Raw genomic sequence first — 329,271 nt, 5'->3', positions numbered from 1 at the left:
GGATATCCCCTAAGTTGAAAGCCGGTGAGGCAAAAACAGCCGCCATTGTAGCGACCAGCCGCCCACTTATCCACATGAAGGTTGCGCACAGGCCACCCAAAATCAACGTCTTATCCTTGAAAAAGGCGACCGGCGGTCTGTGAATAAGCTCTGTGGATAACCGCCCCTGAGCTCGTTGCACAAGTGGGGTCGAAAGTCTGTGGGTAACTGGGCTGTGGATAACAAGCCATTCCACACACAGCTTATCCGACAGTGCAGCACAGGCAGAGCACCGTTTCTCCCCCGTGTTGTCATTCTCTGTACATCAGGTGGAATAAGGCCTTAAGGCAGTTATCCACAGCGGATCGCTCCCCTAGCTTTTATAAGCTTTACAGAAAAGCTTTAAATAACTTCCTTCTTTATTTTTATATCTATGCCATCGCTCATGGAAGAGAAGCGGACAGAAAGGCTGACGTGGCCGTCATAGAACTAATTAAAGGAAAAGCTGGTTGGAAATTGACCTAGAGGCTTGCTTTCTCTAGAATCGCCGGTCTCTTAAAACGGGGGCCATTCCGGCCCGTTGTGGACGAACCAGGTAACAACGCCATGAAACGTACTTTCCAACCAAGCACCATCAAACGCGCCCGTACTCACGGCTTCCGTGCTCGCATGGCTACCAAGAACGGCCGTGCTGTCCTGTCGCGTCGCCGCGCCAAAGGTCGTGCGCGTCTGGCAGTTTGATAATCCGGTACTGGTGGTGAGTCAGGACTTCAGTCGGGAAAAGCGTCTGCTAACCCCCCGGCATTTCAAGGCAGTCTTTGACTCCCCCACCGGCAAGGTTCCGGGGAAAAATCTCCTGCTCCTTGCGCGTAACAACGATCTTGATCACCCCCGTCTCGGGTTGGTGATCGGCAAGAAGAGCGTAAAGCTCTCCGTTGAGCGCAATCGCCTCAAGCGTCTGATGCGCGAATCGTTTCGCCTCCACCAGGACACTCTGGTTGGTTGGGATATTGTTATCGTCGCGCGCAAAGGCTTGGGGGATGTAGAAAACCCCGAATTGATTCAGCATTTCGGCAAGCTCTGGAAACGTCTGGCGCGTACCCACAAACCAGCACCAGCAGTCAGCACCGAAACTGTAGGGGTAGACAGTACCGATGCGTAAACTGGCCCTCGTTCCGATCCAGTTTTATCGCTATGCCATTAGTCCTCTGATGGCCAGCCACTGTCGTTTCTACCCTAGTTGTTCCTGCTACGCGTTAGAGGCCATAGAAAATCATGGTCTTCTGCGCGGTGGCTGGCTGACCTTTCGTCGTTTAGGTCGCTGTCATCCGTGGAATCCCGGTGGTTATGACCCGGTTCCGCCTATCCCTACCTCCCGTTCCTCTTCGATGGCCGAGTAATCATGGATATTAAACGCACGATCCTGATCGTCGCCCTGGCAATCGTGTCCTACGTCATGGTCCTGAAATGGAACCAAGACTATGGCCAGGCTGCCCTGCCGACTCAGAATGTTGCTACCAATCAGGCTGCGCCGGCTATTCCGGACACCCCGCTGGGTAACAATGCGTCCGCGAGTGCCGATGTTCCCAGCGCGAATGGCGAGACAAGTGCCCCGTTAGAAACGCCAGTGGTCACCAACAAAGACCTCATCCACGTGAAAACGGATGTGCTCGACCTGGCTATCGACCCGCAGGGCGGTGATATCGCACAGCTGAAGCTGCCGCTTTATCCACGTCGCCAGGACCACCCGGATGTTCCGTTTCAGCTGTTCGATAACGGCGGCGAACGTACTTATCTGGCGCAAAGCGGCCTGACCGGCACCAATGGTCCGGATGCGCGTGCTACCGGTCGTCCGATTTATTCGACCGAGCAGAAAAGCTATCAACTGGCTGATGGCCAGAACCAGCTGAACGTCGACCTGAAATTCAGCCTCGACGGCGTCAATTACATCAAGCGTTTCAGCTTCACGCGTGGTTTGTACGATCTGAAGGTCACTTACCTGATCGACAACACCAGCGACAAAGCCTGGAGCGGCAACCTGTTTGCCCAGCTCAAGCGTGACGCCAGCTCCGATCCTTCTTCCAGCACCGCCACCGGCACCGCGACTTACCTGGGCGCTGCCCTGTGGACAAGTAACGAGCCGTACAAAAAAGTGTCGATGAAAGACATCGACAAGGGCGCGCTGAAGGAAACCGTTCAAGGTGGCTGGGTAGCCTGGCTGCAGCACTACTTCGTGACCGCATGGATCCCGAACAAGGGTGATGCAAACCTGGTTCAAACCCGCAAGGACAGCCAGGGCAACTACATCATTGGTTTTACTGGCCCAGCGTTGACCGTCGCACCCGGCGCCAAGGCTGAAACCAGCGCTACCCTCTACGCCGGCCCGAAAAGCCAGGCCGTGCTGAAAGAGTTGTCCCCAGGTCTGGAACTGACTGTGGACTACGGCTTCCTCTGGTTCATTGCCCAGCCGATTTTCTGGTTGTTGCAACATATCCACAGCATTGTGGGTAACTGGGGCTTCTCGATCATTTTCCTGACCATGCTGATCAAGGGGATCTTCTTCCCGCTGTCAGCCGCCAGCTACAAGTCGATGGCGCGCATGCGTGCCGTGGCGCCGAAGCTGGCCGCGCTGAAAGAGCAGCATGGTGACGACCGGCAGAAAATGTCGCAGGCCATGATGGAGCTGTACAAGAAAGAGAAGATCAACCCGTTGGGTGGTTGCTTGCCGATTCTGGTGCAGATGCCGGTATTCCTGTCGCTTTACTGGGTACTCCTGGAAAGCGTGGAAATGCGCCAGGCGCCGTTCATGCTGTGGATAACTGACCTGTCGATCAAAGACCCGTTCTTTATCCTGCCGATCATCATGGGCGCGACCATGTTTATCCAGCAGCGCCTGAACCCGACTCCGCCGGATCCGATGCAGGCCAAGGTGATGAAAATGATGCCAATCATCTTCACCTTCTTCTTCCTGTGGTTCCCGGCAGGTCTGGTGCTGTACTGGGTAGTCAACAACGTGTTGTCGATCTCCCAACAGTGGTACATCACACGTAAAATCGAAGCGGCCACCAAAAAAGCCGAGGCGTAATTTACTCTGTGGATAACCACTCAAGACGCCCCCTAGTGGGGCGTTTTGCTTTCCGACACTTTAATTCTGGAACCTGCTGATGAGCGCTCCTCGTGAAACCATCGCTGCTGTCGCAACCGCTCAAGGTCGCGGCGGCGTCGGTATCGTTCGAATTTCCGGGCCGCTTGCGGGCGTGGCCGCCAAGGCGATCAGTGGGCGGGAGCTAAAGCCGCGGTATGCCCATTACGGCCCGTTTCTGGACGTGGACGAAAGCGTGCTGGATGAGGGCCTGGCGCTGTATTTCCCGGGACCCAACTCCTTCACCGGCGAAGATGTGCTGGAACTGCAGGGGCACGGCGGCCCGGTCGTATTGGATATGTTGCTGCAGCGTTGCCTGCAATTGGGCTGCCGTCTGGCCCGTCCGGGGGAGTTCAGCGAGCGTGCGTTCCTTAACGACAAACTCGACCTGGCCCAGGCCGAAGCCATTGCCGACCTGATCGAGGCCAGTTCTGCACAGGCTGCGCGCAACGCATTGCGTTCGCTGCAGGGTGCTTTCTCGTTACGTGTACATAACTTGACTGAGCAGTTGATCAGCTTGCGCATCTATGTCGAAGCGGCCATTGATTTCCCTGAAGAGGAAATTGACTTCTTGGCCGATGGCCACGTCCTGGCGATGTTGGATAAAGTCCGCGAGGAGTTATCCACAGTGTTGCGCGAAGCCGGGCAGGGCGCATTGCTGCGTGACGGTATGACCGTAGTGATCGCGGGTCGTCCCAACGCCGGCAAATCCAGCCTGCTTAATGCTTTGGCGGGGCGCGAGGCGGCCATCGTCACCGAAATTGCCGGGACCACTCGGGATATCCTGCGCGAACATATCCACATAGATGGCATGCCGTTGCACGTGGTCGATACGGCCGGATTGCGCGATACCGACGACCAAGTGGAAAAAATCGGCGTAGAACGCGCGCTCAAAGCCATCGGCGAAGCAGATCGAGTTTTATTGGTGGTGGATGCGACGGCGCCCGAGGCTGTGGATCCTTTTGCGTTGTGGCCGGAATTCCTCGAGCAACGGCCAGACCCGGCCAAAGTCACCTTGATCCGTAACAAGGCCGACCTCACCGGTGAGGCCATTGCGATGCAAACCAGCGAGGATGGTCATGTGACTATCAGCCTCAGTGCCAAATCGGCAGGGGATGGCCTGGAGTTGCTCCGTGACCATCTCAAGGCGTGCATGGGCTATGAGCAGACCTCGGAGAGCAGCTTCAGTGCACGCCGCAGGCATCTGGAGGCGCTTCGCCACGCCAGCGCGGCGTTGGAGCACGGGCGAGCACAGCTGACCCTGGCGGGAGCAGGGGAGCTGCTGGCTGAGGATTTGCGTCAGGCGCAGCAGCTGTTGGGGGAGATTACCGGCGCGTTCAGTTCCGATGATTTGCTCGGGCGAATCTTTTCCAGCTTCTGTATCGGCAAATAGTCACGCGCTTACCAGTTGTAGGACACCGTACCCAGCAAGGTACGGCTGTCGCCCCAATAGCAGCGCCCCGCGTCGTTGCAACCGGCTACGTACTCCTTGTCGAACAGGTTCTTGGCGTTCACATCCACTGACCAGTGCGAATCGATCTGATACCCCACCGCTGCGTCCACCAGCGTGACACTTCCAGCATCCAGCTTCCCGTACAGCGTAGGCGCCGTGTAGGAAAAGGTGCTGTCGAAATAACGCACGCCGCCGCCCACAGACAGGCCTTTAAGGTGACCGTCGAGGAAGCGGTATTTGCTCCACACCGAAGCCTGGTTGCGCGGAACGCCGGTCATCTGATGCCCTTCTACCAAGGAAGTGGCGGAATCCTTGGTAATCCGTGCGTCAGTGTAGGTGTAGGCCGCAGTCACATTCAGGTTTGGCGTAAGGTCGCTGTTGATTTCAACTTCCACACCTTTGGCGCGGCTCTCACCTACCTGGCGATAGCTGTTGGTGGTGGCATCGAGGTAGGTGTCGTCCTGTTTGCGCAAGTCGTACACCGACAGGGTCATCGCCGTGTCCCAGCCGATCGGCTCGTACTTCACGCCCACTTCATATTGGCTGCTGGTGATCGGCTTCAACGGTGCGCCGGCGTTGGAAATCTGCTGCACCGGAACGAACGCGGTGGAATAGCTGACATACGGCGTCAGGCCGTTTTCGAACTGGTACATCAGGCCACCCTGGTAGGTGAACTTGCGGTCTTGGGTGCTGATGTTGCTGGCCTTGTTCACTTTGTCGCGGAAATCGCTGTCGACCCAGTCCTGCCGCCCACCGAGCAGGAAAAGCCAGTGGTCGTACTTGCTCTGGATCTGGGCGTACACGCCTTTCATCTGCTGCTCGAGCAAGGTGTTCTGCACAGCGATCGGAGTGAGCGGGTCCCTCAGGTACACGGGGTTATACACATTGATGGTACCGGCGAAACCGGCATCCCAATCTTGGTTGAACGAGGTGCGGTCGTAGCTGGCGCCGACCAACACAGTGTTTTCCAACCCGCCTACCTGGAATTTGCCTTCGAGCTGGTTATCCAGGGAATAGACCATGGATTTGTTGTAGCGGTCGTAGGCGGTCATGTTCAGTTGGGTGCCGAAGCCCCGGTTATTCAATGCGCTCGGCCAGGTTTCATGGCGGTCGATACGTGACTGCATGTACCGCGAGTTCTGGCGGAACTGCCAATCGTCGTTGAAGCTATGGCTGAACTCGTAGCCAGTGCTCCAGGCTTCACGCTCAAAGGTGTTCCAATCCGGGTCGCCGAGCATGGTGTGCTTGGACAGCTTACCGTTGGGATTAGTGAGTAAGGTGCCCGCAGCGGGTAGGCCAAGTTCCAGATTGGTGTGGTCTTTCTGGTAGTTGGCCAACAGGGTCAGGGTGTTGTAGTCGTTGAAATTCAGGGTCAGGGATGGGGCGATGTAGATACGATCGTCCGGTACGTGGTCGGTCTGGGTATCGGATTTTCGGCCAAGCATCACCAGGCGACCGAGGACATTGTCACTGTCATTGAGCGGCCCGGAGATATCCACACCCACCTGGCGCCGGTTGTTCGAGCCGTACCCCAGTTGCACTTCGCCCTGGGGGTTGGCGGTCGGATGTTTGCTGACCAGGTTGACCAAGCCGCCCGGCGCGTTTTCACCGTAGAGCAGCGAAGAAGGGCCGCGGAAAACCTCGACCCGCTCCAGGCCATAGGGCTCACTGGTGGTGTCGTACCGATTGCCTTGCACACGTAGTCCATCCCTGAGCAGGCCGTAGCCGTAGTCCGTAGCGTTGAAGCCTCGAATGAAAAACAGATCGCCCGCCAGCCCGTCGCCTGCGGCAAAAGGCGGCGCGAAGATACCGGGTACGTAACCGAGCACTTCGGTCAGTGTTTGCGACTTCTGATCCTTGATACGTTGCTCGGTCACCACCGATACCGAACGAGGCGTCTGCGACAGAGGCGTACTGGTCTTGGTGCCGATACGGCTGTTTTGCGCCTTGTAGCCAACATCCGCCGCCAGTTCCTGGCCGAACCCATCCGTTTGATACGCGCTTACGGTCGTCGGTGCGAGGGTGAGCTGGCCTGTTGGTATTGCTTGCAAGCCATAGCTGCCAGGTGCCTGGGCGACGGCCTGCAACCCCGAGTTTTGCAACAGTAGCGCGAAACCTTGATCCACCGAATAATCGCCATCCAGACCGGAAGTGGTCAGACGCGAAGTCTGTTGAGGCGAGAACGACAGAATCACATTGGCCCTGGCCGCAAACTGACTCAGGGCACTGTCCAGTGGGCCGGCAGCGATGACGTAGTGTTGCGTCGCGCTGGCGGCCATGACCCCTGTGGATAACAACGTACCGGCGACGGTAGTGAGCAGCAGGCTGTAGGCAATGGCGCGGCGGGAGACTCGCTGGCGTAGCGGGGTAGGAAGGCACATAAATGGGTAAACCCTGAAGGTAGCGTCGTGATTACCTGAAGGGCCGCGCCAGATAAAAAAAAGATAACCCCCCTTTTGGATTATTTTTTCAATCAACCGATTCGGTTGACTGACACCCAATAGCGCGTGAAGTACTTCACCTGGATCGGCAGGGTGGCTTGCAGGTTGGCCAGTACCGCGTCTGTCGAGTCCAGACGAAACGCTCCGGAAACACGCAGGTCAGCGCAGGCCTGGTCACACTGCAGCAGGCCCGGCCGATAGCGCGCCAGTTCAGCAATGACATCGCCAAGTCTGGCGTCGAGCACGATCAATTGACCGTCAGTCCAAGCTGCTTGTGTGCGGCCATAGTGCTGAGTGGGCCTTATGGCGTGTCGATCAAATTCCGCGCATTCACCCGCACCCAGCGTTCGGCTGCGGTCGGGCTGGTCGCCGGGGGACAGGTTGACCCGATCTTCCAGAACGCCAACCCGAGTGGAATCAGGAAACTGACGCACGGTAAACCGAGTGCCCAGCGCCTTCACGCGGCCGTGGCGTGTCTCCACGTATAACGGCGGATACCCGGCCCGCTTCCCGCTGTGGATAAGTACCTCTCCCTCGCGCAGGCGAATCAAGCGTTGGCGCGCGTCGAACAGCACATCGATGGCCGTGTCGGTGTTGAGATCAACTTGAGTGCCATCGGCCAGTTCGATCCGCCGATGTTTACCCACAGGCGTTCGGTAGTCGGCCCATACGTTACCCAGGGACGTATGGCGTTGAATATTCCAGCCCAGATACCCGGTACCGCCGAGTACCAGCATCCACTTGAGCACTTGGCGGCGTTGTTGCGTGGTGGTCAAGGCGCGCCGCGTGAAGTCCTGGGGCAGGGCGCCGAGGCTGCGCTGCAACTGCTCCAGCTGGCTCCACGCCGCCTGATGGGAAGGGTCCCCGTTGAGCCATTGCTGCCAGGCCTGCCGTTCGGCGGGCGTCGGCGGTTGCGCTTGAAACTGCACGTACCAACTGGCAGCGGTCTCGAATGTCTTGCGATCGGGCGCGGGCATTACAGACTGGCCATGATCAGTGAACACTCGGTCAGCGCGCGGATCATGTGTTTCTTCACCGTGGTCAATGACACCTGCAGATCATCGGCGATCTGTTGATAAGTCAGCCCTTCAATCTGCGACAGCATGAAGATTCGCCGTGCACGTTCGCCCAAACCTGACAGCGCCTTGTCCACAGCCACCAGGGTTTCGATGATGATTGCCCTGTCTTCTTCACTGATGGCGGTGGCTTCAGGGCGCTCGGCCAGGGTTTGTTTATAAGCCTGCTCGATAGCGTGCCGGCGATAGCGATCAATCACCAGGCCTCTGGCGATGGTCGCCAGGTAATCCCGTGGTTCGAGGATCTGCACAGCGTCGCGCCCACCCAGAATACGCACGAACGTATCGTGGGCCACATCGGCCGCATCGCAGGCGTTATGCAGCTTGCCTTTGAGCCACCCATGCAACCACGAATGGTGTTGCTCATAGATGTGCTGCACAGCTGTCGTGTGTGAAAGAGGAGACATAGGCGCGACAAGGTAGGTTAATGATAATCGCTATTATTAACCGTCCTCGCGTTTTCCCACAATAGATGTCTTGAGGCCAAAACTTCGGTTGGAGCCGGCGGTTTCTGTGAATTAAGCCCTGTGAATAACCGCCCTTGGGCCCAGTTGATAACCACGCCTGAAACCTGCGCAAAAACCCCTCTGTGGATAACCATCACTTTAATCCACAGGCTTAAGTCACTTATCCAACCCCCTCATTGGCACATGACCACAACCTTTTGAATCGCTGTACACAACGTAAGTCAAGGCCTGCAGAGATCTATCCACAGAAAGGGTGCTCAGTAGAAATAAACATAAAAACAAAGATTTAATATATTTCTCTCTTTTAATTTCTATTGTCCGTGATTCATCCACAGCTGGTTAAATTTTGTGCAAAGGGTTCTTTAGGCAGGGCTAAGTCCCTATACTTGCCGCCAAAGCTCTAAAACTCTTTCAACAAACAATTCCTGATTACCTACATAAGCAGGCACGAGGTGCGTGGTGGATTTCCCTTCCCGTTTTGAAGTGATCGTCATCGGCGGCGGTCATGCCGGTACCGAGGCAGCACTGGCGTCAGCGCGCATGGGCGTAAAAACCCTGTTGCTGACGCATAACGTGGAAACCCTCGGCGCCATGAGTTGCAACCCTGCCATCGGTGGCATCGGCAAAAGCCATCTGGTCAAGGAAATCGATGCCCTTGGCGGCGTGATGGCGACGGCTACCGACAAAGGTGGTATTCAATTTCGCGTGCTGAACAGCCGAAAAGGCCCGGCCGTGCGTGCTACTCGGGCACAAGCCGACCGCATTCTGTACAAGGCGGCGGTACGTGAAACCCTGGAAAACCAGCCGAACCTGTGGATATTTCAACAGGCTGCAGACGACCTGATCGTCGAGCAGGACCAGGTACGCGGCGTTGTCACCCAAATGGGCCTGCGTTTCTTCGCAGAATCCGTGGTGTTGACCACCGGTACCTTCCTCGGCGGGCTTATCCACATTGGCATGCAGAACTATTCCGGTGGGCGCGCCGGCGATCCGCCGTCGATTGCCTTGGCAAACCGTCTGCGTGAATTGCCGCTGCGTGTCGGTCGCTTGAAAACCGGGACTCCGCCGCGAATCGACGGGCGTTCTGTGGATTTTTCGGTGATGACCGAACAAGCCGGCGACACACCGATCCCGGTCATGTCGTTCATGGGTTCCAAGGCACAGCACCCGAAACAAGTCAGTTGCTGGATTACCCACACCAATGCCCGTACCCACGAAATCATTGCCGCGAACCTCGACCGTTCGCCGATGTATTCCGGGGTGATCGAAGGGATCGGCCCGCGTTATTGCCCGTCGATCGAAGACAAGATCCACCGCTTTGCCGACAAGGAAAGCCACCAGGTCTTCATCGAGCCCGAAGGCTTGACCACCCATGAGCTGTACCCGAACGGGATTTCCACTTCCCTGCCGTTCGACGTGCAAATCCAGATCGTGCAATCGATTCGCGGCATGGAAAACGCCCACATCGTTCGCCCTGGCTACGCCATCGAGTACGACTACTTCGATCCGCGTGACCTGAAGTACAGCCTGGAGACCAAAGTGATCGGCGGTTTGTTCTTCGCCGGGCAAATCAACGGCACCACCGGTTACGAAGAAGCCGGCGCCCAGGGTTTGCTGGCCGGCACCAACGCTGCATTGCGTGCCCAGGGCAAAGACAGCTGGTGCCCGCGTCGCGATGAAGCGTACATCGGCGTATTGGTCGACGACCTGATCACCCTGGGAACCCAGGAACCGTACCGGATGTTCACGTCCAGGGCGGAATATCGCCTGATCCTGCGCGAAGACAATGCCGATCTGCGCCTGACCGAAAAAGGTCGCGAACTGGGTTTGGTCGATGACGCGCGCTGGGCGGCCTTTTGCAAAAAACGCGAGAGCATCACCCTCGAAGAGCAGCGCCTGAAAAGCACCTGGGTCCGCCCCGGCACCGAACAGGGCGATGCGATAGCCGAAAAATTCGGCACACCGCTGACTCACGAATACAACTTGCTCAACCTGCTGTCGCGTCCGGAAATCGATTACGCTGGCCTGGTCGAAGTGACCGGTGGCGGCGCAGACGATCCGCAGGTTGCCGAGCAGGTGGAAATCAAAACCAAGTATGCCGGTTACATTGACCGCCAGCAGGACGAGATCGCCCGCCTGCGCGCCAGTGAAAATACCAAGCTGCCTGGGGATATCGACTACACCGGCATTTCCGGGCTGTCGAAGGAAATTCAAAGCAAGCTGGGGATAACTCGGCCGGAAACGCTCGGCCAGGCTTCGCGTATACCTGGCGTGACGCCGGCAGCGATTTCACTGTTGATGATTCATTTGAAAAAACGCGGCGCGGGCCGTCAGTTGGAGCAAAGCGCTTGAGTTCGTTGGTCACCTCGCAACACGCCGAAGAGTTATCCACAGGTGCGCGCCAGTTGGGCATAGACCTGACCGAAGCCCAGCACGCGTTGCTGATGGGCTACCTGGCCCTGTTGATCAAATGGAACAAGGCCTACAACCTGACTGCGGTGCGCAATCCGGACGAAATGGTCTCGCGCCATTTGCTCGACAGCTTGAGCGTGATGCCGTTTATCGAAAACGGTCGCTGGTTGGACGTCGGCAGCGGCGGCGGCATGCCTGGCATACCGCTGGCCATCCTGTTTCCAGAGTCACAGGTCACCTGCCTGGACAGCAACGGCAAGAAAACCCGCTTCCTGACCCAGGTCAAACTCGAACTCAAGCTGGACAACCTGCAGGTTATCCACAGTCGCGTCGAAGCCTTCACGCCCGAGCAGCCGTTCAACGGAATTGTTTCCAGGGCGTTCAGTAGCATGGAGAACTTCAGCAACTGGACTCGCCACCTTGGCGACCTCGATACCCGCTGGCTGGCAATGAAGGGCGTCCATCCAAGCGACGAGCTGTTAGCATTGCCGGCAGACTTCCACCTCGATAGCGAACACGCCTTGGCCGTACCCGGTTGCCAAGGCCAACGCCATCTGCTGATACTGCGCCGCACGGCATGATTGGGAACACAAGCAAGAATGGCTAAGGTATTCGCGATAGCGAACCAGAAAGGTGGCGTGGGCAAAACCACCACCTGCATCAACCTCGCAGCATCCCTGGTCGCGACCAAGCGCCGGGTGCTGTTGATCGATCTCGATCCACAGGGCAACGCCACCATGGGTAGCGGTGTGGATAAACACGGCCTGGAAAACTCGGTCTACGACTTGCTGATCGGCGAGTGCGACCTGGGCCAGGCCATGCACTATTCCGAGCATGGCGGTTATCAACTGCTGCCGGCCAACCGCGACCTGACTGCGGCGGAAGTGGTGCTGCTGGAAATGCAGATGAAGGAAAGCCGTCTGCGCAGCGCCCTGGCGCCGATCCGGGAGAATTACGACTACATCCTGATCGACTGCCCGCCGTCGCTGTCGATGCTCACGCTCAACGCCCTGGTGGCTGCGGATGGGGTGATTATCCCCATGCAATGCGAGTACTTCGCGCTCGAAGGCTTGAGCGACCTTGTGGATAACATCAAGCGTATCGCTGAACTGCTCAACCCGAACCTGAAAGTCGAAGGCCTGCTGCGGACGATGTACGACCCGCGCCTGAGCCTGATGAACGATGTGTCGGCGCAGCTCAAGGAACATTTCGGCGACCAGCTCTACGACACGGTGATTCCACGCAACATTCGCCTGGCCGAAGCGCCAAGCTACGGCATGCCGGCGCTGGCCTACGACAAATCATCCCGTGGTGCCATTGCCTACCTGGCGCTGGCCGGCGAGATGGTGCGTCGCCAACGTCGCAATTCACGCACCGCTGCAGCCCAGCCAACTTAAGGAATCCCCATGGCCGTCAAAAAACGAGGTCTCGGACGTGGACTGGATGCGCTCCTGAGTGGTCCGACTGTCACTTCGCTGGAAGAGCAAGCGGTGCAGGCCGACGAACGTGAGCTGCAGCACTTGCCCCTGGACCTGATCCAGCGCGGCAAATACCAGCCGCGCCGGGACATGGACCCGCAGGCGCTGGAAGAGCTGGCCAACTCGATCAAGGCCCAGGGCGTGATGCAGCCGATCGTGGTGCGCCCCATTGGCAGTGGCCGCTTTGAAATCATCGCCGGCGAACGTCGCTGGCGCGCCAGCCAGCAGGCAGGCAAGGAAACCATCCCGGCGATGGTGCGCGACGTACCGGATGAAACGGCCATCGCCATGGCATTGATCGAAAACATCCAGCGTGAAGACCTCAACCCGATCGAGGAAGCCATCGCGTTGCAGCGTTTGCAGCACGAATTCCAGCTGACCCAGCAACAAGTGGCCGATGCGGTGGGTAAATCCCGCGTGACTGTGTCCAACCTGCTGCGTTTGATCGCGCTGCCGGAAGTCATCAAGACCATGTTGTCCCACGGCGACCTGGAAATGGGTCACGCCCGTGCTTTGCTCGGTTTGCCGGAAAATCAACAGGTTGAAGGGGCGCGTCACGTTGTCGCACGCGGGCTTACCGTTCGTCAGACCGAAGCGTTGGTTCGCCAATGGTTGAGCGGCAAACCTGCACCGGTCGAAACCGCCAAACCTGATCCGGATATCGCGCGCCTCGAGCAGCGCCTGGCCGAACGGCTAGGCTCTGCGGTGCAAATTCGCCACGGCAAGAAAGGTAAAGGGCAATTGGTTATCGGATATAACTCCCTCGACGAGCTTCAAGGTGTCCTTGCCCACATCCGTTGAAACATTCGCTGAAACAATTGCTCATGTAGCGCGTGATCGGAAATCACTACCCGGCAGTTGAATAGGGGCAGAACCGCCCCTATACTCTGCGCGCATTTTGTCGGCACAAAGTATGCCAAGTTATTGATTTCCGGCAGCCGACCATTGAGGAGCAAGAGTGATGGAAACCCGCACGCCAAACACGTTGCCGTTCCATCGCTTGGCCGTTTTTCCGGTTCTATTGGCTCAACTTGTCATTTTGCTGATCGCCGCATTGGCGCTTTGGTACTGGCATGGAGTCGTAGCCGGATATTCAGGACTCTGCGGAGGCCTGATAGCCTTGCTGCCCAATATGTATTTTGCTCATAGGGCCTTTCGGTTTTCCGGCGCCCGAGCAGCCCAGGCTATCGTCCGGTCTTTTTATGCCGGTGAGGCGGGGAAACTGATTTTGACGGCAGTGCTGTTTGCACTGACCTTTGCAGGTGTGAAGCCATTGGCGCCGCTGGCTGTATTTGGCGTCTTCGTGTTGACCCAATTGGTCAGCTGGTTCGCTCCCCTGCTAATGAAAACAAGACTTTCGAAACCTTAGGGCGTTTGAGGCAACCATGGCAGAAACAACCGCTTCGGGCTATATCCAGCACCACTTGCAGAACCTGACCTTCGGTCAGCTTCCCAACGGCGGCTGGGGCTTTGCTCACACCGCAGCAGAGGCCAAGGAAATGGGCTTCTGGGCTTTCCACCTGGATACTCTGGGCTGGTCGGTCGCATTGGGCCTGATCTTCGTCCTGATTTTCCGCATGGCGGCAAAAAAGGCGACTTCCGGTCAGCCAGGTGCTTTGCAGAACTTCGTTGAAGTATTGGTCGAATTCGTCGATGGCAGCGTGAAAGACAGCTTCCATGGCCGTAGCCCGGTGATTGCACCGTTGGCACTGACCATCTTCGTCTGGGTGTTCCTGATGAACGCCGTCGACCTGATCCCGGTCGACTGGATTCCTCAGCTGGCCATCCTGATCTCCGGCGACGCGCACATTCCATTCCGTGCCGTATCGACCACAGACCCGAACGCTACCCTGGGCATGGCCCTGTCGGTGTTCGCGTTGATCATTTTCTACAGCATCAAGGTCAAGGGCATCGGCGGTTTCATCGGCGAGCTGACCCTGCACCCGTTCGGCAGCAAGAACATCTTCGTTCAAGCCCTGCTGATCCCGGTGAACTTCCTGCTGGAATTCGTGACCCTGGTCGCCAAGCCGATTTCCCTGGCCTTGCGACTGTTCGGCAACATGTATGCCGGCGAGCTGGTGTTCATTCTGATCGCTGTGATGTTCGGCAGCGGTCTGCTCTGGCTTAGCGGCCTGGGCATCGTTCTGCAGTGGGCGTGGGCTGTGTTCCACATCCTGATCATCACCCTGCAGGCCTTCATCTTCATGATGCTGACCATCGTCTACCTGTCGATGGCGCACGAAGAGAACCATTAAGGCCAGTCTCGACTAGTCTGATGTCCTTCCCGGTGAAACGGGAAGGTGGCCCTCCAGGGCTATGAAACGATTTGTTTTACCGCTTTAAAATCTAAAAAACCTAAACCATACGACGTAAAAGTCGGGAGGAAAGATGGAAACTGTAGTTGGTCTAACCGCTATCGCTGTTGCACTGTTGATCGGCCTGGGCGCCCTGGGTACTGCCATTGGTTTCGGCCTGCTGGGCGGCAAATTCCTGGAAGGCGCAGCGCGTCAGCCAGAAATGGTTCCAATGCTGCAAGTTAAAATGTTCATCGTTGCCGGCCTGCTCGACGCCGTAACCATGATCGGCGTTGGTATCGCCCTGTTCTTCACCTTCGCGAACCCCTTCGTTGGTCAACTCGCTGGCTAATCACTCGACGTTTCGAGTGATTAGGGTGATGGACAACGAATGAGCGAGGTGTTGGCGTGAACATTAATGCAACCCTGATTGGCCAATCCGTTGCGTTCTTCATTTTTGTAGTGTTTTGCATGAAGTTCGTGTGGCCTCCGGTCATCGCGGCTTTGCACGAACGTCAGAAGAAGATCGCGGATGGTTTGGACGCTGCCAGCCGTGCAGCTCGCGACCTGGAGTTGGCCCAAGAGAAAGTGGGTCTTCAACTGCGCGAAGCTAAAGCACAGGCAGCCGAGATCATTGAGCAAGCCAAGAAGCGCGGTAACCAGATCGTCGAAGAGGCTGTTGAAAAAGCCCGCGTCGAAGCTGACCGTGTCAAGGCTTCGGCTCATGCCGAGATCGAACAGGAACTGAACGGCGTCAAAGACGCGCTGCGTGCCCAACTGGGTGCTCTGGCGGTCGGCGGTGCCGAGAAGATCCTTGGTGCCACAATCGATCAAAACGCGCACGCGGAGCTGGTTAATAAACTGGCTGCTGAAATTTAAGCGAGGGCGATCATGGCAGAACTGACCACGTTGGCCCGACCTTACGCTAAGGCAGCCTTCGAGCACGCCCAGGCCCACCAGCAGCTGGCCTCTTGGTCAGCCATGCTCGGCCTGGCTGCAGCAGTGTCGCAAGACGACACCATGCAGCGCGTGCTCAAGGCCCCGCGCCTGACGAGCGCAGACAAGGCCGCCACTTTTATTGAAGTGTGCGGCGACAAGTTTGATGTGAAGGTGCAGAACTTCATCCACGTCGTTGCCGAAAACGACCGTCTCCCGCTATTGCCGGAGATCGCCGCTCTGTTCGACCTGTACAAGGCCGATGCAGAGAAATCGGTAGACGTTGAAGTGACCAGTGCTTTTGCATTGAACCAAGAACAGCAAGACAAACTCGCCAAGGTTCTCAGTGCACGACTCAATCGGGAAGTGCGCCTGCAAGCTTCGGAGGACGCATCCCTGATTGGTGGTGTCGTTATCCGTGCCGGCGACCTGGTTATCGATGGCTCGATTCGCGGCAAAATCGCGAAACTTGCCGAAGCATTGAAATCTTGAGTTTGAAGGGGCAGCAGAGCAATGCAGCAACTCAATCCTTCCGAAATAAGTGAAATTATCAAGGGCCGCATCGACAAGCTCGATGTGACCTCCCAAGCCCGTAACGAAGGCACTGTCGTCAGCGTATCTGACGGCATCGTGCGGATTCACGGTCTGGCCGACGTTATGTACGGCGAGATGATCGAGTTTCCGGGCGGCGTCTACGGTATGGCCCTCAACCTGGAGCAAGACTCCGTAGGTGCCGTTGTATTGGGCGCGTACACCAGTCTGGCCGAAGGCATGAGCGCCAAGTGCACAGGCCGCATCCTGGAAGTTCCGGTAGGTAAGGAACTGCTGGGCCGCGTCGTCGACGCACTGGGTAACCCTGTTGACGGTAAAGGTCCACTGGGCAACACCGAGACCGACGCGGTCGAAAAAGTTGCTCCAGGCGTGATCTGGCGTAAGTCGGTAGACCAGCCTGTACAGACTGGCTACAAGGCTGTCGATGCCATGATCCCGGTCGGCCGTGGCCAGCGTGAGCTGATCATCGGTGACCGTCAGATCGGTAAAACCGCTCTGGCGATCGACGCGATCATCAACCAGAAGAACAGCGGCATTTTCTGCGTCTACGTCGCCATTGGTCAGAAGCAATCGACCATCGCCAACGTGGTTCGCAAGCTGGAAGAAAACGGCGCCCTGGCCAACACGATCATCGTGGCTGCCAGTGCTTCGGAATCTCCTGCGCTGCAATTCCTGGCACCGTACTCCGGTTGCACCATGGGTGAATTCTTCCGCGACCGCGGTGAAGACGCGCTGATCGTTTATGACGATCTGTCCAAGCAAGCAGTGGCTTACCGCCAGATTTCCCTGCTGCTGCGCCGTCCACCAGGCCGTGAAGCTTACCCAGGCGACGTGTTCTATCTCCACTCCCGTCTGCTGGAGCGCGCATCCCGCGTTTCCGAAGAGTACGTAGAGAAGTTCACCAACGGCGCAGTGACCGGCAAAACCGGTTCCCTGACCGCACTGCCGATCATCGAAACCCAGGCTGGCGACGTTTCCGCGTTTGTTCCGACCAACGTGATTTCCATCACTGACGGTCAGATCTTCCTGGAATCGGCCATGTTCAACTCAGGCATCCGTCCTGCAGTGAACGCCGGTGTTTCGGTATCCCGTGTGGGTGGTGCCGCTCAGACCAAGATCATCAAGAAGCTCTCCGGTGGTATCCGTACCGCTCTGGCTCAGTACCGTGAACTGGCGGCATTCGCCCAGTTCGCGTCTGACCTGGACGAAGCGACCCGTAAGCAACTTGAGCATGGTCAGCGCGTTACCGAGCTGATGAAGCAGAAGCAATACGCCCCGATGTCGATCGCTGACATGGCGTTGTCGCTGTATGCCGCTGAGCGTGGGTTCCTGACCGACGTTGAAATCGCCAAGGTCGGCAGCTTTGAACAAGCGCTGATTGCTTACTTCAACCGCGATCACGCCGAATTGATGGCGAAGATCAACGTGAAGGGTGACTTCAATGACGATATCGACGCTGGCATGAAAGCCGGTATCGAGAAGTTCAAGGCCACCCAAACCTGGTAAGCCGCAGCGGGAGCCGCAAGGCTCCCGCTTGCTAACCTGATAGGTGTTACATGGCAGGCGCAAAAGAGATTCGCAGTAAGATTGCGAGCATCAAAAGCACGCAAAAGATTACCAGCGCCATGGAAAAAGTGGCGGTCAGCAAAATGCGCAAGGCACAAATGCGCATGGCAGCCAGCCGTCCTTATGCGGAACGTATCCGCCAGGTAATTGGGCATCTGGCCAACGCCAACCCGGAATACCGCCACCCGTTCATGATCGAGCGCGAAGTCAAGCGCGTGGGTTATGTGGTAGTGAGCAGTGACCGTGGTCTGTGCGGTGGCCTGAATACCAACCTGTTCAAGGCCCTGGTCAAGGACATGGCGGTAAACCGCGAAAAAGGCGTCGAGATCGATCTGTGTGTTGTTGGTAGCAAGGGTGCGGCCTTTTTCCGCAACTTCGGCGGTAACGTCGTTGCAGCTATCAGCCACCTGGGTGAAGAGCCGTCGATCAATGATTTGATCGGCAGTGTGAAGGTGATGCTGGATGCGTACCTGGAAGGCCGGATTGACCGCCTGTCCGTGGTATCCAACAAGTTCATCAACACCATGACCCAGCAGCCAACCGTGGAGCAATTGATTCCACTGGTGGCGACTCCGGATCAGGAACTCAAGCACCACTGGGACTACCTCTACGAACCAGACGCCAAAGAGCTGCTTGACGGCTTGATGGTGCGCTACGTGGAGTCGCAGGTGTACCAGGCGGTGGTCGAGAACAACGCAGCTGAACAAGCGGCGCGGATGATCGCGATGAAAAACGCTACCGATAACGCCGGTGATCTGATCAGCGATTTGCAGCTGATCTACAACAAGGCGCGTCAGGCTGCGATCACCCAAGAGATCTCGGAAATCGTCGGCGGCGCTGCCGCGGTTTAACGGTTCAAATATTCAGAGGATCCAGCTATGAGTAGCGGACGTATCGTTCAAATCATCGGCGCCGTTATCGACGTGGAATTCCCACGCGACAGCGTACCGAGCATCTACAACGCGCTGAAAGTACAAGGCGCGGAAACTACTCTGGAAGTTCAGCAGCAGCTGGGCGACGGCGTAGTTCGTACCATTGCGATGGGTTCCACCGAAGGCTTGAAGCGCGGTCTGGACGTTGTCGACACTGGCGCAGCCATCTCCGTACCGGTCGGTAAAGCGACCCTGGGCCGGATCATGGACGTACTGGGCAACCCGATCGACGAAGCTGGCCCGATCGACACCGAAGAGCGCTGGGGCATTCACCGTCCAGCACCTTCGTTCGCCGAGCAAGCGGGCGGCAACGACCTGCTGGAAACCGGCATCAAGGTTATCGACCTGGTTTGCCCGTTCGCCAAGGGCGGTAAAGTCGGTCTGTTCGGTGGTGCCGGTGTAGGCAAGACCGTAAACATGATGGAACTGATCCGTAACATCGCCATCGAGCACAGCGGTTACTCCGTGTTCGCCGGTGTGGGTGAGCGTACCCGTGAGGGTAACGACTTCTACCACGAGATGAAGGACTCCAACGTTCTGGACAAAGTGGCACTGGTTTACGGTCAGATGAACGAGCCGCCGGGTAACCGTCTGCGCGTAGCCCTGACCGGCCTGACCATGGCCGAGAAGTTCCGTGACGAAGGTAACGACGTTCTGCTGTTCGTCGACAACATCTACCGTTACACCCTGGCCGGTACTGAAGTATCCGCACTGCTCGGCCGTATGCCGTCGGCAGTAGGTTACCAGCCGACCCTGGCTGAAGAGATGGGCGTTCTGCAAGAACGTATCACTTCGACCAAGGAAGGTTCGATCACTTCGATCCAAGCGGTATACGTACCTGCGGATGACTTGACCGACCCGTCGCCAGCCACCACCTTCGCCCACTTGGACGCCACCGTCGTTCTGTCCCGTGACATCGCTTCCCTGGGTATCTACCCAGCGGTCGATCCACTCGACTCGACTTCGCGCCAGCTGGACCCGAACGTGATCGGCCAGGAGCACTACGACACCGCTCGCGGCGTTCAGTACGTGCTGCAGCGCTACAAAGAACTGAAGGACATCATTGCGATCCTGGGTATGGACGAGCTGTCGGAAGCCGACAAGCAGTTGGTAAACCGTGCTCGTAAGATCCAGCGTTTCTTGTCGCAGCCGTTCTTCGTGGCTGAAGTCTTCACCGGTGCCTCGGGTAAATACGTTTCCCTGAAAGACACCATTGCTGGCTTCAAAGGCATCCTCAACGGTGACTACGACCACCTGCCAGAACAAGCGTTCTACATGGTCGGCGGCATCGAAGAAGCGATCGAGAAAGCCAAGAAACTGTAATCCTGGCGCCCGGAAACGGGCGCTCATCAGGTTGAGGCAATCAGATGGCTATGACAGTCCATTGCGATATCGTCAGCGCGGAAGGGGAAATCTTCTCCGGTCTGGTAGAAATGGTGATTGCACACGGCGACCTGGGTGACCTGGGTATTGCCATGGGCCACGCGCCGTTGATCACCAGCTTGAAGCCAGGTCCGATCACTCTGACCAAGCAAGGCGGGGAAAAGGAGGTGTTCTACATCTCTGGCGGTTTCCTCGAGGTTCAGCCGAACATGGTCAAGGTACTTGCCGACACCGTGCAACGTGCTGGCGACCTGGATGAAGCCTCCGCTCAGGAAGCCGTAAAGGCTGCCGAGAAGGCGCTGAACGAAAAAGGCGCAGACTTCGACTACAGCGCTGCTGCAGTCCGTCTGGCCGAGGCCGCAGCCCAGCTGCGGACGCTCCAGCAGATCCGCAAGAAGTAAGCGGCGTTGCCGTTACGCTTTACGCGTGATTGATTAAAAAGGGTAGCCTCGGCTACCCTTTTTCTTTTTTTGCAAAACACTTCTTTGGTCTGAAGCCGGACCGCCCAGGATTGGTAGCCATTCATGTCTCTTGAAATCGTAATTCTCGCCGCTGGCCAGGGCACCCGCATGCGTTCGGCCCTGCCCAAGGTACTGCACCCGGTCGCAGGCAATTCCATGCTTGGCCATGTTATCCACAGTGCCCGGCAGTTGGACCCGCAGCGCATTCACGTGGTCATCGGGCACGGTGCCGATGTGGTACGTGAGCGTCTGGCCGCAGACGACTTGAATTTCGTCTTGCAGGACAAGCAACTGGGCACCGGCCACGCCACCGCGCAAGCGGTGCCGTTCATCACCGCTGACACCGTGCTGATCCTGTACGGTGATGTGCCGCTGATCGAAGTGGAAACCCTGCAACGCCTGCTCAAGCATGTGGTGCCTGGCCAGATGGGTCTGCTCACCGTCGAGCTGGACGACCCCACGGGCTACGGGCGCATCGTGCGTGACGCCGAGGGCAAGGTCGCGGCCATCGTCGAGCACAAGGACGCCAGTGAAGCCCAGCGCGCCATCACCGAAGGCAACACCGGGATTCTCGCGGTGCCAGCCAATCGCCTCGCCGACTGGATGAGCCGCTTGTCCAACAACAACGCCCAAGGCGAGTACTACCTCACCGACGTCATCGAGATGGCAGTCAGTGACGGCCTGGTGGTCGCCACCGAGCAGCCCCACGACCCGATGGAAGTGCAGGGCGCCAACGACCGTAAGCAACTGGCCGAGTTGGAGCGCCACTATCAGCTGCGTGAAGGCCGCCGCCTGATGGCCCAGGGCGTGACCCTGCGTGACCCGGCGCGTTTCGACGTTCGCGGTGAAGTGACCGTGGGCCGCGACGTGCTGATCGACATCAACGTGATCCTCGAAGGCCGTGTGATCATCGAGGACGGCGTGGTGATCGGCCCGAACTGCGTGATCAAGGACAGCACGCTGCGCAAAGGTGTCGTGGTCAAGGCCAACAGCCATATCGACGGCGCGGTGATGGGCGAGGGCAGCGATGCGGGCCCGTTTGCGCGGCTTCGTCCTGGCAGCGTGCTGGAAGCCAAGGCCCATGTGGGGAACTTTGTCGAACTGAAAAATGCTCACCTGGGCGAAGGCGCCAAGGTCGGGCATCTCACCTACCTGGGCGATGCGGTGATCGGTGCGCGCACCAACGTTGGCGCTGGCACGATCACCTGTAACTACGATGGCGCCAATAAGCACCAGACCACCATTGGCGAGGACGTATTCATCGGCTCCAACAATTCGCTGGTCGCACCCGTCACTATCGGCGATGGCTCCAATACCGCCGCCGGCTCGACCATCAATCAGGATGTGGATAAGTCCCAACTGGCAGTCGCCCGCGCCCGCCAGCGCAACATCGACGGCTGGAAACGCCCGGTCAAAATCAACAAGACCTGAGTTATCCACAGCTCCCTCAGCAGTGATATCCAAATGTGGGAGGGGGCTTGCCCCCGATAGCGAACTTTCAGTCGATGATTTTTCAGGCTGAACCACCGCCATCGGGAGCAAGCCCCCTCCCACATTTGCCCGTGTCGTCTGAAGAATCTGTTCCAAACGCTTGACGGTGAGTTCCGAATAGGTTTTGATTGCCTTCGTTATCTTTCGAATCGAAACTTATCATCGCCATGTCGAAACGAAATACCCCCCAACGTCGCCACAACATCCTGACCTTGCTCAATGAACAGGGCGAAGTCAGCGTGGACGAACTGGCCAAGCGTTTCGAAACTTCGGAGGTGACCATCCGCAAGGACCTGGCCGCCCTCGAAAGCAATGGCCTGCTCCTGCGCCGCTACGGTGGCGCGATCACAATGCCTCAGGAGCTGGTGGGCGACGCGGCTCAACCAGTCTCGGCCTACAAGCGCGCCATCGCCCGTGCGGCCGTGGCGCGGTTGCGTGAGCACGCGCGCATCATCATCGACAGCGGCAGCACCACCGCCGCGATGATCCCTGAATTGGGCCATCAACCCGGCCTGGTGGTGATGACCAATTCCCTGAACGTGGCCCGCGCCTTAAGCGAGCTGGAGCATGAACCGGTGCTGTTGATGACCGGCGGCACCTGGGACCCGCATTCGGATTCGTTCCAGGGCCAGGTCGCCGAGCAGGTGCTGCGCTCCTACGATTTCGATCAACTGTTCATCGGCGCCGACGGCATCGATCTGCAGCGCGGTACCACCACGTTCAACGAGTTATTGGGCCTGAGCCGCGTCATGGCTGAGGTCGCTCGCGAAGTGGTGGTGATGGTCGAATCCGACAAGATAGGCCGCAAGATTCCCAACCTGGAACTGCCCTGGAGCAGCGTCCATACCCTTATCACCGATGATCGCCTGCCGCTTGAGGCCCGCGACCAGATCCAAGCCCGCGGCATTACGCTGATATGCGCGGCAGTCATCTAGGAGAAATACCATGTGTGGAATTGTTGGCGCAGTCGCCGAACGTAACGTAACTGCCATCCTGCTCGAAGGCCTCAAGCGCCTGGAATACCGCGGCTATGACAGCGCCGGTGTGGCCGTCTTCACCAACGCCGGCAAGCTCGAGCGTATGCGCCGCCCAGGCAAAGTCAGCGAGTTGGACCAGGCCCTGGCCGGCGAGCCGCTGGTTGGGCGCCTGGGTATCGCCCACACCCGTTGGGCCACCCACGGTGCGCCGTGCGAGCGTAACGCTCACCCACACTTCTCGGGTGACCTGGCGGTGGTGCACAACGGCATCATCGAAAACCACGAAGCACTGCGCGACCAACTCAAGGGCCTGGGCTATGTATTCACTTCGGACACCGACACCGAAGTCATCGCCCACCTGCTCAACCACAAGCTCAAGGACCACAGCGACCTGACCACCGCCCTCAAGGCCACGGTCAAGGAACTGCACGGCGCCTACGGCCTGGCCGTGATTAGCGCCAGCCAGCCTGACCGCCTGGTTGCCGCACGCAGCGGCAGCCCATTGGTGATCGGCCTGGGCCTGGGGGAAAACTTCCTGGCCTCCGACCAACTCGCCCTGCGCCAAGTCACCGACCGCTTCATGTACCTGGAAGAAGGCGACATCGCCGACATCCGCCGTGAAAGCGTGCAAATCTGGGACGTGAACGGTCAGTCCGTCGAGCGCGAAGCCGTGCAATACCGCGACGGTGCCGAAGCCGCCGACAAGGGCGAGTTCCGCCACTTCATGCTCAAGGAAATCCACGAGCAGCCGTCTGTGGTGCAGCGCACCCTGGAAGGCCGCCTGAGCCAGAACCAAGTATTGGTCAACGCCTTCGGCCCACAAGCCGCCGAGCTGTTCGCCAAAGTGCGCAACGTGCAGATCGTCGCCTGCGGCACCAGCTACCACGCCGGCATGGTTGCGCGTTACTGGCTGGAGGAACTGGCCGGTATCCCGTGCCAGGTCGAAGTCGCCAGCGAATTCCGCTACCGCAAGGTGGTGGTGCAGCCAGACACCCTGTTCGTGACCATCTCCCAGTCCGGCGAAACCGCCGACACCCTGGCCGCCCTGCGCAATGCCAAAGAGCTGGGCTTCCTCGCCAGCCTGGCAATCTGCAACGTCAGCATCAGCTCCCTGGTGCGTGAATCCGACCTGACCCTGCTGACCCAGGCCGGTCGCGAAATCGGCGTAGCGTCGACCAAAGCCTTCACCACCCAGCTGGTCGGCCTGTTGCTGCTGACCTTGTCCCTCGGTCAAGTGCGCGGCACCCTGGCCGAAGGCATTGAAGCCACCCTGGTGGAAGAACTGCGCCGCCTGCCGACCCGCCTGGGTGAAGCCCTGGCCATGGACAGCACCGTGGAAAAAGTCGCCGAGCTGTTTGCCGACAAGAACCACACCCTGTTCCTCGGCCGTGGCGCGCAGTACCCCGTGGCGATGGAAGGTTCGCTCAAGCTCAAGGAAATCTCGTACATCCACGCTGAAGCCTACCCGGCCGGCGAGCTGAAACACGGCCCGTTGGCCCTGGTGGATGACGACATGCCGGTGGTCACCGTCGCCCCGAACAACGAACTGCTGGAAAAGCTCAAGTCCAACCTGCAGGAAGTGCGCGCCCGTGGCGGCCAACTGATCGTGTTTGCCGACGAAAAGGCCGGCATGACCAACGGTGAAGGCACTCACGTGATCAACATGCCGCACATCCACGACACCCTGTCGCCGATCCTCTACACCATCCCGCTGCAGTTGCTGTCGTACTACGTTGCCGTGCTCAAGGGCACCGACGTCGACCAGCCGCGCAACCTGGCGAAGTCGGTGACGGTGGAGTAAGCCTCACTGACGTACCCAAAAAGGGGCTGTTTTCAACAGCCCCTTTTTTACGTTTTGAATTCGCTCAATTCAAGGATGTCGACTGATGCAAAATCCTACTGTCTACGCACGTCTGCACAATCGCCGGTTTGTAGTCGCCGACAACGCTCAGGGACTGTCCGGCACCGGCACCGTATTTCATTACCAAGTCGAAGATGACGCGATTTCGAGCACTTACCAGGGGGGCCGGATTCGCCTGGGTACTCAAGTCGGACGGGTGACCGGTCCAGATACCATCGAGCTGCTGTATCAGTGCCTGACCCTGGAAGGGGAACTGCTTGCTGGCTGGTCACGTGGCACGGTAGGCGTGGATCACGCCGGGCACACGACGCTGAGTTTTGTTTGGGGCTGGCTATCGGGTGCGACGGGAGGCGGAGAGTCTAGCTATGTCGAGATCACTGCTTAAAGAGCCCGTAGTTCACGGCCAGGCTGCACCGAATTTACTGTAGGAGCGAGCTTGCTCGCGAAAAACCTGAGAACGCCACCTGGCACCAATCTCTGCGCGTTACGTCCCTCGCCAGCAAGCGCGCTCCTACGACGCTATGCGCCATGATTGGGTCTTCAGCGACTCCCTATTCAACCTGTTCGATGGGAGCGCTGAGGCATTTCTCCGGTAGCCGTTCGCGTCATCGGCCCATCGGTGATCCACGAACTGTAGAGCCATGTATTCCAGAGCTGCTCTTGATGACCACTCCCCGGTCCCTATCCTGTCGAAGGTGTCCCCGTGAGTGAGAACGCTTAATGAGCAGCCCCAGAACCCTCTATCAAAAGCACATTGATGCGCACACGGTCTGCTCGCTGGACGAGCAGGGCCATGTCCTGTTGTACATCGATCGCCAGGTCATCAACGAATACACCAGTCCGCAGGCGTTCAGCGGTCTGCGTGACGCCGGGCGCAACGTGTGGCGCCCTGGTACGGCGTTGGCGGTCGTCGATCATGTAAACCCCACCGCGCCCGAACGTACCGCGGTAATGCCAGATGCGGGTGGTGCGCGGCAAGTGTCCTATCTGGCGCAGAACTGCCAGGATTTCGGTATCGAACTGTTGGATATCCTGGATAAGCGCCAAGGTATCGAGCACGTCGTCGCCCCCGAACAGGGGTTCATTCTTCCGGGGATGGTGATAGCTGCCGGTGATAGCCACACCACCACGTATGGCGCCCTCGGTGCCTTCGGGTTTGGCATTGGCACCTCAGAAATCGAGCACTTGCTGGCGTCCCAGACACTCGTCTACAAACGCCTGAGAACCATGCGAGTCAACATCGTGGGTGCCTTGTCGCCGGGGCTGACATCCAAGGACGTCATCATGGCCCTGATCGGCCAGATCGGCGCTTCCGGGGCCACCGGGTTCGCTATCGAGTTTGCCGGTTCGACCATTGACGCCCTCAGCGTCGAGGCGCGCATGACCATTTGCAACATGGCCGTTGAAGCCGGCGCTCGTGGCGCATTCATGGCGCCGGACCAGAAGGTATTTGACTACCTTGAGGGTAAGCCGCGCGCGCCCACAGGCGAGCAATGGCGGCGTGCGGTGCACGTGTGGCGCAACTTGCACAGCGATCCGGGTGCGGTGTTCGACCACGAAGTCACGCTGGACGTCAGCACGCTGCTGCCGATGGTCACCTGGGGCACGAGTCCCGATCAGGTGGTCGCCATCAACGGGCGGGTGCCAGACCCGCTGCAGGTCAGCGATCTCATCCTGCGCCAGGACATGCAGCGGGCCCTGACCTACATGGGGCTCAAGGCGGGCGAGCCATTGAATGAAGTCGTCATCAGCCATGCGTTCATCGGTTCGTGCACCAATGCGCGTATCGAAGACCTGCGCGCTGCTGCCAGCGTGATCGGCGGCCGGCGCGTCGTCCCGCATGTGCGCGCGATGGTCGTGCCGGGCTCTACCGAAGTTCGTGACCAGGCTGAGGCTGAGGGCCTGGCCGCTATTTTTCGCGACGCCGGATTCGAATGGCGGCAATCGGGCTGCTCCATGTGCCTGGCCATGAACGACGACGTACTCGCCCCAGGCGACCGTTGCGCCTCCAGCACCAACCGCAATTTCGAAGGCCGCCAGGGCGCCGGTGCACGTACCCACTTGATGAGCCCGGCCATGGTGGCTGCGGCTGCAATAACCGGGCGGCTGACGGATGTTCGGCACCTCAGGGAGCACGTATGAGCAGCAATCCTTTTACCCAGGTCACCGGCACAGCGGCACCGATGTTGGCGGCCAATATCGACACCGACGTGATCATGCCCAAGCAGTTCCTCAAGGGAATTGACCGCAATGATTTGGACCAAGGGTTGTTCTATGACCTGCGCTTTCTACCGTCAGGGCAGCCGGATCCTGCGTTTGTGCTCAATAAGCCAGCTTGGCAGAACGCATGCTTCATGGTGGTAGGCCCTAACTTTGGCTGCGGTTCCAGCCGTGAGCATGCCGTGTGGGGCCTCAAGCAGAAGGGCATTCGCGCACTGATCGGCAGCAGCTTTGCGGGCATTTTCTACGACAACTGTCAGCGCAACGGCGTGCTGCTGATCAGCCTTGACGCCGCCACTGTGCAACGCATCGGCGAGGTGGTCGGGCAGGCGCAAACGGCTGAGATCTCGGTCAACCTGAGTGAACAAACGATCCTGTTGCACGGCCATGAAGTGATTCCCTTCCAGATCGACACGCTGCGCAAAACGGCCCTGTTGCTGGGGTTGGATGCCATTGGCAGCACCCTGCAACGCAGCGAGCAGATTCGCGCCTTCGAGCGCGAGCATCTGGCCGCCAACCCGTGGTTGTCGTGAAGGGAGGCGTCGCTCAGATCGACAGCTGCGCGAAGTGCGCCTGGAGAAATTCGACACAGGCCCGCAGCTTCCCCGAGTGAGCAAGCCGCGTGGGGTAGACGGCCCACACGTTGGCGCTTTGCCCATAGTCATGCAGTACCTGAACCAGCTTGCCCTGCTCGAGCAACGGTTTGACATCCCACAACGAACGCAGCAGCACACCCCGCCCGTGCAACGCCCACTGCAACACGATCTCGCCGCTGTTGGATGACAGCGGGCCTCCCACCCGCACGCTCTCCTGCGTGCCGTCGCGCTCCAGCACCCAGACCCCAAAGGCGTTATCGCGCTCCTTCAAGACAAGGCATTCATGGTGTTCGAGGTCACTCAGTTGCGCCGGTGCTCCGTGGCGTTCCAGGTAGCTGGGAGCCGCGCACAGGATGCGCCGGTTACTGACCAGCTGACGCCCGATGTGCTGGCCAGGAATGTCGTCACCCACACGGATTTCCAGATCGAAGCCTTCGCTGACGATATCCACTACCCGATCGAACAGGTCCAGGCGGATTTCCAACCCAGGGTAACGATCAGCGAGCAACGCCAGCGCGGGTGCCACGTGAATACGACCAAAGCCGAAGCTGCTGCAGATATGCAGGCGGCCACGGGGGCTGTCGTGGGCATCGATCAACTCATCGGACAGATGCTGGAAGTCCTCCAGAATGCGCGCCGCCCAGTCCTTCACACGCGCGCCGTCGTCGGTCAAGGTGATACGTCGACTGGTACGGTGCAGCAAGCGTGTCGCCAGGGTATTTTCGAGGATTTGAATGCGCTTGCTGACGTAAGCCGCCGACACGCCAAGCTCATCGGCGGCGGCGGCAAAACTGGCCTTGCGGATCACGGTCAAGAACACCCGCAGGTCTTCGGGGAGGGGCATCGAGCCTTTGTAAATCATCGAAAGCGCATACGTGGCGGCGTGAACTGCGAGGATAACATCGCATGGAAGGAGGCTGGCTGCGCCCACTCGTGCCCTCAGTCGGCAGCGACGTACTCGCCAGCGAAAAAACTCAGCACGGCTTCAAGCAATAACCCAGGCACTTCCTCGGCAATGTAATGGCCGCAAGGCAAGGCTTTGCCGCGTACATCAGTGGCGACCTGCTGCCATTCCTTGAGCGGATCGAAACAGCGCCCCACCGTGCCTTCTGCGCCCCACAGGACCAACAGCGGCAGCGTCAGCCGATGACCGGCGGCGATATCGGCGCGATCATGTTCCAGGTCGATCCCGGCCGAGGCGCGGTAATCCTCGCAAATGCCCCGGGCACTGCCGGGAAGCTGCAGGCACCGCAGGTACTCGCCGAATGCCTCTGCCGTGAAGGGCTTGAGGCCGGCACTGCGGCTGCCCATCACACTGCGCAGATACAGCTCAGGGTCGGCCTCGATAAGGCGCTCCGGCAGCGGCGCCGGTCGGATGAGGAAAAACCAGTGCCAGTAGGCGCGGGCAAAGGCTTCGTCCGTTTGTGTGTACATTGACAGGGTAGGGGCGATGTCGAGCAGCGCCATTTGCTTGATCGCGTGGGGATGGTCGAGCGCCAGGCGATGCGCCACCCGCGCTCCACGGTCATGGGCAAGCACGCTGAACTGCTCAAAGCCCAACGCCTTCATCAGCTCAGCGCAATCAAGCGCCATTTCACGCTTTGAATAATGTGAATGCTCAGCATCGGCCGCCGGCCTGGCGCTATCGCCATATCCACGCAAGTCAGCGGCGACCACGGTAAATTCACTGGCCAACCGTTCGGCAACCTTGTGCCAGATAACGTGGGTCTGAGGGTGACCATGCAACAGCAACAGCGCGGGGCCGGATCCACCGATGCGATAGCTGATGTTCAGGCCATTGACCTGGCGCTGTTGTTTCTGGAAACCAGCAAACATGATTCGACTCCATGAGGGTGCTGGCTGAATCCTGGGATCAACCGAACCCAGCTGCAATAGGCCAAGCGTGGAAGCACGGTTTATGAACTGTGTTTCAAGTGACCAGGATCCGACTTTGCCTAAACCCGGAAAGCACCACAAACCCAAGGTGGGAGGGGGCTTGCCCTCGATTGCGGTGTATCAGCCAACCTATTCGGTGACTTTCACACCGCCATCGGGGGCAAGCCCCCTCCCACAGTTTGATCTTCATTGGTTTTGAGAAAGGGGTAGGTCAGGTCCACCAGTAACGCACCAGGTGGAAGAAGATCGGCGCCGCAAAGCACACCGAATCCAGCCGATCCAGCATGCCGCCGTGCCCTTCGATCATGTGCCCCCAATCCTTTACGCCGCGATCGCGCTTGATCGCCGACATCACGATCCCGCCGGCAAAGCCCAGCAGGTTGATCAACAGCGCGATCAAAAACGACTGCCAGGGATTGAACGGCGTGGTCCACCACAGCGCGGCACCGATCAGGGAGGACAGCAGGATCCCGCCGACAAAACCTTCCACGGTTTTGGACGGCGAGAGGTTGGGCGCGATCTTGTGTTTGCCGAACAGCTTGCCGCACACGTACTGCAACACGTCCGACAGTTGCACCACGATCACCAGGTAGGCGATCAGCAGCAGGTTGCGGCCTTCATAACCCGGAATGTCCAAGGTCAGCAACGCCGGGACGAACGACACGCAGAACACCGCGATCATCAGGCCCCATTGCACCTTGGATGCGCGCTCCAGGAAGTGGGTGCTGTCGCCGCCCAGGGAGGCGAGTATCGGCAGCAGCAGGAACACGTAGACCGGGATGAAGATCGAGAACAGTCCGTACCAGTCGGCGTAGATCAGCACGTACTGTAGCGGGAGGGCGAGGTAGAACGCCGCTACCAGGGCTGGGTAGTCGCTGCGCCGGGTCGGCGTGAGGGTGAGAAATTCGCGCAAGGCATAGAAGGACACCGCATAGAACAGCAGGATCACTGCGCCGGTGCCGAGCCAGAAGGCGACACCGATCACCACCACCATCACCCACCAGGCGTTGATGCGGGCGTTGAGGTTGTCGATCACCGCATTGGGGGTGCCACGGGTGCGCAGCTTCAGGATCAGGCCGATCAGCGAGGCGGTGACCAGAATCGCGCCGATCCCGCCGAATAACATCAAGGTCTGGCTATCCATCTCAGGAATGCTCCGGGGCGAGGGCAAGCAGGGCGTCGCGGGTGCGGGCAAGGAACGCGGCTTTGTCTTCGCCTTCTTCCAATTGCAGCGGAGCGCCGAAGCTGGTTGTGCATAACAATGGCAATGGCAAGACACGGCCCTTGGGCATGACGCGGTTGAGGTTGGCTATCCACACCGGGATCAACTCGGCCTGTGGGTAACTGTTTGCCAAGTGGTAGAGGCCGCTCTTGAAGGGCAGCAAGCCGTCCTCCAGATTGCGTGTACCTTCGGGAAAAATAATCAACGAGTCGCCGCCTTCGAGGGCGGCAAGCATTGGCTGCAAAGGGTTATCCACAGGCTCTTTGCGCTCGCGATCAATCAGTACGCCGTTGAACACGCGGTTGATGATGTAGCGGCGCAGCGCACTTTTATTCCAGTAATCGCTGCCGGCCACAGGGCGGGTGAATTTGCGCAGGTTCTGCGGCAGCGACGCCCACACCAGCACGAAGTCGCCGTGGCTGCTGTGATTGGCGAAATAGATGCGTTGCACCGGCACCGGCGCGCAACCCAGCCACAGGCTGCGGGCGCCGGTGACGGTGCGGGCCATGGAAGTAATCAGTGTGGCGACCACGGGTTCGAACATGGGAATTCCTTATTCGGCGAAAGGTAGCCAAGGGCTGGCAAGCAGCACGCCCAGGGTCAGCAGCGCTTGCGCGCCGAGCAACCAGGCCTGTTTGCGCAGCAATTTGAGGGCGCCACGACGGCGTTCGGCCCAGGGCCGGCCCGCGCGCTTGGCCGATTGCAGGCCAAGGGCCTGCAGGGCTTGGTCAAGGTCTGCGGTGCGCTCGACGTCGCGAGCGAGCAGGGCAAACAGATCGGCGTCGAACGCAACGCGCAGGGCCCAGTATTTTTGCACAAGGCCCAGGATGATCATCCACAAGGCCAGCAGCAGGCAGACCGTTGAAACACTCGCCATCAACAGTTGGGCCACACCGAACAACACGCCGGCCACTGTGAGGCCTGTGGATAACTGATCCAGCGAACGGCCACGGCGCAGCAGGTTGGCGACGACTTGCAGTTCCATATCAGCAGGCATTGGGCAAACCCTCCAAGGCGAGACGATGTGCGGGATGCAGGACCACACGGGTCCGCGCTGTACGAATAATAGCCAGCGCTTGATCCACCGTCGTCGCGCGGCCGCTGTGCAACAGCCAGGCGGCAATGGCCGTGGCGCTGCGCGAGTAGCCCAGGGCGCAGCACACCAGCAACGGGCCGTCCGAGCGCAGGCGTTCGATGGCCTTGGCGGCTTGCAGGCATTCGGCGGAGGTGGGCGCGATCAAGTCCAGAAGAGGAACGCAGTGATAGGTACGGCCTTGTGGATCAATTGGTAATTCAGCGCAGAGATCGACGATGGCTTTGAATGGCTGTTGCTCGCCCGCCGCTGGAATTCGCCCCAGCCAAACGTTATCCACAATCAGTTCGGGCTGTGGATGCCGGCGTGTCCACAGCCGTGAATTGATCCAGGCGGCGACCAGATAAGGCGCATACAGCCAGCGCGCAGCAGGCGTCAGCTGGCCGTCGTTGCGTTTCTGAAAACCCTCGGCACCCAGCAGCCAGTAATTGGCTGCGACCAGCGCGAGGGACACTGCTGGCCACAGCAGCCATAACCCCCAACCGCCCAAAGCCAGCGCGAGCAGCATCAGCGCCAGCGCGCCAAGGGCGTAGCGCGCACCCAGCCAACCGCGCTTCACGTCCCGCGTAAGTCGGGCATTGAGCAGCGGGCTGGCATGTTCCAGCGGCCATAACCACACGCACAACCACCCCGCGAGGGCGCCTGTGGGTAAGTCGATAAAGTGATGTTGATAAGTGGTCAGTACGGAAATACCGATCAGTGCAAACCAGCCGTGCACTACCCAGCGCCAAAAACCCTGGGTATGCCGCTGGTACATCACCCACAGGATCACCAGCAACGCGATATGCAGGGAAGGCGCCTGGTTGAAGGGCTTATCAAAGCCGGCCAGCACGGCAAACAACCAGCCGAACACGCCATCCAGCTCCGGCCGTTCGAAGGTGAAGCGCAGCGGCCAGATCAGGAAGCAACTGACGGCAATCACCTGGGCCGTCAGCAGGCGCAGGGCGTGTTGCTTGAGTTCGTGGCGGGTGCTCGGCAGCAACAGCGAGAACCCGTAGAGCAGGTCGATGGACCAATAGGGCACGATGGTCCAGGCCCAGAACGGCATATGGGTTTCCCAGCCGAACACCAGCGTGCCCACATCGCTGCGCTGGTTGGTGACCCAAGTAGCGAGGCCGTAGGTGCTGAAAAACAGCGGCGCCAACAGCAGCAGCCACAGCAGCGCCGGTTTGAACAGGCCGGGTTCGCGCATGCTCAGATCTTCTGTGCCAGGGACACGGTGAAAATGCCCCACTCATCCACACGCTGGGTGATCTTGCGAAAGCCCGCCGCCTCCACCAGTTGGTCCATTTCCGCCTGACTGCGCCGACGCATCACCCAGGCCTGGCCCTGGCGGTGGCTGGTCAAGGCGCGGGCGATCAGTTCCAGCTGCGGGTGCCACGGTTGGCCGGTGTAGACCAGATAACCGCCGGGCTCAACCGCTTCGGCGAGGCCCGCCAGCGAACCGCCGACCATGGCGTTATCGGCAAACAATTCATACAGCCCGGACACCACCGCCAGCGTCGGCTTCGGCTCCAGTGCGGCAAGGTTCGCCCGATCGAATGCATCGGCTTTGATGAACTGGGCGATATCGTCCAGGCCCTTTTCACGGATCAAGGCGCCACCGTCGCGCACGTTGATGTCGCTGTAGTCGCGCAGCAGGATCGATTCCGGCAGCGGCGACACACCCTGCAAAGCCTCCAGAATGTAACGACCGTGGCCAGCAGCGATATCGACGATGCGCACTTCGCGCTCATCGGCACGCAACCTGGCCATGGCCAGGCGCAGCAGTTCTTCGACGTTCAGCTTGCGCTGACGGATGCCGCGCCAGCCAATGGAGTTGAGGTAGTTGGTGTCGATCATCCGTCCCAGCGCGCCTTTGCCGGTGGGCGTGTTGCGGTATACGTAATCCAGGGTGCTGCCGGAATCGAAGCCGGTGTCGAAGCCCAGTTTCACCCCCTCCGACAGGTTCTTGCCCAGGCCCATGCTGGCGCGGGTCATGCGCCAGTACAGATCGCGCAGGGAATTGCGCGGCAGTGGTGCGGCGAGGGCTTCGGATTCGGCGCAGGTGGCGCCCAGTTTGTCGGCGTCCAGCAGCGAGGCGCGGTCCAGCGGCTGCGCAAAGTTTTGCAGGATAAAGCGCTTGGCGCTGTTGATGGCCACGGCGCGGTCACGCTCGCCAAGGGTGTCGTGAAAGAAACCCGGGAGAATATGCAGCTCTTTTTTCAGGCTGCCGAGGCGGTCGAAAAACTGCTGCTGGGGTTTACGGTGCACCACGAAGTCGGAGCCGGAGACCAGCAACTGGGTCGGCACCTGGATGGCCTGGGCATCGGCTACAACCCGGTCGGCCGCTTCGTACAAGCCCAGCAGCACATTCACCGAGATGGCCTTGGTGATCAGCGGATCGCTGTCGTAGGACGCCACGCGCTCCGGATCATGGCTGAGGAACTTGGCCTTGACGTAACTGTTGACGAAAAAGTTGCCGCGAAATCTGCGCATCAGGGCCAGGCCCGGGCGTGCGAAGGGCACGTACAGCTTGACCTTGAAGGCAGGGGAGGCGAGCACCAGGGCGCGGATCTTCGGTGCGTAGTCATGCACCCAGGTGGCCGCGATCACCGCGCCGACGCTTTGGGCGATGACCGCGACGTTTTCCTCTTCGATGCCGTAGGCGCCGCCGATGTGGTCGCAGAAAGTCTGCACGTCGCGGGCGCTGGTGGCAAAGCTGGGGCTGTCACCGCGCTCGCCGGGGGATTGGCCATGGCCACGGGCGTCCCAGGCGAAGAAGTCAAAATCAGGCAGGCCCAGTTCGTCCACCAGGTGCGCGATACGCCCGGAGTGCTCATGACCGCGATGGAACAACACAATGGCTTTGCGCGGCCCGGCGCCTGCCGTGGCCGGCCAGTGCCGGTAAAACAGCTCGACGCCGTCATGGGTGCTGAAGCTGTGTGGTTGCTGTTCGCGCATCGCAAGCATCCTTATGCAATCGGTGAGGTGTCTGAGTGTTCCTTGAGGCCCTGACGCACCCGGTTGACCAGGGTGTAGGCCAGCAGCGCGGCGACCAGCCACATCACCGTGTCGACCCAGCCGGCGCCGAACCAGCCCAACGCCACTCCAGTGGCCAGCACCCCGAGCACGAATGCCCGGTCACTTTTGCCCATCGGCCCGTCATAGCGGCGCGATGCGCCCACCATCGGCCCCAGCACACCGGCGTATTCGCTGAACACCGCAAGCAGCGTCACCAACAGCACGGGCGCCAGGCTCACGTCGGGGATCAGCGCAAACGGCAGGATCAACGCACTGTCAGCGATCACATCGCACAGTTCATTGAGGTAGGCGCCCAGGCGCGATTGCTGGCCGAACTCGCGCGCGAGCATGCCGTCGACGGCATTCAGGGCCATGCGCACAATCATCCACAGCGGGATCAGCGCGAACAGCCACAAGTGCTGGGCGAAGCTGGCAATCAGCAGGCCCACCAACACGGAAATGACGCCGGCCAGCACGGTGATCTGGTTGGCGGTGGTGCCGTTGTCGTAAAGGCGCTGCACGAGGGGCCGCAACAGGTTTTGGAACCGCGGTTTGAGCTGATAAATGGAGATCATGAAGGAGGGCGCTTCCCTGTCCGTGGAGCCGCGAAAAAACTGTTCTGGAGTTTGCCGATTAATTTGGGTGCGCACCAGTGATGCCGCGTGTTTATGGGGGTTTAGTCACGATCTTTGGAACAACAAAGAGCAAATGTGGGAGGGGGCTTGCTCCCGATGGCGGTGGGTCAGTTGCTTGAGGTGCTGGCTGACCCACCGCTATCGGGAGCAAGCCCCCTCCCACAGGGATCGGCGCTGTAGCCAAAAGCGAACAAAAATTTCACGCTCCGTGTTATATCGTAACGAATTATGTATAAGCGGGCGTTGAGTGGATGCAAGTGGATCTAGAAGCTGACGGCGCTTCGGTTGAGGGCCTGCCGCGTTTTCAGCAGGGGCTGTTCCATGCCCGTCGATTGCGCCAAGCCGGTATCAGCCTGACGGCCTTGGCCGTCACCGGTTGGGTGCTGGCGTTATTTGTGGCGCTGTTTGCACCGGTCTCGATCTGGCCGGTGGTGTTGATCAATTGCTCGTCGGCCTTGCTCGTCTTGGTCGCCGGCTTGCAGTCGGCCTGGTGGGTAGCCGATTGGCGTGCCCAGGCGTTGGAAGAACCTGCGGTTGAACTGCCGGTTGCAGAGACGGGCCGCTACGCGCGCCTTGCGCAGCGCCTAGGCAAGCAGATCGGCGCGCCGGTGTTGTGGCTGTGCGGTTGGTCGTTACTGGCGCTGGTCAGCGTTATCGAATTCTGGAGCCTGGCGCTGCCTGCTGCCGCCGTCGGTCAATCCGCCAGCATCGGCGCGGCGCTGGGCTTGGCGCTGGCGTTCGGTTTGCTGGTGTTCGAGCGGCGCATGGCCCAGGAAACCGCCGCGCAATGGCCGGAAGCCACGCAACTGGCGCAATTGAGCCGGGTGGCGATCACCTGCCTGGTGATCAGTGCGCTGTGCCTGCTGTTTGCCGGTGCGCAATCGGTGTGGCCGCTGCGGCTGGCGACGCTGATCGGCCTGTTGCCTGCGCTGGTGGCGCTGGAGTTTGTGCTGCGCGGCGTGCTGTCACTGTTCAGCCCACGCCAGCCGCGTCTGGAACCGCGCCTGATGGCGCAGAGTGTGGTCGCAGGCCTGCTGCGCTGGCCGCCGCAGCCGCTGCAGGCTTTGCAGCATGAATTGCACAACCGCTTCGGCATCGACCTGCGCCAGATTTGGGCGTTTACCTACATGCGTCGTGCGTTCCTGCCGGTGCTGCTGGTGGTGCTCGCGGTAGGCTGGGCGCTGACCGGCGTGCATGAAGTCCCTCTGCAGGGCCGTGGGATTTATGAGCGTTTCGGCAAACCGGTCGAAGTCTTCGGCCCGGGCCTGCACGTCGGGTTGCCCTGGCCTCTGGGCCGCGTGTTGAACGTGGAGAACGGCGTGGTGCACGAGCTGGCGACCAGCGTCAGCGAAAGCGCCGCGCCCGAGTTGACCGCCGCTGAAGGCCCGGCGCCGCTGATCGCCAATCGCCTGTGGGACGCCAGCCATGTGAATGACAAGTCCCAAGTCATAGCCAGCAGCAGTGGCGACAAACAGAGCTTCCAGATCGTCAACATGGACGTGCGGTTCGTCTACCGTATCGGCCTGACGGACCAGGCCGCGCTGGCTGCCACCTACAACAGCGCCGATGTCCCGACCTTGATCCGCAGCACTGCCAGCCGCATCCTGGTGCACGACTTTGCCTCACGCACCCTCGATGAATTGCTCGGCGAACAACGCACCCGCCTCGCCGACGAGATCGGCCGCAGCGTACAAGCAGACCTGCAAAAGCTCGACAGCGGTGTGGAAATTCTCGCCACGGTCGTCGAAGCGATCCACCCACCAGCCGGCGCCGCCAACGCCTACCACGGCGTGCAAGCCGCGCAGATCGGCGCCCAGGCATTGATCGCCCGCGAGCGTGGCGCGGCCAGCGAGCAGACCAACCAGGCGTTGCTGCAAGCCAGCACCGCCCGCGACCAGGCCCAGGCCACCGCGCGCGAAGTGAATGCCGGTGCCCAGGCGGCCAACCTGCGCTTCGTTGCCGAACAAAAAGCCTACGCCGCAGCGGGCCGGGCTTTCGTGCTGGAACAGTACCTGGGCCAGCTCAGCCAGGGCCTGGCCCACGCCAAACTGCTTATTCTGGATCATCGCCTGGGCGCCGACAGCGCGCCGACGATCGATCTGCGATCTTTTACCTTACCGGCCGATCCCTCGGTGCCGCGTAAAGCCGTTCAATAAGGAGTCTGTCTGTTGAGCGCTCATTCTCACGATCACGGTCATCACCATCATCACGGCCACCATCACCATCATGGCGATGAACAGGCAGACAGCCCTTTCCCCTGGCGGCGTATGGCCTGGGCGGTAGTGCTGGTGCTGTTTGCCATCGCGGCGGCGAGCCTGGTACAGGTGCGCTCCGGCGAGGCCACGGTGATTACCCGTTTCGGCAACCCGGTGCGGGTGCTGCTGGAACCGGGCCTGGGCTGGCGCTGGCCGGCGCCGTTTGAAGCGGCGATTCCGGTTGACCTGCGCCTGCGCACCACCTCCAGCGGGTTGCAGGATGTGGGCACCCGCGATGGCCTGCGGATCATCGTGCAGGCCTACGTAGCGTGGCAGGTGCAGGGCGATACCGACAATGTGCAACGCTTCATGCGTGCGGTGCAGAACCAGCCGGATGAAGCGGCGCGGCAGATCCGTACCTTCGTCGGTTCGGCGCTGGAAACCACGGCGGCCAGTTTTGACCTGTCCAGCCTGATCAACACCGATGCCAACCAGGTGCGTATCGCCGATTTCGAAGCCCAACTGCGCCAGCAGATCGATCAGCAATTGCTGGCCACCTATGGCGTACGCGTGGCCCAGGTCGGTATCGAACGGCTGACCTTGCCCTCGGTGACCCTCACCGCCACGGTCGACCGCATGCGCGCCGAACGTGAAACCATTGCCACCGAGCGCACCGCCGTGGGCAAGCGTGAGGCGGCGCAGATCCGCTCGGCAGCCGAACGTGATGCACGGATCATGCAAGCCGACGCCACGGTGAAAGCCGCCGATATCGAAGCGCAATCGCGGGTCGAAGCGGCGCAGATTTATGGACGCGCCTACGCGGGTAATCCGCAGCTGTACAACCTGCTGCGCTCGTTGGATACCTTGGGCACCGTGGTGACGCCGGGCACCAAAATCATCCTGCGCACCGATGCCGCGCCGTTCCGCGCGCTGGTCGACGGGCCCAAGGATGTGCAGCCATGAGTGAGCGTGACAGCCCGGACAGCCCCTGGATCCAGGCCGGACGCCTGACGTTCCTGGCGCTGTACGCAGTCACCGTGTTGGCGGCGCTGGCCTGGGCGTTTTCCAATGTGCGCCAGATCGACCCGCAGAACCGCGCCATGGTGCTGCACTTCGGCGCCCTCGACCGCATTCAGAACGCCGGGCTGCTGCTGGCCTGGCCGCAACCGTTCGAACAGGTGGTGCTGTTGCCGGCGGCAGACCGGGTGATCGAGCGTCGGGTGGAGAACCTGTTGCGTTCTGAGGCGGCCGTGCAGGCTGACCGCGTGGCCAGTTTCGCCACACCCCTGAGCGATACGCTGGCCGGTTCCGGCTATTTGCTGACCGGCGATGCCGGGATCGTGCAGCTGGATGTGCGGGTGTTCTACAAGGTCACCGAGCCCTACGCCTTTGTGTTGCAGGGCGAGCATGTGCTGCCGGCGTTGGACCGCCTGGTGACCCGCAGCGCGGTGGCCCTGACGGCGGCGCGGGACCTGGACACCATCCTGGTCGCGCGCCCCGAGCTGATCGGCGCCGACAACGGCGCCGCCGAGCGCCGCGAAAAGCTGCGCGGCGACCTGGTGCAAGGCATCAATAAGCGCTTGGCGCAGTTGGCCGCCAGCGGGTTGGGCCTGGGCATCGAAGTGACACGGGTCGATGTGCAATCGAGCCTGCCGGGCCCGGCGGTGAACGCGTTCAATGCGGTACTCACCGCCAGCCAGCAAGCCGACAAAGCGGTGGCCAACGCGCGTACCGATGCGGAAAAACTCACCCAGACCGCCAACCAGGAGGCTGATCGCCAGGTGCAAGTCGCCCATGCCCAAGCCAGTGAACGCCTGGCCAATGCCCGGGCGCAGACCGCTGCCGTCACCGGCCTGGCGCAAGTCCAGGACCCGGGCCTGTTGCTGCGCCTGTACCGCGAGCGCCTACCGAAGATTCTGGGCCAGGCCGGCTCCGTCACCACGGTCGATCCTAAAGACGACTTCCGTTTGATCATTCAGGGAGCCGAACAATGAGCGCACCCATGCTGACCTCCGCCGAGCAGCGCAGCGCCGCCCGGCAATTGACCCTGGCCATGCTGGCCCTGGGTTTACTCGTATTGGGCCTGGTATGGCGCTGGCTGGCGGCGGACCAGAGCGGGGTCAGCCAACTGCTGCTCGGTGTGGCCTCGCTGCTGGTGGCCGTGCCGGTGATGCGTTCGGCCTGGTACAGCCTGCGCTATCCCAGCCTGCATGGCATCACTGACCAATTGATCGCGCTGGCGATGATCGGCGCCTGGGCCACTGGCGATCTGCTGACCGCAGCGCTGCTGCCGATCATCATGATTTTCGGGCATGTGCTCGAAGAGCGCAGCGTGATCGGTTCCCAGGAAGCGATCCACGCGCTGGGTAAACTCACGCGCAGCCATGCGCGCCGGGTGCAGGCTGACGGCAGCATTGTCGAAGTGGATAACGGCACGCTGAACACCGGCGATGTGGTCGAAGTGCGCGCCGGCGACCGCGTGCCGGCCGATGGCGTGGTGCTGTCGGGCCAGGCTAGCCTGGACACGGCGCCGATCACCGGTGAATCGGTGCCGTTGGAAGCCAGCGTGGGCGTGCAGGTGTTTGGCGGGGCGATCAACCTGGACGGCCTGCTGCGCCTTGAAGTGACGCGCACGGGCAACGAGTCGACCCTGGGCAAAGTGATTGCGTTGATGCAGAACGCCGAGCGTTCCAAGCCGCCGATCACCCGGTTGCTGGAGCGTTATGCCGGTAGCTACATGGTGTTGGTGCTGTTGTTGGCGGCGGTCACCTGGTTCGTCACCAACGACGCCCAGGCGATGCTGGCCGTGCTGGTGGCGGCGTGCCCGTGTGCGTTGGTGTTGTCGGCGCCGGCTACCGCAATTGCCGGGATCGCGGTCGCTGCACGGCACGGCATCCTGATTCGCAGCTCGGCGTTTCTGGAAGAGTTGGCGGACCTCACTTCACTGGTTATCGACAAGACCGGTACCTTGACCTTCGGCACCTTGCGCCTGCAGTCCATCGAAACCGCGTCTGCCGATCGCCAGGCCTTGCTCAACCTGGCGGCCAGCCTCGGTGCCGCCAGCAGCCATCCGGTCAGCCGTGCATTGGCGGGGTTGGCGACACAGCAACAGCGCGTGGTGCTGACCGATATTCGCGAGCGCCAGGGACTCGGTGTCGTGGCGCACACTGAACAGGGCGAAGCGGCGCTGGGCCGTCCCGAACTGTTCGAGCAACTGGCTATCGCTACGACCTCGGTGCCCAACCACGACGGCCCGATTGCCGGGCTCGCGCTGAACGGACAGTTCCTGGCCTGGCTGCTGCTGGCCGATAGCGTCAAACCCGAGGCGCGCCAGGCCCTGCAGGAACTGCGCGAGCTGGGCCTGGGTCGCCAGCTGCTGCTCACCGGTGACCGCCAGAGCGTGGCCGACAGCCTGGCCGTGAATGTGGGCATTGGTGAGGTCCAGGCCCAAGCGCTGCCGGAAGACAAACTCAACCGTGTGCTGGGGGAGATCGGCAGCGGTTTCCGGCCGATGGTGGTGGGGGATGGCATCAACGACTCCCTTGCCCTCAAAGCCGGTGTGGTCGGCGTGGCGATGGGCGCGGGCGGTGCCGATATCGCGCTGGCCTCGGCGGACGTGGTGTTGATCGGCAGCGATCTGCGCCGTCTGGGCACCTGTGTGCGCTTGAGCCGCCAGTGCCGACACACCTTGCAGGTCAATGTGATCATCGGCCTGGGCTGGACGTTGGCGATCGTGGTATTCGCCGCCTTCGGCTGGCTGGGTGCCGCCGGGGCCATGATCGCAGCGGTGTTGCATAACCTCAGCACCTTGCTGGTGCTGGGTAACGCCGGGCGGTTGCTGCGTTTTCAGGAGCCGCTGTTGAAGCTTGACGAATAATTTCAGAAAACTTCGTACCGGGCTGTAACGCTAAAAGGGCGCCTCACTCTAGTGGTGTGTCGAGACTGGGCAATCCGCTCAGACCGGCATCACCACTGACCGATGAGGACTACATAATGAATATCAAACACGCCGTTTCCGGTGCTGCCCTGGCTATCGCTGCGGCCTCCATGTTTGCCGGCGTCGCCACCCAGGTACAGGCCGCCGACGCTCCGGTTCATTGCTACGGCGTCACCTCCTGCAAAGGTATGAACGATTGCAAAACCGCTGAAAACGCCTGCAAAGGCCAGGCGGTGTGCAAGGGCCACGGCTTCAAGGCCATGACCAAGGCCGAGTGCGACAAGGCCGGTGGCAAAGTCGGCGAGTAACCGACACGCGAGTGCAACCGCAGCGGACCTCGCGCCGCTGCGGACACTTTCCAGGAGCGCATGATGACCCGTTCTTTCCCCTCCCTGGGTTACGGCCTGGGTTTGCGTCACGAATACTATGAACAGATCCTTGCCCAATCCCCTGCAGTGGATTGGTTCGAAGTGATCTCCGAGAATTATCTGTTGCAGGGCGGCAAGGCCTTGTATTACCTGGACGCCATAGCCGAACGCTACCCTTTGGTGATGCACGGCGTGTCCTTATCGATCGGCGGGCCCCATGCCATCGACACCGATTATCTCAAGCAGATAAAGGCCCTGGCCAAGCGCATCCAGCCAGCCTGGATTTCCGATCACCTGTGCTGGAGCCGTGGCAGCGCACACCAGTTGCATGACCTGCTGCCCTTGCCGTACACCGAAGAAAGCCTGTACCACGTTGCCGGACGCGTGCTTCAGGTGCAAGACGTGTTGCAACGCCCGCTGGTGCTGGAAAACGTCTCCAGCTATGTGCGCTCCAAGGCCGATGAATTCACCGAGTGGCAATTTCTCAATGCCCTGGCGCACCTGACGGGATGCCAATTGCTGCTGGACGTGAATAATGTGTACGTCAGCTCGCGTAATCACGGGTTCGGTGCCTGGACGTTCATTCGCAACCTGCCGCCTGAAAGCATTCGCCAACTGCATCTGGCGGGGCATAGGGACTACGGCGACTACGTGGTCGATACCCACGATCAGCCGGTGTGCGATCCGGTGTGGGCGCTGTATCAGCGCACGCTGGAACATCTGGGGCCGGTGTCGACGCTGTTGGAGCGTGACGATCATTTCCCGCCGTTCGACGTGCTGCTGGCTGAATTGAACAAGGCCCGGGAACTGGGTGCCACTGCGTTGGCCAGGCGGTCGCTATGCGCTTGATCGATTGGCAACGGGCGTTCGAGGCGCATCTGTTGGCTGACACCGGCGCCGCCGACAGTGGCTTTGCCGCCACTTTGCTTGGCGGCCCGACACTGGATGTAGACACGGGCCTGGCGATTTATCACAACGCCTACCTGTCCCGATTGCAGGACGTATTACGTCACGACTTTGCCGCCATCCGGTATTGGCTGGGCGATGATGAATTTGCCGCGCTGAGCCAAGCGTATATTCGGCGTTATCCCTCGGCCCACTACAATCTGCGCTGGCTGGGGGAGCGTTTTGCAAGGTTTATCCTCGAGCATCTGACGGCCGAACAAAGTGCCCCGCTGGCCGAACTGGCGCGGCTGGAGTGGGCGTTCACCCTGGCCTTTGACGCGCCTGCGGGCGAGGCGCTGAGCCTGGATCACATGGCGCAACTGGCGCCTGAAGACTGGCCGGGATTGCGCGTATCGCTGGTGCCTTCAGTGCAGCAGCTAACGTGCCGTTTCAACACGCTGAGCATCTGGCGGGCCAATAAGGATGAATCGGATTTTCCCGGCAGCCAGGCGCTGGACCCGACGCAGGCCTGCCTGGTGTGGCGCCATCAGAACCTGTGTCGTTACCGCAGTCTCGAGCCCGCCGAAGCCCACGCCCTGATGGGCATGGCCGCCAGCGGCTGGAACTTTTCAGAACTGTGCATCGAGTTGGCAGTCACTTATGGAGAGGGTGCGCCATTGCAAGCGGCCACATGGCTGAAACAATGGATCCAGGACGGGTTGCTCGAGCGTCGGGCTTAATGGCAGGCAGTTATTTAATCGATAGCTTCCTACTTTATTTTGGATGGTCTACCCTCACAGCAGACGTCTGAAACAAGGGGGGACTACTCATGCTCGCGCAACTTCCACCGGCCTTACAGAATCTTCAGCTACCGCTGCGTCTTCGACTCTGGGACGGCCATGAATTCAACCTGGGCCCCGAGCCCAGTGTGACCATCGTGGTCAAGGACCCTACGGTCGTCTCACAACTGACCCATCCCACGCTCGACGCCCTGGGCGAGGCCTTCGTCGAGGGCAAACTGGAGCTGGAAGGCTCCATCGCCGAGGTGATCAGGGTATGTGACGAGTTGAGTCACGCCTTGATCGAAGACGACGACGGCCCTCGTCCGGTGCGTTCGATCCACGACAAGGCGACCGACGCGGCGGCCATTTCCTACCATTACGACCTGTCCAACGAGTTCTACCAGCTATGGCTGGACCAGGACATGGTGTATTCCTGCGGTTATTTCGAAACCGGCAGCGAGTCCATCGACCAGGCCCAACAAGACAAATTCCGCCATCTGTGCCGCAAATTGCGGCTGCAGCCGGGTGAGTATCTGCTCGATGTGGGATGTGGATGGGGCGGGCTGGCGCGGTTTGCGGCGCGGGAATTCGGAGTCAAGGTGTTTGGGATTACCTTGAGCAAGGAACAACTGGCCCTGGCCCGGGAGCGGGTGAAGGCCGAAGGCCTGGAGGACCAGGTCGACCTGCAGCTGCTCGACTACCGCGACCTGCCGCAGGACGGCCGTTTTGACAAAGTGGTGAGCGTGGGCATGTTCGAACATGTCGGCCACGCCAACCTGGCGCAATACTGTCAGATTCTGCACGGCGCCGTGCGTGAGGGCGGCCTGGTGATGAACCATGGCATTACCGCCAAACACACCGACGGCCGCCCCGTGGGCCGTGGCGCCGGGGACTTTATCGAGCGCTATGTGTTTCCCAACGGCGAGCTGCCGCACCTGGCGATGATGACGGCCGAAATCAGCGAAGTCGGGCTGGAAGTGGTGGACGTCGAAAGCCTGCGCCTGCACTACGCGCGCACCCTGGACCATTGGAGCGAGCGCCTGGAGGACAACCTCGAAGCAGCGGCGAAGATGGTGCCGGAGCACGCCTTGCGTATATGGCGCCTGTACCTGGCGGGTTGCGCCTATGCCTTTGCGCGGGGTTGGATCAACCTGCATCAGATCCTGGCGGTGAAACCCCATGCCGATGGCAGCCATGAACTGCCGTGGACGCGGGAAGATATCTACCGCTGAGCCATTTTTTTAGCACACTGAAGAGCCAAATGTGGGAGGGGGCTTGCTCCCGATGACGGTGTATCAGCTACCCATTAGCTGGCTGACACGCCGCCATCGGGAGCAAGCCCCCTCCCACATTTTTACAGTGGTGTTTGTCAGAGAATCGGCGAGATCAAGCGCGCCACGCGCATGCCCAGCTGTTGCAGGCGCCGGGTTTCGCGGCTTTCCTCCTGGCTGACTTCATGGGCCAGGGCGAAGTCGTCCAGCAGCATCCGCTCCACCTCTTTGGCGAAGGCTTCGTCGACCGTCAGCAACATCACTTCGAAATTCAGCCGGAACGAACGGTTGTCCATGTTCGCGCTGCCGATGGCGCTGATTTCGCTGTCCACCAACACCACCTTCTGATGCAGAAAGCCCGGCGTATAGCGGAACACCCGCACGCCAGCGCGTACCGCTTCGATCGCGTAAAGGCTGGAGGCGGCGTAGACGATGCGGTGATCAGGGCGCGATGGCAGTAACAGGCGTACGTCGACACCACGCAAGACCGCCAGGCGCAGGGCGGCGAATACGGCTTCGTCAGGGATGAAATACGGGCTGGTGATCCACACGCGTTCGGTCGCGGCGTGAATGGCCTCGACGAAAAACAGCGAGCAGGTTTCATACGAGTCGGCCGGGCCGCTGGCGAGCAATTGACAGAGCACGCCATTCTCGGGGTAAGCGTCCGGCAGAATCAGGGGTGGCAGTTGGCGTGCGGCCCAGAACCAGTCTTCGGCAAACGACTCTTGCAAGCACGCCACCACCGGGCCGGTGACCTGCACATGGGTATCGCGCCATGGCGCCAGGGGCGGCTTTTTGCCGAGGTATTCATCGCCCACATTGTGCCCGCCGACAAATCCGGTGATGCCGTCCACCACCACGATCTTGCGGTGGTTGCGAAAGTTGACCTGGAAGCGATTCAGCCAGCCGCTGCGAGTGGCGAAGGCTTTGACGTTAACCCCGGCGTCGCGCAGCGATTGCACGTAGCGATGGGGCAGGGCGTGGCTGCCGATGCGGTCGTAGAGCACGTAGATATCCACACCTTCGGCCGCTTTTGCCGTGAGCAAGCTGTGCAGTTGGCGACCGAGTTCATCGTCATGAATGATGAAGAACTGGAACAGCACAGCGGTTTTCGCGCTGCGGATGGCCTCGAAGATTGCGCTGAAAGTGGCGTCGCCGTTAATCAGCAACTGCACTTGGTTATTGGCCAGGCACGGCATGCGGCCCAATTTGGGCATGGCGCGCAAAGAGGCGTAGGCATTGGAATTGCGCGCGGCCAGCGCTTCCTCGACCCAGGGGCGCCAGTTCAACTCGGCGATGGCCGTGTGCATTTCCTGGTTGGCCTGGCGACGCGCCTGGATGTAGGCGTCGAAGGTGCTGCGGCCGAAAATGAGGTAGGGAATCAGTGTGAGGTAAGGCATGAACATCAGCGACAACGCCCAGGCAATCGAGCCTTGGGCGGTCCTGACGGTCAGTACCGCATGGATCGCGGCGAGGCTCCCGAAAAAATGCAGCGTGGCAATGAAGTAGGCGAGCAGGTGCGGGCCAAAAAAATCCATGAACGACATTACTCCGGGCAGTCCAATGCGTAACAGACCATGTTCCACAGTGAATGTCGCTATTTTATTTGCCGTGCAACACTGGCACCTTTGCGACGTCTAACGCCCACAATTGCCCAGGAGTTACCCGATGAATGCTCGTCTGCTCTGTTTATCCATGGTTGTTGGTTTGTCGCTGCCGGTGGCAGCACAGGCACAGATGTTGGCGCCGGGCTTGTGGGAATTGACCACCAGCAATATGAAAGTCGATAACCAGGACCTGCCGGACCTGTCGCTGATCCTCGGTCAGCTCAAGCAACAGATGACCCCCGAACAGCGCGCCATGCTGGAAAAACAGGGCATCACCATGGCCGGTAAAGGCGTGCAGGTGTGCCTGACGCCGGCTCAGGTCGCGTCCGATTCCATCCCCCTGACGGACCCGCAATCAGGTTGTAAACAGGAAGTCACCGACAAGACCGGCAACCAGTGGAAATTCCGCTTCAGTTGCCCGAAAGCCCAAGGCGTGGGCGTGGCGACTTTCCAGAGCCAGAAAGAATTCACCACCACCGTCAACGGCACCTTCAATGCCACCGGCATCCAGCAAAAGGGCAGCCTGGACACTCACGCGCAATGGCTGGGCAACGATTGCGGTACGGTCAAACCTCGCGTTTAACGCAAGAAGTGCAGGGGCAGGCCCTGGCAGCTATCGACCACCTGGCCGTTGTGCCACGCCAGGTGGCCCGACACCAGGGTAGTGCTGACGCTGTGACGAAAGCTGCGCTCGGCGAACGGCGTCCAGCCGCAACGGGCAAGGATCGGTTGGCTGCTCACGGGTTTGCCTGCGGGTTCGGGCTTGATCAGCACCAGGTCAGCCCAATACCCCTCGCGTAGATAACCTCGATCCGGAATGGCAAACAGGTCGGCAACGCGATGGCTGGTTTTGGCCACCAGCGTGGTCAGCGGCAGCAGCCCGTCTGCCACCAGTTCCAGCAACGCCGGCAACGCATGTTGTACCAAAGGTAGACCTGCCGGCGCCTGGCGATAGTCCAGTTGCTTTTGTGCCCAGGTATGCGGCGCATGATCACTGCCAATCACATCCAGACGGTCACTCAATAGAGCCAGGCGCAGCGCGTCGCGGTCGGCGCGGGTCTTGATCGCCGGGTTGCATTTGATCTGGTGGCCGAGGCGCTGGTAGTCGCGGTCATCGAACAGCAAGTGGTGCAGGCAGACTTCGGCGGTGATGTGTTTGTCCGACAGCGGCTTGTCTTCGAACAAGGCCAATTCCCGCGCGCTGGTCAGGTGCAGCACGTGCAAGCGCGTGCCATGGCGTTTGGCCAATTCTACGGCAAACGATGAGGAGCGATAACACGCCTCGGCATCGCGAATTAACGCGTGCGCCACGGCGGGGATGCACTCGCCGAAGCGCTCGCGCAGGCGCAGCTCGTTGGCCTGGATGCTTGGCGTGTGTTCGCAGTGAGCCAGCAGTATCGTCGGCACTTCGGCAAACAGGCGCTCAAGCGTTTGCGGGTCGTCCACGAGCATATTGCCGGTGGAGGCGCCCATGAACACCTTGACCCCCGCCACTTCGCGAGGGTCAAGGGCCGCGACGGTGTCGAGGTTGTCGTGGCTCACGCCAAAGTGAAAGCCGTAGTTGGCCACCGAGTGCAACGCGGCGCGACGCTTTTTATCGGCCAGGGCGTACAGGCTCAACGTGGCCGGTTGGGTGTTAGGCATGTCCATGAAACTGGTGATGCCACCGGCCACCGCGGCACGGGACTCGCTGTAGAAGCTGCCTTTGTCCGGCGCGCCGGGTTCACGAAAGTGCACCTGATCATCGATCATCCCTGGCAACAACCACTGGCCTTGAGCGTCGATCTCTACCGGTTCGTTCATATGTTCAATGCTGCTGGCGATCTTCTCGATACGGCCACTGACCACCAGCACATCAGCGTCAAATACCTGGCCTTCATTGACCACTCTAGCGTTACGAATCAACAGGCGGCTCATGCTTCAGAACTCGTTTTGCAGGGCTTTGTAACCGCGCACCAGGTCGACATTGGTGCGGGCCACGTCTTCGGAAAACTCCGAGGCGCTGACGCTCACCGGCACGAACTGCGACAAATCGGTGTTGGGCCCGATGCGGGTGGTGGAGGGGACGTAGAAGGCAGCGGGCAGGTCGCGCCCGTCCACTACCGAGTTGTGACGCACCACCGAGCCGTCGCCCACGACGCAATTGAACAGCACGCTGTTGAAGCCGATGAACACGCGGTCGCCCACGGTGCAGGGGCCATGGACGATGGAGCGGTGCGCAATGGAGGTGAACTCGCCGATGGTCACGGCGGCACCGGATTTGGAGTGGATCACCACCCCGTCCTGACTATTGGAGTTGGCACCGATGGTAATCGGGTCCATGGCGCCGCTGGCGTTGACTTCGTCGGCGCGGATCACGGCGTAGGGGCCGACAAATACGTTTTCGCCGATGATCACCTTGCCGCAAATGATCGCGGTTTTATCGACGTAAGCCGATTCGGCAATCACCGGCAGGTCGCCGGAAGGATTTTTGCGGATCATGGTTTGCTCAAGGCCGCGCACAAGGTGTTGAGGTTGTATTCGAACAGCCCGATAAACGTGCTGGCCGGGCCTTCGGTGGCGAGGGCGTCGGAGTACAACGTGCCGCCGATCTGCGCGCCGCTTTCGTCGGCAATTTGCTTGAGCAGGCGTGAGTCCTTGATGTTCTCCATGAACACGGCCTTGACCTTGTCCTGGCGAATCTGGGTGATCAGCGCGGCCACTTCGGCGGCTGACGGTTCGCGCTCGGTGGACAAACCTTGTGGCGCGAGGAACTGGATGCCATAGGCCTGGCCCAGGTAACCGAAGGCGTCATGGGAGGTCACGATACGGCGGTTACCCGACGGCAGTGCGCCGAACTTGGCCTTGGCTTCGGCCAACACGCGGTGGATTTCTTTCAGGTAGGCCTGGCTGTTGCGCAGGTAGTCCGCCTGGTTGGCCGGGTCGGCGGTCACCAAGGCCTTGGTGATGTTGTTGACGTAAATCTCGGCGTTGGCCAGGTTGTGCCAGGCGTGTGGGTCCGGGATGGTCTCGCCGTCCTCGTCCATGGTGTGGGAGATCACGCCCTTGCTGGCGGTGACCACCGTGGCCTTGGTCTCGGTGCTGCGCACCAGTCGGTCCAACCAGGGCTCGAAGCCGAGGCCGTTCTTGATGATGAGTTTCGCCTTGAGCAACGCCTTGGCGTCGTCCGGCGTGGGTTCGTAGGTGTGGGCGTCGGCGTCCGGGCCGACCATGTTGCTGATCTGGATATGATCGCCACCGATCTGGTGGGTGATGTCATCGAGAATACTGAAGCTGGTGACCACTTGGAGTTTATCGGCGGCCTGGGCCATCGAGAGGGGCAGCAGCAGACTGAACAGCACGAGTAGAGCGCGCATCGGAAAACACCTCATTGGGATGTAAGCAAGGGCGGGCGGCGCAGCAAGCCGTGCACCGGACCGAAAACCACGGACAACGCATACCCGGCGCCCGCCACCAGCACGATGGCCGGGCCGCTGGGCAGTGAGTAGTAGAACGACAGCAACAATCCCAGCCACACCGACAGGCATCCCAGCACGGCCGATACTGCGATCAGCACCGGCAGGCGCCGGCTCCAGAAGCGCGAAGCGATGGCCGGCAACATCATCAAACCCACCACCATCAAGGCGCCGATGGCCTGGAAACCAATGACCAGGTTCAGCACCACCAGGGTCAGGAACAGCCCATGGGCGAGCGGGCCGAGGCGACTGACGGTTTGCAGAAACAGCGGGTCGAGCGTATCGAGCAGCAGCGGTTTGTAGATCAGCGCCATGGCGATCAGGCTCAAGCTGCAGACCCAGAGCATGCCGGTAAGGGTGGTTTCATCCACGGCCAGGGCCGAGCCGAACAGCAGGTGCAAAAGGTCCAGGCGCTTGCCAGCGATGCCCAGGATCAGCACGCCGGCAGCGAGGGAGATGGGGTAGATGGCGGCAAGGCTGGCGTCTTCACGCAGGCCGGTGCGGCGGGTGATCCAGGCGGATAGTCCGGCCATGCTCAGGCCCGCACCGAGGCCACCGATAGTCAGTGCCGGCAGGCTCAACCCGGCGAACCAGAAGCCCAGGGCGGCACCGGGCAGGATGCCGTGGGCCACGGCGTCACCGATCAGGCTCATGCGCCGCAGGATCAGAAACACGCCCAGCGGCGCCGTGCTGCAGGCGAGTACCAGGCCGCCGATCAGCGCGCGGCGCATGAAGACGAAGTCGACAAAGGGCATCCACAAGTGAGCAGCAAAGTGCATCAGGCCACCTGCAATTGCGGTTGTGGGCGGATCAGCTCTTTGCTCGGGCCCAGCGCGCAGCCGGTGCTTTTGATGTGCAGCACGTGCGGAGTGTGATGGCGCACCGAGGCCAAGTCATGGCAGACCACCATCAGCGTGCGGCCCGCTTCGTGCCAGGCGTGAATGTGTTTCCAGCACAGCGCCTGGCCTTCTTCGTCGAGGGCCGCGTGAGGTTCGTCGAGCAGCAGGACCGGTGCGTCGGTCAGGCTCATGCGGGCGAGCAGGGCGCGTTGCAGCTGGCCGCCAGACAGCGCCATCAAAGGGCGTTGCTCCAGGCCGCTGAGGCACCAGTCTTCCAGCACGGTTTGCAGGCGCTCGCTGCGTTGCGGTGGTGTGAGCCGGGTGCCCCAGAATCCGGCGGCAACCAGTTCTTGCAGGCTGATGGGGAACTGTCGGTCCAAGTGTTGCTGCTGAGGCAGGAACGCCAGGCCGCCACGGCGTGGAACAGCGACGCTGACGGTCCCCGCCAGCGGCTTTTGCAGGCCGGCGATGACTTTGAGCAGGCTGCTTTTGCCACAGCCATTGGGGCCGATGACGCCTGTGAGGCTGCCCTTTTCCAAGGTGAAATCCACGGCGGGGGTCAGCGGTTGGCCCGGGGCGCCCCAGCGCAAAGCGTTGCAGGTGATCATGGGGAGGGTCTCGTCCAGCGGCTTTCGGCCACGGCATCGTGCGCGTGCAGGCTTTCGGCGTGGATCACTTTGAGGTGGAAGGCTTTGACCGCATCCGAGCGTTTCAAGGCGAGGTTCAAGCGGCGGGCAGCGTCTTCGCAGAACATCAGGTTCTGCCCGTTGGCCAGCGCGAAGGCTTGTTCGTCGGCACGCTTGACTGCGGTTTGCACAGCGGTGCCGAGCGCGGCTTCGGCGGCGTTGATCAAATCGACGATGGCCAATTGGTCGCCTTGCACATGCACCTGTAGCTGTGCGCTGCTGCGCTGGCTGTGGGGCGTGGCGACGATGCCATTGGTGCTGCCGAGCCAGGTCAACACGTCTGCATGCCGCAATGGCGTGTTGGCGAAATCTTCGAGAAATTGCTGCTGAATCAATTGCCTGGCAAGGGCAGCGGAACACGGGCAGGTTGAGGAATAAGCAACGTCAATTTTTAGTTCCACGTGGAACATCTGGTTTTCCAGACGTGCCTCGATGCTTACCGGGTAGCGCTTCCAACCGTCCAGTGGGCTGACCAGGGCGGGGCGTTTCAACAGTAAGTGGGTGTGGATCCGCAGGTAGGCGTTGTTAGATAAATCTTCATGTGTGTCGAGAAAGCGCTGCAGTACATTACGCAGAAGTGCAGGGGTAAGCGGTTGCTGGTCGAACGCCTGCAGCGCCAAGTACAGGCGTGACATATGAATACCACGGGCCAGGCCATCGTCCAGGCTCACCCCTGCATCGGCGGTGGCGGGCAGACGTTGGTCCTCGAGCAGAACCGGCAAGGCGATGCCGCACATGCCGACCCAGTCGAGTGGCAAGGCTTGGCGTGAAGCCTGCGCAGCGATATCCGGCAGAGTCAGCGCATTCATAAGCAGGTCCATCGTTGGAAATAATTCGACATGTTATAGTATAACAATCGCTTCGACGATGAAATTTCTGCCCCAGCCTTTCTTCAGTCACGTCGAGCAGGGACGCTCCTTTATTTGCGGTATAGGTCATGCACAGACGTCAGCTCCTCAACCTGCTGCTGGTCAGCCCCTTATTCGCCTTGCCGCTGGGGGCCTGCGCCACGCAAATCCGCAATGCGCGCCTGTGGCGTTCGGAGGATAAGCTGCGGCTGGTGTTCGACCTCAGCGGCCCGGTGCAATACAAGACGTTTTCCCTGGCTGCCCCGGAACGCGTGATCATCGACCTGAGCGGCGCCGGGCTCAGTGGTGACTTTTCCCAGTTGGTGCTGAAGAACAGCGGAATTACCTCGATTCGCTCCGGGCATTTCGGCAAGGACGACACCCGCATCGTGCTGGACCTGGCCGCACCGATGCAGCTCAACAGTTTTTTATTGCCGCCCCAGGAAGGTCAGGGTCATCGCCTGGTACTCGACCTGACTCGCGCCACCTCGGCGCCTCGTCAAATCGCCGCTGAGCCTGCGCCATTGATCGCGCCGGTGGATAAAGCTCATCCCAGGCGCGACATCATCGTGGTGGTCGACCCTGGCCATGGCGGCAAGGACCCCGGCGCCATCGGCTCCAAAGGCCAGCGGGAAAAAGACGTGGTGTTGTCGATTGCCCAGTTGCTGGCTAAACGCTTGAAACGCGAAAAGGGTTTCGATGTGAAGCTGGTGCGCAACGATGACTTCTTCGTGCCTTTACGCAAGCGCGTGGACATCGCCCGCCAGCACAAAGCCGATATGTTCATCTCGGTGCATGCCGACGCGGCACCCAGGCTCACCGCATCGGGGGCATCGGTGTACGCGTTGTCCGAGGGCGGTGCCACCTCGGCAACCGCGCGTTTCATGGCGCAGCGAGAAAACGGTGCGGATCTGCTGGGCGCCACGACGTTACTCAACCTGAAGGACAAGGACCCGATGCTCGCGGGCGTGATTCTCGACATGTCGATGAACGCCACCATCGCCTCCAGCCTGCAACTGGGCAGCGCGGTGTTGGGCAGCCTGCAAAACATCACCAGCCTGCATCAGAAACGCGTGGAACAGGCCGGGTTCGCGGTGCTCAAGTCACCGGACGTGCCGTCGATCCTGGTCGAGACCGGGTTTATCTCCAACACCCAGGACGCCCAGCGGCTGGTGACTGCGCGCCATCAGCAGGCGGTGGCAGACGGTTTGTTCGACGGGCTGAAGAAATACTTCGAAAAGAACCCGCCGATGAACAGCTATATGGCATGGGTGCAGGAACAGAAGAAGGGCCAGGTCTAACAGCCGGTCATTCGGCTGCAGCTGAACCTGGCGCTGGCGCCGCCCGAACTGGAGAACCGGTTAAGGGTGGTCCAGCCCACGCGCCGCGTGTAGCCAACCCACGCCTCACCGTCCGATGCCAATCCGGTAAAGAACGTCAGCTGCCCATAGCGGCTGTTGGTTTGTGCCCAGTAGCGTTTGCCGATCACTTCGAACCCGCGCAGATACGTGGTGCTGCCAACGGTCGCCACGCTATAGGCGTTGCCCAGCGGGTCGACACAGGCCAGCAGGTTGGCGCTGCGGGTGCAGTTGGCCAGCAGGCTTGGGGGTTGGGCACAGGCAGGTCCTGCCACTGCTGATAACAGGGCGCAAATCGCGAAGAGCAAGGAGGGTTGGCTTATTTGCATTGTTATACTATAACATAAAAACAAAGCCTGGCTCGACCGGGCAACCTGATGAGAGCGAACCGATGCCCAACCGTCTACCCGTCACCGTGTTGTCCGGCTTTCTCGGCGCCGGCAAAAGCACCCTGCTCAACTATGTACTGCGCAACCGCGAAAACCTGCGGGTGGCGGTGATCGTCAACGACATGAGCGAAATCAACATCGACGGCAGTGAGGTGCAGCGCGACGTCACCCTTAATCGCGCCGAAGAAAAGTTGGTGGAGATGAGCAACGGCTGCATCTGCTGCACCCTGCGCGAGGACTTGCTCAAAGAAGTCGGCAAGCTCGCCAGGGAAGGTCGGTTCGATTACTTGCTGATCGAATCCACCGGCATCTCCGAACCCATGCCTGTGGCCGAAACCTTCACGTTTCGCGATGAAAACCAGCAGAGCCTGGCGGATGTCGCACGCCTGGACACCATGGTCACAGTGGTCGACGGGGTGAATTTCCTGCTCGACTACCAGGCCGCAGAAAGTCTGGCCTCACGCGGGGAAACCTTGGGCGACGAGGACGAGCGCTCGATCACCGACCTGCTGATCGAACAGATCGAGTTCGCCGATGTGATACTGGTCAGCAAGATCGACCTGATCAGCAGCCGCGAGCGCGAAGAACTGATGGCCATCCTTGAGCGGCTCAATGCCCAGGCGCAGATCATTGCGATGGTCATGGGGCAAGTGCCGTTGAACAAGATCCTCAACACCGGCCGCTTTGATTTCGAACAGGCTGCCCTGGCACCGGGCTGGTTACAGGAATTGCGCGGTGAACACGTGCCGGAAACCGACGAATACGGCATTGCGTCCACCGCTTACCGTGCGCGCCGCCCGTTTCATCCACAGCGGTTTTTCGACTTTATCGACCGCCCTTGGGAGAACGGCAAACTGTTGCGTTCGAAGGGCTTCTTCTGGCTGGCCAGCAAACACCAGGACGCCGGCAGTTGGTCCCAGGCCGGTGGCTTGATGCGCCATGGCTTTGCCGGGCGCTGGTGGCGTTTCGTGCCGAAAAGCCAGTGGCCGCAAGACGCAGAAAGTGTCGCGGCGATCATGGACAACTGGCAAACGAGCACCGGTGATTGCCGTCAGGAGCTGGTGTTTATCGGCCAGAACATCGACTTTGCGCAGATGCGCGCCGAACTGGACCAATGCTTGCTCACGGATGAAGAAATGGCCCTGGGCGTCGACGCTTGGCGCCAGTTGGCCGATCCCTTTGGCCCTTGGTATGAAGAGGCCGCCGCCTGATGTTGGCCCCGCTTACTCCCCTGCGGCCCGTGGTTCGCCAAACCCGCGGGCAAACCCCGCTGGCGCTATCTGACATCCTCGAAGACGGCGTGAACCTGACGCTGTGGCAGCGCCAATTACCCTTGCACATCGCCGAATTCGGCGCGTTGATCGTCGGGCTCGATGAGCCGCTGGCCGAGGCATTGGTTATCGAGTTGGACCGCGAAGACAGCGCGCCGAACCTGCAGGGGTTGGCGCCCCATTGTCGCGATCTTGAAGGCTATGATGGTTTTATCGCCGATGTGTCCTGGCTGGTCAGTGCATTCGCCTGCCTGCTGGGCGCCAGGCGCATCGGCGTGCGTCTGCGCCTGCTGGACAGGGCCATGTGCCCGCGTTTTCACGTCGACCATGTGCCTGTGCGGCTGATCACCACCTACGCTGGCGTCGGCAGCCAATGGCTGCGCGAAGGCGTCATGGACCGCCGCCGGTTGAGCCAGCCTGACTCAGAGCCCACCGAGCGCATTGAGCAAATCCTCTGTGGCGAGGTGGCTCTGCTCAAGGGCACCAAATGGCATGGCAATGAAAACCATGGTCTCATTCATCGCTCACCGGCACTCAAGGCCAGTGAGCGTCGCTTGATCCTCACACTGGATTGGCTTGCATAAACGCGTAGGATCAAGCGCTCTACACGGTCTGAATGATGCCAACCCATGCTGCAGAACATTCCCACCCATGTGATTGCCGGGCCCTTGGGCGCCGGTAAGACCAGCCTGATCAAACACCTGCTTGCCCAACGCCCGGCCAACGAGCGCTGGGCGGTGCTGATCAACGAGTTCGGGCAGATCGGCCTGGACGCGGCCTTGCTCACTCAAGCTGACGATGGCATTGCCTTGGGCGAGGTGGCGGGTGGCTGCCTGTGTTGTGTGAATGGCGCGCCGTTCCAGGTAGGCCTGGGTCGGTTATTGCGTAAGGCCAAGCCGGATCGGTTGTTTATCGAGCCGTCGGGCCTGGGCCATCCGGCGCAGTTGCTCAAACAGTTAGGCGAAGCGCCATGGCAAGGCGTGCTGGCGGTTCAGCCCTGGGTGCTGGTGCTGGACGCCCAGGCCCTGGCAGCGGGCAAACCCTTGCCGCAAGCGCAGCAAGAGGCGCTGGCCGGTGCCGGCTTGCTGGTGTTGAACAAGGATGAGGCGCTGGACGCTGCGCAACGCCAGGCTATTGAGCAGCGGTTAACTGGCAACGCGCTCTATTGGACGCGCCAGGCTCAGTTGCCTCTGGAACAATTGCCTGGCTTGAAAGCCCAGGCTGGCGGGGTTGTGGATAACTTCGCGGTGCCCCAAGGCTTGGCGCAAATGCCGGCGATCTGGAGCGACCCCACGTTGCCGATCTGCTTGAGCCAGGCCGAGGAAGGTGGCTGGAGCATTGGCTGGCGCTGGCATCCGAGCCAGCGATTTGACCTGGAACGAGTGAGCCAATGGCTGACGAGTCTGCAATGGCGTCGCGCCAAACTGGTTATCCACAGCCGTGACGCGTGGATGTCCGCCAACGCTGTGGATAACAGCTCACTCGCCTGGCTACCCAGCGAATGGCGCCGCGATTCACGTATCGAATTGATCTTCAGCGCACCACAGAACTTGGCTGCATTGCAGGCCGCTCTGGCTGCCTGCCGTTACTGACGGTTCTTGGTCGCGTGGTCCTGGCGCCACTGGCTCAGCTCGATGACGTTGGCGCTGGGCAGCGGCTCCTTGGCTTCGAACGGGTAGGGCGCCAATTCAATCTGCGCGCTGTGGGCGCCAAATTGGGTAATGGTGCCGCTGTGACGAGCCTCGCCCGTCACGGTGAACTCGAAATTGTAGACCCGTGCCAACCGGCGCCGACCCTTGGCATCCTTCACGAAACCGATGCGTTTGAGTGCCACCGCGCCATCGAGCAGTTCGATATCGAGCTTGGCGCAGTGCTGCTTGACCCGCTCCAACGCGCGCTCGCGCAGGCCATGGTTGTGCCAGACCCAAGCGGCGCCGGTCGCCAGCAGCATCAACACGAACATGTTTCCCAGGGTCAGCATTCCATGAACTCCAACAAAGTGAGCGCAGCTTAACTGTGTCGCCGGTCTGTCGTACAGGCTGCGTTTAGTCGCATACTGCGCGGCCAGAATTTCAACGGCTTTATGGACATCTCCTGCATGAAACGCACACCCCATCTGCTTGCGATCCAGTCTCATGTGGTTTTCGGCCACGCCGGAAACAGCGCCGCCGTGTTCCCCATGCAGCGGGTCGGGGTGAATGTATGGCCGCTCAACACAGTGCAGTTCTCCAACCACACACAGTATGGCCACTGGGCAGGTGAAGTGCTGGCGCCGCAGCAGATTCCGGCATTGGTGGAAGGTATCGCAGCCATCGGCGAGCTGGGTAACTGCGATGCAGTGCTGTCCGGCTACCTCGGCAGTGCGGATCAGGGGCGTGCGATTCTTACCGGCGTGGCGCGCATCAAGGCGCTCAACCCCAAGGCGATGTACCTGTGCGACCCGGTGATGGGCCACCCTGAAAAAGGCTGCATCGTGCCGCAGGAAGTCAGTGATTTCCTGCTGAACGAGGCGGCGGCCATGGCGGATTTCCTGTGCCCCAACCAACTGGAGCTGGACAGCTTTGCCGGGCGCAAACCGCAATCGCTGTTCGATTGCCTGGCGATGGCCAAGGCCCTGCTGGCGCGCGGGCCGAAGGCGGTGCTGGTCAAGCATCTGGATTACCCCGGCAAGCTGCCGGACGGCTTCGAGATGCTGCTGGTGACGGCTGATGGCAGTTGGCACTTGCGTCGGCCACTGCTGGCATTCCCGCGCCAGCCGGTGGGTGTGGGCGACCTGACGTCAGGGCTGTTCCTGGCGCGGGTGCTGCTGGGCGATAGCCTGGTGGCGGCCTTCGAGTTCACCGCCGCAGCGGTGCACGAGGTGCTGCTGGAGACCCAGGCCTGCGCCAGTTATGAACTGGAACTGGTGCGGGCGCAGGATCGCATTGCCCATCCCCGCGTACGGTTTGAGGCCACGCCGATCAGCCTGTAAGCACACAGAACCAATGTGGGAGGGGGCTTGCCCCCGATGGCGGTGTGTCAGTCAGCATGTTCGAGACTGATCCACCGCTATCGGGAGCAAGCCCCCTCCCACATTTGATCCGGGTCGCAGCTTGGAATTTAAGGCGCGTCGGCCTTGATTTCCTGATAGCGCTTTTCCAATTCCTGGCGAATCTGCCGACGCTGCTGGGCTTGCACGAAGCGGCGTTTGTCTTCGCTGTTGTGCGGCTGCAAGGGCGGCACGGCGGCCGGTTTGCGCTGGTCGTCCACCGCCACCATGGTGAAAAAGCAACTGTTGGTATGACGCACCGAGCGTTCACGGATGTTCTCGGTCACCACCTTGATGCCCACTTCCATCGAGGTGTTGCCGGTGTAGTTGACCGACGCGAGAAAGGTCACCAGCTCGCCGACATGGATCGGCTCGCGGAAAATCACCTGATCCACCGACAGCGTGACCACGTAGCGGCCGGCATAACGGCTGGCGCACGCGTACGCCACTTCGTCGAGGTACTTGAGCAGGGTGCCGCCGTGGACATTGCCTGAGAAATTGGCCATGTCAGGGGTCATCAATACCGTCATCGACAGCTGGGCGTTTCCGGGTTCCATAGCACACTCACGGGTTGTAGGCATTGGTTGGTAGGGCACCTCTGCGGGTGCTGGGGTCTTTGCAGCGCCATCCCTAACGGGACGCCAGTGGACGGCTTGCCGTCACGCGCGGGTCGATCTGTTTCCATATATTGCACCGGCTTTCCGGCGGAAGTCGCGGTGTTAACCTTCAAAAGCCCATCTCCGGGCATTTCTTACGATCACGGCAGACTTTTCTTTCAGCGGTAGCACACGCGGAAAGTGAGAAAGCGCCAGCCATTTCAAGGAGCCCTTCGCCATGCACGCCATCAGTTTTATCCAGGATCTGGCCGTGATCATGTTGGTGGCGGGGGTTGTCACCATTCTGTTTCATCGCCTCAAGCAGCCGGTGGTGCTGGGCTACATCGTCGCCGGCTTCATCATCGGCCCCCACACGCCGCCGTTCGGCCTGATTCACGATGAAGATACGATCAAGACCCTGGCTGAACTGGGGGTGATCTTCCTGATGTTCTGCCTGGGCCTGGAGTTCAGCCTGCGCAAGCTGTTCAAGGTAGGCGCCACGGCGTTTATCGCGGCGTTCCTGGAAATCATCCTGATGATCTGGATCGGCTACGAAATCGGCCAATGGTTCGACTGGAACACCATGGACTCGTTGTTTCTCGGCGCAATCCTGGCGATCTCCTCGACCACCATCATCGTCAAGGCGCTCAATGACCTGAAGATGAAGAACCAGCGGTTCGCCCAGTTGATATTCGGCGTGCTGATCGTCGAGGACATCCTGGGCATCGGCATCATCGCCTTGCTGTCGAGCATCGCCGTCAGTGGCACGGTCAGTTCCGGCGAGGTGTTTTCCACCGTGGGCAAGCTGTCGCTGTTCATGATTGTTGCGCTGGTAATTGGCATTCTGCTGGTGCCGCGCCTGCTGGCTTACGTCGCCAAATTCGAAAGCAACGAGATGCTGCTGATCACCGTGTTGGGCCTGTGTTTCGGCTTCTGCCTGCTGGTGGTCAAGCTCGAATACAGCATGGTGCTGGGGGCCTTCCTGATCGGTGCGATTATGGCCGAGTCACGCCAGCTGATTAAAATCGAGCGCCTGATCGAGCCGGTGCGCGACATGTTCAGTGCGATTTTCTTCGTGGCCATTGGGTTGATGATCGACCCGCAGATCTTGCTGCAGTACGCCTGGCCGATTGCGGTGATCACCGTGGCGGTGGTGTTGGGCAAGATGCTGTCGTGCGGGCTGGGCGCATTTATCGCCGGCAACGATGGCCGCACCTCGCTGCGGGTGGGCATGGGGCTGTCACAGATTGGCGAATTCTCTTTCATCATCGCGGCGCTGGGGATGACCCTGCAAGTGACCAGCGACTTTCTCTACCCGGTGGCGGTGGCGGTTTCGGCGATCACCACCTTGCTTACGCCTTACCTGATCCGCGGTGCCGACCCGCTGTCGTTGAAAATTGCCGCCGTGATGCCCCAGCGCATGAGCCGGGTATTCGGGATGTATGGCGAATGGCTGCGCAGTATCCAGCCTCAAGGTGAAGGCGCCATGCTGGCGTCGATGATCCGCAAGATCGTGCTGCAAGTGGGAGTGAACCTGGCGCTGGTGATCGCGATCTTCTTCGCAGGCAGCTTTTTCGCGGCGCGCATCGGTGGGTATCTGGAAGGCTGGATCAGCGATCAAAGCTGGCAGAAGGCATTGATCTGGGGCGGGGCGTTGCTCTTGTCGCTGCCGTTCCTGATTGCGGCGTATCGCAAGCTCAAGGCGTTGTCGATGTTGCTGGCCGAGATGAGCGTGAAGCCGGAAATGGCGGGCCGGCATACCCAGCGGGTGCGGCGGGTGATTGCAGAGTTGATCCCCATCCTGTCATTGCTGGTGATCTTCCTGCTGTTGGCAGCCTTGTCGGCCAGTATTCTGCCGACCAACAAGTTGCTGGTGCTGATCGCGGTAGTCACGGCGGCGGTGGCGGCGGTGCTCTGGCGCTGGTTCATCCGCGTGCATACGCGGATGCAGGTGGCCTTGCTGGAGACGCTGGATAACCACAAGGATACGCCGGAGCACTAGCGGGGTTTGGGAATCAGCTTTCCAGCCAGACGTCCCGTGCCCAGTGCCACACCGACTCCCAGGTTTCTTCCTGGACCAGTTCTTCCTCGGCGGACCACAGCACCACGGTGCCGTCTTCCTCGACGCAGTAGTAATCGTCGCCATCCTGGCAGATCGGGATCATGCTGCGATCAACCCCGGCATCCCAGGCGTTGGCGGCAACATCCGGCAGATAAGTGTGGGATTGCGGGTCGGTGACGGTCACCGGCTCAAGGCTGCCGTAGACCACGTCGCTGACGGTCAGCAGGAATTCGCGGAACACAAACGGGATGTCGATGAACAGTTGTTCCTCGATTTCCACCAGTTGGTCTTCGTCAGGCAGCTCCAAAGGAACCGGGACCGGTTCGTTGGCTTCACGCAGTTGTTCGATGATTTCTTCCACGGCCGGGATCCTCTTGCTAGTAGGCGCGGTTTATAGGGGCGTTTTATACAGTAGCTCGCTATAAGTGCAACCGTGAAATAGAAAACCCCGGACATGTCCGGGGTTTTTGTTACCGCGTGCTCAAACGAGCAGGTATCAGCCGTTCTGGCGGATACCGGCGACCAGCCATGGCTGGTTGTCGCCCTGGGCGCGTTCCATGTTCCAGCTTTCGCTGAACACTTCGCCCTGGTCGAAACGCGAGGTCTTCGACACACCGCTGAAGGTCAGGGTGGCGATGGTCTTGTCGGCGCGATCATCCACGCCTTCCAGTTGTACGCGCAGGTCGTCGATATAAGTCGACTGGAAGGCGTCACCCAGGTCGGCGCGTTCGCGCTTGAGGAACTCGAGCAGTTGCGGGGTCACGAACTCGGAGATCTTGTCCATTTCGTTGGCGTCCCAGTGCTGCTGCAGGGACTGGAAGTGGCTGCGGGCCGCTTCGACGAAACGCTCTTCGTTGAACCAGGCCGGTGCGTTGATCACCGGACGGGCGGCGGCAGGCGCTGCCGAACCACCGAAGATCGAACCCATGGCCGGTTTTTGCTCGAACACTTCACGCTGCATCGGCGCGCCGGCCGGAGCCAGGTGCTCCTGCTGCTTGCGGCGACGGGCGGCGATAAAGCGGAAGATCACAAAGGCGATAACGGCCAGGATCAGGATGTCGAAGATCTGCATGCCCTGGAAGCCGCCGCCCATGAACATGGAGGCGAGCAGGCCACCGGCGGCGATGCCGGCCAATGGGCCCAACCAGCGCGAAGCACCGCCGGCCTTGGCAGCAGCGCCCGCAGCACCGGCCGCGCCTGCGGTAGCCGCAGCACCGCCGGCACCGGCGGATGGAGCCATCTGGCTGGTCTGGTGGGTCGGTGCCGAGCCCATGCTTTTGCCGCCACCGAAGCGTTTGGCGTTGGCGTCGAGGCTCATCGTCAAGCCGATGCACAACGCCATGGCGATGCTAAGAAAACGTTTCATAAAGGGAATTCCCATTTGTGGATTGCACGCGCGCCATGTTGCACAGGTGTCGTGACAGTGGCTAGCGACATAATGTTTCTGGCTTTTACGTAGGACCGATTCAGAATGGTCTGTAGGACTTATTACAGATATTGGCCCGCGCTCGTTAAATACAAGGGCAGTACCCCAGATCGTTCCCACGCTCCGCGTGGTAACGCATCCTATGACGCTCTGCGTCAGTGCTTTAAGAGCGGACGCGGGGCGTCCCGGGCGGCATTCCCACGCAGAGCGTGGGAACGATCAATACACCGGTTTCAGACGGCTTCGAGCTTCGCGTAGCCCATCATCAGCCACTTGCTGCCCTCGGCGAAGTTGACCTGCACCCGCGCCTGGGCGCCGGCGCCTTCGAAATTGAGGATCACGCCCTCGCCGAAGATCGCATGCCGGACCTGCTGGCCCAGGCTGAACGGGGTTTGCGGGATCTCGGAGCCGGCAAACATAGTGCTGGAGTTCTGCTGCTGACCGCCGCCGAACGGGCGACTGACGCTGTTGGACAGGCGCACTTCCTGGATCAGCCCCTTCGGCACTTCACGTACGAAGCGCGACACCTTGTTGTAGGTCTCGCTACCGTACAGGCGTCGGGTCTCGGCATAGGTCATCACCAGGTTCTGCATGGCCCGAGTAATGCCTACGTAAGCCAGGCGGCGTTCTTCCTCAAGGCGGCCGGGCTCTTCCAGGCTCATCTTGTGGGGGAACAGGCCTTCTTCCATGCCCACCAGGAACACATAGGGGAATTCCAGGCCCTTGGCACTGTGCAAGGTCATCAGCTGAATGCTGTCTTCATGCTCGTCGGCCTGGGTATCGCCAGCTTCCAGCGATGCGTGACCAAGGAAAGCGGCGAGCGGGGTCTGCTCTTCATCGTCCTCGATGTTTTCGAAGGCGCGGGCGGCGCTGACCAGTTCCTCGAGGTTTTCTACCCGGGCCTGGCCTTTCTCGCCTTTCTCCGCCTCGTGGTAGGCGATCAGCCCGGACTGCTCGATCACGGTCTGGGTCATCAAGTGCAGGGGCATTTCCGCGCATTTGGCCGCGAGGTTCTCGATCAGCTCGACAAACACGCCCAATGCGCCGGCGGCGCGACCTGTCAGGCCTTTATTGGCGATGAGCAGGCGCATGGCCTCCCACATCGACACATCGGCATGGCGGGCGTGTTCGCGAATGGCCTCGACGGTTTTTTCACCGATGCCACGGGCCGGAATATTGATCACCCGCTCCAGCGCCGCATCGTTGCCGCGACCTTCCAGCAGGCGCAGGTAGGCCATGGCGTTCTTGATTTCCGCCCGCTCGAAGAAGCGCTGGCCGCCATAGATGCGATACGGGATGCGCTCGCGCAACAAGGCTTCTTCCAACACCCGCGATTGGGCGTTGGAGCGGTAGAGAATGGCGATGTCGCTGCGCGCCAGGCCGGTTTTCAGCGCGCTTTCGATGGTTTCCACCACGTAGCGCGCTTCATCGTGCTCATTGAACGCGGCGTACAGGTTAATTGCTTCGCCTTCGCCGCCGTCGGTCCACAGCTCTTTGCCCAGGCGCCCGGTGTTGTTGGCGATCAAGGCGTTGGCGGCCTTCAGGATTCCGGCGGTGGAGCGGTAGTTCTGCTCGAGGCGGATGGTCACCGCGTCCGGGAAGTCTTCGGAATACTGGTAGATGTTCTCGATTTTCGCGCCGCGCCAGCCGTAGATCGACTGGTCGTCGTCGCCTACTACCATCAGGCTGTCGCCACCCTTGGCCAGCAGGCGCAACCAGGCGTATTGCACGGCGTTGGTGTCTTGGAACTCGTCCACCAGCACGTGCCGGAAGCGCTTCTGGTAATGGGCCAGCAAGCCGGGGTTGTCGCGCCACAGGTCGAGGGCACGCAACAGCAGTTCGGAGAAGTCGATCACACCGGCGCGTAAGCACGCCGCCTCGTAGGCTTCATAGATGCTGCGCATGGTCGCCAGGAACAAGTCACCGCTGGCCTGGATATGTTGCGGGCGCAGGCCTTCGTCTTTCTGGCCGTTGATAAACCACTGGGCCTGGCGGGCCGGCCAACGCTGTTCATCGAGGCCCAGCTCGCGGATTACCCGCTTGACCAGGCGTTGCTGGTCGTCGCTGTCGAGGATCTGGAACGTCTGGCTCAGCCCCGCTTCCTGCCAATGCGCCCGCAACAGGCGGTGCGCCAGGCCGTGGAAGGTGCCCACCCACATGCCGGCCGGGCTGATGCCCATCAACTGCTCGATGCGATGGCGCATCTCGGCAGCCGCCTTGTTGGTGAACGTCACCGACAGGATGGAATGGGGAGAAGCGTTCTCGACCTGGATCAACCAGGCGATACGGTGCACCAGCACTCGGGTTTTACCGGAGCCAGCACCGGCCAGGACCAACTGACGGCCAACGGGGGCCGCTACGGCCTGGCGTTGGGCATCGTTGAGGGAGTTCAGCAAAAGGGAGAGATCATCGCGCATCGGCGCATTCTAGGGTGCCGGGGGGAGAGGGGCAAATCCCAATGCCGGGTGGTCGACACAAAACCACCTGCGCGCAAACATTCTGCGGGTGCGGATGACCGGTTAGTCATGCGCCACAGCCCGCGTGCCGTCTCGTTCAAGCTGTCTGGGACAACGTTTTGCGCTCAACCGGCGAGGGGTTTTTATGACCTGGAGCGGTTTGGTCCGAGCGCTTGCTTGTGTATGCTCCGACGACGTTTCGGGCTCACCATTATAAGAATACTGCCTATGACCTTTGACACTGACCTGTTCGGCCCCTCGGCGGCGCCTGCGCAGGTTATCCGCAAACACTACGCCACCGAGATCGCGGTCGAGCGTACACGCCTGCTGTATCAGGGCTCGCTGCTGCCGACCCTGTTGATGCTGGTCAACGGTTTGGTCTGCGCCTGGCTTTTGTGGGACCCCAAGCAATACCTGCTCGACAGCATCTGGCTGGTCTGGTTGCTGGCCCTGGTAGCGATGCGCGTCATCCAGGTGGCGGCCTTTGATTCGGCGATGCCCAGCCGCCAGGCCCAGCCCGTCTGGCGCCGCATGTTCATGCTCGGTTCAGCGGTCAGCGGCCTGACCCTGTCGATCGCCGCCATCGCCCTGGTGCCGACCGACAGCTTCATGCACCAGGCCTGGGTGTTCGGCCTGATCGGCGCGGCGACGTTGTCGGCCAGCGTGGCCTATGCCGTCAGCCTTTGGGCCTTTCTGTCCTTCGCCTTGCCCTGCCTGTTGCCGGTTATCGCCTATCTGTTCTGGAATGGCACCTCGCGGCAACAGGGCTGGGGCGTGCTTGGTCTGATCCTGTTGGCGTCGTTGAGTGTGGTGGCGTGGCAGGTCAACCGCCTGATCCAGCGCGGGCTGCTGCGACGCTTCCAGAACCAGGCCCTGATCGAGCATTTGCAGCAGGCGCAGCAGCGCAGCGAGCAGTTGAATCAGGAACTGCTGCGCGAAGTCGAACAGCGCCGCGAGGCCGAACAGGAGCTGCGTGAAGCCCAGGTCGGCCTGCAAGACCGTGTGGCGCTGCGCAGCCAGGAATTGGACGCCGCCAGCCTCGCCCTGAATCAAAGCGAGGCGCGCCTGGCCATGGCGCTGCAGGCCAGTGAACTGGGCCTGTGGGACTGGAACCTGCAAACCGATGAGGTGCACCACACCCAGCTCAAGGAATTGTTCGGCCTGGAACCCGAGTTTGTCACCGCGATGCTCAGTCATCTCAAGCCGCGCCTGCACCCCGACGACCTGCCGCTGCTCAAGCACGCGTTGGTGGAGCATCTCAAGGGCCGCAGCGAGGACTATCAGGTGGAATACCGGATCCGCCATGGCGACGGGCACTGGGTGTGGATCGAGGACCGTGGGCGCGCGGTAGAGCGTTCGCCCAGTGGCCGGGTGATCCGCATGCTCGGCACGCGCCGTGACATCAGTGCCAGCAAGGCCGTGGAAGAACAGCAACGGCTCGCCTCGACGGTGTTCGAGGCCGCCAGCGAAGGCATCGTGATTCTCGACCCGAACTATGTGCTGCTCGCCGTCAACCAGGCGTTCAGCCGTGTCACCGGTTTTGACATCGACGACATGCTCGGTCGCAATGTCGTGGAGCTGCCCAGCAGTCGCGATGCCCGGCGTCACTTCCCGGTGATCCGCCAGGCGCTGCTCAGCCACGGTACCTGGCAGGGCGAACTGGTGGAGACGCGCAAGAACGGCGAGCTCTACCCGCAGTGGCTGCAACTGAGCGTGGTGCGCGATGTTCGCGGCAATGTCAGCCATATAGTGGGCTTTTTCGCCGATCTGTCCGCGCGGCGCGAGTCCGAGGAGCGCATGCGCTACCTCACCCATTACGACGAGTTGACCGGCCTGGCCAACCGTTCGCTGTTTCGCGAACGGCTGCGCGAAGCGCATCAACGCGTACGTCAGGGTGGGCGCAGCCTGGCGCTGCTGCACATCAACCTTGACCGTTTCAAGCTGCTCAATGACAGCCTTGGCCATGAAGTGGCCGACCAACTGTTGCAGAAAATGGCGCGGCGCTTGATCAACGCACTGCCGGAAGCCGACACCATTGCACGCCTGTCCGGTGATGAATTCGCTGTGCTGTTCGACGCCTATGGCAACTTGTCGAGCCTGGCGCGGGTGGCGACTCGGCTGCTGGCCAAGCTGCGCGTGCCGGTGACGGTGGAGGGACATGAGCTGGTGGTCAGCGCCTCCATGGGCGTCAGCCTGCTGCCGGATAATGCGCGGGAAATTTCTGCGCTGGTCAGCCAATCGAATATGGCGATGCAGCACGCCAAGCACCTGGGCGGGAACAATTTCCAGTTCTACACCGACAGCCTGCAAGCCAGCACCCTGGAGCGCTTGCAGCTGGAAAACCATCTGCGCAAGGCCATCGACGAGGGCCAGCTCACGGTGTTCTACCAACCCAAACTGTGCCTGGCCACCGGCACGCTCAATGCAGCCGAGGCCCTGGTGCGCTGGGAACATCCGCAGTGGGGCCTGGTGCCGCCGGGAGACTTTATCGGCCTGGCCGAAGAAACCGGCCTGATCGTGCCGTTGGGTGAGCTGGTGTTGCGCCAGGCGTGCTGGCAGGCCTGTGAGTGGCAACGCCAGGGGCTGGCGCCGATTCGGGTGTCGGTGAACCTGTCGGTGCATCAGTTGCGCCAGGGCAAGCTGGTCAGTCTGGTGCGCCAGGTGCTGGAGGAGACCGGGTTGGACCCGCAATACCTCGAATTGGAATTGACCGAAAGCCAGTTGCTCGACAGTGTCGAGCACATCATCACCACCTTCCGACAGCTGCGTGACCTGGGCGTGAAGTTGGCCATCGACGATTTCGGCACCGGCTATTCATCCCTCAGCTACCTCAAGCGCATTCCGGTGGACTACGTAAAGATCGACCAGACCTTTATCCGGGGTCTTGGCCAGGGCCGCGAGGATGCGGCCATTACCCGGGCGATCATTGCCATGGCCCATGGGCTGTCGCTCAAAGTGGTGGCCGAAGGCGTGGAGGACCAGCAGCAACTGGACTTCCTGCGAAGCGAGCAGTGCGACGAGGTGCAGGGTTATCTGATCAGCCGGCCGATGGACGCTGAAGGGCTGGCAGATTTGTTACGAAAAAATCCAGATTTTTCTTAACGACTCAAGTGGCGTCCCTGTGGCTACAAAGCCCCTGCCCTTAGTTTCAGAGGGGAGCGGGGCGATTTAGTGCTGCATCAGGCGGGCAAAACGGCAATTCTTGTAGTATAACTACAAGCTTGCTACATCCCTGGCGTCTGCCAATAACAAGAGTCCTGTCCTTTGAACCTGTTGCAACATATCGCCCAGTCGCGCCACCTGTTACGCAAATCGGAACTCAAGGTTGCCGATCACGTGCTGCTTGACCCTGCGGCTGTGATGCACAGTTCCATGGCCGACCTGGCCCACAGCGTGGGCATCAGTGAGCCGACCATCGTGCGCTTCTGCCGCGCCATCGGTTGCTCCGGGTTCCAGGACTTGAAACTCAAGCTGGCGCAAAGCCTGGCCGCCGGTGCGAGCTTTGGCCAGTTTGCGATCCATGAAGACGACTCGGTCGCCGATTACAGCCTGAAAATCTTCGACACCACCTTGCACACCTTGATGGAAGTGCGCGAGAAGCTCGACCCGGTGGAGCTGCAAAAGGCCGTGACCGCGATGTCCCAGGCCCAGCGCGTGGAGTTCTATGGCTTTGGTGCTTCCGGCGCGGTAGCGGCCGACGCCCAACACAAATTTTTCCGTCTGCTGCTCACGGCGGCGGCCTACAGCGACCCGCACATGCAGGCGATGTCGGCGGTGACCTTGAAGCCCACCGACGTGGCCATCTGTATTTCCCAGTCCGGTCGCTCCAAAGACCTGCTCATCACCGCCAACCTGGTGCGTGAAAGCGGCGCTTCGCTGATCACCCTGTGCCCGAGCCAGACGCCGTTGGCGGAATTGTCCACAGTGAACCTGGCAATCGACGTACACGAAGACACCGAGATCTACACGCCGCTGACTTCGCGCATTGCCCACCTGGTGGTGATCGATGTGTTGGCCATGGGCGTGGCCATGGCCCGCGGGCCGAGCCTGGTCAACCACCTCAAGAGCGTGAAGCGCAGTTTGCGCAGCCTGCGGTTGTCGCCAAAATCCGTCAAAGCCCTCGACGACTGATCAACTGTACACAGAACAAAATGTGGGAGGGGGGCAAGCCCTAATGCCAGTCTGTAGGAGCGAGCTTGCTCGCGAAAAACGTCAACGATAACGCGTGCTTTCTGAATGAACGCGGTGCCTGTGAGTTTTTCGCGAGCAAGCTCGCTCCTACAGAGGGCTCTAGGGCAAGCCCCCTCCCACATTTGCATCTTCTATGTGCTCAGAATCTTCATCAGGCTGTCATAGCCCCGTCATCCTCCGCGACCATCCTGTACTCCCCGTACTCGCATTGGGAGACTCCAAATGGCCCGGCCCTACGAAGACAGCAACAGCACCGTCAAGACCCGTCGTCAGCAGGAAGACCAGCGCCGCATGGCGTTCCGTCGCGCAATCGAAGACCGCTGCGACCAGCGCCAACTGCTCCAGAGCATCAGTGACTACCCGGAACTCCATTGGCAGGCACCCTTGGCTGCCCAGCGAAACGCTCAGCCAGCGCGCTGATCTGCACCCGTTCGCTGCGGATAAAGCCCAGGAACGCGTGGGCCACCGGTGACAGCCGCTTGGCTTTGGCTTGCACCAGGCACCAACTGCGGTACAGCGGCAGTTCTTCCACCGGCAGCTCCTTGAGCCCGCCGGTGGCCAGCTCCAGGTTCAGGGCGTGGCGCGTCAGCAGGGCCACGCCCAACCCTGCAGCCACGCACTCGCGTTGCGCCTCGGCCGAGGCCACTTCCACCGTCTGCGTGAAGTGCACGCGTTTTTCCTTGAAGTACTCTTCGCAGGCCAGCCGCGTGCCGGAACCCGGTTCGCGGATGAGCAGGGTGTAGGGTTCCAGATCCTGCAGGCGTAGCGGCCCTTGCAGGCTCAAGGGGTGATCCGGCAGCGCCACGGCGACAATCGGATTATTCAGGAATGGCAGGAATTCCAGGCCCATGTCCTGAGGCACCATGGACATGATCACCAGGTCGTCACGGTTGTCCGAAAGCCGGCGAATCACCTGGGCGCGATTGACCACGGTCAGGTGCAATTGCACCTCCGGGTGTTGGCGCTTGAAGGCGGCGAACAAGTGCGGCACGAAGTACTTGGCGCTGGACTCCACCGCCAGCTTCAACTGGCCCTGCAGGGAGCCCTGCATGTCCGACAGCTGCATATCGAGATTTTCCAGGCGCCCGAAAATATCGCGGCTGGCCCGCTGCAAAGCTTCAGCGGCCTCGGTCATGTAGAGCTTTTTGCCGACATAATCGAACAGCGGCTGGCCAAGCAGCTCTTCGAGCTGGCGAATTTGCAGGCTGACGGCGGGTTGGGTGAGGGACATTTCCTCGGCTGCACGGCTGTAGGAACGCAGATCACACACTTCATTGAAAATCTGCAATTGACGCAATGTCATACGCATCAATGACTTACGCATTAAGTAACTCCTCATGCCCCGGTCGTCCGGCCAACTATAAGTCTTTACTTATACACAGCCCAACAATTATTGATTTTTGTTAATCCTCAAGTGCGCATAGTGTGTGTCTCGCGACTGTCATGAAACATTTGGTCACGCGTCGACTCGCCTACAACGGGTCGAAGAACGCAGCAATCGGCTCAAGGGAATTTCCAAGTGATAAAAAAGATCCTGATCGCCAACCGTGGTGAAATTGCCGTACGAATCGTGCGTGCCTGCGCCGAGATGGGCATTCGCTCGGTTGCGGTTTATTCGGACGCCGACCGCCACGCGTTACACGTCAAGCGTGCCGACGAAGCCCACAGCATCGGTGCCGAGCCCTTGGCCGGCTACCTGAACCCGCGCAAACTGGTGAACCTGGCCGTAGAGACCGGTTGCGATGCGCTGCATCCCGGCTACGGCTTTCTGTCGGAAAACGCCGAATTGGCGGACATCTGCGCCGAACGCGGCATCAAGTTCATCGGCCCTTCGGCGGAAGTGATTCGCCGCATGGGCGACAAGACCGAAGCGCGCCGCAGCATGATCAAGGCTGGCGTGCCGGTCACGCCGGGCACCGAAGGCAACGTCGCCGATATCCATGAAGCCCTCACCGAAGGCGACCGTATCGGTTACCCGGTGATGCTCAAGGCCACGTCCGGTGGTGGCGGGCGCGGTATCCGTCGTTGCAACAGCCGCGAAGAACTTGAACAAGCCTTCCCCCGGGTGATTTCAGAGGCCACCAAGGCCTTCGGTTCGGCGGAAGTGTTCCTGGAAAAATGCATCGTCAATCCCAAGCACATCGAAGCGCAGATCCTCGGTGACAGCTTTGGCAACGTCGTGCACCTGTTCGAGCGCGACTGCTCGATCCAGCGTCGCAACCAGAAACTCATCGAAATCGCTCCCAGCCCCCAGCTCACCCCTGAACAGCGCGCCTATATCGGCGATCTGTCGGTGCGTGCGGCCAAGGCCGTGGGCTACGAGAACGCCGGCACCGTGGAGTTCTTGCTCGCCGAGGGCGAGGTGTACTTCATGGAGATGAACACTCGGGTGCAGGTGGAACACACCATCACCGAAGAAATCACCGGGATCGACATCGTCCGCGAGCAGATCCGCATCGCCTCGGGCCTGCCGCTGTCGGTCAAGCAGGAAGACATCCAGCACCGTGGCTTCGCGTTGCAGTTCCGTATCAACGCCGAAGACCCGAAGAACAACTTCCTGCCAAGCTTCGGCAAGATCACCCGTTACTACGCCCCCGGCGGCCCCGGCGTGCGTACCGACACGGCGATCTACACCGGTTACACCATCCCGCCGTTCTACGACTCCATGTGCCTGAAACTGGTGGTGTGGGCGTTGACCTGGGAAGAAGCCATGGACCGCGGCCTGCGTGCCCTGGATGACATGCGCCTGCAAGGCGTGAAGACCACCGCCGCCTACTACCAGGAAATCCTGCGCAACCCGGAATTCCGCAGCGGCCAGTTCAATACAAGCTTTGTGGAAAGCCACCCTGAGCTGACCAACTACTCGATCAAGCGCAAACCCGAAGAGCTGGCCCTGGCCATCGCCGCCGCCATCGCCGCCCACGCAGGCCTGTGAGGAACATTCCAATGTCTAAGAAAATCTTCGTAACCGACACCATCCTGCGCGACGCCCACCAATCGTTGCTGGCGACCCGCATGCGCACTGACGACATGCTGCCGATCTGCGACAAGCTCGACAAAGTCGGCTACTGGTCCCTGGAAGTCTGGGGCGGCGCAACGTTCGACGCCTGCGTGCGCTTCCTCAAAGAAGACCCGTGGGAGCGCCTGCGCCAACTGCGCGCCGCATTGCCCAACACGCGCCTGCAAATGCTGTTGCGCGGCCAGAACCTGCTGGGCTACCGCCACTACAGCGACGACGTGGTCCGCGCATTCGTTGCCAAAGCCGCCGTTAATGGCATCGATGTGTTCCGCATCTTCGATGCCATGAACGACGTGCGTAACCTGCGTGTGGCCATCGAAGCGGTCAAAGCCGCCGGCAAGCACGCCCAGGGCACCATCGCCTACACCACCAGCCCGGTGCACACCGTCGAGGCGTTCGTGGCCCAGGCCAAGCAACTCGAATCCATGGGCTGCGACTCGATCGCGATCAAGGACATGGCCGGCCTGCTGACGCCCTACGCCACCGGCGAACTGGTCAAGGCGCTGAAAGCCGAGCAGAACCTGCCGATCTTTATCCACTCCCACGACACCGCGGGTCTGGCCGCGATGTGCCAACTCAAGGCCATCGAAAACGGCGCCGACCACATCGACACCGCCATCTCCAGCTTCGCCTGGGGCACCAGCCACCCGGGCACCGAGTCGATGGTCGCCGCCCTCAAGGGCAGCGAATTCGACACCGGCCTGGACCTGGAACTGCTGCAGGAAATCGGCCTGTACTTCTATGCCGTGCGCAAGAAATACCACCAGTTCGAAAGCGAGTTCACCGCTGTCGACACCCGCGTGCAAGTCAACCAGGTGCCCGGTGGGATGATTTCCAACCTGGCCAACCAGTTGAAAGAGCAGGGCGCGCTGAACCGCATGAGCGAAGTGCTCGCCGAAATCCCCCGCGTGCGTGAAGACCTTGGCTTCCCGCCGCTGGTCACCCCGACCTCGCAGATCGTCGGCACCCAGGCGTTCTTCAACGTGCTGGCCGGCGAGCGTTACAAGACCATCACCAACGAAGTGAAGCTCTACCTGCAAGGCGGCTACGGCAAGGCGCCGGGCACTGTGAACGAGAAGCTGCGCCGCCAGGCCATCGGCAGCGAGGAGGTGATCGACGTACGCCCGGCTGATTTGCTCAAGCCGGAAATGACCAAGCTGCGCGGTGAAATCGGCGCGTTGGCCAAGTCCGAAGAAGACGTGCTGACCTACGCCATGTTCCCCGACATCGGCCGCAAGTTCCTCGAAGAGCGCGACGCCGGCACCCTGGCGCCGGAAGTGCTGCTGCCGATCCCTGAAGCCGGCGGCGTGGCCCGTGCCGGTGGCGAAGGCGTGCCGACCGAGTTCGTCATCGATGTGCACGGTGAAAGCTACCGCGTGGACATCACCGGTGTCGGGGTGAAAGCCGAAGGCAAGCGCCACTTCTACCTGTCCATCGACGGCATGCCCGAAGAAGTGGTGTTCGAACCGCTCAACGAGTTCGTCAGCAGCGGCGGCAGCAAGCGCAAGCATGCCACCGAGCCAGGCCATGTCAGCACCGCGATGCCAGGCAATATCGTCGACGTGCTGGTCAAGGAAGGCGACATGGTCAAGGCCGGCCAGGCGGTGTTGATCACCGAGGCGATGAAGATGGAAACCGAAGTGCAGGCCTCCATCGCCGGTAAAGTCACCGCCGTGCATGTGGCCAAGGGCGACCGCGTGAACCCTGGCGAAATCCTGATTGAAATCGAAGGCTGATACCTAGCCTTCGACACTACCGCTTAAACCTCGGGGGGGCATGTGCCCCCTTTTTTTTGCCTGCTGATCAGGCATTGGCGCCTTAGAACGCCATCGCCCACTGCCCCATCAATCCCTGGTTGCGACTCGTGCTGCCGAACTCGGCGGTGTAGGCCAGGCCCACGGTGTGTTCAGCCGACAGTGCCATGTCCATGCCGGTACGCAGCGCCAGGCTGTTGCGGTCCAGAGCAGTGCCGCCGATGGTGAACTCGCTGTTGAAGTCCTCTCGTTTATTCCAGGCAAATGACTGGCGAACGCGACTGTTAACGTCGCCATACAGGTGTTTCCATTGGGTGCTCAGGTGCGGTTTGAGGGTCATCTGGTCGCCCATTGCAACGTCGTGGCTCAAGCGAAGACCGAAGGTGCTACTGAAGTTTTGCTGGGTTTGTGCACCCACGTCCAAAGCGCTATAGCCGCCTTTTTCCTGGAAGCGGTCGCGCTGATAACGTTGAAAACCTGCGATGGCAAAGGGCTCGGCGTGCAAGCCGCCGATATCCAGTTGATAGCCCGCCTCTGCGAATACGTTTTGGCTCTGGGCGTTGTACTTGCCGGTGAGGTTCTGGCGATGGTCAATGAGGTCGAAATCGACCGTACGTTTGTTTTTTCCGGTATGGCTGCTGTAAAGCGCGCCCAGGCGCAACGCCAGTAGTCCGTCTTGACGCACGGCGTAAGCGCCCAAGTGCCAGCTGTCCAGATCACCCTTGAAACGCGTGGCGTTCAGTTCACTGCCGGACTTGCCGCCGACTACGCCCACCCGCCATGCGTGGTCGATTGACCAGTCAGCACCCAGCAGCAGGCCTTGGCTGCGTTGTTTCAGACCGGCACTGCCGTGTTGGGCATCGAGGCTGCCGCTATTGCCCAAGCCTTGGAACCACACGCGTCCCGTCTCGCTTGCGTTGTTGTCCGGCAGACGTATTGCCGACAACAGGCTGTCGTTCAATTGTTTCATGCTGTTTTGGGTGGCGGTGCCCAAGTTAGCGTTCTGGCTGCCTGCCAATTGCTCAAGCACGGCACCTAGCCTGCCTGGCTCCAAAGTGCTCAGGTGCTGGCCGTATTGCTCAAGTTGGTCTTTTTCCCATTCGTGCAGTTCGTCCGACGCCAGCAGTGTGTCCACTGCGGAGTCCAGCACATGGGCGACGCTCAAGCCGTTGCGGCTGGTAGCCGTGTTGGCGAAGTAGAAGTCTTCAGGCGCCGGGAGGGCCGGTTCAAAATATTGTTTTCCACCGTTCACCGGAGCCGGCTCAAGCCATTCACTGTCTGGCTCGATGTCGCCGCGTGCCTGCGCCTGTTGAGTGCTGATCGTTGCGAACGCCAGGGTAATGGCCAGTGCGAGTTGTTTGTGTATGAGCGGCATGTAAACCCACCTCTTAATGTATGAGGCCGGGAATTTAGCGGGGTGCCGGGGGGATAAATGTCAGGCCGGGGGCTGCGGATTTGCGGGAGATGTCTTTAGTCCGTTGCGATTACGCACTAGGGCTGCGATTGAGTGTGCTGATATGTATTTAAATGCGTATTTCACGCATTGACTGGCAATTTTATGCACTATATTGCATATATGACGACGAATCTAAGTAGGCAGGTGCATTAAATTGCAAATTGAATCGACATTAAAGCTTACGGTACAGGTCTTCGCCAACGACCGATGGCAGGACGCTATGGATCTGGAGTTTCTTGAGCCATCCAGCGGTTTTATGGGGCCATGCCGGTTCGGCTATACCTCGCCTTACTTAGTCGAGCATCTTGATCATATCCCTACCGTCTTTGCCCCTGCCGTCAGCGTCGGGGTACCGCCCAGCTGGAATCAAAATACTTTCAAGCAAGCGCCCGGATTTGTGTATGACATTGCGCCAGCAGGTGCAGCCAAGCGCTTTCTACTGAGCCATATGGACACGGTAAAGCCCGAGGGTATGAGCGCTGACTTGTTTCTGCTGGCATTTAATACGCCAGCCCCGATTGGGCATATGCGCATCAAAGAATCAGTGAGAGGTTGTCTGAATCGTCCAAAAATCGGATTTTCGCGCCAGGATGTAGTGGCGCGCGACAATCGATTTCTGGAGTACGCCTATGAACAAGGGGCGGCTATTGGTGGTGCCACAGGCGCGGGTGGCGAGGCCCCGAAGCTACTGTTGACCGAAAGTCGGGAGGGGCTGTTGTATCCAGATGCCGCGCTGGATGATGCCCAAGTGAGCCAGCATTGGTTCATCAAGTTCGCTCGCAATCAGGCATCGCAAAGAGACCAGGATATTCTCAGGAGCGAATATCACTACTACAAGGCCTTGCATTGCTTGGGTATCGAGACGGTTGCCAGCGAGGGATTAGCGTTGGAGCAGGCGAACAGGCCCAGCCTGTGGATGCACCGCTTTGATCGCGCGGTCTGTGGTCAACGTGTCGAGCGTTTCGCGGTCGAATCGCTTTACTCGGCTGCTGGCGTCACTGTTCCCGACAGTCGGATGGATCATGTAAGCGTGCTTCAGATGCTGGTGAGTTTGTGGAAGACGGCGGGCCAGGAGGCGCAAGTAGCTGATCTGGTGGCGGACTATTTGCGTCGCGATCTGCTGAACAAAATCCTGGGTAATTCAGATAACCATGGGCGCAACACCTCCATTATTCGAGGTCCGGGAAGTCTGCGCATGGCGCCGGTTTATGACCTGGCGCCCATGGTCATGGATGATGAGGGAATAACCCGCACCACTAAATGGCCCGGCCGGCTGGAGATTGCGGGCGATGTAGATTGGCGTGGCGCCTGCGGTGCCTTGGCGACTTTAGTCGATGCCGAAAGCGCCTTCGAACGTCTACGCCAGGATGCCGAGCGGCTGCGGGCGCTGCCGGACCTTCTGCTGGACAGCGGACTGCCTGAGACGACGTGGAGCCATCCCCGTATCGCCCTGCGCAGCTTGGATCAGCACCTGATTAAGTGGGGTTTGAGATGAGTCTCTCCACGGAGCAAAGGGCGCAACTGATTGCGGCTATCGAAGAAGGCTTGGCCGAGGGTTCGCTCGAACTGGGGAACGCGGTGCGACGTTTGCGTGTCGAGGTGACGGGATTGCACCAGAGTCAGTTTGCGCGCATGTGCAAAATTTCTGTGCGCACGCTGGTGCATATCGAACAGGGTGAGGGTAACCAGACGCTGAAGACGCTGGACGCGGTACTGCGGCCTTTTGGTTTGCAGATGGGCGTGATCCGAGTTCGACGCCCGCTCTACTAACCTTCACCTACGGCCCGCATAGCCCTTGCCATAGTGCCGCTCCATGCGCGTCTGGATCAGCTCCAGTCCGAGAGACATCACCCAATAGATGATTGCCGCCGTGGTGAGCATCTCGATATAGCGATAGCTTGAGCGCCCATAGGATTGTGCGAGGAACATCACTTCCCACACGCCCATCACCGAGATCAGCGACGAGTCCTTGAGCATCGAGATGAACTGGTTGGTGGCGGGCGGGACGATGGTGCGCATGGCCTGGGGCAGCGTAACGTGCCAGAAGATCGCGCTGTCGCGCATGCCCAGGGCCAGTGCCGCTTCCCGTTGGCCGTGGGGCACGCCGAGGATACCGGCGCGGAAGATTTCGCTCAGGTAGGCGCCGTAGTTCAGCGACAGCGCGATGATCCCGGCGACGATCGCACCCGGAACCAGGCCCAGTTGCGGCAGGCCGAGGTAGATCAGCAGGATCTGGATCAGCAGCGGCGTCCCGCGAAAAAACGAGGCATAGAACGTGGCGATGCCGAAGGCCAGGGCGCTTTTCGACACGCGTCCCAGCGCAGTGACGAAACCCAGCACCGACGACGCCACGATCGAGCACAGGCACAGAAACAGCGTCAGCGCCGCGCCTTGCAGGAAGCCGTTGGGCGCCAGGTGCACGCCAACCAGGTTGGGCAGCTTGTCGAGGATGATCGAGAACTTCAGGTCAAAGCTCAGGAAGAAACTGGCAAACAGGCAAAACAGCGCGGCCCAGGTCAGGTACAGCCGCGTGCGAAAGCCGAACAGCCGCTGCAGCCGCGACGTGGTTGCCGGGGGTTGGGGCGGGGTCGGGAATGCGGTCATTGGCTGATGTCGGCGCCGATCCATTTTTGCGACAGCTTGCTCAAGGTGCCGTCCTGCTTGAGCTGGGCGAAGACCTCACGCACTTTGCTGTCCCACTGCGGGTCGCCTTTTTCGATGGCGACCGAGTTGGGCTCCGAGTAGAGCGGCTCGCCGGCCAGCTTGAAGCGCTTGTCGGCGGTCAAGCGTGGCTGTGCGGTCACCAGGTTGGTGAGGATCGCGTCCAGGCGCACGCCAGCGCCCAGGCCGAGGTCCTGGAAGGCCACGTTATCGGTGTCGTACGGCGCGATCTGCACGTCCTCGAACGGATACTGCAGTTGCGTGTCTTCGGCGCCTTCGATCACCAGGTTCTTGTTCAGATAGCTCTCGTAGCTCGATGCGCTGGTCAGGCCGACTTTCTTGCCGCTCAGGTCCTTGGCGCCGTGGATGCGGTCATCCTTGGCATTGACCACGATCACCGCAGGCGAGGCGTAGTACTCCACCGGGAAATCGAACACTTCGGCACGCGCCTTGCTCGGGGTCATGGAGCAGATGCAGATGTCGTAGCGCCCGCTCCAGCGGCCGGCGGCGATCACGTCCCAGGACGGGGTTTCCAGGCGCAGTTTCACACCGAGCTTTTGCGCCACAGCCTTGGCCACGTCGACGTCGAAGCCGTCGAGTTGGTTCTGCTCATTGAGAAACGAAAACGGCGGATAGCTTTCCATCAGCACGCCCACCAGTTCTTTCTTTTGCTCGATCCGATCCAGAGTGGTACCGCCGAAGGCCTGAGTGGAAGCAGCGAGCATGGTCAGGCCCAGGGCCAATAGCGGTTTAAGTTTCAAAGCAGACACCTGAAGAAAAAAGAGTTGTGATGAGCCGACTGGTGCGTATTAAATAGTTATAAGAACGACTCTCATAGTGAGTTATTTTCATAAGCATATGAGTAAAAGCTATATGAGCGCACAACCTACAGTAATTCTCGATGGTGGCATGGGCCGTGAGCTGCAACGCCGTGGCGCGCCGTTCAGGCAGCCGGAGTGGTCGGCGCTGGCGTTGAGTGAAGCGCCTCAGGCGGTTGAGGCGGTGCACGCGGCGTATATCCAGAGCGGCGCCAACGTGATCACCAGCAACAGCTACGCCGTTGTGCCCTTTCATATTGGTGAGGCGCGGTTCGCCGCCGAAGGCCAGGCGCTGGCGGCGCTCGCTGGTGAATTGGCCCGCCGTGCGGTGCAGGCTTCAGGCCAGGCGGTGCGGGTGGCGGGTTCATTGCCGCCGCTGTTCGGTTCTTATCGACCGGATTTGTTCGAGCCTGGGCGGGTGAACGAGCTGCTGACGCCTCTGGTGAACGGCCTGGCGCCCCATGTCGACCTGTGGCTGGCGGAAACCCAGAGCTCCATCGCCGAGGCGCGGGCGATCCAGGCCGGGCTGCCGAAAGACGGTAAACCGCTCTGGCTGTCGTTTACCTTGAAGGACGAAGACACGGACGACGTGCCACGCCTGCGCTCAGGCGAACCGGTGGCGGATGCCGCCGAAGCGGCAGCGCAGCTGGGCGTGGAGGTGCTGCTGTTCAACTGCAGCCAGCCGGAAGTGATCGGCGCGGCGATTGACGCTGCCCGCCAGACCTTCGAGCGCCTTGGCGTGGCGATCCAGATCGGCGCTTACGCCAACGCCTTCCCGCCGCAACCCAAGGAGGCCACGGCCAACGATGGCCTCGACCCGCTGCGCGATGACCTTGACCCGCCCGGCTATCTGCACTGGGCGGCCGATTGGCAGGCGCGCGGGGCCAGCCATCTGGGCGGCTGCTGCGGCATCGGGCCGGAGCATATTGCGGTGCTGGCCAAGCACCTGACCCCAATCGGTTAAGGCTTTTTGCAGGCGCGCTCGCGAAGAACTAGGGGCTTCACGTTTATCCAGTATGAGCGTGTTGCCTGGGCGTTTTTCGCGAGCAAGCTCGCTCCTACAGGGGCGTTGGGGCGTACCCCTCGTTTCAATTTCTGCACTCGGCCAATGTTTTCAGCTGCCCGGCGCTGGTCTGGTTAGCCTCCGAGAGCCACTGTTCGAACCCCGCGTCAATCGCCGGCCATTCCGAATCCAGCATCGAAAACCATGCCGTATCGCGGTTCTGGCCCTTGACCACCATGTGCTGGCGGAATACCCCTTCGAAACTGAAACCCAGGCGCTCGGCTGCGTATCGGGAGCGGGCGTTGCCGTTGTTGCATTTCCATTCCAGGCGGCGGTAGCCCTGCTCGAACGCATACTTGGCCAGCAGATACACCGCCTCGGTGCTTTTCGGCGAGCGCTGCATCGGGGCGCCGAAGGTGACATGGCCGATTTCGATACGGCCCTGGGCCGGGACGATGGACATCAAACTCAGGATGCCCTGCACCTCATCGTTGGCGCGGTCGACCACACTGAAGAAATACGGGTCGGTGCTGGCCGCATGGTTGTTCAACCACACATCGAACGCGGCGCGCTCGGCAAACGGGCCGTAAGGCAGATAGTCCCACAACTTGGGGTCGGCGCCGGGGCCTTCGAGGGCTTGCCAGAGCTGATCGGCGTGGCGCGCGGGGTCGAGTTTGACCAGGCGGATAAAACGTCCTTCGAGCAGTTGAGCCGTGGGCGCCGGAACGCCTTTCCAGTCAGCGAGGGAGGTGGGCATGCTGCGCTCCTTAAAGGGCTTTGCGAAATTGAATTAAACCTGGGCGTTCAGCGATGCGCTCATAAAGCTGGATCGCCGTGGCGTTGGTCTCGTGGGTCAGCCAATGCACTTTGCCGCAGCCATCCGCCTTGGCCGTGGCATAGACGAACTCGATCAGTTTGCGACCGACGCCGATGCCGCGTTGGGCCGAGTCCACCAGCAGGTCCTGCAGGTAGCAGGAGTTCTCGATACTCCAGTTGGAGCGATGGTAGATGAAGTTGACCATGCCCACCGCCTTGCCATCCTGCCAGGCCAGGGCCGAATGGGTCGGCTCGTCGGCATCGATCAGGCGTTGCCAAGTGCTCTGGCTGACCGCGTCCGGCAATTGGGTGTTGTAGAACGTCAAATACGCCTGCCACAGCGGCAACCAGGCGGTGTGGTCGGCGGCGCTGACCTGGCGAATCTCGAGCAGGCTCATTCTGGAACTCCTTGGGGCATAAAGCGGGCGAGGGTCTGGTCGCGTACGTCGACCCTGGCGGCCAGGCCGTTGCGCACCCCGGCGATGTCGGCCGGGCTGCGGTTCTGGCTGAGCTTGCGTTTGCCGATCAGGCGATCGATGGGCAGCGCGAAGCCGACGATGGCCTTGAGCATGCCATCAATGTAGTCGGCCGGGGCGTCGCTGACTTTCCAGGGCTTGTCGCGAGCGCTTTCATGGCGATCAGTGAGCGCGCTGACCAGGCCAAGCAGGCGTTCGGCGTCGGTGAACACATCGGCCATGCCGTAGGCGTGCACTGCCAGGTAATTCCAGGTGGGCACCACTTTGCCGTGCTCGGCCTTGGCCGGGTAAAACGCCGGGCTGACGTAAGCATCGGCGCCGGCAAAGATCACCAGGGCTTCGCTGCCGTTTTGCAGGTCTTTCCACTGCGGATTGGCCCTGGCCAGGTGCCCGTACAACGTGCCATTGGGGCCTTCATCGGGATTCAGCAGCAGTGGCAAATGGCTGGCCTGCAGGCCTTGCTCGCCAAAGGTCACCAATTGCGCCAGGCGTGTGTGCTGGATCAGTTGGTGTAATTCGGGCAGGTCTTCGAGGACAAAGGCGCGTGGTGTGTACATGAATATTTTCCTTGGCGAATGCCTGCATCCTAGGCAGGCTAATGGTCCGTTGTAAGAGCCATCCAAGGTCAATTTCGTAGGTCCAATATGTCACCACTCTCGCCGCCTCTGTCATTTAACCCGGCCGGTATCGAGCTTGACCGGCGCCAGGGCCTCACGCGCCAACTCTATGAGGCCCTGCGCCTGCGCGTGCTGGACGGGCGCCTGGTCAGCGGCACGCGTTTGCCCGCCAGCCGTGATCTGGCTGCGGCCCTGTCGATTTCCCGCAACAGCGTGGTGCGCGCCTACGATCAGCTGTACGCCGAGGGGTTTATCGAAGGCCGGGTGGGAGATGGCACTTATGTCGCCCAACTGCCTACCCCTAAAATTTTATCCACAAAACTATCCACAGGCTTACCAACAGGCTTATCCCCAGCCTTATCCACAAAATGCACGAATTTGCCGGTGGATCTGGGTGCCGAAGTTATCCACAGTCCGGCCCTGGACCGTCTGCAACACAACCATTTATCCCAACCGCCGACCGGGCCGCCCAAGGCGTTTCGCGTGGGGGTGCCCGCCTTCGATCTGTTCCCTTTTGAGGTCTGGGCCAAGCTGAACGGGGCTTTCTGGCGCAAGCCGGACCTGGAACAGTTGTGTTACGGCGACCCCGCAGGCGACGCACGCCTGCGTGGGCTGATCACGGCCTACCTGCGCAGTTCGCGAGGCATGCAGTGCACCGCTGAACAAATAGTGATCACCAGTGGTGCACAGCAGGCAATCAGCCTTTGTGCACAGTTGCTGGTGGAGCCCGGCGACGGGGTCGCGGTGGAGAACCCAGGCTATCGTGCAGCCGGCCACGCATTCGCCTTGGCTGGTGCGAACCTGCGGGGTGTGCCGGTGGACAGCGAAGGTATCGACTGCCAGACCCTCAATGGCCTGGAAGACTGCCGCCTGGCCTATGTCACGCCGTCCCATCAATACCCGCTGGGCGTGGTGATGAGCCTGGCGCGGCGCCTGAAACTGCTGGCCTGGGCCGAGCGCACCGGTGGCTGGATCATCGAAGACGACTACGATGGCGAATACCGCTACAGCGGTGCGCCGCTGGCGCCCCTGGCCGCGTTGGACCGCAGCGGGCGCGTGCTCTACGTCGGTACCTTCGGCAAAGTAGCGTTCCCGGCCCTGCGTCTGGGCTATCTGGTATTGCCGCCGGGTCTGGTGGATGCGTTCTCCCGGCGCCGCGCCGTCGACATGCGCCACTCGGAAGTCAGCACTCAGGCGGTGATGGCCGAATTCATGGCGGCAGGGCATTTCCAGCGCCATATCCGCCGCATGCGTCGCGCCGCCCTGAGTCGGCGCAATGCCTTGCTGGCCGGCTGGCCCAGCGGGCTGCCCGGTGTGGACAACCTGCCCGCTGTTGCAGCGGGCCTGCACCTTACGGTTCGGGTAGACAGCCTGGCCCGTGAGCAGCAGTTGCTGGCACAAGCCCGCGGCGTGGGCGTAGAAATCAATGGCCTGAGTAGCTATTGGCTGCCCGATTCAAGCCCGGCACCGGATCAACGCGCCGGCTTGGTGCTGGGGTTTGCCGCCGTGCCTGAGGCAGCCATTACCCAGGCCCTTTCGCGTCTGGGCAAAGCCTGGCTCAGCGGCTGACCCACTCAGCTCTGGAAGAACAACGAGCGCGCCAGCTGCGGGCTGATTTCACTGCGGTACACCGCAATCTGGTCCCGGTCGCTCAGGCCTGCGCGCTCCATGGCTCCGCCAAGTTTGCGCTGCTCGCGGGTTTTCAGATGACCGGCAAAGAAATTTTCAGTCGCGGCTTGCACGGAATCGTAGTGAAAGTGCGCATACCACAGCGCGGCACGGCTCTGGTGATCGCGCACTTCGTATTCGTCCAGATAGTTCTTGCCGGGGCCCTTGAGACGCTTGCGGGTAACGACCTTTTCAATCTTCACCAACCCCTGTTCGTGCAGCCATTCCACCCGCGCTGCGGTGGGCGGTTGTTCTTTGGTCATGCTGATGCGGGTGTCGGAGCCCAGTTTGTAGAGCCGCTGAGCGGCGTCGTTGAGGTTCCTGCTGAGGGTGGCGGCTGAGGGGCGATCGCTTTCGGTCAGGTTGAGTCGCGTCAGCCCTTCCTCAATGGTGCTGACCGAGCGCTCCAGGCGTGCGGCGTACTGGTGCAGCATCTCTTCGATTTCCACCGGGATGCACCCGGCTTTTCTGGAGTGCGCAAGGATACGCTGGGTGACGGCCTGCTCTTCATCCAGCAAGCCTTGCCCGGCCCTCATGCCCGCATTCAGGTCTATGGTGTGTGGCTCTGCACGGCTTGGGGACGGGCTTTCCCGTTCAACCCAGACCCCCGGTGTTTTCTCGTGGAACGTGGCGATGAGCCTGCCCGTCATTGGCGCCTTGACGTCCACCAGATGGCTTTGCGTCGCGCGAGGTTCGCCCACCACCACGCCATTGAAGCGGGTCTTGATGACTTTGCGCTTGGGCGTAGGCGGCGGCTTTGACGTACCCGGCTTGGGTTCCAGGGTCTTTTTCTCGCGCAGCAGCCGCGCAAGCTCCACCACCGCCTGCTGATTGAAACCGTCGATTTCCTTGCGAAGGTCCTCCAGGGTTTCCCGGTTTACCTGCTCCGGGTGTTCAGCGTGCAGGTCCAGCAGGCGTTGGTCGACGATGGCGAATTGGTCGGCCACGCTGTTGAGCACCTCGATGCGCTCATCCAGGCCGCTGACGTTGGCTTCGATCAGGGTTTCAACCCAGTTTTGAATGTTGAGGTCTGCAATCTCGACAATTTCGCCGATCTGGGTGCGGGCATCGATAAACGCCTCGCCGTCGCCTTCGCGGACACACAGGTAACGCGTCAGGGTGACTTGCAGCGCCTTGAGATCGTGCAGCCGCATGCCGGGCAACGCGCGCATGGTGGTCTGTGCGACCTTCGCGCCTTCCATGCCAAGTCCTTCCAGTTCACGGTAGCGCGACTCGGCGTATTCCAGGCGGCTGATCATTGCCTTGTTCAGATTCGCCATGACCTGGGCAGCTTCGGCCTGCTTCTTGGGTTCAAGGGCGGACAGGGTCTCGATGTGCTCGAGGGTCCAGAGCAGTTTTTCCCGAAACTCGGGGAGGCTTTCAGCCACGGCGGATCGGGTCAGCAGCAACTGCTTGTTCAAGTAGTCGGTCATGCTGCTCTGGTAATTGGGCACCGAGTCGATGATGTTCAGTGCGCGCAACTGGCGGATGGGTGTCTCGTACTGTTCCAGGCGAGCGTCGACCTTCTCGATGAATGCCTGGTGCGTCGTATCCCTGGACGGCCCGGGCTCGCGAACGATGGCGTCAAATACGGCGGCGACTTCCGCCTGCCCGCGTCTTTCATCGGTATCGAACGCAGTGAGGCTCTCACGCAATTCCCTGATGCGCGAAGGTGCCTTGCCCCTGGCCGCCCTGCGGCGACTCCTGAAGCCGGCGCCGCGCAGGCGCAGGCGCGTGTCGACAAACCATTTGCCGGCCAGGTTGCCCATCAATGCCGGGCCGGTTTGCGAAGGCTGGCGGGGATCGACGACCACCACGTTGTCGTTGTCGTCGACGGTGACCTCGAACCAGCGTTCACCGACCTGCGCGTACCATTTGCCGGCCAGGCCGTGAAGATGCAGGTGCGGTCCGGGTTCCTTGTTCGGTTCTCCCAACCCATCCGGTTTAGAGATTTTGAAGCGATCCAGCGTCGCCGCCAGGCTTGAAGGCGTGCGGCTCAGCGCCCCACGAATATGCAATGGACCCTGATGTTCAGCGGGTAGCTCGGCTTCGGACAGGTCCGGTTGCTTGGTCACGATGGGTTTCCTGGGCACAGGCGCTGCCTTTTCTGGCTCTTCGACCAGCTTCGGTTCGGGCTCGAGCGCAAAACCTTCGGCGCTCTTTTTCGGTGATGAGTGGCGCAGGGTGACGTGCATCACCAGCGCCATGCCCAGATTGAGGAGCAGGTCGATCTGCGCCGTCCATGAGGTTGTCCCGTCAGGTCCAGGCTCTTGCTCGGTGGTTTCTTGCAGGTCATCCATGATTTGCCAGATCCAGGCCGCGATCCCGGCTGTGCGCCCGAGGAAGGGCAGGGCCGCGCCGAAAATCTGCCAGGCGGCCTGTCGATAGCTTGCCCAGCGTTTCTGGGTGTTGGATACCGATTGCTGCTTGGCCAGATCAATCATGGCATTGGCGTTGGCCTCGAACAGCGTTCCCAGGACGTCACCGGTCAGCACTTCATCGCTCAGGCCGATAGGCCCGCTCATTTGCAGGACCACTTCGGGCTCCACCAGCACCCGCGCCACGGTCCACGGCGAAGGCAGTTTGTCGGGGAACACGTATTGCTCGTAGTTGAAGCGCGAACTTTCCGTCAGCCAGGCCAGGACCGACTCGCGCAGCAGGTGACTGTGCTTGATGGCATACAGCAGGTTCTGCCGGGTGGGGAATTGGAACAGCACCGGCTCAAGCAGCGGGCGATAGAGCACGCAGGGGCCCTGGGTGTGATCGCGAGGGCCGATCACGAACATATTGGCGACCACATCCTGCTCATGACCGGGTCGCAGCGTCGGGATGAAAGCCAGGCGGCGGATAACGATCTCCTGCCCCTCTACCTGGCGGTCGTGCTGCTGGGCCTGGACAACGGCTGCGACATAGCGATAGCCGAGGGAGTTGAGCCCATTCTCACCCTTGATCTTCCACTGCAGGGCTTGCAGCGGCAATTGCACTCGCAGGTGTGAAACGTAGAGCAGTTGGCGGGCCTTGGACTCGAACGGGTCCGTGAGCAGGGTGCTCTTGATCAGTGCCGGATAGTGCTTGCCGATATCGATGGCTTCGATCAGTTGCTTCAAGTAGTCGTAGGTCAGCCAGTCCGGGGCGTCGCCACCGTTGTAGCGCACGCTCGCTGTACCCGTCGGCAAACCGGTGAGGTTTGCCAGGGCCAGGTCGATCAGGCTGTGGCGCGTGATGTCACTGCTACCCGGCACCACAAACGTACCCCAGAGCACCGGGCTCTCGATGCTGACTTCAACCTTGTCCAGGTTCAGGCCTGCGCCATTGGGATGGGCCTGGATTTTACTGCGCAGTTGCGCCCGGGCGTAGTCGCGGATCGATGCGATACCGTCATCAAATTGCAGGCCTTGGTTGTGCGTGTGCAACTGGGCCAGATCAATGACGCCTCGGCCGTAAGTGGATATGTCGAGGTCCGAGGCGTCCGCCAACCATTCGGGCAGTTGCTGATGAATCTGGCGGATGTTCGACAGCGAGTGATCGCTCAGGTCGTCGATCACCGGCACGACGTTGATCATGGCCTGGTCGCTGATGCCTTTTCTGGTGAAAGATTTGTGGCTGCGCAAGCCAAAGGCGCCGATGACCGCTAGTTGCAGGGCGATCATGGCGAAGGCCTGGCTGTCGAAGAAATTCCCAGGGGGTTGATACAGCCGCCATTGCACGTCCAGCTCGGGGTGATACGGGTTCAACCTGCCCGGCAGGACTTCGCCCAGTTGCTGCATCGAGTCGAACTTCTCGTAACCCTCGACCAGCGAGTACGTCAGGATCCGCTGCTTCTGCTCATGGACGCCGATCAGTACCGCTATGTCCGCCAGGCCCGCATGCACGGTCTTGTTGTTTTGGCGTACGTCCATGTCGATCAGGTAGACATTGATCGGGTACGGATCGCCTTCTTGACGGCCAGTCGGATCCGGCAATCGGAACAGCGTTCGAGCCATGGCGCAGTCGTGTTCATCCCAGCCTTCCAGCTTGTTGAGGTTCCACACCTTGCGCAGGGACTGGGAAAGTATCTGCCAGCGCGGGCCGGCGGTGCCATTGGACGCGTTCCAGTGGTCCAGTTGCTGCTCCTGAAAGGCGACGAAAATCAGCGCCGACAGCTCGTTGAGCAACCGCGCAATGGCGTCGATTTTCACCGGCAGGTGGACTGCGGGTACTGCGTGGGGGTGTTGGGTGAGGAAATGCTCGCCGTCGATGTAGATCACCGGCGCGGGCGCCAACGCTTGCCGAGCGAGGACCGTGGTCAGCGAGTCGACATACGGCTCCGCCGGTTGGAGAACATCGTCAATGATGCTCCAGCGCGGCGTAATCACCATGGCCAGGTCAGGCTCGATATCCAGCGTCGGAAACTCTTCGCGCAGCGCCGTACGCAACAGGGTTGAGGCGACCTCGCGCATCGAAGGGCCGGTGGTCAGTTGTGTCAGCAGATCGTAGGTGCTGGGAGGAAGGTTGCGGGCGACGGGGTCGTCGTTTCGGGATGAGTCATTGGGCATCTGCAGCTCCTTGCGAGCAGTCGAACGAGAGAGTCGCAAGGTAGTGTCCAAAGATGCCCAGGGGACGGTAGATAGATAAAACAGCCAGGGCGCGCAGTCCCTGGCCGACGCTTATCAGGTGCCGGACTTGATCTTGCTCCAGGCGCGGTTCCTGCCGGTGTTTGGCAGGAAACAGCAAGGAGTGTGCCGTTCAGTGGTCGAAAAATAAGCGCTTGGCCGCTTCCAGGTTGATCTCGCTGCGGAAATAAGCAATTTGCTGTTGCTCGTTGAGCCCTTGCATGGAATCACCCAACGACCCCTTGCGATATTCCTGAGGCGTCTTCAACCGCGCGGAAATAAAGGCTTTGGCCGGTGTCCAGGCCGCCGAGTAATGAAAGTGCGCATACCACAGCACCTCATGGCTGTAGCGTTCGCTGATGGTGTATTCATCCAGGTAATCCGGCACGGTGCTCTTGAGCCGGCGCCGCTTGATGACCTTCTTGATGATGATCGCGTTGCGGTCCTTGAGCCATTCAATCCCGGCGGGGGTCGGGGCATGTTGCTTGATCATGTGCATCATGTGATCGGAGGCGAGTTTATAAAGCGCCTGCGCCGCGTCGTTGAGTTGTTTGCCGAGGCTGGCTGCCGAATGTGAGTGGGTGTCTGTGGTGTTGTCGCGAGCCAGCGCCTTCTCGATGTGCCGGTTGGTTTCTTCCAGCAGCAAAGCATGCCGGTGATACAGGTACTCGATGCCGACGGCGGTGCGATCCTGCTTTTTTGCCTGCTCGACGGCGCGCTGCTTGAAGGCTGCCAGACCGTCCAGCAGTGCGCGGCCGTGGTCCAGGCTGACCTGGAGGTCGGGCACCACATCCTCGCCTTCGGGCGTGGTGACACGTTGCACCCACATGTTCGGGCTTTTCTCATGGAAGGTTGCGATGACCTGCTGGGTCAGCGGTGACCGGATATCCACCATGTCGGTTTCGAGACCGATGGGCGTCAGCCGAGGTTCACCGATCAGTACGCCGTTGTAACGGGTGTGGATGAATTTTTTCAGCGGCCTTGGCGGTGTCTGCGGTGGCGTCGGCCGGTTTCGGAAGACGTCACGCTCGGCGTGCAACAGGCTTAAATGCTGCAGGGCCTCCTGGGAAAATTCGCGCAGCTTCAGGCGCAGGCCTTGCAGCGGGTCCGACAGGACCACGGCGGGAAACTCCTGGGGAAAATCGTCCAGGCGTTCATCGATGACCTTGAATTGCTCGATCAGGCTGCCCAGCGAGTCGATACGTTCATCCAGGCGTGATTCGCTGCGCTCGTGCAGGGTGTCGCGCAACGCCTGGACCGAGAGGTCGGCGCTGTCGACGATCTCGTCCATGGCCTTCCAGGCATCGGGTTCAGTGGCGGTGCTGGTTTTTTCCAGGCACAGGTTGCGCGCCAGGGTCACCTGCAGTGCCTTGAGATCAGTGCTGGTGTAGGCCGGCAGCCGCTTTCTGGCGTCCTGGATCAGGCGCATTCCGTCCTGGGCCAGGGTACGCAGTTGGGCGAAGCGCGTTTGCGTGTAATCCAGGCGCGCGATCATGTCCTCGCTCAGCTCGGTCATTTGTTGAGCGCCCGCCACCTCGCGCTGCCCGGTTTCGCGGCTCTGGCGTTCGATCTGGTCCAGGGTGGTCTTGAGCTTGGGGGTAAAAAGGGTTTGCGCTTCACGGATTCCGGCTTCGTTGAGTTCCAGTTGCGCGCGCACGTAGCCCAGGGCCTTTTGTTGATAGTCGGGCACTGAGGTGAACACGTTCAGACGCTTGAGTTGCTGCAGCGCCGTTTCATAGTCGGCGCGCTGGGTGCCGAGCTTCTCCAGGTAGAGTTCGCGCTTGGCGGCGGCGGAGGTTCCAGGCGCTTCGGTCATGGCCCGATGGGTTTGCTGCAGCTCGCTTTGCGCGGTTTTTTTCGCGCTTTCGAAAGCCACCAGTTTGTCGCGTACTTCGGCGGCCTGCAGGGTTGCTTCGGCTTTCGCCAGCTTGATCATCCGTTTGGGGCCACCGCCGCGCAGGCGCAAGCGGGTGTCGATAACCCACTGGCCTGCCGCACTGTGAAACAGCGTCGGCCCTGTCCGCTCGGGCTGCTGCGGGTCGATGATCATGACGGTGTCGCTCTCATCCACGGCGACTTCAAACCAGCGCTCGCCGACCTGGGCGTAGTACTTCTGGTCGTGCCGGGTCAAGTGTTGGTGCGGCCCCTGGTTCGTTTCGACAGTGCCTGGCTCGTGCGGCTTGCTCACCTTGAAGCTGTCCAGCACACGGCCCAGTGTGGTTGGCGCACGATTGACCGCGCCGCTGGTGTGCAGCCATCGCGCATGGCCGGGTGGCAACTCATGGATGGCAGTCGTTTCCAGTTGGAGGGTTTCCACGGTGGGCAGCGGCGCTGGCTTGATGAGCGTAGGCTCGGGCTCCCGGCGACGGCCCGCAGGCCGCAGGCGCGTGCTGATGTGCAGGGTAATCGCGGTGGCGAGGTTGAGCAGCACATCGGTGAGCGCCGCCCATTGCGCGGGTTTTGCGCCGTCCTCCCAGGCAATCACGAACTGTTGCACTTGCTCGACGACCTGCCAGATCCAGGCGCCGGTTGCCACGGTCGGGCTGGCAAACGGCAGCGCGGCGTTGAGAAGCGTCCAGCCGGCGTGCTTGAGCGTCTCCCAGCGGTTTTCCGCATTCGATACCGACTGGCGATCGGCAAGTTTGATCAGGGCTTGAGCATTGGCTTCATAGAGGCCGGCAAACAGATCGCCGTCGAGCGTACGTTCACCCAGGCTTATCGGCCCACTCATGGTCCTCTGTGTCGTGGCGTCCACCAGAAAGTCCGCGACGGCCCACGGCGAGGGCAGTGCCCCAGGGAACACGTAATTGGCGTAATGGTTGCGCACGTCGTCGGGCAGCCACGCCAGCACTGACTTGCGCAGTTCGGGGGACTGGGCGATGGCATACATCAGGTTGGCGTGGGAAGGGTATTGGATCAGGGCCGGGTCGAACTGCGGCCGATACAGCAGGCAGGGGCCGGCGGAAGAGCCCTTCGCGCCGATCACGTACATGTTTTCCACCTCGTCCGGCGAGCCATCGCTGCGGCGCTGGGGCACGAAGGCCAAGGGCCGGATGACAATGTCTTGCCCGTCGACCTTGCGGTCCTCGGCGTCAGCCTGCATCGCGGCGGCGACGTAGCGGTAGCCTTGTTCATCAATCCCGTGTTCGCGGCGAATCTTGCATTGCAGGGCCAGCAGCGGCAGTTGGATGCGCAGGTGATGGGCAAAGAGACGCTTTCGCCGCGAAGCTTCGCTGGTGATTTCCAGCAGCTTGCTGTTGATCAGTGCCGGGTACTGCTTGCCGATATCGGCCTTGCTGACAAGGCTTTCCACATAGTTGACGGTCATCCATTGCGGCAACGGCCGCTCATTGCTTTGGAGCAGCGTCTTGTTGCCCAGCGGCACCGCGATCAAGTTCTGCAAGGCCAGTTCGCTGAGGCTGAAGGTGGTGGTGTCCGTCTGTCCCGGCACGGTGAAAGTGCCCCACACGACCAGGCTTTGAACCCGGATGCTGAGCTTGTCCAGCGGCAGGTGCAGCGCCTCTGGATGCTCCTTGAGCATTTCGGCCTTCAGCGCCTCAAGCGCATATTGCTCGATGGGCGGGATATCGTCCTGGTAGGACTTGCCCAGGTTCATGCTTTGCAGGGCGGCCAGGTCTTTCAAATGCCGCGAATAGAAACCCAGGTCAGAGAGAGAGGCTTGCCGCAGCCAGTCCGGCAGCAATTGCCGGTACCAATCCAGGGGCGGCCCGTTTTTGGCGATCTGCTCGGGGGTAACCAGCGCCGGTGCCGTCTCGGGTTCATCGTCGATGGAAAAATCCTGGGTGCCGATGGCCTCGATCTGCAAGGCGATCAGGCTGCAGGCCTGGTGGTCGAAAAAGTCGCCGGTCGGTTCGAACAGCCGCCACTGGATTTTTTTTCGCGTGGCCGACGGGCTCAGCCGGTCCGGCAGGCTCTGGCCAAGTTGCTCCAGCGAGGCGAATTTTTCATACCCCTTGAGCAGGGAGTAGGTGAGGATAATCTCGCGTTCGTCCCGTCGACCGATCAGTACGGCTGTCGAGCACTCGTTCAAATGCGTGACTTTTTCGTCGTCGACCTGATCGATGTCGATCAGGCACGCTCGCAGGTTGTAAGGGTCATTGAGCCGCCCGCTACGGGCCGGGGCGTGAAACAACAGGCGAGCCATGGCGCAGTCGTCGTCATCCCAGCCGTCCACCCGCTGAACATTCCACGCTGCCCGCAATGAGTTGGAAAACCCATGCCAGCGCGGGCCGTTGTCGGTGCTGTGGTTCCAGAACTCCACCTGCTGTTCCTGGAACGCGGCCGGCATCACCGGCGCCAGGGTGTTGAGGGTGTGGGCGATGTCGACAATGCGCACGGGCAGCAGCATCGGCGGGTCGGTCAGCGGCTGCTGGGTGAGAAAGTGTTCGCCTTCAATGTACGTTGTCGTCCCGCCGACTACGGACTGTCTGGCCAGGATGTCGCTGAGGGTTTGATAGAACGTCAGCCCGGGGACGATCTTGTCCTCGACGATTTCCCAGGATGGGCTGCCGACCAGGCTGAGGTCGGGATTGATGTCGAGTGCCGGGTACTGCTCTTGTAAGGTCTGGCGCAACAACACTGAGGCCACTTCTCTGAATGAGGGCCGTGCAGTGAGTTGGGTGAGCAGGTCCAGTGTCAGGTCCGCAGGCTTGACGGATGGCTGCTCAAAAGTTCGGCTGTGCGTAGTCATGGGGCATCCCTGTCTGGCCGGTTGATGGAAGCGACCCGAGGTCTCCACTCGGGTGTTCCATGCTAGGTACCGGCCAGTCAGGGCAGGGGGTGATTATGTAGCGGTCGACGCTGGCTCAGCGCAGCTCCCCACACAGGTCCAGTTCGACCAGGCGGCGGGTATCGGCGGTGGCCAGGCCGGCACCCAGCAGGGCGTTGAGCTTGCCGAAGGCCGCTTCGCGGGTCATGCCGCCGCCTGACAACACGCCCACGCCGCGCAGGCGGCTGCCGGCTTCATACACATCCAGTTCCACGCCGCCTTCATGGCATTGAGTGATGGCGACTACCACGATGCCCAGGTCCTGCGCACGTTGGAGGCTGGCGAGAAACGCCGGATTGTCGCTCGGCCCGGTGCCGCTGCCGAAGCATTCCAGGATCAGCGCGCCGATCCCGCTGTCGATCAGCGCATCCAGTTGCCCGGCGCCGATCCCTGGCACCAGCGGCAACACGCCGACGTTGGCCAGGGCCTTGGGCTGGCGATAATCCAGGACGGCGGGAAGCGACTCGGCCTTGGCCGCGCCTCCGTTGCGCTGCAGCGCGGCGAAGGGATGGCGCCCAAAGCTGCGGATTTTCGCGCAACGGGTCGGCGCCATCAGCGCGCCGTGAAAGTACAGGTGCACGCCCGGTGCCAGGCCTTCGCCAAGCGCGGCCAAGGCGCCACTGACGTTTTCCCAGGCATCGCTGTCGGGCACGCCGGCCGGCAGCATCGAGCCGGTAAACACCACCGGTGCCGGCAGGCCCAGCAGTTGAAAACTCATGGCTGCCGCGCTGTAGGCCAGGGTGTCGGTGCCATGCAGGATCAGCACCGCGTCGCAGCCTTCGTCAACGGCTTCGACTACGGCGGTGCGCAGGCGCTGCCAGTAGGCGGGCGTCATGTTGGCGCTGTCGATCAGCGGGGACATTTCCCGGAAACGCCAGGCGGGCGCTTGCAGGTTGGCGAACTGGTCACGCATGCGGGCTTCGAATCCGGAAGCGGGTGCCAGTCCATTGGCGCTGGCCTGCATGCCGATGGTGCCACCGGTGTAGAGCACCATGACGTTATTGGCTGGTTGCATTTGAAAATCTCCTGAACGAAAAACGCCGCCGGGCCCAGAGCATGCCCAAGGCCAGGCGGCGTGTCATCTGTCTACGCTCAGCGTTGCACTTGAGCGTTCAATTCAGCCGCCGGGGCCGCTTGCGGTTTTACCGGATTCGCCGGCCAGGCCTTGCGGTCCAGGTCCAGGTCGGGGAACTGGCTGGAGTCGAACACCGGGGTCTTGATGCCTGCGGCGCGCTGGTTGTCGTAGTCGTTCAGGATGCGCATGGCGATCTTGAACAGGAACGCCAGGGCGAACAGGTTGACGAACGCCAGCATGGTCATGGTGATGTCGGCGAAGGCGAACACGGTGCCCAGGTTCTCGATGGAACCCCAGAAAATCAGCACCAGCACCAGTGCGCGGTAGCCCATCAGCACCTTGCGGTTGTTGCCGACCAAAAAGCGCAGGTTGCTCTCGCCCAGGTAGTAGTTGTACATGATCGACGTGAACACGAACAACGCCAGGGCCACCGAGATGAACATGCGGCCCCAGTCACCCACCACTGCCGCCAGGGAGTTCTGGGTCAGGGCAATGCCGTCGCCTTCAAAGCCTGGGGTGTAGAAGCCGGAGAGCAGGATCAGCAAAGCGGTGCAGGTGCAGATCACAAAGGTGTCGAGGAACACGCTGAACGCTTGCACCACACCCTGGGCGATCGGGTGTTCCACCGACGCCACGGCTGCCACGTTAGGCGCGCTGCCCAGGCCGGCTTCGTTGGCAAACACGCCGCGTTTGACGCCCATGATGATCGCGCTGCCCACCAGTCCACCGAAGGCCTGGTCGAGGCCGAACGCGCTCTTGACGATCGTCGCGAGCATGGCCGGCACGTGGTCGAATTGCAGCACGATCACGTACAGGGTCACGGCGATGTAGACCAGGGTCTTGACCGGTACCAGCAGGTCGGCGATCGAGGCGATACGCTTGATCCCGCCGATGAACACCAGGCCCAGCAGCACCGCCAGCGCGAGGCCGGTGTAGGTGGTGTCGAGGCCGAAGGCGTTATTCAGCGAGTGGGTCACGGCATGGGCTTGCAGGCCGTTGAAGGCGAAACCGAAGGTCACCAGCAACAGGAACGCCATCACCATTCCCAGCCAGCGTTTGTGCAGGCCGTGCTGGATGTAATAAGCCGGCCCGCCACGGTAAGTGCCTTCGGCGTCGGTGCGCTTGTACAACTGGCCCAGGGAGCACTCGATGAAGCTCGAAGACATGCCCACCAGCGCGGTGACCCACATCCAGAACACGGCACCGGGGCCGCCCAGGGTCACGGCAATGCCGACGCCGGCGATATTACCGGCACCGACGCGGCCCGCCAGGCTGAGCATCAGCGCCTGGAATGAACTGAGTTGGCCGGAGCTGCTCTTGAGGCTGTCGCGAAACACCGAGAACATGTGGAAAAAGTGACGCAACTGCACGAAACGCGAGCGAATCGTGAAATAACCGCCGAGCCCGACAATGAGCACGATCAGTACTTTCCCTGAGAGGAAGTCGTTGATGACTTCGAGCATGGAGTGTTCCTCGCTGATTTTTCTAATGGCAAACGCAGGACGGTCCGACACATCGTATGGCACCAGGCAGTGCACGACGTTCGACCCCAATCCTTTTGCGGGTGTTGTTATTCATGCGGTTTCGCGTTGTACCCGGGCCTCGTTACCGACGGCCGCAGACGCGAAGAGGGGCGGCACTATACCTAGGCGAACGTGATCCGTCTGCTCGGGCTGATTAAAGGTTTGTAGGAGCGAGCTTGCTCGCGACGGTCTTGAACGGTGATGTGTTCCTCCTGGATGAACGCGGTGCCCAGTAGTTTTTCGCGAGCAAGCTCGCTCCTACAGGCAAAAAAAAGGGCCTGAAGAACGAGCCTTCAGGCCCTCAAAAGGTGAGAGGTGTCTAGTCCCTCAACCTGGTGAGCGGTGCAACAAACACTTAGGCCTTCAAGGGGACCAAGCGTGGAGCGATCATGTTTTCGGGGCGCAGGATGTCGTCGAGCATGGCGTCGTCGAGCAAGCCTTCTTCGCGCACCAGTTCCAGCACGCCGCGGCCGCTTTCAAGGGCGATGCGCGCGATGCGGGTGGCGTTTTCATAGCCGATGTAAGGGTTCAGCGCGGTGACCAGGCCGATGGAGTGTTCCACCAGTTCGCGGCAGCGTGCTTCGTTAGCGGTGATGCCGACGATGCAATGCTCGCGCAGCATGTCCATGGCGCGTTGCAGCAGGCGGATCGAGTCGAAGATCTTGAACGCGATCAGCGGCTCCATCACGTTCAACTGCAGTTGGCCGCCTTCGGCTGCCATGGTCAGCGCCAGGTCGTTGCCGATGACCTGGAAGGCCACCTGGTTCACCGCTTCCGGGATCACCGGGTTGACCTTGCCGGGCATGATCGAGCTGCCTGGCTGGCGTGCCGGCAGGTTGATCTCGTTGATCCCGGTGCGTGGGCCGCTGGACAGCAGGCGCAGGTCGTTGCAGATCTTCGACAGCTTCACTGCGGTACGCTTGAGCATGCCCGAGAACAGCACGAAGGCGCCCATGTCGGAGGTGGCTTCGATCAAGTCGGCAGCTGGTACCAGCGGCTGGCCGCTGATCAGGGCCAGGCGTTGCACGGCCAGGGCCTGGTAGCGCGGGTCGGCATTGATGCCGGTACCGATTGCGGTGCCGCCCAGGTTCACTTCGGTCAACAGCTCCGGCGCCAGGGTTTTCAGGCGGGCCAGGTCTTCACCGAGGGTAGTGGCGAAGGCGCGGAATTCCTGGCCGAGGGTCATCGGCACGGCGTCTTGCAATTGGGTACGGCCCATTTTCAACACATGCCCGAACTCGACGCCTTTGGCGGCGAACGCCTGGATCAGGCTGTCGAGGCTGGCCAGCAGCGCGTCGTGGCCCAGCAGCAGACCCAGGCGGATCGCGGTCGGGTAGGCGTCGTTGGTCGACTGCGCCATGTTCACGTCGTTGTTGGGGTGCAGGTATTGATACTCGCCTTTCTGGTGGCCCATGGCCTCCAGCGCGATGTTGGCGATGACTTCGTTGGCATTCATGTTGGTTGAAGTGCCGGCGCCGCCTTGAATCATGTCCACCACGAATTCTTCGTGGAAATCGCCGCGGATCAAGCGGGCACAGGCTTCACTGATAGCCGCGTGCTTGGCTTCGCTGAGCTGGCCCAGTTCGCGGTTGGCGTCAGCGGCCGCTTGCTTGACCATTGCCAGGCCGACCACCAATTTCGGGTAATGCGAAATCGGAACGCCCGAGAGGCGGAAGTTATTCACCGCTCGCAGGGTCTGGATGCCGTAGTACGCTTGAGCGGGTACTTCGAGTACGCCAAGCAGGTCTTTTTCTGTGCGGAATGATGCAGCGGAGGACATGACGGAAATCATCTCGATATGGACCCGGAACTGGCCGGAACGCTGCGAATGCTAGGCTTGTGAGAGTTTTTGGGCCAATGCTGTTCAGCACTGGCCTATGCACAAACGGCATAATGTGGATGTGACCCGGTTACCATAACGGGCGTGTGTGCCAAAATGGTGCATTCCCGTGGAGGCAGTGATGAACCTTGAAAGCAAATGGCTGGAAGACTTCAGCGCCTTGGCGGCGACGCGCAGTTTTTCCCAGGCGGCGGAGCGGCGCTTTGTCACCCAGCCGGCGTTCAGCCGACGCATTCGCAGCCTGGAGGCCGCGTTGGGCCTGACCCTGGTCAACCGCTCGCGTACGCCGGTGGAGCTGACGGCGGCCGGGCAGTTGTTCCTGGTCACCGCACGCACGGTGGTCGAACAACTCGGCGAAGTGCTGCGTCATTTGCATCACTTGGAAGGCGGGCAGGGTGAGGTCATGCAAGTGGCGGCCGCGCACTCTCTGGCGCTGGGCTTTTTCCCACGCTGGATCGCGCAGTTGCGCAACGAAGGCCTGAACATCGCCACGCGGCTGGTGGCGACCAACGTCGGCGATGCGGTGCATGCGCTGCGCGAAGGCGGTTGCGACCTGATGCTGGCGTTCTACGACCCGGATGCGGCGATGCAGATGGATGCGGAGATCTTCCCGTCGCTGCACCTGGGCAATACCGAAATGCTCCCGGTGTGCGCCGCTGATGCGGATGGAAAGCCATTGTTCGACCTGGAAGGCGAGGGCAGCGTGCCGTTGCTGGCCTACAGCGCCGGCGCGTTCCTGGGCCGTTCGGTGAATTTACTGCTGCGCCAGCGCGCCTTGCGTTTCACGACGATCTACGAGACGGCCATGGCCGACAGCCTCAAAAGCATGGCGCTGGAAGGATTGGGTATCGCCTGGGTGCCGCAATTGAGCGTGCGGGCGGAACTGGCCCGAGGCGAATTGGTGGTGTGTGGCGGATCGCAGTGGCACGTGCCGCTGGAGATTCGGCTGTACCGCTGTGCGCTGGTGCGCAAGGCGAATGTGCGGTTGTTGTGGCGCAAGTTGGAAGGTGGGGCGGCGCAAGGCACCTGAATGCGATCCCTGTAGGAGCGAGCTTGCTCGCGAAAAACCTGAGAGCGCCGCATCCATTCAGAACGCCCGCGTCATCGTTGGCGATCTTCGCGAGCAAGCTCGCTCCTACAGGGTCAATAAAACCGCCACTTTGCACCGCTGGGCAGATGGTCGTCCAAGGGGCTGTTTATCTGGATTATTACGGTATACTGCGCGGCCTTCGGCCGGTCCAACCGGCCTTAATTCGTACACCAAGCCACGCCGGATTTCCCGCGTGGCTTGTTGTTTTTTGACGCGCCTGCGGGCGCCCAGAGAGAAGAGGCACGACGATGAGTGCATTGGTTGGCGTGATCATGGGCTCCAAGTCCGATTGGTCCACCCTTAGCCACACCGCCGATATGCTGGAAAAACTCGGCATTCCGTATGAAGTGAAGGTGGTCTCCGCCCACCGCACCCCGGACCTGCTGTTCCAGTATGCCGATGAAGCAGAATCCCGTGGCATCGAGGTGATCATCGCCGGTGCCGGCGGTGCGGCGCACTTGCCAGGCATGTGTGCAGCCAAGACTCACCTGCCCGTGCTGGGCGTTCCGGTGCAGTCGTCGATGCTCTCGGGCGTGGATTCGCTGTTGTCCATCGTGCAGATGCCCGCCGGCATCCCGGTGGCGACCCTGGCGATCGGCAAGGCCGGCGCGATCAACGCCGCGTTGCTGTCCGCCAGCATCCTGGGCGCCAAGCATCCGCAATTTCATGCGGTGCTGAAAAAATTCCGTGCTGAGCAGACAGACAGCGTGCTGGACAATCCAGACCCACGTATCGCCTGAGGTTGTTGACGATGAAAATCGGTGTAATCGGTGGCGGCCAACTGGGTCGCATGCTCGCTCTGGCGGGAACCCCGCTGGGGATGAATTTCGCTTTCCTGGACCCGGCGCCGGACGCTTGCGCGGCCGCCTTGGGTGAACACCTGCGCGCGGACTACAGCGACCCGGACCACCTGCGCCAGTTGGCCGACGAGGTCGACCTGGTGACCTTCGAGTTCGAAAGCGTCCCGGCCGAAACCGTGGCCTTCCTGTCGCAGTTCGTACCGGTGTACCCGAGCGCCGAAGCCCTGCGCATCGCGCGCGACCGCTGGTTCGAAAAGAGCATGTTCAAGGACCTGGGCATCCCGACGCCGGCCTTCGCCGATATCCAGTCCCAGGCGGACCTGGACGCCGCCGTCGCCAGTATCGGCCTGCCGGCCGTGCTGAAGACCCGCACCCTGGGCTACGACGGCAAGGGCCAGAAAGTGCTGCGCACCGCTGCCGATGTGGCCGGCACCTTCGCCGAGCTGGGCAGCGTTGCCTGCCTGCTGGAAGGCTTTGTGCCGTTCACCGGCGAAGTCTCGCTGATCGCCGTGCGCGCCCGTGATGGCGAAACCCGTTTCTACCCGTTGGTGCACAACACCCACGTCAACGGCATTCTCAAGCTCTCCGTGGCCAGCACTGACCACCCGCTGCAGGCGTTGGCCGAAGATTACTCCAGCCGCGTGCTCAAGCAGCTGGATTACGTCGGCGTGATGGCGTTCGAGTTCTTTGAAGTCGATGGTGGCCTCAAGGCCAACGAAATCGCCCCGCGCGTGCACAACTCCGGGCACTGGACCACCGAAGGCGCCGAGTGCAGCCAGTTCGAAAACCACCTGCGGGCGGTGGCGGGCTTGCCGTTGGGCTCCACGGCCAAGGTGGGCGAGAGCGCCATGCTCAACTTCATTGGCGTGGTACCGCCGGTTGAGCGGGTAATGGCGATCGACGATTGCCATGTGCATCACTACGGCAAGGCCTTCAAGGCCGGGCGCAAGGTGGGTCACGCCAACCTGCGCTGCAAGGACCGCGCGACCCTTCAGGCGCAGATTCTCAAGGTCGAAGCCTTGATCGCCGAACAATAAGCCGCGCCGCCACGGGAACCATTAAGGCTCGGCGTCTCTCTGATTGCAGGATGCCAAAGTCTGACTAGGCTTTGGCATGTCTCATACCAATCAGAGGGAAATGCCATGGGTATTATCGGAACCATTTTTATCGGCTTGATCGTCGGCCTGCTGGCGCGTTTCCTCAAGCCTGGCGACGACAGCATGGGCTGGATCATGACCATCCTGCTGGGTATCGCCGGCTCCCTGGCCGCGACTTACGGTGGTCAGGCACTGGGCATCTACCAGGCGGGTCAAGGCGCAGGCTTCCTCGGTGCCTTGGTCGGCGCTATCGTGCTGCTGGTGATCTTCGGCCTGATCAAAAGGAAATAACCAGCCGACAAAGTCCTCTGCGCTGCGCAGGCGCAGAGGGCTAGAATGCTCGCCACCTGAACTTGCCGAGCCTCTGCATGCGCCATCTTTTGTTGACTCTCCTCTTGCTGGGCCCAGGCCTGGTACACGCTGGCGAACTGCCGGAAACCGACTGGCTTGACCTGATGCCGCTGTCGGATCAGAAAGCCCTCGAGGCCATGCCCGAGATCGATCACAACTCCCCCGAAGCCCAAGGCACCTTTACCGATAAAGGCGGCCTGAAGCAGAGCAAAGGCTTGCCGGCGGTGATGTATTCCACCAAGACCGTGGCGGCCATGAACGGCAAGAACATCCGTATCGGCGGCTACCCGGTGCCGTTGGAAACCGACGCCAAGGGCCGCAGCACCCTGTTTTTCCTGGTGCCCTACCCAGGCGCCTGCATCCACGTGCCGCCACCGCCGCCTAACCAACTGGTGCTGGTGCGGTATCCGAAGGGTTTGAAGCTGGAGGATATCTATACGCCGCTGTGGGTCACGGGCACGTTGAAAGTAGAGAAGGTGAACAACGATCTGGCGGATGCGGCGTATGCACTGGATGCAGGGAAGGTGAGGGTGGTGAAGGAGTCGGATCTTTAAACCACACCACAAATCAATGTGGGAGGGGGCTTGCTCCCGATAGCGGTGTATCAGTCACCTATGAATTGACTGAACCACCGCAATCGGGGGCAAGCCCCCTCCCACATTTTGTTCTTCATCTACAGGGCGATAGCATTGATGCTCACGCCGAGAGTGTGGCTTTCACCGGGTGCCAAAGTCACCACATCTTCCAGCACATTTGCCGTCTCGATGCACAGCATCCCCTGCCAGCCGTCGTCGGCCATGTCATCGAAGGCCTTGGCGCGTTCGGTCCAGGGGTTCCAGACCACCGTCGACTTCGAACCCTGGCTGGTGAGTTGCACACGGCGTCCCCAGTCTTTATCGACAATGCTCAGTTCAGCCGGCGTATCCAGATAGATGCGGTCGGTCTCGGCGGTGAAGTGCAGCAGGCCGGATTGTTGTTTCTCGGACCAGCCAGCGGCGGTGTCGATGTACGCCGACCCGTCCAGGCCTTCGACCTGCACGTTGCGCACATTGCTGACGGCGAAGTAGGTGTGCAGCGCCTGGCTGAGCGTCACCGTGTCAGTGCCACGGTTATGGCTGGTCAGGTGGATATGCAACTGATCGTCCAGCACCAGGCTCAGCTTCAAATCGACCGGATGGGGCCAACCAGGAAAGCCGCCGGCGGGTACCGGCAGCACAAGGTCTACCCGCAGCGCTTGGCCTTGCAACTCGGTCGCGGCTAACTCCCACAGCGCCGTACGCACAAAACCATGGGCACCGGCCGGCTGATCGCTGTGGCGCATGGCCTTAACACTCTGCGGGTTGCGGTCGAATACGCCAAACCACGGCCAGCAAACCGGTACGCCGGTGCGGATGCCTTTGCCTTTTTTGAACACCGCTTCAGGATTCGGCCAGATCAGCGGCTGCTCGCCGTCGCGCTGGTAGCTGAAGAGATGCGCGCCCTGTTGGGCCACCATCAATTCGGCGCCGTTGTGGCGGATGCGCCAGCAGTCCAGCTCGTCGATTTTCACGGTTTCAACGTGGGGCGTCGGCATAGCAAAGCACTCTCAGTGGACAGGCAATGGGGCAATTGACCGTCAAAACCCGGTGAGGTTTAACGTGCGCGCGATGGAACCGAACGCGTGCGGCCACTGCCATCGATGGCGACGAACACGAATACCGCCTCGGTGACCTTGCGCCATTCGCTGGACAGCGGGTCGTCGCTCCACACTTCGACCATCATCTGGATCGAGCTGCGGCCGATTTCCAGGGCCTGGGTATAGAAGGACAACTGCGCGCCCACCGCGACCGGTACCAGGAAGGCCATGCGATCAATCGCCACGGTCGCCACGCGCCCGCCCGCGACCTTGCTGGCCATGGCAGTGCCGGCCAGGTCCATCTGCGCGACCAGCCAGCCACCGAAAATATCGCCAAAACCATTGGTTTCACGCGGAAGCGCGGTGATTTGCAGGGCGAGATCGCCTTGCGGGATAGGATCTTCTTGTTCGAGTTCGATCATGCCGAGGGTGCCTCTGACCCGTGACGCTTCATGGGTATTTCAAGTGGATAGCCGTCTTCTGGAAAAACGTTTCAGCACCAACATACACAGCTCGATGCGTTTCTCGTAAGGCGAACTAAAGGGAAACTCTGCCAAATCGGCTGGATGGCGCCCAACAACGTTTTGGCACAGCAGCCCCTCAAGGCTGGGGTTCCTGCGCTTGCACGGGCGAGTATATCGAGACGCTGGCGCGACGACGACCACCTGAGGCTCATTTGGTCGGTAAATAGACGCTGTATCGGGGCTTTTGCGCGCAACTGTTCTCATGGCGCTGTGCTTTTTCAAGCGATTTGCTATCTTGCCAAACCCGCCGCAAGTCACAGGCGCGCAGTCCTTTACGATGACTACTATAAGAGAAGCCTTGCCATGTCCTCCGTGCCCGCAAGCAGCGCGCAACCTTCGCGCCCGCTGACCCGCAACGACTACAAAACCCTGTCGCTGTCTGCCTTGGGCGGGGCGCTGGAGTTCTACGACTTCATCATTTTCGTGTTTTTCGCCACGGTGGTCGGAAAACTGTTCTTCCCCGTCGATATGCCCGAATGGCTGCGCATGATGCAGACGTTCGGCATCTTCGCCGCCGGCTACCTGGCGCGCCCCCTGGGCGGGATTATCATGGCGCACTTCGGCGACCTGCTGGGCCGCAAGAAAATGTTCACCCTGAGCATCTTCATGATGGCCGTGCCGACCTTGATCATGGGCCTGCTGCCGACCTACGCGCAGATCGGCTTGTGGGCGCCGCTCCTGCTCCTGCTGATGCGTATCATCCAGGGCGCGGCGATTGGCGGTGAGGTTCCCGGCGCCTGGGTGTTCGTCTCCGAACACGTGCCGCCACGCCATATCGGCTACGCCTGCGGCACCCTGACCAGCGGCCTCACCGCCGGTATATTGCTGGGTTCGCTGGTGGCCACGGCGATCAACTCGATCTACAGCCCGGAGCAGGTTTCAGAGTTTGCCTGGCGTATTCCGTTCCTGCTCGGCGGCGTGTTCGGCTTACTGTCGGTGTACCTGCGCCGCTGGCTGCATGAAACGCCGATCTTCGCCGAAATGCAGCAACGCAAGACCCTGGCCGCCGAGCTGCCGTTGCGCGCGGTACTGCGCGACCATCGTGGCGCCATCGTGTTGTCGATGCTGCTGACCTGGCTGCTGTCGGCGGGCGTCGTGGTGGTCATCCTGATGACCCCGACCGTGCTGCAGACCGTCTACCACTTCAGCCCCACGGTGGCGTTGCAGGCCAACAGCCTGGCCATTGTCACCCTGAGCCTGGGTTGCATCGCCGCCGGCGCACTGGCAGACCGCTTCGGCGCCGGCCGGGTGCTGATCAGCGGTTGCGCCTTACTGCTGGCCACGTCCTGGACGCTTTATCACAGCCTGATGGCCCATCCGGACTGGCTGTTCCCGCTGTACGCCTTGACCGGCCTGTTTGTAGGCACTATCGGCGTGGTGCCTTACGTGATGGTGAAAGCTTTCCCACCGGTGGTGCGCTTCAGCGGCTTGTCGTTTTCCTACAACGTGGCCTACGCCGTGTTCGGCGGGCTGACGCCGCTGGCGGTGTCGCTGCTGATGAAGGAGAGCCCGATGGGGCCGGCGTACTACGTGGCTGTCCTGTGTGTGATGGGGATGGTGGTGGGTGGGTATCTGTGGAAGCGCGGGCGGTAATCTGTTCAGGAGTAGGCGATGTACACGGAAGTACTCATTAAAATTCAGAAAGAGTGGTCCGAAAAAGCGGTTTTGTTAATGAGGGAGTTGTTGCCACTAATGGCTCCAGTGTCAGCTTTTTCTGAATTCAACAAGCGAGAACGGCAGGTCCTCGGTGAGCTTTTATCGGCGACTGCGCGATCTACGGAAAGTGCATTTTTATTGTCTGCTTACGGTCAACTCTGGGATGCGGATGTAATCATGCGCTCTGTGTGCGAGGGTACACTGAAGGTACTGTATATACTCCAATCGCGTGAAAGTTTTAGGCAGCGAGTTGAAGAGTTTGATACTGACCTATTTGAAATTTCATTATTGAAAAACGATAGTAAGGCTCAAGAGCTTTTGAGCGCTGTGACGAATCCTGATGACCGAGAGTGGAAACCCATCAAGGATCTTTTGATATCGCCAGAAAAAAGAGCTGAAGTTAATCAGCGATATGATAGAAAAACCCGTCAAGAGCTTGAGCGCAGATGGGGATTCACTGGCTTGATCGCCGGTCTAACGAATAGTGGAGATCCATTGTTTAAAGGTTTTACAGCATTGCTACATGAGTACTCGAACGCTAGTCATATACATCATGCTGACTGCATTGGGATTGGAATGCCGATGGAACGTGACTTGCGAAGTGCTGATGAAAGGGATTCAATTCATCTGGCTCATCTCAGTCGGATAATTTCCGATGGATTCGGGTATTTCAAGTTTAGGGTCATGACGGGGTATCGCTTTATAAGTTACCCGTCAGCTGACGCAATCAAAGCCATGAAGCTTTTTGAAAGTAGTTTCTCTGCTTTGGAAGATGAATATGGTGATGTTTACAAGCGCTGGATGGATATTCAGTATCCGAGTTGAGCTTTATATAGTTCTCCAGCCTAAGAGTCTTATTTGACATTCTGATGCTGGTAAGCGGGCACCATCAGTTAGCCTATGCTCCAGCGCCGTTGCTGCGTCAATAGCGTTGAGGACTTGATGCTCGACCATTAGGTCGAGCAGCCAAAGTGCACCGTGTACCTGCAGTCCGTCCCGAATTGCCTGACGACGTAGTTTCCCATCGCCAGTGAGTAACGGTCTTCCGGTTGTTTGTGCTAGTAGGTAGCAAGAAACATCGGCTAAGGAACTATTGTTGTGTTCGACCTTAAGTCCTAAGAGTTTTTGCACGCCTCCCTCGTCAAATGATTCGACAACCAACCCTTGGGCGAGTAGTTCATCATAGGGGAAATCCTCAAGCTCGTGCATGACAAAGTCGGTGCAGCAGAAAGTGAGTGGCAGCCTGAACATATGCTCCAACAATTCTGCATTCCTAAAATCAATCCAGATGTTGGTGTCGCTGATATAGACAAGGCTCATGCACTCTCCAATGAGCCCAGAAAATTGGGATCTAGAGCTCTCACCGGGCGACGCAGCAACTCGGCCGCTCGTGATTTGGTGATAAGGCCTTCCGCTAACCCCCAGAAAACGAGTGACTCAAAACGCTGAGGTGGCTTGCAAGGTAATGGTTCAGGTTCTGCTTTGCGCCAGCCATTGCTGCTGAACTGAATAGTCAGGGACTTGAAGCCGCCTTCGCCTAACAGTTTAAGGTCCTTCAATCGACGGAGCGCTGCATGCATTGAGAGCCCATATTGGCGCTTAGCAATCAATAGTTCTCTAGGGTGGACACGGGAGCGCTGATGATTCCCAAAATCTCCGGTTACGCTTTTAGCTGGATAAAGGAAAGCTCCTGCGAAGCGGTGACAGCAGTTTTCTTTATCGCGCTCGGGCATATCATCAGGCAATTTCATCACCCAGTGACCCAGTTCGTGAGCAGCGGTGAAGCGAATTCGTTCACCTGCTCTCTGAGCATTTAGAGCGATCAGCACATGTTCGCCGTCATTGGTGGCTGCGCAAGCGCCATCAAAATCATCAGGACCATCCAGCATCACCACTTTGATGCCGTGCTCTTCCAACTGCTCAGTCAGATGAGCAATAGGGTCTTCGCCTATATCCCAATACTTACGGAGCTCATCCGCCGCTCGTTCCGCTTCTTCTAAGGAGGATACAGTGAGCATTTGCGCCGGGGTTTCGGCAGTCTTGATATCTCCTGGGTCGAAACACTCTTCAAGAGATATATAGCGTTCCAGATGCTCTCGAATCTGTTCCTCGACTTGGACCTGACGGTACTGAGGCATCTTCGCAAGCTTACGGAACTCCAGCGGCGCGAGTGGCAGTGCCTGAGTACGGAAAAAATACTCTGGACTCACCTCCAGTGCCTTTGCTAATTGCAAAATGCGCTGGGAGTTTGGGGTAATCAGCCCTTTTTCATATTTGCTCAAGCCTTGCTTGGTTATGTCACCTAGACGCAGTGCCAGTGCTTCTAGCGACATGCCACGCAACAACCTTGCGCGGCGAATTCGGTCATTGATCATGTGAGGTCTCCTTAGGTTGACAAGGCTATGCTTTGTTTTTGTTTTGTCAACCTAAGGTTCGCCGTGAATCGCTTAGACTTTAACCAGGTTTTGGACCGGAGCGAATTTCAAAATTTTGCCATCGGGTTTTGAGTTTCAAATTGATCCAGCGTCCGATCTACCAGTAACTGAATTCCCTCAAGCATCCGGCATATTCCCAGGGTCACGTCTCGCGCGGCACCGTCGACCTCGAACGCCAAATTTGCAGCCAAGACTTGAACCGAAGCGAGATCCTGGGACGCGTTTGCCAGCAGGGTCTCGGCATCCAGATCTGTACGCACGGTAAAAAGCCTATCAGCAGATAGGGCGCATTCGGCAGAATGTTTCGGATTGGGATTGATGGCTCTGCGAGCGTCTGCGTGCAGTGGAGCCGAATTGAGCGGGGGATTGGGGCTATCTTTGATCATCGTAAAAGCTCCTAACAAAATGGGAGCGGCCAGCATCACTTGCAGATGATGGGTGGCAGCTGTGCGCGGGTCTGCAAGACCGAGGTTAGGAGCATCCCGGCAGACCCGAAGGCCTCCCGCACACAGCCGCCATAACACGACGGCCATAAAAAGCGCTCCGATTATAGAGGCGCTTATGAACTCCCAACATAGTTTCGGCGGGCTTGCAGTCCCGGTCGCTGAATTTGCAGCGGCAGGAGGAGGTTAGTAAGGCCGGTTCCGAGCGACAACCCTAAATAGTTGTGGGAAATCTCTGGTTAACAATTACAGAGTGTTTCTAAACCATAGGCCCATGACGCTCATCTGCTCATGCAACCCTGTATTTCCGAGCGTTTGCCTCTCAAATGCCCGTCCTCTTCCAATACTGGCCTTTCATCTAATTGTCACATTCCAGACATAGAGTGTTCACACGGCCTACCGATACTTGGCCCCGATCCAACTATCCCTATCTGCTAGGAGTAAGGCATGAAACTGAAGCGTTTGATGGCGGCAATGACGTTCGTCGCTGCTGGCGTTGCAACTGCCAACGCGGTGGCTGCTGGTGTTGACCCGGCCATTCCGGCTTACGTGAAGACCACTGGTGTGTCGGGCAACTTGTCCAGCGTCGGTTCCGATACCCTGGCCAACCTGATGACCCTGTGGGCCGAGGGTTACAAAAAGGAATACCCGAACGTCAACATTCAGATTCAAGCTGCCGGCTCCGCCACTGCGCCACCTGCGCTGACTGAAGGCACCTCCAACCTGGGCCCGATGAGCCGCAAGATGAAGGACACGGAGCTGGCGGCCTTCGAGCAGAAGTACGGCTACAAGCCAACCGCTATCCCGGTTGCCGTGGACGCCCTGGCAGTCTTCGTGCACAAGGACAACCCGATCCAGCACCTGACCATGGAACAGGTCGACGCGATCTTCTCCTCGACGCGTCTGTGCGGCGCCAAAGCCGACGTGAAAACCTGGGGTGACCTGGGCGTGACCGGCGATCTGGCCAACAAGCCGGTGCAACTGTTCGGTCGTAACTCGGTGTCCGGCACTTACGGCTACTTCAAGGAAGAAGCCCTGTGCAAGGGCGACTACAAGCCTAACGTGAACGAACAACCGGGCTCGGCTTCGGTCGTGCAGTCGATCAGCTCCTCGCTGAACGGCGTCGGTTACTCGGGCATCGGCTACAAGACCGCCAGCGTGAAGACCGTGGCGTTGGCCAAGAAAGGCAGCACTGACTTCATCGAAGACACTGAAGAAAACGCCCTCAACGGCAAGTATCCGCTGTCGCGTTTCCTCTACGTGTACGTCAACAAAGCTCCGAACAAGCCGCTGGCTCCGCTGGAAGCTGAGTTCGTGAAACTGGTGCTGTCCAAGCAGGGCCAGGAAGTGGTGGTCAAGGATGGCTACATCCCACTGCCAGCCAAAGTGGCCGCCAAGGCCCTGGCTGACCTGGGTCTGAAAGAAGGCAACTAAGCCTGCTTTACCTGGTGTAGCAGCGGGCCCTGTGGGAGCGAGAAACCGGCTCCCACTCACGGCCCCTGCAGCCCTAATTTTTTTGTCCGCTGCCAGCTTTGCTACGCGGCGGATTTCTTGCGTCACTGCATTGTCATCTTTCTGTCATACAGGATCGCTAGGGTGTGCGCATGAATGATCTGGCCAATTCCACCATGACGACGACTTCTCCCCCCAAGCGCATTGATTTCAATACGCCTGAGCTGCAACGCAAGCGCCGCATTCGCGCGCTCAAGGATCGTTTCACCCGTTGGTATGTACTGGTCGGCGGTCTCGCTGTGCTGGCTGCCATCACCCTGATTTTCTTCTTCCTCGCCTATGTCGTTGCGCCGCTGTTCCAGGGCGCCTCGCTGACCAAGGAAGACGCGCTGACGCCCGCCTGGATGCAGGACGCCGGCAAGCCGTTGCTGATCTCGCTTGAAGAACAGAACCAGGTCGCCATGCGGGTTTCCGACAAGGGTCAGGCGCTGTTCTTTGAAGTCGACACCGGCGCTGAACTCAAGCGCGTAGACCTGCCACTGCCGGCCGGTACCCAGGTGGTGTCCATCGGCGAAGACCAGCCGGGCAGCCCTCTGGTGATCCTGGGTCTGTCCAACGGCCAGTCCATGGTGTTCCGCCACACCTACAAGGTGTCCTACCCGGACGGCAAGAAAACCATCAGCCCTGCGATCGAATACCCCTACGGTGAAACGCCGATTGTACTGGATGAGGCAGGCCGCCCGTTGGAGCACGTCGCGCTCAATGCCACCGATACCTCCCTGGTGGTGGCCGGCTCGGCCGGTTCGCACTTGAACGTGCTGACCCTGAGCCGTGAAGAAAACATGATGACCGGCGAAGTCACCAGCGAGCAGAAGCGTGTCGAACTGCCGCAAATGACCGAGCCGGTGAAGGCGATCTTCATCGACCCACGCCAGCAATGGTTGTATGTGATCAACGGTCGAGCCCTGGCCGATGTGTTCAGCCTGCGCGACAAGAGCCTCAACGGTCGCTACAAACTGCTTGAAGACGGCAATGCCGAAGTCACCGCCAGCACCCAGCTGGTGGGCGGCATCTCGTTGATCGTCGGTAACTCCAAAGGTGGCCTGGCCCAGTGGTTCATGGCCCGCGACCCGGATGGCGAACAACGCCTGAAGCAAATCCGGACCTTCCAGATGGGCACTGCGCCCATCGTGGAAATCACAGCTGAGGAACGTCGCAAAGGCTTCACCGCCCTCGACGCTTCGGGCCAGTTCGGCGTGTTCCACAGCACCGCGCACCGCACCTTGCTGGTCGACCCGGTGGTCGACGGCCAGGGCGTGTTCGGCCTGTCACCACGGGCCAACCGCGTGATCGTCGAGGCCGGTGGCAAGCTGCAACCGCTGCTGCTCGACAATCCGCACCCGGAAGTATCCTGGAGCGCGCTGTGGAGCAAGGTCTGGTACGAGAACTACGACGAGCCTAAATACGTCTGGCAATCGACCGCCGCCAACACCGACTTCGAACCCAAGATGAGCCTGGCGCCGCTGACCTTCGGTACGCTGAAGGCCGCGTTCTACGCGATGTTGCTCGCCGCGCCGCTGGCCGTTGCCGCCGCCATCTACACGGCTTACTTCATGGCCCCGACCCTGCGCCGCAAGGTCAAGCCGGTGATCGAGTTGATGGAAGCGATGCCGACGGTGATCCTCGGCTTCTTCGCCGGCCTGTTCCTGGCGCCTTATGTGGAAGGGCACTTGCCGGGGATTTTCAGCCTGCTGATGCTGTTGCCGATTGGCATCCTGGTGGCCGGTTTCGTATTCAGTCGCTTGCCTGAATCGATCCGCCTGCGCGTTCCCGATGGCTGGGAAAGCGCGATCCTGATCCCGGTGATCCTGTTCGTGGGCTGGCTCTCGCTGTACATGAGCCCGTACCTGGAAACCTGGTTCTTCGGTGGCGACATGCGCATGTGGATCTCCCATGACCTGGGCATCACCTATGACCAGCGCAACGCCCTGGTGGTCGGCCTGGCCATGGGCTTTGCGGTAATCCCGAACATCTATTCCATCGCTGAAGACGCTGTGTTCAGTGTGCCGCGCGGCCTGACCCTGGGCTCCCTGGCCTTGGGCGCCACGCCATGGCAGACCATGACCCGCGTGGTCATCCTCACCGCCAGCCCGGGCATCTTCTCTGCCCTGATGATCGGCATGGGCCGCGCGGTCGGCGAGACCATGATCGTGCTGATGGCTACCGGTAACACGCCGGTGATGGAGATGAACCTGTTCGAAGGCCTGCGCACGTTGGCGGCCAACGTCGCCGTGGAAATGCCGGAGTCGGAAGTGGGCGGCAGTCACTACCGCGTGCTGTTCCTCTCGGCGCTGGTGCTGCTGCTGTTCACTTTCATCATGAACACCCTCGCCGAGCTGATTCGTCAGCGTCTGCGCAAGAAATACTCGTCGCTTTAAGAAAGGTAGAAGTCTGTGAAACAGAACTCCCTGAATGGATGGTTCAAGAGCGGCGCCCCGGGCGTCTGGATCAGCGGTGGCGCGGTGTCCATCGCGGTCATCATGACCCTGGGTTTGCTGGCGGTGATTGCGGTGCGCGGTTTGGGCCACTTCTGGCCGGCTGACCTGATCCAGGCCAACTACAACGTGCCGGGCCAGGAAAACCATATCGTCATCGGCGAAGTGGTGCAGAAGGAAGAAGTGCCCCGCGAGCGCCTGAAAAGCGCTGGCCTGCCGGTGCCCGACGAGGGCCCGGAGTTCATGACTCGCGAGCTGATCAAGGTCGGCAACCGCGACTTGAACGGCAACGATTTCACCTGGATCGTCGGCGAATGGTTGAAGGACCAGACCAAACCGGTGCAGTTGATGACCATCGAGCGACGTGAGTGGGGTAACTTCTACGGCACCCTGGTCAACGTCAAGCAGGACGGCAAGGTCATCGCCGAAGGCGAGGCCGCGTGGCCGGAGCTGCAAGCTCGCGTAGATCGGGTCAACAAGCTCGCCGCCCAGCTCAAGAGCCTGGAGAAAACCGATATCGGCGCGATCAACGCCGGGCTGGAGCGCGTCCGCCTGCACGGCCGCAAGTTGGAACTGGAAGGCAAGCTCGACGCCGCCGCCCAAGCCGACATGGACGCCGACCGCGCCGAACTGAATGCCCGCTATCAGGACATCGAAGCGCGCCTGGCCGACCTGCACGCGCAGTTCAACCGCGACGCGCTGACGGCCCGTGACGGCAACGGCAAGGAAATCGAAATCGGCATCGGCAAAGTGGTGCACGCCTACCAGCCGAACGCCATGGGCACCCTGACCAAGATCGGCTTCTACTTCAGCAAGGTCTGGGAGTTCTTGAGCGACGACCCACGGGAAGCCAACACCGAAGGCGGGATCTTCCCGGCGATCTTCGGCACCGTGATGATGACCCTGATCATGGCGATGATCGTGACGCCGTTCGGCGTGCTGGCGGCGGTGTACCTGCGTGAGTACGCCAAGCAGAACGCCCTGACGCGGATCATCCGCATCGCGGTCAACAACCTGGCGGGCGTGCCGGCCATCGTTTACGGCGTGTTCGGCCTGGGCTTCTTCGTGTATGTACTGGGTGGTTCGGTGGACCGGCTGTTCTTCGCCGAAGCCTTGCCAGCGCCGACCTTCGGCACGCCGGGCCTGCTCTGGGCCTCGCTGACCCTGGCGCTGCTGGCGGTGCCGGTGGTGATCGTGGCGACTGAAGAGGGCCTGGCGCGCATACCTCGCACCGTGCGTGAAGGGTCCCTGGCACTCGGCGCGACCAAGGCGGAAACGCTGTGGAAAATCGTGCTGCCAATGGCCAGCCCGGCGATGATGACCGGCATGATCCTAGCCGTGGCCCGCGCCGCCGGTGAAGTGGCGCCGCTGATGCTGGTCGGCGTGGTGAAGCTGGCCCCGTCGCTGCCGTTGGACGGTAACTACCCATATCTGCACCTTGACCAGAAGATCATGCACCTGGGCTTTCATATCTATGACGTCGGCTTCCAGAGTCCCAACGTCGAGGCGGCGCGGCCGCTGGTGTACGCCACCGCGTTGCTGCTGGTGCTGGTGATCGCCACGCTCAACCTGTCGGCGGTGTGGATACGTAACCACCTGCGCGAGAAGTACAAGGCGCTGGACAGCTGATTTATAAGTAAACGCAGAATAAATGTGGGAGGGGGCTTGCCCCCGATAGCGGCGGATCAGAAACAGATGTGCTGACTGACACACTGCCATCGGGGGCAAGCCCCCTCCCACACAACAGCACAGGGAGCATCCCATGCAACATGAAACCCATTCCCACGGCATCAACATGTCTGCCCTGGGTCGCGACAAGCAGAGCCTGAGCCTGGCCCAGGAAACCGTGGCCATCGAAGTGCCCGGCCTGAGCCTCTACTACGGTGAAAAGCAGGCGCTGTTCGACGTCAGCTTGAACATCCCCAAGCAGCGCGTGACCGCCTTCATCGGCCCGTCGGGCTGCGGCAAGTCCACGCTGCTGCGCACCTTCAACCGCATGAACGACCTGGTGGACGGTTGCCGTGTGGAAGGCGCGATCAACCTCTACGGCACCAACATCTACCGCAAGGGCGAAGATGTGGCCGAGTTGCGCCGCCGGGTGGGCATGGTGTTCCAGAAGCCCAACCCGTTTCCCAAGACCATCTATGAAAACGTGGTCTATGGCCTGCGCATCCAGGGCATCAACAAGAAGCGCATCCTCGATGAAGCCGTGGAATGGGCGCTCAAGGGCGCCGCGCTGTGGGATGAGGTCAAGGACCGTCTGCACGAGTCGGCCCTGGGTCTGTCCGGCGGCCAGCAGCAGCGTCTGGTGATCGCGCGCACCATCGCCGTGGAGCCTGAAGTGCTGTTGCTCGATGAACCGTGCTCAGCGCTCGACCCGATCTCGACGCTTAAAGTCGAAGAGCTGATCTACGAGCTCAAGTCCAAGTTCACCATCGTCATCGTGACCCACAACATGCAGCAGGCGGCGCGGGTTTCCGACTACACCGCGTTCATGTACATGGGCAAGCTGGTGGAGTTCGGCGACACCGATACCCTGTTCACCAATCCGGCGAAGAAGCAGACCGAAGACTACATCACCGGTCGCTATGGCTAGGAAGCTGTGGTTCTGATTGCACTGACGCTGCGGTTCTCCGCACCTTACCGGACGCTCCAAGGACGCCAACATGATTAGCAAAGAAGGCCTTACCCACCACATCTCCGCGCAGTTCAACGCCGAGCTTGAGGAAGTGCGCAGCCACCTCCTGGCGATGGGCGGCCTGGTGGAGAAGCAAGTCAACGATGCGGTCACCGCGCTGATCGAGGCCGACTCGGGCCTGGCCCAGCAAGTGCGTGAGATCGATGACCAGATCAACCAGATGGAGCGCAACATCGACGAAGAATGCCTGCGCATTCTTGCCCGTCGCCAGCCGGCGGCGTCCGACCTGCGCTTGATCATCAGCATCTCCAAGTCGGTGATCGACCTTGAGCGTATCGGCGACGAAGCCACCAAGATCGCCCGCCGCGCCATCCAGCTGTGCGAAGAAGGCGAAGCGCCGCGTGGTTACGTGGAAGTGCGCCATATCGGCGACCAGGTGCGCAACATGGTGCGCGATGCCCTCGACGCGTTTGCGCGCTTCGATGCGGACCTGGCGTTGTCGGTGGCCCAGTACGACAAGGTCATCGATCGCGAATACAAGACCGCCCTGCGTGAACTGGCGACCTACATGATGGAAGACCCGCGCTCTATCTCGCGTGTCTTGAGCATCATCTGGGTGCTGCGCTCCCTGGAGCGCATCGGCGACCATGCGCGCAATATCTCGGAATTGGTGATTTACCTGGTGCGCGGCACCGACGTTCGGCACATGGGCCTCAAGCGCATGAAAGCCGAAGTTGAAGGCAATGCTGATCTTATCCCTAATGTTCCGGGCGAATCTGACGATAAGTAAGGTTGCCCGAGAAATTAACGCCCGGCCATTGGCCGGGCGTTTTCGTTTGCGGCGAGCGGAATTTATTGCGGATAGGGCCAAATAAGTCCTAACGTGACTGCAGAGTTTTGGCAAACTGCCATCAGTCAGGCGTACTGCCAGCAAAGGTTTTATAGGATGAAGGGTCGATGAGCAAAGTCAGTGTGTTGGTGGTGGATGACGCCTCGTTTATTCGCGACCTGGTGAAGAAGTGCCTGCGCAATTACTTCCCCGGGATCCAGATCGAAGATGCGGTGAACGGCAAGAAGGCGCAATCCATTCTGATGCGCGAGTCTTTCGACCTGGTGCTGTGCGATTGGGAAATGCCGGAGATGTCCGGGCTAGAGCTGTTGACTTGGTGCCGCGAGCAAGCCCATCTGAAGGCCATGCCGTTCGTGATGGTGACCAGCCGTGGCGACAAGGAAAACGTGGTGCAGGCGATCCAGGCCGGTGTTTCCGGTTACGTCAGCAAGCCGTTCACCAACGAACAATTGCTGAACAAGGTCAAGCAGGCCCTGCACAAGATCGGCCGCCTCGACGCGTTGATCGCCAGCGCGCCGACCAAGATGAACTCGGCCTTCGGCAACGACTCCCTGAGCGCGCTGACCGGTGGCAAGGCCGAAGCCGTCAAGCCGGCACCAGTGGCGGCAGCCCCGAGCAGAGGCCTGCTCAACAGCGCGCCTGTCACCGCTGCCCCGGCCCCTTCGCCTGCCGGCGGACGTGGTCAGGGCCAGTTGCGCCTGTCCAGCGGCACCCAGCAGTGCGTAATCAAGGCGCTGAGCATCAAGGAGGCGTTGTTGGTGGTGCGTCGCGGTGAGGTCCTGCCCCAGGTGCTGGAAAGCGCCGTGCTCGACCTCGAACAAGGCGAAAACGCTGAAGTGGCACGCCTCAATGGCTACCTGCACGCGATCGTTGCCTACGAGCCCAAGCCCGACAGCGACTGGCTGCAACTGACCTTCCGGTTTATCGACCAGGATGCGCAGAAGCTGGACTACATCTCCCGCCTGATCGCGCGGGGCACGGCCCAGAAGCATTTCGTGCCGGGTGCTTGATCCAAAGGATGGCCAGTAACCAATGTGGGAGGGGGCTTGCTCCCGATAGCGGAGTATCAGTCACTGAATCGGGTGGCTGACACACTGCTATCGGGAGCAAGCCCCCTCCCACATTTGGTTCGCATTCCTGCTGTCAATCCAGCATCAACACCTTGGCCAGCACGATCTTCGGCCCTTTCATCTTCTTGATGATGATCCGCAAGCCTTCAACTTCCAGCACTTCTTCTTCTTCCGGCACCCGTTTCAAGGTGTCGTAGATCAGGCCGGCCAGGGTTTCGGCTTCGATGTGGTCCAGGTCGACGCCGAGCAGGCGTTCTACCTTGAACAGTGGGGTGTCGCCACGCACCAGCAGCTTGCCCGGCTGATAGGCGAGGATGCCGCGCTCGGCCTTGCGGTGTTCGTCCTGGATATCGCCCACCAGCACTTCCAGCACGTCTTCCATGGTCAGGTAGCCGATGATCTTGCCATCGGCTTCTTCCACCAGGGCGAAGTGCGCGCCGCCTTTGCGGAACTGCTCCAGCAACTGCGACAACGGCATGTGGCGCGATACGCGCTCCAGCGGGCGGGTCAGTTCGGCCAGGTTGAACGACTCGGGGATATGGTCCAGGGCCGCCAGTTCCAGCAGCAGGTCCTTGATGTGCAACAGGCCCACAAACTCATTGCGCACCGCGTCATACACCGGGTAACGGCTGAATTTATGGCGGCGGAACAGCGCGAGGATTTCCTTGAGGGGTGCGTTGAAGTCCAGGGTGACCAGGTCTTCCCGGGAGTTGGCCCAGTCCACCACTTCCAGTTCGCCCATTTCCACGGCGGAGGCGAGTACACGCATGCCTTGGTCGCTGGGGTCCTGGCCACGGCTGGAGTGCAGGATCAGCTTGAGTTCTTCGCGGCTGTAATGGTGTTCGTGATGCGGGCCGGGCTCGCCTTGACCTGCGATGCGCAAGATAGCATTGGCGCTGGCGTTGAGCAGGTAGATCGCCGGGTACATCGCCCAGTAGAACAGGTAGAGCGGCACGGCGGTCCACAGCGACAGCAATTCGGGCTTGCGGATGGCCCAGGATTTGGGGGCCAGCTCACCGACCACGATGTGCAGGTAGGAAATCACGAAGAAGGCGGCAAAGAACGACACGCCCTTGATCACTTCCGGCGACTCAACGCCTGCGGCGCCCAGCAACGGCTCGAGGATATGGGCGAAGGCCGGCTCACCGACCCAGCCCAGGCCCAGGGAGGCGAGGGTGATGCCCAGCTGGCAGGCCGACAGGTAAGCGTCGAGCTGGCTGTGCACGGTGCGCAGGATCTGCCCGCGCCAGCCGTTGGTGTGGGCGATGGCCTCGACTCGCGTCGAGCGCAGTTTGACCATGGCAAATTCCGCCGCAACGAAGAAACCGTTGAGCAGTACCAGGACCAGTGCAAATAGAATCATGCCGAAATCGGCGAAAAGTGTAGCGAGGGTGATACCAGGGGAAGGGTCCATGATGGGGTTTTGCAGGTTCCGTATGTTCAATAAGGGGGGAGCAGGCCTGAAAAGCAGGCGCAAGTCGGCCAATGTAGCGGCTGACGGGGCGCTTGCCTAGTGCCTGCTGCCGGGCGGGGCCTGGAACCTGTTCTCCAACAGCATACAAATCCACTGTGGGAGGGGGCTTGCCCCCTCCCACATTTGAATTTGTGCTGCATGTGAGTTATTCGTCGGTGCCGATTGCCTGCGAGCGGGTCACCTGCGCGGGGGGGAAGTGGCAGGTAAACGTGCTGCCGTGCCCCAGCACGCTGCTGATTTCCAGGCGGGCGCGATGGCGCAGCAGCACATGCTTGACGATCGCCAGGCCCAGCCCGGTGCCGCCGGTGTTGGAGTTGCGGCTGGAATCGACGCGGTAGAAGCGTTCGGTCAAGCGCGGCAGGTGCTTGGCGTCGATGCCGATACCGGAATCCTGCACGCTCAGGTGCGCGCCGTGTGCGTCAGCCCACCAGCGGATGCGGATATTGCCGTTGTCCTGGGTGTATTTCACCGCGTTGAACACCAGGTTGGAGAACGCACTGCGCAGCTCGCCTTCGCTGCCCTTGAGCAACACCAGCGGGTCGGCTTCCAGGGTAATGTGCTGGCCGCGCTCGCCGGACAGGGCCTTGGCGTCATTCTTGATGGTGTACAGCAGGCTCTGCACGGCCACGGGGTGGTTGTCCGACGGATAATCAGTGGCTTCAAGCTTGGCCAGCAGCAACAGGTCGTTGAGCAGGGTTTGCATGCGTGAGCCTTGCTGCTGCATTTGCTGCAGGGCACGGCTCCAACGCGGGTTGATCGCCTCGACATTGTCGAGCAGCGTCTCCAGATAGCCGCAGATCACCGTCAACGGTGTGCGCAGTTCGTGGGAAACGTTGGCGACGAAGTCTTTGCGCATCTGTTCCAACTGATGGATGCGGGTCACGTCGCGCACCAGCATCAAGTGCTCGTTGTTGCCGTAGCGCGTCAGGTACAGCTGGATACGCACGCGGTCGTTGGTGGGCGAGGGGATTTCCAGGGCTTCTTCATAGTTGTCCTGCTCGAAGTATTCCTTGAAGCGCGGATGGCGCACCAGGTTGGTCACCGGCTGGCCGCTGTCCTGGGGCGTCTTGAGGCCCAGCAGGGTCTCGGCGGCGCGGTTCCACCATTCCAGGTTGCCGTCGCTGTCGAGCATGATCACCGCGTCCTTGAGCGCGGCAGTGGACTCCTGTACCCGGTCGATCACCGCTTGCAGGCGCCCGCGCACCCGTTGGTCGCGGCGTTGCAGGTGGTAGATGCTGTCGAACACCTCGCCCCACAGGCCGTAACCGTCGGGCGGTGCTTCGTCGGGTTTGTGCTGGCGCAGCCATTCATGCAGGCGCAGCAATTGTTTGAGGGTCCAGCCCAGGTACAGGGCGATGCCGATGGCCAGGCTCCAGCCGTAATAACCACTGATCAGCCCGACCAGCAGGCAACCGGTGATCAGCAGGAGCATGTGGCGAATCAGGGTGCCATGCCAGTTTTGGTTCACTTGAACATGCGTCCTTGTCAGCTGTTAAGTCAGGAGACGGCGGGCCGGCTCAGCCCTTGGTGGAAAACCGGTAACCCGTGCCGCGCACGGTTTGTACCAGATTCTCATAGGCATCGCCCAAGGCTTTGCGCAGGCGGCGGATATGCACGTCGACCGTGCGCTCCTCCACGTACACATTGCCGCCCCACACCTGGTCCAGCAGTTGGCCGCGGGTGTAGGCGCGTTCCTGGTGGGTCATGAAAAACTGCAGCAGGCGGTATTCGGTCGGGCCCATTTCGGCCGGCTTGCCGTCGATGGTCACCCGGTGGCTGATCGGGTCCAGGATCAGGCCGTCGACTTCGATAGGCGCTTCGCCATCGGTTGGGCCGGCCCGGCGCAGTACGGCTTTGAGGCGCGCGACCAGCTCTCGAGGGGAAAACGGCTTGGTGATGTAGTCATCGGCGCCGACTTCCAGGCCCTGGATCTTGTTGTCCTCTTCGCCCTTGGCGGTGAGCATGATGATCGGGATATCCCCGGTCAGCTCGTCACGCTTGAGGCGCCGGGCCAGTTCGATGCCGGAGGTGCCGGGGAGCATCCAGTCGAGCAGGATCAGGTCCGGCTTGCGGTCGACGATAATGGCATGGGCCTGCTGGGAGTTCTCCGCCTCCAGGCAGTCGTAGCCGGCCATTTCCAACGCAACGGCGATCATCTCGCGGATGGGCGCTTCGTCGTCAACAATCAGAATGCTCCTGCCAACCATGCTCAAAATCCTCTTGTCATTTAACTGTCTTGCGCCGCATTAGATAACGGAATTATTGCAGTCGTGTGACAGTAATTTAGTCGCTTGGGCAATTCGCGGCACTCTGGACTACCCTTTGGGTCCGAATCCTGACAACCACAAAAGGAAGGTTCCGATGACTTACAGCACGATTTCCTGGAAAGCCCTGCTGGTAGCGGCCGCATTGACGCTGCCCGGCGTGGCATTCGCCGCAGAACCTGCGATGACGAAAGATGGGATGTTGGTCGATCACAAGGGCTTGACCCTCTACACCTTCGACAAGGATGCCGATGGCAAATCAGTGTGCAAGGACCAGTGCGCGACCAACTGGCCGCCACTGAAGGCGGAGTCTACCGATACCAAGGCTGGCGACTGGACAGTCATCACCCGCGACGACCAGACCAGCCAATGGGCCTACAAAGGCAAGCCGGTCTACACCTACAAGGATGACAAGAAGGCCGGGGACAAGACCGGTGATGGCAAGGGTGGGGTTTGGCACATCATCAAGCCTTGAGGCTGTTGCGCCTCTAAGACCATCGGGGGCAAGCCCTCTCCCACAATTGATGTGTGAACGCTTTCAAATGTGGGAGGGGGCTTGCCCTAATGCCAGTCAGTTAAGGACGAACACTGTACCTGTGGCGAGGGAGCTTGCTCCCGCTGGGCCGCGAAGCGGCCCCAAAAATGGGACTGCTGCGCAGTCCAGCGGGAGCAAGCTCCCTCGCCACAGGTTACTTTTTACCCTTTCTACTTCTTAACTGACTGGCATTAGGGCTTGCCCCCGATAGCGTCAGAACAGCCGCCGCAATCCTCTCATCGCAACCCGTAGTCAGCCACAATCCCCACGAAAATCGCCAACCCCGCCCAATGGTTGTGCAAGAAGGCCTTGAAGCACTTCATGCGATCCCTGTCCCGGGTGTACCAGAATTCCCAGGCAAAACAGCCCGCCGCCGCCAGCAGCCCGAGGTGGAACCAGCCGCCCAGCTCGAACCGAGCCCCCGCGAGCAACAGGCACACCAGCGCCAGGCCCTGCAGGGTGAGAATGATCACACGGTCAGCATCACCAAACAGAATCGCGGTGGATTTCACCCCGATCTTCACGTCGTCGTCGCGGTCGGTCATCGCGTAATAGGTGTCGTAACCCACTGTCCACAACAGGTTGGCGATGTACAGCAGCCACGCCTCGGCCGGCAGGTGGCCGGTCTCGGCCGTGAACGCCATCGGCATGCCCCATGAAAACGCCGCACCCAGCACCACCTGCGGGTAATAGGTGTAGCGCTTCATGAACGGATAGCTCGCCGCCAGCGCCAGCCCGCCGAGGGACAGCAGGATGGTGCTGGCGTTGGTCAGCAGCACCAGCAGGAAGCTGACGCCCATCAACAGCGCAAAAAATACCAACGCCTCTTTCGAACTGATCCTGCCGCTGACCAGCGGACGTTGCTCGGTGCGTTTCACATGGCCGTCGACCTTGCGGTCGGCCCAGTCATTGATCACACAGCCACCGGCACGGGTCAGCACCACGCCCAGCACGAAAATCACGATATTGAGCAGCGACGGCGAGCCCTTGCCGGCGATCCACAGCGCCCATAGCGTCGGCCACAGCAGCAGGTAGATGCCGATAGGCTTGTCCATGCGCGTCAGCTGAATGAAATCCCAGGCCCTGGGGTTCAGGCGATTCAAGGATTTGAGTGCACGTTGGTACATCAGCGGTTCTCCGGATGGTCATGCAGCACCTGCCAGAAACCCGGCAGGAAGACTTCCGCCACCAGCACGCTCAGCGAGCCGCGATCAAAGCGCGAGCGGCGTGCCCACAGCCCGTCGGCCTGATCCGCCGTGGGTAGCCATGGCCCTGGGTAATGGCACACCTCGATCGGCTGGCGGGTAAAAGCGCGGTCGCAGAACAACAACTCGCCCAGCGACCGGCTGCCCAACTCATCCATATGCAAGCCGTCGCCCTGCAACGCGTCGCGCGACGCGACACTGCGGGCAAATACCCAAGGTTGGCCATGCCCGCGCAAATACACCTCGCGTACCCAGCCGATAGTCGCCGGGGGCAGGTCCAGCGCCGCGCATTCATCGTCGCGCAACGCTTGCCAGCCCTCGAGCAGCGGCGTCACGCTGAAGCCGTTCTCGGACAGCCCCGTCAGCCGCCGCGTCAGCGAGCCTTCATCGAACAGCCAATCGAGGGTCAGGGGCGCAGGCATTGGGCTCAGCAGGCTCTGGGGCAGCCATCGGCAAGCATCGGAAGGGGCGATTGAGTGCGGCACGGCGAGTCAATATTGGCAGCAAAAGAGGCGGCGAGCTTACCATGACGACCTGAACTTTTGCCGCGCTGAACCGGCCGTTTGCGCCGATCGTGCTTGCATCTGCCGGCTGCGATCAGTACAAAACGCCCTGAGCCGAGCGGCAGCGCAGGTTTATCGACCGTCGGCCAAGATGCCTGGACCCTGAGGAAGCACGTAATGAAGAAGTGGCAATGTATCGTCTGTGGCCTGATTTACAACGAAGCGGATGGTTGGCCGGATGACGGAATCGCTCCTGGCACCTTGTGGCAGGACGTCCCGGAAGATTGGCTGTGCCCGGACTGCGGCGTGGGCAAAATGGATTTCGAAATGATCGAAATCGGCTAATTCAAAGTTTACGAACCGTACTACAAGGAGAAATGAATGAACGCACCTGTCGTGATCATCGGCACAGGATTGGCCGGTTACAACGTAGCTCGGGAGTTTCGCAAGCTCGACGGCGACACCCCATTGCTGCTGATCACCGCAGATGACGGGCGCTCCTACTCCAAGCCCATGCTCTCCACCGGGTTTGGCAAGAACAAGGAAGCCGATGGCCTGAGCATGGCTGAACCTGGCGCCATGGCCGAGCAACTCAAGGCTGAGGTGCGTACCCACACGCGTATCAGCGGCATTGACCCAGGCCACAAGCGTCTGTGGATCGGCGAGGAATCGGTGGCCTATCGTGACCTGATTCTGGCGTGGGGCGCAGAGACTGTCCGCGTACCCGTGGAGGGTGATGGCGCCGAGCTGGTTTTCCCGATCAATGATCTCGAAGACTACGCGCGCTTTCGCGCCGCAGCTGCCGGCAAACGCCGCGTGCTGCTGCTCGGCGCCGGCCTGATCGGCTGTGAATTTGCCAACGACCTGATCCTTGGCGGCTATGAAGTCGATCTGGTCGCGCCGTGCGAACAGGTTATGCCGACCCTGCTGCATCCGGCGGCGGCTGCTGCGGTGCAAGCCGGGCTGGAAGGGCTTGGCGCGCGTTTCCACCTGGGGCCAGTGCTCAACCGCCTGCTGCGCAGCGCTGACGGCCTCGAAGCCCATCTGTCTGACGGTGAAGTGATCCACTGCGACCTGGTGGTTTCCGCCATTGGCCTGCGTCCGCGCATAGACCTGGCGGCGGCGGCCGGCCTGCAAGTCAACCGGGGCATCATGGTGGACCGTCACCTCAAGACCTCCCACGCCAATATCTACGCCTTGGGCGACTGCGCCGAAGTCGATGGCTTGAACCTGCTGTACGTCATGCCCTTGATGAGTTGCGCCCGCGCCTTGGCCCAGACCCTGGCCGGCAACGCCACGGCCGTCAGCTACGGGCCGATGCCGATCACCGTGAAAACCCCGGTCTGCCCGCTGGTGGTCTCACCGCCTCCACGCGGCAGCGAAGGCGTGTGGAGTGTCGAAGGCGAGGGCGCCGACATCAAGGCCCTGTGCCGCGACGCCAGCGGTCGCCTGCTGGGCTACGCGCTGACCGGTACCGCCGTCATGGAAAAACTGGCATTGAACAAGGAACTTCCGCCGCTGCTGGCGTAAATGCTGGTCGTTCTGTCGGAATCAGCCCCTTCTTACCCGTATAAAGGTCGCGGCGAGACTGGCGGAGCGTGCGAGGGCATGCCATCCTCACTCCCGTCTGCCGCAGAGTAGAGCCTGCGGCGCCTTGGCGCTGCTCCACCAGAGAGCAGCACGGACATAACAACAAAAAACCGTCAAAGAGGCTTCATATATGCGTAAACCAGATCTCGCAGCCGCCATCGCTGAAAAAGCCGATCTCACCAAAGAACAGGCCAACCGCGTACTCAACGCCGTTCTCGAAGAAATCACCGGCGCCCTGCACCGCAAGGACAGCGTCACCCTGGTCGGCTTCGGCACTTTCCTGCAACGCCATCGCGGCGCCCGCACCGGCAAAAACCCGCAAACCGGTGAGCCTGTGAAGATCAAGGCCAGCAACACCGTAGCGTTCAAGCCGGGCAAGTCGCTCAAAGACAGCGTCAACCCGTAATAGGCGGCACCGTTCTCGAAGGGAGGCGGGGAGGGTAAGAAGAATGGGCACGCCAACTGGGTTGGGTGCCCATTTTTAGTGGGCGTTAAATAAGGTCTGCGCGCTGATGACGGCTTTGTTTACTCGTTCCCGGCATTGGATCAGGATCAAGTTGGTCATAAAGCAGGTATTGCTTGGACTCAAGTATGGCCTGGTATCCAGAACAGGTTTTTACCACCGGACTTAATGATTCTCTCGACCAGTTCGGTGAAAGATTTTGCGATCAGTGTGCTTGCGTCGGCTGTCGGATAATTGTCCCAGAACGAGTCGTAGCAATAACCAAAATGGGGACCTGGCGTCAGGTCTATTGAAATCACCTGATCTTCGCATTTAACCAGCACGTACCAGTTTGCTGAGTCCGGATCTTCCAGATCCTCGTTCATTACGACAAGGTCGGAACGTTCAAGCGGTGGTGGCTGAATTATGAAGCTGTAACGTGCCTGTGGATAGAAAACTACGCTGCTGTAATGCTGATAAAAATCAGCTAAGTCATCGGGAACAGGTTGGCTTGGCAGCCCCGTGGAGGGAGTCTTCCGGCAGTCAGACTTTTCTATTAAATCAACGATATTTATCAGACTCATCTTCCGCATCCTTTACGCAGGTAATTTTTCATTGCCTTGTTGTACAAACGGCGTGAGGCCTTTGGGAAGCCTTTGGCTTCGGCGGCTGCAAACATTTTGTTGGACAGTCGGAGTATTTCGAATTTCGATACCTTCTTCCAATCGAAACCTTTAAAACCGCGCTTCCCGGTTTTCTTCTCAACCCAGTCTTTAGCGACGTCTTTGGTCGCGTTGTGTTGATCTACCGTCATCACTACGGTCGGCGTCTGGCCGTTTCGAGATACGTAATCCTTTATATTGTGCTTGGACCAAGCATCGAGTATCCCATGATGCTTTTCGAAGCCCGGAGCGCTTTTTCCATAATCAATAATGTCACCCGGTTTTGCCGGTGCCCACCCCAGTGGATCCATCCACGTAATGGGATTCGGTGAATATTGATAAAGGTTTATGCCGCCTAATAACCCAATCGGATCCGGCGTCGTAAACCGCCCCACATCCGGATCATAAAACCTGAACGTATTGAAATGCAGCCCTGTCTCCCGGTCAAGGTACTGTCCCTGAAACCGCACATTCTGCTCTTCAATGTAATAAGGCTCGCGCACCTCTTCCAGCGTATTGCCCCACACCCGATAGGTCGCCTGCCAGACGTTGTGTCCGTCGGCCTCGGTGAGCTGTTCCGGCAGGCCGTTCAGGTCGTTGTGGTAATAGCGAATTTTCTGCAGCGGCCCGCTTCCGTCGACGCGGGCCAGGGGCTCGTAGCCTTCGTCCTGATAAACATAAAGACTCGTCTGACTGTGCTTATTCTCCTGCAGCAACCGCAAACCATCCCAGGTAAACCGCGTCTCCCCCAGCGGATACCCATCGCTGCCGTGCTCGGTCTTCTCGATGCGTCGGCCCAGCGGGTCATACGTCATCCTGACGATGCTGCCATTGTCATTACGCACTTCAACCAATCGGCTTTCAGCGTCATACGCAAAGCGCTGCACGCCGCGCTTGGCACTGCGTTTCTCGATCATCCGCCCAAACGCGTCATAGCGGTAACGCTTGTCCTGATAGGTCAGCAGCTTGTTATGCACCACGAGCCCCGCACCGGCCTGCGGGCCGTCGAGCAGGTTGGCGGCGGCGTCATAGGCGAAGGTCTCGCGCTGGCCATGGAGGCTGTCCTGGCTGGCGATGATGCGGCCGGTGGCGTCGTAGTGCAGCAGCTGGCGGTGTTGTGCGGCGGGTTGCTGGTCGAGTTTGCCGATCAGGTTGTCGGTGGGGTCGTACTCGAAGTGCTTTTGCGCCGCTGCCGGCATCAGTGAGGGTTGGCTGGCAAGGCGGCGTTGGCGTGCGCGCAGGCGGCCGCTGCGGTCGTATTCGCTGCGGGTGCTGAGCTGGCCCTGGGTGCGCAGCACTTCGCGGTGCAGGCGGTCGCGTTCGAAGTCGCTGATGACCTGGCCGTCGAGGTTGATCTGGTGCAGGTGGCCGCTGCCGTAATACAGGCGATTGAGCCAACGGCCGTCCGGCAGTTGGGTCTGGATCAGGTTGCCGAGTTCGTCGTAGTGGTGTTGCAGGCTGCCTGCCGAGCTCTGTTCGGCAAGCAACTGGCCGAGCGGATCGTAACTGAACCCCAGGGCCTGGGCATTGCCTTGCAGGTCGGTGAAGGTGACGGCCGTCAGTTGATCCACTTCATCGTAGCTGTAGTCGGTACGACCATCGTCGGTGGTTTTAGCAACCAGTCGGCCGACCGCATCGCGCTCCAGCCGATGAACGATGGGGGCGGGTGGCGTTTCAGGAACAATCGCCAGTCCATTGCCAAACGGCGCAGGCATGGCCGTCACCGCAGTGACATTGTCGAGCGGGTCGTAGGCATAGCGTTTGGCGCTGCCGTCGAGGTCTTGCTGTTCAGCCAGCCGATCGCCGGCATCCCACGCAAATCGATAGCTTTCACCGTTCTCATTGACCAGCGCTTGCAAACGCCCGTAGCTGTCATAGCCAAATTGCACCTGCCGGCCATGGGCGTCAATGCGCTGGCGTACCTGGCCACGCCGGTTGTGTTGATAAAGCGTGGTATGCCCGGCGGGATCGGTATAGCCCACCAACTGCCCGCTGGCATCACGCTGGAACTGTTCGGTGCGTCCGTCCGGCAGTTGGCTGCTGAGCAAACGGCCCTGGGCGTCATAGCTGAACTGCGTGCGCTCGCCGAGGGCATCGGTGATGACCTGCAGATAGCCGCGCTCGTCGTAGCTGAACCGCGTTGGGTAACCCGAGCAATCGACATGCTCGACCAATTGCCCGAACGGGCTCCAGCGCAGCTTTTTGCGCTTGCCGGTAGCGTCGATGATGTCGACGACCTGGCCGTGGGCGTCATAGCGGTAACGCGTGACGTAGCCCAGCGGGTCGGTTTCGGCGATACAGTTGCCGCGTTGGTCATAGCGATACTGCCAACTGTTGCCGGCGGCATCGGTTTCCACCAGCGGCAGCGCCCAATGCTCCAGCCACAAGGTGGAGTCGCTGCGGCCCAGCGGGTCGGTTTCACCGATAAGGTTGCCGGCGTCGTCGTAGCTGTATTCGTAGCGGCCCCCCAACGGGTCAGTGGCGCTGAGCAGTTGGCGTTCGTCGTTCCAATCGAACAGCCAGGTCTGGCCGAGGTTGTCGCTGTATCGAATGATCTGGTGCTGAGTGTTCCACAGGCGCGTGCTGACGCGCTGCAAGCCATCGGTGATGCGGGTGAGGCCAGCCTGCAAGTCATAGTCGAACTGGTAAGCGTCGCCCTCATCGGTCCAGTGTCGAACGACTCGCCATTCCAGGCCTTCAACCAAGGCCCACTCATAGAAGCAGCGCAACCCGGTGGACAACTGGTGCTCCACCATCCGGCGTCCGGCATCGTAGGCGAAGCGCCGTTGTACCTGCTCGGTTGCATCGCGAACCTCAGCCAACTGACCGACCACGTCATAGCCATAGCTGACCAGCACTTCGCGACGTTGATCGGGGTACAGGCGTTCGATCCGGGTAACGCAGTCGAGCTCGCGAACCAGCTCAACCTGCACCAGGTCAAACGTATCGCGCAGGCGCAGCAGGCGTCCGGCTGCGTCATAGTCGACATAAATGCGGTTGTCATTGCGATCACCCAGCTGAACCAGGCGCAACCGCGCAGCATGGGTCGGCGTGGGTTCAAACAAGCGGTACAGGCCGTCATCACTTTCGATCAACAACTGCCCGTTGAGGTGTCTGCGCACCGCAAGCCCTTCACCGGCGCTGAACACTGCGCCACCCAAGGGAATGGAACCCATGTCGATGGGGCGTCCCTGCTCGTCGGTGTACACCAGTGTTTCGCCGCCTTCGGGATGAGCACGGACCTCGACGCACACCTCATACGGCACGCTCCAGCCCACACCAAACAGGCTACCGGTCCGCTCGTCACGGCTGTTGTAGAAGCGTTGCCAGTCAATCGGCAAGATGCCGGGCAGTACGAAGTCCAGCTCGTCGACATCACCCAGCACTTTCGCACCCGTCGCCGCATGCACCGGATTCGATGAGCCCGTCGCCGCATTGGCCAACGCACCCATCGCACTGCTGACGGCCATCGAGGTGGCACCGCCGATCAGCATGCACGGCAGCTTGCTGAAGAACTTGCCTTTGCCGCCCTTGAGCATCAATAGCGCTGTGACCGCCAGCCCCACGCCTGGCGTCTTGCCGCTGCGAATCTCGCGCACCACCACTGAACCGCCGCCGATGGTCACGTTGGAGGAAATCAACCCGGATGACACCACGGTCGCATCGCAGGTGCTGCGATCACCGCTGCGCACCGCCGGCTGGCCGTTGATCGTGACTTTGTCCGAGCCCTCGGCCAGAAACTGCGGCGGCATCGGCGGGTGCTTCATGCACACGACCAGGTCCAATGGCTTGGGCACGGCGCCGGGCGCTGGGGAGGCGACGGTCGGGCGCCACATCTGCGAGAAGAAACTCTCGGCCATGTCCAGGTAGCTGGCTTCGGGTGCTGGCTCGGGTTCCTCCAGCTCTGTACCGGCCGGCGCGACATGGGAACTGATCGCCCCGGCGGCGCGGGCGGCGGGAATGTTATTGGTGAGCGTGTCGGTGGAGCCGGTGAGAATGTTTGCCTGCACCGTGGGGGGGAACAGGGCGTTGCTGAAGGCATCGCATAATTTGGTCAGCCCTTTATCCGCCCCGCTCTTGCTCATGAGAAGGCCGACGATCGTGCCCACCACCGCGCCCAGCAGGATGCATCCCAGCCCGCCGGTAGCGACGGTAATGCCGGTAGCTGCGACCACGGCAAAGGTGGCCACGGCGGTGATCGCGATGTTCGCCGCCACCTCCAGCACCCCGCCGAGGATGTCGGCCATCATCGAGGTGTGGGCCAGCGCATCGCCCATTCGGGCTGCCCATAACGCGTCAGACATGCAGGCTGCTCATCAGGACACAGCGTCAAATGACAGCGAATTTTTGATCAATGCCCAATGCGCCGCCTCGGCATCACCCAGCGCGTCCGCCTTCACGTAACTCAAGGCAAGCATCTTGCGCGTGCCGGGAATCACCAGCGCCAACTGAAACTGGAAGACCTTGTCATTACCCTTGTTGAACTGGCTGCGCAGCTCGATGCCTTCCACCTCTTGATTCGCCCCCAAACGCACATCGACGCCGGGTTGATAGCGCAACTCCTGCACCTGTTTTTCCAGGCGCTGGAGCTGGTCGTTGAAGTTGCTGTGCAGGGTTTCGCCTTCGGCGAGCAAGCTACGGCTGACGATCAGGGACGTGCCCAGCTCGGGAAACTTGAGGATGTTGATCGTCGCGTCCTGCAGTTCGCCGGCAGGCAACTGGAACTGGAATTCATTGATTCGGTACGTCATAAAAACAGGTCTCGTCAGGAGCTTTTAGGCGTGGGGAACGCGGCTTTGATATTGGCGTCGATGCTGGCTTTCACGCCCTGGCCATCAGGCGTGGCGCCCGCGCCGCCACCGTTGTTCAGGTGCAGGACGCCGCCGGTGTTGAACTCGGCATCACCGCTGGCGTAGAAGCTGATTTGCACACCGGTCAGGTTGATCTGCCCGCTGGCGTTGAGCTCGAGGATGCTTTCGCCACAGACCAGGCGCAGATTTTCGCCCACTTCGATCACGTAGCTCTGGCTGATGCTGTCGGTCTTGCGCTGGCCCACCGAGAGAATGTCCTCCTGCTTGACGATGCGCAGGCGATTATTGCCGATGGTCACCGTCTCGTTATGCCCAATACTCTTGTTACGGTCATGCCCCACCGAATGGCTCTCATCCACCTCCACCACGATGTCCTGGTTACGCTCGGCATGGATGTACAACTGCTCCAATCCCTTCTTGTCCTCCATGCGGATTTCATTGAAGTTGGCCGGCGTGCCGCCTTTGCTGGAGCGGCTTTTCATGCCGCTCTGGGTCGCGTTCTCCGGCAGGTCGTAAGGTACGGTTTGCTCAGCGTTGTATACCCGCCCGGTGATGATCGGTCGGTCCGGGTCGCCTTCGAGGAAGCTGACGATCACTTCCTGGCCGATCCGTGGGATCTGCATCGAGCCCCAGTTCTTGCCGGCCCAGGATTGCGACACGCGGATCCAGCACGAGCTGTTCTCGTTGGACTGGTCGTGGCGGTCCCAGTAGAAGTGCACCTTCACGCGGCCGTATTGGTCGGTCCAGATTTCTTCGCCCTTGGGGCCCACTACCAGCGCGGTCTGCGGGCCTTTGACGACGGGGCGGTGGGTGCTGGCCAGCGGGCGGAAGCTCTGCTGGGCGTCGATGCAGGTGAGGCTGCTTTCGAACTGCGCGCCGCCTGCGCCGCCACCGCTTTCCAGGCTTTCCTGCACGATGTAGTAGCGACAGCCGACGATCAGGTATTCGCGGTTCTGGTCCTGGCGGCTGAAGCCGGTGAGGCTGAACAGGTGGCCCGAACCCAGGCCACGGGCATTGCCGGCGAACTCGATCTGTTCATGCAGGGTTTGCAGGGCTTCAATGCGGGTGCGCGCGTAGTGTTCGCCGTCGGCGCTTTGCACGTAGGTGCCGGGATAGTCATACAGCGGGTAGTCGCCGGCGGTGTGCGGGCGCGGCATGGCCGAGCGCACGTCGATGCTGGCGCTGGGGCGCTGGAAATCGTAGTCGTTGAGCTCCAGCGACCCCGGCTGCACCTCCTGCGCCAGGTGCCAGTTATGCATATGGTCGCGTTCGCGCTGCTGCTCGTCCTTGGGGTAATACGGGATCGACGCGTAGCCGGGCACCGTGGTGTGGGCGCCGTAGGCGTCGGCCAGCACCAGTACGTGACGGTCCTGCTCATGGCGGAAGAAGTAGTAGATGCCTTCCTGTTCCATCAGGCGGCTGACGAAATCGAAGCTGGTCTCGCGGTACTGCACGCAGTATTCCCACTCGCGATACGGCCTGCTCAGGGCATCTTCGAAGTCGGAAAAACCCAGGTCGCGGAACACCTGCTTGATGATCTGCGGGATGCTCAGGTTCTGGAAAATCCGGCAGTCGGAGGTGCGGCTGAGCAGCCACAGCCAGGGGCGCAGCGTCACCTGGTAGCTGGCGAACTGGCCCTGGTCGATGTTCTGGCTGCAGCGCGCGACAATGCCGTGGAAATGCCGCTCGCCACCGTCGGCCAGTTGCAGGCCGACACTCATCGGCTTGCCCAGCAACTGGTTGAGGTCGATGTTGGCGTCCAGGGACGTCAGTTGCAACTCATAGTTGAACAGCCTTCCTAACTCTTCACCGCCACCCATTTCATTGAGCAGCAGCACATCCGGCCCGAGAGGGCTGGTGATTTTGGCCAGGCGTGAGGCTTGGTTGAATAGCATCGATAGTCCCGTAAACGCCTTAATAACTGAAGAAACCGAATCCAAATGTGGGAGGGGGCTTGCTCCCGATAGCAGTGTGTCAGTTGATACATTGGGTGACTGGTGCACCGCTATCGGGAGCAAGCCCCCTCCCACATTTTGAGCAGCATTTCGTCAGGTTAATCGCTGAAGTCGTAGTGCAATTCATTATCCCGGCTGCTGATGTGCACCCCCGCCAGCGCCTTGCCTTCGAGCATGCGCGTGAGGAATTCACGGCTCATGTCCGGCAGCAGGCTGTTGGTCAGGATGGTGTCGATCATGCGCCCGCCGCTTTCGGTTTCGGTGCAGCGTGAGACGATCAGGTCGACCACCGCGTCGTCGTAGTCGAAGGCGACCTTGTGGGTATTCTCCACGCGCTTCTTGATGCGGTTCAGTTGCAGGCGGGTGATCGCCTTGAGCATTTCGTCGCTCAGCGGGTAGTACGGAATGGTTACCAGGCGGCCGAGCAGCGCGGGCGGGAAGATCTCCAGCAGCGGTTGGCGCAGGGCCTTGGCGATTTCCTCGGGCTCGGGGATGTTCGCCGGGTCTTTGCAGACGCGAGAAATCAGCTCGGTGCCGGCGTTGGTGGTCAGCAGGATCAAGGTGTTCTTGAAGTCGATCACCCGGCCTTCGCCGTCTTCCATCACGCCCTTGTCGAACACCTGGAAGAAGATTTCATGCACATCCGGGTGGGCTTTTTCCACCTCGTCCAGCAGCACCACGCTGTAAGGCTTGCGCCGCACCGCTTCAGTCAGCACGCCACCTTCGCCATAGCCGATATAGCCCGGTGGCGCACCTTTGAGGGTGGAGACCGTGTGGGCTTCCTGGAACTCGCTCATGTTGATGGTGATCACGTTCTGCTCGCCGCCATACATGGCTTCGGCCAGGGCGAGGGCGGTCTCGGTCTTGCCCACACCCGAGGTGCCTGCCAGCATGAACACGCCAATCGGCTTGCTCGGGTTGTCGAGGCCGGCGCGGGAGGTCTGGATGCGCTTGGCGATCATCTGCAGGGCGTGGTCCTGGCCGATGATGCGTTTCTTCAGGTGCTGGTCGAGGTTGAGCACGGTTTCCAGTTCGTTGCGCGCCATGCGGCCCACCGGAATGCCGGTCCAGTCCGCGACCACCGAGGCCACGGCCTGGTAATCCACGGTGGGCAGGATCAACGGGGTTTCGCCTTGCAGGGCGCTGAGGCGCTGTTGCAGGTCCACCAGTTGGGCGCGCAATTCGTCGTTGCCGCTGTCGACTTCGCCGATTTTTTCACGCAGCGTCGCGCGGGTGGCGAGCAGCTCATCCACCAAGGCTTTCTCGTCGGCCCAACGGTTTTCCAGGCTGGCCAGGCGCTCACGCTCGGCCGTCAGCAGCGCTTCGCTGTTGGTTTGACGCGCGCCAATCGCAATGCCGATCGCATGTTCCCGGGCGATGATTTGCAGCTCGGTTTCCAGCGCTTCGATACGGCGGCGGCTGTCGTCCACTTCGGCAGGCACGGCGTGCAGGCTGATGGCGACGCGGGCGCAGGCGGTGTCCAGCAGGCTCACGGATTTGTCTGGCAACTGGCGCGCGGGGATGTAGCGGTGGGACAGCTTCACCGAGGCTTCCAGGGCTTCATCGAGAATCTGCACCTGATGGTGTTTCTCCATGGTCGAGGCCACGCCGCGCATCATCAGCAGCGCTTTGTCTTCCGACGGCTCGGCAACTTGCACCACCTGGAAGCGGCGGGTCAGGGCCGGGTCTTTTTCGATGTGCTTCTTGTACTCGGCCCAGGTCGTGGCGGCCACGGTACGCAAGGTGCCACGGGCCAAGGCCGGCTTGAGCAGGTTGGCCGCGTCGCCAGTACCGGCAGCGCCACCGGCACCGACCAGGGTGTGAGCCTCGTCGATAAACAGGATGATTGGCTTGGCCGAGGCCTGCACGTCTTCGATGACTTGGCGCAGGCGCTGTTCGAACTCGCCTTTCATGCTCGCGCCGGCTTGCAGCAAGCCCACGTCGAGGCTGCGCAGTTCCACGTCCTTGAGCGCCGGCGGTACATCGCCGGCGACGATGCGCAGGGCGAAACCTTCGACCACGGCCGTCTTGCCCACCCCGGCTTCACCGGTGAGGATCGGGTTGTTCTGGCGCCGGCGCATGAGGATATCCACCAGTTGGCGAATCTCTTCATCACGCCCGACGATAGGGTCGAGCTTGCCGCTGCGCGCCTGTTCGGTCAGGTCGACGGTGAAGCGCTTGAGCGCTTCCTGCTTGCCCATCGCGCTGGGGGCCATGGCGCCGCTGGCTTCGCCGGGAACACCGGCATTGAAACCATCGCTGGCGCCAAGGGCATTCTCAGGCGAGTCGCCGACGTATTCATCAAACCGCTCGCTCAAGGCCTCGGGCTTGATCTTGTCGAATTCGGCCGACAAGCCCAGCAGCGCATGGCGCAGGCTCGGGGTTTTCAGGATGCCCAGCACCAGGTAACCGGTGCGCACCTGGCTTTCGCCGAACATCAGGCTGCCATACACCCAACCGCGCTCCACCGCTTCTTCCACATGGGACGACAGGTCAGTGATCGAGGTCGAGCCGCGCGGCAGGCGGTCCAGGGCTTCGGTGAGGTCGCGGGCCAGGCGCGCCGGCTCCACGTTGAACTGGCGGATGATGCGGTGCAGGTCCGAGTCCTGCAGCTGCAGCAACTGGTGAAACCAGTGGGCCAGCTCCACATACGGGTTGCCCCGCAGTTTGCAGAACACGGTGGCGGCTTCGATGGCCTTGTAGGCCACGCTGTTGAGTTTGCCGAACAGTGCGGCGCGACTGATTTCACCCATGCTCTGGATTCCTTGAGGTGGTGGCGTGATCGGCGTAATGCCGGGCCAGGATTAGGTCGTTGGCGTCATGCGCAGGTTGGCCGAGCCAGGTATTGAAGCCCAGGCGGAACTGGCCGTTGAGTTGCAGCGCCGGGACTTCGGGTTGTTGCAGGACCAGGTTCAAGTCCCAGTCCAGTTCATGGCCCAGGTACTCGGCCACCCACGCCACCAGTTCGTTGAACGGCTGGTGGCCGGGCAGCATGCCCATGTAATCGTCGAGTTTCAGCGGCCCGAGGCGAATGCGGAATTTGTGCTGGCGGTCCCACACATGGCTGCCCAGGCAGAAATCCACGCCGAGCCGGTTGGCGCTGACGCCGACGCGGCTGCGTTCGGGCAATTCCAGCCATTGGCCGACGTATTCTTCGATTTCCACCGGCAAGCCGAAGTACTCGCTGAGGATGGCCTTCAAGCCATCCGGGTAACGGGTCTGCGCCGACAGGTGGCCGCTGTAATGCAGCTTCGCCGTGTCGGGGATCAAGCCCTGGTTGAGCAAGCTCGGCATGCCGCGGCCACTCAAGGCGGCGAGGCGTGCGGACCAGTAGTCATCGTCCGGGCGGTCATGGCTGACCGTCGGGCGTGCCTCGGCCCAGGCCCGGTAGAACAGGGTCAGCAGGCGATGGTGGAACACATCCAGGAACTGTTTGCTGGTGCTGTCGGCATTGTTGCGCTGGCGCTCGCGCACGTATTCGGTGATATGCAGCGGCAGCGGGCCGTTGGGGCCGCCGAGGCCGAAGAAGAATTGCTCCAGCCGCGCCGGCTTGCCGTCACCGCCGGGGTCGACCGAGGCCAGCGTAGCCGGGGCGAAGGTGCAATCGGCCCGTTGGCCCAGGCGCAGCGGGTCATCCGCCAGGCGCAGGGAATGGCCCAGGCGCGGCAGGTCCGGCGATTCGCACTCGATACGCCGCAGCGCCTGGAAGAAGTCGTATTCCCAGGGCTCCTGGTGCATCGCGTCCAGGGTACTCACAGGGTCGGACGACGTCCGGGCTTGGCTTTCCATCGCATGATCTCGCCGCGTTCGGTGGTACGGATCACCGTCTCGGTAAAACTGTTGATCGACACGTAGCGTGCCAGGAAGCGTTCCAGCACCGCACCGAGCAAGAACACACCGGTGCCGCGAAACGCGTTTTCATCGAATTCCAGGGTGATCTCCAACCCGCGGCCAAACACAATCGGGCCCGGCATCGGCAGGCGTCGGGTCACCGCCTTGCTGCTGACTTCGCGCAAGCCTTCGATCTGCAATTGCAGGGCGGCGTCGTTGCTGTCGCCGTACAGGCGCAACAGCTCACGCAAGGCGCCGGCGCCCTGGCCCTGTTCACTTAAGGAAAGGTAGTTGAGCGACAACTGGCTGATCAGGCGCCAGGCCTTGGCATCGTGGGCATGGCTGGGGCGCGGGCGGCTGGGGCCGGCGACGCACCGCACCGAGAGCACCGGGGCGCTGTCGGCCAGGGTGAAATCGGTCTTGCCGTTACCCACGCTCATGAACAGCGGCAGGTCGCGGTTGGTGCACAGCGCGGTCACGCCCAACTGGCGCAGGTCATGGCGGTACGGTGCTTGCTGGCTGTCCACCAGGCTGACGAAGGTTTCGCTGCCCACATAGGTGGAACGCGGGCCGTTGCGGCGCTGGTCGCTGGACAGCACACGCGGTTCGCGACGCACGGTGTAATAGGCCTGGTCGCGGCCGTAGCGGGAGGGGTCGCGCACCGCATAAAACGGCAAAAACGGCTGCTCTGGCCCGGTGCCATGGCCGGTGAGGCCGCTCAACGAATGAATCTCGAAATCCATCGGCCGTGTGCGGTCAGCAATCACATGGTGTTCGTTGACCCGGTCGGACAGGTGGATGCGGTCCACGCGTTTGGGAAACAGGTTGATCGCCGGCGTGCAGAACGGTAGGAATTGCGCCGCGCCCACGCTGCCCTCCAGGCTCGGCTCGTGACGGTCGAACAGCACGATCAATTCCAGCTCCTGGCCGTCGCAGCGTTTGACCGCACGGCTCAGTTCGGCGAATTCAACGAACAGGAAGCGGTGGGGCAGGGCGAAATATTCCTGCAACAACCGATAGCCCTGGAACGCACGCGCCACCACCGGCATGGCCGCGTCGGCGTCGTCAAAGCCCCGTGAGCGCAAGGCGTCCTGAGGCAAACGCTCAACCCAATCACCGCCGGGCTTGCGTGCGAACACCGCGCAGGCGTTGCCCAGCAATTGTTCATAGAGACGGAACGGCTGCTCATCGGCGCCGCTGAGGTACAGCGGCAGGTTATCCAAGTCGAGGCTGTTGAATGGCAACTCGGCGCCGGTGCGCAGGGTCAGGCGCAAGCCGGCCTTGGCTTTCGGTTCGCTGGCGGCCAGGCGGCCGAGCACGGCGGCAGGGTTGCCGAAGTATTCAGCATTGCTCACCTGCAACGGCCACAGCGTCACCGGGTGCGCGGTGCGGTACTCGCAGCAGGTCTGGGTTTCACGGCCCAGGGCGGCGCGAAGCACCGTGTCGCGGGGCAGGGGGAAGCCGCTGGCGAGGGAGCCTTCGTCGGGGTCGGTCTGCAGTTGCACCACGGTCATCGACGGGGTGGGCGCCAGGTAATGCGGGTAGGCGATTTCCAGCAGGTTGTGGGTGAAGGTCGGGTACTCGGCGTCGAGCTTGAGCTGCACGCGGGCGGTGAGGTAGGCAAAGCCCTCGAGCAGGCGTTCGACGTACGGGTCGGCGCAGTCCATACCGGACAGGGTCAGCCGACTGGCGATCTTCGGGTATTCCTTGGCGAACTCGGCGGCGCTTTCGCGCACGTGGTGCAATTCCTGGTTGTACAGCTCCAGCAGGCGCGGGTTCATGGGCGCCTCCGTTGGTCGGCGTTCACTACACGCACATGGCCGGACTCCAGGTCCAGGTCGGTTTGCAGCAGCAGGCGCAACGGCACCGGCTGGGCCCACAGGTCGCCTTCGATCTCGAAACTCAAGGCGTTGTGGTTCATTTCACCCTGGCCGACGCGGGCTTTGACGCGCAGCGTATGGCGCAGGATGCGCGGCTCGAACGTCGCGATGGCTTGGTAGATCAGCGCTTCCAAGGCCTTGATGTCTACGCTGGAAACGCTGTTGCCCGCCAGCGCCGGCAGGCCATAATTGACCACCGAGGTGCCGGCCGGGGTGTGCAGCGTGGCATCGGCATCGAGCAACGACGTGGTGTTGAGCAGCCACGCCAGGTCGCGCAATACCGAGGCTTTCAATTGGGTCAGGGACAACACGCGTTTGTCCGCGCTTTCCCTTGGATTGGTTGGGTCGTCGTCGGTCAGCCGGTCCAGCAGGGACGGTTGCAGACGGTCGCGGGAAGCGATTTCAGTTACCACCAAAGCAGCTCCACGGACGGGTTGCGAGAGGAACACAAGGTTTGCGACCGTGGCGTGAAACCACGGTCACAAGGGCTATCAGCGCTTGGTGTTGGAACGGATGTTCCAGCCAAACTTGATCGCGCCGCCGTCTTTGGTGCCGTCGGCTTTCTGCGGCTGGTAGTCGACCATCACTTGGGCGAAGTTCAGGGTGACGTTCTCGGTCAGGCGGTCATCGGTGCCCGAACCGCCGGTGCTCAGCGAGGTCACCAGGACTTCTTCCAGGTTGATCACCATGTACTCGACCTGGCTTTCGCCACCGGCCTTGCGCACGGTCAGCTTGACCTTGTCGATGTGCTTGCCGCTGGCGCAGTGCATCATCAGGTTCGGCGACGCCTTGTCGACGTATTTGGTCAGCGACAGGTCCTGGATATTCACCTTGCCCGCGCCGCCGCCACCGCCCACATGCATGTTGCCGGACTGGGCCATGCCCCAGCTCCAGTTCAACACGTCGATCTCGTCCTTGTGGGTCTTGTCCATGGACTCGCCCTTGATGTCGCCGATCTTGATGAAAATATCAACAGCCATGTTTTCTCCCTGTGTGGCCCAGGCCACTTGATTTGGTGATCGTTCCCACGCTCTGCGTGGTAACGCATCCTGTGACGCTCTGCGTTACTGGGACGTAGTGCGTCCCCGGGCGGCATTCCCACGCGGAGCGTGGGAACGAGCGAGTTACTTAAGCGCTCTTGGCCGAAGGCAGCTTCGATACCAAACGCAACGATACCGTCAGCCCTTCGAGCTGGTAGTGCGGGCGCAGGTAGAACTTGGAGTTGTAGTACCCCGGGTTGCCTTCCACTTCTTCCACGATCACTTCGGCGGCTGCCAAGGGATGCTGGGCCTTGGTGGTTTCGGTGGAGTGCGCCGGGTCACCGTCGACGTAGTTGAGGATCCAGTCCTGCAACCAGCGCTGCATTTCGTCCTTCTCTTTGAAGGAGCCGACCTTGTCGCGCACGATGCACTTCAAGTAGTGCGCGAAACGGCAGGTGGCGAACAGGTACGGCAGGCGCGCGGCCAGGTTGGCGTTGGCGGTGGCGTCCGGGTCATCGTATTCGGCCGGTTTCTGCAACGACTGGGCGCCGATGAACGCGGCGAAGTCGGTGTTTTTCTTGTGCAGCAGCGGCATGAAACCGTTCTTCGCCAGTTCCGCTTCACGGCGGTCGCTGATGGCGATTTCGGTCGGGCACTTCATGTCCACGCCACCGTCGTCGGTCGGGAAGGTGTGGGCCGGCAGGTTTTCCACTTCACCGCCGGACTCGATGCCACGGATGCGCGAGCACCAGCCGTAGTGCTTGAACGAACGGTTGATGTTCACTGCCATCGCGTACGCGGCGTTGGCCCAGGTGTACTTGGAGCTGTCGGCACCGTCGGTGTTTTCTTCGAAGGCGAAGGCTTCCACCGGGTCGGTCTTGGCCCCGTACGGCAGGCGCGCGAGGAAGCGCGGCATGGTCAGGCCAATGTAGCGTGAGTCTTCCGATTCACGCAGCGAGCGCCAGCCGGCGTATTCCGGGGTGGTGAAGATCTTGGTCAGGTCGCGCGGGTTCGACAGTTCCTGCCACGAGCCCATGCCCATCACGGTGGGCGAAGCCGCAGCGATGAACGGCGAGTGCATGGCGGCGCAGACTTTCGACAGCTCGCCCAGCAATTCCACGTCCGGGGGCGACTGGTCGAAGTAGTAGTCGCCTACCAGGCAGCCGTAAGGTTCGCCGCCGAACTGGCCGTACTCTTCTTCGTACATCTTCTTGAAGATCGGGCTCTGGTCCCACGCCGTGCCCTTGAATTTCTTCAAGGTCTTGTGCAGGTCCGGCTTGGAGATGTTGAGCACGCGAATCTTCAGCTGCTCATCGCTCTCGGTGTTGTTGACCAGGTAATGCAGGCCACGCCAGGCGCTTTCCAGCTGCTGGAAATCCTGATGGTGGATGATCTGGTTGACCTGGGCGGTGAGCTTGGCGTCGATGGCGGCGATGATCGATTCGATCGACTTGATCGCGTCGTTGGACACCAGGTCGGTTTGTGCCAAAGCCTGTTCGGCCAGGGTGCGCACGGCGGTTTCCACGGCTTCGCGGGCGCGCTCGGTCTTGGGCTTGAATTCTTGCATCAACAGCGAGGCGAACTCGCTGGTTTCTTCGGTGGCGCCCAGGTTGGACGCGCCTTCGCGAACGGTATTGTCAGTCATGCTTACTGCTCCCCTGCAGGCTTGGGCGCACTGGCAAGTGCCTGGAGCAGTGCCGGGTCCTTGATCGCCTTCATGATGATTTCTTCGGCGCCGGTCTTGCCGTCCATGTAGGTCAGCAGGTTGGCCAGCTGGGTGCGGGCTTCGAGCAGCTGGTTCAAGGAATCGACCTTGCGCGCCACGGCGGCCGGGCTGAAGTCGTCCATGCTTTCGAAGGTGATGTCCAGGCTCAGGTTGCCTTCGCCGGTCAGCTCATTGGGTACGTGGAACGCCACGCGTGGCTGCATGGCCTTGAGGCGGGAGTCGAAGTTGTCGACGTCCACTTCAAGGAACTTGCGGTCGGCCACGGGTGCCAGCGGCTCGGCAGGCTTGCCGGCAAGGTCGGCCATTACGCCCATGACGAAGGGCAGCTGGACCTTTTTCTCGGCGCCGTAGAGCTCGACGTCGTACTCGATCTGCACTCGAGGCGCGCGGTTGCGCGCGATGAATTTCTGAGAACTTTGCTTCGCCACGTTGCTGCTCCTGGTCGCTTGAGCGACGGTGTTGTTACTGCACGGTCCGGCGGCTTACTCGCTGTCCGGGCCGCGCAGGTTTTCAAATTGGGACATGCCGTCGGGAATCAGATTGCGCACGATGGCCGCGAAATCGGCGTGCACCAGATTCTTCGCGCGGTTCAACAGCACCGGCAGCGGGCTCGAAGGCTCGTGCCGGGTGTAATACGCAAGGATTTTGTCGAGGCTGCGCAGCACCTCATCGCGGCTGGCGATATCGCCGGCAGGGCGGGGTGCTGCGGGGGCGGCGGCGTAGTCCACCGAGGGGGCGTTGTCTTCACTGACGGCCTCGGGTTCGCTGCTGCTGTCGGTGCCTGGCACCGCTTGATTGAGCAGTTGCAGCGCCTGTTTGAGCGGCTGCTTCAACGCGCTGAGGTCCACGCCCCGGGCGGAACCGACCTGCTCGTTGACCTGTTGTTCGATGGCTTCGCAGGCGGCACGCGCCGCGCTCAAGGCGTCGCGGGTGGCCTGCAGTTGCTCCGGGTCGCTGTCGAGGAACGCGGCGTTGAGCTGCTGGGCGCCCAGTTGTTCATCGGGGAAACTCAGCAGGCCGCTGGCGTTCAACGCGGCGCGCAGGCTCACCGGGCCAAAGGTGCGCGAACGCGTGAGGATGCTCTCGCGCAGCAGACGAATCGTGGTGTCGCCGGTCAAGCCGGACAGCGCGTTGATGCGCACGGTGGGGTCGTTATCGTCATCGGCATCCAGGCGCGGGTGCAGGTCGGCCCAGTATTGGCGCGATAACGCATCGATCAGGGTCAGGACGTCGGCCAGCCCGACCACGCCTTGCAGGGCGAGCGAGCTTTGCAGCAGGAAATGGGTGATGCGCAGGTCTTTGCTGCGCTGCAGCAAGTCAAGACTCTGCTGCTGGATGCTGCGCCATTCGGGTGGCTCAGCGGGCAGGATCGAATCGCCCATGCTGCGCTCGGGCTGGCCCTTGGCATCACGTTCCAATTGCAGAAATTGCGCGTCATATTCCATGTCTTCGCCACAGGGCGAGGACGCGGAAACGGCGGTGAGCAACAATGGCACATCCACTGAGTTCGATCTCCCTATCAGCCCGTTAGATGCCGGGCAATGCATGCATTAGTTGCGCGGTGAACTTTGCATGTTCTTGGTGATACCATCAGAGTGCCACTATCGTGCCATCATTGATGTTCAAGAAGTTGTGCATTTTTGGTGTAGTACTTATGCCTTGTCAAGGTAAGCTATTCGCCCTCTGTGACAGATGTGCGGTGTTTAACAACCTGCGCGACTGGTGGGTCGAACGGTGCGTCCGCAGAGGATTTTTGTCATGCAAGCCAGATAAGATCAGCGATCATGCTGGCAATTGCAGATTTGGACGGTCGTTCCCACGACCTGGCGGAGTATCCAGGCAAGCGTAGCCCTTGGATCGACCGCGCGCGATGTATCAGCAAGGAGGCAAGATGTCGCTGTGTTTGACTATCACTAGTTATCACAAGATTACCCCTGGGCAGTGCTCCGAAAAGTCCATGAACCAGGGCTCGATGGCGATCGGCCGCAGTTCGGAAAACGACTGGGTATTGCCCGACCCCGAGCGCCTCGTCTCCTCCCAACATTGCGTTATTCAATATAAAGATGGCCGTTATTACCTGACCGATAACAGTACCAACGGCGTGGAGTTGGTTAACGCCGGTATTCGTTTGCGCCGGGGTAACAGCGAGCCGCTGCAGGATGGCGAGCTGATCCGGATCGGCGATTACGAAATCCAGGCGCGTATTGATTTCAACGTGCAGGCCGTCGACAGCCAGCCGTTTGCCGGTGAGTCGCCGAACAGCTTTGAAGCGCTGATGGGCGCAGTGGCGAGCCCGCCCGCGCCGACGCCAATGATCGCGCCGCAGTTCCATGGCGCCTCGTCGATGGAAACCCTGCCGGACCTGTTCGACTTCCTCAGCCCCGCTGCCGTGCCACCGCCCACCGTGGCGGACCACGTGCCGTCCGAACAACACGACTTCCGTGCGCCGGCGCCGGTCGCCGTGCCGGTTGTCGACACACCGGTGGTGCAAGGTTCGGTGATTCCCGAAGACTGGGACCCGTTTGGCGACGCGCCCGCGCCGCTTATCAATGCTGCGCCAGCTCCCGCGCCGATTCCGCCACCGCCGCCCGTGGTTGAGCCTGTTGCGCGCCCTGTCGGCGACGCCCAGCCACAGCCCGACCTGCTGCAAGCCTTCCTGCGCGGTGCCGGCCTCGATCAGCTGCGCCTGGACCAGGCCGCTGCCTGCGCCCAGATGGAAAGCATCGGCCGCAGTTACCGGCTGATGGTCGAAGGCCTGATCGACGTATTGCGTGCCCGCGCCAGCCTCAAGGGCGAATTCCGCATGCAGCAAACCATGATCCGCCCCGCCGAAAACAACCCGTTGAAATTCGCCCCGAATGCCGACGAAGCGTTACTGCTGCTGCTTCGTCACGGCAACCAGGCGTTTATGGCGCCTGATGTCGCGGTACGTGACAGTTTCGACGACCTGCGCACCCACCAATTGGCGGTGATGGCCGGCGTGGAAGCCGCGCTCAAGCATCTGCTGCTGCGCTTTGAACCGGCGCAGTTGGAAGAGCGCATGGGCAAGCCCGCTGGCCTCTCGAGTATTTTCAACGGCTCGCGCCAGGCCCAGTACTGGCAGCAATTCACCGAGCTTTACAACACTATTTCCCGCGAGGCCCAGGAAGATTTCCAGGACCTGTTCGGCCGCGAATTCAGCCGGGCCTACGAAGAACACAGCGCACGACAGCGACGCTGAACCGCGTCGCACTGATGGATAAAACGGATAGCTAAACACGTCATTGAGGACGCAGGATGATTCCCAGGTTTTTACTCGTAGCCGCCACCGCGCTGCTGCTGGCGGCGTGTGCCAAGGACGCGGCCAAACCCGAAGCCGCTGCCGAGGCTGAAGCGGACACCGCTGCCGTCGAATTGCATTTTCACGCGATTGCCGGGCTCAACCCCGGCGCCAATGGCCAGGCCGCCCCTGTACGGGTGCGTATTTTCGAGCTGAAAAACGCCGCCACCTTCGCCCGCTCCGATTACTTCGCCCTGGCTGATCGTGCGCAATCCACCCTTGGCCTGGACCTGCTCGACCAGGACGAAGTGGTGATCCAGCCCGGCCAACAGCTGAGCATCCAGCGCGATCTCGACCCGGCCACGCGCCAGATCGGCCTGCTGGTGGGCTACCGCGAGCTGGACCGTGCGCAATGGCGCACCGTTATCAACGTGCCGCCGCGCCAATACACCGAATATCAGATCAGCCTCGATGTGCGTGCCGTGCGCGCAGACGTCGTGGCTACCCCCGCCAGCCCAGCCCACTAACAAGCAATCGGAGCCCCCATGTCCTGGAACAATCGCGTGGTCTGGTCGGAAGGCATGTTCATCGGAACGCAGCACTTCCAGCAGCATGACCGTTACCTGGAAAACCTGATCGACGCCCGCAGTCGTCCGCTGTCCGCTGGCGCCTGGGGGTTTTCCGAGTTGCTGATCGACCAGGGCCTGCTCGCCCAGGGCAAGCTGGCCATTGTGTCGGCGCGTGGCCTGTTGCCTGACGGCACGCCATTCAATATTCCCCAGGACGACCTGGCGCCGAGCCCGCTGAATATCGACGATAACCTGCGCGACGGCCTGGTGTACCTGGCCCTGCCGCTCAAACGCGCCGGCGCGCGTGACACGGTGGATGCCGGCGAGGCCCTCGAAGCTGCGCGCTACGTGAGCCAGGTGCGTGAAGTGCGCGACGACAACGCGCCCTTCGAAAACCGCGCGCCGGTGGCCGTGGGCTCGCGGGCGTTGCGTTTGCTGACCGCCCAGGACGGCATCAGCGACTACGCCGCCATTGGCCTGGTGCGCATCAAGGAAAAGCGCGCCGACCGCGCACTGGTGCTCGATGACAGCTACATTCCGCCAGTGCTGGACGTGGCCGCGAGCAAACCGCTGAGCGCATTTCGCAGTGAGTTGCTCGGCCTGTTGCACCAACGTGGCGAAGCCCTGGCCGGTCGTGTGGTGGCCTCGGGTGCTGGTGGCGCTTCGGAAATCGCCGACTTCATGCTGCTGCAACTGGTCAACCGCGCCCAGCCGCTGATCCAGCACTTCAGCCAGTTGAGCCCGCTGCACCCGGAACGCCTCTTCAGCGAGCTGGTCAGCCTTGCCGGTGAGTTTTCGACGTTTTCCACCTCCGGCCGGCGCCCCCAGGAATACCCGCACTACCAGCACGACGACCTGGCCCTGAGCTTCGCCCCGGTGATGGCGGCCCTGCGCGAAGCGCTGTCGATGCTGATCGACAGCAAGGCCACGCCGATCCCGATTGTGGAGAAGGCCTACGGCATCCACGTGGCGATGCTGGCCGACAAGACCCTGCTCGACAACGCCAGCTTCATCCTCGTGGTGCGTGCCGATGTGCCCGGCGAAACCCTGCGTGCGCGTTTCGGCCAGCAGAGCAAGGTCGGCTCGGTGGAGCACATCCGCGACCTGGTCAACCTGCAGTTGCCGGGCATTGGCCTGCTGCCGTTGCCGGTGGCGCCACGCCAGTTGCCGTATCACGCGGGCAGCACCTATTACGAGCTGGACCGGGGCAGCGAGCACTGGCAGCAGTTGAGCAATTCCGGCGGTTTCGCCTTCCACATCGCCGGGCAGTTCCCGGGCTTGAACCTGGCCTTCTGGGCGATCCGAGGATAAACCGCGATGCATCCCAATGATGATGACCGCACTCAGTTCATGCCGCGCCCAGGCGGCCGTGCGCCGGAACCTGCGCGTGCGGAGCCGGCGCCCTTGCCGATGCCGGCCGCGCCGATGCTCACCGGCAAAAGCCAGGGCCTGAACCCGCTGGAAAGCGCCGCCGGCCCGCTGCTGGCCTTGCTGACGCGGTTGCGCAACACCATCGCGCACCCGGCGCCGGCCAGCCTGCGCGCGCAGTTGTTGGCCTATCTGCGCCAATTCGAAGAGCGCGCCGAAGCCGCCGGTGTGGCGCGCAACGAAGTGCTGCTGGCCCGTTACGCGCTGTGCACCGCCTTGGATGAAGCCGTGTTGAGCACGCCCTGGGGCAGCACCAGCGATTGGGGCAAACAGAGCTTGCTGATCACCGTACACAACGAAGCCTGGGGCGGCGAAAAGGTCTTCCAGTTACTCGACCACTGCCTGCAAAGCCCACGGGAACGCCTGTACCTGCTGGAGCTGTTGTACCTGTGCATGTGCCTGGGGTTCGAAGGCCGCTACCGCGTGATGACCGACGGGCGCAGCCAGTTGGAAGCCTTGCGCGAGCGCACCGCCGCCGCGATTCGCACTGCGCGTGGCGAGCACGAGCGTGAGCTGTCGCCGCACTGGCGCGGCGTGACCGTGGCCCGCGATCGCCTGGCGCAATTCATGCCGCCGTGGATTGCCGTGGCGATCGGCCTGGCGCTGCTGCTGGCGTTGCTGTTTGGCCTGCGCATGCTGCTGGCGTCGCAGGCTGAACCGGTGTTCAAGAATATCCATGCCCTGGGCGAGATCCCGGTGCAGGCCATCGACCGTCCGGTGGCGCAGCCAAAAGTGATCGAACGACCGCGTCTGGCCGGGTTCCTGGCCGAAGACATCAAGGCCGGCCGCGTGGCCGTGGAAGACAAGGTTGATCGCTCGGTCGTGACAATTCGTGGCGATGAACTGTTTGCATCCGCCAGCTCCAGCATCGTCGATGACTACCAGCCGCTGATGCTGCGTATCGCCGACGCGGTCCGCAAGGTCAAGGGCCAGGTGCGGGTGACCGGCCACAGCGACAACCGTCCGATTGCCACGCTGCGCTTCCCGTCGAACTGGGCGTTGTCCGAAGCGCGGGCCAAGTCGGTACTGGAAATCCTTGCGGCCAAGACCGGCCAGGCCGAGCGCTTCAGCGCCGAAGGCCGCAGCGACACCGAGCCGTTGGCGACCAACAGTACGGCCGAAGGCCGTGCCCGCAATCGTCGGGTTGAAATCACCGTATTGGCGGAGGGCGTCGAGTGAAGGCGTTGTTCAGTTTCATGATTCGCTGGGTGATCCCCGTGCTGGGTTTGATCGCCCTGGGCTTGATCATCTGGTTCGTCGGGCCGTTGCTCGATGTGCTGGTGCCGGAAGGGCGCCGCTGGGCGCTGATCATCCTGGTGTTTGCGCTGTGGATTGCCTATCGCGTGCTGCGCATCATCCAGGCGCGCCGTCAGGCCGCCGAAGTGATGCGCAGCCTGGCCGCAGAAACCCCGGCCGACCCCAACAGCGTGGCCACCGCCGAAGAGCTCAGCACCCTGCGCCAGCGCATGGACGAGGCCTTGGCGCTGCTCAAGAAGGCCAAGCTGGGTGGCGACGAACGCCGCAATCTCTATGAGCTGCCGTGGTACGTGATCATCGGCCCACCGGGTTCGGGCAAGACCACCGCGCTGGTCAATTCCGGGCTGCACTTCCCGTTGGCTGCGCAGTTGGGCGCCGGTGCGGTGCGCGGCGTCGGCGGCACGCGCAACTGCGACTGGTGGTTTACCGACCAGGCCGTTTTGCTCGACACCGCCGGGCGCTACACCACCCAGGACAGCAACTCCACGGTGGATAAGGCCGCCTGGCTGGGCTTTCTCGACCTGTTGAAAAAGCAGCGTTCACGCCGCCCCATCGACGGCGCGTTCATTGCCATCAGCCTCTCGGATCTGCTGCTCGGCACCGACGCCGAACGCGCCGCCCACGCGGCCGCGATTCGCTTGCGTATCCAGGAGCTGTACACCCAGCTGGGGGTGCGTTTCCCGATCTACCTGATGCTGACCAAGCTCGACCTGGTGCCGGGCTTCATGGAGTTCTTCGACAACCTGAGCAAGGAAGACCGCGCCCAGGTGTGGGGCATGACCTTTGCCCTGGACGACGGCAAACACAGCGACAGCCCGCTGGCCCATCTGCAGAGCGAATTCGCCGGCTTGGAGCAACGCCTCAACGAGCGCCTGGTGGAACGCCTGCAACAAGAGCGCGACCCGGCGCGCCGCGACCTGATCTATGGCTTCCCGCAACAGTTCGGTGCGCTGAAAGACTGCCTGCAAAGCTTCCTCGAAGGGGTGTTCAAACCCAACGCCTTCGAAGAGCGTGTGCTGTTGCGCGGCGTGTACTTCACCAGCGGCACCCAGGAAGGCAGCCCGATTGACCGCCTGATCGGTGCCATGGCCCAGAGCATGAACCTGGACCGTCAGCACCTGGCGCGCCAGAGCGGCACCGGGCGCAGTTACTTCATCGAAAAACTGTTCACCGCCGTGGCCTTCGCCGAGCGTGGCCTGGTGGGGGTGAACCCGAAAGTCGAGCGCCGCCGCAAGTGGATCGCCCGGGGTGTGCTGGCCGCCACTGTGGCCACCGTGGTGGTGGTCAGCGGCCTGTGGTGGGTGAGTTATCGCGCCAACCAGGCGTATATCGCCCAGGTCGATCAGAAGGTCGCGCCCCTGGGCCAGGCCGTGCAGAACCTCAGCCCGGCGCAGCGTGAAGTCTTGGCCGTGCTGCCGCTGCTCAACGCGGTGAAGAACCTGGCCGGCGATTCGCCGAGCTGGTCCGAAGGGCTGGGGCTGTACCAGGGCGACATGCTCGAAGCCGAGTCCGCGAGCGTCTACCGCAAGTTGCTGATCGCGGTGTTCGCGCCGCGCCTGGTCACGCGCATCGAAGAACAATTGCATGGCGGCGGCAACTCGGACTTTCTCTACGAAGGCCTCAAGGCCTACCTGATGCTGGCCGACAGCGAGCACTACGACCCGGACTTCATCAAGGCCTGGATCGCCCTCGACTGGGACCGCAACCTGCCACGCGACCTGCCGGCCGATCAGCGCCAGGCGTTGACCGGGCATTTGCAGGCCCTGTTTGACCGTCACCCACCGAATGCGCGCCTTGACCCACGCCTGATCGATGACCTGCGCCGTCAACTGCAACAATTGCCGGTAGCCCAGCGCGTCTACGACCGGGTCAAGCGCCAGAAACTGCCCGACGGCATCCCGGACTTTCGCCTCAACGAAGCGGCCGGCCGCGATGCCGCGCTGGTGTTCAGCCGCAAGAGCGGCAAGCCATTGGGCGAACCGCTGAGCGGGTTTTTCACCGCCAAGGGCTATCGCCAGGGGTTTTTGCTGAGCAGCCTGAACCAGACCGGTACCCTGGCTGAAGAACAATGGGTGCTCGGCCAGGCACAGGCCGATCAACAGAACGTGGTGAGCCTGGCCGCCGATGTGCGCCGCTTGTACTTCCAGGATTACCAGCGCCAATGGGATGCGTTGCTGGCGGACATCGACTTTGTGCCGATCACCAGCGTGGCCCAGGCGGCCGATGTGCTGCGCGTGATCTCGGGGCCGACCTCGCCGCTGAAAAAGCTGCTGGTGGCGGTGGCCAGGGAGACCGACCTGCAAGCCGAAGAGCGCCAATTGGCCGCCAAGGGTGTGCCGGTGGAGGGCGGTGTCGACAAGCTCAAGGAGCGCCTGGGCAGCCTGCTTGGCCAGGAGCAAGCGAGCGCCAATGCGCCTGCGGTTGCGGATGATCCGGTCACCGCGCACTTTGCCGAACTCAACAGCATCGTCAGCAAAAACGAGGGCGAGCCGGCGGCGATCGACGGCCTGCTATCGGACATGAACGCGCTGTATGTGCAGGTCAGCGCCATGGTCGGTGCCAGCGGCGATGCCTTGCTGGGCGAGGCGAAGAACCAGGCGGCAGCGGCGGCCACGCGGGTCAGCCTGAACGCCGAGCGCCAGCCTGCGCTGGTGCAGGGCATGGTCAAGTCGGTGGTCAATTCCACCACCAACAGCATGATGGGTGGGGTGCGCAACCAGCTGAACGCGGCCTGGGTCAGCGAAGTGGTCAACGTGTATCGCCAGTCCCTGGCCGGGCGCTACCCGATGTCGCCAGGCAGTGCGCGGGACGCGACCCTGGATGACTTCGGCCAGTTCTTCGGCGTCGGCGGGGTGATGGATAACTACTTCCGCAAGTACCTGCAGCCCTACGTCGACACCTCGGCCCAGACCTGGCGCTGGCAGCCGGGCGCGGCGCAGAAGCTCGGCATCGCGCCGGGCGTGCTGCAAACCTTCCAGCGCGCGGCGACGATCCGTGACGCGTTCTTCAGATCGGGGGGCACCCAGCCCATCGTGCGCTTCGAACTCAAGCCGGTGTCGATGGACCCGACCATCACCCAGTTCCTGCTTGATCTCGACGGCCAGCAACTGAGCTACGACCACGGCCCGAGCCGGCCGGTGGCGATGCAATGGCCGAACCCCGGCAGCAGTGGCGTGGTGCGTATCTCGATCATGCCGCCAGCGGCCAGCGGACGCTCCGGCGTGACCCTCGACGGCCCCTGGGCCTGGTTCCGCCTGCTGGAACAATCGGACCTGACCGCCGGCAACTCGCCGGACCGCTTCAACCTGCGCCTGCGGGTCGACGGCGCGAGCATTGCCTACGAGCTGCGCGCCAATAGCGCCTTCAACCCGTTCAAGAGCCGTGTGCTCAGCGGCTTCAGCCTGCCGGAGCGGCTATGACCACGCTGGGTTTCTACGGCAAGTTGGCCAGCCGCGGTGATTTCGTCAGCCGCGGCTTGCCCCAGAGTTTTATCGGCCCATGGGACAGCTGGCTGGCGGCAGGCTTGCTCGCCAGCCAAAACAGCCTGGGCGCTGATTGGCTCAACGCTTACCTGGTCAGCCCGCTGTGGCGCTTCGTACTCGCGCCAGGCGTGTGCGGGCCGGACGCGGCGGCGGGTGTGGTGATGCCGAGTATCGATCGGGTCGGGCGTTATTTTCCGCTGGCGGTGGTGGCGGTGCTCGATCACGACACCAACCCCGCCGCCCTGGTGGGCGGGCCGGATGCCTGGTTCGAACAGACCGAAGAGCTGCTGCTCAGCACTCTGGACGCGGGCGCGACGTTCGAAGGGTTCAACGATGGCCTCGACCGCCTGGGCGTGCCGGCGACCGAACCGCGTGCGCTCGACAGCCGTTTCGCCGGCTTGCAACGGGTGGCCGCCAGCGTGCCTCACGGGCGCATGGCGGCGCTCGCCGAACAGGCCTGCGAAGGGGCCAGCCTCTGGTGGGGCCGGGGTTCGCAGCGTATTTCCCCCGGTTTATTACGGTGTCAGGGCTTGCCTGCCGCCAGCGATTTTGCGCAGTTTTTGCTCGGACAAGAAGGTGTGGTGTAGATGGGGGCGACGTATCAATCGGCGAGCAAAAGCCATGTAGGCATGGTGCGCCAGGTCAATGAAGACGCATGCCTGGACCTGCCGCAAAACCGCCTGTGGGTGGTGGCCGATGGCATGGGCGGGCACGCGGCGGGGGATTATGTCAGCAGCCTGATTGTCGACAGCCTGCGCAATGTGCCGGTAGGGCGCTCCCTCGAGGAATACGCGGCGGCCTTGCGCAACGACCTGATCCGCATCAATGCGGCGGTCCGTGAAGAAACCGCCAACCGGGGCGTGACCATGATGGGCAGCACCGTCGTGGTGCTGGCGGCGCGCGGCTTGCGCGGGGTGTGCCTGTGGGCCGGCGACAGCCGCCTGTACCGCCTGCGCGACGGCGAGTTGGAAAGCATCTCCCGCGACCACAGCTACGTGCAGGACCTGCAAGACAGCGGCCTGCTCAGCGAAGCCGATGCCCGTGTGCACCCGCGCGCCAATATCGTGACCCGTGCGGTGGGCGTGGAAGCGCAACTGGACGTGGCGGCGGTCGATCTGCTGATCGCCCCCGGCGACAGTTTCCTGCTGTGCAGCGACGGCCTGACCAAGACCGTCGAGGACCACGAAATCCGTGAGGTCCTCGGCCACGACGCGCCGGATGAAATCGTGCGCAGCCTGGTGCACCTGGGGCTCAATCGCGGCGCACCGGACAACATCACCACCATCGTCGTGAAGGTCTCGCCATGAACATCGTCATCCCGGGCTATGACATCGAGGGCGAGATCGGCGAAGGCGCCATGGCCAACGTGTACCTGGCGACCCAGCGCTCGCTGGAGCGCAAGGTAGCATTGAAGGTGATGGCGGCAGCGCTGGCGGCCGACCCGAGCTTCTGCGAGCGCTTCCTGCGCGAAGGCAAGACCCTGGCGCGCTTGTCGCACCCGCACACGGTGACCATCCATGACATCGGCAATGTCGATGAGCTGTACTACATGGCCATGGAATACCTGCCCAACGGCACGCTCAAGGAGCGCATCGCCGCCGGGCTGACCCCGGAGCAGGGCGTGACGCTGATCCGCCAGATCGCCTCGGCGCTGGGTTATGCCCATGCCCAGGGCCTGGTGCACCGCGACGTGAAGCCGGCGAACATTCTGTTCCGCGCCGATGGCACGGCGGTGTTGTCGGACTTCGGCATCGCCAAGTCCCTGGACGACCGCACCCAATTCACCCAGGCCGGCTTTGCCGTGGGCACGCCCAGCTACATGAGCCCGGAACAGGCACGCGGCCAGGAGATCGACGGGCGCGCCGACCTGTATGCGCTGGGCGTGGTGCTCTATGAGATTCTGGTCGGCGAGCTGCCTTACCGTGGAACCGATGCGCTTTCCACGGCCCTCGCACACCTGACTGAGCCGTTGCCGGAATTGCCGGTGCATCACGGCCGTTACCAGGAGGTGCTGCGCAAGTTGTTGGCCAAGGACCCGGCGGAGCGTTTCGCGGATGCCGATGCATTACTGCGGGCCCTGGACAACCTACCGGCGGAGTCGCCGGAGGCCACCTTGGTGCGGCCGCTGCCGATTCCACTGAGTTTTGACCTGGCGGGCATGACGCCTGTCACCGTCGACATACCCACCGACAAACCACAGCCGCAGCCGATAGTGCGCCAACCGGTCGTGACGCCAACGCAGCACAATGCCCAGTCCGAACAGCACCGTGGGCCGGTGTTGGCATTGGCCGCCGTGGCGGTTGCGGTGGCACTGGCCATTGGTGGTGCCAGCTATCGGTGGTTGAGCAGTAGCGATGAGCCTGCCCAACCACCGGCTGCCGTAGTTCCCAAGGTGACGCCGCCCGCAGCCGTCGCTGAAGTGGACGGTGGTCAACGTCCGTTGCTGATGGCGGGCAAGAAAACCCTGTTCCAGCGCGTGCTCAGCAAGCCCGGCGCCAAGCTTTCAGCGGACGCCGGCAGCGCGCCGGGCAAGGCGCTGCCGGCGTTTTCCGTGCTCTATGTGTACCAGCGCAAAGATATCGACGGCAGCCCTTGGGTGCGTGTCGGCGCCGCTACCGACGGACGCAGCGACGGTTGGTTGCCGGCCTCCCAAGTCAGTGACTGGAAGCAAAGCCTGGTGCTCAAATTCACCGAGCGCTCAGGCCGTGCCCCGGTGATGTTCCTGCGCCAGTCCGCTGAGGTGGAGAAACTGCTGGCCGATCCGGCTGCGGCGAAAACGGTGTTGGCCAAGGCGCAGAACAACCGCGAAGACAATCAACAAGTGCTGGCCCTGGAACCCACTGCCAGCGCGGTACCGCAGAACCAGTTCTACTTGTTGCCGATCTTCGATGCTAAAGAGAGCTTCGACGAAAACGGCCAGCCTGTGCAGTTGCTCAATGTGGCCTCTATCGATCCTGGCAGCAGCGCGATCGCCAAGCCGGCGACGCCTGTGACCAGTGCCAATGCCGACGCCTTCCGCACGGCGGTGGTGCTGGTGGTCGATACCACCGTGTCGATGCAGCCGTATATCGATCAAGTGCGCGACGTAGTACACGAGCTGCAAACCCGTATTGCCGAGCGCGGCGAGCTGGACAGCGTCAGCTTCGGGCTGGTGGGCTTTCGCAACAGCATCAAGAAAACCCCCGGCCTGGAATACGTGGCCAAGACCCTGATCACCCTCGACCAGGGCCGCGATCCGCAACGCTTTCTCGACATGGCGCGGCAGGTCAAGGCCTCGACGGTGTCCAGCCATTCGTTCAACGAAGACGCGTTTGCCGGGGTGATGCAGGCTGTGGACGGCATGGATTGGTCCGGCTACGGCGGGCGCATCATCCTGCTGGTCTCCGATGCCGGTGCGTTGCGCAAGAACGACCCGTTCGCCGCCACCCAGATGAACGAAGCCGAAGTGCGCCAGGCGGCGCTGGGCAAGCAGATCAAGATCTACGCGCTGCATCTGCGCACCGACGCCGGCAAGAAAACCCATGCCGGCGCCGAAAGCCAGTACCGCATCCTGACCGCCGACGCCAACCCACGAATCGGCGACCTGTACACGCCGGTGCCCGGTGGTGACGTGCACAAGCTCGGTGAGCGCGTCGACGAGATTGGCACGGTGTTCGCCAACCTCGTGCATCAGGTGCGCAGCAACACGCCGCAGCCGGTGCCGCTGCTCAGTGCCACGCCGAGCCTGGCGGATAAATCCGCCGCGGTCGGTTATGCGATGCACATGGATTTCCTTGGTCGCAAAACCGCGAGCCAGGCGCCCCAGCTGGTCAGCGCCTGGACTGCCGACCGCGACCTGACCAACCCGGCGCTGCCGGCGTTCCAGGTGTGCGTGATGCTGACCAAGCTGCAATTGAACGACCTGCAGCAGTCGCTGAAACTGATCGTCGATGCGGCGCGCAAAACCCAAAGCTCACCCAAGGACTTCTTCCAGGAAATCGCCAGCGCGTCGGCCTATATGAGCCGCGACCCGCAAGCCCTGCGCAAGGGCGGCAACCTGGCCGACGGCGGCCTGCTGGGCGAATACCTGGAAGGCCTGCCGTATCGCAGCAAGTCGTTGAACATGACCCAGGACCTGTGGTTGTCGTTGAGCGTGGCCGAGCAGGAAGACTTTATCGACGAGCTGGATTCGAAAATCCGCCTCTACGAGACCTTCCACAATGACCTGGCCAATTGGGTGCGTTTCGGCGATGCCGAACCGGGCGATGCGTTGTACCGCGTGCCGTTGTCGACGTTGCCGTGATGCTGAGCCTGAACGCGGTGCACAAGAGCCGGGGCGTCGGCAGCCAGCGCTATAGCCTGGTGATTCCGGCGCTGCAACTGCGCGCAGGTGAACAACTGGCGATTGTCGGGCCCAGCGGCTGCGGCAAGAGCACCTTGCTGGATATGTTGGCGCTGGTGTTGGCGCCGGATCGGATCGGCCAGTTTGAGTTCAACCAGTTCGACATCGGCGGGCTTTGGCGCGCAGACAGCCAAACCGCCTTGGCCCAGTTGCGCAGCCGGCATTTGGGCTATGTGCTGCAGACCGGCGGGCTGCTGGGGTTCCTCGATGTGCGCGGCAATATCGCCTTGTCCCGCCAGTTGCTGGGGTTAAAGGACGACGGCAGCGTGGCGCGCCTGGCCGAGCAGCTGGAAATCAGTGACCAGTTGGACAAGCGTCCGGCCGCGTTGTCGGTGGGCCAGCGCCAGCGCGTGAGCTGTGCCCGCGCCTTGGCCCATGCGCCGCAATTGGTGCTGGCCGATGAGCCGACCGCATCCCTCGACCCGCTCAATGCCGAGCGCGTGATGCAGGCGCTGCTGGCCCAGGCCCGTGAACACCGCGCCGCCTGCGTGATCGCCACCCATGATGAACCCTTGGCCCGCGCCAGTGGCTTGCAAGTGCGCCGCATCGGTTGCCGTCGCGATGCGGACGGTGGCGTCACGGCGACGCTTGGGGAGGCGTGCTGATGCGCATCGGCCTGGTCTCGTCGCTCGCCTGGCAGGACTACCGCAACGATGCGTGGCTGTCGGCCTGTTCGGTGCTGGCGCTGGTGGCGGTCATCGCGCCATTGTTGGTGTTATTTGGCCTGAAGTTTGGACTGGTTAGCAGTTTGACCCAACGCTTGGAGACCGACCCCGCCACCCGTGAAATTATTCCGTTGGGCGGCGGTCGATTCAGCAGCGCCCTCGTCGAGCAGCTTGCCCAGCGTAGTGATGTGGCGTTTGCCATCCCGCGTACGCGGCAGATTGCGGCGACCGCGCAGGTGGGCACCGTGGTAGTGGAGATGCTGCCGACCGCTGCGGGCGACCCGTTGTTGGCTGGCTTGCCGATGCCGAAGGGCCTGGACCAGATCGTGCTCAGCCATACCGCCGCCGAAAAGCTCGCGGCGCGGCCTGGCGACTGGCTGGAGCCCCGCTTTGCGCGGCAACTGGCAGGGCGCGTCGAGGCGCAGCGCACGCGGGTGCAGGTGCTGGCGGTATTGCCGTTGGAAGCCTTTGCCCGTGACGGGTTGTTTGCTGACCTGGCGTTGCTGGAGGCGGTGGAAGATTATCGCGATGGCCGCGCTGTGCCGGCGTTGCAATGGGAAGGTGAGGCGGCGGGTGTGGGCGAGCAGCGGGTGTACCCGGCGTTTCGTTTGTATGCGCGCACGCTCAGCGATGTGGAACGGCTGCGGCTGTATTTCGCCGGGCAGAACGTGCTGGTGTCGACCCAGGCGCAAACCATCGCCCAGGTGCAGTCGTTGAGTCGCAACCTGTCGCTCGTATTCTGGATCATCTGCGGGTTGGCGTTGGCCGGTGCGTTTGCGGCGACCTTCGCCGGGGCGTTGGCGGCGGTGGCGCGCAAGCGCCGGGAGTTGTCGGTGTTGCGCCTGCTGGGCTTTTCCACCGCTGCGCTGTTGCTGTTCGTCGTGATGCAGGCGCTGTACAGCGCAAGTTTTGCCGTCGTACTCAGTGCCGGGCTGTATAGCCTGGCCGAGGCGGGTTTGAATCGATTATTCGTGCAGGTCCCGGGCGAATACGCCAGCCATCTGTTGGCGCGTCACTACGGCTTGGCCCTGGCGGCTGTGCTCGGCGTCAGCGCCGTGGCGGCGGCATGTGCCGGTTGGCGAGTGGCGCGTATCCAGGCTTCTGAAGGAATCAGAGATGTTTAAGTTACTGGGCGCCTGTGTGGCGCTGAGCCTGGCCTCGCTGGCCTGGGCCGATGAGGCAAGCGACAAGCTCGACAACCCCAAGCCGTTGCCGGACGACGTGAGCCTGCCGCTGCCATGCGAAGGCAATATGGTGTTCCGCTACGCCTATGTGCTGGCCCAGGGCACCCTGGACGACCGTGAGGTGAGCCTCGGCTATCCCTTTGCCGAAGGCGAGGCGGGCTACCAGCAATCGTTTATCTCCGGTTACCGGCGCGACTTCATCAACGGCCAGTTCACCCTCAAGGACCTGCCCAAGGACTGGAACACCGTCATCGCGCCGCTGATGCCGAAGACCGACGCCAAGACCCCGCTCAAGCCCATGCTGTACTTCATCGGCAAGTACGAAGTGACCGCCCGCCAGTACGCCCAGGTGATGTCCCAGGCGCAGTCGCTGGCCAGCGGCGAGCCGGCGCCGGCCTGTGATGCGCCTGAGGGTATGGCCGGGCGCTTGCCCAAAGTGAAACTGTCGCGCTTTGAAGCCGAGCGCTTCTCGGCGGTGTACAGCGCCTGGCTGATGAAATACCACCGCGAGTTGCTGCCGGTGAGTGGGCGCGGGGCCTCGGCCGAAGACGGCGGCCTGGGCTTTGTGCGCTTGCCCACCGAAGTGGAATGGGAATTCGCCGCGCGCGGTGGCCAGGCAGTGAGTCGCCAGGACTTGGAAGGCCGCCTGTTTCCGCGCCGCGTCGAGGGCAGTGAGAACGACGGGCCACTGAGCGATTACGCGGTGTTCAACCAGGTCGCCGGCGGCACCGGCCAGGCGGCACGGCTGATGCCTATCGGCACCAAGCTGCCCAACCCGATCGGGATGTTCGATGTGATCGGCAACGCTGCGGAAATGGTCCAGGAATCCTTCCAACTGGTGCACGCCGGGCGCCGCCAGGGCACCTATGGCGGCTTCGTGGTCAAGGGCGGCAATTACCTGGAAGGCGAAGGCACCTTGTTCACCGGCATGCGCCGCGAGTACCCGCTGTTTGCCGCCGATGGCACCGAGCAAAGCAACGAGACCACCGGGTTTCGCGTGGCGATTGGCGCGCTGTCGGCGCCGCGCTCGCGCTACAAGGAGCTGTTTGCGCAGTGGCAGAAAGAAGGCCGCCTGGCGTCGCTGACCGACGCCATCGACGACGCCCAGGACCCGACCAAGCGCCTGGACAGCATCATCGCCGCCAGCGTCGACCCCAAGCTGCAAGCCGAACTGGGGCTGGTCAACGAAGAGCTCAAGCGCAACGTTTCGCTGATCGCCCAGCAGCGCGAGGAAGCGGCAGGCAACCTGATTCAGTCCGCCGCGTTGGTGGCCGAGACCATCAGCAACTACAACATCCGCCTGGCCAACCTGCAGAAGAGTCGCCAGCAGGCCGTGGATAACAAAGACCAGGCCAGCGCGCAGCTGTTCGACATGGCCATCGCCAATGGGCGCAGCGCGCTGGACGGCGCCGTGGCGATCTACATCGACAACCTGGCCACCGGCACGCGCTACACCGATGCGGTGATCCAGGCCCAGTTTCAACGAATCAAGGAAGAGTTGGATCGCAAGCCGGTGCTCGGCAAGAGCCTGGTGACGCGCGCGACACTGTTCGTTCGCCATGTCGGCAACTACCGCAAGCAACAGCGGGCCGACCCGGCGACGATCTTGAAGGAATTGCTCGCAGCGAGCGGTCAGCGGTCTTGATCGTTGGCTGTCTAGCGAGCTTGGAAGGGACTCAGGCGGCGGTGGGCCGTGCTGGGCAAGTCAAACTTAATAGAGATCACACCTATGCTTTTTTCCCGTAAGTCGGTTTCCAAGCGTCACCTGCTGCTGATTGCGGCCGGTTTCAGCACCGTGTTGACCGGTTGCGCAACGTCGCCTGCGTCCAAGGTCGCGTCGAGCACCAAGGTTGAGTACTACCCCAACTGCTACGAGCCGGTGCAGCACCTGCGTGCTACCGATTCGAACATGACCAAGTCGGTGGTGACCGGCGCAGCCATCGGCGCGGCCGGCGGTGCCTTGCTGGGCGCCCTGACCGGCGACAAGGAAAAGCGCGGCCGTAACGCCGCTATCGGCGCAGCGGGCGGCGCCCTGGCGGGTGGCGCGGCGGGCTACTACACCGAGCGTCAGAAGCAGATCAGCGATGACAACCAGCGCATCGCTTCCTACTCCACCGACTTCAACAAAAGCGCCTCGGACATCGACCGCAGCACCGCCTATGCCAAGGCCTCGCAACAGTGCTACCAGAGCGCATTCACCAAGCTGGTCGCAGACCGCAAGGCCAAGACCGTCAACGACACCGAAGGCCGCAAGCGCCTGGCGGAAATCGTTGCGGGCCTGAAGGAATCCAATGACCTGATCGTTGCAGTCAACGGCAAAGCCAGCGAAGACCTCAGCAACTACACCCAGGCCTATGAGAAAGACCTGCAGCAGGTTGGCGTGCAGCGTAGCGACGTGGTGACCGTGGCCACCGCCGACACCACGCCTGTGGTCACTCCGGCCAAAGGCAAGAAAGCCGTGAAGCCGGCCAAGAAACCCGTGCTCCCGACCGTGCCGAAAGAAGCGGTGACCACCGAGAAGAGCATCCAGACCGTTCAGGCCAAGCAGGCTGAAAGCAAGCAGGTCGCCACCGCCGGCAAGACTCAGCTCGAAGGCAGCTGCCGCGATCCAAACCTGGCCGATTGGGCGCCGGTGCCTTGCCCTAACGTTTAAGTAACCTGTTGCTATAAGCGTTAAACGTCAACCGATCTCCCGCTAAAGCGCGAGATCGGTGGCGTTCTGTTAGCAAATCGTTACACTGCTGCGGCCACTCAATAATTACACCGAGGCCGTGTGCATGAAATTTCGTCTTCTCCTGTGGGTGCTGGGCCTGATGATGGGCAAAGCCAGCCGCACCAACCCCGCCTTCCAGCAGCAGCTAGGTGACAAAGACCTGGCCTTCCAGTTGCAGACCCTCGACGGCAAGGTTGCCCGTCACTTCATCGTCAAAGACCAGCGCATCACCAGCCGCTCGGGTGTACACCCTGAGCCTGCCTTTGCGATTGCCTTCAAAGACGCCGCCTACGGCTTCGCCACGATGCAGGCGAAGAACAAGCAACTGGCGTTCATGACGGGGATTCAGGACAAGTCGATCCAGATCAAGGGCAACCCGGCGCTGGTGATCTGGTTTCAGGGGTTGACCAAGTATTTGAAGCCGAAGAAAAAGAAGTAGGCGTGATCGTTCCCACGCTCTGCGTGGGAATGCCGCTTTGGACGCTCCGCGTCCGCTCTTAAGTGGTGACGCGGAGCGTCATGGGATGCATTCCCACGCGGAGCGTGGGAATGATCAGGTTCAGTGCTGGCTGAACTGCGACGCCAATTCCCGCAACAACACCTCGGCATCCAGCACCTTGCCAACCACGTCTTCAGCCTTTTCCCGGCTCAAGCCCAGGCGCTCGAGCAGTGCATCCGGGATGGTTTCATCCGGCCCGGAACCGATCCCCCGGCTGCGCAACAGGCGCACGGCCAGGCACACCAGGTTCGGGTGTTCGGCGTACTGCCCGACATCTCATGGGTTTACTTGCCCCGAGACAGTGAGTACTCGATCAGCCAGCAACTGTGCCAGTTCGATTAACTGCGTAACGCCCAGCAGTTCCTCTCGTTTCGGTCCTTCAAGGTCAAAGGCCAGGTCGCAACTCAGCGCATTGGCCGAGGCCAGTGTTTCGCTGAGGTTGACCAGTAGGTCTTGCGTGGGGATGCCGTCTTTCACGGTGAATAGCACGCTGGGTGCTGGATCGATTGGGGGATTTGGGGTGGGTTTGATCATGGTGAAACTCCGGAGATATTAAAGGAGCTGCCATTGATCGCCGCGACGCGATGGGGGTGGCAGCTGTACGCAGGTTCGCGGACCGACTCTCCAGAACATCGGCATACCCGAAGGTATCCCGCGCACAGCCGCCATAGCGCCGCACAGTAGACGACAAAAAAGCGCTAACTGAAAGGACACGATGACGCTTTTGCGTCTGAAGAAATACGGGCCGCGACGCCCGACCGCTGATTGTGCAACGGTGCACTGAGACTAGAGATTGAGTGTCCTAGCGGCAACCTCAACGCCTTGTAAGACGTTTCTGTTTCTAGCCGAACGGACAGTTGTTTGGCTTTGCGCCAGCCAAGCCGAAGAAAAAGAAGTAAGCGTTCAGTTAAACCGAGGTGGATTCATCGGGGGCAAGCCCCCTCCCACATTCGACCGCATTCCACAGCTGGAACTCGGTTAAGTGTGGGAGGGGGCTTGCCCCCGATAGCGGTGTGACTGTCGACAGATTCAGTGCTGGCTGAACTGCGAGGCTAGTTCGCGCAACAACACTTCGGCATCCAGCACCTTGCCGACTACGTCTTCAGCCTTTTCCCGGCTCAAGCCCAGACGCTCAAGCAGTGCATCCGGGATGGTTTCATCCGGCCCGGAACCGATTCCTCGGCTGCGCAACAGGCGCACGGCCAGGCACACCAGGTTCGGGTATTCGGCGTACTGCCCGTCATAGCTCGGGTCATGCTGGAAGCGCAGGGCGGTGGACAGTTCGTCCGGCATGTCCCAGTAACGCATCAGCCAGGCGCCGATCTGCTCGCGGCTGATGCCCAGCAGGTGTTGTTCCACGTAGCTGTGGCACAGGTGCGGGTTGACCTCCAGGTGGCGGCAGATCAGCGAAAAGTGCGGCGGGAACACATGCGCCAGCAGCAGGTAACCGAAGTTGTGCAGCAACCCTGCCAAGTAGGTCAGGCCGGCTTCCGGGCGCTGGGCGCGGGGCATGGCGCGGGTCAGGCCTTCGATCACGGCGGCGGTGTAGATCGACTGGTGCCAGTACGGCGTGGACGGATGCGGGCGGTCCTTGGGCAGGCTCAGGGTTTTACCCAGGGCCAGGCCCAGCGCCAGATTGATCACCAGATCGAAGCCCAGCACGCGCACGATGGCGTCTTCCACCGAGCGGATCTTGCCCGGCGAAGCGTAGTAGGGCGACGCCGCCCAGCTCACCACCTGTGCGGCCAGGGCCGGGTCGGTTTCCACCACGCCGGTGATGTCGTCGATGGTGGCGTTGGGGTCGACGCGCAGCTTGATGATCTTCTGCGCGGTGTCGGCCAGTGGCGGAATCTCGATGGTCGCTTCCAGGCGTTGCTGAATACGGCGGGCAGTGAATGCCTGCATCGCCTGGGTGATTTCCTCACGGTCATCATTGGGGCGGTCGAGGTTGGGGCGAATGTTGCTCAGGGGCTCGCCGAACTGAGCCGCACTGGCCTTGGTCAGCATGGTCTTGAAGTGCTCGCTGGCGATTTCCAGCAGCAACCCGGCTTCACCCGAATGCACCAATAGACTCGGCTCGTTGAGCAGGCTGCCTTCATACAGGCACGGCGAACTGGTGAGTGGCGGCAGGCCCGGCAGCAGGTTCAGCTCATGCTTGCCCAGCATGCGCTCGACGCGCTCCGGCGCCACGGCGGTGAGGCGGCGACCGGTGAGCTCGGTAAGGCGGTTGAGGTCGAGCAACTGGCTCTGGGGGAACAGCACCATGAGCGCGCCGACGGCATCTTCGAGCAGTACCGCCTGGACCTTTCGCGCAGGGTTCAGGCCCGTCTGTTCGGCGACTTCCGTGTAGGGGATGGCGAGCTTTGCGAGCAACGCCCGAATGACCGGCGGGGCGGTCAGTGGGGCGGTAGCGAGGGCAACTTCTGACATGGCCTGATCCAATTTTTTTCATTCATTGGAGTATAACCAGCTTGGTAGAGGTGTAGGTCGGATAAGTGAGTCGGCTGTCACACTTGGCCGTATTGCTGCCCGTGCCGCAGCCAGCGGTTGAGCAGCGGGCTGACATGCTCAGGCCAGCGTTCCAGCAGCGCTTGCGCCGCATCGCGCACTGCGGGCAACAGGTCGGCGTCGCGCATCAGGTCGGCGACCTTGAATTGCAGCAGACCGGTTTGGCGGGTACCGAGCATTTCTCCCGGGCCGCGCAGCTCGAGGTCTTTTTCGGCGATGACAAAGCCGTCGTTGGTTTCGCGCATGATGCCCAGCCGCTGGCGGCCGATCTGCGACAGCGGCGGGTGATACAGCAGCACGCAATGGCTGGCGGCGCTGCCTCGGCCGACGCGGCCGCGCAACTGGTGCAGTTGGGCCAGGCCCAGGCGTTCGGGGTTTTCAATGATCATCAGGCTGGCGTTGGGCACGTCCACGCCGACCTCGATCACAGTAGTGGCCACGAGCAGTTGCAGGTTACCGGCCTTGAACTCAGCCATCACTGCGGCTTTTTCGGCAGGTTTCATACGGCCGTGGATCAGCCCGACCTTGAGCTCGCCCAGGGCACTGGTGAGGTCTTCATAGGTGGTTTCGGCGGCCTGGCAGGTCAGCTCCTCGGACTCTTCGATCAGCGTACACACCCAGTAAGCCTGGCGGCCTTCGGCGCAGGCGCCGCGCACGCGTTCGATCACTTCGACGCGGCGCGTGTCGGTGACCAGCACGGTGTTGACCGGCGTACGGCCGGGCGGCAGTTCGTCGAGGATCGAGGTGTCGAGGTCGGCGTAGGCACTCATGGCCAGGGTGCGCGGGATGGGCGTGGCGGTCATGATCAACTGGTGCGGGTTCATGCGCCCACCCACGCCTTTCTGGCGCAGGGCCAGGCGCTGTTGCACGCCGAATCGGTGCTGTTCGTCGATGATCACCAGGGCCAGGTTCTTGAACTGCACTTCGTCCTGGAACAGCGCATGGGTGCCCACCACCATCGGTGCGCCGCCGGCAATCTGCTCCAGCGCCGCTGCGCGCGTCTTGCCCTTGAGCTTGCCGGCCAGCCACGCGACTTCCAGGCCCAGCGGCTCGAGCCAGCGTTTGAAGGTGATGAAGTGTTGCTCAGCGAGAATTTCCGTGGGCGCCATCAACGCGACCTGGTAACCGGCTTCCAGGGCCTGCAAGGCGGCGAGGGCGGCGACCACGGTCTTGCCCGCGCCCACATCGCCCTGGATCAGGCGCAGCATCGGTTCCTGCTGGCTGAGGTCGTAGGCGATTTCGTTGCCGACGCGTTGCTGCGCGCCGGTCGGTGCGAAGCCCAGGTTGGCCAGGTATTGCGCGGGCAGGCGCGTGGCTTTGGGCATCGCCGGTGCGCGCAGCGAGCGCATGCTTTCGCGCAGGCGCTGCTGGGACAGTTGATGGGTCAGCAGTTCTTCGAAGGCCAGGCGATGCTGCGCCCAGTGATGGCCGAGGGCGAGTTCGTCCACATCGGCGTCGGCCGGTGGGTGATGCAGGTAGCGAATCGCATCCGCCAGAGGCGCCAGCTGATAATCGCGGGCCAGCTCCAGCGGCAACCAGTCGGGCAGGCTTTGCGGCCCGAGCATCGTCAGGGTCTGCATGCACAACTGGCGCAGGCGTTGCTGGGTGAGGCCTTCGGTCAGCGGGTAGATCGGCGTGAGGGTGGTGTCCACCGGCGGCGGTTCATCGCCGGTAATGGCGCGGTACTCCGGGTGGTAGATCTCCAGGCCCGAGGCCCCCGGACGCGCTTCGCCGTAGCAGCGCACGCGGGTGCCGCGCTTGAGGCCTTCTTTCTGCGCATTGCTGAAATGGTAGAAGCGCAGGCTCAGGCCACCGGTGCCGTCCTGCAGGCGCACCACCAGGCTGCGGCGCTTGCCCATCACCACGTCGGCGCCGCTGACGGTGCCTTCGATCACCGCGTCCTGGCCGGGACGCAAGTGGCCGATGGGCACGACGCGGGTGCGATCCTGATAGCGCAGCGGCAGGTGGAACAGCACGTCCTGAAGGTTTTCCAGGCCGACCTTGGCGAGTTTCTCGGCCATGGCCTCACCGACACCCTTGAGTGCCGTCACCGGCACCTGCGACAGCTCAGTCATACCGTTACTCAGCTCGCAGCAGACGGTTTGGCCACCGAGCACAGGCGGATCGAGTCGGCGAGGATCTCGATGGCTTTTGGCCGTGGAAAGCTGGCGCGCCAGGCGATTGCCACGGTACGGAAGGGCACCGGCGGCGTAAGTGGGCGCACTTCGATTACGCCGGGGGCGTAGTGATGGCTGTCTACCGCCGACAACGGCAGGATCGAAATACCCAGGCCGGACGCGACCATGTGGCGAATGGTCTCCAGGGAGCTGGATTCCACCGTGGTGTGCTTGGCGCCGTCGGTGCCTTTGGTCAGGGTCGGGCAGGCTTCCAGCACCTGGTCGCGGAAACAGTGGCCTTCGCCGAGCAGCAGCAGGCTCTTGTCATTGAGCAGGCCGGCGTCGATGGTTTCCTTCTGCGTCCATGGGTGCGAGGCGGGCATCAGTACGTAGAACGGCTCATCGTAGAGCGGCAGGGTCAGCACGTCCGCCTCGTTGAACGGCAAGGCGATGATGATCGCGTCCAACTCGCCGTTGCGCAGTTTGTCGCGCAGCACGTGGGTGAAGTTTTCTTCGATATACAGCGGCATCTGCGGCGCGACGCGGTGCAGTTGCGGGATCAGATGGGGGAACAGGTACGGGCCGACGGTGTAGATGGCGCCGACCTTGAGCGGTGCGGTCAGCTGGTTCTTGCCGGCTTGGGCCAGCTCGCGAATGCTTTGCGCTTGTTCCAGCACCTTCTGGGCCTGGGCAACGATGCCTTCGCCCACCGGGGTGAGGCGCACGGCGCTCTTGCTGCGCTCGAAAATCAGCACACCGAGTTCGTCTTCAAGCTTTTTCACGCCCACCGACAGCGTCGGCTGGCTGACGTGGCAACGCTCGGCCGCGTGGCCGAAGTGCTGTTCTTGGGCGAGGGTCACGATGTAGCGTAATTCTGTAAGAGTCATAGCGGGCGTCCATGAGGTTGCGGGCCAAGCATACCGGCTGCAATCGATAGACGCACGTTATCAGAACTTTGCTGGGGATTGAGCGAGGACTGTCGGTAATTTTGCTGATTCGCTGCCGCTGAATGTGGAAGGGAGCCAGCCCCCTTCCACATTGCCCTGCTAGCGGCGACGTTTATCGATGTTGTAAACGAACGGTGCGACGAGCTCCACACTGCCGTTTTTCAACAGGTCGGCCGGTGGTTTGGGCAGGGGTTGAGCCTTGCGGATCATCTCCAGCGTGGCGCGGTCCAGGTCGGCGTTGCCGGAGCGGCCCTCCAACTCGTAGGACAGCACATTGCCTTCGCCGTCGACCACGAAGCGCAAGCGGTTCATGCCTTCCTTGCCACGTTGCTGGGCGCCCGGCGGGTACTTCTTGTACTTCTGCAGGTGCGCCAGCAGGGTGCTTTGCCAGGAGGCCTGGGCGGCAAGCTGTTGCGCCGACGGGCCGGGAGCGGGCTGGGCGGATTTCTGCGCAGGCGCGTTGCTCGGCGGCGTGTCGCTCGGTGGCTCCTCGGAAGGTTTCTCCTTGGGCGGCTCGGGCTTTTTCTCCACCGGCTTGGGCGGTTGTGGCTTGGGTTTGGGCTTGACCGGCTTAGGCACCTGGATCGTCGGCTTGGGCGCCTCTGCCAACTTCGGCAGCGGCAGCTCTTCGACCGGTGGTGGCGGTGGCGCAACGACCTTGGGCGGTGCAGGCGGCGGCGGTGGCGCCGGCAGGGGCGCCAGGTCGATGACCATCGCGGCCGGAGGCAACGGGATCGCCTGCGGCGCGGACCATTTAAGCGCGATGATGATCGCGACGGCATGCACGCCCAGCACGACTGCGAGGCTGGTGCCATAACGCGTCAGTTTGTGGCGCGTCGTGATCATTTCTTGGCTGCCGTCTCAAGTCCGACCAGGCCTACCTTGAGGTAGCCGGCTGCCCGCAAGGCGTCCATCACGCTCATCAGGTCGCCGTAATCCACGCCCTTGTCGGCCTGGAAGAAGATGGTCGTGTCTTTCTTGCCTTGGGTCTTGGCATCGAGCACCGGCCCCAGGGTTTCAGCCTTGACTTCTTCTTCGCCCAGGAACAGGCGCTGGTCGGCCTTCACGCTGAGAAAAATCGGCTTCTCCGGGCGTGGCGCCGGCTTGGCGCTGGACGCGGGAAGGTCAACCTTGATGTCCACGGTAGCCAACGGTGCTGCCACCATGAAGATGATCAGCAGCACCAGCATCACGTCGATAAACGGCGTGACGTTGATTTCGTGGTTCTCGACGAGCTCGTCGTCGCCTTGATTCAAATGCAGGCCCATGGCCGATTACCCCACTTTCACCATGTGCGGTTGCGAGCTGCGCTCGGTAGGCAGGTGATCGAGGTCGCGGCTGACCAACAGCAGGACTTCTGCCGACGCGTCCGATACCTGGGCCTTGTAGCCGGCGATCGAACGGGCGAAGACGTTGTAGATCACCACCGCTGGGATCGCGGCAACCAGGCCCAGGGCCGTAGCCAGCAGGGCTTCGGCGATGCCGGGAGCAACCACGGCGAGGTTGGTGGTCTGGGTTTTGGCGATGCCGATGAAGCTGTTCATGATGCCCCACACGGTACCGAACAGGCCGACGAAGGGGGCGGTGGAACCGATGGTCGCCAGCACGCCGGTGCCGCTGCTCATGTTACGACCACAGGCCGCAACCAGGCGCTCCAGGCGGAAAGCTACACGTTCCTTGATGCCTTCTTTTTCGCGGGTGTTGGCCGACAGGCGCATTTCTTCCAACGCATCGTGCACCAGTGTGTTGGCCAGTGTGCCCTTCTTGGTTGCCGTCTCGCTGGCTTCCTTGAGGGTGGCGGCCTTTTTCAAGTGGACGATTTCAGTGCGCAGACGACGCTTGGCGCCCAGCAGCTCGAAGCCTTTGGCGATCCAGATGGTCCAGGTAATGATGGAGGCGATAGCCAGGCCGATCATCACGGCTTTCACCACCACGTCGGCGTTCTGGTACATGCCCCACGGGGACAGGTCATGGGCCATGCCCAGGGTGTTGTCTTCTTCCAGCACTACCCCAGTGCCGTCGGCAGGAGCTGCAGCCTGGGCCGGGTCGGTTGGCGCGGCGGCAGGGGCAGCCGGGGTGGCGGTATTCTGCTCGGCAGCGGCCGGTGTGGCCGGTGCGGTGGCATCAGCGAAGGCGGCGGTCGGCGCCAGCAGTACGCTGAACAGCATCGCAGCAATCGCACGCCAGGCGCGGGATGGGCTGTGAGGCTTGGTTGGCGAAGCGGGGTTTGTATGACGTGTCATGCTGGCCGGACCTGAGAGAAAATAATGGGTGATCGTCCTGCCAGACCCCTGTGGGTCGAGGACAAATGGGTGGTTATTATTGCAAGTAATTCTTGTTAACTAAAGTGGCACTGTTACTTTATTTCGCTTTTTACTGGCCGTTGATCCTCTCGCGCGGCTAATCTGCGCCTTTGAGAATGGAGTTTTATGATGTCTGCGCCTTCTGTTGTGATTGCCGGTTGCGGCGATGTGGGTAGTCGGCTGGCTAGCCAATTGCTGGCCGCAGGCTGGGAGGTGCATGGCCTGCGCCGCGATATTTCGCGCCTTCCCGCCGGCGTGATCGGCATCGCCGGTGATCTGTTCGATAAAGCCTGTCCCGACACTTGGCCGATCGGCGGAGTGGATTACCTGGTGTACTGCGCTGCGGCCACCGACCACGATGAGGCCGGTTACCGCGCTGCCTACGTGCAAGGGTTGCAGCATGTGCTGGAGTGGCTGGGCGATTACGGCCAGGCGCCCAGGCATTTGCTGTTTGTGTCCAGCAGCAGCGTATATGGGCAGCAGAATGGCGAGTGGGTCGACGAAACCTCTGAAACACAGGCGAAGGGTTATTCCGGCCAAGTCATGCTCGAAGCCGAGCAAGTGGCACTCAATGGTGGCATCCCCGCGAGCGTCGTGCGGCTGACCGGCATTTATGGCCCGGGCCGCGAGTGGCTGCTGACACAGGTTCGGCAGGGTTATCGCGTAGCCGTCGACCCGCCTTTATATGGCAACCGGATTCACGCCGATGACGCGGCGGGCTTGTTGGCGTTTTTGTTGCGGTATGTGGAGCAGGGCGGTTCGCTGGACAAGGTTTATATCGGGGTCGACGATGCGCCGGCGCCATTGGCCGAGGTGGTGGGTTGGTTGCGCGAGTATCTGGGCGTGACGGAGTGGTCCCAGGACGCCAGTGTGCGGCGTGCGGGCAGCAAGCAGTGCAGCAATGCGCGCATCAAGGCGCTGGGCTGGAAGCCGACGTATCCGACTTATCGCGAAGGCTATGCAGCCATTTTGAAAGGTTGAACGACGGACAAAATGTGGGAGGGGGCTTGCCCCCGATAACCATAGGTATCTACACAATTTTGTAGCACCCTACGGTAACCACGATGCGAAGCGAGCCGCTCTTGATCTTGCTTTTGATCTAGGCGCCCCGTTAAACCACGCTGGCCGGAATTCGACAGTGATTTGGGGGGTAAACCGGCAGGGATGCCGGTTTAGCCGCCCCGCGCCATGGATGGCGCGTGGCGGCGGCCCCCCAAATCACTGTCGGATTACGGGCACACCGAGCCTAGGCGAGGTGCCGAGTGGTGGGGCAAGAGCGTTTTGCTTACTTTTGCGCTTTTCAAAAGTGAGCCGCCGTAAGGGCGGAACCCTAAGCCGCCGTTACCGCAGCAACGGATATGTACTCGCCTTGATCCAACATCCTGGTCGGCTGTCAGGCCGCCATCGGGGGCAAGCCCCCTCCCACATTTGGATCGCGCGGCATCAGTCAGATAGCTATAGGCCGCCAGGTCGCCACGGGAGCAAGCTCCCTCGCCACAGGTTCAGGGCTACGCCAAAGTTGTGTAGATACCTATGCCCCGACAACGGTGTGTCAGCCAAAGAGAGGTTGACTGAAGAAACGCTATCGGGGGCAAGCCCCCTCCCACATTTGGATCTGTGTCGCAGCGGTTATTGCTTTTCAAGCAACCACTGGCGCTGGCCAGGCGTGAAGGAAGGCACTTCATCGGCTTGCGCAGTGTTGATCGCCTGGAAGATTTCCAGCTGCTTGCCTTTGCGCGCAAAGATCCACGGGTTGCCCACGCCATTCTCCTGCAGCCAGAGGCTGTCGTAGCCGCCGCTCATGGAGGCGCAATCCCCGGCCAGGCACAGCGAATACTGATCAGCGCCAGGCAGGCCGGCGACTTTGCCGTTGGCCTGGAACTGTACCGTGGCGCCATTACCGACACCGTCGGTGATCTTCCAGTCTCCGCCCAGGTACGCCGCATAAAGCGCCCGCTCGAAGTTGGCGCCCAGTGGCGCGCCCTCCGGAGCCGGGTCCTTGGAGCGCGTGAACAGTTGCTCAGGCTCGTTGTCGTTGGCCACCTGCAGCAGCTTTTTGCCTCTACGCTTGAGTTCGGTGGCAGAGCTGCCGTAGAAGTCCACGCTCCAGGCGCCGGGCTTTTGCGCCAGCAACTTGCCTTCCGCCACTTCAAAACCGTTGTAGTAACGTGCCTGCAAGGCCTTGGTGTTGACCTCCCATTCGAGGTTCGGGCCAAAGGTCTGCAAGGCTTCACGCAAAGGGCCGCCCTTGGCTGCCGCATCGATGGCGGCCTGGTTGATCCAGGTACCGCTCACATCCAGATTGGCAGGGTTGCTGGCACAGCCGCCGAGCAGCAAGGCGAGCAACGAAGAGGCAATAAGCGCTTTGCGCATGACTAAATCCTTCTGAAACAAAGTCGGCGCAGCGGTTGAGGCTGCGCCGGGTGCTTTTACTCGATGACCAGAATCGCGTCCATTTCAACCTGCGCGCCCTTTGGCAGGGCAGCGACGCCGATGGCGGCGCGGGCTGGGTACGGCTGTTCGAAGTACTTGCCCATGATCTCGTTGACCTTGGCGAAGTGGCTCAGGTCGGTGAGGAAGATGTTCAGCTTGACGATGTCTTTGAACGAACCGCCAGCCGCTTCAGCCACGGACTTGAGGTTTTCGAAGACCTGTACGGTCTGTGCTTCAAAGCCTTCCACCAGTTCCATGGTCTTTGGGTCCAGCGGGATCTGGCCGGACATGTAGACGGTATTGCCCGCCTTGATCGCCTGGGAATACGTACCGATGGCGGCCGGGGCTTTGTCGCTGGTGATTACTGTCTTGGTCATGAATGACTCCTCGTAATAGGCGATGGCTTGTTTGAAGAACTACGCACGCATGCGGGTGATGCGAATCACCCCGGTCAAGGCACGCAGTTTCTTGATCACGCGGGCCAGGTGCACGCGGTCGTGCACGCTGACCACCAGCTGGACCACGCTGATGCGCCCATCGCGTTCGTCCATGCTGATTTTCTCGATATTGCCGTCGGCCGCGTTGACGCTGCTGGCCAGCAGCGCGATCAAGCCACGCTGGTGCTCCAGCTCCACGCGCAGCTCGACATTGAATTCGCCGGTGACATCCTTGGCCCACGAAAGCTGGATGCATTTTTCCGGGTTGTGCCGGATTTCGCTGATATTGCGGCAGTTGTCCAGGTGCACCACCATGCCTTTGCCCGCCGACAGGTGGCCGACAATCGGGTCGCCCGGGATCGGAGTGCAGCATTTGGCATAGCTGAGCACCAGGCCCTCGGTGCCGCGAATCGCCAGCGGGCCTTCGGGGCTCGGCAGCTGTTCGCCTTCGCCGAGCAGGCGGCGTGCAACCACGTAGGCCATGCGGTTGCCCAGGCCGATGTCTTCGAGCAGGTCCTCGATGGTTTCCTGGCGGTACTCGTGAAGCATCGCTTGCACGCGCTCCTGCGGGACCTTGTCCAAGGCGCTGTCAAAACCGTTGAGCACCTTGTTCAGCAGGCGTTCGCCCAGGCTGATCGATTCGGAACGCCGCTGCAGTTTCAAAGCGTGGCGGATATGCGTACGCGCCTTGCCGGTCACGACGAAGTTGAGCCAGGCTGGATTCGGCCGCGCGCCTGGGGCACTGACGATCTCCACCGTGGAACCGCTTTGCAGCGGTTCGGACAGCGGCGCGAGACGACGATTGATCCGACAGGCGATGCAGCTGTTGCCCACATCGGTATGCACGGCGTAGGCAAAGTCGACCGCCGTGGAGCCTTTGGGCAGCTCCATGATCCGGCCTTTGGGCGTGAACACGTAGACCTCGTCCGGGAACAGGTCGATCTTCACGCTTTCGATGAACTCCAGGGAGTTGCCGGCACGTTGCTGCATCTCCAGCACGCCCTTGACCCACTGGCGGGCACGGGCATGGGTGCCTTTGGGCTGCTCATCGCCGCTGGATTTGTACAGCCAATGGGCAGCGATGCCGTTGTTGGCCATCTCTTCCATTTCGCGGGTGCGGATCTGGATCTCGATCGGCACGCCGTGCATACCGAACAGCGTGGTATGCAGCGACTGGTAGCCGTTGGCCTTGGGAATCGCGATGTAGTCCTTGAAGCGCCCCGGCAGCGGTTTGTACAAATTATGTACAGCGCCCAGTACGCGGTAGCAGGTGTCGACCTTGTCGACGATGATCCGGAACGCATACACGTCCATGATCTCGTTGAAGGCCCGACGCTTGCCGCGCATCTTCTTGTAGATGCCGTAGATGTGTTTCTGCCGTCCGCTGACTTCGCCTTCGATCTCGTCGATCGCCAGGCAATGGCTCAGGGACTCTTCGATCTTGTTAACGATTTCCTTGCGGTTGCCCCGGGCGCGCTTGACCGCCTGGTAGATGCGCGCAGAGCGCATCGGGTGCATGGCCTTGAAACCGAGGTCTTCGAACTCGATACGAATGGCGTGCATGCCCAGCCGGTTGGCGATGGGCGCATAGATTTCCAGGGTTTCCTTGGCGATTCGCCGGCGTTTTTCGCCGGAGAGCACTTCCAGCGTGCGCATGTTGTGCAGCCGGTCGGCCAGCTTGACCAGGATCACGCGGATATCGCGGGCCATGGCCATGGCCATCTTCTGGAAGTTTTCCGCCTGGGCTTCGGCCTTGGTCTCGAAGTTCATCTGGGTCAGTTTGCTGACCCCGTCGACCAGCTCGGCCACGGTTTCGCCAAATTGCGCGCTGAGCGCTTCCTTGGCGATGCCGGTGTCTTCGATCACGTCATGCAGCATCGCGGCCATCAAACTCTGATGGTCCATGTGCATGTCGGCAAGAATGTTTGCCACGGCAAGAGGATGGGTGACATACGCTTCGCCACTACGACGGCGTTGGCCATCGTGAGCTTGTTCGGCGTAGAAATACGCTCGGCGGACCAGGTTGACCTGGTCGGGGCCGAGGTAGGCCGATAAGCGATCGGCGAGGGCGTCTATGCTCGGCAAAGTGTGAACTCCTGCCGAAGGCTGTGACCCCGCGCCGTGCTACGTCGACCAGGCATAGGCTTAGACGGCCTCGTTGGACTCGTCCTCGAACGCTGCGAACAGCGGTTCGTCTTCAACGATTTCAGCGTTGGCGATGAACTCATAGCTCATCAGGCCTTCTGCGATTTCACGCAGGGCTACAACGGTAGGCTTGTCGTTTTCCCACTGGACCAGGGGCTCTTTGCCGCCAGTGGCCAGTTGACGGGCACGCTTGGTAGAGAGCATGACCAGCTCAAAGCGGTTATCCACGTGTTCTAGGCAGTCTTCAACGGTTACGCGGGCCATGGTATTCCTCGGAGCGAATGCAAGATGCGCGCTGCCCGGTTGGGCGAGCGGACTGAGCAGTTTAAAAAATCACCAGCGTTTAGGGAAGCGCTGATTTTTCGCAGACCCTCGCAAAACCGCTGCAAGTGCCAATGTAAAGCCCTTGCAGCGGTTTTGGGAAGGGCCAATCAGCCGAGCAGTTCGGCGAGTAATTTGCCGAAACGCTGCTGTTGACGCTTTTGCTGCAGCTGGTTGGCGCGGAAAATCGCCTTTAAATCATCCAGCGCGTGGGCAAAATCGTCGTTGATGATCAGGTAGTCGTAGTCGACGTAGTGGCTCATTTCGCTGACGGCTTCGCGCATGCGGCCCTCGATGATCTCGTCGCTGTCCTGGCCGCGGTTGGTCAGGCGCTGGTGCAGGGCTTCAAGCGAGGGCGGCAGGATGAAGATCGAGCGCGCCTTGGGCATCAGCTGGCGCACTTGTTCGGCGCCCTGCCAGTCGATTTCCAGAATCAGGTCATGGCCTTCATCCAGTGTCTGCTGCAGATGGCTTTGCGAGGTGCCATAGAGGTTGCCGAACACTTCGGCGCGCTCCAGGAAGTCACCGTGCTCGATCATCTTGACGAACTCGGTACGCTCGACGAAGTGATAGTGCACGCCGTTCACTTCACCCGGGCGCATGGCGCGCGTGGTGTGGGAAACCGAGATGCGGATCTGCTCGTCAGCGTCGGTCAGGGCCTTGACCAGGCTGCTCTTGCCCGCGCCCGAAGGGGCGGAAATGATGTAAAGGGTGCCGGTGCTGTGGGTCATGGAGGGTGCCTTACTCAATATTCTGTACTTGTTCGCGCATTTGCTCGATCAACACTTTGAGGTTGACCGCAGCCGTGGTGCTGCGCGGATCGAACGCTTTGGAGCCCAGTGTATTGGCTTCGCGGTTGAGTTCCTGCATCAGGAAGTCCAGGCGCCGACCGGCGGCACCACCGGACTGGAGCACCCGGCGCACTTCGAGGATGTGGGTGCTCAGGCGATCGAGCTCTTCGGCGACGTCACTCTTTTGTGCCAGCAGGACCATTTCCTGCTCCAGGCGCACCGGGTCGAGGTCGGCCTTCATGTCGGCGAAGCGGTCCAGGACCTTCTGGCGCTGGGTGGCGAGCATCTGCGGCACCAGCTCACGCAGGGTGACGACGTCTTCTTCGATTGAGCTCAAGCGCTCGCTGATCAACCGCGCCAGCTCGGCGCCTTCACGCTCGCGGCCGGCCTTGAGTTCCTTGAGGCCCAGGTTGAACAGGGCCAGGGCCTCGGCGTTGAGGGCTTGCGGGTCGGTGGCGTCGGCCACCAGCACGCCGGGCCAGGCCAGCACTTCCAGGGGGTTCAGCGCGGCCGGCTGCTTGATCAGGCTGGCGATGGTTTCAGCGGCAGCCACCAGTTGCGCGGCGCGGTCGCGGTCGACCTGCAAGGGTTTGCCGGTGGTTTCTTCGGTAAAGCGCAGGGTGCATTCCAGCTTGCCGCGGGAAATGCCCTGGCGCAGCGCTTCACGCACGGCGCCCTCGAGGTCGCGGAACGACTCCGGCAGGCGCAGATGCGGCTCCAGGTAGCGGCTGTTGACCGAGCGCAGTTCCCAGCTCAGGGTGCCTTGTGTGCCGGCTTTTTCGACGCGGGCGAAGGCGGTCATGCTGTGCACCATGGAGGTACCTCGCGTTACAGTCCCGCAAACACGGGCTGGTGGTTAAGAAGGCGCAGGATTGTAGCGCAGTGCGCAGGAGGCGCCCAAACATGCGCATTCGTAACCGGATTTTAAGAAGTGCCCCGAATCGGCTGGCGGCTCTATAATGCTCGGCAGTTTTTCGTCCTCAGTACAGGTATTCCCTATGAAACGTCCAAGTGGTCGCGCTGCCGATCAGCTCCGCTCGATCCGCATCACCCGCAACTACACCAAACACGCCGAGGGGTCCGTACTGGTCGAGTTTGGCGATACCAAGGTCATCTGCACCGTCAGCGTCGAGAACGGCGTGCCGCGCTTCCTCAAAGGCCAGGGCCAGGGTTGGTTGACCGCTGAATACGGCATGCTGCCGCGCGCCACTGGCGAGCGTAACCAGCGTGAGGCCAGCCGTGGCAAGCAGGGCGGACGTACCCTGGAAATCCAGCGCCTGATCGGCCGTTCCCTGCGCGCAGCCCTGGACATGACCAAGCTGGGCGACGTGACCCTGTACGTCGATTGCGACGTGATCCAGGCCGACGGCGGCACCCGCACCGCCTCGATCACCGGCGCCATGGTGGCCCTGGTTGACGCATTGAAAGTGATCAAGAAGCGTGGCGGCCTCAAAGGCGGCGACCCGCTCAAGCAAATGATCGCCGCCGTCTCGGTCGGCATGTACCAGGGCGAGCCGGTGTTGGACCTGGACTACCTGGAAGACTCGGCCGCCGAGACTGACCTGAACGTGGTCATGACCAGCACCGGTGGTTTCATCGAAGTGCAGGGCACCGCCGAAGGCGCGCCATTCCAGCCGGCCGAGCTGAACGCCATGCTGGCCCTGGCGCAGAAAGGCATGACCGAAATTTTCGAACTGCAGAACGCCGCACTGGCTGACTGAGCCGGTCTCAAGGAGAAACGCCATGAATGACAACAGCCAAATGCCGGTGCCTGCGCCTTCCTACGAAGTGCGGCAGGGGGCAATGTTGTGCCATCTCGCGGCGTTTCTGGGATTCGTGTTCCCCTTCGGCAGCGTTGTGGGGCCACTGATCCTGTGGCAGATGAAGAAGGAGCAGGATGCGTTTATTGATGATCAGGGCAAGGAAGCCCTGAATTTCCAGATCACCGTCGCCATCGCCTGGATCGCTTGCATCGTGCTGGCCTTCGCAGTGATTGGTTTCTTCCTGATGATTGCCCTGGCGATTGCCACGGTGGTGCTGACCATCATCGGCAGTATCAAGGCCAACAAGGGGATCGCCTATCGCTATCCTCTGACCTGGCGTCTGGTCAAATAATCGCCATCCACAAAAAAACCGACATCGCTGTCGGTTTTTTTTGTGCCTGGAAAAAGACCTCAAATGGTCAAGGTCCAGTCGTAGTCCACGATCAGTGGCGCGTGCTGCGAGAAGCGCGGCTGGCGCGGCAAGCGGGCACTGCGTACGAACCGGCGCAGACCCGGGGTCAGCAGCTGGTAGTCGAAACGCCAACCCAGGTTGAGCATTTCAGCCTGTTCGTTATCCGGCCACCAGCTGTACTGGTCGCCTTCGCGGCTGACTTCGCGCAGGGCGTCGACATAGCCCATGTTGCCGACAATCTCGTCCATCCAGGCCCGTTCCGGCGCCAGGAAACCCGGGGATTGCTGGCTGTCGCGCCAGTTCTTGATATCCAGCTTCTGTTGCGCCACGTACAGCGAGCCACAATAAATGTACTCGCGACGTTTGCGTCGCTGTTTATCCAGATAACGGGCGAAATCGTCCATTAGCTTGAATTTCTGGTTCAAGTCTTCATCGCCGTTCTGCCCCGAAGGAAGCAGCAAGGTCGCGATGCTGACCTTGTCGAAATCGGCTTGCAGGTAGCGCCCGTAGCGGTCGGCTGTCTCGAAGCCGAGGCCGCTGATGACCGCCTTGGGTTGCAACCGCGAGTACAAAGCCACGCCACCTTGGGTGGGCACTTCGGCATCGCAGGCATAAAGGAAGTAGCCATCCAGTTGGAAGGCTGGGTCGTCCAGTTCAAAGGCGGAGGCGCGGGTGTCCTGCAGGCAGATGACGTCGGCATTCTGTGCTTGCAGCCAACTGAGCAAACCACGCTCGACTGCAGCCTGAATACCATTAACGTTCACACTGATGATCCGCATAAATGGCCCCAAAAATCGCGTGCGTGTATGATACACGCCGTCTACCTAATTAGCTAAATCCGTGGTATCTGAGGCTTTTTTCATGCAGGCGTATCAACGCGATTTCATTCGTTTTGCCATCGATCGCGGGGTTTTGCGCTTCGGTGAGTTCACCCTCAAGTCCGGGCGCACCAGCCCGTATTTCTTCAATGCAGGCCTGTTCAACTCGGGTTCGGCCCTGGCTCAACTGGGGCGTTTCTACGCGGCGGCCATTGTTGAAAGCGGTATTTCCTTCGACGTACTGTTTGGCCCGGCCTACAAGGGCATTCCCCTGGCTGCGGCTACCGCGGTGGCGCTGGCGGAACATCACGGGCAGGACCTGCCGTGGTGCTTCAACCGCAAGGAAGCCAAGGCCCACGGCGAAGGCGGCAGCCTGGTGGGCGCGCCGCTCACGGGCGATGTGCTGATCATCGATGACGTGATTACCGCCGGCACTGCCATCCGCGAAGTGATGCAGATCATCGCTTCCCAGGACGGCGCCAAGGCCGCGGGTGTGCTGATCGCCCTGAACCGCCAGGAGCGTGGCAACGGCGAGTTGTCGGCGATCCAGGAAGTGGAGCGTGATTTCGGCATTCCGGTGGTGAGCATTGTGTCGTTGAACCAGGTGTTGCAGTTCCTGGAAGATGATCCGCAGCTCAAGCAGCACTTGCCGGCGGTGCGGGCGTATCGCGAGCAGTTTGGCGTCTGATAATCGCTGCACAATAAAATGCCCTACCCTCCTGTAGGAGCGAGCTTGCTCGCGAAAAACTTGAAGGCGCCGCGTTTATCCAGAATAAACGCGTCATCGTTAACGTTCTTCGCGAGCAAGCTCGCTCCTACAGGAGGGTGGGGCTTTTTAGTCTTTAAGAACGCTTGCGATTGCTGATCAACGTACCCACACCGGTATCGGTAAAGATTTCCAGCAGGATTGCATTTGGCACCCGGCCGTCGAGGATCAGCGAGCTGCCGACGCCGCCTTGCACGGCTTCCAGCGCGCAGCGGATTTTCGGCAGCATGCCGCCATAGATGGTGCCATCGGCGATCAGTTCGTCGACTTGTTGCGTAGTCAGGCCGGTCAACACCTTGCCTTGCTTGTCCATCAGGCCGGCGATGTTGGTCAGCAGCATCAGCTTTTCAGCCTTCAGCGCCTCAGCCACTTTGCCTGCCACCAGGTCGGCGTTGATGTTATAGGACTCACCGTTGACGCCCACGCCGATGGGCGCGATCACCGGGATGAAGTCACCCTTGACCAGCAGGTTGAGCAGATCGGTGTTGATGCCGATCACTTCCCCCACCTGGCCGATGTCGATGATTTCCGGCTGGGTCATCTCCGGCGTCTGACGGGTCACGGTCAGTTTTTTCGCGCGGATCAGTTCCGCATCCTTGCCGGTCAGGCCGATGGCGCTGCCGCCGTGGCGGTTGATCAGGTTGACGATGTCTTTGTTGACCTGGCCACCGAGCACCATCTCCACCACGTCCATGGTCTGCGCGTCAGTGACGCGCATGCCATCGATGAAGTGACTCTCGATCGACAAGCGCTTGAGCAGATCGCCGATTTGCGGTCCACCACCGTGGACGACAACCGGGTTGATCCCCACGGCTTTCATCATCACGATGTCGCGGGCAAAGCCGGTTTTCAGCTCGTCGCTTTCCATGGCATTGCCGCCGTACTTGATCACCAGCGTCTTGCCGACGTAGCGTCGAATGTAAGGCAACGCTTCGGACAGGACCTTGGCGGTGTTGGCAGCGGCTTCGCGTTCGAGGGTCATTCAGGGCTCCGGTAAAAAATCAGAACGGTAATTGGAGATCAGGGGCAACACGTTTCAACTGGACGTGGAAGACGTCCTTGATGCGCTGCAACTCAGCCTCGGTATCCGCCTCGAAGCGCAGCACCAGCACCGGTGTGGTGTTGGACGCGCGAACCAGGCCCCAGCCTTTGGCGTAATCGACTCGCACACCATCAATGGTGGTCAGGTTGGCGCCTTCACCCCATTGCGCATCGTGCAGTGCGTCAATGATGCTGAATTTGCTCTCCTCGGTCACATGGATATTGATCTCTGGCGTAGAAATATCGTTGGGGAAAGTCTGAAACAGCTCTTGCGCCGTGGATTTTTCCTTGCTGAGGATCTCCAGCAGGCGCGCAGCGCTGTAAATGCCGTCGTCGAAACCGAACCAGCGCTCCTTGAAGAACACGTGACCGCTCATTTCGCCGGCCAGCAAGGCGCCGGTTTCCTTCATTTTCTTTTTGATCAACGAATGTCCGGTCTTCCACATCAGCGGGCGACCGCCGTATTCCTTGATCAGCGGCGTGAGGCGGCGGGTGCACTTAACGTCGAAGATGATTTCGGCGTTGGCATTGCGCGCCACCACGTCACGGGCAAACAGCATCAACAGGCGGTCCGGGTACACGATCTCGCCGGTTTCGGTCACCACCCCTACACGGTCGCCGTCGCCGTCGAAGGCCAGGCCCACGTCGGCGCCCACTTCCTTGACCTTGGCGATCAGGTCCACCAGGTTTTCAGGCTTGCCTGGGTCCGGGTGATGGTTGGGGAAGTTGCCATCGACCTCGCAGAACAGCGGGATCACTTCACAGTTCAGGGCTTCGAGCAATTGCGGTGCGATCACCCCAGCCGCGCCGTTGCCGCAGTCCACCACCACTTTCAGGCGGCGGTCGAGCTTGACGTCGCGGGTGATTTCGTCGGAGTAGCGCTGCAGGATATCGACCTTGGTAATGCTGCCGGTGCCGCTGGTCAGGTCGTTGGTTTTCAGGCGCGTGTGCAGGGCCTGGATCTGTTCGTTGGCGAGGGTGTCGCCGGCGATCACGATCTTGAAACCGTTGTAGTCCGACGGGTTGTGGCTGCCGGTAAGCATGACGCCGGATTTACCGGCCAGCACGTTGGCGGCGTAGTACAACGCAGGCGTGGGCACCAGCCCGACGTCGCTGACATGGCAACCGCTGTCTGCCAGGCCCTGGATCAGTTGCTCCACCAACTCCGGGCCGGACAGGCGGCCGTCACGGCCCACCGAAACATTCGGCTCGCCCTGGGCCAGGCTCTGCGCGCCGATGGCGCGGCCGATCCAGTAGGCGGTTTCGGCGGTCAGGGTTTTGGGCACCACGCCACGAATGTCGTAGGCACGAAAGATGCTGTCGGGAAAAGTCGGGGCTACACGGGCTGCGGTACTCATCGCGGGAAGAACTCCATCTGAAAGGGGGCAAGGCTGGCCTGGTGTGGCTGGCCGGCAGGCTCAAACTGAAGGGTATGACGGCGTTTTCGGCAGAGAGTTCGTGGTGTAAAAGTGCCATCGGAGCTTCGGCGGCGTGCTTATTTGTACGTAATCATTTGATTTTATTGTAGAAAAATCGCTGATGCCGTGTGCGTATTCTTCATCCTGAAAAGCCGGGCGGTGGCGTCTGGCCGAACAATCGCATCCGGCCAGGTTCAGCTTAGTCAGTGGCTGCCGGAATGCCCGAAACCGCCGGCGCCGCGCTGGGTTTCGTCGAATTCCTGCACCAGTTCGAAATGAGCCTGTACCACCGGCACCAGCACCAGTTGGGCAATACGCTCGCCGACAGCAATGTTGAACGCGGTCTGGCCGCGGTTCCAGCACGACACCATCAACTCGCCCTGGTAGTCGGAGTCGATCAGGCCCACCAGATTGCCCAGCACGATGCCGTGTTTGTGGCCCAGGCCGGAGCGCGGCAGGATCAGGGCTGCCAGGCCTGGGTCGCCGACGTAGATCGACAGGCCGGTGGGGATCAGAAGGGTCTGGCCCGGCTCGAGGACAGTGTCTTGCTTGAGCATGGCGCGCAGGTCCAGGCCAGCGGAGCCTGGGGTAGCGTAGGCCGGCAGTGGAAATTCGCTACCGATGCGGGGGTCGAGGATCTTGGCTTGCAAAGCGTGCATGGACATTAAACCTGGTTCAGCCGTTGGGCGATAAAAGAGATCAGTTGGCGGGCAATCTTGCCCTTGCTGGTCTGGGCGAAAACGGTGGCGTGCAACTCGCGGTCGATCACGCTGATGGCATTTTCCTCGCTGTTGAAGCCGATGCTCGGGTTGGCGACATCATTGGCAACGATCAGATCAAGGTTTTTGTCTTTCAATTTGCGTGCGGCGTAGTCCAGCAAATGTTCGGTCTCGGCGGCGAAGCCGACGCTGAACGGACGATCCGGACGGGTAGCGATGGTGGCCAGGATGTCCGGGTTGCGCACCATTTGCAGGAGCAGGCCATCACCGCTTGTAGGGTCTTTCTTGAGCTTTTGCGGCGCAACGACTTCCGGTCGGTAGTCTGCAACCGCTGCCGAGGCGATGAACAGGTCGCACGGAATGGCAGCCTCACAGGCCGCCAGCATGTCCCGGGCGCTGACTACGTCGATTCGCGTCACCCGATCAGGTGTCGGCAGATGCACCGGGCCGGTGATCAGGGTGACACGTGCGCCTGCCTCAACCGCAGCTTCAGCCAGGGCAAAGCCCATTTTTCCTGAGCTATGGTTGGTGATGTAGCGCACCGGGTCGATGTTTTCCTGGGTCGGGCCAGCGGTGATCAGTACATGTTTGCCGGTCAGGGCCAGGTGCTGGAAGCACTCGGCAGCGCACAGCGCCAGGTCGGTGGCCTCGAGCATGCGGCCCATGCCGACGTCGCCGCAGGCCTGGCTGCCGGACGCCGGGCCGAAGACCTTGAGGCCACGGTTTTGCAAAAGCTGGGTGTTGGCCTGGGTGGCCGGGTCGCGCCACATGGCCTGGTTCATCGCCGGGGCGATGGCGACGGTGGCGTCGGTGGCCAGTACCAGGGTGGTCAGCAGGTCATCGGCGATGCCCTGGGCCAGGCGCGCGATCAGGTCGGCGGTGGCCGGGGCGATCAGTACAAGGTCGGCCCATTTGGCCAGTTCGATATGGCCCATGGCGGCTTCGGCCGCCGGGTCCAGCAGGTCCAGGTGAACCGGGTGGCCGGACAAGGCCTGCATGGTCAGCGGGGTGATGAACTCACTGCCACCACGGGTCATGACCACGCGCACTTCGGCGCCTTGGTCCAGGAGCCTGCGAACCAGCTCTGCGCTCTTGTAGGCGGCAATGCCGCCGCCGACGCCGAGAACGATGCGTTTCCGATACAGACGCTGCATTGGTTTGCCTTTCCAGTTCAGTGAAGCCAGTTCAGTGACGCCTGCGATGACCCCTCCCCAGGTGAAATCGCATGCAAAAAAGAGGGCCTACGATAACACAGCGTCCGTCTGGCAACAGCGGCGCATGCGGCGTACATCATGGAGAGGAGGTGGGATGAGTATTCGCGATTGGCCTGCTGCCGAGCGGCCGCGAGAGAAGCTTTTGGAGTGGGGCGCGGCCAGTCTGTCCGATGCCGAATTGCTGGCGATCTTCCTGCGCACCGGAGTGTCTGGCAGGAGTGCGGTGGACCTGGCGCGCCATTTATTGGCGCAATTCGGCGGCCTGCGCCCGCTGCTGGAAGCCAGCCAGGCGCTGTTCAATCAGCAGTTGGGCCTGGGGCCGGCGAAGTTTGCCCAGTTGCAGGCGGTGCTGGAAATGTCCCGGCGCCATATGGCCGAGCGCCTGCGCAACGATTCGGTGCTGGAGAGTCCGCTGGCCGTGCGCGAATACCTCAAGGCGCTGCTGCGTCATGAAACTCACGAGGTGTTTGGCTGCCTGTTTCTCGACTCCAAACATCGAGTGCTGGGTTTCGAAGCGCTGTCCCACGGCACTATCGATACCGCTGTGGTCTATCCCCGGCAAGTGGTCAAGCGCGCGCTGGCGTACAACGCGGCGGCATTGATCCTGTGCCACAACCATCCTTCGGGAAGCGCGGATCCAAGCGCCGCTGATCGGAAGTTGACCAAAGTTCTCCAGAAGGCCTTGGAAATGGTGGACGTGCGGGTGCTGGATCACATCATCGTGGGCGATGGTGATCCGTTGTCGATGGCGGAATATGGATGGATGTAGAGGGGCAGCTGCAAGCCACAAATCGGCTTGCAGCTTGCAGCTTGCAGCTTGCAGCTTAAGGCTTGACGCTGACTTTGGAATAATCCTGGCGACCAAACGGGCTGACCTGGTAGCCGTCGACATTTTTGCGTGTCAGGGCAAACGCCATGGGGTGCGCCAAGGGCAGCCACAGGGCCTGCTGCTGGATCTGCGCCTGCGCCTGCTGGTAAAGCTTGCTGCGCACGCCTTGTTCGCTGGTGGTCTTGCCAGCGCTGATCAGCTTGTCCAGCGCAGGGTCGCAGTAGCGGGCGAAGTTGGTGCCGGACTTGACTGCCGCGCAGGAAAATTGCGGGGTGAGGAAGTTATCCGGGTCGCCATTGTCACCGGCCCAGCCCATGAAGAGCAGGTCATGCTCGCCGGCTTTGGCGCGGCGAATCAACTCGCCCCATTCGATCACACGGATGTCGGCCTGGATGCCGACCTTGGCCAGGTCGGCCTGCAACAGTTGAGCGCCAAGATTTGGGTTGGGGTTCAACAGGCTGCCGGTCGGGCGGGTCCAGATAGTGGTCTTGAAGCCATCCTTGAGGCCGGCGCGGTTGAGCAGCGCCTTGGCTTTGACCAGGTCCTGTGGGTAACCCGACAGCTCCTTGGCGTAGCTCCAGGTATTGGGTGGGTAAACACCGTTGGCCGCTTCGGCGGTGCCTTCGAATACGGCCTTGAGGTAGCTGCCTTTGTCGAAGGCCAGGTTGATCGCCTGGCGTACTTCGGGCTTGTCCAGCGGCGGATGCTGGCTGTTGATGGCGACGAACGCGGTCATGAAGGCTGCGGTTTTTTCCACCTTCAGGGCCGGGTCTTTTTCGGCCTCGCCCACATCCAGGGGTTTGGGCGACAGGGCGATCTGGCATTCATCGCGACGCAGTTTCTGCAGGCGCACATTGGCATCCGGCGTGATCGCGAAGATCAGGTTGTCCACCGTCGGTTTGCCGGCGAAGTAGTCCGGGTTGGCCTTGTAGCGCACCACCGCATCCTTCTGGAATCGCACAAAAACGAAGGGCCCGGTGCCAATGGGCTGGCTGTTGAGTTTTTCCGGGGTGCCGGCCTTGAGCAGTTTGTCGGCATATTCGGCCGGGTAGATCGAGGCAAAGCCCATGCTCAATGCGGCAAGAAACGTGGAATCGGCGTGATCGAGGGTGAAGCGCACGGTCAGCGGGTCGAGTGCGTCGATCTTCTTGATCAGCGTGGGCAATTGCAGGGATTGCGCGTGAGGAAAGCCGCTCTGGGCGATCTTGTGCCACGGGTTGGCTGGGTCGAGCATGCGTTCGAAGCTGAAGCGCACATCTTCGGCGGTCAGGGTACGGCTCGGGGTGAAATACTCGGTGTGATGGAATTTCACATTTGGGTGCAGCTTGAAGGTGTACGTCAGGCCGTCGGGCGAGACGTCCCAACTGTCCGCCAGGCTCGGCACCAGTTTTGCGCCGGTTGCGTCGTAGTCCACCAGACGGTTCATCAGCACGTCCGCCGAGGCGTTGGTGGTGGTCAATGAGTTGTACTGCACCACGTCGAACCCTTCGGGGCTGGCCTCGGTGCAAACGCTCAGATTGGTGGCGGCAACGGCCATCGTCGGCGCGATCAAGAGGGGGGCTAGCAATAGCGGTAGGGCAGCGAGGCGCATATTAGGTTTCCTGTGCAAATCGAAGGCCCATCTGCGAGTGCAGTCTGGAAAAGGCCTACCGTAGTGGCCTGTTGGTTAAATGACTAGCCTATTTTTGCCTGTGCTTTTGGCTCAAATGCTGTTTTGATGGCGCCTCAGCGCGTTTCACCTTGCAGGTCCGAGTACTTGCGGGCGCTGAAAATCATTCTGTGCGACGAGCGGTCGGCTGTTGTAGCGGCCCCTCCTGGCAACGGTTCAGGCGCCAATAGCCGAGATTTACCCAGGTAAAAACACACTCGCTGTTGTTGCACCTGGGTCTTTCTGGTATAAAGCAGCGCTCTTTTCTAGGGGCCCGGTTCCTTCGCTTGTAGGTGTAGCCGGTAAGACCCTAAAGAAACGCGGCGCCTGGCGCCAAATGACTGAGAGATTAAGCGGCCAACCCATGCCGGGTTGGGCATGTGGTTTTAGAGGGCTGAGGCATGTCGAGAGTCTGTCAAGTTACCGGTAAGGGTCCGGTGACTGGGAATAACATTTCCCACGCAAATAACAAAACCCGTCGTCGTTTCCTGCCGAACCTGCAGCATCACCGCTTCTGGGTTGAAGAAGAGAAACGTTTTGTTCGCCTGCGTGTATCTGCCAAAGGCATGCGTATCATCGACAAGCGTGGCATCACTGTCGTGCTGGCCGAAATCCGCGCCGCCGGCAAGATCTAAGGAGCTCTATCATGCGTGAATTGATTCGAATGATCTCTAGCGCCGGTACTGGTCACTTCTACACTACCGACAAGAACAAGCGTACTACCCCGGACAAGCTCGAAAAGAAAATGTTCGACCCGCGCGTTCGCAAGCACGTGATCTACAAAGAAGGCAAAATCAAGTAATTGATTTCCTTCCTTGTGAAAAAAAGCCCGTATCTCACGATACGGGCTTTTTTTTGCCTGTGATGATCGTTCCCACGCTCTGCGTGGTAACGCCGCCTCGGGCGCTCCGCGTCCCGCTGTTCACTGATCAGGCTTTCTGTTCGAACACCACATAGATCTTGCGGCACGCTTGCAGCACTTCCCAGGTGCCGCTGAAGCCGGCAGGGATCACGAAGCGGTCGCCGGCGCGCAAGGTTTTGGCGTTCCCCTCGGCATCGCGCAGCACAGACACCCCCTGCACGATCTCGCAGTATTCATGTTCGGTGTAATTGACTGTCCACTGCCCGACATCGCCTTCCCAGACACCCGCGTTCATTTGTCCACATGGGCTGTTGTAGTGGTTGTAGATCGTCTGTTCGGGATCACCCTTGAGGATTTTTTCGGGGGCAGGGCGATAGCGTTCGGGGGCGGTGTTGGCTTGGCTGAAATCAACGATGTCCTGGATGCTCATGGGCTTATCCCGTCGGGCCTGCGGTTGGAAAGCTCAAAGTCTATGTTTATTAAAATGAACATCGCAAGGGCGTTTGCCGCCGTTATGTCAAATATATTGAAACATCCCCAGTCGCTGGTTTAGGGTGGCAAGTGCCTTGAGCCGAACAGCAGGCTGGCCAGGCAAGAATTCGTGGAGGCGCCGGGATTAAATCTCCCAGGCCCTTGTATCCAAATAAGAGGAGGACACTTGCATGACCACCCTGACCCGTGCCGACTGGGAACAACGCGCCAAGGACCTGAAGATCGAAGGCCGCGCGTACATCAATGGCGAATACACCGCCGCCGCTTCCGGTGACACCTTCGAGTGCATCAGCCCGGTCGATGGCCGTCTGCTCGCCACCGTAGCCAGCTGTGACGCCGCCGACGCCCAGCGCGCCGTGGAAAATGCCCGTGCCACCTTCAATTCCGGTGTCTGGTCGCGCCTGGCGCCGGCCAAGCGCAAGTCCGTCATGATCCGTTTCGCCGCGCTGCTCAAGGCCAATGCCGAAGAGCTGGCCTTGCTTGAAACCCTGGACATGGGCAAGCCGATCAGCGACTCCCTGAACATCGACGTACCCGGCGCGGCGCAGGCGCTGAGCTGGAGCGGCGAGGCCATCGACAAGATCTACGATGAAGTGGCGGCCACTCCCCATGACCAGCTGGGTCTGGTGACCCGTGAGCCCGTGGGCGTGGTCGGTGCGATCGTGCCGTGGAACTTCCCGCTGATGATGGCCTGCTGGAAACTCGGCCCGGCGCTGTCGACCGGTAACTCGGTCATCCTCAAGCCGTCCGAAAAGTCTCCATTGACCGCCATCCGCATCGCTGCCCTGGCCGTTGAAGCCGGCATTCCAAAAGGCGTGTTCAACGTGCTACCAGGCTACGGCCACACCGTGGGCAACGCGCTGGCGGTGCATATGGACGTGGATACCCTGGTGTTTACCGGTTCCACCAAAATCGCCAAGCAGCTGTTGATCCGTTCCGGCGAATCGAACATGAAGCGCGTGTGGCTGGAAGCCGGCGGCAAGAGCCCGAACATCGTGTTTGCCGATGCGCCGAACCTGCAAACTGCCGCCGAGTCCGCCGCCAGTGCCATCGCCTTCAACCAGGGCGAAGTCTGCACCGCCGGTTCGCGCCTGCTGGTGGAACGTTCGATCAAGGACACTTTCCTGCCGCTGGTGATCGAGGCGCTCAAGGGGTGGAAGCCAGGTAACCCACTGGACCCTGCCACCAATGTGGGCGCGCTGGTGGACACCCAGCAAATGAACAACGTGCTGTCGTACATCGAATCGGGTCATGCCGATGGCGCCAAGCTGGTCGCCGGTGGCAAGCGCACCCTGGAAGAGACCGGTGGCACTTACGTCGAGCCGACCATTTTCGACGGCGTGACCAACGCCATGAAGATTGCCCAGGAAGAGATCTTCGGCCCGGTCCTGTCGGTGATCACGTTCGACAGCGCCGAAGAAGCCATCGCCATCGCCAACGACACCCAATATGGCCTGGCCGCAGCGGTGTGGACGGCGGATATCTCCAAGGCACACCTGACTGCCAAGGCTTTGCGTGCGGGCAGCGTGTGGGTCAACCAGTACGATGGCGGCGACATGACCGCACCGTTCGGTGGCTTCAAACAGTCGGGTAACGGTCGCGATAAATCGCTGCATGCGTTCGACAAATACACCGAGCTGAAGGCGACCTGGATCAAGCTCTAACAAATGTGGGAGGGGGCTTGCTCCCGATAGCTTAGTGTCAGTCGCTGCATCTGGTGACTGATACACCGCAATCGGGAGCAAGCCCCCTCCCACACGTTTTAGAGCATGCGCTCCAGGCCGACGCTGGTGGCGAACCAGGCATTGAACCGGCGCCACCAACTGCCCTGTTCCCGGGTCAGGGTGTGCAGCTGGCCGTTATCTTCGGTCACCCACACGATCTGCCCGTCCTGCAGCTTCGCCTCGTAGCTCAACGCCGGCGCCATACCTTGCAGCGCCAGGTTACGCACATGCTCCGCCAGTTCCGGGCTGTCCACCAGCACGCCGACTTCGGTGTTCCATAGCACTGAGCGTGGATCGAAATTGAACGAGCCGATAAACGACTTCTCCCGATCGAAAATCATCGCCTTGCTGTGCAGGCTGGAGTCGGAACCGCGCAAGCTGCCTCGACGAAACAGGTGCGGACCGCTGCTTGCGCTGGGGTCGCCCGGTTGTCGACGCAGTTCATAGAGTTTCACGCCATGCTCCAGCAGCGCCTTGCGATAGGGTGCGTAGCCGCCGTGCACCGCCGGTACATCAGTGGCTTCGAGGGAATTGGTCAGCAGGCTCACCGACACGCCCGCGTCGGCGCGGCCGGTCAGGTACACCAGCCCAGGCGGGCCCGGAACGAAGTACGCCGAAATCATGATCAGCTCACGGCTGACGCCTGCCAACTGCGGCGCCAGTTGCGTGGTGAGCAGCAATTGCGGGTCCGGGTCGGCCTTGGCCAGTACCTTGCTCGGCGCATCCCACAGCGCCTGGTTCCAGGCCCAGATCAACTCGCGACGCCAGATGTCCATGCGCGGCTGGGTCTGGTAGGTGCGCAGGCGGTTATACAGGGCGTGGTTCTGCTGGCGCGATTGGGCCAGTGACGCCTCCAGGCGTCCGCGCGCAACAGCCAGGTCGACCTTGGAGGGCATGGTTGCGACAAACTCATCGATAGGCTTGCTCAGCGCGCTGTTCCAGTACTGATCGAAACTGTGGCCCAGTTGCTCAGCCACCGGCCCGACGCTGAGCATGTCGATATCGGTGAAATTCAGGTTGGGTTCGGCGTCGAAATATTCATCCCCCAGGTTGCGCCCGCCCACGATCGCGACGCTGTTGTCTGCCAGCCAGAGTTTGTTATGCATGCGCCGGTGTTGCAGCGACAGGTTGAACAGGCGCCCCATGGCCCGCGTCACCCCCGTGCTGCGGCCCAGATGCAGCGGGTTGAACAGGCGAATTTCGATCTTGGGATGGGCGGCAAGGGTCGCGATGATCTGGTCGAGCCCGTCGCTGGTTGTGTCATCCAGCAGGATGCGCACACGCACGCCGCGGTCGGCGGCCTTGAGCAGTTCATCCACCAGCATGCGCGTACTGATGCCGTCATGCACGATGTAGTACTGCAGGTCGAGGCTGGCCTGGGCGTTGCGGATCAACTCGGCGCGGGCCATGAAGGCTTCGCTGCTGTTGGGCAGCAAACGAAAGCCCGAACGGCCCTGATACGGCGCCGCCTGGGCCTGGATCGAGCGGCCGAAGGAAGACTGTGCCGCGGGCAGGGCATCACTGGGCACACGCGGTGTGTGGGCCGTCGCGCAGCCACCCAGTGCCAGCGCTCCCAACAGGAAAAGCGATAAAAGCCGTTGAGTCATCAAGGAAGCGCCATCCAGGTCAGGGCGGTTGTCGGCATATGACGGCAATTGCTCGGAAAAGGTCAGTCCGCCGATTCGGCCAGCAGGATGCGCGCAGCGGCACCGACCTTGCGCACGGCCTCTTCAATCTGTGGGGTCGGTTTGGCAGCGTAGTTCATGCGCAGGCAATTACGGTACTTGCCGGATGCAGAAAAAATGCTGCCTACCGCCACCTGTACGCTCTGTTCCATCAGCACGCGGTTGAGCTTCAGGGTATCGAAGCCCTCCGGCAATTCTATCCACAGCATGAAACTACCCTGGGGCCGGCTGGCGCGCGTGCCGACGGGAAAGTAGCGGCTGACCCAGTCGAGCATCAGGTCGCGATTGCGCTGGTATTGCGTACGCATCCTGCGCAAATGAGGCTCGAAATGCCCGCCTTTGAGAAATTCGGCTATGGCAATCTGCGGCTGCGTGGCGGTAGAGCCCGTGCTGATGTATTTCATGTGCAGCACCCGTTCCAGGTAACGCCCCGGCGCGACCCAGCCAATGCGCAGCCCAGGCGCCAGGGTTTTGGAAAACGAGCTGCACAACAGCACCCGGCCGTCCTCGTCGAAGGATTTGATCGTGCGCGGGCGCGGGTAGCTGTAGGCCAGTTCGCCATACACATCGTCTTCGATGATCGCCACGTCAAAGCGCTGGGCCAGGGTCAGCAGTGCGCGCTTGCGCGCCTCCGGCATGATGTAGCCCAAGGGGTTGTTGCAGTTGGGGGTGAGCTGGATGATTTTGATCGGCCACTGTTCCAGCGCCAGTTCCAGGGCTTCAAGGCTGATGCCGGTGATCGGGTCGGTGGGGATCTCCAAGGCTTTCATGCTCAGGCCCTTGAGGGTCTGCATGGCGCCGTGAAAACTCGGTGAATCCACCGCAACGATATCGCCGGGCGCACAAATGGCGCGGATGCTGGTGGAAAGGGCCTCGTGGCAGCCCGTGGTGATGACGATGTCTTCGGCAGTCAGTTGGCAACCGGAATCCAATGACAGTCGCGCAATCTGCTCGCGCAATTCCATACAGCCCAGGATGTTGTCGTAATACAGCCCCGGCAGATCCTGGCGACGACTGACGCGGGCCAGGCTGCGAAGCAATGGCTTGATAGTCGGCGACAATACATCCGGCATGCCACGGCCCAACTGTATGACGTCTTTGCGCGGCACGGCACGGATCAACTCCAGCACCTGGTCCCACTGGGAAATTTCCACCGGCCGCTGGGCGGGGCGACCCACCTCGGGCAGCGCCGGCAGTTCACGGCCCACCGGTACAAAGTAGCCGGACTTGGGCTTGGGCATCGCCAGGCCATTGTCCTCCAGCAATCGATAGGCTTGCTGCACGGTGCTCAGACTGACCCCATGCTCCACGCTCAAGGCCCGCACGGAGGGCAGTCGGTCGCCGGGGCGGTAGAAGCCTTGTTCGATGCGGGTACCCAGCAATTCCGCGAGGTTGACGTACAGGGTCACGGCGGCCACTCCCAGCAGACCAATACAGATAGATGGAAAATACAGGATTCAGCCGTTCATAGCAGCATCTGTATGGATTTAATAAAGGTAGGTTGAATCTGTATTGGTTTTGCCCGTGCGCTCATTCTAGTCACTCAGGCAGCAAGCTAACGAGGGACGGGAACATGAACGGCATGAGCGATGTACGGCTGGCATTACATGGCCAGGAACTGGAAGCAGCGCAGGAGCGGACGTTGTCGATGCCTGCCGACAATCGCTGGAGCCTGTTCTGGCGCCGCCGTCATACCCGCAAGGCGTTGCTGACGCTGACCCGCGAGCAGTTGCGCGACGTGGGCCTGACGGCAGAACAGGCGCGCCATGAAGGCTTGAAACCGTTCTGGCGCGATTGATCAGGCCAGTTCCTTGAGGCGGTGCCAGAGCATCCCCAGGGCCAGCAGCGGCGAGCGCAAGTGTTTGCCGCCAGGGAAAGTCATGTGCGGCACCTGGGCGAACAGGTCGAAGCGCCCTTGCTGCTGGCCGCTGATGGCTTCGGCCAGCAGCCTGCCCGCCAGGTGTGTGGCGTTGAGGCCATGGCCGGCATAGGCCTGGGCGTAATACACATTGGGTTGATCCGCCAGGCGTCCGATCTGCGGCAACCGGTTGGCGCCGATGCCGATCATGCCGCCCCACTGGTAGTCGATCTTCACATCGGCCAATTCCGGGAATACCTGCAGCATCTTTGGCCGCATGTAGGCGCCGATGTCTTTCGGATCGCGCCCGGAATAGTGGCAGGCACCGCCGAACAACAGGCGGCGGTCGGCGGACAGGCGGAAATAGTCCACCGTTACCCGCTGGTCACACACCGCCATGTTCTGCGGCAACAGGCGGGCGGCTTGCGCTTCACTCAAGGGCTCGGTGGCGATGATGTAGCTGCCTGCGGGCAATATTTTGCCGCTCAAGTGTGGGTTGAGGTCGTTGAGGTAGGCGTTACAGGCCAGCACCAGAGTGTTGGCCTGTACCTGGCCCTGGGCGGTGTGCACCTTGACCTGCGAGCCGTAGTCGATGCGCGTCACTTGCGACTGCTCGAATAACTTCACGCCCAGCTGCTGCGCCGCGCCGGCTTCACCCAGGGCGAGGTTCAGCGGATGCAAATGTCCGGAGCCCATGTCGATCATTCCGCCCACATAGCGGTCGGAGCCAATCACGCTGGCCATTTCGCTGGCTTGCAGCAGGCGCACTGGATGGCGATAACCCAGGCTGCGCAGCTCTTCGGCGTCTGCGGCGAGGCCCTGCAGGTCGCGGGGTTTGTTGGCCAGGTCGCAGTAGCCCCAGGTCAGGTCGCAGGGGATCTGGAAGCGTTCGACACGCTCGCGCACGATCTCCACCGCTTCCAGGCCCATCAGTTTCATCTGGCGCACGCCGTCGGTGCCGATCACATTGGCGAACTGGTCAAGGCCATGGCCGACGCCGCGAATCAGTTGCCCGCCGTTACGCCCGCTGGCGCCCCAGCCGATCTTGCGCGCTTCCAGCAGCACCACGCTGAAGCCGCGCTCGGCCAGTTCCAGGGCGGTATTGAGCCCGGAATACCCCCCGCCAATCACGCAGACATCGGCGCGCACCTCGCCCGTCAACGCCGGGTAATCGGGGTGCGGCACGCTGCTGGCGGCGTAGTAGGACGCGGTGTGCCGGGCGCTGGCGGTCATGGGGGGCCTCCCTGTTTGGAAAATTTGACGCAGGATACAACGGTCCGACGGAGCTGTCTGTGCGCGCCGTTTTACGGCAGAATCCAGGCCTGTTCGCGGTGGGGTGTGGGTGTCGATGAGTTGCAACAGTCAGAAAGTCAGCGCCTTGCGCCGACAGATTCCTTCGTTCGAGTGTGTCCCTGGCTGCCACGACTGCTGTGGGCCGGTCACCACCTCGCCCGAGGAAATGTCGCGCCTGCCACGCAAGACGGCCGCCGAGCAGGAAGCTGCGATGGATGAGCTGAACTGTGTGCACCTGGGGCCGAACGGTTGCACGGTTTACGACGAGCGCCCGTTGATCTGCAGGCTGTTTGGCACCACCAAGACCCTGCCATGCCCCAATGGTCGGCGCCCGGTGGAGCTGATTCATCCACGGGTGGAAAAGCAGATCCATGAGTACATGGCGAGCACCCGGCAAGTACTGGTGTAGCAGGTGTACTCGGTCAATGTGGGAGGGGGCTTGCTCCCGATAGCGGTGTGTCAGTCATTCTGCGATGCCTGACACACCGCTATCGAGGGCAAGCCCCCTCCCACATTTGAATGAGTTGTGTCAGTCAGTCCGGAATCGGCAGGTTCAGGCTTTCCTTCACTTCTTCCATCACGATATAGCTCTTGGATTCGCGCACATGGGGCAACTTGAGCAGGATATCGCCGAGTAATTTGCGGTATGACGCCATTTCGGAAATCCGCGCTTTCACCAGATAGTCAAAGTCCCCGGACACCAGGTGACACTCCAGCACATGGGGCAGTTTGAGCACGGCGCGGCGAAACTCTTCGAACGTATCGCCAGACTTGTAATCCAGGCTGATCTCGACAAACACCAGCAAACTCCCCTTCAAATGCTGCGGATTGAGCCGCGCGTTGTAGCCCATGATGATCCCCTCGCGCTCCAGCCGGCGTACCCGCTCGGTGCACGGCGTCGTCGACAGCCCGACCTTCTCGCCCAGTTCCGTGAACGAAATGCGCCCATCGGTTTGCAGGATGCGCAGGATATTGCGGTCGATCTTGTCCAGCTCCCGCTTGGTCTGGGTGTTGGTACGCATAGGGGATACGCCTCTGTTAAAACGGTTTGTGCCGAGAATTGTCGCCAAATATAGGCATTTATATAGTGAAATGCACTGGCGATTGTTTTTTACACTGCGTCCATCATTGCTCGAATAACACACGTCAGCGGCTCAGCCCGTGGTGAGGATATAAAAATGCGCGTTCTGGTCTTGGGTAGCGGCGTCATTGGGGTGACCAGTGCCTATTATTTGGCGCGGGCCGGCTTTGAAGTCGTCGTGGTCGACCGCCAACCCGCTGCCGCCATGGAAACCAGTTTCGCCAACGCCGGCCAGGTATCCCCAGGCTACGCGTCGCCATGGGCCGCGCCGGGCGTGCCGCTCAAGGCGATCAAGTGGCTGCTGCAGCGCCATGCGCCGCTGGCAATCAAGGCCACTGCCGATATCGACCAATACCTGTGGATGGCACAGATGCTGCGCAACTGCACCGCCAGCCGGTATGCGGTGAACAAGGAGCGCATGGTCCGCCTCTCTGAGTACAGCCGCGATTGTCTTGACGAATTGCGCGCTGAAACCGGGATTGCCTACGAAGGGCGCAGCCTGGGGACTACCCAAGTATTCCGCACCCAGGCCCAGCTCGATGGTGCGGCCAAGGACATCGCCGTGTTGCAGGAGTCCGGCGTGCCCTTCGAGTTGCTTGACCGTGCCGGCATCGCTCGGGTCGAGCCAGCCCTGGCCAGCGTCACCGATATTCTCGCCGGCGCCCTGCGCCTGCCCAACGACCAGACCGGCGACTGCCAGATGTTCACCACGCGCCTGGCGCAGATGTGCGAGCAGTTGGGCGTTGAGTTTCGTTTCGAACAGGACATCCAGCGCCTCGATCATGCAGGCGACCGCATCAATGGCGTGTGGATCGACGGCAAGTTGGAAACCGCCGACCGCTACGTGCTGGCCCTCGGCAGTTATTCGCCGAAGCTGCTCAAGCCGCTGGGGATCAAGGCGCCTGTGTACCCCCTCAAGGGCTATTCGCTGACGGTGCCGATCACCAACCCGGCGATGGCGCCTACTTCGACTATTCTCGACGAAACCTACAAAGTCGCGATCACCCGTTTCGACAACCGCATTCGCGTCGGCGGCATGGCTGAGATAGCCGGTTTTGACCTGTCGCTCAACCCGCGCCGACGTGAAACTCTGGAGATGATTGTCAACGACCTTTATCCTCAGGGCGGTGATTTGGCCCAAGCCAGTTTCTGGACCGGCCTGCGCCCGACCACACCCGATGGCACACCAATTGTCGGCGGCACCCCATTCAAGAACCTGTTCCTGAATACCGGCCACGGCACCCTCGGCTGGACCATGGCATGCGGCTCCGGTCGTTTGCTGGCCGATCTGATGGCGAAGAAAAGCCCGCAGATCAGCGCCGAAGGCCTCGCTATTTCCCGTTACGGCAACCATCAGGAGTCCGCACGACATGTCAATCCAGCGCCAGCTCACCAATGAACGCATGAGCCAGATCGTTGTTCACAGCGGCACCGTGTACCTGGCAGGCCAGGTCGGCGATGACATGAATGCCGGCATCGAGCAGCAGACCCGTGAAACCCTGGCCAACATCGAGCGTCTGCTGGACCTGGCCGGCACCGACAAGACCCGGTTGCTGTCGGTGACGATATATTTGAAAGACATCGATGCCGACTTCGCCGGTATGAACGCGGTGTGGGACACGTGGCTGCCCAAAGGCGCCGCGCCCGCTCGCGCTACGGTTGAAGCCAAACTGTGTGAGCCGAACATTCTGGTAGAGCTGTCCGTCGTGGCTGCGCTGCCTTAACCTGAATCCCTCTCCCGGCGCCGACGTTGTTGGTCGGCACCGGTTTTTTTACTCTGCCGCCTAGAAGCCTGCCGCCATGCGTCCTGCCCGTGCCCTGATCGACCTTCAAGCCCTGCGCCACAACTACCAACTGGCCCGCGAAGTCAGCGGGGCCAAAGCCCTCGCCGTGATCAAGGCCGATGCCTACGGGCATGGCGCGGTGCCCGTGGCCCAGGCGCTGGAGGCCGAGGCTGACGGGTTCGCGGTGGCGTGCATCGAAGAAGCCCTGGAACTGCGCGCCGCCGGGATACGTGCGCCGGTGCTGCTGCTGGAAGGTTTTTTCGAAGCCGACGAGCTGTCGCTGATCGTCGAGCAAAACCTGTGGTGCGTGGTGCATTCGCTGTGGCAACTCGAGGCTATCGAGCAGGCCACGCTGAGCCAACCGTTGACCCTCTGGCTCAAGCTGGACTCGGGCATGCACCGTGTCGGCCTGCATCCCAAGGATTTCCAGGAGGCGTATAAGCGCCTGCTGGCCAGCGGCAACGTCGCGAAGATCGTGTTGATGAGCCACTTCGCCCGCGCCGACGAGCTCGATTGTGTGAGCAGCAACGAACAAGTGGCGGTATTCGAAGCGGCCCGCCAAGGGCTGGCGGCGGAGGTGAGCCTGCGCAATTCACCGTCCGTCATGGGGTGGCCGAGTGTGCCCAGCGACTGGGTGCGCCCAGGCATCATGCTCTACGGCGCCACGCCCTTTGGTGACGACCAGGCCATCGCTGCCCGCTTGCAGCCGGTGATGACCCTGGAGTCCAAGATCATTTGCGTACGCGAACTGCCCGCCGGCGAGCCCGTGGGCTACGGCGCCAGGTTCGTCACGCCCAAGCCGATGCGTATCGGCGTGGTTGCCATGGGCTACGCCGATGGCTACCCGCGCCACGCGCCTACGGGCACGCCGGTGCTGGTCGCCGGTCAGCGCAGCCAGTTGCTGGGCCGGGTGTCCATGGACATGTTGTGCGTCGACCTGACGGATGTGCCCCAGGCGGGCCTGGGTTCCACGGTGGAACTGTGGGGCAAGCACATCCTCGCCAGCGAAGTCGCGACCGCTGCCGATACCATCCCTTACCAGATCTTCTGCAACCTGCGCCGGGTGCCAAGGCTCTATTGCGGCGCTTGATCGCCCGGTACGAATACAGCTGTCCGGGATTTAGGCCCAAGTGTTGTAAATACTGAACGCTGTCGCCATGATAACGCTCAATTACAACAAAGCCTGAATCCTAGGAGGCTCCTGCATTGGACGTCGGCGAACGACTGCAATCCATCCGTAAACTCAAAGGTCTTTCCCAGCGCGAGCTTGCCAAGCGCGCGGGCGTCACCAACAGCACCATTTCGATGATCGAGAAAAACAGCGTCAGCCCCTCGATCAGTTCCCTGCGCAAGGTCCTTGGCGGCATTCCCATGTCCATGGTCGAGTTCTTTTCCGAAGAGATCCTCCAGGAAATACCGACGCAGATCGTCTATAAAGCCAATGAGCTGATCGACATCTCTGACGGTGCCGTCACCATGCAGCTGGTAGGCCGAGCGCACCCGAGCCGGGCCATCGCGTTTCTCAACGAAATCTACCCGCCAGGCGCCGACACGGGCGAAGAAATGCTCACCCACGAAGGCGAAGAAACCGGGATTCTGGTGGAAGGGCGCTTGGAACTGGTGGTCGGTCTTGAAACTTTTGTGCTCGAAGCAGGCGATAGCTACTACTTTGAAAGCACCAAGCCCCATCGTTTTCGCAATCCGTTCGACGTGCCGGCGCGACTAATCAGCGCAGCCACACCCGCGAACTTTTAAAACAGAGGCGCCCTGCCAGCGTTGCGGGGGTTCGCGCAGCTGTACACCGTGAGGCCGAATCTCCCTTTATTTAATAGGGTTGTTTCGGCCGGGCGGGCTAACCGCTATACTTTCGCCGCCTGTGAAACCGTGGCCGCAGGCGTGAATAGCCACCATTGAGGGTGAACGCGTGAACCTAATTATGAAAATGCTGGCTGCACCAGCAACCGTACTGGCCCTATGGGCTGTCAGCGCTCAAGCTGCGACCAACGATGACATCGCCAAGCGCCTGGAGCCTGTGGGCCAGGTGTGTGTCCAGGGCCAGGAATGCAAGGGCATGGAAGTCGCGGTCGCGGCGGGCGGCGGTGGGGCGAGAACCCCGGACGACATCATCGCCAAGCACTGCAATGCTTGCCACGGCACCGGCTTGTTGGGAGCGCCGAAAGTTGGCGATACCGCCGCGTGGAAAGAGCGCGCCGATCACCAGGGCGGCCTTGACGGCATCCTCGCCAAGGCGATCACGGGCATCAATGCCATGCCGCCCAAGGGCACTTGCGCTGATTGCTCGGATGACGATCTGAAGGGCGCAATCAAGAAGATGTCCGGGCTCTAACCCGTCGATCTTCGCCAAAAAGGCCGCGCTCACGAGCGGCTTTTTTGTGCTCGCGATTTGAGTTTCGTGGCTGTTCATTGCAGCAAAGACCCGGCAAGCTCGGTCCAACCCCAATTCATGGAATGTTCGGGAGCAGTCGGATGGTGCAGTTGTGTTCAATCGAGCAAGCAGTTGACGACGTACTGGCGCGCTTGCCGGCGCATATCCACATGGGCATGCCCCTAGGTTTGGGCAAACCCAACCTCTTCGCCAATGCGCTCTACCGGCGTATCGCCAAGCTGCCGGAGCGCGCGCTGACGATCTACACCGCATTGAGTCTGGGCCGGCCGACGATAGGCGACGGGTTGCAGAAGCGCTTTCTCGAACCTTTTATCGAGCGAGTATTCGGCAATTACCCCGAGCTGGATTTCCTCGCTGACCTGCACGCAGACAGCCTGCCGAAGAATATTCGTGTGCAGCAGTTCTTCATGCAGCCCGGCAGCCTGCTCCACAGCGCTGCGGCGCAGCAGGACTACGTCAGCAGCAACTACAGCCATGCCGCGCGGGACATCAACGCCGCCGGCCTGAACCTGGTGGCGCAACTGGTTGCCAGCAGCGCCGAGCACCCCGACCGCCTGAGCCTGAGCTGCAACCCCGATATCACCCTCGACCTGCTGCCGATGATCGCCAAGCGGCGCGCAGCGGGTGAGACGATCCTGATCGTCGGCCAGGTCCATAGCGACTTGCCCTACATGCCCGGCGATGCCGAGTTGGGCATGGACGCATTCGACTACCTGCTCGATGAGAAAGACAGCACTACGCTGTTCTCCACGCCAAACATGCCGGTGGGCTTCCAGGACCACTTTATCGGCCTGCACGCCAGCACACTGGTGCGCGATGGCGGCACCTTGCAGATCGGTATCGGCTCCATGGGCGACGCGCTGACCGCCGCATTGCTGGCGCGCCAGGCCGACAACGAAGCCTATCGATTGCTGCTGACCGACCTGGATGTGTATCAATGGGCGCCCTTGATCAGCCGTGAGGGCGGCGTTGAGCCATTCGCTCGTGGCCTTTACGGTTGCAGCGAAATGTTCGTCAACGGCCTGCTGGTGCTGGCCGATGCCGGAATCATCCGGCGCAAGGTGTACCCGGATGTGGCAACCCAGGAGCAGGCCAACGCCGGGCTGCTCGACGATGCGGCGCAGCCCGATGGCATCTTGATCCATGGCGGTTTCTTCCTCGGCCCGCGCAGTTTCTACCAGCGCTTGCAGGAGATGAGCCACGCCAGGCGGCTGGCATTCAACATGACCCGCATCAGCTATATCAACGAGCTGTACGGCCAGGAAGAGCTCAAGCGCTTGCAGCGCCAGGACGCACGGTTTATCAACAGCGCGATCATGGTCACCTTGCTCGGCGCCGGTGTGGCCGACCAATTGGAAGATGGCCGCGTGCTCAGCGGCGTGGGCGGGCAGTACAACTTCGTTGCCCAGGGCCACGCACTGGAAGGCGCGCGCTCGGTCCTGATCCTGCGCAGCTGGCGCGAGTCGGCCGGGGAGGTCAGTTCGAATATCGTCTGGGAGTACGGCCATTGCACCATTCCCCGGCACCTGCGGGATATCGTCATTACCGAGTACGGGATTGCCGATTTGCGCGGTCAGACGGATGCCCAGGTAATTGAGGCGTTGCTCAATATCACTGACTCGCGCTTCCAGGACGACCTGATTGAGCAGGCGCAAAAGGCCGGTAAGTTACCCAAGGATTTCAAGCTGGACCCGCGTTTTGCCGACAACACACCGCAGCGGCTCCAGGCGATTCAGGCCAAGCATCGACGGCTGTTCCCGGAATACCCGTTGGGCAGTGATTTCACGGATGAGGAGCGGGACCTGTTGCGTGCTCTGAATTGGCTCAAGAGCAAATTCAAGCTCACGGAGATGCTGGAACTGGGCAAGGCGGCGCTGGATGCACCGGAGCCGGAAGCGTTTCCCGAACATTTGAAGCGGATGCGGTTGGATCAGCCGGAGGGGTTGAAAGAGGATCTGTATCAGCGCCTGTTACTCGCCGGCCTTCAGGCCACCGCGCACTAAAAGCCAACATCAGACAAAATGTGGGAGGGGGCTTGCCCCCGATAGTGGTGTATCAGTCACCAAAAAGGTTGGCTGACCCACTGCCATCGGGAGCAAGCCCCCCCCCACATTTTGAGCTGTGTTGAATCAGATAAAGGTTACAACCCCACCCGCCAGCGACTTCACCCGCGCCAGCGACTCAACCCTATAACCCTGGGCATCGAGTTCCGCACGGCCACCCTGGAACGACTTCTCGATCACGATGCCCAGGCCGGCCACGGTCGCGCCGGCTTGCTTGATGATCGAAATCAGCGCCTGGGAGGCTTTGCCATTGGCCAGGAAGTCATCAATAACCAGCACGCGGTCGCTGCTGGTCAGGTGGCGTGGGGAAATTGCCACGGTGCTTTCGGTTTTTTTGGTGAAGGAATATACCGTCGCCGACAGCAGGTTTTCGGTCAGTGTCAGGGACTGCTGCTTGCGTGCGAAGATCACCGGCACGCCGAGGTTCAGGCCGGTCATGATCGCCGGGGCGATGCCTGAGGCTTCGATGGTGACGATCTTGGTGATGCCCGAGTCCTTGAACAGCGCGGCGAATTCATCGCCGATCAGTTTCATCAGCGCCGGATCGATCTGGTGGTTCAGAAAGGCATCAACCTTGAGTACCTGATCGGAAAGCACGATGCCTTCTTCGCGAATTTTCTTGTGCAGTGCTTCCACGGAAAGCTTCCTCTGTTAGCGCAACAGGCGCCGAAAGTAGATTAAAAAGTAGTCGATTCTAGCGCTTTAACATCGCGCGTATATCAGCCAAAGCGCTGTTGCCGCGAACGGCCTTCACCTCGGTCGGGGTGTCGTCGTTGCCTTCCCAGGCCAGGTCATCCGGCGGCAGCTCATCGAGGAAGCGGCTGGGGGCACAATCGATGATCTCGCCGTATTGCTTACGCTTGGCAGCGAAGGTGAAGGCCAGTGTCTGACGCGCACGGGTAATGCCCACGTAGGCCAGGCGCCGTTCTTCCTCGATGGTGTCGGCTTCGATGCTGGAGCGATGCGGGAGGATTTCCTCTTCCATGCCCATGATGAACACGTAGGGAAACTCCAGTCCCTTGGACGCGTGCAACGTCATCATCTGCACACCTTCGGCGCCGTCTTCCTCTTCCTGCTGGCGCTCGAGCATGTCGCGCAGCACCAGCTTGCCGATGGCGTCCTCAACGGTCATTTCACCGTCTTCGTCTTTTTCCAGGGTGTTCTTCAGGGCTTCGATCAGGAACCAGACGTTGCCCATGCGGTAGTCCGCAGCCTTGTCGCTGGAACTGTTGGTGCGCAGCCAGTTTTCATAGTCGATGTCCATGACCATGCTGCGCAGGGCGCTGATCGGGTCTTCGCCGGCGCACTGCTCGCGTACCTTGTCCATGAAGCGCTTGAAGCGCGACAGGCGGTCGGTGAAGCGCGTGTCCAGATGTTCGCCCAGGCCGATTTCGTCGGTGGCGGCGTACATCGAGATCTTGCGTTCAGTGGCGTAGTTGCCAAGCTTTTCCAGGGTCGTCGAACCGATTTCCCGACGTGGGACGTTGATCACGCGCAGGAAGGCGTTGTCGTCATCCGGGTTCACGATCAGGCGGAAGTAGGCCATCAGGTCTTTCACTTCCTGGCGCCCGAAAAAGCTGTTGCCGCCCGACAGGCGATACGGCACCTGGTGGTGCTGCAGTTTCAGCTCGATCAGCTTGGCCTGGTAGTTACCGCGATACAGGATCGCAAAGTCGCTGTAAGGCCGGTCGGTGCGCAGGTGCAGGCTGAGGATTTCCACGGCCACGCGCTCGGCTTCGGCGTCTTCGTTGCGGCAGCGGATCACGCGAATCTCGTCGCCATGGCCCATCTCGCTCCACAGTTGTTTTTCAAACTCGTGGGGGTTGTTCGAGATCAGCACGTTGGCGCAGCGCAGGATACGGCTGGTGGAGCGGTAGTTCTGCTCCAGCATCACCACTTTCAAAGACGGGTAATCATCCTTGAGCAGCATCAGGTTTTCCGGGCGCGCACCGCGCCAGGCGTAGATCGACTGGTCGTCGTCGCCCACCACGGTGAACTGGTTGCGTGTACCGATCAGCAGTTTCACCAGCAAGTATTGGCTGGCGTTGGTGTCCTGGTATTCGTCCACCAGTAGGTAGCGCACCTTGTTCTGCCACTTTTCCAGGATGTCCTTGTGTTCCTGGAACAGTTTGACCGGCAGCAGGATCAGGTCGTCGAAGTCCACCGCATTGAACGCCTTGAGCGTGCGCTGATAGTGGGTGTAGACGATGGCGGCGGTCTGTTCCTTGGGGTTGCGTGCGGCTTCCAGGGCTTCGGCGGGCAGGACCAGGTCGTTTTTCCAGGCGCCGATCATGTTCTTGATCTCGTCGACGCCGTCGTCGCCCGCGTATTCCTTCTGCATGATGTCGGTCATCAGGGCTTTGACGTCGGCCTCGTCGAAGATCGAAAAGCCCGGCTTATAGCCCAGTCGCGCATGTTCCTTGCGGATGATGTTCAGCCCGAGGTTGTGGAAGGTACACACGGTGAGGCCACGGCCTTCGCCACCCTTGAGCAGGGTGCCGACGCGCTCTTTCATTTCCCGCGCCGCCTTGTTGGTGAAAGTCATGGCGACGATGTACTGGGCGCGGATGCCACAGTTCTGGATCAGGTGCGCGATCTTGCGGGTGATCACGCTGGTCTTGCCGGAGCCAGCACCGGCGAGCACCAATAGAGGGCCGCCGACGTAGTTCACGGCTTCTTGCTGCCGGGGATTGAGTCGGGACATACAGAGTTCGGGGAGTCGTTGATCAAAAGGGCGAGCATTTTAACAGGCTGGCAAGTTTCTGCTGCCCTGGATCGACGGTGTGACGTACCACTCGATCTAAATTTGCCGGTTTTGCTACTTTGCCGCAGGATGTGCGGGGTATTGCGACTATTTTTCACAGTCGGCGTGTTTGATAGCACCTATCATTTGTCAGGCATTGGTCATTGTCAGACCGCACGTCATAATGCCACCGCCAACGAATTCTTGCAGAGTCTAGGGAGCTAGCTTGTCTACGCCTGTCGAACCCTTGCGTTTGCTGCTGCTGGCCGATGAGCCTGAGTGGGCAGCGTTGTTGCGCGAGTGCCTGGCGCCGATGGGCGACGGGGCTGTGCTGATCAGCGCGCCCAACTGGGACTCGGTGAGTCGTCTGTTCGACGACGACCACGGTGCGGTGCTCTTGACCACGCCCCCTCTGCAACCCGGCCCGGGCCGGTGCAGCTTGCCGTGTGTATTGTTGCTGGAACAGGAACCATTGGTTGCGCCGCTCGGTGTCAGCGATTGGCTGGTCCATTCCGTGCTGGACGCCGATACCTTGCGCCGCTGCCTGCGCCATGTGCGCGAGCGTGGCGTACTGGAGAACACGTTGCAGCGCCTGGCCGAACAGGACCCGCTCACCGGTATCGCCAACCGCCAGGGTTTCCAGACCTTGCTGGCGGCGCGACTGGCGGATAACGAAGGTCGCGGCCTGGCCCTCGGTCACCTGGATCTGGATAATTTCCGTCACGCCAACGATGCCCTCGGTCATCAGGCCGGCGACCGCTTGATCCTGCAGGTGGTATCGCGGCTCAAGAGCCAGCTTGAAGCCGGTGACCAACTGGCGCGCCTGGGCAGCGATGAGTTCGCGCTGCTGATCGACACCCGTCGTGCGCCCCAGCGCGCCGAGTGGATGGCCGAGCGCATCACCGAAGTCATGGCCGAGCCTTACTGGGTGGACGGTGAAAGCCTGCTGATCGGCTGCAGCCTGGGTGTGGCGCATGCCCGCGCCCGTGCCGGGGCCGACCCGTTGATGTGGCACGCCCATATCGCCATGCAGCAGGCCAAAAGCACCCAGGGCTGTACCTTTCATATCTTCAACGAACGCATCAACCGCAACGCGCGCAGCCTGGCCGACCTGGAAAGCGAATTGCGCCGTGCGCTGCGCCGCGATGAGCTGGAGCTGCACTACCAGCCGCGCCTGGACCTGGACGATGGGCATATTGTGGGCCTGGAAGCCTTGGTGCGTTGGCGCCACGGCGAGCGTGGCCTGTTGCCACCGAGCGAGTTCGTGCCCCTGGCCGAGCAGAGCGGCCTGATCGTGCCGTTGGGGTATTGGGTGATTTCCCGCGCCCTGCGCGACATGCAGGACCTGCGCGAACGCGGCCTGCCGGCGTTGCACATGGCGGTCAACCTGTCGTTTCGCCAGTTTCAGGACAGTCAACTGCTCTCGACACTCAGTCGGCTGATTGCCGAGCGTGGCGTGGAAGCGCAATGGCTGGAGTTCGAGTTGACCGAAACCGCCGTGATGCGTCGCAGCGACCTGGTCAAACAGACCATGGACGCCCTCGGTCGCCTCGGCGTGCGGTTTTCCCTGGATGACTTCGGCACCGGGTTCTCATCGTTCGTGCACCTCAACAGCCTGCCGATTGCCTTGTTGAAGATCGACAAGAGCTTCGTCGGCGGCATGGAAGAGCGCGAAGAGAATCGCAAACTGGTGCACGCCATGATCAACCTGGCCCACAACCTCAACCTGGAAGTGGTGGCCGAAGGCGTGGAGACCGCTGAGCAACTTGCGCTTTTGAGGCTGTTTGGTTGCGATCAAGCCCAGGGCTACTTGATCAGTAAACCGCTGCCATTGGCCGAGCTGGTGGAGTACCTGACGTTTGGCAAGGGCCAGCAGGCGTTGTTGGGCTGAATAAACTCAATCTAAAAATGTGGGAGGGGGCTTGCCCCCGATAGCGGTGTATCAGTCAACACATCCGGTGACTGACAAACCGCCATCGGGGGCAAGCCCCCTCCCACATTTCTAATCGAGTAGGCCCTTAGTGCGTCTGTGCGGCCTGGAAACCAGTTTGTATTTCCGGCTCCTGTCGAATCATCCGTTTCATCTTCGCCTCAAACGCCCACGTCAGGCTCACCGCCGCACAGGCAAGGCCCAGCGCCAGGCCCCACCACACGCCGGTCGGCCCCCAGCCTAACGTGAACGCCATCAACCAGGCCGATGGCGCGCCGATCAGCCAGTAGCAACCGAGCCCCACCAGGAACGTGGTCTTGGCATCCTTGAGGCCACGGATGCAGCCCATGGCAATGGTCTGCACACCGTCGAACAGCTCGAACCAGGCCGCGACGGCCAGCAGGCTGACGGCGAGCACGATCACCTCATGAAAGGCCGGGTCGTCATGGTCGAGGAACAGCCCGATCAGCGGGTCGGAAAACAGCCAGAACACCACGGCAAACCCCAGCATGACCATGGCGCCGAACCCTATGCCGACCCGCCCGGCCAGGCGTGCGCTCAACAACCGCCCGGCGCCATAGTGCTGGCCGATACGCATGGTCACCGCGTAGGACATCCCCGCCGGGACCATGAACGCCACCGAGACGATCTGCAGGGCAATCTGGTGCGCCGCCAACTGCGTACTGCCCATGGTGCCCATGCACAGCGCCGCAAACGCGAACAGCCCGACTTCCACTGCATAGGTGCCGCCGATCGGCAGGCCCAGGCGCCACAGCTCGCGCAGATAGTGGGTATTGAGGCGCAGCAGGCCGGTAGTCAGGGGGTAGGCGGCGTAGGTTCGGTTGCTGCGGATGTACCACATCAGCGCCAACGCCATGCCATTGGCGACGATGGCCGTCACCAGGCCAATGCCCATCAGCCCGAGCTTCGGCAGGCCGAACATGCCTTCGATCAGCGCATGGTTGAGCAGGTAATTGACCACCGTGCCGCACAGGCTGATCACCACCACTGGCGTGGCTTTGCCGATAGCGCTGGTGAAACCGCGCAACGCCATGAAGCTCAGATAGCCGGGCAGGGCGAATGGCAGGAGGGTCAGGAACTGCCCGGCGGCCTGCACGTTGGTTTCGGTCTGGCCGAACAGCAGCAGCACTGGCTTGAGGTTCCACAGCAACAGCGCCGCCGCCAGGGCCATCAACCACGCCAGCCACAGCCCGGATTGGGTCAGGCGGGTGGCACCGTCGATGTCGCCCGCGCCGTGACGGATCGCCACCAGGGTGCCCACCGCCGCAATCACACCGATGCAGAAAATCGCCACGAACGAATAGCTCGCCGCGCCCAGGCCACCGCCGGCCAGGGCTTCGGGGCTCAAGCGGGCCATCATCAGGGTGTCGGTCAGCACCATCAGCATGTGCGCCAACTGTGAGGCAATCAACGGCCCCGACAGCCGCAGAATGGCCCAGAGTTCGGTACGTACCGGATGCTGCATGATCATCACGCTCGACAGGTCAGGGAGGTGGAGAGGGCTGATTCTCGGCGCTTTGGGCGCATTGCACAAAAGGATAAAAGCGATCGTTTGCATGATTAAAACTCATGCCTGAACTATTCTGGTAGGGTTTGCGGATTGCGCTGTCGGAGCTTTCAGAATGTCCCGTCGTCTTCCTCCGCTTTACGCCCTGCGGGCGTTCGAGGCCGCGTCTCGTCACCACTCCTTTACTCGCGCGGCAGAGGAGTTGTCGATTACCCAAAGCGCGGTCAGCCGGCATATTCGTACGCTCGAAGAGCATTTCGCCTGCCGGCTTTTCCAGCGCAGCGGCCGCACCCTGCAGCTCACGGAGGCGGCGCGCTTGTTACTGCCCGGCGTGCGCGAAGGTTTCGCCGCCCTGGAGCGCGCCTGCCATACCCTGAATGCCGAAGATGACATCTTGCGTATGAAAGCACCGTCCACCTTGACCATGCGCTGGCTGCTGGCGCGGTTGAGTCGCTTTCGGGCCTTGCAGCCGGGCAATGAGGTGCAGCTCACCAGTGCGTGGATGAGCATCGATGAAGTGGACTTCAACCAGGAGCCGTTCGATTGCGCGGTATTGCTCAGTAACGGGCACTTTCCCGCAGACTGGGAAGCCAGTTACCTGTTTGCCGAAATGCTGATTCCGGTGGGCGCGCCCAATCTGTTGGATGACGGCCCCTGGGACGTGACGCGGCTGGCAACGGCTGAACTGCTGCATCCGACACCGGACCGGCGCGACTGGCGCTACTGGTTGGAACGCATGGGGTTGGCGTCCCGGGTTTCGCTCAAGGGTGGGCAGGTGTTCGATACGCTGGAGTTGGGCATGATCGCCGCCGCGCGGGGTTATGGGGTGTCCATGGGTGACTTGCTGATGGTGGCCGAGGACGTCGCCCAGAAACGCCTGAGCCTGCCTTGGCCAACGGCCGTCGCCAGCGGGGAAAGCTATTACCTGGTGTGGCCCAAAACCCGCCCCGGTGGTGAGCGCCTGCGGCGTTTGGCGGAGTTTCTCCAGGGCGAGGTGCATGCGATGGTTTTGCCCGAAGTGGCCCGCCTCGAATAAAGGGTTTGGCATGTGTACGGCAATCGTTTGCGCGATACCCCTGTGAATCGCTCAAGTATTGTAAAACTCCGCCGAAGTAGGAGTGTTGGAACCATCGTGCACTTACGTTTCCCACCAGATAATTCGCCGAGCAGCGCTAAGAGATCAGGATGATCCTGGCCTCGGCTCAGGAGCTGTCATGTCTCAACCTCGCGCTCGGATCGCCTCCCAGTTAGGCCTCGCATTGGCCGTGATTCTTGCTGTCGTTATCAGCGGCAGTACCGTTTTCGCTCTACGTTCCCTCGACACCGCCAACCTCGCCACCCGCGAGGAACACCTGGCCAGCGAGGCGCGCCTGCTCGCCGACCAACTCAATACCTTCCACAGCACCTTGCGCGAGAGCACCCAGCGTTTGAGCGGGCTGTTTGAAAAGCGCTTCGGCGCCGGCTTGAGCGTGCGTGCAGACGAGCCAGTCGCCGTGGCCGGTGTGCAAACCCCGGGCCTCTACCTGGGCAGCCAGCTGCTGAACAACAACTTCAGCGAAGTGGATGAATTCAAGGACATGTCCGGCGGCGTGGCCACGGTATTCGTGCGCAGCGGCGATGATTTTGTCCGCATCAGCACGTCCCTGACCAAGCAGGATGGCAACCGCGCCATCGGCACCGTGCTGGACCGCCAGGGGCCGGCCTACCAGCGTGTGTTCAGCGGGCAGACCTACATCGGTCGGGCCGTATTGTTCGATCGCTCGTACATGACCCAGTACAGCCCGGTGCGTGACGCCAGCGGAAAAGTCATTGCGGTGCTGTTCATCGGTTTCGATTACACCGACGAGCAGAAAGCCCAGTTCGACAACCTCAAGCGCTTCCGTATCGGCCAGACCGGCTCCCTCTCGCTGCTGGATGAACAGAAGCACTGGCTGGTGCCGCCGGCCGGTGTACAAGCCTTGGATCAAGCCATTCCGGTGATGCTCGACCTGGCGAAGAAGCCGGGTGAAGGGCGCTTCTGGAGCGACAAGAACGAAGATTTCTACAGCGTTTCGGTACCGTTCGAGGGCGGCCCCTGGGCGGTGGTGGCGAGCATGCCGAAGGCTGAGATTCGTGCAGTGACCTGGGACGTCGGTCTGCGCCTGGTGATCGGCAGCGTGCTGGCCATGCTGTTGGCGGTGGGCGCCACCGTGTGGCTGTTGCGCAGCAAGCTCGCGCCCCTGAGTGACCTGGTGCGCCAAGCTGAAGCGCTCGGTGCAGGCGACCTGAGCGCGCGTCTGAACGTCTCCAGCCATGACGAAATCGGCCAGCTGGCGCGCAGCTTTAACCAGATGGGCGAAGCGCTGTCGACCATGGTTTCGCACATCCGCAAGGCGGCTGAAGAGGTCAACAGCCGTGCCCAGGCGTTGTCCGGTTTGTCTGGTGGTGCCTATGAAGGCATGGAACAACAGTCCGGCGAGATCACCAGCATGGCGGGCGCGGTGGAAGAGTTCAGCGCCACCTCGCTGAATATCGCTGACAACATGGGCAGCACCGAACGTCTGGCCCAGGAAAATGCCCAGCAGACCCGCATCGGGCGTGCCTCGATGCAAGAGGCGTCGTCGTCCCTGGAACATATCGCCACCGCCCTGAACAGCACCGCGACGGTGATCAACACCTTGGGCCAGCGTTCCCAGGAAATCGGCGGCATCGTCGGCGTGATTACGTCGATCGCGGAACAGACCAATTTGCTGGCGCTGAATGCCGCCATCGAAGCTGCCCGCGCGGGCGAGCAAGGCCGTGGCTTTGCCGTGGTCGCCGACGAAGTGCGCAACCTGGCCTCGCGTACCCGCCAGGCCACTGATGAAATTTCCGGCATGATCCAGAGCATCCAGCAGGAAACCGGGAATGCCATCAGCACCATGGAACACGGCAATGTGCTGATGCAGGAAGGCCTGTCGCGCAATGCCGACGTGGCTTCGGCCCTGGCGCGCATCGACGAGCAGAGCCGCTCGGCCGGCCAGCAGTTCGCCGCCATCACTACCGCCACTCAGGAGCAGAGCAGCACCGCGACCTTGCTCAGCAGCAACCTGCAGAGCATTGCGCTGGCTAACAGCGAGCAGCGTGAGGTGGTGTCGAACCTGGCGATCACCGCCAAGGAACTGGAGACCCTGGCGGCGGGCCTGCGGCATGAAGTAGACCGGTTCCGCTAAGCTACTGCCATTCAGAATGCGCGAGCGCATGGCTCACGTGCTCGCCGCCGGACGGTACTGCAAGGCCTCTTGCAGATGGTGGCGAGCGATGTTGTCTGTTTGTTCCAGGTCCGCCAGGGTACGCGCTACCTTGAGCAACCGATGGGCCGCCCGCAGCGACAGCGTCAGTCGTTCGCATGCGCTTTCCAACCAGCCTTCATCGACCTTTGCCAGCTTGCAGTACTCGCGCAACCCCGGGAGGTCGAGGAAGGCGTTGGCGCATCCTTGGCGGCGTTGCTGGCGTTCCCGTGCATCGGCCACTGCTGCGGAAGCTTTCGCAGTGTTGTCACCGGTCTGTTGTGCCGGGCTCAATGCCGTGGCCTCCCGCGCCACGGTCAAGTGCAGATCGATCCGGTCCAGCAACGGCCCGGACAGCTTGTTGCGATAGCGTTGGATCTGCTCCGGCGTACATCGACAACGGCCGCTGGGTTCGCCCAGATAGCCGCAAGGGCAGGGGTTCATCGCCGCGACCAATTGGAAGCGTGCCGGGAAGCTCACCCGGTCGCGGGCACGGGAAATCACGATATGCCCCGACTCTAGTGGCTCACGCAGCACCTCCAGGACTTTGCGATCGAACTCCGGCAATTCATCGAGGAATAATACGCCGTGGTGGGCCAGGGTGATTTCCCCCGGTTGCGGCTTCGATCCGCCGCCGACCAGCGCGGGGCCCGACGCCGAGTGGTGCGGCTGGCGAAACGGCCGTTGCGGCCAATGGCTCAACGGCGCCAGGCTGACCACCGATTGAATCGCCGCGACTTCCAGCGCTTCGTGCTCACTCAGTGGTGGCAGCAACCCCGGCAGGCGGCTGGCGAGCAAGGTCTTGCCGGTGCCGGGCGGCCCGCTGAATAACAGGTTGTGCGCCCCCGCAGCCGCGATCAGCAAGGCACGCTTGGCAGCCAACTGGCCCTGTACCTCACTGAGGTCCGGGTAAGGTTTGTTCAAATACAGCAAGCCGTCCGACTGGTAGGGCTCGATCGGTATATGCCCGTTCAGGTGCGCCACCACTTGCAGCAAGTGGTCCACCGCAATCACCTTCAATCCCGATGCCAGGCACGCTTCCTCAGCGTTCGCCCTGGGCACTATCAAGGTGCGCCCGGCCTTGCGCGCCGCCAATGCGGCCGGCAACACGCCTTTCACCGCGCGTACCGCGCCGGACAGCGCCAACTCGCCCAGGCACTCAACGTCATCGAGCATCAACGCCGGCACCTGCATACTGGCCGACAGGATCCCCAGGGCAATCGCCAAATCAAAACGCCCGCCGTCCTTGGGCAGGTCTGCGGGCGCGAGGTTGAGGGTGATGCGACGCGGCGGATATTGCAGGGCCGAATTGAGAATGGCGCTGCGTACACGGTCCTTGCTTTCCTTTACCGCCGTCTCAGGCAAGCCCACCAGCGTCAGTGATGGCAAGCCATTAGCCATATGCACTTCAACCGTGACGACGGGGGCTTCAACGCCGATCTGGGCGCGACTGTGGACGATGGCGAGGGACATGCTCGATCCTTGAATGGGGCCGCTTCCTGCGGGTTATTCAAGGGTAGACGAGGGTGGGGAAAGCAAAGCAGGGGACGTTTTACAGAACGTATCAGGCAGAGATGCAGGACAAATGTGGGAGGGGGCTTGCCCCCGATAGCGGTGTGTCAGCAAAGCGTTCATCAGCTGAAAAATCGCTATCGGGGGCAAGCCCCCTCCCACACTATTGGGCTGACGGTGGCGTCAGCCGCGCTTCCAGTTCCGCCACTTTTGCCTCCAGGCTTTCCAGGCGCGCACGCGTGCGGGCGAGCACCACCATCTGGCTGTCGAACTCTTCACGGCTCACCAGATCGAGCTTGCTGAAGCCACTTTGCAGCAGTGCCTTGAACTGGCTTTCGATTTCATTGCGGGGCAGCGGAGTGTCGCCGCTGAACAGGCGAGAGGCGTGGCCGCTCAGGGCGTCGAGGAAGTCTTTGGGCGCGAGCATGGGAAATATTCCGGAAAACTGTTGGCAGGCAGTGTATCACGCAGCGTCTATAGTCTTTTCACGGCCCTGACGCGCACGCTTTTCGCGCATCGGGATGGGCGCTTGCGCACTGTTTTGATGCGCATCGCCACCGCCGGAACGCCCCGCGGGTGGGCATGAGTGGGCAATGGACTGATTTCAGTGAGTTTTACGGAGCTGGCAAGGTTTCTGCTTAGACGATCATGACCCATGCACTGATGCAGTCGCTGTGACGAATGCAGTGCGCCGACGGATCAGGGGTACAGGTTTCGTCACCAGTGGTTCGCTGGCGTCGCTACGGTAAATGCCGAGGCGACGATGCGTTACAAAGCCAGGCACTGCGCTTAGACTTGAGACGGGTTTGTTTTCCTGGGGCAAGTCCACCAATTCGGGAGAGAGTTTTCATGAAGCTAGTCACTGCCATCATCAAGCCGTTCAAGTTGGACGACGTACGCGAGTCACTGTCCGAGATCGGCGTGCAGGGCATTACCGTTACTGAGGTCAAGGGCTTCGGTCGGCAGAAGGGTCATACCGAGCTGTATCGCGGCGCGGAATATGTGGTCGATTTCCTGCCGAAGGTGAAGATTGATGTCGCCATTGACGACAAGGATCTTGACCGGGTTATCGAGGCGATAACCAAGGCCGCCAACACCGGCAAGATCGGTGACGGCAAGATCTTCGTGGTCAATCTGGAACAGGCTATCCGCATCCGTACCGGCGAAACCGATACCGACGCAATCTAAGCCGCCAAACCCCAACGCCCCAGGAGAAAAACACTATGACTCTGCGTACATTCGCAGGGCTCGGAGCCCTGTTGTCCATCGTAATGCCAGGCCTTGCAATGGCGGCAGACGAAGTGGCGGCTCCAGTCCTCAACTCCGGCGACACTGCCTGGATGCTGACCGCCACCGCACTGGTGCTGTTCATGACCATTCCTGGCCTGGCGCTGTTCTACGGCGGCATGGTCCGCTCCAAGAATATTCTGTCGGTGATGATGCAATGCTTTGCCATCACTGGCCTGATCAGCATCCTGTGGGTCGTCTACGGTTACAGCATTGCGTTCGATACCACCGGTATGGAGCAGGGCGTCGTCAACTTCAACTCCTTCTTCGGCGGCATGGGCAAGGCGTTCCTGGCGGGGGTCACTCCAGCCAGCATTACCGGGCCTGCGGCGCTGTTCCCGGAAGCGGTGTTCATCACCTTCCAGATGACGTTCGCCATCATCACTCCGGCGCTGATCGTCGGTGCCTTCGCCGAGCGCATGAAGTTCTCCGCGATGCTGATTTTCATGGGCATCTGGTTCACGCTGGTCTATGCGCCGATTGCGCACATGGTCTGGAGCGGCAACGGTGGCCTGATGTGGGACTGGGGCGTGCTGGACTTCGCCGGTGGCACCGTGGTGCACATCAACGCCGGTGTGGCTGGCCTGGTGGCGTGCCTGGTGCTCGGCAAACGTAAAGGCTTCCCGACCACCCCGATGGCCCCGCACAACCTGGGTTACACCTTGATCGGCGCGGCCATGCTGTGGATCGGCTGGTTCGGCTTTAACGCCGGTTCCGCTGCCGCAGCCAACGGCACGGCCGGCATGGCGATGCTGGTTACCCAGATTGCTACCGCTGCTGCGGCGCTGGGCTGGATGTTCGCCGAGTGGATCACCCACGGTAAGCCGAGCGCACTGGGCATCGCCTCGGGTGTGGTGGCCGGCCTGGTTGCGATCACTCCGGCGGCTGGCACCGTGGGTCCGATGGGCGCCTTGGTCATTGGCCTGGCGGCGGGCGTGGTGTGTTTCTTCTGCGCCACTACCCTCAAGCGCAAGCTGGGCTACGACGACTCCCTGGATGCCTTCGGCGTGCACGGTATCGGCGGTATCCTCGGCGCGATCCTGACCGGCGTGTTCGCGGCTCCGTCGATGGGTGGCTTCAACGCCGCTACCACTGACATCGCCGCCCAGGTGTGGATCCAGTGCAAAGGCGTCGGCTTCACCGTGATCTACACGGCGATCGTCACCTACGTGATCCTCAAGGTGCTGGACATGGTCATGGGCCTGCGCGTCACCGAAGAGGAAGAGGCGGTCGGTCTCGACTTGGCGCAACATAACGAGCGCGGCTACAACCTGTAAGTACGCAAAAAAAAGATGCCCGGCTTGCCGGGCATTTTTTTGTCTGGCGTTTGTCTTTGCCTATAGTGGCATGGGTTTTTCGTCAACTTTGTGATGGGATCCACACGGCACTTTTAAGGGTGCGAATGTCTTACAGACATGTAGGCGTATTCGGCACTTTGTTTTTTTCCAGAGCGCGCTAGAATGCGCGCCGATGGGCGGAGAACTGTATGTGGCAACAGACCCTGATTACCCTTCGGGCCAAGCCCCGGGGCTTTCACCTGGTGACGGACGAGTTGCTTGCCGGCTTGCCTGAATTGGAGGCGTGTCGCGTGGGCCTGTTGCATCTGTGGCTGCAGCACACCTCGGCCTCGTTGACGGTCAACGAGAATGCCGATCCGGCGGTTCGCCGTGACTTCGAGCGTTTCTTCAACTTGCTGGTGCCGCAAGGCCATGCAGGGTTCGAACACAACGACGAAGGTCCGGATGATCTGCCGGCGCACTTCAAGGCCAGTCTCCTGGGCTGCCAGCTGAGTTTGCCGGTGAAGGCTGGCCGCTTGGCGATGGGGACCTGGCAAGGTGTTTATCTGGGCGAGCACCGTGATCACGGCGGTGCTCGTAAAGTCCTCGCCACCTTGCACGGTGAAGGGGCATAAGCCACTGGTGATCCAGTGGATGTTGATTTTTTTCCGGCGACCTCGACAGAGGGTGAAGCTGGGCTATAACTAATCTGCTTTTCGCAAGTCATGAGGTAGAACATGAGCGACGATGATCTGGAAAACGACGACCTCGAAGTAGGTGACGAAGACGACACTGAGGAAAGTCTTGAAGCGGCGGCTGATGACGTTGCTGAAGACCTTGATGACAGTGCTGGCGATGATGTCGCGCCCAAAGCCAAAGGCAAGGCCAAGGCGGCTGTTTCGGTAGACGAGCTGCCCAGCGTTGAAGCCAAGAACAAAGAGCGCGATGCCCTGGCCCGTGCGATGGAAGAATTCCTCGCCAAAGGCGGCAAAGTGGTCGAAGTCGAGCCCAACGTGGTGGCTGATCCACCGAAGAAGCCGGATAACAAATACGGCAGCCGTCCTATCTGAGGTCAGCTACCTGCTTGTAAGAAAGAACCCGCCGTCGCTGCGGGTTTTTTCATGCCTGCTGATTTATTCGAGCGTTGTGGTGATCCAGATGTGGGAGGGGCAAGCCCTAATGCCAGTCAGTGAAGGCTTTTTGTAGGAGCGAGCTTGCTCGCGATGAACTCAGGGCTCCCTCGTTCATCCAGAATGAACGCGTTGCCTGGGCGTTTTTCGCGAGCAAGCTCGCTCCTACAGGGAACCCCTTTAAGGCCCCTCCCACATTTGGATCTCTGTCGTTACTGCCAGCTGCGGAGCAATTGCGGTAGCTCCGTCAGGCTGCGAATTTGCGCATCCGGGAGTTTATCCCCTTCCCACGCCTTGCCCGCCGGGTTGAACCAGACGGCGCGCAGCCCCGCCTGTTGCGCCCCGGCAATGTCATCGCCCGGATGATCGCCAACATGCACCGCCGCTTCGGCCTTCACGCCGCCGCGCTGCAATGCCTCCTGAAACAACCGCGCATCCGGCTTGGCGATGCCGATATCCTCGGCACGCAAGGCAAAGTGAAAATAGTCCGCCAGGCCTACGCGTTGTACGTCGGCATTGCCATTGGTGATCACCCCGAGCAGGAAGTGCTGGCGCAGCGCTTTGAGCATCGGCTCGGCTTCGGGGAAGACGGTGAGTTGATGCCGCGCATGAATGAACGCTTCAAAACACACGTCGGCCATTTCCGTGGCTTCAGGCTGTGGATAACCTGCCTCCTCAAACGCATGCATCAACACCCGATGGCGCAGGATACTGATGCGGTGTTTGAGTTCAGGATGACGTTGCAGCACCTGTTGGCGCAGGCTGGCGAAATGTTCCAGGGGCAAGTCGCCGACCTTGGATGCGTTGAGCGCCAACCATTCGCGCATTGACGCTTCGGCGCTGATGATGACGGGTACGTTGTCCCAGAGCGTGTCGTCCAGGTCGAAGGTGATCAGCTTGATGCTCATGAGTCGCTGCCCTTGATGCGTTTGGCCCGTGGATGGGCGCTGTCATACACCGTTGCCAGGTGCTGGAAGTCGAGGTGGGTGTAGATCTGCGTGGTCTTTATGTCGGAGTGGCCGAGCAGCTCCTGTACCGCGCGCAGGTCCTGGGACGACTCCAGCATATGGCTGGCAAAGGAGTGCCTGAGCATATGCGGGTGCAGGTTCTGCCCCAGTTCGCGCTCGCCGGCGGCTTTTACGCGCAACTGAATGGCCCGTGGCCCCAGGCGTCGGCCCTGTTGGCTGATAAATACCGCGTCGTCTTGCGGATTGGCCAGCGCCCGCAACGGCAACCACAGTTGCAGGGCTTCACGGGCTTTTCTGCCGACCGGCAGCACCCGCGTCTTGCTGCCTTTACCCAGCACCTGCACCAGCCCATCCGCCAGGTCGAGTTGATCGAGGTCCAGTCCGGTCAGCTCGGACAGGCGCAGGCCCGAGGAGTAGAACAACTCGAGGATCGCCTGGTCGCGGTGCGCCAGGAAGTCATCCTCGACCGCACCATCGAGCAGTTGCAGAGCGCGGTCGGTGTCCAGGGTCTTGGGCAGGCGGCGCTCGCCTTTGGGCGGCGACAGGCCATTGGCCGGGTCGTGGTCACACAGGCCTTCGCGGTTCAGGTAGTGATAGAGGCCGCGCACCGCCGACAGCAGGCGCGACAAACTGCGGGAGGACTGGCCTTGCTGGTGCAGCCGTGCGACCAGGCTGCGCAGGCTCTGGATATCCAGGGCTTTCCAGCTGGCAATCTGCTGCTTTTCGCAATAGGCCAGGACCTTGTTCAAGTCCCGCCGGTAGGCTTCCAGGGTATGAGGCGACACCTGGCGCTCGTTGCGCAGGTGAGCGCAGTAAGCGTCCAGTTGCCGTTCCATGGCTAGCGCACCGCGCGCAGGGCAGTGGTGAAACGCGGCAATACGCGGCCCAGCACTTCGGCGATGTAGGTCAAAAACAGGGTGCCCACCGAGCTTTTGTAATGCGCAGGATCGCGGCTGGCGATGGCCAGTACGCCATGCAGGCCTTGATGGCTGAGGGCGACCACGGCGGTGGAGCCGATCTGTTGGCGCTGTTCGGCACCAAACAGGAAGTCCAGTTCATGCTCGCGCAGGGTGCCGCTGATGGTCTTGCCTTCGGAAAGCAGGCCGCCGATGGCCGTTTGCGCTTCGCCACCGCTGACCCAGCGACCCACCGGCATCGGGTTATCGCTGAACAGGATCAGGCTGACAAACGGCACCTGGAAGTCCTGGCGCAGGCTGTCTTCCACAGCTATCACCGTTTCTTCCAGGCTGGCGGCGTCCAGCAGGGTCAGGATCAGGCGACGGGTCTTGTCGAACAGGCGATCGTTGTCGCGGGCCACATCCATCAGGTGCGAGAGCCGGTGGCGCATTTCGATATTGCGCTCGCGCAGGATCTGCATTTGCCGCTCCACCAACGACACGGTATCGCCGCGCTGGTGAGGGATGCGCAATGCCGGGAGCAATTCTTCGTGCTCGACGAAGAAGTCCGGATGAGCCTCAAGGTACGCCGCGACAGCAGCGGCCTCCAGGCTTTCACTTGGGGTTATGTGTGCGGGTACTTGAGGCTTATCGGTCATTGGCTTGGCTCACTCATAGACGGACCTGTCCTTCGTATACGCGCGAGGCCGGCCCGGTCATCATCACCGGGTGGCCAGGGCCTGCCCATTCGATGGACAAGCGCCCACCCGGCAGGTCGATCAGCAGCGGTGAATCCATCCACCCCTGGCTGATCGCGGCCACGGCAGCGGCGCAGGCACCGGTGCCGCAGGCCTGGGTTTCGCCGGCGCCGCGCTCCCACACACGCAATTGCGCGCGGGAACGGTCGATCACCTGCAGGAAGCCCACATTGACCCGCGCCGGAAAGCGCGGGTGATGCTCGATCTTCGGCCCCAGTTCATGCACGGGCGCATTGTTGATGTCATTGACCCGCAGCACCGCATGGGGATTGCCCATGGACACGGCGGCGATATCCACGCGGGTACCGTCCACCTCCAGCGCATAACTGAGGGCCTGCTCGGGCGCCTGGAACGGAATGTCCGCCGGCACCAGGCGTGGCGCGCCCATGTTGACGCTGATCTGGCCGTCACTGCGGATATCCAGTTCGATCACGCCGCCCTTGGTTTCGACGCGAATCTGGCGCTTGGCGGTCAGGCGCTTGTCCAGCACGAAGCGCGCAAAGCAGCGCGCACCGTTGCCGCACTGTTCCACTTCAGAGCCATCGGAGTTGAAGATCCGATAACGGAAATCCACCTCCGGGTTGGTCGGCGCTTCCACCAGCAATAATTGGTCGAAGCCGACACCGGTATGCCGGTCGCCCCATTGTTTGGCGTGCTTGGGCAGGATGTGTGCGTGCTGGCTGACCAGGTCGAGAACCATGAAGTCATTGCCCAGCCCGTGCATCTTGGTAAAACGCAGCAGCATGGCTTACTCCGGCAGCAGGCTTTCGCCAGCATACAACTCGGCTACCGTCTCGCGGCGACGCACTTCGAACGCTTGATCACCGTCCACCAGCACCTCGGCGGCTCGCCCGCGCGTGTTGTAGTTGGAACTCATGACAAACCCATAGGCACCGGCCGAATGCACGGCCAGCAGGTCGCCTTCCTCCAGGGCCAGCTGACGATCCTTGGCCAGGAAGTCGCCGGTCTCACAGATCGGGCCTACGATGTCGTACGCGCGCGTTTCGCTGGCGCGAGGGACCACGGCGCTGACATTCATCCAGGCCTGGTACAGCGCCGGGCGGATCAGGTCGTTCATCGCCGCGTCAACGATGGCGAAGTCCTTGTGTTCGGTGTGCTTGAGGTACTCGACCTGGGTGAGCAGCAAACCGGCATTGGCGACGATGTAGCGGCCCGGCTCGAACATCAGCGTCAGGTCGCGGCCTTCGATACGCTCGCGCACCGCCTTGATGTAGTCGGCGATCAACGGCGGTTCTTCATCGCGATACCGCACGCCCACACCGCCACCCAGATCGATGTGGTGCAGGTAGATGCCGCAATCGCCGAGGCGGTCGATCAGCGCCAGCAGGCGGTCGAGCGCATCCAGGAACGGCGGCAGGGTGGTCAGTTGCGAGCCGATATGGCAGTCGACACCCAACACGTCCAGGTTCGGCAATTGGGCGGCGCGGATGTACACGTCTTCGGCGTCGGCAATGGCGATGCCGAACTTGTTCTCCTTGAGGCCGGTGGAAATGTACGGGTGGGTGCCCGCATCGACGTCCGGGTTGACGCGCAGGGAGATCGGCGCGCGAACGCCCATTTCGGCGGCCACGACCTGCAGGCGCTCCAGCTCGTCGGTGGACTCGATGTTGAAGCAGTGCACACCCACTTCCAGGGCGCGGCGCATGTCTTCGCGGCTCTTGCCGACGCCGGAGAACACGATCTTGTCGGCCTGGCCACCGGCGGCCAATACACGTTCGAGTTCGCCACGGGACACAATGTCAAAACCAGCACCCAGACGCGCCAGGACATTGAGTACACCCAGGTTGGAGTTGGCTTTCACCGCGTAGCACACCAGGTGCGGCACGCCTTCCAGCGGGTCGGTGAACGAGCGGTATTGCGCTTCGATATGTGCACGGGAATACACATACGTCGGGGTGCCAAAGCGCTCGGCAATCGCAGACAGCGCCACGCCTTCCGCGAACAGCTCGCCGTCCCGGTAGTTAAAAGCGTCCATGAGGGTCCCTTAGTAAGTGTCGTGCTTGTGCGCTTTCGATGGCTTTTGCGACGACTGCGCCTGTTCGTTCGGGTCTTTGCTGTCGTCGGGCAGGTACAGCGGGCCTTTTTGACCACAGGCACTAACGAGGCAAGCGACCGCGACGAGCGCAGCAAGGGAAGAGATCAGGCGCTTCATGGCGAAATCCTTGAATATGCATTAATTGCGCCCGAGTATACCGACCACCCGCCAGCTTGCCTATGCGCCGCAATACCCGTCCGGCGGGGGTTTGCTGAGAGGGTCGGGAAGCGGACTACGCTGTTTGAGGATATTTCACGCCGTCAATCGCGTTGAAATCGGTATCCTTTGCAATCGGCGGGGCGCGTCCGTATCGTGCGGCGCTTGAGCAGAACCAGACACTTTTGAGGTTGCCACAATGAGTTTGACCGAAGCCCGTTTTCACGACCTGGTGGATGCCACCCAGGAGAAGCTGGAAGATATTTTCGACGACAGCGACCTGGATGTGGATCTGGAAAACTCGGCCGGTGTGCTGACCGTCAAATTCGAGAGCGGCCAGCAACTGATCTTCAGTCGCCAGGAACCGCTGCGTCAGTTGTGGCTGGCGGCGCGCTCCGGTGGCGTTCACTTTGACTATGACGAAGACAGCGGCAAATGGCAGTGCGACAAAAGTGAAGAGTTGCTGGGCGAGATGCTCACGCGGCTGGTCGAGGAATATACCGGCGCCGAGCTGGACTTCGACGAGATCTGACAGTGACCCAGCCTGCTCCCGTACGCCCGCCCAAGCCGCTGTTCAGCAACGTCAGCCCGGCGGTGCCGTCGCCTTGTATCAGTTTGTGTCGCCTGGATGAGCAAAAAGTCTGCCTCGGCTGCTTCCGGCATGTCGAAGACATCCGTGAATGGCGCTCCGCCGACGATGCCCGGCGTCGAGTGATCTGCGCGCAGGCCGAGCAGCGCCGGGCCCACGCCTGACGCCATCTTGTTTATTTGTGACGCTGTGGTAGTGTCCGGGTACGCCTCAACTCATCGAGGCCCGTGAGAACCCCGCCTTTTCCTGGCGGGGTTTTGCTTTTTTGTGCAGAAAAAAGGAGTCTGCCTGAATCATGACCACCGCACCGTCCATCATTCTCACCCGTCTTGACGTGCAGCGTCTGGAGCAACTGATCGACCGCTTGGGCGACGAGTTTCCCGGCGTCGAAGCGTTGCAGGCCGAACTCGACCGCGCCGAAGACGTGGTTGGTCACGATGAAGTGCCTGCAACTGTCGTGACCATGAACTCCAGCGTGCATTGCCGTGAACAAGGCAGTGGCAAGGACTATCACCTGACCCTGGTTTACCCCAAGGACGCGAACGCCGACGAAGGCAAGATCTCGATCCTGGCGCCGGTCGGCAGTGCTTTGCTCGGCCTGCAAGTGGGCCAGCACATCGATTGGCCTGCACCGGGCGGCAAGACCCTCAAGCTTGAATTGCTGAGTGTCGAAGGCCAGCCCAAAGACGGCGGCGCCTTCCCGCTTTAAATCTGGCTCAGGGCTTCATTGAGCGCGAGCTCCAGCTCGGCCTTGTAGCGCAGGTACAGATTGCTCGGGCTTTGCACGTCGCCGAGCAGGCCCGACAGATCGAGGTCGGTGATGTAGCAACGGTAACGCTCGGGTTCCCGGCGTTGCCCGATGATCTCCCGGGCGACCACCGCAAACAGCTGGTCGCCAAACTCCATTTCGGAAAATTCCCGCTGATTGCAGTACAGCGTGACACCCACCTGGCCGGGCGCCGCCTTGCCGATAATCGCCTGCACGTCATAAAACGGCTTGTTGGCCGGGTGTTGCGGCGCCGGCCTTGGTTCGACAACGCGTGCGCGGGCGCTGCCCGATGGCAACAGTTGGTAGTACAGCGTTTGTACTTCGCCCAGCGGCTGTTGGGTGTCCAGCGGTGACAGCGCTTCGCGGCGATAGATGATCGACAGCAGGAACCGCTGCAGCGGTGCCAACAGGCTCTGTTCATCATGAAACGGCAAGCGCTGCTGCCAGAGCGCGTTGAATTCGTCGAGCACATACAGTTCGGCGAAGCCTTCATTGACCCGGTAGAACACTTGTATGCAATCGGCCTGGCCCATGGGCAGCAGCAGCGCCAGGTCGTGGTCTTCCAGCGCCATGGCGTCCAGGTGCCACGGGCTGTAGCTGGCCAGCTCTTCGCTGAGGTAGGCGACCAAGGCGTCCTGGGTCGGCAGTGACACGTGGGTGGCCTGGCCGGGAATCAGTTCCATGACGTGATAGTGCTGCTGCACCTGGAGCAGGTAGCGGTGGTTGCTTTGGCCGAGCAGCAGATGCTGTGCGGTGTCGAATATTTCTTCGACGCGCTGGGCAATGAACTGCGCTCGGTTGTGACAGAAACAGCGCACCCGCAACCGCGGCAAATGAGCCGGCGGCAGTTGGTTGAGGTAGTCGCGCAGGCAGTCGAGCAGCGCATGGGGCCCGTCGTAGCGGCTGACCATCACCTCGTTCCAGCTATTGAGCGTGACCTGGTCCAGGGTCAGTACCAGGTTTTCACGCACGCCGGCGTAACTCAGGGAGTCGGTGCGCTCGGTGGTCATCAGAATGTTCAGGTCGCGGTGATGCTTGAGTGGGTCGACGCCGACGTTGATCAGCAACAGCACTTCTTCCGGTACCGCCGAACGCAACAGGCGCGCCTCATCGACGCTGGCCAGGGGCAGGGCGATGGTCTGTTGCAGGCTGCCCAGCAGGTTGAACAACTCGAACTCGGTCATGTCGCTGGCGCCTGGGTGCAGCGCCAGGCGCGTGCTGCTGTCGATCACACCGTTGCGATGGCACCAGGTGAGCATTTCAAGCAGGTCGCGGCTGCGTTTGATCGGCGCGAAGTGCTCCCATTCCAGAGCCGTGAGGTTGCCGTTATACAGGCCCCAGTGGTGCTGGCCCGGCTCCTTGCGGTTAGGGGAGTGCACCAGGGTCAGGGTGTCTTCGGCCAGGTCCGGGGCAATCCCGGGGTTGATGAACTCGACCTTGCCGGCCTTGCGCTCAAAGGCTGCGTACAAGCGCCGGCCCAGCACATTGAGGTCGCGCTTGTTGATCAGGCTGACGGTCTGTTCCGTACGGGCGAACTGGGTGAGGAAGCGGTAGCTGTAGTTCAGCTCGTTGACCAGGGCACGGCGCTCGGAAGCGACCTGACGCACCTTCCATTGGCTGCGGCTGTCCAGCAGGGCCAGTTGGCGCTGGTCCCAACCCCACTCATCGGCCAGGCGCTCCAGTAGCAGTCGTTGCCAACTGGCGGTTCGCTGGCCGGCGCTGAGCTTGCGATTGACCTTCAGGTACAGGCTGCGCCGTACCAGTTCCAGACGCTCGGGTTCATTGCGGGCCTTGAGGTATTCCTCGATGCGGCGGTAGACCACGATGTACGGGTCCAGCTCGTCCAGGTCCAGCTGATTGGCAAACACCGCGCGCTTGAAGCGCAGGCTCAGGCAGTGCACGTTGGGATGTTCGCTGGCGTAGACCTCGGTCAGCAGCAGCTTGAGCACCGATTTATAGGGCGACTCGATGCCCTTGAACAGTTGCCACAGCCCGGCGCCGATGAATTCCCCTGGAGGAATGCGCGCCAGATGGCCGAGGTCGAGGGTTTCGTCGGCGCGAATGAAGCGTTTGGAGATCAGCGTGTGGGTGAACTCGGCGTAACGGCTTTCTTCGTATACCGGGACCAGCCACCAGATCGGCGTGCGCCCGGCCAGCCAGATGGCGGTGCGGTAGAACTCGTCCAGCAGCAAATAGTGTTGGGTGGTGCCGCAATCGTCGGAACTCAGTTGGGTGTCCCGTTCACCGAGCACAAAGCGCGTCGGTTCGATCAGAAAGAAATGCGCCTCGGCGCCCATGGTCTGGGCCCAGGCTTCCAGCAGCTGGCACTTCTTGCGCAGCTCGGCCAGCTCGTTTTCATTCAGGTCCGGAGCGTGACACACCCACACGTCCATATCGCTCTGATCCGCCTGGGCCAACGTGCCCAGGCTGCCCATCAGGAACAGGCCGTGGATCGGGCGGGGCGGGTTGCCATGGCGCGGCTTGTAGGAGAACGAACGGGTCAGGCGCTGGGCTTCGGCCAGGGCCTGGGCATCGGGTTCGAAGTTCGAAAGCCCGGCCGGTGTGCCGCTGGAGACATAGCCCGGCAGCAAAGGGTGATTAACGTGGAAAAACAGCGGCAACAACGTCAGCACGCTTTGTTGGCGCGGGGTCAGCCCTTCAACGGCCCGGGCCATGCGGCCTTCATTGAGGGCCATGAAACGCGCGCGCAATTGGGTCAGCACCTTACGGTCGATGCCTTCGTCCAGGTCGGGGCGGATTTCATGGGTGCGGGTCATGTCGAATTCGGTGGCTCGCAGGGCCCGACGTGGGCGGCCGTGTAGGAGTTTACAGACAGTAGCGTAGGAGGTTTAGAGGGAAATGGCGGTTGGCGCTAGAATTTTGCACCTTGCACAGCAACGCCCGTGGAATCCGCAGCGGGGCGGACTCCATGGGCGGGATCAGGTGTCAGGCGGCTTCTTTGGTGGAGGCGGTGGTCAAGATAGTCAGCAAGGTCTGCGCTTGCTCGGCGGCGTCCCGGCCAAGGCTGGTCAGATAGCCTCCATCCGGTTGGTCGATAAGCCCTTTCGCATGGAGACGCTTGGCAGCGGCGATGGCAGTGGGGGCGGCGGTCTGATGGACTTTCAGACCTTCCTTGGTGCTGTCCAGGGGAAAGAGTACGAGGATTTCCAGTTCGGCAACCAACTCAGGGGTATACGACATAAGGACTCCAGACTTTCTAAAATTTATTAGAGGCTAGCAGGCCATAAGGTGAACGCACTTTGCCGAACTGTCCAGCGTGTTGCTGCGCGGCCGAGGGTTATTGTTTTTCCGGCGGCAACTCAGGCAATGCTCGCAGCGCTGTTTCATACCACTGGGTATCAAAAGCGCGGTCTTCGTCCAGCATCGCATCGATCTCGAAGGCCAGCACATGGGCCATGAGATTCAGAATCTCTTCGCGCTCATATCCGACCAGCGTCAGTTTGTTGAACGTGGCCTTGGCCGCTGGCGGGTTGTCGCTTTCGATCTGGTTTTCAATCGCTTCGATCAGCGTGTTTTCGGTGAATTCTTCTTCGTCATTGTCGATATCGGTCGGCTCGCTCATGGCAGGCTCCTCAAGGAAAGGGCGCCAGTCTAACTCCATTCAGGCGGGTGATGCTGCTGGTCAGGCCGTGCCTCAGCGTCTATAACGCTTGCAGCCAACCCCACACCCGGCCTGGAGGCGTTCGCAATGCTCAAGCTCTACGGTTTTTCGGTCAGCAACTACTACAACATGGTCAAGCTGGCGCTGATGGAGAAAGGCCTGCCTTTCGAAGAGGTGCCTTTTTATGCAGGACAAACGCCTGAAGCCCTGGCGGTAAGCCCACGAGGCAAAGTGCCGGTGCTCGGCGTCAAGCAAGGCTTCATCAATGAAACCAGCGTGATCCTCGAATACATCGAGCAGACTCAGGAAGGGCCTGCGCTGCTGCCGGCCGAGCCGTTCCAGCGCGCCCAGGTGCTGGCGTTGTGCAGGGAGATCGAGTTGTACATTGAATTGCCCGCACGGGCGTGCTTCGCCGAGGCGTTCTTTGGCATGCATGTGCCGGAGGCGATCAAGGAGAAAGCCCGAGCTGAATTGTTGCTTGGCGTCGGTACGTTAGGCCGGCACGGCAAGTTCGCGCCTTATGTGGCGGGGGAGCGCTTCACGATTGCCGATCTGTATTTCATGTACAGCATGAACCTCGCCTGTGCCGTGGGCGAGAAACTGTTTGGGCTGGATTTGCTGGCTGATATGCCAGCGGCCAAGGCGCTGCTGGAGCGTTTGAATGCGATGCCCAATGCGCAAAAGGTCGAGGCGGACCGGCAGGCGGCAATGCCTGGGTTTATGGCGATGATTGCGGCTAAAAAGTGATCAAGTGTGGGAGGGGACAAGCCCCCTCCCACATTTTATTCAGCGGCTGGCGAGCAGGGCCTGGCCGCGTACCACTGCTGCCTTCACCTGCGCCGGCGCGGTGCCGCCTATGTGATTACGGGCATTCACCGAGCCTTCCAGGGTCAGCACGGCGAACACGTCCTGCTCGATCTGGTCGCTGAACTGGCGCAATTCTTCCAGGCTCATTTCAGCCAGGTCCTTGCCGGTGTCCACTCCGTATTTCACGGCATGGCCCACGATTTCATGGCAGTCACGGAACGGCAGGCCACGCCGCACCAGGTAGTCGGCCAGGTCGGTCGCGGTGGAGAAACCCCGCAAGGCTGCTTCGCGCATGATGGCGTGCTTGGGCTTGATCGCCGGGATCATGTCGGCAAACGCACGCAGTGAGTCGCGCAGGGTGTCGGCGGCGTCGAACAGCGGCTCCTTGTCTTCCTGGTTGTCCTTGTTGTAAGCCAGCGGCTGGCCTTTCATCAGGGTCAGCAGGCCCATCAGTGCGCCGAATACGCGGCCGCTCTTGCCACGCACCAGCTCGGGCACGTCGGGGTTTTTCTTTTGCGGCATGATCGAACTGCCGGTGCAGAAACGGTCCGGCAGGTCGATGAACTGGAATTGCGCGCTGGTCCACAGCACCAGCTCTTCGGAGAAGCGCGACAGGTGCATCATCGCGATGCTCGCGGCGGCGCAGAATTCGATGGCGAAATCACGGTCCGACACACCGTCCAGGGAGTTGCCGCCGACGGCGTCGAAACCCAGCAGCTGCGCGGTGTACTCACGGTCGATCGGGTAGGTGGTGCCCGCCAGCGCGGCGCTGCCCAACGGCATGCGGTTGGTGCGCTTGCGGCAATCCACCAGGCGCTCGTAATCGCGGCTGAGCATTTCGAACCAGGCCAGCAGGTGGTGGCCAAAGGTCACGGGCTGAGCGGTCTGCAGGTGAGTGAAGCCGGGCATGATGGCGTCCGATTCACGCTCGGCCTGTTCCAGCAAACCTTTCTGCAAGCGGGTGATTTCAGCCAGGATCAAGTCGATTTCATCGCGCAGCCACAGGCGGATATCGGTGGCCACCTGGTCGTTCCGACTGCGACCGGTGTGCAGCTTTTTGCCGGTCACACCGATGCGATCGGTGAGGCGAGCCTCGATGTTCATGTGCACGTCTTCCAGGTCGACGCGCCAGTCGAACGTACCGGCTTCGATCTCGCCACGGATGGTGGTCAGGCCATCGATGATGCTGTCGCGTTCGGCATCGGTCAGTACGCCGACCTTGGCCAGCATCGTGGCATGGGCGATGGAGCCCATGATGTCGTGGCGGTACAGGCGCTGGTCGAAGGTGACGGAGGCGGTGAAGCGCGCGACGAAGGCGTCGACGGGTTCACTGAAGCGGCCGCCCCAGGACTGGTTGGTCTTGTCGGTGCTCATGGATTCGCTCGTGATCTGCTTAAAAGAGGCGTGGAGGTGTGCCGCCGATAATAACAGGGTTGTCCGCAGACGCGGTGCTGTGGGCGGACGGCAATTTTATTTGTGCAAAGGATGGCTAAGTGCCTTGCCGCCGACCGCGTCCGGGACGAGACTGGGAGCAGGTTCTTATTGAAACGATATTTGACGATTGAGCAATATCGTCTCAGCGAGCGTCTACAGTTGGACTGAGAGTGTGTGAATGCACCAAAGTCGGGTCATGCGGTCAGAGCCCAGACTATCCATTAAAAAAGGGGGATATTCGGATTGTGTATCAGCAAACCCTACGACGCTGCGCGAATGCAGCGGGTCTTGGGCGCTATTGAACAGGTCCGGGTAAATTTGGGTGCCGCTCCCAGGGCACTTTTTGCCGCTCGCGCTAGTCTTAGCGTGGATCGCTGTGACGCAAGTCACCGCACCTGTCTACGCTATCCTTGTGCGAGACTCACGCAGGAATCCAGCGCTATATGAATGTCCTGATCGTTGATGACGAACCCCAAGCCCGCGAGCGACTGAGCCGTCTGGTCAGTGAACTCGAGGGTTATACAGTCCTTGAGCCGAGCGCCACCAGCGGCGAGGAGGCGTTGACGTTGATCGACAGCCTCAAGCCGGATGTGGTGTTGCTCGATATCCGTATGCCGGGCCTCGATGGTCTGCAAGTTGCCGCCCGCCTGAGCGAACGCGAGTCGCCCCCTGCGGTGGTGTTATGCGCGGCCGAGGAAGAGTTTTCTGCACAGACGCTGGAAGACAGCGGTGTCAGTTTTCTCGTCAAACCGGTGACTGGCGAAGCATTGCTCAAGGCCTTGAAGAAAGCCGAGCGCCCCAGCCGTGTTCAGCTCGCAGCCCTGACCCAGCCTGCCGCCCAGAGTGGTAACGGCCCCCGCAGCCATATCAGTGCACGCACCCGCAAGGGCATCGAGCTGATTCCCCTCGCTCAGGTGGTTTATTTTATCGCCGACCATAAATACGTGACCTTGCGCCACGAAGCCGGCGAAGTGTTGCTCGATGAGCCGCTCAAAGCCCTGGAAGATGAATTCGGCGACCGCTTCGTGCGTATCCATCGCAATGCGCTGGTGGCCCGTGAGCGTATCGAACGCTTGCAACGCACGCCTCTGGGGCACTTTCAGCTGTTCCTCAAGGGGCTCAATGGCGATGCCTTGATCGTCAGTCGGCGCCATGTCGCCGGCGTGCGCAAGATGATGCAGCAGCTTTAACCCAGAGGCCCTGGCGAGCTGCGCAGTCCTTATCCCGGTGCGACGCGGCCAGGGAGGCCCCGCACTTGCTGATTCAAATCAAAGCGTATTTGCCTGAGCTGTTATTATCTGCCGTATCTATTCAGTACGGATTGATCCATGTCTTCTCGCGAAATCCGCATCGCCACCCGTAAAAGTGCCCTGGCCTTATGGCAGGCCGAATACGTCAAAGCACGCCTTGAGCAGGCCCACCCTGGCCTCAGGGTGACCCTGGTCCCCATGGTCAGTCGCGGCGATAAATTGCTGGACTCGCCACTGTCGAAAATTGGCGGCAAGGGCTTGTTCGTCAAGGAACTGGAAACCGCGCTGCTGGAGAACGAAGCCGACATCGCCGTGCATTCGATGAAAGACGTGCCCATGGACTTCCCTGAAGGCCTGGGCCTTTTTTGCATCTGTGAGCGCGAAGACCCCCGCGACGCCTTTGTTTCCAACACCTATGCCTCCCTGGATGACTTGCCCCTGGGCAGCATCGTGGGCACCTCCAGCCTGCGTCGCCAGGCCCAGTTGCTGACCCGTCGCCCCGACCTGCAGATCCGCTTTCTGCGCGGCAACGTCAACACGCGCCTGGCCAAGTTGGATGCGGGTGAGTACGACGCGATCATCCTCGCAGCGGCTGGCCTGATCCGCCTGGGTTTCGAAGACCGCATCACCCATGCAATCAGCGTAGAGGACAGCTTGCCCGCTGGAGGGCAGGGTGCAGTCGGCGTTGAATGTCGCACCGCCGACAGCGAAATTCATGCACTGCTCAAACCGCTTGATCACGCGGACACCGAGGTTCGCGTCACCGCCGAGCGTGCCCTGAACAAGCACCTCAACGGTGGCTGCCAGGTACCGATCGCCTGCTATGCCGTGCTCGAAGGTGAGAACCTGTGGCTGCGTGGCCTGGTCGGGGACCCGGACGGCGGCACGCTGCTGACCGCGCAAGTGCGCGGCCCGCAACGTGAGGCCACGGCCCTGGGCATCCAGGTCGCCGAGGAATTGCTGAGCAAGGGCGCTGGCGCCATTCTGCAAAAAGTCTACGGCGAGGCCGGCCCGCAGTGACCCCGTGGCGATTGCTGCTCACACGGCCTGCCGAAGAATCGGCGGCCTTGGCGGCGACATTGGCCGATGCGGGTGTTTTCAGCAGCCAGCTGCCCTTGCTGGAGATCGAAGCCTTGCCGGTCACGCCTGAACAACGGGCAGTCTTCGGGGCGCTGCAGCGCTACTGCGCGGTGATCGTGGTGAGCAAGCCGGCGGCGCGTCTTGCCCTGCAACAATTGAGCGCGCCCTGGCCGCGACTGCCGTGGTTCAGTGTCGGTGCTGCTACTGCACAGATACTGGCCGAGCAGGGTCTGGACGTGCACTATCCGCCAACGGGTGACGACAGCGAGGCCTTGCTTCAATTGCCGGCGTTGCGCGAGGCTATCGCACTTCCTGGTGCCAGGGTGTTGATCCTGCGCGGCGAGGGCGGTCGGGAGCTGCTCGCGGAGCGTTTACGCGAGCGAGGTGTTAGTGTCGACTATCTGGAATTGTATCGCCGTTTGCTTGCGGCCTACGACCCGGGCGCACTGACGCAGCGCATCCAGTTGGAACGCTTGAACGGCGTGGTGGTCAGCAGTGGGCAAGGTTTTTTACACTTGCAGGCCGTGGCCGGCTCCGATTGGCCTGAGGTGGCGCAGCTGCCGTTGTTCGTGCCCAGCCCGCGCGTCTACGAGATGGCGCGGGCCGCTGGCGCAGAAAAAGTTGTGGATTGTCGCGGCGCGAGTGCTGCGGCTTTGTTAGTGGCGTTAGGGAGTCATCCCGTTCCCACTCTCTGATACGCAAAGGACGGATACGTGAGCGAAACAGCCTTGCCTAAAGATGAAGCTCAGCCCGCGCTCGATGCGCCGGTCGGAACGCCGGTCGCCGCGCCACGCCGTGGCAATGGCCTGGCAGTCGTCGCTCTGCTGCTTGGCGCTGCGGGCGTTGCCGCCGGCGGCTGGGGAATCTGGCAGGTCCGTGCCCTGCAAGCCAGCAGCCAGCAGCAACTGGGTCAGGTACAGACCCTGGATGAGCAATCCCAGAGCCTCAAGCAGAGCCAGCAACAGTTGGCCGCCCGCTTGGCGCAGTTGCCCGGTGCCGATGAGCTGGAAGAGCGCCGACGCCTGGTCGCACAGTTGCAGGGTGACCAGCAGCGCCTGAACCAGCGCCTGGAAACCGTACTGGGTGCCAGCCGCAAGGATTGGCGCCTGGCCGAGGCCGAGCATCTGATTCGTCTGGCCAGCTTGCGTCTGTCGGCCTTGCAGGACATCAACAGCGCTCAGTCGCTGGTCCAGGGTGCCGACGAGATTCTGCGTGAGCAGAGCGACCCCGGCGCGTTCGCGGCGCGCGAGCAACTGGCCAAGAGCCTGGCGGCTTTGCGCAGCACCGAACAGCCGGACCGCACCGGGTTGTACCTGCAGTTGGCCGCATTGCGCGACCAAGTGGTGCAACTGGCGGCGATCGCCCCGGAGTATCAACTCACGGAGCCCGCTTCCCAGGGCCGCCCAACCAGCGATACGGGCAATCAATTGAGCCAATGGTGGGAGCAGATATCCCGTTATTTCCGTATCGACTTCAATCCCGATGACAACATTCGTCCGCTTCTGGCGGGCCAAGGGTTGAATCAGGTGCGCCTGGCCCTGAGCCTGGCGCTGGAGCAAGCGCAGTGGGCAGCACTCAACGGCGAATCGGCGGTGTATAGCCGGTCGCTGGGTGAAGCGCGCAGCGTACTGCAGGATAACTTCAACCAGGACAACCCGCAGAGCAAGGCGATGCTGGCGCGTATCGCCGAGCTCGAGCCCAAGGCCGTGTCGGTGGTGACGCCTGACCTGGCCGCGAGCCTCGCGGCTGTGCAGGCGTACCTTGAGCGTCGTCATCTGTCTGCCGACGAAGCCAAGGCTTCGGCTGCCAAGCCTGCGGCCCAGGAGTAGAACCGATGAAGCGTTTCTATGTGATCCTGGTGCTGGCAATTGCGATCGCCCTGGCGTTGGCCGTGGGTATTTCGAAACACACCGGCTACGTGCTGATTACCTATCCTCATGTGCTGCATTACGAATCGAGCCTGTGGGCCACCTTGGTGGCGGTGTTTGCCATAGGCCTGGCGATCTATCTGATTCGCGTCCTGCTGAGCCTGGTCACTGCCTCGGGTGGCGTGGTCAACCCCTGGTCGCGGCGCAATCGCAGCCGCCGTGTGCAGATTGCAATCGAGCAAGGCCAGATGGACCTGGCCGAAGGCCGCTGGGCCAGTGCCGAACGCCACCTGCACCGCGCTGCGGAAGCGGAGCGCCAACCACTACTGTATTACCTTGGTGCGGCGCGTGCGGCCAATGAGCTGGGACGTTATGCAGAGTCGGATGGTTTGCTGGAGCGTGCGCTGGCTCGCCAGCCCCAGGCGGAACTGGCCGTTGCCTTGAGCCATGCGCAATTGCAGATGGACCGTGGTGATACTGAAGGTGCCCTGGTCACCCTGCAGGCGATGCATGAGCGCCATCCTCACAATGCCCAGGTCCTGCGACAGCTGCAGCGGCTGCACCAGCAGCGCGGTGATTGGTCGGCGGTGATTCGCCTGTTGCCTGAACTGCGTAAGGACAAGGTGCTGCCGGCCAGTGAACTGGCCGAACTGGAGCGCCGGGCCTGGGGAGAAAACCTCAGCCTGGCCGCACACCGTGAGGAGCCGGGCGAGGCCGGCTTGCGGTCTCTTGATCGCGCCTGGGAGCAACTGACTTCAGCCCAGCGTCAGGAGCCGCAACTGGTGTTGGCGTATGCTGACCAACTGCGTCGACTGGGCGCGGACGCCAAGGCCGAGGAAGCACTGCGCGGTGCGCTCAAGCGCAATTATGACAGCCATCTTATTCGGCTCTACGGCCTGCTGCGCGGCAGCGACCCGGCCCGTCAGTTGAAGTTTGCCGAAGGCTGGCTGAAGGATCATCCGGGCGATGCCAGCCTGTTGCTGACGCTGGGCCGTCTGTGCCTGCAGAACAGCTTGTGGGGTAAGGCACGTGATTATCTGGAAAGCAGCCTGCAGGTGCAGCGCAATCCCGAAGCCTGCGCCGAATTGGCCCGCCTGCTGGCCCAACTGGGTGATACCGAGCGCAGCAACCAGCTGTTCCAGGAAGGCTTGGGGTTACTCGACAATCGTCTGCTGGCCTCACCGTTGCCAGCCCCCGCCCGAGCTTGAAGTAGGAAAGGACCAATCGGTTGGCTCAGACGGATCCAGAAGCCAATCCCATAACCCTATGTAAACATTCGGCTTAAGTGGGCTCGTAACCAATTCTTACGTCTTGAAGGGCGATTTCCTCAGTGTGCTGGCGGGATCTCCCTGTGTTTTAGCGGAATTGTCTGCTCCAAGGCGTATTGAAAGGGGTCGGGCCTTTCCTCTACCGTAGCGACCTATCTCTTGCGGTGCGGATAAACAATGTCTTTGGCCCCCTTACGCTCCTTGTTTTTCCTGGCGTTCATGGCCGGTGCGCTGACGTTGGGCGTGTCTTTCTATCTGGAATATGGCGCACTGTTGCAGCCATGCTTTTTGTGCCAGGTGCAACGGTTGTTGCTCGCCGCCTTTGTACTGATCAACCTGATCGCGGCCCTTCATAACCCTGGCCGCTCCGGCGTGTATGTGTATGGGCTGGCGAGCATGGGATGTGCGGCTTTTGGCGCCGTCACCGCCGGGCGCCAGGTGCTGCTGCAGAACACTGCGTCGGACCAAATGCCGAAGTGCTGGCCAACCCTTGATTACATGATTGAAAACCTGTCGTTTTGGCAGGCTGCTCGGTCAGTCTTCAAGGGTACTGTCGATTGCGTCGAAATCAATTGGACGCTATTTGACCTCAGCCTGCCGGAGTGGAGTCTGTTGTTTTTCGTGGCGATGCTGATTCTGGGTGCCACGCCGCTTTCTCGCTTGTTGCTCAGTCGGCGTTATCTAGCGTAAAGCGAGGAAAATACGGTTCATGTCGTAGGACGGGATTAAACGCTTGTATGAACTTTCTCTCCTGCGTACCTTGAAGCCATAGTGATGCGGGCATAATCTGGCCCGCACGCGTTATCGAAACCGCTTGTCAGACGTGGCCTTGTCCGGCCGCCGCTTTAACCTTGAAGTGTTGCACGGGCACACGGCAGCAGCGTCCCCATAGGGAAGAGAGATCATCATGCTGGAAAGTTGTCAGAATGCTCAGGAACGCTGGGGTGGGGTGCATAAGCTGATCGACAGCTGGTTGAAAGCACGCCACGAACTGGTTCGGGCCTTTGATGCGCTCGGTGCCAAGCCAGAGGCACTGGCCGAGAAGCGCGAGCCGCTGCAAGATTTCTGCGCAGTGCTGGTGGATTATGTGTCTGCAGGTCATTTCGGCGTCTACGAGCAACTGACCAAGGAGGCAGAAGCGTTCGACGATCAGCGTGGCCTGAAGTTGGCAGAGACCCTTTACCCGCGCATCGATGTCATCACCGAAAAGCTGCTGGCGTTCACTGACCTGTGCGATGCGGGGAAGTGTGTTGCTGAAAAATTCAAGGAGCTGGGCGCTCTGTTGCATGAGCGCTTCGAACTGGAAGATTGCCTGATTGAAGTGCTGCACAACGCTCACAAAGAAGAGCCAGCTACACCGGCATGAAGCGTTGAGAGGCAATTAAAAACGGTGCGCATGTCGCACCGTTTTTTATGGGCTAGTGGCGAGTCCCGAGCAATTCGATTTCGAAGACCAGAGGGGTGTAGGGTGGGATCAATTCGCCTGCGCCGTCCGCGCCATAGGCTTGGGCCGAGGGAATGACCAGGCGCCATTTCGCGCCTACCGGCATCTGTTGCAATGCGCTGCTCCAGCCACTGATCACGCTGTCCAGGCGAAACCATTGGGGCAGTGCGCTCTGATCGAACACGCTTCCATCGGGCAGTCGACCCACGTATTTCACCTGCACTTCATCAGTTGCCAACGGCTTGTTGCCGGTGCCCGGCGTCAACTCGGTGAGCAGGATACCGTCCGCCAATTCGCGCACACCCTTTGCAGCTTTTTCCTTCGATAAAAATTGCTGTTCGGCAGCGAGTGCTTTTTCGCTCTGCGGCACTTGGGCGTCGGTGGCGTTCTGTGCCTCATGCTGAGCAAGAATTTGTTCGATGCGGGTGTCATCCAGTGCCAATGGTTTGCCTTGGTAGGCTTGTTTGAGACCGTCGACCAGGGCTTGGATCTGCAAGTCGGGCACCTCCTGGCGCAGACGCTCACCGAGGCTGGCGCCCAGGCTGTAGGCGAGGTCGTGCTGGTCTTGAGTAGCGGTTTTTGGCGGCGATTGCTCGCTCGCATCGGCGCTGAAAATCGCCAGGCCAAGCACTAGGAAAAGGTAACGCAACATGGGTGTTCTCCGCCGAAAGTGCGACGGATTATGCCAGCGTGAGTGGCTGAGCAGTGGGGTGGTTTTCTGTTATATCGATAAGAATTTTCCTACGTTGCAACGCAACGCAAACGATACTGTCAACATGGCCTAGCGGCGGTAAGAGCAGAGGGCTAGTATGAGCCGCACCCACGTCAGCCAGGAGGTAAACCATGTCGGCCAAACAGAAGCCTGTAAATACCCCGTTGCACTTACTCCAACAATTGTCGGGCAGCTTGCTCGAACATCTGGAAAGCGCTTGTTCCCAGGCCTTGGCCGATGCAGAAAAACTGCTCGCCAAACTGGAAAAACAACGCGGCAAAGCGCAAGAAAAGCTGCACAAATCCCGCACCAAATTGCAAGACGCCGCCACTGCCGGTAAAGCCAAGGCACAAGCCAAGGCCAAAGACGCAGTTAACGAACTTGAGGACCTGCTGGACGCCCTCAAGGACCGTCAAACCGAAACCCGCACCTACATTTCCCAGCTCAAAAAAGACGCTCAGGAAAGCCTGAAACTGGCCCAGGGCATTGGTCGTGTGAAAGAAGCCGTCTCCAAGGCCCTTGGCGCGCGTACGCCGGCAAAAGCCGTCACCGCCAGCGCGGCCAAAAAGCCAGCCAGCAAAGCTGTTGCAGCGAAGGCGCCGGCTAAAATTGCCGCCAAGCCAGCTGCTAAAACTGCTGCTGCGAAACCAGCCACCAAGCCAGTTGCCAAAACCGCTGCTGCGAAACCAGCCGCCAAGCCAGCTGCCAAAACCGCTGCTGCGAAACCAGCCGCCAAGCCAGCTGCCAAAACTGCTGCTGCGAAACCAGCCGCCAAGCCAGCTGCCAAAACTGCTGCTGCGAAACCAGCCGCCAAGCCAGTTGCCAAAACTGCTGCTGCGAAACCAGCCGCCAAGCCAGCTGCCAAAACTGCTGCTGCGAAACCAGCCGCCAAGCCAGCTGCCAAAACTGCTGCTGCGAAACCAGCCGCCAAGCCAGCCGCTAAAACCGCTGCTGCGAAACCAGCCGCCAAGCCAGCTGCCAAAACCGCTGCTGCGAAACCAGCCGCCAAGCCAGCCGCTAAAACCGCTGCTGCGAAACCAGCCGCCAAGCCAGCCGCTAAAACCGCCGCTGCCAAACCAGCCACCAAGCCAGCTGCTAAAACCACTGCTGCCAAGCCAGCAACTCCTGCGGCACCTGCCGCTACTCCGGCAACGTCCTCCGCTCCAACCGCATCGGCCAGCAGCACCTCTGCACCGGTAGCGCCAAGCACCACCCCAACCAGCGCTTCCTAAGTGCGGGTGACCCCAACGCGCAGCTGCTGCAGCGCGTTGTGGTCAAGGTCGGCGGCTTCGCTTGCCAGGTCTTCAAGCCATTCGTATTGCCCTTTCCCCTCGTTGGTCGGCCATGTCTTCGCCAGCGCTTCCAGGCGTGTCAGTAATGCTCGCTCGGCCTCCAGTTCCAATGCTTTGACCTGACGCCGTAATTCAGCCAACTGCGCATCCTGCTGTGCCAGCGCCCGCCATTGCACGCGGACTTCGCGCAAGGGGTCGACGACACGCGTGCGCCATGGCCGCGCAAGCTGCTGCAGCGCCACCACGCGTTCGGGCAACCGCGCCACACCCCGTCGCTCCAGCCACGCACCACACAGCAACAGGCACACATCCGCGCCTTGCGCCTGCAACCGCAGGCAAGCAGCCTCCACGCCGGGGCGGGCGTAAGTCGAGAGGGCAAAGCTCCACAGGTCAGCGCACATATTCACACCCAAGCCAGCGGCCAACGAAGCTGGTAGACTCCGCCGCCATTATGATCCGACTTCAAAGCCTAACATTACAGCGTGGCCCGCAGCGTCTTCTTGAAGATGCCGAGCTGACCCTGCACGCCGGTCACAAAGCCGGCCTGATCGGTGCCAATGGCGCCGGTAAATCCACGTTGTTCGCCCTGTTGCTGGGTGAGCTGACCCCGGATTCCGGGGACTGCCTGCTGCCGGCCGACTGGCGCATCGCCCATATGCGCCAGGAGATCGACACCCTGGACCGCATCGCGATCGACTACGTGCTCGATGGCGACCTGCGCCTGCGCCAGGTGCAACACGACCTCGCCGCCGCAGAACAAGCCCAGGACGGCGCCGCCCAAGCCCGCCTGCATTCTGAGCTGGACAGCGCCGACGGCTACACCGCCGACGCCCGCGCCCGCAAGATGCTCGCCGGCCTTGGGTTTACCAACGAACAGATGGATCGCCCGGTCGCCGACTTCTCTGGCGGCTGGCGCATGCGCCTGAACCTGGCCCAGGCGCTGATGTGTCCTTCGGACCTGTTGCTGCTCGACGAGCCGACCAACCACTTGGACCTTGATGCGATCCTGTGGCTGGAAGACTTCCTCAAGAACTATCAGGGCACCCTGTTGCTGATTTCCCACGACCGGGATTTCCTCGACGCCGTGGTCGACAATATCGCCCATGTCGAACAGAAGAAAATCACGCTCTATCGGGGCGGCTACACCGCCTTCGAGCGCGCCCGTGCCGAACGCCTGGCCCAGCAGCAACAGGCTTTCGAGAAGCAGCAGGCGCAGCGCGCGCATATGGAAAGCTATATCGCCCGGTTCAAGGCCCAGGCCACCAAGGCGCGGCAGGCCCAGAGCCGGATCAAGGCGCTGGAGCGCATGGAAGAACTATCGGCGGCCCATGTCGATTCGCCGTTCGACTTCGTGTTCCGTGAGTCGGTGAAAATCTCCAGCCCCTTGCTCGATCTGTCGGATGCGCGCCTGGGTTATGGCGACAAGACCATCCTCGAGAAGGTCAAGCTGCAGCTCACGCCTGGCGCACGCATCGGTTTGTTGGGGCCTAACGGCGCGGGCAAGTCGACGCTGATCAAGAACCTGTCGGGCGAACTGGAGCCCTTGGCCGGCCGCCTGACCCGTGGCGAGAACACCGTGGTGGGCTACTTCGCCCAGCATCAACTGGACTCGCTGGATTCCAAGGCGAGCCCGCTGTTGCACCTGCAGCGCCTGGCGCCCACCGAGCGCGAACAGACCCTGCGTGATTTCCTCGGGGGTTTCGACTTCCGTGGCGCGCGTATCGATGAGCCGGTGCTGAATTTTTCCGGTGGCGAAAAGGCACGCCTGGCCCTGGCCCTGATCGCCTGGGACCGCCCGAACCTGCTGCTGCTCGACGAGCCGACCAACCACCTGGACCTGGAAATGCGCCTGGCGCTGACCATGGCCCTGCAGGAATTCAGCGGTGCGGTACTGGTGGTGTCTCACGATCGCCACCTGCTCAAGAGCACCACCGATAATTTCCTGCTGGTGGCTGACGGCAAGGTCGAGGAATTCGACGGCGACCTGGACGACTATGCGCGCTGGCTGACCGACTACCGTCTGCGCAATGCGCCGACCAGCAACACGCCGGTCAACCCGGACAAGACCGACAAGAAAGCCCAGCGCCAGGCTGCCGCCGCACTGCGTCAGCAGTTGGCGCCGCACAAGCGCGAAGCTGACAAGCTGGAGGTCGAGCTGGGCAAGGTGCACGAGCGCCTGGCCAAGATCGAAACCAGCCTGGGCGACAGCGCTGTGTACGAGGCCGCGCGCAAGGATGAACTGCGCGACCTGCTGGCCGAACAGGCCCGGCTCAAGGTGCGTGAAGGGCAATTGGAGGAGTCCTGGATGGAAGCCCTCGAAGTGCTTGAAACCCTGCAAGCGGAGCTGGAGGCGCTGTCCTGATGGAAGCGTTGCAACTGCCTTTGCCGGCGCAATGGATCGAGCCTGTGTGGATCGGCGTGCAAATCCTGCTGATCCTGCTGGCGGGTTACCTTGCCCAGCGTTTTGTCGCCAAGGGCCTGACCCGCCTGGGTGAGCGCTATCCGTTCCCGCCACAGTTGTTGATGCCGCTGCGCGGTGGCCTGCGCTGGCTGATCATGGGCAGCGCGCTGATCTTCGTGTTGGGCCGCCTGGGCGTCTCCGCCACGGTGCTGTGGACGGCACTGTCAGGGTTTGTGGCAGTGGCGGCGGTGGCGTTCTTCGCCATGTGGTCCGTGCTGTCCAACTTGCTGTGCGCGATCTTGATCTTCACCGTGGGGCCGTTTCGCCTCGGCGACATCGTCGAACTGGTGGACACCGTCGACAAACCCGGTGTGAAAGGGCGCGTCGTGGCGATCAATCTGCTCTATACCACGCTGGTCGAGGTGGCAGAGGCCGGTACGGACAGCGCGATGGTACAAGTGCCCAACAGTCTGTTCTTCCAGCGCTCGGTGCGGCGTTGGCCCGGTACCCATGTGTTTCCTGGCGACCGCTAGAAATCACCGCCTGCAAAAATTGATAGCCAGCCTTTGGCCGGCAGCGTTAGCTTAAGGCACAACCGCAAACTCCTTTCCGAGGTGTGCAATGGCACTCGACACGTGGCTGGCCTTTTTCCTGGCCAGTTGGATCATCTCCCTTTCCCCCGGCGCGGGCGCCATCGCTTCGATGTCCAGCGGCCTGCAATACGGTTTCGTACGCGGTTACTGGAACGCCATTGGCCTGCAGCTGGGCCTGGCGATGCAGATTGCCGTGGTGGCGGGCGGCTTGGGTGCCATCCTGGCGACGTCCTCCACCGCGTTTTATGCGATCAAATGGTTTGGCGTGGCGTACCTGGTCTACCTGGCCATCAAGCAATGGCGCGCCTTGCCCATGGACATGACCGATGACGCCGCAGTACGCCCGATTGGCAAGCCGATGGCCATGATGTTCCGTGGTTTTCTGGTCAACGCCAGCAACCCGAAGGCGTTGGTATTCATGCTCGCGGTATTGCCGCAGTTCGTGAATCCACAGGCACCGTTGGCGGTCCAGTACCTGATCATTGGTGCAACGATGATCAGCGTCGATATGATCGTGATGGCCGGTTATACGGGGTTGGCCTCGAAAGTCCTGCGCCTGTTGCGCTCGCCCAAGCAGCAGAAGCGCGTGAACCGCACATTCGCCGGGTTGTTCGTCGGCGCCGCCGGTTTCCTCGCCAGCCTGCATCGCGCTACGGCGTAATTGACGAAACCGGATCAAAATGTGGGAGGGGGCTTGCTCCCGATGACAGTGTGTCAGCCAGCAAGTCTGGAGCTGAACCACCGCCATCGGGAGCAAGCCCCCTCCCACATTGGTTTTGTGGCAATGCTAAATAACACCTTGAGTCAAATCCGTTAAAGCTCAACAATAGTGTTACTTCGTATTTCCACTTGAGATTCATTCATGACTGCCCCCTTCCGTTTTCTCGCCTGGCTGGTGCTGCCAGCGTTGATGTCGTGCAGCTTCAATCTGTTGGCCGCGACGGCCGAAGGCGCACCCCAGGCGTTGCATCTGCTTGACTACATTGGCGCCGACTATCCGCCCACTGTGGAGGCGGGCAAGGTGGTGGACGAATCGGAATTTCGCGAACAGGTGGAGTTCTTGGGCGTGCTGCAGGGTCTGGTTGCGCAACTGCCGGAAAAGCCCGAACGCGTCGAGTTAATCAAGGGCGTTGATGAGTTGCTCGCGGCAGTCACCGCCCATGCAGACGGCGCAACTGTCGCCCGCCAGGCCCGTCAATTGGGCGCCAGGCTGGCGGTGGCGTATGAAGTCAGCCAGGCGCCGGCGATCACTCCCGACCCTACGCGCGGTGCGCCGCTATATGCCCAGCATTGTTCGGTGTGCCACGGCACGGCCGGCGCTGGCGATGGCCCGGCAGGCATGGGCATGACCCCGCCGCCCGCTAACCTGCGCGATGCCACGCGCCTGGATCGCCTGAGCCTCTACGCGATCTATAACACCCTGGGCCTGGGTGTCGAAGGCACTGACATGCCGTCCTTTGCCGACCAGTTGGATGACCGCCAGCGCTGGGACCTCGCCACCTACATCGCAGGTTTCACGGCTGACCCGGCTGCGGCCAACAGCGAACACACCTTCAACCTGGCCGACCTGGCACGCCAGACGCCCAACGAAGTACTGGCCGCTGACGGCCCGGCGGTGGCAGCGACCTTCCGCGCCCAACGCGCACAGCCGCCGCAGGTCAAGCGTGGCCCGGCACAGTTGCTCGACTACACCGCCGCCACCCTGGACAAAAGCCTGGCCGCGTTCCGTAACGGCGACCACGAACAAGCCTATGATTTGTCGGTAGCCGCTTACCTGGAAGGCTTCGAGCTGGTGGAAAGCTCGCTGGATAACGTCGACGCCAACGTGCGCAAAGACACCGAGAAGGCGCTGATGGCCTACCGCCAGTCCTTGCAGGACGGGCTGCCGATCGAACAGGTGCAACAGCGCCTGGACGCGGCCAAGGGCAAGCTCGGCGAGTCCGCCGGCTTGCTCGGCGGCGATGGCTTGAGCTGGTCGTTGAGCTACATCTCCGGTTCGTTGATCCTGCTGCGCGAAGGCCTGGAAGCGATCCTGGTGCTGGCCGCGATCCTGGCCTTCCTGCGTAACACCGGCCAGCAGTCGGCGGTGCGCAGCGTCAACGTCGGCTGGGGCCTGGCGCTGTTGGCCGGTTTGGCTACCTGGGCGCTGGCGGCGTATGTGATTGATGTCAGCGGCGCCCAGCGAGAATTGCTGGAAGGCTGCACAGCACTGTTCGCCAGCGTGATGGTGCTGTGGCTGGGCGTATGGATGCACGACCGGCGCCACGCGGCGGCCTGGCAGGACTACATCAAGAGCAGCCTGGTGGGCGGTGGTGGGCGTTTCGGCTTTGCGCTGCTGGCCTTCTTCTCGGTGTACCGCGAATTGTTCGAAGTGATCCTGTTCTACGAAACCCTGTGGCTGCAAGCCGGCCCGGCCGGGCACAACGCGGTGCTGGCCGGTGGCGCCACCGCATTGGTGCTGCTGGTGGGCCTGGCCTGGGTGATTCTGCGCGGTTCGGCGAAGCTGCCGTTGGCGCTGTTCTTCGGTATCAACGCCGCGCTGCTGTACGCACTTTCGGTGGTGTTCGCCGGGCATGGCGTCAAAGCATTGCAGGAAGCGGGCGTCTTCGGCACGCGGCCGGTGGCGTTCTTTGACTTCGACTGGCTGGGCATTCACGCCGATGCGTATTCGTTGAGTGCGCAGGCCGTGGCGATCCTGGCGATTGTGGTGCTGTATGGCCGCAGTCGCCTGGCCGAGAAGCGGGTGGCGGCATAGTCATGCGGGTGTGGATCGATGCGGACGCCTGCCCGCGGGCGGCCAAGGATCAGGTGGTGAAGTTCGCCCTCAAGCGCCAGTTTGACGTGGTGCTGGTGGCCGGCCAGAGCCAGATCAAACCCAGCTTTGCCTGTGTGAAGCTGATCGTGGTGCCCAGTGGTCCCGATGCGGCCGATGACTACCTGGTAGAGCACGCCATGCCGGGCGAGTTGGTGATCTGCAGCGATGTGCCCTTGGCCGACCGCTTGGTCAAGAAGGGCGTCACGGCCCTCGACCCGCGCGGCAAAGAGTTCAGCCCGGCGAACATGAGTGAGCGCTTGGCAGTGCGTAACCTGTTCACCGACTTGCGCGAGCAAGGCCAGATGGGCGGCGGGCCACCGCCGCACAGCGAGAAGGACAAACAGGCGTTCGCCAACGCGCTGGACCGCCTGCTCACCCGTTTGATGAAGCCTGTGTAGGAGCGCGCTTGCTCGCGAAGAACGGCAACGATAACGCGGGCACTCCGGATAAACGCGGCGCCCTCAGATTCTTCGCGAGCAAGCTCGCTCCTGCAGAAAGAGGGCGTTAGTCGTCTTCGTGGGTCAGTTCAAGCACCCGGTCCACGAGCTTGTTGATGCCCGACGCCACCTCGCTGATATTTTTGCCCAGCATATACGCCGGTGTACTCACCAACTTGCGTGCCTTGTCCTCTACGATATCTTCCACCGTGCATTCCTGATGGGTGGCGCCCATTTTGTCCAAGGCCGCTGCGGTGTCGGTATCGTTGCCGATGGTGCAGATCACGCCCGGGCCGTAGATTTTTGCGGCCAGGGCCGGGGAAATGCAGATCAGCCCCACCGGCTTGCCCGCTTCGGCAAAGGCTTCCGCCAGCTCCAGCACCTGCGGATTGACGCTGCAGCCGGCGCCTTCCACTGCGAAATTCGACAGGTTCTTCGCCGCGCCAAACCCGCCCGGCACGATCAGCGCATCGAAGTCAGCCACGTTGGCCTCACGGATATCTTTCACCGCGCCTCGGGCGATGCGCGCTGACTCCACCAACACATTGCGCGATTCGGGCATTTCTTCGCCGGTAAGGTGGTTGATCACATGCAGTTGCGCAATATCTGGCGCAAAGCACTCAACCTGAGCGCCGCGCTGGTCCAGGCGCAGCAGGGTGATCACGCTTTCATGGATTTCTGCACCGTCGTACACGCCACAGCCGGAAAGGATCACTGCAATCTTTTTGCTCATGGGCATTTCTCCTGATTCATGGCGTTAAATGTCTACTAATTTGTAACCTGTTGCCAATGGGATCTCATGGGACTGCACTAATCTGATGTAACAAAAATAGACCGGACTAGCCCATGGACTTCGTGCCTTACGCGGTACCGTTTTTCATTGCCTTGATCGTGTTGGAGCTGCTGGCTGACCGCTGGCGCGGTGCGCGCAACTATCGAGTAGCCGACGCTATCAACAGCCTCAGCACCGGCGTGCTGTCTACCACCACCGGGTTACTGACCAAGGGCGTGGGTTTGCTCACCTATGCATTTGCCCTCAAGCACCTGGCGCTGATCGAATGGTCGGCCCAAAGCGTGTGGACCTGGGTGTGCGCCTTTGTGCTCTACGACTTCTGCTACTACTGGCTGCATCGCCTGGGCCATGAGCGCAATATCCTGTGGGCTGCCCACTCAGTGCACCACCAGAGCGAGGACTACAACCTCACCACCGCGTTGCGTCAGACCAGTACCGGCTTTTTGTTGAGCTGGATCTTCTACCTGCCCCTGGCCGTGCTCGGTGTGCCGTTGGTGGTGTTCATCAGTGTGGCTTCGCTCAACCTGCTGTATCAATTCTGGGTGCATACACGTCACGTGCCCAAGCTCGGCTGGTTCGAGGTGTTCTTCGTTACACCGTCCAATCATCGTGCCCACCACGCGCAGAACGCCCTCTACATGGATCGCAACTATGGCGGGGTGTTCATTTTTTGGGACCGCTTGTTCGGCACGTTCCAGGAAGAAGACGACAATGAACCGGTGATTTTCGGCGTGACCACGCCCCTGGCCAGTTGGAATCCGCTGTGGGCGAACCTGCAGTTTTATGCGCAGTTGTGGAGCGATGCCCGTCGTACTGAGAACCGCTGGGACAAGCTGCGCATCTGGTTCATGCGCACCGGCTGGCGCCCCGCAGATGTAAAAGCCAACTACCCGATAGCCAAGCCGGACCTGGCCCGGTTCCGCAAATTCGAGGTGCCGCTGGATACGCGCCAGCAGGTCTACGTTGCCGTGCAGTTTGCGGTCTATGTGGGGTTTGGCAGTTATTTGATGAATTTCGCAGAAGGCCTGCCCACGGCGGCGCTGGTGCTGGGCTGGGGCGCGATGGCCCTGGGGCTGTTCACGCTGGGGGTCGCACTGGAGAATCGCCCGTGGGCGCTGAAGGCAGAAGGGGTGCGCCTGGGGCTGAATCTGCCGTTGGTATGGCTGGCCCCGTGGGTCGGGCTATGGCCGGCCAGCGCTCTGGGCTGGCTGGCGCTGCTGAGCTACAGCCTGCTCAGCGTGATTGGCCTCTACTGCTGCAGAAGCCGGGTTACTCGCCTGGCGTCTTAGGGGGTTCGACCGGGGCGGGTTCGGCAGCGAGCCGGGCCTTGGCTTCGGCACAAGCCTCGCGGGCGATGCGGGCATTCTTGACGCGGCGTCGCAGCCACAGGCCCAAGCCCAGCACCAGCAAGGCGCCCAGCACCCACAGCTCGTATTTCTTGACACTGCCGAGCATGCCTTCGAGTACCGCGCCGAAATGATAGGCCGCAGCCCCTAGCGCAGCCGCCCATATCGCCGCACCGATACCGTTGAGGATCAAATAGCGCAGGGGCGGGTAGCCGGACAGGCCAATCGCCACCGGCATCACCGTGCGCAGACCGTAGACGAAGCGAAAGCTCAGCACCCAGATATCCGGATGCTTGCGGATATGTTCCAGCGCCTTGTCGCCCATCAATTGCCAGCGCGGTTTGCGCGCCAGCAATTTGCGGCCGTGCTTGCGCCCCATGTAGTACCACAGCTGGTCGCCGGCGTAGCTGCCGAAAAAGGCAACGACCACTACCAGGTTGATATCCATGTATCCACGGAACGCCAGGAAGCCTGCGAGCACGAGGATGGTCTCGCCTTCGAAGAACGTGCCGAGGAAGAGGGCAAAGTAGCCGAAGTCATGCAGAAATTGTTGAAGCATGGTCTAGGGTGCTGGCGAAATGAACGCGCAGCCTACGCCTTCACGAAGATTCATGAAAGTATCGAGATGTGTCACGAAGTGAACAATTCCTACGCAAATGCCGAATGCGACTTCAGGTCGGATCGATAAGCACAACTGTCATTCATTCGTCATAATGGCCGCTTATAACTGCACCGCCCGCCCGTAAACGCGGGCTCAGGAGTCTGTCGTGAGCTTTATCCCCGCCAACCGGCTATTTCCCGCCACACGTCTGCGCCGCAACCGCCGTGATGATTTTTCTCGCCGTCTGGTACGTGAAAATGTACTGACGACGAATGATCTGATCCTGCCGGTATTCGTGCTGGACGGTGAAAATCGCCGGGAAGCGGTGGCCTCGATGCCGGGGGTGGAGCGCTTGAGCATTGACCTGCTGCTCGAAGAAGCCGCCCATTGGGTGGAACTGGGAATCCCGGCGCTGCCCAATTGCTTAGAGAGCAACCATAGCCCTCACAGGAACACTCGATGAATACCGAAGGACTTACAGAAGTTGCCGTAAAAGACGCTCATCCGGTGGTTGAACAAGTCACCGAGACCCCGCCGGAGCTTGAGCCTGCCCCGCCTGTGGTGGTCGCCGAAGCGCCGGCGCCGGCGCCAGTGGCCGTGGTTACCAACCTGGATGACAGCAGCCTGTACATCCACCGCGAGCTGTCCCAACTGCAATTCAACATTCGCGTGCTGGAACAGGCGCTGGATGAGTCCTATCCGTTGCTGGAGCGGCTCAAGTTCCTGTTGATCTTCTCGAGCAACCTGGACGAGTTCTTCGAGATCCGCGTCGCCGGCCTCAAGAAGCAGATCACCTTCGCCCGTGAGCAAGCCGGTGCCGACGGCCTGCAACCGCACCAGGCCCTGGCGCGCATCAGCGAGCTGGTGCACGGCCATGTGGACCGCCAATACGCGATCCTCAACGATATCCTGCTGCCGGAGCTGGAAAAACATCAGGTCCGCTTCATCCGCCGCCGGCACTGGACCACCAAGATCAAGACCTGGGTGCGCCGTTACTTCCGTGACGAGATTTCACCGATCATCACCCCGATCGGCCTCGACCCGACGCACCCGTTCCCGTTGCTGGTGAACAAGAGCCTGAACTTCATCGTCGAACTCGAAGGCATCGACGCCTTCGGCCGCGACTCGGGCCTTGCGATCATCCCGGCGCCGCGCCTGCTGCCACGGATCATCAAGGTACCCGAAGAAGTAGGGGGCGCTGGCGATAATTATGTATTCCTGTCGTCGATGATCCATGCGCACGCCGATGACCTGTTCCAGGGCATGAAGGTCAAGGGCTGCTACCAGTTCCGCCTGACCCGTAACGCCGACCTGGCGCTGGACTCTGAAGACGTCGAAGACTTGGCCCGTGCCCTGCGCGGTGAGCTGTTTTCGCGGCGCTACGGCGATGCGGTGCGCCTGGAAGTGGCGGATACCTGCCCGAAACACTTGTCGGATTACCTGCTCAAGCAGTTCAACCTGGCCGAATCCGAGTTGTACCAGGTCAATGGCCCGGTGAACCTGACGCGCCTGTTCAGCATCACCGGCCTGGACAGCCACCCGGAGCTGCAATACAAGCCGTTTACACCGCAAATCCCGAAACTGCTGCAAAACAGCGAGAACATCTTCAGTGTGGTGAGCAAGCAGGACATTCTGCTGTTGCACCCCTTCGAGTCGTTCACCCCGGTGGTCGACCTGCTGCGTCAGGCCGCCAAGGACCCGCACGTCCTGGCTGTGCGCCAGACGCTGTATCGCTCCGGCGCCAACTCGGAAATCGTCGATGCCCTGGTCGACGCTGCGCGTAACGGCAAGGAAGTCACGGTGGTGATCGAGCTGCGAGCGCGCTTCGATGAAGAGTCCAACCTGCAACTGGCCAGCCGCCTGCAAGCAGCCGGTGCGGTAGTGATCTATGGCGTGGTCGGCTTCAAGACCCACGCCAAGATGATGTTGATCCTGCGCCGCGAAGCCGGTGAAATCGTGCGTTACGCCCATTTGGGCACCGGCAACTACCACGCCGGCAACGCGAAGCTCTATACCGACTACAGCCTGCTGACGTCCGACGACGCCCTGTGCGAAGACGTCGGCAAGTTGTTCAGCCAGCTCATCGGCATGGGCAAGACCTTGCGCATGAAGAAGCTGCTGCACGCGCCGTTCACCCTGAAGAAGGGCATGCTCGACATGATTGCCCGCGAGACCCAGTTTGCCCTCGAGGGCAAGCCGGCGCACATCATCGCCAAATTCAACTCGCTGACCGATCCGAAGATCATCCGCGCGCTGTACAAGGCCAGCCAGTCGGGCGTACGCATCGACCTGGTGGTCCGTGGCATGTGCTGCCTGCGCCCGGGCATTGTCGGCGTCTCGCATAACATCCATGTGCGCTCGATCATCGGTCGCTTCCTGGAGCACACGCGGGTGTTCTATTTCCTGAACGGTGGCGAAGAGCAGATGTTCCTCTCCAGCGCCGACTGGATGGAGCGCAACCTCGACAAACGCGTGGAGACCTGCTTCCCTGTGGAGGGCAAGAAGCTGATCATGCGGGTCAAGAAGGAGCTGGAAAGCTACCTGACCGACAACACCCACAGCTGGAGCCTGCAGTCGGATGGGCGGTATGTGCGCAACACACCGACCGGCAACCAGAACCCGCGCAGTGCGCAGGCCACGTTGCTGGAGAAGCTGGGCAGCCCGATCCTGACGGTGAACTGACAACCAGTGCGGTCAAAAATGTGGGAGGGGGCTTGCTCCCGATAGCGGTGGGTCAGTCAAAGTATCAAGTGACTGACACACCGCATCGGGAGCAAGTCGAATCGTCGCACCGCCCCTCCCACATTTGTTTTGCGGTGTTCTTTAATGCAGGTTCAGGCTGAACCCCACCCGCGTCAGCCACTCCGCTTCCTGGGCGAAGTCCGCCTGGGTCAGCTGGTTTTCATCCAGCCAGCCTTTGGGGAACATCACCTCCAGGCTGTCGCCGTCGGCGCGCAGCTTCACCTGGGGCATTTCCTGGGTGCCACGGATGTGGTGGAACAGGATGGCAAAGCGCAACAGCGCGCACAGGCGAATCAGCTTGATGCCGTCTTTGCCGAACTCGGCAAATTTGTCCCTGGGAATATTGCGGCGGTGGCCGCGCACCAACAGCGCGAGCATCTGTTGATCTTCCCGTGAGAACCCGGCCAGGTCCGAGTGTTCGATCAGGTAGGCGCCGTGCTTGTGGTAATGGTAATGGGCGATGTCCAGGCCCACCTCGTGCACCTTGGCGGCCCAGCCCAGCAGTTCACGCCATACGCCGTTTTGCAGGTCCCAGTCATCGGCCACCTGGTCGAAGGCGTGCAGGGCTTTGCGCTCTACGCGCGCCGCTTGCTCCACATCTACGTGGTAACGCTCCATCAACGAGCTGAGGGTGCGCTCACGCACATCTTCATGGTGATGGCGGCCGAGCAGGTCATAGAGCACACCTTCGCGCAGGGCGCCGTCACAGTGGTCCATGCGTTGCAGTTCGAGGGCGTCGAAAATGGCTTCAAGAATCGCCAGGCCGGCGGGGAAGATGGCGCGGCGGTCAGGCTTGATGCCGTCGAAGTCGATCTTCTCGGCGTCCCCCAGCTTGAACAGCTTGCGCTTGAGCCACGCCAGGCCTTCGGCATTCACCTCGCCGGTGCCATGGCCGCCGGCCTTGAGCGCCAGGCCGATGGCACGGATGGTGCCGGAAGAGCCGATGGCTTCATCCCAGCTCAGGCGGTGCAGGGCGTGTTCGATGCTCATGATCTCCAGCCGCGCCGCCGTGTAGGCCTGGGCATAGCGCGCCGGGGTGATCTTGCCGTCCTTGAAATAACGCTGCGTGTAGCTGACGCAGCCCATCTGCAGGCTTTCGCGCAGCAGGGGTTCGAAACGCTGGCCGATGATGAATTCGGTACTGCCACCGCCAATGTCCGCCACCAGGCGTTTGCCTGGGGTGTCAGCCAGCGTATGGGAGACCCCGAGGTAAATCAGGCGTGCTTCCTCGCGACCGGAAATAACCTCTACCGGATGCCCGAGGATTTCCTCGGCGCGATGGATGAATTCGTTGCGGTTACGGGCTTCACGCAAGGCGTTGGTGCCCACTATTCGTACAGCGCCAGGCGGCATGCCGTTGATCAGTTGCGCAAAGCGCTTGAGGCAGTCGAGGCCGCGCTGCATGGACTCTTCATTGAGCTGGCGTTCGTCGTTGATCCCGGCAGCCAGTTGCACTTTCTCGCCGAGCCGCTCAAGGATGCGGATTTCACCGTTCTGGGCCTTGGCCACGACCATGTGAAAGCTGTTGGAGCCCAGGTCGATGGCAGCGATCAGGGACAGGTTCTTGGCTTGGGATTGCGGCATGGTTTGGGGTCTCGGTCGATAACCTTGCCATCGTGCCACGATCGACCGCTGGAGCCAACGCGTTGTGCTTCGGTAATTTTTCTGCGGCTGTCTGTGGGGGTAATTTGTGAGATATGTAGGATGACATCGAATGACAAGCGGGGAGTAGTGAATTAATTTTGTAGGAGTTTTAAATTCGCCTCGTAGTAAAGCCGCGTTTTGATTTTCCTTACAGGACGCGTTTGATTATGTCATCGGGTATTTTGTTTTAGCCTACTTTTAAATTGGGTTTAAATGACCAGCAGGTTTTACAGTTCTCACATTAACCCAGGCGTTATCTGATTCTTTAATGAAGCACCAAGGCGACACACTGTCACCCGGCAATTTTGCCTTGGTGTTATTTATGTGTCGTTGTAGACATCCAGGAAGATAAACCGTTTGGCGATGGAACCGCCAAGACGAACGTAGAGAGCACCTGATAACTTTCAAGTGACAGGTCGAATATGAAAAAAATTGTTGGATTGACCCTGGGTCTCGTTTGCCTGGCGGCAAACATTGGCGCACATGCTGCCACCAGCGCAGAACTGATCGTCAGGGGGGTCATCAAGCCCGCCGCCTGTAACCTCAGTATGAGCGGCGGTGGCATTATCAACTACGGCGATATTCCTTCGGGCCAACTGTCCCAGACGGCGTTTAACGCGCTCACCGAGAAAACCACGCCTATCACCGTCACCTGTGGCAATTCACCCGCACCGTTCGGGCTCCAATTTGTCGATCTGCAGACGGACAGCAAGGTAACGGGCATCCTCACTGCGCTCGGAGGGGGTTACACCGAGGCGCACAACTTCGGGTTGGGCACCGTGGCGGGTCGGAAAACGGGTGGCTTTGCCGTTACCCTCAAGGACCTGCGCTCGCCGACCGCGGCACTGTCACCGATCGTGCGGATCGGCGACGGTGCCTGGCAGAACAGTGATGGCAAAGTCGCACAATTGCCGAGTGAATATTCCTGGCGCAGTGGTGCGGCCATCACGCCCGCTTCGATCACCCAACTGACCGGGACGATTGTTGTGCGCGCGGTTATCAATAAAGGCCAGGACCTGAACTTGGGTCGCGACGTTACCCTTGATGGGCGTGCAACACTTAAATTGAGTTACCTCTAAGCGACATGACAACAGCCGACCAGTAAACATGTGTTTCTGGTCGGCTGTTTTATAAGCGTGTCCGACGCTCAATAGTCAACTTCAAGGTTGTGGGGAACACAGAGTGCTTAGTCGTCCCGTAAGAAAGAGTACGCGTTTTTTATATGCACTGTTGCTCTTGTGCTTTGTCGGTGTTGCGGTGGCTGACGGTATGTTGCCGGAAACCACGGTCATTGTACTGAACGAAGAGCAGGGTGAAGCGACCATAAACATCAAGAATACCGACGCGGCGCCAGCGCTGCTGCATTCGGTAATAGAAAACATACCGGAAGATGTGGAACCGCTTTTGATCGTGACGCCGCCTATTGCGCGGGTGGAAGGGGGCGAAACGCAACTGGTGCGTTTCATCAGCACGTTGAAGGCTCCATTGAAGACTCAGCGACTCAAACGCGTGTCTTTCGAGGGCATTCCCCAGGCGCGTGCTGCGGGCGGTGCGACCATTGGTATCACTTTGCGGCAGAATTTGCCGCTGATCCTGCATCCTCAAGGCCTGCCGGTTCATCACACACCCTGGGAGTTGCTGAAGTGGCAACGTACAGGGCAACGTTTGACGGTCCACAATGACAGCGCTTATGTGGTGCGCATGGCCCCACAGGTTCGGTTATTGCCACAGGGAACCCCGGCTACGCTGCCGCGCAGCTACATTTTGCCGGGCGAAGCGCTGGCGGTGAAGGTTGAGGGCCCCTTGGACGGACTGACTGATATCGAGATTCAACCGGCCACGATCTACGGCTTTTCGGTAGAAAACTACCGGGCCCCGATCAATACCGACGGGGGTTGATCGACCATGACAAACCTGTCGAGTCACCGAACCGGAGCTTTTTTATGGACCCACCGACCCACGTTGCTCATGGGAGTGGCGACACTGTGGAGCTTGCCTGGCGTTGCCCCTGCCTTGGAACTGGGCGAGGGCTTTGACTTGGCGGCACTGACCACATACGGCATTGACCCGAGAGTCTCGGACTACTTCCGCACGGCGGCGCGCTTTCGCGAGGGCACCCAGGTGGTGGGGTTGAAAGTCAACGGCAACCCGCTCGGGTTGGTGGACGCCCAGTTCGATGCCACTGGGCAATTGTGCTTTACCCCGGCATTGCTGGACAAAGCCGGGTTGGTCAAACCCACTGCCATCGTCCGTAAAGGCGCCACTGCCGACCAGGCATGCCATGACTTTCTGGGGGAGTTTCCCACGACCATGGTGCGGCTGCGCCCTGGCAACGATGAAGTGGCGCTGGTGGTGCCCACCTCATCACTGCGCGAACCGCAGTGGGAGGCCGGGGAGTTCGCCCGGGGCGGTGCGGCGGGCTTGTTCAACTATGATGTGCAGGGTTTCGACAGCCATTCGCGCAGTGGGAACAACCGGTTCGTGTCGGCTTACACCGAAGCGGGTTTCAACCTGGGTGATTGGATTCTTCGCAGTCGTCAAATCTATGTCTCCGATAACGGAGTGACGCACAACGAGCACCTGTATGCCTATGCGCAGCGGGATATCGCCGCGTTGCGCTCGACTTTCCAGGCGGGCCAGCTATCCAGCAACAATCCGCTGTTTGGTGGCATCCAGCTGTCGGGTGTGCAGTTTTCCCCCGACGGCCAGTCGCGCGTGCCGGCAGGCAGCAATAACGCGGTGGTGGAAGGCCTGGCACAGAGCCAGTCGCGGATCGAGGTGCGTCAGTCCGGTGTGTTGATCCACAGTACGCTGGTGCCCGAAGGGCCTTTCCGACTGACCGGTTTACCGCTGCTCAATGGCACAAGCGACCTTGAGGTCAGTGTGATCGATGTACGCGGGGGCCGACGCAGCTTCGTGGTGCCGGCGGCTTCGTTCGCCGGCGCTGCGCCGGCGGCACCCGGTTATTACTTGTCCCTCGGCAAATTACGTGAAGAGACGCAGGGCGAGGGGCCATCGCCCGTCGTCGCCATGGGCAGCGGGACCTGGGGCCTGGGGCGCGACTCAACGGGTGGTTTCGGCTTGTTGAGTACCGACGAGTACTGGTCGGCAGGTGGCACGTTGAGCAGCGTGTTTTTCCAGCGAGTGTCGGTGGGCGCGCGTCATAACCTGTCCCGCGACAGCCGTCATGCCGTGTCCGGCTCACGCAGTAGCGTGTCAGTGAGCAGCCCGGTATCTGCCAACGTCGAGCTCAACCTCAGCGCAACCAGCCAGACCCGCGGCTATCGCGAGGTGATCGAGGCCGGCCGCCCGACCACGGCCGACGTGCTGGCGTCACGCTTCAAGAATCAATACACGGCGGGCGCGACATGGGTCGACCCCACCCTGGGTGCCTTCTCCCTGGGCTATACCCGTAGCGCTCAATTTGACGGGCAATCGAGCGAACACCTGTTCGCCTCATGGAACAAATCGTTTCGCTATGCCGATGTTGCGTTGATTGCCGACTCGCAGGTAGGCAGCACTCAGGCGCGCCGCGACGCCACTCGGGAGCGAAACCGGCGCGACACCGTCCTCGATGATGATTTGTCCTTGCGGTTGCAGGTCAGCGTGCCCCTGGGCGGTGATCGTCGTGTGAACAGCTATATCAGCCGCCGTGGGGGGCAGTCCCGTACCGGTACGGCGCTCACTGAACGGGTCAATGAGTATGTGAACTATGAAGTGGGTGTCGAGCGCGACCTCAGTGCACAGGAGCAATCGATGCGCGGCCAGGTAGACCTCACGCCGCGTTACACCCGTGTCGGTCTGGGTGTCAGTCGCGACCCGTTGGGCACCAGTTACACCGGGCAGCTGCAAGGTGGCGTGGTCGCTCATGAAGGTGGGATTACCTTCTCGCCCTACACGGTGCAGGACACGTTTGGTATTGCGTCGGTGGGCGACATTGGTTCTGCAAAAATCGACACCCCGCAAGGCCCGGTGTGGACCGACTTCACCGGCCAGGCCGTGCTTCCAAACTTGCCTGCCTACACCAACAGCCATATCGAGGTGCAAACCCAGTCCTTGCCAAAACGCGTTGATCTGAAGAACGGCACCCGTGTGCTCGCCGCAGGTCGCGGTTCCGTCAACACCGTGGCATTTGATGTGGTGAAGGTGCGCCGCATGCTGGTCAACGCCAGCGATGATCAAGGCCGGCCACTGCCTCAGGGGGCTGCGGTGTTCGGCAAGGGCGATCGTTTTCTGACCAGCGTAGTGGGCGAGGGCATGATCTTTCTGAACGACGTGAACGAGGTGCAAGACCTGAGGGTTTCATTGCCGGACTCGGCCAGTTGCCTGCTGAACATTTCCCCTGGGAGCCAGCCTGATAATGACAAGTTCTTCGATACAACAGCGGCGGTGTGCCATGGTCGGTAAGCTTAAATGCCTCGGCTGTGCGCTGTTTTGTACGGTGTTGCTGGCTCAGGGGGCGCACGCCGAAAACTGCCGATTGTCCGTGAGCCAACCGCGTATCGACTACGGGGTCATTCGCCGGGAGGCGCTGGTCGAAAGCTCCACCGTGACGCTCGCCACGCGCACGCTGCAGCTCAACGTGTTGTGCGTCGAACCGTCGATGATGGCGTTGCGGTTTATCGGTGCCGCCGATGGGCAAGCGTTCCGTTTTGGCCGGCAGGGGCGGTTGCGGCTCAGCCTCAAGCATGCACAGGTGGATGGGCGTGCCGTCGACTGGGACCTGCCCGGCGGTGGTGCGGCCGGGCAGTTATTACCGGGCCAGGTCCTGACGGCACGCGTCGCAGGGAGGCCGGTAACAGGTCAGCGCTTGACCGCCCAGGTCGACATCGACACCGACCTGCCCGCCGAGGCGCTGCAAGTGCGGAGCCAGACGTCGCTGGAGGGGCAGGGTCGTTTCGAGCTGGTCAGCCCGGCTGTTCAACTGAACCGATGAAGTTGGCGAGCTCCGGCGTCTGCGGGTTGGCAAACAGGACCTTGGGGTCGCCCACTTCATGCACCTTGCCTTGGTGCATGAACACCAGCTTGTCACCGACTTCCCGGGCGAAGCGCATTTCGTGGGTCACCATGATCAGCGTCATGCCATCTTTAGCCAGTTGGCGCACCACGCTGAGCACTTCGTTGACCAGTTCCGGATCGAGGGCCGAGGTGATTTCGTCGCACAGCAGCACCTTGGGTGACATGGCCAGGGCGCGCGCAATCGCCACGCGTTGTTGCTGGCCGCCAGACAGCCGGTCGGGGAAGGCATCGAACTTCTCTCCCAGGCCAACGCGTTCCAGCATCTGTTTGGCCAACTGCGCTGCCTTGGCTTTGGGCACTTTCTGCACCACTTGTGGCGCAAGCATGACGTTTTCGCCAACGGTCAAATGTGGAAACAGGTTGAACTGCTGGAACACCATCCCGACCTTCTGCCGCAGGCTGCGCAGGTCGGCGCGGGCGGCGTCGAGGTATTCGCCATCGACTTCGATCACGCCGTCGTTGATCGATTCCAGGCCATTGAGGGTACGCAGCAAGGTGGATTTACCCGAGCCACTGCGGCCGATGATCGCCACCACCTGGCCCTCTTCAACGGAGAGGTCGATGCCCTTGAGTACGTGATGATCGCCGTAATACTTATGCAGGGCGGAAATTCTAAGCAGAGGCATGCAGTCTCCTTTCCAGGTAGCGCGCACTGAGGGACAAGGGGTAGCAGAGCAGGAAGTAACCGAGGGCCACCAGGCCGTAGACCATGAAGGGTTCGAAGGTGGCATTGGCGAGCATGCCGCCGGTCTTGGTCAGTTCGGTAAAGCCGATGATCGAAGTCACAGCGGTGCCTTTGACCACCTGCACCGAAAACCCCACGGTCGGCGCCACGGCAATGCGCAGGGCCTGGGGCAGGATCACGTAGCGCAGTTGTTCAAGGGGGTTGAGCGCCAGGCTGGCCGATGCCTCCCATTGCCCATGGGCAATAGAGTCAACGCAGCCGCGCCAGATTTCGGCCAGGTAAGCGCTGGTAAACAGGGTCAGGGCGATGGCCGCCGCCAGCCAGGGCGAAATATCCACCCCGAGCAATGCCACACCGAAAAACACCAGGAACAGTTGCATCAGCAGCGGCGTACCCTGGAACAGTTCGATATAGGTGCGAGCGACATTGCGCGGGAATGCCTTGTGACTGATGCGCATCGCCATCACCAGCAGGCCGATCACACCGCCGCCTATGAACGCCACCAGCGACAGCAACAGCGTCCACTGCAGGCCGGTGAGCAGGTTGCGCACGATGTCCCAGAAAGAAAAATCACTCATCGGCTGTTCCTCATCACATAGCGGCGGCCGATCCAGTTGAGCAACTGGCGAATCATCAACGCCATGCACAGGTACACCAGGGTGGTCAGGGCATAGGTTTCAAAAGCGCGGAAATTGCGCGACTGAATGAAGTTGGCGGCAAAGCTCAGCTCTTCGGTAGCGATCTGCGAACAGACTGCCGAGCCAAGCATCACGATGATGATCTGGCTGCTCAGGGCCGGCCACACCTTGCCCAGTGCCGGCAGCAGCACCACATGGCGAAACGCTTCGAAACGCGTCATGGCCAATGCCGCCGCAGCCTCCAGTTGCCCGCGCGGTATGGCCTGGATACCGGCACGGATGATCTCCGTGGAATAGGCCCCCAGGTTGATCACCATCGCCAGTACGGCAGCTTGCCACTCGGTGATTTTCAAGCCCAGGGACGGCAGGCCGAAGAAGATGAAAAACAGCTGCACCAGAAAGGGCGTGTTGCGGATCAACTCGACATACACGCCGAAGCACCAGGCGAATGGCTGAATCTTCCATGCCCGCACGACTGCACCGACGGTGCCCAGGGCCACTCCCAGGAGTGCGCCGATAGCCGTCAGCTCAAGGGTAAACAGGGCGCCGCGTAACAACAGGTCGGTGTTGGCCAGCACCGGTACAAAGTCGAATTGATACGCCATCAGTCAGCTCCGTCGCGTCACAGATCAGCCGGCAGCGGCTCTTTGAGCCACTGCATAGCGTTCTTTTCCAGGCTGCCATCAGCCTTCGCCGCGACCAGTATCTGGTTGACCCTCTCTAGCAATGCCGGCTCGTTCTTGTTCACACCCACGTACACCGGGGAGTCCTTGAGCTTCACCTTCAGCGCCGGTACGCGTTTCGGGTTGCGCTCGCTGATCGCCACCATCACCACGTTGCCGCTGGCGATCAGGTCGACCTGGCCGGCCAGGTAGGCGGCGATAGTCGAATTGTTGTCTTCAAAGCGCTTGATGGTCGCCTCTTTGGGCGCGACAGCCGTCAGCTCGATGTCCTCGATGGCGCCACGGGTCACGCTGATGGTCTTGCCCTTGAGGTCGTCGGTGGTGCTGATCGCCGCGTCAGGCGGGCCGAACACGGCGAGGTAGAAAGGCGCGTAGGCCTTGGAGAAATCGATAACTTTTTCGCGTTCGGGGTTCTTGCCCAGGCTGGAGATCACCAGGTCGACCTTGCCGGTGGTGAGGAAGGGGATGCGGTTGGTGCTATTGACCGGAGTCAGCTCCAGCTTGACCTTGAGCTGGTCGGCCAGCAGCTTGGCGGTGTCGATGTCCAGGCCGCGGGGTTTCATGTCGGGGCCCACCGAACCGAACGGCGGGAAGTCCTGCGGCACGGCGACCTTGAGGGTGCCTCGGGCAACAATGTCGTCCAAACCGTTGGCCTGGGCGGGTGCCTGGCTCAGCATCAGGCTGGCAAACAGGGCAGTGAGCAGGGCGCTGTAGCGCTTGGTCATGGCAACTCTCCGAGAAGGGCGAAGGAATTTTCTGAGTTTGCCCAGTGCACAGCCCATGCCAGCGCTCATTGAATTGTCTGTAAGGCACGGATCCGTTGGGGTGGGATGGTCTTACTGGTCTGAACAGTCATTAAGCTTTTCGCACCCTTTTCGAGCGCCGTAAAAACCCCGCGAGCCCCTTTGGGGCGTGGCTTGCCGGCAGGCGTGAATAGCTTTACAACTAGCCGCTCAGTTGACTGGAACCTTGAGTTTTTATGAATTCCATCGCCCAAGCCGTACCGGAAGCGGCCCTGCAGGCCATCCGCAAACTGATCAAGGAGCAGGGCTTCGGGCCGGGCGATGCATTGCCCTCGCAACGCGATCTGGCGGTGCGTTTGGGCGTGAGCCGGGCATCGTTGCGTGAGGCGTTATCGTCCTTGAGCGCCTTGGGTGTGGTGAGTGTGCAGCCGGGCAAGGGCGTGTTTGTGCAGGCGCCGGACCCACCGTCCGAACTCGCCTGGCCGTTTGCGGCGCAGGCCACGCCGCTGGAGATCTTCCAGTTGCGTTACGCCCTGGAAGGGTTCGCGGCAGGGTTGGCGGCGGTCACATTGACCACCGACGAGCTCGACAGCCTGGAAGACAATGTCGAGGCGATGCGCAAGGTGCTCAAAGCGGGTGACTTTGAAGCTGCCGCCCGGCTGGACTTCAAGTTTCACCAGCACATCCTGCTGGCCAGCGGCAACCAGGCGATGGTGAGCATTCTGAGCGCCAGCGCCGATGTATTCCTGGAAAGCCAGAAACTACCGTTCATCCGGCCAGAGCGCGCCATGGAAACCTGGCAGGAGCATCGCAGGATTTTGCGTGCCCTGGCCCGGCGCACCAGTGCGGCAGCGCAGAAAACCATGCAGGAACATGTACGTAATGCTGCATTGCGCACGGGTATTGCCTTCGTCACACCTGTCGCGCCATGAACCGGCGATATGCAAAGTCATGCGTCGCCATAGCAAGACTCAATCAGAGGCGGCTTCCTGAACGGGGGAAGGGCGGCTATGATGGGCAACGTTTTTTTTGCTTACATTCCGGAGACATCCATGAGCAACGATCTTATCAAGCACGTCACCGACGCGACCTTTGAGGCCGAAGTACTCAAGGCTGCCGGCCCGGTGCTGGTTGACTACTGGGCCGAATGGTGCGGCCCTTGCAAAATGATCGCTCCGGTCCTGGACGACATTGCAACCACTTATGACGGCAAGTTGACCATTGCCAAGCTGAACATCGACGAGAACCAGGAAACCCCGGCCAAGCACGGCGTGCGTGGTATTCCGACGTTGATGCTGTTCAAGAACGGCAACGTCGAAGCCACTAAAGTAGGCGCGCTGTCGAAGTCCCAGCTGCAAGCCTTCCTCGACGCCAACATCTAAGCGTCGCCAAAAAAGCCCCGAAAATCTCGGGGCTTTTTCGTAAAACAGGGCTAGACGCTCCGAAATTCAGGTGGTACATTCGGCCCCGCACTGGTTTCTCCACTGCCCCCTGCAAGCCGTCGCCGACGCATTCCTTTTCGATTAGTACGCGATCCTGTCGCCTTCTCTGCGGCGCGGCCTCATTAAGCCAAAAGCTTAATTTCCCCCCTCCATAAATGATTACGTCATTCCTATATGAATCTGACTGAACTCAAGCAAAAGCCGATTACCGACCTGCTCCAACTGGCCGAAGAAATGGGCATAGAAAATATGGCCCGTTCGCGCAAGCAGGACGTGATTTTCTCCCTGCTCAAGAAGCACGCGAAAAGCGGCGAGGAAATCTCCGGTGATGGCGTGCTGGAGATTCTCCAGGACGGCTTCGGCTTCCTCCGCTCCGCAGACGCTTCCTATCTTGCCGGCCCAGACGATATCTACGTCTCGCCAAGCCAGATCCGTCGCTTCAACTTGCGCACCGGCGACACCATCGTGGGCAAGATCCGCCCTCCGAAGGAAGGCGAGCGTTACTTCGCTCTGCTCAAGGTCGACACGATCAACTTCGATCGCCCAGAGAACGCGAAAAACAAGATTCTCTTCGAGAACCTGACCCCGCTGTTCCCGACCGTGCGCATGAAGATGGAAGCCGGTAACGGTTCCACCGAAGACTTGACCGGCCGTGTGATCGACCTGTGCGCCCCCATCGGCAAGGGCCAGCGTGGCCTGATCGTTGCGCCGCCGAAAGCCGGTAAAACGATCATGCTGCAAAACATTGCAGCGAACATTGCGCGTAACAATCCTGAAGTTCACCTGATCGTACTGTTGATCGATGAGCGTCCGGAAGAAGTGACCGAAATGCAGCGCACCGTGCGTGGCGAAGTGGTTGCCTCGACGTTCGATGAGCCGCCAACCCGCCACGTGCAGGTGGCTGAAATGGTGATCGAGAAGGCCAAGCGCCTGGTCGAACACAAGAAAGACGTGGTGATCCTGCTCGACTCCATCACCCGTCTGGCCCGTGCCTACAACACTGTGATCCCGAGCTCCGGCAAGGTGCTGACCGGTGGTGTCGATGCCCACGCCCTGGAGAAGCCAAAGCGTTTCTTCGGCGCCGCGCGCAACATCGAAGAAGGCGGCTCGCTGACCATTATCGCCACCGCGCTGGTTGAAACCGGCTCGAAGATGGACGAAGTGATCTACGAAGAGTTCAAGGGTACCGGCAACATGGAGCTGCCCCTGGACCGTCGTATCGCTGAAAAGCGTGTGTTCCCGGCCATCAACATCAACCGCTCCGGCACGCGCCGCGAAGAGTTGCTGACTGCCGACGACGAACTGCAGCGCATGTGGATCCTGCGCAAGCTGCTGCACCCGATGGACGAAGTGGCCGCCATCGAGTTCCTGATCGACAAGCTGAAAACCACCAAGACCAACGACGAGTTCTTCCTGTCGATGAAGCGCAAGTAAAACCGCGTTTCAGGTCCGAAAAATGGCGCCCCAATGGGGGCGCCATTTTTTTGCGTCGAGATTCATCGGGTTTTATGGCATAAGTGTCCGTTAAGTAACAAAAATTGTACGCGCGACTACGCTCACTCCTTTCGTCACAGACTGACCACAATTCTTATGACCACTCTTGCTTACCGCAGAGACATCGATGGCCTGCGTGCCATCGCTGTCCTCGCCGTCGTGTTGTTTCACTTCGGTGTTCCTGGCCTTACCGGCGGTTTCGTTGGCGTTGACGTCTTCTTCGTTATTTCCGGTTTTCTGATCACGTCCATTATCTGGCGCGAGCGCCAGGCCGGACGCTTCAGTTTCATTGATTTCTGGGCCCGTCGCGCACGGCGCATCCTGCCGGCGCTGTTTGTAATGATTGCAGCGACACTGGCGGTGGGCTGGTTCCTGTTGGCGCCCAAGGACTATGAGGAGTTGGGGCGGTCGGCGCACTATCAGGTGACCTTTACCTCAAATTTGCTGTTCGCGCGTCAACATGGCTACTTCGATGCGTCCTCTGACATCAAGCCTCTGCTGCATACCTGGTCGCTAGCGGTAGAAGAGCAGTTCTATATTGTTTTCCCGCTGCTGCTCACGTTGCTTTCAAGCCGCCTGAAGCACTGGCGCCTGGCGCTGTTCGCGGTGTTGCTGGGCTCTTTTGGCATGAGTGTCTGGGCGGTTGAGCATGAGCCGCAGAAAGCGTTCTTCCTGCTGCACCTGCGTGCCTGGGAATTGCTGGCCGGCGCGATGCTGGCGGTGCTGCCCAAATACGAGTGGCGCGCCTCGCCCGCCCTGGCGCAGGGTGTCAGCCTGGCCTCCCTGGCACTGATTCTGATCGCCGTATTCGGTTACGACGCGAAAACCCCTTTCCCCGGCGCGACCGCGCTATTGCCGGTGCTGGGTGTCGTCGGGCTGATCTGGGCCAACGGGCAGCAACACACCTGGGTCGGGCGCCTGTTGAGTACGCGGCTGATGGTCGGTATCGGGCTGATTTCCTATTCCTGGTACCTGTGGCATTGGCCGGTGTTCGTGTACGCCAACTATGCTGCGGTGGATGGCTTGAGCACTCTGGAGTTGGCCGGGTTGATGCTGCTCTCGTTGCTGCTGGGCTACTTGTCCTGGCGCTTCGTGGAAACGCCGTTTCGTGAAAAACGCTTGTTGGCCGCCCGCAAGGCAATTCTGGCGGCAGCCGTGGTCGGCATCCTGGGGCTGGGCTTTACGGGCCTTGCGATACGCGAATTCGACGGTGTGCCTTCACGGTTGTCCGAACAGGCGTTGCGTTTTGCCCAGGCGAAGAAGTGGAGCCCGGAGCTGCTGGCGTGCATGGCTGACAAAGACACGCCCGACGAGCGGTTGTTCTGCCATTTCGGTCCGCCAACCCAGTCCGTCTCGGCGCTGGTATGGGGTGACAGCCATGCCACCGCGCTGATTCCGGCACTCAAAGAGGGCGCTGATCGCCACGATATCAGCCTGGTTGAAGCCAGCTTCGCGGGCTGTATTCCGTTGGATGGCCTGGAGAATATTGCCCGGTGCGCGCATTTCAACCGTCGCGTCGAGAAAGCGATGGCCGAGAAAAAATTCAGCGATGTGGTGCTGGCGGCGCGCTGGAGCCTGTATGTCTATGGGCAAATGTCGGGCGACAAAGAGCATGCGCTCAAGGACCCCAGCACCGGCAAGTATGTGCGTGCGGTCGCCGAGCAGCGCTTTGCCCAGGGCATGCGCGAGCGCATCCAGGCGCTGCGCGCTGCCGGGCATAAGGTCTGGCTGGTCAAGGAGGTGCCGCTGCAGGAAATCATCGTGCCTTACCGCCTCAGTCGCCTGGCAATGATGAACCGACCGGTGGACGGTGAAGGGCTTGCCGTGGCCGAGCATGTGAAGCGCCAGGCCTTTATTACCCAGCTGTTTGACGAGCTGGCGGCGGCCGACAGCGGTGTCAGGGTGCTGGACCCCGCGCCCTTGCTGTGCGGCACCGACGGCTTGTGCCGGGTGGAACTCAATGGCCGCGCACTGTACACCGACGATAACCACCTTTCCGACGTAGGCGCGCGGCACATCGAGGCCTTCCTGGAGCCGTTGTTCAGATCGCTGCAATCACGGGGGTTGACGGCCAATTAAGCTGCCAGCCGCCTCTAGAGCAGGTAGGATGTACGCCTATTTTACGGGTGGCATGGTTAATGAAATTCAAGGATCTTCGGGATTTCGTGCAGCAACTTGAGCAGCGCGGAGAGTTGAAACGTATCCAGATGCCGATTTCACCGGTACTGGAAATGACTGAGATTTGCGACCGCACCTTGCGCAACAAGGGTCCGGCGCTGCTGTTCGAGAACCCGACCGGCTTTGACATCCCGGTGCTCGGCAACCTGTTCGGCACCCCCGAACGCGTCGCCTTTGGCATGGGCGCCGAGGCGGTCAGCGAGCTGCGCGAGATCGGCAAGCTGCTGGCCTTCCTCAAGGAGCCCGAGCCGCCCAAAGGCTTGAAGGACGCTTGGTCGAAGCTGCCGATCTTTCGCAAGATCATTGCCATGGCGCCCAAGGTGGTCAAGGACGCGGTGTGCCAGGAAGTGGTCATCGAAGGCGATGACGTCGACCTGGCCATGCTCCCGGTGCAGACCTGCTGGCCCGGCGATGTCGGCCCGCTGATCACCTGGGGCCTGACCGTCACCAAGGGCCCGAACAAGGACCGCCAGAACCTCGGCATCTACCGCCAGCAAGTGATCGGCCGCAATAAGGTGATCATGCGCTGGCTGAGCCACCGTGGCGGCGCCCTGGACTTTCGCGAGTGGTGCGAAAAGCATCCGGGCCAGCCGTTCCCGGTGTCCGTGGCCCTCGGCGCCGACCCGGCCACTATCCTGGGCGCCGTGACGCCAGTGCCGGACAGCCTGTCCGAATACGCCTTTGCCGGCCTGCTGCGTGGCAACCGCACCGAATTGGTGAAATGCCGTGGTAATGACCTGCAAGTGCCGGCCACCGCCGAAATCATCCTCGAGGGTGTGATTCACCCCGGTGAGATGGCCGATGAAGGGCCTTACGGTGACCACACGGGTTATTACAACGAAGTCGACAGTTTTCCGGTGTTCACCGTCGAGCGCATCACCCATCGGATCAAACCGATCTACCACAGTACCTACACCGGCCGGCCACCAGACGAGCCGGCCATTCTCGGCGTGGCGCTGAACGAAGTGTTCGTGCCGATCCTGCAAAAGCAGTTTCCGGAAATCACCGACTTCTACCTGCCGCCGGAAGGTTGCTCGTACCGCATGGCCATCGTCACCATGAAGAAGTCGTATCCGGGCCATGCCAAGCGGGTAATGCTGGGCGTGTGGTCGTTTTTACGACAATTCATGTACACCAAGTTCGTTATCGTCACCGACGACGACATCAACGCCCGCGACTGGAATGACGTGATCTGGGCCATTACCACGCGCATGGACCCCAAGCGCGACACGGTAATGATCGACAACACGCCCATCGATTACCTCGATTTTGCCTCGCCGGTTTCAGGCCTTGGGTCGAAAATGGGCCTGGATGCCACTCACAAATGGCCGGGCGAAACTACCCGCGAGTGGGGCCGGGTGATCGTCAAGGATGACGCAGTGACTGCTCGCGTCGATGCAATCTGGAAAGAATTGGGAATAGATTGATGCGTGTAACCTTGCAACCTTCCGGCGCGGTCCTGGAACTGGACCCTGGCGAACGAATTCTCGATGGCGCGCGCCGCCTGGGCTACGAATGCCCCCAGGCCTGTCGCAACGGCGTCTGCCACGTGTGCGCGGCGCTGCTGGTGGAGGGCCGGGTGCAGCAGGCGGGTGAGGTGCGTGACCATGGTGAGTTCTACACCTGCATCGCCGAGCCGCTGGAAGATTGCATTGTATTGTGGGATGGCGTGCTGGCGCCGGGAGAACTGCCGTTGCGCAAGTTGTCATGCCAATTGAGCGAATGCGTGGAAGTCGGCGGCGATGTGTGGCGCGTGCGCCTGCGGGCTCCTGCAGGCAAGGCCGTGCGTTACCACGCCGGGCAATACCTGATGATCGAGCGTGAGAACGGCGAGAAGTCGGCGTTTTCCCTGGCGTCGGCGCCTCACTGTGGACGCGAGCTGGAACTGCACGTACTGGCCCGCGAAGACAGCGCACGCAACCTGTTGGACCAGCTCCAGCGCAATCAGATGGCCCGCATCGAACTGCCGTTCGGTGACACTCACCTGGCGGAGCTGCCGGACGGGCCGCTGGTGCTGATCGCCGCCGGTACCGGCATGGCTCAGATGCACAGCCTGATCGAGCATTGCCGGGCGTCCGGCTTCAAGCACCCGGTGCACTTGTACTGGGGCGTGCGTCGCCCGGAAGATTTCTACGAGATCGAGCACTGGGATCAGTGGCGGCAACTGCCCAACCTGTTCCTGCACAAAGTCGTCAGTGACCTGTGCGGCTGGGAAGGACGTTGCGGGTTGCTGCATGAAGCCGTGTGCGAAGACATTGCCGACCTTAAGGCCGTGCATGTATACGCCAGTGGATCCCCGGCGATGATCTACGGCACGCTGGATGCGTTGGTCGACGCCGGTATGGATGCGCACCAGATGCGCGCTGACGTGTTTGCCTACGCCCCACGGCCCTGAGCAGATCAAATCCGGCAGCACCATTGCGCCGCCAATCTCGCCTACAGCACTTTTTCGCCGTACGGTTACAGCGGCGCGTTTTATTACGGTAAAGTCGCTTACAACTGGTAATACATAGGAGGCGTACCGCTTTTCGCCATGACCGCCATTGAAACCGATCTTTTGCAGTTGGCTTACCCTCCGCGGCTCGACTTGGGGCCGCAACTCACTCACGAACAATTGATGAGCTCGATGCAGGCCACCATGGCTCGGCACAAGGGTGGGCCGGTCTGGCTATTTGCATATGGTTCGCTGATCTGGCGCCCGGAATGTTCATCCACCGAGCGGGTACGGGCGCGGGTCCATGGTTATCATCGGGGCTTGTACTTGTGGTCGCATGAGCACCGGGGTACGCCGGAGCTGCCGGGTTTGGTGTTCGGGCTGGATCGGGGCGGCTCGTGCAGCGGGTTTGCTTACCGCTTGCCGGAAGATCAGTTGGAGGCTTCGCTCTATGCGTTGTGGCAACGCGAAATGCCTTACCCGTCCTATCGACCGCACTGGCTCAGTTGCCGGCTGGAAGATGGCAGCCAGGTACAGGCGTTGGGGTTTGTGCTGGAGCGGCACTTGCCCAGCTATGCCGGTAACTTGCCCGATATTGTGCTCAATCATGTGCTGCAAAGCGCTTGCGGGCGTTACGGCACCACTCGCGATTATGTCGAACAGACCGTGAACGCCCTGCGTAGCCACGCCATGCCAGATAAAAACCTGGAGGCGCGGCTCAAGCGTTGTGCAAAGGATTGCTCAGGCGGTTAACGCGCCGAGCTGACACTGTTGGTGTGCCACAGCGTTGGGATCAGAAAGGCAATCGCCAGGACGCACGCGCCGATCAACAGCACGAAACCGCCGTCCCAACCGAAGTGGTCCACCGTGTAGCCCATCGCCGCACTCGCGGCCACCGAACCACCCAGGTAGCCGAACAGGCCGGTGAAGCCCGCAGCCGTACCGGCGGCTTTCTTCGGTGCCAGTTCCAGCGCCTGCAGGCCGATCAGCATCACCGGGCCGTAGATCAGGAAGCCGATGGAGACCAGCGCGATCATGTCGACCGTTGGATTGCCCGGCGGGTTAAGCCAGTAAACCAGGGTCGCCACGGTCACCAGCGCCATGAACACGATGCCGGTCAGGCCACGATTGCCACGGAAGATCTTGTCCGACATCCAGCCACACAGCAGCGTGCCCGGGATACCGGCCCACTCGTAGAAGAAATACGCCCACGACGACTTGTCGACCGTGAAATGCTTGGCTTCTTTCAAGTAGGTCGGCGCCCAGTCCAGTACGCCGTAGCGCAGCAAGTAGACGAACACGTTGGCGAACGCGATGTACCACAGCATTTTGTTGCGCAGCACGTACTTGACGAAGATTTCCTTGGCGCTGAATTCGTCTTCGTGGCTGGCGTCGTAGCCTTCCGGGTAGTCGTTCTTGTACTTTTCGATGGGCGGCAGGCCCACCGATTGCGGGGTGTCACGCATGGTGATGAAGGCAAACGCCGCCACTGCCAGCGCCACCGTGGCGGGCACATAAAATGCCGCATGCCAGTCGTTGAACCAGGCCATGCCTAAGAGGAACAGCGGGCCGATCAGGCCGCCGCCGACGTTGTGCGCCACGTTCCACACCGACACCACGCCGCCGCGTTCCTTCTGCGACCACCAGTGCACCATGGTCCGCCCACTCGGCGGCCAGCCCATGCCCTGGGCCCAACCGTTGATGAACAGCAAAATGAACATCATGGTCACGCTGGACGTTGCCCAAGGCGCGAAACCGAAAATGAACATCACCCCCGCTGAAACCAGCAGGCCGAAGGGCAAGAAGTAGCGCGGATTGGAGCGGTCGGACACCAGGCCCATGAGGAACTTGGACAGGCCGTAGGCAATTGCGATGGCCGACATCGCCAGGCCCAGTTCCCCACGGGTGTAACCCTCGTCGATCAGGTAGGGCATGGCCAGGGAGAAGTTTTTGCGCAGCAGGTAGTAGCCAGCGTAACCGAAGAAAATACCGGCGAAGATCTGCCAGCGCAGCCGTCGGTAGGTCGTGTCTATTTTTTCTTCAGGCAGGGGCGCCTGATGTGCGGCAGGTCGAAAGAAAGCAAACATTCAAGAGCTCCAGATTTCTTGTTTTGACTGCGGATGCGAATGTTACAGTTTCGTTACCGAAAATAGCATTGCCTCTTATCTGCAAACACAGGAAATCAAAGCAATTGCATGTTCTCTTATGAACATGTCGCGAATAGATAAGGTGTGGTCGTAAGTGGATTCTGCAGGCGCTGGAGATCCAAATGTGGGAGGGGGCTTGCCCCCGATAGCGGTGGTTCAGTCAACATATGTGTCAACTGATCCACTGCAATCGGGGGCAAGCCCCCTCCCACATTGTTCGCATTTCAACTGGCTATCAGCGGGTCTGAACGACCACCTTACCCACCGCCTTGCGCTGCCCGAGATCATTGATCGCCTGGGCCGCCTGCGCCAGCGGATACACCTGCGACACCAACGGCTTCAACTTGCCCTCGCCATACCAGGTGAACAACTGCTGAAAATTCGCCGCATTGTCCTGGGGCTGACGCTGGGCAAACGAACCCCAGAACACCCCCACCACCGCCGCGCCCTTGAGCAGTGCCAGGTTCACCGGCAGTTCCGGGATGCGCCCGCTGGCAAAGCCCACCACCAACAAGCGGCCGTTCCAGGCGATCGAGCGGATGGCCTGGTCAAACAGGTCGCCACCCACGGGATCGTAGATCACATCGGCGCCGTTGCCACCGGTCAGGCGCTTGACCTCGTCCTTGAGGCTGGCTTCGCTGTAGTTGATCAGCTCATCGGCGCCGGCCGCCTTGGCCACCGCGAGCTTGTCGGCGCTGCTGGCGGCGGCGATCACCCGGGCGCCCATGGCCTTGCCGATTTCCACGGCGGCCAGGCCCACGCCACCGGAAGCGCCGAGCACCAACAGGGTTTCGCCAGGTTGCAGGTTGGCCCGCTGTTTCAGCGCGTGCATCGAGGTGCCGTAGGTCATGCTGAAGGCGGCGGCGGTGTTGAAGTCCATGCTCGGCGGAATCGGCAGCACGTTATAGCCCGGCACCGCGACCTGCTCGGCAAAGCTGCCCCAGCCGGTCAGGGCCATCACGCGATCACCGACTTTCAAATGGCTGACCTTCTCCCCGACCTCACTCACCACGCCCGCCGCTTCGCCACCCGGCGAAAACGGGAATGGCGGCTTGAACTGGTACTTGCCTTCGATGATCAGGGTGTCCGGGAAATTCACCCCGGCCGCGTGCACGTCCAGCAGGATTTCGTTCTGCTTGATCGCAGGGCTGGCGATCTCTTCCAGCACCAGGTTTTCGGCGGGGCCGAAGGCTTTGCACAGCACAGCTTTCATCGGACTATTCCTTTTGGCGTCGTGGCCGATAAGTGTAGGAGGGTACGCCCGTGGGTCAACGAGCATGCCCGCGCCTGATAAGCCCCCATAAGCTTGTGCTCAGCCTTGCTAGCGTTATGCTACCCGGCAACCGAATTCGAGGAATGAACTGTGAAAGCGTGGATCCTGTTGATGCTGGCCCTGACCTTGCCGATGGCGGCTCAGGCCGAAGAAGCCAAAGAGGGCGAGGCGCCGAAGGTCAGCTATATCAGCCTGAGCCCGCCGTTCGTGGGTAACTACGGCCTGGATGGCACGGCGAAACTCAAGGTGTTCAAGGCTGACATCGCCCTGCGCGTGACCGGGTCCGAAGCCGCTGCGGCGGTGAAGGCAAACGACGCCTTGATCCGTAACCAGTTGGTGGCGCTGTTTACCCAGCAGACCAACGAAGCCATGAGCAGTGTTGAGGGTAAGGAAAAGCTGCGTCAAGAAGCGTTGAAACAAACCCAGCAAGTGATGAATGATGAAACCGGCAAGCCGATGGTGGAAGACTTGCTGTTCAACAACTTGATCATTCAATAAGTCCGAAAAAGCGGACTTTCAAGGGTTTTGGGAGGCCAGCAACTTAGTTGCTGGCTGTAGTGTAGTCAGGAGCTAATTGGCAATCAGTCTTAATATTTTTGTATCTGTTCTCCATACCCCCTCAGGCGCGTCGAAGACAAAGTAAAACTTGAAGTCCATTGCTGTGTTCGCTGTTTGGTAGCTTGTTGACGAACCCCAGAAGTGCCATTGGCCATCCTGTGGAGGGACGACAGTCAATGTAGGGCCGTTTACGGCCATGGCGCTGATTTCGAAGCGCGGGTTTTTCCCCGTTACCGCACCTCGCTCGAACTGATACCTGCGCGCATGGATCGTGTAAATATTATTTATCCACGTGTATTCAACCTCGATAGAGCCTTTATATCCATGTAATGGGTACGCCCCCGTCACTATCGTTATTCCTTTGGTGTTATCCGAGTGGATCTTAATCTCTATTTTTTCTATGGCGGCAGCTTCATTCGAGTCATTTCTATCTGAGTCTGATAAGTCAGCCATTTTCGCTCTCCTGGTAGTGTGAATGCGATAAATCCGTGTTCAGTGGTTATCATTCACTTTGGAGAAAATGTTGACTACTGTCATAAATGACAGTTGGTTATGCTGAATTTTGATAACTGTTTCTTTTTTTATAACGGGTACTTTTATGATGTTAGATGAATGCCCAATGGCATCGGACAGCTAAAGCAGTTGACGAATGGCCGCCCACTGCTCCGACGTGACCGGCATCACCGAAAGCCGGCTGCCCTTCTGCACCAGTGGCAACTCGACGAGCGTGGCTTGCTGTTTCAAGTGACTCAGGCCAAGTACCTTGGGGAAGGTTTTGACGTGGGCCACGGTGATCGCACTCCACGGGTTTTTCTCCGCGCTGGCCTTGGTGTCGAAATAATGGCTGTCCGGTTCCAGCGCGGTGGGGTCGGGGTAGGCGGGCTGGGTAATTTTGCCGATACCGGCAATGCCGGGCTCCGGGCAACTGGAGTGATAGAAGAAAAACTCATCGCCCACCGCCATGGCGCGCAGGAAATTGCGCGCCTGGTAGTTGCGAACCCCGTCCCAGCGCGTTTCGCCGAGCTTTTCCAGGTCGTTGATGGAGAGCTCGTCGGGCTCGGATTTCATCAGCCAGTAGGCCATTTCGGGACTCCTGAGAAAGGCATTGGGCAAGTTGTCGGGCAATGCCATGACAAACCGACAGTCGGTTGGCGTCAAGGTTTGCGTGTTGGTTCACGTTACCGCAGAATGCCGGCTTTTAAGCTTGGTGCAGCTGCAACGGACTACTTTGGAACGTTGTTGTCATCGTGTACGAGGTGCCTGAAGGGGGGCAATCGATGCAACGTAAACCGGATTTACTATGGATTTTGGTAATTTTGTTTGGTCTGGGCGTCGTGACCACCGGGTATGCCCAGAGCCTGTGGTCGAACAAGACCGATGCGCCGGTCGAACTCTCGCCTGTGCAACAGCAATTCAAGCGTTAACACGGTTTTAACCGCGTCGCGGTTCCAGCGACGTTTCTGCGACAAACCATTGCTTATCGGTGACAGTGCCCGCCAGCGGCACGTCCCAGCTCGCCTGCGCCAGGCGATCGACTTGCTGACATTCATGGGCCAGCCCCAGCAGCGTCGGCTTGCGCCAGGTTTTTCGCCTGGCAAGGTAGGCCAGGCTGCGGTCATAGAATCCGCCCCCCATGCCTAATCGCCCACCCTCGTTATCGAACCCCACCAGCGGCAGCAGTACCAGGTCCAGCGTCCACACCTTGCGTTGGCACCGGGCATTGGCCCGTGGCTCCAGAATGCGAAAGCGGTTGGGCAACAACTTATCCCCAGGCCGCACGCGTTGGAACACCATCTTGGTACGTGGCCACGCACTCAGTACGGGCAGGTAAGTGGCCTTGCCCTGGCGCTGGGCAGCGCGCAGCAGCAGACGCGGATCGATTTCGCCGTCCGTCGGTAGATATAAGGAAATATGTTTGGCCCGGCGAAACAGCGGGTGCTGTGCCAGTTGCCGATACAGGCCGCAGGCGGCCTGGCGCTGCTCGCGGGGCGTGAGGGCGCGGCGGGCTTTGCGCAACATGCGTCGAAGTTGCGGACGGGAAAGCGGCGCAGGTTCGGTCATGGCTTTTCGGCTCATAAAACAATGCCAGTCCTGGGACTGGCATTGAGTTTGGGAATTCAGGCTCCCCGACAGAACCGCTGTCGACTAAGCCCTTGAACCCGAAAGTTCAAGGTGGAAGAAGCAGTAGGCTTTAAGGCTTTCCGTCTAGCGGACATGCACACCAGCCCAACGTGCAACTTCCAGGGTAGTGCGAATCGGCTCCGGGACATCGCCGACTGGCAAGCACGCCAGGGAGTGGGGCGAGTATACCTTAAACAGACTCGGCAATCAGCCCTTGGGTGCGTCTGAATCGGTGGAAAGCACCAGATCAACGCGTTCGAGCAGGTCACGCACTTGCTCGCGGGTCGAGCCGCTGGCCTGCACGTCAGGGCGTTCCTGCTTATGCAACAGGTCGTGGGTAATGTTCAGCGCGGCCATCACGGCGATGCGGTCGGCGCCGATCACTTTGCCGCTGCTGCGGATTTCACGCATCTTGCCGTCCAGGTAGCGGGCAGCGCTCACCAGGTTGCTGCGCTCTTCCTGGGGGCAGATGATCGAATATTCTTTGTCGAGGATCTGCACGGTAACGCTATTGCTTGAACTCATGAGTCTTGCTCCAGGGCCTTCAGGCGCGAAATCATCGATTCGACCTTACGCCGGGCGATTTCGTTTTTTTCAATGAGGTGAGCGCGTTCCTCGCGCCAGGTTTTTTCCTGAGCTAGTAGGAGTCCGTTTTGACTCTTAAGTTGCTCGACTCGATCAATTAGCAGTTCGAGTCTGGCCATCAGCGCTTGCAGGTCGGTGTCTTCCATTGGGTTCCACTGGATTTGTCTGATGAATGGCAACTGCAGGATAAACGATCTGACGCCCTCGATAGTCTTGGTACGTCTGCCGGTGCTAGGATACAGCGCTCCATTCTAGACATTGCGCCGTCTGGCGCCTAGCTCACCATGCCCATTCAGAACTCCCCGTACGACGCTTTTTCCAAACTGCTGAGCACCAGCGGCCATTCTTGCTCGCCTGCCGAACTGCACGGCGTGCTGTTGGGCCGCAGCTGCACCGGTGTCGGCTTCGATGCCGACAACTGGCTGGCCGATGTGGCCGAGCTGCTGGAGAAAGAACCCGAAGAAAACGTGCGCAATGCGCTGATCGGCCTGCAAGAGATGGTCAAGGGCGAGCTGACCGGTGATGACGTCACCGTGGTCCTGCTGCTGCCCACCGACGATGCGCCGCTGGCCGAACGCGCCGCCGCGCTGGGCCAATGGTGCCAGGGTTTCCTCCACGGTTACGGCGTGAACGCCGGTGGCCTGGAGCTGAGCGACGACGCCAAGGAGGTGCTGCAGGACCTGGCCGCCATCTCCCAGGTGCAGGACGCCCTGGAAGAGTCCGAGGACGGCGAGGGCGACTACATGGAAGTCATGGAATACCTGCGCGTTGCGCCGTTGCTGCTGTTCACCGAGACCAAAAAGTCCGCTGAGCCTGCTTCGCCCAAGCCGTCGCTGCACTAAACGAGGAAGCCCATCTGCCCATGATCCATATCCCCAAAGCGGAATACACCCGTCGCCGCAAGGCGCTCATGGCGCAGATGGAACTCAACAGCATCGCGATCCTGCCGGCCGCCGCCGTGGCGATCCGCAATCGTGATGTGGAGCATGTCTACCGCCAGGACAGCGACTTCCAGTACCTGAGCGGTTTTCCCGAACCGCAAGCGGTGATCGTGCTGATGCCCGGTCGCCAGCATGGCGAGTACGTGCTGTTCTGCCGCGAACGCAATGCCGAACGCGAATTGTGGGATGGCCTGCGCGCCGGCACCGAAGGCGCGATCCGTGATTACGGGGCTGACGACGCGTTTCCCATCACCGACATCGACGACATCCTGCCCGGCCTGATCGAAGGCCGTGACCGGGTGTATTCAGCCATGGGCAGCAATGCCGAATTCGACCGGCACGTGATGGAGTGGATCAACGTGATCCGCTCCAAAGCGCACCTGGGCGCCCAGCCGCCGAACGAATTCGTTGCCCTGGATCATCTGCTGCACGACATGCGCCTGTATAAATCGGCGGCGGAAGTGAAGGTGATGCGCGAGGCGGCGCGGATTTCCTGCGCGGCCCATGTGCGGGCGATGCAGGCCAGCCGTGCCGGCCTGCACGAGTTCAGCCTGGAAGCCGAGTTGGATTATGAATTCCGCAAGGGCGGCGCGAAAATGCCGGCCTATGGCTCCATCGTCGCGTCCGGGCGTAACAGCTGCATCCTGCATTACCAGCAGAATGACGCGCTGCTCAGGGACGGTGACCTGGTGCTGATCGACGCCGGTTGCGAGATCGACTGCTACGCCAGTGACATCACCCGCACCTGGCCGGTCAATGGCAAGTTTTCGCCCGAGCAGAAGGCGATCTACGAAATTGTGCTGGCTTCCCAGGAAGCCGCCTTCAAGCAGATCGCGCCGAACAAGCATTGGAACCAGGCGCATGAGGCGACCGTGCAGGTCATCACTGCCGGGCTGGTCAAGCTGGGGTTGCTGCAAGGCGACGTTGACGAGTTGATCGCCAGCGAAGCCTACCGCGCCTTTTACATGCACCGCGCCGGCCACTGGCTGGGCATGGATGTGCATGACGTGGGCGAGTACAAAGTGGGCGGTGAATGGCGCGTGCTGGAAGTCGGCATGGCCTTGACCGTGGAGCCGGGGATCTATATTTCACCGGACAACCAGAACGTAGCGAAGAAGTGGCGTGGCATTGGCGTACGCATCGAGGACGACGTGATAGTGACCAAGCAAGGCTGTGAAATCCTGACCGGCGCGGTGCCCAAGACGGTGGCCGAGATCGAAGCACTGATGGCGGCTGCCCGATGAGCCGGGTCAACCTGGCGATCATCGGCGGCGGCCTGGTGGGCGCAAGCCTGGCCCTGGCGTTGCAGGCCGGGGCCAAGGCGCGCGGCTGGAAAATCGCACTGATCGAACCCTTCGCGCCGGGTGACAGCTATCAGCCGAGCTACGACGCGCGTTCTTCGGCGTTGTCATTCGGCGCTCGCCAGATTTATCAGCGCCTGGGCGTCTGGCAAGCGATTGCCCGGCGCGCGGAGCCGATCAAACAGATTCACGTGTCGGACCGCGGGCGTTTCTCTACCGCACGCTTGTCTGCCCTGGAAGAAGGCGTGCCGGCCCTGGGGTATGTGGTGGAAAACGCCTGGCTCGGCCAATGCCTGTGGCAAGGCCTGGACAAGGACGTGGTGAGCTGGCGCTGCCCGGCGGAAGTCACTCGCATGGAGCCGCTGCCCGATGGCTATCGCCTGACCCTCAATGACGAAACCGTACTGGAATGCGAGCTTGCGGTATTGGCCGATGGCGGTCGCTCCGGTCTGCGCGAGCAGCTTGGCATCGGCGTGAAAACCCGGCCCTACAACCAGAGCGCGCTGATCGCCAATATCACCCCGAGCGAAGCCCACAATGGCGAAGCGTTCGAGCGTTTCACCGATGAGGGGCCAATGGCCTTGCTGCCGCTGCCGGACAACCGCTGTGCGCTGGTCTGGACCCGCATCGGCATGGACGCCCAGCGCCTGGCCAACCTGGATGAGCGCAGCTTCCTGAGCGAATTGCAGGGCGTGTTCGGCTATCGCCTGGGCACCCTGAAACAAGTGGGCGCGCGGCATCTTTATCCGCTGACCCTGGTGGAAGCGGAAGAACAAGTGCGCTCGCACCTGGTGGTGCTCGGCAATGCCGCGCACAGCCTGCACCCGATCGCCGGGCAAGGTTTCAACCTGTCCCTGCGCGATGCCAATGCCCTGGCCGAAGCCTTGCTGGCCGGGCCGGCAGTGCCGGGTGACCTGGCGACACTGCAACGCTATCGCGAGCGCCAGCGCCTGGACCAGCAACTGACCGTGGGTTTCTCCGACCAGGTCACGCGCCTGTTCGGCAGCGGGCAACCGTTGGTGGCGCTGGGGCGCAACATGGGCCTGCTCGGCCTGGACCTGTTACCGCCGGCCAAACGCTGGTTCGCCCGCCAGGCCATGGGGCTGGGGGTGCGCTCCGATGTTTGAGCCGGCCCATCACTTTATTGGCGGCCTGTGCCGCACACGAGACAAGGCTTAAAGCATGGACATGCGCGCAGATGTGCTGATTGTCGGGGCCGGAATGGTCGGAAGCGCCCTGGCGCTGGCGTTGCAGGGCAGTGGCCTGCAGGTGTTGCTGCTTGACGGCAGCCCGCTGAGCGTCAAGCCGTTCGAGCCTGCAGCGGCGTTTGAACCGCGGGTGAGCGCGTTATCCGCCGCCAGCCAGCGCATTCTGGAGCGCCTTGGCGTGTGGGACGGCATCGTCCAGCGCCGCGCCAGCCCGTATGGTGAGATGCACGTGTGGGACGGCAGCGGCACCGGGCAGATCCACTTTTCGGCAGCCAGCGTACATGCCGAGGTGCTGGGGCATATCGTCGAGAACCGTGTGGTCCAGGATGCCTTGCTGGACCGCTTGCATGATTGCGACCTGGGGCTGCTGGCCACTGCGCGCCTGGAGCAGATGCGTCGCTCTGGAGATGACTGGCTGCTGACCCTGGCCGATGGGCGCAAGCTGCGCGCGCCGCTGGTGGTCGCCGCCGACGGCGCCAACTCGGCGGTGCGCCGCCTGACCGGCACTCCCACCCGTGAATGGGATTACCTGCATAACGCCATCGTGACCAGCGTGCGCAGCAGCCAGCCGCACCGGCGCACGGCGTGGCAACGCTTCACCGATACCGGCCCGCTGGCGTTTTTGCCGCTGGTGCGCGATGGGCAAGAGGATTGGTGCTCGATTGTGTGGTCGACCACGCCGGCGGAGTCCGAGCGCCTGATGGCCCTGGACGATGAACGCTTTTGTGGTGAACTGGAGCGCGCCTTTGAAGGGCGCCTCGGCAACGTGATCAGCGCCGACCCGCGCGTCTGCGTGCCGTTGCGTCAGCGCCACGCCAAACGCTATGTGGCCGAAGGCCTTGCATTGATTGGCGATGCGGCCCACGTCATCCACCCGTTGGCGGGGCAGGGCGTGAACCTGGGATTTCTCGATGCCGCGGTGCTGGCTGAAGTGCTGCTGGCGGCCAACGAACGCAGTGAACGTCTGGCGGATGTGAAGGTGCTGAGCCGCTACGAGCGGCGGCGCATGCCGCATAACCTGGCGCTGATGGCGGCAATGGAGGGCTTCGAGCGCTTGTTCCAGGCCGATCAACTGCCGTTGCGCTGGCTGCGCAATGCCGGTTTGAAAATGGTCGACCAGTTGCCCGAAGCCAAGGCATTGTTTGTACGCCAGGCCCTGGGCTTGACCGGCGACCTTCCGGAACTCGCCAAACTGTGAACTGAAATGCGGCACCCTGTGGGAGGGGCGGTGCGACGATTCGACTTGCCCCCGATGAGGCCATCAGCCCTCACGCATACCTCCGACCGTGCAACATCTGGTAACGCCTCCAGCAAGCGGTACCAAATGTGAGTCCTTATCATTTGCGCTCTTTTTGCAAATGAGCGACCGCACCCATGTTGGCACCCAAGCGCCTCCTGACTGCCCTGGCACTCACCCTGATCGGCAGCACCGTCGTGCAGGCCGCCGACGAAGTGGTGGTGTACTCCTCGCGCATCGACGAACTGATCAAGCCGGTGTTCGACGCCTACACCCGCAAGACCGGTGTACAGGTCAAATTCATCACCGATAAGGAAGCGCCGCTGATGCAGCGCATCAAGGCCGAAGGCGAAAACGCCACCGCCGACCTGCTGCTCACCGTCGACGCCGGCAACCTCTGGCAGGCCGAGCAGATGGGCATCCTGCAGCCGTTCACCTCCGAGGTGATCGACAAGAACATTCCGTTGCAATACCGTTCTTCGGCCCACGCCTGGACCGGCTTGAGCCTGCGCGCGCGGACCATCGCCTATTCCACCGACCGGGTAAAACCGGGCGACCTGACCACCTACGAAGCCCTGGCCGACAAACAGTGGGAAGGCCGGCTGTGCCTGCGCACGGCGAAAAAGGTCTACAACCAGTCACTGACCGCCACGTTGATCGAAACCCATGGCGCGAGCAAGACTGAAGAAATCGTCAAAGGCTGGGTGAATAACCTGTCCACCGACGTATTCTCCGACGATATTGCGGTGCTGGAGGCGATCAATGCCGGGCAATGCGATGTGGGTATCGTCAACACGTACTACTACGGTCGCCTGCACAAGCAGAAGCCGGACCTGGCGGTGAAGCTGTTCTGGCCGAACCAGGGCGACCGTGGCGTGCATGTGAACCTGTCGGGCATTGGCCTGACCAAGCACGCACCACACCCGGCGGCGGCCAAGGCCCTGGTGGAGTGGATGACCACGCCCGAGGCGCAGCAGATTTTCGCCGATGTGAACCAGGAGTTCCCCGCCAACCCAGCGGTAGCGCCGTCGGCGGAGGTGGCGAGCTGGGGCAAATTCGTGGCCGACACCTTGCCGGTGGAAGTGGCGGGCAAGCGTCAGGCCGAGGCTATCCGCTTGATGGATCGCGCCGGCTGGAACTGATTTTGTAAATCGCCGCAGATCAAAAAATGTGGGAGGGGGGCTGATTCACCGCCATGCCACTGTAGGAGCGAGCTTGCTCGCGAAAAACGTTCAGGCAACGCGTTCATTCTGGATAAACGCGGGGGCCCTGAGTTCTTCGCGAGCAAGCTCGCTCCTACAAAAAGCCTTAACAGGCTGTAGGGCACGTCCCCTCCACAGTGTTGTGTTCACCCTCCAGAGAATTAAGCCTTGGCCCATCCCGCCCAACGCCGCTGGTACCTGCCGGTCTTCAGCGTCGCCGCCCTGGTGCTGCTGCCGCTGAGCGTGCTGTTGCTGTCCTGGCAAAGCGTCGACGCCCAGATCTGGTCCCACCTCTGGGACACCCAGATGCCACGTTTACTGGGTAACACCTTGACCCTGGTGCTCGGCGTCGGCTTTGGCGTGACGTTGCTGGGCGTAAGCCTGGCCTGGCTGACCAGCCTCTGCGAATTCCCCGGCCGCCGCTGGTTGGACTGGGCACTGATGCTGCCCTTTGCCATTCCGGCCTACGTGTTGGCGTTCGTGTTCGTGGGACTGCTGGATTTTGCGGGCCCCGTGCAAACCCTGCTGCGCGACGTGTTCGGCGCCGGGCTGCGCCTGCCGCGTGTGCGCTCCACCAGCGGCGTGATCATCGTATTGGTGCTGGTGTTCTACCCCTATGTCTACCTGCTGGCGCGCTCTGCATTCCTGGCCCAGGGCAAGGGCTTGATGGAAGCGGCGCGGGTGCTGGGCCAGTCGCCCTGGCAAGCGTTCTGGCGCGTGGCGCTGCCCATGGCGCGTCCGGCGATTGGGGCGGGTGTCGCCCTGGCCTTGATGGAAACCCTGGCGGATTTCGGTGCGGTCTCGGTGTTCAATTTCGACACGTTCACCACCGCCATCTATAAAACCTGGTACGGCTTTTTCAGCCTGTCCAGCGCAGCCCAACTCGCCAGCCTGTTGCTGCTGGTGGTGATGCTGGTGCTGTATGGCGAACGGCGCGCCCGTGGAGCAAGCCGGCCCAGCAACGAGCGCCCGCGAGGCAAGGCGTTGTATCACCTGCGTGGGTTCAAGGCGGCAGCGGCCAGTGGCTGGTGTGGCTTGGTGTTCGCCTGCGCGTTTGTGATCCCGGTGCTGCAACTGGTGGTGTGGTTCTGGCAGCGTGGCCGGTTCGACCTGGATGAGCGCTACACCGGCCTGATCCTGCACACCCTGTATCTGGGCGCGATTGCGGCGCTGATCACCGTCGGCGTGGCGCTGATACTGGCGTTCGCCAACCGTCTTGCGCCGACTCGGGCGATTCGCTCCGGCATCAGCCTGGCCAATGTCGGTTATGCCTTGCCCGGATCGGTGCTGGCGGTGTCGATCATGCTCGCCTTCAGCTACCTGGACCGCGAACTGGTGGTGCCGCTGTCGGGCTGGCTGGGCGGTACGGGCAAACCGTTGCTGCTGGGCAGCCTCTCGGCGCTGGTGCTCGCCTATCTGGTGCGGTTCCTGGCGGTGGCCTACGGGCCGCTGGAAAACAGCCTGGCGCGTATCCGTCCGTCGTTGCCCGAGGCCGCACGAAGTCTGGGGGTGAGCGGCCCACAACTGTTTTGCAAGGTGTATCTGCCACTGTTGCTGCCCGGCACCCTGAGCGCGGCGCTGCTGGTGTTCGTCGATGTGCTCAAGGAAATGCCCGCCACCTTGCTGATGCGCCCGTTTGGCTGGGACACCCTGGCGGTGCGGATCTTTGAAATGACCAGTGAAGGGGAATGGGCGCGGGCCTCGCTGCCGGCGCTGACCCTGGTACTGGTTGGGTTGTTGCCGGTCGTCGGGCTGATCCGACGCTCCGCACGACAAATCGGTTAGGTGCCAGTCCTACAGCTTGCGGCTACAATGCGCGGCATTCGGTGTGCCGCGTCTTTCGAGGCGGGTTGCCACAGGTGTCTGCAGGCCTTGTCATCCAAGGCGCTCGGCACTGGCGGCAACTCTGCGCACCTTCGCCAAGCCCGGAAGGAGAAACCCATGGGACAGCGTACGCCTCTGTATGACCTGCATCTCGCCCTCGGCGCGAAAATGGTCGATTTTGGCGGTTGGGATATGCCTTTGCATTACGGCTCGCAAGTTGAGGAGCACCATCAGGTGCGGCGCGACTGCGGGGTGTTCGATGTATCTCATATGACCGTGATCGATGTCAGCGGCCTTCAGGCCAAGGAATGGCTCCAGCACTTGCTGGCCAATGACGTCGATCGATTGCACGGCTGCGGCCGCGCGTTGTACAGCGCCATGCTCAACGAGCAGGGCGGGGTAGTGGACGACATGATCGTCTACCGTACCGAAACCGGTTACCGGCTGGTGGTCAACGCCGCCACCCGTGACCAGGACATGGCCTGGATGCAGGCGCAACTGGGCAGATATCAAGTGCAGCTGCAGGAGCGCCCCGAGCTGGCCATGCTCGCCATTCAAGGTCCCTATGCGCGGCACAAGATCGCCGAATTGGTGACCCAGTCCCGTGGCACCCTGATCCATCAGCTCGAGCCCTTCGAAGGCCAGGCCGACGGCGACTGGTTTATTGCCCGCACCGGTTACACCGGCGAAGACGGCCTGGAAATTGTCCTGCCTGCAGACCAGGCGCCGGGTTTTTTCAACGATCTGGTGGGCGCCGGTATTTCCCCCATCGGCCTCGGTGCCCGCGACACCCTGCGCCTGGAAGCCGGCATGAACCTGTATGGCCAGGATATCCACCAGCAGGTATCACCCCTGGCCGCCAACATGGCTTGGAGCATCGCCTGGGAGCCCGCCGGGCGAAATTTCATCGGCCGCGCCGCGCTGGAGGCGGAAAAGGCTGCCGGGGTGCAATTCAAATTAGTGGGACTGGTCCTGGAAGAACGGGGGGTTCTGCGCGCTCACCAGGTGGTTCGTATCGCCAATGTTGGCGAAGGAGAGATCACCAGTGGTAGTTTCTCACCTACGCTGAGCAAATCCATTGCCCTGGCGCGCGTACCGACGGCGACTGCCGACCGGGCCGAAGTGGAAATCCGCGGCAAGTGGTACCCGGTGCGAGTGGTCAAGCCGACCTTCGTACGCCATGGCAAAACCCTGATCTAACTATTTTCCGGCAGGCCTATGGCCGCTGACATTTCTTCTTGAGGACACAGACTATGAGCAATATCCCTGCCGACCTGCGTTTTGCCGAAAGTCATGAGTGGGCCCGTCTGGAAGCCGACGGCACCGTGACCGTCGGGATCTCCGACCATGCTCAGGAAGCCTTGGGTGATGTGGTGTTTGTTGAACTGGCTGAGGTTGGTGCCACTTTTGAAGCGCAAGGCCAGGCGGGTGTGGTTGAGTCGGTGAAAGCCGCTTCGGATATCTACTCGCCGGTTGCTGGCGAGGTGATTGCGGTCAACGAAGAGTTGAGCGGTAGTCCTGAGCTGCTGAACTCTGACCCGTATGGCGCCTGGATCTTCAAGCTCAAGCCAAGCAACTCGGCTGATCTGGAAAAACTGCTCGACGCTGCCGGCTACAAAGCCGCTATCGGCGAGTAAACGCAAAACCCAATGTGGGAGGGGGTTTGCCCCCTCCCACATTATGTGATCAGCTTGCTTTCAGTACTGCTTTGACCGCCGCCACAGCCCGCTCTACATCCGCCTTCGTCATCGCCGTAAACATCGGCAACGACACGATCAGACGCCCAACACGCTCCGCCACCGGGAACATGCCTTCCTTGAACCCTTGTGCCCGATACAGGCTCAGCAGGTGGATCGGCGGGTAGTGATAACCGATGCCGACGCCGTGGGCCTGCATCCGCTCCATAAAGGTGGCGCGGGCAGGCAAACCGTCCTGACGCTCCGGCAATACCAGCTGGAACAGGTGCCAGTTGCTGTTTTCGAAGTCGGCAGGCGGCAGTTGCGCGCCGTACACTTGTTCAAAATCACTGCCGAAGCATTCGAAGTAATGCCGAGCCAGGTTCTGGCGATGGGCGGTGATCTTCTCGATATGCGCAAACTGCCCCAGGCCAATGGCGGCGGCGATATCGGTCATGTTGAATTTGCCACCCAACACGTCCACATCCAAGCCATCAAAACCGCTGCGGGTCACGCCTTGCAGGCGGTATTTCTCGGCCAGACGGGCCTCTTCGGCGTTGTTGAGCACCAGGCAGCCGCCTTCGGATGAGGTGATGTTCTTGTTTGCCTGGAAACTGAACGACACAAAGTCGCCGGTAGCGCCGATGCGTTGCCCGTCCCAACTGGAACCCAGGGCCTGGGCGGCGTCCTCGATGATGCGCAGGTTGTACTTGTTGGCCAGCGCGTAAAGCATCGGCATGTCCAGGGGCAAGCCGGCCAGATAGACCGGGATGATCGCCTTGGTGCGCGGGGTTATCGCGGCTTCGACTTGGGCCAGGTCGATGTTGCGGGTCACCGGGTCAATATCGGCGAATACCGGAGTGGCGCCTACCTCCAGAATAACGTTGGCCGTGGCAACCCAGGAAATCGGTGTGGTAATGACTTCATCCCCAGGCCCGATACCGGCGATGCGCAGGGCAATCTCCATGGTGCAGGTGCCGGAGTTGAAAGTGCGTACCGGCCGGCCGCCGAAATACTCCGACAGCTGCGCTTCGAACGCCTGCACCTTCGGTCCGCTGGTGATCCAGCCCGAGCGCAGCACATCGCCGACCGCCGAGATGGTGGCTTCATCAATGGTAGGTTTGGAAAACGGCAGGAAGGGCTGTTGGCTCATGACGAAGAGGGCATCCGTTTCAGGTAGGCGATGAGTAATGGACGTGTCAGCCCTGCATGGTTGCATGGCTCGACTGAATATAGCCTGTCGCCCGTGAATGATTCGTCACGCTCCAGGCAAAAAAATGCCGCTTGAAAAAGCGGCATTTTTTAACGTGCAGGTATTACTCGGTTACAGCGTTCTTCGCGAGGATGGCGTTGGCCAGTTCCATATCCGTGGCTTGCAGGCCAGGGTTATCAGCACGGACCTTCTGCATGGCCGCTTCCAGATACGGGCCGCGAATGCCGCCGTTGCTGGCGACGAAGCTGCCGGCGTCGTCCTGGGCGGCGACTACCAGCTTGTGGTCCTTGAAGGTCAGGTAAGTCGAGCCGGTGGTTGCGCCCGACGAGATGACATTACGCCAGAAGCTATCGGCCATGGCTGAGCCGACAGGGAGGGAGAGCACAGCGAGGGTTGCGACAGCATATTTAAGACGCATGATGGGTGACTCCGGTGGGTTATCTGTACATTTTGATTGTAGTTAACCTGATCCAGTTCCATCACTGACTAAACAGTTTCAACCTTTAAAACCACCCCATCCTGGCCAACCACGCGCACTTGAGCGCCTACGGGCGCATCGGCACCGGTGACCATCCATACGCCATCGCCGACTTTAGCCTTGCCCCTGCCATCCACGATCGCCTGATGCACCACGAAGGTGCGTCCGATCAACTCTGAACCGCGCTCATTCAAGCCGGGTTGATCGCTGGCCTTGGCGCCGCTGCGTTGGCGTTTCCACCAGTACACGGCCGTCAATATTGACAACAGGGCGAACAGCAGCAGTTGCCACTCAAGTCCCAGGGGCGGGACGATAAACTTGATCACTCCCACGGCGGCTGCGGCGATACCCATCCACAACAGGTAGCCTCCCGCGCCGAACACCTCGAGAATCAACAACACGGTGCCCAGCGCCAGCCAGTCCCAGAACGAAAGGTGCTGCAGGAAATCCCACATGATGGAGACCTCAGCCTTTCTTGTTGTCGAAAGCCGCTTTGACGATCTCGCCGATACCGCCCACGGCACCGATCACCTGGCTGGCTTCCAGCGGCATCAGGATCACCTTGCTGTTGTTGGCCGACGCCAGCTTGCCCAGAGCATCGATATATTTCTGCGCGACGAAGTAGTTCACCGCCTGCACGTTACCGGATGCGATCGCTTCCGATACCACCTGGGTCGCCCGGGCTTCAGCCTCGGCCTGGCGCTCACGCGCTTCGGACTCAAGGAAGGCGGCCTGGCGGCTACCCTCGGCCTCGAGGATCTGCGCCTGTTTCTTGCCCTCGGCGGTGAGGATCGCCGAGGCTCGCAGGCCTTCGGCTTCGAGGATCTGCGCACGCTTGATCCGCTCGGCTTTCATCTGGCCGGACATGGCCGCCATCAGGTCGGCAGGCGGGCTGATGTCCTTGATTTCGATACGGGTGATCTTGATGCCCCACGGCGCCGTGGCTTCGTCGACGGTGCGCAGCAGTTTTTCATTGATACCGTCGCGCTGGCTCAGCATCGCATCCAGCTCCATGGAGCCAAGCACCGTACGGATATTGGTTTGCAGCAAATTGCGGATGGCATGCTCGAGGTTGTTCACCTCGTACGCGGCCTGGGCCGTGTTCACCACTTGGAAGAAGCACACGGCGTCGATCTGTACGGTGGCGTTGTCGGCGGTAATCACTTCCTGGGGAGGAATATCCAGCACGCTTTCCATCACGTTGATCTTGCGGCCGATGCGGTCCATGACCGGGATGATGATGTTGAGGCCGGGCTTGAGGGTGTTGGTATAGCGGCCGAAACGTTCGACTGTCCACTGGTAGCCCTGGGGCACCACTTTGAAACCCATGAACAGGATGGCAATGGCCAACCCCACGAAAAGAAGCAGTACGGTGCCGATCTGCATAGCGATTCCCTATCTGATGATGTCGGTGACATGACGTTCGGTCGAGTGTAACGGTCTCGTCACGGATAAGGACGGTTTCAGTGCCCAACAAACAAAGGATTTGTTTCTGAATCCCCAGGGGTCACCCTCAGGACTTCCGCCATCGTCGTCAGCCCGGCCTTCACCTTTTGCAGGCCGGCCATGCGCAGGCTGTGCATGCCTTGCCCGAGAGCCGCACGGCGCAAGGCCTGCACGTCCGCGCCAGGGGTGATCAGCGCCTTGAGGGTTTCGTCCACCGTCATGATTTCATAGAGCCCGGCTCTGCCCCGATAACCACTGTCGCGGCATTCCACGCAGCCGGCGGCTTCGTAGGCGTCGGCCACGGCGCGTTTGCAATGGGAGCACAGCACACGCACCAAGCGTTGCGCCATGACGCCTATCAGCGTCGCCTTGATCAAATAATGAGCGATCCCCAGTTCCTGCAAGCGGCTGATCGCGCTCGGCGCATCGTTGGTATGCAGCGTCGACAGCACCAGGTGCCCGGTCAGCGCAGCCTGGATCGCCATTTCGGCGGTTTCCTGGTCGCGAATCTCGCCGATCATGATGATGTCCGGGTCCTGGCGCAGTAGCGCGCGGATACCGCTGGCGAAGGTCAGGTCGATGTTGTGCTGGACCTGCATCTGATTGAACGCCGGTTCGACCATCTCGATGGGGTCCTCCACCGTGCACAGGTTGACCTCCCGGCTCGCCAGTTGCTTGAGGGTGGCGTAAAGCGTGCTGGTCTTGCCCGAGCCGGTCGGGCCGGTGACCAGGATGATGCCGTGGGCCTGTCGGCTCATGGCCTGCCAGCGCTGTTGATCTTCGGCAGACAAGCCCAACTGGTCGAAATCCTTGAGCAGCACCTGGGGATCAAAAATGCGCATGACCAGCTTCTCGCCAAAAGCGGTGGGCAAGGTCGAAAGGCGCAGTTCCACTTCAGCCCCCGCCGGGGTTTTCATCTTGATGCGCCCATCCTGGGGTTTGCGCTTCTCTGCCACGTTCATACGGCCAAGGCTTTTCAGGCGGCTGACGACAGCGGTGGTGACCTGCGGCGGAAATTGGTAGACGTCATGCAACAGGCCATCGATGCGAAAGCGCACACGACCCTGTTCGCGGCAGGGCTCTATATGAATATCGCTCGCCCGCTGACCAAAGGCGTACTGCAGCAGCCAGTCGACGATATTGACGATATGCGCGTCATCGGCGTGCGGCTCCTTATCGCTGGCGCCGAGGTTGAGCAGGTCGGCATTGCCGGGCGCTGCCATTTTTTGATCAGCCCCACTGACCGATTTGGCCAACCGATAGAACTCGCTGATACAGCGCTGGATCGCCTGGGGATTGGCCACCACGCGCTTGATCGTGCGTTTGAGTACTTGGGAAAGCCCGGCCTCCCAGCCGCTGACATGGGGTTGAGCGCTGGCGACGGTAACGCTGCGCGCATCTACGGCGACTGCGAGGATGGCGTGGCGCTGGGCAAAGGCATGGGACATCAGCGGCACCACCGTCGCGACGTCGATCTTCAGCGGGTCAATGCGCAGATAAGGTTGCTCGACCTGCCGGGCCAGCCATTGGGTTAACGTTTCCAGGCACGGTCCCTCTGCGGCGATACGCTCCAGGGGATGCTGGGCGCTGGTGGGCGCGGACGACAACCGTTGCGCCGTTTCTGCCGTGATCAGCTGCTGCTCGAGCAATGCAGGCAGCAGTTGATGCAGTTCCAAAGGGCGATCTGGAAGGGCGGCGGACATGAGGGTTTCCTGGTGGGCGTCGGGTGTAATCCCAGGCTAGCCAGCTTCTGAAAATCCTCCTTGTGCGTGTATTGCAGGTTTTTACCGCGACGTTGCGGCCACGGCTTGAAGCCGCGCGCAGTCGGCCGGGCGCAGTTCCAGGGAACACACGCTGATCAGGTTTCGAATCTTTTCACCGATCACCTGGGCGCGGTGCCAGCTCAGGCCGTCCATCATGATGTCGATGCGCAGCAGGTCGTCTTCCCTGTTCACGCTCACCTGATTGGGCGTGAGAAATTGCAGCGCGAAGTAATTCAGCACTCGACACAGTACGTCCGGCTCCGCCTCCGCGACGATTCGATAATGCGCCTCGCAGTGAAGGCTATCGACGGCCCATGCATCGGCGCGGGTAACAGAGTGAGCGGTTTCGACGGCGTGCATGCTGATTCTCCAAATTCGACTGAAGAAATTTTTACACGCAGCGGCTGAGATTTCTTATCTAAAATCCAACAGATTGGCAGATAATCGAATCAATCAATTCAACCTAATCAACTTATAAGGTATTTCTATGCAAAGCGAACTGGACGCTTATGACCGTCGTATCCTGGCCCTGCTCCAAGAGGACGCTTCGCTCTCCAGCGCACAGATCGCCGAGCAGGTCGGCCTCTCGCAGTCACCATGCTGGCGGCGTATTCAGCGGCTCAAGGAGGATGGCGTGATCCGTGGCCAGGTCACCTTGCTGGACCGCAAGAAAATCGGCCTCAACACGCAGATTTTCGCCGAGGTCAAACTCAACGCCCATGGTCGGTCCAACTTCACCGAGTTTACCGAGGCGATTCGTGGCTTTCCGGAAGTGCTGGAGTGTTATGTGCTGATGGGCGCGGTGGATTTTCTGTTGCGCATTGTTGCGTCGGATATCGAGGCGTACGAGCGATTTTTCTTCGACAAGTTGTCGATGGTGCCGGGGATTCAGGAGGTTAATTCGATTGTGGCTCTGTCTGAGATCAAGTCCACCACCAGCCTGCCAGTATTGCGCTAGCAGGTTCGGCCCTATCGGGAGCAAGCCCCCTCCCACAGTTGACCGAGTTCCTACTTTGGAATGCAGTTATATGTGGGAGGGGGCTTGCCCCCGATGGCGATATTACAGACGCAGCAAAGTCTTCCAGGCACGATTCTGATAAACCGCAATCGCCTGGTGCATCCGCGCATCCAGCGACTCATCGGTAATCGGCTGGTTAGCCAGGTGCGCCAGCTTGTTCAGCTCGCCGTACAAACGGTCCAGTTCCGGAATGTCCACCACCTGACGGGCATGGTGCAGCCAGGCCTGGATGCGTTCGATACGCGGCAGTTGCTCGGCCAGGTCTTCCGGTTGCTGCTGGTAGCGCGGCAGTTGCAGGGCAACGGCGTCGTCGGCCAGCAGGCGTGGTAGCCAGTTGGTGATTTGCGCAGCGCCCTGGCGGTTGCCGCGCACGTTACGCTCGGCGGTCCAGGTGCGGGCCAGCAGCCAGCGCGAGGTGTTCAGGGAGAACAGGCCCCAGCGTACGTCCTGCAGCTCTTCAACGAACTGCTCCGGCGCGGCTTTGCGGATGTCTTCATCGTCGTCACCGGCCTGGACCAGCGGGCGCCAGTCTTCCAGCAACGCATCCAGGACACTGCGCAATTCGCTGGTGGATTGACGCGGCGCGGCCTGGCCGAGGCTGCCGATCAGCGCGCGCAATTCACCGAGGGTCTCGACCCAGTCCTGCAGCAAGCGCCAGTGGCCATTGAAACGATATTGTTCGGCCAGGCGCTGGCTGCTGCCCAGCAAGTGCCACATGATTGCGGCGAAAGCATCGTCCAATGGCATTTCTGCGTGGATCTGCGGTGCCGGCAGGCTCAAGGAATAGCTGCTGGCGTCGTACAGGCGATAGCCACGTTCGGCCTTGCTGATGTCACAAGGCATCAGCGCCAGGGTCGCGGCCAGTTCGGCGGCCAGTTCCAGCAGGGCAGCCGGTTCGCCTTCGCGCAGTTCCAGTTCCAGCTCGCAGATTTCTTCCTTCTGCTTGCCGACCACCACGTGGCCCAGGTCCAGGGCGGCTTCGATCACTACCTTGGCCTTGCCGCGACCCCAGGCGATTTCAGCGCGCTCGCGCACGAAGTCGGTGGTGAAGATCGGCTTGAGGGTCTTTTTGTCCAGCTCGGCCAGTTGCTCGGGCCAGCATTCGCCGTCGAGCTTCTTCACATCGAGCTTGGCTTTGGGCAGGTCCCAGTTGTATTCGTTACGTTCCGACAAACCGGCGACGCTCTGACCACGGGTCTTGAGGGTCTGGATGATGTCGTCACCGTCCTTGCGCAAGCGCAGGGCCACCTTGGCCTGGGCCAGGTCGCGCTCGGGGGTGTCGAAGTACTGGTTCATCAACTCACGGCGTTCCCAGCCACTTTTGTTGCGTTTTTTCAGTAGCGGGTGCTCACGCAGCGCGGCGAGTGTTTCGCGGCTGACACGGAGCTTGATTTCGGTTTCTTTCTGCATGGCCGGAAAATCCAGGATCGGGAGCGCAGCCGGGGAAAAGTGTGGCTGCCAAGGTCGTGCAGTGTACAGGACTGAGCCCGGCAACGTGCCGCAACGGTTTATTGTGTCGTGCAGATGGCTCTATAGTGGGGTTCATCCGGGAAGTTGGAGACCGCGCATGCCGTTACCGTCCATGAAAGAGCAGTTCGCCGCGTTGATTGCCGCGCCGTCGGTCAGTTGCACCCAGGCGTCCCTCGACCAGACCAATCGCCCGGTGATCGACCTGCTCGCCACCTGGCTGGGCGACCTGGGCTTCTCCATCGACATCCAGCAGGTCAGCCCTGGCAAGTTCAACCTGTTGGCAAGTTTCGGCAGTGGCCCCGGTGGCCTGGTGCTGGCTGGTCATAGCGACACGGTGCCCTACGACGCGGCACTGTGGAAAACCGACCCGCTCAAGCTGACGGAAGTCGACGGCCGCTGGGTAGGATTGGGCAGTTGCGACATGAAGGGTTTTTTTGCGCTGGCGATTGAAGCGGTGCTGCCGCTGCTGGACCAACCGTTCAAGCAACCGCTGCTGATCCTCGCCACCTGCGATGAAGAAAGCTCCATGTCCGGTGCCCGCGCACTGGCCGAGGCGGGGCGGCCGCTGGGCCGGGCGGCGGTGATCGGCGAACCGACCGGCCTCAAGCCGATCCGCCTGCACAAAGGCGTGATGATGGAACGCATCGACATCCTAGGGCGCAGCGGCCATTCGTCGGACCCAAGCCTTGGTCACAGTGCCCTTGAAGCCATGCACGACGCCATCGGCGAACTGCGCGGCCTGCGCCTTGCCTGGCAGCGCGAATACCGCAACCCGCAGTTCAGCGTGCCGCAGCCGACCCTGAACTTCGGCTGCATCCATGGCGGCGACAACCCCAACCGCATCTGTGGCCAATGCTCCCTGGAGTTCGACCTGCGCCCCCTGCCGGGCATGGACCCTGCGGTGCTGCGCGCCGCCATCCGGCAAAAACTCGAGCCCCTGGCCGAGCGGCATAAGGTCAAGATCGATTACGCGCCGCTGTTCCCGGAAGTACCGCCCTTCGAGCAGCCGGAAGACGCCGAGTTGGTGAGGGTGGCGGAACGTTTGACCGGCCACCGTGCCGAAGCAGTGGCGTTCGGCACCGAAGCGCCTTATCTTCAGCGCCTTGGTTGCGAAACCCTGGTGCTCGGCCCTGGCGATATCGCCTGTGCGCACCAGCCGGGTGAATACCTCGAAATGTCACGCTTGACGCCTACAGTGCGTCTATTGCGGGAACTGATCGAACATTACTGCCTGAAACCTGCATAAATTAACCCCTGCCTGTTCGTACATAGAAAGGAGAGTGAGCGTGTCGCCAAGCCTGTTCCGACGATAACCATCAGCCCGCTGTGCGCTTTCACGATTGATCCTTTTTTGGCTGCTTTTTATTACAGGCCCAGGTGTTATGCCCGACTACGTTAATTGGCTTCGTCACGCTTCGCCCTACATCAACGCCCACCGCGACTGCACCTTTGTGGTCATGCTGCCTGGCGATGGGGTGGAGCACCCGAACTTCGGCAATATCGTCCACGACCTGGTGCTGCTGCACAGCCTGGGTGTGCGACTGGTGCTGGTGCACGGCTCGCGTCCGCAGATTGAAGCGCGCCTTGAAGCGCGCGGCCTTACCCCGGCTTATCACGAAGGTTTGCGCATTACCGATGCGGCAACGCTCGAGTGCGTGATCGACGCGGTGGGGCAGTTGCGTATTGCCATCGAAGCGCGCCTGTCCATGGACATGGCGTCATCGCCCATGCAGGGCTCGCGCCTGCGGGTGGCCAGCGGCAACTTGGTGACCGCGCGGCCAATCGGTGTGCTCGAAGGCGTGGACTATCACCACACCGGCGAAGTGCGCCGGGTCGACCGCAAGGGCATCAACCGGCTGTTGGACGAGCGCTCCATCGTACTGCTGTCGCCGTTGGGTTATTCGCCCACCGGTGAGATTTTCAACCTGGCCTGCGAAGACGTTGCCACCCGTGCCGCCATCGACCTGGGCGCCGACAAATTGCTGCTGTTTGGTGCCGACCTGGGCCTGATCGATGAAAACGGCCGACTGGTGCGTGAGTTGCGTCCGCAGCAAGTGCCGGCGCACCTGCAGCGCCTGGGCAGCAACTATCAGGCCGAGCTGCTCGATGCCGCCGCCGAAGCCTGTCGTGGTGGGGTGGGGCGCAGCCATATTGTCAGCTACGTCGAAGACGGCGCCTTGCTCACCGAACTGTTCACCCGCGACGGCGGCGGTACGCTGGTCGCCCAGGAGCAATTCGAACTGGTGCGCGAAGCGGCGATTGAAGACGTCGGCGGTTTGCTCGACCTGATCAGCCCGCTGGAAGAGCAGGGCATCCTGGTGCGTCGTTCCCGGGAAGTGCTCGAGCGCGAGATCGAGCAGTTCAGCGTGGTCGAGCGTGAAGGCATGATCATTGCCTGCGCGGCGTTGTATCAGATCGCCGATTCGGATGCGGGTGAGTTGGCGTGCCTGGCGGTGAACCCGGAATACCGCCATGGCGCACGCGGCGATGTGTTGCTCGAGCGCATCGAGACCCGTGCCCGGGCCCAGGGCCTGAAGACCTTGTTTGTCCTCACCACCCGCACCGCCCACTGGTTCCGTGAGCGCGGCTTTGTGCCAAGCAGCGTGGACCGCCTGCCGTCGGCGCGAGCGTCGCTGTACAACTATCAGCGCAACTCGAAAATTTTCGAGAAGGCCCTGTAAACCTAATCCACCAAAACACACACGTATCCAAATGTGGGAGGGGGCTTGCCCCCGGTAGCAGTGGGTCAGTTAACTGATAAGTCGCTGACAGACCGCAATCGGGAGCAAGCCCCTCCCACATTTGAGCCCTGCGCCTTCAAAAACTTTACCAAGGCTTCAGAAGCCTTCATCTGTGCCGATACGATAAAAAGGCCGTCGCGTTGAAACCAAAAGAAACTAATCCCGATACAAAAACTGTAACAAATTGACGGGAGGATGTGCCTTTGGCCATGATGGCGTCGCCTTTTTGATCGTGGGTGACGTATGCAGCAGAACGTCAACACTAAGCGATCTAAAAAAGCGCTGATAAATACCCTTTAGGAATTAGCTTATGGGATGGTCTGTATAGCCTGACCAGCCCGGTGCGTGAATGCGCTTATTCCTGAATCGTATGAAAAAGAATGAAACAATTCTTTTTGGGTGTATGAAAAACTCATTACCCTGCAGGGACCAAATCAACTGCGGTTAGACGAAGGTAGTAGGCACGCAAGGTTAGGATTGACTTGGTGGTCACTATCTGGCGCTAATCGCGCATCTGTGGATCGAGGGCGTCAGACCCGAGACCAAAGAAATACAAAAATTAGAAATGAGAGGAGCGGTACATGAAGAAGTCCACCTTGGCTGTGGCTGTAGCGTTGGGCGCCATCGCCCAGCAAGCAGGCGCTGCCGGTTTCATCGAAGACAGTAAAGTAACGCTGGGTCTGCGTAACTTCTACATCAACACCGACAACCGCGACTCGGCCGCTGGTACTGCAGCCAACAAGCGTGCCGGTGTGCAAAACAAGCAGGAAGAATGGGGCCAGGGCTTCGACCTGCGCTTCATCTCCGGTTACACCCAAGGCACCGTAGGCTTCGGTCTCGACGCTATCGGCCTGCTGGGTGTTCGCCTGGATTCCGGCGGCGGCACCAACGGCGCCACGGCGAGCTCCTACGGTGGCACCGTGTTCCCGAGCAAGTCCAATGGCGAAGCCGTTGATAACTACTCGAGCCTGGGCCTGACCGCCAAAGCCAAGATCTCCCAGACTGAACTGAAGCTCGGTACGCTGCAGCCAAAACTGCCGGTCATCGTGACCAACGACGGTCGTCTGCTGCCGCAGACCTTCCAGGGTGGCCAGATCACCAGTAACGATGTCTACAAAGACCTGACGCTGGTTGCCGGCCAGATCGAAAAAGCCAAGGGCCGTAACTCCAGCAACGTCGACAACCTGTCGATCGCTGGCGCCAACTCCCGTGGTGCAAGCTGGCGTGACAGCAACAAGTTCTACTACGCCGGTGGTGACTACAAGATCACCAAGGACCTGACTGCCCAGTACTACTACGGCAATCTGGAAGACTTCTACAAGCAGCACTTCCTGGGCCTGACCCATAACTGGGCCATCGGTCCTGGCGTACTGAAGTCTGACCTGCGTTATTTCAACAGCTCGGATGACGGCAAGAACGGCCACGAGTCGGCTTACTTCTCCTCGGGCAACTACAGCGGCGTGAACTCCGGTCGTGGCAAGGTCGATAACAACCTGTACAGCGGCCTGTTCCTGTACACCGTTGCCGGTCATACCTTCGGTGGTGGTTACCAGGTCAGCAACGGCAGCAGCGACTTCCCTTGGTTGAACCAGGGTGACGGCTCGTCGGCTTACCTGACCACTGACATGCAAATCGCCAAGTTCGCCCGTGCTGGCGAACGTACCTGGCAAGCTCGCTACTCCTACGACTTCGCCAAGGTTGGCGTGCCTGGCTTGACCGCCGGTGTCGTGTACCTCAAAGGCACCGACATCGATACCGTCAACGGTAGCCGTGCCGAGTTCACCGGCCAGTCCGAGTGGGAACGTGACATTACGGTGGCGTACGTTGTTCCAGAAGGCGTGTTCAAGAACGTCGGCGTTGCCTGGAAAAACGCTATGTGGCGCAACGATGTTGCTGCCGCGCGCGATCAGGACGAAAACCGTGTAATCGTCAGCTACACCTACGCGTTCAAGTAACTGCTTAAAGCCTTGCCCGGCGCAATGCCGGGCAAGGTGTGTTGCTTTCAAGTCGGGCTCAACCCCCGCAAGCCCTTCCTGAAGTCCCTCTTGGTACAGCGTCTCAAGGCCTTCTCGAACCTTGAAAACGATGTTGATCCTCGTCTGCTCCGAAGTCCAATGAACAGATTTTTATATTCCTTTATCGTCTAGATAAATCGATATTTATTCTTTTTAAAATCTTCCCAAACCCTGCACAGTGGGCTCCATAAGCACTCATCAGGAGCCCCACCATGAGCCTAAGACTGGGCGACATCGCCCCCGACTTCGAACAGGATTCCAGCGCCGGCAAGATTCGTTTCCACGAATGGCTGGGCGATAGCTGGGGTGTGCTGTTCTCTCACCCGGCGGACTTTACCCCGGTGTGCACCACCGAACTGGGCTTCACCGCCAAACTCAAGGATGAATTCGCCCAGCGCGGCGTCAAGGCCATCGCCTTGTCGGTTGACCCGGTGGATTCGCACCACAAGTGGATCGAAGACATCAACGAAACCCAGAACACCGTGGTCAATTTCCCGATCCTGGCCGATGCCGACCGCAAGGTCTCGGACCTCTACGATCTGATCCACCCCAATGCCAGCGACACCCTCACCGTGCGCTCCCTGTTCGTGATCGACCCGAACAAGAAAATCCGCCTGACCATTACCTACCCGGCCAGCACCGGTCGTAACTTCCACGAAATCCTGCGGGTGATCGACTCGCTGCAGTTGACCGACAACCACAAGGTCGCCACCCCGGCCAACTGGCAGGACGGCGATGAGGTGGTGATCGTGCCGTCGCTCAAGGATGAGGAAGAGATCAAGAAACGCTTTCCCAAGGGCTATAGGGCGGTGAAGCCGTACCTGCGGCTGACCCCGCAACCCAATCGTTAACACAGGACCCATGTGGGAGGGGGCTTGCTCCCGATTGCGGTGGGTCAGTCAATGCACTTGTTACTGAAAGACCGCTATCGGGAGCAAGCCCCCTCCCACATTTTCACCGTTCACATAGCAGGGGGTTTTCAGGCCGTTTCGACGGCCTTTTTTTTCGCCTGGCGATCTGTTTATCCCATATGTTTTTATGGAATAAACAAATGAATAAATAAGATTTAAAGATATATAAATCTACTGCTAAGGTCTGTTCCATCTTGGCGCCATCGTCACACAGCGAACCGCCGACACTTGCTCAAGGAATACTTGCATGCTGGTCGTAACACTTGGAGGCAGTCCCAGTCAGCGTTCCCGCTCCGGGGTCTTGCTGGAGAAAACCCGTCAATGGCTGCAGGACCAGGGCGTGGAAGTGGTGAGTTACCAGATCCGCGACTTTCCGGCCGAAGACCTGCTGCACGCACGGTTCGACAGCCCCAAGGTCATCGACCTGTTGCAGCAAGTGGCGAATGCCGATGGTCTGGTGATCGCCACGCCGGTGTACAAGGCGTCGTTCTCCGGTGCATTGAAGACGGTACTTGACCTGCTGCCTGAGCGCGCCCTGGCCCACAAGGTGGTCTTGCCAATGGCCACCGGTGGCAGCATCGCGCACATGCTGGCGGTGGATTACGCCCTTAAACCCGTGTTGTCGGCGCTCAAAGCGCAGGAATTGCTGCATGGGATCTTTGCCGAAGACAGCCAGATCGCCTACGGCGAAGGCAGTGCCCAGGCGCAATTGGTGCCCGTGCTCGAGCAGCGCTTGCACGAAGCCCTGGAGCAGTTCTACAGCGCCATGGCCCGCCGCCCGAAACCGCTCGACCCGCATGTACTGAATGAACGTTTGTTGAGTGCTCGCTGGAGCATTTAAGCCTTACCCGACATCTGGAAACACTCACCTTACTCAGCCGCCAACGGCCAAGCAGGTGCCACCAATACCCTAATCGCCTATTTGGAGAGCGCCATGCGCACTGTCATTTTGCGTCGCGGTCTGGTCGCACTGTTTGCTGCGGCTGTGTCCTTCGGCGCCATCGTTCAAGCCCACGCCGCAGAAACCCTGCGCATCGGTTACCAGAAATACGGCACGCTGGTGCTGCTCAAGGCCAAGGGTACCCTGGAAAAACGCCTGGCTGCCCAGGGCGTGCAGGTGCAATGGACCGAATTCCCCGGTGGCCCGCAATTACTCGAGGGTCTGAACGTCGGCTCCATCGACTTTGGCGTCACCGGCGAAACCCCACCCGTGTTCGCCCAGGCCGCCGGTGCGGACCTGCTTTACGTGGCCTACGAGCCGCCCGCGCCGACCAGTGAAGCGATCCTGGTGCCCAAGGATTCGACGATCAAAACGGTGGCCGAGCTCAAGGGCAAGAAGATCGTGCTGAACAAAGGCTCCAACGTGCACTACCTGCTGGTTCGTGCGCTGGAAGACGCCGGCCTTGCCTACACCGACGTGAAAACCGTGTTCCTGCCGCCCGCCGATGCCCGCGCCGCCTTCGAACGCGGCAGTGTGGACGCCTGGGTGATCTGGGACCCGTACCAGGCCGCCGCCGAGAAACAACTGCAAGCGCGCACCCTGCGCGACGGCACCGGCATCGCCGACAACCACCAGTTTTACCTGGCGACCAAGCCCTACGCCGAACAGCACCCAGAAGTGATCAAGGCGCTGGTGGAAGAAGTGCGCGCCGTGGGCGAATGGTCCAAGGCCAACCCGCAGGAAGTGACGGACCAGGTCGCGCCGTTGCTCGGCCTGCCCGCTGATATCACCCTGACCTCGGTGAAACGCCAGGGCTACGGGGCGCTGTTCCTGACGCCCGAAGTGGTCGCGGCCCAGCAGAAAATCGCCGACAGCTTCTACCAGCTCAAATTGATTCCCAAGCCCTTGAGCATCAAGGACGTGATCTGGACCCCACCCGCCTCGGTTGCCAAAGCGCCGTAATCCGACTTCTTCAGGAGACAACTCCATGAGCCTCAATATTTTCTGGTTCCTGCCTACCCACGGCGACGGTCATTACCTTGGCACCGCCGAAGGCGCTCGCGCCGTCGATCACGGTTACCTGCAACAAGTGGCCCAGGCCGCTGACCGCCTGGGCTTCGGTGGGGTGTTGATCCCCACCGGGCGCTCTTGCGAAGACTCGTGGCTGGTGGCTGCCTCGCTGATTCCCGTGACCCAGCGTTTGAAGTTTCTGGTTGCGCTGCGCCCCGGGATCATTTCCCCGACGGTGGCTGCGCGCCAGGCGGCGACCCTGGACCGCCTGTCCGGTGGTCGTGCGCTGTTCAACCTGGTGACCGGCGGTGACCCGGAAGAACTGGCCGGCGACGGCTTGTTCCTCAGTCACGAAGAGCGCTACCAGGCGTCGGTGGAATTCACGCGCATCTGGCGTCGCGTGCTGGAAGGCGAGACCGTGGATTACGACGGCGAGCACATCAGCGTCAAAGGCGCCAAGTTGCTCTACCCGCCAATCCAGCAGCCACGCCCGCCGCTGTATTTCGGCGGTTCGTCCGAAGCGGCCCAGGACCTGGCAGCCGAACAGGTGGAAATGGTACTGACCTGGGGCGAACCCCCGGCAGCGGTGGCGGAAAAAATCGAACAAGTACGGGCCAAGGCCGCCAAGCTTGGGCGCACTCTGCGCTTTGGTATTCGCTTGCATGTGATCGTGCGTGAAACCAACGAGGAGGCGTGGAAAGCCGCCGATAAACTGATCTCCCACTTGGACGACGAAACCATCGCCCGCGCCCAGGCGTCCCTGGCGCGCTTCGATTCGGTGGGCCAGCAGCGCATGGCGGCCTTGCATGGCGGCAGTCGCGACAACCTGGAAGTCAGCCCCAACCTGTGGGCCGGGGTCGGCCTGGTGCGCGGCGGTGCGGGCACTGCGCTGGTGGGCGATGGCCCAACGGTTGCGGCACGGGTCAAGGAATATGCAGACCTGGGCATCGACACCTTTATCTTCTCCGGTTATCCCCACCTGGAAGAGTCGTATCGGGTCGCAGAACTGCTGTTCCCGCACCTGGATATCGAACGTCCTGAACTGCCGAAAAGCGCCGGCTACGTCAGCCCGTTCGGCGAGATGGTGGCCAACGACATCCTTCCCAAAGCTGCGTCGCAGAGCTGAGGGGGTGCCATGAACCTGGAAAAATTCAGCCATCGCGTAGCGCCCTGGGTGCTGCCGATTCTATTGCTAGCGGTGTGGCAGTTGTCGGTGACGGCGGGTTGGCTGTCGACGCGCATTCTGCCGGCGCCCAGTGCGGTCATCGAGGCTGGCATCAACCTGGTCCGCAGCGGCGAAATCTGGACGCACCTGGCGATCAGCGGCTGGCGCGCGGGCCTGGGCTTTGTGATCGGTGGCAGCATCGGCCTGGCCCTGGGCTTTATCACCGGCCTGTCGAAGTGGGGCGAGCGTCTGCTGGACAGCTCGGTGCAGATGATCCGCAACGTGCCGCACCTGGCGCTGATTCCCTTGGTGATCCTGTGGTTCGGGATTGACGAGACCGCGAAGATTTTCCTGGTGGCCCTGGGCACGTTGTTCCCGATCTACCTGAACACTTACCACGGCATCCGCAACGTCGACCCGGCGCTGGTGGAAATGTCGCGCAGCTACGGCTTGTCCGGCTTCAGCCTGTTCTGGCAAGTGATCCTGCCGGGCGCGTTGCCGTCGATCCTGGTGGGCGTGCGCTTTGCCCTGGGCTTTATGTGGTTGACGCTGATCGTGGCGGAAACCATCTCGGCCAGTTCGGGCATCGGTTACCTGGCGATGAACGCCCGCGAGTTCCTGCAGACCGACGTGGTGGTGCTGGCCATCGTCATGTACGCGATCCTCGGCAAGCTGGCCGACCTGGCGGCGCGAGGCCTGGAACGGGTGTGGCTGCGCTGGCACCCGGCGTATCAAGTGAATAAGGGAGGTGCGGCATGACGGCTCAACAACCCCCGCGCCTGCTCAAGGGCATCCCCCTGGCGGTGCGCAAATTGCGCAAATCCTTTGGCGCTCGCGAAGTGCTCAAGGACATCGACCTGCATATCCCGGCCGGCCAATTCGTGGCGGTGGTCGGCCGCAGCGGCTGTGGCAAAAGTACCTTGCTGCGTCTGCTGGCGGGGCTGGACAAAGCCAGTGGCGGCGAGCTTCTGGCAGGTTCTGCGCCGCTGCATGAGGCAATCGAAGACACGCGGCTGATGTTCCAGGAAGCGCGCTTGCTGCCGTGGAAAAAGATCATCGACAACGTCGGCCTGGGCCTTACGGGCAACTGGCGCCCCAAGGCGTTGCAAGCGCTGGAGGCGGTGGGCCTGGCCGAGCGCGCCGAGGAGTGGCCGGCGGCCTTGTCCGGTGGCCAGAAGCAGCGCGTCGCGTTGGCGCGGGCCCTGATTCACCAGCCGCGCCTGTTGCTGCTTGACGAACCGCTGGGCGCGCTGGATGCCCTGACACGTATCGAGATGCAGCAACTGATCGAAAACCTGTGGCGCAAACACGGCTTTACCGTGCTGCTGGTCACCCATGACGTCAGTGAAGCCGTGGCGATTGCCGACCGGGTCATCCTGATCGAAGACGGCGAAATCGGCCTGGACCTGATGGTGGACCTGCCTCGTCCCCGCGCCCGAGGTTCACATCGCCTGGCTGCGCTGGAAGCCGAAGTGCTCAACCGCGTGCTGTCGCTGCCCGGCTCACCGCCGGAACCCGAACCTGTTTCACCGCTGCCGACGCAATTGCGTTGGGCTCAATAACTCGCAGAGGAAAAAATCATGACTATCAAAGCCATCAACGTGCGTAACCAGTTCAAAGGCACCATCAAGGAAATCGTGGTGGGCGATGTGTTGTCGGAAATCGACGTGCAGACGGCGTCCGGCATCGTCACCTCAGTGATCACCACCCGTTCGGTCAAGGAGCTGGAGTTGGTGATTGGCAGTGAAGTGATTGCCTTCGTGAAATCGACCGAGGTGTCGATCGCCAAATTGTGAGTGTTTTGATCGTTCCCACGCTCTGCGTGGGAATCCCGCCTGGGACGCTCCGCGTCCCGCTGCATAAAAGTGACGCAGAGCGTCATGGGATGCATTCCCACGCAGAGCGTGGGAACGATCATTAGAAGAATCACCGCTTGGGCAAATACGCCGGCAAATAAAGCCCCACATACGCATCAAACACCCGCATCCCTTCCTCCGCCATGCGCGGCGTGATCTGCCCATGCTGGTGCACCGAACGCGCATACACGCGGTCGCTGAGCTCCAATGCCAGGGCGAACACATCCACATCGCTGGGTAACGTCGGCACTTCGAAATGGCGATTGAACACGTCGAGCATCAGATCCCCCAATTCCAGGTCATGCTGACGATCCGCCTGGGTGACTTCGGTCAAGCCATGCTGGGCCAGAATCAACTGGCGGGCGGCGGCATCGTTGCTGTAGACGGTGAGCATGCGCTGTTCGACGATGCAGGACAGGTCGCGCCAGGTCTGGAGCGAGTCATGTTCGATGGGCGCCTGGATGGCCGCGCGGAAGGCTGCATGCACATCCGTCGTCAATGCCTCCAGTAACGCCGGCACGCTGGCGAAAAAGTGGTACACCGACGAGGGCGGGATCTGCGCGCGTTCGGCCACGCTGTAGATCGACAAGCCGGCCACGCCTTCGGCCGCCAGCAAGGCGCGGGCGGCGTCCAGGATCGCGTCGATCCGGGCCTGGCTGCGGGCGCGGGGTTTGCGAGGGGCGGCGGGGCGGGGGGGCATGGAAGTCTCCTACAAGGCAAAGCGCATTGTATGAGCAGGAAGGTGTGTTGTCTGCCCAGTCGCTATCGGGAGCAAGCCCCCTCCCACACTTGACCGAGTTCCAACTTTGGAATGCAGTCAAATGTGGGAGGGGGCTTGCTCCCGATGCTGCCAACGCGGTCCCTCAGAAGAAACCCATAAAAAACGCCGCAGGCCATAAGCTCTGCGGCGCTCTTTTTCTGCAGCCGCTGTTTAAACGGTATGCAGATACCAGTTGTACTCAAGGTCGGAGATGGAGTGTTCGAACTCTTCCAGCTCACTTTCCTTACAGGCGACGAAGATATCGATGTATTTAGGATCGATGTACTTGGCCATCACCTCGCTGTCATCCAACTCGCGCAGGGCATCGCGCAGGTTGTTCGGCAGGCTTTGTTCGTTCTGCTCGTAGCTGTTGCCTTCCACGGGAGCGCCCGGTTCGATCTTGTTGGTCAGACCGTGGTGCACACCCGCCAGGACCGAAGCCATCAGCAGGTAAGGGTTGGCGTCGGCGCCCGCCACGCGGTGCTCGATACGCACGGAGTCGGCAGTGCCGGTCGGTACGCGAATCGCCACGGTTCGGTTGTCCAGGCCCCAGCACGGCGAGTTCGGCACGTAGAACTGTGCGCCGAAACGACGGTAGGAGTTGACGTTGGGGCACAGGAACGCCATTTGGGCGGGCAGGGTCTCGAGCACACCGCCGATCGCGTGACGCAATGCGGCGTTCTGCTCGGGATCCTCGCTGGCAAAGATGTTCTTGCCGTCTTTGTCCAGAATGGAGATGTGTACGTGCAAACCGTTGCCTGCCTGGCCTGGGTAAGGCTTGGCCATGAAGGTGGTGTCCATCTCATGGTCGTAGGCGATGTTCTTGATCAGGCGCTTTAGCAGTACCGCGTAGTCGCATGCCTTGATCGGGTCGGCGACGTGGTGCAGGTTCACTTCGAACTGCGCCGGGGCACTTTCCTTGACGATGGCGTCGGCCGGGATGCCTTGCTCTTTGGCACCTTCCAGAATGTCCTGGAGGCAGTCGACGTATTCGTCGAGGTCGTCGATCAGGTAGACCTGTGTCGAGTGCGGGCGTTTGCCGGAAATCGGCGAGCGAGGCGGTTGTGGCCGGCCGTTCACGTTCTCCTGGTCGATCAGGTAGAACTCAAGCTCGAAGGCGGCGCAGATGGTCAGGCCCATGTCGTCGAACTTGCTCACCACTTGGCGCAGCACTTCGCGCGGATCGGCGAAGAAGGGTTCACCTTCCAGTTCGTGCATGGTCATCAGCAGTTGCGCGGTGGGGCGCTTTTGCCAGGGCTCATTGCACAGGGTGTCGGGGATTGGATAACAGATTCGGTCAGCATCACCGATGTCCAGGCCCAGGCCGGTGCTTTCCACCGTAGAGCCGTTGATATCCAGGGCAAATAAAGAGGCAGGCAGGTTAATGCCCTTCTCGTAAACCTTGTGGAGGCTGGTGCGTTCGATGCGCTTACCGCGCACCACACCATTCATATCCGCAATTAGAAGGTCTACGTACAGAACCTCAGGATGATCCTTAAGGAACGCGTTCGCTTCGTTAAGCTGAACGGCACGCGGGGGTACCGACATGATGCAACACCTTTGTTGTTAAAAATATCAATCATTGATCTTTTCTGGTTTCAGTCAACCCGAACGGCATGCCGAAGTCAAGCGAGGCCTTTTTTGCCCTGAAAAAGCGCCAGGGCGCCTTTTTTGGGGCTTTTTGGGGCGGTTTTTTGGGTTTGAGGGTCTTAGGACCTGCAGGCTTGAGCGGGCCGTGTTGTATTTTTTACGGGGGTGTTGTGTAAAAAAATGAACAAGGCTAAGCTCGATTCAAACCCATAACAGCAATAATACCGGGGTGCTTCATGTCTCGCCTGCCGCCAACTGGCGTCTTGGCCTGCTTCAGCCAGGCTGTGTGTTCCGTTTATTCCTGCAGCGTGTATCCCTGCGCACCGGCCAATATTCTTGACGCTTGGGCCAACCCTCTCTTTTTCCCTTCGTTTGTCTCAACGCTGCCGCCCGGCAGCGCCAATGCAGAGTGCTGCTCATGATTCTGCACAAGTTTGGCGTGAGGAATGCAACGCTGCAGCAAATGGCAGGTAAGCTCCTACCCTGAGTGAACAAAACGACGCGGATGCTGCGTCAACCAACGCCTGGCCTTTTAATGGATGCCAGGAAACCCAGCCCAGAGGCATTTATGAGTAACAACCTCGACCAGCTCACCGATTGGTTGAAAGACCACAAGATCACAGAAGTCGAATGCATGATTGGCGACCTCACCGGCATCACCCGGGGCAAGATCTCGCCGACCAACAAGTTCATCGCCGAAAAAGGCATGCGCCTGCCCGAGAGCGTTCTGCTGCAGACCGTGACCGGCGACTATGTCGAAGACGACATCTATTACGAATTGCTCGACCCGGCCGACATCGACATGATCTGCCGCCCCGACCAGAACGCGGTGTTCCTGGTGCCCTGGGCCATCGAGCCGACCGCCCAGGTGATCCACGACACCTACGACAAGCAAGGCAACCCGATCGAGCTGTCGCCGCGCAACGTGCTCAAGAAGGTCCTCAAGCTCTACGCTGATCGCGGCTGGCAGCCCATCGTGGCGCCGGAGATGGAGTTCTACCTGACCAAGCGCTGCGAAGACCCGGACTTCCCGCTGCAACCGCCCATCGGCCGCTCCGGTCGCCCGGAGACGGGCCGCCAGTCCTTCTCTATAGAAGCCGCCAACGAATTCGACCCACTGTTCGAAGACGTCTACGACTGGTGCGAGCTGCAGGAACTGGACCTCGACACGCTGATCCACGAAGACGGCACCGCGCAGATGGAAATCAACTTCCGTCACGGCGATGCGCTGTCCCTGGCCGACCAGATCCTGGTGTTCAAGCGCACCATGCGTGAAGCGGCGCTCAAGCACAACGTGGCCGCCACCTTCATGGCCAAGCCGATGACCGGCGAGCCCGGCAGCGCGATGCACTTGCACCAGAGCATTATCGAGATCGCCACCGGCAAGAACGTCTTCTCCAATGAAGACGGGACCATGAGCCAACTGTTCCTCAATCACATCGGCGGCCTGCAGAAATTCATCCCCGAATTGCTGCCTTTATTCGCGCCCAACGTGAACTCGTTCCGCCGCTTCCTGCCCGACACCTCGGCGCCGGTGAACGTGGAGTGGGGCGAAGAAAACCGCACCGTGGGCCTGCGCGTACCGGATGCCGGCCCGCAGAACCGCCGCGTGGAAAACCGCTTGCCGGGCGCCGATGCCAACCCGTACCTGGCGATTGCCGCCAGCTTGCTGTGTGGCTACATCGGCATGGTCGAAGGCCATAACCCGAGCGCACCCGTTGTGGGTCGTGGCTACGAGCGACGCAACCTGCGCCTGCCGTTGACCATCGAAGACGCGCTGGAACGCATGGAAAACAGCAAGACCATCGAGAAATACCTGGGTCAGAAGTTCATCACCGGCTACGTCGCGGTCAAGCGGGCCGAGCATGAAAACTTCAAGCGCGTGATCAGTTCGTGGGAGCGGGAATTCCTGCTCTTTGCCGTCTGATGCGCCGGGCGCGCTGCTGGAACAGCGCGCCCCCACCTGAAATGTCTAGGAGATCGGTATGTCCAGCAACAACCCGCAAACCCGTGAATGGCAAGCCTTGAGCAATGATCACCACCTGGCGCCGTTCAGCGACTTCAAGCAATTGAAAGAGAAAGGCCCAAGGATCATCACCAAAGCCCACGGCGTTTACCTGTGGGACAGCGAAGGCAACAAGATCCTCGACGGCATGGCCGGCCTGTGGTGCGTGGCGATCGGCTACGGTCGCGATGAACTGGCAGACGCCGCCGCCCGGCAGATGAAAGAACTGCCGTACTACAACCTGTTCTTCCAGACCGCTCATCCGCCGGTACTCGAACTGGCCAAAGTCATTTCCGACGTCGCACCCGCGGGCATGAACCACGTGTTCTTCACCGGTTCCGGCTCCGAAGGCAACGACACCATGTTGCGCATGGTCCGCCACTACTGGGCGATCAAAGGCCAGCCCAACAAGAAAACCATCATCAGCCGCAAGAATGGCTACCACGGCTCCACCGTGGCCGGCGCCAGCCTGGGCGGCATGACCTACATGCATGAACAGGGTGACTTGCCGATTCCGGGCATCACCCACATCGCCCAACCGTACTGGTTTGGCGAAGGCGGCGACATGAGCCCTGAAGAATTCGGGATCTGGGCCGCCAACCAGTTGGAAGAAAAGATCCTGGAGCTGGGCGTGGACACGGTCGGTGCCTTTATTGCCGAGCCGATCCAGGGCGCCGGTGGCGTGATCGTGCCGCCCGACAGCTACTGGCCGCGCATCAAGGAAATCCTCGCCAAGTACGACATCCTTTTTGTCGCCGACGAAGTGATCTGCGGTTTCGGCCGTACCGGCGAGTGGTTCGGCAGCGATTTCTACGACCTCAAGCCCCACATGATGACCATCGCCAAAGGCCTGACCTCGGGCTACGTGCCCATGGGCGGCCTGATCGTGCACGACGATGTGGTGGCCGTGCTCAACGAAGGCGGAGATTTCAACCACGGTTTCACCTACTCCGGGCACCCGGTGGCGGCGGCGGTGGCCCTGGAAAACATCCGCATCCTGCGCGATGAAAAAATCGTTAACCGTGTACACGACGAAACGGCACCGTATTTGCAGAAACGTCTGAGGGAACTGGCGGACCATCCACTGGTGGGTGAAGTGCGCGGCGTGGGCATGCTCGGTGCAATCGAGCTGGTGCAGGACAAGGCCACGCGCAAGCGTTACGAAGGGAAGGGCGCGGGCATGATCTGCCGCACGTTCTGCTTCGAAAATGGCCTGATCATGCGCGCCGTGGGCGACACCATGATCATTTCGCCGCCGCTGGTGATCAGCCAGGCCGAAATCGACGAACTGGTGACCAAGGCCCGCCAGTGCCTGGACCTGACTTTGGCGGCATTGCAGGGCTAAGTGCTAGGCTCAGTGCGCAGCGGCTTTCGGGTGCTGCGACTGTGTAGATAAATGTGGGGGCCTGTTGAAAGCGGGCCCCCGAACTTGCCAGACTGTCGTCCTGTTTTGTTGCCCTTTGGCTGGGCCCGAAACACCTACAACTTGCGGCCCCAAAAAGAAAAATCGGAGCATCACCCAATGAAGGCATTAGGTTTGAAGAACGCTGGCAAGACCCTCATCGCCTTGTCCCTGATGGGCGCAATGGCGGGCGCGGCCCAGGCGGACAATAAAGTGCTGCACGTCTACAACTGGTCCGACTACATTGCACCGGACACCGTCGCCAACTTTGAAAAAGAGTCCGGCATCAAGGTGGTGTACGACGTGTTCGACAGCAACGAGACCCTGGAAGCCAAGTTGCTGGCAGGCAAGTCCGGCTACGACATCGTCGTACCGTCGAACAACTTCCTCGCCAAGCAGATCAAGGCCGGTGTCTACCAGGAGCTGGACACGTCCAAGCTGCCCAACTACAGCAACCTGAACAAATCCCTGCTTAAAGCCGTGTCGGTCAGCGACCCGGACAACAAGCACGCCTTCCCGTACATGTGGGGCTCGATTGGTATCGGCTACAACCCGGAGAAGGTCAAGGCCGCGCTGGGCGTGGACAAGATCGATTCGTGGGATGTGCTGATGAAGCCGGAGAACATCGCCAAGCTGAAAAGCTGCGGCGTGAGCTTCCTCGACTCGCCGACCGAAATGCTGCCGATCGCCCTGCATTACCTGGGCCTGCCGACCGACAGCCAGAAGAAGGCCGACCTCAAGCAAGCCGAAGACCTGTTCCTGAAAATCCGCCCTTCGATTGGCTACTTCCACTCGTCCAAGTACATCTCGGACCTGGCCAACGGCAACATCTGCGTGGCCGTAGGTTATTCGGGTGACATCCAGCAGGCCAAGTCCCGTGCGGCTGAAGCCGGTGGCAAAGTCAAAGTGGCCTACGACATTCCGAAAGAAGGCGCCGGCAGCTTCTTCGACATGGTCGCCATCCCGAAAGATGCCGAAAACGTCGAAGCCGCCTACGCATTCATGAACTACCTGCTCAAGCCGGAAGTCATGGCGTCGATCACCAACAGCGTGCGCTTCCCGAACGGCAACGAGAAGGCCACCGCGCTGGTCGACAAAGACATCACCAGCGACCCGGGCATCTACCCGTCGGCAGAAGTGCAGGCCAAGCTCTACGCGATTGCCGACTTGCCGGCTGCGACCCAGCGCGAGATGACGCGCAGCTGGACCAAGATCAAATCCGGTAAATAAAGGCAGAAAACCTGTAGGAGCGAGCTTGCTCGCGAAAAATTCAAGAGCGCTGCGGGGTGCCTGATGCCCCGCATGATCGTTGACGACCTTCGCGAGCAAGCTCGCTCCTACAGTTAGATGAAAGAAAGTTTTGCCGGATCGGGTTATCGAGGGTAAGTTGCGCGCCGGTTTTGTTGCCGGGCAACAACTCTAGGGCCAACTATTTAAGAGGACCTCCACTTGCCAATTTCTTTATTTCGCAAAGCCTTGCTGGTGGGTGCAGGTATCACGCTGGCTGTCAGCGTGCAGGCCGCACCGACCGTGCATGTTTATAACTGGTCGGACTACATCGGCCCCGACACATTGGCCAACTTCGAAAAGGCCACCGGCATCAAGCCCGTCTATGACGTGTTCGATTCCAACGAAACCCTGGAAGGCAAGCTGCTCGCCGGGCGTACCGGCTACGACGTGGTGGTGCCGTCCAACCACTTTTTGGGCAAGCAGATCAAGGCCGGGGCGTTCCAGAAGCTGGATAAGTCCCTGCTGACCAATTACGCCAACCTTGACCCGGCATTGCTCAAGCGTCTTGAGAAAAATGATCCGGGCAATGGCTACGCCGTGCCATACCTGTGGGGCACCAACGGCATCGGTTACAACGTCGACAAAGTGAAGGAGGTGCTGGGCGTCGACAAGATCGACTCCTGGGCCATGCTGTTCGAACCGGAAAACATGAAGAAGCTCGCCACCTGCGGTGTTTCATTCATGGACTCGGCCGATGAAATGCTGCCGGCCGTGCTCAACTACATGGGCCTGGACCCGAACAGCACCAACCCGGCCGACTACAAGAAGGCCGAGGAAAAACTGCTGAAAGTACGGCCCTACGTGACCTACTTCCATTCCTCCAAATACATTTCGGACCTGGCCAACGGCAATATTTGCGTGGCGGCCGGTTTCTCCGGTGATGTGTTCCAGGCCAAGGCCCGCGCAAGCGAGGCGGGCAAAGGCGTGAACATCGCCTACGCGATTCCCAAGGAGGGCGGCAACCTGTGGTTTGACGTGCTGGCGATCCCCAAGGACGCCGCCAATGTCAAAGAGGCTCACGCCTTCATCAACTATTTGCTGCAACCTGAAGTGATCGCTCAGGTCAGTGATTACGTCGGTTATGCCAACCCTAACCCCGGGGCGGACAAACTGATGGAGCAATCGATACGCACCGACGCAGCGGTTTACCCACCGCAGGCGGTTCTCGACCGGACATTCGTCAACTTCGAGCTACCCCCGAACGTGCAGCGTTTAATGACCCGTAGCTGGACCAAGGTCAAGACGGGCAAGTAAGGCTCAAACTATTCAAGGTTCGCCTGCACCGGGCGAGCTGTACTCTTTTTTTGGGAGTTTCGTAAATGGCAGTTGCCTCCGGCGCCTATAAGAAAGCCCTCGAGGGCGACCAGACACCGAAAAAGGTGTTGGTCAAAATCGACCGGGTCACGAAGAAGTTCGACGAGACGATTGCGGTGGACGATGTGTCCCTGGAAATCAAGAAAGGCGAGATCTTCGCCTTGCTCGGCGGTTCGGGGTCGGGCAAGTCCACCTTGCTGCGCATGCTCGCAGGCTTCGAGCGCCCGACCGAAGGCCGCATCTACCTCGACGGTGTGGACATCACCGACATGCCGCCCTACGAGCGGCCGATCAACATGATGTTCCAGTCCTACGCCTTGTTTCCGCACATGACCGTGGCACAGAACATCGCCTTCGGCCTGCAACAGGACAAGATCCCCAAGGCTGAAGTCGACGCCCGCGTGGCCGAAATGCTCAAGCTGGTGCAGATGAGCCAGTACGCCAAGCGCAAGCCGCACCAGTTGTCCGGCGGCCAACGCCAGCGTGTGGCCCTGGCCCGTTCCCTGGCCAAGCGCCCGAAACTGCTGCTGCTCGATGAGCCGATGGGCGCCCTCGACAAGAAGCTGCGCTCTCAGATGCAGCTGGAGCTGGTCGAGATCATCGAGCGCGTCGGCGTGACCTGTGTAATGGTGACCCACGACCAGGAAGAGGCCATGACCATGGCCGAGCGCATCGCGATCATGCACTTGGGCTGGATCGCCCAGATCGGCAGCCCGATCGACATCTACGAAACGCCCACCAGCCGCCTGGTGTGCGAGTTCATTGGCAACGTCAATATCTTCGACACCCAAGTGGTGGACGACGCCGAAGGCCACGCCGTGCTCAAGTGCCCGGACCTGGACCGCGATATCTACGTGGGCTACGGCATCGCCACCGCAGTGGAAGACAAGTCGGTGACGTACGCCATCCGCCCGGAAAAACTGCTGGTCACAACCCAGATGCCGACCTGCGAGCACAACTGGTCCAGCGGCAAAGTCCACGACATCGCCTACCTGGGCGGCCACTCGGTGTTCTATGTGGAGCTGCCGAGCGGCAAGCTGGTGCAGTCCTTCGTCGCCAACGCCGAACGCCGTGGCCAGCGCCCAACCTGGGGCGACCAGGTGTACGTCTGGTGGGAAGACGACAGCGGCGTGGTACTTCGCTCATGAACATGAAGAAATTCAAGCGGCGCTTGGATCGCATCGTGCCCAGTGGCAAGCAGGTGGTCATCGGGATTCCCTTCCTCTGGCTGTTCCTGTTTTTCGCCCTGCCGTTTTTCATCGTGCTGAAAATCAGCTTTGCCGAAGCCGATGTGGCGATTCCGCCCTACACCGAGATCTACACCTACGTTGAGCAAAAACTGCAAGTGGTGCTGAACCTGGCCAACTACAGCTTGCTGGCGGGTGATGAACTCTACATCGCCGCGTACCTGGGCTCGCTGAAGATGGCGTTTTTCAGCACGCTGCTGTGCCTGCTGATCGGCTACCCGATGGCCTACGCCATCGCCACCGCGCGCAAGGAAATGCAAACGGTGCTGGTGCTGCTGATCATGATGCCGACCTGGACCGCGATCCTGATCCGCGTCTATGCGTGGATGGGCATCCTCAGCAACAACGGTTTGCTCAACGGCTTCCTGATGTCCATGGGACTGATCAACGAACCGCTGCAGATTCTCAACACCAACATCGCGGTGTACATCGGCGTGGTCTATTCGTACCTGCCGTTCATGATCCTGCCGCTGTACGCCAACCTGGTCAAACACGACCAAAGCCTGCTGGAAGCCGCGTCGGACCTGGGCTCGAGCACCTTCAACAGCTTCTGGAAAATCACCGTGCCGCTGTCCAAGAACGGCATCATCGCAGGCTGCATGCTGGTGTTTATCCCGGTGGTGGGCGAGTTCGTGATTCCTGAACTGCTCGGCGGCCCGGAAACCCTGATGATCGGTAAAGTGCTGTGGCAAGAATTCTTCAACAACCGTGACTGGCCGGTGGCCTCTGCATTGGCCGTGGTGATGCTGGCGATCCTGATCGTGCCGATCATCCTGTTCAACCGCAGCCAGGCCAAAGAGCTGGAGGGCAAGATATGAAACGCTTTCGTTTCTCCAGCTTCATGCTGGTCGTGGGGTTGTTGTTCATCTACCTGCCGATGCTGATCCTGGTGATCTACTCGTTCAACGAATCCAAGCTGGTGACGGTGTGGGGCGGTTGGTCGATCAAGTGGTACGTGGGCCTGCTGGACAACACCCAGCTGATGGGCTCGGTGGCGCGTTCCCTGGAAATCGCCTGCTACACGGCCGTGGCAGCGGTGGCGCTGGGTACGCTGGCGGCGTTCGTGCTGACGCGCATCAGCCAGTTCAAGGGCCGTACGCTGTTCGGCGGCCTGGTCACGGCGCCGTTGGTGATGCCGGAAGTGATCACCGGCCTGTCGCTGTTGCTGCTGTTCGTGGCCATGGCGCAGATGATCGGCTGGCCCCAGGAGCGTGGCATTGTCACCATCTGGATCGCCCACACCACCTTCTGCGCGGCGTATGTAGCGGTGGTGGTGTCGGCACGCTTGCGTGAACTGGACCTGTCGATCGAAGAAGCGGCGATGGACCTGGGCGCGCGGCCGTGGAAGGTGTTCTTCCTGATCACCATCCCGATGATCGCGCCATCGCTGGCGGCGGGCGGCATGATGTCGTTCGCGCTGTCGCTGGATGACCTGGTACTGGCCAGCTTCGTCTCGGGCCCGGGTTCGACCACCTTGCCGATGGAAGTGTTCTCGGCCGTACGCCTTGGGGTCAAACCTGAGATCAACGCGGTGGCCAGCCTGATTCTGCTGGCGGTGTCGCTGGTGACCTTTCTGGTGTGGTTCTTCAGCCGTCGGGCCGAGGAGCATCGCAAGAAAGCCATCCAGCAAGCGATTGAAGAAGCGGCGGCGGATGGCTGGAAACAGCCGGACGCGCGCAGGGCGCCCGCACCGGTCTAACTGCCGGAACTGGGTCCAAATGTGGGAGGGGGCTTGCCCCCGATAGCAGTGTGTCAGTCAGCACACCTGATACTGATACACCGCCATGATCGTTCCCACGCTCCGCGTGGGAGCGCCTCCTGTGACGCTCTGCGTCACGCTTTTAGAAGCTGACGCGGAGCGTCCTGGCCTGCATTCCCACGCAGAGCGTGGGAACGATCAAGTCCAGGGTGAAGTACGAATCACCTCGACAAAATTCATCGGCTTGAACCCCGGCTCCTGATCCACCAGCACGTCGGTCTTCACGTTGCCAAACGTGGTCTGCGGGCGATGCCGCAAGCCATCGGCGAAGGCGCAGATGATGCATTCCTTGAATCCCTCACCGCGTGGATGCGCATGCACCACGGCTTCGCGCTGCACGTTGCTGAACGCGGCGTAGTCCAGGCCCAGCACGTCCATCTCCACCCCTGCCGTCACCAGCGCCACGGTTGGGCGCAGATGCTGCGGCACGCCCGGCGTGGTGTGCAGGGCAATGGACAGCCATACCTGTTCGATATCGTCATCACTGAGCCCATAAGGCTTGAGGAAAGCGGCCGCCGCGTTGGCCCCGTCCACTTCGAAGCGTTCATCGGCGCTGCGGTGGCCTTCCACCAGGCCGAGGTCGTGGAACATTGCGCCGACGTACAGCAACTCCGGGTTGTACGCCAACTGCTTGCGCTCACCGCTCAATGCGCCGAACAGGAATACCCGGCGGGAGTGGTGGTAGAGCAGGTCGGACTCGATGTCGCGGATGTATTCCGTGGTGGCCCTGGCCAGGGCGCTGTCGGGGATCGTGATACCGGCGATGGTGGTGCTCATGGGGGTTCTCCTCTGGGAAGCATCCAGTCTGGTCGTGCTTGCGTGCGAGGGCTATTGCGGCGAGGGAGCGATCCCGGCCAATGTGTCGACACATCGTGCCAAGGCAAAATCGGCTAGGGTAAGGCCTGCGACAATCCAAATGTGGGAGGGGGCAAGCCCCCTCCCACAGGGTTCTGTGTTTTATTCAGCTAAGAAAAGGTGTCTGTGAGCATGGGCAAAACCGTCGCCATTCTGATCTTCCCTGGCGTCCAGTCACTGGACGTGACCGGGCCTATGGATGTGTTCTGCGAGGCCAACCGCTTCCTCGCGTCTGAAGGCCACTATCAGCTGGACGTGATCGGCTTTGCACACGGCAGCATGGCCTGTTCCAACGGGTTGTCATTGCAGGCCCACCGGCATTACAGCGAGGCCCTGCAGGCTTATGACCTGTTGCTGGTCGCCGGTGGCCCGCAGTTGCCGTTCGAGGATTTTGGCCCGGCGTTCGATGACTGGCTGCGCGCCGCCGCGGCGCGGGCCCGGCGCTTTGGTTCGATCTGCAATGGCGCCTTCATGCTGGCCCGCGCCGGTCTGCTGGACGGTAAAACCGTGACCACCCATTGGGGAGACGCCGCCGACCTGGCCCGGTTGTGCCCCTCGGCCCACGTCGAAGCCGACCGCCTGTATGTGCAGGACGGCAACCTCTACACCTCGGCCGGGGTCACGGCGGGGATCGACCTGTCGCTGTACCTGCTGGCCCAGGACCATGGCCCGGAAGTCGCATTGAGCGTGGCCAAGCGTTTGGTGGTATTCACCCAGCGCTCGGGCGGCCAGTCACAGTTCAGCCCATTTCTCACGCCCCATGCCGAAACCACCTCGGCGGTGGCGCTGGTGCAGTTGTACGTGCTGGCGAACCTGACCGGGGACCTGGGCATTGCCGACCTGGCCAGGGCGGCGAATATGAGTGCGCGCAATTTCTCCCGGGTGTTCGCCCGTGAAGCGCGGGTTACGCCGGCGGAATTTGTCGAGAGGGCGCGGGTGGATGCGGCGCGGGTCATGCTCGAAAGCACGCACGCACCGCTCAAGACGGTGGCCTACCAATGCGGTTTTCGCGATGCGCAGCACATGCGCAGTGTGTTCAACCGTCGCCTGGGCGTGACGCCGCAACAGTTCAGGCTCAATTTTGCGGCGCCCGTGTAGCTTATCTGGCCGGTAGCAGCTTGAGGGTGCCACGGGTATTGGCCGTGATTTCCTCTTCATTGAAATGCGCCTGCTCGTAGCCGCCTTCGATATAGGTTTGCGCCTGATCACTGTAGTGAGCATCAAAGGGCACACCGCTTTGCCCCACCGGGTTGATGGTCAAGGCATGGGCCGCGTCGGCGAAGTCGATCAGGCGGCGGGTCGAGGGGCCGTAGGTCACCGGCCAGGGCGCCGGGCCGATCATGGCGGTCTGGTTGTTCGGCACTTCGTGACTGCCCGGTGCCGCGAAGGGGCCCACGTTGAATAGCCTGTCCAGCGGCTTCTGCATGCCCAGCGGGTGGCCGTGGGTCAGGGTGTGCGCCTTGCCCCACTGCCACTGGGACGGGTCATCGCCGAAGGTGGCTTTCAGGTGCGCCAGGCTGTTATCCCAGGCCAGCTTGACGGTGCCGGCTCGCGTGCCGTTCCACCAGGGCGAATCCGGCGTGGCGGCCAGGCGTGGCAGGGCGGCGTCGATCACGCGGGTGCCGAGCAGGGTCTTGAACATAGCGTCGCCCAGTTTCGGGTGGAAGGTGGCGTCAGCGAGGTTGAACAGCAATTGGTTGAACAGGGTGGCGCTGGTGGAATCCAGCGGGTAGTCGCCTTTCCAGCTTGCCAGTTGTTCTACGAGCTTCAACTGCGCCGGGTCTTTGACCACCTCACGCAGCTCCGGCAACAGCGGCGCCAGCAGGCGCGGACCAAAGGCAGTGGTGGTGCCCAGTTGCAGGGCCTGGCTGTTGTTGACGTCCCACTTCACGCGGTTGTCGCTCAACTGCGCATTCAGCTGCTGGCCACGGTCGGCCAGGTTGTAATAACCGGGGATCTCCATGCCGGTGGGTGACGCCGGCTGGGCATTGGCGGAGACCACATAGCCGCGCGCCGGGTTTTCTTCCTGGGGGTTGGCGCTGAAAGGGTAGAAGCCCAGCTTGTCGGCCTGGGCGGTACTGCCGTCGAGGATGAACGCCGGGTTGACGCCGGCCGGGCGTATCGGCAATTGCGCCGCCGCCCACCAGCCAATATCGCCCTTGGCATTGGCCCACACGATATTCAGCCCAGGCGCCGAGACGTTGGCCGCCGCCGCGCGTGCCTTGGCCAGGGAGTCGGCACGGTTGAGCTGGTAGAAACCCTCGAGGATCGGGTTTTCGCTGTCGAGGAACGCCCACCACATGGCGATCGGCGTGGTGCCGGCGTTTTCACCGAGCACGTCATTGACGATCGGGCCGTGGGGCGAGCGGCGCAGGGTCAGCGTGACCGGGGCCTGGCCCTTGACCTGGATCTGCTGTTCGCTGCTGCTCATGTCGACCCACTGGCCGTGATACCAGACCTGGTTGGGGTTGGCCGGGTTGACCTTTTCGGCGACCAGGTCGAGGTCGTCGTTCTGGAACATGGTCAGGCTCCAGCCGAAGTCCAGGTTGTGCCCGAGGAAGGCCACCGGCACCAGCGCGTTGTGGTAGCCATACAACTCAAAGCCGGGCGCCGACAGCTGCGCCTCGTACCACACCGACGGCACCGAGAAGCGGATATGGGGGTCGCCCGCCAGCAATGGTTTGCCACTCTGGGTGCGACTGCCGCTGATGGCCCAGGCATTGCTGCCTTCAAATTGCGGCAAGCCGTTGTCAGCCAGGGCCTGCTCGCTCAGGCTGGCGAGAGCGCCAAGGGTCTTCCAGTCGCCGGCCGCCAGGTTAAGGGCGCCTTTGGCTTGCCAATCGAGGTCGAAGACCTTGAGGTAGTCGCTGCCCAGTTGGTCGCGCACGTAAGTCAGCAGCGGTTCGGTACGAAAAGCCGCAGCAAAGCTGTAGGCCATATACCCGGCGACACTGATGGAGTCCTCGGCGGTGAACGGGCGCTTGGGGATGCCCAGCACGTCGAACTCCATCGGGCTGGCGTGGCTGGCCTGATATTGGTTGATCCCGTCCAGGTAGGCTTGCAGGGCCTTCCACGCGGCCGAGTCGGTGTTCATGTGCTCGACGTAGCTTGAGGCGCGCTCGCGAATCCGCAGACTGCGAAACAGCTTATCGGTCTCCAGCAGCTTGGGCCCGAGCACCTCGGCCAGCTCGCCACGGGCCAGGCGGCGCATGATTTCCATCTGGAACAGCCGGTCCTGGGCATGCACATAGCCCAGGGCGCGGTACAGGTCGGGCTCGTTGCCGGCGCGGATATGCGGCACGCCACGGTCGTCGTAGCGCACCGTGACCGAGCCTTGCAAGTGCGCCAGGGTGACCGTGCCCTGGCGGGTGGGTTGCTTGCTGTAGACGTACCAGCCGGCGCCGAGGGCGACCAGCACAACCAGCACCACGAGAGCCTGCAAGACACGCTTCATCGACTTTCCTTAACCCTGAATGGACAGACTACGGTTCCTTAGGCCACGAACAATAGCAGCCCACCGCCAGGGTGTGCGTGGCATTCACTTCGCGCCCGGCTTCGAGGGCCTTGAGGATCGGCTCGATAAAACTGTTGTTGGAATTGCACGTCAGCCCTTCGCTGTACGGTCCGAAATACGCCAGCTTGCCCGTACGGTCCCAGATGCCCACGGCCGGGCTGGCCGGCACCTGATCGGCGCCGGGCAGGGCGTCGAGGGTTTTCATCTGGCGCAGGGTGTCCGGCAGGGCGCCGTGGCTGCCGGCCTTTTGCAAGGCATAGAACTCGACACCTTGCGGCGCGTATTGCTCGATCAGCTCACTCAGGTGTTGCTGGTTACCGACATTGCACGGGCAGGCCGGGTCCCAGAAGTGCACCAGGCGAATCGGCCCAGGCCCGCGCAGTGCGGCGGGCAGTTGCAGCGCATCGCCGGAGAACACCGCCGTGTGTTCGCTGAAGGCGCGCAGGTAACGGCCCTGGAACCAGTCATACGCGGCCGACAGCACGGCGGCGCAGATAATCAGCACCAGGCTGGCGAACAAGGCAGTGCGGTAGGGCTGTCGCATTCAGAGGTATCCTCGCGGGTCGCGTAGCTTGCCATGCTTGTCCTGACAGATGAATATCGCAGCTCGATATTCATCTTCACCGTCAGTCTGGAAGCCTTTATGCCCGTTAACTTTGACCCTGATCATCTGCGCGAAAGCTTGCGGCCCCTGGTGGATGCGCAGCCTTTGTCAGCCGAGGCGCGGGTCTATCAACGTTTCTATGGACTCGACCTGGGCGCACGCAAGGTGCCGGCCGTGAGCCGTCTGGGGCGCTTGGAGGTGGGCGGGTTCGAGGTGGTGGCGCAGGTATGGTGGCCGCCTGCGCCGGTGGCGACAATGTTCATGTTCCACGGCTTCTACGACCATATGGGGCTGTACCGCCACGTAGTGGACTGGGCGCTGGACCAGGGCTTCGTGGTGATCGCCTGCGACCTGCCGGGCCATGGATTGTCCAGCGGCGTGCGTGCCAGTATTGATGAGTTTGCGGTGTACCAGGACGTAGTGCAGGCGTTGTTCGCCGAGGCCCAGGCGCTGCAATTGCCGCAACCCTGGCACCTGTTCGGGCAAAGCACCGGCGGCGCCATCGTGGTGGATCACCTGCTCAACCACGGCGCCGAAAGCCCGGCCCAGGGCAAGACCTTTCTGCTGTCGCCGCTGGTACGTCCGCGTGCATGGGGCTGGTCGCAAGCCAGCTATTACCTGCTGCGCCCGTTCGTCAAAGGCATCGCGCGACGGTTCAGCGATAACTCCAACGACCCGGCCTTCAAACCCTTTCTCGAAGCCGACCCGTTGCAGCCGCGCCAACTGCCGACCGCCTGGGTAGGCGCCCTGGCGCGCTGGATCAAACGCATCGAAGCCGCACCGCGCAGCCCACGGCGGCCGGTGATTGTGCAGGGTGAAGAGGATATGACGGTGGATTGGCAACATAACTTGCAGGTGCTGCGCAGCAAGTTTGACCAGCCCGAGGTGTTGATGCTTAAGCGTGGGCGGCATCACCTGGCGAACGAAATTCCGGAGATTCGTGAAGAATATTTCAGTTTTCTCACGGACCATCTGAAGTAACACAATCCAATGTGGGAGGGGGCTTGCTCCCGATAGCGGTGTGCCAGTCAACTTATGTGTAGCTGACCCACCGCTATCGGGAGCAAGCCCCCTCCCACATTTTTTTCTACTGCGCCAGGCTGGAGGTGCTTTGGCCGACCGCAAGGCCTGCGCGGATGGCGGCGAGCGCTGCCTGGTAATACGCCTTGCCTTCCGGCGATTCGGCAAACGTCGCGAATTCTTCCAACTCCGGGTCAGACAAATCCCGATAGACATACAACAGCGTGTTATTCAGATCCTTGTCGATCTGCTGCATCAGCCGCTCACGCTGCCCATTCAACATGCCCTGAGCCTGACCACCGCCCAGCAGGCCGGGGATCATCTGGCTCAAGCTGTCCGCCGCCACGCCGGCAATCGCCAGGCTGACTTCGGCGCCCGCTTCACGCGCGGGCAGGGCCTGGGCCAGGTGGCCGATGATCAGGCTGCGGGTAGCATCGGCTTGGATTTTCGGCAGGCCCTGGGCGTTTTTCGCCAATTGGTCGCGACGCGTGGCGAGCAATTCGGCGGCGACAATCTTGCGGCCCAGGGGCGACTGGAAAAAACTCAGGGCCGGTTTCGGGTCCGCCAGGTGCTTGCGCAACTGGGCCTCGGCGCGCTGGTCCATGGCCTGGGCCGCGAAGCGTTTGTTGCTGTTGTCCACCAGCGCCTGGTACACCGCCGGCGGCAGGCTGTTGCGGTAGCGCTGTTGGGCGGCACTGAGGGCATCATTGAAATGCGCACGTTGTTCGGCCCAGCCGGCAACCTTGTACAACTGGTCATGGCCGTCTGCCCAGGCGGGCAAAACGCAGAACATCAGCAAGGAAAGAAACAAACGACGCATAAGGACTCCTGTCAGTCGGCCACTATTGTCCGTGTCGGGCGTAGGATTTGTCGAGAAGTCCTATCAGTCACCTGACTAAAGTGTATTCGAGCGCTCGACGGCGCTGTCGGATTTACAGGCGTATGGATACTATGCGCGCCATGCAAATGCCCCTTGATCACCCCCTGCTGCAACGCATTGTCGACGACCTGGCCGAACAAGGCTGGTCGCAGCAGAATGCCTTCCTGCCCCAGGCTCTGACCCTGGAGCTGGCGGCTGAGTGCCGTAAACGTGCGGCTGAAGGTGAGCTGGCGCCGGCGGCGGTGGGGCGCGGGCCCGCCCAGGAAATTCGCGAGGGGATTCGCGGCGACCACATCCAGTGGCTGGAAGAGGGCGATGCCGCCGTCTGCGATACCTACATGGCGATAATGGACGGCCTGCGCCTGGCCATGAACCGTGGCCTGTTCCTTGGCCTGGAAGACTTCGAAAGCCACTTCGCGATGTACCCGCCCGGGGCGTTCTACCTCAAGCATGTGGATCGTTTTCGCGACGATGACCGGCGCATGGTCTCGGCCGTGATCTATTTGAACGACGCCTGGCTGCCCGAACACGGCGGGCAGTTGCGCATGTACCTCAAGGGTGGCATCGAACACGACGTGGCGCCTACCGGCGGCAGCCTGGTGGTGTTCCTCTCCGGCGAAGTGCCCCACGAGGTCCTGCCTGCCACGCGTGAACGCCTGTCCCTGACCGGCTGGTTCCGTCGGCGCGGTAACGAGCCGTTTTAAGCCGGCGTCAAGTCTTGCCTGGAACAAAATGTGGGAGGGGGCTTGCCCCCGATAGCGGAGTGTCAGTCAGTTGATCTCTGGCTGACACTCCGCCATCGGGAGCAAGCCCCCTCCCACATGGGTTATCGCGTATTCCCGTCGAGCCACTTCTCTTCCAGCGCCTTTAACCGACCATCATCCTTCACCCGCTTCAACGCATTGTCCAGGCTGCTCTTGAACGCCGGATTGCCTTTCTGGAACGGGATCACCAGCTCCGGCGTCTGGTGATACGCCGCGCTGAAATCGAACTGATCCTCAAGCTCGGCAGTCATAGCGATATGGTTAAGCGCCACGTCATATTTGCCGGTCGCCACGCCAGGCAGCAGGTCGGCATCATCGGTGGTGATAAACGAGGAACGCACGTCCATCTCCTTTGCCAGCAGTTCACCCAGCTCGACCTCAAAGCCGGTGAGCTTCTCGCCCTCCTTGAAATTGTAAGGCGGGGTGTTGGCTTCAAGGGCGATGCGCAGCTCACCGCGATCGTTGACATCATCGATCAGCTCGGCGTGAGCCGGGGCGCTCAGAAGGGGAAGCAGCAGTAACAGGCCAGGCGAAAAGCGCATGGTCACTCCTAAAGAATTCGTACGGGCGAGACGCCGTTCAGCATCGCTTTGCTATGGTGTCGAGTGCCTTGGACAGCAATTTGTCGCGAAGTTGTCATAACCCTACAGATTTCACGAAAAACTGGAGAAGCGAATGAAAGCCCTTTTGTCCCGTGCAACCCTGGCCTCTTTGATGCTGGGTGCTTCGATGTTGGCCACTGCCGCCGACGGCATCCCGCGCAGCGCGCCGCCTGAAGGCGCGAAAGTATTCATCGTCTCGCCCAAAGACGGCGCCACCGTCGATAAGACTTTCACCGTGAAGTTCGGCATGGAAGGCCTGAAACTGGCGCCGGCCACCGACCAGACGGCCGGCACCGGCCACCACCACTTGCTGATCGACCAGAAAGAATTGCCCGATGCGAAACTGCCGATTCCGGCCACCGACACCGTGATCCATTACGGCAAGGCTCAGACCGAAACCGAATTGACCCTGACACCCGGCAAGCACACCTTGCAACTGGTGGCCGGCGACAAACTGCACATGCAGTTCAACCCGACGGTCGCCTCGAAAGTCATCACGGTTAACGTCAAGTAAGCGCTGTTCAGGCATAAAAAATGGGAGGCCCCTGCGGGCCTCCCATTTTTTATGCCGCATTTAAAGCGTCAGAACAACACCCGGCTACGAATAGTGCCGTTGATGTGCTGCAGCTTCTCTTGCGCCAGGTCCGAGTACTCGGCGTCAACGTCGATCACCACGTAGCCGACCTTCTCGTTGGTCTGCAGGAACTGACCGGAGATGTTGATGCCGTTTTCCGCAAAGACCTTGTTGATCTCCATCATCACACCCGGAATGTTCTGGTGGATGTGCAGCAGGCGGTGCTTGCCAGGGTGAGCCGGCAGGGCCACTTCCGGGAAGTTCACGGACGATACCGAGGTACCGTTGTCGCTGTACTTGACCAGTTTTTCCGAGACTTCCAGGCCGATGTTGGCTTGGGCTTCAGCGGTGGAGCCGCCGATGTGCGGGGTCAGGATCACGTTGTCCAGGCCGCGCAACGGGCTTTCGAAAATGTCGTCGTTGGAGCGTGGCTCTACCGGGAACACGTCGATAGCGGCGCCGATCAGGTGCTTGTCCTTGATCGCCTCGGCCAGGGCGTCCAGCTCGACCACTGTGCCGCGCGCGGCGTTGATCAGGATCCCGCCTTTCTTGATGGCGCGGATTTCCTTCTCGCCGATCATCCACTGGGTCTCGGCAGTTTCCGGAACGTGCAGGGTGACGATGTCGGACATGCCCAGCAGCTCGGTCAGGCTCGACACCTGGGTGGCGTTGCCCAAGGGCAGCTTGGTCAGGGTGTCATAGAAGAACACCTGCATCCCCAAGCCTTCTGCCAATACCGACAGTTGAGTGCCGATCGAACCGTAACCGACGATACCCAGCTTTTTGCCGCGGATTTCGAAGGAGTTGGCCGCGCTCTTGATCCAGCCGCCACGGTGGCAGGAAGCGTTCTTCTCTGGGATACCGCGCAGCAGCAGGATGGCCTCGGCCAGCACCAGCTCCGCTACGGAACGGGTGTTGGAGTACGGTGCGTTGAACACCGCGATGCCGCGTTCGCGCGCTGCGTTGAGGTCGACCTGGTTGGTGCCGATGCAGAAGCAGCCGACCGCCACGAGTTTCTTGGCGTGGTCGAAGATCTCTTCGGTCAACTGAGTGCGGGAGCGAATGCCGATAAAGTGCGCGTCGGCGATCTTTTCCTTGAGCTGGGCTTCCGGCAGAGAACTGGTGATGTACTCAATGCTGGTGTACCCGGCGGCTTTCAGAACGTCGACGGCCGATGGGTGGACGCCTTCCAGAAGAAGGAACTTGATCTTGCTCTTATCGAGAGAAGTCTTGCTCATCTGCGTAAACCTGTATCCCGGAGAAAAATGGCAGGGAATCGGATCGCTTAAGCTGACCCGGACGGCAGGAAAGCCGTCACCGCAGAAACGCCCTTGGGCTCTGTCCTGCGGGGGCGGTATGCTAGCATACGCGCCCCGCTAAACACCTATTCCTGCGACGTGAAGCGTTCTCAGGATGACCATGAATTGTTCGAGAGTTCTGTCGATGACCCATCCTGCCCTGATTGATGAGCTGAAGACCCTGGTTGAGCCCGGCAAAGTGCTGACCGACGCCGACTCCCTGGAGGCTTACGGCAAGGATTGGACCAAGCATTTCGCGCCCGCGCCGTGCGCCATCGTCTTTCCCAAGACCACCGAGCAGGTGCAGGCCATCGTCCGTTGGGCCAATACCCACAAGATGGCGCTGGTGCCATCCGGTGGGCGTACTGGCCTGTCGGCGGCGGCGGTGGCGGCCAATGGCGAAGTGGTGGTGTCATTCGACTATATGAACCAGATTCTCGACGTGAACCTTACCGACCGCACTGCGGTGTGCCAGCCGGGCGTGGTCACCAAGCAATTGCAGAACGTTGCCGAAGAACATGGGTTGTACTACCCGGTGGATTTCGCATCGTCCGGTTCCAGCCAGATTGGCGGCAATATCGGCACCAATGCCGGCGGGATCAAGGTGATTCGCTACGGCATGACCCGTAACTGGGTGGCCGGGATGAAAGTCGTCACCGGCAAAGGCGATGTGCTGGAACTGAACCGTGACTTGATCAAGAACGCCACCGGCTACGACATGCGCCAGCTGTTCATCGGCGCCGAAGGGACCCTGGGTTTTGTGGTGGAAGCCACCATGCGCCTGGACCGTGCGCCGAAAAACCTGACCGCCATGGTGCTGGGCACCACCGACTTCGACTCGATCATGCCGGTGCTGCACGCCTTCCAGAGCAAGCTGGACCTGACCGCTTTCGAATTTTTCTCCGACAAGGCCCTGGCCAAAGTCCTCGGGCGTGGCGACGTGCCAGCACCGTTCGAAACCGATTGCCCGTTCTACGCGCTGCTGGAATTCGAAGCCACCACCGAGGAAGTCGCCAATCACGCCCTGGAGACCTTTGAGCATTGCGTCGAGCAAGGCTGGGTGCTGGACGGCGTGATGAGCCAGAGCGAGACCCAGCTGCATAATCTGTGGAAGCTGCGCGAATATATCTCCGAGACGATTTCCCACTGGACGCCGTACAAAAACGATATTTCGGTCACCGTTTCCAAAGTGCCGGCTTTCCTGAAAGAAATTGACGCTATCGTCGGCGAGCATTACCCGGATTTCGAAATCGTCTGGTTCGGCCACATTGGCGACGGTAACCTGCACCTGAACATCCTCAAGCCGGAAACCCTGAGCAAGGACGAGTTCTTCGCCAAGTGTGCCACCGTGAACAAATGGGTATTCGAGACCGTCGCCAAATACAACGGCTCGATCTCCGCCGAACACGGCGTGGGCATGACCAAGCGCGATTACCTGACTTACAGCCGCTCACCGGTTGAAATCGAATACATGAAGGCCGTGAAAGCGGTGTTCGACCCGAACGGGATCATGAACCCAGGCAAGATCTTCGCTGTTTAAGGACGCTTTTTAAGGAGTCGTTCCATGAGCTATCAGCACAAGTATATCGACGGCACCAGCATCCACTTTCCGGTAGGCAAAGTGGTGTGTATCGGACGTAACTACGCCGAACACGCCAAGGAACTGGACAACCCGGTGCCGACCGAGCCGTTGCTGTTCATCAAGCCGGGCAGTTGCGTGGTGCCGCTGGAAGGCGGTTTCACTATTCCTACCGAGCGCGGTTCGGTGCATTACGAAGCGGAAATCGCCGTATTGATCGGCAAGCCGTTGTCGAACAACCCAAGCCGCGAAGAAGTGCTGGACGCCATCTCCGGCTTCGCCCCGGCCCTGGACCTGACCCTGCGCGACAAACAGGCCGAGTTGAAGGCCAAGGGCCTGCCGTGGGAGATCGCCAAGTCGTTCGACGGCGCGGCGGTGATTGCGCCTTTTGTGGTCGGCAGCACGTTCGCTGACGTGACCGATATCGGCATTCGCCTGACCATCAACGGCGAAGTCCGCCAGAACGGCAACAGCGCGCAGATGCTCAACCCGATCGTGCCGATGATCCAGCACATGGCCGGCTGCTTCTCGCTGCAGGCGGGTGATGTAATCCTGACCGGCACCCCGGCTGGCGTAGGGCCGCTGAATGTCGGCGACAAGCTGGTGCTGGAGCTGTCGGGCGTCAACCGCTTCGAGAGCGTCGTGCGCTGACTGTGTGCACAAATGCTGTAAAAATGTGGGAGGGGGCTTGCTCCCGATTGCAGTGTGTCAGCCGGCTAACCTGTGCCTGACACTCCGCTATCGGGAGCAAGCCCCCTCCCACATGGTTTTGCATTTTTTTCACACGCCATCCGCATAATCCAGCTTCTTGCTCTATTCCCTACAGCTGACTTCCGGAAAAAGCCCTCAATGGCCGTGCCTCTGCCCACCTCCAAACCTACGCTTCGCTCTCGCTTGACCATGCGCTGGTATTCCTGGGTGTTTCTGGCCGGCGCGATCCTGTATGGCATCGCCTGGGCCATGCACTGGGATGATCGCGGTGTGTTGTGGGTGCTGGAAGGTTTTGAAAGCCCGGCCGAACGCCGGGAAAGCGTGTGGCTGCCGGACTATCACGCGGTCATCGACGCCAAGTTGCTGCCCGGTATGGAGAAGGACGAGGCCTCGGACCTGTCCTACAACCCAAGCACCAAAACCCTGTTCTCCGTGATGGGTAAGAACCCGTTCCTGGTGGAGCTGAGCCTGCAAGGCGACGTACTGCGCAAGATGCCCCTCAACGGCTGGAACAATCCGGAAGGCCTGACGGTGATGGAGAATGGCTTGATGGCCGTGGTCGATGAGCGCGAGCACAGCCTGACCATCGTCAAGGTTGACGCCGGCACCACGGCGTTGAACAAGGCCGATTTCCCCAGTTATGACCTGGGCCCGTCCAAGAACCAGAACAAAGCCTTTGAAGCAATCACCTGGGACCCGCGCAACCAGCAACTGGTGCTGGGCGAAGAGCGCCCACCGGCACTGTTTACCTGGAAGAGCGACGGCAGCCAGACCCTGGCAGGCGACAAGCAGAAACGGGCGAGTACCGAACTGGACGTGCGCAACCTTTCCGCCCTGGCAGTCGACCCGCGTACCGGGCACTTGCTGGTGCTGTCGGCCGACTCCCACCTGCTGCTGGAGCTGGATGAAACCGGCGAGCAAGTCAGCTTCATGACCCTGCTGGGCGGTTTCAACGGCCTCAAGGACACCATCCCGCGTGCCGAAGGGGTGACCATGGACGAGAGCGGTACGCTGTATATCGTCAGCGAGCCAAACCTGTTCTATCGGTTTGAAAAACAGAAATAACCTACGTCTTACGTCGGACGCGTCTTAAAAAGCGGCATTCACCAGACAGCCCGTTGCGTTTAAGTTTAAATTCAGGCGACCTTGATATCTATTCGCCAGTTTTTCTCTGAGCCCGCCACGATGCGTCGATTTGCCCGCCCCAAACCTGCTCTTTTAATCCTGCTGTTGATTGCGCTGGTCGCTGCCGCGATCGTTGCGCAGCAATTCCGTCTGTTCGAGCGTGCCTGGTTCAACTGGCAGGTGTGGCACCAGCCAGCGGATGAACGCGGCATCGGCCTGGCCGATTACCGCGTCTCCCTGGAAGGCCAGGTGATCGAAGGGCTCGACGACGATGTGTCGGCCCTCACCTACGACCCGGTGCGCAAAAGCCTGTTTACCGTCACCAACAAAAACGCCGAGTTGGTCGAGCTGTCCCTGCAAGGCAAGATCCTGCGGCGTATTCCCCTGGTCGGGTTTGGCGATGCCGAGGCGGTGGAGTTCATCAGCGACAATATTTACGTGATCAGTGACGAGCGCCAGCAGCGCCTGATCAAGGTGCATGTGGACGATGACACGCAATTTCTCGATGCCGCCGATGCGGAGCAAATGACCCTGGGCGTGCACATCGGCAGCAACAAGGGTTTCGAAGGCCTGGCCTATGACTCGGTGGGCAAGCGCCTGTTTGTCGCCAAGGAACGCGACCCGATGGTGATCTATGAGGTCCACGGCTTTCCCCATTTCAAAGCGGAAAAAACCTACTCGGTGCATGTGATCAACAACCCCAAGCGTGATGCCGGGTTGTTTGTGCGCGACCTGTCGAGCCTGCAATACGACGAGCGCAGCGGCCATTTACTGGCGCTTTCCGATGAGTCGTTCCTGGTGCTGGAACTGGATATCGACGGTCGCCCGTTAAGCAGTCTGTCACTGCTCAACGGGCGCCATGGCCTGAAAAAACGTGTGCCGCAGGCCGAAGGGATCGCCATGGATGACGAGGGCACGCTGTACCTCGTCAGTGAACCGAACCTGTTCTACGTGTTCAAGAAGCCCTGATCAGAACATCCACTGCACACCCAGCGAGTAGCCGGTCTGGCTGCCCTCGGCATGGCCGAGCCGACTGTTCACTTCGGCGTACACCCCCAATTGCGGGGTGATTGCCAATTGGCTGCCGATCTGTGCGCGACCAAAATGTTTATCGACTGACCCCAGTTTGGCGGTGCGGGCCTGGCCATCGGCGCGGGCGGTCAGTTGCAGGTCGTCGAGACGCCCATCGGCCAATTCCTTGACCCACCCGATGTTGCCGTAAGGCATCAGGCTCAAGCCGTAAGGCAGAGCGACAGCACCGCGCACGCGCCACCCCAGGCTGGCTTCCAGGGAATCGAACGACTGTTCTTCGTAGTCCAGCGCGGTGCGCAGGTTCTGCTTCTCGTCGAACTGATCGATGCGGTAGTGGCTGTAATCGAGCCCGGCAAAGGGTCCGCTCTGGAGGGCACCAAAATCGAAGTCATAGCCGCCCAGCACCCGTGCGCCGAGGGACAGCGCGTCGGTCTTGCCGGTCAGGTGCTGGTTGAGCAGCACCGGCCCGCCGCTGGCCTGGATCAGCAGGTTGCGTTTGGAATCGAAGCGCGTGTGGCCGGCGCTCAGGTCACCGGCCAGCCAGCTCGGCCCGCCGTCGTTGAGCAGGGCGTAGACGGCGGCCTGCCAGGTGTCGCTATCGAGTTTGCCGCGGTGCTCCAGCGTGTCGCGGCCGTTGCGGTAGCTCAGGCTGGCGCCGATGTTCAGGGCTGAGCTCAGCTGGTAGTCGCCCAGCGCATGCACGCCCAACTGCCGAGCCTCTGGGTTGGGCGCGCGGTCGAAACCGCTGTCCGGGTTGTATTGGCCGTCCACACCGATCTCGCCATCGAAGCTGCCCACTTCGCGACTGGCCGACTGCAAGGTCAGCCAGCGGCGCTCGTGCAAGCGCACGGCGGCCTGATGTTGACGCTGCAGGTTGTCCTGCATATTGCGTGCGACGGCGCCGCCCGAGGCGGTCGAGGCCATCAAGTCGGCATTGGTCAGTTCCAGCACCAGGCGGCTGAGCAGGCGCGAATAATCGCGCAGGCGCTGGTCGATGCGCGCCTGGCCGAAGGCATCGGTGAGCACGGCTTTATTGTCTTCGTTCGGGTCGTGCCAGGTCGAGCCGCCGGGGATTTTCGGATTGTCGGTCTGGGTGTAGCCATCCAGGTCGCCCAGCTCCCAATTGGTCGCCTCGACATACAGGATCGGGATCTTCAGCGGTTCGAACGGTTCACCATCGCTGCAGCAGCCGGTGCCCTTGGGGTATTGCGGGTCCAGGCCGGGGTTGGTGAACAGGGGGATATTCAGTTCCCTGGCGATCTGGAAGGTGTGTTCGCGCAACGCCGCCAGGCCGGGGTTGGCCGCGCTGTTCTGGCCGGCGTGGGCATACATCATGTCGCCGGTAATCAGGCTGTCGAGGTTGATCATCGCGAGCATGTTGGCGCGTTGGCTTGCGCTCAGGGACTCAACGAAGGCCTTGGACCCTCGCAAGCCTTCTTCTTCCGCGCCGAAGCCCACCACCTGCAAGCCATTTTCCAGTTGCAGCCCGCCCAGGTTCTTCGCCACCTCGGTGAGCACGCTGGCGCCGGAGCCGTTGTCGTCCAGGCCTTGCAGGGCAGGGCGACCGAAGTAGGTATCGAAGTGCGCGCCGATCACCACGTACTGCGGTTTAGTGCCGGCGGCGTAGGCCACCACGTTTTGCGAGGCGCGGCTGCCGTTGTTCCAGGTGAAGTCCTGGCGACTGATGCTGTAGGCCGTGCCCATCTGGCTCTGCATCCAATCGGCCGCCCCGGCGAAATTGGCCGTGCCGCGATAACGCCCGGGGTAGTCGTTGATCAGTTTTTCCAGGGTGGTGGTGGCGTGCTGGCCGTAATCATAGGCCTGAAGATGCGTCGACAGCAGGGTGCCGGCGACGCTGAGAGCGAAGGCTAGGGGCTTTATCACAGGGTCTTCCTTGAGGTGATGAGAGGTTCAAGCGCAGACGCTTTGCACAATGCGCGCCTCATTCCGTGGGCGGCGGCGAATTGGCGCAATGTTAAACGCGTGGGTCGCTTGGTTGTAATTTGTAACGGATTGGATACCAGGCGGGGCGTGACAGAGCGCACGGTTTTGGAGAGGAGTGCTGCGAAAAGTAGCGTTTGTGTTACAGAAATCCAGACCGGATCGCTATCAAATGTGGGAGGGGGCTTGCCCCCGATGGCGGTGTATCAGTACCAGATATTCTGACTGACACACTGCCATCGGGGGCAAGCCCCCTCCCACATTTGAACTGCGGTGTTATTAAGCTTTGAGGGTTTTCACGCCTTCCGGGGTACCCAACAGCAGCACATCCGCCGGGCGTGCGGCGAACAGGCCGTTGGTGACCACGCCAACGATGGCGTTGATCTGCGTCTCCAGCTCCACCGGATTAATGATCTGCATGTTGAACACATCGAGGATGATGTTGCCGTTATCGGTCAACACGCCTTCACGGTACACCGGGTCGCCGCCCAGTTTCACCAGCTCGCGGGCCACGTGGCTACGGGCCATCGGGATGACTTCCACCGGCAGCGGGAACGCACCGAGCACCGGCACCAGCTTGCTGGCGTCGGCAATGCAGATGAAGGTCTTGGCCACGGCCGCGACGATCTTCTCGCGGGTCAGGGCTGCGCCGCCGCCTTTGATCAGGTTCAGGTGCTCGTCGCTTTCGTCCGCGCCGTCGATGTAGAACTCCAGGTCGCTCACGGTGTTGAGCTCGTACACCGGAATGCCATGGCCTTTGAGGCGCGCGGCGGTCGCTTCGGAGCTGGCCACTGCGCCATCGAACGCACCTTTATGCTGGGCCAGCGCATCGATAAAGCAGTTGGCAGTGGAGCCGGTGCCGACACCGACGATGCTCTTGTCGTCGAGTTTTGGAAGGATTAAATCGACAGCGGCCTGGGCCACTGCCTGTTTGAGTTGATCCTGGGTCATGCGGGCTCCGGAACGGGCGGGGGAGTAATCGAGGGCGGCGAGTATACCCCAACAAACCTTGGGATTCGTGTGGTCTCCCGGCCAAAAGCCGGGTTAGACTCCCTGGCCCTGCCCAACCCCTGAAGTAGATGCCTGCCGATGCTTGAACACTACGTCAAAAAGATCCTCACCTCGCGCGTTTACGACGTTGCCGTAGAAACACCCCTGCAGACTGCCCGCCAGCTTTCCGAGCGGCTGGGCAACCAGATTTGGCTCAAGCGCGAAGACTTGCAGCCGGTGTTCTCGTTCAAGATTCGCGGCGCCTACAACAAGCTGTGCCAGCTCAGCGCAGAGGAGCGCGCACGCGGCGTGGTCACCGCCTCGGCGGGCAACCATGCCCAGGGCCTGGCCCTGGCGGCCAAGGTGCTGGGGGTCAAGGCCACGATCGTGATGCCCAAGACCACCCCGGAAATCAAGGTCGAAGGCGTGCGCTCGCGTGGCGGCAAGGTGGTGCTGCACGGTGATTCTTTCCCGGAAGCCCTGGCCTATTCGCTGAAGCTGGTCGATGAAAAAGGCTACGTCTACATTCACCCCTATGATGATCCGCACACCATTGCCGGGCAGGGCACCGTGGCGATGGAGATCCTGCGCCAGCATCCAGGGCCGTTGGACGCGATCTTCGTGCCGGTGGGCGGCGGCGGGCTGATCGCCGGGATTGCGGCGTATGTGAAATACCTGCGCCCGGACATCAAGATCATCGGCGTCGAGCCGGACGACTCCAACTGCCTGCAAGCGGCGATGGCGGCGGGTGAGCGCGTGGTGCTGCCTACCGTCGGCCTCTTCGCCGATGGCGTGGCGGTGGCGCAGATCGGCCAGCACACCTTCGACATCTGCAAAGACTATGTGGATGAAGTGATCACCGTCAGCACCGATGAAATCTGTGCGGCAATCAAGGATATCTACGACGACACGCGCTCGATCACCGAGCCGGCAGGCGCATTGGGCGTGGCCGGGATCAAGAAGTATGTCGAGACCCGTGGCGTCAGCGGCCAAACTTTCGTCGCCATCGACTCCGGTGCCAACGTCAACTTCGACCGCCTGCGCCATGTGGCCGAACGGGCCGAGCTGGGTGAAGGCCGCGAAGCCATCATCGCCGTGACCATTCCCGAGAAGCCGGGCAGCTTCAAGGCATTCTGCGAGGCGGTGGGCAAGCGCCAGATCACCGAATTCAACTACCGCTATCACACCGGCAGCGAGGCGCACATCTTCGTCGGCGTGCAGACCCACCCGGAAAACGACCCGCGCAGCGCATTGATCGCCAGCCTTACCGACCAGGGTTTCCCGGTGCTGGACCTCACCGAAAACGAATTGGCCAAATTGCACATCCGCCATATGGTCGGCGGGCATGCGGCCAAGGTCAGTGACGAGCTGGTGTTTCGTTTTGAATTTCCGGAGCGGCCGGGGGCGTTGTTCAACTTTCTTAACAAACTGGGCGGGCGCTGGAATATCTCGATGTTCCACTACCGCAACCACGGTGCGGCTGACGGCCGGGTGGTCGCCGGCCTGCAAGTGCCGGCGGATGAGCGCCACCTGGTCCCGGCCGCCCTGGCCGAGATCGGCTACCCGTATTGGGATGAAAGCGAAAACCCGGCCTACCAGTTGTTCCTCGGCTGAGCGACTACGCTGACTGAGCGGCCTTCAAGGAATCGAGACTATGGAAACGCTTACCACCCTCAAGGTTATTCACATCGCCGCCACCGTGTTGCTGCTGCTCAGCGGCCTGGGCCTGGCAGTACTGGCCTGGCGCAAGCGCAGCGCCGGCCCGGCGATGATCGTGCAACGCCCGTGGGCGTTCGTCTGGCTGCTGATGGGCATTTGCCTGGTGAGCATGCCGTTCACCGGCTGGTGGATGGTGCACCTGATCGGCTGGCCGCTGGGGCAAACCTGGATCCTGGGTTCCAGCATTCTGTATACCGTGGCGGCACTGGCCTGGTTCTGGCTGGTGGCACGGCTCAATCGGCTGCGTAAAGGCGAGGGCGGTAGCCTGAATTTTACCTTGGTGCTGGCGGTGGTCAGCCTGGTGGGGTTTGTGGCGATTGCCGGGCTCATGGGGGCCAAGCCCGTGTAGGAGCGAGCTTGCTCGCGAAGAACGTCAACGATGACGCGAGTATCCTGGATGCACGCGGCGCTCTCAGGTTTTTCGCGAGCAAGCTCGCTCCTACAGGGGTTGGGGGTCAGCCGCGCAGCGTAATCACCGGCCAGCCCCGCTTTTCAGCCTCGGCCCGCAAATTCGGGTCCGGATCCACCGCCACCGGATGAGTCACTTGCTCCAGCAGCGGCAAATCATTCATCGAGTCGCTATAGAAGTAGCTGTCCTCCAGGCTATACCCGGTCTCTTCCAGCCAACGGTTCAAGCGCGTCACCTTGCCTTCACGAAAGCACGGCACATCGGTGCTGCGCCCGGTGTAGCGGCCATTTTCCATCTCGCACTCGGTGGCGATCAGGGTTTCAACCCCCAGCCGTGCGGCAATCGGCGCGGTGACGAAACGGTTGGTGGCGGTGATGATCACCAGCATGTCGCCAGCGGCGCGGTGCCTGGCCAGCAGTTCCACGGCCTTGGGCAGCATGATCGGCTCGATGCAGTCGCGCATGTAGTCGTTGTGCCATTCGTCCAACTGAGCCATCTCGGTGCGGCCGAGGATTTCCAGGCAGAAGTTCAGGTAAGCGGCGTTGTCCAGCTTGCCGGCCAGGTAGTCCTGATAGAACGCGTCGTTACGCGCCTTGTAAGCTACCGGGTCGAGAATCCTGCGTTCACACAGGTAATCGCCCCAGGCGTGATCGCTGTCACCGCCCAGGAGCGTGTTGTCCAAGTCGAATAAAGCCAGGCGCATTGCGGTTACTCGCTGAAAAGTCTGTAAAAAGGCGTCCAGAATACGGTCTTTTCACAAGAGTGCACATAAGGTAAGAAGCCTCGTTGCCGCTGGATGAACCTTTGTGGAACAATGCGGCGACATGCGTTTGCGAGGTTGTTGCCGTGATCGACCCCGATG

300 protein-coding genes, 1 other RNA gene and 3 pseudogenes (1 of these 304 running past the window's edge) are annotated in these 329,271 nt (G+C 61.1%); 171 read left to right on the top strand and 133 right to left on the bottom strand.

Translation table 11 applies throughout. The annotated features are described in order from the left end of the window. Positions 1–585: 585 nt before the first annotated feature. From rpmH to mnmE, 5 genes are all read left to right on the top strand, one after another. Positions 586–720 carry a 50S ribosomal protein L34 gene (rpmH, locus tag C4J85_RS27420; protein ID WP_003213577.1) on the top strand — a complete coding sequence of 45 codons (135 nt, stop codon included), beginning with the start codon at positions 586–588 and terminating at the stop codon, positions 718–720. A 13-nt stretch (positions 721–733) separates the two neighbouring features. Continuing rightward, complete coding sequence (gene rnpA, locus C4J85_RS27415; protein WP_372238030.1) at positions 734–1,141, top strand: ribonuclease P protein component; 408 nt, start codon at positions 734–736, stop codon at positions 1,139–1,141. Beyond that, positions 1,134–1,379 carry a membrane protein insertion efficiency factor YidD gene (yidD, locus tag C4J85_RS27410; protein ID WP_010207715.1) on the top strand — a complete coding sequence of 82 codons (246 nt, stop codon included), beginning with the start codon at positions 1,134–1,136 and terminating at the stop codon, positions 1,377–1,379. Before rnpA ends, yidD begins: the two co-directional genes overlap by 8 nt. Before the next feature lie 2 nt (positions 1,380–1,381). Then, complete coding sequence (gene yidC / locus C4J85_RS27405) at positions 1,382–3,064, top strand: membrane protein insertase YidC (RefSeq protein WP_124365081.1); 1,683 nt, start codon at positions 1,382–1,384, stop codon at positions 3,062–3,064. Positions 3,065–3,143: 79 nt separating this feature from the next. Continuing rightward, on the top strand, positions 3,144–4,514 hold the full coding sequence (mnmE, locus tag C4J85_RS27400; RefSeq protein WP_124411150.1) for a tRNA uridine-5-carboxymethylaminomethyl(34) synthesis GTPase MnmE: 1,371 nt from the start codon (positions 3,144–3,146) through the stop codon (positions 4,512–4,514). Between the two features lie 8 nt (positions 4,515–4,522). Here the strand turns inward: mnmE and C4J85_RS27395 are convergent, their stop codons facing one another. From C4J85_RS27395 to C4J85_RS27385, 3 genes are all read right to left on the bottom strand, one after another. Next, positions 4,523–6,955, bottom strand: coding sequence for a TonB-dependent siderophore receptor (locus C4J85_RS27395; RefSeq protein ID WP_124411149.1), 2,433 nt, complete (start codon positions 6,953–6,955; stop codon positions 4,523–4,525). Between the two features lie 92 nt (positions 6,956–7,047). Then, on the bottom strand, positions 7,048–7,992 hold the full coding sequence (locus tag C4J85_RS27390) for a FecR domain-containing protein (protein ID WP_124411148.1): 945 nt from the start codon (positions 7,990–7,992) through the stop codon (positions 7,048–7,050). Further along, positions 7,992–8,498: a sigma-70 family RNA polymerase sigma factor gene (locus C4J85_RS27385; protein WP_124411147.1), complete on the bottom strand. Its 507-nt coding sequence runs from the start codon at positions 8,496–8,498 to the stop codon at positions 7,992–7,994. The genes C4J85_RS27390 and C4J85_RS27385 overlap by 1 nt, the downstream gene beginning before the upstream one ends. A 519-nt stretch (positions 8,499–9,017) precedes the next feature. Here C4J85_RS27385 and mnmG point away from each other — a divergent pair. From mnmG to leuD, 19 genes are all read left to right on the top strand, one after another. Further along, complete coding sequence (mnmG, locus tag C4J85_RS27380; RefSeq protein ID WP_124411146.1) at positions 9,018–10,910, top strand: tRNA uridine-5-carboxymethylaminomethyl(34) synthesis enzyme MnmG; 1,893 nt, start codon at positions 9,018–9,020, stop codon at positions 10,908–10,910. Next, positions 10,907–11,551, top strand: a complete 645-nt coding sequence (rsmG, locus tag C4J85_RS27375; RefSeq protein WP_124411145.1) for a 16S rRNA (guanine(527)-N(7))-methyltransferase RsmG — start codon at positions 10,907–10,909, stop codon at positions 11,549–11,551. Before mnmG ends, rsmG begins: the two co-directional genes overlap by 4 nt. Before the next feature lie 18 nt (positions 11,552–11,569). After that, the gene (locus tag C4J85_RS27370) at positions 11,570–12,367 is read left to right on the top strand and encodes a ParA family protein (RefSeq protein ID WP_057725767.1); all 798 of its coding nucleotides are present in this window, start codon (positions 11,570–11,572) and stop codon (positions 12,365–12,367) included. Between the two features lie 9 nt (positions 12,368–12,376). After that, positions 12,377–13,249 (top strand): ParB/RepB/Spo0J family partition protein, encoded by an 873-nt coding sequence (locus C4J85_RS27365; protein WP_124365074.1) that lies wholly within the window; start codon positions 12,377–12,379, stop codon positions 13,247–13,249. Positions 13,250–13,409: 160 nt separating this feature from the next. Then, positions 13,410–13,817 (top strand): F0F1 ATP synthase subunit I, encoded by a 408-nt coding sequence (locus tag C4J85_RS27360; protein ID WP_043048220.1) that lies wholly within the window; start codon positions 13,410–13,412, stop codon positions 13,815–13,817. A gap of 16 nt (positions 13,818–13,833) precedes the next feature. Beyond that, on the top strand, positions 13,834–14,703 hold the full coding sequence (atpB, locus tag C4J85_RS27355; protein WP_057725770.1) for a F0F1 ATP synthase subunit A: 870 nt from the start codon (positions 13,834–13,836) through the stop codon (positions 14,701–14,703). A gap of 133 nt (positions 14,704–14,836) precedes the next feature. Further along, positions 14,837–15,094 carry a F0F1 ATP synthase subunit C gene (atpE, locus tag C4J85_RS27350; protein ID WP_002555987.1) on the top strand — a complete coding sequence of 86 codons (258 nt, stop codon included), beginning with the start codon at positions 14,837–14,839 and terminating at the stop codon, positions 15,092–15,094. A gap of 56 nt (positions 15,095–15,150) precedes the next feature. Further along, the gene (locus C4J85_RS27345; RefSeq protein WP_010565867.1) at positions 15,151–15,621 is read left to right on the top strand and encodes a F0F1 ATP synthase subunit B; all 471 of its coding nucleotides are present in this window, start codon (positions 15,151–15,153) and stop codon (positions 15,619–15,621) included. A 12-nt stretch (positions 15,622–15,633) separates the two neighbouring features. After that, positions 15,634–16,170 (top strand): F0F1 ATP synthase subunit delta, encoded by a 537-nt coding sequence (locus tag C4J85_RS27340; protein ID WP_124368914.1) that lies wholly within the window; start codon positions 15,634–15,636, stop codon positions 16,168–16,170. 21 nt (positions 16,171–16,191) lie between these two features. After that, positions 16,192–17,736 (top strand): F0F1 ATP synthase subunit alpha, encoded by a 1,545-nt coding sequence (gene atpA / locus C4J85_RS27335; RefSeq protein WP_003177064.1) that lies wholly within the window; start codon positions 16,192–16,194, stop codon positions 17,734–17,736. A gap of 50 nt (positions 17,737–17,786) precedes the next feature. Continuing rightward, complete coding sequence (gene atpG, locus C4J85_RS27330) at positions 17,787–18,647, top strand: F0F1 ATP synthase subunit gamma (RefSeq protein WP_034139931.1); 861 nt, start codon at positions 17,787–17,789, stop codon at positions 18,645–18,647. Between the two features lie 27 nt (positions 18,648–18,674). After that, positions 18,675–20,051 (top strand): F0F1 ATP synthase subunit beta, encoded by a 1,377-nt coding sequence (atpD, locus tag C4J85_RS27325; protein ID WP_017135118.1) that lies wholly within the window; start codon positions 18,675–18,677, stop codon positions 20,049–20,051. 44 nt (positions 20,052–20,095) lie between these two features. After that, positions 20,096–20,512, top strand: coding sequence for a F0F1 ATP synthase subunit epsilon (locus C4J85_RS27320; RefSeq protein WP_015886644.1), 417 nt, complete (start codon positions 20,096–20,098; stop codon positions 20,510–20,512). Between the two features lie 123 nt (positions 20,513–20,635). After that, positions 20,636–22,003 (top strand): bifunctional UDP-N-acetylglucosamine diphosphorylase/glucosamine-1-phosphate N-acetyltransferase GlmU, encoded by a 1,368-nt coding sequence (glmU, locus tag C4J85_RS27310; RefSeq protein ID WP_124411144.1) that lies wholly within the window; start codon positions 20,636–20,638, stop codon positions 22,001–22,003. Positions 22,004–22,230: 227 nt separating this feature from the next. Beyond that, the gene (locus C4J85_RS27305; protein ID WP_124368911.1) at positions 22,231–22,998 is read left to right on the top strand and encodes a DeoR/GlpR family DNA-binding transcription regulator; all 768 of its coding nucleotides are present in this window, start codon (positions 22,231–22,233) and stop codon (positions 22,996–22,998) included. Between the two features lie 10 nt (positions 22,999–23,008). Continuing rightward, positions 23,009–24,841: a glutamine--fructose-6-phosphate transaminase (isomerizing) gene (glmS, locus tag C4J85_RS27300; protein ID WP_124372354.1), complete on the top strand. Its 1,833-nt coding sequence runs from the start codon at positions 23,009–23,011 to the stop codon at positions 24,839–24,841. Between the two features lie 85 nt (positions 24,842–24,926). Continuing rightward, positions 24,927–25,286 carry a hypothetical protein gene (locus C4J85_RS27295; RefSeq protein WP_124411143.1) on the top strand — a complete coding sequence of 120 codons (360 nt, stop codon included), beginning with the start codon at positions 24,927–24,929 and terminating at the stop codon, positions 25,284–25,286. Between the two features lie 335 nt (positions 25,287–25,621). Beyond that, positions 25,622–27,043 (top strand): 3-isopropylmalate dehydratase large subunit, encoded by a 1,422-nt coding sequence (gene leuC, locus C4J85_RS27290; RefSeq protein WP_124411142.1) that lies wholly within the window; start codon positions 25,622–25,624, stop codon positions 27,041–27,043. Beyond that, entirely contained in the window at positions 27,040–27,654 is a 615-nt protein-coding gene (leuD, locus tag C4J85_RS27285; protein ID WP_124411141.1) for a 3-isopropylmalate dehydratase small subunit, read from the top strand. The genes leuC and leuD overlap by 4 nt, the downstream gene beginning before the upstream one ends. Before the next feature lie 13 nt (positions 27,655–27,667). Here the strand turns inward: leuD and C4J85_RS27280 are convergent, their stop codons facing one another. From C4J85_RS27280 to C4J85_RS27245, 8 genes are all read right to left on the bottom strand, one after another. Then, entirely contained in the window at positions 27,668–28,579 is a 912-nt protein-coding gene (locus C4J85_RS27280) for a LysR substrate-binding domain-containing protein (RefSeq protein WP_124408565.1), read from the bottom strand. Positions 28,580–28,656: 77 nt separating this feature from the next. Further along, entirely contained in the window at positions 28,657–29,553 is an 897-nt protein-coding gene (locus C4J85_RS27275) for an alpha/beta fold hydrolase (RefSeq protein WP_124408564.1), read from the bottom strand. 271 nt (positions 29,554–29,824) lie between these two features. Next, complete coding sequence (locus C4J85_RS27270) at positions 29,825–30,757, bottom strand: phosphatidate cytidylyltransferase (protein ID WP_124368904.1); 933 nt, start codon at positions 30,755–30,757, stop codon at positions 29,825–29,827. Between the two features lies 1 nt (position 30,758). Next, positions 30,759–31,379, bottom strand: a complete 621-nt coding sequence (locus C4J85_RS27265; protein WP_124365064.1) for a 1-acyl-sn-glycerol-3-phosphate acyltransferase — start codon at positions 31,377–31,379, stop codon at positions 30,759–30,761. Positions 31,380–31,388: 9 nt separating this feature from the next. Then, entirely contained in the window at positions 31,389–31,832 is a 444-nt protein-coding gene (locus C4J85_RS27260) for a hypothetical protein (protein WP_124411140.1), read from the bottom strand. Beyond that, positions 31,822–33,120: a phosphatase PAP2/dual specificity phosphatase family protein gene (locus C4J85_RS27255; protein WP_124411139.1), complete on the bottom strand. Its 1,299-nt coding sequence runs from the start codon at positions 33,118–33,120 to the stop codon at positions 31,822–31,824. The genes C4J85_RS27260 and C4J85_RS27255 overlap by 11 nt, the downstream gene beginning before the upstream one ends. Before the next feature lie 2 nt (positions 33,121–33,122). After that, positions 33,123–34,871, bottom strand: a complete 1,749-nt coding sequence (locus C4J85_RS27250) for a bifunctional alpha/beta hydrolase/class I SAM-dependent methyltransferase (RefSeq protein WP_124411138.1) — start codon at positions 34,869–34,871, stop codon at positions 33,123–33,125. An 11-nt stretch (positions 34,872–34,882) separates the two neighbouring features. Next, positions 34,883–35,506 carry a CDP-alcohol phosphatidyltransferase family protein gene (locus tag C4J85_RS27245; RefSeq protein ID WP_124365060.1) on the bottom strand — a complete coding sequence of 208 codons (624 nt, stop codon included), beginning with the start codon at positions 35,504–35,506 and terminating at the stop codon, positions 34,883–34,885. Positions 35,507–35,817: 311 nt separating this feature from the next. Between C4J85_RS27245 and hflK (C4J85_RS27235) the strand changes: the two genes are divergently transcribed. The 8 genes from hflK (C4J85_RS27235) to cfaB all read left to right on the top strand — a co-directional run bounded on the left by hflK (C4J85_RS27235) (position 35,818) and on the right by cfaB (position 44,965). After that, on the top strand, positions 35,818–37,722 hold the full coding sequence (gene hflK / locus C4J85_RS27235; RefSeq protein WP_124411136.1) for a protease modulator HflK: 1,905 nt from the start codon (positions 35,818–35,820) through the stop codon (positions 37,720–37,722). Between the two features lie 9 nt (positions 37,723–37,731). Beyond that, positions 37,732–38,724: a protease modulator HflC gene (hflC, locus tag C4J85_RS27230; protein ID WP_164485308.1), complete on the top strand. Its 993-nt coding sequence runs from the start codon at positions 37,732–37,734 to the stop codon at positions 38,722–38,724. Next, positions 38,721–39,755, top strand: coding sequence for a protease modulator HflK (gene hflK / locus C4J85_RS27225; protein ID WP_124411135.1), 1,035 nt, complete (start codon positions 38,721–38,723; stop codon positions 39,753–39,755). Before hflC ends, hflK (C4J85_RS27225) begins: the two co-directional genes overlap by 4 nt. Beyond that, the gene (locus tag C4J85_RS27220; RefSeq protein ID WP_124411134.1) at positions 39,752–41,638 is read left to right on the top strand and encodes a cation-translocating P-type ATPase; all 1,887 of its coding nucleotides are present in this window, start codon (positions 39,752–39,754) and stop codon (positions 41,636–41,638) included. Before hflK (C4J85_RS27225) ends, C4J85_RS27220 begins: the two co-directional genes overlap by 4 nt. Positions 41,639–41,754: 116 nt before the next feature. Continuing rightward, the gene (locus tag C4J85_RS27215; protein WP_124368894.1) at positions 41,755–42,006 is read left to right on the top strand and encodes a hypothetical protein; all 252 of its coding nucleotides are present in this window, start codon (positions 41,755–41,757) and stop codon (positions 42,004–42,006) included. Between the two features lie 63 nt (positions 42,007–42,069). After that, a complete protein-coding gene (locus C4J85_RS27210; protein WP_124411133.1) occupies positions 42,070–42,915 on the top strand; it encodes a DUF692 domain-containing protein in 846 nt (281 codons plus the stop codon). Further along, positions 42,906–43,691: a DNA-binding domain-containing protein gene (locus C4J85_RS27205; RefSeq protein WP_124411132.1), complete on the top strand. Its 786-nt coding sequence runs from the start codon at positions 42,906–42,908 to the stop codon at positions 43,689–43,691. The genes C4J85_RS27210 and C4J85_RS27205 overlap by 10 nt, the downstream gene beginning before the upstream one ends. An 89-nt stretch (positions 43,692–43,780) precedes the next feature. After that, on the top strand, positions 43,781–44,965 hold the full coding sequence (cfaB, locus tag C4J85_RS27200; protein WP_124368891.1) for a C17 cyclopropane fatty acid synthase CfaB: 1,185 nt from the start codon (positions 43,781–43,783) through the stop codon (positions 44,963–44,965). Positions 44,966–45,102: 137 nt separating this feature from the next. Here cfaB and cls read toward each other — a convergent pair whose 3' ends face one another. Further along, complete coding sequence (cls, locus tag C4J85_RS27195) at positions 45,103–46,542, bottom strand: cardiolipin synthase (RefSeq protein WP_124411131.1); 1,440 nt, start codon at positions 46,540–46,542, stop codon at positions 45,103–45,105. 130 nt (positions 46,543–46,672) lie between these two features. Here cls and C4J85_RS27190 point away from each other — a divergent pair, with 130 nt between their 5' ends. Beyond that, a complete protein-coding gene (locus C4J85_RS27190) occupies positions 46,673–47,194 on the top strand; it encodes a DUF3617 domain-containing protein (protein WP_124368889.1) in 522 nt (173 codons plus the stop codon). On the opposite strand, the gene C4J85_RS27185 is transcribed toward C4J85_RS27190, so the two are convergent. The 6 genes from C4J85_RS27185 to folE2 are packed head-to-tail and all read right to left on the bottom strand — an operon-like array spanning position 47,191 to position 52,400. Beyond that, on the bottom strand, positions 47,191–48,528 hold the full coding sequence (locus tag C4J85_RS27185; RefSeq protein WP_124411130.1) for a dihydroorotase: 1,338 nt from the start codon (positions 48,526–48,528) through the stop codon (positions 47,191–47,193). The two genes, C4J85_RS27190 and C4J85_RS27185, sit on opposite strands and share 4 nt — an antisense overlap. Positions 48,529–48,531: 3 nt before the next feature. Beyond that, positions 48,532–49,092: a carbonate dehydratase gene (locus tag C4J85_RS27180; RefSeq protein ID WP_124411129.1), complete on the bottom strand. Its 561-nt coding sequence runs from the start codon at positions 49,090–49,092 to the stop codon at positions 48,532–48,534. Beyond that, entirely contained in the window at positions 49,089–49,967 is an 879-nt protein-coding gene (locus tag C4J85_RS27175; protein ID WP_124408548.1) for a metal ABC transporter substrate-binding protein, read from the bottom strand. The genes C4J85_RS27180 and C4J85_RS27175 overlap by 4 nt, the downstream gene beginning before the upstream one ends. Before the next feature lie 11 nt (positions 49,968–49,978). After that, on the bottom strand, positions 49,979–50,845 hold the full coding sequence (locus C4J85_RS27170) for a metal ABC transporter permease (protein ID WP_124411128.1): 867 nt from the start codon (positions 50,843–50,845) through the stop codon (positions 49,979–49,981). Continuing rightward, complete coding sequence (locus C4J85_RS27165; RefSeq protein ID WP_124368885.1) at positions 50,845–51,513, bottom strand: metal ABC transporter ATP-binding protein; 669 nt, start codon at positions 51,511–51,513, stop codon at positions 50,845–50,847. Before C4J85_RS27165 ends, C4J85_RS27170 begins: the two co-directional genes overlap by 1 nt. Next, entirely contained in the window at positions 51,510–52,400 is an 891-nt protein-coding gene (folE2, locus tag C4J85_RS27160; protein ID WP_124411127.1) for a GTP cyclohydrolase FolE2, read from the bottom strand. The genes C4J85_RS27165 and folE2 overlap by 4 nt, the downstream gene beginning before the upstream one ends. A gap of 128 nt (positions 52,401–52,528) precedes the next feature. Here folE2 and C4J85_RS27155 point away from each other — a divergent pair, with 128 nt between their 5' ends. After that, positions 52,529–53,740 carry an N-acetylmuramoyl-L-alanine amidase gene (locus C4J85_RS27155; protein ID WP_124411126.1) on the top strand — a complete coding sequence of 404 codons (1,212 nt, stop codon included), beginning with the start codon at positions 52,529–52,531 and terminating at the stop codon, positions 53,738–53,740. On the opposite strand, the gene C4J85_RS27150 is transcribed toward C4J85_RS27155, so the two are convergent. Beyond that, a complete protein-coding gene (locus C4J85_RS27150; protein WP_372240600.1) occupies positions 53,737–54,126 on the bottom strand; it encodes a glutamine synthetase in 390 nt (129 codons plus the stop codon). The two genes, C4J85_RS27155 and C4J85_RS27150, sit on opposite strands and share 4 nt — an antisense overlap. A 62-nt stretch (positions 54,127–54,188) precedes the next feature. Here C4J85_RS27150 and zigA point away from each other — a divergent pair, with 62 nt between their 5' ends. From zigA to C4J85_RS27135, 3 genes are read left to right on the top strand one after another with little or no spacing between them, the layout of a single operon-like run. Then, positions 54,189–55,397: a zinc metallochaperone GTPase ZigA gene (gene zigA, locus C4J85_RS27145; RefSeq protein ID WP_124411124.1), complete on the top strand. Its 1,209-nt coding sequence runs from the start codon at positions 54,189–54,191 to the stop codon at positions 55,395–55,397. Continuing rightward, entirely contained in the window at positions 55,397–56,041 is a 645-nt protein-coding gene (locus tag C4J85_RS27140) for a DUF1826 domain-containing protein (protein WP_124411123.1), read from the top strand. Before zigA ends, C4J85_RS27140 begins: the two co-directional genes overlap by 1 nt. A 45-nt stretch (positions 56,042–56,086) precedes the next feature. Then, a complete protein-coding gene (locus tag C4J85_RS27135) occupies positions 56,087–57,049 on the top strand; it encodes a GTP-binding protein (protein ID WP_124411122.1) in 963 nt (320 codons plus the stop codon). On the opposite strand, the gene C4J85_RS27130 is transcribed toward C4J85_RS27135, so the two are convergent. Beyond that, complete coding sequence (locus C4J85_RS27130) at positions 57,043–57,438, bottom strand: DUF3301 domain-containing protein (RefSeq protein WP_124365041.1); 396 nt, start codon at positions 57,436–57,438, stop codon at positions 57,043–57,045. The two genes, C4J85_RS27135 and C4J85_RS27130, sit on opposite strands and share 7 nt — an antisense overlap. Before the next feature lie 117 nt (positions 57,439–57,555). On the opposite strand from C4J85_RS27130, the gene pdxY reads away from it, so the two are divergent. Further along, positions 57,556–58,428 (top strand): pyridoxal kinase PdxY, encoded by an 873-nt coding sequence (gene pdxY, locus C4J85_RS27125; RefSeq protein WP_124365040.1) that lies wholly within the window; start codon positions 57,556–57,558, stop codon positions 58,426–58,428. 128 nt (positions 58,429–58,556) lie between these two features. Here pdxY and C4J85_RS27120 read toward each other — a convergent pair whose 3' ends face one another. Next, positions 58,557–59,042 (bottom strand): acyl-CoA thioesterase, encoded by a 486-nt coding sequence (locus C4J85_RS27120; protein WP_034110411.1) that lies wholly within the window; start codon positions 59,040–59,042, stop codon positions 58,557–58,559. Between the two features lie 277 nt (positions 59,043–59,319). Between C4J85_RS27120 and C4J85_RS27115 the strand changes: the two genes are divergently transcribed. Next, complete coding sequence (locus C4J85_RS27115) at positions 59,320–61,083, top strand: cation:proton antiporter (RefSeq protein ID WP_065936464.1); 1,764 nt, start codon at positions 59,320–59,322, stop codon at positions 61,081–61,083. A 13-nt stretch (positions 61,084–61,096) separates the two neighbouring features. On the opposite strand, the gene C4J85_RS27110 is transcribed toward C4J85_RS27115, so the two are convergent. The 3 genes from C4J85_RS27110 to uvrD form a co-directional block, all read right to left on the bottom strand. Continuing rightward, entirely contained in the window at positions 61,097–61,504 is a 408-nt protein-coding gene (locus tag C4J85_RS27110) for an SMI1/KNR4 family protein (RefSeq protein ID WP_078735291.1), read from the bottom strand. Positions 61,505–61,639: 135 nt separating this feature from the next. Then, positions 61,640–62,509: a Tim44 domain-containing protein gene (locus C4J85_RS27105; protein WP_124365039.1), complete on the bottom strand. Its 870-nt coding sequence runs from the start codon at positions 62,507–62,509 to the stop codon at positions 61,640–61,642. Between the two features lie 293 nt (positions 62,510–62,802). After that, complete coding sequence (gene uvrD / locus C4J85_RS27095) at positions 62,803–64,986, bottom strand: DNA helicase II (protein WP_124408541.1); 2,184 nt, start codon at positions 64,984–64,986, stop codon at positions 62,803–62,805. 267 nt (positions 64,987–65,253) lie between these two features. Between uvrD and C4J85_RS27090 the strand changes: the two genes are divergently transcribed. The 3 genes from C4J85_RS27090 to C4J85_RS27080 all read left to right on the top strand — a co-directional run bounded on the left by C4J85_RS27090 (position 65,254) and on the right by C4J85_RS27080 (position 69,636). Beyond that, positions 65,254–68,127: an EAL domain-containing protein gene (locus C4J85_RS27090; RefSeq protein WP_124411121.1), complete on the top strand. Its 2,874-nt coding sequence runs from the start codon at positions 65,254–65,256 to the stop codon at positions 68,125–68,127. Positions 68,128–68,289: 162 nt separating this feature from the next. Further along, positions 68,290–69,156: a transcriptional regulator HexR gene (hexR, locus tag C4J85_RS27085; RefSeq protein WP_003177007.1), complete on the top strand. Its 867-nt coding sequence runs from the start codon at positions 68,290–68,292 to the stop codon at positions 69,154–69,156. Between the two features lie 282 nt (positions 69,157–69,438). After that, a complete protein-coding gene (locus C4J85_RS27080) occupies positions 69,439–69,636 on the top strand; it encodes a PA3496 family putative envelope integrity protein (protein ID WP_124365036.1) in 198 nt (65 codons plus the stop codon). Here the strand turns inward: C4J85_RS27080 and C4J85_RS27075 are convergent. Next, positions 69,566–70,540 (bottom strand): LysR family transcriptional regulator, encoded by a 975-nt coding sequence (locus C4J85_RS27075; RefSeq protein ID WP_124368875.1) that lies wholly within the window; start codon positions 70,538–70,540, stop codon positions 69,566–69,568. The two genes, C4J85_RS27080 and C4J85_RS27075, sit on opposite strands and share 71 nt — an antisense overlap. A 195-nt stretch (positions 70,541–70,735) precedes the next feature. On the opposite strand from C4J85_RS27075, the gene C4J85_RS27070 reads away from it, so the two are divergent. Together C4J85_RS27070 and oadA are read left to right on the top strand one after the other, a co-directional pair. Beyond that, the gene (locus C4J85_RS27070) at positions 70,736–72,151 is read left to right on the top strand and encodes an acetyl-CoA carboxylase biotin carboxylase subunit (protein WP_003195732.1); all 1,416 of its coding nucleotides are present in this window, start codon (positions 70,736–70,738) and stop codon (positions 72,149–72,151) included. A gap of 11 nt (positions 72,152–72,162) precedes the next feature. Next, positions 72,163–73,971: a sodium-extruding oxaloacetate decarboxylase subunit alpha gene (gene oadA / locus C4J85_RS27065; protein WP_124368874.1), complete on the top strand. Its 1,809-nt coding sequence runs from the start codon at positions 72,163–72,165 to the stop codon at positions 73,969–73,971. An 82-nt stretch (positions 73,972–74,053) separates the two neighbouring features. On the opposite strand, the gene C4J85_RS27060 is transcribed toward oadA, so the two are convergent. Further along, a complete protein-coding gene (locus C4J85_RS27060; protein ID WP_124411120.1) occupies positions 74,054–75,364 on the bottom strand; it encodes an autotransporter domain-containing protein in 1,311 nt (436 codons plus the stop codon). 301 nt (positions 75,365–75,665) lie between these two features. Here C4J85_RS27060 and C4J85_RS27055 point away from each other — a divergent pair, with 301 nt between their 5' ends. Together C4J85_RS27055 and C4J85_RS27050 are read left to right on the top strand one after the other, a co-directional pair. Continuing rightward, positions 75,666–76,940, top strand: a complete 1,275-nt coding sequence (locus C4J85_RS27055; protein ID WP_124411238.1) for a HipA domain-containing protein — start codon at positions 75,666–75,668, stop codon at positions 76,938–76,940. Further along, positions 76,937–77,215 (top strand): helix-turn-helix domain-containing protein, encoded by a 279-nt coding sequence (locus C4J85_RS27050; RefSeq protein WP_124411119.1) that lies wholly within the window; start codon positions 76,937–76,939, stop codon positions 77,213–77,215. Before C4J85_RS27055 ends, C4J85_RS27050 begins: the two co-directional genes overlap by 4 nt. Before the next feature lie 3 nt (positions 77,216–77,218). Here C4J85_RS27050 and C4J85_RS27045 read toward each other — a convergent pair whose 3' ends face one another. Together C4J85_RS27045 and C4J85_RS27040 are read right to left on the bottom strand one after the other, a co-directional pair. After that, positions 77,219–78,049: an amino acid ABC transporter permease gene (locus C4J85_RS27045; RefSeq protein WP_124411118.1), complete on the bottom strand. Its 831-nt coding sequence runs from the start codon at positions 78,047–78,049 to the stop codon at positions 77,219–77,221. Continuing rightward, positions 78,046–78,867 carry an ABC transporter substrate-binding protein gene (locus C4J85_RS27040; RefSeq protein WP_124368870.1) on the bottom strand — a complete coding sequence of 274 codons (822 nt, stop codon included), beginning with the start codon at positions 78,865–78,867 and terminating at the stop codon, positions 78,046–78,048. Before C4J85_RS27040 ends, C4J85_RS27045 begins: the two co-directional genes overlap by 4 nt. A 112-nt stretch (positions 78,868–78,979) precedes the next feature. Between C4J85_RS27040 and C4J85_RS27035 the strand changes: the two genes are divergently transcribed. Beyond that, positions 78,980–79,888: a homocysteine S-methyltransferase family protein gene (locus C4J85_RS27035; protein WP_124411117.1), complete on the top strand. Its 909-nt coding sequence runs from the start codon at positions 78,980–78,982 to the stop codon at positions 79,886–79,888. Between the two features lie 124 nt (positions 79,889–80,012). Here C4J85_RS27035 and C4J85_RS27030 read toward each other — a convergent pair whose 3' ends face one another. Genes C4J85_RS27030 through C4J85_RS27020 form a run of 3 tightly spaced genes read right to left on the bottom strand, consistent with a single transcriptional unit; the run spans position 80,013 to position 81,776 of the window. Beyond that, the gene (locus tag C4J85_RS27030; protein WP_124368868.1) at positions 80,013–80,684 is read right to left on the bottom strand and encodes a GNAT family N-acetyltransferase; all 672 of its coding nucleotides are present in this window, start codon (positions 80,682–80,684) and stop codon (positions 80,013–80,015) included. Between the two features lie 10 nt (positions 80,685–80,694). Beyond that, positions 80,695–81,141 (bottom strand): GNAT family N-acetyltransferase, encoded by a 447-nt coding sequence (locus C4J85_RS27025; protein WP_124411116.1) that lies wholly within the window; start codon positions 81,139–81,141, stop codon positions 80,695–80,697. Further along, positions 81,138–81,776 (bottom strand): FMN-binding negative transcriptional regulator, encoded by a 639-nt coding sequence (locus C4J85_RS27020; RefSeq protein ID WP_124411115.1) that lies wholly within the window; start codon positions 81,774–81,776, stop codon positions 81,138–81,140. Before C4J85_RS27020 ends, C4J85_RS27025 begins: the two co-directional genes overlap by 4 nt. A gap of 87 nt (positions 81,777–81,863) precedes the next feature. On the opposite strand from C4J85_RS27020, the gene C4J85_RS27015 reads away from it, so the two are divergent. Continuing rightward, on the top strand, positions 81,864–83,405 hold the full coding sequence (locus tag C4J85_RS27015) for a PLP-dependent aminotransferase family protein (protein WP_124411114.1): 1,542 nt from the start codon (positions 81,864–81,866) through the stop codon (positions 83,403–83,405). Positions 83,406–83,410: 5 nt separating this feature from the next. Here C4J85_RS27015 and C4J85_RS27010 read toward each other — a convergent pair whose 3' ends face one another. The 5 genes from C4J85_RS27010 to aspA all read right to left on the bottom strand — a co-directional run bounded on the left by C4J85_RS27010 (position 83,411) and on the right by aspA (position 97,263). Beyond that, the gene (locus C4J85_RS27010) at positions 83,411–88,039 is read right to left on the bottom strand and encodes a dermonecrotic toxin domain-containing protein (RefSeq protein ID WP_124411113.1); all 4,629 of its coding nucleotides are present in this window, start codon (positions 88,037–88,039) and stop codon (positions 83,411–83,413) included. A 190-nt stretch (positions 88,040–88,229) separates the two neighbouring features. Further along, on the bottom strand, positions 88,230–92,807 hold the full coding sequence (locus C4J85_RS27005) for a dermonecrotic toxin domain-containing protein (protein ID WP_256657847.1): 4,578 nt from the start codon (positions 92,805–92,807) through the stop codon (positions 88,230–88,232). Between the two features lie 115 nt (positions 92,808–92,922). Further along, positions 92,923–93,900: an asparaginase gene (locus tag C4J85_RS27000; protein ID WP_124411112.1), complete on the bottom strand. Its 978-nt coding sequence runs from the start codon at positions 93,898–93,900 to the stop codon at positions 92,923–92,925. A gap of 77 nt (positions 93,901–93,977) precedes the next feature. Further along, positions 93,978–95,423, bottom strand: coding sequence for a sodium:alanine symporter family protein (locus C4J85_RS26995; RefSeq protein WP_124411111.1), 1,446 nt, complete (start codon positions 95,421–95,423; stop codon positions 93,978–93,980). A 415-nt stretch (positions 95,424–95,838) separates the two neighbouring features. Next, positions 95,839–97,263, bottom strand: a complete 1,425-nt coding sequence (gene aspA / locus C4J85_RS26990) for an aspartate ammonia-lyase (protein WP_124368861.1) — start codon at positions 97,261–97,263, stop codon at positions 95,839–95,841. Between the two features lie 181 nt (positions 97,264–97,444). On the opposite strand from aspA, the gene C4J85_RS26985 reads away from it, so the two are divergent. The 5 genes from C4J85_RS26985 (at position 97,445) to C4J85_RS26965 (ending at position 101,215) form a co-directional block, all read left to right on the top strand. After that, positions 97,445–98,353, top strand: a complete 909-nt coding sequence (locus tag C4J85_RS26985; protein WP_124411110.1) for a LysR substrate-binding domain-containing protein — start codon at positions 97,445–97,447, stop codon at positions 98,351–98,353. Between the two features lie 308 nt (positions 98,354–98,661). After that, on the top strand, positions 98,662–99,153 hold the full coding sequence (gene purE / locus C4J85_RS26980) for a 5-(carboxyamino)imidazole ribonucleotide mutase (RefSeq protein ID WP_003195648.1): 492 nt from the start codon (positions 98,662–98,664) through the stop codon (positions 99,151–99,153). An 11-nt stretch (positions 99,154–99,164) separates the two neighbouring features. Beyond that, the gene (locus C4J85_RS26975) at positions 99,165–100,250 is read left to right on the top strand and encodes a 5-(carboxyamino)imidazole ribonucleotide synthase (RefSeq protein ID WP_124368859.1); all 1,086 of its coding nucleotides are present in this window, start codon (positions 99,165–99,167) and stop codon (positions 100,248–100,250) included. Positions 100,251–100,355: 105 nt separating this feature from the next. Then, a complete protein-coding gene (locus C4J85_RS26970; protein ID WP_124411109.1) occupies positions 100,356–100,601 on the top strand; it encodes a GlsB/YeaQ/YmgE family stress response membrane protein in 246 nt (81 codons plus the stop codon). A gap of 77 nt (positions 100,602–100,678) precedes the next feature. Next, entirely contained in the window at positions 100,679–101,215 is a 537-nt protein-coding gene (locus tag C4J85_RS26965; protein ID WP_124365022.1) for a DUF3299 domain-containing protein, read from the top strand. Between the two features lie 119 nt (positions 101,216–101,334). Here the strand turns inward: C4J85_RS26965 and C4J85_RS26960 are convergent, their stop codons facing one another. Both C4J85_RS26960 and C4J85_RS26955 read right to left on the bottom strand, forming a co-directional pair. Continuing rightward, the gene (locus C4J85_RS26960; RefSeq protein WP_124411108.1) at positions 101,335–102,234 is read right to left on the bottom strand and encodes a D-hexose-6-phosphate mutarotase; all 900 of its coding nucleotides are present in this window, start codon (positions 102,232–102,234) and stop codon (positions 101,335–101,337) included. 59 nt (positions 102,235–102,293) lie between these two features. Further along, positions 102,294–102,698 carry an acyl-CoA thioesterase gene (locus tag C4J85_RS26955; RefSeq protein WP_003176975.1) on the bottom strand — a complete coding sequence of 135 codons (405 nt, stop codon included), beginning with the start codon at positions 102,696–102,698 and terminating at the stop codon, positions 102,294–102,296. A 405-nt stretch (positions 102,699–103,103) separates the two neighbouring features. Between C4J85_RS26955 and C4J85_RS26950 the strand changes: the two genes are divergently transcribed. After that, a complete protein-coding gene (locus C4J85_RS26950; RefSeq protein ID WP_124365020.1) occupies positions 103,104–104,393 on the top strand; it encodes an MFS transporter in 1,290 nt (429 codons plus the stop codon). An 18-nt stretch (positions 104,394–104,411) separates the two neighbouring features. Next, positions 104,412–105,281 carry a DUF5677 domain-containing protein gene (locus tag C4J85_RS26945; RefSeq protein WP_124411107.1) on the top strand — a complete coding sequence of 290 codons (870 nt, stop codon included), beginning with the start codon at positions 104,412–104,414 and terminating at the stop codon, positions 105,279–105,281. Between the two features lie 3 nt (positions 105,282–105,284). Here the strand turns inward: C4J85_RS26945 and C4J85_RS26940 are convergent, their stop codons facing one another. From C4J85_RS26940 to C4J85_RS26930, 3 genes are all read right to left on the bottom strand, one after another. Next, a complete protein-coding gene (locus tag C4J85_RS26940; RefSeq protein ID WP_124411106.1) occupies positions 105,285–105,776 on the bottom strand; it encodes a type II toxin-antitoxin system VapC family toxin in 492 nt (163 codons plus the stop codon). Then, positions 105,773–106,831, bottom strand: a complete 1,059-nt coding sequence (locus tag C4J85_RS26935; RefSeq protein ID WP_124411105.1) for a helix-turn-helix domain-containing protein — start codon at positions 106,829–106,831, stop codon at positions 105,773–105,775. The genes C4J85_RS26940 and C4J85_RS26935 overlap by 4 nt, the downstream gene beginning before the upstream one ends. 107 nt (positions 106,832–106,938) lie before the next feature. Next, the gene (locus C4J85_RS26930; RefSeq protein WP_124411236.1) at positions 106,939–107,277 is read right to left on the bottom strand and encodes a DUF6124 family protein; all 339 of its coding nucleotides are present in this window, start codon (positions 107,275–107,277) and stop codon (positions 106,939–106,941) included. Positions 107,278–107,781: 504 nt separating this feature from the next. Between C4J85_RS26930 and C4J85_RS26925 the strand changes: the two genes are divergently transcribed. The 6 genes from C4J85_RS26925 to C4J85_RS26900 all read left to right on the top strand — a co-directional run bounded on the left by C4J85_RS26925 (position 107,782) and on the right by C4J85_RS26900 (position 115,779). Next, on the top strand, positions 107,782–108,768 hold the full coding sequence (locus C4J85_RS26925) for a phosphate ABC transporter substrate-binding protein PstS (protein ID WP_124365019.1): 987 nt from the start codon (positions 107,782–107,784) through the stop codon (positions 108,766–108,768). Between the two features lie 422 nt (positions 108,769–109,190). Further along, positions 109,191–111,224: an ABC transporter permease subunit gene (locus C4J85_RS26920; RefSeq protein ID WP_164487700.1), complete on the top strand. Its 2,034-nt coding sequence runs from the start codon at positions 109,191–109,193 to the stop codon at positions 111,222–111,224. Positions 111,225–111,239: 15 nt separating this feature from the next. Beyond that, on the top strand, positions 111,240–112,910 hold the full coding sequence (gene pstA / locus C4J85_RS26915) for a phosphate ABC transporter permease PstA (protein WP_124411104.1): 1,671 nt from the start codon (positions 111,240–111,242) through the stop codon (positions 112,908–112,910). A gap of 133 nt (positions 112,911–113,043) precedes the next feature. Continuing rightward, positions 113,044–113,877: a phosphate ABC transporter ATP-binding protein PstB gene (gene pstB, locus C4J85_RS26910; protein ID WP_124411103.1), complete on the top strand. Its 834-nt coding sequence runs from the start codon at positions 113,044–113,046 to the stop codon at positions 113,875–113,877. A 70-nt stretch (positions 113,878–113,947) separates the two neighbouring features. Beyond that, positions 113,948–114,709, top strand: a complete 762-nt coding sequence (phoU, locus tag C4J85_RS26905) for a phosphate signaling complex protein PhoU (protein WP_065953276.1) — start codon at positions 113,948–113,950, stop codon at positions 114,707–114,709. Between the two features lie 167 nt (positions 114,710–114,876). Then, positions 114,877–115,779, top strand: coding sequence for a response regulator (locus tag C4J85_RS26900; protein WP_124368853.1), 903 nt, complete (start codon positions 114,877–114,879; stop codon positions 115,777–115,779). A gap of 133 nt (positions 115,780–115,912) precedes the next feature. Here C4J85_RS26900 and C4J85_RS26895 read toward each other — a convergent pair whose 3' ends face one another. The 3 genes from C4J85_RS26895 to phoB all read right to left on the bottom strand — a co-directional run bounded on the left by C4J85_RS26895 (position 115,913) and on the right by phoB (position 119,520). After that, entirely contained in the window at positions 115,913–117,253 is a 1,341-nt protein-coding gene (locus C4J85_RS26895) for a hemolysin family protein (RefSeq protein ID WP_124365015.1), read from the bottom strand. A 205-nt stretch (positions 117,254–117,458) separates the two neighbouring features. Then, entirely contained in the window at positions 117,459–118,745 is a 1,287-nt protein-coding gene (gene phoR, locus C4J85_RS26890; protein WP_256657931.1) for a phosphate regulon sensor histidine kinase PhoR, read from the bottom strand. Positions 118,746–118,830: 85 nt separating this feature from the next. Further along, positions 118,831–119,520: a phosphate regulon transcriptional regulator PhoB gene (phoB, locus tag C4J85_RS26885; RefSeq protein WP_003195617.1), complete on the bottom strand. Its 690-nt coding sequence runs from the start codon at positions 119,518–119,520 to the stop codon at positions 118,831–118,833. Positions 119,521–119,674: 154 nt separating this feature from the next. On the opposite strand from phoB, the gene C4J85_RS26880 reads away from it, so the two are divergent. Then, the gene (locus tag C4J85_RS26880; protein WP_124372309.1) at positions 119,675–120,052 is read left to right on the top strand and encodes a hypothetical protein; all 378 of its coding nucleotides are present in this window, start codon (positions 119,675–119,677) and stop codon (positions 120,050–120,052) included. A gap of 296 nt (positions 120,053–120,348) precedes the next feature. On the opposite strand, the gene ubiA is transcribed toward C4J85_RS26880, so the two are convergent. Beyond that, positions 120,349–121,239 carry a 4-hydroxybenzoate octaprenyltransferase gene (gene ubiA, locus C4J85_RS26870; protein ID WP_124411100.1) on the bottom strand — a complete coding sequence of 297 codons (891 nt, stop codon included), beginning with the start codon at positions 121,237–121,239 and terminating at the stop codon, positions 120,349–120,351. Then, entirely contained in the window at positions 121,239–121,802 is a 564-nt protein-coding gene (locus C4J85_RS26865; protein WP_124411099.1) for a chorismate lyase, read from the bottom strand. Before C4J85_RS26865 ends, ubiA begins: the two co-directional genes overlap by 1 nt. 195 nt (positions 121,803–121,997) lie before the next feature. Between C4J85_RS26865 and C4J85_RS26860 the strand changes: the two genes are divergently transcribed. The 3 genes from C4J85_RS26860 (at position 121,998) to C4J85_RS26850 (ending at position 123,816) form a co-directional block, all read left to right on the top strand. Then, positions 121,998–122,165: a rubredoxin gene (locus tag C4J85_RS26860; RefSeq protein WP_002555879.1), complete on the top strand. Its 168-nt coding sequence runs from the start codon at positions 121,998–122,000 to the stop codon at positions 122,163–122,165. 36 nt (positions 122,166–122,201) lie between these two features. Next, positions 122,202–123,350, top strand: coding sequence for an NAD(P)/FAD-dependent oxidoreductase (locus C4J85_RS26855; RefSeq protein ID WP_124411098.1), 1,149 nt, complete (start codon positions 122,202–122,204; stop codon positions 123,348–123,350). Between the two features lie 190 nt (positions 123,351–123,540). Beyond that, a complete protein-coding gene (locus C4J85_RS26850) occupies positions 123,541–123,816 on the top strand; it encodes an HU family DNA-binding protein (protein ID WP_003195589.1) in 276 nt (91 codons plus the stop codon). A gap of 179 nt (positions 123,817–123,995) precedes the next feature. On the opposite strand, the gene C4J85_RS26845 is transcribed toward C4J85_RS26850, so the two are convergent. From C4J85_RS26845 to tssA, 12 genes are all read right to left on the bottom strand, one after another. Further along, a complete protein-coding gene (locus C4J85_RS26845; RefSeq protein WP_124368848.1) occupies positions 123,996–124,436 on the bottom strand; it encodes a hypothetical protein in 441 nt (146 codons plus the stop codon). Further along, positions 124,433–128,818 carry an RHS repeat-associated core domain-containing protein gene (locus C4J85_RS26840; protein ID WP_164487874.1) on the bottom strand — a complete coding sequence of 1,462 codons (4,386 nt, stop codon included), beginning with the start codon at positions 128,816–128,818 and terminating at the stop codon, positions 124,433–124,435. The genes C4J85_RS26845 and C4J85_RS26840 overlap by 4 nt, the downstream gene beginning before the upstream one ends. A 12-nt stretch (positions 128,819–128,830) precedes the next feature. After that, a complete protein-coding gene (locus C4J85_RS26835; protein WP_124365007.1) occupies positions 128,831–129,265 on the bottom strand; it encodes a DcrB-related protein in 435 nt (144 codons plus the stop codon). 14 nt (positions 129,266–129,279) lie between these two features. After that, positions 129,280–131,220, bottom strand: a complete 1,941-nt coding sequence (locus tag C4J85_RS26830) for a type VI secretion system Vgr family protein (protein ID WP_124411097.1) — start codon at positions 131,218–131,220, stop codon at positions 129,280–129,282. 158 nt (positions 131,221–131,378) lie between these two features. Further along, positions 131,379–134,033 carry a type VI secretion system ATPase TssH gene (gene tssH, locus C4J85_RS26825; RefSeq protein ID WP_124411096.1) on the bottom strand — a complete coding sequence of 885 codons (2,655 nt, stop codon included), beginning with the start codon at positions 134,031–134,033 and terminating at the stop codon, positions 131,379–131,381. After that, complete coding sequence (tssG, locus tag C4J85_RS26820; RefSeq protein ID WP_124365004.1) at positions 134,026–135,069, bottom strand: type VI secretion system baseplate subunit TssG; 1,044 nt, start codon at positions 135,067–135,069, stop codon at positions 134,026–134,028. The genes tssH and tssG overlap by 8 nt, the downstream gene beginning before the upstream one ends. Continuing rightward, entirely contained in the window at positions 135,033–136,892 is a 1,860-nt protein-coding gene (gene tssF, locus C4J85_RS26815) for a type VI secretion system baseplate subunit TssF (protein WP_124368845.1), read from the bottom strand. The genes tssG and tssF overlap by 37 nt, the downstream gene beginning before the upstream one ends. Next, positions 136,889–137,404, bottom strand: a complete 516-nt coding sequence (gene tssE, locus C4J85_RS26810) for a type VI secretion system baseplate subunit TssE (RefSeq protein ID WP_124411095.1) — start codon at positions 137,402–137,404, stop codon at positions 136,889–136,891. Before tssE ends, tssF begins: the two co-directional genes overlap by 4 nt. A gap of 78 nt (positions 137,405–137,482) precedes the next feature. After that, positions 137,483–137,971 carry a type VI secretion system tube protein Hcp gene (locus C4J85_RS26805; protein ID WP_124368844.1) on the bottom strand — a complete coding sequence of 163 codons (489 nt, stop codon included), beginning with the start codon at positions 137,969–137,971 and terminating at the stop codon, positions 137,483–137,485. 148 nt (positions 137,972–138,119) lie between these two features. Further along, a complete protein-coding gene (gene tssC, locus C4J85_RS26800; RefSeq protein WP_065953261.1) occupies positions 138,120–139,616 on the bottom strand; it encodes a type VI secretion system contractile sheath large subunit in 1,497 nt (498 codons plus the stop codon). A 2-nt stretch (positions 139,617–139,618) separates the two neighbouring features. Next, a complete protein-coding gene (tssB, locus tag C4J85_RS26795; RefSeq protein WP_003195557.1) occupies positions 139,619–140,125 on the bottom strand; it encodes a type VI secretion system contractile sheath small subunit in 507 nt (168 codons plus the stop codon). 54 nt (positions 140,126–140,179) lie between these two features. Next, positions 140,180–141,199, bottom strand: a complete 1,020-nt coding sequence (gene tssA / locus C4J85_RS26790) for a type VI secretion system protein TssA (RefSeq protein WP_124411094.1) — start codon at positions 141,197–141,199, stop codon at positions 140,180–140,182. A gap of 389 nt (positions 141,200–141,588) precedes the next feature. Between tssA and tagH the strand changes: the two genes are divergently transcribed. The 13 genes from tagH to C4J85_RS26725 all read left to right on the top strand — a co-directional run bounded on the left by tagH (position 141,589) and on the right by C4J85_RS26725 (position 159,074). After that, the gene (tagH, locus tag C4J85_RS26785) at positions 141,589–142,917 is read left to right on the top strand and encodes a type VI secretion system-associated FHA domain protein TagH (protein WP_124411093.1); all 1,329 of its coding nucleotides are present in this window, start codon (positions 141,589–141,591) and stop codon (positions 142,915–142,917) included. A 56-nt stretch (positions 142,918–142,973) separates the two neighbouring features. After that, positions 142,974–143,483, top strand: coding sequence for a type VI secretion system lipoprotein TssJ (tssJ, locus tag C4J85_RS26780; protein WP_124364999.1), 510 nt, complete (start codon positions 142,974–142,976; stop codon positions 143,481–143,483). Positions 143,484–143,501: 18 nt separating this feature from the next. Next, positions 143,502–144,836 (top strand): type VI secretion system baseplate subunit TssK, encoded by a 1,335-nt coding sequence (tssK, locus tag C4J85_RS26775; RefSeq protein WP_124368840.1) that lies wholly within the window; start codon positions 143,502–143,504, stop codon positions 144,834–144,836. A 6-nt stretch (positions 144,837–144,842) separates the two neighbouring features. After that, on the top strand, positions 144,843–146,132 hold the full coding sequence (locus C4J85_RS26770) for a DotU family type VI secretion system protein (protein ID WP_124411092.1): 1,290 nt from the start codon (positions 144,843–144,845) through the stop codon (positions 146,130–146,132). Then, positions 146,129–149,629: a type VI secretion system membrane subunit TssM gene (gene tssM, locus C4J85_RS26765; RefSeq protein ID WP_124411091.1), complete on the top strand. Its 3,501-nt coding sequence runs from the start codon at positions 146,129–146,131 to the stop codon at positions 149,627–149,629. The genes C4J85_RS26770 and tssM overlap by 4 nt, the downstream gene beginning before the upstream one ends. Beyond that, positions 149,626–150,279, top strand: a complete 654-nt coding sequence (gene tagF / locus C4J85_RS26760; RefSeq protein WP_124411090.1) for a type VI secretion system-associated protein TagF — start codon at positions 149,626–149,628, stop codon at positions 150,277–150,279. The genes tssM and tagF overlap by 4 nt, the downstream gene beginning before the upstream one ends. Then, positions 150,280–150,999, top strand: a complete 720-nt coding sequence (locus C4J85_RS26755) for a PP2C family serine/threonine-protein phosphatase (RefSeq protein ID WP_124364994.1) — start codon at positions 150,280–150,282, stop codon at positions 150,997–150,999. Then, on the top strand, positions 150,996–153,974 hold the full coding sequence (locus C4J85_RS26750) for a serine/threonine-protein kinase (RefSeq protein WP_124411089.1): 2,979 nt from the start codon (positions 150,996–150,998) through the stop codon (positions 153,972–153,974). The genes C4J85_RS26755 and C4J85_RS26750 overlap by 4 nt, the downstream gene beginning before the upstream one ends. Continuing rightward, complete coding sequence (locus C4J85_RS26745; protein ID WP_124411088.1) at positions 153,974–154,678, top strand: ABC transporter ATP-binding protein; 705 nt, start codon at positions 153,974–153,976, stop codon at positions 154,676–154,678. The genes C4J85_RS26750 and C4J85_RS26745 overlap by 1 nt, the downstream gene beginning before the upstream one ends. Next, entirely contained in the window at positions 154,678–155,862 is a 1,185-nt protein-coding gene (locus C4J85_RS26740; protein ID WP_124411087.1) for an ABC transporter permease, read from the top strand. Before C4J85_RS26745 ends, C4J85_RS26740 begins: the two co-directional genes overlap by 1 nt. Beyond that, complete coding sequence (locus C4J85_RS26735; RefSeq protein ID WP_124368833.1) at positions 155,855–157,567, top strand: SUMF1/EgtB/PvdO family nonheme iron enzyme; 1,713 nt, start codon at positions 155,855–155,857, stop codon at positions 157,565–157,567. Before C4J85_RS26740 ends, C4J85_RS26735 begins: the two co-directional genes overlap by 8 nt. 84 nt (positions 157,568–157,651) lie before the next feature. Further along, positions 157,652–158,575 carry a type VI secretion system-associated lipoprotein TagQ gene (gene tagQ, locus C4J85_RS26730; protein ID WP_124411086.1) on the top strand — a complete coding sequence of 308 codons (924 nt, stop codon included), beginning with the start codon at positions 157,652–157,654 and terminating at the stop codon, positions 158,573–158,575. Positions 158,576–158,699: 124 nt separating this feature from the next. Then, positions 158,700–159,074: a hypothetical protein gene (locus C4J85_RS26725; protein ID WP_032803751.1), complete on the top strand. Its 375-nt coding sequence runs from the start codon at positions 158,700–158,702 to the stop codon at positions 159,072–159,074. A gap of 120 nt (positions 159,075–159,194) precedes the next feature. Here the strand turns inward: C4J85_RS26725 and C4J85_RS26720 are convergent. From C4J85_RS26720 to exbB, 8 genes and pseudogenes are all read right to left on the bottom strand, one after another. After that, positions 159,195–159,404, bottom strand: a pseudogene (locus C4J85_RS26720) (histidine kinase); the annotation flags it as partial. A 6-nt stretch (positions 159,405–159,410) separates the two neighbouring features. After that, entirely contained in the window at positions 159,411–159,668 is a 258-nt protein-coding gene (locus tag C4J85_RS26715) for a DUF6124 family protein (protein WP_124368831.1), read from the bottom strand. Between the two features lie 495 nt (positions 159,669–160,163). Next, a complete protein-coding gene (locus C4J85_RS26710; RefSeq protein WP_124368829.1) occupies positions 160,164–161,564 on the bottom strand; it encodes an aminoacyl-tRNA deacylase and HDOD domain-containing protein in 1,401 nt (466 codons plus the stop codon). Between the two features lie 77 nt (positions 161,565–161,641). After that, positions 161,642–163,717, bottom strand: a complete 2,076-nt coding sequence (recG, locus tag C4J85_RS26705; RefSeq protein WP_124368828.1) for an ATP-dependent DNA helicase RecG — start codon at positions 163,715–163,717, stop codon at positions 161,642–161,644. Between the two features lie 8 nt (positions 163,718–163,725). Continuing rightward, positions 163,726–164,646, bottom strand: a complete 921-nt coding sequence (locus C4J85_RS26700) for a hydrogen peroxide-inducible genes activator (RefSeq protein WP_124411085.1) — start codon at positions 164,644–164,646, stop codon at positions 163,726–163,728. A gap of 159 nt (positions 164,647–164,805) precedes the next feature. After that, positions 164,806–165,552: an energy transducer TonB gene (locus C4J85_RS26695; protein WP_124411084.1), complete on the bottom strand. Its 747-nt coding sequence runs from the start codon at positions 165,550–165,552 to the stop codon at positions 164,806–164,808. Then, positions 165,549–165,974: a TonB system transport protein ExbD gene (exbD, locus tag C4J85_RS26690; RefSeq protein WP_003195519.1), complete on the bottom strand. Its 426-nt coding sequence runs from the start codon at positions 165,972–165,974 to the stop codon at positions 165,549–165,551. Before exbD ends, C4J85_RS26695 begins: the two co-directional genes overlap by 4 nt. Positions 165,975–165,980: 6 nt before the next feature. Then, positions 165,981–166,949, bottom strand: a complete 969-nt coding sequence (gene exbB / locus C4J85_RS26685) for a tonB-system energizer ExbB (RefSeq protein WP_124411083.1) — start codon at positions 166,947–166,949, stop codon at positions 165,981–165,983. 189 nt (positions 166,950–167,138) lie between these two features. Between exbB and C4J85_RS26680 the strand changes: the two genes are divergently transcribed. Continuing rightward, on the top strand, positions 167,139–167,990 hold the full coding sequence (locus C4J85_RS26680) for an SDR family oxidoreductase (RefSeq protein ID WP_124411082.1): 852 nt from the start codon (positions 167,139–167,141) through the stop codon (positions 167,988–167,990). A 648-nt stretch (positions 167,991–168,638) separates the two neighbouring features. Here C4J85_RS26680 and C4J85_RS26675 read toward each other — a convergent pair. From C4J85_RS26675 to C4J85_RS26650, 6 genes are all read right to left on the bottom strand, one after another. Continuing rightward, entirely contained in the window at positions 168,639–169,382 is a 744-nt protein-coding gene (locus C4J85_RS26675; protein ID WP_124411081.1) for a hypothetical protein, read from the bottom strand. 56 nt (positions 169,383–169,438) lie between these two features. After that, entirely contained in the window at positions 169,439–169,819 is a 381-nt protein-coding gene (locus tag C4J85_RS26670; RefSeq protein WP_003176922.1) for a RidA family protein, read from the bottom strand. Positions 169,820–169,858: 39 nt separating this feature from the next. Beyond that, the gene (spoT, locus tag C4J85_RS26665; RefSeq protein WP_124364979.1) at positions 169,859–171,964 is read right to left on the bottom strand and encodes a bifunctional GTP diphosphokinase/guanosine-3',5'-bis pyrophosphate 3'-pyrophosphohydrolase; all 2,106 of its coding nucleotides are present in this window, start codon (positions 171,962–171,964) and stop codon (positions 169,859–169,861) included. Between the two features lie 60 nt (positions 171,965–172,024). Next, a complete protein-coding gene (rpoZ, locus tag C4J85_RS26660) occupies positions 172,025–172,288 on the bottom strand; it encodes a DNA-directed RNA polymerase subunit omega (protein ID WP_003176920.1) in 264 nt (87 codons plus the stop codon). Between the two features lie 167 nt (positions 172,289–172,455). Further along, the gene (gene gmk, locus C4J85_RS26655) at positions 172,456–173,076 is read right to left on the bottom strand and encodes a guanylate kinase (RefSeq protein WP_003213284.1); all 621 of its coding nucleotides are present in this window, start codon (positions 173,074–173,076) and stop codon (positions 172,456–172,458) included. Between the two features lie 10 nt (positions 173,077–173,086). After that, complete coding sequence (locus tag C4J85_RS26650; protein WP_124411080.1) at positions 173,087–173,950, bottom strand: YicC/YloC family endoribonuclease; 864 nt, start codon at positions 173,948–173,950, stop codon at positions 173,087–173,089. Positions 173,951–174,134: 184 nt separating this feature from the next. Here C4J85_RS26650 and rph point away from each other — a divergent pair, with 184 nt between their 5' ends. Beyond that, the gene (gene rph / locus C4J85_RS26645) at positions 174,135–174,857 is read left to right on the top strand and encodes a ribonuclease PH (RefSeq protein WP_124411079.1); all 723 of its coding nucleotides are present in this window, start codon (positions 174,135–174,137) and stop codon (positions 174,855–174,857) included. A gap of 22 nt (positions 174,858–174,879) precedes the next feature. Then, entirely contained in the window at positions 174,880–175,251 is a 372-nt protein-coding gene (locus C4J85_RS26640; RefSeq protein ID WP_124364976.1) for a DUF4870 domain-containing protein, read from the top strand. Between the two features lie 59 nt (positions 175,252–175,310). Here the strand turns inward: C4J85_RS26640 and C4J85_RS26635 are convergent, their stop codons facing one another. Continuing rightward, positions 175,311–176,090: an exodeoxyribonuclease III gene (locus C4J85_RS26635; protein ID WP_003195493.1), complete on the bottom strand. Its 780-nt coding sequence runs from the start codon at positions 176,088–176,090 to the stop codon at positions 175,311–175,313. Positions 176,091–176,172: 82 nt separating this feature from the next. Here C4J85_RS26635 and pyrE point away from each other — a divergent pair, with 82 nt between their 5' ends. Then, positions 176,173–176,817 carry an orotate phosphoribosyltransferase gene (gene pyrE / locus C4J85_RS26630; RefSeq protein WP_003195489.1) on the top strand — a complete coding sequence of 215 codons (645 nt, stop codon included), beginning with the start codon at positions 176,173–176,175 and terminating at the stop codon, positions 176,815–176,817. A gap of 154 nt (positions 176,818–176,971) precedes the next feature. Here pyrE and argB read toward each other — a convergent pair whose 3' ends face one another. The 4 genes and pseudogenes from argB to coaBC form a co-directional block, all read right to left on the bottom strand. After that, the gene (argB, locus tag C4J85_RS26625) at positions 176,972–177,877 is read right to left on the bottom strand and encodes an acetylglutamate kinase (protein WP_124372285.1); all 906 of its coding nucleotides are present in this window, start codon (positions 177,875–177,877) and stop codon (positions 176,972–176,974) included. A 19-nt stretch (positions 177,878–177,896) separates the two neighbouring features. After that, positions 177,897–179,300, bottom strand: a pseudogene (locus C4J85_RS26620) (phosphomannomutase/phosphoglucomutase); the annotation flags it as partial. 257 nt (positions 179,301–179,557) lie between these two features. After that, positions 179,558–180,013 carry a dUTP diphosphatase gene (gene dut / locus C4J85_RS26610; protein ID WP_124368818.1) on the bottom strand — a complete coding sequence of 152 codons (456 nt, stop codon included), beginning with the start codon at positions 180,011–180,013 and terminating at the stop codon, positions 179,558–179,560. Between the two features lie 5 nt (positions 180,014–180,018). Next, positions 180,019–181,227: a bifunctional phosphopantothenoylcysteine decarboxylase/phosphopantothenate--cysteine ligase CoaBC gene (gene coaBC / locus C4J85_RS26605; protein WP_124411078.1), complete on the bottom strand. Its 1,209-nt coding sequence runs from the start codon at positions 181,225–181,227 to the stop codon at positions 180,019–180,021. Between the two features lie 154 nt (positions 181,228–181,381). Here coaBC and radC point away from each other — a divergent pair, with 154 nt between their 5' ends. Continuing rightward, positions 181,382–182,056, top strand: coding sequence for a DNA repair protein RadC (radC, locus tag C4J85_RS26600; protein ID WP_124368817.1), 675 nt, complete (start codon positions 181,382–181,384; stop codon positions 182,054–182,056). 55 nt (positions 182,057–182,111) lie between these two features. On the opposite strand, the gene C4J85_RS26595 is transcribed toward radC, so the two are convergent. Beyond that, positions 182,112–183,707 (bottom strand): ABC transporter substrate-binding protein, encoded by a 1,596-nt coding sequence (locus C4J85_RS26595; RefSeq protein WP_124411077.1) that lies wholly within the window; start codon positions 183,705–183,707, stop codon positions 182,112–182,114. A gap of 458 nt (positions 183,708–184,165) precedes the next feature. Here C4J85_RS26595 and rpmB point away from each other — a divergent pair, with 458 nt between their 5' ends. Both rpmB and rpmG read left to right on the top strand, forming a co-directional pair. Beyond that, entirely contained in the window at positions 184,166–184,399 is a 234-nt protein-coding gene (gene rpmB, locus C4J85_RS26590) for a 50S ribosomal protein L28 (protein WP_003176907.1), read from the top strand. Between the two features lie 11 nt (positions 184,400–184,410). After that, a complete protein-coding gene (gene rpmG / locus C4J85_RS26585; protein WP_003176906.1) occupies positions 184,411–184,566 on the top strand; it encodes a 50S ribosomal protein L33 in 156 nt (51 codons plus the stop codon). Positions 184,567–184,693: 127 nt separating this feature from the next. On the opposite strand, the gene C4J85_RS26580 is transcribed toward rpmG, so the two are convergent. Next, positions 184,694–185,056: a cupin domain-containing protein gene (locus tag C4J85_RS26580; protein ID WP_124368816.1), complete on the bottom strand. Its 363-nt coding sequence runs from the start codon at positions 185,054–185,056 to the stop codon at positions 184,694–184,696. Between the two features lie 232 nt (positions 185,057–185,288). On the opposite strand from C4J85_RS26580, the gene C4J85_RS26575 reads away from it, so the two are divergent. Further along, the gene (locus C4J85_RS26575) at positions 185,289–186,782 is read left to right on the top strand and encodes an aldehyde dehydrogenase (protein WP_124364967.1); all 1,494 of its coding nucleotides are present in this window, start codon (positions 185,289–185,291) and stop codon (positions 186,780–186,782) included. A 98-nt stretch (positions 186,783–186,880) separates the two neighbouring features. On the opposite strand, the gene C4J85_RS26565 is transcribed toward C4J85_RS26575, so the two are convergent. Together C4J85_RS26565 and C4J85_RS26560 are read right to left on the bottom strand one after the other, a co-directional pair. After that, entirely contained in the window at positions 186,881–188,449 is a 1,569-nt protein-coding gene (locus tag C4J85_RS26565; protein ID WP_124411076.1) for a phospholipase D family protein, read from the bottom strand. Between the two features lie 62 nt (positions 188,450–188,511). Beyond that, positions 188,512–189,936 carry a PLP-dependent aminotransferase family protein gene (locus C4J85_RS26560; protein WP_124411075.1) on the bottom strand — a complete coding sequence of 475 codons (1,425 nt, stop codon included), beginning with the start codon at positions 189,934–189,936 and terminating at the stop codon, positions 188,512–188,514. A 164-nt stretch (positions 189,937–190,100) separates the two neighbouring features. On the opposite strand from C4J85_RS26560, the gene C4J85_RS26555 reads away from it, so the two are divergent. Further along, the gene (locus C4J85_RS26555; RefSeq protein WP_124368811.1) at positions 190,101–190,325 is read left to right on the top strand and encodes a DUF1127 domain-containing protein; all 225 of its coding nucleotides are present in this window, start codon (positions 190,101–190,103) and stop codon (positions 190,323–190,325) included. Here C4J85_RS26555 and C4J85_RS26550 read toward each other — a convergent pair whose 3' ends face one another. After that, complete coding sequence (locus tag C4J85_RS26550) at positions 190,326–191,618, bottom strand: FAD-binding oxidoreductase (protein WP_124411074.1); 1,293 nt, start codon at positions 191,616–191,618, stop codon at positions 190,326–190,328. It abuts the gene before it with no gap. Positions 191,619–191,733: 115 nt separating this feature from the next. Here C4J85_RS26550 and C4J85_RS26545 point away from each other — a divergent pair, with 115 nt between their 5' ends. After that, positions 191,734–192,087 (top strand): YkgJ family cysteine cluster protein, encoded by a 354-nt coding sequence (locus tag C4J85_RS26545; RefSeq protein WP_124364962.1) that lies wholly within the window; start codon positions 191,734–191,736, stop codon positions 192,085–192,087. Positions 192,088–192,211: 124 nt separating this feature from the next. Here the strand turns inward: C4J85_RS26545 and C4J85_RS26540 are convergent, their stop codons facing one another. Beyond that, positions 192,212–192,700, bottom strand: a complete 489-nt coding sequence (locus C4J85_RS26540; RefSeq protein ID WP_003176896.1) for an Lrp/AsnC ligand binding domain-containing protein — start codon at positions 192,698–192,700, stop codon at positions 192,212–192,214. A gap of 156 nt (positions 192,701–192,856) precedes the next feature. Here C4J85_RS26540 and dadA point away from each other — a divergent pair, with 156 nt between their 5' ends. The 6 genes from dadA to C4J85_RS26510 all read left to right on the top strand — a co-directional run bounded on the left by dadA (position 192,857) and on the right by C4J85_RS26510 (position 198,953). Further along, positions 192,857–194,158: a D-amino acid dehydrogenase gene (gene dadA, locus C4J85_RS26535; protein WP_124411073.1), complete on the top strand. Its 1,302-nt coding sequence runs from the start codon at positions 192,857–192,859 to the stop codon at positions 194,156–194,158. Further along, positions 194,130–194,483: a RidA family protein gene (locus C4J85_RS26530; protein WP_124364960.1), complete on the top strand. Its 354-nt coding sequence runs from the start codon at positions 194,130–194,132 to the stop codon at positions 194,481–194,483. Before dadA ends, C4J85_RS26530 begins: the two co-directional genes overlap by 29 nt. A 76-nt stretch (positions 194,484–194,559) precedes the next feature. After that, entirely contained in the window at positions 194,560–195,633 is a 1,074-nt protein-coding gene (alr, locus tag C4J85_RS26525; RefSeq protein ID WP_124411072.1) for an alanine racemase, read from the top strand. 116 nt (positions 195,634–195,749) lie between these two features. Next, a complete protein-coding gene (locus tag C4J85_RS26520; RefSeq protein WP_124411071.1) occupies positions 195,750–196,298 on the top strand; it encodes a cupin domain-containing protein in 549 nt (182 codons plus the stop codon). 181 nt (positions 196,299–196,479) lie between these two features. Further along, entirely contained in the window at positions 196,480–196,890 is a 411-nt protein-coding gene (locus C4J85_RS26515) for a cytochrome c5 family protein (protein ID WP_124369032.1), read from the top strand. A gap of 140 nt (positions 196,891–197,030) precedes the next feature. Next, positions 197,031–198,953 (top strand): acetyl-CoA hydrolase/transferase C-terminal domain-containing protein, encoded by a 1,923-nt coding sequence (locus C4J85_RS26510; RefSeq protein ID WP_124411070.1) that lies wholly within the window; start codon positions 197,031–197,033, stop codon positions 198,951–198,953. Positions 198,954–199,079: 126 nt separating this feature from the next. On the opposite strand, the gene C4J85_RS26505 is transcribed toward C4J85_RS26510, so the two are convergent. Together C4J85_RS26505 and rep are read right to left on the bottom strand one after the other, a co-directional pair. Further along, on the bottom strand, positions 199,080–199,649 hold the full coding sequence (locus tag C4J85_RS26505) for a xanthine phosphoribosyltransferase (RefSeq protein ID WP_003176890.1): 570 nt from the start codon (positions 199,647–199,649) through the stop codon (positions 199,080–199,082). A 58-nt stretch (positions 199,650–199,707) separates the two neighbouring features. After that, on the bottom strand, positions 199,708–201,717 hold the full coding sequence (rep, locus tag C4J85_RS26500; RefSeq protein WP_124364957.1) for a DNA helicase Rep: 2,010 nt from the start codon (positions 201,715–201,717) through the stop codon (positions 199,708–199,710). Positions 201,718–201,982: 265 nt separating this feature from the next. Between rep and C4J85_RS26495 the strand changes: the two genes are divergently transcribed. Beyond that, positions 201,983–203,647: a bifunctional diguanylate cyclase/phosphodiesterase gene (locus tag C4J85_RS26495; protein WP_124368806.1), complete on the top strand. Its 1,665-nt coding sequence runs from the start codon at positions 201,983–201,985 to the stop codon at positions 203,645–203,647. A gap of 127 nt (positions 203,648–203,774) precedes the next feature. Here the strand turns inward: C4J85_RS26495 and C4J85_RS26490 are convergent, their stop codons facing one another. Further along, complete coding sequence (locus C4J85_RS26490) at positions 203,775–205,178, bottom strand: NorM family multidrug efflux MATE transporter (protein WP_124405866.1); 1,404 nt, start codon at positions 205,176–205,178, stop codon at positions 203,775–203,777. Positions 205,179–205,329: 151 nt separating this feature from the next. Between C4J85_RS26490 and C4J85_RS26485 the strand changes: the two genes are divergently transcribed. Both C4J85_RS26485 and C4J85_RS26480 read left to right on the top strand, forming a co-directional pair. Continuing rightward, on the top strand, positions 205,330–206,250 hold the full coding sequence (locus tag C4J85_RS26485; RefSeq protein ID WP_124364954.1) for a LysR substrate-binding domain-containing protein: 921 nt from the start codon (positions 205,330–205,332) through the stop codon (positions 206,248–206,250). Between the two features lie 178 nt (positions 206,251–206,428). Continuing rightward, complete coding sequence (locus C4J85_RS26480; RefSeq protein ID WP_124372269.1) at positions 206,429–208,405, top strand: methyl-accepting chemotaxis protein; 1,977 nt, start codon at positions 206,429–206,431, stop codon at positions 208,403–208,405. Positions 208,406–208,438: 33 nt separating this feature from the next. Here the strand turns inward: C4J85_RS26480 and C4J85_RS26475 are convergent, their stop codons facing one another. Both C4J85_RS26475 and C4J85_RS26470 read right to left on the bottom strand, forming a co-directional pair. Then, positions 208,439–209,935 carry a YifB family Mg chelatase-like AAA ATPase gene (locus tag C4J85_RS26475; RefSeq protein ID WP_124411069.1) on the bottom strand — a complete coding sequence of 499 codons (1,497 nt, stop codon included), beginning with the start codon at positions 209,933–209,935 and terminating at the stop codon, positions 208,439–208,441. A gap of 202 nt (positions 209,936–210,137) precedes the next feature. Continuing rightward, the gene (locus tag C4J85_RS26470; RefSeq protein ID WP_124364951.1) at positions 210,138–210,401 is read right to left on the bottom strand and encodes an accessory factor UbiK family protein; all 264 of its coding nucleotides are present in this window, start codon (positions 210,399–210,401) and stop codon (positions 210,138–210,140) included. A gap of 422 nt (positions 210,402–210,823) precedes the next feature. On the opposite strand from C4J85_RS26470, the gene glnK reads away from it, so the two are divergent. The 4 genes from glnK to sutA all read left to right on the top strand — a co-directional run bounded on the left by glnK (position 210,824) and on the right by sutA (position 213,608). After that, positions 210,824–211,162 carry a P-II family nitrogen regulator gene (gene glnK / locus C4J85_RS26465; RefSeq protein WP_002555808.1) on the top strand — a complete coding sequence of 113 codons (339 nt, stop codon included), beginning with the start codon at positions 210,824–210,826 and terminating at the stop codon, positions 211,160–211,162. Positions 211,163–211,197: 35 nt separating this feature from the next. Next, on the top strand, positions 211,198–212,538 hold the full coding sequence (locus C4J85_RS26460; protein ID WP_124372266.1) for an ammonium transporter: 1,341 nt from the start codon (positions 211,198–211,200) through the stop codon (positions 212,536–212,538). Between the two features lie 209 nt (positions 212,539–212,747). Beyond that, on the top strand, positions 212,748–213,173 hold the full coding sequence (locus C4J85_RS26455) for a secondary thiamine-phosphate synthase enzyme YjbQ (RefSeq protein WP_124411068.1): 426 nt from the start codon (positions 212,748–212,750) through the stop codon (positions 213,171–213,173). Positions 213,174–213,275: 102 nt separating this feature from the next. After that, complete coding sequence (sutA, locus tag C4J85_RS26450; protein WP_124364948.1) at positions 213,276–213,608, top strand: transcriptional regulator SutA; 333 nt, start codon at positions 213,276–213,278, stop codon at positions 213,606–213,608. A 272-nt stretch (positions 213,609–213,880) separates the two neighbouring features. On the opposite strand, the gene C4J85_RS26445 is transcribed toward sutA, so the two are convergent. From C4J85_RS26445 to C4J85_RS26420, 6 genes are read right to left on the bottom strand one after another with little or no spacing between them, the layout of a single operon-like run. After that, on the bottom strand, positions 213,881–214,576 hold the full coding sequence (locus tag C4J85_RS26445) for an HAD family hydrolase (protein WP_124368799.1): 696 nt from the start codon (positions 214,574–214,576) through the stop codon (positions 213,881–213,883). After that, the gene (gene xerC / locus C4J85_RS26440) at positions 214,573–215,472 is read right to left on the bottom strand and encodes a tyrosine recombinase XerC (protein ID WP_124411067.1); all 900 of its coding nucleotides are present in this window, start codon (positions 215,470–215,472) and stop codon (positions 214,573–214,575) included. The genes C4J85_RS26445 and xerC overlap by 4 nt, the downstream gene beginning before the upstream one ends. Positions 215,473–215,474: 2 nt before the next feature. Continuing rightward, entirely contained in the window at positions 215,475–216,191 is a 717-nt protein-coding gene (locus C4J85_RS26435) for a DUF484 family protein (protein WP_124411066.1), read from the bottom strand. Positions 216,192–216,204: 13 nt separating this feature from the next. Then, a complete protein-coding gene (gene dapF, locus C4J85_RS26430; RefSeq protein ID WP_124368796.1) occupies positions 216,205–217,035 on the bottom strand; it encodes a diaminopimelate epimerase in 831 nt (276 codons plus the stop codon). A gap of 3 nt (positions 217,036–217,038) precedes the next feature. Further along, positions 217,039–218,286, bottom strand: a complete 1,248-nt coding sequence (lysA, locus tag C4J85_RS26425; protein WP_124411065.1) for a diaminopimelate decarboxylase — start codon at positions 218,284–218,286, stop codon at positions 217,039–217,041. 9 nt (positions 218,287–218,295) lie between these two features. Beyond that, a complete protein-coding gene (locus C4J85_RS26420; RefSeq protein WP_003195417.1) occupies positions 218,296–218,463 on the bottom strand; it encodes a lipoprotein in 168 nt (55 codons plus the stop codon). Between the two features lie 238 nt (positions 218,464–218,701). Between C4J85_RS26420 and cyaY the strand changes: the two genes are divergently transcribed. From cyaY to rnk, 3 genes are all read left to right on the top strand, one after another. Continuing rightward, entirely contained in the window at positions 218,702–219,034 is a 333-nt protein-coding gene (gene cyaY, locus C4J85_RS26415; protein ID WP_124364942.1) for an iron donor protein CyaY, read from the top strand. 2 nt (positions 219,035–219,036) lie between these two features. Then, complete coding sequence (locus C4J85_RS26410) at positions 219,037–219,255, top strand: DUF1289 domain-containing protein (RefSeq protein ID WP_003176868.1); 219 nt, start codon at positions 219,037–219,039, stop codon at positions 219,253–219,255. A gap of 131 nt (positions 219,256–219,386) precedes the next feature. After that, entirely contained in the window at positions 219,387–219,800 is a 414-nt protein-coding gene (gene rnk, locus C4J85_RS26405; protein ID WP_124364940.1) for a nucleoside diphosphate kinase regulator, read from the top strand. On the opposite strand, the gene C4J85_RS26400 is transcribed toward rnk, so the two are convergent. From C4J85_RS26400 to C4J85_RS26390, 3 genes are all read right to left on the bottom strand, one after another. Beyond that, positions 219,797–222,637, bottom strand: a complete 2,841-nt coding sequence (locus C4J85_RS26400) for a class I adenylate cyclase (protein ID WP_124411064.1) — start codon at positions 222,635–222,637, stop codon at positions 219,797–219,799. The genes rnk and C4J85_RS26400 overlap by 4 nt on opposite strands. Positions 222,638–222,806: 169 nt before the next feature. Next, positions 222,807–223,061 (bottom strand): TIGR02647 family protein, encoded by a 255-nt coding sequence (locus C4J85_RS26395; RefSeq protein WP_003195403.1) that lies wholly within the window; start codon positions 223,059–223,061, stop codon positions 222,807–222,809. 97 nt (positions 223,062–223,158) lie between these two features. After that, positions 223,159–223,443, bottom strand: a complete 285-nt coding sequence (locus C4J85_RS26390) for a hypothetical protein (RefSeq protein WP_124364938.1) — start codon at positions 223,441–223,443, stop codon at positions 223,159–223,161. Between the two features lie 126 nt (positions 223,444–223,569). On the opposite strand from C4J85_RS26390, the gene C4J85_RS26385 reads away from it, so the two are divergent. Beyond that, positions 223,570–224,229 (top strand): glutathione S-transferase family protein, encoded by a 660-nt coding sequence (locus tag C4J85_RS26385; RefSeq protein ID WP_124411063.1) that lies wholly within the window; start codon positions 223,570–223,572, stop codon positions 224,227–224,229. A 39-nt stretch (positions 224,230–224,268) separates the two neighbouring features. On the opposite strand, the gene argH is transcribed toward C4J85_RS26385, so the two are convergent. Beyond that, positions 224,269–225,663 carry an argininosuccinate lyase gene (gene argH / locus C4J85_RS26380; protein WP_124411062.1) on the bottom strand — a complete coding sequence of 465 codons (1,395 nt, stop codon included), beginning with the start codon at positions 225,661–225,663 and terminating at the stop codon, positions 224,269–224,271. Positions 225,664–226,166: 503 nt separating this feature from the next. Here argH and C4J85_RS26375 point away from each other — a divergent pair. The 7 genes from C4J85_RS26375 to rsd all read left to right on the top strand — a co-directional run bounded on the left by C4J85_RS26375 (position 226,167) and on the right by rsd (position 232,555). Continuing rightward, positions 226,167–226,913 (top strand): LytTR family DNA-binding domain-containing protein, encoded by a 747-nt coding sequence (locus C4J85_RS26375; RefSeq protein ID WP_124411061.1) that lies wholly within the window; start codon positions 226,167–226,169, stop codon positions 226,911–226,913. A gap of 138 nt (positions 226,914–227,051) precedes the next feature. Beyond that, positions 227,052–227,993, top strand: coding sequence for a hydroxymethylbilane synthase (gene hemC / locus C4J85_RS26370; protein ID WP_124364934.1), 942 nt, complete (start codon positions 227,052–227,054; stop codon positions 227,991–227,993). Further along, positions 227,990–228,748: a uroporphyrinogen-III synthase gene (locus tag C4J85_RS27820; RefSeq protein ID WP_256657843.1), complete on the top strand. Its 759-nt coding sequence runs from the start codon at positions 227,990–227,992 to the stop codon at positions 228,746–228,748. The genes hemC and C4J85_RS27820 overlap by 4 nt, the downstream gene beginning before the upstream one ends. 18 nt (positions 228,749–228,766) lie before the next feature. Next, a complete protein-coding gene (locus C4J85_RS27815; RefSeq protein ID WP_256657842.1) occupies positions 228,767–229,882 on the top strand; it encodes a uroporphyrinogen-III C-methyltransferase in 1,116 nt (371 codons plus the stop codon). A 5-nt stretch (positions 229,883–229,887) separates the two neighbouring features. Beyond that, entirely contained in the window at positions 229,888–231,129 is a 1,242-nt protein-coding gene (locus tag C4J85_RS26360; RefSeq protein WP_124411060.1) for a heme biosynthesis protein HemY, read from the top strand. Between the two features lie 237 nt (positions 231,130–231,366). Further along, the gene (locus C4J85_RS26355; protein WP_124368789.1) at positions 231,367–231,879 is read left to right on the top strand and encodes a disulfide bond formation protein B; all 513 of its coding nucleotides are present in this window, start codon (positions 231,367–231,369) and stop codon (positions 231,877–231,879) included. A 217-nt stretch (positions 231,880–232,096) separates the two neighbouring features. Then, positions 232,097–232,555 (top strand): sigma D regulator, encoded by a 459-nt coding sequence (gene rsd, locus C4J85_RS26350; protein ID WP_124368788.1) that lies wholly within the window; start codon positions 232,097–232,099, stop codon positions 232,553–232,555. Between the two features lie 52 nt (positions 232,556–232,607). On the opposite strand, the gene C4J85_RS26345 is transcribed toward rsd, so the two are convergent. Further along, positions 232,608–233,285 carry an FKBP-type peptidyl-prolyl cis-trans isomerase gene (locus C4J85_RS26345; RefSeq protein ID WP_124411059.1) on the bottom strand — a complete coding sequence of 226 codons (678 nt, stop codon included), beginning with the start codon at positions 233,283–233,285 and terminating at the stop codon, positions 232,608–232,610. A gap of 191 nt (positions 233,286–233,476) precedes the next feature. Between C4J85_RS26345 and C4J85_RS26340 the strand changes: the two genes are divergently transcribed. After that, entirely contained in the window at positions 233,477–234,577 is a 1,101-nt protein-coding gene (locus tag C4J85_RS26340; RefSeq protein ID WP_124411058.1) for an AlgP family protein, read from the top strand. On the opposite strand, the gene C4J85_RS26335 is transcribed toward C4J85_RS26340, so the two are convergent. Further along, positions 234,574–235,038: a TIGR02444 family protein gene (locus tag C4J85_RS26335; RefSeq protein ID WP_177413576.1), complete on the bottom strand. Its 465-nt coding sequence runs from the start codon at positions 235,036–235,038 to the stop codon at positions 234,574–234,576. The genes C4J85_RS26340 and C4J85_RS26335 overlap by 4 nt on opposite strands. 50 nt (positions 235,039–235,088) lie before the next feature. Between C4J85_RS26335 and C4J85_RS26330 the strand changes: the two genes are divergently transcribed. The 5 genes from C4J85_RS26330 to C4J85_RS26310 all read left to right on the top strand — a co-directional run bounded on the left by C4J85_RS26330 (position 235,089) and on the right by C4J85_RS26310 (position 240,844). Next, a complete protein-coding gene (locus C4J85_RS26330; RefSeq protein ID WP_124372250.1) occupies positions 235,089–236,999 on the top strand; it encodes an ATP-binding cassette domain-containing protein in 1,911 nt (636 codons plus the stop codon). Next, entirely contained in the window at positions 236,999–237,571 is a 573-nt protein-coding gene (locus tag C4J85_RS26325) for a mechanosensitive ion channel family protein (RefSeq protein ID WP_015886482.1), read from the top strand. The genes C4J85_RS26330 and C4J85_RS26325 overlap by 1 nt, the downstream gene beginning before the upstream one ends. A gap of 88 nt (positions 237,572–237,659) precedes the next feature. Beyond that, a complete protein-coding gene (locus C4J85_RS26320) occupies positions 237,660–238,292 on the top strand; it encodes a LysE family transporter (protein ID WP_124364925.1) in 633 nt (210 codons plus the stop codon). A gap of 201 nt (positions 238,293–238,493) precedes the next feature. Continuing rightward, the gene (locus tag C4J85_RS26315) at positions 238,494–240,386 is read left to right on the top strand and encodes a cytochrome c/FTR1 family iron permease (protein ID WP_124411056.1); all 1,893 of its coding nucleotides are present in this window, start codon (positions 238,494–238,496) and stop codon (positions 240,384–240,386) included. Positions 240,387–240,388: 2 nt separating this feature from the next. Further along, positions 240,389–240,844, top strand: coding sequence for a YaiI/YqxD family protein (locus C4J85_RS26310; protein WP_124364923.1), 456 nt, complete (start codon positions 240,389–240,391; stop codon positions 240,842–240,844). A gap of 106 nt (positions 240,845–240,950) precedes the next feature. On the opposite strand, the gene elbB is transcribed toward C4J85_RS26310, so the two are convergent. Continuing rightward, positions 240,951–241,616, bottom strand: a complete 666-nt coding sequence (elbB, locus tag C4J85_RS26305) for an isoprenoid biosynthesis glyoxalase ElbB (protein WP_124364922.1) — start codon at positions 241,614–241,616, stop codon at positions 240,951–240,953. A gap of 113 nt (positions 241,617–241,729) precedes the next feature. Between elbB and C4J85_RS26300 the strand changes: the two genes are divergently transcribed. Continuing rightward, on the top strand, positions 241,730–242,965 hold the full coding sequence (locus tag C4J85_RS26300; RefSeq protein ID WP_124411055.1) for a sterol desaturase family protein: 1,236 nt from the start codon (positions 241,730–241,732) through the stop codon (positions 242,963–242,965). Here the strand turns inward: C4J85_RS26300 and C4J85_RS26295 are convergent. Next, a complete protein-coding gene (locus tag C4J85_RS26295; RefSeq protein WP_124364920.1) occupies positions 242,946–243,581 on the bottom strand; it encodes a DedA family protein in 636 nt (211 codons plus the stop codon). The genes C4J85_RS26300 and C4J85_RS26295 overlap by 20 nt on opposite strands. A gap of 208 nt (positions 243,582–243,789) precedes the next feature. On the opposite strand from C4J85_RS26295, the pseudogene C4J85_RS26290 reads away from it, so the two are divergent. Both C4J85_RS26290 and ppk1 read left to right on the top strand, forming a co-directional pair. Next, a pseudogene (locus tag C4J85_RS26290) lies at positions 243,790–244,038 on the top strand (porphobilinogen synthase); the annotation flags it as partial. A 44-nt stretch (positions 244,039–244,082) separates the two neighbouring features. Continuing rightward, a complete protein-coding gene (gene ppk1 / locus C4J85_RS26285; RefSeq protein ID WP_124411054.1) occupies positions 244,083–246,305 on the top strand; it encodes a polyphosphate kinase 1 in 2,223 nt (740 codons plus the stop codon). Between the two features lie 141 nt (positions 246,306–246,446). On the opposite strand, the gene ppx is transcribed toward ppk1, so the two are convergent. Continuing rightward, on the bottom strand, positions 246,447–247,949 hold the full coding sequence (ppx, locus tag C4J85_RS26280; protein ID WP_124364918.1) for an exopolyphosphatase: 1,503 nt from the start codon (positions 247,947–247,949) through the stop codon (positions 246,447–246,449). A 482-nt stretch (positions 247,950–248,431) separates the two neighbouring features. Between ppx and C4J85_RS26275 the strand changes: the two genes are divergently transcribed. The 4 genes from C4J85_RS26275 (at position 248,432) to C4J85_RS26260 (ending at position 252,945) form a co-directional block, all read left to right on the top strand. After that, positions 248,432–249,088 carry a DUF1120 domain-containing protein gene (locus C4J85_RS26275; protein ID WP_124411053.1) on the top strand — a complete coding sequence of 219 codons (657 nt, stop codon included), beginning with the start codon at positions 248,432–248,434 and terminating at the stop codon, positions 249,086–249,088. Between the two features lie 148 nt (positions 249,089–249,236). Further along, complete coding sequence (locus C4J85_RS26270) at positions 249,237–249,908, top strand: fimbria/pilus chaperone family protein (protein ID WP_256657930.1); 672 nt, start codon at positions 249,237–249,239, stop codon at positions 249,906–249,908. A 6-nt stretch (positions 249,909–249,914) separates the two neighbouring features. Next, positions 249,915–252,416 carry a fimbria/pilus outer membrane usher protein gene (locus tag C4J85_RS26265; protein ID WP_124411052.1) on the top strand — a complete coding sequence of 834 codons (2,502 nt, stop codon included), beginning with the start codon at positions 249,915–249,917 and terminating at the stop codon, positions 252,414–252,416. Then, positions 252,406–252,945, top strand: coding sequence for a hypothetical protein (locus C4J85_RS26260; RefSeq protein WP_124411051.1), 540 nt, complete (start codon positions 252,406–252,408; stop codon positions 252,943–252,945). The genes C4J85_RS26265 and C4J85_RS26260 overlap by 11 nt, the downstream gene beginning before the upstream one ends. Here C4J85_RS26260 and C4J85_RS26255 read toward each other — a convergent pair. From C4J85_RS26255 to C4J85_RS26240, 4 genes are read right to left on the bottom strand one after another with little or no spacing between them, the layout of a single operon-like run. Further along, positions 252,917–253,654 (bottom strand): amino acid ABC transporter ATP-binding protein, encoded by a 738-nt coding sequence (locus C4J85_RS26255; protein ID WP_124411050.1) that lies wholly within the window; start codon positions 253,652–253,654, stop codon positions 252,917–252,919. The genes C4J85_RS26260 and C4J85_RS26255 overlap by 29 nt on opposite strands. Next, on the bottom strand, positions 253,641–254,291 hold the full coding sequence (locus C4J85_RS26250) for an amino acid ABC transporter permease (protein ID WP_124364913.1): 651 nt from the start codon (positions 254,289–254,291) through the stop codon (positions 253,641–253,643). Before C4J85_RS26250 ends, C4J85_RS26255 begins: the two co-directional genes overlap by 14 nt. After that, a complete protein-coding gene (locus C4J85_RS26245) occupies positions 254,288–254,956 on the bottom strand; it encodes an amino acid ABC transporter permease (RefSeq protein WP_124364912.1) in 669 nt (222 codons plus the stop codon). Before C4J85_RS26245 ends, C4J85_RS26250 begins: the two co-directional genes overlap by 4 nt. A 17-nt stretch (positions 254,957–254,973) precedes the next feature. Further along, positions 254,974–255,759 (bottom strand): transporter substrate-binding domain-containing protein, encoded by a 786-nt coding sequence (locus tag C4J85_RS26240; RefSeq protein ID WP_124411049.1) that lies wholly within the window; start codon positions 255,757–255,759, stop codon positions 254,974–254,976. Between the two features lie 254 nt (positions 255,760–256,013). Between C4J85_RS26240 and C4J85_RS26235 the strand changes: the two genes are divergently transcribed. From C4J85_RS26235 to C4J85_RS26205, 7 genes are all read left to right on the top strand, one after another. Next, positions 256,014–256,709, top strand: a complete 696-nt coding sequence (locus tag C4J85_RS26235) for a FadR/GntR family transcriptional regulator (protein WP_124411048.1) — start codon at positions 256,014–256,016, stop codon at positions 256,707–256,709. Positions 256,710–256,829: 120 nt separating this feature from the next. Next, positions 256,830–257,159, top strand: a complete 330-nt coding sequence (gene trxA / locus C4J85_RS26230) for a thioredoxin TrxA (RefSeq protein ID WP_124364909.1) — start codon at positions 256,830–256,832, stop codon at positions 257,157–257,159. 234 nt (positions 257,160–257,393) lie between these two features. Beyond that, positions 257,394–258,653 (top strand): transcription termination factor Rho, encoded by a 1,260-nt coding sequence (rho, locus tag C4J85_RS26225; RefSeq protein WP_003176825.1) that lies wholly within the window; start codon positions 257,394–257,396, stop codon positions 258,651–258,653. A 156-nt stretch (positions 258,654–258,809) separates the two neighbouring features. Beyond that, the gene (locus C4J85_RS26220) at positions 258,810–260,792 is read left to right on the top strand and encodes an acyltransferase family protein (protein WP_124411047.1); all 1,983 of its coding nucleotides are present in this window, start codon (positions 258,810–258,812) and stop codon (positions 260,790–260,792) included. A 59-nt stretch (positions 260,793–260,851) separates the two neighbouring features. Further along, positions 260,852–262,318, top strand: coding sequence for a 4-hydroxy-3-polyprenylbenzoate decarboxylase (gene ubiD / locus C4J85_RS26215; protein ID WP_124368770.1), 1,467 nt, complete (start codon positions 260,852–260,854; stop codon positions 262,316–262,318). Further along, positions 262,318–263,286: a CDP-6-deoxy-delta-3,4-glucoseen reductase gene (locus C4J85_RS26210; protein ID WP_124411046.1), complete on the top strand. Its 969-nt coding sequence runs from the start codon at positions 262,318–262,320 to the stop codon at positions 263,284–263,286. Before ubiD ends, C4J85_RS26210 begins: the two co-directional genes overlap by 1 nt. 138 nt (positions 263,287–263,424) lie before the next feature. Further along, entirely contained in the window at positions 263,425–264,078 is a 654-nt protein-coding gene (locus C4J85_RS26205; protein WP_124364902.1) for a gamma-glutamylcyclotransferase, read from the top strand. Here C4J85_RS26205 and glpT read toward each other — a convergent pair. Beyond that, positions 264,075–265,412: a glycerol-3-phosphate transporter gene (glpT, locus tag C4J85_RS26200; RefSeq protein WP_124368768.1), complete on the bottom strand. Its 1,338-nt coding sequence runs from the start codon at positions 265,410–265,412 to the stop codon at positions 264,075–264,077. The two genes, C4J85_RS26205 and glpT, sit on opposite strands and share 4 nt — an antisense overlap. Before the next feature lie 295 nt (positions 265,413–265,707). Continuing rightward, on the bottom strand, positions 265,708–266,685 hold the full coding sequence (locus C4J85_RS26195) for an NADPH:quinone oxidoreductase family protein (RefSeq protein ID WP_124368767.1): 978 nt from the start codon (positions 266,683–266,685) through the stop codon (positions 265,708–265,710). A gap of 150 nt (positions 266,686–266,835) precedes the next feature. Here C4J85_RS26195 and C4J85_RS26190 point away from each other — a divergent pair, with 150 nt between their 5' ends. After that, a complete protein-coding gene (locus tag C4J85_RS26190) occupies positions 266,836–267,243 on the top strand; it encodes a flagellar basal body-associated protein FliL (protein WP_124411045.1) in 408 nt (135 codons plus the stop codon). Between the two features lie 72 nt (positions 267,244–267,315). On the opposite strand, the gene C4J85_RS26185 is transcribed toward C4J85_RS26190, so the two are convergent. Together C4J85_RS26185 and C4J85_RS26180 are read right to left on the bottom strand one after the other, a co-directional pair. Next, positions 267,316–267,756 carry a hypothetical protein gene (locus C4J85_RS26185; protein WP_124411044.1) on the bottom strand — a complete coding sequence of 147 codons (441 nt, stop codon included), beginning with the start codon at positions 267,754–267,756 and terminating at the stop codon, positions 267,316–267,318. Between the two features lie 180 nt (positions 267,757–267,936). Beyond that, positions 267,937–268,386 carry an EVE domain-containing protein gene (locus tag C4J85_RS26180; RefSeq protein ID WP_124411043.1) on the bottom strand — a complete coding sequence of 150 codons (450 nt, stop codon included), beginning with the start codon at positions 268,384–268,386 and terminating at the stop codon, positions 267,937–267,939. Positions 268,387–268,580: 194 nt separating this feature from the next. Here C4J85_RS26180 and C4J85_RS27555 point away from each other — a divergent pair, with 194 nt between their 5' ends. After that, on the top strand, positions 268,581–268,727 hold the full coding sequence (locus C4J85_RS27555) for a hypothetical protein (RefSeq protein ID WP_015886446.1): 147 nt from the start codon (positions 268,581–268,583) through the stop codon (positions 268,725–268,727). A 7-nt stretch (positions 268,728–268,734) separates the two neighbouring features. Here C4J85_RS27555 and C4J85_RS26175 read toward each other — a convergent pair whose 3' ends face one another. From C4J85_RS26175 to C4J85_RS26160, 4 genes are all read right to left on the bottom strand, one after another. Beyond that, positions 268,735–269,364: a 5-formyltetrahydrofolate cyclo-ligase gene (locus C4J85_RS26175; RefSeq protein ID WP_124411234.1), complete on the bottom strand. Its 630-nt coding sequence runs from the start codon at positions 269,362–269,364 to the stop codon at positions 268,735–268,737. A gap of 58 nt (positions 269,365–269,422) precedes the next feature. Next, positions 269,423–269,601: non-coding RNA, 6S RNA (gene ssrS / locus C4J85_RS26170), on the bottom strand. A gap of 30 nt (positions 269,602–269,631) precedes the next feature. Then, complete coding sequence (locus tag C4J85_RS26165; protein ID WP_005792389.1) at positions 269,632–269,949, bottom strand: cell division protein ZapA; 318 nt, start codon at positions 269,947–269,949, stop codon at positions 269,632–269,634. After that, entirely contained in the window at positions 269,946–270,155 is a 210-nt protein-coding gene (locus C4J85_RS26160) for a TIGR02449 family protein (protein ID WP_003177365.1), read from the bottom strand. Before C4J85_RS26160 ends, C4J85_RS26165 begins: the two co-directional genes overlap by 4 nt. Before the next feature lie 138 nt (positions 270,156–270,293). Here C4J85_RS26160 and C4J85_RS26155 point away from each other — a divergent pair, with 138 nt between their 5' ends. The 8 genes from C4J85_RS26155 to gcvH all read left to right on the top strand — a co-directional run bounded on the left by C4J85_RS26155 (position 270,294) and on the right by gcvH (position 279,359). After that, the gene (locus C4J85_RS26155; protein ID WP_124411042.1) at positions 270,294–270,851 is read left to right on the top strand and encodes a YecA family protein; all 558 of its coding nucleotides are present in this window, start codon (positions 270,294–270,296) and stop codon (positions 270,849–270,851) included. A gap of 20 nt (positions 270,852–270,871) precedes the next feature. Next, positions 270,872–272,194, top strand: a complete 1,323-nt coding sequence (gene pepP, locus C4J85_RS26150; RefSeq protein WP_124411041.1) for a Xaa-Pro aminopeptidase — start codon at positions 270,872–270,874, stop codon at positions 272,192–272,194. Beyond that, on the top strand, positions 272,191–273,378 hold the full coding sequence (gene ubiH / locus C4J85_RS26145) for a 2-octaprenyl-6-methoxyphenyl hydroxylase (RefSeq protein WP_124411040.1): 1,188 nt from the start codon (positions 272,191–272,193) through the stop codon (positions 273,376–273,378). Before pepP ends, ubiH begins: the two co-directional genes overlap by 4 nt. 61 nt (positions 273,379–273,439) lie before the next feature. Next, positions 273,440–274,657 carry a 2-octaprenyl-3-methyl-6-methoxy-1,4-benzoquinol hydroxylase gene (locus C4J85_RS26140; protein ID WP_164487893.1) on the top strand — a complete coding sequence of 406 codons (1,218 nt, stop codon included), beginning with the start codon at positions 273,440–273,442 and terminating at the stop codon, positions 274,655–274,657. A gap of 176 nt (positions 274,658–274,833) precedes the next feature. Then, positions 274,834–275,838 carry an extracellular solute-binding protein gene (locus C4J85_RS26135; RefSeq protein WP_124368759.1) on the top strand — a complete coding sequence of 335 codons (1,005 nt, stop codon included), beginning with the start codon at positions 274,834–274,836 and terminating at the stop codon, positions 275,836–275,838. 228 nt (positions 275,839–276,066) lie between these two features. Then, a complete protein-coding gene (locus C4J85_RS26130; protein ID WP_124411038.1) occupies positions 276,067–277,683 on the top strand; it encodes an iron ABC transporter permease in 1,617 nt (538 codons plus the stop codon). A 156-nt stretch (positions 277,684–277,839) separates the two neighbouring features. Further along, the gene (gene gcvT, locus C4J85_RS26125) at positions 277,840–278,922 is read left to right on the top strand and encodes a glycine cleavage system aminomethyltransferase GcvT (protein WP_124411037.1); all 1,083 of its coding nucleotides are present in this window, start codon (positions 277,840–277,842) and stop codon (positions 278,920–278,922) included. A gap of 53 nt (positions 278,923–278,975) precedes the next feature. Continuing rightward, positions 278,976–279,359, top strand: a complete 384-nt coding sequence (gcvH, locus tag C4J85_RS26120; RefSeq protein ID WP_124368756.1) for a glycine cleavage system protein GcvH — start codon at positions 278,976–278,978, stop codon at positions 279,357–279,359. A 49-nt stretch (positions 279,360–279,408) separates the two neighbouring features. Here the strand turns inward: gcvH and C4J85_RS26115 are convergent, their stop codons facing one another. The 6 genes from C4J85_RS26115 to C4J85_RS26090 all read right to left on the bottom strand — a co-directional run bounded on the left by C4J85_RS26115 (position 279,409) and on the right by C4J85_RS26090 (position 284,658). Further along, on the bottom strand, positions 279,409–280,551 hold the full coding sequence (locus tag C4J85_RS26115; protein WP_124411036.1) for a DegT/DnrJ/EryC1/StrS aminotransferase family protein: 1,143 nt from the start codon (positions 280,549–280,551) through the stop codon (positions 279,409–279,411). Positions 280,552–280,714: 163 nt separating this feature from the next. Then, positions 280,715–281,029 (bottom strand): DUF2388 domain-containing protein, encoded by a 315-nt coding sequence (locus tag C4J85_RS26110; RefSeq protein ID WP_124364886.1) that lies wholly within the window; start codon positions 281,027–281,029, stop codon positions 280,715–280,717. A gap of 68 nt (positions 281,030–281,097) precedes the next feature. Then, positions 281,098–281,544 carry an NfeD family protein gene (locus C4J85_RS26105; protein ID WP_124411035.1) on the bottom strand — a complete coding sequence of 149 codons (447 nt, stop codon included), beginning with the start codon at positions 281,542–281,544 and terminating at the stop codon, positions 281,098–281,100. Between the two features lie 10 nt (positions 281,545–281,554). Continuing rightward, the gene (locus C4J85_RS26100) at positions 281,555–282,475 is read right to left on the bottom strand and encodes an SPFH domain-containing protein (protein ID WP_124364884.1); all 921 of its coding nucleotides are present in this window, start codon (positions 282,473–282,475) and stop codon (positions 281,555–281,557) included. A 77-nt stretch (positions 282,476–282,552) separates the two neighbouring features. Next, positions 282,553–284,238 carry a GspE/PulE family protein gene (locus tag C4J85_RS26095; protein WP_124411034.1) on the bottom strand — a complete coding sequence of 562 codons (1,686 nt, stop codon included), beginning with the start codon at positions 284,236–284,238 and terminating at the stop codon, positions 282,553–282,555. A gap of 81 nt (positions 284,239–284,319) precedes the next feature. Then, positions 284,320–284,658, bottom strand: a complete 339-nt coding sequence (locus tag C4J85_RS26090) for a hypothetical protein (RefSeq protein WP_124411033.1) — start codon at positions 284,656–284,658, stop codon at positions 284,320–284,322. Between the two features lie 127 nt (positions 284,659–284,785). On the opposite strand from C4J85_RS26090, the gene C4J85_RS26085 reads away from it, so the two are divergent. After that, a complete protein-coding gene (locus C4J85_RS26085) occupies positions 284,786–285,256 on the top strand; it encodes an Lrp/AsnC family transcriptional regulator (protein ID WP_124364881.1) in 471 nt (156 codons plus the stop codon). Between the two features lie 102 nt (positions 285,257–285,358). Here C4J85_RS26085 and C4J85_RS26080 read toward each other — a convergent pair whose 3' ends face one another. After that, positions 285,359–286,726 (bottom strand): inorganic triphosphatase, encoded by a 1,368-nt coding sequence (locus C4J85_RS26080; protein WP_124411032.1) that lies wholly within the window; start codon positions 286,724–286,726, stop codon positions 285,359–285,361. A 157-nt stretch (positions 286,727–286,883) separates the two neighbouring features. On the opposite strand from C4J85_RS26080, the gene argE reads away from it, so the two are divergent. The 10 genes from argE (at position 286,884) to C4J85_RS26030 (ending at position 297,365) form a co-directional block, all read left to right on the top strand. Continuing rightward, the gene (gene argE / locus C4J85_RS26075; protein ID WP_124411031.1) at positions 286,884–288,032 is read left to right on the top strand and encodes an acetylornithine deacetylase; all 1,149 of its coding nucleotides are present in this window, start codon (positions 286,884–286,886) and stop codon (positions 288,030–288,032) included. A gap of 136 nt (positions 288,033–288,168) precedes the next feature. Continuing rightward, complete coding sequence (gene argA / locus C4J85_RS26070; RefSeq protein WP_124368750.1) at positions 288,169–289,467, top strand: amino-acid N-acetyltransferase; 1,299 nt, start codon at positions 288,169–288,171, stop codon at positions 289,465–289,467. Positions 289,468–290,108: 641 nt separating this feature from the next. Next, positions 290,109–291,482: an OprD family porin gene (locus tag C4J85_RS26065; RefSeq protein ID WP_124372217.1), complete on the top strand. Its 1,374-nt coding sequence runs from the start codon at positions 290,109–290,111 to the stop codon at positions 291,480–291,482. Between the two features lie 272 nt (positions 291,483–291,754). Next, positions 291,755–292,393 (top strand): peroxiredoxin, encoded by a 639-nt coding sequence (locus tag C4J85_RS26060; protein WP_015886425.1) that lies wholly within the window; start codon positions 291,755–291,757, stop codon positions 292,391–292,393. 307 nt (positions 292,394–292,700) lie between these two features. Beyond that, the gene (ssuE, locus tag C4J85_RS26055; RefSeq protein ID WP_124364877.1) at positions 292,701–293,294 is read left to right on the top strand and encodes an NADPH-dependent FMN reductase; all 594 of its coding nucleotides are present in this window, start codon (positions 292,701–292,703) and stop codon (positions 293,292–293,294) included. A 93-nt stretch (positions 293,295–293,387) separates the two neighbouring features. Beyond that, complete coding sequence (locus C4J85_RS26050; protein WP_124364876.1) at positions 293,388–294,356, top strand: sulfonate ABC transporter substrate-binding protein; 969 nt, start codon at positions 293,388–293,390, stop codon at positions 294,354–294,356. Between the two features lie 25 nt (positions 294,357–294,381). After that, complete coding sequence (gene ssuD, locus C4J85_RS26045; protein WP_124364875.1) at positions 294,382–295,530, top strand: FMNH2-dependent alkanesulfonate monooxygenase; 1,149 nt, start codon at positions 294,382–294,384, stop codon at positions 295,528–295,530. A 9-nt stretch (positions 295,531–295,539) separates the two neighbouring features. Continuing rightward, complete coding sequence (gene ssuC / locus C4J85_RS26040; RefSeq protein WP_124364874.1) at positions 295,540–296,328, top strand: aliphatic sulfonate ABC transporter permease SsuC; 789 nt, start codon at positions 295,540–295,542, stop codon at positions 296,326–296,328. After that, positions 296,325–297,131 carry an aliphatic sulfonates ABC transporter ATP-binding protein gene (gene ssuB / locus C4J85_RS26035; RefSeq protein WP_124368748.1) on the top strand — a complete coding sequence of 269 codons (807 nt, stop codon included), beginning with the start codon at positions 296,325–296,327 and terminating at the stop codon, positions 297,129–297,131. The genes ssuC and ssuB overlap by 4 nt, the downstream gene beginning before the upstream one ends. 18 nt (positions 297,132–297,149) lie before the next feature. Next, entirely contained in the window at positions 297,150–297,365 is a 216-nt protein-coding gene (locus C4J85_RS26030; protein WP_003176783.1) for a molybdopterin-binding protein, read from the top strand. 130 nt (positions 297,366–297,495) lie between these two features. Here C4J85_RS26030 and C4J85_RS26025 read toward each other — a convergent pair whose 3' ends face one another. After that, positions 297,496–298,125, bottom strand: coding sequence for a TetR/AcrR family transcriptional regulator (locus C4J85_RS26025; protein ID WP_124368747.1), 630 nt, complete (start codon positions 298,123–298,125; stop codon positions 297,496–297,498). A gap of 231 nt (positions 298,126–298,356) precedes the next feature. Next, the gene (locus tag C4J85_RS26020; RefSeq protein WP_124364871.1) at positions 298,357–299,733 is read right to left on the bottom strand and encodes a glutamine synthetase family protein; all 1,377 of its coding nucleotides are present in this window, start codon (positions 299,731–299,733) and stop codon (positions 298,357–298,359) included. A gap of 610 nt (positions 299,734–300,343) precedes the next feature. Between C4J85_RS26020 and C4J85_RS26015 the strand changes: the two genes are divergently transcribed. The 7 genes from C4J85_RS26015 (at position 300,344) to C4J85_RS25980 (ending at position 308,732) form a co-directional block, all read left to right on the top strand. Beyond that, positions 300,344–301,702 carry a glutamine synthetase family protein gene (locus C4J85_RS26015; RefSeq protein ID WP_124364870.1) on the top strand — a complete coding sequence of 453 codons (1,359 nt, stop codon included), beginning with the start codon at positions 300,344–300,346 and terminating at the stop codon, positions 301,700–301,702. 58 nt (positions 301,703–301,760) lie between these two features. Beyond that, positions 301,761–303,125 carry an aspartate aminotransferase family protein gene (locus tag C4J85_RS26010; protein WP_124368746.1) on the top strand — a complete coding sequence of 455 codons (1,365 nt, stop codon included), beginning with the start codon at positions 301,761–301,763 and terminating at the stop codon, positions 303,123–303,125. Positions 303,126–303,317: 192 nt separating this feature from the next. Next, positions 303,318–304,412, top strand: coding sequence for a polyamine ABC transporter substrate-binding protein (locus C4J85_RS26005; protein ID WP_124411233.1), 1,095 nt, complete (start codon positions 303,318–303,320; stop codon positions 304,410–304,412). Between the two features lie 219 nt (positions 304,413–304,631). Next, positions 304,632–305,726, top strand: a complete 1,095-nt coding sequence (locus C4J85_RS25995) for a polyamine ABC transporter substrate-binding protein (protein ID WP_124408459.1) — start codon at positions 304,632–304,634, stop codon at positions 305,724–305,726. A gap of 65 nt (positions 305,727–305,791) precedes the next feature. Next, positions 305,792–306,934, top strand: a complete 1,143-nt coding sequence (locus tag C4J85_RS25990; RefSeq protein ID WP_065893882.1) for an ABC transporter ATP-binding protein — start codon at positions 305,792–305,794, stop codon at positions 306,932–306,934. Further along, positions 306,931–307,851 (top strand): ABC transporter permease subunit, encoded by a 921-nt coding sequence (locus C4J85_RS25985; RefSeq protein ID WP_057014223.1) that lies wholly within the window; start codon positions 306,931–306,933, stop codon positions 307,849–307,851. The genes C4J85_RS25990 and C4J85_RS25985 overlap by 4 nt, the downstream gene beginning before the upstream one ends. After that, on the top strand, positions 307,848–308,732 hold the full coding sequence (locus tag C4J85_RS25980; RefSeq protein WP_124364867.1) for an ABC transporter permease subunit: 885 nt from the start codon (positions 307,848–307,850) through the stop codon (positions 308,730–308,732). Before C4J85_RS25985 ends, C4J85_RS25980 begins: the two co-directional genes overlap by 4 nt. 198 nt (positions 308,733–308,930) lie before the next feature. On the opposite strand, the gene C4J85_RS25975 is transcribed toward C4J85_RS25980, so the two are convergent. Beyond that, positions 308,931–309,569: an HD domain-containing protein gene (locus tag C4J85_RS25975; RefSeq protein WP_124408458.1), complete on the bottom strand. Its 639-nt coding sequence runs from the start codon at positions 309,567–309,569 to the stop codon at positions 308,931–308,933. Between the two features lie 210 nt (positions 309,570–309,779). Here C4J85_RS25975 and C4J85_RS25965 point away from each other — a divergent pair, with 210 nt between their 5' ends. Further along, positions 309,780–310,745, top strand: a complete 966-nt coding sequence (locus C4J85_RS25965; protein WP_124411030.1) for a GlxA family transcriptional regulator — start codon at positions 309,780–309,782, stop codon at positions 310,743–310,745. A gap of 1 nt (position 310,746) precedes the next feature. Here the strand turns inward: C4J85_RS25965 and C4J85_RS25960 are convergent, their stop codons facing one another. After that, positions 310,747–313,101 carry a penicillin acylase family protein gene (locus tag C4J85_RS25960; RefSeq protein ID WP_124411029.1) on the bottom strand — a complete coding sequence of 785 codons (2,355 nt, stop codon included), beginning with the start codon at positions 313,099–313,101 and terminating at the stop codon, positions 310,747–310,749. A gap of 28 nt (positions 313,102–313,129) precedes the next feature. Then, positions 313,130–313,705, bottom strand: coding sequence for a DUF6436 domain-containing protein (locus C4J85_RS25955; RefSeq protein WP_124411028.1), 576 nt, complete (start codon positions 313,703–313,705; stop codon positions 313,130–313,132). A 99-nt stretch (positions 313,706–313,804) separates the two neighbouring features. Here C4J85_RS25955 and C4J85_RS25950 point away from each other — a divergent pair, with 99 nt between their 5' ends. Then, positions 313,805–314,746, top strand: a complete 942-nt coding sequence (locus C4J85_RS25950) for an alpha/beta hydrolase (protein ID WP_124411027.1) — start codon at positions 313,805–313,807, stop codon at positions 314,744–314,746. A gap of 106 nt (positions 314,747–314,852) precedes the next feature. Here the strand turns inward: C4J85_RS25950 and C4J85_RS25945 are convergent, their stop codons facing one another. Further along, positions 314,853–315,605: a DUF2059 domain-containing protein gene (locus tag C4J85_RS25945; RefSeq protein ID WP_124411026.1), complete on the bottom strand. Its 753-nt coding sequence runs from the start codon at positions 315,603–315,605 to the stop codon at positions 314,853–314,855. A 131-nt stretch (positions 315,606–315,736) separates the two neighbouring features. Between C4J85_RS25945 and C4J85_RS25940 the strand changes: the two genes are divergently transcribed. After that, positions 315,737–316,369, top strand: a complete 633-nt coding sequence (locus C4J85_RS25940) for a 2OG-Fe(II) oxygenase (RefSeq protein ID WP_124408684.1) — start codon at positions 315,737–315,739, stop codon at positions 316,367–316,369. A 122-nt stretch (positions 316,370–316,491) separates the two neighbouring features. Here C4J85_RS25940 and C4J85_RS25935 read toward each other — a convergent pair whose 3' ends face one another. Next, positions 316,492–316,971, bottom strand: a complete 480-nt coding sequence (locus C4J85_RS25935; protein WP_124368739.1) for a transporter substrate-binding domain-containing protein — start codon at positions 316,969–316,971, stop codon at positions 316,492–316,494. A gap of 133 nt (positions 316,972–317,104) precedes the next feature. Between C4J85_RS25935 and C4J85_RS25930 the strand changes: the two genes are divergently transcribed. Beyond that, positions 317,105–317,545 (top strand): DUF4399 domain-containing protein, encoded by a 441-nt coding sequence (locus tag C4J85_RS25930; protein ID WP_124364859.1) that lies wholly within the window; start codon positions 317,105–317,107, stop codon positions 317,543–317,545. Between the two features lie 68 nt (positions 317,546–317,613). Here the strand turns inward: C4J85_RS25930 and serA are convergent, their stop codons facing one another. Beyond that, positions 317,614–318,843: a phosphoglycerate dehydrogenase gene (gene serA, locus C4J85_RS25925; protein ID WP_034116292.1), complete on the bottom strand. Its 1,230-nt coding sequence runs from the start codon at positions 318,841–318,843 to the stop codon at positions 317,614–317,616. 205 nt (positions 318,844–319,048) lie between these two features. Between serA and C4J85_RS25915 the strand changes: the two genes are divergently transcribed. From C4J85_RS25915 to C4J85_RS25900, 4 genes are all read left to right on the top strand, one after another. After that, positions 319,049–320,443 carry an FAD-binding oxidoreductase gene (locus C4J85_RS25915; RefSeq protein WP_124411025.1) on the top strand — a complete coding sequence of 465 codons (1,395 nt, stop codon included), beginning with the start codon at positions 319,049–319,051 and terminating at the stop codon, positions 320,441–320,443. A gap of 24 nt (positions 320,444–320,467) precedes the next feature. Next, on the top strand, positions 320,468–321,133 hold the full coding sequence (locus C4J85_RS25910) for a fumarylacetoacetate hydrolase family protein (RefSeq protein ID WP_124405591.1): 666 nt from the start codon (positions 320,468–320,470) through the stop codon (positions 321,131–321,133). Positions 321,134–321,331: 198 nt separating this feature from the next. Then, a complete protein-coding gene (locus tag C4J85_RS25905) occupies positions 321,332–322,258 on the top strand; it encodes an SdiA-regulated domain-containing protein (RefSeq protein ID WP_124411024.1) in 927 nt (308 codons plus the stop codon). Positions 322,259–322,378: 120 nt separating this feature from the next. After that, positions 322,379–323,287, top strand: coding sequence for an SdiA-regulated domain-containing protein (locus tag C4J85_RS25900; protein WP_124364855.1), 909 nt, complete (start codon positions 322,379–322,381; stop codon positions 323,285–323,287). On the opposite strand, the gene C4J85_RS25895 is transcribed toward C4J85_RS25900, so the two are convergent. Both C4J85_RS25895 and rpiA read right to left on the bottom strand, forming a co-directional pair. Continuing rightward, a complete protein-coding gene (locus C4J85_RS25895) occupies positions 323,288–325,234 on the bottom strand; it encodes an autotransporter domain-containing protein (protein WP_124411023.1) in 1,947 nt (648 codons plus the stop codon). Positions 325,235–325,570: 336 nt separating this feature from the next. Further along, a complete protein-coding gene (rpiA, locus tag C4J85_RS25890) occupies positions 325,571–326,242 on the bottom strand; it encodes a ribose-5-phosphate isomerase RpiA (protein WP_124368733.1) in 672 nt (223 codons plus the stop codon). A 138-nt stretch (positions 326,243–326,380) separates the two neighbouring features. On the opposite strand from rpiA, the gene ilvA reads away from it, so the two are divergent. Together ilvA and C4J85_RS25880 are read left to right on the top strand one after the other, a co-directional pair. Further along, on the top strand, positions 326,381–327,895 hold the full coding sequence (ilvA, locus tag C4J85_RS25885) for a threonine ammonia-lyase, biosynthetic (protein ID WP_124364852.1): 1,515 nt from the start codon (positions 326,381–326,383) through the stop codon (positions 327,893–327,895). A 40-nt stretch (positions 327,896–327,935) separates the two neighbouring features. Beyond that, complete coding sequence (locus tag C4J85_RS25880) at positions 327,936–328,349, top strand: DUF2269 family protein (protein WP_124411022.1); 414 nt, start codon at positions 327,936–327,938, stop codon at positions 328,347–328,349. Positions 328,350–328,455: 106 nt separating this feature from the next. Here C4J85_RS25880 and C4J85_RS25870 read toward each other — a convergent pair whose 3' ends face one another. After that, entirely contained in the window at positions 328,456–329,112 is a 657-nt protein-coding gene (locus tag C4J85_RS25870; protein WP_124411020.1) for an HAD family phosphatase, read from the bottom strand. 143 nt (positions 329,113–329,255) lie between these two features. On the opposite strand from C4J85_RS25870, the gene C4J85_RS25865 reads away from it, so the two are divergent. Continuing rightward, positions 329,256–329,271: the beginning of an RNA pyrophosphohydrolase gene (locus C4J85_RS25865; protein ID WP_003176750.1), read on the top strand. It continues 464 nt past the right edge of the window; only the first 16 of its 480 coding nucleotides appear in the window; the start codon lies at positions 329,256–329,258; its stop codon lies off the right edge, out of view.

It is taken from the genome of Pseudomonas sp. R4-34-07 (assembly GCF_003852375.1).
Classification (GTDB): Bacteria; Pseudomonadota; Gammaproteobacteria; order Pseudomonadales; family Pseudomonadaceae; genus Aquipseudomonas.
This window is presented reverse-complemented; position numbering and strand designations above follow the sequence as displayed.

Bases quoted from the DNA above. Each gene is read 5' to 3' on its own strand.
- C4J85_RS26175 (WP_124411234.1), bottom strand. From the start codon at position 269,364: ATGACCGAACCTGCGCCGCTTTCCCGTCCGCAACTTCGACGCATGTTG.
- C4J85_RS26965 (WP_124365022.1), top strand. From the start codon at position 100,679: ATGCGCCATCTTTTGTTGACTCTCCTCTTGCTGGGCCCAGGCCTGGTA.
- C4J85_RS26675 (WP_124411081.1), bottom strand. From the start codon at position 169,382: ATGCGCAAAGCGCTTATTGCCTCTTCGTTGCTCGCCTTGCTGCTCGGC.
- C4J85_RS27260 (WP_124411140.1), bottom strand. From the start codon at position 31,832: ATGCCTGCTGATATGGAACTGCAAGTCGTCGCCAACCTGCTGCGCCGT.
- C4J85_RS26580 (WP_124368816.1), bottom strand. From the start codon at position 185,056: ATGAGCATCCAGGACATCGTTGATTTCAGCCAAGCCAACACCGCCCCC.
- C4J85_RS26935 (WP_124411105.1), bottom strand. From the start codon at position 106,831: ATGATCAATGACCGAATTCGCCGCGCAAGGTTGTTGCGTGGCATGTCG.
- dut (WP_124368818.1), bottom strand. From the start codon at position 180,013: ATGCACGCTTTGCAAGCCAAGATCCTCGACCCCCGCATCGGTAGCGAA.
- argE (WP_124411031.1), top strand. From the start codon at position 286,884: ATGCCGTTACCGTCCATGAAAGAGCAGTTCGCCGCGTTGATTGCCGCG.
- C4J85_RS27140 (WP_124411123.1), top strand. From the start codon at position 55,397: ATGTTGGCCCCGCTTACTCCCCTGCGGCCCGTGGTTCGCCAAACCCGC.
- ssuC (WP_124364874.1), top strand. From the start codon at position 295,540: ATGAACCTGGAAAAATTCAGCCATCGCGTAGCGCCCTGGGTGCTGCCG.
- glpT (WP_124368768.1), bottom strand. From the start codon at position 265,412: ATGTTTGCTTTCTTTCGACCTGCCGCACATCAGGCGCCCCTGCCTGAA.
- C4J85_RS26275 (WP_124411053.1), top strand. From the start codon at position 248,432: ATGAAAAAAATTGTTGGATTGACCCTGGGTCTCGTTTGCCTGGCGGCA.
- gcvT (WP_124411037.1), top strand. From the start codon at position 277,840: ATGGGACAGCGTACGCCTCTGTATGACCTGCATCTCGCCCTCGGCGCG.
- C4J85_RS26830 (WP_124411097.1), bottom strand. From the start codon at position 131,220: ATGCTATTCAACCAAGCCTCACGCCTGGCCAAAATCACCAGCCCTCTC.
- C4J85_RS27130 (WP_124365041.1), bottom strand. From the start codon at position 57,438: ATGCTGACCCTGGGAAACATGTTCGTGTTGATGCTGCTGGCGACCGGC.
- ilvA (WP_124364852.1), top strand. From the start codon at position 326,381: ATGCTTGAACACTACGTCAAAAAGATCCTCACCTCGCGCGTTTACGAC.
- radC (WP_124368817.1), top strand. From the start codon at position 181,382: ATGAGTATTCGCGATTGGCCTGCTGCCGAGCGGCCGCGAGAGAAGCTT.
- C4J85_RS26540 (WP_003176896.1), bottom strand. From the start codon at position 192,700: ATGCGTACCAACACCCAGACCAAGCGGGAGCTGGACAAGATCGACCGC.
- C4J85_RS26205 (WP_124364902.1), top strand. From the start codon at position 263,425: ATGACCGCCATTGAAACCGATCTTTTGCAGTTGGCTTACCCTCCGCGG.
- C4J85_RS27320 (WP_015886644.1), top strand. From the start codon at position 20,096: ATGGCTATGACAGTCCATTGCGATATCGTCAGCGCGGAAGGGGAAATC.
- phoR (WP_256657931.1), bottom strand. From the start codon at position 118,745: ATGCTCCTGCTGATCACCGGTTGCCTGCTGGTCGGGCTGATCAGTGGT.
- C4J85_RS26975 (WP_124368859.1), top strand. From the start codon at position 99,165: ATGAAAATCGGTGTAATCGGTGGCGGCCAACTGGGTCGCATGCTCGCT.
- C4J85_RS27215 (WP_124368894.1), top strand. From the start codon at position 41,755: ATGAATATCAAACACGCCGTTTCCGGTGCTGCCCTGGCTATCGCTGCG.
- C4J85_RS27025 (WP_124411116.1), bottom strand. From the start codon at position 81,141: ATGAGCCTGCTCGAGATTCGCCAGGTCAGCGCCGCCGACCACACCGCC.
- ssuB (WP_124368748.1), top strand. From the start codon at position 296,325: ATGACGGCTCAACAACCCCCGCGCCTGCTCAAGGGCATCCCCCTGGCG.
- leuD (WP_124411141.1), top strand. From the start codon at position 27,040: ATGAGCAGCAATCCTTTTACCCAGGTCACCGGCACAGCGGCACCGATG.
- rpmH (WP_003213577.1), top strand. From the start codon at position 586: ATGAAACGTACTTTCCAACCAAGCACCATCAAACGCGCCCGTACTCAC.
- C4J85_RS26470 (WP_124364951.1), bottom strand. From the start codon at position 210,401: ATGCTCGCGCCCAAAGACTTCCTCGACGCCCTGAGCGGCCACGCCTCT.
- coaBC (WP_124411078.1), bottom strand. From the start codon at position 181,227: ATGCAGCGTCTGTATCGGAAACGCATCGTTCTCGGCGTCGGCGGCGGC.
- C4J85_RS26670 (WP_003176922.1), bottom strand. From the start codon at position 169,819: ATGACCAAGACAGTAATCACCAGCGACAAAGCCCCGGCCGCCATCGGT.
- ssuD (WP_124364875.1), top strand. From the start codon at position 294,382: ATGAGCCTCAATATTTTCTGGTTCCTGCCTACCCACGGCGACGGTCAT.
- C4J85_RS26085 (WP_124364881.1), top strand. From the start codon at position 284,786: ATGCAAAGCGAACTGGACGCTTATGACCGTCGTATCCTGGCCCTGCTC.
- C4J85_RS27555 (WP_015886446.1), top strand. From the start codon at position 268,581: ATGCAACGTAAACCGGATTTACTATGGATTTTGGTAATTTTGTTTGGT.
- rpmG (WP_003176906.1), top strand. From the start codon at position 184,411: ATGCGTGAATTGATTCGAATGATCTCTAGCGCCGGTACTGGTCACTTC.
- C4J85_RS26025 (WP_124368747.1), bottom strand. From the start codon at position 298,125: ATGCCCCCCCGCCCCGCCGCCCCTCGCAAACCCCGCGCCCGCAGCCAG.
- C4J85_RS26140 (WP_164487893.1), top strand. From the start codon at position 273,440: ATGCGCGCAGATGTGCTGATTGTCGGGGCCGGAATGGTCGGAAGCGCC.
- C4J85_RS26640 (WP_124364976.1), top strand. From the start codon at position 174,880: ATGAATGACAACAGCCAAATGCCGGTGCCTGCGCCTTCCTACGAAGTG.
- C4J85_RS27390 (WP_124411148.1), bottom strand. From the start codon at position 7,992: ATGCCCGCGCCCGATCGCAAGACATTCGAGACCGCTGCCAGTTGGTAC.
- C4J85_RS26355 (WP_124368789.1), top strand. From the start codon at position 231,367: ATGTCTTTGGCCCCCTTACGCTCCTTGTTTTTCCTGGCGTTCATGGCC.
- C4J85_RS26480 (WP_124372269.1), top strand. From the start codon at position 206,429: ATGTCTCAACCTCGCGCTCGGATCGCCTCCCAGTTAGGCCTCGCATTG.
- C4J85_RS26805 (WP_124368844.1), bottom strand. From the start codon at position 137,971: ATGGCTGTTGATATTTTCATCAAGATCGGCGACATCAAGGGCGAGTCC.
- C4J85_RS25990 (WP_065893882.1), top strand. From the start codon at position 305,792: ATGGCAGTTGCCTCCGGCGCCTATAAGAAAGCCCTCGAGGGCGACCAG.
- C4J85_RS27075 (WP_124368875.1), bottom strand. From the start codon at position 70,540: ATGCGTAAGTCATTGATGCGTATGACATTGCGTCAATTGCAGATTTTC.
- C4J85_RS26115 (WP_124411036.1), bottom strand. From the start codon at position 280,551: ATGAGCCAACAGCCCTTCCTGCCGTTTTCCAAACCTACCATTGATGAA.
- C4J85_RS27270 (WP_124368904.1), bottom strand. From the start codon at position 30,757: ATGGATAGCCAGACCTTGATGTTATTCGGCGGGATCGGCGCGATTCTG.
- C4J85_RS27105 (WP_124365039.1), bottom strand. From the start codon at position 62,509: ATGAAACGTTTTCTTAGCATCGCCATGGCGTTGTGCATCGGCTTGACG.
- C4J85_RS27000 (WP_124411112.1), bottom strand. From the start codon at position 93,900: ATGCAACCAGCCAATAACGTCATGGTGCTCTACACCGGTGGCACCATC.
- C4J85_RS25940 (WP_124408684.1), top strand. From the start codon at position 315,737: ATGCGCGCCATGCAAATGCCCCTTGATCACCCCCTGCTGCAACGCATT.
- C4J85_RS26340 (WP_124411058.1), top strand. From the start codon at position 233,477: ATGTCGGCCAAACAGAAGCCTGTAAATACCCCGTTGCACTTACTCCAA.
- sutA (WP_124364948.1), top strand. From the start codon at position 213,276: ATGAGCGACGATGATCTGGAAAACGACGACCTCGAAGTAGGTGACGAA.
- dapF (WP_124368796.1), bottom strand. From the start codon at position 217,035: ATGCTGCTGCGTTTTACCAAGATGCACGGGCTGGGCAATGACTTCATG.
- C4J85_RS26295 (WP_124364920.1), bottom strand. From the start codon at position 243,581: ATGCTTCAACAATTTCTGCATGACTTCGGCTACTTTGCCCTCTTCCTC.
- C4J85_RS26930 (WP_124411236.1), bottom strand. From the start codon at position 107,277: ATGATCAAAGATAGCCCCAATCCCCCGCTCAATTCGGCTCCACTGCAC.
- C4J85_RS26300 (WP_124411055.1), top strand. From the start codon at position 241,730: ATGGACTTCGTGCCTTACGCGGTACCGTTTTTCATTGCCTTGATCGTG.
- C4J85_RS26860 (WP_002555879.1), top strand. From the start codon at position 121,998: ATGAAGAAGTGGCAATGTATCGTCTGTGGCCTGATTTACAACGAAGCG.
- C4J85_RS26880 (WP_124372309.1), top strand. From the start codon at position 119,675: ATGACTTACAGCACGATTTCCTGGAAAGCCCTGCTGGTAGCGGCCGCA.
- tagF (WP_124411090.1), top strand. From the start codon at position 149,626: ATGACCACGCTGGGTTTCTACGGCAAGTTGGCCAGCCGCGGTGATTTC.
- C4J85_RS26435 (WP_124411066.1), bottom strand. From the start codon at position 216,191: ATGACCGATAAGCCTCAAGTACCCGCACACATAACCCCAAGTGAAAGC.
- C4J85_RS26020 (WP_124364871.1), bottom strand. From the start codon at position 299,733: ATGTCGGTACCCCCGCGTGCCGTTCAGCTTAACGAAGCGAACGCGTTC.
- C4J85_RS26100 (WP_124364884.1), bottom strand. From the start codon at position 282,475: ATGCAGATCGGCACCGTACTGCTTCTTTTCGTGGGGTTGGCCATTGCC.
- C4J85_RS27185 (WP_124411130.1), bottom strand. From the start codon at position 48,528: ATGAGCCGCCTGTTGATTCGTAACGCTAGAGTGGTCAATGAAGGCCAG.
- uvrD (WP_124408541.1), bottom strand. From the start codon at position 64,986: ATGCGCGATGATCTCTCCCTTTTGCTGAACTCCCTCAACGATGCCCAA.
- C4J85_RS26565 (WP_124411076.1), bottom strand. From the start codon at position 188,449: ATGACTCAACGGCTTTTATCGCTTTTCCTGTTGGGAGCGCTGGCACTG.
- ubiD (WP_124368770.1), top strand. From the start codon at position 260,852: ATGAAATTCAAGGATCTTCGGGATTTCGTGCAGCAACTTGAGCAGCGC.
- C4J85_RS26695 (WP_124411084.1), bottom strand. From the start codon at position 165,552: ATGATCACGACGCGCCACAAACTGACGCGTTATGGCACCAGCCTCGCA.
- C4J85_RS26490 (WP_124405866.1), bottom strand. From the start codon at position 205,178: ATGATCATGCAGCATCCGGTACGTACCGAACTCTGGGCCATTCTGCGG.
- C4J85_RS26740 (WP_124411087.1), top strand. From the start codon at position 154,678: ATGCGCATCGGCCTGGTCTCGTCGCTCGCCTGGCAGGACTACCGCAAC.
- tssH (WP_124411096.1), bottom strand. From the start codon at position 134,033: ATGGGTGAAATCAGTCGCGCCGCACTGTTCGGCAAACTCAACAGCGTG.
- C4J85_RS26180 (WP_124411043.1), bottom strand. From the start codon at position 268,386: ATGGCCTACTGGCTGATGAAATCCGAGCCCGACGAGCTCTCCATCAAC.
- C4J85_RS26160 (WP_003177365.1), bottom strand. From the start codon at position 270,155: ATGGAAGACACCGACCTGCAAGCGCTGATGGCCAGACTCGAACTGCTA.
- tssJ (WP_124364999.1), top strand. From the start codon at position 142,974: ATGATTCCCAGGTTTTTACTCGTAGCCGCCACCGCGCTGCTGCTGGCG.
- C4J85_RS26770 (WP_124411092.1), top strand. From the start codon at position 144,843: ATGCATCCCAATGATGATGACCGCACTCAGTTCATGCCGCGCCCAGGC.
- C4J85_RS27210 (WP_124411133.1), top strand. From the start codon at position 42,070: ATGACCCGTTCTTTCCCCTCCCTGGGTTACGGCCTGGGTTTGCGTCAC.
- aspA (WP_124368861.1), bottom strand. From the start codon at position 97,263: ATGTCCTCCGCTGCATCATTCCGCACAGAAAAAGACCTGCTTGGCGTA.
- C4J85_RS26255 (WP_124411050.1), bottom strand. From the start codon at position 253,654: ATGCCTCTGCTTAGAATTTCCGCCCTGCATAAGTATTACGGCGATCAT.
- argB (WP_124372285.1), bottom strand. From the start codon at position 177,877: ATGACCCTCGAACGCGAAGCCGCTGCCAACACCGCCAAGGTCCTGTCC.
- C4J85_RS27205 (WP_124411132.1), top strand. From the start codon at position 42,906: ATGCGCTTGATCGATTGGCAACGGGCGTTCGAGGCGCATCTGTTGGCT.
- glmS (WP_124372354.1), top strand. From the start codon at position 23,009: ATGTGTGGAATTGTTGGCGCAGTCGCCGAACGTAACGTAACTGCCATC.
- C4J85_RS27045 (WP_124411118.1), bottom strand. From the start codon at position 78,049: ATGACCGCATTCCCGACCCCGCCCCAACCCCCGGCAACCACGTCGCGG.
- yidD (WP_010207715.1), top strand. From the start codon at position 1,134: ATGCGTAAACTGGCCCTCGTTCCGATCCAGTTTTATCGCTATGCCATT.
- C4J85_RS27365 (WP_124365074.1), top strand. From the start codon at position 12,377: ATGGCCGTCAAAAAACGAGGTCTCGGACGTGGACTGGATGCGCTCCTG.
- C4J85_RS26710 (WP_124368829.1), bottom strand. From the start codon at position 161,564: ATGTCAGAAGTTGCCCTCGCTACCGCCCCACTGACCGCCCCGCCGGTC.
- C4J85_RS25935 (WP_124368739.1), bottom strand. From the start codon at position 316,971: ATGCGCTTTTCGCCTGGCCTGTTACTGCTGCTTCCCCTTCTGAGCGCC.
- tssG (WP_124365004.1), bottom strand. From the start codon at position 135,069: ATGGAAAGCCAAGCCCGGACGTCGTCCGACCCTGTGAGTACCCTGGAC.
- C4J85_RS25985 (WP_057014223.1), top strand. From the start codon at position 306,931: ATGAACATGAAGAAATTCAAGCGGCGCTTGGATCGCATCGTGCCCAGT.
- C4J85_RS26955 (WP_003176975.1), bottom strand. From the start codon at position 102,698: ATGATCGAACTCGAACAAGAAGATCCTATCCCGCAAGGCGATCTCGCC.
- C4J85_RS26510 (WP_124411070.1), top strand. From the start codon at position 197,031: ATGGTGCAGTTGTGTTCAATCGAGCAAGCAGTTGACGACGTACTGGCG.
- pstB (WP_124411103.1), top strand. From the start codon at position 113,044: ATGCAACATGAAACCCATTCCCACGGCATCAACATGTCTGCCCTGGGT.
- C4J85_RS26395 (WP_003195403.1), bottom strand. From the start codon at position 223,061: ATGTCGTATACCCCTGAGTTGGTTGCCGAACTGGAAATCCTCGTACTC.
- C4J85_RS25950 (WP_124411027.1), top strand. From the start codon at position 313,805: ATGCCCGTTAACTTTGACCCTGATCATCTGCGCGAAAGCTTGCGGCCC.
- C4J85_RS27340 (WP_124368914.1), top strand. From the start codon at position 15,634: ATGGCAGAACTGACCACGTTGGCCCGACCTTACGCTAAGGCAGCCTTC.
- C4J85_RS26330 (WP_124372250.1), top strand. From the start codon at position 235,089: ATGATCCGACTTCAAAGCCTAACATTACAGCGTGGCCCGCAGCGTCTT.
- C4J85_RS27120 (WP_034110411.1), bottom strand. From the start codon at position 59,042: ATGGAACCCGGAAACGCCCAGCTGTCGATGACGGTATTGATGACCCCT.
- C4J85_RS27060 (WP_124411120.1), bottom strand. From the start codon at position 75,364: ATGCCGCTCATACACAAACAACTCGCACTGGCCATTACCCTGGCGTTC.
- rpiA (WP_124368733.1), bottom strand. From the start codon at position 326,242: ATGACCCAGGATCAACTCAAACAGGCAGTGGCCCAGGCCGCTGTCGAT.
- C4J85_RS26700 (WP_124411085.1), bottom strand. From the start codon at position 164,646: ATGACTCTTACAGAATTACGCTACATCGTGACCCTCGCCCAAGAACAG.
- C4J85_RS26475 (WP_124411069.1), bottom strand. From the start codon at position 209,935: ATGTCCCTCGCCATCGTCCACAGTCGCGCCCAGATCGGCGTTGAAGCC.
- C4J85_RS25870 (WP_124411020.1), bottom strand. From the start codon at position 329,112: ATGCGCCTGGCTTTATTCGACTTGGACAACACGCTCCTGGGCGGTGAC.
- argH (WP_124411062.1), bottom strand. From the start codon at position 225,663: ATGAGCACCGACAAGACCAACCAGTCCTGGGGCGGCCGCTTCAGTGAA.
- C4J85_RS25980 (WP_124364867.1), top strand. From the start codon at position 307,848: ATGAAACGCTTTCGTTTCTCCAGCTTCATGCTGGTCGTGGGGTTGTTG.
- C4J85_RS26185 (WP_124411044.1), bottom strand. From the start codon at position 267,756: ATGGCTGACTTATCAGACTCAGATAGAAATGACTCGAATGAAGCTGCC.
- gmk (WP_003213284.1), bottom strand. From the start codon at position 173,076: ATGACCCACAGCACCGGCACCCTTTACATCATTTCCGCCCCTTCGGGC.
- C4J85_RS26060 (WP_015886425.1), top strand. From the start codon at position 291,755: ATGAGCCTAAGACTGGGCGACATCGCCCCCGACTTCGAACAGGATTCC.
- C4J85_RS26165 (WP_005792389.1), bottom strand. From the start codon at position 269,949: ATGAGTTCAAGCAATAGCGTTACCGTGCAGATCCTCGACAAAGAATAT.
- C4J85_RS27055 (WP_124411238.1), top strand. From the start codon at position 75,666: ATGGATCTGGAGTTTCTTGAGCCATCCAGCGGTTTTATGGGGCCATGC.
- zigA (WP_124411124.1), top strand. From the start codon at position 54,189: ATGCCCAACCGTCTACCCGTCACCGTGTTGTCCGGCTTTCTCGGCGCC.
- C4J85_RS27385 (WP_124411147.1), bottom strand. From the start codon at position 8,498: ATGTCTCCTCTTTCACACACGACAGCTGTGCAGCACATCTATGAGCAA.
- C4J85_RS26635 (WP_003195493.1), bottom strand. From the start codon at position 176,090: ATGCGGATCATCAGTGTGAACGTTAATGGTATTCAGGCTGCAGTCGAG.
- C4J85_RS27180 (WP_124411129.1), bottom strand. From the start codon at position 49,092: ATGATCCGCAAAAATCCTTCCGGCGACCTGCCGGTGATTGCCGAATCG.
- purE (WP_003195648.1), top strand. From the start codon at position 98,662: ATGAGTGCATTGGTTGGCGTGATCATGGGCTCCAAGTCCGATTGGTCC.
- C4J85_RS26155 (WP_124411042.1), top strand. From the start codon at position 270,294: ATGCCCATTCAGAACTCCCCGTACGACGCTTTTTCCAAACTGCTGAGC.
- C4J85_RS27170 (WP_124411128.1), bottom strand. From the start codon at position 50,845: ATGCACTTTGCTGCTCACTTGTGGATGCCCTTTGTCGACTTCGTCTTC.
- C4J85_RS27370 (WP_057725767.1), top strand. From the start codon at position 11,570: ATGGCTAAGGTATTCGCGATAGCGAACCAGAAAGGTGGCGTGGGCAAA.
- C4J85_RS26855 (WP_124411098.1), top strand. From the start codon at position 122,202: ATGAACGCACCTGTCGTGATCATCGGCACAGGATTGGCCGGTTACAAC.
- ssuE (WP_124364877.1), top strand. From the start codon at position 292,701: ATGCTGGTCGTAACACTTGGAGGCAGTCCCAGTCAGCGTTCCCGCTCC.
- C4J85_RS26985 (WP_124411110.1), top strand. From the start codon at position 97,445: ATGAACCTTGAAAGCAAATGGCTGGAAGACTTCAGCGCCTTGGCGGCG.
- atpG (WP_034139931.1), top strand. From the start codon at position 17,787: ATGGCAGGCGCAAAAGAGATTCGCAGTAAGATTGCGAGCATCAAAAGC.
- C4J85_RS27295 (WP_124411143.1), top strand. From the start codon at position 24,927: ATGCAAAATCCTACTGTCTACGCACGTCTGCACAATCGCCGGTTTGTA.
- C4J85_RS27255 (WP_124411139.1), bottom strand. From the start codon at position 33,120: ATGCGCGAACCCGGCCTGTTCAAACCGGCGCTGCTGTGGCTGCTGCTG.
- dadA (WP_124411073.1), top strand. From the start codon at position 192,857: ATGCGCGTTCTGGTCTTGGGTAGCGGCGTCATTGGGGTGACCAGTGCC.
- C4J85_RS26315 (WP_124411056.1), top strand. From the start codon at position 238,494: ATGACTGCCCCCTTCCGTTTTCTCGCCTGGCTGGTGCTGCCAGCGTTG.
- cls (WP_124411131.1), bottom strand. From the start codon at position 46,542: ATGGATTTTTTTGGCCCGCACCTGCTCGCCTACTTCATTGCCACGCTG.
- C4J85_RS26735 (WP_124368833.1), top strand. From the start codon at position 155,855: ATGTTTAAGTTACTGGGCGCCTGTGTGGCGCTGAGCCTGGCCTCGCTG.
- C4J85_RS27150 (WP_372240600.1), bottom strand. From the start codon at position 54,126: ATGCAAATAAGCCAACCCTCCTTGCTCTTCGCGATTTGCGCCCTGTTA.
- C4J85_RS26345 (WP_124411059.1), bottom strand. From the start codon at position 233,285: ATGTTGCGTTACCTTTTCCTAGTGCTTGGCCTGGCGATTTTCAGCGCC.
- C4J85_RS25900 (WP_124364855.1), top strand. From the start codon at position 322,379: ATGCGTCGATTTGCCCGCCCCAAACCTGCTCTTTTAATCCTGCTGTTG.
- C4J85_RS26220 (WP_124411047.1), top strand. From the start codon at position 258,810: ATGACCACTCTTGCTTACCGCAGAGACATCGATGGCCTGCGTGCCATC.
- C4J85_RS26385 (WP_124411063.1), top strand. From the start codon at position 223,570: ATGCTCAAGCTCTACGGTTTTTCGGTCAGCAACTACTACAACATGGTC.
- C4J85_RS26745 (WP_124411088.1), top strand. From the start codon at position 153,974: ATGCTGAGCCTGAACGCGGTGCACAAGAGCCGGGGCGTCGGCAGCCAG.
- argA (WP_124368750.1), top strand. From the start codon at position 288,169: ATGCCCGACTACGTTAATTGGCTTCGTCACGCTTCGCCCTACATCAAC.
- ubiH (WP_124411040.1), top strand. From the start codon at position 272,191: ATGAGCCGGGTCAACCTGGCGATCATCGGCGGCGGCCTGGTGGGCGCA.
- tagH (WP_124411093.1), top strand. From the start codon at position 141,589: ATGTCGCTGTGTTTGACTATCACTAGTTATCACAAGATTACCCCTGGG.
- C4J85_RS26970 (WP_124411109.1), top strand. From the start codon at position 100,356: ATGGGTATTATCGGAACCATTTTTATCGGCTTGATCGTCGGCCTGCTG.
- C4J85_RS26445 (WP_124368799.1), bottom strand. From the start codon at position 214,576: ATGAGCATCAAGCTGATCACCTTCGACCTGGACGACACGCTCTGGGAC.
- C4J85_RS26850 (WP_003195589.1), top strand. From the start codon at position 123,541: ATGCGTAAACCAGATCTCGCAGCCGCCATCGCTGAAAAAGCCGATCTC.
- tssK (WP_124368840.1), top strand. From the start codon at position 143,502: ATGTCCTGGAACAATCGCGTGGTCTGGTCGGAAGGCATGTTCATCGGA.
- C4J85_RS27275 (WP_124408564.1), bottom strand. From the start codon at position 29,553: ATGTTTGCTGGTTTCCAGAAACAACAGCGCCAGGTCAATGGCCTGAAC.
- C4J85_RS26010 (WP_124368746.1), top strand. From the start codon at position 301,761: ATGTCCAGCAACAACCCGCAAACCCGTGAATGGCAAGCCTTGAGCAAT.
- C4J85_RS26900 (WP_124368853.1), top strand. From the start codon at position 114,877: ATGAGCAAAGTCAGTGTGTTGGTGGTGGATGACGCCTCGTTTATTCGC.
- C4J85_RS27115 (WP_065936464.1), top strand. From the start codon at position 59,320: ATGCACGCCATCAGTTTTATCCAGGATCTGGCCGTGATCATGTTGGTG.
- C4J85_RS26845 (WP_124368848.1), bottom strand. From the start codon at position 124,436: ATGAGTCTGATAAATATCGTTGATTTAATAGAAAAGTCTGACTGCCGG.
- ppx (WP_124364918.1), bottom strand. From the start codon at position 247,949: ATGCCGCAATCCCAAGCCAAGAACCTGTCCCTGATCGCTGCCATCGAC.
- C4J85_RS26960 (WP_124411108.1), bottom strand. From the start codon at position 102,234: ATGCCGACGCCCCACGTTGAAACCGTGAAAATCGACGAGCTGGACTGC.
- C4J85_RS27395 (WP_124411149.1), bottom strand. From the start codon at position 6,955: ATGTGCCTTCCTACCCCGCTACGCCAGCGAGTCTCCCGCCGCGCCATT.
- C4J85_RS26065 (WP_124372217.1), top strand. From the start codon at position 290,109: ATGAAGAAGTCCACCTTGGCTGTGGCTGTAGCGTTGGGCGCCATCGCC.
- pyrE (WP_003195489.1), top strand. From the start codon at position 176,173: ATGCAGGCGTATCAACGCGATTTCATTCGTTTTGCCATCGATCGCGGG.
- C4J85_RS26050 (WP_124364876.1), top strand. From the start codon at position 293,388: ATGCGCACTGTCATTTTGCGTCGCGGTCTGGTCGCACTGTTTGCTGCG.
- C4J85_RS26105 (WP_124411035.1), bottom strand. From the start codon at position 281,544: ATGTGGGATTTCCTGCAGCACCTTTCGTTCTGGGACTGGCTGGCGCTG.
- C4J85_RS26015 (WP_124364870.1), top strand. From the start codon at position 300,344: ATGAGTAACAACCTCGACCAGCTCACCGATTGGTTGAAAGACCACAAG.
- C4J85_RS25910 (WP_124405591.1), top strand. From the start codon at position 320,468: ATGAGCTATCAGCACAAGTATATCGACGGCACCAGCATCCACTTTCCG.
- C4J85_RS25880 (WP_124411022.1), top strand. From the start codon at position 327,936: ATGGAAACGCTTACCACCCTCAAGGTTATTCACATCGCCGCCACCGTG.
- C4J85_RS26360 (WP_124411060.1), top strand. From the start codon at position 229,888: ATGAAGCGTTTCTATGTGATCCTGGTGCTGGCAATTGCGATCGCCCTG.
- C4J85_RS27190 (WP_124368889.1), top strand. From the start codon at position 46,673: ATGAATGCTCGTCTGCTCTGTTTATCCATGGTTGTTGGTTTGTCGCTG.
- C4J85_RS26995 (WP_124411111.1), bottom strand. From the start codon at position 95,423: ATGCTCGAAGTCATCAACGACTTCCTCTCAGGGAAAGTACTGATCGTG.
- rsd (WP_124368788.1), top strand. From the start codon at position 232,097: ATGCTGGAAAGTTGTCAGAATGCTCAGGAACGCTGGGGTGGGGTGCAT.
- C4J85_RS26725 (WP_032803751.1), top strand. From the start codon at position 158,700: ATGAAATTTCGTCTTCTCCTGTGGGTGCTGGGCCTGATGATGGGCAAA.
- C4J85_RS26485 (WP_124364954.1), top strand. From the start codon at position 205,330: ATGTCCCGTCGTCTTCCTCCGCTTTACGCCCTGCGGGCGTTCGAGGCC.
- C4J85_RS26940 (WP_124411106.1), bottom strand. From the start codon at position 105,776: ATGAGCCTTGTCTATATCAGCGACACCAACATCTGGATTGATTTTAGG.
- C4J85_RS25955 (WP_124411028.1), bottom strand. From the start codon at position 313,705: ATGCGACAGCCCTACCGCACTGCCTTGTTCGCCAGCCTGGTGCTGATT.
- C4J85_RS26135 (WP_124368759.1), top strand. From the start codon at position 274,834: ATGTTGGCACCCAAGCGCCTCCTGACTGCCCTGGCACTCACCCTGATC.
- tssC (WP_065953261.1), bottom strand. From the start codon at position 139,616: ATGACTGACAATACCGTTCGCGAAGGCGCGTCCAACCTGGGCGCCACC.
- C4J85_RS26895 (WP_124365015.1), bottom strand. From the start codon at position 117,253: ATGGACCCTTCCCCTGGTATCACCCTCGCTACACTTTTCGCCGATTTC.
- atpB (WP_057725770.1), top strand. From the start codon at position 13,834: ATGGCAGAAACAACCGCTTCGGGCTATATCCAGCACCACTTGCAGAAC.
- C4J85_RS26920 (WP_164487700.1), top strand. From the start codon at position 109,191: ATGCAGGACGCCGGCAAGCCGTTGCTGATCTCGCTTGAAGAACAGAAC.
- phoB (WP_003195617.1), bottom strand. From the start codon at position 119,520: ATGGTTGGCAGGAGCATTCTGATTGTTGACGACGAAGCGCCCATCCGC.
- C4J85_RS25960 (WP_124411029.1), bottom strand. From the start codon at position 313,101: ATGAAGCGTGTCTTGCAGGCTCTCGTGGTGCTGGTTGTGCTGGTCGCC.
- C4J85_RS26950 (WP_124365020.1), top strand. From the start codon at position 103,104: ATGTCCTCCGTGCCCGCAAGCAGCGCGCAACCTTCGCGCCCGCTGACC.
- elbB (WP_124364922.1), bottom strand. From the start codon at position 241,616: ATGAGCAAAAAGATTGCAGTGATCCTTTCCGGCTGTGGCGTGTACGAC.
- C4J85_RS27010 (WP_124411113.1), bottom strand. From the start codon at position 88,039: ATGCCCAATGACTCATCCCGAAACGACGACCCCGTCGCCCGCAACCTT.
- C4J85_RS26420 (WP_003195417.1), bottom strand. From the start codon at position 218,463: ATGAAGCGCCTGATCTCTTCCCTTGCTGCGCTCGTCGCGGTCGCTTGC.
- leuC (WP_124411142.1), top strand. From the start codon at position 25,622: ATGAGCAGCCCCAGAACCCTCTATCAAAAGCACATTGATGCGCACACG.
- alr (WP_124411072.1), top strand. From the start codon at position 194,560: ATGCGTCCTGCCCGTGCCCTGATCGACCTTCAAGCCCTGCGCCACAAC.
- tssF (WP_124368845.1), bottom strand. From the start codon at position 136,892: ATGAACCCGCGCCTGCTGGAGCTGTACAACCAGGAATTGCACCACGTG.
- C4J85_RS25945 (WP_124411026.1), bottom strand. From the start codon at position 315,605: ATGCGTCGTTTGTTTCTTTCCTTGCTGATGTTCTGCGTTTTGCCCGCC.
- rho (WP_003176825.1), top strand. From the start codon at position 257,394: ATGAATCTGACTGAACTCAAGCAAAAGCCGATTACCGACCTGCTCCAA.
- C4J85_RS26195 (WP_124368767.1), bottom strand. From the start codon at position 266,685: ATGAAAGCTGTGCTGTGCAAAGCCTTCGGCCCCGCCGAAAACCTGGTG.
- C4J85_RS26260 (WP_124411051.1), top strand. From the start codon at position 252,406: ATGGTCGGTAAGCTTAAATGCCTCGGCTGTGCGCTGTTTTGTACGGTG.
- C4J85_RS26550 (WP_124411074.1), bottom strand. From the start codon at position 191,618: ATGACCGCCAGCGCCCGGCACACCGCGTCCTACTACGCCGCCAGCAGC.
- C4J85_RS27245 (WP_124365060.1), bottom strand. From the start codon at position 35,506: ATGATCTCCATTTATCAGCTCAAACCGCGGTTCCAAAACCTGTTGCGG.
- hflK (WP_124411136.1), top strand. From the start codon at position 35,818: ATGCAAGTGGATCTAGAAGCTGACGGCGCTTCGGTTGAGGGCCTGCCG.
- C4J85_RS26240 (WP_124411049.1), bottom strand. From the start codon at position 255,759: ATGACCAAGCGCTACAGCGCCCTGCTCACTGCCCTGTTTGCCAGCCTG.
- C4J85_RS26390 (WP_124364938.1), bottom strand. From the start codon at position 223,443: ATGAGCGAGCCGACCGATATCGACAATGACGAAGAAGAATTCACCGAA.
- C4J85_RS26650 (WP_124411080.1), bottom strand. From the start codon at position 173,950: ATGGTGCACAGCATGACCGCCTTCGCCCGCGTCGAAAAAGCCGGCACA.
- C4J85_RS26210 (WP_124411046.1), top strand. From the start codon at position 262,318: ATGCGTGTAACCTTGCAACCTTCCGGCGCGGTCCTGGAACTGGACCCT.
- C4J85_RS26090 (WP_124411033.1), bottom strand. From the start codon at position 284,658: ATGCACGCCGTCGAAACCGCTCACTCTGTTACCCGCGCCGATGCATGG.
- hemC (WP_124364934.1), top strand. From the start codon at position 227,052: ATGTCTTCTCGCGAAATCCGCATCGCCACCCGTAAAAGTGCCCTGGCC.
- C4J85_RS26265 (WP_124411052.1), top strand. From the start codon at position 249,915: ATGACAAACCTGTCGAGTCACCGAACCGGAGCTTTTTTATGGACCCAC.
- C4J85_RS26250 (WP_124364913.1), bottom strand. From the start codon at position 254,291: ATGAGTGATTTTTCTTTCTGGGACATCGTGCGCAACCTGCTCACCGGC.
- C4J85_RS27305 (WP_124368911.1), top strand. From the start codon at position 22,231: ATGTCGAAACGAAATACCCCCCAACGTCGCCACAACATCCTGACCTTG.
- C4J85_RS27135 (WP_124411122.1), top strand. From the start codon at position 56,087: ATGCTGCAGAACATTCCCACCCATGTGATTGCCGGGCCCTTGGGCGCC.
- C4J85_RS26235 (WP_124411048.1), top strand. From the start codon at position 256,014: ATGAATTCCATCGCCCAAGCCGTACCGGAAGCGGCCCTGCAGGCCATC.
- xerC (WP_124411067.1), bottom strand. From the start codon at position 215,472: ATGGAACGGCAACTGGACGCTTACTGCGCTCACCTGCGCAACGAGCGC.
- folE2 (WP_124411127.1), bottom strand. From the start codon at position 52,400: ATGAATGCGCTGACTCTGCCGGATATCGCTGCGCAGGCTTCACGCCAA.
- C4J85_RS27020 (WP_124411115.1), bottom strand. From the start codon at position 81,776: ATGTACACACCACGCGCCTTTGTCCTCGAAGACCTGCCCGAATTACAC.
- pepP (WP_124411041.1), top strand. From the start codon at position 270,872: ATGATCCATATCCCCAAAGCGGAATACACCCGTCGCCGCAAGGCGCTC.
- rpmB (WP_003176907.1), top strand. From the start codon at position 184,166: ATGTCGAGAGTCTGTCAAGTTACCGGTAAGGGTCCGGTGACTGGGAAT.
- C4J85_RS27280 (WP_124408565.1), bottom strand. From the start codon at position 28,579: ATGATTTACAAAGGCTCGATGCCCCTCCCCGAAGACCTGCGGGTGTTC.
- C4J85_RS27250 (WP_124411138.1), bottom strand. From the start codon at position 34,871: ATGCGCGAACAGCAACCACACAGCTTCAGCACCCATGACGGCGTCGAG.
- rpoZ (WP_003176920.1), bottom strand. From the start codon at position 172,288: ATGGCCCGCGTAACCGTTGAAGACTGCCTAGAACACGTGGATAACCGC.
- ubiA (WP_124411100.1), bottom strand. From the start codon at position 121,239: ATGTACCAACGTGCACTCAAATCCTTGAATCGCCTGAACCCCAGGGCC.
- C4J85_RS26455 (WP_124411068.1), top strand. From the start codon at position 212,748: ATGTGGCAACAGACCCTGATTACCCTTCGGGCCAAGCCCCGGGGCTTT.
- C4J85_RS26400 (WP_124411064.1), bottom strand. From the start codon at position 222,637: ATGACCCGCACCCATGAAATCCGCCCCGACCTGGACGAAGGCATCGAC.
- C4J85_RS26245 (WP_124364912.1), bottom strand. From the start codon at position 254,956: ATGGCGTATCAATTCGACTTTGTACCGGTGCTGGCCAACACCGACCTG.
- C4J85_RS26755 (WP_124364994.1), top strand. From the start codon at position 150,280: ATGGGGGCGACGTATCAATCGGCGAGCAAAAGCCATGTAGGCATGGTG.
- C4J85_RS27220 (WP_124411134.1), top strand. From the start codon at position 39,752: ATGAGCGCACCCATGCTGACCTCCGCCGAGCAGCGCAGCGCCGCCCGG.
- C4J85_RS25965 (WP_124411030.1), top strand. From the start codon at position 309,780: ATGGGCAAAACCGTCGCCATTCTGATCTTCCCTGGCGTCCAGTCACTG.
- C4J85_RS26750 (WP_124411089.1), top strand. From the start codon at position 150,996: ATGAACATCGTCATCCCGGGCTATGACATCGAGGGCGAGATCGGCGAA.
- C4J85_RS26030 (WP_003176783.1), top strand. From the start codon at position 297,150: ATGACTATCAAAGCCATCAACGTGCGTAACCAGTTCAAAGGCACCATC.
- cyaY (WP_124364942.1), top strand. From the start codon at position 218,702: ATGAGTTTGACCGAAGCCCGTTTTCACGACCTGGTGGATGCCACCCAG.
- C4J85_RS26080 (WP_124411032.1), bottom strand. From the start codon at position 286,726: ATGCAGAAAGAAACCGAAATCAAGCTCCGTGTCAGCCGCGAAACACTC.
- rep (WP_124364957.1), bottom strand. From the start codon at position 201,717: ATGTCCCGACTCAATCCCCGGCAGCAAGAAGCCGTGAACTACGTCGGC.
- C4J85_RS26555 (WP_124368811.1), top strand. From the start codon at position 190,101: ATGAACGGCATGAGCGATGTACGGCTGGCATTACATGGCCAGGAACTG.
- C4J85_RS26335 (WP_177413576.1), bottom strand. From the start codon at position 235,038: ATGTGCGCTGACCTGTGGAGCTTTGCCCTCTCGACTTACGCCCGCCCC.
- ppk1 (WP_124411054.1), top strand. From the start codon at position 244,083: ATGAATACCGAAGGACTTACAGAAGTTGCCGTAAAAGACGCTCATCCG.
- C4J85_RS27265 (WP_124365064.1), bottom strand. From the start codon at position 31,379: ATGTTCGAACCCGTGGTCGCCACACTGATTACTTCCATGGCCCGCACC.
- mnmE (WP_124411150.1), top strand. From the start codon at position 3,144: ATGAGCGCTCCTCGTGAAACCATCGCTGCTGTCGCAACCGCTCAAGGT.
- rnk (WP_124364940.1), top strand. From the start codon at position 219,387: ATGACCACCGCACCGTCCATCATTCTCACCCGTCTTGACGTGCAGCGT.
- gcvH (WP_124368756.1), top strand. From the start codon at position 278,976: ATGAGCAATATCCCTGCCGACCTGCGTTTTGCCGAAAGTCATGAGTGG.
- C4J85_RS27155 (WP_124411126.1), top strand. From the start codon at position 52,529: ATGCACAGACGTCAGCTCCTCAACCTGCTGCTGGTCAGCCCCTTATTC.
- lysA (WP_124411065.1), bottom strand. From the start codon at position 218,286: ATGGACGCTTTTAACTACCGGGACGGCGAGCTGTTCGCGGAAGGCGTG.
- C4J85_RS27360 (WP_043048220.1), top strand. From the start codon at position 13,410: ATGGAAACCCGCACGCCAAACACGTTGCCGTTCCATCGCTTGGCCGTT.
- C4J85_RS26460 (WP_124372266.1), top strand. From the start codon at position 211,198: ATGACTCTGCGTACATTCGCAGGGCTCGGAGCCCTGTTGTCCATCGTA.
- C4J85_RS26325 (WP_015886482.1), top strand. From the start codon at position 236,999: ATGGAAGCGTTGCAACTGCCTTTGCCGGCGCAATGGATCGAGCCTGTG.
- C4J85_RS26530 (WP_124364960.1), top strand. From the start codon at position 194,130: ATGTCAATCCAGCGCCAGCTCACCAATGAACGCATGAGCCAGATCGTT.
- oadA (WP_124368874.1), top strand. From the start codon at position 72,163: ATGTCTAAGAAAATCTTCGTAACCGACACCATCCTGCGCGACGCCCAC.
- C4J85_RS27090 (WP_124411121.1), top strand. From the start codon at position 65,254: ATGACCTTTGACACTGACCTGTTCGGCCCCTCGGCGGCGCCTGCGCAG.
- C4J85_RS26595 (WP_124411077.1), bottom strand. From the start codon at position 183,707: ATGCGCCTCGCTGCCCTACCGCTATTGCTAGCCCCCCTCTTGATCGCG.
- yidC (WP_124365081.1), top strand. From the start codon at position 1,382: ATGGATATTAAACGCACGATCCTGATCGTCGCCCTGGCAATCGTGTCC.
- C4J85_RS27080 (WP_124365036.1), top strand. From the start codon at position 69,439: ATGGCCCGGCCCTACGAAGACAGCAACAGCACCGTCAAGACCCGTCGT.
- C4J85_RS26515 (WP_124369032.1), top strand. From the start codon at position 196,480: ATGAAAATGCTGGCTGCACCAGCAACCGTACTGGCCCTATGGGCTGTC.
- C4J85_RS26095 (WP_124411034.1), bottom strand. From the start codon at position 284,238: ATGTCCGCCGCCCTTCCAGATCGCCCTTTGGAACTGCATCAACTGCTG.
- C4J85_RS26680 (WP_124411082.1), top strand. From the start codon at position 167,139: ATGTCTGCGCCTTCTGTTGTGATTGCCGGTTGCGGCGATGTGGGTAGT.
- C4J85_RS25930 (WP_124364859.1), top strand. From the start codon at position 317,105: ATGAAAGCCCTTTTGTCCCGTGCAACCCTGGCCTCTTTGATGCTGGGT.
- C4J85_RS26840 (WP_164487874.1), bottom strand. From the start codon at position 128,818: ATGTCTGACGCGTTATGGGCAGCCCGAATGGGCGATGCGCTGGCCCAC.
- glmU (WP_124411144.1), top strand. From the start codon at position 20,636: ATGTCTCTTGAAATCGTAATTCTCGCCGCTGGCCAGGGCACCCGCATG.
- atpE (WP_002555987.1), top strand. From the start codon at position 14,837: ATGGAAACTGTAGTTGGTCTAACCGCTATCGCTGTTGCACTGTTGATC.
- pdxY (WP_124365040.1), top strand. From the start codon at position 57,556: ATGAAACGCACACCCCATCTGCTTGCGATCCAGTCTCATGTGGTTTTC.
- glnK (WP_002555808.1), top strand. From the start codon at position 210,824: ATGAAGCTAGTCACTGCCATCATCAAGCCGTTCAAGTTGGACGACGTA.
- C4J85_RS26835 (WP_124365007.1), bottom strand. From the start codon at position 129,265: ATGACGTACCGAATCAATGAATTCCAGTTCCAGTTGCCTGCCGGCGAA.
- C4J85_RS27050 (WP_124411119.1), top strand. From the start codon at position 76,937: ATGAGTCTCTCCACGGAGCAAAGGGCGCAACTGATTGCGGCTATCGAA.
- C4J85_RS25975 (WP_124408458.1), bottom strand. From the start codon at position 309,569: ATGAGCACCACCATCGCCGGTATCACGATCCCCGACAGCGCCCTGGCC.
- trxA (WP_124364909.1), top strand. From the start codon at position 256,830: ATGAGCAACGATCTTATCAAGCACGTCACCGACGCGACCTTTGAGGCC.
- exbD (WP_003195519.1), bottom strand. From the start codon at position 165,974: ATGGGCCTGCATTTGAATCAAGGCGACGACGAGCTCGTCGAGAACCAC.
- C4J85_RS26945 (WP_124411107.1), top strand. From the start codon at position 104,412: ATGTACACGGAAGTACTCATTAAAATTCAGAAAGAGTGGTCCGAAAAA.
- C4J85_RS26575 (WP_124364967.1), top strand. From the start codon at position 185,289: ATGACCACCCTGACCCGTGCCGACTGGGAACAACGCGCCAAGGACCTG.
- C4J85_RS26310 (WP_124364923.1), top strand. From the start codon at position 240,389: ATGCGGGTGTGGATCGATGCGGACGCCTGCCCGCGGGCGGCCAAGGAT.
- C4J85_RS27175 (WP_124408548.1), bottom strand. From the start codon at position 49,967: ATGCGCGCTCTACTCGTGCTGTTCAGTCTGCTGCTGCCCCTCTCGATG.
- C4J85_RS26715 (WP_124368831.1), bottom strand. From the start codon at position 159,668: ATGATCAAACCCACCCCAAATCCCCCAATCGATCCAGCACCCAGCGTG.
- cfaB (WP_124368891.1), top strand. From the start codon at position 43,781: ATGCTCGCGCAACTTCCACCGGCCTTACAGAATCTTCAGCTACCGCTG.
- C4J85_RS26375 (WP_124411061.1), top strand. From the start codon at position 226,167: ATGAATGTCCTGATCGTTGATGACGAACCCCAAGCCCGCGAGCGACTG.
- serA (WP_034116292.1), bottom strand. From the start codon at position 318,843: ATGAGCAAGACTTCTCTCGATAAGAGCAAGATCAAGTTCCTTCTTCTG.
- C4J85_RS27015 (WP_124411114.1), top strand. From the start codon at position 81,864: ATGTCACCACTCTCGCCGCCTCTGTCATTTAACCCGGCCGGTATCGAG.
- C4J85_RS25915 (WP_124411025.1), top strand. From the start codon at position 319,049: ATGACCCATCCTGCCCTGATTGATGAGCTGAAGACCCTGGTTGAGCCC.
- rph (WP_124411079.1), top strand. From the start codon at position 174,135: ATGAAACGTCCAAGTGGTCGCGCTGCCGATCAGCTCCGCTCGATCCGC.
- C4J85_RS27035 (WP_124411117.1), top strand. From the start codon at position 78,980: ATGAGCGCACAACCTACAGTAATTCTCGATGGTGGCATGGGCCGTGAG.
- exbB (WP_124411083.1), bottom strand. From the start codon at position 166,949: ATGACACGTCATACAAACCCCGCTTCGCCAACCAAGCCTCACAGCCCA.
- phoU (WP_065953276.1), top strand. From the start codon at position 113,948: ATGATTAGCAAAGAAGGCCTTACCCACCACATCTCCGCGCAGTTCAAC.
- C4J85_RS27030 (WP_124368868.1), bottom strand. From the start codon at position 80,684: ATGCCCACCTCCCTCGCTGACTGGAAAGGCGTTCCGGCGCCCACGGCT.
- C4J85_RS27165 (WP_124368885.1), bottom strand. From the start codon at position 51,513: ATGATCACCTGCAACGCTTTGCGCTGGGGCGCCCCGGGCCAACCGCTG.
- C4J85_RS27005 (WP_256657847.1), bottom strand. From the start codon at position 92,807: ATGACTACGCACAGCCGAACTTTTGAGCAGCCATCCGTCAAGCCTGCG.
- C4J85_RS26320 (WP_124364925.1), top strand. From the start codon at position 237,660: ATGGCACTCGACACGTGGCTGGCCTTTTTCCTGGCCAGTTGGATCATC.
- C4J85_RS25905 (WP_124411024.1), top strand. From the start codon at position 321,332: ATGGCCGTGCCTCTGCCCACCTCCAAACCTACGCTTCGCTCTCGCTTG.
- atpD (WP_017135118.1), top strand. From the start codon at position 18,675: ATGAGTAGCGGACGTATCGTTCAAATCATCGGCGCCGTTATCGACGTG.
- hflK (WP_124411135.1), top strand. From the start codon at position 38,721: ATGAGTGAGCGTGACAGCCCGGACAGCCCCTGGATCCAGGCCGGACGC.
- atpA (WP_003177064.1), top strand. From the start codon at position 16,192: ATGCAGCAACTCAATCCTTCCGAAATAAGTGAAATTATCAAGGGCCGC.
- C4J85_RS26925 (WP_124365019.1), top strand. From the start codon at position 107,782: ATGAAACTGAAGCGTTTGATGGCGGCAATGACGTTCGTCGCTGCTGGC.
- C4J85_RS26545 (WP_124364962.1), top strand. From the start codon at position 191,734: ATGAGTTGCAACAGTCAGAAAGTCAGCGCCTTGCGCCGACAGATTCCT.
- tagQ (WP_124411086.1), top strand. From the start codon at position 157,652: ATGCTTTTTTCCCGTAAGTCGGTTTCCAAGCGTCACCTGCTGCTGATT.
- C4J85_RS26110 (WP_124364886.1), bottom strand. From the start codon at position 281,029: ATGCGTCTTAAATATGCTGTCGCAACCCTCGCTGTGCTCTCCCTCCCT.
- recG (WP_124368828.1), bottom strand. From the start codon at position 163,717: ATGACTGAGCTGTCGCAGGTGCCGGTGACGGCACTCAAGGGTGTCGGT.